Source organism: Pelagicoccus enzymogenes (assembly GCF_014803405.1).
Lineage (GTDB): Bacteria > Verrucomicrobiota > Verrucomicrobiia > Opitutales > Opitutaceae > Pelagicoccus > Pelagicoccus enzymogenes.
In genome coordinates, this window is the sequence record NZ_JACYFG010000036.1 from 1 (window position 1) to 461373 (window position 461373).

Here is a 461373-nt window from a genome sequence, read left to right on the forward strand (position 1 = left end):
TGTTTAGCGCAAGGACATAGTTAACACATGTTAAGGTACATGGTTAACGCTTTTCAGGTGGGCTTCTTGCTCCCCCTGGACGCCTAGGCGTCCAGGGGGAGCAAGAAGCGCGTTGTAGTTGTTTCTAGGCTTGGTCGCGCGGCTCAGGTCGATCATCCCCAAGCTTTTCCAGCAGTAGAAAACTTCCCAGCGAAGATCGTCGAACTGGTTTATCGCCACGCTTTCCCCGATGAAGGCCCTTCCGATGAAGAAGCTGCGTCCCTTGAACATCAGGTCGCCTTTGCTCTTCACCTTGCGCACCTGCTCGGCCTCGCCGTAGAAGCTCAGGCAGTGGGGTATGGTCGCGGGCAAGGCTCGCTCCGAGGCGCGGTAGCGGTCGGCGGGGCAGTCGAGATCGAGCGAGCGGTGCGGGCGGACGTGGTTGTAGGTCTCGCGAAACCGGGCGAACTCCCGGTCGCAATGCTCGAGGTCGCGCCACAGCGTGGTCCTGCCCAGCAGCTCGTGCTTGAGGGTCTGGTGGAAGCGTTCCTCCTTGCCTTGCGTCTGGGGGTGCAGGGGGCGGCCGTGGATCGTCTCCACCCCCAGGCGCAGCAGCCAGGCCTCCAGCTCGCTGGCCGCCCCGAACCCCCGCCCCCAGGGCGAACCGTTGTCGCAGAGGATGGCCCAAGGCAGCCCGTACTTGCCGAAGCATGACAGCAGGCATTCCTGCACCGTGGAGGTCCTCTCGTCCTCGCAGGCCTTGAGGATGAGGTTGAAGCGGGAGTGGTCGTCGCAGGCGGTGAGCGGGTGGCAGCGCTTCGACCCGGCCATCTCGAAGTGCCCCTTGAAGTCCATCTGCCAAAGCTCGTTGGGCTGCGAACGCTCGAAGCTCCTGGGCGCCACGCACGGGCGAGAGCCTTGGCCGAGCAAGCCGGCGCGGCGGATGATGTTGTGCACGGTGGTCGCCGAGGGAAGCTCCTTTTCCCCGGCGTTTTGCAGCAGGCGGCGCAGCTTGCGCGCTCCCCAGCAGTCGTGCTTGCGGCGAAGCTCCAAGACCTTCCTCTCCACCTCGGGGCAGCTCTTGTTGGGCTGCCCCGCCGGCCGACGCGAGCGGTCCTCCAGACCAGGCAAGCCTTCCTTGCGGTAGCGCTCCAGCCACTTGTAGGCAGTCGGCGGGCTTATGCCGAAACGGCGGATCAGCTCGCGTTTGTTCGCTCCAGGCTTCGATGCCAGGAAGACGAAATCTCTTCTTTGGGTTATCTTATCGGTCTCCATCCACGGCATACAGAAGTGTTAACCATGTCTGTTAACACCTGTTAACCATGTATCTTGACCAGACACTCGCGGCACGCCGCATCGGCAGGATCAGTCCCTGCTGCACGCCTTTGACCCGCGTCCGCATTGCAAGAGCAACCCAACATTCCCATTAGACAAAACGCAGCCTCTAGCTACACTGGATCTCCATGCCCCACCACGACCTCCAGTGGATCCTCGAACACGGAAAGCTCAGGCTGACCACACCGCCCGTTCTCTACCACTGCGAGCCCATCTGGAGCTGGAACGTCGATTCCCTTCCCGAGCACGCCCTCCTTCTTATCCTAGAAGGCCGCGGACAGCTCATCGTCAACGGCGCCGCTTCCGATCTCCGCCAAGGCATTTGCTATTTCCTGAAACCAGGATCCAAAGTCGCGGCCCAGCAAAACCCTTCCTATCCGCTCTTCCTCTTTCTCGCTCGCTTTGACATTCTGGATACAAACGGAAAGCTCGCCGCCCTCCCTCCAGGCGAGCGGCCCTTCCACAGCGTATTCATCCGTAAAGTACGCAGCCTAGAAACCTTGGCGGAATTGGTCGTCAGCCATCGGACTAACGACCCGCTCTTCCAGGATGCCATCAACATGCTCATCCGCCTCTTGGTGGAAGAGGCCGCCCGTCACGCTGGCGACTTCGACTCGAACGCTTGCGAAGCGCTTCACGCCATCGAGAACGATCTCGCACGCAAATGGACCGTTGCCGCACTCGCCAAAGAAGCCCAAATGCCTCGAGGAGCCTTCGCTCGCTCCTTCCGCCGCATGATGAACGAGCCGCCCATTCACTACGTCATCCGCCGCCGCATGGAAGAGGCCAAACGGCAGATCCAGCAGTCCTCCCTCTCCATCGAAGAAATCGCCATCAACCTCGGCTACAGCGATCTGAGCTTTTTTAGGAAACTGTTCCTCGAGCGAATCGGTTATCCCGTTGAATCGATCCGCGAAAACCGTGAATTTTAAGCACATCGGGAATCCGATCGAAATTTTCTATAGCCTCTATTTATCGCTATTTCCGCACAATCGCCGCTGTTTTCTTGATGCTTTCCGCTTCAACCCCTTTAAAAACCTGAAACTATGAGCGAAAACGCAGTACTTCTCGTAAATCTTGGATCGCCAGACTCGACATCCACCGCGGATGTTCGCCGCTACCTCAAGGAATTCCTCTCCGACGACCGCGTTCTCGACACCTGGAAACCGCTTCAACAGTTCGTCTTGAACTGCTTCATCCTCCCGACCCGTCCCAAACGATCGGCTGAAGCCTACCAGAAAGTTTGGACCGAGGAAGGCTCGCCGCTGATCGTGACCAGCAAGAACTTACAAAAGCTTCTGCAAGAGAAGATCGAGCCCACCGTCGAGCTCGCCATGCGCTACGGAAGCCCCTCCATTCCCGAGGCCATCGATCGCATGAAAGCCAACGGAGTGAAAAACGTTTTCCTCGTTCCCCTGTATCCGCACTACGCCATGTCCAGCTACGAGACTGTCGTCGTCAAGGTCATGGAAGAGGTCGCCGCTAAGGCTCCGGAGATGAAAGTGACCACTCAGCAACCTTTCTACAACGACCCTGCCTATATCGAAGCCCTCTACAAAAGCGCGAAACCGTATCTAGAGGACGAATACGACCATTTGCTGTTCTCTTACCATGGCATTCCCGAGCGGCACCTCAACAAAGCCGACTCCTCAAAAGCGCATTGCAACGTCGTCAAGGACTGCTGTACCACCTGCAGCCCAGCGCACAGCACCTGCTACAAGCACCAGTGCGTCAAAACCACCGAGCTCTTCGTAAAGCGAGCCGGCATTCCTGAAGGGAAATGGTCCATATCCTTCCAGTCCCGTCTCGGCCGCGAGCCCTGGCTCACTCCCTATACCGACCACGTCTTGGAGGAACTTCCCGAGAAGGGCAAAAAGAAGCTTGTCGTCATGACTCCTGCCTTCGTCTCCGATTGCCTGGAAACGCTCGAAGAAATCGCCATGGAAGGAAAAGAGGAATTCCTCGAAGCCGGAGGCGAGAAATTTACCGCTGTTCCCTGCATGAACGAGCACCCCGCTTGGATACAGTTCATGGCCGACAAGTCCCTGGAATGGCTAAATCAGTAGGAGCGAGCTCGCTCGCGATCCCGCCACCCAAATACACCAACCGAATCGCGAGCAAGCTCGCTCCTACCCCAACACCTTCTCCACCGCTTCGATCACCGGTATCCTACCTTCGGATACACTACGTTCCAGCTCTGCAAAGGTTTCGTCAACCGCTTGTCTCCGGTAGAACGAGTCCAACACACGCTGCTCCAGCAAGGTGCGAAACCACTTCGCATTTTGCTTGGCCCGAATGGACTCAAAACGGTTCTCGACTTTCAGCTTTTCGCAAAAGGCCTGCACCATTTCCCAAACGTCCCAGACGCCGGTTCCTTCCAGTCCTGAACAGCAAACCGCCTTGGGCTCCCAGCCTTCGGTAAAGGGATGCAGGTGATGAAGCACCCGCGCATATTCGCCGCGAGCGACTTTGGTGCGGCCCACATTATCTCCGTCGGACTTGTTGACCACGATGGCGTCCGCCATCTCGATCACGCCCTTCTTGATCCCTTGCAGCTCGTCGCCCGCTCCTGCCAATTGCAGCAAGAGAAAGAAATCCACCATGGAACGCACCGCAATCTCGCTTTGGCCAACACCTACCGTCTCCACGAAGATCACCTTGTATCCAGCGGCTTCACACAAGATGATCGACTCGCGCGTTTTCGCTGCCACGCCACCTAGCGTTTTTCCGGCAGGTGACGGGCGAATGAACGCCCGTTCGTCCCGGCAAAGCTTTTCCATGCGCGTCTTGTCGCCCAGAATGCTACCACCCGTCACTGAACTGCTAGGGTCCACAGCAAGTACCGCAATTCGCTTGTCCGCTTCGCAGAGCAACTTGCCGATACATTCCAAAAACTGGCTTTTGCCTGCTCCCGGAATTCCGGTGATGCCGATCCGAATCGAATCTCCAGAGTGAGGCAAACAACGACGCAACAGCTCGCGAGCGATCTCTTGATGCCGCGGCGCCTCGCTCTCTACGCAAGTGATACCGCGGGCCAAAGCTGTTCGGTTGCCCGCCAGAATGCCTTCTGAGAGCTGCTCCACGTCGAGTGGAGCTCTCCGCGGCTTGCGCACGACCTTGATCGCGGGCGAGGATTCGACCTTACCGGCCATCACCTCACCCGCAAATTTGGTCTTGTCGGCGTCGCTTGGATGCCACTCTGGCGCACGGGTCTTGCCCTGCTCGCTCATACTGCCTCTTCGAAGGTCTCGACAAGAGCTTCGAGAATCTTCTTGGCCGACTCTGGGATAATCGTGCCAGGCCCAAAGATGGCGCTCGCGCCGTTCTCATAGAGGTAGTCGTAGTCCTGAGCAGGGATAACTCCGCCACAAACGACCAGAATGTCTTCGCGGCCATGAGCCTTGAGAGCTTTCACCAACATGGGCAACAAGGTCTTGTGCCCCGCGGCCAAGGAACTCATCGCGAGCACGTGAACGTCGTTCTCCACCGCTTGACGTGCAGCTTCTTCCGGAGTTTGGAAAAGCGGCCCAATGTCGACGTCGAATCCAAGATCTGCATACGCTGTCGATACAACCTTCGCGCCGCGGTCGTGTCCGTCTTGGCCGAGCTTTGCTACCATGATACGCGGACGCCGGCCTTCCAACTTCTCGAACTTTTCTACCAACTGTTTGACCTCATCCATAGAGTTGCCCTTTCCAAATTCCTTCGAGTAGACGCCTGAAATGGAGCGAATCTGGGCCTTGTAACGGCCAAAGGTCGCCTCCATCGCATCCGAGATTTCGCCGAGAGATGCACGAGCTTGCGCCGCTTCCACCGCGAGCCCAAGCAGGTTGCCTTCGCCTCCCGCCGCGCAGGCGGCCAAGGCATCGAGCGCTGCCTTGCACTTTGCCGCATCACGGTTCGCTCGCAGCGCCTCGAGACGCTTGATCTGCGAATCGCGTACCGCGGAGTTGTCGATATCGAGAATCTCTAGCGGATCTTCCTTTTCCAAGCGGAACTTGTTGAGTCCCACGATCGTCTCCGCGCCGCTGTCGATGCGCGCTTGGCGACGAGCTGCCGCCTCTTCGATACGAAGCTTGGGAATGCCCTCCTCGATCGCCTTCGTCATGCCGCCGAGCGACTCGATCTCCTCGATGTGAGCCCATGCTTTCTCCATCAAATCTTTGGTCAAGGACTCCACGTAGTAGCTGCCGCCCCAAGGGTCGATCACATTACAGATGCCGGTCTCCTCCTGCAGGAAAAGCTGGGTATTGCGAGCGATACGAGCGGAGAAATCCGTCGGCAGCGCAATGGCCTCGTCCAAGGCGTTTGTATGCAAACTTTGGGTATGTCCGCAAGCTGCTGCCAAAGCTTCGATCGCCGTGCGAGCAACGTTGTTGAAGGGGTCTTGCTCGGTCAGCGACCAACCGGAAGTCTGCGAGTGCGTACGCAAGGCAAGCGACTTCGGGTTCTTCGGGTTGAACTGCTTGACCAGCTTGGCCCAGAGCAGGCGAGCTGCTCGCATCTTGGCGACTTCCATGAAGAAGTTCTTACCGATCGCCCAGAAGAAGGAGAGCCGTGGAGCGAAGCTGTCGATGTCGAGCCCCGCGTCTACCCCCTTGCGCAAGTACTCAAGTCCGTCCGCCAGCGTATAGCCCATTTCCAAGTCTGCGGTGGCTCCCGCTTCTTGCATGTGGTAACCGGAGATAGAGATCGAATTGAAGCGTGGCATGTTCTTCGAAGTAAACTCGAAGATGTCGCCGATGATTTTCATGCTGGGAGCAGGCGGATAAATATAGGTGTTCCGTACCATGAACTCCTTCAAGATGTCGTTTTGGATCGTTCCGCTCAGTTGATCTAAGGTGCAACCTTGCTCCAACGCCGCTGCGATATAGAAGGCGAGAACCGGAATTACCGCCCCGTTCATCGTCATGGATACGGAAACTTGGTCCAATGGGATCTTGTCGAAAAGGATCTTCATGTCCTCTACCGAGTCGATCGCAACACCGGCCTTGCCCACGTCACCAGAAACTCGCGGGTGGTCGCTGTCGTAGCCGCGGTGCGTCGCCAGGTCGAACGCCACGGAGAGGCCTTGCTGCCCTGCAGCAATGTTGCGGCGGTAGAACGCATTCGACTCTTCCGCCGTTGAAAATCCCGCGTACTGACGCACCGTCCACGGACGGAAGACGTACATCGTCGCGTAGGGCCCACGTAAGAAAGGAGCCAAACCGGCCGTGAAGCCGAGATGCGTCATACCCTCGCAATCCACTTTCGTGTAGAGCGGCTTTACCGGAATCCGCTCCATGGTCTCGTGAGACGTTTCGTGTGGAGTCTTGCCGCTTTCCGCCTTGAAAGCCGCTTTCCAATTCGAGCCCTGCGCGTCGGTCTCGTTCGCCTCGTAAGCAAGCGTAGAGAAATCTACTGTTTTCATTGTATAAATTTTTTAATTACAGAACACCAAGCCATTCGAGATGGGCTTTATTCACTTCGTAGTTGTTCGACTTCACGAAAATGTAGTCGTCTAAACCTGCTTCCTTGAACGTCGCCAGATTGTCTCCGGGAAAGCCCGCTAAGAGCAGCGTCATATCGGGTGCCGCTTTCTTAAGAGCCGATGCTAGCTCAGGTACCTTTTCGACATAGTCCGGATCCGTACCGCACATGACGGCAATTCGGGCGCCTGACCTGATAAAGTCCTTAACTCCTGTATCGACGTCTTCGATACCAGATCCGTAGATACATTCGAATCCACCTGCCGCAAAAAAGGAGCGGGTGAAGTCGGCCCGTATCTTGTGTTTCTTCAACGGCCCTAGATTCGCGAGAAAAATTTGTGGAGCCGTACCTGTCTTTTCCTTGTACTTAGCCGCTGCTGCCCGCAACGCTTCGTAGCGCTGAGCAAGGCGCCAGCTCGGTAGCGGCGTATCCAAAATCTCTTCAACAGCATCGGAACGGAAGAGCTTGGTAACGCATCCAACGGTCGCTCCCTTAGCGATCGCATCGATCAAGAAGACAATCTTCTCACCTTCCGGCGTATCCTCATAAGCCTTACGAACTGCGGCGCAGTCGTTCTCCTGGCGACGCGACTTGGCCGCGTTGCGGGCCTTGTCCTTAAAAGCTGGATTCGTGACAACCCGAGCCTCCAGGGGCTTTTCTTCGAGATTTGGATACTGGTTGGTTCCGATCAGGCTAGCACGACGTTGTCCTAACATGCTTTCGCGGGAGGCTCGCGTGGCGGCGAGCGTCTCCTGCCATTTTCCTGACTTGAGGGAGGCCACTATTCCGCCCTCCTTTTCCAAGTTTTGGAATGCCGCCCAGGCTTTTTTGGCTAGCTCGTCGGTGAGAGAGTCGATGTACCAAGAGCCACCCGCAGGATCGATCACATGTGTGAGTTCGCACTCTTCCTGCAAAATCACCTGCAAGTTGCGCGCAAGGCGACGAGAGAAGTCGTCCGGCAAACGCACCGTCTCGTCGAAACAGCCCACGCATATGCTCGAAGCTCCACCTACCACTGCCGAAAAGGCCTCCGTCGTGGTTCGCAACATGTTCACGTAAGGATCGAGCTGGGTCTTGTTCGCCATGCCAGTGCGAGCATGGATCTTCATACGGCACGCTTCTGGCCCCCCTCCCAGTTCTTTGACGACTCGAGCCCACAGCATGCGAGCAACCTTGAACTTAGCGATCTCCATGAAGAAATTACCGCCAATCGACAAGGTGAAACGCAACTGACCCGCCGCCTCGTCTACAGAAATGCCACGCGCATCCATAGCCCTCAGATAAGCGACTCCTGTGGAGAGTACGCTGGCCAGTTCTTCCGTAGCGCTAGCTCCAGCGCCGTGATAAGGGATGCCGCTGATACCGGCTGCGGAGAAGTCGGGAGCATTTTGGGCATTATGCCTCACCAGCAAAGCCAACTCATCCAACAAGGCATCCAAGGAAGCAGGCAACTTTCCGCGAGCAGCCAAGACTCCGTAAGGGTCCATGTTGAGGCCCCCCTTCACCTGCGCCGTATCCAATCCCTGTTCCTTCAACCAAGCGTTGAAAAGGGCCTGCGTGCTAAGTCCCGCGCATCCAGATTGGAAATACACCGGAAGGTAGCCTGCCTTCACGCCATTGAGAGCCACCTTCAGATCGTCCAAGGTCGACAGGGAGAGACCACATTCGCCCACTTGCGCGTCCGTCGCCTGGTCAGGATCCAAGCCCAACTGCGAAGCAGAGTCCAGCAGCGCGTTCACCGCGCTCTGTCCCGCGTTCAAATCCTTCAAGAGCGCCTCGTTGAAAACCTGTGGATCCCCATAAGGCTGCTCCTGGGCGATCTCCCAAGGACTGCCGAGGTAACCGCTAGGATTCGCCCCACGAGCGAAATTGCCCTCCCCCGGCGCTTCCGTGGAAGTCACTCGCTCTGCGACATCCTCCTGGCGATAGATCGGCTGCAACACGATCCCCTCCGGAGTTTTCGTAAGCATACGCTTCTCGAAGGGAGCGCCCTTGAGCAACGCTTCCGCTGCCGCTCGCCACTCTTCGTAAGTTGCTTGTTTAAAATCTTTTAGAAGATCTTCGTTCGTTTCTGTGCTCATGTTGAAAAACCGATCAAGCGAGCCCTCCGGAGAAGCGACTTAGGACCTCCTCCACATACCTCAGGGCTCTCGCCTCAAAACTTTTAAATTAGTTAATGTGATACGTAAGAATGTTTGACTTTAGCATTTCTTATCGTCAAGTCTCAAATCATTACAAACCTATCATTAAATAATGATTCAGCAAATCGACCATATCGGAATCGCGGTGAAGGACCTGGAAAAGGCCTCCCGCTACTACGAAGAATCGCTCGGCCTCGAGCTCCACGGCACCGAAGTCGTCGCGTCCCAGAAGGTGAAAACCGCCTTTTTTGCGGCGGGGGACGTGCACATTGAGCTTCTGGAAGCAACCGATGCGGATAGTCCCATCGCCAAGTTCATAGAAAAGAAGGGTGAAGGGATCCACCACATCGCCTTCCGTACCGACAACATTGGCGGACAGCTCGACAAGGCCAAGGACAGCGGCTGCGCACTCATACACGAAGTGCCCATCGAGGGCGCGGGCGAAAAGCTAGTCGCCTTCCTCCACCCGAAATCGACTTTCGGCGTTCTCACCGAGTTTTGCATGAGCAAGCAGAGCTAAGCCCTCCCCACACCTATACCTGCTAAGTCATTTTAGAACCTTTTCTCTGAACATGAGTATCAACCCAAAATTGTTGGAAGACCTTTCCGCAAGGCGTAAGACCGCAGAGCTGGCGGGCGGAAAAGACAAATTGGAAAAGCGTAAAGCCAAGGGACAACTCTCGGCTCGCGAACGCCTCCAGGCTTTGTTTGACAACGGTGAGTTTCAGGAGTTCGGCCAACACGCGGCCCACACCTGCCACCGTTTCGGACTGAAGGACAAGAAGCTCCCAGGCGACGGTGTCGTCTGCGGGGCAGGCTTCGTCGACGGTCGCCCGGTTGCCGCCTTCAGCCAAGACTTCACGGTCGGCGGCGGCGCCCTCGGACGTATCCACTCCAAGAAGATCTGCGATCTGATGGACTATGCCCACGACACCGGCATTCCCGTCGTTTCCGTCAACGACTCCGGAGGAGCTCGTATCCAAGAAGGCGTGGATTCACTTTCTGGATACGGTCAGGTATTCTACAAGAACGTCTTCCTGTCGGGCGTGGTGCCCCAAGTCGCTATCATCGCCGGTCCCTGCGCTGGCGGAGCAGCCTATTCGCCCGCCCTCGCCGACTTCATCATCATGACGCAGAAGAACGCAAACATGTTCATCTGCGGGCCGGGAGTCATCAAGGCGGCAACCGGCGAGAACGCCTCGCTGGAGCAATTCGCAACCGCATCCGCCCACGCCTCCGTTGCAGGAAACATCCACATCGTAGCCGACGACGACAAGCATGCGATCGAGCTTTCCGCTGAGCTCCTCTCCTACCTGCCCAGCAACAACATCTCGGATCCCCCCCACCATTTGGACGCCGAGTGGGAAATCCCTCACGACCCACGCATGAACGAGGCCGTGCCCGACACCAACAAGATGCCACTCGATACCCACGAGGTCATCTCCTACTTGGTAGACGACGAGCACTTCTTTGAAATCATGCGCGATTTCGCTCCAAACCTCATTACCGGTTTCGCCCGCATCGGAGGCATCGTTGTCGGCATCATCGGAAACAACCCGAAGGTAAAGGCCGGCACCTTGGATATCGACTCCTCGGACAAGGGAGCCCGCTTCATCCGTACCTGTAATATCTACAATATCCCCATCGTTAACCTAGTCGATGTCCCCGGATTCATGCCAGGACTCGCTCAAGAGCGCGGCGGCATCATTCGCCACGGGGCCAAGATGCTGTTCGCCTACGCGTCAGCTACCGTGCCCAAGATCACCCTAATCATGCGCAAGGCTTATGGCGGAGCCTACCTCGCCATGTGCTCGTCTGACATGGGGGCTGACGTGGTCTACGCGTGGCCAACCGCAGAAATCGCCGTCATGGGGGCCGAAGGCGCAGTCGGAGTCCTCTTCAAGAAGGAAATCGCCGAAGCGGAGGATCCTGCCAAGCGCACGGCGGAACTGGTGGAAGAGTATCACGACGAATTCGCCTCTCCCTACCAAGCCGCTGCCAACGCCATGATCACGGATGTTATCGAGCCAGCTGAAACGCGATCAAAAATCGCTCAGGCCCTCCGCCTCACGCTCTCAAAGCGCGACACGCGGCCACCAAAGAAGCATGGCAACATCCCACTTTGATCGAGCCACTGGATAATTAAGCAGAAATGCACACCTTAAGGCTATGATGATTCCTACAATAGCAGCATTCGGGGCCAAGCCGACCGTAATGGAGAACGTCTCTTTCATAGTGATTGGCTTTCTCTTCGTACTGGTCGTCCTTGCGACCCTATCGATCGTAACCTCGCTAATCGGCGTTCTCTGTACCCGACTCATAAAAGAGCCGGAAACAAAGAAGTCGCCCCCCCCTGCCCCGGCTGCTCCCGTCGCGCCGAAGGCGCAAAGCGAGGGTATCGAAACCGAGGGAGACATACCCGAGCACATCATCGCGCTCATCGCTACCGCAACCCATGTCATCCTAAAAGGGCGCCCGCAACGAATCGTGAGCATCAAGGGAAGCGGGCAAGGCTGGGCCCAGGAAGGTCGACGCGAGATCTTCTCTTCCCACCGCGTTCGCTAGGAACGCGATTCGTATCCATAATTCAATACACACTTTAGACTATTTTCACAATGAAACACTTACGTATCACCATCGAAGGCAAAACCTACGACGTCGATGTCGAGATTCTCGGCGAAGAAAACGAGCCCGTTAAGCGCTCCTCAACTCAGGGTCGCTCCCGCCCGGCGGCTGTCGCCGCTCCCGTAGCAGCAGCGCCCGCCGCTCCCGCGCCTGCGGCCGGCTCGGCTCCCGCAGCCGCTGGAGACGTTCCCAGCCCGCTCTCCGGAAAGGTCGTTTCCGTAGACGTAAAGGTGGGAGACAGCGTCGCAGCTGGCGATCAGGTCGTCACCCTCGAGGCCATGAAGATGAATACCATCGTGAGCGCCCCCACGAGCGGCACCGTAACTGCGATCCACGTGAGCGACGGTCAATCGGTCGACGAAGGCGGAGCGCTTCTCACCCTCTCATAGCCGGGCCGACCCGAGAACCTTTCACCCTAATGCTATGAAGCAAATCGAAGAGCTATTCTACCAAACAGGATTCTTCGCTCTCGAGTGGCGCATGATCGTCATGTGGCTCGTAGCGGCAGTGCTGCTCTACCTCGCGGTCTTCAAGAAGTTCGAGCCCTTGCTGCTCGTGCCGATCGCGTTCGGAGCCCTGCTCGCTAACTTGCCCACCCAAAACATGGTCAACCCGCCCGCCGGGCCCATCCTCAGTCCCGTAAACGGCACCGTGGTCATCTCCACCGTGGAACTCGGACAGAAGATAACCATGCCAGCGGTGGCGCACGAGATGCCGAACCTAGTCGGCAAATTGAAGGAGAAGACGGAGGCCCAAGCTCTCCTGCTCGACCAATTCGCAAAAGCGGAAACCGACGGGCAAACCCTTCTCTTCGTCATTCGTCCCGAACGCGAGCAGGCATTCGCCGTCCTGCCCGAGTACGCCGAAATCGAAGTCGTGATCAATGAAGTTCCCGTCGCCATTCGCTCGACCGACCACCTGGTCTGGGCCAATGCCTCGGGCAGCATCGCTGAGCTCAAGGCGACGGAAGGGGATACCGTAGTACAAGGCGCCCAACTGACGCAGGTGCACAGCGCCCATACAGGCGGCTTCTTCCACTACATCTCCTTGGGCATTATCCTAGAGCTCTTCCCTCCCTTGATCTTCCTGGGAGTTGGGGCCCTCACCGACTTCGGTCCACTCATCGCCAACCCTCGCACCCTCTTGCTCGGAGCAGCCGCCCAATTCGGAGTGTTCGCGACCTATGCGGGAGCGATGGCGATGGGAATCTTCAATTCCAGCCAAGCGGCGGCGATCGGTATCATCGGCGGGGCCGACGGACCCACGTCCATTTTTCTAGCGAACAGCTTGGCGCCTGAATTATTGGCGCCTATCGCAGTCGCCGCCTACAGCTACATGGCCTTGGTGCCCGTGATCCAGCCGCCAATAATGCGGGCGTTGACAACGAAAAATGAGCGTAAGATCCGCATGAAGAGCCTTCGCAAAGTGTCCCGCTTGGAGAAGCTTATCTTCGCCTTGGTTGTAGTTATATTCTGCATACTTCTCGTGCCAGCGGCTTCACCGCTTATAGGATTGCTCCTGCTCGGAAACTTCCTCCGCGAATGCGGAGTGACCGAGCGACTCTCCAAGGCCGCCCAAAACGAACTGATCAACGTGATCACGATCTTTTTGGGAACCAGCGTTGGTATAACCATGACAGGCGACCGATTCCTGAGAACGGAAACCCTCGCCATTCTGGCACTCGGCATCGTGGCTTTCGGCATCGCGACTTCCTCCGGCGTGCTGATGGCGAAGCTCATGAACCTGTTCTCCAAGAACAAGATCAACCCGCTCATCGGTTCCGCTGGAGTTTCCGCGGTGCCCATGGCTGCTCGCGTAAGTCAGGTAGAGGGCCAGAAGGCCGACTCCGGAAACTTCCTCCTCATGCACGCCATGGGACCCAACGTGGCCGGCGTCATCGGTACAGCACTAGTTGCTGGCTATTTTATGACCGTCATGGGCGGCGCGCACTAGGCCCCTCCCACTTGCTGGTTCAACTCCCTTAAAAGTCCGCGCGGCTCGACCGCGCGGCATCCATTACCAGAGATAGAAATGAAGAAGCTCAAAGAACTCACCCCAGAGGAAGCAGCTAGTTATATTACAAATGGTATGACGGTTGGCTTCAGCGGATTCACGCCGGCAGGCGCCGCTAAAGTCGTCCCCAAAGCCATCGCAAAATTCGCCAACGACGAGCACAACTCCGGACGCCCCTTCAAGATCGGCGTCATCACGGGAGCCTCCACAGGAGATTCCCTCGACGGCGAGCTCGCTCGAGCCGACGCAGTCGCCTGGCGTACACCTTACCAATCGGACAAGTTCCTCCGAAAGAACATCAATATCGGCAAGACCAAGTTCTTCGACATGCACCTTTCCCAGCTACCGCAGAACCTGCGCTACGGTTTTCTGGGAAAAGTTGACGTGGCCGTAATCGAAGCCAGCGAAGTTCAAGCCGACGGCAAGATCATCCTGACGACCTCCGTAGGAGCTTCGCCAACGCTCGCCCGCGTCGCTGAAAAGGTTATCATAGAGCTCAATACCTCACATCAGGAATCGCTCTACGGCTTGCACGACATCTACGAGCCGCTCGATCCGCCACACCGCCGCCCTATCAACCTTTGCCGCTGCGACGGACGTATCGGCACTGAATACGTCCAACTCGATCCCAACAAAATCGTAGGCGTGGTGGCGTCCCGACAACCGGACGAGATCGGAGGCTTCCGCGATTCGGACGAGACAACCATGAAGATCGGCGAAAACGTCGCTACCTTCCTCGCCAGCGAAATGCGTTCCGGCCGCATTCCCTCTGAGTTCCTTCCCATCCAGTCGGGCGTGGGAAACATCGCCAACGCGGTCCTGGGAGCCCTCGGAGACAACGACGAGATTCCGAGTTTCGAGATGTACTCAGAAGTCATCCAAGACTCCGTCATCTCTCTGATGAAAGAGGACAAGATCAAGTTCGCCAGCGCGACCTCCCTCACCCTAAGCCCCGAGGTCCTCAAGCAAACCTACGACAATTACGAGTACTTCAAGCGTCGGCTTCTGCTGCGTCCGCAAGAAATTTCCAACAATCCGGAAATCATTCGCCGGCTCGGTATCATCTCTATCAATACAGCGATAGAAGTAGACCTTTTCGGCAACGTGAACAGCACCCACGTGATGGGTAAGGAGATGATGAACGGTATCGGCGGTTCGGGCGACTTCACCCGCAATGCCTACATCTCGATCTTCACCTGCCCTTCGATCGCCAAGGGAGGAGCCATCAGCACCATCGTTCCCTTCGTGAGTCACCTCGACCACAGCGAACACAGCGTTCAGGTCCTTATCACCGAGCAAGGCATCGCCGACCTCCGTTCAAAGGACCCGCAAGATCGCGCCACGGCAATCATCAACAATTGCGTCCACCCTGAATATCGCCCGCAGCTGCTGGACTACTTCCAAAGCTTCAAAGGCGGACACACCCCGCAGACCTTGAAGACCGCCTTCCAGATGCACGAGCGTTTCTTGGAGTTCAAGGACATGCGCGGACCGCAGGTCCCCGCCTGATACAGGTTCCTCGGGCCCCCAAAAGGCCCTTTCCGCCATTGGGCAGCATTTCGCAAGGGATGCTGCCCCTTTTTGGTCTCGTAGCGCTGAGCTTTAGCCAGCGTACAGCCTTGCAGGAGCCATTCCTCGGGGACGCTGGCTAAAGCTCAGCGCTACTAAAAAAAAGCCGCCCAAACTTGGGCGGCTTCAGTAAAGTATTAGCTTATCAACTACGCTGCGTCTTGCTTGGACTCAGACTTCTTGAAAACAGGCTTCTTCTTTCCGAGAACCACGTCGCGGCTGATAACAACCTCGTCAATATCGTCGCGATCTGGGATTTCGTACATGATTTCCAAGGTCAAGTTCTCCATGATGGATCGCAACGCGCGCGCTCCGGTGCGCAGCTCGATTGCCTTTTCCGCAACCGCTTTCACAGCGCCCGCAGTCAGGTTCAACTTGACCCCGTCGATTGCGAAGAGCTTGGAGTACTGCTTCACGATCGAGTTCTTCGTGTTGAGAAGGATGTTCTCCAAGTCTTCCACGCTGAGCTGCTCAAGAACGGAGACCACAGGAAGACGACCGATAAATTCCGGAATCATGCCAAACTTTACCAAGTCCTCCGGCTCGATTTTCTTCATGACGTCTTCCCCCGTAAGGGCTTCCTTCTTGCCAGCCCCGAAACCAAGGGTAGAGCCGCCGGAGCGCTTCTGGATCACCTCGTCGAGGCCAACAAAAGCGCCTCCGCAGATGAAAAGGATCTTCGACGTGTCTACCTGTATGTACTCCTGATTCGGGTGCTTGCGTCCGCCTTGCGGTGGAACGTTGCAGGTAGTCCCCTCTAAAATCTTGAGTAGCGCCTGCTGTACCCCTTCACCGGATACGTCACGCGTAATTGAAACGTTCTCGGTCTTGCGGCCGATCTTGTCGATTTCGTCGACGTAGATAATCCCGCACTCGGCGCGCTTCACGTCATAGTTGGCAGATTGAAGGAGACGTAATACGATGTTTTCCACGTCATCGCCCACATAACCCGCTTCCGTCAGCGTAGTCGCGTCAGCGATCGCAAACGGCACATCCAAGATGCGAGCCAGGTTACGAGCGAGGAAGGTCTTGCCGGAACCGGTGGGCCCCACCAGAAGGATATTGCTCTTATCCACTTCGATGTCCGCGTATTCGGACGGAGGCGCCGCGATAACCGCTTCTTCGTCGCCTTCTCCCTTGCCAGCCTTGCCCACCTCGAAGCCAAGGCGCTTGTAATGGTTGTAGACCGCGACAGAGAGGACCTTCTTGGCATGGTCTTGTCCGATGACATGCTGATCGAGAACCGCCTTGATCTCGGTTGGCTTGATCAGCTTGAAGGCTGGCTTTTCTTCGTCCGTCTTCTCGTCACCGCCGAGCTCGCGCTCGATGATCGTCTTGCATACCGACACGCAAGCGTCGCAGATATAAACGCCGGGACCGGCGATCATTTTGCGTACCTCCGACTGCGATTTTCCGCAGAAGGAGCAGAGTGTCATGCGTGAGGATTTTGCCATCTATAAGGTGCTACTTGTCAGCCTTGGGATTGTTTCCAGTGTAAACGTGGTCGATCACACCGTAGTCGAGAGCCTCTTGGGAGGTCATCCAGTAGTCTCGGTCCGAATCCTTCTGGATACGTTCGACAGACTGGCCAGTTTTCTCAGCCAGCACCCCATTCAACGTTTCGCGCCAACGAATGATTTCCTTGGCCTGGATGGAGATGTCGGAGGCTTGGCCTCCCGCTCCGCCCGATGGCTGGTGGATCATCACTCGGCTGTTCGGCAAGGCATAACGCTTACCCTTAGTACCGCCTGCCAGCAGGATCGTCCCCATGCTGGCCGCCATTCCAATACACCACGTCGAGATTTCACAGGACAGGAAGTTCATCGTGTCGTAAATCGCCATTCCTGCCGTGACGCTGCCGCCCGGGGAGTTGATGTACACGTTGATGTCCTTCTTGGGATCCTCCATCTGGAGGAAAAGCAGCTGAGCGATAATGGCGTTCGCAATCTCGTCATTGATGGGCGTACCGATAAAAACGATACGGTCCTTCAGAAGACGGGAGTAAATGTCCATGCTGCGCTCGCCGCGGCCGGTGTTCTCAATAACGTTTGGTAAGTAGTAAGACACGTTGGGTAATATAATTGTAAGCGTATTGACACCTAGCTATCTAGGCGTCGGCTCGTCACTAAGCCTCTGAAACCTTAGCCTGGTCGACCAAGAATTCAAGAGTCTTATCGTATAAGAGCGACGACTGAATGCGACGAACTTGCTCTTGGTCCTTGCGCAAGTCCTTCACGATGGCGTCCGGCTTCTGGCCGGACTGGTAAGCGCGTTGCATGATGAAGCGGCTCATGTCCTCGTCCGTAACCTGGATTTCTTCCTTGTTGGCGATCTGAGTGAGGATGAGTTGGAGCTTAACCGCCTCTGCCGCAGCAGCGCGTGACTCGGCGTGGATCTGCTCCTTGTTTTCTTCGAGCTTTTCTTGAGGAACGCCTTGGCGAACGTTGTTTTGCACCACTTGGCGCATCGCCATCTCCGTCTCGTAGTCGACGAGGCTTTCCGGGAGTGGAATCTCTACCTTGGCCGCAATTGCTTCGGTCACTTGACGGCGAATGTCGGCGCGACGCTCCTGGGACTTGCGACCCTTCACCATTTCGGTAACGCGTTCCTTGAACTCCTCGACGCTTTCCACGCCTTGGGCCTTGCAAAATTCTTCGTCCAAGGCAGGCAGCTTGCGCTCGCGAACCTCTTGTACTTCCACGGAGTAAACCGCTTTCTTGCCCTGCAGCGGCTCAACGTTGAAGTCCTCAGGAAACTCGACTTCGATTTCCTTCTTGTCGCCCTTCTTGAGGCCTTCCAAACCGTCGCCAAGCCCCGGAATCAGGCCGTGCTCGGAACCGATTTCCTCCCACGTTTGCGGCATCTTGGCATAAACCGGCTTCTCAGGAGCAATCTCGCTGATCGGCGTTCCGTCGATGGTGCCCTCGTGGGAGAACTTGACGTAGTCGCCCTTGGCTGCTTCGCGCTCCACCGGAGCGAACTCCGCCCGCTCGGCGCGGATGCGGTCGATGGCTTCTTCCACGTCCGCATCGGAAACTTCCTCGGACTTGCCGGTTACGGGCAGTTCCTTGTAGTCTGAAATCTCGAATTCCGGACGAACGTCGACCGTGAACTTGAGCTCGGCGTCTTGGTCGGTGGCGATCTCGACGTCGGCAAGGTCAACGACGTTGATGAGGTTGAGCTTCGATTCCTTGGTACCGTCTTGGTAAGCCTTGGAAACAACGCGCTGGCGGAGCTCGTCCTTGATCTGCTTGCCAAAACGCTGGCGGATCATGTTGACCGGAGCCTTGCCTGGACGGAAACCAGGGATTTTCGCCTGCTTGGAGAACTGCTTGAGCAGCTCGGCCTCTTCGGCAGCGATCTCGCTCGCTTCGAAAGAAACAGCGAGGGTTTTACGGGTATCGGTGACGTCTTGTATGTCGATTTTCACAGCGTGTTGCGGGTGTCCAGTTTTCAGTTAGCCGGAGAAAATCGCGCAAACTAGAAGACATTTTTCCAGTCGGTCAATGGAATTAGGCACAGGTCCCAGCAAAAGCCGGAGCAGGAGCCTACCGTTCCAATTAGCAGAGGGAGGTCGCTTTCGCTAATTCGCGCTTGTGCGGCGCCCAATTCGCTGCTGACTCTGCTTGCTCCAAAATGTCTGACTACTCACCGGAATACCCGCTCCTTATCCTCGATACCTCGTCGCGCAAGACCTGGGTGGGGCTCAAGCTATGCCCCGATACACTCCTTTCGAAATCCGAAGAGCAAGACCCCAGCAAAACCCTCTTCAAACTGGTAGAGGCCGTTCTGGACGGAGCGGGCAAAACGCTGGCAGACCTCGCATCCATCGCCTACTGCGCCGGTCCCGGCTCCATGCTGGGAGCGCGTACCGCGTCCATGGCAATTCGCTCTTGGCAGGGCATAGGAATCAAAGCCGCCCAAACCGTCTTCTATTATACTAGCCTGCACGCCGGGTCTCGCATCGCCTTCCAAAGCTTGGGCGGCAACGGAATCGTCGTCACCGACGCGCGGCGATTCTCTTGGAACGCTCTCCCCTTTCCCTGCTCTCCGGCCACCGCGCTAAGTCTGCTGACAAACGAAGAGCTAGAGAATCGAGAGGGGGTCATCGCAAGCTTCGCCGAGTTTCCCAGCTGGACCAAAACCAAAGCCGAACTTACCGAGCTTTCCTACGACCCTGGCCCCTTATTCGAAGGCCAAGCGTTCATGCCGCTCCTCATCCCAACCGAGAATGCCAGCCCTCTCACTATCCGTTCCAACGACTACAAGAAATGGGATGCCCGCATCCACTCCGCTCCAGCTGACTGATGACCGGTATCGACCAGTTCCCACGGCGCTGCTGGGCCGAGATCGACTTGGCCGCTCTCGAGCGCAACCTTATCGCGATCAAGGCAGCGCTGCCTCCTCACATTCGCTACATCGCCGTAGTTAAAGCGGACGCTTACGGCCACGGCATGAACCAAACCGTTGCCCGCCTCATGCAAGCGGGAATCGACATGTACGGCGTTGCCAATGTGGCCGAGGCCGCGACCATCAGAGAAATCGGCGGCTCGGGCTGGTCCATCCTCGTACTCGGAGCCACTCTGCAAGATGAAGCTCCGTTCCTTTTCGAATACGACCTGACCCCCACCCTTTCCACGGTCGAGGAAGTGGCCTTTCTCGATCGCATGGCAGCCGAACGCGGGGCAACCTTGAAGGTTCACCTCAAGATCGACACCGGCATGGGGCGGCTGGGCATCTGGCACGAGAACGCAAATACCCTTTTCGAGGCCCTCAAAGCAGCTTCCCACCTCCAGCTCGACGGCATCTACACTCACTTCGCCCACGCCGAGACGGATGTGGAATTCACCGAACGCCAAAGGCGACGTTTCATGACCGCCATCGCCGCGGTCGACTGGATACAGCCCGAGAAGCTGCTCATCCACGCAGACAACAGCGCCGGCCTCACGAGCTTCTCGCGGGAGAGCGCCTACAACGCGGTGCGCATCGGCCTGCTGCAATTCGGCATCACCCCCTACGCCCAATCCCTTTTCGCCAAGGTACCCACCACTCCCATCTTCAGCTTCAAAACGCGTATCGCGATCGTGAAAGACCTTCCAGCCGGCACCGAGATCAGCTACGGGCGCACCTGCCGCCTCAAGCGCCCCAGCAAAATCGCGATTCTCTGCGCCGGCTATGGCGACGGCATCCCTCGCGCCCTCAGCAACAAAGGCTTCGCCCTCATCCAAGGCCAACGCTGCCCCTACCTCGGCAGAGTCACAATGGACCAAACCATCATCGACGTAACCGACCTCGACCCGTTGCCCAGAGCAGGAGACGAAGTCTGCCTCATCGGCACCCAAAACGACGGCGAAATAAAGATCGAGCAGTTCGCCCGCTGGGCAGGGACGATTTCTTGGGAAATCCTTTGCTCCATCACCAAACGCGTGCCTCGCATCTACAAAACGTCCATTGCGACCGGCTAAGCCGGAAAACAAAAAAAGCAAGCGGGACCCAGCCTAGCAATTCCTGCAATCCATCGTCCCCCTCGTTTTCGAGGTTTCGTAAACGATTGCACTTCAGCGGATTGTGACAGCGTAAAAAAAAGGTGGAACTAACTACGCGCTTTCTGAATCCATCGATTTGGGTTGTCCGTAAATGCAGCTGTCTTACTAAAGTAAGAAAATGGTTGATCTCTCAACCATTTACGTATTTCTACCAAACACATAGCACACGAGACCCAATCACAACATACTACAATCATGCTACGCTCTTCCTTCCAGAAGATAATCCTTACTGCCATCGCCGCCGCAATGCCACTGCTCGCCGGGGCAAAGCCCTCGAAAAACGCCGATGAGAGTTCCTTGGTGCTGTACAGCGGAAACAAGCAACTCAACCAGGCGATACAGGAAATAATCGCGACTCGACCTCCGGTCGACGACTTCGGCGTAGTGCTCGCCAACATCCACGACTTCCCCCAGGAACTCGTTCGTTCCGCCAAGTCGGAGCTGAAGTTTTCCGATCGCTTGCAGGTCATAAGCATCGAGAAGGACTCGCTCGCAGACCAACTCGGCCTGAAGCCTGGAGACCAGTTACTCCAGATTAACAGTTTCTATGTTTCCCGCGGGCAAGCCGCCCTCCAACAATTCGTGGAACGCGTAGAGCCGGCAGTCGAATGGGACGGCGAAATCAACACCACCATCATTCGCAACGGCTTCGGCCAAAACCACTCGACCGCTTCGTTCCGCAACAACGGCTAGGCCGTTGACCCGCTTTTTCTCTTGAGAACGCCTCCCATCAACGGGAGGCGTTTTTCGTTTCCCGCTCCCAATCGTGCCGCATCCCAAATTCAGCTGTTTACAGACGGCCACCTTAAGCTAGCGTCGTGCGAGCATGCCTGACACTCCCGACGAAATCGTATTCATATGTACCGCGAACACCTGCCGCAGTCCGATGGCTGCCGCCTTGTTCCGCCATGCCCTCGCCGCGCAAGACCGCCCTTTGCGCTCGCTGAAAGTGTCGTCAGCGGGCGTATCCGCCTTTCCGGGACAAGCCGCGAGCTCCAATTCCGTCGAAGCCCTCAAAAAAGTCGGGATCGACCTGAAAGACCACCGCAGCCAAGGCCTCAGCCAAGAGCTCGTGGACAACGCGCTCGCATTTTTTTGCATGACCGATTCCCACTTGGCCATGCTCAACTACCAAATCGATCCGCCTCCAGCCAATGCCTTCCTCATGCGGCAATTCATGGGAGATGGGGTCGACGACCAGATACCGGACCCCTTTGGCGGGAACCTCCACCTGTACGAGTCTTGTCGCGACAGCATGGTAGAAGCGATCCCGTCGCTCATAGAAGTCGTGCAAAAACTGCACGCTACCGCAAAACAAGAGAAATAAGTCCGCTACGCGACATCCGCTCATAGGCCAATCTTGTCATGGGATCTTACCTTATTCTTTTTCTCAAGGGCATCGCTATGGGTGCCGCCAACGTCATCCCCGGCGTCAGCGGAGGCACCATCGCTTTCGTCACCGGCATCTACGAAGAATTCATAGATAGCCTCAAAGCCTTCGACCTGAAGGCGCTGCAGCTCGCGCAAAAGCTGCGCTTCAAAGAGCTCTTTGCTCACCTAAACCTCGCGTTTCTCATCCCCCTAGGACTGGGCGTTTTCATCAGCTTGATTTCCTTGGGCAAAGCGCTCGATTGGCTCTTCAACCATCAACCTGTCTTGGTCTGGAGCTTCTTCTTCGGACTCATCCTCGCATCGGTTTATTTCGTATCCAAAAATATACGACAGCGAACACCTTCCGTCTACGTCACGTTCGCCATAGGAACGGTTGCCGCCTTGGCACTCGCCTTCCTAAAGCCCGCAGAAGAAAATCCAGCGTTCTACTACATCGCGATCTGCGGAGTGGTCGCAGTCTGCAGTATGATTCTTCCCGGACTTTCCGGTTCTTTCGTGCTGATCCTCATGGGCAACTACCAGTTGATCATGCTCAAGGCCGTGCCCAATACCGCCGAGTCTCTCCTGAAATTCAACATCGAGGACGTCCTGAGCAACGTTGGCATCATCGCTCCCTTCGCTATCGGCGCCGCGGTGGGCTTCATACTCCTTTCAAGGGCCATCTCCTTTCTCCTGCATCACCACCACGACTCAACCCTCAGTACCTTAACCGGATTCATCCTAGGGTCGCTCGTAGTCATATGGCCCTGGAAAAACGAGGTCTACCTGACAGACGAATTTGGCGCGCTCGTCCTAAAGGATGGTGAATCGATTGTGCAAGGCTACCAATGGTTTCTCCCCTCGCTTGCGGATACCAACACCCTTCTGGGAATCGTCTCCATGGTCGCCGGAGTTATCGCCGTCGCCCTGCTGGAAAAAAGCGCCCGAAAGGCCTAGTTCGAAATGGGCAGGAAGTCAGCCATAGGATCGGCAATTCTCGTCGGGCTCCTGGCGGCGTGCTACTTTCTGTACTCCTACATCGTCGGCTTTGAAAAGGAGTCGCTCGCCCGCAAGCTTCCCTCCGACAGCTACGCTAGCTTGTCCGTACGCCACCTACGCAAGCTAGGGCTCGCCTTCGCCACAGACGACCAGCTCCAATCCTCCGTACAAGTCATACAAGCGATCGGCAAGATCCTGGAAAAGTCGATCCCTTCCTTCGACCTTCCAGGCGAGGATCCTGAAATCGACGAGGCGCTGCTGCTTGAGCTGGGCAAACACTTCAAAACGCAGCTTACCCTCGCCGCCTTGCCGGGAGAAAGCTACAGCCCAATCGGCTACGCGCTTCTCAGCGACTTCTACGGATTGGAGAGCGACTTCAAAAGCACGCTCGAAGAAATAACCCGGCAAGCATCCACCTCATCCGGCATCGAGCTAAGATGGATATCGGACCAGTGGCACGAGATTCCCATCCAACGGCTCAACTCCTCGCTTTCCCAAATCGATCCCGACCTTCCTGACCTCGACCTTTGCTGGGCGGTTTTCCAGGATACCCTCTACTTTTGCAGCCAAAAAGAAACCCTCGAGAAACTCCTGCTCCACGCCAAGGAAGCAGGAAACGAAAGCCTCGAGGATGCGATGGCGAAACATGACATTCACTTCCACCTTCAAGGCTCACCAGACCTGACCCTTTTTATCAACGCCCACCCCTCTTTGCGCCGATTGGCCGATAGTGCGCAAAGCGACCTGATTCAAGCAGGCGGCATGGCTGCCGGTTTTTCACCCCATACGTTCATTGAAGCGCTCCAGCTCAACGAGCTGGATTCGTTTGCCATCGCGATGACCTTCACGGGAGAAAGACATTCGTATTCAGGTTTTACATACAACCCCCCAATACCTATCCTCGAATCGCTCCACCCCTTGGAGAGCCAGCGCCTCCCCCCGCCGCAAAAGACTCCTATCTATGCCTACGAAGCAGCCGGACTGGACGCCGGCAAGGCTCTCCTACACCTAAAGGAGGCCTTTCTCAAGGCGGCCCCCGTCGCAACGTTCCCCTACATTGGCTTGCGATCCAAAATCAAGTTCGACACGGGAATCGACCTTGAATCTTCAATCGGAAACGCCTTCGAACCGGAAGCCGTTTTCCTTCAAACTATCGACTTCGGAACCGGCAGAAACCTGTACGGAGATGTCCAAGAGCAAGTCGTGCTCGACTACGCATACAGATTCTCCCTCAAACATGGCCAGACCCTCACTAAGCTAATCGACAGTCAACTACCCAAGCTACAACAATTCATCGCTCTAGACTTCTATCGCGAAGATGGAATTCTCTACCTTAATGGAGATTCCGATTACACGCTAACAAGCGATCGCTTCGCACTGTATTACGAAAACGAATACATTATCTTTGGTCGCGGCACCCTAAAGAGCTTTCACTATTTGCTGAATTCGAGCATGCCTTCGAAGATCGAAACGCTTGCCCCCAAGCAAAATCCAGATGTCGTCGTCGGACATGGCGGGCTTAGCGCACAGAACCTGCCGGCTAGCCTTTTCCAATTGAGCGCCGTGCTCTACCAACAGGTCAACAACACGCCAAACATACCCACGGCTTTCATGGATTTCGACTGGGCAAGCCTCACCGCCTTGGAGCAACGAAGAGCGTCGAGCACCTACCATCTCGATGGCCACCTCTTCCGCGTTTCCCAGCAGCTTGACTAGCCCCTCAAGCTATTTCCCGAGAAAGAAGCGGCGATAGTTTTCTTCAACCTGCCCTTCCAACTCGTCCAATGGCATATCGAAGAGGCGCGCCACAAAACGATAGACCGCTACGATGTTGGCTGGATGATTAAGAGAATCGTCGCTCGAACACCGATACAAATGCTCCGAATCCGGACCTCGCATATCCGGCGCATCCGTCTCGATAAGAAGCCTCTGTAAAGGAATTTCCCGCAAGGCCATCCGCTGCTTCTCCTTGCGCTCGAGCTCGAAGTACCCGGAGATGGAAAAGTAAGCGCCCAACTCCGCAAACGGCTTTACCATTTCCACGGATCCGCCGTAGGAGTGCAGCAAAAAACCTCGCGCCGGCAGACTCGCATCCCTCAACAGTTCCTGCATTCTTCCCCAAGCTTGTAAGCAATGTATGGATACAGGAAGGTCACGCTCTACAGCCTGCCCCAGTTGCCATAAAAACGCAGGTTCCTGCTTGGCAAGATCATGTCCCTGGATCCATCGATCCAGTCCGATCTCTCCGACGCTTGCCTCCGGATAGAAGTCCCAAAGCTGCGAGAGCAACAGCTTCCAGTGCGTCACCACGCTGCTTACCTTCCAAGGATGTAGGCCAAAAGAAGGTTTTACCACGGGATTGGCGCGGGCCAGCTCTGCCACTTCATCCCAATCCTGCGGACTCGTGCCATTAACAACTACCTCCGCAACGCCAAGTTCCTCGTAAAGGGCAGGAAGCCCTTCGATCTCTCCGGCGATCCGCTCGTCCTGCAAATGGCAATGCGCGTCGTAAAAGGCCATCGGATTCAATAAAATCCAATTTTGCCCAATACGCGAGCAATCCTAGAGATCTGCCAGAAATTCTTCGAGACCGTTCAGGCCTTCTTCGAAAAAGGCTTCCATCTGCTCGTCCTCGTCTTCCGGAGCATTGGTCATCAAACGGCCTTGCCAGGAAACGCGACTCCCCCCCTCGCAAGCCTCCACGCTAATCTTGGAACGGTAGCGAAAATCGGACCAAAGCCCCTGAACCACTTGGAAATGGAACTCGTCCTGATCCTTGTCTTCCCAGTACTTCTCGATCAGCTCCGATTCGCCGCCGGCTATTTCCGAACGGCGGAATTGCAGGCCTTGCTCTTCGAAGATCGACACCTTCTCGATCCATGGATGCCAGTTCACGATCATCGCCGGCGCCGAAATAAAACGAAGCACCGTCTCCTTCTCGTAAGGAAACTCACGTTCGACCGATGCACCTAGAATTTTCATTTTATGTGGGATTTTATGGCTGGATACGCCGAGGGGATCCTCCAAATGAGAGGCTCCTAAGTCCTTATCGGCAGATTCACGCCGCTCCTTCACCCTGCTTGCGAAAATAATTCGCAAAGCACGGTAGCTCCACCTAGCCGCGGAATAGAAGACGGACCTAGCGGGATTGCAGGCGAATTTTGCTCAAGCCATTGAGGCGGCAGGCGTCCATGACGTCCGTGACCGTTTCCAAAGGGGTCAACTTATGCGCCCGAATCAGCACTGGAATGTCGTTGCTCAGGTCGGAAAGCTGGGAAATCACCGCTTTCAACTCCTCCACATCGACCGGCTGGGTTTCCAGGTAGATCACCCCTTCCTCGTCGATACTGATTTGAATCTTGTCCGGGAATTCGTTTTTGCCCGCCGATTCGATGCTCGGCAGCGTCAAGTTCAAGGTCGTCATCTCCTTGAATTGCATGCTGACCAAAAAGAAGAAGATCAGGATGGTCAGCACGTCCATCAAGGGCACCACGTTGATCGTGGGCTTGGGGCGCTTTCGTGTCAGCAGGCTGCTCATCAGTCCTTGAGCCCCAGCTGCTCGAGCAAGGATTCGATCTGCACCGCAAACGTTTCCACGCGACGCTGAAAGTAGCTGTTGGCGATCAAGCAAGGAATCGCAACCGTGAGGCCGAGCACCGTAGTGGTCATCGCCATGGAAATCCCCTTCGTGAACAACGCCGGCTCCGGCAGGCCAGTATCCAAGGAAACGTTACCAAAAACCGTCACCAATCCCGTCACCGTGCCCAACAAGCCCAGCAACGGAGCCGCTCCCACTACGATATCCAGGAAAACCAGCCCGCGCTCCATGCGGTTCACCTCCAAGCGGGCGTAGGCTCGTACCGCGCCCATGTCGGCCTCATGCTTGTGCCAGTAGCGAAGGATCCGCCCAAAAGCCGAACTGTGCTCCCCCGTGCCGCGGCGGCCCTCGGTCGCCTCGTTGAGAAGCTCGTCCGGCAGGACCGCGCTCCGGCGAAGCGAAAAAAGGCGTTCGCAAATCACAAAAACTCCCACCAGCGAGCAAGCGAGGAGAGGATAAACAAAAATCCCGGCGTCTTTGAGGATATCTGGCATAAGCGACAAAACGAATAAGGGTCTGCGACTGTCTCAGCCGCGCAACAAAAGACTCCGATGCGCAGCGCTTGTTCAACAGAAAAAGAGCCCGGGACAGATGCTCCCCTGCTCAAGGCCCGTTGCGAGCGCGCAAATAAAAGACAACGTTATCTAAAAATTGCGCACGCCGCCCCTGCAGCCATTTCGAACACAAAAAGGCCCGAGGGCACCAGCCCTCGGACCGAGATCAAATATTGGAACTAGAAAGCGCCCTACTTGGCCATGTAAGGGAGCTTCCCTGCAACGGCGGCGATGTCCGCCTCGGCTTCCTTGAGCTCGCCGATCATGTCCCACTTGCCGGCGACCAGCGCCTTCTTAGCGGTCTCGCGGATCACAGCCGTCACGCTTTGGCCGCCAAAAACGATCTTTTCGTTTTCGACGTCCAACTCGATTTCGATGCTTGGGTCGGCATCAACCGCAGCGGATATCTTAGCGATGTCCTCCTTGGCCGCGATGAAGCATGGAATCCCGAGGGTCGTGCAGTTGCCGAAGAAGATCTCCGCGTAGCTCTCGGCGATGATGCCGCGAAAGCCGTAGCGGTAAATCGCCTGGGGAGCGTGCTCGCGAGAGCTGCCGCAACCAAAGTTCGCGCCGGAGAGCAAGATGCTCGCCCCCTGGAAACGCTCTTCGTTGAGCGGATGCTTCTTGTCGCTCCCATCCTCGTTCTTGCGCACGTCATAGAAGAGAAACTCTCCCATGCTATCAAAAGTGACGCACTTCATGAAACGCGCCGGGATGATGCGGTCCGTATCGATTTCGTCGCCTGCAACCGTTACGCCGCGACCCGTTACCTTGGTGATTTTTTCTAAAGCCATCTTAATGTAGTTCCTTTTCGCTTACGCGTTTGCAGTTTCCTTGATACCGAACACCTCGCGGGAGTCGCTGATAACGCCACGTACCGCCGCTGCAGCAACCATGACAGGGCTCATCAGTACCGTGCGGCCGGTGGGGCTGCCCTGACGTCCCTTAAAGTTACGGTTCGACGAGCTCGCGCTGAGCTGGTCGCCGATCAGCTTGTCCGGGTTCATCGCCAAGCACATGGAGCAACCGGCTTCGCGCCACTCGAATCCAGCCTCGCGGTAGATCGCGTCGATGCCCTTTTCCTTGCAGATCGCGTCGACGATCTGGGAGCCAGGAACCGCGATTGCCTTTACGCCGGGAGCCACCTTGTGCCCCTTGAGGTACTTGGCGACCTCCTCGAAGTCAGACAAACGACCGTTCGTGCAGGAGCCGACGAAGCACACGTCTACCTTGGTGCCCTTGATCGCGCTGCCACCTTCGAGCTTCATATACTCGAGGGCCTCGGCGGTGATCGCCTTCTCGGACTCCTTCACGCTGTCGACGCTGGGGATGTTCTCCTCGATGGTGATCGCTTGGGCCGGGTTGATTCCCCAAGTTACGGTGGGAGCAATGTCCGCGGCGTCGATAACGACTACGTCGTCGTATTCGCAATCAGGATCCGAGGCAAAAGATTTCCAATTCTCGACCGCCGCGTCCCACTCCTCGCCCTTGGGCGAATAAGGGCGACCCTTGAGGTACTCGAAGGTCTTCTCGTCCGGATTGATGTAACCCACGCGGGCGCCGCCCTCGATGGACATGTTACAAACGGTCATGCGCTCTTCCATAGAGAAGTTTTCGAAAACCTCGCCAGCGTACTCGTAAGCGTAGCCAGTGCCGCCGTTCACGCCCAGTTTGCGGATGATGTGAAGGATAACGTCCTTGGCGTAAACGCCCGGACGCAACTTTCCGTTAACCTCAATCTTGCGAACCTTGAGCTGAGTCAAAGCCATGGTCTGCGTGGCCAGCAAGTCGCGAATCTGCGTGGTGCCGATACCGAACGCGATCGCGCCAAAAGCGCCGTGCGTCGAGGTATGGGAGTCGCCACAAGCGATAGTGGTACCTGGCTGGGTAATGCCTTGCTCGGGCCCCACCACGTGCACGATCCCTTGCTTGCCGGTGCTCATGTCGAAGAAAGTCACGCCCGTCTCCGCGCAATTCTTGCGGAGCTCGTTGATCATGGCGTCCGCCAACGGATCGGCGAAAGGCTCGACGCGCGAGTCGGTCGGTACGATGTGGTCCACGGTAGCGAAGGTGCGGTGCGGGTAGGCAACCTTGAGACCGAGGTCGCGCAGCATGCCAAAGGCCTGTGGGCTGGTCACCTCATGCAAGAGGTGCGTTCCGATCAAGAGCTGAGTCTGACCGTTAGACAAGGTTCGCACCGTGTGCGCGTCCCAAACTTTTTCGAATAATGATTTTCCCATAGAATGTGAGAGTTAACTTTGAAATTAGAGGGCGAACAAAATCGAAACCAACGCCGGTTTCGGCAACCACAAAGCGACATTTCCGCTACGGAGCCAAAAACTCGGAATTCGCCGCCTTGCGGTAGGAATCCGGAGTCGTTCCCAAGCGTTTCTTGAACTGGCGATGCAATGAGGGAAGGCTGCCAAAACCGCTGCGCTCCGCCACTTCCTGCAGCGACAAATCACGGCGGCTTCCCAACAGTCCGGCCGCATGCCTTACCCGCAAACTGGCGAGATAATCCACAAAGGTCGTGCCCATCGCTCTCCGGAAAAAACGGGAGAACGCCGCCTCCTCCAAGCCAACCTCAGCCGCCACTTGGCCCCTTGTGATCGCATCGGCAAAACGAGCCTGCATGAAGGCCTTCAGAACCTCTACCCGAGCCAGTTCGCGAGCCGGTACATATCCCACTTCACGTTGTTCTTCAATAACTTGCGAATTCCTAAAACTCGCTACCAGCTCCAATGCCACGTAGAAGCGAGCCAACTTGAGGGCCCCCTGCGCTCGATCAACGGAACGCAAGCGCGCCCGCAAGCGTTCTCGGTCTGACACCTCAAATCGAAGCGCTCGATCCATGCGCGAGCGCAGCTCCTTCACCCCCTTCATTTCCGGCAGTTTCAACAGTGTCCGCGGCAAGGCTTCCTCCCGAAATCGCAGCACGACTCCCGAACAAGGCGAGGGCTCTCCGGCGCTCCCCCCGCTCCTCCAAGCATGCAAGCTTCGAGGTGGACAAAGCAGTAAGGCGCCCGCCGAAAAAGCGCCCGTAGCCGCGCCCAACTGCCATCGCCCTGCTCCTCGCAATATGAAGCAGAGCTCGAAGCTGTCGTGCTGGTGTAAGGAGTCCGCAAACTCCTTACCTTCAAACTCTTGAATAAAAACGGAAGCGGCAGCCTCCCTATCTCTAGGCCACGTTTCAAACATCTTCAGAATTAATGTGTCAATTTATGACCTCACTCAACCCTGAATCTTATTTACGCAACTTTTTGAGATTTAGCTATAAAAAACCTTTTCCAGGTAGAGGCCTCGGGCCGGGGCGGCCTGCACCAAGGGAGCGCGTTGGGCGGAGGACAGCAGCGCCACCATTTCGGAGAGCGGCAGACGTCCTAGCCCCACGTTGACGACTGTACCTGCCAAGCTTCTCACCATCTTGTACATAAATCCGTCCGCCCTGAAGAAAAGGTCCACGAAATCGCCATCTTGGCTCACCTTCGCCTCCGTCAGTTGCCGCACCGTGGTTTCGTACTCGAGGCCGCTTCCTCGATTCGCAGCGAAAGCAGCGAAATCGTGCTTTCCGACCAAGGCCTGCATTGCGGCATGGAGCAGGTTCAAATCGAGCTGAGCGGGCACCGGCCAGCAATAGGGCCATTGAAACGGATCCGCCTCTCCGAGCTTCAAGCGGTAGCGATACCGCTTCGACACCGCGGAGAAGCGCGAGTGAAAAGCGGCGTCCACCTCCACCGCCGACTCCACGCGAATCGTCTTTGGCAGCAGGGCATGCAGCGCTTTGACCAAACTTTTCCCGCCATGCCTCCAGTCCCAATCGAAATGGAACACTTGCTCGAGGGCGTGTACCCCAGCATCGGTGCGACCGCTGCCTTGGATGGCGACAGGCTCCTTCAGCAGCTTCGCTAAAACGCCTTCAATTACCTGCTGTACCGAAAGTTGCTCCGGCTGCTTTTGCCAGCCGGCGTAATCGCTCCCGTCGTAGGAGCAGGTACACTTCCACCTCACCGAAAACCGCCTCCGTCATCAAACTCTGAATACGGATCATATTCCGGAAGCTCGATATTTTGGTTCAAGTAATCCTGGAGTATGAGACTGGCCGCCACGGAATCGATCTTTCCGGAGCGACGCAAATCGTCGTCGCGCCCTTTCGGGAAAGCCTTGGAGGCTTCGACGGAAGTGAGGCGCTCGTCGAGCCGATGAACCGGCAGCTCGATCTTCTCGAGGAGCTTGCCGATGAAGGCATCAACCTCCTTGGCCTTGAAGCCGACCGACCCATCCATGTTGTAGGGGTAGCCGAATACAAAATCAGTGGCTCGGCGCTCTTTCGCCAAGGCAACGAGGGCGTCTATTCGCTCACCCTCAGTTCCCTTCACGATAGCAGGCAAAGGAGTAGCCACGCCAATCTCGTCGCCGTACGCTACCCCTACCCTCCGCTCGCCGTAATCAACGCCGATACACCGCATTCGGATCTGCCTCTCGCGATATTAAAGCAAGCGCTTGAGAGCTTCTTCCTCTCCCAGCTTGCGCACCATTGCCTTGATTTTCTCTGCCTTGTCCTTGGCGCAAATCAGCGTAGCGTCGCCAGTCGTCACCACGATCAGGTCCTCGACTCCGACCATCGCCACCAGATGCTTGTCGCCTGCGACCACGATGTTGTTCGAACACTCGAGAAAGCGAGCTTCGCCCTTGTTGACATTGCCAGCTCGATCGGCAGGGAAATGGCGCTCGATCGCCGGCCAGGCGCCAACGTCGTCCCAATCGAAGGTAGCCGCCAAAGTCATCACGTTCTTCGCCTTTTCCATGATAGCGAAATCTACCGAGATCTTTTCCAGGTTCGGGTAAAGCTCGCTCAACAGGGGAACCAACTCCTTGCCCGCCTTCATGCCTGCCTCGATCTCGTCAAGTCCTTGCTTCAGGACAGGGGTGAACTCGGCAAGCGCCGCGGAGATCGTCTCCACGCTCCACACGAACATGCCCGCATTCCAAAAGTACTCGCCGCTCTGCAGATACAGCTTTGCGGTTTCCAAATCCGGCTTCTCCTTGAACTGGCGAACCGTGAAGATATCGCGGTTGTCGATCACGTCCTTGACCGGGCCGCATTGAATGTACCCGTAGCCAGTAGCCGGCTCAGTCGGCTGAACGCCAAGCGTTACGAGGCTCGGGCTGGACTCCGCAACCTTGAACGCAGTGTCCAAGGCCGACTGGTAGGAATCCGCATCGTTGATCAAGGCGTCAGCCGGCAGCATCGCCATCGCCGCCGCCGGATTCCGCTCCTTCACCAACAACATCGCCAGCCCTACTGCAGCCGCCGTGTCTCGACCGACCGGCTCGGCCACAATATTGGCCTCCGGAAGCATCGGGCATACTTCGCGCACGCCTTCAAGCTGTTCACTGTTAGTGATAACGATAATATTCTCCGCCGGAAGAAGTCCAACCAAGCGGTCGATCGTTTGAGTCAACATCGGCTTCTCGCCAACGATCGGAAGCAAATGCTTCGGGCGCGCCAAACGGCTCGCGGGCCAGAAGCGTTCACCTTTTCCTCCTGCCATGATTACAGCGTATCGGTCTGCCATGCCTTCCGAGAAAGCCAAAGACCGCCGCGCCGTCAACGTTCAAGACCACACAACTCGATTCGACCCCGCATCAATTACCATTGATTCCCAAGCCCTCATCTACAAAAAACGCCCCATGTCTCCGACTGACACTCATCCTCTCAGCTCCCTAGAACTCGCTCGCTACAGTCGACATATATTGCTCGAAGAAATCGGCGTCGCCGGACAACAAAAGCTGAAAAACGCCAAAGTTCTGGTCATCGGAGCCGGCGGTCTGGGAAGCCCAGCGGCACTTTACCTTGCGGCGGCGGGCGTGGGAACAATCGGGCTGGCCGACTTCGACAAGGTGGAGCTCCACAACTTGCAGAGACAAATCATACACGGCCAATCCGACGTTGACCGACCCAAAATCGAATCCGCCAAAGACACCCTGACGGAGATCAACCCGCACGTGAAGCTCCAGTTTCACGACGAAGGCTTGCAGCCGCACAACGCCATAGCCCTCTTCTCCCAATACGATATTATCGTGGACGGGACCGACAACTTCGCGACGCGTTATCTCAACAATGACGCTGCCTACCTAGCCGGGAAACCATTGGTCTACGGAAGCATCTTCAAATTCGAAGGCCAGGCTTCCTTCTTCCACCCAAAGGCAAGCGGGCCCTGCTACCGCTGCCTCTTTCCCGAACCTCCGCCTCCCGGCAGCGTTCCCAATTGCGGCGAAGCCGGGGTTATGGGAGCTCTCTGCGGAATCGTCGGCAGTATCCAGTCCATGGAGACTATCAAATATATTACTGGCATCGGCGAAAACCTATCGGGCAAATTACTCTTTATCGACACGCTCAACATGGGCTTCAAAACCTTGAAGCTAAAAAAAGACCCCCACTGTCCGCTCTGCGGAGAGAAACCGACCTACACTTCCATCGAAGCCGAAAACTACCAAGAAACCTGCGAAACGAAACTGGAATCCCCCAACAACACTTCCATAAAAAACGATATGAACGAATCACCGATCGAAATCGACGTTACGACGACGAAAGCCAAACTTGCTGAAGGCGAAAGCATCCTAATAGACGTTCGCGAACAATACGAACGCGAAATCTGCTCGATCGATGGAAGCGTACACATTCCGATGGGCGAGATTCCCGCGCGCCTGAACGAGCTCCCGAAGAACAAGGAGATTCTCGTGCATTGCCACCATGGAGGACGCAGCTTGCGAGTCGTCCAGTTCCTACGCCAAAACGGCTTCACCCGCTCCACCAACGTGGCAGGCGGTATCGACTCTTGGGCTACCCAAATAGACAGCAGCCTGCAGCGTTACTAGGCGGCAGTATTTTTGAAGTTGCTCCACTGCAACTCCGATTGCGAGAGGCCACCTGAGGCCAGCCGTTTCGCTCTTGTTCAAGCGCCGCTGCCTTAACTTTGCCATCCCCACCGGGAACCAGAGACAAAATACAAACGGCGTTAACCGCGGCTAGCATTCCAAGGGACACAAAAAAAGTTCGTTACCCAAAGCAGTGGAATTGCTGCTTACCTGTAGGGCCGCCGCTTGTCATTGATCTTGAGCGAAGACGAAAGGCGACGTGCCGCAGATCCCTACTCGAATGTCCTGCATTGCGGCGTGGCGCGAGCGCCAGCCCTAGGCTCGCGAGCGTCTTCTCGCAAAATAGTGATGACCCAAAAAAAGCCTGCTCCCTTTAGGGAACAGGCTCTGAAATATTATCTACTGATGCCTAGGAACTACTTCTTGCCGCGCGGCTTGGTGAGCCCGGCAGCTTTCTTGATGTTCTGCAAAGACGGGATGGAAATACCAAATTCCTTGGCAATATCCGCACCCTTGCCGCCATTGTTGACAGCTTCGATTACCTTGGCCTTGAGCTCTTCAGTGATCTTAGCCCGCTTGGCGCGCTTGCCAGCCTTAGCAGGTTTAGCAGCCTTCTTAGTTGCGGCCTTTGGCTTGCGTCCGCGCTTGGCTCCACCAGATTCAAGGCTCGAGAGTGCGGCGATCAGATCGGCACGAGTCGCGAAACCAAGGTTCTCGTGAAGGTTAGTCAACTTCTTGGCAGCCTCTGCAGCAGCCTTCTTTTCGAGGGCTTCGAGCTTGGCTTTTGTAGCAGCGATTTGCTTTTGCGTATTTGTGATCATCGGTCCGTAACAAAGGTCACTATTTTAATAAATCAACTAAATTTGCATAATAATAGCCAAAATAGGCATTAATATTCATTCAAACATAACTACAACTGGTAGTTCTACGGTAACTATTAACACAAGGCTTAATACCTTCGACAGCCTCTAAACATAAAAAGCGAATTTCCCAGTATCCACTTTTCAATAGCGACCTTTCCTACCTTCGATGGCAAACGATCCCAAAATCCATTCCCTAAAACGCCCCGCAATCGAGCGAATGCTCCGCATACACCAAGAGCTCAAAAGAGGCCTTTATCCCAATTGCTCAACGCTCGCCCGAGAGCTCGAAGTAAGCACTAAGACGATAGCGAGAGACATGGATTTCATCCGCGACCGCATGCTACTACCGGTCGAATACCACCCCTCCAAACACGGTTACTACTACACCCGAGAAGTGGAGAGCCTCCCGACAATAGACATTTCAGAAGGCGAACTGCTCGCTTTGTCTATCGCGCAAAAAGCGATGGACCACTATCGCGGCACCCCCTTCGAAAAACCCCTTTCCAATGCTTTAAACAAGCTCGCAGCCAGTCTCCCGGATACAATAACCGCCAACCTGACCGCCCTGAGCGATACGATATCCTTTCGCCACGGCAGCACTTCCCAAATTGAAGATAGCCTGCTCAATACCTTTACACGCTCCGCCCTCGACAAAATCGAAGTCAGCTTTGACTACCGAAAACTGGGAGCCAAGTCGCCCGAACGTCGTACGCTACAAGCTTACCACATCACCAACTTCCTCGGAAAATGGTACGCAATCGGTTTGGACACCAGCCGTAACGCGATCCGCACCTTCCTGCTCAGCCGAGCCAACGATGCAAAGCTGAACGGGAATGCATTCAGTGTTCCGGAAAGCTTTTCAGCAGAAGACTACTTGGGAAGCAGCTTTGGAATATACTCCCCGGAAGGAAAGCACCGGGTTAAAATAAAGTTTTTGAATCCCATTTCTGAATATATCTCCGAAAACATCTGGCACCCGTCCCAAACCGTGGAATACCACCAAGACGGATCGATTACCGTGAGTTTCAACCTCGGTAGCCTCGTCGAAGTTTCCTCCTGGATATTGAGCTGGGGAGAGAACGCGATCGCTCTGTCGCCCAAAGCCCTACGCAGTCAACTCAGGGACACCGTCTCCAAAATAGCGTCCCACTACAGAGAATGAATATGCGACAAGGAGGCGTTGTCACGCGATTAGCTTCAGCTTTCCGATCGCCAGCCTTACCCGGAGACGTCGGATAAGATGCCAACGGAGCCCCCCCCAGAGGTTTCTCTTTATAATCCAAACATGGAAGCAGCTAAGCTACAAACGTCATACCAGCGCCAGCATCTAGAATAGCCGTATCTACGGAACTGGTACGACTGCCAAATCCAAGAGAGCGGCGACTATGCGTTCCCACCGTTATGATCCGCCAAAGGCAATTGTATAGAAACAAGGCTGCCGGCTTGCCACTTGTGATGAACCGCAGGTCCAAACCGACGAGGGCGGCAGTCCGCCAAACGTATCAATCGCCCACTCGCGATATAGCTGACCTCAGTCTAGCAACTGCCGGAGCGGCACCATGGGAGATAGCTTGAACCCATGTTTTTGATAGAATTTCTCCGCTGCCAGATCGTCGAAATCCGTTAGCAGGGTGATTCGCTTACAATGACGTTCCCGAGCGAGGTTCATAGCAGCTTCAACGAGCGAGGACCCGCAACCGCGTCCTCTTTCGTCAGGCCGAACCACCATATCTTCCAGCAATGCTACCCTTCCGCCGATTGCGGTGCTCACCGTATAGAGCAAGCTAACCATACCCACCACTCCCTTGTCTGGCCGCTCCGCCACCAGCAATTCTCCTACCGCCGGGTCGGATACAATCATCTCCAGTCCGATCTTCTGTCGCACGAAGTCCGCGGAGAACTCTTTCTCCTGCTCAAAAAGAAGCCCTAGCAAATAGGCGAGGGATGGGATGTCAGCTCGTTCAGCTTTCCGTATCGTTATCATACCCTTGCTATCTAGCCAGAATCGCGCCTCGACAGTCCAGAAAACCCGCTACCTAAATTCTAACGAAAATTTTCAAACGGTCAGAAATGCGCAATGGGGACGCCGGCAAAGGCGATAGCCCATCGAACGAGCCACAGGTCAGCGACCTACAAAGTGTCGAAAAGCGATACCGGCACTCTCTCCCAAGCCATCGAAGCGGACCGCCGGTGAGCGTACATTCGTTCCCCACAGTGGAAACGGAGTGCGACGTAGTACCGAAACTTGGAGGCGTGGGCCGGTTACCGAGCGAAGCGACAGCGGAGGCGTAGCCGGAGCCATCGAACTGGATCGCCGGTGAGCGTGCAATCGTTCCCCACAGTGGAAACGGAGTGCGACATAGCACCGAAACTTGGAGGCGTGGGCCGGAATCGAACCGGCGATAGAGCTTTTGCAGAGCTCGGCCTTACCACTTGGCTACCACGCCCTCCGTTATGAGGCCGTCACGATTGCGTTTTGGATTCGAGTTTCAAGTAGAAACTTTCGTTAATTTCGATTCTCCCAGCTTGAGCTAGGGAGATTTGAAAAAGAGATGGTCCCCGATCACCGTCGTAGCGCGCATTCCGTGGCTCCAACTGGGAAGCTCGTCCTTGCGGGAGTAGTGGTCCGCCCCGAAAGTGTTATCGCTCAATTCTCCCGAGTAGAGCGCGTCCACGATTGAGAGCGCCTTCGACCAGTTAATGTCCTTGGAGGCCCGCGAGACTAGCGGAGCAAAGCTTTGCTTATCCTTGCCCTTTACCGTGGACGCATTGAGAGCGCTGAACGCATACGGCTTCTTCACCACCGCGATAAATTTCGAGGCATCACCGCCACTCCGGTTGCGTATCACCGCCGCGACCGCCTGCATCCCCGCTTCCCCCTGGTCCGCCGCCTCCAAGATCAGGCACGCAGCCAGGACCTGGCGTTCCCAAGCATCCGGCAGGGCCTCCGCCCGCAGAAAAACGGGAAAGAGGCAGAGAGACAGCACTGTTAAGAGAAAAGTCGGTTTCATGAGTTCGCAGCTCTGAAACGATACGGAAATCAAAGTTCCTGCCTTTCGCGAGAAGGAAACCAGCAGGACCACAGACACGCTCGCTCCTTCGCAGATTCGGAACGGCTCCAAGCGGATCTAAAATCCGCGCCGCTAAACCCAAGATTCGCAGAGATCAGATCATAAATATCCAATCTTTGGTCATAAGCTACTATTCCCAGGCGAAGACAATTGCCCTAGAATCGCGTCACCCCAGCAGCGAGCTTCCCCCGAAGCGTCCTAAAGCACTGGACGAATCGAAAATCAAATATACTCAACATGCCCACAATCGAGAGAATCGACCCGCAAAAAATTCCTAGCCGCCCACTGAACAGCGGCTATCGAATGCCCGCCATCGGGCTTGGAACCTTCGGTTCCGACCACGTAAGCAACGAAACCGTCGCGGAAGCTGTGAAATCAGCCATCGACATCGGTTACCGGCACATCGACTGCGCTTCGGTCTATGGAAACGAAGCAGAGATCGGAGCCGCCCTGCGCGACGTCATGGATTCGGGAAAGGTGGACCGCAAGGAACTCTGGATCACCTCCAAACTCTGGAACGACAAACACGTAGAAGAGGACGTGGTCGCTTCCTGCAAGCAAACCCTCGCTGACCTGCAACTCGACTACCTCGACCTATACCTCGTGCATTGGCCCTTCCCCAATTTCCACGCCAAGGGATGCGACGTTAGCTCGCGCTCGCCGGACGCACGGCCCTACATCCACGAAAACTTCATGAGGACGTGGCGCCAGATGGAGAAGCTCGTGGAGCTCGGCCTCGCCCGCAGCATCGGCACTTCCAACATGACGCAGGCCAAACTCGAGCTGGTGCTGCGGGATGCCGCAATCAAACCAGCCGTCAACGAGATGGAATTGCATCCCCACTTCCAGCAACCGGAACTGTTCGATTATGTAGTCTCCCAGGGCATACAGCCAGTCGGCTTCTGCCCAATCGGATCCCCCGCAAGACCCGAGCGCGACAAGACCAGCGAGGACACCGTCGACACCGAAGACCCCGTTCTCTGCGAAATCGCCGAAAAGCATGGGATTCATCCCGCAACCCTCTGTGTGAAATGGGCGGAGCAACGCGGTCAGATTCCGATCCCCTTCTCCACCAATCCCCGCAACATGCGGGCGAACCTCGAGTCACTCACCACTCCGAAGCTGAGCGACTCAGAAATGGAAGCCTTGTCTAAAATCGACAAGAACTGCCGCCTTATCAAAGGGCAGGTCTTTCTCTGGAAAGATGGCCAAACCTGGGAGGACCTCTGGGACCTTGACGGCAAAATCGCTCAATAAGCACTCTCCCCAATCTATACAACCCACACCAAAAATGTGCTCTTCTAACACCTGCACTCACACCGCCATGACAGGAGCCGTTCTCCCGGGAGACAGCTCCACCCAACTTAAAGAATTCGCCATTCCCGAACCCGGCCACGGGGAAGTGCTTATTCGCGTCAAAGCTTCTACCATCTGCGGCTCCGACATCCGCTGCATCTACCACGAGCACCTCGGCAAGGGGCCCGAAGGCTACCAAGGCGTCATAGCCGGACACGAACCAAGCGGCCAAATCGAGAAGGTCGGCCCCGGTTGCCGCCAGTTCAAGAACGGCGATCGCGTAGTCGTGTATCATATTTCTGGATGCGGCGTCTGCAACGACTGCCGCCGCGGCTACATGATCTCCTGCACAAACGAAAAGTACCGCCGAGCTTACGGATGGCAGCGCGACGGCGGAATGGCGCCATACATGATCGCCGAGGAAAAGGATCTGCTCGCCCTCCCCGACGAATTGAGCTACGTCGACGGAGCCCAAGTCGCCTGCGGCTTCGGCACGGTCTACGAAGGGCTCGAAAAGATCGGCATCAGCGGCAACGACGCCGTGCTCGTCACGGGCCTTGGCCCTGTCGGACTGGCGGCCGCCGTTCTCTCCCGCGCCCTTGGAGCCAAGCTTATCATCGGAACCGACGCCATCGACGAGCGCCTGCAGATCGCCAAGGATCTCGGCCTATGCGACCATGTCCTCAAGGCAGGTCCTGACAACGTCGAAGAAATCAGAGCCCTCACCGGCGGACACGGCGTGGAACGTGCCGTCGATTGCTCCGCCCACCACGCCGCCCGCAAGACCGCGGTGCAAGCGACTCGCAAATGGGGCAAGATCGTCCTCATCGGCGAAGGCGGCACCATGGATCTCAATCCCTCGCCAGACCTCATCCACGACCAAAAGACAATCTACGGCTCCTGGGTGACCTCTACCTGGCGCATGGAAGAGCTCCTCGAGCGTCTCGTGCGCTGGGGCGTCAAGCCGTCGGAGCTCGTCACGCACCGCTTCGCCCTCGAAAACGTCAGCGACGCCTACTCGCTGATGGCCTCAGGCAAGTGCGGCAAAGTCGCGGTCTGCTTCGACGAAGAACTAGACGTGTAGCCTCTCAACGAGAACATTCGCCCATCGCTCGCCTTCACGAGCGATGGGTTCCCCGCATTTTCCCGCCCTGCATTCAACAATGCCTCACCCCTCCCAAGATATCACTCGCGCCCGACATCCATGAGTACCCAAGAAAAGATTCCCGTCGTTCCCAAGCAATTCCTGCTCCCCTTCATCCTCACCACTTGCTGCTTCTCGCTCTGGGGTTTCGCCAACGATTTCACCAACCCGCTGGTCAAGGTTTTCGAACAAGTTTTTATCATCGGAACCTCCCAGGCCTCCTGGCTGCAATTCGCCTTCTACACCGGCTACTTTTGCATGGCCATCCCAGCCGCCCTTTTCATCCGCCGCTACAGCTACAAAGCTGCCATTATCCTCGGCCTTACCCTTTACGGCACCGGAGCCCTCATCACCATTCCCGCCAGCCTCAGCGCTACCTTTTGGATCTTCTGCCTCGCGTCCTACGTCATCACTTACGGCCTCGCGTTCCTGGAAACCTCTTGCAATCCCTACATTCTCGCCATGGGCCCACCGGAGACCGCGACCCAGCGCCTGAACCTCGCCCAAGCCTTCAATCCCATCGGCTCGCTCACCGGAATGGCAGTCGCCACCTTCCTGCTCGCTCCCTCCCTGCAAGTCGGCGAATTCCGAGCCGAGCTCCGCGAAAACAACCCCGCCTACACGCAATACCTGCTGGCAGACGCGCAAAACATACCAGCCGGAGCGACCCTCGAGGGCGACAAGGTCACCTTGAAAGATGGCAACACAGTCGCTTTCTACGGCAACGGTGTACCCGTATTCAAAAACGAACTTCCCGGTGTCTTGGACGGAGCCGTCCCCAACGCCCTGAAAACGCTTCGCTCTGAGGAGCCTGAAAAGTTTCGCGCCTTGCAGCACGCAGACCTCGGCTTCGTACGAACGCCCTACATGGTTATAGCCGGAGTCGTATTCACTTTCCTGATAATTTTCAGCGTATCCAAACTCCCGATATTCAAAAGAGACGAAAAGGATGCGCCCTTTTTCACCGTCACAGCCCAGCTGCTCAAAAAGGCCCACTTCCGAGAAGGAGTGCTCGCCCAAGGCTTCTATGTCGGCGCCCAAATCATGTGCTGGACCTTCATCATCCACTACGGCATGGAGCAAGTGGGGCTCGATCTCGCCGCCGCCCAGAAGTGGAACATCGCTGCCATGGTTATCTTCCTCTGCAGCCGCTTCATCTGCACCTTCCTGCTCCGCTTCATCCGCCCGAGCAAGCTGCTCTTCCTCTTCGCCTTAGGGGGCTTTAGCTGCACCGTCGGCGCCATCTACCTCCCTGGGTACGTGGGCCTCGCCAGCCTAGTGCTGGTCTCGGGCTGCATGTCCCTGATGTTTCCCACCATCTACGGCATCGCCTTGAAAGACCTCAAGGAGGAGGAAGCGAAACTGGGCTCCGCCTACCTCATCATGGCAATCGTTGGTGGAGCCGTATTGACGAAACTGCAGGGCGGGCTCATCGACGCCTACAGCGTGAGGGCCTCCTTCTGGCTGCCCGCCGCCTGCTTCATTCTCATCGCGCTCTTCGCCTACCGCACTTACCAGTATCACCACCGAGCTGCCTAGACATATCACCGCCAAAAACCTGAAACTCTTCTCAAAATGCTCATCGGAATTTCACCAATCCTCAGCCCCGAACTGCTCAACGCCCTCTACCGCATGGGCCACGGCGACGAAATCGTCCTCGCCGACGCGCACTTCCCGGGCGAATCCTTCAACGAAAACGTCATCCGCGCCGACGGCCTGAAGATCGCCGCCCTGCTCGAAGGCATCTGCCCCCTGTTCGCCCTGGACGAGTACGTGGACAATCCCCTCGCCATGATGGCAGCCGTCCCGGGAGACGAACTAGATCCGAGCGTCGAAAACGGCTACCTCGCCGCCATCCGCCAGACATGGCCAGAAACGAGGCCATCCGAACGCATCGAGCGATTCGCTTTCTACGAGCGAGCTAAGAAGGCCTACGCCGTAGTGATGACCGGCGAAACCGCCAAGTACGGAAACATCATCCTGAAAAAAGGCGTCACCCCTGTAAGCCAATAGCTGGAGGGACCGCTCCCACCCGCCCCGCCCTGCGGGAGCCTCTTCATTCGAAAGCAACTTGCCAATACCATTGCCAATCGGGATTTTTGCCTCATACACAGGCAACAAATCCTATGGCCTCCACTACCGTATTCACCATCGCCAACCAAAAAGGCGGCGTTGGCAAAACCACCACCGCAGTCAACCTCGCCGCAGCTCTCGCTGACCAAAAGGTTCCCACCCTGCTCATCGACCTCGATCCGCAGGCCAACGCTACCAGCGGCCTCGGCATCGACAAGCTAGAGGGGCGCAGCGTCTATCCCGTGCTCCTCGGCGAAGGGCAAATCGAGGACATGGTCGTCGAAACCGGCCGCAAGAACCTCTCGCTTCTCACTTCCGAGATGGACCTCGCCGCCGCCGAAATCGAAGTCGCCCAACGCGAGGACTATCTGCTCCAGCTCAAGCAAGCCCTCGCTCCCCTTTTCGACTCCGGAGAGTACCGAGCCGTCGTTATCGACTGCCCGCCCGCTCTGGGCATGCTTTCCATGAACAGCCTGGCAGCGGCGGACTATCTTCTCGTCGCCCTACAGTGCGAATACCTCGCCCTCGAGGGACTCGGCCAAATCCTTTCCGTCGTCGACCGCCTCAAGGATGCGGGAGTCAACGACCACCTGCAAGTCGGCGGCATCATCATGACCATGTTCGACATGCGCACCAACCTCTCACGAGAAGTCGTGGAAGAAGTGCGCACCAACCTGCCGGAGCAGATTTTCGACACCGTCATCCCCCGTACCGTGCGCCTCAGCGAGGCACCTTCCTTCGGACAAACGATCTTCGAGTACGATAAGTCCAACCCCGGAGCCACCGCATACCGAAACTTGGCCAAGGAGATCATCAAGCGTTTCGATCTAAAGAAAAAGTAGGCACGCCAACGAGGAGCGAACAGTCGCTCCTCAATTCCCTCTCTTCACTCTTTCCTATGGTAGCCTCCAAGCTTAAGCGCCTTATCAAGTCCGTATCCAAAGATTCTGACAAGAAAGCAGCCCGCAAGAGCAAGCACGCCACCGAGCTCTCCGAGGCGAAAGTTCGCAAGCTCGAGAGCGCACTGGGCTACACCTTCAAGACCAAGGGACTGCTCTACCAGTCTCTCACGCATCCCTCCTTCCTCCTCAACACCAAGGACCAGCTGAAGAACAACCAGCGCCTCGAGTTCCTTGGCGACTCCGTCATCCAACTGGTGCTTACCGAGAAGCTCTACGAAAAGTTTCCCAAGCACCGCGAAGGAAAGCTCACCGCCCTCCGCTCCGGCTACGCGCGCGGCGACTTTATGGCAAACATCGCCCGCGAGCTGGATCTAGGCAACTACCTCATCCTCAAGCCCAAGGACAGACAAGCTGGCGTGGCGGACGGCGACTCTGCCCTCGGCGACGCCTTCGAAGCTCTCATTGGAGCCATCTACCTCGACTCCGACTTCGAAACTTCGCGCAAGATCGTATTGGGTCTCTACAATTATTTGGATACAGCGCCTACTGCCAAGGGCGTTATTTCCAACCCCAAGGGAAAGCTGCAGGAGCTCATCCAACCCGTGCACGGAAACAATGCCCTCCGCTATGAAACGACTGGGCAAAAAGGCGTGGCCCACGAGCGGATCTTCGAAATCGCCGTCTACTGCAACGACGAGAAGCTCGGCAGCGGCAAAGGGCGCACCAAAAAAGAGGCCGCCGAGAAAGCCGCCATCGAAGCCATCGCCAAGCTCGAAAGCCCCCAAAACAGGTAATTTCTGCGGGCATCCGCTGCACGCAATCCATCCGCCGCCCACATCGTCATCTACCCCGTGCACGATACTTCCAGCAGCCAAAGCTCAGTTCTCCTGCCTTCCAGCCTCGATCGTTGGGAGCAAAAGATCGGCGTGAGCGAGGAAGCGGTCGCCCCCATCATCGAAGATTGGATACAAGCGAACCAATCCGAACTTTCAATCGTCGTCGTCAAAAACGCCCGTCTCGCCGAGCAGCTCAACGCCGACCTCGCCTATTTCCACCAGCAAGTTCGAGGCGAAAAAGCGACCGCCCGCTTCCTCTATTTTCCAGAGGAATCCGAGCTCAACGAAGACGAGGACAGCCCGATCGAACGTTTCGAAACCGGCAGCGAACGCATCGCAACCCTCGCCGCCATAAGACAAAACTCAGGCTCGCTTGTCCTCACCACCACGCCTAGGGCTCTCGCCCAAGCCGTGCCTGCTGCCCGAGAATTGGCGGCCTCCCAGATCGTTCTCAAAACCGGCGAAACCCACAACTTCGAAAAGCTGGTCGATACCTTGCAGTCACTCGACTACGACAGCGAAGGGCTCTGCGAGGCCCCCGGCCAATTCGCCAGACGTGGCGGACTTATCGACGTGTATCCAATTTCCGCCGACAAACCTTACCGTATCGACTTTTTCGGCGACGAGATCGACGCCATAAAAGAACTAGACCCAGTCACCCAGCGGTCCGGCGCTAGCGTTAAAAGCGTCGCCATAGACGCCTCCCCCACCCTCGAACTTTCCATTGCCCAAAACGGAATAGCCGATCACCTGCCAAAACAAACCGCTTGGGCCATCGTCGAACCAGACCAATTGCTCGAGTCCTTCGACTCCGTCCTCGAACAAGCCCACGACCACAACATTGGCAAAGCATGGATCCGCTTGAGGGACCTTCGCTCTTCCCATCCCGACAAGTGGGCCACTTTTTCCGACCTCGACCTCGATACGGGCGAGGACCCCACTGCTGAAACCGACCTCTTCGAAGCGGAATCCCTGTCCTTCTACCGCCCGCTTCCCGACAACGCAAAACTGGCCGACGAACGCCTCGCCGACGAGCAATCCGCACGTATCCAGTTTTTGGATCAGGTACAAAAATGGAGTAATGGAGGAGAAGAGATCATCGTGGTGCTTCCGAACGATAGCGACAAGAACCGCCTCCAGGAGATCATCGAAGAGTCCGCCCAGCTAAAGAAAATCAAATTCACCTTTTGGAAAGGCGACCTCAATCAAGGGTTCCGCATCCACCACCGCCCCAAGCTCGGCAAACTCGCTTGGCCGCAACTGAAAGGCAGAAAAGGCTGCGTCCTCATCACCGAGACAGAACTCTTCGGCCGACGCCGTGGCCGCAAGCCGCCCACTCGAAGCAAAGCTCTTGTCACCCAATCGCAAGTCGACCAGCTGCTCGACTTCGCGGAACTGGTAGACGGGGAATTCGTCGTCCACCTCCAGCATGGCATCGCCCTCTATCGCGGCATCACCACGGTGGACATGCAGGGCCAACAACGCGAGGTCCTCTCCCTCGAATTCGACGAAGGCGTAGTCCTGCACATCCCCCTACAGGAATCCCACTTGATCAGCCGCTACGTCGGCATCTCCAAGACACGACCCAAGCTGGGACGCATCGGAACCAACCGTTGGGGCAAGACCCGCGAAGCCGCCGAACGCGCCACCCTCGACCTCGCCGCAAAACTTCTGGAACTGCAAGCCAAGCGGGACAGCGGCGGCGGACATGCCTTCGCCGCCGATTCCGAATGGCAAAAGGAATTCGAGGGCTCCTTTCCTTTCAAGGAAACGCCCGACCAGCTCAAAGCCATCGTCGAGTCGAAAGCCGACATGGAAAAGCCCGTCCCCATGGACCGCCTCATCTGCGGAGACGTAGGATTCGGCAAAACCGAGGTTGCGATTCGCACCGCCTTCAAGGCCGTCATGGACGGCAAGCAAGTGGTAATCCTAGTCCCCACCACCGTGCTCGCCCAGCAGCACTTCCTCAATTTCCGCGACCGCATGGCGGGCTACCCGATCGTCGTAGAACTCGTCAGCCGATTCCGCAAGCCGGCCGAGATAAAGAAGATTCTGCAATCCACTGCCGCCGGAAAAGTCGACATCCTCATCGGCACCCATCGCGTCTTGCAAAAGGACGTTTCCTTCAAGGAGCTGGGGCTCGTCATCATCGACGAAGAGCAACGCTTCGGACTAAAGCACAAAGAGGTTTTCAAGGAATGGCGCTCCACCGTGGACATCCTCACCATGTCCGCCACCCCCATTCCGCGCACCCTCTACATGGCCCTCACCGGCGCCCGCGAACTGAGCGTCATCGAAACCGCGCCCGTAGAGCGCAAACCCATCCAAACCATTGTCAAAAGCTACGACGACGACCTCGTGGCCGAAGTCGTGCGTCGCGAAATAGCCCGCGGCGGACAGGTTTTCTACCTGCACAACCAAGTCCAATCCATCGAAAGCACGGCCGCTAAGCTGCGAGCGCTGCTGCCGGAAGTATCCATTGGAGTGGGACACGGGCAAATGGACGAGAAGAAGCTCGAACGCGTGATGCTCGATTTCGTCAACCAAAAGTACCAGCTCCTAGTCTGCACCACTATCATCGAGTCCGGCCTCGATATCCCGAACTGCAATACCATCATTATAGAAGGGGCCGACCGCTTCGGCCTTTCCCAGCTCTACCAACTGCGCGGACGCGTCGGCCGCTTCAAACGCCAGGCCTACGCCTACCTATTGCTGCACAAGCACAAGCGGCTCATGGACGTAGCCCGCAAGCGCCTCGCCGCCATTCGCCAGCACAACCAGCTCGGCGCCGGTTTCCGCCTCGCCATGCGCGACCTCGAGCTACGCGGCGCCGGCAATCTGCTCGGCAGCGAGCAATCCGGGCACATCGTCGGCGTGGGCTTCGAGCTCTACTGCCAGTTGCTCAAGCAAAGCGTGGCCCGACTCAAAGGCGACGCCTCCGCCACCCAGATCCGAGCAAACGTGAAACTCGACTTCGTCTACCAGGGCGAAGGCAACATGCAGGAGGCAAATCGCCACGAGGACGGGTACACCGTCTTGAAGCGCCTCGACCTCAAGGAAGGCATGTGCGAGCCTGTCCAAGCCCGCATTCCCGCCACTTTCATCAGCGAAACGCGCCTCCGCATCGACCTCTACCGCCAACTCGCCCTCGCCGGCAGTCCCAGACAGGTTAGGGAAATCCGCGAAGCCATCACCGATCGCTTCGGAAAATTCCCCACAGAAGTGGAAGCCCTGCTGAGACTGACGGAAGTGCGTTGCCTCGCGGAACAAAAGCATATTCACTCGGTCGAGACTCAAGGAAATCGCCTGAAATGCCGCATCTATCGCGGTCGAGAATCGGACTATATCAAACGCGGCAGCCGATTCCCCCGCTTGAACTCTAATAATGCCTTGAAGCGGTTGAACGAAATCCTTGTCTTCTTAAACAATTTGCCTAGAGACCCCCGATAGGCCCACGCCGATCCCAAGTCATATGATCAAAAAAGCGACTCTCATTTTCACCCTACTCATTCCGCTCGCCTTCACCACAGCCCAGAAGCTGCCCAAGGGGGCGCGCCTCGCCAACAGCATCGCGGCCATCGCCGAGGACAAGATCATCACCGTCGAGGAAGTGCGACGCGAACTCGAACCCTACCTGCCCTCCATCCAAAAGGACTCCGGCGGCGACCCCATGAAATTCCGTCAGGCCATCGAGAAGATGGAGGCTGAGATTATCCAAAACCTCACCGACAACGTCCTCATCGTGAAGCAGTTCTACGAGGACAAGGGCCAAATCCCAGCCAGCTTCGTAGACAACGAAATCGAGGAAACCATCATCACCAAGTTCGAGGGCAAACGCTCCCTCTACTTGGACTACCTCAAGTCGATCGGCAAGACGCCGGAGGAGCACCGCACCATGATCAAGGAAGAGATCATTGTGAACTACATGCGCAGCAAGATGCGCAAGTCCGCTTCCATCGTCAGTCCGGTGCGCATCGAGGAATTCTACAAGGAGTACAAGCAGGAGTTCTTTCAAGAGGAAGCTCTCCACTTGCGACTCATCCGCCTAACGAAGCTTGCCGACGAGAGCGACGAGGTGCTCAAGCAAACCGCTGACGAAATTTACGAAAAGCTGGAAATGGGCTTCGCCTTCGACGAGCTCGCCGCAAAATACAGCAACGACGCCAAGGCGAAGAAAGGCGGCGACTGGGGCTGGGTCACGCGCGGCTCCTTGATCGAAGAACTCAGCGGTCCGGCCTTTGCCCTCAAGGAAGGCGAATTCAGCGAGCCGATCTTCATCAAGAACAACCTCTTCATCCTCTATTCCGAGGAACACCGCCCAGAAGGCTACCTTCCGCTCCCAGAGGTGCGCGCCGACATCGAGGACATCCTCATCACCCAAATGGCCAGCGAGGCCGAAGCCAAATTCCTCGAACGCCTACGCCGCGACGGCTACGTGCGCCGCTTCAACTAAGCGACAAAAGCGAACCACTTTCCCAGAACGCGAGTCTTCACCGGCTCGCGTTTTTTGTGGAGGGACGGGTTTCACCCCGTCCGCACATCCCGATTTGCGGGAAGCGGCCTTGTCGAAGCCCCTGTTTATCGAAGGAGCGCCGCGATCAAGGCCCCGAGACTTGTCTCCTGCCCCCTCAACCGTTCTACTCCTCCACAGCGAAGCCTGTTACCCTTCGCTTCACTTCACAAATCCACCTCTCCATGCCCTCTTCAACTTACCTCACCCCGAGGCTGGCCGACTTGTCGGTCAGCGAACGCCCACAAGAACGCCTCGAAAGCCAAGGCCCCCAAAGTCTCAGCGACTCCGAGCTACTCGCCATGATCCTGCGCAGCGGCAGCAAAGGAAGAAACGTACTCAGCGTGGCCTCAGAAATCCTGCAGGAATCCGGCTCACTCAATGGGTTGCTGAAATGGAGCGACGCGGAATTTCGCGCCATCAAAGGCATCGGCAAAGTCAAAGCCCTCCAACTTATCACCATCGTTGAAATATGCCGGCGCGTACGGGAACGTTCCCCCGTAACCGCTCCCATACTGGATAGCCCGGACCTCGTATTCGATTTCATGAGACAAGACACCCAAAACCTGGAAATCGAAAAGTTCTGGACCCTATGCCTGAACCGCAAGAACCGGCTTATCAAGAAAGTCGAAGTCACTTCCGGCACCGCCAGCAACAGTCTCGTGCACCCGCGCGAAGTATTCCGCGAAGCCATTCGCCAAGGAGCTTCCGCCGTGATCTGCGCCCACAATCATCCCAGCGGCGACCCCTCTCCCAGCGCCGCGGACATCAAGGTCACTCGACAACTGCGCGAGTCCGCAAAGATCGTCGGCATCGACCTTCTCGACCATCTTGTAGTTGGAAACCCAGAACACGACCCGCTTTCCCGTGGATATTACAGCTTTCAAGAATCTGGTCTGCTCTGACAATTCCGACGCTCGGAAAGCGCGAAAAACGGGAAGAGGAAATTTTCTCAAATTTACACTTGATCTTTAATTCAAAACGGGGACTCTAGGCGGCCTTTCACCGGTCGGTGGGATACTCAAGCGGCCAACGAGGGCAGACTGTAAATCTGCTGGGGAAACCCTACACAGGTTCGAATCCTGTTCCCACCACCATTTTTCTTTTCAAAAAAAGCGACCAAGGCCCTGGTCGTTTTTTTGTGTCCGGACAGCTTCCGGCACCTTCGCCCGATCTATGGACAGCTCTCTCTTCGACTACCACCTTCCCGAGGACCGCATCGCCCAAGAGCCAGCGGCCCAACGCGACGCGTCCCGCCTGCTCGTAGTCCATCGCGAGGAGCGCCGCATCGAACATCGACACTTCTCCGACCTGCCCGATTACCTCGGAGACGGAGACTCGCTTTTCCGCAACAACGCTCGCGTCCTGCCAGCACGGCTTTTCGCCCAGCGACCTACCGGTGGAGCGGCCGAGTGCTTGCTGCTCCGGCCAGCCTCCAACGACGGCCTCGAGTGGTGGACCCTCCTTCGCCCCGGGAAGAAGCTTCCCGTCGGCTCCTCTTTCGCTCGCGACGGCTACTTCCAGGCCTTCGTCGAGGAAAAGAACGACAACGCAGAATACCGCGTCCGCTTCGAGCTCGCCAACCACAGCTCCGTTGCAGCTCTCGCCGACGAGCTCGGAAAAATGCCGCTCCCTCCCTACATCGCCCGCGAAAGGTCCGACCAACGCGACGAAGCCGACAAGGAGCGATACCAAACCATCTACGCCTCTGCCGAAAAATCCGTAGCCGCCGCAGCCCCTACTGCTGGCCTGCACTTTACCCCCAAGATCGTCGCCCAACTCGAAGCGCAAGGGGCCACCTTTCACGACCTGGCCCTGCACGTGGGCATGGGCACCTTCAAGCCGCTGCAGACCGAGCGCATCGAGGACCACCAAATCCATCGCGAAATCTACGAAATCTCGGAATCCACCCAGTCCGCCCTGCGCGACGACAGCGGACGCCGCAAGGTCTGCATAGGCACCACCAGCGTGCGCAGCGTCGAAGACTACCTCGCCAAAAGCGACCGCATCGTTCCCGGCAACTTCGTAAGCGAAGCCGCCATCTTCATCTACCCGCCAAGACAGTTTCTCGGAGTCGACGCCCTCATCACCAATTTCCACCAGCCAAACTCCACCTTGCTCTGCCTCGTATCCGCCTTTCTCGATCCCCACGGCACGAGCGGAATCGATTGGCTGAAAGCCATTTACGCGGAAGCGATCGAACGAAAATACCGTTTCCTCAGCTACGGAGACGCCATGCTCATCCTTTGACAAGCGATTCCGCATCGTGTACTCTGCAGACGATTTTCAATTCCTGAATAAACATTCCCCATGGGCGAATTCCAAAAAGCACCGATCTCAAACATCGTCGAGGACGCGACCTTCGACTTCACTATGGGAGACGCAGAAACCGGCATCGCCAAGCTGCAAGCCGCCCTTGCCGAGTCCCCCGACGCCTTCGAAGCATGGCACGCCCTCTGCGAAATCTTCTACTCGGAGAAACGCTACGACGAGGCCCTCGAAGCGGCAGAGAAAGCCCATGGGCTTCGCCCGGACGACCTCTACGTAAACACCAGCCTTTCAAGAATTTGGCTCGAAAAAGGATCCAAGGAGAAAGCCGAGCACTTCGGAGCCCAAGCCCGCATGGCCAGCTGGAAGGACCAAATCCAAAATCCCGACGCCCACGCGGACCAAGCAGACCTCTCCTAGGCTCTCGGACCCACGCATTTTCACACTCCCAGACGACCTTCGTTAAAGCCTCGACATTATCGAGATAACACCCACATTCCACCCCTTTTCACGGGATAGGCCTATGGACAACAACTACGCACTAGACTTCGAACAGCCGCTTCGCGGACTAATCGAGCAGATGGAGCACTTGCACCAGCTGTCCGCTGAAAACAATATCGACCTGTCTAAGGAGATCCGGGCAATCGAGAAGAAGATAGCCGAGACCAAGAAGTCCATCTACAGCAACCTGACTCCTTGGCAGCGCGTCCAGCTGGCTCGCCACCCGCAGCGCCCCTACGCCTACGACTACATCGAGCGCATCTTCACCGGATTCCAAGAGCTGCACGGCGACCGCGCCTTCCGCGACGACCGCGCCATCATCGGCGGCACCGCCTTCCTCAACGGCGAATCCGTCATGGTCATCGCCCAACACAAGGGCCGCACCACCCGCGAAAAGCTCAAGCACAACTTTGGCAGCCCCTACCCAGAAGGCTACCGCAAGGCCCTGCGCCTCATGAAGATGGCCGACAAGTTCGACATGCCCATCATCACTTTCGTTGACACTCAAGGCGCCTACCCCGGCGTCGCCTCCGAGGAACGCCACGTATCCGAGGCCATCGCCGTCAACCTCCGCGAGATGAGCCTCATGGGCTCTCCCATCATTTCCACCGTCATCGGCGAGGGCGGATCCGGCGGAGCCCTCGGCATCGCCGTCGCCAACAAGATCCTCATCCTCGAGAACGCCTACTACTCCGTCATCTCCCCTGAAGGCTGCGCCGCTATCCTGTGGAAGGATCGGGCCAAGGCCCCCGAAGCCGCCAAGGCCCTCAAGTTCGGCGCCACCGAAATCGAAAAGCTCGGTATCGTGGACGGCGTGGTCAAGGAGCCCGTCGGAGGCGCCCACAACGACCCCGACGGAGCTGCCGCAACGCTTAAGGAAGCCATTGAAGCCCAGCTTGCAGAGCTCAAGAAACTCACCCCCGAGGAGCGCATCGAACAACGTTACGCTCGCTTCCGCAAAATCGGAGTGACCGACGAAGATATCGCCGACGGCAAGATCGTGCCCATCAAAGAAGCCGCCTCCTGAGTCGCATCCATTTTCCAAATACAGCCGGAACTAAACACAATGAGCGCAAATCAAGATCTCAAACCTTCCCCTGACAAGACCGCTGCTACGCAACAAATGAACGGTGCCGACGTCGTCGTCGAGGCGCTGATCCGCGAAGGCGTCGACGTCATCTTCGCCTACCCAGGCGGAGCTTCGCTCGAGATGCACCAATCCCTCGCCAAGCGCAAGGACGACATCCGCACCATCCTTCCTCGCCACGAGCAAGGCGGTTCCTTCGCAGCGGAGGGGTACGCTCGCGTCACCGGCAAAGCGGGCGTCTGCATGGCCACTTCAGGCCCCGGAGCCACCAACCTCATGACCGCCATCGCCGATGCGTTCATGGACAGCACGCCGCTCGTTTGCATAACCGGCCAAGTCTATTCAAAGTTCATCGGCAAGGCAGCCTTCCAAGAGACCGACTTCTTCGGCATGACGCTCCCCGTCGTCAAGCACAGCTACCTCGTGCTCGACCCGAATGACCTGCCGAAGATCATGAAGGAAGCCTTCAAGATCGCCACCACCGGACGCCCCGGCCCAGTCGTGGTGGACATCCCCAAGGACGTCCAGCAAGCCAAGGTCAATCCCGTTTGGCTCAGCGACGAAGAGGTTCCCTACCGCGAAGCGAAGCTCCCCCAAAAGGCTAGCGACCGCGAGCTTGAGAACGTGCTCAATCTCATCGAAGACGCCAAGCGTCCGGTCATCTACTTCGGTGGCGGCGTAGTAGCGGCAGAAGCGCACAAGGAACTCACCGAATTCGCGGAGCGCACCGGCATTCCCGTAGCGTCGACCCTGATGGGCGCCGGTTCCTTCCCCGAAACCCATCCGCTTTCCCTCAAGTGGTTCGGCATGCACGGTTCCGCCTACGGAAACTGGGCCGTCCATCAAAGCGACCTGCTCCTCACTTTCGGAGCTCGCTTCGACGACCGCATCACCGGCGAAGTATCCAAATTCGCGCCACAAGCAGAGATCGTCCACATCGACGTCGATCCCTCCGAGCACAACAAGAACAAGATCGTCCACCACCCCATCGTCTCGGACATCAAGCACGCCCTCGGCCGCATGAACGAGTTGATGGACCAAAAGGGTTTCAAGAAACCAAACCTCGAAGCTTGGCAAAACCAGTGCGCGGAATGGAAGCGCGACTACCCGTTTTCCTACAACGAGAGCGAACACATCGTACCGCAGCACGCCGTCGAGGTGCTCATGGAGCTCACGAAGGGCGAAGCCATCATCACCACAGGCGTCGGCCAACACCAGATGTTCGCCGCCCAATTCTACGATTTCAACCACCCACGTAGCCTCATCTCCTCCCTCGGACTCGGTTCCATGGGATACGGTTACCCCTCCGCCCTCGGAGCCAAGGTCGCTCGCCCGGAACGCCACGTCATCGACATCGACGGCGACGGCTCCTTCGCGATGAACGTGCAAGAACTCGCCACCGCCAAGATCGAGAAGATCGCCGCTAAGGCCATGATCCTCAACAACCAGCACCTGGGCATGGTGGTACAGTGGGAAGACCGTTTCTACAACAGCGTTCGCGGCAACACCATACTCGGCGACGAGAACAATATCGGCACTCCCGAAAATCTCGGCGGACTCTATCCAGACTACGTCAAGATCGCTGAAGGCTTCGGTCTTCCCGGTCGCCGCGTGCACAAGAAGAGCGAGCTGCGGGATGCGATCCAGGAGATGCTCGACAGCGAGGAAGCCTTCGTACTCGACATCATCACCCCTTACGACGAGCACGTGCTCCCAATGATCCCCGCCGGCGGTACCGTCGACCAGATGATCGTCCGCTAAACGAGCCAAACGTATCCAGATTTCAAAGCCGCTTCCCCAACGAGGAGCGGCTTTTTTACTTCGTCACCATTAAGCGGAGAGCCCCCTCTCGAGCGTAGGGCTGGCGCTCGCGCCACGCCGCAATGCAGGATATTCGATTAGGGATCTCCAGCCCCTCTCGAGCGAATGAGAAACAAAGCACATCCACCGTTTCTGCTTAGAATTTCTCTAACTTGCCTCTCTCAAGGCGACTAGCTCTCCTCCTCCCCCTTGACTGACTTTTCTACAGCTTCCCTCGCCTCCCTGATCCTTCGCTCGATAAATGCGTCGATATCCTCGGCAGATCCTGTATTCAAATTCTCAAGACTCTTCAATTCCTCCACCGTCTCCTTGCTGATCTGATCCGAGAGTTCCAGTACCTCCCTGCTGAATCCTTCGCACTCCTCTGCCTCCATTCGAACCATCTGCATCTGGTTCAGATAGTTCAACAAGATGTGGTCCGAAGCGCTCACGGTGCTGCGGAATAGCTCCCGCTTCGTATCCTCGGAAGCCTTCATATCGTTGTACGACCTACGAGTTAAAAAATAGATGAGAGCGCTCGACACCAAAACGAAAGCCCACCCTTTGATCGTCTGCAAGAAGCTCAGCGTGGCCGCGTTCGGAGCAAGCGCCTCCACAACGAAGTCCGATGCCGCAATCCAAACAACTCCCAGCAACAAGTAACTCAACGGGACAAGCCAGTAGGGCTTAGATTTGAATCGCTTCCACGCGCTTAGAGAATCCGACGCCATGCCAACTGAAATACCTCACTTTTCCTCGAAGGCAAGGTTTCGTCGGCTCTATGCCGCCTCCGAACTGGGCGGGGCAGGCCAAACCCGCCGATCACGGCTTGGACCTCTATCCGAATGAAACCTCCGCAGACATCTCAAAAATCTTGAGCTACCGCTTCACGGGTTCCAAAGGCGACGGCCCTGCCTACCGGAAGACTGTATCCAACCTGCCGCTACGTTCGTCCGCGAAAAGCGTATCTTCGTCTCCGTAATGCTTCCCGTCTACGAAAATTTGCGGCACAGTCGTCTGTCCGCTGGAGCGACGTTTCATCTCCTTGAAGTTGCTGGTAGGCAATTTCACGCCAGCTACCATCGCGACTTCCTTCCACTTGAAAGGGATCTTGTGCTTTTTCAGGAAGGCCTTGGCCTTGTGGCAATAAGGGCAAAGCTGGCTGCCATAAACTTCTACCTGCTTCATTGGGCTACTGAACCTCCACTACGACTGCCGTGATATTGTCGCGCCCCGATTCCTCGAGCGCGTCTTGCACCAGGCGATTCGCTGGTTGCAAGTCAGCAAAACGCGGCGGCGGGTTGCGAATAAGTTCCTCCACGCGACGATCCCAGATTCCGTCCGTGACGCCATCCGAGCAAAAAACGAAACGGTCGCCCGACTCGATGCCTACCGAGCCAACTTGCGGATCGATCTTGAGGCACTTTCCGCCCAAAACCTGCTGCAGCAAATTGCGTTCGCCATGCGTGCGAGCTTCGCGTTCGTTGATCTTGCCCGACCGAAACAGCCAGCCCACATGCGTGTGGTCCTCGGTGAGCTGACGACTACCGCCGTCCTTTGGGAAATAGTAGATGCGACTGTCGCCAATGTGGCAGAAATGCATCCAGCCTGGCGACATCCATCCGAGGCTCAAGGTCGCGCCCATGCCGCGACATTCCTCGTAGTAGACCGACATTTGCGTCATTTCCTTGTGGATACGTTGAAAAAGCTCGGTCAAGATGTCCGTAAAGCCTCGCTGCAAGCCATAGGCTCCCAGCTTAAAGGTCTTGGGCAGAAGCTCTGCTATTTTCTGTACCGCAACGCGACTCGCGAACTCGCCGGCGTTCGCACCTCCCATCCCGTCGCTGACCGCAAAAACGAAGTCACCGCGATCCATGTCCGCCGTGCCGCTCTTGCCCAGATACTGCATGCCTTCGGAATTGAAGGTAACTGCCAAGAAGGCATCTTCATTGTTCTTCCGGTAACGCCCCGGATGGGTCAATCCCGTCCAAGAAAGCGATAGCGCTTCTTCCTTTTCGTCCTCGTTTTCAGTCTTCGACTTTTCGCTCATAATCGCCGCCTCTGGCCTCTTCGGCCTCCTTGATGGTCAGGCCTTCGCCTGTCTCCAAAATCACTGCAAACTCGAAGTCGATCACGCAAAACTTTCCTAAGTGAGGACTGTAGGTAATGTTTCTCATGAACGCGTCGTCGTGCCGCACTCCGAAGGCCTCCAAAGCGGCGAAAACCGACTTCTCCTTCTCCTTGCTGATCTTGTGCACGATGTTTCCGCAGTTCGTGGTCACGATGTAGAGCTGATCCGGATGAGCCTCCAGCAGCTTGGGCACGAAATCGCAGCCTTTCTCCTCCAAGTACTTAAGAACCCGCACCTCGTTCTCGTAACGCTCCTTGGCCAACTGCCCTTTGTACTTCTTGTGGACGCGACCGTCGAAGCCGATGTGGACTTCCGCCCTTTGCGTATCTTTGATCTCTTGCATGATCGAATTTGAGCTTTGCTTCTAAAAGTGTGAACGGTATCGATTATTTGAAAGGTAAAAGTAAAATTTGTTGAAACTAGGCATACCTTTTGCTGATTTCGGAACCCGTCCCATGGCGGCGCCACTCCTACGGAATTGCCACTCCTAACCGGGACTTCCAAACCCTATACGATAATCAAAAATCTATGGCTAAATATAAATTCGAATACATCTGGCTCGACGGCTACACGCCCGTGCCAAATCTTCGTGGAAAAACCCGCCTCGGCAACGAAGCGCCCAAGACCATCGAGGATCTCCCTCTCTGGGGCTTTGACGGCAGCTCGACCCAACAGGCGGAAGGCAGCAGCTCTGACTGCGTGCTCAAGCCAGTAAAGTTTTACCCAGACGCAGCTCGCGGAGACAATGCCTACATCGTTCTCTGTGAAGTTATGATGCCAGATGGCGAAACGCCACACCCAAGCAACCACCGCGCGACCATCATCGACGACGAGGACACCTGGTTCGGTCTCGAGCAAGAGTACTTCCTCTACGAAGACGGACGTCCACTCGGTTGGCCAAAGGACGGCTACCCATCCCCACAAGGTGAATACTACTGTGGCGTTGGAAACCAAAACGTTGGCAGCATCGCTCGCGAAATCGTTGAAGAGCACCTCGACCTTTGCTTGGCAGCTGGCATCAACCACGAAGGCATCAACGGCGAAGTCGCCAAGGGCCAGTGGGAATTCCAGGTTTTCTCCAAGGGTTCCAAGAACTGCGCGGACGACATCTGGGCAGCTCGCTACCTCCTCATGCGCCTCTGCGAAAAGTACGAGATCGACGTAGAGTGGCACTGTAAGCCTTTCCAAGGCGACTGGAACGGTTCCGGCATGCACTGCAACTTCTCCACCAAGTTCATGCGCGAAGTTGGCGGCAAGGAGTACTTCCTCAAGCTCATGGATGCCTTCGAAAAGAACAAGGACGAGCACATCGCAGCTTACGGTCCAGACAACCACCTCCGTCTCACCGGTCTCCACGAAACACAGTCCATCGACAAGTTCTCTTGGGGTGTTGCTGACCGTGGAGCTTCCATCCGCGTGCCACACAGCTTCGTCAAGAACGACGCTTACAAGGGCTACCTCGAAGACCGCCGTCCAAACTCGCAAGGCGACCCATACCAAATCTGCTCTCGCGTCCTCAAGACGATCGCAGAGGTTCCAACTTCGTAAAGCCCTCTCGGCTCAGGACACACTCTTGCAACTTTCAGCGGCTCCCGAACAAGGGAGCCGCTTTTCGTTTCTCGACTCCCGACAAGCATCCTTCGCCTTCCACCTCAATAGCTTCCCCTGGATCCTCTTTTTCTCGTTGTCCCCCGCAAAAGAGTTGCGCTCAATCCCCCGCATGCCACGAGCCATAGGATGGAACAAACGCGACCCGGAGCTGGGCAAGCTCAAGATCGAAGCCCGAATCTTCGGAAACAAGCTGACCTTTCATCGCCAGGCAGGCCGCTTCGAGCAGTGGGAGGAATTCACGCCGGACGAGGAAGACTGGGACACCGTTAACGAGCTTGCCGAAAACAAGTTCCAACGCGGCAAGGTGCAAGCCCAGCACCTCAAGATCATCCAAGCCCGCGGCCGCAAGTTCTAGAGCTTCGCTAGGACCGCTGCGCGACCGCCCTCAGAGCGACTCGCTCGCTGCGCCAAACCGATCCCCCTATCTCCGCGCCGCCTTCAGGTACATTAAGGCCATCCCCAAGCAGCCCAGCAGCACGAGCAAGCCCGCAATGCCGTAAGCGCCGGCGAGCAGCTTCGGAAAGTCCCGGTTTAACATATCCGCAACCTCGGGCGGCATCTGCTGCAGCAAGCTCCGCAGCGGATCTCTCGCAAACATGGCATCTAATTCCGCCCGATCGATGGCGAGCGCTTGCCAAGCAAGGTAGAGCAGCACGCTAGCGGACAGGGCCATTTGATTCCACGCCAAGCCTTTCCCCGTCTCGCGCTGCCCATTTTGCAAAAATCGTCCGCGAAGCCGGGCTTCCACAATGCCGTGTCCCAGCAGAGCGATGCCGATCAAAGCCCCTGCCCAATTCCAGGAGAAACAGACCAACAGCAAGCTCAATCCCCCAAAGACCACTAAGCTCCAAGCGCTTAGTTGCGAAAGCGTACTCACCGCGCCCGAAACCTGAGGCCTTTCCTCCATTTCAAGCAGGACGCTGGTTGCGAGCCGACTTCATCAGCTCGGCCGGCGCTTCCTCCAGCTTTCCGAGCAGGTCCTGCTCGAGATCCAAGGCAGCCATGGACTGGCTCGGCACGTCGAAGCCCGCGTAGACCGAGGTCATTTCCGCTCTCGCTACCGCGATGTAGCTGCCGTCCGCCTCACGTTTACGAATTCGAAAAAAGTAGACCACCGACTTCTGCTTGATCTCCTTCACGAACAAATGCACCTCGAAGCAATCGCCATAACGCAGGGGCGAATGGTACTCGCAGCTCGCCCTCACGCGCGGCCAGCCCCAGAACTTGTCCCGATCCTGCACCACGGGATCAACTCCGAGGGATTTCAAGAAACCATGCTCCGCGACTTCCATCCAACGGAAGAAATTTGAGAAGTGGGCGATACCCGCCATATCCGTCTCATTGAAAGCAAGTTCCCGCTCTAGAACGTAGTCGAAAGCCATAGCCGGGAAGCATCCCCGCTCGCCGCTAAAACTCAAGGCCATCCTCCCGGGCTCCCCCAACAATTTACCCAATTCGTAAATGTCCCCACAAATTGCGATTTTTGAGAGCAATCCCTCTCCTCTTCACCTACAGATAAAGCGCTCTTCGCCGATTAATCAGCCCTAGTGCCACCGATGAACACAATCTCTCCCGCCGAGCTCAAGGAAGCCGCTAAACTGCTGCCCTCCTCTCCACGCATCTTCGGCAAATTGAGCAAGCTGCTGCGTGATCCGATGACGGACCTTTGCGACATCACGGATCTGGTGAATGCCGACTCCGCCCTCACCGCCAGCGTGCTGCGCCTCAGCAACAGCGCGCTCTACTCCCTCGGCACCTCCGTAGACACCCTCGACGAAGCCATCAACCGCATCGGTTTCCGTGAGCTCTTCAAGCTCGTCGGCTTCGCCGCCTCCCAGCAACTTTTCGCCGAGCACAACCGCGTGTACAACATCTCCGGCTCCCAGCTGTGGGAAAACTCGCTCGCTTGCGGCATCGGCATGGAAGTAATGGCCCGCAAGGTCGGACTCGACGACCAAGAAGCCTACACCATCGGGCTACTGCGCAACATGGGCAAGATGGTCCTGGATTACTGCGTCAAAGACGACCCTCAGTATCCGGGCTACAATACGGAATCTAACCTGCCGCTCATCGACTGGGAGCAAAACAACTTCGGAATCACGAACCCGAACGTGGCCGGATTCATCCTGCTCTCCTGGAACTTCACCGAGGAGACCTGCCAAACCATCCAACACCAATACACCCCCAAGGAGGCTCAAAGGCATTTCCCGCTCATCCACTTGCTGAACCTATCGAACTGCATCGCGGAACGCATCGGCAAAGGACTGCACGGCGAGTCTTCCTACTGGAAGAACTGGCAAGATCACCTGCCGCGCACTGGCTTGTCGGTCGACGAATTCAAAGAAAGCGTCGCCGAGATCAAGTCGTCCCTCGATCGCGTCGTCGCCAGCTTCTGAACGCTGCCAACTGGGCATGACCCGGGCTGCGGCTACTTGTCCTCTTCCTCGTCCGACTCTTCGTTCATCTGCTGGATCAAGGAACTCGGATCGTCAACGTCGTCACCATCGCTTCCCTCGCCCTCAGCGTTCATCTGGGCAATCAAGTCGCTCGGGTCGACGTCATCCTCGCTACCTGAATTCGCCTGAGCGATCACGTCCTCCGGATTGAAATCCATGCTGGCTCCGCCACCGTCTCCAGCGAGAATGCCCGCGGTATCGAGGTCGTCGTAGTCCTCATCGTCGTCGCTCGAAGTGCCTTCTCCTAATTCGCCCTTGGAACCGGAACCCAAGTTGCCCGCTCCGCCCCCCTCAGGCAGCGAATCCCCGCCTTCCGCAACTTTTGCGAGCATGTCGTTCTTGGCGAAAGTCAAAACTCGGTCCGCCAAAGCCGGCAACTTCCAGACCTCCGGCGAAACCAAAGTCTCCTCATGAGCGGTCGGCTTGCCCGCTACGTTCACAAAGACCTGAATACACTCCCCCTGGTCCGACTTCATCACGCACTTGATGCGTACGATCATCCAAGGCGACGCTCCCGGTTCAGCGGTATAGACATAGAGATCCGTTTGCCGCCCGCCCGTATCGATGAAGCGCGTGAACTTCATCGGATAGCCGCCGCCCCAATCCTTCAAAAAGCTCTTCAGCTCTTGCTCGATCGCGCTGGCTATCTCAATGGTGTGAACCTTCATAAATCGACTCTCTGAAAATAGAAAACCCTCCGACTCAAAGACAGCCCTCGGTCGATTGCAAACAACTTAGCCGCCACTGGCTACTCCTTGCTCTTCGGATCCATCTTGGAAACAAATCGCTGCACGATCTCCGCGGTCAGGTCCATCAGGTTCAAGTCGCCCTCCATCTCCCGCACTTTGCGTGGGCGGCCATGCAAGGCGAAGGCTACGTTTCCAACACCAAACAATACCGGCAAGATTGATTGAATCATGCTTCGCGTTTCGATTTGAACCCAAATTCCGAATACAGCAAAAGCCAATCCCACCACGATGTAAAAGCCCTGCAACACTGGCGAAAAGGTCTTCACTTCGATGTCCTTGAGATCGTCTGCTGTAATCGGCGTACCCTTCATATCGATACGACGCTCGCACAGCGCGATGCCTGCCTTGATAACTCGCTTTTCGATGTAGTTACGCCCCATAGCCCCAATCAATAGGCAGGCCCACACAAGTCAACCCGTCCCTCGGGCCATTTCTCCTGGGCGCTCAACACCATCACATGCGGGTCCCACCACGGGTTCGCTTGCGTGTCTTCCGCATCCGAATTGAAGAACGCGTTGTCAACCCGCACCGCTCCCAACTTCTCGTAGAACTCCGGAACTCCCGTCTGGAACAAGCACCAAGGAAGTTTGGGTCCGAGCCGGGAAAACGCATCTTCCACCACCAAGCGGCCAAATCCGCGGCCTCGCTTGTCCGGACTGGAACAGACGCCAGCCAGAGCCAACACTGGCCATTGCCCATCGTCCGCGTCAAACTTGACGTACCTGACAAAGCTCCGAGCCACAGCCAAAATTTCCGCGTCCCCTTCGATCAAGTGAAACCGTTCGCTCCCCGCTTGCCCTCGCTCGTCCGCAGATCGGTCGAGAAAGAAATGCTCAAGGCTTTCCTCCAACGGGCCCTCGACCGCTTCCGGCCAAACGTCACCCCATAGCCGGAAAAGCTGTCCCGCCCTCTCACGAGAAAATCCAAGTCGCGTTTTCTGAACCACCACCATTCCCTAAACTCCTAACAATTTTTCCAAGCCCTCGCGTCGACTTACCCCTTCGAGGTCGACCGGTGGCAGCGCCATCACTTCGTCCAACTTTTCAACGACCCGCTTGCCGAGCGTCACGAAGGCCTTGTCCGCCGCAAGGACACCTCCGCACTGTTCGTGCCCACTTTCCACATACAAGTGCATTGCATCCGCTACCAGCGATACCGTACGCGGATAAAAACTACACATCAGATTCCAAGGCTCTTCGTTACGATCGCCGCCTCGACGAAAGTCGGTTCGTAGCAGCAAACTCGGAATATCCGCAAACTTCGCCGCCATAAACTCTACCACCGTACCAGAGTCCAACTCAGTGCCGTCATATTGAAATATCGCCGCATCACAATCGAGCAACCCCTTGAAGTCGCTGTCGCGAATCGCCTTCGCGCCCAGAGACTCGGGTTCGTAGTCCTGCGGCAAATACGCTTCGTAACGCCCGCCTGACTGAACTCCGACTTGCTCGCCGAGCTTCGCATTGCCCGCAAGGTGACGCAGGTCAAACAGGCCGCCCGCTAGGTATACTTTTTTCCTATTCATATAACTCGATCAAACTTCAAACCTCCATATGCCGCGGTGCTTGCGCTTTCCATATAATATCGAACTCAGATACTGCCCTGAATCGATGACGCGACAATGGCAGTCAGATAACACGCGACCATACCGCCAAGCAATGAGCGAAATCCGTAACGCAAGAGATTCGGCCGTTGGCTTCTTTCCAAGGCAGAAATCCCGCCCACTTGTATCCCGATGGAAGCGATATTCGCAAAACCGCACAAGGCGTAAGTCAGGACCAAGATGGAGTGGCCGTCTGTGAGCACCCCAGCGTCCTTCAGTTGAGACATGTGCAGGTAGGCGAAAAACTCGTTGAAAACCAACCTCTCGCCTAGCAGCTGCCCGACAATCAACAAATCCTCGCTTTGCACCCCCAGCAACCAGGCAAAAGGAGCGCTCACCACGCCAATCAGAAAACTAAAGTTGAACGCTTCGAAACGCCCTTCGGTGACAGAAGCCACCCAAGCGTTCAAACCCGTCCATTCTCCTAGCCAGGCTCCGATAATGTAGTTGAGCAAAGCCACTAAGCCGGTGAACGCCACCAGCATCGCCCCCACGTTGAGCGCCAGCTTCAAGCCATCCGAAGTTCCCTTGGTCGCCGCATCCAGCAAGCCCTCGTACTCCTTTTCCTTGGGAAAGGCGACTTGGCCGTCCACATCTTGAGTCTGCGGAGCGATGATCTTAGCCACCACCATCGCCGCCGGGGCGCTCAAGATGGAAGCCGTCAGGAGATGCTTGCCAAAAGCGATCCGCGCCGCCTCGTCGTCGCCACCGAGTTGCCGCATGTAGATCGCCAGCACCCCGCCTGCGATCGTGGCCATCCCACCCGTCATCAAAGAATTGATTTCCGAGCGCGTCATCCTCGCCAAGTAGGGCTTCACCACCAAGGGCGCCTCCGTTTGTCCGATAAATACGTTCGCCGCCGCCGCCAAGCACTCCGCACCGGAGAGCTTCAAAGCCTTGCTCAAGAGCCAGGCAAAACCAAACACGATCGCCTGCAGAATCCGGAGTTGATAGAGGATTGCCGAAAAGGCCGAGAAAAAGACGATGGCTGTCAGCACCGTCCAAGCGATGCCAAACACCGGCACATCCGTCGGCATGGAGCCAAACACCATGGCCGCTCCTTCGTCACTGAAACCGACCAAGCGGTTGAAGAACCCCGAAACGCCCTCCATAGCGGCATGGAACAGCGGTACCTTGAGGATCATCAGTCCCAAAACCAACTGCAGCGCGATACCGATGCACACCAGCTTCCAGTTCACCCGTTTCCGGTCTTCGCTCAACCACCAGCACAAAGCCAACAAGCCGACCACACCCACTACAGCCCGAAGAAGCGTCAAAAGCGTATCCATCGGGGCCCCTTTCTGCGTTCAATGCCACCTGCCCGCAATGCTAAAGCCTCCCTATTCCACAACGTAACAATCCAGCCCTCCTCTCCAAAGGTGGGACGGCCGCTCCGCGGGCGTCAGCTACGCCCACACGCATTGCCGTGCCTCCTTGTTAAGCCTCGCTCAAACTCTGCTGGAAAAACAGAACCTGCAATACGGACCGGGTGGCACCGGTCCCTCCCGTTCGAGCAAAAATGGAGGGACGACCTCCGCGTCGTCAGCGCTGCAGGATCAGCATACCACCACTCCCGCTCACATCGCGGCTAGGGCGAAACCAATGCATTCCTGTCAGCCCTCAATCAATCCTTGCCGCGAGCCAACGCCCGTTGCGTCAGAATGAAGCCGAGCAGCAAGGCTGCGATGGCAATACGCAAGAAGGCCGGCTTGAAGCGACCGTCGAAGTTCAAGATGGTCTGGATTACCGCGAAGGTCAGTACCCCAAGCAAAGTACCCGTCGCTCCGCCGATGCCGCCTGTCAGCAACGTTCCGCCGATCACCACCGCCGCGATGGCGTCGAGCTCCATGCCTACGCCTGTCAACGGATTGCCGCTACCCATGTAGAGCGTCGTCAAGATCCCTGCAAACGCCGAACAGAAGCCGTTGAACGCATAAACGCCGATCTTCACCCGATCTACTGGCAAGCCCATCAGACGAGCCGAATCCTCATTGCCGCCAACTGCGTAAACGTAGCGCCCGAATCGAGTCCACTTCAGCAAGTAGAGACAAAACACGAAAAACAGGATAAAGGCCAATGCTCCCGCTCCCAAGTAAGCGCCTGGGCCTACCTGTATCTGAAAATTGAGTACAGCATCGTAGAAACCGTTTTGGATGCCGATCGAGCTGCTGCTGATCACGAAGCCCATCCCCTTGGCGAAGAACAAGCCGCCCAAAGTCACAAGAAAGGAAGGCAAATCGTAGAGCACGATCAAGGCTCCCATACCCGCTCCAAAGAGGACACCCACGACCAAGGCGATACCCCAAGCGACCGGCACCGAAACCCCAGCATCCTGCACGAGGTAGGCTACCAAAATTGTTGTGAAGCCGATGACCGAACCGACCGAGAGGTCGATGCCTTTCGACAGAATTACCACCGTCATTCCCAGAGCCGTAACTCCAAGGAACGAACTGTCCGTAAACAGATTCGCGATGACGCGAAGCGAGAAGAAGCCGTCGTAGCTGAACGACGCGATTGCGAAGAGCGACGCCAGTACGCCGATCGTTGCATATAGCGGATTGGATCGTAGCGAAATCTTCATGACGCCTTTCCTCCGATCTTGATAATGTTGGAAATCTGTTTGCGGAAACGATCCGACTGCAGCAGGCAAACGCCCACGATCACGATCGCCTTGGGCACCGGAGCAACGGCCGCTGGCACTCCCGCGTTATACAATGTCAAAGTAAGGGCCTGCAGCAAAATCGCGCCTAAGATGGATCCGAAGAGCAAGAAACGCCCCCCCGTCAAAGCCGTACCGCCAATCACAACCGCAAAAATCGCGTCCAGCTCCTTAAGCTCGCCGACCCGCATGGGGTCCGCCGCGCTCACCGAAGCCGCGTCCAGCACTCCAGCCATGCCCGCAAGAACACCGCAAACCGCGTAAACGATCAATTTGAGCCGACCCGCTTCGATACCGCTGAATCGACTCGCGTGTTCGTTGTCGCCCACCGCTTCGATCAGCAGACCTAGCGCCGTCTTCCGAATCAAAATGGCCATGACAACGAACACCGCCGCTACCAACCAAAGCGAAAAAGGCACTCCAAGGATGTAACCTTTTCCCAAATACAAGAAGGCCTCGTTCTGAATCTTCACCACATCGCTATCGGTGATGAGCAAGGCAACACCCCGTCCCGCGACCATGAGAATCAAAGTTGCAATGATGGGCTGAATCTTGCCCACCACCACCATGGCTCCGTTGAAGAATCCCAAGGCTCCCACCACCAGCAAGGTGATAGGCAAAGCCGCATAAAGTCCGTAGCCCATGTTGGTCACTAACGTCGCGCACAAGGCTCCGCCTATAGCCATCACGGCACCGACCGAGAGATCAACTCCTCCCGTGGCAATCACAAGGGTCATGCCCAAAGCCAAAAGCATGACGCGAGCCCCTTGGCTAAAGATGTCCACCAAGTTTCCGTAAAGATGCCCGTCGCGCACGCTTACCGAGAAAAACTCGGGGCCCGTCACCAAGTTGAAGGCGATGACCAACGCCAAGCCCGCCAAGGGCCACACTAGCGGATTGTCCCGTAGCGACTTTTTCGATACCGTCGGTTCTGCTGCCTCACTCATGGTCTGCGATCTTCCTCACGATTTCACTTTCAGAGATCGCAGAACCCTGCAACTCCCCGATCACTTTCCGGTCACGCAGCACCAACACACGGTGACAGCAACGAACCTCTTCGTCCATTTCTGATGAAATCATAATCATGCTGAGCCCATCTTCGCTTAGCGTTTCGATGAGCTTCTCAATTTCCGCCCGAGCGCCGATGTCGATGCCACGCGTCGGCTCGTCCAAAATCAACACCTTCGGCTCCGCCGCCAACCAGCGCGCCAGCAGCACCTTTTGCTGATTGCCGCCGGACAGCTCCTTGATCTTCGCCTCCGGCCCGGAAGTCTTGATACGCATCGCCTTGATGTACTTTTCCGCAATGGCGTCCTGTTCTTCGCGCGGCACCGGATTCAAGGCCCCTCGACGCGACTGTAGAGCGATCATCATATTTTCGCGAACCGTAAGGTTAGGAAAGATTCCTTCTGCCTTGCGATCCTCGGACGCTAACATAATTCCCTCGCGTATCGATTCGCTGGGTACACCTTGCTTTATGCTGCGCCCTTTCAGGTCCACCGTCCCAGTAGTCGCCTTGTCGACTCCGAAGATCAAGCGGGCGCATTCCGTGCGGCCTGAACCAAGCAAGCCAGCAAGTCCGACGACCTCGCCTTGCCGCAGCTCGAGATCCACCGAATCGATCATCCCCGGGGCCCCGAGACCACGCACTTCGAGTTGAGTTTCCCGCTGGGCCCGATCCGCGGCAATCGCATCCAAGGCGTCTCCGCGGCTTTGCATCTCCTCGAACGCTTTGCCGAGCATGTCTTGTAGCAAGTCCTGCTTGCTCAATCCCTTGGCTTCCCGCGTAGCGATGAAACGTCCGTTACGCAACACCGTCATGCGATCGCTCATGCGGAAAACCTGATCCAGGAAGTGCGTAATAAAAATGATCCCTATCCCCTTGTCGCGCAGCAGATTCATCACGCGAAACAGGTTTTCGACTTCTGCCTCGTCCAAACTCGCCGTCGGCTCGTCCAAAATCAACACCTTGGAATCCACCTCCAAAGCCCGGGCCAAAGCCACCAGTTGCTGCATGGCAACCGGCAGAGTGGAAAGCGTCGCGTCCAAATCGATATCCATCTCCAGCTTGCTCAAGGCCGACTTGGCCCGCTTGCGAGCATCCTTCCAGTCGATCTTGCCCCAAGCGCTGGTCTTCACGCGGCCGAGCACGATGTTCTCCAGCACCGTAAGATTCGGCAGCAGATTAACTTCCTGATAAACCGTACCGATTCCCATCAGCTCAGCCTCGCGCGGGCTGCGCGGGGCAATTTCCTGGCCGTTGAGCTCAACCGTCCCGGTTTCCGGGCGGTGCACTCCTGTGATGCACTTGATGGTGGTCGACTTGCCCGCCCCGTTCTCGCCCAGCAAGGAGTGGATTTCTCCCGCTCGCAATTCGAGGCTCACGTCGGACAAAGCCTGCACGCTTCCAAAACGCTTGGAAAGCCCGCTGACCTTAAGAAGGGGAGTCGCGTGGTTACTCATAATTGAAATGTTTGTCTGCCGAGTTATTGTGGGAGCGTGCTTGTCACGCGATCTGTCGCAGATTCCCCACGGGAATCGAGGTACGCGACGCCCCGAAGTCTCGTCCAGAATCCCGCGGCTGTCACGCGGTTAAGGTCGATCTCCCCCACATGAGGGAGCATGCCTCCGAGGCGAAAGGCCAAGAACCAACAACCCTGGCATATCGCATTCACTATCCTCCCGTATCCTAAATCTTAGTACATGCGAGAGTCGATGGCGGCAGCCGCGTTGGTCTGGTCGAACACCTTGTCCTTCATGACCACGCGACGCTCATAGGGCTCGCCGTTAAGAATCTTTTCCGCCATGTCGAAAGCCAAGGGGCCGAAGAGCGGCGTGCACTCGACGATGCAGTTGATCTTGCCTGCAACCACCGCTTCGAACGCCTCCTTGATAGCGTCGATCGAGATGATCACGATGTCCTTGCCAGGCTTCAAGCCCGCTGCCTCGATAGCTTGGATGGCCCCCAGCGCCATGTCGTCGTTGTGGGCGTAGACCACGTCGATCTCGCTGTGCAGCTTGAGCAAGGACTCCATCAAGTCCTTGCCGTCGGAGCGACGGAAGTTAGCGCTCTGCGATTCGATGATCTTGAAATTGCTGTGCTTGTCCACGATCTCGCGGAAACCGGTTTGACGGTCGATGGCTGGAGCCGAACCAGGAGTCCCCTCCAGCTCCACGATCTTCACGTTGTCGCCCTTCACGTTCTCTACCATCCAGCGCGCCGCTAGACGTCCTTCCTCCACGAAGTCGGAACCGATGAAGGCCGCATAAAGCGACTCGTCAGACGTTTCGATTTCGCGGTCCATCAAGAGAACGGGGATGCCTGCGCGCTTGGCTTCCTTCAAGACAGGGTCCCATCCCGTTTCCACGATAGGAGAGAGAATGATCAAGTCCACTCCCTGGGCCACGAAGCTGCGGATCGCTCGGATCTGGTTCTCCTGCTTGCCCTCGCCCGAAGAGAACTTGAAGTCCACGCCGCGCTTGGCTGCTTCCCTCTGCATGGAATCCGTGTTGGCCGTTCGCCAAACACTCTCCGCACCCACCTGGGCGAAACCAATTTTCAACTTCTTTTCGGCGGAGTCACCACCGCCTCCGCAGCCGGAGAGAAAAACGCTCGCCAGCATCAGCGAGGGTGCAACAAAACGAGTTAGCATGGGCACGAGGCCAAAAAGACGAAAGTTCATTACTTAAGGTCAGGGTTGGTATTGTAAGGGTAGATCGCCAAATAGGAAGCGGCGACGGTGAAACCAGAGTGCTTCCACCTCCGCATACATCCAATCCGAGAATTACTTAACAGTAAAGCCTCTGTTAAATTGGCGGTTGCAACGCTTGCGCGCTTATTGGTTACAGTCGAACGCTCGCGAGCGATTTCGATACCTACCCTTATACCGAACCAATACCAGCAATGAACCGACTGACCCAAACCCTCGCGGTCCTTGGAGTGGCTGCGCTTAGTCCCATGGCATACCCCAACCACCACGAATCCCCGTCCCCTATTTCCATCGACCTCGACCACACGGGAGACCCCATCAACCCTTTCATCTACGGGCAATTTATCGAGCACCTCGGACGCTGCGTCTACGGCGGAATCTGGGCCGAAATGCTGGAGGATCGCAAGTTCTACTTCCCCATAACCGAAGACTACAATCCCTACAAAAGCCTGCAAGACACCCAGTTTCCCGTGGTCGGCGCCTCGCCTTGGCAAATCCTCGGTGCCCCCACTGGGCTGCAAATGACCACCGCCGAATCCTTCGTCGGCCAGTACACCCCCGCCCTTGCCGCCGGCACCGCCATCCGCCAGCACGACCTCGCCATCGTCTCCGGGCAATCTTACGACGGCTACATTTGGCTGCGCAACGCCGGCTCCGAACGCAGCACCGTGGAAGTCAGCTTATCCCCCAACGCCCAAGGCAAGAACGCCCAGAGCGCGACCTTCACCGTGCCGGAAGGCGAGTATCAAAAATTTCCCTACACCTTCACCGCCTCCACTGACAGCGACAAGGCGAGCCTCACCGTAGGGGTCACCTCCGGGCACGTCCTGGTCGGCACCCTCTCCCTCATGCCCGCTGACAACATCCGCGGCATGCGGGCCGATACTCTCGCACTCCTCAAGGAGCTCGACTCCCCTATCTACCGCTGGCCGGGCGGCAACTTCGTCTCCGGCTACAACTGGCGCGACGGCATAGGCGACCGCGACCGCCGCCCTCCACGTAAAAACCCAGCCTGGACCGGCATCGAGCACAACGACTTCGGCACCGACGAGTTCATCGACTTCTGCCGCGAAATCGGCACCGAGCCCACCATCGCCGCCAACACCGGCTTCGGCGACGCCTATTCCGCCGCCCAGTGGGTCGAGTACTGCAACGCTACCGGCGATACTATCGGCGGCCAGTGGCGGGTCGACAACGGCAACTACGAGCCCTACAACGTCAAGTACTGGTGCGTCGGCAACGAAATGTGGGGCCCCTGGCAGCTCGGCTTCATGCAGCTCGACCATTACGTTCTCAAGCACAACGAAGTCGCCGACGCTATGCGAGCCGTGGACGACGAGCTCGTTCTAATCGGAGTCGGCGCCGTCGACCAGATCAACAAGGATCACGATCCCGCCCAAGCCGAGGCCAACAAGCTCTGGTCCGTCGGTATGATGGAAAAGTCCGCCGACCACATGGAAATGATCTCCGAACATTTCTACTCCGGCCAAACCCCTTGGACCCAGCAAGGCGAATTGCCCACCCTCGAGCACGTCGTGCTCATGCGCGACCAAATCCGCCGCATCACCAACGAGCACCGCCGCCTCCAACCCGAGATCGAGGCACTCAAAGGCAAGACCATGCCCATCGCCATGGACGAGTGGAACTACTGGCATCGCGACTACCAGTATGGCGAACTCGGCTGCGTCTACGACCTCAAGGACGCCCTCGGCACCGTCGTCGCCCTGCACGAATTCTACCGCCAAAGCGATCTCATCCAAATCGCCAACTACGCCCAAACCGTCAACGTCATCGGCTGTATCAAGACTTCCAAGACAGAAGCCGAATTCGCCACCACCGGTATCGCCCTCAAGCTCTACCGAGCCCAGTGGCAGCCCATTCCCGTGCAGCTGCCCGTCGACGCGCACGGACACCTCGACGTCGCCGCCTCCAAGTCGGAAGACGGCAAAGTCCTCACCATAAGCGTGGTCAACCCCACCGACAAGGCCGCCACCCTCGACCTCAACGGCCTTGACCTGCCCACCCGAGCCACTATTTGGACCATCACCGGGCCAGACCACCGCGCCCGCAACGCCCCTGGCAAGGAACGCCAAGTCGATGCCCTAGAAAGCAACGGCAATCCCCGTCAAGGCATCAAGGCCCCCGCCCTTAGCTCCGTCCTCTACCGCATCGAGCTTTAAGAGCGGCCTGCAGTTTCCCTCACCTACCAACGCCTCCCAGCCGGGAGGCGTTTTTCATGCAAGCTGCCGGAGCCTCGATCCAACAAGTCTTCGATGAAAGGACGGATACCACGCTAGGCTCCTCCTAGCTACACGCTTACACACCATTGGCGAAGGGCTAGATGTTTCGTGCCAATAATGCCCCCACCCAGTATCCATTTTCAGACGTGCTCAACCATAGCTCTGCTCGCCCCATACTTCGCTGTTTTGCTGAAGGCAGAAAACTTTCTTGAGCTGAAGAACCTTCGTTTCGAGACACTGGATTCGGCAACTGGGCTATCAGCGAGTTCCTTAAAATATCATCTAGGATGAATTGGGTTATCTCCGGGTCGGCACCGCCAATGGGCTGAACCGGTACGATGGACGAGAGTTCCAAACGTTTCAGCGAGACTAAGAGAAATCCCAAATTTCAAAGGTGGGAATCCAGCCCCCAACCTTGGTCCAGACCGCCCACGTGCAAACGAAAGCTAGAAAAGTTCATGGAGGCTGGCGCCAACTTCGTTTTGGGCAAACCCTTCAGCCCCGACGAACGACGCGTCGCTGTTGCTCATTCAATCGAACGCCCAGACGGACCCAGCCGGCAATAGCGTTGAACAAGGCCGTCACCCGCATAAGCCCATTTGAACAACGGCACTGGCGAGCCCTCGTCGCTAGCTTCAATTCCCTAGCGGAGCGAGGTCGCTGCTGAATGGACTCGCTGCCATTTCGAACGTATCCACATCGTCAGGACGCTTTGGATCGTAGCCCTCGAAATCGTCAATGATGTGTTTCGCGAGCGGCAGCTTGGCGTCGACGATCCCTTGCACTACACACTTCGCCAACTGGTAGGCTCCGTAGTTGTTGTGGTGGGTCGCGTCCTTGCCCCCCGCGCTGAAGGCCTTGGGAGCGTCTTCTTCGCCAAGGGCCTCGTAAAGCATGACGCTCATGCGCTGCAGATCAATCAACGACACTTTTTGCGCCTTGGCGACCTCCCGCATCGCCTTCGGGTAGTCCCCGAGCGTGCTCACAATCTTCCCTTTTTCGTCAAATCTACGCCGCTCCATGGAAGTGACAAGCACTGGAGTCGCTCCTCGCAAGCGGGCTTCCGCAATCAAAACGTTGAGGTAGGCCTTGTAGGTGGAATTTGCTTCTACGTAGGTCTGCGGCCACTGGCGCTTCTGGTCGTTGTGCGTGAATTGGATAAAAAGGTAGTCCCCCTCCTTCATATCCTGCAAAACCTTGGCAAGGCGGAGCCCTGTCATGAAGGACTTCATGGTCTCGCCAGACTCAGCATGATTAGCGACCGCTATTTCGCCTTCGAAAAAGCGCGGCAACATCTGCCCCCAGCTAGCTGCCGGCTCGTACGGTTGGTCCGTGACCGTGGAGTCTCCCACCAAGTAAACGGTGGGTACTGCCGCCGGTTCGATACGGATGGAACGAACGCTTGGAGCGGATCCGTTGAATTCGATTGTTAGCTTATCGTCCCAGTGCAGCTTGCCGATTTCTCGCTCATTGAGCACGACCGCCGTCCCGCCAGGGGCGAACTTTTCCGGAGGTACCAACTTCTCGTTACGAGTATTGGCGACTACACTACGCGTCACGAACTCACCCGGCTTGGTATCGACCTTCTCCAGCAGCAGGCGGCGCGACTCGACCTTCACCGTATTCGACGAAGCGCTTTGCTCGTCTCCAAATTCGATTTCCAAACGATAGTTTCCATCTTCCGCGGAGACGGAAAAATAGTACGCACCATTAGCCGATTCCGGACTTGTACCCAAATCATATCCGTATCCACTTTCCTGATCATAGGATTGGTCCGAGGCCACTTCGATATCGCCTCTACGAGTCGCGGCGGGGTCGAAGCTAAAACGCAAAACGTTCCCGCCGGCGAGGCTTACCGTCATATAGGCAGCGAGGGGATTAGGCTCCAGAGCCCGCAAGCCTTCGGCCACGCACTGAGCATTTAGGATTGCACCCTCCAAACTCGTATGGGTGTGGGCGTCTCCAAAAAGGGGATCCACGGCTTTCTTGCCCAAAGCGTCGTACTTGTCCGCAACCAAGCTGTTGAGATCGACGAAAGAAACGCCTTCCTGCTCAGCCACTTGCTCTGCCCAGTCGCGATAGCTGCCTACGCTGCGATTGATCTTCCCCTCCTCGTTCCAAGACTTTCTGGGAACCAGGGAACAAACGATCGGCGTCACTCCCATAGCTTCGGCAGTCTGGATGTACTGCCGCAGGTACCAACCGTAGGTGTGAACGACTTCGTGCTTGCCGGTAAGCATGTTGTCGATGGCTTCCGTTTCCTCGCCAATTCCCTTGATCGTTCCCCGCGCTCGCTTGGCGTCGTTGAGGGCGATGTTGTCATTGTGCCCGAACTGCATGATCAGGAAGTCGCCTTCCTTCATCATCCCTTTCACCCGCGGCCAGTAAGGACCGGTGAAAAAGGTACGGCTACTCAAGCCGCCCACCGCTCGATTGACCACGTTCACCTTCGATTCGTCGAAATGAAGATCCAAGAAAGCGCCCCAGCCCCATTGCCCGTTGGAGCCGTCTCCACGGCCGTTTCGCACCGTGGAGTCGCCGATAAGGAAAACTGTCGGCTTTTGATTGTCGGCCGGGATGGGGAGCTTCAGCCATGACAAGGTATCCGGCTCCACCGCCTCCCCCTTCTCCGACAGCCATCCTTCGACGGGATTCGGACGCAGTCCCTTCAGGCCCGCCACAACGGTCTCGGCATTGACCAATGCTCCTTCCGGTCCAGTGTGCACGTAGTCCTTTGGAAAATACACATCCAGAGCTTCTTTACTCCCCAAGGGCTCGAAGCGATCCACCACGGGGTTGGTAATGTCGATAAAAGGCACGTCCAATTCCTTGGCGAGCAGGTAGGTCCAATAGCCATACTTTCCGGATCCGCGCTCCAGGCGACCGTTTTTCCAAAGGTTGCGAGCGGTCAGCGAGAGCAATACAGGAGTCGCCCCTTTTTCCCGCGTATCCGCAATCATCTTACGCATGTAGTGGCCGTAGGTGTAGACAATCTCCCGCTTGCCAGTAACCGCGTTGAGAATCTCTTCGCTTTCATCGCCAAGCCCCGGCAAACTTCCACGGGCCCGCAGCGGGCGGTTGGAGCCTTCCGGCTCGCGATTGATCGCACCTCCATCGTTGTGGCCAAATTGGATCAACACCACGTCGCCCACTTCCACTTCCTGCAGCAAGTCGTCCCAAAGGCCTTCCGTGATAAAGGTCCGACTGCTGCGACCGCCCCGGGCTCGATTCTGCACCTCTACCTTCTCCGCATCGAAGAACTCCGCAAACGGAGCAGCCCATCCCACCCGATCCGTGCCGTCACCGGCCGCCGCCGTGGAATCGCCCGCCACGAAGATGCGAGGCAACTTTTCCGATGGGTCCTGAGCAAGGCAAAGGGACGCGAGGGTGGCGACGCCGAGAGATAACAGTCCCAACAAACGCAGGGGGTACGAAGACTTGCTGAAAATCATAGGAGCTAGAGTTAGACAGAGCTACCGCGCCTAATCCAACTGAGCAATCCCGTACAGTCAGATGAGCACGATCTCCAGCAACTACAGTTGTCGGACTGTAAACATTTATAGCTGGCGGCCTTCTTTGACCCCTGCCGAAAAAGCGGACAAGTTGGAGGCTATGAAACACCCCTTGCTCCCGACCATTGCCGTCGCCGCATGCCTTATGGCAGCTCAGCTCTTCGCCGCTTCTCCCATCGGGACACGGCTTCCTTCGGAAAAGAAGATCATCTCCGATCCCGTCACTGGCGTGGAGTTGGCCTTCCTCACCAGCAAGCAATCCGGCGACTCCAAGATTTACCAGACCCATCCCCAGTGGACCTCCGACGGAGAATGGCTCGTCTTCCGCTCCGACCGCATCCCTGGAGAAGCCCTCGCCGTAAACGAGGCCACCGGCGACATCGTGCAGGTCACCGAAGGCGGCTATTTCGGCATGCTCACCCTCGCCCGAAAGTCGATGAAACTCTACGTCATGCGCGACCCCGAGCTTCCTGCCACCGAACAACCGCGCTACGGTCGCGGCGATGCCGACAAGGCCATCGTCGAGGTTGACCTCCAATCCCTCTTCGCCGACAGCGCCGCAGGTACGCTCAAGCCGGCTGACCGCTATCAACGCATCGTCGGCAAGGTCCCTGGCGATATGGGGGCTGGCGGCGACATGGCCATCGACGCCAACGAGGACGTCATCTACTTCCGCGTCGGTCGCGAGGAAGCCGCCAAACACCTCGACCCCAGCGTGGAAATCGCGGAAAACTTCGGCCCCCGCAACATGGGAGCCGGGCCCACCGGCATCGCTTCCATGCACATTCCCACCGGGAAAATCGAATTCGTGGCGGCAGCTCCCTTCCAGATGGGGCACATCCAAACCAATCCCTGGGTCAGCGGAGAACTGGTTTTCTGCTGGGAAACGGGCGGCAAGTCACCTCAGCGCCTCTGGACCGTCAAGGTCGGTGGAGAAATCGAAGCCCTGTATCCCGAAGCCGAATACGAATGGGTTACCCACGAAGCCATCATTTCTCCCGACGAAGTCGCCATCGCCATCATGGGTCACAACAAAGTAGGAACCGACGGCGACTGGGGGCCCTCTGGAACTCGCGAAAAGCCTACCGGTCTCGGCATCGTGAACCTGCGCACCCGCGAGATGCGCATCGCCGGCCAAACCCGCAGCGGTAGCGGACTCTGGCACGTGCACGGCTCCGCCGACGGTCGTTGGGCAGTCGGGGACGACTTCTCCCGCAGCCTCTACCTCATTGACCGCAAGACCGACGAGATGATGCTGCTCACTACCGGACACAAGCCCAGCGCCCGCGATCACGTACACCCGACCTTCAGCCCCGACGGCACTAAAATACAAATACAGTCCGCCATGCTATCCGAAGACGATCGATCCATGAACATCTGCATCGTCTACCTGCCCGACAGCTTGCTGGATCGCGACTACAGCGGCGTGCTTCGCAAGGACTGAGCCACAGTCCGGAGGAGTGTGTTTGTCACGCACCGACACCTTGCTTGCACCCATCCTCTCCACGTATCCAAAAATTTGGTTCATCTGCAAAAGCAGTCGGAAAATTGGAGAACGCACGTGCAGCGCGGACGACGCGGAGGTCGTCCCTCCATCTCTGAGTAGCTCTGGAGGGACCGGTTCCACCCGGTCCGCTGCGCGCGAGCCGATCTCCACTGAACTCAAGCTCCACACATAAACTTCCAACGGCTGGCCGCAGACGGCCAGCCATTTATCTTGTGTAACGAAACCATCGACAAGCGGGTACGTCGTTCTTCAAACTCCGGAGCAATGATCAAACCCTTCATGCAAGGCTTGCGCGCCTACAAACACGCTCATCACCTGGTTTGGAAGGAGGGCATGTGGAAGCACCTCATCGTTCCCGGATTGCTGAGCATGCTCTATTTTCCGCTCTTCGTTGGCGGTTTGTTCGGCGGTGCCTTTTTCAGCGTACAGGAACTCAGCACCTATATCAGCGAAAAGTGGTTGCCCAACGAAGTAGCCAATGGCGTGGCTTGGGGCCTCAGCATCATAGTCGGCCTGCTCGCGATCTACCTCGCGTTCCTACTCTATCGCAGCGTGGTCATGATCATCTACGCGCCCTTTATAGGAGTCATATCCGAAACGGCCGAAGAAAAGTTTCACGGAACGAAAGGGCCAGGTTTTTCCATTGGCGGACTGATCTATGACCTCTATCGCAGCTCCATGGTAAGCATCATTATGCTAGTCATCTCACTCATGCTGACGGTGGTCTGCTGGCTGCTATGGCTGCTCCCCATCGTCGGCGCAGCCATCTACTTCATGGGCATGCTCGTCGTGCAGGCCTTCTTCGCGGGAGCCGGCTTCATGGATCCCGTTCTCGAGCGACGACGCCTCGGAATCCGCGCCAGCCTCTCCCACTCCAACCGACACAAGTGGCATGCCATGGGGAATGGAGCCGGCTTCGTGCTCATGATGTTCATTCCCATCGTCGGCTGGTTTCTTGCCCCCTCCTACGGCATCATTGCCGCAGCCGTCAGCGGTGTGGACACGCTCTACGATGGCAAAACCTTAAGACGCTGAACTTCTCAATGCCGACCGAAAAAGAGAAAATGATCGCGGGCGAACCCTACGTCGCCATGGACCAGGAACTAGCCAGCGAACGCTTAGCCGCTCGCCAAGCGATCCACCGCTACAACGCCAGCGCACCCGAACAGTTCAAGGAACGCGCCCAAATCCTAGAGCGGCTTTTGGGCGCCTATCACAAGACTGCCTTCATCGAGCCCGAGTTTCGCTGCGACTACGGCTATAACATCCACCTTGGGAAAGCCTTCTACGCAAACTTCGGTTGCGTCATGCTCGACGTTTGCCCCATCACCATAGGCGAGTACGTGAAGTTCGGACCGAACGTACAGCTCTACACCGCAGCGCACCCTATCGATCCGGACGAGCGAGCCACATTCACCGAATTCGGCAAGCCGATCACCATCGGCGACAAGGTTTGGATCGGTGGCAGTACCATCGTTTTGCCCGGCGTCACTATCGGAGAAGGCACAACCATCGGAGCCGGCAGCGTAGTGACCAAACCGATGCCGCCTCGAGTCGTCGCCGCTGGCAACCCCTGCCGCGTGATCCGAGAAATCTGATTTTCTACACGCTGAGAAGCCAGCGTTTCCAATACCCCAAAACCAACCCCTACCCCTATGATACGAAACTCCTGTCTCGTCTTCCTCGCGGCTGCAGCAGTCGCGGGTTCCCATGCTCAACCGTTTCCCGTATCCATAACTGTAGACGCCGAGAACAGCCTCGGCGAATACCGTCAGATCTGGCGTTTCTTTGGAGCTGACGAACCGAACTACGCCTACATGAAGGACGGCAAGAAACTCCTCTCCCAACTGGGAGAGCTGCAGGCGAAAAACGTCTACTTCCGTACCCATAATCTCATGACGAGCGGTGACGGTTCCCCCGCCTTGAAGTGGGGCAGCACCAACATGTACACGGAAGACGAAGAGGGAAACCCCATCTACGATTGGACTCTCGTCGATCTCATATTCGACACCTATCTCGAAAACGGTGTCCGTCCCTATGTCCAGCTCGGGTTCATGCCGGAAGCCCTTTCCAGCAAGCCGCACCCCTACAAGCATGAATGGCGGCCCGGCTTTCGCTACGAGAAAGTTTATACCGGTTGGGCATATCCGCCCGAAGACTACGAAAAATGGGGCGAACTCTGTTATCAATGGGCCAAGCATTGCCTCGAACGCTACGGGAAGGAAGAAGTCGAGAGCTGGTACTGGCAAACCTGGAACGAGGCGAATATCGGCTATTGGCAAGGCACGCTGGAAGAGTTTCTAAAACTCCACGACTACGCGATCGATGGAGTACAGAGAGCCATCCCCGGCGCTCGCGTCGGCGGGCCAGACGTCGCGGGAAGCGGTGGTGATTTCACCAGAGGTTTTATAGAGCATTGCTTGCGCGGAAAGAATTACGCCACCGGCCATACGGGAACCCAGCTGGACTTCGTGTCCTTCCACGCCAAGGGGCACCCCCGCTACCAGGAGGACCACATCCGCATGGGCATTTCCAACCAACTCAAAGCCATCGACAATGGATTTGGCATCGTAGCCTCTTTCCCCGAGTTGAAAGAGACGCCGATCATTATCGGGGAGTCCGATCCCGAGGGCTGCGCAGCCTGCCAAGGCGACATGTTTTCCTATCGCAACGGAACCGTCTATTCGAGCTACACTGCCGCTTCCTTCGCTCGCAAGCACGATCTGGCCGACAGGCACGGCGTCACCTTCGACGGAGCGCTCAGCTGGGCGTTCACCTTCGAAGACCAAGCCTACTTCGCCGGCTTCCGCCAACTCGCTTCCAACGGCGTCGCCTTGCCCGTACTCAACGTTTTTCGCATGATGAGTAAAATGGGCGGCGACCGTATCCAAACCGACAGTACGGCAGCAATCGAACTCCAAGAAATGATAGACGTCGGCGTTCGCGACCAGCCGGATGTCGCAGCATTCGCCACCCTTGAGGACAACCGCGTCGCAGTTATGGTCTGGCACTACCACGACGATGACCTGCCCGGGGAGGACGCCGCAGTCAGCCTCAGCTTGAGAAATCTCCCCGGCAATAGGTCCAACGCCAAGTTGACCCACTACCGAATCGACGAATATCACAGCAACGCCTACGACCTTTGGCTGCGCATGGGCAAGCCCGTAGCCCCCAACGAGGAAGCCTACGCAGAGCTGCAAGCCGCCTCGGAGCTCGCGATCCTCGAAAATTCCCCGAGCTCGGTCGAAATTTCCGCAGGCCAAGCCAAGCTTGATTTCGCCCTCCCTCGCCAAGGCGTATCGCTCCTCCTGCTTGAACTTTAGCTTACAAAGCAGAGGCGCCGCCAGATCGGCGGAAAGGTAGGGCAGACTGGCCCCGTCCGCCGTGGAGTAGATCTTGCGCTGCGGCGGTCTGGGCCAGACCGCCCTACCAGGAGCGACTTACCAAATGATACCCCACTAAAGCATGATCTCTTCCGCGTCGCACTTGCAGTCGTCATCGTCGTCAGACTCAAGCGGACCGTAGGTCTTAAGCGGATACCGGTAGAGCTTGCCTTCAAAGTTTTTGAAGTGGATCGCCTCGTCGTCGATCTTGGTGATGTACTGAGGGTTGATCGGTACCTTTCCACCCCCACCTGGAGCATCGATCACGAACTGCGGAACCGAATAGCCGGTCGTATGGCCGCGCAGCTGCTTCATAATTTCGATTCCCTTGCAGACGTTAGCCCTCAAGTGAGCGCTACCGGTGATTAAATCGCACTGGTAGATATAGTAGGGACGCACCCGCATGCGTACGAGGCGGTGCACCAAGGCCTTCATGATGTCCGCGTCGTCGTTCACGTCCTTCAGCAAGACCGATTGATTGCCTAGCGGCACACCCGCGAAGGACAGACGCTCGCACGCATCTTTCAAAGTTTGAGTACACTCCCTAGGATGGTTCGCGTGGATGCTCATCCAAATCGGACCATGCTTCTTGAAGATCTCGCAAAGCTCGGGAGTGATGCGTTGCGGAAGAAAGACCGGAATACGCGAACCGATGCGGATAAACTCGACATGCGGAATCGCCCGCAAGCGACCGAGCAAATAGTCGATCTTTTTGTCCGAAAGCAGCAGCGGGTCACCTCCGCTCAAGAGCACGTCTCTCACTTCCGGATGCTCTTCGATGTACTTGAGCCCTGCCTCGAATTCGGGGTGGAAGTTGTAGTCCTGAGCGTTGCTGACCAGGCGACTACGGGTGCAATAGCGACAGTAAGCGGCACAGCGGTCCGTCACCAAAAACAGGACACGGTCCGGATAGCGATGCACCAGCCCCGGCACCGGCGAATGGCCGTCTTCGCCCACCGGGTCGAGCATCTCTTCCTGGCCAACTGTCATTTCTCCAGCCCGCGGTATCACCTGCTTGCGGATCGGGCAGTTCGGGTCCTCGCGATCGATCAAGTTGAAGAAGTACGGCGTGATGGCCATAGCCAACTTGGTGTTGGCGTGCTCGCAGCCAGCCCGTTCCTCCGGAGTGAGCTCCATGTGCTGCTCGAGTTGCTCGAGCGTGGTGATTCGATTCTTCAGCTGCCAGACCCAGTTGTTCCAGTCGGATTCGGGAACGTGCTCCCAGAGGCCTTGGCCTGTTTGCCAGTGTGTTCGGTCTTCAATGTAAGGCATAATTACGGAAAAATCTGTAGAGAAGTAGTTGGGATTAGGCAGCGTTTCGCCGTGTGCAGCACGGGACGGCGATTTTATTTCAAATTGTCACAAAAAGGGATTGTAGCCCCACCGCAAACCAACTTTTGTCCCAAATCTAATGAACGACAGCCAGACAGGTGTACTAGCATTAGAAGACGGATCCGTGTTCCGAGGCATTGCTTTCGGAGCGAAAAAGACGGTGGTAGGTGAAGCTGTTTTTAATACCAGCATGACCGGTTATCAGGAAATCCTGACAGATCCATCGTACTACGGCCAAATCATAACCATGACTGCGCCGATGATAGGCAACTACGGCGTAAACGAAGAAGACATCGAGGCCGACAAGCCCATGTGCTCCGGCTTCGTCGTCCGCGAGCTCAGTCCTATTTCCAGCAACTGGCGCAGCACCGCCACCCTCCCCGAGTACCTCGAAAAGAACGGTATTCCTGGCATCGAGGGCGTCGACACCCGGGCCATCACCAAGAAGCTCCGCGTATCCGGCGCCATGAAGTGCTGCATCAGCACGGAAGACATCTCCGACGAGGAAGCAGTCAAGCGAGCGAAAGAGTGGGAAGGCATCGTTGGCGCCGACTACGTCAAGGAAGTCACCTGCAAGGCGACCTACGTTTACGGCGCCGCCGAAAGCAGCTGGCCCTACAATCCCGTCAGCTCCGTAATCCGCCAGCCCGCCCGCCAACGCGAGAAGTTCAAGATCGCAGCCCTCGACTTGGGCGCGAAGAAATCCATTTTCCGCGAACTCGCCCACCACGGCTTCGAGGTGCACGTATTCCCCGCCACTTCCTCCGTCGAGGAAATCAAGGCCATCAACCCGGACGGCATTTTCCTTTCCAACGGTCCCGGCGACCCCGAGCCCGTCACCTACGTGCACGAGACAGTCCGTGCCCTGATCAACGACTACCCGATCTTCGGCATCTGCCTCGGCCACCAGATCATAACGCACGCCATCGGAGCCAAGACCTACAAGCTCAAGTTCGGGCATCGCGGCGGAAATCAACCGGTGAAGAACTTCGAAACCGACTTCGTGGCGATCACCGCTCACAACCACGGTTTTGCGACCTCCGAAGAGGGCCTGGAAGCCTGCGGCGCCGTCGTTACCGAGAAGAACCTGAACGACAACACCATCGCCGGCATCAAGCTCAAGGACAAGCCAGTCTTCTCCGTGCAGTACCACCCGGAAGCCGGCCCCGGACCAAGCGACGCCAACCCGAACTTCGAGAAGTTCTACCAGCTCGTCGCCCAATCCAAGAAGGCGTAACTTTATTCCCCAAAAAACAAAGCGCGGTTCCTAACGGACCGCGCTTTTTTGTGGATAATCTGGAGGGACCGGTTCCACCCGGTCCGCGTTGCAAGATGCCGAATCGGACTAATCCTCCTTCAACAGGTAAGCCGCGAATGCAGCCGCATCCTCGGACGTGTCGATCCCGATGGAAACCTCCTCCGTCAGGCCCACCTTGATCGCTACCCCATTTTCCAAAGCCCTCAGCTGCTCCAGTTTTTCGATCACCTCCAGTTTCCCCTGCGGCAGGGCGCAAAACTGCTTCAAAAACTCCGCTCGATACGCGTAGAGGCCTAGGTGACGGTAGGCTGGGGCTGCATCCACCCATGCGTCATCGAAGGTATCGAAGGCATCTCGGTTGTAGGGTATGGGCGCCCGCGAAAAATAAAGGGCGTCCTGCTGCTCGTTCATAACCACCTTGACTTGGTTCGGATCGAGAAAGTCCTTCCGGCGGCGGAAGGGAGTGGCCAAGGTAGCCATGGTTGCCCCCTCCTCCATGAACTTGGCAAGAGCAGCGATCTGGGAGGCCGCGACCAATGGCTCGTCGGCCTGTACGTTGATCAGGACATCCGCCCCGATTTGCTCGTTGGCTTCCGCCAAGCGGTCGGTGCCGCTTTGGTGATCCGTGCGGGTCATGATGGCACGGAAGCCGGCGCCTTCCACCACCTCCTGGAGCCGCGCGTCGTCCACGGCGAAATAGGCGGGAATGTCCGGAGCTTGGTCTCGAATGCGCTCCGCGACCCACAAGATGAGAGGTTTGCCGCAGATGGGATGTAGCAGCTTCTCGGGGAAGCGAGTTGAGGCAAGGCGGGCAGGAGCGACGATAGCTAGCATAATTGTCTTAGGGTAAAATATCCGTACTTGTACTTGGGCTAGTCCATACGTATACAAGACCTTTACTCAAAGTAATTTTATCGACTTATCAGCTTATGGATTCTGCGAACTTACAATCAGACGGAAACGCTTTGGAACGAATGCTCACGGTGCAAAACCAAATGGGCATCCACGCTCGGCCCGCCGCCATGATTGTGAGAGTCACCAATAAGTTCACCTCGGACGTCTTCTTCGAGAAGGACGACGAGCAAGTGAACGGCAAGTCCATCATGGGCCTCATGATGCTCGCAGCCGGCAAGGGGTCCGAAATCAAAACCCTCGCTACCGGCCCCGACGCCGCCGAGTGTCTCGACGCGCTGGAAGCGCTTTTCGCCACCAAGTTCGACGAAAAGTAAAACCTAGCCGGATCGCTCTCCCTGAGAGCGTTCGAAACGGGCTCTGCGAACAAAATCCAAAGCCTCATTGTTTCACTACTCGAACCGCCTTTCCTGATCCGGAAAGCGGTTTTTTAGCAGGTTCAGCGGGGCTTATGGCGGTCGGGAACGACGCCCTCCCCCTCTTCATTGACCCTTCTGGTAAGAGCGCCCCACGCCGGGTAGCTCCCTATTAATTTCCCTGAACCATTCCATTAGCTCGACTTGATAATTTCCCGTTTTCGCACTACAATAAAAGAATTCTTTGTATCTTATTATTTAGTGCTGGATTTATCCGATTTGAAGATTACCATCCCTAATATCGGTTCTCTTCTTCATAAACTAAGTTAATCCCCTAGGCCATGAACGATCATACCTCGTCCCGTTCAGGCGGCTTTCGCAAGAGCAAGGCCGCACTTTTTGGCAGCATCGCCGTGATGACGATTCTTGCTGCTTGTAGCGTGAACTACCAGGCCTACTTCCGGCCCCCTCAAATCCCCGGAGCCTCCTTCATGGGAGTGCAGAGCTGCGAGGAGTGCCACGAAGAAATCGTTTCCGGCTTCGACTCGGCCACCCACGCCAAGCTGCTCGCCGACGGCAACCACGCCGTCAACATGGGCTGCGAGGCCTGCCACGGGCCCGGCAGTATCCACAACGATAGCGGTGGAGAAATCGGAACGATCCACAATCCGCAGGCCGACCCCGATACCTGCTACCAGTGCCACCTCGACGTGAAAGGCTCGTTCGCCCTTGCCCACGCCCACCCAATCGGGGACCAAATCACCTGCAACGACTGCCATGACCCGCATTACGGATCGGCGATCAAAGGAGGAGGCGTCGCTAGCATGAGAGAAGGCGAAACCTGCGTGCAATGTCACCAAGCCCAGGCTGGACCTTTCGTATTCGAGCACGAAGCCACCCGGGACGGATGCACGACTTGCCACACGCCCCACGGGTCGCCCAGCGAGAAGATGCTCAAGACCAGCAACCAAATGCTCTGCCTCCAATGCCACTTCCAACAACAAACCGCTCCTGACGTCATCCTAATCGGAGGCCGCAACCACGCCTCTTTTGTTAGCCGCGGCACTTGCTGGACTGCCGGCTGCCACGAGTCGGTCCACGGATCGCACGTAAATTCCTCCCTCAGGTATTAACATTTCGAGTACAAGGAGCCAAAAATGAAAAATGCAGTTTCGACACCCCTTAGCCCCGTCTCCGCTCTTTCCACAACCCTGAGCGCCGCCGTCCTTGCGATCGCATTTCCCCTCACCGCCCATTCGCAAGAGCAGTTGCCGGATTCCGGCAACTACGTGGACATCACACTGGGACACGCCTCCCACAATGGAAACGAAGCAGCCTACCTTGCTCGCCACCCCATCAAGAAGCACGCCTACGGCGGGATCGAGCGCTTCCAGTACGAAGGCTACGTGGGCGACTATACGGAGTTCTCCGTGGAAGGCCGCGCCATGTTCGACAACAACGACTACCTCTTCGGTATGGAGTTCCTCAACGAGGAAGTCGGCTTCCTCAAGCTGAAGTACGAGGAGTACCGCGTCTACTACGACGGTAGCGGAAAGTACTTTCCGGGAGGCGACACCTGGATCGATATCTACGACGATGAGCTCGCCATCGATCGCAGCACCTTCGAACTCTCCGCCGGACTGACGCTCGAGGATTTGCCCGAAGTGGAGTTCAGCTACATCCGCCACGAAAGGAACGGATTGAAGTCGTCTTCCGCCCTCGCCGATACCACCCTTACCAACGGGTTCGGCACCCGCAACATCGTTCCCACCTTCTGGGACATCGACGAGTCGCGCGACATCTTCGAGATCGCCGCCAAGGAGAAATTCGGAAACACCAAGACGAAGCTTTCCCTGCGCAGCGAAAGCAGCGACACCGACAACGCTCGCAAGATGACAAGGCGGCCTAACGAATCCGCGTTCCGGCGTATCACCCACCGCGAAACCTACGATAGCGACCTTCTCAGCGCCCGCTTCTCCTCGATCACCGAGATCGACGACAAGAATACCTTTACCGCAGGCATCGCCTACACCGAAATCGACGCCAACGTTACCGGAGGCAGAATCTACGGGTCCGAGTTCGACGCGCCCTTCGACGTCGACTTCCAAGGCCAACGTCGCGACCACGGCTGGACCAACCTAATCGCCGACAGCCAAATCGACCAATGGCTGCTCAACGCTAACTGGTTGAGCAAACCGGCAAAGAACTGGAAGGCAGTCTACTCGCTACGTCTCGAGGAAATGAATACAGGCATCGTCAGCGAATTCGACGAAACCGAATTCTCCACCTCATCCAACGAGTTCGAGATCCACCCCATAGCTCTTGACGCCCACAGCGACTGGAAGGACGTGGCCGCGTCCGCCGAGTTCACCTACACCGGCCAGGAGAATACGGTTTACAGCGGAGCCATCCTCTACACCACCGGCGACGGAGACCAATTCGAAGAAGAATTCGACGCGGAAACAGGCAGCCAATTGCTGGAACGCTTGTCCAACAACGAACGGGACGTTCTGAAAGTCTCCGCCAGCGCGAAGTTCTACCCCAGCTCCGACTTGCGCTACATCGTCAACGTTTACCACAAGGAACGCGACAACAAGTTCACGCATATAATCGATCCAGATCCCGGAGCCTATCCCGCATTCACCTCGGGACAGGACTTCACCACCGACGACATCAATGTCTCCGTCCGCTGGAAAGCCAGCAAGCGCCTTAGCGGATTAACCCGCATCGACTACCAGAAATCTTCCATCGATTCTCAAGGCCTGGGGCTCGAATGGGTCAACTCCTACGATCGCAAGGCTCTCATTTTCAGCCAATCCGCGACCCTCGCTTTCGAGAAGTTCTACATCCAAGCATCAGGCGTCTTCATGGACGACGCTCGCGAGTCTCCTGTGTCCACCATCGGAGGCGGAGTCGCCGATACAGTCGCAGTCCTAGACGGCGACTTCTGGAATGGAAACCTCTCTGCTTCCTGGGGCATCGACGAAAACTCCAGCGCCGCCGTTACGCTATTCTACAACGCCGTCGACAACTACGTCGACAACAGCGAATTCGCCCAACCCTACGGCGAGGACCTAGTCGAAACAGGAGCCAGCGCCACCTACACCCGCCAGCTGACCGACAACGCTCAGCTAACCCTCCGCTACTCCTACTACGACAGCGAAGACAAAGCCGCAGGAGGCTTCAACGACTACGACGCCCAAGTGCTCTACAGCTCCATCCGCTATCGCTTCTAACCACCAAGACTAATCCAGATTCAATATGAAACTCAAAACTTACGCACTGTTTGCTGTCGCTGCCATCTTCGGCGGATCCTTAGCCGCCGATGACTTCGATGTCGTCGCCGCTTGGGGAAAGGACTGCCAAAAGTGCCACGCCGAAGACGGCAGCGGCCTCACCAAAAAAGGCCGCAAGCTCCGCCTAAAGGACTACCGCAAAGCCGAAGTCCAAGCCGAAATGTCAGACGAGGAAATCGTGAAAGCCATCAAGGAAGGCGTGAAGGAGGACGGCGAGTTCACTATGAACGCCTACGGCGAAGATTACACCGACGAGCAAATCGCAGCTTTCCTCGCCTACGTTCGCTCGCTGGCGAAATAGCGCGAACCCCATGGGACGGCTCTTCCAGGGTCGTTCCTCGACTTAAGCCCTATCAAGAAAACGAGGAGCTTCCCCTCCTCCCCCTGAGACTCGCCTAGAAAGCGAGCCTATGTAACACTGTATCCAAATACCGAATATGCCAAACGACCCAAACGACGACAACGAACGCGGACTGCTCCTGCACTTTCGCAACTGGCTGAGCCTTGCCGGCTTGATCGTCGTCGGTGGCAGCTTCTTCGCCTTCCTTCTGCTCATCGGATTCGACCTCGTGACTGGCGGATCGAATCCCTATGTCGGCATTCTCAGCTACATCGTAGCGCCCCTCTTCTTCGGATTCGGCTCCCTGCTCACATTCGTGGGTTGGCTGTGGCACTGGCGAAAACGCCGTGGGCAAGGCGTCACGCTTCGCTTCGACCTGTCGAAGCTGAAGGACCGTCGCATATTCGGAGCCTTCATCGGAGCCGCTATGGTATTCATGTTCGCCACCAGCATGGGCAGCTACCAGACCTATACCTACACGAGTTCCAACCAATTCTGCGGCGTGCTCTGCCACTCCGTGATGGAGCCCGAGTTCGTTGCCTACGACGACGACATCCATTCGCACCTCAACTGCGTCGACTGCCACGTAGGCGAGGGAGCGAAAGGGGCCTTCAAAGCCAAATGGCACGGCATCTACAAGGTTTACTCGCTCGCCTTCAACAAGTATCCCACGCCGCTGCGAGCCGATCCCCACTACCTGCCAAGCACCCAAGAAAGCTGCAACAAGTGCCACGAAGACGGTCCCGATTTCAAGGACGTCGCCAAGACCTACCACCATTACCTAAGCGACGACGAAAACACACCTTTCTCCGTCACCTTACGCCTCAAACTGGGCCCCGAGAAGAACGCCCTAGGCGAAACCAACGGCATTCACTGGCACGCGAAGGAGGAAAACAAGATCGAGTTCACCACCGCCCAGGAGAATCCAGACGTCATCCCCTGGATAAAGGTAAGCAAGGAAGACGGAAGCGTAACAGAGTACACCTTTACTCCAGACGAAGACGCGGAGGACCTGCCCGACCTAAATCTCGTAAGCGACGTCCAAACCATGGACTGCATCGACTGCCATAGCCGCCCCGCCCATGGTTTCAAGAAACCCAACGACCTTGTCGACCGAGCCCTCCACCATGGTCACCTGTCCATGGAGCTCCCCGAACTCAAGTACGTCGTCGCCCGCGCCCTCGACCCCACTTACGAGTCGCGCGAAGAGGCCAAGACCTCCATTACCAAAACCCTGCGCGAAGAACTCAAAGGCCCGGCTCCCGCGATCGAGCAAGCCATCGCCATCGTGCACGACTTCTACGCGAAAAACATTTTTCCGGAAATGAAAGCCGACTGGCGGGCCTACCCGGACCACATCGGACACAAGGACACGCTCGGCTGCTTCCGCTGCCATGACGACAAGCACACTACTTTTGACGGCTCCAAAACCCTTTCCGCCAAGAACTGCCACACCTGCCACGACGTCATCTCGCAAGGCGATCCGGAAAACATGACCTTCGCTACCTCGCAAGAAACCGAGTTCGACCACCCTGACGGTTCCTACCTCGGCTTCACCTGCGCCGAATGCCACACCGGCGGCCTCCAGCTCGAATAGGTAGGAGCGACCTTGGTCGCGATCTCTCAAAGGTAGTGTCCGCTGTCCCAGCGGACACGATTCCCTACCTCAAGCCATAAAAAGCCGTCGCCGTAGCCGTAGTCTTTGCCGCAAACGCCTCCAGCGACACCCCAAACAGCTCCGCGCAATACGCAGCCGTATAGGCCAAGTACGCCGGCTCGTTCGGCTTTCCCCGCTTCGGCATCGGCGCCAGATAAGGCGCATCCGTCTCAATCATCAAGCGATCCAAGCCCTGCAGCTTGGCAGCCTCTCTCACGCTCTCCGCGTTCTTGAAGGTGATGACGCCTGTGAAACTGCCGAAGCCGCCGCGATCGAGCAACTGCTTCATCTCGCCCGGACCTTCGGAAAAGCAGTGGAAAACCACCTTGCTCCAATCCACCCCGCTCGCGTCGATCAGCTCCACGCACTCCTCGAAAGCCCCGCGCGAATGGATCACCACCGGGCAATCCAGCTTCTTAGCCAATTGCAACTGCGCCTCGCAGGCCGCCACCTGCAGCTCGAAAATTCGCTTCGCCGCCGCCTCGTCGCCGCGCGGCAGGTGGAAACGATCCAAGCCAATTTCCCCCAGCGCCACCGGCTTCAAATTCCGACTCCAAAAAGCCTCGATCTGCTCGAAGCCCCTATCCCAGCCCGTCTCCACGGAGCACGGATGGATACCCACCGTGTAGTCGACCTGGGAATACTTCTCGGCCATCTCGGCATACACATCCCAGTCGTCCGTATCCGTCCCTACCGTAACCAGTCGCTCCAGACCAGCCTCGGACGCAGCCTCCAAGGTCTGGTCCAGCAAGCCCTTGAGAGCGAAGCTATGTAAATGCGTGTGCGAATCGACGATTCCAGCCATGCCCACCAAACCGCCAACGACCCGCCCTATCCGCAACCTTAAAACGACCCGAGCTCGTATGGGGTGTCTGTCCCCCGACAAACTCGAGGGACGGAAGGACACATTAGAAAATCTAAAGCCACGAATCTATCTCCAAGCTTCCCAATTCTCCCATTGCCAAAGCCCCTCCAATCGCTTTGCTGCATGACTTTCCGCACTCCCTTCGTTCATCAGATTCAAGAAAATCACTCATGTCAGCCGAAGTCGAAAACGTCATCATCATCGGAACCGGATGCTCGGGCCTTACCGCCGCCATCTACACTGCGCGTGCGAACCTGAACCCGCTCGTGCTCGAAGGTACGCTCCCGGGCGGTCAGCTAACCCAAACGAGCGAAGTGGAAAACTTCCCCGGCTTCCCTGAGGGCATCGACGGCTTCATGCTCATGGACAACCTGCGCAAGCAAGCTGCCCGCTTCGGCACCCGCTATGGCCAGGCCGTCATCGACAGCGTCGACTTCTCCCAGTCGCCCTACACCCTCAAGGCAGGTGACAAGGAATACAAAGCCAAGTCCGTCATCATCTCCACCGGAGCCTCGCCTCGCTTGCTCGGCGTTCCCGGCGAAAAGGAAATGTTCGGCGGCAAGGGCGTCACCACCTGCGCCACCTGCGACGGAGCCTTCTATCGCAACATGGACGTAGTCGTGGTCGGCGGCGGCGACACCGCTTGCGAGGAAGCCCTCTTCCTCACTCGCTTCGCCTCCAAGGTCTATCTCATCCACCGCCGCGACGAGCTGCGCGCCTCAAAGCTCATGGCCGAGCGCACCCTGGCCCACGAGAAGATCGAAATGGTCTGGGATACCGTGGTCGACGAGGTCGTGGCCGACGAGCAAGGTTTCGCCACCTCCGTTAAGGTAACGAACCGCAAGAGCGGCGAGAGCAGCTCCATCGATGCCAAAGGCATCTTTATCGCCATCGGACACATTCCCAACACCGGCCCCTTCGCCGATGCCATCGACACCGACGAAGAAGGCTACTTCAAGCCAGTCCTCGGCAGCCAGGTTAAGACCAACATCCCCGGCGTCTACGTATCCGGCGACTGCGCCGACCACGTCTACCGCCAAGCCATCACCGCCGCCGGCATGGGCTGCCAAGCCGCCATCGAAGCCGAACGCTGGCTCGCCGAGCAATAACGAGGTGGGACGGCCGCTCCGCGGGCGTTTAATCGATTTCCAACCACAAAGCCGCGTCCCCCAGCAGGAACGCGGCTTTTCTATAAACTCGCAGGTTTCCGAGAGAGCGTTTGGCAAGCGATCTCCCTAAACGCCAGCCACCGACTTCAAAATCCGCTTCGAAACTTGTATCCCCTTCTTCAATACCTCGAGCGACATACTCTCGTTAGGAGCGTGCAAATTATCTTCCGGCAAGAACAAGCCGATCATCACCGAGTCTAGGCCCGTCACCCGCTTCACGTCCGCGATAATAGGAATGCTTCCGCCTTCGCGCAAAAAGAGCGGCTTCTTGCCAAAGACATCCGTCACGGCCGCTTCAGTCGCCCGGTAAGCGTTGGCCAAAACCTCGCTCTGCCCCGCCGGCGTGTTCGGACGATCCGGCGGCACGACCAAGTACGGCACTCCTTTGTGCCCCATCTTGACCTTGGCCTTCAAGCCCTTCGGCACCCGCGAGAGGATTGCGTCTGCCACTTGCTTGCCCACCACATCCGGCTTCATGTTGCCAACGAGGCGACAAGTGATCTTAACCGAAGCTTTCGCAGGCACGATGGTCTTGCTGCCTTCTCCCGTGTAACCGCCCCATAGGCCGTTGAATTCGAGCGTCGGCATATAGCGAATTGCCTCGAAAGGCGTGTATCCAGCGATCGGATGCAAGGCATCGACCCCAACGCTCGCCGCATAGGCATCCATGTCCGCGCCGAGTTCCTTCAGCTCGTCTCGCTCCCACTCTTCGACTTCCGTCACGTCGTCGTAGAAGCCAGGCACGTTCACTCGATTGTCGGGAGTGTGCAAGGAGGCGCAAATCTCCGCCATGGCTTGCAAAGGATTGTAAACCGCCCCGCCGTGGAGACCGGAATGCAGGTCGGACTTCGGCCCAACCAGCTCCACCTCCATATCCACGATTCCCCGCAAGCCTACCGTAACCGCAATCTGGTCTTCGCTCGGACTCAGCGTATCGGAAAGCAAAACGAAATCAGCCTCGCTCAGCTCTTCCTTTCGCTCTTCCAGCAGCGGCAGCAGACTCGGGCTCCCCACCTCCTCTTCGCCCTCGATCAAGAAGGTGATGCGCAAAGGCAAGTCCGGGCACTCTTCCAACAACTCAGCTACCGCGGCGATATGCGCCATTTGCGGACCCTTGTTATCAGCCGCTCCACGACCGTAGATCCGATCTCCCTTTATCGTAGCCTCGAAAGGCTTCGTTTCCCAAAGCTCGATCGGATCGACCGGCTGTACGTCGTAGTGACCGTAAATCACCACATGCGGCCAAGAGGGGTCCCCGGTCCGGCGAGCCATCACGATGGGGTGTTTTGGCGTATTCACGATCTCAACACTAAGCCCCAAATCTCCCAGCATCTTCGCCACAAAATCCCGCGTCTGCCCCATGCCTTCCTTGTAGGCCGAGTCCGCTGAAACGCTTTGATATCCAATATACTCTTTTAGCTTTTCGATCGCATCAAACATGGGCGACTACCCAAAACAAAGCCCTGCCAATGGCAATCTGGAATCGCGCCGACCACCCCCCAACGACTCGTCACTCCAAAAAGTAGGGTTTCGACGAACGGTAACCATTCGGTAACATCCGCAAGATACAATCTGGCTCAAAACACGACCCAACCCTTAACCCAACAACTTCAGGCAAATGGAACACATAAACGTGATGCTAGGTATCGTAAACGGCTCTGTCGCCACCATAATAGCCCTCATCGCCCTTCCCATGATCTACGAAAAAATCGGGATGAACCGATTCTATGGAGCCCGCTTCGCCAAGAGCTTCCAATCGGACGAGCTATGGCGCAAGATCAACAAGAAGGCTGGGAAGCTATTACTGATTTGGGCCCTCGCGCATCTCGCGATCAGCCTCAGCTGCTTTCTGCTTCCACCCCTCGACGAAACCGGAAAGCTCGCGTTTTCATTCCTTTCAGGCCTCTACCTGATCCCAGCCCTCCAGGCCTACCGCTATGCCCAGAGCCTGACGTCGCCAACCGCATAAACCACACCTTCCCCATGCTCCACCTCTACCAAGAAATCACCCTTCTCGCGCTCCGCGACGACAAAGGAACCGTCGCCATCGACCACCTCGCCCAAGTGTTGGCCGGAGCCTTGGCTGCCGAACTGGTCCTGAAAAACAAAATATCGCTTTCCAACGACAAGAAAAAGTTCGTCGATCTCCAGGACGCAAGCCCCACGGGGGATCTTCTACTCGACGAATGCTTGGACAAACTCTCCAACGCCAAACGACGAGCCAAGCTCGAAACGTGGGTCAGTCGCTTCGCTTCCATTAAGCGAATCCACCACAAGGCAGCCCAAAGCCTCTGCCAATTGGGAATCCTCAGGCAAGACACCGGCAAGCTCCTGCTCATCTTCAATCGGACGATCTATCCGGAGGTGGATCCCAAACCGGAAAGCCAGATCGTCGAACGCTTAGAACAAGCCATCTTCTCGTCAAAGACAGACCTCAGTCCCCAAGACACCTTACTCGTCTCGCTCGCCAACGCCAGCGGCCTTCTCAGCCGTATCTTCGGCCGCAAGCGCATCAAGCCCGAGCGGAAGCGCATCAAACAAATCGTCGAGGGCGAAGCCGTCGGAAAAGCCACTCAACAGGTGATCGAGGCGATCCAAATCGCGATCATCGTCACTGCGGTGATCGTGCCGGTAATCGCCAGCTCCTGAAAAACGCGAGACTGAGGAGAGCGGCGACTCTAGAGGCGCCGCATTCCCTTGCTCATGCCGAGCAAAACCAATCCGCAGTCGTTGGCCGCTTGCCGCAAAGCCTCCACTTCGCCACCCATCGGCAGCAGAACCGCTCGTACCCCCAGTTCCTTCATCCGGGTCAAGCACACGGGCTCCACTTCCGGCACGTCGAATACCGCAACGGTATTCGCTAACCCGATACCGCTTTCCTCCACCGCGTTCCAAGCGAGCTTCGGTGCGTAGCGACCCACCTCTAGCGAGATCAATTGTTCGCCAGAGATGATTGCCACCGCTGCAGAGTCCGCATGCCGTACGATTTTGGCTCCAAACATCAAGGACTCCCAATCCTCCACCAAAGGTTGAGCCAAGCTGAGCACGGTCCACTCCATCGGATTCACGGCAACGCGGTCCTTGTCCTGCACCAGAACCCCTCCCACTACGCTGCGAACTTCCTGCAATGCTTCGTAGCCCATGCCCGAAATCGAAGACAGAGCCGTAACGGATTCCACTTGGCGGAGCGCGACCAGCTCTTCCTCGGAAAAGTCCGGCGCTAAAATCCCCCTCAACCTACCTTCCACCCCAGATTGCAAATTCGAGCGTCCAAGGCTGCCATTCACCACCAACCACGCGCCAACTGAATCCCGATGCTTAAGGACTTTTCTCGTTACCGCCTGCAAGTCGTCCCCCACTCTTGCAGTCACGATTTTGCCGTTACGCAAGAGAGCTGCGGCCGGTTTTTCGAACTCGCCGATAAAATAGGCGGCCCGCGAAACGGTTAACACGGAGGCATAGTCAAGCTTTCCTCCAGACTTCAGTTCGAAGTGATCGAAGAAGCTTCCGTAAACGGCCGCGAGCTGATGTCCGTTTTCTCCCGTATCCAAGAGCTGGGCACGAGGCCATGCAAATCGCATCGCCTTGGAATAGCCGCTCAACGCCCCCATATCCGGAGCGTCCGCCCCTTGGACTTCAAGGTATTGAGCCACTGCGAAATCGAATTCGCTCGCCGCTCTCAACGCAGCCGTCGCCCGCTGCATGCGAAAAGGCTGGCTCAGCTTGCCCGCCCTTGAATTCAGCTCAGACAAGGCCGCTTCGTAATCCGAGGGATTACCCAAAACCGCCACGCGATCCACCGCAAAGGCTGCCGCCCGAATCGCGTCCACGATTCCCCTGTCGAAAGCGCCCAAGGCAGATTTCCAGGACAGGAAGGCTCGGCCTGCCGACTCGACATCCACGAAATTCGCGATGACCAAAACGATCTCACTTTCCTTCGACGCAACCATCGCTGCAGCGTCGATCTCACTTACCGGCTCGTAAGCAATGCGCTTCGCTCGCAAGGCCTCCCCAGCGATCTCGTTCGCCAACAAATCGAATCCAAAGTCTGCAACCAGCCGCTCTGCCAACGAGGCAACTCCCGAAACATCTTTAACCACTAGCAACGCGCGTTTTGCCATCCCCCTACATCGCGAGCCAACTGCCCGCTCTCAAGCCAAAAGCACCCCAAACCCCATCCATCCCATTCAACAAATCCATGAAAAAAACTGCGGCTGCTCCCAAGTCTCGCCCTCCGCCCCGAGAGCTCCAACAAGCGCTCCGAGCAAATTCTCTTTTCCTATTGATCTCGCGACTTGCCACCCTGAGATTCCCCGCTTCCCGAGCATGACTCAACAAACGACACAACCACTAAGAATAGGAGATCGCGAGTTCACCTCTCGCTTGTTTGTCGGAACCGGCAAGTTCAGCAGCAACGAAGCCATGCGCGACGCCGCTGCCGCATCAGGCACTGAGCTCGTCACCGTGGCCCTCAAACGGGCAAACCTTTCCGGCGACTCCGATCCCTTCGCCAACATACTGGATTTCCTGGAGTCGGACCGGTACTTGATCCTGCCCAACACCTCCGGAGCCATGAACGCCGAAGAGGCCGTCCGCATCGCGCGCCTCGCAGCCGCAGCAGGCCTTCCGAAATGGGTGAAGCTGGAAATCCACCCCGATCCGAACTACCTGCTGCCCGATCCGATCGAAACCTTAGCCGCCGCGGAAACCTTGGTCAAAGAAGGCTTCACTGTGATGCCCTACATCAACGCAGACCCGGTCCTCGCGCTTCGCTTGCAGGACGTCGGCTGTGCCACGGTTATGCCGCTCGGCGCCCCCATTGGATCCAATCGAGGCATCGAAACCCGCGCTCAAATCGAGATTATCATAGAGCAAGCTCGCGTGCCCGTAGTGGTCGACGCCGGCATCGGCGCCCCTTCCCACGCCGCCGCAGCCATGGAAATGGGAGCTGACGCCGTGCTGGTAAACACCGCGATCGCGATCGCTTCCGATCCCGCCGCCATGGCTCGCGCCTTCGCCAAAGCGACCCAAGCCGGCCGCGAAGCCTACGAAATAGGGCTCGGAGCCACCTCCAGCAAAGCCGAGGCCTCCAGCCCGCTCACCGCGTTTCTCAACGCCTAAGCAGGAGCGACACAAGTCGCGTTCACACCCAACATGCCCACTTTCTCCGAAAAATATAAAACCCTCGATCTAGACCGGCCGCTCGACATTGCCGCCACCGCGTCCATCGCATCGGTCGAGCGAATCCTCCAGCAAGGGCGCGCCCGCAGCTTGGAGGAGTTCGCCGCCCTGCTCTCGCCAGCTGCCGAGGGCTACCTCGAGCCGCTCTGCCACCTTTCGCAAAAAATCACGCAGAAGCACTTCGGCAAGACCATGCGCATGTTCGCGCCGCTCTACCTTTCCAACGAGTGCGTAAACGTTTGCAAATATTGCGGCTTCTCCCGTCACAACGACATCCCCCGCATCACTCTCGAACTCGAGACAGTGGAAGCCGAAGCCCGCATCCTGCACAAGCAAGGCTTCCGCTCCATTCTCCTCGTTGCAGGCGAGCACCCCAAGTACGTATCGAATGGATACGTGGAAGAATGCGTACGCCGCCTTTCCAAGTTCTTCCCAAGCATCGCTCTGGAGCTCGGTCCGCTCGAGTCGGAACGCTACCAGCCCCTAGTGGCCGCCGGCTGCGAGGCCCTGCTCGTATATCAGGAAACCTATCACGAGGAAACCTACCGCTCCTTGCACACCGCCGGACCAAAGAAACACTTCCACTGGCGAATGGACACTCCCGAGCGAGCTTACGCTGCCGGTTTTCGGCGCCTCGGGATAGGCGCTCTGTTTGGATTGCACGATTGGCACCGGGAGGCCTTGGCCCTTGCCTCTCACGCCGAGCACCTGCTGCAAGTTTGCTGGAAGGCTCAACTAAACGTATCCATGCCACGGATGCGACCCGCCAAGGGAGAATTCGAGCAAGTCGAATTCCTCAAAGACCACCATTTCGTGCAACTCATCACCGCGTTGCGCCTGTTCCTCCCACACGCCGGCATCACCCTATCCACCCGCGAACCCGCGACGCTCCGCGACGGACTAGCGCCCATTGGCATCACCACGATGTCAGCCGGATCCTCAACCGAACCCGGCGGCTACAGCAGCTTCGACGAATCCACCTTCCAGCAAACAAGAGAACAAGAAGGCGAACAATTCCACATCGCCGACGAACGTTCCCCCAAGGAAGTCGCAGCCGTGCTCGCCCGCCTCGGCTACGAGCCCGTCTGGAAAGACTTTGACCAATCGCTCGTCCGTGCCTGAAAAAAGACGAGCGCCTTCCACCGTTCCCATGACCATCACCGCCAACGGAAAAGAATTCGTCCTCGAGTCGAGCACCAGCCTGCCCGCTTTCCTCGAATCCATCAGCCTCCAAGTCGGGCTCGTCATCGTGGAACGCAACAAGCAAGCCCTCTCGCCCAGCGAGGCGGCGGACGTCACCCTCGAGGACGGCGACACCCTCGAGATCGTCAAGATCGTCGCCGGAGGTTGAGCCTATGCCGAGCAGCCCTTCCGAAGAACTCGATGGCCTTGTCGTGACACTCGACGACCTGCGTTACCAGTACGGCGGACCCAACGTGCCCTCGGAAACGCCGCACGTCTTCATCTACTTCATCACCATCGAGAACCAGTCTGATCGCACCGTCACTTTGCTGGGCCGCAAGTGGATCATTCACGACGAAGAGGGGGAGACCCTCGTCGTGGAGGGCGACAAGATCGTCGGCGAGGAGCCCGAACTGGTTCCAGGGGAACGCTTTTCCTACAACAGCTTCCACATCGGATCCTGCAACGCGACCGCCCGCGGGAGCTTCCATGGCCAGGACGAGTTCGGCAACAAGATCCACTGCCTGATCCCTCCCTTCGAACTCACGATTCCAGAGTAGGAGCGGGCTCCCAATCGTCAGAACCCTTGACGTCGGCACCCGCACTTCGAGTATCGACAATCCGCCGCCAATAAACTTTTAGCTACACCATGAGCAACGTCCTACTCGGCCTCGCCGACAAACAATGGATCTGGATCGCAACCGTCGTCTTCGCGTCCACCTTCGTGCTCGGCAGCTACTCCGCTCTCAAGTTGCGACGCAAGACGGGACGGCCCTACATTCTCGGTCTGGTGACCTTCGGTTGGGTGCTGCAGACAATCGGCCTCTACGCTCGCGGTTTGCAGTACGGAGGTTGCCCGCTCTCCAACCAATTCGAACTGGTCCAGTTTATGGTTTGGTCGGCCATCGCCATCTACATCTTCGTGGGCCCCGCCTTCCGGGTGAGCCTGCTAGGAGTCTTCGCCTCAGGCTTCGCCTGCGTTTTTTCCATCCTGTCGCTCGCTTTGGAGAACTGGGACGACCCGAGTCGCAAGCCGATCTTTGGCGAATCCCCTTGGATCGAAACCCACGCCGCCCTCGCCCTGTTCAGCTACGGGGTATTCGGCGTGCTCACGCTCACTTCCGCCATGTACCTGCTGCAAAGCCGTAGCCTCAAGACCAAGAAGGTCGTCGGCGGACTCTTCCCCTTCCTGCCTTCCATCGTGGAACTAGTCAGCATCAACCGCCGATTGCTGGTTATGGGATTCAGTATCCTCACTGTGTCCTTGGCTATCGGATACAGATATTTTATGGAGGACCTCGAATCGGTGCTGACGATCAAACTCGCTTCTACGGTCGCTGTCTGGATCGCCTACGCTATCACCTTAGCCCTGCGCCTGAAGTTCTCCCTCACCTCCAAAAAATTCGCTTGGGCCTGCATCGGGATTTTCCTCGCAGCGCTGCTCTCGCTCGCCGCCGTCAACCGAAGCACCAAGTCGAGCAGCCCAACCGCAGAACCAGCCCAGTCCTCCGAGGTCTCATGAGCCGCCCGCACGACTCATTTTCAGTCATCAGCATCAACCACGAAGTCGCCCCCCTCGAAGTGCGGGAGCGCTACTCCATGGACGATGCCAAAGTCGCAACCCTCTACACTACCCTGAAAAACAAAGGAAAAGTGGAGGAGTCACTCGTGCTGAACACCTGCAATCGCTTCGAGCTCTATACCCAATGCGAGGATGGGGCAGACGCGGAATTCGTGCTGCACACGCTGGCGAACGCCTATGGCGTGTCGCCAGATGAGCTCGCAGGGCATCTCCACCTCCGCTCCGGGCGGGATGCCGTCCAGCACCTCATCGAGGTCGCCGCAGGGCTGCGTTCCCAAATCACTGGCGAAGCGGAGATATTCGGCCAAGTCAAGGCCGCCTACGCCCTGTCACAAGAACACGGATACGCTGGAAAAACCATTAACCGCGTTTTCCAAAAGGGATTCCAGGCAGCTAAGCTCATCCGCAATTCGACCACCGTAGGCCAAGGCCAAATCAACATAGCGAACGTCGCAGTCGACCTCGCCGGAAAAATCTTCGGCGAGCTACGCTCCGCAGCCGCTCTTTCATTGGGTACCGGGGAAATCGGCGAGAAGACGGTGAAGGCGCTGCGCAGCCGCGGAGCGGAAACCTTCGGAATTGCCAGCCGGAGCCAAGACCGAGCCGAAGAGGTTGCCCGCGAGTGGGGCGGCACTCCGCGACTCCTGCAAGACCTGGAATCCTATTTGCCAGAATACGACATCGTCATCGCCTCCGTGGGAGCGGAGGAAGCGGTGCTCACCCGCAAGATCGTCAAGCAGTGCTCCTCGCGCCGCAAAGGACGCCCCCTTTTCCTCATCGACCTCGGCCTGCCGCGCAACATCGAGCAAGGCTGCGAGGATTTCGACAACGTCTTCCTCTACAATCTCGACGACCTCGCCAGCATCGCCGACGAAAACCTGGCTCAACGAAAAGAGGCGGTCGTCGATGCGACAGCCATCGCCGAGCAAAAGTCGGAGTTCATCTGGAACGCCATCTTGAAACGCCGCGAGTACGAGAGGAATCAAGCGTAACCGCCCCAACCGACTTCGGGTATTGCCTAGAGAACAGCTAACAGCACACTCCGCATCATGTCACTTTTCTCATTCTTGTTTCCCAACAAACCCGAAGAAACCTCCAGCTGGAGCCAAACCCAGCGCGAAGCGCTCGTCGACCTGCTCTACCTCTCGATCTACATCGACAACCATCTTTCCCTAGTCGAGGAAAAGAAGGTCGAAGACGAACTCAAGAAAGCCGACTGGGACGGGCTCCACTCTTCCAGCTTGTACGCCCAAGCCGCCATCAATCGGGCTCGGGATGCGAAGTCCAACGTCCGGATAAAATCCGAATACCTCGCCAATATCGCCGAACGCCTCGACGAAAAGAAAATCACCGCTCTCGAAGCGCTCGACGCCGTGCTCAGCTCCGACGGGACGGACAAGAAGGAAGCTGCCTTCCTCAAGGAAGTTCGCTCCGCCTTCAAGTTGTAGGAACCCGAGGGGGCGAGCGAATCTAGTTCCCCAAGATTCGGTTCGAGTCGCTGAGGTAGATTCCCTTCAGGTTCATGTCGAGCGCCTGAGGGTTCGGCGAATTCTTCATGCCGGTCTTCTTGCTGATCTTTCCTTCCTTGATCAGTCGCGAAAGTTCCTTGTTGAAAGAACGGGATCCGCTGTCGGATGAGACGTCGAGCAAGGTGCCTACCTTGTCGAAGCGCCCTTCGCGAATAGTGGTCCGCACCACCGAGTCCCCGATCAAAATTTCTTGGGCCGGCACGCGACCGTCTCCTTCGAGGTTCGGAAGCAGCTTTTGCACGATGATGCCACGTAGGGTTTCCGACAACTTGCGCTGAACGAGCTGGTGCTGTTCGGCCGGAAAGTACTCGAAAAGTCGCGTGATCGCCTGCTGGGCGCTGGCGGCGTGGAGCGTTGTGAACACCAGGTGACCCGTTTCCGCCGCGGCAAGAGCTGTTTCGAAAGTCTCCTTGTCGCGCATTTCCCCGATCAGAATCATATCGGGATTCTGTCGCAGAACCGCCTTAAGGGCCTTTTGGAAGCTGGGAGCGTCGATCCCCACCTCCCGCTGCTGGAAGACCGATTTCGAATCGATGAAGTTAAATTCGATCGGATCCTCCAGTGTCACCACATGCTTGTCCATGTTGTGATTGATCCAATTCAGCAAGCAGGCCAGGGTCGTCGACTTTCCGGAACCCGTCGCTCCACAAACGAAAACAATCCCGTCCTTCTTTTGGGCGAGGTTTAGCAGCACGTCTTGATCTAGGGCAAGGTCCTCGAAATTGGGTATTTTGCTCTTAATGTGTCGGAAGACGATGCTCACCGTGCCGCGCTGCAAGAAGGCGTTTACACGGAAGCGCCCGGCTCGTTCCAAGAAGTAGGCGAAGTCGACCTGACCCTCCATCTCCCAGGTTTCCTTGTAGTTGCTGGGCACATTGTCGTCCACGAACGCCAAAACCGTCTCCCCGTCGATCGGCGGCATTTCCACCGGCTCCAAGTTGCCGTGCAGGCGAAGGAAGCCCGGCTTGTCACTCTTGACCACGATGTCGGAAGCGCCGTTGTCCACAGCGAGATAAAGAAGTTCGTCGAAGATTTCTGATGCCATTTTTCTGAAGTGGGAAATGCGTTGGAGAAAAGAGCCTCCCCTCAGGTATAGGGTTGACCGTCCTTATAAATCGGCTTGGAACTCGAATCCTTCACTTTCGAATTATGAGCGCACAAAAGTATACCGGATCAATGACCGCACTAGCGACCCCCTTCCTTGGAGACGGGTCTTTAGCAGAGGCCGATCTGAAAAAATTGGTCGAAGCCCAAATCCAGGCGGGAATCGACGCGCTCGTGCCCGTGGGAACCACCGGCGAGTGCCCGACCCTCAGCCATGACGAGCACCAACGCGTGGTCGAGCTGACCATTCAAACCGCGAACGGCCGCGTGCCAGTGATAGCGGGTGCCGGCTCCAACGCGACCCGCGAAGCGGTATCCTTGACCAAATTCGCGCACGAGGCTGGAGCCGCAGGCTTCCTGCACGTGGCTCCCTATTACAACAAGCCAAGCCAAGAGGGACTCTTCCGCCACTTTTCCGCCATCGCTGAAGCTACGGACCGCCCCGTCGTGCTCTACTCGATCCCTGGGCGCTGCGGCATCCAGATCGACGTAGCCACCGTGGAGCGACTCCTCTCCAAGTATCCACACGTCAACCACATCAAGGAAGCTGGCGGCAGCGTCGAACGCGTCGACGAACTCAAGAAGGCCATGGGCGACGATCTCGTGGTCCTCAGCGGGGACGACAGCCTGACCCTGCCCTTCATAAGCGCCGGAGCCGAGGGCGTAATTTCCGTGGCTTCAAACGTCCTTCCTGCCGAGGTCGTTGCTCTCGTCAAGGCCTCGCTTGCCGGCGATCTCAAGACCGCGAGCCTGTGGCACCAGAAGCTGTACCCGCTCTTCAAGAACCTCTTCATCGAGCCCAATCCCGTTCCCGTTAAGGCCTGTATGGTGCAGGCAGGCATTTTCCAAACCGGACGCGTTCGCCTTCCGCTCTGCGAGATGCAGCCTGAGAACAAGGAACTTGTGCTCTCAATCTTCAGCGCCTTGCAGGCAGAACTCACCGCTCAAGCGTAGTAAGCCACCATGTCACTCAAGATTTGCATCGTTGGCGCCAAAGGGCGCATGGGCCAAGCTATAGCCGAAGCGACCGAAGAAGCGGGACACACCGTGGCGGCAAAGGTCGACCAAGGCGACGACCTCCGTGCCGGAATCGAAGCGGCAGACGCCGTCATCGACTTTTCCTACCACACGGTTACCGAATCCGTCTTTCGCACGGCTGCCGAACTGGGCAAGCCCGTCGTCTGCGGAACCACCGGACATAGCCAAGAGGAGCGTGCGAAACTGTTGGAAATAGCCGCTCAGACTCCCACCGTCTGGGCTGGGAACTTCTCCATCGGCGTCAACTTGCTTTGCTACCTCGTAGAAAAGGCTGCGGACATTCTGCCGCTCGACTACAACGCCGAGATCGTCGAGATGCACCATCGCCTCAAGAAGGACGCGCCTAGCGGCACCGCTCTCATGCTCGCGGATTCCGTGCTCGAGCCGCGTGGCTTGAACCACGACGATCTCCGCCATGGTCGCGAAGGCATCACCGGCGAACGCACCCAACGCGAGGTCGGCATGCACTCCCTCCGTGGAGGCGACGTCGTAGGCGACCACACGGTAATCTTTTCGGACGTAGGCGAACGCGTGGAGCTGACGCACAAAGCCTCCAGCAGAGCGATCTTCGCGCGTGGAGCAGTTCGCGCCGCAGCTTGGTCAGTCGGCAAGGAGCCTGGCATTTACGGCATTCGCGAAGTGCTTGGTCTCGCCTAAAGGACGCAAATGATCGTATCCATCGAGGGAATACTGGAAAGAGCCACACCGCTCACCGCTATCATCAACGCTGGCGGTCTCGGCTATTTGGTAAACATCCCCGTCTCGACAGCTGCCAAGCTCCCCGCGAACGGCGAGAAAGTGAAACTGCACACTCACGCCGTTTACCGCGAGGACTCGCAGTCCCTCTACGGATTCGCCAACGAGCAGGAACGCAATTTCTTCCAACTCCTCATCGAAAAAGTCTCCGGAGTTGGTCCCAAGGTGGGCATCAGCATGATGAGCAAACTGGAACTTCCTTCGCTACTCTCGGCCATCGGAAGCGAAGACGCCGTCCTGCTGGCCAAGACTCCCGGTATCGGCAAAAAAACCGCCGAACGCGTAATCATCGAATTGAAAGACAAGCTCGGAGCCTTCTCCCAGTCTGCCGGTGCGAGCGCCCTGCCCGGCTTCGTGAGCGATGCGAACGCTCCTGCGAAAGCGGGTGTCAATCATACGGACGACGCCATTCTCGCCCTGCTGGCCCTCGGCTACAAACAGAGCGAAGCATCCAAAGCTGTGGGCAAAGCCGTCGACGCTCTCGGTCCCAACGCCTCCACCGAAGCCTTGATCAAAGCCGCCTTGGGCTAGCTCCGATAAACGCGGAGCTTCAGCCTAGCTAGTTCTTCCGCAAAAAAAACGCAGGCGTTTCAGCCTGCGTCTCAACGGCAACAGTGGATAGCTGCTGTCTGTTAGAATCCAAAATCTTAAGGCTTCGCAGCGGTCTTCGCTGCAGCGGCCCGACTCAATTCGTATCGAACGTTCTCGCCCTGGGAGTCGAAGGCAGAGCCAACCGATTGAACCGTAAAACTCCTGTCGGCTGCTTCTTGCAAGCTGAGCTCTTCGTGAGCGAAAGTCGATGTCTCAACCGCATCTCCAAAGGTAAAGGAACGCTTTTTCCACACGTCCTTGATCTGCGTGTCCTGCACCACCGTGAAACTGGCAAACTTGACGTCCGACTCGCTTCCAAAATTGTGCGGCTCGCCGCTACGGTCAAAAGCGCTGTCCAAATCAAAGGCTACGGGTACCAATGCATCACCAAACAAAACCGTACGGCCGTTGAGATCATTGACGTCCATAACCCGCAGCGGCTCGGAAAACTCTCCATTCACGCTGTGGGGGGCCGAATCCGCCAGCGCGAGTTCACCGTCCAAGCCTTCGAGCATGGGAGTGAGGTTGCGAGCGGCTAGCAGCAACAACGCGACTGCCGCCGCCATCCCGCCGTAAGCGTAGACTCGCTGGCGCCATTGCCCGCTGGGCTTGGGCTCCGAGAACTTGCTCCCCAGTTGGGAACATGCGTTGAAAAGCTGGCAATACTGGATGTAGATCCTGTGGTACTCGGGGTTGGCCCGAATCTCTGCAAGTAGCTCCTCAGACTCCTCGGGAGATAACTCCTCGTCCAAGTGAAGGTTCAGACGCTCGATGAAGTCCTGCTTATTCATAAAAGTTCGTGACCCATCTTCTCACGAAGGCTTTCGCGAGCTCGGGCGATTCTGCTTTTGACGGTTCCAATGCTGATTTGCAACTCATCAGCGATTTCTTCGTAAGTGAGGTTCTTAACATTCCTCATGATCAGAGCCTCCCGATGCTTCTCGTTCAGCAACTTCATAGCGGCCGCCACGCGGTCCTTGAACTCGTTGGTGATCGCGATGTCCTCCGGGGACTCTACGTCGGCAGGGAAAACCTCCGCCAAGGTGGTGGCCGATTCCGAGGCGATTGGCTGGTCGAAGGATACGGACTTGTCCCGCTTGCGGCGCCACCAGTACCAGTAGCGGTTGCGAGCCAGATTCGTCGCGATTTGATACAGCCAAGTCGAGAAGCTAGAATCTCCTCGAAAGTTCTCCAAACCACGGTGGGCTCGGATAAAGGCGTCTTGCGTAACTTCTTCCGCATCTTGCGTATTGCGCAGAAGCTTGTGAACCATCGCGTAAATGCGATCCCAGTATCGAGAAACCATTTCTTCGAAGGCCGATTCGTCTCCGGCCTTGAAACGCGCTACCAGCGCTTTGTCTAAGGCGACTTCTTGAGCTTTAGTTGACATAGCAGTTGTCGCTTTGGGACGTTCTTGACCAGCAATTGTTCCCATCTTTTCCCTTTCTTCCAATTTTCTTTTAAAATCCTCCTTTTCAGGAACTTAAAGCCCTTGATCGCCGCCCCTCAGCAGCTCGGAGGAAACATCCCACGTTGTAAACTTTCGATCCAATAGCGGCTCGCCCGCGGATGAGGAACGAACGAACCAGTTCTAGTAAGCATATACGCGCTCAGCGCCTTCTCGGTTGCTCAAATTTATTCGTAAAAACCTAGTCGGAGAAGAGATCAACAGCAACACCTGAAACATGTAAAATTAGGACTTGCCATCCCTCGATGCACATCCTGTATTCCCCACCTTCCGAACGCCCACTGGGCGCTGATGGGTCGATAGCTCAATCGGTAGAGCAGTTGCCTTTTAAGCAATTGGTTCTGGGTTCGAGTCCCAGTCGGCCTACCAAAAGCCCCTGCAAGTCAACGACTTGCAGGGGCTTTTTTGTAGCGGTTCAAAAAGCTCGGACTAATTTAACCCGTTGAAGTCAACCCGCTTTCGGCAAGGAAGCCTAGTCAACCTCGAAACGCCAGGTCCCGGAGCCTACCACGAGCTGCAAGTGACCTTGATTGTCCTCTCCAATCGCGATCCCCTCCGCTTCCGCTGCGAGCGTCCCATTTGCAAAAACGGTTCCGCTTCCCCATTCGGGCAGATTCACCCTCGCAGTACAGTTCGCTGGCACCGCCAAGAACAGTTCAAATTTGCCCTCGGACTTCTTCCAACGAGCTTGGACCGGACCACGAACACTGTCGAATCGAGCCTCTGCCCAATCGATGCCTTCAATAGGCTGCGGATCCACGATCACGTTGCTGAATCCGGGAGCAGATTCGTCGGGCTTCAATCCCACCAACGAACCGTAAAACCACTCCATGATATGGCCCAGCATGAAGTGGTTGTGGGAGGAGTGCCGATCCGCGTCCCATGCCTCCGTCAAGCTAGTCGCCCCTTTGGCCAATTGCATTCCGTAACCGGGACGATCCGACTGGTGGTGCATGTCGAAAATAACATCGGACCGGCCGGCCTTCGAGAGCGCCAAGAGCAGGTAACGATGTCCCACGTCGCCCGCGGTAAACGCGTTACCGCGGGAACGGATATCTGCAACGATCGTATCAATCACTGAATCTTCGTGCCCCTCCGGCACCAAACCCAGCACGTACGCCATAGCATTGCCGGCTTGGCTCGTCGCGCCGTAGTGTCCCGCCTCCCGATCGAAATGGGCCGCGTTGAAAGCATGCTCAATCTGCTCGGCCAGGCTGTCCAAACGTTTCGCTTCTTGGCGCTTTCCGAGAAGCTTCGCCATCTTTTGCAGCGTCCTTACATCTTGATGATAGATAGCCGTAGCGCTCAGGGAAATAGGAGTCAGCTGAGAAAACCCCGGTCTGCCCGGCCCCAAGTCGTACCAATCACCCAAACCATGATCCAGCAAATGCCCCGACGCCTTGCTTCCCAAGTACTCGACATAGCGTTTCATCTCATCGTAGTGAGAACTGAATACACCGCGATCTCCCGTCCACAGGTATTGCTGCCAGGACGCGAGGATCAAGGAGCTCCCCCATTCCGGAGAATCGCGAAAAGCGCCGTCAAAAGTTATAAACTCGGGCGAGATATTGGTAACAAGTCCGTCGTCCGTTTGGGATTCGACCATATCGCCGAATGCCTTGCGGAAGAGCCTGTTCACATCGAACTCGTAGCGCAACGAGGGTCCGTTCAAGTGATACTGCTCCATCCAGCCCAGCCGCTCTCGGTGCGGACAATCCGTTAAGACGCTCACCATATTGCTGCGCTGAGCCCAGCGTATCAACTCGCGGGTTCGGTTGAACAAATCGCTGGAGCTCGCAAATTCTCCGATTCCTTGAGAGCTTGAATGCGTCACCACACTTTCAATACGCAAGATCTCCGGACGGCTCGTTCCCTCAGAACCTTCTCGCCGCTCGACCTGCAAATAACGAGCTCCATGATAAAAGAACTCCGGACGCCAGGTTTCCACCTTACCTTCACCCCGCAAGGTGTATTGCCAATACGCATCCTTGCCCCCGTGGGCCGATGAACCGCGGTAAACCGATCCGTCCTCCCGCAGGAGCTCCCCCGGGGTCATTTTCACCACTGCGCCACACTCACCTTTCACTTGGATCTCAGGGATCATGGACGCGTTCTGGCCAAAGTCGTATACAGAGACCCCATCCCCCAAATCTATGACCTTCACAGGCTTCAACCGTTCGTGACCCACCAATGGGGGAGCCGAGTGAGACGCTCCTTTCAGCTGCCCAGCCGGTCGTGGAGCGAGCGCCACCGCCAGCCAGCCATCCCCAGCAAAGCCAGGCTTCGCCCAACCCTCCTCCTCAAGCCGCCCGTCGAAATCCTCTCCCCCATAGACATGGCTGTAAACCGTCGGCCCCACCTTCGTTTGCCAAGCTTCGTCGGTAACCAACTCCTCAACCGAACCGTCCTCATATTCAATCCTCAGACAAGCTATCGCTTTAAGCGGTCGAAAACGCCCCACAAACTTGGTGTATCGGTTTCCTGGATGCGATACGCTGTACATCCCGCTTGCCAGCTCTAGCCCGATCGCGTTTTCGCCAGAATTGAGCAGAGCAGTTACATCACGGGAATCGTACAAAACCGTTCGATCCGTATCCGTCCACCCCGGACTCAAGCGATCTTCGCCCACTCGAGTTCCATTGATGCGCAATGCGTAGTGACCGAGACCAGTTACGTGAATCAGCGCCCTCCTGACGCCCTTCCCCACCTGAAACTCTCTCCGCAAACGGATCGTTTTGGTACCCAATGAGTTGCTCCCCGGGACACCTTTTCCGTCTACCACAGCAGCAGCTGACCACAACCCCTCCTCAAGACTGTCGCTCGCCGTAACCTTCGCTCCCAATGCCACATTCTCTCCCCCGCTGCGAATCTCGATTTGACTGAGAGCTAAACATATTTCTCCGTCCAATTCCCTCAAGCGAGGCACTTCCAACCTCAGGTAGCGAGCCGACTGAGCTTGCTCTAACTTGAACTCGTGCTTGGTAAACCACTTGTTGGTGTGCGGCGGCTTCGTGTAGTCGACGATCAAATACGGTTGCGAGAAACTGGGATCTTTCGACAGCTCCAACTTGAACTCAGTTGGAAATCCCAAACGCTCGGCCACCGTGTGACGCAGGGCGTGCAGCAACACCTCCTCCACCGCATAGACTTTCCCGAGATCGACTTCAATCCACTTGGGCGCGTCCACCGATGCAGCGGTTTCGGAGCGGTAGCCGAGATGAGAGCGATTCGCTTCCAACCAATCCGGATGAGCAATCCACTTCGCTCCCTTCCACGCTGCCTCATCCAAGGCACCCATGGCCCATCGCCCCGCAGGAGACCAATCTGAAACCGATCCGCCCTGATCCCACACCCGAAGCTTCCAGAAGACTTCTTGGTCCGACTGCAACGCCTCACCTGCATACGGCACTCCATATTGACGATCGGACTTTACCTTTCCACTGTCCCACAAGTCGCCTTTCTCCGCGGAGAGCAGCTCAGCATTTGACGCTACCAGAATCTGGTAGGCACGTTGCCTCACGTTCCGCGCTTCACTTTCTAGCTTCCAAGACAGTCGCGGCCTCTCCGTATCCACCCCAAGTGGACTGTCCATGTCGTCCGTCCTCAAATCGTAAATACTAATCGTCTCTAGCGGTTTGTCCTCCTGAAGACGGTCCAAAACACGCCCCACCGCCTCTGCGCTGCGCAAGCCCCCCACTGGAACGCGATGCAGGTCGTCGAACACACGCAGCTGCTCCCATGACTCGATTACGATGCCCGATTCGTCTATCTCCGCTCCTCCATCAGAAATCGCCGACAAGTCCAAGCCAAAGGCATCAGCGAAAAACGAATACATGGCCTTGCGCTTGTTCGGCCCATAATTGTGCCCTTCCTCCGGCAAATGCGTGTTCGAAACACGATCCCTTGCTCCGTAAAGCGAATAAACGTGTTGAAGAAACGGATACTCGTCCTTGGGAGTATTTACCGACCAGTCGCCTCCCACCGAAATAAGCGTCTGCGGCCTCGGCGCCGCCATGGCAGCAATCATGGCGTTACTCGCAAAATGGTCTTTGCTGCGATGCACTGGACGCCCACTCTCGCAAGGGCATCCACCAAAGAAATAGGCGGACACCATAGTTACGGGCGCCGTTGCGGCGATTCGATCGTCAACCGCCGCCAGCAAAAAAGCCTGCGTACCGCCTCCCGAGTAACCAGTTACTCCCAGCCTCTGGGAATCGACCTCCGGCAATGACTCCAGAAAATCGAGCGCTCGTATGGCGTTCCAAAGCTGGATCCGCATCGCGACCTCAGTTCGGTGAGCATCCTCTCCAACCTGGGCAATGCCATCCGCATACCCAAACATGTCGATGCTGAAAACCACTGCGCCCATCTTGGCCAAGGCCGCAGCTCGATGCTGGTTTTGCTCATGATACCGACCGTACCTTGCCCACTGCTCAGGACGCTCCACCCGTCCAGCATGCCCGTGTGTATTCAAAATGGCGGGTACCTTTCCCTCTGGATCGATCGGACGAAACAAGTTACCCGTCGCCCAAAATCCGGGCACCGTCTCAATCGCTACATTTTCAACGCTGTAGCCGTCGTACTCCCGCCGCGAATGAACGATAGGATTGAGGGGTGTCCGCTGCGGTAAGGGGGCTAGGCCCGCTCCTTGCAATATCCTTTCCCTCACCAGCTCCCGGTAGGCTTCCCATTTCTCTTTGGTATCGAACTCCTCTGCCGCCGCCTGCAGCACACGAGCCCCCATCTCTTCGCTTAGAAAAGACCGCGTGCACAACATCGACTCGTCCGCCTCCGGAAATCCCTCCGGCAACCAATCGAGCTTGGATGCCTGAACAAGGCTCGCGGCACCAAACGCCAATAGAGAAAAAAATCTTACAAATCTGAATTCAGAAAGTGTCATAATAAATTCCTGCAGGGGCTGACCTAATTAGAGAGCGCAGCGAAAAACATAGCGCCCGGAGCCAGCAGCGTAAACGGGGCATTCTCCTTCGAATCCGATTCGCTCCAACGCGGCATCTACCGTTACGCTCTTTGCCTTGGCCGTAGGCAGCACGATCTCCGCCTCCGTGTTGATGGGTATCTCAACTTCAATTCGCAGGCTTCCCTCACCACGCTCCCAACGGACCGAAATTTCTCCGTGTCGCGACAAGTAACTCCCTTCGCACCACTCAAGATCCCCTACCGGATTGGGAGCGATACGTATCCGGTCAAAGCCTACAGATCCTTCCGCGTTGTCGATACCCAGCAAGTGACGATAGTACCATTCGGTTACCTGCCCCAACATAAAGTGGTTATTGGAGCTCGTAGGACTTGCGAACCAAGACTCAGTCAGAGCCGTTCCTCCTTGCTGCAGGATGTAAGCGTAGCCGGGAGCCGAGTCACGACTGATGATTTTGTAAACTGCCTCTTGTTCGCCCAGATCGGCAAGGGCTAATAGCAGATAGCGAAATCCGACGTCACCTGCCGTCATCGCGTAGTCTCGCTTCTCCAAATCTTCCAACAACGCTCTTCGTATTCCTTCGCGGCTTCCCTCAGGAGCGATTCCCATCACCCACGGCAACGCGTTCGCGCATTGCGATTCAGGATCGTAGCATCCAAGGGCTTCGTCGAAAAAAGCTTCGTTGTAGTCAGCTCGAATACCTCGAGCTTTCTCTGCGTAACGTACCCTCGATGCCTCGTCCCCGAGCACGGCAGCCATCTTGGAGAGAATCAACGCATCGTAGAAATAGAAGGCCGTCGCCGTGCGTGGCGGCAGAGTCAGCTCCGATCGGCTTACATTCTCTGGCCCGATGTCGTACCAATCGCCAAGGCCTTCCGAGAGGATTCCGTTCTCATCCACCTTGCTCTGCAGGTAGGCAAAGTAGCGTTCCATATTCGCCCAATGGGCTCGAATCAAAGCTTCGTCGCCAAGAAACTGATACTGCTGCCAAGCAACCAGAATATAAGCAGCTCCCCACTCCGCCGCAGCCCGAAAAGTGTTCTTGAATTGCACGAACTCCGGGGCGATGTTCGGAATCAAGCCTTCTTCGGTTTGCGCATCCGCCATATCGCCCATCCCTTTCGTATACATGCGAGCCATGTCGAACTCGTAGCGAATGGCAGGACCATTGAGATGGTATTGTTCCAACCAACCCAACTTCTCGCGGTGGGGACAATCCGTCAGGACCGAAACCATGTTGGAACGTTGAGCCCAACGCACCAAATCACGGATCCGGTTGAGCAGCGGATCCGAAGTCTCGAATCGTCCCGTCACTTCCGCCACCGAATGCACCACCTCACTGCGCAGATCCTCGATAATAGGATGCTCGCTTTCGCCCTCCGCTGGGAAGGTCTGGGTCTGCAGATAGCGATAGCCTTGGTAATAGAACTGAGGCCGCCACTCCTCAACGCCATCGCTCGCTTTGATGTACTCCCACCAAGCGCTGCCTCGATGCATGCCACCCATACTCGCCCGCGTGATGCGACCGTCTGGATACAAGACCTCCCCGGGAATGAGGCGAACCTTGCTTCCCTTGGGACCTGAAATCTTGAGGCGCGGAAAGTAGGATGCGTTCTGCCCAAAGTCGTATAAGCGGGCACCTACTCCGCTGAGGTCGCGAATCTCCGTCGCATTGCGGGTCTCGATGACCTCGATCGCTTCACTCCCGCCAGTGAATCCCGTCAATCGTCCCTGCTTTGCATCGACGATCACTGCGTCCCGCCATCCACTGCCATCAAATCCCGTCTCGTTCCAACCACTTTCCCAAAGGCGAGCATCGAAGTCTTCACCAGAGTAGATGTTGGAAAAGGTAATCGGGCCCGCCTTGCTTTGCCAAGACTCGTCGCTGAGCAGCCATTCCACCGATCCGTCCTCATATTCTAAATACATTTGGAAGATCGCTTTCTGCTGTCCAAAGGATCCAACGAACTTGGCGAAACGCCCGGGAACGCGCTCCACGTGATGCATTCCATTTCCCAGCGAAATACCGACGGCGTTGTTTCCTCTATTTAGCAACTTTGTCAGGTCGCGCGTCTCATAGAGGATCGTCTCCTCGTAATCCGTCCAACCGGGAGACAGCAGGTCGTCTCCCACCTTTTCGCCATTCACGAACAGCTCGTACTGGCCAAGGCCTGTGACAAAGGCAAGAGCGCGAACCAGGCCGCTCCTCGTCGTAAATTCACGACGCAACAAGGTGTTCGGAACCGCTTCCCCATGTCCGATCCACTTCGCCTGCCATTCACTATCCGACAATATTCCCATGGTCCACTGCGATGGATCGCTCCAATCGCATACGGTACCCACTTGGTCCCACACACGAACTTGCCAGAACACGGTTTGACCGGAGACCAGCTCCTTTCCCTCATAGGGAATTTGACTGCTTGATCGCGATACTGTCTTGCCGCTATCCCACAAATCAGCTTCGCCCCGTACGAGCGCTTCCCTACTGGAGGCGACCCTTATTTGGTAAGCGCTCTGGGCAAGCCCCCGTCCCTTGCCCTCAAGCCTCCAAGACAATCGGGGCGACTGGGTGTCGATGCCCATCGGCTCGATCCCGTATTCACATTTCAAGGATACCGGATCGATCGACGCCCAAGCTGTGACGCAAAGGCACGCCAGCAAACAAGTGGCCAGCGCGCTTGGAAAAGTAGATAATTGAAAAAACGCTCGCACTCTAGAGTTTGTCTGCGTCCAAGACCACGTGCTTGATCAGCTCGCGGTTCCATGTGTAGGTAATGTGGATACGACCGTCCTTACCTTCGATAATGGCTGGGTAGGCGTAGCCCGCTCCCCGCGGCTCGGTTTCCAAGGTCATGACGCGATCCCAGTTCACTCCGTCACTGGAAACAGCTAGGTCGATGGGGTAGCGCACACCTTTGCTCAAGCGCTCAGGGGGGCCCGAAGTGTGGTTGTAAATCAAGAGGTGGCGACCATCCTTGAGCGTAACCGCGTCGGTGCCGGAACCGGTATTCGGCAGCGCTGTCGCGCGGGTTGGAGTCCACGTCTCTCCATTGTCATAGGACCAAGAGCTCGAGAGGTAGCCTTGCTTGGTACGGCAAAGCACCTGCAAGACACCATCCCCATGATCGAGAACGCTTCCCTGGATCGAGTCGATTTCCTCGCCATGTACACCTGGATGAATCGGACCGATCCACTCCCAAGTCTTGCCTTGATCGCGCGATCGCTCGAAGTGAGCGCGCCAGCCGTCGTAAGTCGCCTCGGTGCTGGAGGGCGCCAACCAGTCGCCATTAGCCAACTCCACCGGCTTATTCTTGATCGGACCGAGAAATCCGTCCTCTAGACGCACTGCTTCGCTCCAAGTCTTGCCGCCGTTCTTGGAAGTCCGGTAGAGCCCCCACCACTCACGGGGATTCGGGCCGACTTTGTAGAAAAGATAGATCGGGCCACCTTCCGGCTGGAACAATACTGGGTTCCAAGAGGGGTGACGCGTGCCATCCTCCTGCACTCCGTTGGCCACCTCCACTGCGTCGCCCCAGCGGCCGTTCTCGAAACGAGAAACCCAAATGCCGACGTCCGGATTACGTTCCTTGGTGCCGCCAAACCATGTCGCCAGCAGCTTCCCCTTTCCGAGGTCGATGATAGACGAGGCATGACATTCCTTGTAGGTCTTGCTCTCGTTGATGAACTGCGAGGACAAAACAGCTGGGTGATCGATCACCGCTTCCGCAGCCGCTTCAATCTCCGGATCCTTCGCCGTCGGAACCAAGCGGAAGGAGCCTTCAAACGCGGAATCGCTGCCAACCGGGATGTTCCATTCCTCGCGTTCCGCGGGTCCGTTCTTCACCCAAGAACCAGCCACATTGGAAAGCAGATGCAGTTTGCTCCCCTCGCCATAAACGCCATCCAATCGAAAAGCTGGCATACCATCCGCGTAGAAGCCAATGCCGTCGCCAAGGGCGATGCGTGCCCACTCTACCTGCGTCTTGTGCCCGCGCGCCTCCTTGCTGAACACGGGAGCGATCCATTGTCCGAAACGGGCTGCAGCGGTCTTTCCTGGCGTTGTATCCAAGATGCCGAGACCCTGCCATTCAACATTCGCCGGTTCGTCAACAATCTTGAGCGAAACTCCGATCTCCGGAATCCAGTCGTGGTCGATACGCGGACGAGCCACGTACGATAGATCCAGAACGCCTCTCGCATCGATAGAGTAACGATAGTCCACTTCGATGACATTCTTCTCGTCGTAGCGATGCTCTACACTTGTCTCAAGCGTGACGCCTTCTGCGCCCTTTTCCACCTTCCAGCTCAGGGCCTTCGCCTCCAGCTCGCCCAAGTAAGATTCCCAAGGATATCCGTCCTTACGCTTGTCCAAGCGGTTTCGTTCCGCAAAGGTTGCAGGTCTCCAAGCAGTAAAACTCGAGTCCTCCACCACGCGCACCCCATCGACCTTAATTGACTCGATAATTCCTTTGGAGCGGTCAAACGCGTAACGTACGGTCCCGGTGGATACAACCAACTCGTCCGCTTTTTCAGATACGCTCAGCTCACCCGCTTCTACAATGGCATCCGATACCGCTTCGCTTTCTCCGCCAAGGCGCACTGCATATTCAGCCATCTCGCTGCCGTCCTCGCGCCGCACCTCTACCACCGCGTAGTAGGCGCCCGGCACGGACAGGTCGACTGATTCGGCAGGTATTTTTAAGGAAACGGTCTGGTGCGGCTCGCCGTACAAAGAGGCGGTTCCTTCGTCCAGCAGATCGTCCTCACGATAAATCGACCAGTTAAAGGATACCGTCGAAAGGTTCAAGAAGTCGTATCCATTGTTCACGGGTACGCGGAAGAATGAATCCCCCATGCCTAAGCTCGCTTCTTCGACAAGAACTTGCACCGGAGCATAGACGGCTTTCGCCTCAAAGTAGTCACGCTGCGGCAAGCGGTCCGCATCGACGATACCATCGGAACCGTAATTGCCGTGGGAATCGATAATCTTCTTTTCACCGCGCCCTACGTACTTGTCCAAGACGAGCTCTCCACCATCGCGGGAGTACTTGTCCTTGTCCTTCATCGGGTCCGCGACCTCGCGGTCTCCCACTTCGCGCAGCAATCCTTCGTTGGCCCAAAGCCAAATCATGGCGCCAGCGCCGGTGCCATGTTGAGTGAGGGCCTTCCAGCGTTGCTCCATTTCGCCAAAGTCATTCGGTCCGATGGCATGTGTGTACTCTGTGGATACGATCGGGCGACGCGCTTCGCTGGCCAACTTGTCGTAGGCTTCCGCCGTCCAGTAATGAGGGGCGAGGATATCTACCTCCTCCGGCAAATCTTGGGAATGGCGGAACGGCATCAAGACCGGACGCGTTTTGTCCAAGCCTTTGATCGCCTTTAGTCCGGTGAGATGCAGCGCTGAAAACGGATCTTCATTCCCGAAGTCCCAAATGATAACAGAGGGGCGGTTCCGGTCACGCTCTATCGTTTCGTGGATTCGCAGGTAGGCGCCTGCAGCGAAGATGGGATTGCCCATGCGGTCGCCGCCGAAGCCGAGCGGGATTTCGTCCAGCAGGTAGAGCCCGTATTCATCGCACAAGCGCACAAATCCTTCGGCGTGCGGGTAGTGAGCCATGCGAACCGTATTGATATTTGCCGCCTTCATCAACTCGATATCGCGTATCCAATGCTCGCGAGTCGTCGCTCTTCCGACGTCCGGCCAAAGGTCGTGGCTGGCCACGCCACGTAGCTTCACCGCTTGTCCGTTGATCCGCAACACTCCGCCATCGGTCGATACTTCGCGGAATCCGATTCGATCGCTCCAGCTGTCCTTCACCACGCCGTCTTGCACAACCTCGACCTTCAGATTGTAGAGGTTAGGCGTCTCGGCAGTCCAGAGCTCAGGATTGTCGACCAACACTGACATGCTTACTTCTCGCCCATTGTGGCGGCCCATCACGGAAGCTTCGTACGACTTCTTGGCGACCTCTTCCCCAGCAAGCGTCGAAAGCGTGGCAACCACATCGAACGGAGGACCAGGAGCAAAGTAGTCGCCCTTGTCGTTCCGCTGCACGAACACGCCGAGCTTCAAGTCAGCGTCAACGAAAAGCTCGTCTAGATCCGTCTCGACCGCCACCCGTTCGATAAAGAGTTCTTTGGGCTTATAGTCGATAGAAACGCTGCGATAGATACCGGCGAGGGCCCAGTCGTCGTTTGCGTCGAACTTGAAAAGCTGCCCCTCAATTTGCTGGCGTACCCGTACCGCAATTACATTTTCTTCGCCTGGCTTGATCTGGCCGCTGATGTCGTAGGAAAATGCGGTAAAGCCGCTGTCGTGGCGGCCCATGCCTTCACCATTTACCCAAACTTCGGTTGATACCCAAACGCCATCGAACTTGAGGAAGGTCCTCAGCTCGCTCGCGTTTTCCGGAGCCACGAAGGTCTTGAAGTAAAAGCCTTCCGCTTCCGAGCCATTGACCCACCTAGGATCCTCGTAGCCAAGTAGACTCCAGTGGGACGGCACCGGAATTGTATCCCAGTCGCTGTAATCGTAGCCCTCCTCAAAGAACCAGCGATATTCGTCCGCCGCCTTCTTGTCCTCCGCAAACTTGAACTTCCACTCTCCATCCAAGGACAGAGGTTCAGGAACGTCCACCGCGTTCAGATTCTGAGAAAAACCGGCTATCGCCATTCCAATTGCGACCGCCCAATGACGACCTCGATCGAAAACTCTACTTATATCCATTTGTCTAAATCCTATTTACTTAGTTTTTGAAATACGTCTCCAGCTCAACGCCGGCACGAATGAAAGGTCCAAGGCCTTTCAGGTCATTAAAGATCACGGGTTCGCTCAGGTAGTAGTCGAACGATCCGTCGCGCGAATCGCTCAAGCCCGCCACACGACAACACTGCGCCAGTTGCAGCTCGCCTTCGTGAACATCCAAAAATTCCGATTGTATGCCCTCCCAGCCGCGGCGTAGCACAGCGTCGTACTCCTCTCGCTCGAGGTAGCCGTGGTTCAACGCTTTGGCCAGAACGAATACGAACATGCTGGACGCAGTGCTCTCCAAGTAGTTGCCTTCGCGGTCAGGCAGGTCCGTCACCTGCCACCACAGCCCTGTATCCAAATCCTGGTGCGTCGCGACGCCCTCCGCCCAACGGCCGAGGATCTCCAACAACACCTCCCTTCCTTGGTGTCCCTGCGGCAAGTAATCCAGCACATCCACCAAGGCCATCCCGTACCAGCCAATGGAGCGGGACCAAAAGTTAGAAGATAGCCCCGTCTTCGGGTCGGCCCAAGGCTGTTTCCGTTCCTCGTCCCAAGCATGGTAATGCAACTTCGCCTCAAGATCATAGGCGTACTTATCCATCAGCACGAATTGCTTCACCACATCGTCGAAAGCCGCTGGCTCCTCATAGATGTTGGCGTACTGCGCCAGAAAGGGAGCTCCCATATACAAGCCATCCAACCACATCTGGGAGGTATATTTCTTCTTATGCCAGAACCCGCCCTCGCTGGTGCGTGGTTGCTTCAAAAGCTGGGTCCGCATGGCAGCGATTGGCTTTTGATAGATCGAGTCACCAGATATCTGATACAAGTCGAGCATGCCGCTTCCGGGTTTCACCATGTCTATGTTGAAATCCTCCATCGCGTAGCCACGAATCGAGCCGTCCTCCAACAGGTTCGGGCGTATGATCTCCTCCGCATAGTCGAACCACTTTTGCTCGCCACTCGCTCGAAAAAGCTCAATGTTGGCAACAGCCAACATCCCTAGGCCGTAGTCCCAAGCAGAGTAAACCGTCTTGCCTTCGGGGACCCAGGTCTGGAATCGCTCCGAAACCGAATCCATCATCCATTGGGAAAGCTCGATCGGCGATCTATCGCCTTGGTAGTAGGCCGCACCCAATCTGAGCGCTTTTCCGAAGCGAGCCGAATCCCCTTCTTTCAGTTGCACGTCAACCACTCGATTGCCGTAACGAAGGCGAGCTTCCCCACCTTTTTCGCTACGGATGGAAACGCTTTTGAGTACGCCTTCGCTCCACTCGATATCCAGCTCGAAACCGCCTCGCGCTTTCACCCCACGAATCGAGCCTTCCTTCCACGAAGAGGGCAGCGCGGGCAAAAGCGCGATCTCCCTACGCTTCTCCTTCGAAGACGCAAACTCATGGCTTTGCACCAACATTTCGCAAACTCCAGCCGTCGCGGCAAAGTTCCCATCGATCTGAAAAGGAGGGTGCGCGTCGAAGAGATTTGGATACACACCTCCACCCCCTTTTCCTCCGTGCCCGGGATCAACCAAGTTCAGCTGGTTGTGCACGATTTTCAGGGCATGGTCTCCATCCTGCATACGAGCCCAAAGATTAATTTTCCACCCGAGCGACCAACCCGTTCCGCCGTCACCTCGCATCTCAAGCGACTTTTGGGCTGCCGCCAGTAGTTCAGGCGTCCGTGTTGTGATCTCCCGGCCTGGAAAAACGCCCCAAAGGTGTGAAACGTGACGGTGGCGGTTGTCAGGATCGTCCACGTCTTCCAGCCACTCCTGCAACTGCCCGAGCCGTCCAATCTGATTCGGCGCCATACGTGAGGCCAAGCGCTCCAGCTGTCTAGCAAACGCCTTGTCTCTCTCTAGAATGTCTGCCGAACGCGAAACTGCGTCGAAGAGGCTGCGGATGATCTGATGATCCATAGTCGGCCCCATGACCAGGCCTCCGTGCTCGGGCGAATTTGAAGGACCGCTGATCAGATAGCCTGTTTCAGGATCCTCGTACAATACGTCTACGAAAAACTCCGCAGCTTCCTTCATGATAGGGTAGGCACGCTCTTCTAGAAAAACCTTGTCTCCAGTAAACAGATACCGTTCCCAAAGGTGATAGCAGAGCCAAGCTCCCCCTGTTGGCCAGATACCGTGATTGGAATTGTTAATGGGAGCCGTGCCACGCCAGAGGTCAGTGTTGTGATGCAAGACCCATCCGTCGGCGTCGTAGTGGGTTTTGGCAGTCTTTCGACCGCTCACGACCAAATCGTCGATCATGTCGAAAAGCGGATCCGCCAGCTCGCTGAGGTTCGCCACCTCCGCAGGCCAGTAATTCATCTCCGCGTTGATGTTCATCGTGTACTTGCTTCCCCAAGGCGGGCGCACCTGATCGTTCCAAATGCCCTGCAAATTCGCGGGTTGCGATCCCGGACGGCTACTCGAAATCAAAAGGTAGCGGCCGTAGTTGAAAAGCAACGCTACCAAACCAGGATCTCGCGAACGGTCCTCCGCCCTCAAGCGCTCGTAGGTATTCCACTCGCTGCGTTCCGTGGTCCCTAGATCTACGGCCATGCGATCGAAAAGCGAAGCGAAGTCGGAACGATGCTCTGCTATCAATTCGTCATAGGTCTTGGTCTTGGCTTTATCAATCGCTGCACCGACCCGGGCAATCGGATCACCTGAAATGTCCTGGAACGTAACGAAGCAAGTCGCTCCGCTTAAAATGAGCGTCGCCGCATCCGCCTTGCGCACTTCGATTTGATTCCCCTTACGCCGCATCTTTCCTCCCTCTAGCAGGACCGTTACTTTCGCGGCAAAGCGCAGTCCATTATCCGGATACATTTCTCTAAAATAGGCCGACTGCTCCTCGCTCATCCGCTCGTGGGTCAAGTCGTCGACCTGACCGGTGAGCAAAAGACTGTCCTTGCCCACCCATTTAATCTCGCTGTCCGGATGCTCGGTCCCAAAGCGAAGCGTGAAGTCGAGCGACTTGCCCTCGCTAGCGGTCAAACGCTGTACGATCACCTGATCGGGATAGCTCGAAAAGGTAGTACGCTTGTACTCAACATTACCCACCTTGTAAGCGACCCGGGCGATGCCTTCCGACATATCCAGCTCGCGCCTGTAATGCTCCGCTCCCTCATGCCCCGGAAAAGCAAGGTAGAGATCCCCCATCGGTTGGTACCACTTTTGGCGCAGCGGCACGCTCATGAACCGCTCGTTCGCAAGCGCTTCCGCCTCATCCTGCTTGCCGTCCTCCAACAAGCGCCGCAATTCCGGCAAAACCTCGGCCGCTCCTTCATGTTGGTACTCGTGTGGATTTCCGTTCCAAAGCGTGTCCTCGTTGAACTGAAGATGCTCTTCTTCCAGGCCTCCGAAAACCATAGCTCCGAGACTTCCGTTACCCACCGGCAAGGCTTCCGTCCAATGCACCGCGGGTTCGTCGTACCAGAGCGTAACCTCCTCTGCGCTCGCGAGCGACTGGCTGCCAAACGCGATCAATCCACCAACTGTTATTTCCCTTAATCCTACTATCATTATAAAGCTTTCTTTCCTATTAGCAGGCTCACGAAACCACCCACCAGAAGGATGGTCGCCGTACCGAATACGATTATTAAATTACTGTGGAACGGGCTCTGGATCGCCTCTGGAATGAGATTTTCCCGCAAGGAAAGCGACATCCACACGATCAACAGCACTCCCACCGAAACGCCTGCCACCGCTGCAGCATTCTTGGCTCGACGGGCGATCATACCAAAGAGGAACAAGCCCAAAGTACCGCCGCCAAAGATCCCGGCCAAGCTCCACCAGGCATCCAATGCGCTCTTCACTTGCGTCATGGCCAGAGCCATACAGGTACCTAGGATCCCCCAAACGATGGTAGTTCCGTGCAGGAAACGCATGCTTGAGGCCTCGTCCGCCTGGCGATTCCTGAAGCGCTTGTAGTAGTCGTTCAGCACAATCGTCGAAGACGAGTTCAAGCTGGTGGAAACCGTGCTCATCGCGGCCGCAAACACCGCAGCGATCAGCAATCCCGTCACCCCGCTCGGCAGGGCGTCCACGATGAAGTGGGGAAAAACTTTGTCTGCGTTCTGAGCATCGAAATAGGCCTCGGGCAACAGATCAGGAAACGCTTTATAGTACGCGAAAAGCGCCGTCCCCAGGAAAAAGAAGATCGCGGAAACTGGCAGGTATGTCGCCCCGCCTACCCAGAGACTTTTGCGCGCTTCCGCGTTGGACTTCGAGGCCACGTAGCGTTGCACGTAATTCTGGTCGATGCCGAAATTTTGCAGGTTGATTACGAGGCCGTAGACAAGCACCACCCAGAAGGAAGACTCCGTCAGGCTGAAACCATAGTCACCCAAGCTAAACTTGTTCGACTCGCTCGCGACCTGAAAGAGCTCCCCCAACCCACCTGGCAAGGAGAACACCATAATCGCTCCGCAAACAAACGCTCCGACAATAAGAATGATCGTCTGGATAGCGTCCGTCCAAATGACAGCCACCAACCCGCCTAAGAAGGTATAAGCGGTAACGCAGATTCCCGTGCCGATGATGATGTAGTTGATATTCCACCCCAGAAGCACGTTCAGCGGCAAGGCCATCAAGTACATGACCGTTCCCATACGAGCAAGCTGCGTAAGCAAATAGCAACTACTCGCATATGTCCTCGCCCAGACGCCAAAACGCTCTTCCAAGTGTTCGTAGGCCGATACCGAATCGCTGTTGCGATAGAAAGGCAGAAACCAGCGAATGGCAATCAACGTCGCCAAAGGTAAGGTCAAACTGAATACGAACGAATTCCAATCCGCCGCATATGCCTTCCCAGGAATCGCGAGAAAACTAATGCTGCTCACATAAGTTCCCAAAATCGACAAACCAGTCAACCAACCGGGCAAGCTGCGGTTCGCAGCTGTAAATCCTTCAACACTGGAGCTCTTCTTGCGAAAACCGTATCCAACGCCGAGGATGGCTATGAAATAAACAGCCAAAACCGCTAAGTCTAAATTGCTAAATTCGGAGTGCATGGGGTACTGCTAGCGTAAATCTCAAACCGATACCGGTCGCTCGACCGATAGGTTCCATTTCTCGAATAGACGTCTGAGCTCTTCGCTCGAGCGATTCATCTCTTCCCGAAAAGCTGCCGAAACATTGGTACGCGAACTTCCAGGTTCAAAGCCACGGGCCAACATCCCCATGCCTACGTTAACCGGGAAACTTAATCGATCGATGATTGCGCCCACTTCCTTCATACGAGCGGCGTACAAGTCCATGTCACAAGCTTTCCCTTTGCGGCAGTGCTCAAAGATCGCGACCATATATTCCGGCACGAAGTTAACCAATCCTCCGATCGCCGCCTTCACTCCAAGTCCGAAGGCCTCCGGCAAGCGCGTATCCGCACCACTGTACACAGAGAACCCCTTCGCTTCCCCTATCGCGACCAACTCCCGGTGGTAGGCGAACTCTCCGCCACTCTGCTTGATTCCAAACATGGGAGCGGCAGCGGCAAAGGCTGCGACCGTTTCCGGAGCAATCCGATTTCCAGTGAGCTCTGGAAAGTTGTAGAGCATCACGGGCAATTCTACAGCAGAGGCAACACGCAGGAAGAAGCTAAGCTGCTCCTGAGCATTCACTGGATAAAAGCTGGGCGGCATCACAGCGACTCCGGGCAGGCCAATCGACTTAGCGTGACGCCCCAAGGCTTCCACGTTCCTGGGATTGATGTCGCTTATATTCGCGATCACCGGAAGGTCTCCGGCCAATTTAAGTACCGTATCCAAAGCTTCCTTACGCTCATCGACCGACATCAATGGAAACTCGCCCGTGCTACCGAGCGCTAGGACTCCGTGTATTCCTTTGCTGCGCAGCCAGGAGAGGTGGGCTTCGAGAGCAGGCTCTAGCAGTTGCCCGTCGTTTCCTACCGGCAAACAAAGCGCAGCGAGCACTCCTTCAGTTGGTAAATTCGTATTCATTTTTCGATGTCTAGAAATCTATAAATCCACTTCAACGCGTCCCGCGGGCACGTCGGGTCCCACCATTACAGGCGCCCTCGATTGCGAGAGTTCGTTGCCCCGAGCCACGATCCCCCTGCTTTGGGAACCGAGTATCTGTAAAAAGGTTTTCGTTCCGCTCACAGCTTGGCTGTTGGTCAGCAACAAATCCTGCACGTCGTGAGCCGAAACGATCGGTTCGCTACTGCGTTCCTGGCTCCCAATCGCGTCGAGAAGCACAGCGCTCGATTCCATAATCAAGAACTGCGGTCCCGCTTTCGAGTCGATACGAACATCAACGAACTCGATATCGTTCACCCTGCGACAAATCAGTCCCTTCTCGCTCGTAGCACCCAACTGCGAAATGCGAACGTTCGAGGAATCACTTATCCCGATCGCTTGCCCTCCACCGGTAATTGAACAGCCCTCTACGCGTACCTCAGTCGAAGATGTTAGCGTAATCCCGTCGCCGGTGGATCCTAGTGTTTCAAGATGCAGACCTCGAATCACTACCCTCTCGCTATCGACAACTTGCAGCAAGCCACTTGGCGACAGTCCTTGGAGTGTGCCCTCACCTCCAACGGTGATGTCCTCTTTTCCTAAGATCGAGATCAACGATTTGTGATCACCGTCATTGGCACCTGTCTTCCAGATAAGCGTCGCCCCTTTATCGACATAAAGCGTAAGCCCACTTTGCACCAAAATCGTATCCGTCAGGTATACTCCAGCAGGGAAAACGACCGTAGTTCTCCCCTTCTTAGCTCCGGCAACTATCGCTTTCGCGATTCCAGAAGTGTCGTCATTCACTCCATCTCCCTTCGCCCCAAAGTCACGCACGCTTAGTCGCTCGTCCTGCCCCCAGCTTATGATTGGCATAGCGACGACAGCGAGTACTGCAATCAAGGTTCGTAGGTTATGGATCATCAAAAAATTCGTATTCGTGAAGCGATTACAGGAATCAAAGAGCCAGAAGCGGTTCGAGTATCGACCGGTCCACTTCGATGAAGCAGCCATGCCGCACGTCTTTTGGGAAACTCAAGGTTTCGCTAACATCCTCCCAGTTTTCCAGATCGCGGGATCGCACCGCGCCATATGCATTGAACATATGCTTGTCGAAATAGACATACCAGTAATCCCCCAACTTAAACGGCGAGGGGCCTTCCGCCCAATAATCTCCCGAAATCGGATTCGAGGGAGCCGAAAAAGGACCATGCGACGTCTTACCGCGAACCAAGCGAATGTTCTTTTGAGTGGTGGGACTGAGTTGCTCGTGCTTCACAAACATGAGCCAGTCTGCCCCGTCCTTGGCCAGGACGGCATCGATCACATTGAACCCGCCATCGTAGTAAAGCCGCGTCGGTGCAAAGCGCTCAAAGTCCTCTGTAGTCGTGCAGTAAATACGATGGTTTCTAGTGGGTCGGCGGTTGCTTAGGGCCGTTTCTGGAAATTCACCCTTCAAGGTTGTCGACCATAGGATGATAAAATTCTCTGCGTCCGGATCCCAGAAAACTTCCGGCGCCCAAGAGTTTTGCGCCCCTTCTTCATGAACCATTACGGGTATGGTCTTCTGTTCTGACCAATTGATAAAGTCCTTGGTTGAAGCGTAACCGATCGTCTTGCTGCCCCAGGAATCCGTCCAAACCATGTGATAAGCGCCATCCGGTCCTCGCGCCACAGAAGGGTCGCGCAAGAGCTTGGATTCACCTACCACTGGCGTGATCATGCTCTTCCCGTCATTCAAAAGTTCCCATGAAAGCCCGTCCCGACTCCATGCCAAATGCATGCCGGAATCCCCATTCCAGTAGAAATGGGGGAAGAGGTACGCCTTTTCCGGAACCTCAGCGGAGGCGAAAGGAATCGAAGCGAATGCAAAGCCGTAGCGCTGAGCTTTAGCCAGCGTAGTATTAAATCGAATCCTGCATTGATGGATACGCTGGCTAAAGCACAGCGCTACGAACTGCAGCAACCGATATATCCCGCCCATTCTAACTCGTGTTTGATTCGTATCCATAACTCGTATACCTCTCTCTGCCCTACTCCAGACCTAGTCTACACGCGTGATACGAAGCGCCTGGTAAGGTTTGCCACTGAGCGTTATCTTCCGCCCCTTGGTATCGTAGTGGTAATACCCGTCCTTTTCGCCAATCTCGAAGATACCTTTCACTGGTGTGATCGACATATTCCACGCATCGATAATCTCGACCTTGAATCGGGTCCCCGCCTCTAGCCCCTTGTAAAGCTTGAACTCCCACTCCTCCGGCGTTTCACGGCCAAAGTACTGCAGGTAATACTCCCCTGCTACCCCCGTCATGCCAGGGTTCATCCAACTGTCGATCAGATTGAGCCCGGCCTTGGGACCGTCCTCTACAATCTCTCGCAGAAAAGCGATGCGCGGCACGCTATCACCGAGGATCTTACCCCCGAACGAAGTCCATGTGTCTTCGTCCAGAGTATTGAAATAATCGCCGTGACCTACATAGGTTCCAGCCATCATGGCTGCCCAGAATCGATGGGTCATGCCCTTGCCATCTAGGTCCGCCCAGCGGAACTTAGCATCTCCCTCGTACTTGATCTCGTCGAAAACGACCGGCTTGCGAAAGGCGTCCCGGTAGATCTTGGCGCTAGCAGGTGACTCGCAGGCATGGCCGTCTTGCACGCTCACATGCGTTACCCAGTCTTGGCGATGGTCGAAGAGCAAATGTCCGTTGTGAATCGAACGAAGGTGATTGAACGGATCGCATTGCATCACAAGACGCCCGATGCGCTCCCAGTCCGCTTCGGTCTTTGTCTTAAGAAAATCGTATTCGTTAGCCAATGACCACCAAACATTTCGGTAGGCGCCGAAGCGGGCTACCACATAGCGAACGAAACGTTCATCTCCCTCTGCATCAAGGCTCTCGAATCCAAATTTTCCATACGGGTTGAAGAGGATAATGTCCGCTTCGATTCCCAAATCTCGCAATTGCTCGATTCGCTTCTCGTAGTGGCGGAAAAATTCAGGATTGAAACGCGTGAAGTCCCAATCGTGAGGAGGCGTCCCAACATAAGGCCAACGCGGCGGAGCATATTCGTTGCGGTAGGGCGTGGGCTGTTGTGTGAGAAGCATTCGGGCTTTATTGAACGGCGATTCCGCAAGCGTGCGCAGCGTCTCTTCCTGGAGCGATTCTGGAGCGTCTATCCAGTTGTAGATGGTCGTGCCGAACTGCTTGTAAGGCGTACCGTCAGCATAGGCGAAGTGATAGGTCTCGTAGACGCCCACCGGACCGTGGTTGCCTTCGCTCGGCTCCGTTACCGTAAATGTTCCGGATTGTTTGGTTAGGCTCCAGTCATTGCTTTGTGTCGTATAACGCCACTCACCTACAGCTTCCGGCATGAAACGGATACGGTAAATGCCTTCACCGTCATAAAACCCGGATACAGTCTTGCTTGTATAGCCATTCGTGAAAGTCGCTTCGAGTTCGACATCCAAAAACGGATTCCCATCGCTCGGGCCATCGAGCTCGATCTCGTAAAGGCCCCATTTTTCGACGGTTTCCGCCAATAGAGCAGCCGAGGAACTGAGAGAAAGGGCAAGCAAGCACGCCCGCAAAAACACGTTCATTTGTTTCATAAGAATTGTAATTTAAAGGGGTAAACTGATGGCGATTTAAATGGGACGCAGCCAGAACAGCTCGTGTTCTGAAATCAGCTTCATAAGGGTTTTGCTGTCGGCCCTGAAACGCCCCTCTGAGCGCGTCGAACCGGATTTCGCATCGACTGAGTAAAACTCGTATTCGAAATTTGTATGCAAAAGAGACTGGTCGAACGTACGCCCCTTCCCGCATCGCGCTACTAGGTCTCCTGCGTCGCTCCGCATCGTCCAAGCTACGTTCGCTTTTCCAGGCAAAGGACGAGCCTTGCCAAGGACTTCATGCAGGGCTGAATCGATCTCTCGCGGCAGCGGAGCAAACGACCCGCCAGCGAGCGCGTAGGCCCACGGGTCCTTGATCTCTAGAGTGGTGATAACGGCCTTCTCCGGATAACGCTCTCGGTATTCGGATACCATTCGGGCAAGAGAATCTCCGCTCGGACGCCCTCCCTTCCACTTGCGCACTTCTTGTCGGGGAGCCAAGCTCGCGCCCCCGTCGGGCGCGAAAACGTCGCTGTCCGTATACCACCAGTATTGAAAATCAACTACGTCCACTATCGCTGCGCGTGTCCGATCTTCCAAGATCGCATCCTGCACATCCTTAGGGCAACTCAAGCCAATCACGGGGTCCTTGCCGGTTTCCTCCATCCATTCCGCGACCACGTCGAGCCAGAACTCCATAAAGTGGAGCGGTCCAGTGTATTCCGCGCCTATGACATGGATCACGTTTCGCTGATCCGACAGATTATCGAGGCACTTGCGAATGTAGGCGCGGTTCACTTCTCGGCGAACCGGATGCTCGATGTCGTAAAACTCGTCCGCCATCTGGATCGTATCCCCCTTGAAAGGAGGCGGCTCGGTAAACTCCGTTTGCTGGAGGGCGTTCACTGGCCTCCAAGGATTGTCCACCCAATGCGCCCCCGACTCGATGATGTTGTGCTGGAAGAACATTTCGTTAACCAGAACCAGTCCTCTCCGTTCCGCGAGCTCCGCAAAGTCATCTAGCCTCTGAAAATACCAGGGATTGTATTCGAAAAGATCAAACTTGCTCAAACCATCCCAGGCCTTTCCCACACCACTCCTGGCGAAAGGCTGCTCGTAGAAAGGAGCCCAAACCTCTGAAGAGCTCCGCCTCGACATTTGGTGGTCATCCCGCCGGCGATCATACCAAAGCCCGTAATGGTGACGGAGCGCTACCTGCCCCTTTTCCAGCATGGAATTCGTAACCGCGTGCAGGTCATCGGTCAGCCCCGATCCGGAGCGCCCGGGAGTGAATCGCGTAATGCTGTATCCAAATTGGTCGGCACGGGTGGGCAGCAAGCGACCACGCCACCAAGTGATGCCTGCGTCGCTTCCAATCATCGGCAGTCCATCCACCTGAAGCTGACCATGCACCACTTGCATGGACTTTTTCTCGTACAGCTCCGCCCGAGGCAGCTCAGGCACCACCTGCTCCAACTCAGGGACGGCCATGCGGTTGGCGATCATCAAGCGCGGTCCCAACGCTTGGATTGCTCCCTCACCGACTCGCTCCTGCAATTGGGCGCGGTACAGACTATCTGGGTCCGCAAACTCGCTGGTTTGTATCCAGGTCCCGTCTCCTCTGAAGAGGGCCCAAACCCCAATCGCCCAATTGTTGGCCGTCGGCGGACGGCGCGTTATGATTTCGCCAGCGGAAGACTGGTATATAACGCTGTTGGCTGCGGCCCATCCTACGCCTTGATTGTAGATCTCACGGTTGTCGAGCGCCAGTATTCCGCCATCGACATGCACATTGTCGAAAAGGATTCCCGAGGCCCAGTGACCGATCGAGCCGCTCGTCCCTCGACTCATGCGCGTGGTACAATCCAGAAAAACGTTTGGCCCGGTCGCTAGATGCCCAACCGTAAAGTCCTCGATCGCGTCCTCCGAATAACAACGTAAAAAGAGCGTCTGCTGTCCATACGTATTGAAACTTTGGCGACGGTGCCCTCCTATCTCCGAAACCGGCGCGAGGAACGAACAATCCTGCACCGTAACGCGTCGGCAATCCTCCCCGACTCGCACCGCCGAAAGGGCGAAATGGGTCGCTGTCACGTTGTTCACCCAAGAGTCAACAACTCCATTGAGCGAAACCGCAACCCAGCTGTGGTTCTCGTCCTTCGAATTCCCCAAGTCGTATTCGCTGACGCAGGACAAATCCTCAACCCCGATTTGAGATAGGGCGGAGCTCGCCACGATTTTCTGGGCATAAGATTCCCCATAACGGGCATCGAGGGCGGTCGTTACTGGGGCGTCCAACAGAATTCGGTCCCCTGAAATCCCTAGCACTACGCGGTCCCATCGCAAAACCACCGTTTCGCCGCGCCAATTGAAAGGCGTCCGCGCCGGAGCGATATCCATCCCGAGGTCCGTTGCCCAGAGCTTGCTGCCAGGACGCGTGATACGAATCGAGTCTCCCGCTGAAAGTCCTTCAACGGAGGATAAAGCAAGCTCGCGAGCGCCCACGGGTAAATAGCCTTCCAAAACCGAACGCCGTTCCGCTTCGAGCTCAGGACTAGCGGAGCTTCCCACGGAGATCAAATCGCGGCGCCCTTCTCCCGCCGCTATCAAAACCGTTTCATTTCCCTCGCCTGCAAAACCTCGCAAGGAGACGCCGCTAGCCCGAATCTTCAGTTGCCCCGCTACAATGAACTCGCCTGGAGCCAATTCGACCGCGCCGCGAATTCCGCGACTATCAAGCGGCAAGGACGAAACCCAGTCGATGGCAGCCTGTATCCTGCGCGTATCGTCAGCCCCCGACGGAACCACGCGTACCTTGGCATCGACTCGCGGCAGCGAAACGCCACCTCCTCGATAGCCAGCGCTGGAAAAGTCGGGCACGACATTTCCCCGCGCGTCAGCATCGTAGACCAAGCGGCCCGCCTCATCCACACGGAAAACCGGCTTGAGCTGTTCCGCCTGGCACGCGGCGAACGTTGCCAGAGCAAGGAGCAGATAGGTAGCGATTTTTCGGATACGCCTCATTTAGAGGGTTCCCTCCAATCTTCCTAGCTCCCTGCTTTGGGAAACAACCGCCCCGTCAACCATCAAGGTAAGTCCTGCTCCCTTGCCGTAGTGCTGCCCCGTCTTATCCCAGATCACGGTCAGCATATGGCCACGGTAAGGAACGCCATCGAGGCAAAACCAATCCCAAACGCTTTCCGGAAGCAAGGGGTCGATCACCACGCGATTTGAATCCTGAGGACGGATACCAATCAAGTTGGCGATCAAGAGATCTGCATAGGTGGAATGGTGATAGAACTTGCTGCGCGGGTTGTCCCCCTTGAGCCATTCCCCCGTTTGCTCGTCCTGATACTCGCCGATGTAAGGAAGTCCGTTTTTGCGTTGAGCCCGCGTGTAGCTGAGGAAAGCGTCATAAAAGTCTTCCTTGGACACGACCTCTTGCTCGTAGTTACGAATCACATTGCCCATGGCAACGAGCGTCTGCGAGGTCGCGTAAGGCCAAATCGCCCCATCCCACTCGCAGTAGCCAGTGCCATGCGAACGAAATTCAGGATGGCGTTGCTCCGCAGTGGTCAGGCCGTATGGGGCAGAAAAGCCTTCAGGGTCGAGCACCTGCTTCCAAGCTTCCTCGTATCCGTTCCCTTTCGTCGGCAGATTGAAATACCACGGAATGAAGCCGATCGCTTCCCTCACGTTCGCGAAGCCGCCGGTTTCCTTCACCGACTCGAAGAACGTCAGCTCCTCGCTCCACAGCGTATCCAGCACTCGCTTACGCTGGGCCTCCGCTTCGGCATGGTAGGCGTCGGCCTTCTCATGCTTGCCCACTAGAGCGGCCATGTTCGAGAGGGCCACCGCGTTGCCGAACATGTAGCTGTTGATGGTCGGCCGCACGTTCTTCTCGTGCCGCCCGCCCGAGATCGACTCCTCCATGGCGTCCCACACGTCCGCCTGCCAGTAAAGCCCGCTCTCCAGCTGCTTCTCTTCCTGCCAAAGCTTGTAGTCCGCCTCGAAGCGGTCGAAGCGATCGGCGATGAACGCCTTGTCGCCGGTAACGAGGTATCGCTGCCAAAGAGCGTCGTAGAGCCAGCTGCTGTAACGATGGAAATGTCCTTGGGGCCCACCGTCCTTGCCTACCATCCAGTAGTCGAGGTAGGAGTCGTCCTTGCTCTGGTCGACCAGCCAACGCGTCTCCATGAAATGGTGACCCAGGGCGCTCGCGATGGTCCGCTCCGGCGGAATGAACCACGCCTTCGTATCGAGCTCGATGAACTCCGTGTACACGTAGTAGTCGCCCACCTGCTTCAAATGCTTCCGCAGGGCCCACCAACGAAAGTAGTAGATCTCCCGCAAGTCCTCGTCCGGACAGTCGAGGAAAGGCACCTGATCCGCCATCCAGTCCCAGGACGCGGCGTTCGGCACGAGGTTCACCACCGCCTCGTCGTCCCACTCGTTAAAGCTCTCGACGATGCCGCGGTAGTCGCCCTCGTCCAAGACCGCCAAGCGAGACTTTTGCTTGTCGCCACTGAAAAGAGTCGGAGCGACAAACGCAGCGGCTAGCGGCAAAGCGAGTAACAAGGACTTGAGCGGGAAACGGCGAATCGCTTCGCCAGCGCTCGATTCAGGATTCTTAGGGTTTCGGGGGTCCATAGACAAAAATGGGGGTAAATTCGGGCGGCAAGCCGCAGGGCTGCCTTTTAATAGGTTTTGATCTTCAGCAAGATATGCGTTGGTTCAGCCACTATTGCACGCATCTCAGACTCTGACAATCAGGCGGCTCCCGGAGCGGGTGAACGAGGGCTTGCAAAGCCGTTTCTCCCATCCAAGCAAATTGCCTCCTTTTGCACGATCGTTGATTGACACGTACAGAACAGTGGTTTTATTTCATCTCATATTTCAAATGAAATAACCGGCAGTCATGCGGGCACCTGTCAATATTTTTCACTTCCCGAATCACACTTCCTCACCTAAACAGCTACCTCAATCGATCCTTCCTCCCAAAACATGACCACCCGAAAGAAAAGCAGCCGAGCCACTATCGCCGACGTGGCCCGCAAGGCCGAGGTCGCCATTGGCACCGTCTCGCGCGTCTTCAACAACCACCCGGACGTCAACGAAGACATCCGCAACCGCGTTAACGACGCGGTGAACGAGCTCGGGTACGTACGGCTGCGCAACCGCAAGCGCCCCCGCGAATCCAACGACCGTCGGGTCGGAAACATCGGTCTGGTATTCTTCGGCATGGAGGACACCCTCGTACAGCTTCCGATCGTGAGCTCCGCAGTGCACGGCATCGAACGCTCGCTCGCCTCCCAAGGCTACAACCTCATGCTCGCCAACATACCCAATGGCGACCGCACCCCACACTTCATCTCCGATCAACACATCGAAGGCCTCATCCTCAAAGGCCCCAACCAAGGAGTGCTTCCCTCGGAAGCGAAGCGCAGCTTGCTCAGCCGCTTCTACTCCATCCCCTACGTCTGGCTCATGGGCCGCTTGCCCAACGCGGTCGGCGACCACTGCAACTACGACACCGAGGAGGCCGGCCGCCTCGTAGCCGAGCACCTCAACGAAAAAGGGCACCGCAGGACCGCCTTCCTCAACCCCAAGCCCGGGCAAATTCAGTTCGAGCGAATGAAGGCCTCCTTCAGCCAACACTCCGCTCGCCTCGGACACGAGACAAGTACCCTCGAAGTGGACCCGCCTTCCTCCATCGAATGGCCGCTTCCTTCCATCACCCTGCAAAACAACGTCGACGTGCTGGTGGAACGCTGGATGCAGCTCCCCAAGGCCAAGCGCCCGACCGCCCTCTTCGTCCCCTCCGACCGCACCGCCGTCCAGGCCTACGCGGCGTTCGCCCAACGCAACCTCAAGGTGGGCGAGGACGTCAGCATCATTTCCTGCAACAACGAAAAGCCGCTTTTGGCCAACATGAACCCCACGCTCACCACCATCGACGTGCACGCCGAAGTCATCGGCCAAAGAGCCGTGGACCAGCTCATCTGGCGCATCTCCAACCCCAACCAAAAGTGCCACTTCCAGAACCTGGTGGAGCCCACCCTCGTTCCCGGCAACTCCGTTAAGCAACTGTAAGCAGCTGCTCTCCAACTACTTTCGCCTCCAAAGCGCCTCCCTCGCGGTGGCGCTTTTTTGGGCCTCGCCCCAAGGCGAAGCGCTGCCACCACGCCCCAACACCAGCTCGCCCCAGCCCTGAGCCCACAACGACAAGCACCCTTTTTCGAAAAAAATCCACCCGCTGATTGAGCGATAATCGAGATGAAACAATTCTTGTTATATCATCGTTTTTCATGAAAATAGCCTTGATCTTTTCATCACTGAAAGGTTTCACATTTTCCATGAGCCGTGCGATGGCTGGCTCATGGCACCCCAAACCCTAGCTTTCTTGAGTGTACTAGACTATGCAGTTATTGGCATCTACATGCTGGCGATCGCTTTGATCGGACTAGCCGCTAGCTCGCGTCCCAAAACTGCCGCCGACTACTTCGTAGCCAACCGCTCCATGCCCGCATGGGCCGTCGCGATGACCTTGATGGCGACCATCATCGGAAGCGGCACCATCGTCGGACTCCCGGGGTCGACCTACCAAAAGGGCATGATCCTGCTGCTCGGCAACTTGACCTTGCCGCTCGTGCTCATCGTCGTAGCCAAATTCATCGTCCCCTTCTACCGCAACGTCGTGGGGATGAGCGCCTACGAGTTCATCGGCAAGCGATTCGGATTGGGCGGCAAGTTCTACGCTTCCTTCGGATTTTTGGCCGATCGCACCTTCGACCTCGGCGTCACCCTCGTCACGACCGCGGTCGCCGTGCACGTGATGACGGGCTGGGACCTTTCGGACGTCATTCTCGGTATCGCCCTCTTCACCGTTCTCTATACCATGGTTGGCGGCATGGAAGCCGTGGTCTGGACCAGCGTCGCCCAAGGAGCCATCTTCATCGGCGCGGCCATCCTGATCACCTTCCGCCTGGTCTTCGCCTCGGAAGTCGGCGCCCCCGGAGCCGTCATCGCCAAAGCCTGGGAAGGGGGCCGATTCAGCCTCGGCGACTTCAGCCTCGACTGGAAATCCCTTACCGATCCCGCCGTCACCACCCAGTGGCTCTTCATACTTGCCTACACCATCAACTGGGGTCGTCGCTACGTTGCCGACCAGCACATGGTACAGCGTTACTTGATCGCCAAAACGGACCGGGAAGCCAGCCGCGGTGCGCTCTGGAACGCCCTACTCTGCGTCCCCGTTTGGACCGTCTTCATGTTCATCGGCGCCTGCCTTTGGGGCTACTACCAACTCAGCGGCGAGGCCGGTCCAGCCACAGCTGACGACGTGGTGCCACACTTCATCCTCGGGCACATGCCAGCCGGCATCGTCGGGCTCATCCTAGCTGCCATTCTGGCGGCCTCGATGTCCTCCATCAGCGCCGACCTCAACAGTATCTCCACCGTCGCCACCAACGACTACCTGCTCTACTGGAAGCCCAAGTTGAGCGAGAAAGCGCGCCTCATGAGCGGACGCTTTTTCGTGGCCCTCGCGGGAGCGTTCGCTGCCGGAACCGCCATGCTCCTCATCCCCGAGCAAGGCATGGCTTCCATCATGGAGCGAGCTGTCACCATCGCCGCAATCCTGTCCGGCGGCACCCTTGGCTTCTTCCTGCTCGGCTTCCTGACCCGCCGGGCCACTCGCCGTGGCTGCTACACCGGCATCGCTGCCTGCCTCGTTTTCACCGCATGGGGAGTGCTCACTTCCGGCGGCGACGCCCGCATCCTGGATCTCGGCTACAACTTTAGCTGGCACCCGATCTACTTCGGTATCGGTGGCCATTTCATCCTCTTCGGCGTTGGCTACCTGAGCAGCTTGGCTCTCGGCGGATACCGACCGGAAAACGTGGAGGAACTCACCTTTAGAAGGAAACAGAACCGTGCCTAACTCACTCGAAGCGAACTGCCGCAGCAAACTGCGTCCCCTTACGCTGCTTCAACCCGCCAAAATCTCATTTGGCGCTGGAGCGAGCCTGCAGGCGGTCGATTTCCTGAAAGAGAGAAACATCGCCTCCGTGGCTCTCTTCGTATCCAGGTCCACCTGCAGCCTCGCCGCCGGACTTCTCGACGCGCTGCAAGCGGCCAAGATCGAAACCCACGTTTCGCAGGCCCAGCCAGCGGAGCCCACCTTGCAAGACGCCGAAAGCGCCCGAGCTTGGCTTCGTTCCACCGCCGCTCAGGCAGCCATCGGCTTCGGCGGAGGAAGCGTCATCGACATCGCGAAAATCGCCGCCGCCACCGTTCGCCAAGCAGCGTCCCTTTCGACTTTCGTCGGCAACGGACTCCTGCCGTCCCGTCCCATTCCGCTGCTGGCCATTCCCACCACCTCGGGAGCAGGCAGCGAAGTTTCGCCGAACGCCATCTTCCTCGACGTAGAGGCGCAGCTGAAAAAAGGCATCATCAGCCCTTGGCTCGTGCCGGACGCCGCCTTTGTCGATCCGGAACTGACCTACTCGCTTCCCAGCGGGACTACGGCCAGCACCGCCCTAGACGCCCTCTCCCACTGCATCGAAGCCTACGCCAACCGCAACGCCCATCCCCTGGTAGACGTCTACGCCCTCAAAGGCGTCGAGTTCATCTTCCAAAACCTGAAAGCCGCCATCGAAGACGGCCGCAATACGGAAGCACGGTCAGCCCTCGCCCTCGGAAGCCTTTACGGGGGCCTCTGCCTAGGGCCTGTGAATACCGCAGCAATCCACGCGCTCTCCTATCCGCTGGGCAGCGAATTCCAGGTGCCGCATGGGCTGGCAAACGCCATGTTGATGCCGCACGTCCTCAGTTTCAACGCGGTGACCGCCCCTCAACGCTACGCCGAAATCGCCCTCCATCTCGGTATCGCCAGCTCCACGGACGACGTTACCGAGCAAGCAAAGCGCTTTATCCAATCCCTCACCCAGCTCTGCGCCGACTGCTCTATCCCCAGCAGCTTGTCGGACTTCAGGGTCAGCCAAGACGACATTCCTCGGATGGCCGCCGCTGCCCTCACCATCCAACGACTCCTTGTCAACAATCTAAGAGACCTGACGCAAACGGACGCTGAAGCAATCTACCGAAACGCATTCTAATGAGCCAGCCAAACAAACACAGAGGCACGATCGTTCCCATGGTCACGCCGTTCACCAAGGAACTAAGCCTGGACGAGACAGCCGCCGAGCGAATGGTCGACCGCCTCGCCTCCCACGGCATCGGAGCGTTCGTCATGGGCACCACCGGAGAAGCCGCTTCGATCCCGTCCTCCCTGCGTAACCGCTTCGTGGAAATCGCAGTCAAGGCTGCCGCAGGACGCGTTCCCGTGTATGCAGGGATTGGAGACAATTGCGTTTTGAATTCCATCGACGCCGCGAACGCTTACCTGACCATCGGCGTCGATGCCGTGGTTGCCCACTTGCCGAGCTACTACACCCTCACCGCTGGGGAAATGGTCCAGTACTTCCAGCTCTTGTCCGATCAAATCAACGGCGCGATCGTACCTTACAACATCCCGCCCGCAACCCACATGTCCATTCCCATCGAAGTGGTTAAAACCATTTCCGACTGGGACAACGTAGTCGGCTTCAAGGACTCTGAAAACCTACCTGGACGCCTGGAGGCCATCGCCACCCTCGGGAATCGGGACGACTTCTCTATTTTCATGGGAGTCGCTCGCAACTCGCTCGAAGCCATGCGCCACGGGTACGACGGACTCGTACCCAGCTCCGGCAACCTCGCGCCCCACCTCTGGCAAACCTTCGAAAAGCAGGTCGAGGAAAACGATTGGGACGCTGCCCAGGAGACTCAGCAGCAAGCCAACGAGCTGGCCCAGATCTTCCAAAAGGACCGCACGCTCGGACAGTCCCTGGCAACTCTCAAAGCCTGCATGGCGGCTCTAGGACTTTGCCAGCACTACATGCTGCCTCCCCTAGAAACGCGGCCTTCCAGCGAAATCGAATCCTTCAAGCCACTGCTGGAAGCATTCGAGGAACTGCCCACCGGCAGCTCCAAAAAACAAGACTAGCAGGACATCATGATAGTTGTGGCAGACGATTTCACGGGCGCTGCCGAAATCGCGGCCGCATCCTTCCAACATGGATTCAGCAGCGCCGTGCTCCGGACTCCGATCCCCGAGTACACCATCGTGCGCCATACGGTTCTGGATACAGACTCCCGGCTCCTGCAAGCCGCCGACGCCCAGTCCGCCATCGAGCGAACCTTGGATTTTATAGAAAAGCAGCCCCCGCAAAGATACTTCAAAAAGGTCGATTCCGTACTGAGAGGCAATGTCGCCACCGAGCTCGCGACGCTCGCCAAAGCCCTCAACAAGCCCCGCGTCATCCTCCATCCCGCCAATCCATCCGCAGGACGCGCCATCAAGGACCGAACCTACCTCGTCAACGGCACGCCCCTATCCAAAACCGAATTCGCCAAAGACCCGACGCATCCCGCCACGAGCGACGACCCCTTGCAGCTCATCGGGATCGTATCTGATTTTCCCCTACACTACTGCACACTCGCAGACGAACTTCCCGCAGCGGGCATCGTTGTTTGCGAATCTGCCTCAGCCTCCGACGTCAAAGCTTGGAGCCGCAAGCTAGAAGCAACCGACCTTCCCGCGGGCGGCCGAGACTTCTACGAGTGCATTATCGAGGACGAGAAGCCAAAAGTCTCAAATATCGCCCACAATCCAATTCGAGCGAAGCAAGCAAGCCTGCTCATCCACGGCACAGTCTCCCACCAGAGGGAGGCATTCCACCACGCAGTCAAGGGACGCAAGCTCACGCGGCTCCAACTCTCCCCCGAGCGCAACGACGCTACAGCTTTAAAAAAGACCATCGAAGCGCTTTCCGAGGCACTACGAAACGAAGGCCTCGCCACCGTCGAATTCGAGCGCCTCGCGCGCCCGCCGGCCAACGCATCTCTGGAAATAGAAAGGGCCCTTGCGGAGATTCTCAAAAAACTGAAGTCGCGGCGCCCCCACTTCTCCAACCGGCTCCATCTCATCGTCGAAGGAGGAGCGACAGCGGCTCTCGTGCTGCAACAACTCGATATCAACGAGCTGCAAGTCGAACATGTATGGGCCGGAGGAGTCGTCTCCCTCTCTACGCCCAGCTTCGAAAAACTGACCATCACGAGCAAACCGGGCAGCTACCCTTGGCCCGCCGCGCTCGTACAAAAGCTATCCCTCGAAAACTGAGGCCAAACACGCATCCATTTTATGAATACCTTAGACAAGCCAATCCTCGCCATCACTATGGGTGACGCAGCGGGCACTGGAGCCGAAATCATTTCCAAAGCCTTCGTCGAAGAAAAACTTGCCGCGCGATGCCGTCCCCTTGTCATCGGCGACCTGCAAGTCATGCAGCAAGCCCTCGGCTTTACCGATTCCCCGCTTAAGCTACGCGGGGTCCAGTCGGTTTCGGAAGCCAAATTCGAGGAAGGAACTCTCGACGTGCTCGATCTCGACAACATCGACCTCACTAAGCTTCGTCTCGGCGCCGTAGACGCCATGTGCGGGCAAGCCGCCTACGAATACGTCAAGAAAGCCACCGAGCTCAACCTGAGCGGCGAAGTGGACGGCATCGTCACCAGCGCACTCAACAAGGAAGCGATGAACAAGGCGGGACACCATTACGACGGTCACACCGGACTGCTCGCCGAACTCTGCGAGCGCCCCGGCGCCACCATGATGCTGGCAGCGGAAAAGTTACGCGTCAGCCACGTGTCCACCCACGTGCCTCTCGTCGAAGCCATCCGTCGCGTCCGCCCAGAACGCATCCTCAAGGTGATCGAACTCACCGACGAAGCGATCCGCCGGCTCGGAGTCGAGAAGCCGCACATCGCTGTCGCTGGCCTCAACCCGCACGCCGGCGAAAACGGCCTCTTCGGCGACGAGGAAATCACCTACATCACGCCGGCCATCGAGGAAGCCAATCGACGCGGATTCCATGTGTCTGGCCCCTACCCGGGCGATACCGTTTTCTTCCGAGCCAACCAAGGGGAATTCGACGCCACAGTTGCCATGTTCCACGATCAAGGGCACGTTGCCGCCAAGATGCTCGGAATTTGGAAAGGCGTAAACGTCACCCTCGGGCTCCCCATCATCAGAACATCCGTCGAACACGGAACGAACTTCGACATGGCGGGCACAGGAAAGTCCGACCCGCGCAGCCTTATCGAGGCCGTCAAACTCGCTTCCCAACTCGCCGCAAACCCCGTCACCAGCTCCCTCTCGTGAGACATACACTTAGAATTTCCCTAACCGCACTTGCAGCGACGTCCCTGCTTAGCGCCACAGCTTGCGCTCAGGTCTACAGCACCGATCCGGAGCCACCCATCATCTACGATGGTGAAATCTCGGTCAGCACCAACGCCGACGGCGGCCTCCGCCCGGCCGTCGGGACACACAACATCCAAGTCTATCGCGCCAACCGTTCCGAGCCGGAGCACCTCGACGGACTTGACCATACCTACCTGCACGCTCCCATGCTCGCCTACTGGCGCGGCAAGTTCCATCTCGACTACCTCAGCGCTCCCGTAAACGAGCACGACAGCCCGACCCCCACCTCCTATACCAGCTCGGTCGACGGCATCCATTGGGACGCGCCCACCACCCTATTCCCCGCATACGAGCTGCCCGACGGCTCTCGCCCCCTCACCCACCAACGTACCAGCTTCTTCATCGCGCCCAACGACCGCTTGCTCGCCACGGCGTTCTACGGACTGTATCCACGACCTAACGACGGATCCGGCATTGGCCGCGCCGTACGTGAGGTAAAAGCCGACGGCAGCTTCGGTCCCCTCTATTTCCTTCGGTACAATTCGCAGGAAGGCTGGGATCCGGCCAACGCAGCAGCCTTCCCGTTCTACACCGAAAGCCCTGACAAAGGTTTTGTCGCCGCTTGCGAAGCCTTGCTCGCCGACAAGCTACAAACCGCCCAGTGGTGGGAAGAAGACCGCTCGGAGGACGGCTTCTACCGAGAAAAGGGAAAAGCCCTCTCCTACTACCACCTGCCCGACGGAAAGGTGGTCGGAATCTGGAAAAACGCCGTAACCATGACTACCGATGACGAAGGGGAATCATGGATACGTACTGGCTTCGCCAAAAACATTCCCATCAATTCTTCCAAATACTGGGCTGAAAAAACAAAAGACAGCAATTACGCCCTCGTATTCAATCCCACCACCCGACTTCGCCACCCCTTGGCAATTGCTACCAGCGAAGACGGAAAAACGTACCGCAACCTGCTCTCGGTACACGGAGAGCTACCGGACCAGCGCTTCCCCGGTCTTTACAAAAACATGGGACCGCAATACGTGCGCGGCATCCTTGAAGGAAACGGAAACCCGCCCGGTGACGACCTCTGGCTCACCTACAGCGTCAACAAAGAGGACATCTGGGTAAGTCGCGTCCCCGTTCCCGTAAGCCATAGCACAGCAGGGAGTTTCTTCGACGACTTTGAAGATTCGTCCGAAAACGGTCTTCCTTCTTTCTGGAACGTCTACCGCCCTCTCTGGGCGCCAACCCAAATTGTGGATACGAATTCGAAGCAGGGGCGCGCCTTGCGTCTCAGCGACGAGGACCCTTGCGACTACGCCAGCGTAACGCGCATTTTCGAAGAAGGCCGTTCCACCATGATCCGCTTCAAATTGCGACCTGAGCAAACGGACGGGCGTCTCGAAATCGACGTTGCCAATGCGGAAGGCCTACGCCCCGTGCAAATCGCTTTCACCGAAAACGGAACCGTCGAAGCCCGCCACGAAGGTATTTGGAAGCCAGCAGGCACCTATGAAGCCGGCAAATGGATCGACATCGAAATCGACGTCAATCCGGACAACAACACCGAACGCTTCCAGTTCCGCATCAACGGCGAGGAAGTCCTCTACCGTATCGCCTACTTTTCCGACCTCGCCCGCACCGCAGAACGCCTCACCTTCCGTACCGGCGAATACCGTCGCCGCGGCAGCGGTGGCCACGAAATCCCAGGCGCCGACTTGAAGGTCAAGAAATCCACCTTCCTCATCGACGACGTCTCCATCGAACCTCGCAAGTAGGAGCGACTTTGGTCGCGAAACGAAATCCAAGGGCTCTCTGTGCCCGCACATAGACATGAATTCGAATTTCAGGCTACTCCTCGCACTCGGCGCGGTCGCGATCGCGAGCAAACTCACGGGCCAAATCCCCCACGCCAGCGACTACCGCGGTCACCAAAGGCTCGATACAGAGTGGAAGACCACGACCAAGATCGACCCTAGAACAAATTCATTTCAGGATGCCGCTTTCGACGACAGCGATTGGAAAACCGTATCCGTCCCGCACAATTGGGATAGCTACGAGGGCTACCGCCAAGCGAAGCACGGCGTGCATCACGGCAGCGCTTGGTACCGAAAGTCCTTCTCCGTACCCTCCGGCGAGCGAGGCAAACAGATTTCCCTGTTCTTCGAGGGCGTTGGGTCCTACGCGACCGTTTGGGTAAACGGGCAGCGCGTGGGCGAGCACGCGGGAGGACTCACTACCTTTTCCGTCGACATAACCCACGCCGTATCCTTCGACACCCCAAATATCCTCGCCGTGCAAGCGGACCATCCTGCCCACATAAGAGACCTTCCCTGGGTTTGCGGCGGATGTGAGCTCGCCTACGGATTTTCCGAAGGCACCCAACCCTTCGGAATTTTTCGCCCCGTACACCTCGTCACCACAAACCCGATACGTATCGCGCCATTTGGTGTACATATTTGGAACGACCAAAACGCATCCGAGCAAGGAGCCATATTAAACCTTACCACCGAAATCCAACGTGCCGCCCAAGCCAGCTCGCAAACGCCACTCCTCCTCAAGCACCAAATCGAGGACGAAACCGGCCATGTCATTGCGGAATCGCTAAGCCGCGAACTGCAGGCCCCTATCCAACTCACCCTTCCCGCTGTAAAGCTCTGGCACCCTGACCAACCCTACCTCTACACCGTGGTCACCCAAATCATGCAAAGCGGAAAAGTGTTGGATGAAGTCCGCACTCTCTATGGCGTTCGCACTGTCACTTGGCCCGAGCTCGACGGTCCCGCAGACCAACCGCTTCTCGTCAACGGCGAGCCCTACTTCCTGAACGGGGTTGCCGACTACGAGCACTTGCTCGGCCAGAGCCACGCCTTCTCCGACGAACAGGTCTCCACTCGAGCCTCCAAGATTCAAGCCGCAGGCTTCAACATTTTCCGCGACGCCCACCATCCCCACAACCTTCGCTTCAACCAACGTTGGGACCGGGACGGCATGCTTTGGTGGACACAGTTCGGCGCTCACATTTGGTTCGAAAACGAGGCGTTCTACGCTAACTACAAAAAACTCTTGCGCGACTGGATCAAGGAACGCCGCAACAGCCCTTCCCTCATCCTCTACGGCCTGCAAAACGAGAGCAAACTCCCCGCTTGGTTTGCCAAAGAATGCGCCGACATCATTCGCGATCTCGACCCGACCGCCAGTATCCAACGTCCCATTACGACTTGCAACGGGGGCGAAGGTACCGACTGGGATGTCGCCCAGAATTGGTCCGGCACCTACGGGGGTGACCTCTACAACTACGCTAACGAAATCCGCAAGCAACGCCTCGTCGGCGAGTATGGGGCTTGGCGCAGCATCGACCTGCATAGCGAGGGCGGCTTCATCGAGGATGGTATCCTCTCCGAGGATCGAATGGCAGCACTCATGGAAACCAAGGTTCGTCTCGCTGAAACGGTGCGCGACAAGGCGATCGGCCACTTCGCCTGGCCCATGACCACTCACCAGAACCCGGGTCGCAACGTCGGTGGCAGTGGACAGCAAACCACCGACGGTATCCGCGAGCTAGATCAGATCGGGCCCGCCAACAACAAAGGCCTGCAAACGATATGGGGCGAGCCGCTCGACGTTTTCTACATGTACCGCAGCAATTACACTCCCGCTAGCGAGGATCCCATGGTCTATATCGTCTCCCACACGTGGCCCGACCGATGGACAGAACCTGGCCTGAAGGACGGCATCATCGTCTATTCCAACTGCGAGGAAGTGGAGCTTTTCAACGATTTGGGAGGCAAGTCCCTCGGGACTCGCAAACGAGGCCCTCGCGGAACCCATTTCGCTTGGGACCAAGTCGAGATCCAGTATGACACACTCTACGCCGAGGCGCGGATCGACGGCAGGACCGTCGCTACTGACATTATCCAATTCCATCATCTTCCTCCCGCTCCACTTGCCAAAGCGGCCAACGAGCGAGAAGCGCCCGTTGGGCAATCCTCGAAAGATCGCCACTACCACTACCGCATCAACTGCGGTGGTCCTGACTATGTGGATACAAACGGAAACCTCTGGCTTGCCGACCAAGCCGAGACCGAAACCTCGAGCTGGGGAGCCACTTCCTGGGGCGACCGCTTCGCCAATCTTCCACACGCCTTCGGGAGCAAGAGGCGCGTCTATCACCCAATCTCAAATACCCGCGACGACTCCTTGCTGCAGAGCTTTCGTTACGGGCGCGAAGAACTTTCCTATCGCTTCGAACTCCCCGACGGTGACTACGAGGTCGAGCTTCACTTTATCGAGCCATGGTACGGCATCGACGACTCTAAAGACGTTGCGGGCTGGAGACTCTTCGACGTAGCCCTCAACGGAGTGACCCAAATCGACAACCTCGACATCTGGAGCGAAGCGGGTACCGCCAGCCATTTGAGCAAAACGGTTCCGGTTACAGTAACCGGTGGTGAACTTGTCATCAGCTTTCCCGAGGTGCTCTCGACGCAAGCGGTCATTTCAGCGATCGCTATCAGCTCGAAGAACGCGTCAGAAGATCCGGATACATTTCGTTTGATAACCCATCTCAGCAGCAGCTCCCCCTCCACCGCGGCGCTAACCTGGCTCGACACTGGGGTTCAGCTTTTCGCCGACCAAGCCGCTACACTGTCAGAGCTGTCGTATCCGCTGAGGGAAAGCGAGTGGATACAGGTCGCCGCCCAGGATACTGAGCAAAAGGATTTCAACATCGAATTCACCTTGAGCTCGGATGCCGACGTCTTTGTAGCAATGCCCAACCCCCATCCTGCTTGGCTCTTGGATTGGGAAGACACCGAATTTACGCTGGAAACGACACAGTCCTCCGGCGAAGGGATTCCAATTCTTCGCAAACGATTCGACCAAGGCGAAAAAGTCACGCTTGGTTCCGGCCAGGCCTATACCACCATCGCAAAGCTTCGCCCCGCTCCTGCTCCCGCCACTTCCGTATTCGATTTTAGGGTACGTGGGAGCCAAGCTAGCGAAAAATGGCAAGCCATCGCCAACTTGCGAGCCGGACGTTCGCTCTACAGCGATGGGGGCCCTAGTATCGAACGTTTCTACTCCCGACTGAGCGACTGCGATTGGCTGCGCGGCCCGCAAAACGATGCCCAAAACGAGGAACTGGAAATATATTTTACAGTGGACGACCACACCGAGGTCTACCTCGCCCTTGATCCACGTATTGAAGAACGGCCCCATTGGCTCAAGGATTGGATCCCTACCAACTATTACATCCAACCCATCGGCCACGGACGTATCCATATGATGATGCGGCGCTACGCGCCCGGCGAGCAAGTCTTCCTCGGCCCTAACGGTTCCTTGCCCGACGGTTCTGAGGCAGCCCTTTACAGTGTCGTCGTTCGATCCGTGCGCGAATCGTTCCTTAAACCAATCGTCACCCACGCTCCCGAAAGAGGCCTTGCGGAATGGGAAATCTACGTCGGCGTCGGGGATCGCTACGGATTGAATATTCCTTACCTGTTCGAAGGCGGCGCCCCTCTAGAAGCGAAGCTCGAAATCATCTCCCTAGCGGACGGCAGTCTCGTCTGCGACGATACTTTCACGATCCAACCCAGTATCGGCAATCCTGTGACAGACGTGATCCGCCTCCGCACCTGCGACAGCATCAACGCGGGCAACTATACCATCCGCTTCACTTTCGAGCCGGGCAACAAGATCCAGTTTCAAGATGTCGTTGTAGAATAACGCTCACCCCAACTCGCCACACTCCCATGGAATCCCTCTTAATCTATCGCTTGGCGATTCGCATCACCGTTACAACACTGTTGCTGATCACTACAGGGCCTAGCCAAGCGAAGGATCCGCTGGACGTTTTCGAGCTCGATGCTGTATCCACAAACGGAAAGTTCGAACTGCCAGAGCCAGAGGATTGGAACTATGCCCAGCTCGGGCAGCTGGAAATTCTCACAGACGCAAAACTCAGCAATGCTGAACGGCTGCTCAACAACTTCCAAAAGTTCGCGGACGCTCTAAGCATCGTTTGGCCGATCGCCTCGAACAACCAACGTCCCGCAACCCTTATCATCTGCGGCAACAATGGGTCCTTCAAAGCGTTCCTGCCACAGGATAGGCAGAACGAAAACGGATACTTCAGCCTGTTCAGACAAGACGAGGAACGATCTGTCATCATTCTTGATTTCGAGCGGCTCAACTACGACCTCACCTTGCACAACAAATTTCTGCGGCTGCAAGTTGACTACCAGCGACAGCTCTACCGGGAGTACGCTCGCTTTCTCTTCGAACAAACACAGCCCAAACTACCCCCTTGGCTTCTTGAAGGAAACCTTCAGATTATCATGGATATCGATTTCACCGATCGAGTCATCAAGCTAGGGGAATTGGATACAACTCGCGGTACCCCCGATCCTGCAGAAATCCCACCCGAAGCTGAGCTTGTGTATGTGCCCGCCCCCCTTACCGACTTTGAGGAAACCGCGAGCGAAAACGACGAATTCACTGTGGAACTGGAAGGACACAAAGAGGGCATCGTCACCTTGGAAAGCGTCATCGAGTTCTGGACCGCAGACCCACCCTTCAATATCGCCCTAGCACGTAGCCCGCTCCTTACGATGGAGGAACTCTTTTCCCTTAGCAACGAGGAGTACGAGTCGCTAAATCCGCTAGTAGACCTCGCTTGGGCCAAGCAAGCCCACGCCTTCGTGCACCTCTGTCGCTACGGAGCGAATGGAAAACTTAAACCTTCATTCGAAACCTTCGTCCGTCGATTGGAGAACGAACCGCTGAGCGAACAACTCTTCGAGGAATGCTTCGAAATGTCGTACGACTCGATGCTCAAAAAGCTCTATAATCACATCCGGTACCCTCATCACAACTACAACTATGTTAAACTAAAGAAGGATGCCCAGCTGCAAGCCTCTCCCATAGCCTTCGCAAAAGCCACCCAAAGCGTTATCGGCAGGATTAAAGGAGACGCTCAGCGTTTGGCGGGACTGGAAGATGCGGCGCTTTTGAGCTACAGAGTCGCCCTCGCTCATGGCAATCCCGACAGCGAACTGCTCGCCGCTCTTGGAGTCGCTTCCTTCCACGAAAAGAGATTCGAACGAGCCCGCCAGCTTCTTGACATCGCCGTAACACGCGGAACGAAACGTCCTTCCGCCCTGATCGCCTTGGCGCGGCTACGCCTCGACGCAGCCGTCGCGTCAGCCTCAGACAAGCCGCTCGCTCCAGAGCAAGTCGGCGACGTCTTGCTTCCCCTTTTGAAAGCCCGCCAGAATGGATCCACTACAGCCGAGCTTTACGCAACCATGGCAGCAGCGTGGGAACTCAGCGCGATCCCGCCGAATCAAGTACAAGTAGAATTGATCAGCGAAGGAGTACTCCTTCATCCGCAGGAATCTCAACTCGCGCTCCGCACCGCCCAGTTTTATGTGGCGATCGGTGAAATAAAAAACGCTAAACGCTCAGCCACCCTAGGTCTTAAGCACGCGGCTAGTTCCGAATGGCAGGGACGACTGGAAGCCTTCCTGGAACGGCTTCCAGCCGATAGCGCTCAACGCAGAAACGAGAGCTAGCTCGTGTTCTAGGCTTCTAGCTTTACCGGATTCGTCAACGATCCGATCCCCTCGATCTCGATCGTCACTTCGTCGCCCGCCTTCAGCCACTTGGGCGGGTCAAAGGCCATCCCAACGCCATGTGGCGTGCCGGTCAGGATGACCGTACCGGGAACGAGCGTGGTGCTGCCGCTGAGAAACTCGATGATCGCCGGCACATCGAAAATCATATCGTCTGTATTCCAATCTTGGACACGCTCGCCATTGAGAATCGTTGCGATCTTTAGGGCGTTCGGATTCGTGATCTCGTCCGCAGTGACCAAACGCGGACCAAGCGGAGCGAAGGTATCGAAAAATTTACCGCGACACCATTGTCCCCCACCCAACTTGATCTGCCAGTCGCGGGCTGATACGTCATTCGCGCAGGTGTAGCCGAGCACGTAATCAAGCGCGTCCTCTCGCTTCACGTTCTTGCAGGGCTTGCCAATCACGACTGCGAGCTCGCACTCGTAATCGACCTCCGCGCTGGCCATAGCGGTAGGAATCTCGATCGGATCCCCAGGATGCTGCAAGGTATTCACTCCCTTCACAAAGAGGATCGGACGCTCCGGCATCTTTGCTTTGGTCTCTTCCGCATGACGCTTGTAGTTCAAGCCGATGCACAAAATCTGCGTCGGAGCGACGGGAGCCAATAGCTTGGCGACTTCCGCCTTCTCGCTGGTCACCTCGAAATCGCCGAAGAGATCGCCTTCGATCCGCAAAGCAGAACCGTCTTCCTGCTCCGCTCCGAAATGCAAATTTCCCTTTGTATCCAAATAACGTATAATCTTCATAACTGTTCTCCTTATCGAGGCATCAATTCAAAACTTCGTCACACTTATTGCCCTTTGCGGACAAAAACCAACTACTTTCCCGCAGACCAACCACCATCTATCGACTGGCAGGATCCCGTTACCATGGCCGACTCGTCGCTCGCCAAATAGTGGGCCAGCGCCGCAATTTCCTCCGGTTTTCCCATTCTCCCGTTGAGTTGGGTAGACGCCATCTCGTGATAGGCCGCCTCAGGATCGGGGTATTCAGCCAAGCGAGCCTTAACAAACGGAGTTTCCACCCGCCCCGGACAAATCGCATTGAACCGCACTCCGCTATGCGAATGGTCGCGAGCGAGCGAGCGCGTCAGGCCGACCACCGCATGCTTGCTCACGGTGTAAGCCAATCGATCCTTCACCGCTAGGAGACCGCCAACCGAAGACATGTTAATAACGCTTCCCAGGCCCTTCTCCAGCATTCCGGGCACGAAAGCCTTACACAGGTTGAAAGGGCCTCTTACGTTGACCGCATGTAAACGATCCAAATCATCCGACTCGGTTTCCAGCAGTCCGCCAACGTGGCCGATTCCAGCGTTGTTCACGAGAACCTCGATACTTCCTAACCGCTCCGCCAAAGCCTTTGCGGCCACAGGATCGGAGACGTCCAAACAATGAAATTCGGCGCTACCGCCCGCTTCTCGGATTCGCGCAGCAACCGCCTCCCCCTGAGGTTCGTCTCGATCGATCACGAAAACCTGAGCGCCGGCTTCCGCGAACCTGATCGCAATTGCCTCCCCAATGCCAGAGCCCGCGCCTGTCACGAGCGCTCTTTTACCTGTAAGATCAAACACCATAAATCCTCTCCGCATTGATCGAAAACAATTTCGACCGTTCGCTATCGCTGGCTTGCGAGCATAGTTCCTTCGTAATCTGTATCCAGTTTCTCAGATCGCTTGTCAGCGTACACACCGGCCAGTCGCCGCCCCAGACCATCCGCTCCCAGCCGAAACATGAAACAACATGTTCAAACCAAGGCCTCATGGAGCAAGCCTCCACTTTTTCAGGATCCGCATAGGCAACAATACCGCTGACCTTGCACGCCACCACATTCGCGTATCCTGACAACTCCCGTATATCCTCCTTCCAAGGATGAAAGCCTTCTCCCTTCACATCGGGCACCCCACAGTGGTCCAGAACGAAGCTCACCTCCGGGCAGGCTCTCACCAAGTCGATAGCGACCGGTAGTTGACGAGACAATACGCAAAGGTCGAAGACCAACCCGTGCTTAGGCAAACGCTTCAAGTTTTCCCGGAACAAAGGGGTCTTGGAAAAATCATCGTCGCGAGTGTGCAAAACCCGTCGAATCCCCCTTAATTTCGAGAGATCGAGCAACGCTTCGAGGTGATTCGAAAAGGTATCCGACTCCAACGGAGCGCTCGCCACGATTCCCGCTATCAATGGGTTCGCATCAGCCAACCCCTGCGCCCAGCGAGCTTCTCCGAGGGCATGAGGAGCGTCGACATCGCACTCCATGAAGATCGTCTTGCTCACCCCTTCGCCCAACGATGCTTGCCGATAGTCTTCAAGGGAAAAGCTCCGGTTAAGGGCCGGAATCCCTGCGGTCCAGGAGTAAGGGAAACGATCCTGTTCCCACAGGTGCTGATGCGTATCTACAATTCTCATACCCATTGCCCTAATGCCCTGCAGCGGCGGACTCCGCTCCAAGAAAGTTCCCATAGGTGATCAAGCCGACGGCAGCTACCAACAATGCGAGCGCGAGCAACATAAAGCCAAAAGTCTTGGAACGAGCGCCTCTCCATTCTCCAATCAAAACGCCGAAGCCACTGCTTAGCAAAATGAGAATAATCATGTGAATCGCCCAACTGGAGAACTTAAAGTCTCCCATGCGAATGTGACCTAGTCCATAGAAGAAGAACTGCATGTACCACATGATCCCCGTCGCGAAAGCTAAGACATAGTTTCGCCCCAAGCCTTTACGGTCCGTAGTAGCAGAGAACTCCCCCCAACTTTTCGACCTCCCCGCCAAATAGATCACATATACGAGAGTCGTAAGAAAAGCTCCGTTCATGGTGAACGGATACTTGGCAAGTTCCTGAAAATTGCCCGCGCCATGCAAGGCAGCTACTTCCGCAATGGGGGCCCCCGCTTCCAGGGAGAAATTGAATACGGCGCTTAACACCCCTGCCACAACGCAGATCGGCAGCCCGAGCTTCACGTTGAACCCACTGCCTTCACGCTTTCCGGCTTCCGCCAACTCATGCTCCTTGCGGAAGCCTGCCATGCCCGAAACAATCATGGCAAAGAAGCCAAGGGCCACTCCGCCTACCACGATCATACCTCCCTCCTGTTGCAACTTTTCTCCAAGGACTCCGTTGATCAAGGGCATGAATAGCGTTCCAATCAAACAGGAGAAGCCGATTGCGATTGCATAAGTCAGCGAAAACCCGATGTAGCGAATGGCCACACCGAAAGCGATTCCCCCCACGCCGTAGAGGACGCCGTATCCAAAGGCCAACCACATGGAATCGCTTGGCGACTCAGCCAAAACCATCCCGTATTCAGGCACGAAAAGGTAAGCGAACAACCAAGGAAGGAGCAACCAGCATACAGATGCCTGCGCCAGCCAGTAAGTTTGCCAGCTCCATTTGTGGAGGAACTTTTGCGGTGAGTAGCACAAGGCCGCGCTCGCCGCTCCGATCGTGTGCAAAAGGGTTCCCAATAAAGGGGATGCGTCAGGTGTCATGGGGCAATATAGGGGTTATAGGCAAAATTCGTTCTCGATGCGTTCCGTGTGCTGGCCCACTCGCGGAGCCCCCAGTGGGGACTTGAATCGCTCTCCGTCGATAGTAATCGGGCAGCGCGTCGTCTTCAAAGTCGGTCCGCCTTCACGCGTCACATCCTGCACGAAGTCGAGCGACTGAAAGGCTTCGGTCTCCCACAGACGCGGCCACGAGAGCACATCCGCGCACCAAAAGTCAGCTGCTTCCAGAACCGCTAGCCAGCTGCAAGTCGGCTTTCCTTTCAAGTGCGCTGCAAGCACTCGCTTGATCTCGTCGCGTTGCGAAAACCAAGTTTCAGCGTCTTCGTAGGCCTCAAGAGCCGCGCAGCCGATCAGCTTCCCAAGCGTCACGATCGACCCCATCGCCAGGGCAAGGTAGCCGTCCTGCGTTTGATAAATTCCGTATGGAGCTCCTAGATAGGCGTGCCCGTTATTTACCGCGCTGCGACGAGGCTCCCGTCCGCCATCATTCAGGTAGGTCGTCGTCACTTCAAACTGCAGATCGAGCACAGACTCCAGCAAGCTAACTTCTACCAGCCCCCCTGTGCCGCTGATGCCACGGCGAACCAAAGTCGCCAAAATTCCCTGGACCAGGTGGGCGCTAGCAGTCAAGTCTGCCACCGCCAGCCCGAAGGGCATGGGTGGTTGGTCCGCATTTCCATTCAGCCAAACCAAACCCGACAAGGCCTGAGCCAATAGATCTTGTCCTGGCTTACCCACCCACGGCCCTTCATTTCCATATCCAGAAACAACACTGTATACAATTTTTGGATTCAGCTCGCGGCAAACCTCGTAGCCAAGACCAATGCGGTCCATCACGCCTGGACGGAAATTTTGAATGAGCACGTCAGCCCGAGCTATCAGGGCCTTCACCTTCTGCAAGTCCGCCGGATCCTTAAGGTTCGCCGCATAGCTTTGCTTATTCCGGTTGATCGAGTGAAACAGGGTGCTGTCTCCATCCAAAGCAAGGTCGGAAATGTAGAGCTGGCGACAAATGTCACCACTCCCCGGTCGTTCGATTTTGATAACGCGAGCCCCTAGGTCAGCGAGGCGCGTCGCTGCCCACGGTCCCGCGAGAAACTGGGAAAAGTCTAAGACTAAAAGGCCTTCAAGTGGTTTCATCTACTAAAAATCAATACGATCAAATTCGTAGGGCTGCCGCTTGCGGCACGCCGCATTGCAGGACAAATCCCAGTTCACTCCATAAGTCAGGAGACACCATCAACGCCCCTCCGCCAGAGTTTCCCGATAAAGAGCATCCAACTTCCGCAAACACTCCTCTCGTTCCATTTCGCCCCGCAACCCTGCGTGTAAAACCGGTCCCCCTTCTTCTTGGAAACGCGTATAGCCGCAATACCGGGGACGCTGATAAGCCCGATCCAAAACCGGCAAGGTATCCACCAGATAGTTACCGTTCAACTGATTGCCAAGTGCGTCCAACCACGCCGCCCGGTGTCCCGGTTGCCCGCCTGCGGGCGTGCCCAAACAACGCTGCACCTCTCCGGAAGCAGCGTATTCCACGTAAGAGCAAACCACCTCTAAGTGCTTCGTCTGCGACGAAATCGCGAGCCCGGTCCCACCCAATGTCGTCGACAATGCCTGTCCTCTCCAAAGAGGCGGCTCCCCGTATTTAAGGCGATGCGGAGCGTAGCCCTCCCGTGCGTAGTTAATATACCCATACGCCAAGGGACAATACGCTACCGTCTCGTTGGCGCTGCTCGCAAGCAGGTCCTGCGAGGCGATAGGATTGCGACTCCAGCAGCCCGCATCGCAAGCGTCCAAAAGCTCGGACAAAATATCCATTGCTCCCAATCCTACTTCCTTCGATACCACTCGTTCCTCCGAGGCAAAGGGCGTTTCTCCAAGGGCCACACAGAAACTGTAAAAGTTCATTAGGCAATAAATCGGAGCTCCTGGAATCTCCACGTGCCCTCGCTTTGCCAAATCCAAAAGGTCCTCCCAGGTCCGCGGCAACTCGAGGCCAAGCCGCTCCATCAGGTCTTCGCGCCACAGCGAGACTGGAGCCGCGGCGTCGATCGCTATAGCCCATTGCCCTCCTTCGTAATAGTAGCTCTCGTGAGACCCACCCACCGAATTCGCTTTCTGGTCCCGTAAAAAATCTGCAGGCAAACAGGTTTCCAAATTCGTCAGGGTGCCGTGCTTGGCTGCGTATCCAACAAATGGATGATCAATAATCATCATGTCGTAGCGCTCTGCCAAAACTTCCACAGGATACTCTTCAAAGTCTTTGAGCGAACGTTTTTCCCAAACGATCTTCACTTCGGGGTTCAACTCCTCGAAACGCTGGGCGCTAGCAACCATCGGCAAGTAACCGCGCGAGTGGTCCCAAGTCATACCTCTTATTTCGATCTTGCTCATTCGCTCGCCTCTATTCCGGAATGGGAGTTCCACCGCTTGCGTCCGATTGGTAGGACGCTTCCACCACCGCCATCGTACGGAAGGCATCGTCGACTGATGTCGGAAGCTCATCCGTCTCTCCGTCCGCAAAGCGCATCAGGCTAGCCATGGTTCCAATGAACGCATGAGGGTACCAACTCCCTTGCAGCTCCACGCTCTGCCACTCACTCGGATTTCCTTCTTCGTCCAATGTGCAGTACTCGAGCGCATCGGGCTCCCCCTCCGGGTAGTTCATCAGCAAACCGAGGGTCGCCTTGATCGCTCCCTTCGTTCCTTCCCATTTCACGTAGCTCTGCTGATGCTTCAGGCCAAAATTGTGCCCGTGATTGGCGCTGATATTCGCCCGCTTCAGGTCCCCGTAATTCAAGGCAATGTTGGTTCGTGTGGAGGCTAGCTTTTCCGTGTCCGGATGTTTGACTGTTTTCGCGTACACCCCGGTCGGTTCCCCGAAAAACGAACGCACCAGATCGACGTAGTGAACACTGTGATACAAAATTTCCACGCGAGGAATTCCCTCCAAAAACGTCCAGAGGTGCCATGGCATGTAAACCGTTACCCTCACCGCCACGTCGTGCAGCTCACCGATCACCCCCTGCTCGATCAAGTCTCGCGCCGCCAATATATAGGGAGCATAGCGCAGTTGAAAGTTGACCGCCGCCTTGAGTTTCTTGCTCCGGCATAGAGCCAGAAGCGCCCGAGCTTCTTCCAGGTTTTCACCAAACGGCTTTTGCAGCAACGCAGCCGCTCCATCCGGCAAGGCTTTCAAAACCTTCATCAGGCCTGCAGCCGGGACCGCGACATCGAACACCACCTCTGCGGGATCGTGGGCACAGGCTTCCTGCAAGCTGCTGTAGACACGATCGATACCGAAATCGGCGGCCAGCCTCTCCGCCTTCTCCCGATCGATATCGTAGATTCCAATCACCTCAAATCCAGCAAGCTTGTAAGCAGGCAGGTGGGCGTCCCGCACGATTCCTCCAGCGGCCAATACGACGATCGGACGCGGTTTCTGCGGCAAGGTTGGGGTTTGGCGAGGCGGCAGGGGCATTTTTATTTGCAAAATGTCTTTTCATATACGAAATCTTTCAAGACTTAAATACACCCTTCTTTTCGAGCGATGCCTCAAGCCCCCCAATACAAAGTACCGGCCTTGGAAAAAGGCCTCGATATCCTGGAAGCCCTCGCAGCCGACCCCATTCCGCTTTCTTTGGCGGAACTAGCGAGCCGCTTGAATCGCAGCAGCAGCGAGCTATTCCGAATGCTCAACTGCTTGGAGCATCGCAACTACATCGAACGCGATTCCGTATCCGGTAAATACCTACTTTCCCTAAAACTGTACGCCCTATCGCACACTCATTCGGTAATAGATCGGCTCACCCGCAGCGCTATCGGTCCGATGCAGGAACTCACCGACTCTCTTCGCGAGTCCTGTCACCTCAGCCTCTTGGACCGCGGCCGCCTTCTGGTCGTATCCCAGGTCGAAAGCCCTTCGCCGATTCGCCTCTCCATCGAAGTGGGAGCTCGCTTCGACCCCTTGTTGACTGCCTCAGGCAGGTTGTTGCTCGCTCATAGCACCGAACCGAAACAAGCGGAACACCTGCAGCAATCCGACACTTGGAACCAGTTGTCCCCGGCAAAGCAGAAAAGAGTACGCTCCGAGCTGCAGGCCCTCTCTAAAAATTCCTCGGTGGAAGCGGAGAGCGATACGATCGAGGGGGTCATCGACCTCTCCACGATCATCGGCAATTCGCCAAGCGGACTTCTCGCCGCCCTCACCGTGACTCGTTTCCGCAGCAAGAAAGCCCCTTCCAACAAAGCGAGCGCTGCAAAGAGCCTGCTTGAAACTGCCTCGAAAATTACCGACTCCCTCGGCCTAAACCCAAGCTAGGCATACCAAACCCATGAAAACTCTATTCTTCGAAGACTACGAACTCGGCCATTGCCGCATCTCTACCGGCCGCACGATCACCGAGACCGACATCGTCATGCACGCGGGTCAAACCGGCGACTTTTACCCGCATCATATGGACGCGGAATGGTGCAAGACCCAGGACTTCAAGCAACGCATCGCCCATGGAACGCTCATCTTCAGCGTCGCCGTCGGCCAAACCGCGGGCGAAATCAACCCAGAGGCCTTTTCCTACGGATACGACAAGATCCGCTTCATAAAGCCAGTTTTCATCGGCGACACCATCACTTCGAAATGCTCAATCAAGGAGAAGAAAGACGACCCTAAGCGCCCTGATTTCGGGCAGGTCATCGAGCTCGTCGAAGCCATCAACCAAAACGGAAAAACCGTCCTCGTCGCCGAACACGTGCTCTTGGTGAAAAAGAAGTAGGAGTCGACCTTGGTCGCGATTTTAACTTTTCACCCTTCAACCTTCATCCATTCTCTCCCGTGCCCCATCTCTCCCGCCGTCGCTTTCTCGAATTAAGCTCAATCACTGGCCTTGGCCTCCTCCTCGCCCCCATCGCTTGCACACGCAGCCCCAAGGCCGCCACAGCGTCCGTCTTTGCCAAGGCCTTCGCGAATCCACCGCGCCCCTACCAGCCAAAATTTCGCTGGTGGTGGCCTCATGGACTGGTCGATCCGCAACAAATCCGCCGGGAGATCAACGCGATGGCGGACGCTGGATTTGGAGGAGCAGAGATCGCGGACGTGCATCACAGCGCCCGCGGTGTCGACCTCCATGCCGACACCCACGGATGGGGCACCGCGCCATGGCGAGATGCCGTGCAAGCCGCCCTTGAGCAAGCGAAGGAGCGCGGCATGAGCATCGACCACTCCATCGGCCCCAGCTGGCCTGCTGCTAGCAACCAAATCACACCCGACAGCGATGCCGCCTGCAAGGAGCTCGCGACTGCCACGACCGTTCTAGACGCGGGCGAAGCTTTTGACGGCCCCGTCCCCCCGCCCGCGTCCCAACCACACAAAGGCGTGGAGAAGCAAACTCTTCAATACGTGCAAGCGATTCGGACAGTCGACGGCACCGACCTGAAAGCGAAGGAAGTGGCCGTGCACGGGGACTCCCTAATCGATCTCAGCAGTCAAGTATCCAACGATCACTTACAATGGACCGCTCCATCAGAGGGCACGTGGATCCTCATCTCCTACTGGCTTCGAGGATCCGGCCAACAACCGGAAGGCGGGCCGCATACCTCGCCCGAATCCTACGTAGTCGATCACTTTAGCCAAAAGGGAACTGATGCCGTCATAGCACTTTGGAAGAAAAGCGTCCTCACAGCCCCCATCAAAAAACTGATGAGGGAAGTTGGCGGCAATCTATTCGAGGACTCCATCGAAATGGAAACCAAGGAAACGGTGTGGACTCCTCGCATCCTCGAGGAATTCGAAGAGCGACGCGGCTACTCCGCCCTGCCCTACCTGCCTATCATCGTCGAAAAGAAAGAGGATCCAATATTCGAATACGTCGATTTCGACGCTCGCCATATCTGGCACGACTGGTGGCAAACGCTCTCGGAACTCTTCCTTGAAAACCATTTTACCGCCCTCAAGCAGTGGGCGAACTCCCTTGGACTGGGATTTCGCGGTCAACCCTACGGGCTGAAAACGGATGCCGTGCGAGCCGCTGCCACCCTCGACATCGCCGAGGGAGAATCGCTCGGCTTCAAGAACCTCGACGACTACCGCTCGCTAGCCGGCGGCCGCGACATGGGCGGCCGCAAGATCCTCTCTAATGAAGCAGGAGCCTTCCAAGGCCTCGCCTATTCCACGACATGGAAACGCGTTCTTAAGAAACTGAATCCTCAATTCGCCGCCGGGGTCAACCAAACCGTATTGCACGGCTTCTCCTACGCTGAAGCTCCGGGCGCCAACTGGCCGGGCTTTTCCGCATTCACTCCCTACGGCGGCGGGCCCGGCTATTCCGAGTCCTGGGGCCCACGCCAGCCGAGTTGGGAGCATATCACCGACATCTCTGGCTACTTTTCACGTGTCCACTATCTGCTGCAACAGGGGCAACCGCAAATCGACATCGCTTTCCTCCGTCAAAAGGGCTATGCCGGATCAGGTTTCGGCGCTCCTTGGTTTTCCAAGGAAGGCGTATCCGTCGGCTGGACACACGAATTCATTTCTCCCTCAACCCTTGAGCTCCCAACCGCAACCGTTCGAAACGGACTGCTCGCCCCCGACGGCCCCGCCTTCCAAGCGCTCGTCTTTGAAGGCGATGCCTTCCACGGACGGAAGTGCACTTTTGAACTCCCCGCCGCTCGCCGTCTTCTCGAGCTGGCCGAAGCCGGCCTGCCCATACTCGCCATCGGCGACTGGACTCAGCCCACCAGTTCCGGCCGACCCAATCCGGCAGACGACGCAACGCTCCGAGAGATCTTTGCCAGGATCCTCGAGCAAGACAATGTCGTCATGGTTCCAAGCCGTGGATACATCGAACAAGGACTTGAGAATCTTGGCATTAAGCCACGGATCTCACACAGCAAAGCCAACATCGTGCATGCCGAACGCCGCACCGCGGATGGTCGTTGGTTCTACTTCTGCAACCAGTCCAGCGAAGGCTCCTCGGCGGCAACCGTACAGGTTCCACTGGCCGACGGACCCAACCATCCCCATCATCTCGATCTCTGGACAGGCGAAATCACACAGATGCAAAACTTGGAGGCGATCGACGGCAAACTCCAGATAAAGCTACCACTGGAGCCAAACGGTAGCCTCGCCTTCTGCATCACCAATACCCCCCTCACCCACAAGGAACGCGATACAAATCCGGTCGATAATTCCACCATCATCAACTCGCTCCCTCTCCGAAACTGGAAGCTTTCAGTGGAGAGTTGGCTCCCCGGCGACAGCCCCAGCTCTACCCGCAAGGAAGTCGCCTCGATCCCTCTGGAGCACCCCCAGCCCTGGAGCGAAATCGAAACCTTTGCCAACGATTCCGGGATCGGCACCTACGAATGCACTTTCGACGCGAGCGAGGAAATGGCGAATTCTCCACGAGCTGGACTGATGTGGGAAGAAGCGTTCGACACGCTTCGCATATCGCTCAACGGCAAGACGCTGCCGCCGTGCAATCTCCTCCGCAACACGACGCAACTCAAGGGATTCTTGGTCGAGGGGACAAACACCCTGCGTATAGAAACAAGCTCCACGCTCATAAACCGCCTCCGCGTTTCCGATCCTAAAGTCTACCAAATCGCACGACGCCAAGCCTACGGAGTCAGCGGCCCCGTGCAGTTGCTTTGGTGATCAGGCGACCATCTCTTAGCTCGAATCATTTTTTGTGGGAAGCGCATTGCGCCGCGATTTCACAGCCTTGATCGCGGCGCAAGGCCGCTTCCTACTTGAATTTCAGCTTCGAGAAAAGAGAACGTCACCGAGCAAGTACCTCTATAGCATCAATTCCCCCTTCTCCCCTCCGAAGGGGCCTTTCCTGTCATCTTTACATGAATACGATAAAATTGGGTGTAACTCCCGAACCCAGCCGCCAGGGAAGCTTCTAGCATATTCATGCTGCCACCCGCGCCGTAAAGTTCCTTGAACTTACGAAATCGTTGTTCGCTGCGATAATCCGAAAGGGCCTGTCCCATCTGCTGCTTGAAGAGGCGACTCAAGTGCTCAGAAGACATTCCTACTTGCCGAGCAAGCCCTGACAGCGAACGTATCGCCGGATCCCTACACAAGGACAGGGCCGCCTTAAAAACACCAGGATGCAAGGCCTCCGACCTCAGCGATTCAGAATCCCTGCCTAAGGTTTCCTGCCAGGCGCTCAGCAACAAATAACGAATACTTGCATTGAATAGGTCCGCGTTTTCAGAAAACGCCCGCCCCGCCCTTTCGCAGAGATCTCGCAGCGACTCAAAAGCAGCGAGACTAAGTTGAGTGAATACGCGTCTGAGCGGTTCCGCACGACGCAATTCCCTGAATTCATCCGTTTTGCAGGCCCGATCCAACAAGCCGGGCCGGAAAACGTACACCCACATCTGAAAATCTTCGGAACTTCCTGATAGAGCGTGGTTTTGAGAAGGAAAAAGCCAAAGCAGGGTTCCCTGCCTCATGCTCACCCGCTCTCCATCGATCAGGTACTCAGCAGCGCCTCCCACCACCAGATTGAGCTCCAACTCATCGTGCCGGTGAAGCGAGCCGTCACCTCGAGTCGTTCCTTCGATCCAATACGCTCGCCCCTCGAGCTGCTCCTCTATTTCCAGCGATTCCTTCATCCGGCAACAATATCAAATTATGCAATGTATTTCCTTTCATACGCAATGAAAGAAAACCGCAAATTCGCTACGCTTATGCCTGATTGGAACACCGCTTATGAACTCATCTACCCTTACCCCTCTGATCACTGAAGATCACATTCGCCAATATCAGGAAGAAGGCTACTTCATCCTCGAAAAGGTTCTCGATCCCGAAACCGTGGAAAAGCTCCGCGACTTCAGCGGACGAGAGATCGACCGCATGCACGGCCTGATGGACGAGCAAGGCACCGACGTCATCGGCCTCAACCGCCGCAACAGCCGCTACTTCATTCCCCATTCCTATCGCGAGGACGAAGCCGTCTACAACTACGCATTCGGCGATATCATGAGCCAAATCTGCCAGGCGACGATCGGGCAGACCGCTAACCTTTTCCTCGACCAATGGGTCATCAAAGCCGCCGAGAAAGGATCCACCTTTTCCTGGCACCAAGATTCTGGATACATCGAATTTCCCCACGATCCCTACGTCACTTGCTGGACCGCGCTGGACGACGTGACCGAGGAAAACGGAACCGTCTATCTCCTTCCCTATTCTTCCATCGGCATCAAGACCCGAGTCGATCACATCAAGGACCCTGAAGTGAACGACAAGGTCGGCTACTTCGGCAAGGATCCCGGGATCCCTGTCATCGTTCCTGCCGGGAGTGTTGCCGTGTTCTCGTCGGTTTGCTTCCATCGCTCCGGATCGAACACCACCCCAAACTTGCGTCGTGTATTGCTCACCCAATACAGCAAGGACGCCATCGAAAATCCTTGGACTGGCAAGCAATCACTCAACTGCATCCCCTTCCTCAAGAACGGAAAAAAGGCTGACCCCGGTTTCGAGGAGGCTAAAACGATTCGCTTCGAAGACGACGGAAAGTTCGACTGATCCACAGCTCTGGGACGCGTTCCCCGAACGCGTCTCCTTTGTTTCCAGCCACCCGACTCCAATGCCCATTCCTCAAACCAACGACGGCAGTCAACAGCCGCCCCGGATCGAACTATTCCTCAATGCAGGTTGCCTCGTGGACCTTCCTCCCCATGCAACGGCTCCCAGCGGGGAGCTTCGGTCCGTGTATTCTAAAATCAAGGACATCGGATTCGCTGGCATGCAGGACGGAGACTTCGAACTCGCCAAGGATGTCGGACTGCAAATCGCCGCCGGAGCCCGCGTGAACTCCCCCGAAGAAATAGAGCCATTGGTGGAGAAGCATCTCTCCCAAGGCCAGATTGCCACCACTTTGCATTGCGGCTGGGGCATGGAAAGCGACGCAGAGGTAGACGCCTACGCGACCACCGTGCTCGATATCGCCACACGCTACCGCTATCCGCTCTTCATCGAGACGCATCGAGCAACAATCACCCAGGACAATTGGCGAACCGTCGAGCTGGTAAAACGCTTTCCCGAGCTACGCTTCAATGGCGACTTCTCCCATTGGTACGCTGGACTGGAGATGGTCAACGGACACTGGGATGAAAAAATCGACTTCATTCGCCCCGTGCTGGAAAGGGTCCGTTTTCTGCACGGCCGCATCGCGGACCCTGGCTCCATCCAAGCTCCGCTCTCCCTTGATCCAGATGCTGGATACATCCAGCACTTTCGGGAGATCTGGAACATATGCTTCCAAGGATTCCTGGCAGCAGCCAAACAAGGAGACTTTCTGGTATTCGCGCCCGAGCTCCTTTGGCCTCAAATCTACTACGCCCGCATGCAAAGGCAGCCCGACGGCTCAGTCGTGGAATCAGGCGACCGCTGGGCTGACGTCCTAGTCATCAAGCAAATCGCCCTCCAGGAATTCGAGAAGGCGACAGCTCGTTGTAGGAGCGTGCTCGCCACGCGATTTCCCTAAAAATCCCCGTAGGACGCTTACGCCCTACGAGCATCCTTTCAAAACTAATGCTCGAAATCCGGCACCTCGCTGGTCGAGGTCCACCCACCGTCTACCACGATTGTCTGCCCCGTGATCTGCGACGACTCCGGACTGATCAAGAACAGCACTGCGTTTGCAATGTCCGAAGGAAAGGCAGCCCTGCCCGTAGGCGTCGTCTTCGCCCACTTCTCAGCAAACATCGGATCTCCTGCCGCTGTACGTTCCGTCACCGTCGCGCCAGGCGACACCGCGTTAGATGTGATGCCATGAGGCGCCAACTCCGCAACGAGCCCCTTTGCTAGCATCCGCAAAGCCGCCTTCGTCATTCCATAACAAACGATGCCCTCGTGGGCCTGATGTCCGGTCACGGACGAGATAAAAACCAGTCGCCCGCCCTCGCCTTGCTTCACCATTTCCAGGGCGGCGAACTTGGCGAGGAACACCGATCCCTGCAGGTTCAGATCCAACATCTTGCGCAGCTCGGCGACCTCTACCTCCAAGAAACGATTGAAAATCGTGAGCCCGGCATTGGCCACCGCGACGTGCAAGCCTCCAAAACGCTGCACCGCCAGCTTGACCATTTCCTCGATGAATACCGGATCGGAGGCATCGCCCGCACAGGCAACACAGAGCTCGCCGCTCGGGTCGATTGACAGAGCCGCTTCCCGGGCGAGCGCGTCGTCACGATCGTTCAGCAGCAGCCTGGCGCCTTGCTTCGCGATGGAACGGGCGATTTCCAAACCAATCCCGCATCCCGCGCCTGTGACGATCGCAACCTTGCCTTCCAGTTTTCCCATGAGCTCGAACAGCTGATACTACTCTGCCTTGAAGGGCGAGGCCGGCAAGCCTTCCTTGTTGAATAGATTCCCCTCCGCCACGTTGGCCCATCCATAGCGGACCGCCTTCACCAACGAAACCTGCTTCGAACGCAGCACCACCTCGTCGTCTTCGATAGTTGCCTTTGCGGCGTGAAAAGCCCCGTCCCTCCCGGCGACCTCAAATCCATACAATTCGCCTCCTTTGGCCAGCAAGCCGCTACCTGTACTTGAAAAGCGTATACGCGCAGTTTTTCCTTTTGCCCTCCAAGACTCGAAGACCGGGCCCGAGTAAACGATCTCTTCCCCGTAGGAGAGCGCCCGAGCCGCCAATGCCAAGCGTTGACCGACCGGTTCCTTGTTCGCAGGGTGGATATCCGTGGCGTCCCCCACATCGATCGTCACCACCATCGCGGTGGTCTCCGTCGCCTTTTCAGCCAAACGCTGAGCTTCGCGAATCTCAGGAGGCATGCCTTCGTAGGGAGCAATCTGCACGTAAAGGAAAGGCAGGTTCGGCGCCCCCCAATGCTCTCGCCAATCCGCGATCAAAGCCGGCAAGAGCCGTTCGTATTCCGCAGCCTTGCCCGCGTTGGCCTCGCCCTGGTAAAAGACGAATCCTCTCAAAGCATAGGGAACCAAGGGAGCGATCATCGCATTAAAGAGCACCGTGGGAGCCCCTGGATTTTGGCTGAGGTCCTGCGGAGGCCAAGGCCCCTGCCCCAATTGCAAGGTGAAGCGCGACTCCCAGACACCCGCTAAATCCAGACTGATTCCTGCATTCCCCGTTTGAGAGATCCGCAAGGGCTGCTGCGCGTTCCAAATGCCGCCGCCACCACCTGTATCCAAAACGCGCACGAGGATGGCAATTTCTCCCTCCGCCGTGAGGGAACTCGGAATCCGATACTCTCGGGGCGTCTGCCAGCCCGTAGTAGATCCCAGCAAGCTTCCATTCACCCAAGTCGTATCAATATCGTCAATCGCTCCCAACTCTAACAATAGGTCTTTCCCTCGCAAAGCCGGAGGAAGGGCGACACTCTTGCGAAACCAGCAAATACCGTCGACTCCCGGATACCCCGCATCTTCCCACATCGCCGGCAAGCTCATCCTTGCCCATTCGGACTTTGGACTGCTCAAAAGAGCAAGCGGGTCGGAGCCATCGTTTTCGCGGAACCATAACTCCAGCTTTTCCTCATACTTTTGTTTGATCTCGTCCAGATCGCCAGCGAACTCGAGTTGAGCCTCAGCTTGATCTACGTATCCAGGAAATGCGGACAATCCTTCCAAGCTCGTCCATGCTTCGGCGGGCGTTCCACCCCATGAGCTATGAATGATGCCCACAGGCACGCCTGCGGCTAGGTGCACGTCCCGGGCGAAGAAATAACCGACTGCCGTAAAGTCAGTCACCGACTCGGGTGTGCAAACGCGCCAATGCGCCTCGACCTCCTCCTGCGTTCGCAAGTCTCTCGACTGCTTCACGTAGAGCTCGCGAATCATGGGGTACGCTGCAGCGGCCGCTTCCTCCTGCCAGCCGATGATGTCCTTTTGCCCGCCTCGCGGCCCGAGCTGTCGCTCCATGTTCGACTGCCCTCCGCACAGCCACACGTCCCCCACTAGTACGTCCTCGAAAACGATAGCCTCGCGCGTCGCGCTTCCCGTTACCACGAGTTCCCGAGCTTCAACCGAAGCCGTCATGGGCGCCAGCTCCACTTTCCACTCCCCCTCGCTATCCGCCTTCGCGCTCGCGCTCTGTCTGGCAAAGCCAACCTGAACCCGCTCCCCCACAGCTGCCCTTCCCCAAACGGGGACCCCTTGTTCTCGCTGGAGCACCATGTGGTCGCCAAAGGGGCTTGCCACCTGGACTTCTGCTAGGGAGCAGACTGGGATAAGAATGAGGGAAACAGCAAGGAAGCAGCTCTTCATCGCGCGAACCACATCACGAATGCCGTCAATGGCCAGATTCCATTTCCCCGTCCAAATGAGTGAGGCTACTACTTTTTTTCGGCCACCTTACTTTTCCATGTGGCCCGTGTATTTTATCGGATCCCATTCGTCCAATTTCCTTTTACGGATGACTGTCGTAAAAACATATTGGGCATCATAGATATTATCCGTTGTGGTCGGCAAAGGCTCTCCCTCTAGAACCATCCGCACCTCCATTATGACGGCCTTCATCATTCGCGATCTTTTTCCCAGATTATCCCCCGGCAAAGGTGGAGCCCCAGGTCGCGTCACGCGCGCACTGACGAAGCCACGATCCCTTTCTTTAGAATAGGTCACCCGCTCCAACACAAAGGCATAGCCGTTATTGTCGAGACAGACCTCTGCGCACCGCAGCAGGCAAAGGTCGTTTATGTAATCCCAACTTTTGCCGGTGTGAGCAACCATCCTCACATTCCATAATTGCCCAGATAACCTTCCTTCCTCGAATCCACCCGTGTGGTCCCGCGGCCAATAGTAGGACTCGCAGGAGCTGAGCAAGAAAACGACAGGCAACAGCAGGATATACTTCTTCATGAATCGATTCGCTTGCTGACAAGCAAGCGGCGTTGGGGGCCGCGCCTATTGCAGGCGCTTGGCAGGAGCTCGTGGGACGACGCAACAGCTGATCCTATTCACTCCCAATCATATATTGCCTCTATAAACTCTCGAATCGCTTCCCGTTCACTACCACGTTCTTCACTTTTAGCCCATCCACCGGCCCCAAGGTGATCGCCTCGTTCTCGATTTTCATCTCAAGGTTCTCAATCGTGATGTCCTCGATCGTATCCAATGGATTCCCCATCAACTCGCCCCACTTGCCGGTCCAGCCTTTCACGTTGCGGATGGTTACGTTACGCACGACCGAGCGCGGTGGTTCCTCTCCCTTGAGGTCAAAAAACTGGGTCCAAGGCTTCACGTCGAAAATCCCGCCTCCCGCTTCGAAGACGATGTTTTCGTAGAGCAAATTCTCGTAGGTCTGAGGCGTATCCGGGCGCAACTTGAGGCGCACAAGCTTGTTCCACCCCGTCACGACACAGTCACGCACGACCACGTTGCGCACGATCGTCGCTTCGCTGCCCAAGGTGACCACACCATGTCCGCTGTCGAAGCGACAGTTCTCGATCAGGATATCCTCCACCGGAGGGCTGGATTCATCCTCGAGGGCGCGCGGACCCTTCGTACCCTTAATTGCGATACAGTCGTCTCCGACCGTAATGAAGCAGTCCCTCACCGTCACCCGCTGACAGCTGTCGATATCGATGCCATCAGAACTCGGAGCCCGATCCGGAGGAGTTCCGTTGGGCGAAGTGATGCTGACACCCGAAATCGTCACGTCTTGCGAACGATAGACATGAATATTCCAGAAGCCGGAATCCTGCAGCGAGATTCCCTCGATCAGCACATCCTTGCACTGGTCGATAAACATCATGCGCGGGCGCTCGACTTCCAGATTCGTGCAATCCGGATTTTCCTCGCGACGCTGCCAAAAGGCTGCCCAAAAAGGTTCCCCGTTTCCATCCAGCAGGCCTTCTCCTGTGATACGGAGCTGATCGACATGCTGAGCATTGACCAGCGCCATACGCCATGGCTCGAAGTGTCCCTCGATACGCGTGTTGCGCTTGGGATAATCTTCTAGCTGCTGAGAACCTTGCAGTACGCCTCCCTTTTCTAAATGCAGGCCGACGCCGGGTTTGATAAAGATAGAGCCGGAGCGAAAAACGCCCTCCGGTATCACAACCACTCCACCACCTGCTTGGGAGGCTGTATCGATGGCTCTTTGAATTGCCTTCGTATTGATCGTGCTCTCGTCGCCAACCGCGCCGTAGTCCGTTATCAAATACTTCTTCCGATCGAGCAATGGATCGTGCTCGATCGAACTTTGAGCGTAGCCTATCGTTCCAGCCAATGCGAACAAGGTCGCCCCGAGAGTAAGTTGCTTCAATAGCTTCATGTCATTTCCTTCCGGATTCCGTTTTTGTTATTTCGAATTCTTGTGCGCTTCGAGCCACTTCATCTGCTCGTCCCGATCCCACTTTACCTTATCCTCCAAAGTACGCTCCCATGGCTTGGCATCCCACATGGAGGAACCTGCCACATAATGCAGACGGGCATAGCTCACGAGCCTTTCATAGACGCGCACGCTTTCCTCCATCTTTTCCTTCAGATCGTCCGCATAGCGATCCTCACCGCTCACGATCAGCATCCGCTTGGCGAAAGCAGCTTGGATTTTCAGCTGATAATAGCGGGCCGTGAGAATAAGGCACTCGCTGTCGCTGACAAAACGCGCCCGCTCGGCTCCGTCAATCCCAGGCAACGCCGCCATGCGCTGGGCGATTTCCTTGGAACGCTGCGCCATCTCCACATAGAGCTGCACCAATTCCAGCGGAAGCAGGTTCTTCCGCGACACCTCTCCAACCACAACCTGCTGGGCGTATTGGGCAACCGGGAGCGACCGCAAGTCCGCAACCTCTTCAAGACCGTAACGCTTCCGGTAAAGCTCGATCGTGTAAGCATCGATCGGACGACTATAGTAACGCTGGCCCGTGTGACCGGTAGCTCCCACAATCGGGCCTTCCTCGAGCGAGCTCCGGGATCCGATGATCTCGTCCACGTCCGTTTGTACGCGAGCGATCGATGGAGGAAAGAAATTCCCAAAACGCACTGCGGTCAGGTTTTGCAATCCGGGCAGGATGGGAGCGGTCAAGTCGTACCATTCGTTGAGCAGCTCACCGACTTGGCGGTTGCCGAACTTGCGACCAAGCCAATCGGCGGACCATTCCGCTTCTTTCGCTGCATCACGCTTGGCCTTCCAAAGATAGCGTCCTTGCAACAAATGCCACAGCTCGTCCCGCTCGAAAGCCACCAACGCTTCCCCCTCGCCAAGCGAGTCAACCGTATTGGGCCATACCCAAGCTTGCGGGGGATAAAACCACGACCCCTTGAAGTACCCTTCGTCCTTCCAGTGCCCCACCATTTCATTGAAGAGCTTCGGGCTTCCGGTGCGATACGGAACAGCGTCGGCCGGGTCGTGCAGGTTGATGATATGCCCCTTGAGCACCCCCTTCCATTTGCGATGACGTTCATCCGGCCACGGACTAGTGATCGTTTCGTCGTTGTGCTTAAGTTCCGAATACAGGTTTGGATAAAGAGTCGGCAAGGCCTCCATAAACGCTGGATCCAGCGTCCAATCCCGAATGATCAGCAAAGGCTCCCGCCCCGATTCGCGTGCTGTCTTGAAAATGACGTTTTCGAACCAGCTCTGCTGATGCTCCAAAGCAAGCGATTCTCCCGGACAAACGTAAAGCCCCACACTGGGAAAGGTCTCGAAGTAGCGTGAAAGCAAGGTGCGGTAGTACTCCGCAACAAACGCGTCCGGCACGTCGTAGCGGGTCGGCTCCTTGCCTTCCCGCCCCATCGACTTGGCAAGGTCCTCGCTGATGTGGATATTATAAAAATGAGTGAGCACCGTTATGTTCCGTTTGGCGCACTCAGTGGAAAGCCAACGGAACTGCTCTTGGTTGCGACGGATCTCCTCAGCCGTGAAACGGGAGGCCTCCGGATATTCAGGTAGCTCGAGGATATGCGGGAACAAGTGCCCCGACCAGAGAACCAGCGTATTCAGACGAGCTGACATCATGTAGTCGAGATAGCGTGTCAGCAGCGGACGATCGAAAAACCACGGAAAGATATCAGGGTGAAGTTCCGATTGGTAGTCCCAGCTTTGGCTCAACATCATCAGCACCGTGCCGCGAATCTCAAAGTCGGGGTCGCCTTCGACTCCAATAACCGAATACGGCTGCGTCAACTCTTGCGCCCCATAAAGAAAACCAGCCGGAGCAGCAGCATGAACCCGCCATCCTCCGCCCGACGCCTCCAGTCGGAAGCCCTCAGTCGAGGCGAAGTCAGCATCCTTCACCCACTCGACCTTATCGGAAAGTCCCGCTTCGCTTAGCAGGGATCTCGCATGTTGCTCGATGAGCGACTCGCTTGCCGCAGTGGAGACAAAGCCAAATGGCAAAAGCAAACATGCTCCCACCCAAACTCGCCGAAACGTAGCAATCCGCTTGCTTTCGTTCCCCTCCGCGCTCCTTGCAGTCAACAAGCAGCACAGCCTCCCAATACATCTCAAAACGCAATTCAGTATCATCAGTTTAAATCAGTGTTATCTGTGGTCTACAATCCTCTCCTACTTCCCCTCTTTTCCGAAGTGCTCCCGCGCCCGGTCGACCACGATGGCGAGCAAGATCAACCCACCTAGCAAGGTATTCGAGTAGTTGTCGTTTATCTTAAGAATGACCAAGGCGTGCTGTATCAGCTTGAAAATGACGGCTCCGACAAGAATGCCGACCGGAGAAATCAAACTACCGCTTAAACCAGTTCCGCCGATAATAGCCACCGCAAAGGAAATGATCAGCCAATCGTCTCCCGTTTGTGGGGCCGCATTGCCAGACCAGGAGGCCCACATGATCGCAGCCAAGGCCGAAAAGCCACCTGAAATCACATGGGCAACGACAATCATCCGGTCCGTATTGATTCCGCTGAGACGGGCCGCGTCGCTATTGCTTCCAGTCGCCAGCAAACGGCGCCCGAGCACCGTATTGCGATAGAGGAAAGATATGCCCCAAAGCACGAAGAGCACGATCAGCACCATGAAGGGAATGCCAAATGCACCTCCCTGCCCGAGCCACCAAAAGCTTTCGGGTACACGATATGAATTGCCACCGGAAATGCCGGAACGCAGCCCCATGTATACGAACATCATCGAAAGCGTCACGATAAAGGCGTCGATCTTGAAACGCGTTATGATCAAGCCATTGATCAGTCCTGTGAGCGGTCCGATGAGAAAGACAAGCGGCACGCCGATCCAAGGCGACAAGGCTGCGTACTCCGGAGCGATAGCCATGCCGAGGCTTACGGTTATGATGCTGCCGATCGCCCCAACCGTAAGATTCAAGTCACCTACCGCTAAACAAACCGCTTGCGACATCGCGACCAAGACATAGAAAGCCACGTAGCGACTCTGGCTAAAAAAGGTTTCACCGGTAAGAAAACTCGTGGACGCCAAGGCCATGGATATCATGAGCAGACCAGCGAACAAGATGAGCCCAAGGGTACGACTGCTCACCCAATCCGTCTGACCGAAGCCGAGGTTCGTATTTAAAGTATTAGTACGTGTACTCATAGTGATATATCCAATTCAATTAGATCGTGCCGGCTCATACGAGATACCTCCCGATCTCTCGACTGACGGTGGCGTAGGTTTTGGCCTCGGTGTCAATGTTCGTGACCTCGCCAACTATCTTTTGCTCGCGAAATACCAAAATGCGATTGGTAATGCGGACGATCTCCGGCAGGTCAGATGAAATCACGATGATTGACTTCCCTTCCTTGGCTGCCAGATCCCAAATTAGTTGGTGGATCTGCTCCTTTGCCCCTACGTCAACGCCAACCGTCGGCTCGTCGATTATCAAGATATCGCAGTCGGCCGCTAACCATTTCCCGATGCTGATCTTTTGTTGGTTTCCGCCGCTAAGCGCCCCAACGTATTGGGAGAGACTGGGCGTCTTCACACTCATCGCCTCCGCATATCGAGTCGCCGTGGCCCGCTCGAGCGAATCGTCGATCTTTCGCGTAATGGCATTTCGTATACGCGGCCAGATCGGCAAGGCGATGTTCATGCGAATAGAATTCTCCAGCAACAAGCCCTCTTCCTTCCGGTTTTCCGTGACGTAACCGAGACCGTATCGATAAAGACTCGTCTCCACGCTATCGATCTGAGCCACTTGTCCCTTGATCAAAACGGAGCCGGAATCCTTCTGGTCTTCTCCAATTAGGATCCGGGCAAGCTCAGTACGTCCCGCTCCTACGAGGCCGTACAATCCAAGCACTTCCCCCTGATGCAACTTGAAGCTGACATCCCGAGCCTTCCCTACGCGGACGATGCTACGAGCTTCTAGGACGACTTGGGAATAATTAGGGTTGAGCACCCCGAGATGCTCTTCCTGGCAAGTACGGCCAATCATCATCTGCACAAGATCTTGCTGTTGCAACCCCGCGACCTCACGCTCCCCGATAAACTGGCCGTCGCGCAATACGCTCACTCGATCGCACAAGCCAAGAACTTCGTCGAGTTTGTGGGAAACGAAAACGAGCGCCACCCCCTTCTGTCTCAGTTCTTTCAATACATCGAAGAGACGCCGCGCCTCATGCTCCGTAAGCGAACTGGTCGGTTCGTCGAGAAAGAGAACGCGTACATCCGCTGAAAGCGCCTTGGCGATTTGGATGAGCTGCTTCTGAGCCGCGCTCAGCCCCCGGACCAACCGATCGACAGGTAGATCCAATCCCACCAAGTCCATGTAAGTTTGGGCGGTCGCGTAGATTCCCTTCCAGTCGATCACGCCCCAACGGTTTCCCTCCAACTTATCGAGCATGATGTTCTCCGCGACCGACGCGTCTGGAATCACCTGCAGCTCTTGGTGCACAATACCGATTCCTTGGGCCAGACTGTCTCTGTAATCAGCAAATTTCACCGCATGCCCATCGATTGCCATTTCGCCTGAATCCGCTTGGTGGATACCGGTCATGATCTTAATTGCGGTACTCTTTCCCGCTCCGTTCTCGCCGATCAAGCCATGTATCTCTCCCGCTCGAAAATGCAGTGACACCTTGTCCAGCGCCCTCACTCCGGGAAAGGATTTGGAAATGTTTCGAAGCTCTAACATGCGGATTCCATTGGCCTATAAAGGGCACGAAGGCGTACAAAGCTTGAAGAGAGAGGAGTAGAGAGATGCAGAACCACGCTTCGTGATTCTTCGTGCACTTCGTGGGTAAAAATGAATTTAGAAAGTCTCATCGCTTCACCAAATACTTTCCCTCCATCTCCGACACGATGCGTTTCGTCATGGATTCGATGCCAGGCTGAAAATCGTCGACGTTTTCGCGGGTGACTACCACCGCTCCTGAATCGATGAATTGGTAAGATTCAACCGGCTCCCAGCCATTCAACAGACGATCTAGCAAGGCACAGGATATGTAACCGTGCCCAAATGGGTTTTGAGCTAGGGTCGCATCGACATGCCCAAGACGAATCGCCTCCAGCACCCGCTCATCGGTATCGAGCCCAACAAAACGGATACGCTTGGCGCCAGCCTTGGCGTTGCGTTCCGACAAAAGCACAGACGCAGCCACCGTAGTTGTATAACCCGTACAAATGATCCCATCAACCTCGTCCCCTCGGGCCACCAAAGCGCTCTCGATTTTCTCGCGTGCCTTCGCTTCCGTAGTAACGTCGCCAACCGTTTGGATTATCTCAACCTTGGGATATTTGGCGACGACCTCCTCGATGGCAGCTTTGCGAATCGGCGTATTCGCGTCCGTAAGGGACTCGAGCACGTTGAGGATCTTGCCTTGCCCTCCCATCAGCTGAATCAACTGCTCTGTCGCCTGCGTCGCTGCCGACCGCGTATTGGTTGCAACTGCGAAGGTCGCAGCAGATCCTTCCATTGGTTCGGCGCCGTAAGCTACCACATGGCGTCCTCCATCGCGAAGCCTAGCGAAAAGCCCTTTCGAACCTGCTGGGTCTACTGGATAAATGGCAAAACCTTGATGGCCGAGGGTGTACATCGACTCGACGTTTGTATTCACGTTTGCCTGCGTGCTCTCTTGTCCGACCAAAACGCGGACCCCTGTGCCGGTCGATTCTTGGTAAGCTTTTCCGCCCTCGCCCACTGCGTTGCAATAAGGGTGCGGCAAGGGAAGGTAGAGCACAATGGGGTCTATAGCGGTGCCCTCAGAGCCCGATTGAGACCACTTGATACCAGCAAGGACCAGGAACAGACCAAGAAGAGTAAGGATAAGGAACTTATTGTTTCGAGTCATGGGTAAGCGCTCAATTGCCGACGAGGTCCTCCAAACCGTATCGCCTTAAGAGGTCTGCAATCTTGACCGGGCTTCCCGAATCGGACGCCTCCTCCATCGCCTGCATCATAGCCACCGTCACGATTCCTTCCCGAGCGTCAGGCTTGGGAAGCTCTTCGAAACGCAGGCAATGGGCGATGTACTCGATGTAGTTTTGATATTCGCCCGCATGGTGAGAATGCCCGCCAAAGCGGAAAAAATAGCCGTCGAAGTCTTCAAAGGTTTCCATGCCTGAGCGACCGTCCAACTTATAGGCATACCTCAAGTCGTAGTAGTCCGCTTGGCTGGCCCCGTTGTCGCAACGCAAGATGCAACTCATGTTGCTGTCCCGGTGGTTCGGAACCACCGGACTGGAATAGGTCCCGCTCACGCGAGCCGGCACTCCCGTATCGGTTTTCAACACGTAGTGAAACGTATCCGGATGTTTGAGACCGAGAGCCTTCCCGTTGTTGCTCAAGTAAGCGTAGCCGCAGACTTCCTCGATGTTCGGCAGGTACCAGCGAATCAGGTCCCCGGGGTGGCTAATACAACCGTAGAGCCATTTGAAGCTATCGTTACGAGCCCAGTCCTTCTTGAGAAACCAGCGATGGTCCGCGTTGTAATAAGACTCGATCGTCGCGATTTCCCCAAAACGTCCTTCGTCGAAGTGCTCCCGTTGACGTTTGAACGGCGCGAAAAAGCGCGAGCTTTGCCCTACCATCACTTTGCAGGCGCTTCGTTCAACCGCCTCCAAGACGTCCTTTGCTCGCTCCAAGTTATCGATAAACGGCTTCGTGCAAACAACGTGCTTCCCCGCGTCCAATGCCTGAATCACATGGTCCGCGTGCAAGTGGTCAGGGGTGTAGATACCGACGACATCGACATCCGGATTTTCCAGCATCCGCTCGTATTGGGTCGTGTAGCTGCTCAAGCCAAATTCCCGACAACGATCGCGGCAAAGCTCCTCGTTTCGATCACACAGACTAACCACGTCCCACATCTCGCTCTGCATTCCTGCAGAAATGATACTGCGTCCTTCCCCGAGGCCCAATACTCCAAGGCCCAACCTTTCCTTTTCTCTAACGTTTTTCATCAGACACAGCCGCATCGTCATATACAGGATTGCGGCTCCAAATGTTTGCTAAAATCGAACCAGAAATGTTCATCCAAGGACTGAATACAGCAGAGGCCAACCCAAGCGTCCCCAACTTCCCCATGGAGCCTGCGATTCCGGAAGCCATGCCTCCATTCTGCAATCCGACTTCCAAGGCCATCGCCCGAGCGGAATTCTTCCCCAAGCCCAATGCCCGGCTAAACCAGTAACCGAGAAAATATCCGGCCGCATTGTGAATGACTGCCGCCACGAACAACAGCAGCCCCACGCTCATCAGCGACTCACGTCCCGCAGCAGTCGTAACCGTAGTGAAATAGACGATACCAAACATCGAAAAGTAGGGCATCGCCTTCCCGATCCCCGGAGCGTGCTTCAGCAACGAGTGGTAGATCACTCCAAACAGGATGGCGGCCATAAAAAAACCGAATACACTCAAGGACATTGCGCCCGACTCGCCCAAGCGTTCCTCAAACCAAGGCCATCCCACGACCGCAAGCAGCGCCAGCCATGCGAGGGATGCGGCTGCGACCGACCTCCAAGCGAACAAGGAACGAGACGAAGCCCCGCGGAGAAAGTCCGCCAATAGAGCTGCTCCGATAGGAGCCAGTACGATCTTCACGATCGTCATGACCATTCCTAAGAACTTCACTTCAACCAACGTCGACGCAAATACCTTCATCAGCAGTGGAGTCATGAGCGGAGCCACGATCGTAGCCACCGCAGTAACGGTGACCGACAAGGCCAAGTTCGCTCTAGCCAAATAGGCCATCACATTCGACGCCAAGCCGCTAGAGCACGATCCTATCAGAATTATGCCGGCCGCAATCTCCAACGGGAAGTCGAAGACCCGCGTCAGCAACCACCCCATAGTCGGCATGATCGTAAACTGGCAGAGCAAGCCAACCAAAACTCCCTTAGGCTGCCGCGCCACGCCGCCAAAATCCTTGAGCGACATCTGCGTCCCCATGCCAAACATGACCAACTGCACGACAATCAAAATCAGCCACTTGTTGCGAAGGTCGAATTCGCCTAAGTGCAGAAAACGATCTGGATACAACATGCCTCCCACCACCGCAGCGACAATCCAAGCCGTGTACTGGTACCCCTTCATGGAGGGTACCGCCCCCAGTCCGAACGCCAATAAAGCCGCCAGCAGCAAACCGCTAGCAGACGCGTATCCAGAATCAATGACACTGAACAGAGATAGAACGAGAACTAGAGCTGAACCGCCTGCGAGGAAGAGGCTTATTTTTCGGGCAAACAACATGGGGTAAAACGTAAGGTCGCGTCGAGCCTTAGCCCGAGACTGCGCTAAAGGGTTCTTCGAGATACAGGCTAATCACCGAGAACCCCTTTCAAGTATTCCATGGCAATTCCGGGACTCGCCAAAATCGGCGTCTTCCGATCCTCAGGCGAGAGCGTTTCGACGACTCGCGCCATGGACGCTTGGGCGAGCAAAATCACATCCACTTCCTTGCTCAACGCCTTCAAGGCAACCGAAACCTTTTGATCATGCGTTGCCGCATCTCCCCCCATCAAGGCTTCGAAAGCGCCCTCACAAAGCGTTTCCGTCAATTCGATCTCCTTGCCAGCCACTTCAGCGCGGCGACGTACCAAGTCGGCGGTCGGTTCAAGCGTAGTGGGCAATGTAGCGATTACGCCAATACGTTTTCCGCTAGCGACTGCCTTGTCAGCCATAGGTTGGTCCACCCGCAACACAGGCACGTTTGTCAATGTCGCCGCCGTTTCGACGGCCTTTCCGATCGAAGAGCAAGTTACCAAAATATAATCCGCGCCCGCAGCCGCTGCTGATCCGACATGCTCTACGACACGTCTCGCCGTACCAGCCGTCATCTCGCCGCGTTTGATGACATCCTTGATCAAACTGTCGTCCGCGATGTTAAACGTATCCACATTCGGGATATGCTGCTGGCTCAACTCCTGAAAGATCGGAACTAAGGTAGCCGAAGTATGTACAAATCCTAGGGTTTTCTTTTTCATATCAATCTTCCTCTTAAATCTTCCCGTTCGCCACTTGGGAGAAATAGGTCTCGTCCCCCACCTGGCCTCCCTTGAAATTCAGCTCGATGCCGTCAACCGGAGACCCTGGAGCGAAGGCTCGGCAAACCGGAGCACCGGGACATAAAGGAGCAAGCATCTCTACCGCTTCGATACCCATTGCCCGAGCTGCAAAGCTCGAGGAGTCGCCCCCAGCGACGAGCAATCGCTTGATCCCCGTTCTTTGGATACATTCCTTGGCAACTTCTCCCAATGCGCTGCCAAACCACTCGCCGCTTCGCTCCTTGAGCTCTTGACGTCCAATCCTGCCCCCAGAAAAGGCCTTCTGCGTCCGGGTGATTCGTGGATCTTCCGCCCCTCTGGCTGTATGCACGATAGCGGGTCTACCTGCTTCTAAATGAGAACAACTTTTTTCCACAACCCGGCTCAGCTCTTGTTGGCGACCGTTTTCGCTCGTGAGCAGACTCGTGTCCAAAGCCACCTCTGCAAAGCCGTTGCGCGTTGCGTGCTCGATTTGAGAGTCTGTAACAGGAGAACAACTACCAGAAACAACGAGCAGATTCGATACTGGCTCGAGCGCTTCAAACGCTTCTTTCTCACTAAGCGCTCCACTTCGCTTCCACACGGATCCTAGAGCCACTTCCACTCCAGAGGACCCAACCGAAAAGACTGATTGAGCTTCTGCAAGCTCGTCCAGCAAGTCCCCTATCACATCCAAGTGGCCAACACTCAGCGTATCCAAAACGACTGCTTCGTATCCCTCTGCGATTCGCTGTTCGTAAACAGCCCACGGGTTGTCCGACTCTAACTCTTTGAAATCGATCAAACCAATCGATTTGCGAGTCTGCCTTTGCAAATGCCTCACCAAATCAGCCTCTCGCATAGGAGTGACTGGATGCCGCCTAGCAGAGGGATGCCGGTCCAAGCGAAAAATTTTTCCTTGGCTACCAATTCCCATGCGAGCGAACAAGTTCCCAAAGGCAACGTAACGACCCAACGCTGGCGTACCTACCACTACCGGAGTCAATTGATTCTTAAAGAAACGACGTCCGACTTCGATAGCCCGACCGATCGATCCGATCTCGGGCGAGGAATCAAAGGTAGAGCAAACCTTGTAGTGAACATGCCTGGGACCGAGCTCATTCAACGACGAAAAATCCTCCAGCAACCTTTCTTCCATGCGGTCCGGCGTCATCGACCGCGTCAGCCCCGCCACGCCGATTGCATCCAGCTCTCCGTACTTTCCCAGCGTCACCTCACTTGGAGGCTTTACAAACAGTACCGTTCGAGCTCCCGCTCGTGTCAGGAACTCCAGCGCATCCGTGGACCCCGTAAAATCGTCGGCGTAGTAAGCAAGCTTCAGGGTCATCGCGCACAAACTCCCAGTAGGCAGCGGCCTTGCCCCGCGATTTCAATTGCAGATATCGCGACGCAAGGTCGCTTCCTACAAATCAATCGTCCGAGAAAAAATCCGTGTTCATTCGCGTTCATCCGTGGTTCCTTACTTCTTTCCAAATTTTTCTACAGATGCTCCAAACTCTGGATACGCGTCAGCCGTTTCCTCCAAGCTCAAGCCTGAAACCGCTCCGTTCCAAGCTTGCTGCAGAGCTCGTACACCGTCGCTCGGGCCGCCCGGATGCCCCATGATTCCGCCGCCCGCCATGTAGAGCAAGTCGACCGTGGGCACCCGACGATAGGTTTCGAAGGCTTGCCCGCCCCACTGCCCTGACGACACAACCGGCAAAACGCTGTATCCGCCCAATAAAGGTTTCCCGCAGGCTTCCATGGATCGAACAACTGAATCGTCGCTTTCCCAGAACTTGTTGTCGATGCCATTCACATGTATCTGGTCTACCCCAGCCAATCGCCAAAGCTTCTGGTATGCAGGAAATTCGATCCCCAGCAAGGGATGCCGATTCATCATGCCCCATCCATTACGGTGACCATGGATGGCCAAAGCTCCCTGGTCGCAAATCTTCTTGGCGCCCGCCAAGCCGACACTGTTGAGGCTTACCATGGCGCAGGTACCCCCTGCCTTCACTACGGTTTCGTAGTTTCTCAACATCGCATCAAGCTCGTCCGAGACGTTAAAAGCGTACATCACCTTTTTCCCAGTTCGCTCCGCGCACTCGTTGATAACGGCCATGATAGCGGAAACGCGCTCCGCAAAGGGGGAATTCGCCGAGCTGGACATAAGTTCGTCATCCTTGATGAAATCGATTCCAGCCTCAACCAATGCCTTCACAATCTCCGCCGTATCCGCTGGCGCCATACCGATACTCGGCTTAATGATCGTACCGATTAAAGGCCGTCCTTCGACTCCCGTCAGACGGCGACAGCCTTCCACTCCGAATTTCGGTCCGCGGAAGTGAGTAGCATAGGAGTCAGGCACTTCCAGATCCATCAACTTCAAGCCCGTGAACTGGGTCAGCTCATACAAGTTTCCCTGCAAGGTGGAAATCAAGGTCGGCAGATTGTATCCAAAATTCTCTATCGACCATGAAACTCGAACGCGAGCTTGCTGGTACTTTCCCGGAGCAAGCTTCTCGCTTGGAATGCTGGGAGTCGAAACCACCTCGAGAGCCTCGATCAATTCCACGCGGGCCGCAAACCTTGCCTTGAGTTCCTCCGTCTCGCCCGGCACCGGCACGAAAGTACCCGAGGACTGCTCTCCCGCAAGCGTCGCCGCAGCCTTCTCTAAAGGGAAAGGCGTTTCGATAAAGTATTCTGCGTAAATGCGTTCCATTAATTCAATACAGCGTTCGCACCACAAACGACGCGTCCCTTCACCTTGACTTCGTAGCTGCCGGATACCGCTCGGCAAAGCAGCCAGTTTTCCTGCTCGGAAAGCGCTTCCAATCCATCGAGATCAACCGATCCTTCGGATCCTTTCGGCACCCAAACCTCTGCCTTAGCATTCGCGGGGATTCGGAATCGCCATATCCACTCCTCTTCCCCGTACTCCCAAGCGCTTTCGTAGGTCCCGTGCAGACTGCCGTAACTCGTCTTCACCCAGGCGAGAGCTTCGCTCGGGTAGGGCTTCAGTACCGCTTCGGCAAATCCGGGCTGGGCAGCCGCAAGCTGAATTCCCGCGACATGGCTAAACAACCATTCCCCGACCGAACCCAAAGAATAATGGTTGAAGGAATTCATAAGCGGATCGAAGAATCCACCCTCTTCAGTCCATCCGTTCCAGCGTTCCCAAATCGTAGTGGCTCCATGCTTTACTGGATACAGCCAGGAGGGATAGCTGTCCTGCAACAAAAGCTTGTAGGCGACGTCCGGGTACCCCGCTTCGGTGAGTACTGGATTCAAAAAGCGGATACCCACGAATCCGGTACTCAGATGCCAACCGAGGTTTCTAATATTTTCCACCAAGTGTCCCGCAGCTTTTTTCCGCAAGCTCTCTGGCAACAGGTTCATCGAGAGAGCCAGCAGGTAGGCCGTCTGCGTCTCAACCGTCAGGTGGCCATCCTCCTTAACGAACTCAGCCTGGAAGGCGGATCTGACCTTCTCGAACGTTATCTGAAACCTCCTTGCCTCTTCCTGTCTTCCTAGGCATTGAGCCACTTCGGCCATTTTCGCGGCGTCGTCCGCCCAGTAGGCGGTTGCCAAAAGGTTCTTCATCGGAGAATGGGTGCGGAATTCCCGATCGGAAGGAATGCACAGCCAATCGCCGTAATTGTTGCGCAGGTCGTTTACCCGCAAATATTCCGGGTTCGTTCGTTCGAGGTAATCCAACCAGGCTACCATGGACTCCCAATGCCTCTCCAACACCCGCGTGTCGCCGTATACCTTCCAAAGCGTATGGGGAATAATGATACCCGCGTCAGCCCAAGCAGCACCACCGACCAAATCGTCGAGACCGACGAAGTTTTCGCCTTCCCTCAAGCGCGGCGCTGTATCCGGAAAGATCCCATCCTCCGTTTGGGCGTCGCAAACGTCGACCATCCACTTGGTGAAAAAGGCTGCCACGTCCATGTTGTAGGTTGCCGTGCGCAGAAAGACCTGGGCATCACCCATCCAACCAAGACGCTCGTCCCGCTGAGGACAATCGGTGGGAACTGATAGGAAATTATCCTTTTGCGACCAGAGCCCGTTTTTCCACAAGCGGGTCACGTCATCGTTGGAACACTCGAATTGGCCCGCAGGCGGGGTTGCGGAATGAATCACGCACGCTTCGATTTCGAAAGCCCCCGGATCCGCGAGTCCCGAAACTTCGACGTACTGGAATCCGTGAAAGGTGAAGCGCGGCTCCCAGCGCTCTTCCGCGTCGCCTTGGCAACAATAGGTATCGGTCGCCTTCGCCCGCCTAAGGTTTTCTACATACAAGCTTCCGTCCGGCTTCAATCGTTCCGCAAAGCGGATACACACCGAAGTCCCGGCTGGCTGCGATAAACGAATGCGCGCCCAGCCTGAAATGTTCTGACCGATGTCGTAAATGAAAACACCGGGTTCAATTTCCGTTTTGGAAAGCGGCTGAAAAGTCTCAACCACCTTAACCGGCTCCGAACGCTGAGAGCAAAGCGCAACGGGGGGCGTCTCGATCGTTTGGGCGGGCAACCAATGAGCATCTCCAAAACCCGCCGTATCCCAGCCTCTCTGCTCGCGGCGGGCGTCATAGACTTCGCCCATCATGAAATCGGATGTCAAAATAGCCCCTGTATCGCAGCACCAATCCGCATCACTGGAGACTATCGATTTTTCCCCATCTTCGTATTCAAGTTCGAGTTGAAGCGCGAACGCGTTTTGCAAATCGCCGTAGCGACCCCGCGTTTCTTGCCAGCCTACATAACCGCTCCACCAACCGTCACCCAAGATCACGCCAATAGCCTGCTCTCCCTCGGAAAGCAACTTGGTGACATCGTATGTGCGATAGTGGATACGCGTGTCATAGTCGGTCCACTCGGGGGCAAACAGATCCTCTCCTACTCGCTTGCCTTCGATACGAGCCTCCACGACTCCGCGAGCGCTCAAGTAGAGGGTTGCTCGCGAAAACGGCTTTGCGACCGAAAAGGCTTTGCGAAAAGTGACCGGCGTACCGCAATCGGTCCAAGTCGGCTCGATCGCTTCAGAATCCCGTTCGATCACCTGCGGGTCCGCGGCGATCCAACGCGCCTGCCAATCCGTGTTTTTCAAAAGCCCCATGCTCCAATGCGCAACTTCCGAGCGCAGGCAGGCACCCGTTTCGTCCCAAACCTCCACCCGCCAGAAGCAGAGCTGGCGAGATTGGAGAGACTTACCCTTGTAGACGATTTGGGATGTCTGAGCAGACTCGACTCGCCCGCTATCCCAGAGGTCGCCCTCGCCTAGATCAATCTTTGCAGGAGAACTCGCCACTAGGATACGACGAGCAACTTGCCGAGCGCCGCGGCGCTCTCCTCTTAGCTCGTAGCTAAGACGAGGAAAAAGCTCATCGATACCGAGCGGATTCCGCAAGTATTCGCACCGTAGATACGTGATGGAGAGGGAGAATGACATGAATCTGGGATAATTCCGTAGCGCGGAGCTTCAGGTCCGCCGGCAATACCGCGCGAGAGCAACTCTCGACCTACATTTCGTGCTGGTCAGGCTTGATCCAGAAGATCGCGGTCGCGAACCAGAGCACCATACCGACAGACATGTAGTTGTAATGGTTTTCGAATTCCATGGCGCCGGAGAAAACGAGCAAAGAAGGGACCACCGAAAGCGCGAGCCCGAGATAGGAGATGAGTTTCAATACAGATTTCATGGTCGCTTATCGTGCTACAAGTTCGACTTCAGGTTCGGAGGCAGAGGCTCCGCTTCCTTTGAGCGGAGGAACCACGCCTCGATAGAGTTTCTGCTGGATCGTGGCGCAGGCCGTGTAAAGCACCACCGCAAGTATCCATGCCGGCAATACCTGCATGAAGAAGTCCGGCTGGTAGCTCGCCAAGAAGCTCGGCAAAACATCGTTCACCCAAGCAAAACTCGGATAAGCCTCCTTGGCATAAAGAAAGAAGCAAATGATGAAGGAACCAAACCAGCCCACCAAAGCCGGCCAGCTTGCCAGAAGGCCAAGTCGCTCTGCCCAGTTGCGTTGCAGACCGAGCTTCGGGAACACCCAGTAGTCGAAGAAGATGAACGCTCCGAGCGGCATGAAAAAGAGACCGTAGTAAGCCACCACCATATCGAGGTAGAAAGTCACCGCAGGAACGCAGGCTGCCACCATCATACCGACACCAGCGAACATGGTGATCCTCCAACGGCTCCAACCCGGAGTGACCACCTGGAACGCCAATCCCGCGCGATAAAGGGTCGGGTTCGCTGTCGACCAGCCCGCAAGCACGACGCACACCAAGCCAGCCCAGCCCGCGCCCAACCAAGCGATGCCGCCAGGGCTTGGGTTTGAACCAGCTCCATTGAGCTGCAAGAAGGCGGCACACATGATACCGGAACAAATCCAAGCGATATAGTGGCCGATGAACATGCCGAAGGCCGAAGCGAAACCGTAGTACCACTTCTTGGCATAACGGAAAATAGTGACGTCACCCATGCCCATGTGTTGGGAGACGTTGCACAGCCAAGCAAGTCCTACGCAGCTCCAGAAGCCGTACTTGGATACCCCCTCGGCGGGCACTCCTGTCCAAATCTTGGTCTTGGCCGCTTCCATGAAATCACCCGGTCCCGTAACGCCCAGCGCTGGCAAGGACGCCACCGCTCCCCCTACGAAAATCAATGGCATCCACGGGGCGCATACTTTGGCGAAGTGAGCCAACTTCTCGAAGCCAAACATCGCCAGCAAGGCGATCACCACCCCTACCCCGCACGCCACGAGCATCCAAGGCAAGCTCGGTATCACGTCGCCCGCCGCGAAGTTCGGGCTTTCAATGCCAAAGGGGTGGGCGATAGCAGTAGTGGATACAGCCACCATCGAACCAGCAAGCACGCACATGATCACCGCAAAGAGGGCCGAGTAAATCACCGTCAAATACGGCCCAGCAATCTTGCGAATTTGCCAATAAACCGTCAGACGCTCCTTCACCGCGATCGGAGCGCACATGAGGGCCCAGCTCAAGACGGCGAGGATGTTTCCGACTAGGAGACCAAACAGCGCGTCGAAGGCGGAAACGCCATGCAGTACGAGCAGCGTTCCCAAAACGAATTCCGTACCCGCCACGTGTTCGCTGGAGAACATGGCGATAAAGGACTTGGCACCGTGTAACTTGTCCTTGGATACGGGTTCGCGCTCGAACTCGTTGACCGCGTCGAGACGTTCGACCAACGACTGTTTATGGGTATCTGAACTACTCATACTTTAGGGATGGGGTTGAGGAACTATAGGATAAATCAATTTTCAGATACCGCCTGCTAGCGTGACTGCAGCCAGATCGTCATATCTGTGTCGCCGCGGTTGCCCCAAGCGTAATACGGCACGAATTCGAGCTGGATCGGCTTCGCCTGCGTCTTGCTGGCCTTGCGGTAGAGGCTCTTCGATTCCCAGCCCTCGCTGTTCAAGTGCCAAGCGGGCAAGGTCACGGTGGTCACGGTCGTATTCACTATTTGCTTACTGCCAAGAACCACGCCCTTCTCCGCTGCGTCGAGGGAAAGCGCGACATCCATCAAGTCCACTCCTTGCGGTAGATCGTTGGACTCCACACAGTAAACCAGCGGACCGTACTTGACTGCCACTTGGCCCAATGTCTCCTCCACTAGCGGATTCGATTCGTAGAGGCTCACTTCGAAGCCGAGGTCGAGCTCTACCACGTCGCCTTCCTTCCACTTGCGCTTGAGCTCGAAGTACTGCCCTCCCTCGATGCCGCTGGCGACCTTCTCGCCGTTCACCACAACTTGAGTGGTTTCCGGATTTACCCACTCGGGAATTCTCAGCTGCAGGGCAAACTGGGACTTGGGAGCCTTTTCAAAATCGAGACGTACCGCCCCGTCCCAAGGATAGTTCGTGCTCTGGCGAAGCTTCACCGCTTGACCGTCTTTCCACTGCGTATCCAAATCGTTGGCACCATAGAGATTCACGAAAAGGGCTCCGTCGGAGAGCGAGTACATGTGGTTGTGAACTTCCGCGATCGTACGCAGGACATTCGGTGGACAGCAAAAGCTGCTCTTAATATTCGGGGCGCGGGTGACGCCCCAGCGGAGCGGCCAATCGAATTCCTTCAGCTTACGTAGCGGATTCGTATAAAAATACTCGGTTCCCTCCAAACTGATCCCCGGCATAATTCCGTTGTACAAGGTTTGCTCGAAAAGATCCATATATCCAACTTCCCCCGTCAAGGTAAGCATACGCCAGTTCCATAGATTGTATCCGATGGTGGCGCAGGTTTCGTTATAGGCGGTCAAGTTCGGCAACTGGTAGTCGCGACCATAAGCTTGATGAACAAGCTTGATGGAATGGTGCTTCTTGGAGCCGTCCGGCGACGCGCCGTCGTAGATCGCGCCCGTCATGCCCGTAATGTAGAGCTTTTGCGTGGCAACGTCCTCCGCTATCTTCTCCAAAGGCTCGAACAAGCTCCAGTCCCCGTTTTCGACAACTACGTCCGCTACGCCAGCGTAGAGATAGTTGGCCCGTACCGCATGGCCTACCGCTTCCTCCATTTCGCGAAAAGGTACACGATCCTGATTGTGGTCGCTGCCAATATCTTCCGGCACCAAGCTGCGAATCTCGATCATCTGGGCTCCGAGTTCCTTGTACTTTTCGTCACCAGTTACTCGATACAGTTCCATCACGCCCATGTAATGGGAGGGACAAATCGCATTGCGGGCCAAATCCTCCGGCACGTCGCGACAAAGCCCATCGATGTAGTCAGCCGCCTTGATGGCCAGCTCGAGCATGCTTTCCTTTCCAGTCACCCGGTAATGCAAACAGGCAGTCGTGATTAAATGACCCATGTTGTAGGTCTCGAAGTGCTCGCGGTCCTCGAACTCCTTGGCCTCGGCGATCCCTTGGCGTTGGGGAATGATGACCTTCGTGTGCAGGTAACCATCTTCGCGCTGGGCCTTGCTGACCACCTCGATGATCTCATCCATCAACGCGTCCAGCTCCGGATCCTTGGTCAAGGCATAGACGTTCACTACCGCCTCGAACCACTTGAGAAAGTCCCCGTCGTTGAAAGGAGGCCCCCTAAACCGCCCCTCGCCATGACGTCCCTTGCCCAAGCCAGCCGCGATCAAGTAGTTCGACCACGCGTGACTCTCGTAGTCGTCCTGGAAGAGTTCCCACATGTAGGGAATCATCGATTCCTTGAGCACATCGAAGCGCTCGCCCCAAAAGCCCTCGCGCCACTGCACGTCGTCCACGTCCACCATGTACATCTTCGCGTGCGGCGAATCTGAAGTGTCTACCAGGGAACGCTCTCCGGCCTGAGCTAAGGCCAATGGAAGCAGTAACAAGGATGAGGCAATAGTACGTTGTAACATGTGAATTGGGCAGATTCCCCCACCGATTCCTTCAGAACCGGATGAGTCGCTGCGTCAGGAGTAAATTAGGGAGCGAAAGGAGACACGAACGTCCAATGAAACAGGGTATTATTTCACAAACTCGCCCAGCGACCGCCCTACCAAAGCGGTCACCGGACAAACCTATGATTATCGAGAATAAGAGTCAGTAAACGCCAGCAGAGGAATGACAAGAACTTTTATGAAACAACCGGAAACAATTTCTTATTTCATTTCAGTTTCACGAAGAATCGCAGTTTACGAACGCGATTGGACAGGCAGTCGAGGCACGAGCTTCGCTGGAGATCACCCTTGCAGCTCGGACGACGCCAAGGTCGCCCCTCCATTTTTACTATCTCTGGAGGGACCGGTGGACGTGTCGCTTCGCTCGGCACCACCCGGTCCGCGCTGCAGGGATAGATGGCAGCAGCTCTCGGGCACAAACCGCCTGCATCGAGCACGAAACTCTGCAGCACGACTCCGGGGTCGACCATCCATACTTTGGGCGTGTGCGTGCCGGCCGACATTGCCCCGAGTTCGCTGACGCTGATGCGATCGCCAACCGACTGGTTCCACTAATCGGCGTATTTCCAATCAGGCTCCACTTCCCTCTTTTTGATATTCACCAGGCGCGGATCCTCCCTATCGATCGCGAACGCGAAGTGCAGCCCATCGGCCGCCTTGAAATCTTGGGTCGGCGAAACGTTGGTATGCAAATCAACCTCAGCATCCTGCAGTAGCGTGAAGGTTTATTCCAACCGCTGAGCCGAGAACCCAAGCGGGATGCGTTCCGCATAGTGGTCGTTTTTGCCAGCTGCCACATACATCTCGCTCAGATTGCTGCAGGCTTCGATCGCATACAGAACCAATTGGCAAAAGGCGGAAGAGCCATCGCTCTTCCGCCTCATTTCATAATAGCACGCCCAAGTCCAAGTACTCGAGAACCTACTTATCGCCTACCTCAAGCGACCTTTCCTCTAAACTCGAGCGTGCCATTATTAAGCTAATTCCGGCCGGACTAGAACTTGCCCTTTACGCCCAGCGACCACTGGGAACCGTAGGATTCCTCGCGGTAGAGCACACGCTCCGTGGTGGGCGACCCCGCCACTTCGCCAAGATCGAGGATCCAGCGGTAAGGAGCGTTCTTGGCGTTGCGCACAGAGAAGAACACCGACACGTTTTCGTTGACCTTGTAGTCGCCGTTGATGTCGAGCGTCGTACGCTCTTCGTCATGTATGTAAGGACGCAATACAGTGCCATCCACGAGACGCAAGTTGCGGGTACCGCTTTGCGTTTCCTCCCCGCGGGTGTTCCAACGGAACTTGAGCGAGAACGGACGCTTGTCGAAGATGAAACCATAGGAGATCGTTTCCTTGGCGAAACCTGGTAGGGTGTCCGTGAAGGAGGCATAGTCCGTCCCCTCGAAGCGACCTTCGAGATCGAGGAAGGTACCGTTAGCGTAGACGCTGGACGCCTTGAAGAATTCAGGAACCCAGGACTGGTCCAAGCTTTGGTTCCAGCTCAGCTCCAGGCCACGGACCGTCGCGTCGCCCGCTGTAAAGGTGTACTTCAGGTTGTCGACGTCGTCATACTCTGACTGATACGGAATGCCCGCGTCCGCCATGGCCTCGCGGCTCATTGGAATGGTGGTCGTTCCTTCGAAGTTCTTGATGTCGTTCTGGAATACGGAAGCGCTCAAGAGACTGGTGTCGCCGAAGTAGTATTCGAGCGTGAAGTCCAGATTGTCCGAACGACGTGGCGTGAGGTTCGGGTTCTTGAGATTCAAAGTGTATTCAAAATTCGAGGTATCATAGGAAATCGTCGCCGCGCCGAACATGTTGCCAAAGCTTGGACGACCAATCGTGTTCGCTGCAGACAGACGAGCCGTGAGCTGCGGCGTGATGTTGTAGCGCAGGTGAGCGCTCGGGTGATAAGTCCCGTAACCCTGGTTCGCTGAGAGGAACTCGCCGGTCAAGACGCCGTTTTCGCCGCTACCTTCAAGCCACATGGTCGACAGCGTTTTGGTGCGGTTCGGATCTTCTGGCGTTGGATCGGGAACGACCTTCGAACCTACGGGAGACAAGCCTTCAACGTTCGTATCTTCATAGCGGATACCAGTAGTGAACAAGCCCTTCTCGCCTGCGAAACCGATCGAGCCCATCAGGTAGAGCGAATCGATCGTTTCGTCGAGATTCAGGTAGCTGCCTTGCTGAGCGCTCAACGCGGTGCTGTTCGCCAAGGTGAAATCACCCATGTTGGCGTTCAAGTAATCTTCTAACTGGATCGAGCTCAGCCAAGTGAAACCTGGGTAACCGAAACCTGGAGTGATGCCTACGTACACTTCATCGACGAAGTCGGAGAGCGGCTTAGAAGCAGTGGCGCTTCCGCTGTTCACGTTGTAGCGCCATTCGCGGTTGATCGTGTCGCGATGCTGCTTGCTGCGGTCGTATCCAAACTTTACCGATCCCTTGTGGTCGCCTACCTCGAATAGGCGAGTCACGTTGAGGCGCAAGTTCGTGCGCTTGTCCTCCGAGTCGTTTGGACGATGACGCAGGTAGGCGAGACGGCCTCTCGACAGGTCGAAACCGTAGTTCGGCAGGACGTTGCCCGAAGAGTCGGTGGAAGTGATGTCCGTGTAGGCCACCATCATGTTCTCGAAGTCGTAGGCCAAACGCTGACCGCTTGCGTTGAAGCTCCGGGTGGACATGCCTTCGACGTACCCTTCGGATCCGTCGCGATACTCGTTGGTCGCGATGGACGAGGTGAATCCGTAATCGATCTTCCAGTCGCCAAAGGTGTGCTTGGCGCCGAGGTCGACGTGGGTGGTGATTCCTTTTTTGTTACGAACGGAGGCGCCGACGTTGTTGTTGGAAGTGAAGGAGCCTTCGATGTGCCCTTCCCTCGAATTCGCCATGTCGGTGCCGATCGCGAAGTTGTAGTTGCGGTTGTTGAACTCCGCATCGTACCAGTTCACCTGGGAGCGCAGGGTGAAGATCGTGTTCTCGCTGGCCTTGTAGTCGAAGTTGGCCGCCAAGCTTTGGCGGAAGCTGAACTTCGGTCCGTCCTGGATCTGTATCCGTTCGTTGGCGACGCTTCCGTCGTTCAGGACACGGTAGTCGCCCGTGTAGCTGAAGCGACGTTGGATATTGAATTGGTTCGATTGCGAAACCGTGAAGGACGCGCCGAGGCGATCGTTAAGGAACACGTCCGAGTATCCGAACTCGAAGCTGGGATTCGTCTTGGTGCGGTAGCTGTCCGCAGTCCAGCCGGGAGACTTGTCGAAGTCGAAACCGTAAATACCGTTCCAGTTGGCAAAGGCCTTGTAAGTGATCTTGCGCCCACCTTGCGCGAAAGCGTTCTTGCTCACAAGATTGATGGAACCGCCCATGGAGTTCGCAGGGTTGTCCGGACGCGGAAGCTTGGTCACTTCGAGCTGCTCGATGTTCGTCAGAGAAACCTGCTCGAGCTCGAAATTACGTCCCTTGCCGCTGGATGCGGCAGAGGCCATGGAAGCCCCGTCAACCGTCACCGTGGTGAAGTCGGCCGACATGCCACGCAACTTGATGGAGCGAGCGTCCGCCGCCACGTAGTCGATGGCCACGCCGGGCATGTTCTTGAGGAACTCGCCAATGTTGCCCTCGGCGATTTCACCCAAGGCATCGGCGTGCTGCACGAGCTTGAAGTTCGAGGACGTCTTACGTTCCTGCTGGGCGATGGCGTTGCTGTCGAAATCGCTGCCGTCCACCGTGAATGCCTCCAGCTCGAAGACTTCCTCGCTGTCCAAGCCGGCACGAGCGGTGAACAGGGCGATGACCGGAGCGGTGGTGCTGCCCGCCCCTACCGAGACGGTCAAAGACTTTTCTCCGAGTCCCAGGTAACTCGCCGTTACCTTTACCTCCCCAGTGGCAACGTTCGAGAAACGGTACTCGCCGTACTCGTCCGTGTAAGTCCTGAGGTTCGTGCCCTCGATCACCACTTGGGCGTTCGTGAGCAACTTCCCGGTGGACAAGTTTTTGACCTGGCCGCGCAAGGAGCCAGTTGATTGACCGAATCCGTCAGTGCTCATGGAGAACACGACGGCAAAAAGGGAAACGCAGGCAAGCGCAACCCTCACAGCGCGAGCAGAAGCCGCACCCATTACAGTACCTTTGCAGTATGACATTGTCGTTTGATTTTGAGTAACAAATCAACAAACCTAACACGTGTTAGTTTGTCGGGGTAAAAAAAGCTGAGCCCGCATGAGCTCAGGAGTTCGTATTTGAACTTGTTTCGAGGTATTTGTGCGATTTTTTTCGTCTGTCAATCAAATCTATTGCTCTCCTAATGGGAAATATTAGCGATAAATCATCTTTTCACATTTGGACGTCCCCCCACGGATTTCTTCCCATAATAGCTGGGGAATCAGGCGACTCCCGACCTTGGACAGCAGCTCCCCAAGCCAAAAAGGCCCTTGCCTCGTCCCATGAGTTCATATTTGAACTTTCCCAATGGAAAAGTATCGCATTCCCAATCTGCACAAGGCCTGTCTAGTCCTGAAGCTCCTGTCGACCACCCCTCAGGCTCTTTCCATTCGCAGCATATCGGAATCGCTGCAAATCCCGCGCACCACGACCCTTCGCATACTCGCAACGCTCACCCTCGACGGATTCACCGCCAAGACTGGCGACTGCTACAGCCTAGGCCCCTCCCTGATCCCAATCGGCAGCGCCGCCAAGTCCGCCCTCGATATCGCGCAGCTGGCCCGCCCTCTCCTGCATCAAGTCGTTCAAGCCACCGGAGAAACCTGCCACCTAGCGGTTCCTTCAGGCAATCGAGCGCTCATCGCGGAGGCCATCTCAGGCAAGCAACGCCTTTCCGCCTCGACCAAGCAAGGTGCCGTCATCGAGCTTCATTGCTCCGCCACCGGCAAATGCCTGCTCGCCTACGCTCATTGGCCCGACCTGCAGGGCGTAGCGAGCGAGCAGGACCTGAAACGCCACACCCCCAAGACCATCACAAGCTTCCCCCAACTCTCCGACGAAATCGACCGCGTCAGAAAACGACACTACGCCCTCGACGACGAGGAGTTTCGCAAGGGCGTCCGCCGTATCGCCGCCCCCGTATTTTCCGACGACAACCGTTGCGTAGCCGCCATTGGCATCTCCGCATCCTGCAAGCGCCTCCCCCTCGATCGCATAGAGGCCACAGCCAGCATAATCAAAGATGCGGCGCATGAACTTTCACGCCTGCTCGGATGGACAGTGGCCTTGCAGGAATCCCAAGCCTAAGCCAGCTCACACCGGAAAATCGGAGAAAGTTCCCTGCCCACACGAAATTTACAAAACTATCTTAATTGATTCCCGATCTCCCGTACCCACTATCTGGGTACATAAACGCCTTTCATGGGCGTGCTTGATTCAACCTATCATTTAAGATGAAAACATCATTGGTGACCGTATCCATGGTCGCAATCAGCTCAGCGATTCCCTCGCTACATGCAGAGTATTCAGCAGAGGCCTCACTCGGCTACCAGAACTTGGACTCCAATTTCTCCGGCGAAGACCTCTACCTCGCGGGATTTTCGATCTACACGAGCCCGCTCGACTACCTCGGCAAGACTCCCTACGACGAAGCCGCCTTCTTCAACCAAGTCGGTCAGGTCGACCTCCAGTACGGTCTCGCGACCGGTTTCGGCGACGACATCAACACCTACGGGCTGGCTTATACCCACCAAAACAGGAACAGCGACCACGGCTTTTCCGCAAGCTGGTTCACTACCGACGTGCTCGACAACTTCAATGCTTACGAGGCTGGCTACCACTATTTCCTCGACCAAGGCTTCTCCGTTGGAGCCGAGGTCGCTCTAGCAGACTTCGACAGCGGCCACGCATGGTCCTACGCCTTGAACTCCAAGCGCCTTTTCTCCTTCGAAAACGACCGCTGGCTCACGCTCGAAGGCGGATTCGGCTGGGCCAACGACGGCAGCGAGGGCGATTGGAGCATGAACGTGCTCGCGACCTACTATCCAACTCAACGCACCGGACTAGGTATCGGAACGACAACTACAGACCGACTCTCCGACTACAATACAGTGTTTAGCGCCACCCACTACTTGAAACCAAACTTCGCGGTGAACGTCTCCTACAACCGCGACTTCATCAAGAACGCGAGCGATGCGGACGGCATTAGCTTTGGCGGCAAGCTAAGATTCTAAAGCTTATATTCAAAATAACCGTTCAACAGCGGCAGCTTCCTTCGAAGCTGCCGCATTTCTTTTCCAAGCACGCTGGAAACAGCTCAGGCTCGAGAGCCGATAGAGCCAGCCCCGCGACACGAACGCTTGCTAGGCAATCCAGAGCGCCTTAACGCGCTAGCGCCAACAGGCCTAGTTCGCATCTCGGTTCTCTGGCGCGTCCAGAACCATCGCCTCCGGAAAGTCCGCCGCTCGATCACCACCAACCGGCCCTAGGCGCTTGTTTTTCGAGAAGGCACCAGGCTTGCGTAGCGGCACCGCGTCGCCGCCTAGGTCCTCCATCATCTCGTACAGCCTATTCTCCATTTCTCGTTGCTGCTTCGCATACTTGGGATCGTGGATCAGGTTGCGCTGCTCTCCCGGATCCGCCTGAATATCGAAAAGCTCGTCCGTGTCCCATAAGCCGTAGTAAGTGATGTACTTAAAGCGATCGCCTCTCAGCGAAAACTGGGTCGGCGTCTGAGGGAAATTTTTCTCCCAATAATAGACGTACAGGAAGTAGTCGCGCCATGGGACCTCTTTTCCCAAGGCTAGCGGTATGAAGCTCGCTCCATCCATGTGCTGCGGCTTATCCAAGCCCATCGCATCCATGACCGTAGGCGCGATATCGATGTTGGCAACCACCTCATCTACGACCGTGCCTCCCTCGAAAAGCTCAGGGCATTGCATCAACATGGGAACTCGAATGGAAGTTTCGTAGGCCACCCGCTTGTCAATCAAGCCATGCTCGCCAAACATAAACCCATTGTCGCCCATGTAGATCACGAGCGTTTCATCGTAAATACCCATTTCCCTCAACTTTCCTAGCACAGCTCCCACGCTGTCGTCCACCGAGCTGAGAGCCTCGCAGTAGCGGCGGTAGAGATATTCGATGTCCGCATCGCTGTGGTACGGAAAGTCCACCCCATGCCAGCTGTTGCGCTGGTCCAACAGCCAACGCGGGCGATTGAGTTCGTTGCCAATCACTTCTGCTTCGCTGGCTGGCCTTTCAATTTGCTTGCCCGCAAACTCGCCGTCGTACTTCGGCTCAGGAGTGAAGTTCGAGTGCACCGCCTTGTGCGACAGGTAGAGGAAGAAAGGTTTCTCCGCGTCCTTCTGCCGATCGAGAAACTCGAGAGCATGATCCGTCAGGACTTTCGTTATGTATCCATTTTGCTGGATACGCTCTCCATTCTTGTTCAAGGTATAGTCCGCGCTCGGCGGATAGTAGTGCCCCTGCCCACGGAAGCTCACCCAATAGTCGAATCCCGGACGCGGATCGTCGTTATGAGAGCCCATATGCCATTTTCCGACAAAGCCCGTAGCGTAGCCCGCCTGCTGCAAGTACTGAGGAAAGAATAGCGTCCCCTCCGGCACCAGCCTCTGATTGTCGATCACCTGATGGCGGAAGGTATACAAACCTGTCAAAATAGAAGCCCGACTCGGGGAACAAAGGGAGGTAGTGACGAAGGCGTTTTTCAGATGCACCCCATTCGCTGCCAAGCGGTCCAGTTGCGGAGTTTCCGCTATGGGATGACCCATGAAACTCATCGCGTCGTAGCGATGGTCGTCGGACAGAATAAAAACCACGTTTCGCTTCTTGGCGCCGTCCGCAAATTTCGGGACGACTTCCGAAGGAACGGGGTGCACAGCGGCTTGAGTAAGGCAGGCAAGCGAGAGGAACGTAATAACGGATAAGCTAGATTTCATTAGTTTCGGGGGGTTAGGGTTAAGCGAACGCCTAGCGGAACGGAGCGGATCAAGCAAAGCAGAAGCTGTTCTTTCAGATGTTCTATTGCTCTGCAACCACCCGCCAGAAAACGTTCTCCTGAGGAATCCAATCCACGGTCACCTCCAATTCACCGCTATCCGTACCGAGAAAAGCGCCCGCCTCCGACCATCCTGCCTCCCGCCCCAAGGACAAACGAGATTCGATCCGGTAAGGAACGCCCTCGATGACGTTTCTAACCGTGAGTCTCGCCTTGCCCGCTTGCCTATCGAAACTATCGGCCTTCACTTCGGGAACCGCCAGATCGACCGGACCGTATACCGCGTATCCACGCGGCGGAGCGCTCACCGCCACTCTACCTCCGAGGGAAACCTCGATCTCTGACGGTTGAACGTTCTTGCCCGCGACGTAGGAATACCAAGCATAGCACTTTAAGCGGCGTCCTCGCAAGAGCGGGTTGCTCGTGTATACTTCGGACGATTCGGCTAGCGAAGCGCTGTCATTGATCGCCACGATGTATCCAGGCGATCGCGACAGTCCATTTTTCGTCCCGTAGACCAGCAGATCCGCATGGTTCCCTTGCAGGATCTCAATCTCCGGCTTTCCACCCGCCAAGGCTCCTCGAGCCCATACCAAGGCCTTGATGCCATTGCCAGCTTGCCCCCCGAGATCCGCTAGGCCGCGATCGAAGTAGTCTCGCCAAAAGAGACAGGGATAGCCTTCCGATGTCAGAATGTAAGCGTAGGCCAACATGCGGTTGCTTGCAATTTCGTCCGTGTCGTGATTCGCGACGAAAGTAACCGCGTATTCAGGATTCCGTACGAGCAAAGAGCGATTTGAGTCTCGCAGACTCGCGATATTCCCTCCTCCCGCCTGATCGTTGAATATGTCCCTCATTGCGTAGTAGTTGGGAAAATCGAAAGCGCTCGTCCCTCCGCAAACCCGCAAGTAAGCCTCGATCATAGGAATCCCATCCCAGCACTCGATTATCCCAAAGGGACTTCCCGTTCCCTCCCGAAAATCTCGAATCATACGCGGAGAGAACCCCTTCACGTAGTCGAATCGCCACCCACCATCAAAGCCGGCGTTCGCCGGATCCGTTAACCAGTTTCCCCACTCCAACAGGTCGTAGACAGGATCGCCCGGCCCCTCGCTCGCTTTGTGCGCAACATCGGGAAAACCTGCAAATTTCCCTTCATCGCTCACTTCCAAGCTGGAAGGGTGAAAGTCATCGTAGTCCCACTTTGCCTTGCCACTGGCAACTCCTGAAAAGTCCGTCCAATAGGCGTCTCCAGTATTTGGATTCACTTGCCAATCTCCGCCGCTGCGATGGTTGAGCACGATATCAGCCATACAAAGTATCCCCTCCTCTCGGAAGGCGGACAAAGCAGCCTTGAGCTCGTCCTGGGTTCCAAAGCGTGTCCGCACCGTACCTTTTTGGTTGTATTGCCCCAAGTCATAATAGTCGTAGGGATCGTAGCCCATCGAATAAGGCCCCGACTCGCTTTTGCTCGGCGGAGGAAACCAGATGCGATCAATCCCTTGACCGCTCCCCATATTGCGCAGCTCCGAAGCCTTGCTCGCCATGATCTTGTACCAATTCCCCGCAGGCGCATCCCAATAGAAGCCCTGCATCATCACCCGCGATTCGCTCGCGGTATCGGGCAGTGGCGGTGGTTTCGGCAGTTCTGCGGGAGCATCCGCTAAAGTAACCTCCACGTGCCAGTCGAGCGTACCATTATTGTCCCAAACATTATCGCCGTCGCGGAACACAAAATCGATCTTGTAGGCAGCTTCCGGCACTTGATAGGTGAATTCGAAAGCCTTCAAATCCTCGTTCCACGACATTTCTTGGTCTGGTCCTGCCACCGCCGCCCAGTCATTGAAACCTCGATACAAGTAAACTTTCGACGCGTCCGAAAGCACGCCCCCTTCCGGGTCGTAAATAATCGTAACGTCCTCTCCAGAGACAGGAAATTCCGGTACTACGGAAACCGAAGAGGCCGCAACGGCACGGCCTAAGGTCATGGCGAGAAGCAAGTGGGTAATCTTCATGGGGCAACTTGCCCACTAGCCTAAGCGCATGACTCGTCACTCCAATCGAGCAGCCGAGTACAAATCCGAAAACGATCCGACAAAACCTAGAAATTGCCGCATCCGCAGCAGCCCGAACGGAAACGAATCAGCGATGAGATTCGCCAGCCGAGTAGTCGACGTGGTCGTAATAGATCGTCTTGGGACGCGACTCCTCTTTGCGTCGCCGCTCCTCGCTTTGCGCTCGGTATTCTTGCGGCGACATTCCTAGAAACTTCTTAAACACGCGGGCAAAGTAGGCCGGATCCGAAAACCCGCTCGACCAAGCGATCTCCGAGACGTAGAGCGGCGTCGTCTGCAGGGCCAGGGCCGCCCCCTCCACCCGGATTCGCTGGATGTAGTGAGTGAGCTTTTCCTCGGTCTGCGTATTGAAGAGATGCGACAAGTAGTCCGGCGAGCACTGCAAGCGTTCCGCCAGCATCTTCACGTTAAGCTCCGTATTCGAAAGTTGCTCACGGATCAGCCACTTCGCTTGGAACACCTTGCCGATGTCCTTGTTGATCCCTTCGTTTCCTCTTTCGACCAAGCCCTTCACCATCGCAAAAAGAGCGATGCTCAATCCCTTGACCACATGGTCGCGGGTGGGCCCCGTCTTCTGGTTGTTGTCCACCAAGCTGTTGGTCAAACTCAGGAAAACGTCCAGGTTCGGAGCGTCATAGAATTCGATAACGTCGATCTCCGGCTTGCCCGGCTTCACCTCGAAAGCGAGGTGCACGCTGATCGCGTTGCTGTAGAATCCCACCACCAAGTTCCTGAACGGCTCCTTGGCAGAGGAGATCGTCTCCTGATGCGGCACGCCAGCCGGCATAATACAGGCCTCGCCGGGACGCACCGTTATCGTTTCGCTAGGAACCTTAAACTCGGTCCACCCCTGGTTCTGCACGAAAATCTCCGGCTTGAAATGGTAGTGCATGCCCGGCCGCTTCTGCAGCCTCCCCTCCTCGCTCGGCACCTTCAAGGTCAACTGGTTGTATTCCGCCTCCCGCACGCAGCGGCCCAACGTCTCGATAATCTCAATGCGGTCAGCCTTGGACAGGGGACTGCCAATTTGAGTTTTTGTGGTCGATGCAGTTGAACGTTTGGGCTCGCTCATTTAAGGTTACGGAAGCTGGGGGGGAAGACAAAGCCTAGTGTACGGAATCCATAAATGCCTAAGGTCACGCTTTTTGCAATTCAACCTGAAGATGCGCTTATGCCATGCATTTACTTAGAGAGTAACTTGTCTTTTATTCTTGAATCTCAGAATCAGCGTTCCTAATCCTAGATCCATTCCGCCAATTCCTCTCCTGCACGCCCGATGCGACCCGAGCCATCCTCTCACCCTCCCCCTTCCAAATTCTCACTGGCAAGGATGTGTCCGCCACGGTGGCGCCTCCCCCTCATCCTCGCGGTCGGCTCCCTCTGCGGCCTGTCCATCGTCCTTCTGCGGGTGTCGAACGCGACGTCCTACCTGTCGGACGATCCCGCCGCTTGCGTTAACTGCCACATCATGACCCCGCAGTTCGCCACCTGGGAACGCGGCAGCCACGCCCGCGTCGCCAACTGCAACGACTGCCACGTCCCGCACGACAACGTGCTCAACAAGTACTACTTCAAGGCCAAGGACGGTACCCGCCACGCCTTCATGTTCACCTTTCACATGGAACCTCAGGTCATCCAAGTGCACGAGCCAGGCCAAGGGGTGATCCAGCAAAACTGCATCCGCTGCCACGAACACCTGCTCGACGAGGGCATCCACCTCGCCGTCTCTCTGCAACAAGCCCAAGAGGGCCAAGGCAAACGCTGCTGGGATTGCCACCGCGAAACGCCGCACGGCAAGGTCAACTCGCTCTCCTCTGCCGAATGGGCCCGCACGCCCGACCTCAACTCCGTAATGCCAGAATGGCTACAAGGAAAGATTTCCAACCAAACCCCTTCCGAAAATGAACCAGCAAAATAAGAAATCCGGCAATTCCAGCATGGGCTGGATCCTCTTCCTCAGCACGCTCGTCGGAGTAGCTATCGTCGGCTTCCTCATCACCTCCGTCATGGAACGCCGTGGCGAGGCCAAGCAAGCCAAGATGACCAATCCCATCGGCGAATGGGAACCTCGCAACGAAGTCTGGGGAGCCAACTTTCCGCGAGAATACGAAACGTGGAAGAAAACCGAGGAAACCGATTTCAAGTCCGCCCACGGCGGTTCCGCCAAAACCGACTATCTCGAGGAATTCCCCAAGCTCGTCGTATTGTGGGCTGGATACGGCTTCTCGAAAGCCTACGAACAAGGCCGCGGCCACGCTTACGCCGTGGAGGACATTCGAGAAACCTACCGCACAAACGCCGGCATGCCTGCAACCTGCTGGACTTGCAAAAGCACCGACGTGCCCCGCGTCATGAACGAAGTCGGAGTTGCCGAATACTACGACGCGTCCTGGTTCGACCGCGGCGACCAGATCGTCAACGCCATCGGCTGCCAGGACTGCCACGACCCCAAGAACATGAACTTGCGCATTTCCCGCCCCGCCCTCGCCGAAGCCTTTGCGGCCCGCGGCGACGACATCAACGAAGCCACTCACCAAGAAATGCGCTCCCTCGTCTGCGCCCAGTGCCACGTCGAATACTACTTTCAGAAAGAGCCAGCCAAGTACCTCAAGTTCCCTTGGGACAAGGGCTTTTCCGCCGAAGCCATGGAAGCCTACTACGACGAGCTCGGCTTCACCGACTGGACCCACAAGCTTTCTCGAGCGCCCATGCTCAAGGCCCAGCACCCCGACTACGAGCTCTACATGACCGGCGTACACGGCCAGCGCGGCGTTTCCTGCTCGGACTGCCATATGCCCTACAAAAACGAGGGCGGGGCCAAGTTCACCGACCACCACGTGCAGAGCCCTCTCAACAACATCGCCAACTCCTGCCAAGTCTGCCACCGCGAGTCCGAGGCCACTCTCATGACAGACGTCTACTCCCGCCAGAACAAGGTGATGGAACTGCGCGGCATCGTAGAGGACCTGCTCGCCAAAGCCCACATCGAGGCCAAGGCCGCTTGGGACGCAGGAGCGACCGAAGCGGAAATGAAGGCCTCCCTCACCCACATCCGCCACGCCCAATGGCGTTGGGACTGGGTAGCCGCCGCGAACGGAGCCGGCTTCCACGCCCCCAACACCGCATTGCAAGTGCTCGGCACCGCCATCGAAAAGGCCGGAGCCGCCCGGCACGAAATCGCCCGCGTGCTCTGGAAGCACGGCATCACCGACCCGATCGAGATGCCCGACATTTCCACCAAGGAGAAAGCCCAACGCTACATCGGACTCGACCCCGACGAGATGGAGGAAACCAAAGCCAAGCACCGCGAGGAGCTCTTCCCCGTCTGGGACGAGAAAGCTGCCGCTCGCCAAGAAGCCATGGGCCTTCCCGCGAACGTATCCGACAAAAAGGCCATCAGCTACTGAAGCAACCTCTCGGAATACAGAATCCTTTTTCCTGCTAAGGGCCGCTTCGCAGCGGCCCTTTTTCAGCCCCCCTGCGGGAGCGTGCTTGTCACGCGATCTATTCGCCTCCCTAATTCACGACCCTCGTGGTTAAAAACCAACTACAGTCCAATCCGCAAACGCCTCCGGTCACCCGTTCCGACTATCTCGTCGGCGTCGCCATCTGCCTCGCCACCAGTCTGCTCGCCAGCGCCGTATCCATATTTCAAGACGGAGCGCCCCTCGTCGCTCCGCCTTGGCCTGCCAACGCCATCTTGCTCGCGCTCGTCAGCGTCTGGCTCTTTTTCATCGGCCTCAAAGGCCAACGCTTCGCCCCCACGCGTCTGCTCGGCGGCTTGCCCTTCGCCCTCTGCGTAATCGCCCATTTCTTCCTCTGGGTGCTGGTCGCCGGAACCCTGCCTGCGAGCGACGGCTCCCAGCTCCCGGAATTCGCGCGCTTGCTCGGCCTTTCCCAACCAATCACTTCCATCCCCTTCAACGCCGCACTCATTCTGTTCTTGCTCAATCTCGGGCTGGCAACCGCCGGGCGGCTCACCAAGCTCAAAAAGGCCCGCCTCAAGTTCTATGTCAGCCACGGAGGCATGTGGCTACTCATCTCAGCCGGACTGCTTTCCTCCAGCGACTTCGAACGTTGGGAGCTCATCGTCTCCGAGGGGAACGCCACCGCCGAAGTCAGCAGGGGTGACGGCTCCGAAACCCGCTACCTTCCTTTCGGCGTGCTGCTATCCGACTTCAGTATCGAGTTTTTCACTACGCAACTCACGCTGGTAGATCCCGAGGAAACGAAAATCGTTTGGCAGAAAGGCGAGCCCCTCATCGACTTGCATGCAGGCAACGTCGCCCAAATCCGCGGCTGGCAAGTCGAAGTCCTGCAAAGCTTCGAAGGAGCACTCCCCCACGGCGATGGCTACCAGCCCTCCGACTCTCCCTACGCGCCGCCCGCCGCCCAACTCAAAGCGACCCACCTAAAAAGCGGAGAGAGCATCACCGGCTGGACCACCTGCGGAAACGACCAAGTTCCCACCACCACCATCCTGGCGGGCGACAGTGGCTTCCGCTTCGCCATGGCCCTGCCCCGTCCTAAAAGATTCGCCTCGGAAATTACGATTCTCAAGAAAGGGGAAGCGCCCTTTCCCGTGAAAGTCGAAGTCAACCAACCGGTCAAAGTGGACGGCTGGGAACTGAACCAGCTTTCCTACGACGAGACCGCAGGCAAAGCTTCGCGTTGGACCGTCCTGGAGGCTGTAAGGGATCCGTGGATACCTGTCGTTTACACCGGAATCGCCTTGCTCGCTCTCGGAGCTCTCATGCACTTGCTCGATCGGGTAAGCCTGAATCGCAACGGACAGGGGGAAGCCGCCAGATGAACCTGATCCAGAGCTTCCCTTACGCAGCCGGATTCGCCCTTTTCTCCTGGGCCCTCGGACTGGTCGTTTTCCCTCGAAAGCGCCCTCTCGGCATCGCGTTGCTCAGCCTCGGCACCGTCGCTCTAGGGGGCTTGCTCGCGACCATCTGGCTCACCTTGGAGCGACCGCCGCTGCGCACGCTCGGCGAAACGCGTCTCTGGTACGCCTTCATGCTCCCCATCGCCGCCAGCGTGGTTTGCCTGCGCTGGAAAATGGTATGGCCGCTGTACTACGCCATTCCGCTAGCCGGCGTTTTCCTGGGCATCAACCTCGCCCATCCCGAAAGTTGGGACCGGACCTTGATGCCCGCCCTGCGCAGCGTCTTGTTCGTCCCCCACGTGCTGGCCTACTTGCTCGCCTACGCCTTTCTCTCCGCAGCCTTCGCCGCCAGCGTCCGCGGCTGGCGCAGCCCTGTTGGCAGCGACAGATGCGAACAAGCCTTGGAGTTCGCGGACCGTTCCGTGCAAATAGGATTCGCCTTCCTGACCCTCGGGCTCTGCATCGGCGCCATCTGGGCCAAGGAAGCCTGGGGGCACTACTGGGCTTGGGATCCCAAGGAAACCTGGGCCCTGCTGACTTGGCTGGGATACCTCGCCTACCTCCACTTCCGCTTGCAGCACCCCTTGCAAGCAAAAGGCGCCTTCCTCTTCCTGAGCGCCGCTTGGATCGTCCTGCTACTCTGCTGGTTCGGCTTGAATCACATGCCAATCGCCGACCAAAGCGTACACACCTACACGCGCTAACTGTAACCTAGCGGATAATCGCGGGTATCGCCACGGGCAAACGCCGCCTAAATCTCTAGGAAATCGCTCTTTTGGTTTGTCCGCAGCCGGTCGGGCGAGCTAAGCGTTGCACCCAGAAACCAACCTCTCTCGCCAATCCAAGTTCAAAGTGATTAGAACAGCCCTCGCCGTTTTCCTTCCTATCTTCGCGATCATCGCCGTCGTCATCGGCGTGAAAGCCAAGCAATTCGGAGCCCCGCCCCCGGGAGCCTTCCCGGCAACCATGGTCGATTCCGATATCGCCGAGACCCAGACCTGGGCGCGCACTACTACGACCACTACCACCCTGCGAGCTTCGCAGGGCGTGGAGGTCACGACCGAGCTGCCAGGCATCGTCCGAGCCATCCACTTCGAGTCCGGCGACTCAGTGGAAAAAGGCCAGCTACTCATCGAATTGGACAACACCACCGAAAAAGCCCAACTCGCCGCGGCCAAGGCCAGCGCCGAACTCGCGCAAACCGACCTGAAACGAGCCAAGGAACTTCGCGAGGGCCGCGTCATCTCCCAATCCGAGTACGACGCGATCATCGCCCGGGCGGCGGAAGCCGAAGCCCAGCTTGCCCAAATCCAATCTACACTCTCGAAAAAGCAGATATTCGCCCCCTTTTCCGGTCGCCTCGGCATTCGCGAAATCGACATCGGCCAGTACCTCACCCCCGGCTCCTCCATCGTATCGCTGCAAAACCTCGATCCGCTCTACGCCGATTTTACCTTGCCGCAAAAACAAATCGGTCTCGCTCGACCAGGCTTCGAAGTGGAGCTCTCCATCGACGCTTATCCTGACAAAACCTTCTCCGGCACCGTCCAGTCAACGAGCTCGACCATCGACGCCACCACTCGCAGTCTCACTGTCCGGGCAGCTATGGAGAATCCCGAGCAAACGCTGCTGCCGGGCATGTTCGGCACCGTCACGCTTATCCAGCCAGACCCCGTCGAGGTCGTCGCCATTCCGGGCACCGCCATTTCTTACCAATCTTACGGCAACTCCGTTTTCGTCATCAAAGACGCCGAAGGCGAAAACGCTCAGGGCAAGGTGGTGGAGCAGCGCTTTGTGACGCTCGGCCCCGCCCGGGGAGACTTCGTGGCAATTCTCGACGGACTCGAGCCGGGAGAAGAAGTCGTCAGCGCTGGCGTCTTCAAAATGAGCAACGGCGCCCCCGTCGTAGTAGACAACTCCCGCAAGCTCAAAGCCGAGCTCGATCCTAAGCCTGCCAACGGCTAGCCGCCCGCCTGCCATGAGTTACAAAAAGTCAGCTTTCACGGACCACTTCGTCCGTCGGCCAGTCCTTGCCATCGTCGTCAACCTCCTGATCGTCGTCGCTGGCGTGCAAGCCATCTTCACCGCTACCAGCGGTTCCGGAGATTTCACCGTACGGCAGTATCCGGCCAACGAAAACGCGGCCGTCACCATCGTGACGCCCTACATTGGAGCCGATGCAGAATTGGTTAAAGGCTTCATCACCACTCCCATCGAGCGGGCGATCGCCTCCGCAGCCAACATCGACTACATCGAGTCGACCAGCGTACAGGGCCTGTCCACCATCAAGGCGCGCCTCAAGCTCAACGCCGACGGCACCAAAGCCCTCGCCGAGATCTCCTCCAAGCTCGACCAAGCCCGCCGCGACCTGCCTCCCGAAGCCGAGGTTCCGACCATCAGCATCGAAACCGCCGACTCGGAAACCGCTTCCATGTACCTGAGCTTCGGTTCCGAGCGCCAGGAGCGCAACGAGGTCACCGACTACCTGGTGCGCGTGGTGCAGCCCGCCTTGACCGCCGTTCCCGGCGTGCAGCGAGCCGATATCCTCGGGCCTCGCACCTACGCCATGCGCGTTTGGCTGCAGCCCGACAAGCTGGCCGCCTACGACATCAGCGCCAGCGAAGTGCAAGCCGCCCTCGCCGCCAACAATACGCTCTCCGCAGTCGGGCAAACCAAGGGCCAATACCTCCAGGTTAAGCTCTCCACCAATACCGCGTTATCCTCCGTCGAGGAATTTCGCCAGCTCGTGGTGCGTGACAAGGGAGCTGACCTCGTTCGTCTCGGCGACGTGGCGGACGTAGAGCTCGGGGCCGAGGACTACACCGCAGACGTACGGTTCGACGGCAAGGACGCGGTCTTCATGGGAATCTGGATACTGCCGACCGCCAACGCGCTCGACGTCATCGACCGCGTGCGAGCGGAAATGGACGAACTGCGCCAGTCCTTCCCCGTCGGCTTCACCGGCGAGATTGCGTATGACGCAACTGAATACATCGATACTGCCCTCAACGAGGTCATCACGACTCTAGCGGAAACCCTCGCCATCGTAATGGTGGTTATCTTCCTCTTCCTCGGATCCGTCCGCTCGGTACTGGTCCCCATCGTGGCGATTCCGATTTCCTTGGTAGGCGGCATTTTCCTCATGCAGGTCTTCGGCTTCAGCATCAACCTGCTCACTTTGCTCGCCATCGTGCTGGCAGTGGGCTTGGTGGTGGACGACGCCATCGTGGTGGTAGAAAACGTGGAACGACACCTGCGCGAAGGGGAGAAGCCGCTGGACGCTGCGATCCTTGGAGCCCGAGAGCTCATCGGACCGATCATCGCCACCACCATCGTGCTGGCAGCCGTTTACGCGCCCATCGCATTCCAAGGCGGCCTGACGGGGTCGCTCTTCCGCGAGTTCACCGTGACCTTGGCGGGATCGGTTATCATCTCCAGCATCGTGGCCCTCACCCTTTCCCCCATGCTCTCAGGAGCAATCCTGAAAGCCGAAAACGAGGAGAAGGGCTTAACCGGCGCCATCAACCACTTCTTCGACCGACTCCGCGACCGCTACCACCGAGCCGTCAAGCTCACCGTCAAGAATCGCTGGATCGTTTTCGCCGGAGGCGCCTTGCTCACGATCTGCGTGCTGCCACTCTTCATTCTCGCAAGCATGACCACCGAACTGGCTCCCACCGAGGACCAAGGCGTCATCTTCGGGGTCGTTTCCACCCCCTCGAACTCCACCGTGGAACAGGCCAGCTTCTACACCGCTCAGGTTCAGGACGCCTTCGAGAGTTTGCCGGAGTACGACTATTCGTTCCAGCTGACGTTCGCTACTGGAGGTTTCGGCGGCGTCATCGTAAAACCATGGGACGAGCGCGAAACGAACATCTTTGAAATCCGCCAAATGCTGATGCCCAAACTCATGGGCGTAACCGGCATTACTCTCTTCCCAATCCTTCCCGCAGCATTGCCGGGCGGCAGCAACTTCCCGGTCGAGTTCGTTGTATCCTCCACGGCCGACAGCAAGGAAGTTCTCGGGTTCGCGCAAGAGATCGCCGCCGAAGCCGCCGGAAGCGGCCTCTTCGCCTTCCCCCCGGAAATCGACGTCAAGGTAGACGAACCGCAAACGCGCATCGTCTTCGATCGCGAAAAGATAGCCGCCCTTGGACTGAACATGGCCACCGTAGGGCGTGACGTAGCCGCAAACTTGGGTGGCAACTACGTGAACCGTTTCCCAATCAAGGGTCGAAGCTACAAGGTGGTTGCCCAAATCGAGCGAGCGGAACGCCTCACTCCAGACGCTATCAAGGAAATCTTCGTGCGCGGCCCTTCCGGGAAACTCATTCCTCTGGATGCAATCGCCAGGCTCGAAAACGGCGTCGAGCCGCGCAGCTTGAACCGCTTCAACCAGCTCAACTCCGCCAAGATCCAAGGCATCCCCGCAGCTCCGCTCGACCAAGCCCTTGCCGAGCTGGAACGCATCGCTGCCGAAAAGTTGCCTGCCACCTACCAAATCGATTACGCCGGCGAATCCCGCCAGCTGCGCGTGGAGGGATCCAACTTCCTTCCCATGCTGGGACTGGCCATGGTGCTGATCTTCTTGGTGCTGGCCGTCCAGTTTAACTCCTTCCGCGACCCGCTCATCATCCTGCTCGGCTCCGTGCCGCTCGGTTTCTTCGGAGCCCTGCTCTTCGTTGCCCTGCGGGCGCCTGGCGATCCGTGGACTCCACACTGGAGCTGGGGCTGGACCACGTCTTGGAATATCTATTCCCAGGTGGGCGTCATCACCCTGATCGGGCTCGTCACCAAAAACTCGATCCTGATCGTGGAATTCGCCAACGCCTTGCAGCGTCAAGGCAAGGAGAAGATGGAAGCCGCCGCCGAGGCTGCTGCCGTTCGCCTGCGTCCTATCCTCATGACCACTGCAGCGACCGTATTCGGCCACATGATGCTCATCTTCGTAACGGGCGCGGGCGCCGCCGCTCGTAACTCAATCGGCCTCGTTTTGGTTGGAGGCATGGCCATCGGTACGGTGTTCACCCTTTTCTTCGTACCCTCGCTCTACGTCATCCTCGCCAAGACGCGCGAAACCAGCGAAGAAACGGCGAGCGAGACGAGCGTCGCCGCCGGAGCCAATGCCACCGCCTAGATAACCCCTTTCACCTAACACTCTTCACCACTGACTCTTCCTCTTCCCGTGTATCCAAAACTTAAACGCGCCACCGCTGGACTTGCAGCGTTCATCGCCACGCTTGCTCCCCTGCAAGCCCAAGAGACTCCCGAAGTTCCCGAGACGCTCTCCTTGCAAACCACCCTGGAGTTCGCCTTGGAGAACAACTTCGCCATCAAACAGGCGATCGAGAGCATCAAGGAGCAGGAAGGCTTGATCGTAGAGGTCAAGGCTCGAGCCCTGCCCTCCGTCTCGCTCAACGGATCCTACCGCCAACTGGACGAAGGGCTCAGCGATCCCGACAGCTTTTTCCCGGCCACGACCGAGTCTTGGAGCATCACGCTATCCGCTCGCCAAGCCCTCTACCAAGGTGGCGGCATCAGGGCCGCTCTGGACGTGCAAGACTTGCTGCGCGAGTCGAGCCTGCTCTCCCTCGAGTCCACGGTGCTGGACGCCCTGCTCGAAGTTCGTACGCGCTACTATGCCGCCCTGCTGGCCCGCGACCAAATCGGAGTGGAAGAGCAAAACATCGAGCTTCTGGAAGAAACGCTCAACAACGCCAAGCTTCGCCGCGACGCTGGCGACGTTTCGGACTTCGAGGTGCTGCGGGCCGAAGTGGCCCTCGCCAACGCCCAGCCCCCGCTCATCCGCCGTCGCGGAGCCTTTCGCGTCGCCATCGAGCAACTACGACAAAGCATGGGCTACCAAAATTACCGCCGCGATGCTCTGAACCTCGAAAAAGTCCCCGACTTCACCGACGAACTCGTCTACGAGCCAATCGAGTACGACTTGCAAGAAGGACTCGAGCAAGCGCTCGCGAACCGCTCCGAACTCAAGCAACTGGAGGCCATCGCCAAAGCCCGCGAGGCTGGCCTGGAAATTGCCAACTCCGGCCTGAAGCCAAGCCTCGACTTGGTCGGAAGCTACGGAAAGCAACGTTCGAACTTTTCCTCCAGTTTCGACGACGGCCCTCACGGCTGGACCCTCGGCCTCGAAGCCAGCTGGAATATCTGGGACGGACGCCAAACCAGAGGACAACGCTTGCAAGCCCTTTCCCAGCTGGAGCAAGCCCGCATCCAGCAGCAGTCCTTCCGCCTCGGCATCGAAGTCCAAGTTCGCCAAGCCATTTCCGCCCTGCAAGAAGCCGACCAGCTCGCCCAAGCCGCCGTCAAGGTGGTCGAACAGGCCGAAGAAGCCGTACGCATGGCCAACTCGAGATTCGAGACAGGCTCCATCAGCCAACTTGAAGTCTTGGAAGCTCAAGTGGCCCTCACGGAGGCCCGCACCAACGCATTGGCCGCAAACTACCAGCATCTGGTAGCGGTCGCCCAGTATCGCCGCGCCTTGGGGAACGAATCCATTTCCCGCGACATCTGGCCCAGCGCCGAGTAAACACGGCTCTCCCGGCTCCTCGGAGGCTGCGAGAGTTTTCGAAAGCTTTGCTAAATGTTTGCCCAAACGGGACGATCCCTGTTTAGAGTAGACTCGCAAGCGCACGACTCTTGCTGCCATTCCCCACATGAATACCAGCGTAATCCAAATTTCTGTTAAAGGCGTCATGCCCACAGTCAACGGCTGTGCCGTTTTCCTTGGCAACGAGGACAAGGTATTCGTCATCTACGTGGACCATAGCGTGGGAAATGCCATTTCCATGGCTCTCAACGGCGTTAAGAAAGAACGCCCGCTCACCCACGACTTGATTTCCTCCATGCTGCTCGGCCTCGAAGCCAAGATCACCCGCATCATCATCAACGACGTGGAGGAGAGCACCTTCTTTGCCCGCATCTTTATCGAGATGAGCAACGAAGTGGACACCAAGATCATCGAGCTCGACGCGCGTCCCAGCGACTCGATCGTACTGTCCCTGCAGAACAACGTTCCTATCTTCGTTGCCGAAAAGGTCTTCAATTCCACCGAGGACATGACCTCCATCCTCGAGCGGGTGCTCAAGCAACAAAGCGAGGAATCGAACGACAAGTAAGTCGCCCGCCCGGTTCGTGGGTAAAGCTCTCCTCTAAAGCGTAAAGAAGGTCACTAGACCTTCGATTCCCCGCCCTCAGCTCGGACGAGCTCGCCTTAACGACGCGACTGCATCTTTGCCAACTGCGTGCGCAGCTGCCGGAAGCGCTGGTGGGTCGCAGGTTCGATCTCGATCGGAGAGCCGTCGGAACGGACGCCCAAGAAAATCGCGAATAGCTTTTTGTTCAAGGCAGCCGGAAGCATGATAAGCGAATTCACCTCTCCCTTGTCATGTATCCACTCGGGGATGACCTTAGCAATCTTCCCCGCGTTTGCCTCCTGAATCAGGATGTCCTCGCCCCGAGCGAGGCAAATGGAAAAGATATCGCTGTTGTCGGATGAAACCAGAGGACGGTTCTTGATGCGCTCATAGAGCGGCCCCGTTCCATGCCTAGCGGAAAAACGCACCGTCCTGCTATTTTCTTGATCCTCTAAAAACGTCATGCAGCACTCGATGCTAAGCTCCGCCGCAATCGCGCAGTTGAGGCTCTGGTAGAGCTTCTTGACCTGTTCGTCGTCAAGCGGCTCTTCGCTCTCGAGCATCTCTTCCAAAATGTCGTTAAGGTCGCGCTCCAATCCTGTATTCGGCTTTCCAATACCTATCGACTTTCCGGAACGACTCGAGGCTGCGGCGCGGACGGAACGTCCATCCAGCCGCGCCCTCAAGGCTCGATTCGCAGGCGAATCCTTGCTCTTGATTCCGATCACTTCATTCAACTGGCTCATGCTGGAATCGACCTTTTCTAGCCCCTCCAACACGCTATCAAGATCGATAGGAAGGCTGTCGCCAAACATGTTCACCAACGCTCCCAATTCGCTCTTGAACTGATCTGGATTCAAGGTCTCGTCAAAGGTCAGCTCGCACACCTTCACGCAGAACTCTGCGGAAATCAGTATCTCCTCCGATTCCGACTGCGCGGATCGAGCCAGCTTTTCCTTGGGCAATTTTTCCAAGGACTGCATGATGACGTCGGGAAGGTTGGAGCTCAGCAACAGGGTGTGACCCAATTCCAGCGGCGTGAGGCCAAAGATTTCGTGATACGCTGCATCGTTGTCTCCGCGCTGGGACAGCTCGCGAGCTTGCTTGTACTCGTCGAGGAAATAAGTCGCGATCAGCAGCTTTCCATAGTTTCGCAAGGAGCCGCTCACGAAAGCGAGATCCGGATCCGCGCTGAACATCTCGGAACCTGAAACAAGATTCTGCGCCAGCATACCGCTGCAAACCGAGAGGGAGGCCATTTCCCGCTGCTGTTCGCTGTCGAGCCCTTTGCCCGCGTTTTGAGCCAGCATCACCGTCAATGTCAGATTGCGAATCCGATCGAAGCCCACGGTGTGAATCGCCTCGTTGATGGTCGCGATCTCTATGCCCGAGGGATTGTAGCCAAAGGTGTTCGCTGCGCTGATAACCTTTTCCGTAACGCTGGGATCCCGCTCGATAATTTCCGATAGGTCTTGGATCGAAACGGTCGCGATTTGCCCGGACAGCTTTCGCACCGTCTGCACGATCTCCGGCATCGCCCCTGTCTGACCGCTCTCAAAAGCGTCGTTGAGGCGACGCAGCGTTTTACGCGCGAGAGGACTAAGCGTATCTGGAGCAGCGGTGGACACAGAGGAAGCAGTTCGTTTGAGGCTCAATTGAGCCACGGGGAAGAAATTCGAGAATGGAGGAAAAGCGAGCCTGGAACGGCTCATTCCTCGGAGACTTCTTGCCAGGGAACGGCCAACTAGGACCAATCTTCTTATCGGCAAACCTGCCTAGCGGGTTTAGGGCCTCTTTTTCTCCAGCCGCTAGGCTCCTGCCCCACAAGAACTAAGGAGTTTCCGAGGCCACTCGCTCGAAACGTCCACTCGGAAGCGAGCAGCCCACTTGCAGAGAGTCAGCCCTTTCGCATGAAAAGAGCCGTCAGGAAAAATCCGCTAGCCTAAGCCTTCCAAGCCCGGGTGCCGCCCATGGGACGCGTCTCGAAGATCTTCGGCTCGATGCCGAATTCCGCTTCGTAGCGAGACTCGATCAAAGCCGTCAAGGACGCGACACAGTCACGACGTACCAAAGCGATAGCCGACCCGCCGAAACCGCCTCCCGTCATGCGACAGCCCGCTACGCCTTCCTGAGCTTGAGCCAGCTTCGCGATAAAATCCAACTCCGGGCAGCTCACTCGGTAATCGTCCCTCAAGGACGCATGGCTGGCATTGAGCAGCTCGCCCGCCAAGGCATAATCGCGCTGGCCAAGAGCCTCTACCGTCTCGAGCGTGCGAGCGATTTCCGTCACCGCATGGCGAACGTAACGCTTCATGTCTTCCGTCAAATCTGGATGAGCGAGAGCTTCATCCAACTTGGCTGGATCGATCTCGCGCAAGGTTTCCACTCCCAGAATCTTGGCCGCTGCATGGCAACCGTCACGTCGCACGGCGTAGCCACCGTCGGAAAGCTCATGGCTCACGCAGGAGTTGATGATCAGGAGCCCCCAGTCCGGATCCTCGAACGGGGCATGCTGAAAACTGTCATCCACGCAATCGAGCATTAGCAGCTTTCCCTCTTCGCAAAGAATTACGGCTGCTTGGTCCATCAGCCCGCAGGGAACGCCCGCAAAGTCGTGTTCCGCCTTCTGACAGAGCTTGGCAAGGTCGAGACCGTCCATTTCCTCGCCGAGCAAAGTCAGAATCGCTTTGCCGAACACCGCTTCCAAGGCCGCGCTACTGCTCAAGCCGCCACCGACTGGAACCGTCGAAATTACCGCTGCTTCGAAGCCGGGAACCTCGAAACCAGCCTTCTTCAAGCCGGTGACCACTCCCTTGATGTAGTTTGACCAGTTGTTGCCCTGGGGAGCCAAATCGTCGCTGGCAAGAAACTCCTCTACCTTGCCCGGAGCCTGGGCGGAAACCAAACGCACCAGAGCGTCGTCGCGACGGCGAATCGCCACGTGAACCCAACGGTCGATCGCCGCGGGCAAGACCAAGCCGCCATTGTAGTCGATGTGCTCGCCGATCACGTTCACCCGCCCCGGGGCCACCGCAAAGACTTCGGGAGTTCCAAATCCGGATTCCGCAAAGAGATTACCGACTTCTTCGATGGTCGCTTGATGCTCAGGTGAGAGGGTTTCAGTGCTCATATTAAAAGATTCAATCAGTACAGGAACGGCATAATACCAACTATTTTTATCTTGAACAACGATTGCTCAGGTCAAACTTTGTAGAAATCAGGTCACATTAAGATGCCACGCAAGAACATAGCCATTCTGGTAGAAACCTCGCTCAACTCTGGCCGGCAGATCGTGCGAGGCATTTCGCGCTTCGCTCGCGAACGCAACGACTGGTCGCTCTATTACCACACTGGCCCCCTCGGCGCCCTCGCCACGGCATCGCTGGACAATTGGCAGGGCGACGGAATCATCGCCCGCGTGGCAAATCCGGAACTGCATGCCCAAGTGAGAGCCTGCCAAGTGCCAGTGGTGGACGTGCTGGGAAACGTCCCCAACACAGACTACCCTGTCGTCAAATGCGACGAAGCAGCCATCTCATCCCTCGTTGGAAACCATTTCAAGGAGCGCGGCTTCCGCAACGTCGCCTTCTTTGGCCTGAGCGACGAACACTGGTCGTTGGCGCGTCGCCAAGAGCTCGCCTCCTTCTGTCGCGCCACCTTGAATACGGAACTGTCGAGCCTCGAAGTTGCCCACGAGGACCGGGCTTCCAAAGTCTGGGCCAACTACATCGACCGCATCCAAAACTGGATCGCTTCGCTTCCCAAACCGGTCGGTATCATGATCGCGAGCGACCAATTCGGCCCCGACGTGCTGGCAGCCTGCCAGGCTTCCGGTTTCAGCGTTCCCGACCAGGTCAGCCTCGTCGGCGTCGACAACGACCTGCCCTTCTGCGAGATCTGCCAACCTCAGCTGAGCAGCGTGGAACCGAACCACGAGCTCGTCGGCTACGAAGCCGCCCGCACCTTGGATTGCATTCTCCAGGAGGGAGAGGAAGTGCGCCAGAGCACCGAGGTCGCCCCTCACATCTTGCACGTACGGCAATCTAGCGACGCCACGGCCCTAGAGGATCCAGCATTGGTAAAGGCGCTTCGCTTCATACGCAACAATGCCTGCGACCCCATCAGCGTGGACGATATAGCAAGAGCTGCCGGCGTATCACGCAGCGTACTACAACGACGCTTCCGCAGCTCGCTCGACCAAACCGTGCTTGAGTCCATCCTCACCGTGCGGGTCAATCGAGCCAAGGAAATGCTGTCCACGACAAGCCTGCCCTTGCCCGACCTAGCCGAGCGTTGCGGCTTTCGCCATCAGGAATACCTTGGATTTGTATTCAAAAAACGAATCGGCTGCACGCCCGGCCAGTACCGAATCCAGCACACCCAACCGCGATGAATCCATGATTTCCCCTGTTGCGTACTAGCGATCGCCCCCTTTCAAATCCCCACTTTCATGAAGTTTCTCCTCCTCTTACTTCTTGGAAGCCTCAGCATCTCCTCTGGCTTCGCCAACAAAAACTATAAGACGCTCGCGAAAGAGCTCTTCAAACAGCCCGACGTCTCGGACGTTCGCCTCACCCCTGGAAACCGTGGCCTCTCCTATCTCTCGTCGCGTAAGGGAATCAGCAGGCTCGAGCTGCTCGACTTGGAATCTGGCCGGACCTACACCGCGTCCGTAGAGGATACGCCTGACATCTACGACTACTACTGGATCGACCGGGATACCGTACTCTTCTTCGCCCAAAAGCTGGGCACTCCCATCGGGGCCTACACCGCTAGCTACAAGCTCGCTAGCGTAAAGCCAGCCGACTTCTACCGCGTCTACGACACCCTTCCCGATACCGAGAACCTCTACATCGGCAAAGACGACAACTTCGACGAAAAATTCAACGACCTCTACCTTATCAACGCCAAAAACGGATCTAGAAAACGCATCGAGGAAAACGACGGGACAATACTCGCTTGGTTTACCGACAAGGACGGCGTCACCCGTATCCGCTACACTATCGACGAATACGAACGCGACCGCTACGCCTACCGATCCAGCGCGGACGACGATTGGCGAGACATCGATATCAATGGACATCCGGTGGGCGTTCTCTTCCACGGAGGCCCCGACGAGTTTATTGTATTCGTTCGGCATGACGGCGACGCAAGATTCGCTGCCTACACCTTCAACGGCGCCAAAAACGAATACGTCGATACTGTTCTGGAGCACGAAGAGTACGACATCCTCTACAACCTCATCGTGGTCGATCCCGAGACGGAAAAAACCTACGGTTTCCAATACGATCTTCAAAAACCGAAGACATATTGGCTCGATCCAGAAATGGCGGAAATATCCGCTCGCATCGATCGCCAACACCCCGCTACCTTCAATCAAGTACTGGGCTACGACGCTGAGAAGCGTTCCGTCGTCTACCAGCGCTTCAGCGACAAACGCCCCAAGGAGTGGCTACGCTTTAACATCGAGACGGGAGAGGAGGAGCTGCTCCTGCAAGAGCTTCCCGAAATCGATACCGAGCAATCAGCGAAAACGGAATCGATCACCTACCTCGCTCGAGACGGGACGAAGATTCACGGCTACCTCACTCGAGCAACGAGCCACAGTTTTCAAGCCCACAAAGCCCTGCTAATGATTCATGGAGGGCCGCGCGCTCGTGATCGCTGGGGCTGGGATGCCGAAGCTCAATACTTTGCAAAACTGGGATACCATGTATTGAAAATCAACTACCGGGGCTCCGAAGGCTACGGAATCGAATTCAGTCCGTACTCGCACATCGACTCCATCGAAAGCAGCGTCCGGGACACCGTAGACGGAGCTCGCTGGCTGGTGGACCAGGGGCTGGCATCTCCGGGCAAAATCGCCATTTACGGGTCGAGCTTCGGTGGGCACGTCTCGCTCTGCAGCGCAGCAGCCGAACCAGAGATTTTCTTCGCGAGCATGGGTTACGCCGGCGTCTACGACTGGCCTACCCACCTCGACAAGGCATTCGAGGAGCAACCGGTGTACGCACGGCTGAAGACCAACACCTACTACCCAGACTTCGAAAAAAACCGCGCGCACTGGTTCGCGGCATCCGCGCTGCCTCAAGCAAAGAAGATAAGCTGTCCCGTTTTCCTCATCCACGGACGCTCCGATGAAACGGTTTCCGCCACCCAATCGCGCCGCATGCACAAAGCGCTCAAGAAAGCAGGAAAGCAGAGCCAACTGAAGATTCTGAGCTTCAACCGGCACGGATTCACCTTGGAGAAGAACCGCATTTCCTTCTACTCAAGCCTCGCTGAATTCCTGGAAGAGGCATCGCCCTAGCCTACCCCAACTCTTTTGCGCAAGCAGCCATAGGTTTCGGGCGTCAGGACAGCTGTGAGGAACACGCGCACCATAATCCTAACCCTCAGCTTTGCCTGGGCTTCGGTTTCCACAGCGATAGCAGGCTTCAAACTGCAAGCTCCCGCCGGCACGTTTGCCCCTTCGGCTGAGATAACCCTGGCCCGACACGATGTCGACCAGCGTTCAACCGTACGCGTGTCAGCGAACCAATCGAATAGCGACGGATCCCTCGAGCTCGAACTGGGACAGGAACCCGGGATCTACGTGCTGAAAGGAAGCGACGCGGCTGAGATTACGCTGGCGGTCGCGGAAGCGGAAACGATCAAGCTCAACCTGCGGGAGGGGAAACTGGTCGCTCACGGGTCTCCCGGAACCCAAATCCTCGAAAACTACGAATCCTTTCGCAAAGAGTCGCTCGCCCGGCTCGTGTATCCAACTCGCCGAAACATCAAGCAAGCGAAGTCGCGAGGAGCGTCCGACGACGAAATCGTTCGCCTCACCCAAGCTGAAGTCGACGCCTACCAAGAGCATCTACAGGAGCTTAACGATTTCGTGATCGAGCGAGCGAAAGATACCATGGCCTTGTACGGAGCGTCCCTTCGCTTAAGCGGCGACTACCGACTCCAAGAACTCTCTCAACTCGTGGAAGCGTTCGCAGAGAGACACGGACCGATCCAAGCCACCCAAAGCCTGCGGAAGCGAATCGATACCGCTCGCACAGTTGCCATCGGCGGCGTCGCTCCCGAGCTGAAAGGGAAGACTTTGGAGGGAGACGAGGTGTCGCTCAGCCAATACCGAGGGCGTTACGTGCTGGTCGACTTCTGGGCGAGTTGGTGTCCTCCTTGCCGTCTGGAAAACAAGCACTACTCCGAGCTCGTCAAAAAAGTCGCAGACAGGCGGTTCGAGATTTTCGCCGTGAATTTGGACACGACCGAGAAGGCATGGAGCCGAGCCGTTGAGCGAGACCAAGCGACCTGGGTGCACGTTTCCGACCTCCAAGGCTGGAATTCTCCGCTCGCAGCCGGCTACGGCGTAACCGCCCTGCCCGCTAGCTTCCTACTCGATCCGGACGGTCGCATCATCGCCAAAAACCTGAGAGGCGAAGCCCTAGACAATGAGTTGAGGGACCTCGGACTGCTCTGAGTTCGAAAACAGAGAAACGCTCGAAAACGCCCTCTCGCTTCCCCGGGGGGGCCGCCACGTCCCTACCGTCTCGGCTTCCAGCTAGCTATAATTTGCATTGACAGCCTTACTCGCCTCTAGTCCATTTCAGTTGCTTAATTTAAGGTTAAATTAAATCGAGCCACTTACCCGCCTCCCCTTGCCCTGTTCCCAAATTTCCGTTCCCCACCCAAGAAGCTTGAAATTGATTTAACGCTTCATCCTACCCTCGAATTCCTCCCCCCTTTAAATAGGGCAGCCCCAAGTACTCCTCCGAGAAAACTTCACTTCGACATCAAGAACGCAAATTTCCGAATCTATGATTTAACGTTCTATCTTTGAGATTTACAGCATTTATCCCAAGCCAGTTTTCTATCCCAAGCCCTAACAAACTCCATTCGAGAAACTCCATTTCCCCATCCAACAAGCAGCTTGGAAAGTTCGCTACCAATCCGCCTTTCCCTCTCTTGCTGGCTGTCCCCAAAACCACGCAACCCAGTCAAACCTACAATAAATCGCACATGAACAGACCTAGATACGACCAATCGAGAAGGCTCACGGGCCTTTTCCTGCTGACCAGCTCGCTCGCCATGGCGGGCACTGTCGCCAACGCCCAAGACGACGTAGAGGACGAAGAAATCTTCGAACTCTCACCCTTCGAAGTCACCGCCGACGACTCGACAGGCTACCGAGCAACCGCATCCTTGGCGGGCACGCGCATCAAAACGGACCTGAAGGACATCGCCTCCTCCATCAGCGTCGTCACAAAAGACTTTCTGCGCGATACCAACGCCACCGACAACCAGTCGCTCCTGACCTACACCACGAATACCGAAGTCGGCGGCGTGGGAGGCAACTACGCCGGCGTCGGCAACACCTACATCGACGGCGTCAGCGAAGCGGCCAACTTCGCTTCCCCGAACAACAACACCCGCGTGCGCGGACTGGATTCGGCCGACAATACCCGCGACTACTTCCGCTCCGACATCCCTTGGGACTCCTACAACGTCGAACGCGTCGAGCTGCAACGCGGACCGAACTCCATCCTCTTCGGAATCGGCTCCCCCGCTGGTATCATCAACACCGGCATCAACCGGGCAAACTTCTCCAACGACAGCCAAGTTGAAATCGGCTTCGGCAGCTTCGGTTCCATCCGCACCACCTTCGATACCAACAAGACCTTGATCGAAGACGAGCTAGCCGTTCGCGTTTCCGTGCTTAACGAAAACCAGAAATACCGACAACGTCCAGCCCACGAGGACGATCGCCGCCTCTTCGTAGCCCTACGCTACAAGCCGAACTTCATGAATACCGATTCGATTAGCACGCTCGTTCGGGCAAGCTACGAAGACGGCGACATCGAGGCCAATCGCCCCCGCGTCCTCCCGCCGCAGGATCGCATCACGCCTTTCTTCGACGCGAACGCCATCAACCGCCAGACTTGGGACCCCTACTACGCTTGGGAAGCCGGCGTGATCGGTTACCAAGGGTCCACCATCGACGGCGAGACCAAGAACTACTGGACCGTGCAATACCCCGGTCCCAACATCCAAGCCACGTCCAACCCAGTCTTCGTTTTCGACGGTGCTAGCTCTTCCATGCCCGCAAGCTGGATGCAAGCCGGAGCCACCACCAACTGGGGTATCAACTCCGAAGGCAATCGCGACGCAGGTATCGACGGCATCCCTTACGGTTCCAACATCGGCATCGCGTCCTTCAACGAGTTTGCCCAAAACGCCAACTACAACGGCGAGCCCGGATACCCTGCTGCCGAATCTGGCTTCTATAAGACCAAAGCCCTCACCGACGACTCCGTCTTCGACTTCTTCAACGTTCTCATCGACGGACCAAACAAGAAGGAATGGCAGAACTGGGACGCCCACAACCTCGCCTTCGAGCAAACGTTTCTCGATAACAAGCTCGGCTACGAGGTCGTGATCGACCGCCAATCCTACCAAGACGGCCAGACCCGTAACCTCAACGGATCCTACATCTCCGTGGACATTCGCGAAAACCTCATGTACTACCCATGGGCTTACGAGAGCGATGGAGTCGTCGTGAAAAACCCGAACGCAGGGCGCGCTTTCGTCGGCTCCTCCACGCGCGGCACAAATTCCGCCCGCTTTACCGAACGTGAAAACGACCGCCTCACCGCTTTCGCGGATCTCGACTTCCGCGATATGCTGGGCGACAACGCTATCGGCAAGCTCCTCGGACGCCACACCATCAACGGCGTGTATTCGGACACTTCATACGAAACCGAATCACGAGACTGGATCCGCTACGCCGTGGAGCCTTCCTGGTCCGACGCGTACGGAAACGAAAACGGCGGCCTCGTAAACGGGGATGTCGTGCTCGACTGGATGACCTACCTGAGCGGCGACCTCCGAAACACAAGCTCGGCAAGCGGGTTGCAGCTAGCTGGTATCACCGGGATCCAGAACATTTCTGGCAGCTACGACATTCCTTACTTCGATTCCACTTGGAATGCGTCCGTCTCGCCCGGCGCCGCTTGGAACGACCCCACCATCATCAACGGAGAATCCCAAGCGAGCTTCCAGTCCGAGAATCCTCTCAACTACGTTGGTTGGGTCAGTCGTCCTTTCAATATTCTCAACGCGGACGAGGGAGATATCGACCAGCTCTACACCGGCGTATCCAAAAACCTGATCACGACCAAGTCCAAGGGAATCACCTGGCAAGGTCGCTTCTTCGACGGACTCGTCGTTCCGACTTGGGGCTATCGCGAAGACACGCAGTCACTGATCCAAGGCAACTCGACCGCAGCGTTCGAGGACAATGGAGTTGCGAAGGTGAATCCTGACTACACGGGCGACGAATTCTCCATCACCGGTAGCAGCACCAGCTGGGGTGTCGTAGTACACACTCCTCAGTTTATCGCCGAAAAGCTCCCAGCGGGCACGACAGTGTCGCTCAACTACAACAGCGGACGGAACATGCGCGTCGAAAACCGCTTCGGCTTCGGCGGCAACCCTCTGCCCAACGCCGCCGGTTCGACCGAAGACTACGGCTTCGCAATCTCGACCCTGGACGATCGCCTCACCTTCAAGGCCACCTTCTACGAAACGAAGGTAGAAAACGCAAACATCTCCAGCGTATCCAGCGAAACCGCGACCCTCGGAAACAACACTTACTACCTCCGCAACCTCGAGGCTTGGGGAACCGCATCCGCGCTCCTCGACCTGGCTGGCCGCGAAGTATCCGCCGATCCAGATACCTATGCAGACTACACCGGCGTTCTGGGCTGGGGCTGGTACTGGAACTGGGCTCAAGTTGACGGAAACGGCGTCGCAGGAGCCGAAGACTTCCCCGGAGCTTGGGACGCGGCTTACAACGACGTAAGCTCCGACGTGTTCACCGACCACCCATCCACCATCGCCCAAACCGAGGCGGTCAACTCTTGGTTGGCGCAAATGAACGATCAATCCTGGTTCGACGCTTACGGTTTCTCCGTGGACGTGGACAAGGTTAAGGCTGGCGACTGGATCGGCGGCATCGAAGGATGGACTCCCACAGCTGGCGTTGGCGGCGTTCAACCCGCAGGTGGCGGCCGAATCAATGGCGTTTGGCCAACCGGCACCGTTTCGTACGTGTCCAAGGGCGTTGAATACGAACTGCTCGGCAACCTCACGAAGAACTGGTCGGTTGCCATGAACGTCTCGAAGACCGACGCCTACCAAACCGGCTTGGGCGAAGATCTCGTCAACTACATCGAAGCCGCATACGAAAAGTACCAAAGCCCAGCCGGCGATCTCCGACTCTGGTGGGGTGGCGACAACACCGTGCGCGCCTACTTCAACAACAACATTTGGGCAGCCTACCAGTTCCAAGTCCAAACCAACGGCAAGCTCGCCGCCGAGCTCTCACCGTGGTCCGCGAATCTGGTCACCAACTACACAATCGGAGACGGCGCTTTCGCAGGCCTGAACCTCGGTGGCGGATACCGTTGGAAAGACGGCAAGATCCTCGGCTACGGTCTCAACGCCGCCCAAGACAACCTCGATATCAACAAGCCCTACTGGAGCGACAGCGAAGGCCACTTCGACTTCTGGGCTGGCAAGAACATCGACTTGAACGACCGCGTCACCTGGCGCGTCCAGCTCAACCTCCGCAACGTTGGAGAAGACCCGAAGCTAAAGCCACTTTCCGTCCAACCGGACGGAAGCCCGGGCAACTACAGCATCCAGGAGGGCATGACTTGGCAACTCACCAACACCTTCTCGTTCTAGCGGTAGCTTGAACGCCACGATTGGACCCTTCGCAAGGAGGGTCCTTTTTTGGGGCCACTCCAAATGCAGTGGAATCACTCCCGCAACACGGAGGTCGTCCCTCCATTTTCATTCGTTATGGAGGGACCGGTTCCACCCGGTCCGCTATGCAGCAGCCGGTCGCCGCCTCTTCCTTACTCCAAACCAGCCAAAGCCGCTTGAGCCGCAGAGTGATCCGGATCAATCGCCAAGGTTTTCTCAAAGGAGGCCCTCGCGTCCTCCACCTTTCCGTTCGCTTGCTGCAAGGTGCCACGCTTGAAGTAGACCCAGGCCTCATCGGACTTAAGAGCGATCGCTGAATCGTATGCTGCGATCGCATCGTCGAAGCGTTTCTCCTTCTCAGCAATCAATGCCGCTTCGAGGTGACCCATGTACGGATTGATGCGGGCGATCTGCGCCGCATGCTCTTTCGCCTTCTTCATGCTGCCACCGCCGATCGCCGGCGCATTCATGTAGTAGCGCGAAAGCCCGATGTGGGCGCCAAGATGGTCAGGATCCGCTTTCACCGCAGCCTTGTATTGGTCCATGGCCCGCATGTAAACCGGCCCTGCTTGGAACATGTTCATCTCCTGGCCTCGCAGGATCAAGGCGTATCCATAATCTGCAAGATAGTCCGCATTGTCCTTAACCAAACGGTTCGCCTTTTCCAACGCGGCAACTGCAGCCTCGTTTTCCTTCAATCCGATTAGGGCCTTACCGAACAGATAATACGCTTCGCCGCTCCCTCCGTCGGCCCCTGTCAACGCTTCGCCAATAGACTTTGCTTTCGCCCAATCCTCAGTTTCTACAGCATTTCGCAAATCATCTATTTCACCGGCATGCCCAGCTGCGCTAGCAGACACTGAAACCGTCACGAGGACCGCTACACTAATCAATCTTTTCATAATCGTATCCATTTATTGGATTCTCCAATCAGATCGACCGCAGGATCTCCTGCGGATTCGAGCGGGTGATGCGATCCGAGACGAACCAAGTGGTCGCCACGCTGGCCAACGCGATGACGAGGATCAAAAGGAAGCTCGCCCCGAAGAAGAAGGCATCGAGATTTCCTCCAAACTGTTGATAGTAGCGATAGCTCGCAGCGAATAGCCCAACGCCGATCACGCAGCCCGCCGACAGAGGAACGACCAATCGCCGTACCACCAATCCATTGAGCTGACCAATTTTTGCGCCGAGCGCCAATCGGATCCCCCACTCCCGAGAACGTTCCGATACGTTGAACGCCATTTGCGAGCCAATGCCGAAGAGCGACAGCAACAGTGTCGCGCTCCCAAAGCCGACAAATACCAAATACATCAGCGACTGTATGGAAAGCTGCCGTTCAAGCACGGAATCTATCGTTTCCATGGTGATTCCCACTTCCGGATATTGCTGTTTCATAAGCGTCTCAAAACGCTCAATGTTGAACGCATCAGCGTTTCGTACACGCGTGACAAAGGTGCCGAAGATCCATGGTCCCTGCTCGTAAGGAACGTATATCATGGGCTTCGGGTCGTCCGTCACATTCGTTTGGGCATAGTCACCCACCACGCCGACCACCTGGCGAAACTGAGGTACCAGCCATGGCATGATTTGCACCTGCTGACTCATCGGATCTTCGCCCGCAACCAGGAACTTTTCCACAAATGCTTGATTGACCAAAGCGACTTTCTGGGATTCCCGATTATCCCACTCCGAAAAGTTACGTCCAGAAACGAGCGAGATGTCCAACGTATCCAAATAATCTTTACTGATGGTGTTGTAAACTGCCGTGATAGCTTCCTCGCGTTCAGCCGCCAAATCGCGCCCCTGCATCTGAAAACCGAATTCAAGATCGTATCCGGCCAGCGGAGGACTGGAAGACAGCACGCTTTCGACCACTTCCTCCTGAGACTCAAGCCATTGATCCATCTCCGTGTAAAACGCGGCGAGCCCAGGCAAGTCGAACATGCGCGATTCCCCCGGCGAAACCGTGATCATAACCAAGTCGTCCTCCGAAAAGCCAAGCTCAAGGTCTTGCAAGCGACGGTACTCGTGTACAACGAGCAACGCCGCCTGCAAGATTGCTACTGCTACCGCTATCTGGCCCACTAGCAAAGCGGCGCGGCTGCGGCCGCTTTCACGGCTCAAGCCGTGGCGAGACTCGCCGCTTTTGATGATGTCATTGGTATTCGCTCGCACCACCTGCACCGCTGGAAGCAGGCCAAAACTGAGACTGGAAAGAAGAGCGATCAGGCCGATGGTCCACGCCAGATCCGCCGTCATGCCGACTTCGTTGAGGCGCGGCAAAAACATCGCCGGCAGCACGGAATCGATATTTGCGATGAAGAGCGCCGCCAAGCCCCAGCCGACAGCGCAGCCCGCGAAGCAAATCGCGCACGACTCCATAAAAGCCCGGGCCATCGCCTGCTTCGGACTCTCGCCAATCGCCTGCCGCACCCCATTCTCCGAACGACGCTGCAGGCCGCTGATCAACTGGATGTTGGCGAGGTTCAAACAAGTCGCGAACATTACAAGGCTCACTGCCACCAAGATTAAAAGCAGCGGAGTCGAATAGTCGCCGACGATGATCGTCTGCAACGAATCCATCGTCGCACCGCGACGACGATTGGTACCGGGAAACTGCTCCTCTAGATCGTCAGCGATGCGCGCGAGCTCCTGCCTCGCCGCTTCTGGACTCACTCCCGGCTTTAAGCGGCCGACCACGTTCCAATAGCGAGCGTCACGCACGAAGTACTCGCCCGTGACATCGGGAAAAGGAGTCCAGACATTAACGAAGGACGGCTCGTTGAAGGTCTTCGGCATCACGCCCACGACCTGGTATGCCGCCTCGTCCAACCAGATGGACTTCCCGACGATCTCCCGATCTCCACCGAACTCCTTTCGCCAGAGCTCATAGCTGATGACGACCGACCGGGCTGCCTCAGAAGAGAAGTCGTCAGGGCTGAAGAACGTGCCGAGTTCGGTGTGGATCTTTAGCACGTCCGCAAAGTCCCTCGTCACGCGCGCCCCGAAAAGCTGCCGCGTGTTGTCGAACTCGTCCTTGTAGTTCAAATACTGCGAGCGGTACCCAAACAAACCGGTAAAGGACTCCTGCCGCTCGCGGAAGTCGCGAAAATCGGCCAATGCCATGAAGTTCACGACCTCCCCCGTCTTTTCGTCGACCGACTGAATCCCGTAGAGCTCATGGCTTTCCGGAAAGGGCAAAGGCTGACGGACCACCGTGTCGGTGATGGTCCAGAGAATCGCTACGGCAGCCGAACCGAGAGCGAGCAAAGCGACTGAGAGCAGGGCTTGGAAGGGTTTGCGTTTCCAGTAGCGGACGGAATCGCGGACAAGGAGGCGAGGGTAAATCGACATGATCGGAGTATGGCGTAAGGTTCGACTTTTGTGACGTGCCAAAGGTCATGTTCGGGGTAAAAAACCGCCATGCCTTTGGTCATCCCCTTCTACCCTCTACCCCAGGGAGAGAGTCCAGGTTGCAGAAAAGCAGCTCTTGCGAGAGCCAACACTCGCCTCAGATCAAGCCCAAGTCGCGGGCCATCAATGCCGCTTGAGTCCGATCCAAAACCCCCAGCTTGCCGAGCACGTTCGAAACGTGGTTCTTGACGGTGCCTTCCGCCAGCGAGAGGTGCCCTGCGATCTCCTTGTTGCTGCATCCACGCGAAAGCCAAACAAGCACCTCCTCCTCTCTTACCGAAAGCGGTTCCAGCAGCTTGACTGCCTTCTTTTCCGTAGCAGCTGGCGCAGACATGCGGGAAAACTCCGCCAAAACCTTAGAGGCAATCGACGGCTGCAGGAAGGACTCCCCCGCGCTGACCGTTCGAATCGCGTCAACCAGCTGCTTCGACGGCGTATCCTTCAAAAGGTAGCCGGACGCTCCCGCCTTCAAAGCCTCGAAAACCCGCTCGTCGTCGTCAAAGGTAGTGAGCGTCAGGACGTTCACCTCGGGCAGTTCCTGCTTGATCGCCTTCGTCGCTGCTACCCCATCCATAATCGGCATATTCAGGTCCATCAAAACGATCGAAGGTTTGAGCCTTCGACAAGCCTCCAAGGCTTCTTGCCCGTTGGCGCAATCGCCTACGATTTCCAGCGATTCGTCAAGGGACAACAATGTCCTCAAACCTTCGAGAAACAAGGACTGGTCGTCAGCCAATACTATTCTGATGCGATCGCTCATCGTGGTAGGGAAATGCTTAGCCGAAAACCGTTACCGGGCGAAGTATAAAAGGAAACCTCTCCATCCAAAAGTTGGATACGCTCCCGAATTCCCATGATTCCGAAACCGCCAGAGGTTCCCGAGCAGCCTTTTCCGTTGTCACAGACTTCCAGTCTCACCTTTTGCCGCTCCGAAAGGTCCAAGCTTAAGCTCACTTGCGACGCGTCCGCGTGCTTCCTCACGTTGGTCAAAGCCTCCTGAGCGCAGCGATAGAGAGCCGACTCCGATGCGGCTGGCATCGCCTCGTCTCCTTCCACCAGCTCGAAATCAAGCTGAATAGCTGGACCGAACGAACTCTTCAAAAGAGCCTCCAAAGCCCGATGCAACGGCATTCCGTCAAGCGGAGACGCCCTCAAGGAGGCCACCGAGGAACGTACCTCAGCCAGCCCTCGCTTCGTCACTTCCTGGGCTTTGTCCAAAAAAGCAGCCGCCTTCTCTCGATCGCTGCTCAGCAAGGCCTTCGCCGTTTCCAGCTGCATGTTCACCACCGTGAGCGAATGCCCGATAGTATCGTGAATTTCTCGAGCAATCCGGTTCCGCTCTTGGGTGGCGGCCAGCTCTTCGACTTGCCGGCTGAACGCTCGAAGCTTTTCGTTCGCCCTGTCCAACTCGACCGAGAGGGCAAAGGCCCGACTGCGAGAGTTCCGCTCGCGGCGAAAGATGTAGAACATCATCGCCGAGAAAAAATAGCCAGATATCATGGTAACCACATCCGCCAAATTCATCCATCCGCCCCACATCACCCGTCCTACCAAAACCCAAGCGAGGCATTGGTACAACAAGTACGCGGCTGCAAGCCAGAGCGGAAAAATGAGAGTAGCGAAGCCCGCTACCACGAACATCAGAACGTAGTTGAATCCGAAATACGCAGTGTTGAGCTGGGTCACATAAATGTAGGCGAAACAGCTCGGCCCGAAGACCAGCAGGAACAGCAGGATCTCTTGCAAACGCGAAGGAGATTCCGATTTCAGGGCAGCGTCGCCAGCATTAAAACCGATTCCCGCCCTCTCCACCAAGTAGCCCTGTCTCAACCAAGCAGCGCAAAACACCGCCCATAGCAGCACCTGCAAAATCGTCAGGCCAGCGCTCAGCTCCTTCTTCGCATAGGCGAACGGCAAAACGAGCGAGAGCAACATCAGGCAGCCACCAAAAATAGCGAAAATGTAGTTGTTGTTACGCTCCACCCGTTCCGCTTCCGCCCCCGCTCCGGTTTCCTCGCAAACCGGCGCACCTATCTCGCTCTTAACCATAAGGTAAGGAAGCTAGCGCAAAGGCCTCAAAGATGTCATGTGCCAAAAGTCACGCCTCCCCCCGAACGATTCGCCCGGAAAAATCGATCGAATCCGATGAATAAAACCCAATTCCGGTACGTCCCAACCCGCGAACAACGAATTTAACCCGACAACGATCCATGAAAATGAAAGTCATCAGCACCCTAACCCTATTAGCCGTCATTGCCGCCTTCACTTTTCCCAGCTCCGCTCATGCCGGCGACAAAGAAAAAGCCCTCGTGGGCGGACTCATCGGCGGGCTCATCATCGGCGCCGCCATCGCGGACGACGACAACCACACGCACGTCAGCGTAGGCTACCGCACCGGCGGACATCGCGGACACCACCACGACCACGGATACTGGAAGTGGGTTTCGGTCAAGACTTGGGTCCCCGGCTACTACGAGCGCAGCTGCGACCGCCACGGACACGTACGCAAGGTTTGGGTATCCGGGCACTACACCTACCACAAGGAAAAGGTTTGGGTAGAGACCCGTCGCCATGGACACGGCTATCGCGAAAGCCGCCGCTACGACGACCGCCACGACCATCGCTACGGAGATCGCCATAGCAGCAGAAGGGGCCAGGTCGTCAGACGATTCTAGCACACCATACACACAACTGCAGGTGGCCTCGGAAGCGGGGCCACCTTTCAAGCCAGCTCAAAAAATTCGATCCTTCCCTTTTTTAACAAATTCCTGCATAAACAAGCTTCCATCCCATGAAAAACGCACCGGACATCAGCCAAGACCACGCACGGCTCCTCATGAGCCAGTTGCTCGATGGTGAATTGGACGCATCCGATGCCTCTCGCTTGGATAGCTACCTGCAAGCCCACCCAGAGGCCCAAGACTGGATGGAAAACCTCGATCTGGTGCGGGACGCCTCAAACGCGCCAACAGCCTTGCAGGATCATTCCGCATCCATTTCCTCGATACAGGAGTCGATCGCGAAGGAGGGAATGGCGAGTTCCGGAAACAAGCTCATCTCCTTCCCTGCCTTTGTACGCTCCTTAGCGGCTGCAGCAGCCGTGGCCATCGTAGGGACGGTCACTTGGATGGGCCTACATCCGGAAGCGCACGCTCACTACGAACCTAATGTCGTAGAGTTCGTAGCCACCGACCTGCCAGGAGCCAGCACCTATATCTATCCTGACGAAGAAACTGGCTGGACCGTGGTCTGGGTCGACTCAGACCCGCTAGAAGCCAACAAAGGCTAAAGGCGCCTCCGCACACTTGAAGCAATAATGAACGAAGCCCTCATCTGATACATGAGGGCCTTTTCGCGTCTCGACTAGTCGACCTCGATCGCCGCCTGGCTCTTTACCAAGTCGTCGATCTGCTTCATCTGCTCGAGGAAGCCTTCGAGGCGATTCAAAGGCAAAGCGCAAGGACCGTCGCACTTGGCATTGTCCGGGTCCGGGTGAGCCTCCAAGAAAAGCCCTGCGATTCCCACTGACATGCCAGCTTTCGCCAAGTCGAAAACTTGTCGGCGACGCCCGCCCGCTGCCGTCGAAGTCCCCCCGGGAATTTGCAGCGAATGCGTTACGTCGAAGATCACTGGATACCCGAACTCCTTCATGATACCAAAGCCCAACATGTCCACCACCAGGTTGTTGTAGCCAAAGCTGGAACCACGCTCGCAAAGCATCACCCGGTCGTTGCCCGCCTCATTGAGCTTTTTGATGATGTGCCCCATTTCGCGCGGAGCGAGGAACTGCGCCTTCTTCACGTTGATGATCGCGCCCGTTTTGGCCATCGCCACCACTAGGTCCGTTTGGCGGCAGAGAAACGCGGGGAGCTGGATGATGTCGCAAACCTCGGCCACCGGAGCTGCCTGATGCGGTTCGTGCACGTCAGTGATAAGCGGAACGCCAAAGGTTTCCTTGATCTCGGCCAATATCTCCAAGCCCTTTTCCATCCCAGGGCCACGAAAGCTGTTGATGGAGGATCGGTTCGCCTTGTCGAAGGACGCCTTGAAAACGTACGGAATGCCAAGCTTGTCGGTAACCCGCTTGTACTCGCTTGCAATTTCCAGGGCCAGATCGCGCGATTCGAGCACGTTCATGCCTGCGAGGAGCGTAAAAGGCTGCTCGTTGCCACACTTGATGTTTCCGATTTCGATAAGCTTGGACATGGCCTCGTTCTTCCCTGTTTGTTTGACTTCGCCAACCAAAATCAACACCGCTGCCCTTAAAACTTCCCAAAAACTCTCAACGAACAGCCATGTCCAAACGCCGCTACTTCTGGATAGACTTGGAGATGACCGGACTCGACCCGGCCAAAGACCGAATCGTCGAAGCCGCCGTGATCATCACCAACAAACAGCTCGAGCCTGTATTCGAATGGGAAAGCCCCGTACGCCAGCCACCGGAGGTCCTCGACAGCATGAACGACTGGTGCAAGCACCACCATGCCGCCAGCGGGTTGCTCGACCGTATCCAAGACGGAATTACAGAAAAAGAGCTCGACGAAAAGCTGTGCGAAATCGCCCTCAAGTACTTCAAGAAGAAAAATCCCTGCGTCATCGCCGGCAACTCGATCGCTCAAGACCGTAAATTCATCGACGCTTACCTCCCCAACTTCTCCAACCGCCTGCACTACCGCATGCTCGACGTCTCCAGCTTCAAAATCGTATTCCGAGAAATGCTGGGGCGCGAATTCAAGAAGGAGAACACTCACCGCGCCATCGACGACATACGCGAATCCATTGCCGAGCTGCAGCATTACATGAGCGCCATCGACGCCTCGAACTTGCCGCCCATCGACAATACGCCCAAGCCCCAGGAGCCCGCAGCCAGCGAATGAGGCGTATCGCAAGCCAGGCAGCCGTCCTTTTGAGTCTCGCTCTCGCGTGCTTGCCCCTTGTCAGCGCCGCTCCGCAAAGCGAGCTCAGCTTGCGCCAAAAAGAACGCCTGATTGAAGCCATCGGCAAGAGGCTTTCTTCCAGAGCCTACGCCTTCGAAACCGACTTCGGCCAGTGGGAGAGCTTGGCGAAAGATCGTTGGCACGAAATCGAGAAAGCGGAAACCAAGGAAGAGCTCGCAACAGTCCTCGGCGAAGCTCTCGACAGTTTCGACCTATCGCACCTCGGCCTTTTTGCCCCGAGCACCGTAAAAGACAGACGATCCGGCAAGCGTTCGGGCATGGGCATAACGATCCATCCCCTGGAGGACAGGATGGGTGGACTCATCAGCTACGTGCTAGCAGACAGCCCTGCCTCTCGCTGCGGACTGGAAAAAGGCGACATCCTTACCCACATCGACGGAGAGCCCATGCTGGAGATCAAGCAATTGGCCGGCACTTCCGGACAAAAGAGGCAAATCACATGGCTTCGCGGCGGGCAGGAGATGTCCTGCGAAATCGAATACGCGAGCTTTTCGCTGTCCGAACCCAGCTCGCTCACTTGGATCCGCGAGGACGTCGCCTTGATTCGGGTGCAAAGCTTCCTCCCCAAATTCTACAAGGCTGGCCGCATCAACAAATTCTTTCGCCAAGCGAGAAACGCCAAAGGAATCATCATCGACCTGAGAAACAATCGCGGAGGGCTTTCCTTCTACTCAAGACACCTCGCCTCGAAAATCGCGTCGCCCGAAACAACATTTGCCTCACTGGCCGACAACAAAAGCGAGAACCAAGGAAAGAAGCGAAGGACCGTTCGCCCTCTCCCTCTTTCCAAGAACTACGAAGGCGAAGTCGTAGTGCTCGTCGATTCGCTTTCCGCCAGCGCCGCGGATATCGTGCCCGCTTTCGTTTCGGAAAACGAGCTCGGCACCGTCATCGGGCAACGAACGAGCGGAGCCCTGCAGCTCGCTAAAAGCTATCCGCTTCCCTACGGCTTCCGCATCTACTTGCCGATCGCAGAGATGCTCACGCCCAACGGGCTACGACTCGAAGGCGTAGGGCTCGAGCCTGACATAGCGCTAAGCCTAGAGGAGACGATCGACGACAGTAAGATTCTGACAACGGCGCTCCAAACCATCGACCGCACTCAAGAAGGCTCAGAATAGAACCCATCGATCTTCCGGGCTACGTCGCGAAACGAAATGTCGTTGGCGTAGATCAGCTTGTAACGGCGAATCGCTTCTTCCCGCTTGCCCAGCGATTCGCAACATTGAGCTGACGAGTAAAGCACGTCTTTCTTGAAATTGTCCATGCCGTGCGAATCAGCGATCGCCTTGTCGAACTGCTCCAAAGCCAGGTCGTACAATCGCTTCTTGGAAAAGCTTCGTCCCAACATCACGCAGGAGCGCTGCTTCAAGCTCGTTCCCCGCTGGGCAACTTGAAACTCTTTGATCGCCTCGTCCACCTTGCCCGCAGCAAGGAGCAGCTCGCCGAAGTTCAAGCGCTGGGCATAGTCGTTGGGAAACTGCTCCACCATTTTCCGCGACTCTTCCAGCTTCAAAACTTCAAGCTCCGCCTCCAGCTTTTCAATACGCTCGACCGGGGCAGGCCCCGATTCGCTGTGCAACTTGCTCAGCTCCAATTCCGTGGCCTTGATCATGATCTCGCTGCGCAAATGCTTGAGAGCGATATCGGATTCCGACTGCGGAAGCAGGGCCGCCTTGTCGAGCCAAGCCAAGGCCTCCCGATAATCGTCCGCGTACAGGTAGGCTTTGACGATTTGCTTGTAGAGATCGAGATTCTGCGGATCCTCGTGAATTTCGTCGATCAGCTCACGGGCGCGGACCCTGGCGCCTTGGGCATCTTGAATGATGCGATTTTGTTGCTCCAAGGCGTCCGAGAGCTCCTCGTCCTTAAGCTTGGAACGAAAGTCCTGCTCCTCTTCGGCCCATTTCCCCTTGTTGATTGAGTGAGCGACGGAAGCCGACTTCACCAGCTCTTGGATTATGGAGCTGTCCGGCTTCATCCGCTTCAGTTGCTCGGCGATCGCAACCGCTTGATTGGTCTCTCCAACCTTGATCAAGGCTTCGCAATAGCGCTGCATCAGAGCGAGGTCCTTGGTCTCCCTTTCGTAGATCTTCTTCAGGCAAAAGACCGCCGTCTCGTAAAACCCCAATGACTCCGCGCCCGCTGCCACAAGCGACAAAGCGCCCTCGTGCAGCGGATCGCGCGTCAGTGCACGCTCTCCGTAAGCCATCGCCAACGCGGCATCCTTTTTCAGATACGGTTTCCCGTACATGACGACAAGTCCCGCTTCAAGCTTGCAAACGAAACGCTGCAACCACCCACGTCCCCGCTTCGTGAATACACTCTGCTGAGCCTGCCTGAGCAATTCCCGAATCTCCAGGCACCCAGGATTCTCCAGCAAAAGAGACGAGCAAATTTCAACGCAATACTCGAAGTTCCCACGTTCCACCGCAGTTCGGGCATTGCTGAACTGCTTGCGAACTCTCGCGTCTAATTCCTTGAGGGAAACTTCAGGCATCGGAAAGAATCTAGACCAACTCTAGGTCGGCCTCAACCGCAGCGAGCAGTTCGTCGAATGCAGCCTTCACCGCAGCATCGGTTCGGGCCTCCACCAGAAGCCTAATCTTGGGCTCGGTCCCGGAGTAACGAACCAGCAGACGGCCATCTTCTCCGAGCTCGGAATCCAACTTCTCGATACAAGCGGCTATTTTCGGACATTCTGGAAGCGGCGTCTTCTCGACAATTCTAAACGCCTTCGAAATTTGAGGAAACGCAGCGTAAACGCTCGCTAGCGACGAAACACCGGCTCCGGATCGCCCAACGGCGTCCGCCATCGCAACCGCCGCTACCAGACCATCCCCCGTGACCGCAAACTTTCCCACGACAAGATGCCCAGACTCTTCTCCTCCAAGCTGGTAGCCGTCACGCAACATCAAACGAGCGATGTGCTTGTCACCCACGTCCGTGCGTTCAGTCTTGATTCCCCTCCCTTTGAGAGCCGCGTCGAGCCCGAGGTTGCTCTGCACCGTGGTAACAAGCGTATCGCCGGGCAATTCCGAACGATCCTTCGCATCGATTGCCAAGGAAGCTAGCAAGGCTTCGCCTGCGATTTTTTCACCGCGCTCATCGAACATGACGAGACGATCGCCATCTCCATCGAAGGCAAAGCCATAGTCGTAATCGCCAACTGAATACAAAGCGCCAAGCGACTCCGGACATTCGCTGCCTACGCCAGCGTTGATATTGGTACCGTCCGGCTGGTCGGCGACCACAACAAGGTCCGCCCCTAGCTCGCGAAAAACTGCCGGAGCAATCTCTGACATTGCTCCATTCGCGCAATCCATCGCCACTCGCTTTCCAACGAGCAGCTTCGGCGGAAAGGCTGCGATGACAGCTTCTTGGTACCGATGACGCAAGGAGCTCCCATCCTCCAACGATACCTCAGCACCGGCATCGAATCCATTCGCTGAAACGTCGCCCACCGCGTCGTCGAGCGCTTGCTCCAGCGCTTCCGAGGGCTTGACGCCGCTCCCTTCGAAAAACTTGATTCCATTGTCGCAGGCAGGATTGTGCGAGGCGGTGATAGAGCAGGCCAAAACCGCATCGCTGACCCGCGCCGCAAAGGCAACGCAAGGAGTGGGAGCGACACCGAGGTCGAGCACAGTACCGCCCTCCCCGACGACCCCCGCTGCGAACGCTTTTAACAGCGCTACTCCCGACACCCGGGTGTCCCGTCCCACTACAACTAGCGGATCCGAGGCCGACAGCCTTTCCCGAGCCACTCGCACGGCCGCTTTGCCAGCGCGATAGGCTATTTCGTCGTTGAGAACCGCGCTGCCGTATTGGCCGCGAATCCCGTCTGTTCCAAAATGCTTTAAACTCATAGAGAGGCGTAAAAGTCTTTCGTGTCCGCCAGCTTGGATTTGAGGGCGCCCCCCAGGAGCACGTCTCGGGCAATGGCGAGCCCCGCCTCGATCGAGTCACATTTGCCCACGATCAAAAGAGCTGCAGCAATATTGAAGCAGACCGTATCCTCCAAGCCCTTGGGGGCCTTACCCGCGAGCAGCTCGTCGAGGATCCTCAAGTTGTCCTCCAATTCTCCACCTAACAATTCGGCCACGTCCGTCGAAGCCATTCCAAATCGCTCGGCCGTCCAAGTTTCGTCCAAGCTCGATAGGGCTCCAAATCCGCGAACTCGGTTTCGACCCACTACGCTAAGCTCATCCATGCCTCGTCCGTCAGCGAGCTCGGTATGGGCCACGATACCTGACTTCAGCCCCAGGGAACCGAGCGTCCCAGCCAGCATTTCGACTACCGAGGAAGCATAGACCCCAAGCAACTGGTGAGCCGGCCGTGCCGGATTAATGAGTGGTCCCAAAATGTTGAAAACGGTGCGTTGCCCCTTCGATGCAAGCTCTTGGCGAACTGGCATGATCTCCTTGAAGGCAGGATGGAAAGCGGGAGCGAACATGAAGCAAAAGCCCAACTCCTCCATGGACTTGGCCAAAGTAGCGTCGTCCGCCATCAGATTCACGCCAAGGGCCTCCAACAAATTGGCGCTGCCGCACTTGGAAGTGATCGACTTGTTTCCGTGCTTCAGAACCGGCACGCCCGCGGCTGCAAGGCCAAAGACCACCGTGGTACTGATGTTGAAGCTTCCAATCTTGTCTCCTCCCGTGCCGCAGACGTCGACCGCCGCATCCTGCCATTGCTGCAGGCCCGGGTCACGGGCCAGCTCGCGAAAGCGTCTAGCAATACCGGCAACCTCGTCTGCCACCTCGCCTTTCCGGGAGAGCGCAGTGAGAAAGGCCGCCTTTTCGCCGCGATCGACACCGGCCGATGCGAGCGAATCGGCTGAGTCCGCCGCCTGTTCCAGCGAGAGGTTATTTCCCTCTTCCACGAGTGAGGTGAGCTCGTTCAAATCCATAGGAGGGAAGATGTAGGCAGCTCCCTAGTGTAAAACAATGCAAAACACGCTCGCCAAATTCGCGTTTCCTGCCGCAAGTTACCGCCCATTGAACGATCCCTCATGGGCCTCGCGCTAATTTTGAAACAATAACTTGACGGGTGATAGGCCAAGAGTTATCAAGCGCAGCTTTTCTTTTAAGTAGAAGAACAACCGACGAACGAATTTACGTACAATGGCTAATCCAAAACGCAAGCAATCCAAGCGCCGCAGCCGCCTCCGCAGAGGTGCTAACCGTTTCGAGGCTCCCGAGCTCGCGAAGGACCCGATCGATGGTTCCGCATTCCGCCCACACCGCGTAAATCCGAATAACGGAATGTACCGCGGTCGCCAAGTTTTGGACGCTTCCATCTAGGAATCGCCCCCTGGGCAACCCACCCGCCTCAGCTAATCTAGCTTCATATGCTCGAACAGAAGAGCTCTTGCATCGCCATCGACGCAATGGGCTCGGACAAAGGTCCAGCTGAAATGGTCGCCGCCACAAAACTGGCGGTCGAGAAGGTAACTGACCTGAGGCCAATCATACTCGTTGGCGACGAAGCCGTCCTAAAGCCCTTGCTTGAAAAAGAAGGGCTTTCTTCGCATCCGCACGTCTCGATCTTCCACGCGTCCGAGGTCATCACCATGGACGACAAGCCTTTGGTCGCCCTGAAGAAAAAAAAGGACGCCTCCATGCTACGAGCCATCGAGCTCGTGAAGGACGGAAAAGCCAGCTGCGTACTAAGCTGCGGAAACACTGGCAGCCTCATGGCCGCCGGCACCATCAAGCTCCGCACCCTCGACGGAGTCGACCGTCCCGCGCTCGCCACCGTCATGCCGCGCAAACGGGGACACTTCGTCCTGATTGACGCCGGGGCCAACCCGACCGCAAAGGCAGAGCACCTGGTTCACAATGCGGTCCTAGGTAGCGACTACTGCCGTCTCGTGCTCGGAGTGAAGAATCCCAAGGTCGGACTCATGACCATCGGCACCGAGGAAGGCAAAGGCACGGACCTCGTCAACCAAGCCCACACCCTATTGAAGAAAGTCGACGGCCAGCAAATACACTATGCCGGCCTGATCGAAGGATTCCAGACCTTCGAGGAAGGCGTAGACGTGGTCGTCTGCGACGGCTTTACCGGCAATATCCTCCTCAAGGCCTGCGAATCCCTTTTCATGCTGCTCAAAGGCTTCGTAACGGAAGAGATCCAAGCCAATCTGATGCGAAAAATGGGCTATCTCCTGTCTAAAGGAGCCTTCGACGCCATCAAGAGCCAGCTGAACCCGGAACGCTACGGAGGCGCTCCGCTGCTTGGCTTGAAGGGAAACGTCCTCAAGGCCCACGGATCGAGCAACCGGGAGGCTGTCATGAACGCAATCCGCATCGCAAACGAGATCGTCAGCAACGACCTCAATCGCCACATCCTCGAAGACATCGAGAAGGCGAACAACATCATCTACAACGTCGACTGATTCTCCCTGCAATTTGCAGGTTGCATGAACAGTAAGGCTTCCCCATTGAGACAATCGCATGAGTCCTGCGCCTAGATCCGTAAAAATAAAAGGAACCGGTTCCTACACACCGCAAAAAGCGCTTACCAACAACGACCTGTCCAAGATCGTAGACACCTCTGACGAGTGGATCTTTACCCGTACCGGCATCAAGGAACGACGCATCGCCGGCGAAAGCGAAACCTCCTCCAGCATGGGAGCAGAGGCGAGCAAACGGGCACTCGAAGCCTCAGGCCTCTCCCCTGAGGAAATCGACGTAATCGTAGTCGGGACCATGACCCCCGACATGCCCTTTCCTTCGACCGCTTGTCTGGTCCAAGAAAAGCTGGGAATCAAGAATGCCGTCTGCTTCGACGTGGAAGCAGCCTGTTCCGGCTTCCTCTATATCCTTGAAATCGCAACCGGCCTGCTGGCAACCGGACGCTACCGCAACGCTCTGGTGATCGGTTCCGAAAAGCTCTCCAGCATCCTAGACTGGGAAGACCGAACCACCTGCGTTCTCTTCGGAGACGGGGCCGGAGCAGCCGTCATCGGTTTCGCCGAGCAAGGCGACGACTCCAAAATTATCGACTTCCGGCTGGGCGCCGACGGAAGCAAGGCCGACATGCTGCACCAACCTGGCGGAGGCTGCGCCATCCCGCCATCCCCCGCCTCTCTCGACGGCAGGCAACACTTCCTGAAAATGCGAGGAAAAGAGGTTTTCAAGCAAGCAGTCCGCGTCATGGGACAAGCCGCAGTGGAAATCCTTGAACAAAACGGGATAGAATCTGACCAACTCGCATGCGTTATTCCACATCAAGCGAATATGCGCATCATCGAATCGATCTCTTCGCGACTTAACATTCCAATTGAACGCTTTTTCTTAAATCTAGACAAATACGGAAACACCTCCGCCGCCTCCATACCCATCGCCTTGGACGAAGCCGCCCGAGCCGGGAGGATAAAAAACGGCGACACCATATTGCTCATCGCCTTCGGGGCCGGCCTCACATGGGGCTCCGCACTCGTTCGCTGGTGAGCCTCCTCCCTCGAAACACCACACCATCCCACGCAACGACCCTTCCATTGATGAACACCGCACTCCCATGCCGCGCTTCCCATTCCCGAGCCGGCCTCTTCGCCACGATCCTTCTATTCGCACTCACCTTCCTGAACAACACCTGGGCGGAATCGAAGATTTCCTGGTCTCCAGAAACAGGCTACGTGTCGGAAGAAGTGGACCTCTCCGGACTCTTGCCAGAAGAGCAGCAGAAGATCCTCAACTGGATGAACCGAGCCCGCGAAGCAGAGGAAAAGAAAAACTACGGGAAAGCAGTCAGACTCTATAAGCGGGTTTCCAAAAAGTACCCGAAGAACCAATACTCCCCAGAGGCCTACTATCGGACCGCCCTCATCCAGCTCGAACGCAACAAGATAGATAAAGCCTTCGAAGCCTTCAACACCATCGCTTGGGTCTATCCCAACTACGGCAGCTTCAACGAAACCCTCGGGGAGATGTACAAGATCGCCGTTGCTCGCCTGGAAACCTACCGCGACAAGATCTTCTGGGTCATTCCCGGATTCAAGAACACCGACCGCGCGATCCAATACTTCGAACGAATCGTAGCAATCGCCCCGTACAGCGATTATGCGCCCCTTTCGCTAATGAACGTCGCGAAAGCTTGGTCCGACAAGAATAGCGACGCCATGACCATCTTTGCCCTCGATCGACTGGTCACCAACTACCCGAACAGCTTCCTCACCTCCGACGCCTACCTCAAGCTGGCCCAAACCCATTACGGGCTGATAAAAGGACCGGAGTACGACCAACGCGCCACGGAAGACGCCATCACCTTCTTCGAGGACTTCCTGATCCAGTACCCGGAAAACCAGAACGTCGACCAAGCGGAAAAAGGCCTCGCCGGCGCCAAAAACATCCTTTCGCTCTCCAAGCTTAAGATGGGCGACTTCTATTATTTCAAGCGCTCGAAGTACGACGCGGCAAAGATTCTCTACAACGAAGCCATCACCATAGCGCCCCTCTCCCAAACCGCCCAAACCGCCAAGACACGACTCGAAAAGATCGACGCAATCGTAGCCAAGAACGAGGAAACCGTAGAAGAGGCCGCTCCTTCCAACGAGGAAATCCAAGAACAAGCCCGCAAGCGAGCCAAACGCCGCATTCTCGGCATCTTCTAGGGCTCTGAGCCACGAACCGCCGCTTGCCATGCGATCAATAGTACTGATTGGAGCCATCGCTACCCTCTTTCTCGGCGGATGCTCCGCCTATCAGATGGGCACCTCCAACGCGCTTCCCTACAAAAGTATCGTTGTCGCGCCCCCAACCAACCTTTCCACCCTGCCCCAGCTCGAAGGCCCCCTCAATGCCGCCCTTCGCCACGCGGTGCAAAGCAGCGTGGAGCTCTCTCTCGCGACCAGCAGTCCGTCCGACGCCACCTTGGAAGTATCCGTTCTTGAAATACGCCGCGATATCGCCGCAGTAAGCGCCTCAGACGTCGGCCGAGGCCGAAAGTTCGAGCTCACAGCCAACCTGGAGCTCAGCCTTAAAAAAGGCGATGGCTCCAACCAATACTTCTTCCAGGCCCGCCCGCTCACCATAAGGCAAGACATCTACACCGACAGCGGACTAGTGGACGCCGAGTACCAAGCGGTGCCGGAGATCAGCCGCCAGATCGCCGCCCGCGTCGCCGAGTCCCTGGTCGACGTTTGGTGAAACCATCCCAGCTCGCATCCGCGCGCAAATTCCCGCGTCTAGACTTGAGCAAGACGTCACACGAGGACTAAGTTCCTCCCCAATGGGCACACCAATTCTAGCACCCTCTATGCTAGCGGCCGACCACACACGGCTCGCGGAAGACATCAAAGGCGTCGAGCAAGCCGGCTGCAGCTGGCTCCATGTCGACATTATGGATGGACACTTCGTGCCGAACCTAACCTTCGGCCCTCAAACCGTCGCCGACCTGCGACCTAAAACGAAGCTTTTCCTCGATGTTCACCTGATGCTCGACAATCCACAGGATTTCGTCGAGCCCTTCATCAAAGCTGGAGCCGATCAAGTCACGGTACACGTCGAGCCCGATTACGACGTGTCGGCTTGCTTGAGCAAGATCAAGGAGCTCGGAGCCAAGTGCGGCGTGGTGTTCAACCCCGGCACTCCCGTAGACGCTGTAGAACCCTACCTGGATGCCGTGGACATCATCTTGGCCATGACGGTTCAACCCGGCTTTGGAGGCCAATCCTTCCAAGCGAGCGTCCTGAAAAAGACAGCCCAGCTGGCCGCTTGGCGACAGGAAAAAGGCTTGGATTTTCGCATCGAAGTGGACGGTGGCGTTAACGCCGAAAACGCTCCCGACTGTCGTAAGGCTGGCGTGGATACCTTTGTAGCAGGAACCGCATTCTTCAAAGCCGCCGATCGCGACGCATTCCGGCTCAACATCGAAAGCCTCGCCTGATGCGAACCATCCGTCCACGATACAACGAGTCGGACCTCGAAACGGTTCTCCTCACTAGCGAAGACATCCAAAGACGCATCTCAGAGCTTAGCTCCGAACTCTCCGAGCACTACCAAGGAGAAGATGTAACCATTGTTTCAATACTCAGCGGGGCCCTCGTTTTCACCGCTGACCTCATTCGCTCCTGCAATTTCCCAACCCGCTTAGACTGCTTGCGAGCCGAATCTTACGGCAATGCGACAACAGCCCAAACCCCACCTCGCATTACCAATCCCTTGAAAACGGACATCAAGAACCACCATGTCTTGGTGGTTGACGACATCCTCGACTCCGGAAACACACTCAAGGCTATCATCGCTCACCTGGAAAAGCACTCCCCCGCTTCCCTCAAGACCTGCGTGCTGCTGGACAAGCCCGCACGGCACGAAAAATCCTTTTCGGCAGACTTCTGCGGCTTCAGCATCCCCGATCAATTCGTGGTCGGCTACGGACTCGATTTCGCAGAGCGATACCGCAACCTCTCCTGCATCGGCGTCCTGCGCGAAGAACTGCAAAACTCCGACACCCACAGTTGAACCTTTCAGGCGGCTATCCGCAGCGAACCTCGATACGGCTATGATTCTAGCAAACAAATGGGAGGATTACGAAATCCTCGAATGCGGCGACGGCATGAAAAAAGAACGTTGGGGCGACGTAGTCCTCGTGCGCCCCGACCCCCAGGTAATCTGGCCTCGCGCGACTCCCGACTGGGGTAAATACGACGCACTCTACCACCGCAGCGCCAAGGGTGGCGGCAAATGGGACTACCACAAAAGCCTCCCCGAAAGCTGGATCATAAAGTATCGGGATCGCCGCTTCAAAATTCGACCCACGAACTTCAAGCACACCGGCCTTTTTCCAGAGCAAGCCGTAAACTGGGATTGGTTCAGCAAGAAAATCAAGAGCGCCAAAGGCCCCGTAAAGGTGCTCAACCTCTTCGGCTACACCGGAGGAGCAACCGTTGCCGCCGCGGCGGCGGGAGCGGAAGTATGCCACGTGGACGCCGCTAAGGGAATGGTAGCTTGGTGCCGCGAAAACGCAGCATTAAGCAATCTCGGAGAGGCCCCCATTCGTTACATCGTGGACGACTGCGTGAAGTTCGTCGAACGCGAAATTCGACGCGGAACCCAGTACCAAGGCATAATCATGGATCCACCTTCTTACGGACGAGGCAGCAAGGGCGAGGTTTGGCAATTCGAGCGCGACCTCTACGGCCTGCTGCAGAAGTGCACCCAAATCTTCGACTGCAACGGGCTCTTCTTCCTCGTAAACGCCTATACCACCGGCGTATCTCCAACTGTAGTCGGAAACCTGTTACGCGAGTCCATGTCAGCCTTTACAGGACAAGTGAGCTCCGGGGAAGTCGGTCTTCCCATTTCCAACAGCCTCAATACCCTCCCTTGCGGACTCTACGCTCGCTGGGAAGCCTAAACCAATGACACGTTTGTGTTACAAAGCCATAGCTCCCACGCTTCGGGTTTGCATGCAAAGATACCGGAGGCACAGATTCGACGTCCCAACAACGACCTTCGACAATGCCAAAGTACGACTTCGTTAAGAGCAAGTTCTTCAATTTCTACCGGAACATAGACTACCCAACCTACAAGCAGGAAAAGGAAGCGCTGCAAATCGAGCTTCTGAAAATGCAACACTGGGTGGTGGAGAACAAGAAACGAGTCGCCATCGTATTCGAAGGTCGTGACGCAGCAGGCAAAGGCTCCTCCATCAAGCGCTTTATCGAGTACATGATGCCCAAGGACCTCCGCGTCGTCGAACTCGGAATCCCCACCCCAAGCGAATCCAAATACTGGTTCCGCCGCTACGAGAAACACTTTCCCAAGCCCGGCGAAATCGTCTTCTTCGACCGTTCCTGGTACAATCGGGCCATGATCGAGCCCACCATGGGCTACTGCAAAAAGAGCCAGTACAAGTACTTCATGAGCAAAGTGCTCGATTGGGAGGAAAAGCACATCGACGATGGGCTCATCCTCATCAAGCTCTACCTCTCCGTGAGTAAGGAAACCCAGCTCGTACGCTTTCAGGAGCGCATCACCAACCCGCTCAAATACTGGAAGTATTCGAAGAACGACGAAAAGGTTCGCGAGTACTGGGACGTTCTCACCAAATACAAGGAACAGATGTTCGAGCGCACGTCTTCCGTCAAGAGCCCATGGGTAGTAATCGGATCGAACAACAAGCTCGAAGCCCGCCTGAAGGCCATGCTCTACGTCCTCACGACCATACCGCACGACGACTGGAAGAAGTTCCGCCCACTTTCCAAAAAGAAAACAAGAACTCGCTACAGCAAAACGATCGAAGGCGTACAATTTAAGAACTTGAACTACCGGCAGTTCAAACTGCTGGAAACGCTACAAGCCCTCTACGATGCATAAACTTCGCACGGTCGAAGCCGCGGGCGGTCTCACAATCGACAAGCAAGACCGCATCCTCTTCATCTTCAAAGACGGTAAATGGGACCTCCCAAAAGGCCTCATCGACAGAGGCAAGTCCGCATCGAAGACCGCCTTGCAAGAAACCTGCGAGGAGACGGGGCTGGACCCCGAAAAGCTCCGCGTATTGGGCGAATTGATACCGACTGTGCATATTTCCAAGTACGCCAAGGTAAAGTCACTCAAGGAAACGCGCTGGTTCCTGATTCGATACAACGGAGCCGAGCGAACGTTCAAGCCCCAGAGAGACGAAGGAATCGAACACTGCGAATGGATACCTTCATGGGACCTGGATCGCCCTTTGGCGAACTGCCCGGCTCGTATCCACTATCTGGTTAACTTCTGGCTGAAAATCCGCAAGGAGCTAGAGCTTTAAGCCTGAGATAGCCGAAACCAGTATTTGGATACAACAACGGCGACTTTCCTTTCGGAAAGCCGCCGTCTGAAGTGGCACGGAGTAAGGGAGTCGAACCCCTAACCTCCTGATTCGTAGTCAGGTGCTCTATCCAATTGAGCTAACCCCGCTTCAGTGGTTAACCGCCGGTGTGGCGATCAGGGTCAGGAAGAAAGTAGCTTTAGCGTGTCCTGACAAGGACTTTTTTCAAAAAAAATAAACCGCCCGGCTTTCGCCGGGCGGCCTCCTTAAATTCAAGAGTTTGCTAGGGAAGCTTAGACCTTCGGCAGGCTAGCCGGGATGTCCACTTCGTGCGTATCCTTGCGTTTCACGCGTTGGAGACGTGAACGGCGGCGAAGCATTCGGTCGAGCTTGTCGACCAAGAGATCCACTGCCTTGTAGCAATCCGGGTCGGCCACAGAGACGTTCATCGACGGGCCATTGATCTCGATGTGCCCCTTCGCGATGAACTCGTGCTCGCTACCGCCCTTACCGTAGACGCATTCTAGTTCAACCTTGACCCGTATGATGCGCTCTTCATGCCTGAAGAGTCGCTCCACCTTATCCGTTACGCTCTGCTTGATTGACTCAGTCAGATCCATGTGGATACCGGTGATGATTAGGTCGTGGTTGTTCTCAGTGTACATGATACTCCTTTGGTTATTAGTTTTTCGACGGAAAATCCCAGCAATTCAGAGCAATACGTATGGGCTCTAAATACGACCTAGCCATAGTAACTGGAGGTTCTTCTGGGATTGGAAAATCAATCATCGAGGATATTTCGAAGCTAGAACCGGCCGCCTCGCTTTTCAACCTTTCTCGGCGAAAACCGGCATCTTTTTCCAACGACTCAAAACGCGTACACCTTGAGTGCGACTTGTCCGACAAAGGCTCCCGCTCCCGGGTATTAGAAGAACTGGAAAGAAAGATAAGTGCATCTACGCAAACAGGTTCCATCTTGCTCGTGAACAATGCCGGCTTCGGGATCTACGGCGGCGTGGAAAGCAACTCTCCCTGCGATCACCTTGAGCTGCTGGAGGTCAATGTCTGCGCGCTCGTCGAAATCACGACCCGACTGCTGCCCCTAATCAAAGAGCGAGGTGGAGCCATCATGAACATCGCTTCAACCTCCGCCTTTCAACCAACCCCGTACCTCGCGAGCTACGGAGCAAGCAAGGCCTTCGTGCTCAATTGGACCTTGGCCCTCAACGAAGAGCTTAGAGGAACCCGAGCTCGGGCCATCGCCGTCTGTCCCGGCCCCACTAGAACCGAATTCTTCAAAAGGGCTGGCTTCTCTACACGAGTCGTGCCAGCCGGCTATTCCCACCACCCAGAGGAAGTTTCCCGCTTGGCCCTTGCGGCCCTCGAGAACTGCAAAAGCTTCACCGTTACCGGCACGCTCAACAAGCTCGCCTCCATTTTCTCAAGTCTCCTTCCACTCAGCCTACGCACCCGCGTCTCGGGCAAAGTAATTCGGCGCTTCCGCCCCAATCCACACAACCAATAATACACCTATGCCCGCAACTGACTGGGGCTGGCTCGTTACGCCAGAAGAACTCGAGGACTGGATCCTGCAAAACGACGACCACGTCGTCTTGGTCAACAAACCGGCCTTGCTCGTCTGCCACCCTTCGAAGCAAGGGCCTTGGTCCTCGCTGGCGGGAGCCTGCCGCGAGTACCTTCAATCCGATCGCTCTCACCTGGTTTCCCGTCTCGACCGCGAAACCAGCGGCATCGTGCTTTTCGCCAAGCACCGCCTCAAGGCTCGCCACCTTCAAATGGCCCTCGAGCAGCGCAAAGTCGCCAAGACCTACATCGCCATCTTGGAAGGCGAACTCGAGAAGGAAACGTTGGTCGACGCCCCGCTTGGCCCAGACACGCAGAGCATCGTGCGGGCCAAGAATACCGTTCGCCACGACGGCAAGCGGCAAGATGCCCAAACCCTGTACACACCCCTCGTTTCCAACGGACGCTACACGCTCGTCAAAGTCGACCCCATCACAGGCCGCAAGCACCAGATTCGCGCCCATGCCCTGCACATCGGACACCACATCGTCGGCGACAAACTCTACGGTCCGGACGAAGGTCTCTTTCTCGACTTCATCGAGGACGGATGGACCGAAAAGATGGCACAGGTGCTCCCCATCAACCGCCACGCCCTGCACGCCTACCGCATGGTATTCGATATCGAAACCGGTCCCGAGACTTACATCGCTCCTCTCACGCAAGACTTGGCCGCCTTTTGCCGCGAAAACCTCGGCCTTTCCACCGAGGCGCTAGAGGAAATCCTTCAACGAGTCTAAGAGAGCCTCCTCTACTCCATTCCCCGATCTGTAAAGCGATTGTGAATTTACACTTTATTTAACAAGCGAGATCGGCTCTACTGCCAACATGAGATTCAACATGTTCGGCATCATCTCCCTTATGATCTCCGCGATCTTCATCTGGATTTACGTGGTAGACTCACTCTGGACAATTGCCCGCTCGTTGGTCGCATAAGAAAAGCTCAGCTGTCCCAAACCTTGATCTCTAAAAGTCCGCTTCTCAGAAGAGAGCGGTCTTTTTTTGTGCTGCAAACAATCAAGAGCCCTCGCTTCCCGTAGAGCACGCGAACCTCCATCCTCTCTAAGCCCGTGTCCCAGTCCTCCGTACAAGATCCGCTTTCCCTCTCCAACGTAAAGCGATTCATCGCCTTTCGCGTACTCTTCAACGCTCGGTTCTACTACCCGGTATTCACCATTCTCTTCCTCGACTTCGGTCTGACCCTCGAACAGTTCGCGATCCTCAATACCGTTTGGGCCCTTACGATCGTGCTTCTGGAGGTTCCATCCGGCGCCCTGGCCGACACCATCGGACGCCGCAACTTGGTAGTCCTCTCCGCGATTATCATGGTGCTCGAAATGCTACTCATCGCATTCGCGCCTATCGGTAACACGCAGGTCGTCTTCTACCTCTTCCTCGCCAATCGAATTCTCAGCGGGGCCGCCGAGGCCGCCGCCAGCGGAGCGGACGAAGCCCTCGCCTACGATTCACTCACAGAACACGGCCTGGAAAAGCATTGGGGCATGGTACTGGAGAAGCAAATGCGGCTGCAGTCGATTGGCTTCGTGATCGCAATGAGCCTCGGAGCGATCCTCTACGACGTCGAAAAACTGAATGCCGGACTGCAATGGGTCGGGCTGGATTGGCAAATCAGCAAAGAAATCGCCATGCGTCTTCCTATCTTTGGAACCCTCGGCTTGGGAGTACTCGCCCTCTTCACGACCCTCGGCATGAGGGAAACCAGCGGAACCGAACCGCTCGGCAACTCATGGGCAACCGTCAAGCAATCGTTTCTCAGGACAATGGAAGCGGGCGGTTGGATTCTCAAAACGCCGCTGGCCCTGGTCATCATGTGCTCCGGCATGCTTTTCGACCACATCGTTCGCATGGTCCTCACCCTTAACAGCGAATACTACCGGCAAATCGAGCTTCCTGAATTTAGCTTCGGCTTCATCGGAGCCGGCTTGGCCCTCCTGGGCACCGTGATGCCTCGACTGGGTAAGGCCATGGCGGAACACCGCAGCAAGGCCTTCAACTACATTTCCTTGGCGCTCTCCATAGCCATCGGTCTGTGGCTCATGGCTCAATTCATTCCGTTCTGGGGAGCCTTGCCCATGGTGCTCGTTTACGGCGGCATTTTCCTCAACGGCTTTTTCGTAAGCCACTACCTCAATCAAATCACCGATTCCAAACACCGAGCCACCGTGCTCAGCTTCAAGGGGCTCTCCTTCAACCTCGCCTATGGCGCCATCGGCTACCTCTACGCCGCCTCCATCGCCAAGCTCCGAGACAGCGAGCCTATCGCAGCCTTGCCGGAGGAGAAAGTGAGCGGCGCCCTATTCCAAACCGCCTTTACTTGGGGTCCTGGCTACTTCGTATCACTCGCCATCGGCGTATTCGTCTTTGCTGCCGTCTACCTGAAAGCGCGAGGTCCCGCACGAGACCGCTAGGCGACCTCGCTGCGCGGGCTGAGGTCGAGTTCCTGGAACCACTCCGGAATACACGCCAAAATCCGCAAGACCGTGCCGATATGGATCACCTGGCTTAAAGCTAAACTGTTTTCGCTCACCTGCTGGGTGTTCTCGGTAATCGCGTCCGACAGGCGAGCGACTACCTCCAAGCGCACTCGGAGCTGCTTGAACCTCTTGTAATAATCCGTATCCATAATCTGGACACTTCTAGACTTCCGCGGACGCATCTCTGCTTGCAGCTTCACGACCTGCTCGTTAATCCAAACCTTGCACTCGTCCTGGTAGCTCACGCGAAATCCGTTCACCGCTTTGAGCAATTGTTCCTGCAACGTCCTAACCTTGTCCTTTGGAACCACTCGCATAAGAGCTACCAACTCTTGCGACCTCAATACTTCGGGCGAAAGATCGACGGATTCGCTGTTGGCGTGCTTCTGCCCCACCAGCATGCGATGATTGGTCAGGATGTGCCTCAAATGCTCCTGGATATCCATGTAGGAGACGTATCCGATGTCGCTCCGCAAGGCGCCCCACTGGCGCTCGCAAACCGATAAGAACTTTTTGCAACGGATCGCATGCCCCTCCCCTTCATGACCAAAGGAGTTGGAGGCATACGCGTCGGCAACCTGGTTGAAAGTATCGTCGGCAACCTGGGAAAACTCCTCCAGCCGATCCCGAGCCCCTTCCACCACTTCGATGATAAACTTTTCGCAGTGCTTTTCCAGCTCCTCACGCTCGTTTACTTCCTTCTTTGGAGCCTCCTGTTTTTTCGACTTCTCCTCATTCGCGTAGTAGTCGTTGAGGGAAGACGAAGCAGGCACACTCTTCGTCGAACTGTCCTTGAGCACCTGCATGGCGATGTAGCAAGCGATACCGAAAAACGCGCAAACGGCGGCAATGCCCAACACATCTGTGATGGCATCACTCGGGTGCCCCCCGGAAATACTGGCTAACTCCAAAAAGGTCATGGACGGCTCGAAAACGAAGGTATGATTACTCCCCTACTTACTCGGCAAAATACGGTTCGAGTTAACCAAAGCGCTCTAAACGCCCCGCAGGGAATATTCCCTAGACCGACATTAGCAGCGATTTAACAAGTCGCCGAGGAGCAAGTTCGCTCAGCTGCGAGTGTCCAAGACCGTTCCCAACATCTCATGATGGGCTTGGATCACGCGAGCGTTCGCGCCGTACATCGCTTCCGCCTTGGCCATTTCAAGGATCGGATTCGGTCCGAAATCGCCGCTCGCGACTTTGGCAGCCGCTTTGTTCAGCTTGCGTTCACCCTTGCCCATACCTTCGCGAGCTTTGTCGAAGATCGTAGATGCACTGGTGGTGACGGGACGGATTGCCATGCTTCATTCTAGCAAAGCGCAGCAAGAAAAACCATCGAGCAATCTGCTCAAAATGCCATGGTCTCCTTCCCCTATCGACTAGCGCCACTCGTGCTTAGGGTACCGTCCCTTCAGCTCTTTCTTTATCCCCTCGTAGGATCCTGTCCAAAAGGCAGCCAAGTCGTTAGTCATCTGAATCGGACGCATATTCGGAGCCAGCAGTTCAATTCTCGGAACCGCTCGCCCTTGGCAAAACTTCGGCGTATCCGGAATATCATACAGGCACTGAATCTTCGCAGACAATGTTAACTGTCCATCAGGATCGACCCGCAAGCGAGCCGGCTTACCGTTTGATAGCTTAATCTTTTCCTGCAGCTCTCGATCCACCATGGCTAGGGTTTCCCGTCCAACCCATTCATGCAAGACGGGCATGACCTCCTTGCGTTTGAGGTCTTTGACGCTTTTCACGCCTTGGCAACACTGTTCTAGAATTAAATCCATCGCATCTTCATCGATCGGATCGAATCCGTATTCAGAAAATGTAGACGCGACAAAATTCACTTTTCGAATAAAGTGCTCAACCTCATCGTCCCACTTCGCCAGCTTAGCCTTCCCATCTCGAATCAATTGGGCAAAAGCTTCGGCTGCCTTAGCAGGATCTGGCTCCAGACTTTCCTTGGAGGCGATCTCCAAATCCTGAAACCTGACGACCCGGCGTTCAAGCACGCGCTTCTGCCTTTCATCAAATACGGTCTCGACCACATCGGAGAACAATTCGGGAAACAAATCCTCTAGCCAAGCGAGATCAATCGCCGAACACAGGTTGAAGACCGTGTTCACTTGTCCACCTTGCCGCCCGATCTCGCTGACTTCGCAGGCGACAAAGAGCTCCGCGTCTCCCGCTCGACTTTCCCGAGCGAGATCGCCACGCCGCTTGCCTACCATTTCACAACGAAGCGTGCCTCGATCCAAGCGGCGGCAAACACGATCAGGAAATCCAAACAACAAACACTTTCGAATTGCGACTTCCTTGGAGCTCGGAGAGTCCTCAACTCCTTTTAGCTCCATCAAACCGCTCGCTTCCGCGTATTGAGAAAGCTGATTCGCCACCTTCAAAACCTGTCGAGAGCTCTGGGCATGCACGCCAATCTCTTGGCAAAACCGCATGTCAAATCGCTCTTTCAAAGCAGCTTCCCACGCTACCATCTGGGCAATAATATCGCTGCCACCCGCATCGCCCCAAAGCGCCTCACGACGCTTTTCGACCAACTTGTCGACCTTCCGCAACAAAATGCTACGCGACTGAGCGAGAGCAGATGCCAACGCGATTTCGTCCACGCAACCGAAATCCTGGGCCGCCAGCAGCATGGACGCGTATCGCGGATGCAGCGGAAAAGCGCTCATCTTTCTCCCCCGCGCAGTCAGGCGACCATCCTTGTCAATGGCCTCCAATCCTCTCAACAGCTGGACTGCATCCTGCAGACGTTCTTCGTTCGGACGTTCGAACCATTCGAACGCATCCACAGAATCGATACCGGTCGCCAAGAGCGAGAGCAGCATTTCCGACAAATCGACGCGCCTAACCTCTGGTTCCTCAAACGGGGCCCTTGCGGCTTGCTCCCTCTCGCTCCACAGACGAATTGCCCTCCCCGAGGCCGTACGTCCCGCTCTTCCCGCGCGCTGCTTTGCCGATGCATCGCTCACCTTTTCGATCCACAGCGTGTTGATGCCCCGAACAGGATCGTAGCGAGCAACTCGAGCCTGACCACTATCAACCACCAGTCGAACGTTGTCGATGGTCAAAGAAGTCTCTGCCACGTTCGTGGCCACGATCACTTTGCGGCGATCGCCCCCCTCCACCGCCTTGTCCTGATCCTGAGCGCTCAGCTCGCTGTGCAACGGGAGCAGTTCGAATTCGCGAGCCGACAATCGACTCCCCAGCGCCGCGATGGTTTTGCCAATCTCGAAAGCGCCGGGCATGAAAATAAGGGCATGCCCTTCCGTTTGCTGGGCCAACGCTTCAACTGTCGCCTTAGCTGCCACCTCCCAAACCGGAGCATCACTACTGGCGAGCCGATTATCGATGTAAGCAATTTCCACCGGATACGTCCGCCCCTCGCTTTTCAGTATCCGACAGGGCTTCAAATATCCTTCCAGCTCACTCGCATCCAAGGTAGCCGACATGATTATCAGCTTCAGGTCCGGACGCTTGCTTCGCTGCAACATGAGCGCTCGAGCAAGCGTCAGGTCTGCGTGCAGGCTGCGTTCGTGGAATTCGTCGAATACGATGCAGGAAACGCCCTTCAACTCCGGATCCGCTATCATACGACGGAGCAATATTCCCTCCGTCACGAAGTGGACCTTGGTGTCCCGGGAGGCTACGCGATCGTGCCGCACCTGATACCCTATCGTTTGCCCCAACGACTCCCCCATTTCCCAAGCCACCCGCTTGGCGAGCATACGAGCGGCGATGCGGCGCGGCTGTAGCACAACCGCCTCGCCATGCTGCAAAAATCCGCCTCGCAACAAAAATTGCGGAGTCTGCGTAGATTTGCCCGATCCCGTCGGAGCTTCTAGCACCAATCGATTCGTATCCGCAAGTAACTTACAAAACTCGGACTCGATCTCCAGAATCGGCAAATCCATAAATACGGCCTAAACCCGCGAGAGGTGCGAATTACAAAACGGCGACTTCATTCGCCCAAATCTGCTCGAGTGGCTGACGCTCGCGAATCACCGCCACTCGGCCTCCCTCGCGCACTAGCACTTCTGCCGATTCCGGAAAACTGTTGTAATTCTTGGAAGACATCGACGAGCAATATGCTCCGGCTCCGCCTATCACGAAGTAGTCACCCAGCCTGGCTTCCGTCAAACGTCGCGGACTGAGAGCTTCCGGATCGCCAGGGGCCGGAGTGAGAATATCGCCAGACTCGCAGCAATGCCCTACCACGATGTAGTCCTCTTCTCCGCGCTTGGAATCGTCTGCTGGCAGTACCCACATGGGATGCTGGGCACCATACATCGACGGACGCGTATTGTCCGTCATGCCGGTGTCGAGCTTGAGAAACTTGTATCCAGATTCGCCAGTCGCGGTCTCGTCCTGCACTCGCGACAGAATAGAGGTACAGTTCGCGACCAAGTAAGTGCCAGGTTCCACTTCAAGATGTATCTTGCGTCCAGTTCGATTCGCGAACTCCTCGAATTCGACCTTCATCTTCTTTCCAATGACCTGCAAATCAGTCGTCTTCTCACCTTCCACGCGACCCACCTTGTAGCCACCACCCAAATTCAAATGGGTCACGGACGGGAAAGCGTCAACCAAGTCCAGATTCATGCTGACAACGCGAATCCAGACCTCGGGATCGCTGCCGCTTCCGATGTGAGAGTGAATTCTGAATACATCGAGGTCATACTTTTCAACGAGCTGCTTCACTTCGTCCAGCTGCTCGTGCCAAATGCCAAAAGAGGAAGCTGGGCCGCCGACATTGGTTCTCTGAGTGCCGCCAGACCCGAGGCCCGGGTTAAAACGCAGCCCGACCTTGCCGCCAGGCAAAGCCGCTCCGTAGCGCTTCAACTGGCTGATCGAGCAGATATTCACCGAGATGCCAGACTCCACCAAGCTGTCGAAGTCTTCAGGTAATTCCTGGGTACTCAGAGAGATGCGCTGCGGCTCGATACCTGCGGCGATCGCCCGTCTAACCTCGTAGCCAGAGCTAGCGTCGAAGTGCAGCCCCATAGATGCGAACAAGCGCAAAATATTGGAGTTCGGACTCGCCTTCATGGCATAACGGGCCGTCAATCCGTAAGCATTGGGAAAGGCCAGAACCTTGGCCGCGCTCTCGCGCAAGGCAGCTTCGCTGTAAACGTAGCAGGGCGTTCCAACCTTGCTCTGGATTTGTTCCGCGAGTTCGCGGTCGATGAAATTCTTTGCACTCATTGTATCAAAATTCTGGTGGCGCGGCTTCTCAGAAGAACGCTGTAACGCTTGTCGATCCTTACGGCATCCAAGGATACTTCGAGAAGTCCGGCTTGCGCTTCTCTAGGAAGGATCGTTTCCCTTCGGTGCCCTCTTCGGTCATGTAGTAGAGGTAGGTCGCATTACCCGCCAACTCTTGAATGCCTGCCTGGCCGTCCAAATCCGCATTGAAGGCCGACTTCAAGCAACGGATAGCTGTGGGACTGTGCTGCAGCACCTCGCGAGCCCACTTTACCCCTTCCGCCTCAAGTTGCTCCACGGGAACGACAGCGTTGACCAATCCCATGTCCAAAGCCTCCTGAGCATTGTACTGGCGGCAGGTGTACCAAATTTCACGAGCCTTCTTTTGACCCACCATGCGAGCAAGGAAGCTGGCGCCAAAGCCTCCATCGAAGCTGCCGACGCGCGGACCTGTCTGCCCGAAAATCGCGTTATCCGCAGCGATCGTCATATCGCAAATCACGTGCAAGACGTGCCCTCCGCCGATGGCATAGCCGGCCACCAAGGAGATCACGACCTTAGGGATCGAGCGAATCATCTTCTGCAGGTCCAGAACGTTGAGACGCGGAACCCCATCGTCCCCCACATAGCCAGCATGCCCACGCACGCTCTGGTCTCCACCGGAACAGAAGGCGTATTTGCCATCCGTGTGCGGGCCAGCTCCGGTGAGCAGAATGACGCCGATTGACTGGTCCTCACGAGCATCGCAGAAGGCGTGAAACATTTCGTTCACAGTTTGCGGACGAAACGCGTTTCGCTTTTCCGGCCGGTTGATAGTGATCTTCGCGATACCGTTCCACTTGTGGTAGAGGATATCGTGGTACTCATTGACGGCTTGCCATTCTGCTTGAGACATAGGGGCCGGATTCTGGGATCAGAAGGCCTTGCTGCAAGCACGAAGCGTCACCGCGGCTCCCTAGAGAAATGCTTGAAAGTCGGCCGGCGGCTTGGCCTCGAGCTCGAGTTCCTTCTCGGTCAGTGGGTGGACAAACTTCAAATAACAGCTGTGCAACATCACGCGCTCCGGCTGCTTGGCCAGCTTGGGCAGGGGCTTGTAGCCGTAAACCGTGTCCCCAAGAATGATGTGTCGGATGCTCTTCAGGTGGACGCGTATTTGATGAGTACGCCCCGTGTGAATACGACAACGGAGCAGGCAATATCCCTTGTCCGCGAAGGCTTTCACGAGGGTCCAATCCGTCTTCGCCTCCCGAGCCCGACCTCTGCCCTCGAAACCGACTCGCATCTTGTGCCGCTGGTTCGGGTTGCGTTCGATCGGCCTGTCCACCGTTCCGCTCATCAATTCAGGTACCCCGCACCCTAGCGCGAGATATTCTTTGACCAAGGAACGCGACTGAAACAATTCGCTCAAAGCGCGATGGGCCACATCCGTTTTCGCCGCCATAATCAGTCCCGAGGTCTCGCGATCAAGCCGATGCACGATACCCGGTCGCTCAATGCCCCCAATGCCACTCAGCTGTCCCGCGCAATGGTGCAGCAAACCATGCGCAAGCGTTGGTTCAGCTGGGCCCGCACCCGGGTGAACGACGAGACCGGCAGGCTTGTTTACAACAACCATGTGCTCGTCTTCATGAATCACCTCTAGATTCATGTCTATCGGCGACATATCGAGCTTCTCCACACGCGGCATGGCGAACTCGACCACGTCTCCTTCCGACAATTTGGTCTTCTTTTCGATAGCCTTTCCGTCGACCTTTACCAAGCCAGCTTCGAATGCCCGTTGAAAATCCGAACGGCTGTGGTCCGGAAATGCATCGGATAGCATCTTGTCAATTCGAGCCTTGTAGACTCCTTCGGGAACTTCCCAGCTTATGGTTTCGCTCATGATACGATTGCCGCGTCGATTTGGGCTATGTATTCGCGTTTCAACGACGAATCGAGCTGAGAGTGCTCAAACCCGTTCTTGGCGAATTGGCCGAGCTCCTTGCGAGAAAAGCCTAGCCCATTTGCCAAAGCCCGGTACTCGTCAAGAATGTCGTTCGCGAAACAAAGAGGATCGTCCGTACTGATGGTGCAAACCACGCCCGCATTGACCAATTCACGCAAGGAGTGATCTTCCAAGGCTGGAAACACACCCAATTTCACATTGCTCAACGGACAAACATCCAAGATCACTCCTTCGTCAGCCAAACGCTTTACCAAGACCTTGTCCTCCACTGCCCGCACTCCATGCTGAATGCGGCGAGAACCAAGCGTGTCCAGAGCTTCGTAGATCTTGTCCGGCCCGCCGAATTCCCCCGCGTGGCACTTGATGATTTTTCCCGCGTCGCGACAACGTTTCCAAAGTGGCGGCGTCCAGTCTTCCAACGCATGCCACTCTTGCCCATGCAGGTCTATGCCGTCGAGCTCATCCCACTCGTGCAGCTTCTCGAAAACCGGACGCATCACTTCCGTGCAACCATTTCGTACCATGCCGCCAATTACCTTCACCTCCAGGCCTTCCGGAGCTGCGGACTTGATCGCTGAGATAATCTCCGGCCCATCCACGCCGATAAACTCGATCATGTGAAGATGGAAGCTGGTCTCGACGTATTTGATATTCAACGACACCATCTTCTCGAACATGCGCTTGCAGGCGAGATGGTAACGTTCTGCAGAATTAAACCACACGATCGCGTGATCGATCAGCAAATTCTCGAATTCGACGAATCCTGGATAGCGGTAGCCGGGCGTTCGAAACTCTGGAGTAGCAGGAAAACGCTCTCCGTCCAGCTCGTTGAGAAGCTCATAAGGCAGAGCTCCTTCAACGTGCAAGTGCGTCTCCGTTTTTGGGATACGCCGTATAAAGTCTTCTAGTTCAGACTGAGCTTCGCTCATGCTACTTTGCTACCAAGTTATTGGGGTTGAGCGACAACAGCTCGTCTGTTACGAACAAGCCGTCCTTGCGAATCAAAACGTCGTCAAACCAAATTTCACCACCGCCGTATTCGGGACGCTGGATGCAAACCATATCCCAATGCACCTGCGACTTGTTGCCATTGTCCGCATCTTCATAGGCCTGCCCTGGAGTAAAATGGAAGGATCCCGATATCTTTTCGTCGAACAGGATATCCCGCATCGGCTCCTTGATGTACGGGTTGAAACCGATCGCAAACTCACCGATATAACGGGCGCCCTTGTCCGAATCTAGGATTTCGTTGAGACGCTTCGTATTGTTCGAGGTGGCTTCTACGATACGTCCTTTCTTGAACTCAAGTCGTATGTCGTCGAACGATACCCCTTGGTAAACGGAAGGAGCGTTGTACTGCAAAACACCTTCCACGCTGTCGATGACTGGACAGGAGAACACCTCTCCATCCGGAATGTTGTGGGTGCCCACGCAGGCTACCCCACCTATTCCCTTGATTGAGAACTTCAAGTCAGTGCCCGGTCCTTTCAAATGGACGCGATCCGTTGCCTTCATCAAGGCGGCGAGAGCATCGCTGCCCTTCTTCATGCGGGAATAGTCGAGATTGCAGACCTTGAAGAAAAAATCTTCGAAGGCTTCCGAACTCATCATGGCTTGCTGCGCCATGGCGGAGGTCGGCCAACGCAGGACGCACCACTTGGTCTTGTTTACCCTCCAGTCGAGAACCGGCTTCATGACTTGGGACACGAGCTGGGCCTGCTCGCTAGGAACGTCTGAAGCTTCGAAAATATTGTTGGACCCACGCAGAGCGATGTAGGCATCCATGTTCTTCATACGCTGCAGCTCTATGGCGCTTTGGATACGCAACGACTCCTCCGTGGTCTCCAGAGAGAGCTCCCGATTGACGCGGGCGTGGTTGAGATTCACATACGGAATAGCTCCAATTTCACGAGCTGAGCGAATGAGTTCGACGATGATTTCATCAGGCACGTCAAACGCGTCGATGAGGACCCGCTCTCCTTCCTTCAAATTTGTGGAATAGCGCGTCAGGTTTTTGGCCAATTGCGAAAGGCGTGGATCGATCATGCCTACTCTACGAATGTATTTCCCTCCACGTTGCAACGCTTTAGGTGAAGGAGTTGGAAGCTAGACAGTTAGTTTACGCTCTACCTTTTCCGTAAAGCAAACGCGAGACACCGCCTCCTCGAAGTCGTCCGCCCCTCGCATGATGTCAATCTCGAGCCTTAGATAGTAGAGCGGAATGGAAAAGGAAATCGTGTCCGGAATACGCACTGCGTCCTTCTCCGTGGTAACGATAAACTCCAAGCCAGCAGCCTTCGCTTCGTCCACGATCTCCAGCAACTCGTTAGCGTCGAAGCGGTGATGATCCGTGAAGCGTCGCGTGTAGAGGAGATTGGCCCCAAGGTTTCTCAAAAATCCCTCGAAGCTCTGCGGCACTGCAATTCCGCTGAAGGCTCCGATGCGACGGTTCTTCAATTCCGTCAACTCGCGCCGTTGCGAGCCGTTCACCTCCTGCAGGTACTGCGGCCGGTGGGCGCACTCGATGACGTCAACCCCAGGATTGTGCTTCTGGATCAAGGCTTCGAGCTCTGGGTCCGGACGTCCATCTGACTTGGTCAAGAAGACATAGGATGCCCGCTTCAAGTGACGCACCGGCTCGCGAAGAATGCCGCGCGGCAGCAGCTTCCGGTTACCAAAGGGATTGCTTTTGTCGACCAAGAGGAGATTCAAGCGGCCTTTAAGAGGCAAGTACTGCATTCCATCGTCCAATATCAAGGTGTCGCAGCCGAACTTCTTGATCGCGTAGGAACCACTCTTGACGCGATCCTTGTCGACGAGAACAACCACTCCAGGCAAGTTCTTGGCGAGCATGAAAGGCTCGTCGCCAGCCAACTCAGAATCGAGCAAGACCTTCTTGCCATCGCTGACGATCTTGGGTGGCGGCGCAGCGGCGCCTGTCACGTAGGTTCTCCAAAGTCTGGCCTTCAAAGTCTCCTTCTTGACCGTCTTGCTCTTGTAGCCACGGCTAAGAATAGCCACTTTCCGTCCCCGTTTGTGCAAGGAGCGAGCGAACTTTTCTACCACCGGCGTCTTGCCCGTTCCGCCAACCGTCAAGTTTCCCACAACCACCACTAGACAACCGAGGGGTTGATCCTTGAGGATACGGTTGCGGTAAAGGAAAAACCGCAAATGTACCAAGGCCCCGAATACAAACGACAGGGTTCGCAGCAGGATCTTGAAGGCGACCGCGCGCTTGCCTCGCCGACGGTCGTTGACCACTTCCACCGCGAACTCCTCGAGCTGATTGAGCATGCGCTTCCTGTTGCTGCTACTCATTCGCTCGTATCAAAAACGGTTAAATCGGCTGTGCCACATTGTCATAAAACGCCCATGCTTAGACACCCCGTCCCAGCTCGCCAAGACCAATCGCCCGCGTCCGCGAATTGAACCCTTAGCTGCCGCCCGCTTCCAAAATTGTACTTGCAAGCCTCCGATTTTGTCCTCATCGACCGAAAAATAGCGACCTTTGCCACCCTCCAACCGCTCAAACGGAGCGAAAGGGAGCAAAAATCGCAAGCGTCGCACCTCTCGACCTCGAAAATCCAACCAACGTCTTACCAAGTACACTATATATAATGAAGTCTCTCGTCATCGCGGAAAAACCGAGCGTCGCTCGCGACCTTTGCAAAGCAGTCGGCGGAAAATTCGCCAAGCACGACGAGTACTTCGAGAGCGACGAATACGTTATCACCTCCGCAGTGGGCCACATCGTCGAGCTCTGCATGCCGGAAGACTACGACAAGCGCGACGCCTTCTGGAGACTGGCGAACCTCCCCATCATTCCCGAGCAGTTCAAGCTCAAGCCGATCGAAAAGACCGAGTCCAAGTTCAAGTCCATCAAGAAGCTGATGAAACGGAAGGACATCGGAACCGTGATCAACGCCTGTGACGCGGGTCGCGAAGGTGAGCTGATTTTCTCTTACGTCTACAAGCTGACCAAGTCGAAGCTCCCAGTAAAGCGACTCTGGATGCTGTCCATGACGCCAGCCGCGATTCGCCAGGCGTTCAAGGACCTGCGGGACGGCGAGGAGATGCAAAACTTGGCCGACGCCGCGCAATCCCGCTCCGAAGCGGATTGGCTGATCGGCATCAATTGCACGCGTGGCGTCACCAAGCGCCTCTACGGCTCACGGGCAGGGAACGTCGCCGGCGTCGGCCGCGTACAAACTCCGACCCTCGCAATCGTCGTCGAGCGCGAACGCCTCATCGAGTCATTCGAGCCCCGCGACTACTGGCGCATCGTCACCGACTTCGGCATCACCAACGGGAGCTACCAAGGCGTTTACCAAAAGCCCGACTTCAAGAAAGGCGACGACGAGCACAACCGCATCGACCGCATCTGGGACGAGGAGGAGGCCAACAAAATCGCTGCGGCTCTCGAAGGGAACCCTGGCGCTCTCGTAAGCGAGGAAAAGAAAAAGTCCCGCCAGGCCGCACAACGTCTCTACGATCTGACCACCCTGCAGCGCGAGGCCAACAACCGCTTCGGATTCTCGGCGCGACGCACCTTGCAGCTCGCCCAGTCGCTGTACGAAAAGCACAAGATGATCACCTATCCGCGTACCGACTCACGAGCGCTGCCGGAAGACTATCCCGATACGGTTCGCAGCACGCTCAAGAACCTGGAGTCCTCGCTCGGTGAAATCGCGACCCGCCCTGTATCCAACAATTGGATAAACCCCAAAGACAAGAGAGTCTTCAACAACAAGCAAGTTTCCGATCACTTTGCGATCATCCCAACGCCTGATTCCCAGAAAAAGCTCAACGACGACGAAGCGAAGATCTACGACATGATCAGCCGCCGCTTCGTGTCTATCTTCTACCCCAGCGCCGAGTTCAACGTGACCACTCGTATCAGCGAGGTCCAAGGGCACAACTTCAAGACCGAGGGCAAGGTCCTCGTCTCGCCCGGTTGGCTAGAAGTCTATGGCAAAAGCGTAACCGTAGCAGGAGTGGACGACACTCTCCCCGCCCTTTCGGAACAGGACGGAGAGCCAGCCAAGGCTCAAGTCGAAGGCTACGAAAAGATTGCCGAGCAAACCAAGCCGCCTCCCCGCTACACGGAAGCTACCCTTCTCTCAGCCATGGAAGGAGCCGGCAAGCTCGTCGAGGACGACGAACTCGCGGATGCCATGAAGGAAGGTGGCCTCGGCACGCCAGCCACGCGAGCCCAGATCATCGAACGACTGATCGCCGAACGCTACATAGAGCGCGACCACCGGGCCCTTTGCCCAACCCCTAAGGCCGAGACGCTACTCGACTTCCTTACCTGCATCAACGCAGAGGTCCTTACCAAACCGGAGCTTACCGGAGAGTGGGAATACAAGCTACACAAGATCGAAGACGGCGAATTGGACCGGGAGGTTTTCGTAAAGGAAATCATCGGCATGACCGAAAAGATCGTAGATAGCATCAAGAACTTCCAGGAGAACGACGACGACCTGCTACCCAGCGAGCTCAAGTCTCCCATCGACGGTCAGCCGCTCTTCGAATCCATGCGAGCCTTCAAGACCAAGGGCGACAAGAAGCCCGAGGAGGGCGAAAAGGACACTCGCTTCGCGATCTACAAGATCATCGGCAACCGCAAGATGGAAGTCGAAGAACTTAAGGAATTGCTGGAAAAAGGAAAAGTCGGCCCCATCGACAACTTCCGCTCCAAGTCCGGCAAGCCCTACAGCGCCAACCTCTATCTCGATCCAGAGACCCACCGCGTCAAATTCGACTTCGGAAACGGCGACGGCGACAGCGGAACAGTGGACTTCTCCACAATGACCCCCGTGGCAAAATGCCCGCGCACTGGAGGCGACGTTTTCGAAACCCCTGCCGCCTATGTGGTACGCGTGATGGAAGGCGACAAGGAAACGACCCCGATCCGCGTGAGCCGCAAGATCCTCGACCGCGAAATCCCGCTCGAACAAATGATGAAGCTGCTGACCGACGGGAAGACCGACCTGCTCGACAAGTTCTGGTCCAAACGCACCAAGCGCCCCTTCGACGCCTACTTGACCCTGCAAAAGAGCGGACAGACCAAATTCGAATTTCCTCCGCGGGCGGCAAAGAAAGCCACCAAAAAGGCGGCCAAGAAAGCAGCCAAAAAGGTCGCCGAAACCGACTGATCCATTCTCAAAAGGCCGTCCTCTCCCAAGGGCGGCCTTATTCGCTTAGGATACGATCATCGGATCGATCGCGCTGGTCATGAACGTAAAAATCGAGAGCAGCGTTGTCGCCATGGAGTACTTCCAATCGTCTGAACGCTTCACCACGAGGTAAGCGATTCCGGCGCCGAGCAACCCATTGGCCAAGAGTTGCGAGCCCGCCAGCAGGGCGATGGTGTCATAGCCAAGCGAGTTCGACTCAGCCAGAACGTAGAAACAGGAGGAAATCGCCTTCAAAATTCCGAACACGACCGCTGGTAAAACGATCTTTTTGCTCTGATACGCGATGACGGCGAGAATGATGAGAAACAATAGGCTGAGCAGCATAATGAATGGAGTTAGAGGAATAGAATGGAAGCTCAGCCTTGCTCATCGGAACCCTGACCCAAAACCTGAGTTTTCGAAATGAGATCACCCTTGTTTTTACATTTCCACGGAGGATCGCCCCTAGAATTTCGCTAAGTAGCTCTCCCTCAAAGCGAAAAGAAAACGCGGACTGCCCAAGGACAGTCCGCGCCTGAAATAGAACCGGTCGATGAAAAGACAGGACCTAGCGGCCGATGGCAAAAACCTCGAACCCGATCTTGCGGAGCTTCTCGTGGTCCAGAATGTTTCGCCCGTCGAAAACGAAGGCGGGCTTGTACATCCCGTCGTAGATCTTCTGGAAATCGAGGTCCTTGAAGGAATCCCACTCCGTCATGATGGCCAGGCCGTGGGCGCCCTTGGCCGCCGCATACGGGTCCTCGCAGACGTCGATCTGCTTGTTCGGGTTACCGTCGGCGTCCGTTCTGGATTCCTTCAGGTCCTTGAACATCTGCTCGGGAGACACCTTGGGATCGTGGATGGCCAAAACCGCCTGCTCGTCGAGCAAGTCGCGCCCCACGTACATGGCTGCCGTTTCGCGAGTGTCGTTGGTGTCCTTCTTGAAGGCGAAGCCAAGCATCGCGATACGCTTGCCGTTGACCGTGTTGAAGAGGGTGGAAACGATTTTCTGCGAGAACCGGCTCTTCTGCCAGTCGTTCATGACGATCACCTGCTCCCAGTAGGCGGCGACGTCCGGGAGGCCGAAGTACTCGCAAAGGTAAACCAGGTTCAAGATATCCTTCTGGAAGCACGACCCGCCGAAGCCGACGGACGCCTTGAGGAACTTGGGGCCGATGCGGGAATCGGTACCGATCGCGTAGGCGACCTGGTCCACGTTCGCCCCCGTGCGCTCGCAGAGAGCCGAGATCGAGTTGATGCTGGAGATGCGCTGGGCGAGAAAGGCGTTGGCGACCAGCTTCGAAAGCTCGGAGGACCAGAGGTTGGTCGTGATGATGCGGTCGCGATCCACCCAATTCGCGTAGACGTCGACCAGCGTCTGGATAGCCTTGCGTCCTGCTTCGCTGTCCTCGTCGCCACCGATCAGCACACGGTCAGGCTTGCTCAAATCCTCGATGGCGGTTCCCTCGGCCAAGAATTCCGGATTGGAAAGGACTTGGAAGTCGAGCCCCGGCGTAGAGTTCGCCTCGAGAACCGTCTTGAGCCCCTGGGCGGTACGAACCGGAAGGGTCGACTTCTCGACCACGATCTTGGAGCGATCCGAGTATTGGGCGATGTCCCGGGCGCAGAGCTCGATATACTTCAGGTCAGCCGCCTTGCCCGCACCCGCTCCGTAGGTCTTGGTCGGAGTGCCAACGCTCACGAAAATGATGTCCGCTTCCTTGATCGCGGTGACCTTGTCCGTAGTGAAAAAGAGGTTACGGCCGCGAGCCGCATGAACGACCTCGTCAAGTCCGGGCTCGAAAACGGGCAGTTCGTCCGAATTCCAAGCGTTGATCCTTGCCTCGTTGATGTCCGCTACGGTGACCGTGATGTCCGGGCACTTGTAGGCGATCATGGCCATCGTTGGGCCACCTACGTAGCCAGCTCCTAAGCAACAAATTTTCATGGTGTGATAGAGTTGAGAATTCGCTAGCCACCGCGAGCGAGGCGAACGAGGGTGAGTCTAAGAGAAAAGTTAAAACCCAGCTAAAACGCCGGACAAACCAAGCCTAATTCGTCAGCACTTCAACAAAACTTTAACAATCTCTGCGACAAGCTGCATCCATGTTACATCCCAGGCGCTTTTCCGAATCGATTTCTAAGCACTCGCTGCGCAACGGCTATTCCCAACAAACCCTGTGCGAGGTTTCCGGATACCCGATCTTCTCCCTCCACCGCCTCGGCAAAGGCGCTGCACGTCCCCCACTCCGAGTCTACGTGTCAGCCGGCGTCCACGGAGACGAGCCAGCAGGCCCTCTCGCCATTTTGAAACTCATAGAGGAGGACCTCCTCCCCCACCACCTTGAGCTTGTCGTCGTCCCGCTCGTCAATCCGACCGGATTTGCCAGTGGAACCCGGGAAAACCAAGCTGGGCACGACCTCAATCGCGATTTCCGCACCCCGCAGAACGCCGAGAGCTCAGCCGTCAAAGCTCTCATAGAGTCCGAAGCCCCCTTTGACCTCAGCCTCTCCTTGCACGAGGATTGGGAAAGTACAGGCTTCTACATGTATTCGATTTCTCCAGACTCCAACGACCGCTCCGCACGCGAGATCTTGAGCGCCGTGGAACGCCAAGGTCCCTTGGATCACTCCCCGGAAATCGACGGTAGCCCAGCAAGCGGAGCTCTGATCGACCGCCCAGCAGACTTCGATATCGATGGACGCCAAGATTGGCCGGAAGCGTTTCTCCTGTATTCAAAGTCTAGACACGCGCACTACACGCTCGAAACCCCAAGTTCCGCACCTATCGAACAACGTGTCGCCCAGCATGTCGCTGCCGTCCTTCGAGCCATCGAGATTCATTGTCCCTGAATAATTCCTACCGTTTCGCGTCTAAACTCGCAAATGCCGCAAACACACTAAGACTCGCCCGCATCAATCGCACAGGTGGCTTCCGATGAAACAACAGACGCGCTCGTATCCCTAGCGCTCGAGGGCGACAAAAAAGCCTTCAATCAGCTCGTCACCCTCCACTACGACAAGGTCTACGGCCAAGCCCTCCGCATGACCAAGTCCGAGGAGGACGCCAAAGACGTTGCCCAACTCACGTGGGTGAAGGTCTGGAGAAAGCTATCCACCTTCAAGGGCGAGTCCGCCTTCACCTCCTGGGTCTATCGCATAACCACCTTCACAGCCCTCGACCTGATCCGAAAACGCAATAACAGCCGCGAAACGTCCACCGAGCCCGACTTTCTTGAAATCGCCGCCAACTCCGACGCATCTCCCATTGCCTCGCCCGAACAAGTGCGTAAGCTAGAAGGAAAAGAACTCAAAGCGCGCATCGACGACGCCCTTTCAAAACTCCCCGAAAAGCTGAGAACCGTCCTTCAACTTCGAGAGATCGAAGGCCTCACCTACGAGGAGATGGCCCAGAAGCTCCAATGCAAAACCGGCACCGTCATGTCTCGACTTTTCAACGCGAGAAAAACGATCCAAAAACACCTAGCAGATTTAATCTCATGAAAAAATTTCGCGCCCCCCAATATGCGTCCTTCGCCCTAGTCGCTATTCTCGCGACCTTCCTCACTAGCCTCGCTCAAGCGGCCGATAGCATCAACATTCGCGCTACTCTTATCCTCGGCTCCAACGACGGCGGCGGCGTCGACGCATCCCTGCACCAGTACGAGCGAAACCTCAAAAAGGTCCTCCCCTTCGACACATTCCGAAACCAAGGCTCCAGCCGCGCCAGAGTCGCCGTTCCCGGCTCCAACATAATCGGCCTGAGCGGCGAACATGACGTCAGCGTAAAAGTAGATCCCGCCGGCGACGGGAAATACCGTATCTCAGCCCAATGGAAACGCAGCGGCCACACCCTCGTAAACACGACCGTAGTCGCCTCCAAAGATCGCCCCACCGTGCTGGTCGGGCCTTCCTCCGGCAATGGACGTATCATCCTGCTGCTCATCGCCCATTGAGCGGCCTACCCGCTTTTTGACTCAGTAGCTCTCCCGCTCGTGCTGTAAGTTGTCCGGCGAACCTCGCAAGAGCTTCGAAAACGAACGAGCCAGACCTCGGCCAGCCTAGCCCATTCGGGTCACTTCTTCGCCTTCCGACCGTGGTCAGCCCGAATGAAGAGCCAGGCTCCGAGCCCTTGGTAAGCGAGGTTGGGTATCCAAAAAAGCAGCTCCGGCCGCAACTCTGGCTTTCCGTCGAGCCAGCCGATGGAAATCATCGCCAAGTAGTAGAGCAACCCCATGCCAACCCCGAGGCCCAGATTCGCCGACGTCTCCTTTCGCGACGTCTTCAGACCAAGAGGAACTGCGATACAGGCGAAGGACAGCACGGCGAAGCCCATGGCAAAGTTCTTGTGGAACACCATCTTCGCCTTCAGCAAATTCTCCAGCGCCTCTTCCCGAACCTCGCCCGATGAGGTATCCGCGATCCCTTCGTAGCGCGTCACTTCCGCTTGCAGCTCGTCGAAAGTCATCCAAGTCAGCTTACGAGCCAAGGTCTCCTCGCCGATGATTTCCGACATGGGAAACATGAAGGGAACGCGCTCCATCGACAGCGGGTAAAACTTCTTAGTCCTAAAGCTCTCCGGATCTTCCTTGTCGCGGTACTCGACGATCGTTTGCTCCGTATCGAGCTGCAATTCCGAGCTGCCTTCCAAGAATGCGAACCGCCCCTTCTCCGCACGGGCGAAAAGCGTGACCTGACTCGCTTCGTTCAGCTTCCAAATCCAAACGTCGTAGAGCATCTCGCCATCCTTCTTGCCCACGTAGATCACCGTATCCGTGAAGTCGCGCACGAAGGTTTTCTCCACGATAAAGCCCAAAGGGTTGGTTTGGATAACGTCTTTCAACTCCTGCCGGTACTGGGTTTTAGCCAGAGGACCGTAGTAGAAGTTCACCACCAAGGAAGCCGTGGTTCCCAATATAGCCAGCAAGAAAACCGAACTGGAAAGACGGATCACGCTCACCCCTGCCGCACGCAGGGAGGTGATTTCATTCTCCGCCGACAAGCGACCCATCGTCAGCAAGGCGCCCGTGATGAATCCCATCGGCAAGGCGTAAACGAACACGAAAGGAAGCAGCTGCCAGGTCAGGCGGAAGAAAGCGCGCAGGGTCAACTGCCCTTCCGCCAGCAAGTTGAGCATGTCCTTTACCATGCTCATGGTCAGAATCAGAAAGGCGAACATCGCCACCGACGCGAGGCAGGAGGCAAAGACGTTCTTAAAGATGTAGCGATGGATCAAGCTCACCGCCGCCTACACTTATTCACCGCCCCCCATCCGCAAGCCGAAACAACCGCACGAGAAAACTCGCAACCAAGACTTCCCCTTTTTGATATCACCATCCACTCTTCGTCCCTCTCGAAATGAAGTACGTTCCAGAAAAGCCACCCATCTACGGCGAATCTCTCGACAGCCTGCAAGTCCGACTGCAAGAGCTGGGCGAACCCAAGTTCCGCGCCAAGCAAATCCTCGAATGGCTCTACAAGAAGCGGGCCAAGACTTGGGAGGCCATGACCAACCTGCCCAAGCCGCTGAGAGAAAAGCTGGCCAACACCTTCGAAATCGCTCCCTCAAAACGCGTGCTCGCCAAGGAATCCGCCGACGAAACCGAGAAGCTGCTCCTGCAGATGGGCGACAACTCCATGGTCGAAACCGTGGTCATCCGCGCCCCTCAGATCGGCGTCGGCCAAGAAAACTCCCGCAAGACCATCTGCATCTCCACCCAAGTCGGCTGCGCCTACGGCTGCAAATTCTGCGCCTCCGGCCTAGCCGGCTGGAAACGCGACCTCTCGGTCGGCGAAATCGTTTCCCAGCTCATCCACGTCTGCCACATGGAAGACGCCACCACCGAGCGGGCCTCCGAAGAGATCGCGTCCTTCGACAACATCGTCGTCATGGGCATGGGAGAACCCATGGCCAACTACAAGAACCTGCTCCCCGCCCTGCGCATCCTCAACGCCGAGTGGGGACTCAACTTCGGCGCCCGCCGCATCACCATTTCCACCTCCGGCGTCGTCCCTCGAATCCTCGAGCTGGCCGACGAACGCGAACAGTTCCGCCTCGCCATATCCCTGCACGGAGCCACCAACGAAGTGCGAGACCAGATCATGCCGGTCAATCGCAAGTACCCCCTCGAGCAGCTCCTTCCCGCCATCCAAAAGTACGCCCAGACCAAGGGGAGAATGATCACCCTCGAGTTCATCCTTATCGAGGAGATCAACGACACCCTCGAACAAGCCGACGCCCTCACCAAAATCGCCCTCGACCTCAAGGCTCACGTCAACCTCATCCCCTACAACACCGTCGACGGCCTCGAGTGGAAGCGCCCCTCCATCGCCCGCCAAGACGTCTTCTACAACCGCTTGAGAAACCGCGGCGTCTCCGTGACCATCCGACGCGAGAAAGGGCACGACATCGCCGCCGCCTGCGGTCAGCTAAAACTCAAGAACGAGCAAGATATCGCAGTCTAGCCCCTTGAACAGTTTCAGCTTGATTCCCCGCAGAAAAACACACATATCAACAAATCTAGATACGTTGATATATAAATTTACGCATTTTACTTTTGCATGAGCCAAACACCCATCAGCCAACTTTTTTCCGCCGACAAGCCCCTACTCTCAGTCGAGTTTTTTCCGCCTAAGACGGACGAAGCCCTCGAGGCGCTCATGGACTCCGTCGACGACCTAGCGATTTACCAACCCGACTTCGTCTCCGTCACCTACGGAGCAGGCGGCAGCACCCGCGACCGCTCCGCCCAGGCCTGCAATCTCCTTCGCGAGGACCACGAGTACAACATCATGCCCCACCTCACTTGCGTGGGCGCCAGCCGAGACGAGCTCGCTCAGACGATCAACGGACTCTATGAAACCGGCTACCGCAACATCATGGCCCTGCGCGGCGATGCTCCCAAGGACGCAGATTCGTTCGTTGTCGCCAAAGACGGCTTTGCCCATGCGTCCGATCTCGTCGCCTTCATCAAGGAGCTCCATCCCGACATTGCCATCGGAGTGGCCGGTTACCCCGAGAAGCATCCAGAAGCTCCAGATCTAGCAACCGACCTTCGCCACCTGAAAACCAAGGTAGACGCGGGAGCGTCCTTCATCACCACCCAGCTATTCTTCGACAACGGCGATCTCTATCGCTTTCTCGACGAAGCCGACAAGCTAGACATCTCGGTACCGGTTATCCCCGGCATCATGCCCGTCATGTCGCTCAAGCAAATCAAGCGCATCACCAGCATGTGCGGAGCGAGCCTGCCGGCGGAGCTGGAAAAGCACCTCAACACAGCGGGCGACGACTCCGAACGGGTCAGGCAAATAGGCATACGCTGGGCCACGGAGCAAATCCAAGACCTCATCGAAGCGGGCCTGCCTGGCGTGCATCTCTACGCCCTCAACCGATCGGATGTGGCTACCGAACTCATGTCCGCCTTCCGCGCGACCGCTGAGCAACCGTAAGGGCCGCGTCCGCTGACTCAGCGGGAATGCCCTATTCAGCCTCCCGCAAAAACCACCCGAAACCCGGCATCTTCCAAGATGGCCCGGGTTTCTTCGCGTTTGTCGCCCTGGATTTCGATATTGCCGTTCTTCACGGCGCCACCGACACCACAACGCTTCTGTATCGACTTGGCCAATACAGCCTTCTCCTCCGCCGCAATTCCCTTCCACCCCGAAACGACTGTCACCGTCTTGCCGCCACGACCCGACTTCTCTCGCTTCACGTCCAAACGGCCGCGGTTCTTCTTCTCAGAAGCCGACGGCTTGGCCGCAGGTTGCGGCGCAGAGGGTCTAGGTCCGCTCGGCAAATTGCCCAAATCCAGCGCGCCGAACGGGGTTGCTCCCAGCTCGCTGCCGCCATCAGTGGATACGCGTTTCTTACCTTTGCCCATCCTAAGAAAAGTCCTTCCTGCCGGCGCAACGTCCTTTGGGGATGTCCGCTTCGCCCTCTAGGAAAGCCAGAGCCTTCATGTAGCTGCGATTCTTGAGAAAATGCTTCAGTTGCGGATGAATCTCACGGCGATGCTCGATGAGGGCTCCGTCAATCTCCCCCATGCTCTGCTTGATTCCAGCCGCATCGGCGGAGTCGATCGCCTCCTTGAGCTTCTGCAAAGATTCCTTGATTTGCGTTTCAATCATCTCGAAGCACCAATCAATCGAGCAGGCGAACGGCCGCAAGTCAGATATGCGAACACTTTTCCAACAACAGGGTCCGACCACCGGGCTCGCATTCATCGATTTACTCCAAAAACCAGAAATCGCTCATGGGAAAAGCCATTGTTAACTAATAGCTCCTATTATTTAACCCGTTTTGCTTTACTCGCCTCTCCTGCAGGCTTAACGGTGGTGCTTTCTTTTTAACAATCTCCCAACACCATCACACCACAGGGACATACAGGAATGGTCACATTCGCAACGCGTTCTAACGCTGACTTGATCGATCTCAACTACGAGAAGTGGAAAGCGGACCCCGCTTCAGTAGACGAGAAATGGCAGGCCTTCTTCGAAGGTTTCGAGCTCGCCCTCACGACGGCTCCCGCCCCCAAAGCTCCGAAAGGAGCGGCAGCCCAGATAACGAGCAGCGCCGCGAAGCAAATGAACGTTTCGAGCCTGATCTACGCCTACCGTAGCCTCGGGCACACCCAAGCGAAGATCAATCCGCTCGACGAGGTCACTCCGCAAAACCCAAACCTTTCGCTGGAAGAATTTGGGCTGAGCGAATCCGACCTCGACGCCGCTTTCAATTCGGGACACTTCCTCGACGGGCAGCCCATGAAGCTGCGCGACTTGATCGAGAGCCTAAAGAAGACCTACTGCTCCAGCATTGGATACGAATACATCCACATGCAGAACACGGAGGCACGCCGTTGGATCCAATCCAAGATCGAGCCCGCCCAAGGCAGCATCGAATTTTCCGACGCCATCAAGACCCGCATCCTGCGCAAGGTATTCGCCGCAGAAGCCTTCGAAAGCTTCCTCCACACCCGCTACACCGGACAGAAGCGTTTCTCGCTCGAAGGCGGAGAAACCTTGATCCCCTGCTTGGACAACGTGCTTGAGCACTGCGGACGGCTCGGCATCAAGGAAGTCGTCATGGGCATGGCCCACCGCGGCCGCCTCAACGTGCTCGCCAATACCCTCAAGAAATCCTACGAGTTCGTGTTCGAAGAATTCGGCGAGGAGTACATCCCCGACACCGTCGGTGGCGACGGCGACGTCAAATACCACCTCGGCTACGAGAAGGTCATCGAGACCAAGGAGGGGCATTACGTCGAAATTCGCCTCGCATCCAATCCCTCCCACCTCGAGGCCGTCAACCCCGTCGTGGAAGGCAAAGCCCGCGCTCGCCAACGCATCCTCAACGACACCAAGCGCGATAAAGTTCTGCCCGTTCTCATCCACGGCGACGCCGCCTTCGCCGGCCAAGGTCTCGTAACTGAGGTCCTCAATTCCTCGCAGCTCCCCGGCTACCGCACTGGCGGTACCCTGCACATCATCGTCAACAACCAAATCGGTTTCACCACCACGCCGAAGGAAGCCCGTTCCACCCGCTACTGCACGGACGTGGCTAAGATGATAGAGGCACCCATTTTCCACGTGAACGGCGACGACCCGCTTGCCGTCGTTTACGTAACCCTCCTCGCCATCGAATACCGTCAAAAGTTTGGAGCAGACGTCGTCATCGACATGTATTGCTACCGCAAGCACGGACACAACGAGGCGGACGAGCCGATGTTCACCAACCCCGATCTCTACGACAAGATTTCCAAGCACCCACCGGTCAGCGAAATCCTGACGAAGCGACTCATAGACGAAGGCACCCTGTCGAAAGAGGAAGTCGCCAAGATCCAAAAGGAATACGAGACTTCGCTCGCCAATTCCCTCGACCGCGTCAAGAAGGCGGCCGAAGCGAAGATCGAGGTGAAAAAGGCGCTCGCTGGCTCCAACGCGATCTTCCAGCCGAAGTTCAACTTCGATCCAGTCGAAACCGGAGTCGGTAGGGATATTTTGGGCACAGTGGTGCAAGGCCTCACTCGCTTGCCCAGCCACATCAAGCCGAACCGCAAGATCAAGCGCTTCCTCGACACACGGAAAACCGCCTTCGAGAACAACGAGCCCATCGATTGGGCCTTCGGCGAAGCTCTCGCCTTCGGCACCCTGCTCAACCAAGGCACTCCCGTCCGCCTATCCGGACAAGACTCCGAGCGCGGAACCTTCAGCCATCGCCACGCCGTTATCCACGACGTCAAGAGCGACGAGCGCTACATCCCCTTGCTCAATATCGACAAGGATCAAGCCCGCTTCTGCGTCTACAATTCCCTGCTCTCCGAGGCTGCGGTTCTAGGCTTCGACTTCGGCTACTCGCTCGACTACCCACGTATGCTCTGCATTTGGGAAGCTCAATTCGGAGACTTCGCCAACGGTGCCCAAGTCATCATCGACCAGTTCATAACCTCGTCCGAGTCTAAATGGGGTCGCGTATCAGGCCTCGTTATGCTCCTCCCGCACGGCTACGAAGGACAAGGCCCCGAACACTCTTCCGCCCGCCTCGAACGCTTCCTGCAATCCTGCGCCGAAGAGAATATTCAGGTCTGCAACATGACCAATTCCGCCCAGTACTTCCACGTGCTTCGTCGCCAGATGATGCGGGAGTTCCGCAAGCCGCTCGTCATCATGTCCCCGAAATCGATGCTCCGCCTGAAGGACGCGGCATCCCCTTGGGAAGATATCGAGTCTGGTTCGTTCCAAGAGATTCTCGACGACGACAAAGCCACCGCATCAAAGACCAAGCGACTCATCCTCTGCTCCGGAAAAGTCTACTACGACATCCGCAAGAAACAGGAAGAGCTAAAGGATAAGACCACCGCGGTGATACGTATCGAGCAGCTTTATCCACTACACACTGCCAAGCTCGAGGAAATCGCAAAGAAATACAGCAAGGCGACGAACTTGGTCTGGTGCCAAGAGGAATCCCAAAACATGGGAGCCTACACCTTCATCGCGCCCAAACTGGAAGAAATCTTCAAGAAGAAGCCTGCCTACGCTGGACGCGGGGAATCCGCCAGTCCTGCTGTTGGAGTCATGGCCCTTCACAAGAAAGAGCTCGCTCAACTTCTTGAGGACGCCTTCACCCTCTAGCCAAAAGTCAAACTTGGGACGGCAGCAAAGCCGCCGTCTCACGCATCCATTTTTCTAATACAGCCGCTCAACCTTCCGAAATGGCCACAGAAGTAAAAGTACCCGCCCTCGGCGAATCAATCACGTCCGGCATCATCGCCGCGTGGAACGTAAAAGACGGTGACTACGTCGAAAAGGACCAAGTCCTTTACGAACTGGAAACCGACAAGATCACCTCCGAGGGTCTCGCTGAAGTCGCTGGAGTCATTAGCCTCTCCGCAGCCGAAGGCGACGAAGTGGAAATCGGAGCAGTCATAGCTTCCATCGACGAATCCGCCGATGCTCCGCAAAAGTCAGAAAATTCCGATACGAAAGAAGACGCCAAGGCAGAACCTAGCGAAGAAAAAACGGAGTCCGCCTCAGAGAAGAAGTCCGACGCCGTTTCTCCCGCCGTTCGTCGCATCGCCGAAGAGGAAAAGATCGATCCCGCAAAAGTCGAAGGCACCGGCAAAGATGGCCGCGTGACCAAGGGCGACATGTTAAAGGCAGGCTCTTCTCGCATGCCAGCCGAGGAGGAAAAGAAGCCAGCCGCTTCCGCACCAGCCCCAGCAAAGCCAGCCTCCTCTGGAGAACGGACCACTCGCAAGCGCATGACTCCCCTGCGCGCCAAGATTGCCGAACGCCTCGTTGCCGCTCAGCAAGAAGCCGCCATGCTCACCACCTTCAACGAAGTGGACATGAGCGCCGTCATGGGACTTCGAAAGAAATATCAGGACGCCTTCGTGAAGAAAAACGGAGTCAAGCTGGGCTTCATGTCCCTCTTCGTTAAGGCCGTTGTCAACGCCCTCAAAGAAGTTCCGGGCCTCAATGCCCAAATCGACGGCAACGAAATCGTTCAAAACCACTTCTACGATATCGGCATCGCGGTATCCACTCCGAAGGGCTTGATGGTGCCTGTCGTCCGTGATTGCGATCAGCTCGGTCTCGCCGGAATCGAAAAGTCCATCATCGAATACGCCAACAAAGCTCGCGAGGGAAAGATCGGCATCGACGACCTGTCGGGTGGCGTATTCACCATTACAAACGGTGGAATCTTTGGGTCAATGCTATCGACCCCAATCCTCAACGCGCCGCAAAGCGGTATTCTTGGAATGCATACGATCCAAGAGCGTCCGGTCGCCATCGACGGCAAGGTCGAGATTCGCCCAATGATGTACCTAGCGGTCTCCTACGACCACCGTATCGTCGACGGCAAGGAGGCCGTAACCTTCCTCGTCAAGGTCAAGCAAGCCCTCGAAGATCCAGCGCGTCTCCTGCTCGAAGTATAACCCTTTGCGAACCACGGAGAGCACAGAGCTATGGAGAAAAGAAATCCCCTCCGTAATTCCGTATTCTCCGTGGTTAATTTTTAAATACAGACTTTCTTCATAAAATGTCAGATTCCCCTTCATTCGATGTAGCTGTAATCGGCGGTGGCCCTGGAGGTTACGTTGCCGCTATCCGTTGCGCACAGCTCGGACTCAAAACAGCCCTAGTAGAAAAGCGCAAAGCGCTCGGCGGCACCTGCCTGAACGTCGGCTGCATTCCCTCCAAAGCCCTGCTCCACACGAGCGAGCAATTCGAGTTCGCCGCCCACAACGCCAAAGCATCCGGCATCGAAATCGACGGCAAGGTCTCCTTGAACCTGAAAACCGTCATGGAGAAAAAGGATAAAGTCGTGAAGCAACTCACTGGCGGCGTCGACATGCTCGTCAAGAAGCGCGGCATCGAGCGATTCGAGGGACACGGCAAACTGCTCGGCGACGGAAAGATCGCCGTCGACGACAAGGAAGCCCTATCCGCTAAGCACATCATCCTCGCGACAGGCTCCACCGTCGTGGACCTGCCCTTCCTCAAGCAAGACGGAGAAACCGTCGTATCCAGCGACCAAGCAATCGCCTTCGACTCCGTTCCAGAAAACCTAGTGGTCATCGGAGCTGGAGCCATCGGACTCGAGCTCGGCTCCGTCTGGGCTCGCTACGGCAGCAAGGTCACCGTGTTGGAATTTCTGCCAAACGTAGCCGCAGGCTACGATCCCGACGTATCCAAACTTCTAGAACGCAGCTTCAAGAAACAGGGACTCACCATTCACACCGACACAAAGGTAACCGGCACCACGGATATCGATGGAAAGCTCAACGTCGTTGCCGAAAAGAAGGGCAAGGAAATCGCCGTTCCCGCCGACAAGGTGCTCGTGGCAGTGGGACGCAAGCCATTCACCGAGGGACTCGGCCTCGACACTGTTGGCATCGATCCCGACAAACGCGGATTCATCGAGATCGACGACCATTTCAAAACCAAGGCAGAGGGAATCTACGCCATCGGCGACATCGTTCGCGGCCCGATGCTCGCCCACAAGGCCGAGGAGGAAGGCGTAGCCATCGCTGAGCTCATAGCTGGAAAGTCAGGACACGTTAACTACGATGTCATTCCAAACGTGATCTACACCGAGCCTGAAGTAGCCGGCGTAGGAATCACCGAGACACAGGCCAAGGAAAAGGGCATCGAAGTAAAAGTAGGGAAATTCCCACTACAGGCCAACGGTCGCGCCATTGCTTCCGATGCCACAGACGGCATGGTTAAGATTATCGCTTGCGCGAAAACCGACAAGATCCTAGGAGGTCAAATCGTCGCCAAGGGAGCCAGCGAAATGATCTCCGAAATCGTCACGCACATGGAATACGGCGGCAGCGCCGAGGATCTCGGCCGCACCGTACACGCCCACCCGACCATCTCTGAGGCGATTAAGGAAGCCGGGCTCGCCGTAGACGGGGCCGCTATCCACAGCCTCTAAGTGCGACAGAATTACAAATGAACTCAAACGCTGCTCCGAAGGGCAGCGTTTTTTCGTTCCTCCTTCCGCTACCGAAATGTCGTTGCAGCCCCTTCCGCTCTAGACAAAATACCTAGCCGATTCGAAATTCAAGCACCCCTGCCAATCGATGTATCCAAAAATATCCGAAAGCCGAATCCAAGCCGCGATCGACGATGCCCAAAGCGCCGCTTCCTACGCCTACCCTTGGGATTCCTTGGAATTGGCGCTCAAGAATAAGGGCCAGGATTCGTTCTGGCTCGTCGGATACGGCAGCCTGCTTTCACTCGGATCCGCCGCTCGCACCATCGACACCTCCGACCGAGCAGCCCGCGAGCCAGCGATCGTCTACGGAGCAAGACGCCAATACTCCTACCGCTTTCCAGCGGCCTTCCTCAAGAAGCGCTACAACAAAACCGGCAACTTCGCAGCCCTCGACAGCAAAGCCACCTACAAGAGGGAAGATCGCTTCAATGGTATCCTCACCCGCATTTTCCTGGAGGACATTCCCGCTTTTCGCGAACGGGAGTTCGCCTACGATCTAAAGCCGGTTCCAGCCTTTCGCTGGAACGCGCCGCAAGAGCCCTACCGCATCGCCTACACTCTCGACTGCCCAGCAAGCGGACCATCTGAACACCACCCTTTCACCGCCGATAGCCCTCCGCTACCGGAATACCACAAAACCTGCCGTGACGGAGCGGAGAACGTATCCATAGACTTCTTACAGTATTTCCTCGATTCGACCTATCTTGGCGACGGGCGCACCAGCATCCAGCGCTGGGAAAGGGAGTCAGGTTTCCTCCAAGCTAACTTCAAGCAGCCATGAGCTCCCAACAGCGCCCCGCGTCCCCCAAATCCTTCTGGAAGGGCAAGGCCCTGCCAACGCTGCGCAACGTCCTCATCGTGACGCTCGTGCTCGGCCTCTTGGCAGTCGAATTCGGCCCCCAGTCCGCTTACGTCAAATATACCTTCTACGGACTCATCGCCCTCTACCTTGGCTCCATCGGCCTCCGCGCTTTCCGCTACCGCAAACACATCCTCTACTTCTTCGCCCCCGGCACCAAAGAAGCGCTCGGCGGCGACTTCAAGAGAGCTAACCAAATCCTAAAAGACGAACTCAACCGACTCTCGGAGGGCTACGAAATCGGTTTCGTGAAGGCATTCGCCAGCGAATTTCGGCAGATCGACAAGTCAGCCCGCAACGAACCCACTGCCATCGACAAGGTCCTCGATTTCGTGGAGTACGCCTTTCCGCTGCAAAGCAATCTCATTTCAGTGCTCTCCAAACCATTGAAAGGAGCAGTCAGCAAGCGCTCCTTCCGCGTCTCCATCGCCGTTCATCCTGACGGAAACGTAAGCCTTCATACCTTTTCCCAGAACGACCTCACGCACGACATCCAAGTAGACGATCCCGAGCTGGAAAGCTGCCTACGCGAAGCGGCCTGCCGGATGTACCACGAGATGAATGCCACGGAGCTCACCTCCAATTACGCCGCATTTCGACACTACGACCAAGCCTTCCGCATTTGGGAAAAGATCTACAAAACAGGCGAGACAGACAGCGAGGAATTCGAGGAGGCAGCCCAGCAGTTTCGTCTAGCCCTACAAGAAGATCCGGACTTCATACTGGCGGAACTCTACCTCGCTGCGATGAACGCCTACCGGAGAACGAACACCGCCTACCTAGAACGCTCGAAACTGCGTCTCACCCACGTCCTGCAACTCTGCGAGGAAAGGGAGCTCCTTCCCTCCAAGTCCCAACGAGCCAAATACAAAGGCCTCGCCACTGCCCTCCTCTGCTTCATCACCAACCAATGGCTCCATCGCATCGGCAAGTACGACAACGAGGAACAAGCCATCCTCATCGCTCGCGACAACCAGCTAAAAGCGAAGCAAGCCGTAAAGCTCCTCAAGGACTCCCCCATCGCCATTCACCAATTCGCTTTCTCGCTGCACAGCCTCGAGCAGATAGGCCTGCAAAATCCCCAGTCTCCGAGGGAGATTGCAAGCTCCTACGCAGACGCCTACGATCAATACACCCTGGCTATCCAAGTCGCTAAAGAGAAGCGGATGCCTAGGATCGTGGAGCTTAGCTCAGGCAATCGAGCCTATGTGTCGATGTGGTTGGGAGCCCTGCTAAGTAGAGATCCCGACGCAGAGATTCGCTTGAAGGCTTTCAGTGGGGATCGACTGCTCCACTCAGAAGCTGCCTCCAAGCTTTGGATACAAGCGGAATCGGAAATGAAGGAGGTTTTCGCGAGCGCAACCGGATCAGCTGGCCACTACTCCATCGCCAATCTCATTCTCCTCTACGCCTTGATGGGGCGATTCAAAGAGATCCCTGCATGCGGCCACTTACTCCTATTCGGCAAAACAGCAGCCGAAAGGCCCAACGCCACTGACGATTTAACCGAGCAAGTCGCTCAACTGCACCCCTCCCAGACTGACTACCCGGAGGGTGCGAACGACCTCGCCAGCGCCTTGCTCACCGCTTGCGCGAGCGGTACCCTAAAAAAGGAAGACTATCTGGAATGGCTTGCCCAAGGACTTGCTTTCCACGCTCGAAGCATTCGCCTGATCCAAGAGAAAGAGGTGCAAAACGTAGAAGCTCAACGGATACGGATCATCAAACAAATCACAAACCTACTCAAAGTGATCCACTACACCAAGCCTCACCCCAGCAGCAATGCAGGGTCCATTTTCCAAACGCTCAACCAATGTCTGAACAAACTTCGCAGCGAGCAGGAGTCCATGGATACTTTTATTTCCACCTGGCTCACCGCGCTGGAGAGCGCCCTTCGCTCACAGATAGAAAGCACCTCCCTTAAAGGCTAATCGGCTCGCCCGCGAGAAAGGATCCAAATGTCACAACACGCAACGCTCGAATTCCTCAACGCACGCCGCGATTGGGTGCTTGCTGCCCCCAAGGACAACGCTCCAATCCTCACCCTATGCCTTCGTCCCGAACTCGGCGAGCGAAGCTTCGTCTCTTCTCTGCAGCTAGACCCCAAGCAAGGGGTCGTAGGCGATCGATGGATACGCAAAACCTGGATGTACACGATCGATGGAAAACCTGACCCAAGGATCCAAGTTTGCTTGCTCGGGTCCCGCGTTCTCCAGCTCATCCGAAGAGATCCAGACGGCATGACCTACCCCGGCGACAATATCATCGCCGACATGGATTTCTCCGAATCCAACCTCCCGGTCGGACAGCGCCTGCAAATCGGCAGCGCCATCATCGAGGTGAGCGACGTGTTCAACACCGCTTGCTCGAAATGGAACGAACGTCACGGAAGCGACTCCATAAAGTGGATCAATCTCCCGGAAAACAAAGAGCACCGCTTTCGCGGAATCCTCTGTCGTGTTGTCCAGGCCGGAGAGGTCACCCTTACCGATAAAATCCAAAAAGCCTAAGCGGCTCCGACCGGAGCCCAAGGGTCGAATTCCGGCTCCTCCGGGTCCGGGTCTACGGCTCTGCGATCCTGCTCCTTGTAGCGAACCCCATACTTGCGCAACAACAAGCGAGCCTCGCCGGAACCATCGTCCACCAATCGCTTCAGCCATTCGACAATCACATCCTTCTCAATCGCCGCAATCGGACTATCCAAATTGAGACGAGCGATCGTCAGCCGCGAAAAGGTGTCGCCCGCACGGGCTGCTTTGAGAAACCAAGCGATACCTGCCCCCCTAGCGCTTCCCTTCTCGCTCAACAGCTTGCCAAGCTCTCGCTGGGAATCCAAGTCGCCTAGAAGCGCTGAATTCTCCAGCCACTTCTCGCTCTGGCTTTCGCTAACAGACAATCCGTACCCTTTCCCGTAATACTGGCTCAACAAACGAGCTGACTGGGCGGCATAGGTCCTGAGTCCTTCGTAGGCGCTGTCCCGGTTCTGTTCATAAATTTTCCTGAGATAGGAAAGCGCCTTCTTCGCATCACGTCCCTTTGACTCTTCTTCTAGGCAAAGGCGGCAAAAACGCAGTTTGGCTGCCATCGAATCCTTTGCAATAAGTCGCTCCAGAATACGACGCGCTTCCTTTCTATCCGTTCCCGTCCAATTCAATTCGGAATACAAATCCGCTTGCAGCAACATCGCCGCATAGTCCCCAGGATCAAAGGACTCTACCACCTCAATCGGTTCGTATTCGCCAGGATAATACAGCGATCCCCCAGCGACTGGAGCAGGATGGCTCATGTAGAGATCAAGCCAATGGGCAGCTTTACCTTTGTTTTTAGGATGGCCGCGCCCGAGATAGTAATTGAATGCGGTTTCCCTCATCGCTGTTTTGTCTCCCAGCTCGGCCGCTTTCTCCATCCAAAAGGCCACCTCGACTTCATCGCTGTCGACAAGGAGGTTTGCCCGGTAGATGTCAGCAAGCTGGTAACATGCCGCCAAGTTTCCCAATTCTGCCGCCTTCGCGATCCAACGAATCCCTTCCTTCGTGCTCATGCTCACCCCTACTCCCTGCAGGTAGCAATTTCCAAGATTTTGGGCTGCTTCAGGATCGTCCGCTCCAGCCGCCTTGAGGTAAAGCTCAGCTGCCTTGTATTCGTTTTTTGGAACCAGAATCCCGGTGAAGTGAAACGCCGCGAGTCGATTGTAAGCGTTTTGGTATCCCAAGGCAGCGGCACGCTCGAAATGTTCGTAAGCCTTGTGGACGTTTGCCTCTACGCCCATCCCACTTAAGTAACACTGTCCCAAGGTAAACACGGCTTCCGGCAAACCCTGGTAGGCAGCGTTTCGCACGAGCTCGAAACCGCCGACGGGATCGAAGGGCACCCCTTCGCCGCTCATGCGCATGATGCCCACCAAATGCTGGGCCCGCTTAAATCCTTGGTTCGACGATTTCACGTAAAGCTCAAGCACCTTCGATAAGTCGGTTTCGACTTCTACCAACCATCCCACGCTTTTCCTTAGCCCCAGACTGTAGAGGGCCCTACCATCGCTTCTCTCAGCCGCCTCAAGGCAAAGGTCCCTAGCTTCCTCCGGACTCAAAGGGGCGAGCTTCGGCGATTCGTCCAAGGCGAGTTCTGCGACGTACAGCCCTTGATCCGCAGCCCGCTGCAAAAGGGTGGATACGGAGGCCCCCTCCGGAGCTTTCGCCTCTCCGGCGCCGATCATCGCCGCGAGGTTGTAGAGCGACAGGACCCAGTCCTCTTCGGCTCCGCGCTCAAAATGCGAGGCGGCGATCCCCAGATCCCTTTCAACCCCTATGCCCCGATGGTATAGCACTCCGAGCCTCAGCCTCGCCTCTTCGTTCCCGTTTTCCGCCGCCATCGACAGGAGCGTCGCTGCAAACTCCGGATCGTAGTCTTCGCTCTGCTCGTCCAACACCTCTAGGGCAAAAGCCAGCTGGGTCGCCGTCACCATCTCGGAGACGACATCGCTGAATTGCCGGCTCGTTTCCAACAAGTTTTGCCGGTCCCCCGCGTCTTCCGAACCGGCGAAATAGGACTCCATCGATCGATTTACCTCGTCGATGGACTGCAGATCGTAGAGCTCGAAAAACTCCTTGGAGCGGGTCACGTCCTTTTCGACGTCTTCCCCCTTCGCGTAAGCGATCGCCAGCGTCATGGTGGCGTCCTTGTCCCCCGTCCGCGAGGCATCCAACATAAGTTCCAAAGAGCGATTCTTGTCCTCCGCAACTCCCCATCCGTTCAAGTAAAGAACTCCCAGCAGATAGCTGGCTCGCGACTTGCTCCGACGAAAGAGTCCAAAGTCTTCCGGCGAAACTTGCGATTGGGCCTCGGGCGAAACCACAGATTGCAGCAAATCCACGATTTGTCCGTAGGAGGCCCCCTCCTCCTCGTCTATTTCTCCGAAAAGAAACTCTGCCCATTGCAAGGCCGCGATCGGGTTCCCCCCTTCCGCAGCTCGCTGAAGCCATCTTTTGCCTTGTTCCAAATTTTGGGCGAGTCCGTAGCCTTCCAGATAGAGCTGGGCCAAAAAGTATTGGGAACGAGCGTGTCCCTCGACCGCGAGTCGCTTCAGCTGCTTCACTGCAGCATCTAGGTCCTCCGCTTCTCCCGTGGACAAGAGCTCCAAGGCCTCTCGGTGGCGAAACTCGAAATCCGCAATGTCGACTTCCGTTTCGACCTGTCCAGTGGCGAACGACACCAGCGAACCAAGAAAGGCTAATTTGCAAAAAAAGACGCGGACAGAATTCAGCATACGAAGAGGAGGCTCAGCTAGAATCTAGCCAGCCGCACCTCGGAATCCCAGCGAAATCATCCCTTCGCCACCATCTAAACCACCTGCAGCCAACGCGAACGATCACAAGGTCCCCCGCCCTCTTCCGTAGCCTCTCCTGAAGGGGCACGTGACAACAGTTCCCCTATTGGGCGCCTCCCAAAAACTTACCTCAAAGGACCTCCCAGCCGTCCGCACGAAGGAGTGCAAAATAAACACCCTTCTCTCCTTTAATTGGAACGATTCCAAATTTCACTTGATATTTAGAATTATTCCATTTCGATACTGCGACTTAGAGTTATTCTAAATAAGCAACGCCGCCGAAATCCAAAATGAACAACGAAGTCAGATCAGAGATCCTGCACCAGAAGCTGGCCGCTTCCGGTCTTCGTTCGACTCGCCAACGCGAGATCGTCTACGATGCGATCCTGTCCAAGCGCGACCACCCCACTGCCGACGAAATTTTCGCCCGGGCCAAGCAAGAGATGCCAACCATCTCGCTCGCAACCGTTTACAACTGCCTCGACACCCTCGTGCAGTGCGACCTCGTCAAGCAGGTCCACCTCGAGCGCGAGTCGACCCGCTACTGCCCCAACCTCACCGAGCACGCCCACTTCCACGACAACGAGTCCGGCACCATCTACGACGTGCAACTCGACCCGGCCACCATTTCCCAGCTCACCCACCTCCTGCCCGAAGGCTTCGACGTGAGCTCCATCGACATCACCTTCCGCGGAAAAGCCGCCAGATAAAGACACCCGCAACCAGCAATCGAATAACAGTTTCAAAACCATGAGCAATACACTCGAAATCAAGAACCTCAACGTAAGCATCGGCGACAAGCAGATCCTAAAAGACTTCAGCCTCACCGTTCCCAAAGGCGAAGTGCATGCCATCATGGGTCCAAACGGCACCGGCAAGAGCACGCTGGCCAAGGCCATCGCCGGGCATCCCGACTACGAAATCACCAGCGGCGAGGTCTACATCGACGGTGAAAACATCCTCGAGCTCGAAGCGGACGAACGTTCCCGCGCCGGCCTCTTCCTCGCCTTCCAGTACCCGATGGAAATCCCAGGCGTCACCATTGCCAACTTCATCCGCGCCGCCCTCAACGCTCGTCTCCCCGACGACGAGGAACTCAACGCTCCCGAGTACTACAAGGAACTCTACGCCAAGATGGACATGCTCAAAATCGACCGCAAGTTCACCGCCCGTTCCGTGAACGACGGATTCTCCGGCGGCGAAAAGAAGCGCTGCGAAATTCTCCAAATGGCGATGCTCAACCCGAAATACGCCGTCCTCGACGAAACCGACTCCGGTCTAGACATCGACGCCCTCAAGATCGTTTCCGAAGGCGTCAACGCCATGCGCGGCCCTGAGCTCGGCGCCCTCGTCATCACTCACTACCAACGCCTCCTCGACTACATCGTACCCGACGTCGTTCACGTCATGTACGACGGCCGCATCGTCAAGAGCGGCCCCAAGGAACTTGCCCTCGAGCTCGAAAGCAAAGGCTACGAGTGGGTCAAGGAACTCGCCGGCGAAGCCGCCGCATCGTAAAAATTCAACCGTACCAAGATTATGGTTACACCAAATTCAGAGATCGAAGTCGATCGCGAGAAAGGAAATTTCCGCTTCGCCGAAAGTCACAAGTATGACGCCGGTATCGGCCTTTCCGAAAAAGTTATCGACTACATTTGCGACGTCAAAGAGGAGGACCAATGGATCCGCGACTTCCGCAAGCGCGCCCTCAAGGTCTTCGAGTCCAAGCCCATGCCCACCAACTGGGCAACCAAGGACCTCGAGAACATCGACTTTGACAAGATCCGCTACTACCTAGCTGGAGCCAACAGAGCCTCACGCTCTTGGGATGACGTTCCCGACGACGTAAAGCAAACCTTCGAACGCCTCGGCATTCCGGAAAACGAACGCAAGTTCCTCGCCGGCGTGGAAGCCCAGTTCGACTCGGAAGCCGCGTATTCAAATATCAAGGAGAGCGTCGGCAAGCAGGGCGTCATCTTCATGGGATCCACCGAAGGCCTCATGAAGCACCCTGAAATCTTCAAGAAGTGGTTCGGCAAGGTCATCCCGACCGGCGACAACAAGTTCTCCGCCCTCAACAGCGCCGTCTTCTCCGGCGGTTCCTTCATCTACGTTCCGCCAGGCGTAAAGGTCAGCCATCCGCTACAAGCCTACTTCCGCATCAACGCGGAAAACTTCGGCCAGTTCGAGCGCACGCTCATCATCGCCGACGAAGGCTCCGAAGTCACCTACATGGAAGGCTGTACCGCGCCTAAGTTTGACACCGCGACCCTGCACTCCGCAGTCGTAGAGCTCGTTGCCATGCCGGGCGCCAAGATCGAGTACGTAACCGTACAGAACTGGTCCTCCAACGTCTTCAACCTCGTGACCAAGCGCGCCATCGCCCACGAGGGCGCTACCGTCAAGTGGATCGACTGCAACATCGGCAGCCGCCTCACTATGAAGTACCCAGGCGTCGTCCTGAAGGGCAAGAAGGCTCGCGGGGAAGTACTCTCCATCGCCCTCGCCAACGACGGACAGCATCAGGATACCGGAGCCAAGATGATCCACGCGGCGGACGAAACCACCAGCAACATCATCTCCAAGTCCATCAGCGTCGGCCAAGGTCGCTCAACCTACCGTGGCCAAGTTCACATGCCCAAGAACCTCAAGGGCTGCAAGAACAACACCGAGTGCGACGCCCTGCTCATCAACGACAACTCCCGCACCGACACCTACCCGGCCATCACCGTGCGCGGCAACAAAAACGCCGTACAGCACGAAGCCTCCGTTTCGAAGGTTTCCGCTGAGCAGATTTTCTACATGCAGCAGCGCGGCCTCAGCGAAGGCGAAGCCATGAGCCTGAGCGTCAACGGATTCGTCAATGACCTGACGCGCCAATTCCCCATGGAATACAGCGTCGAGCTCAAGCGCCTCATCGAACTGGAAATGGAAGGCTCCGTCGGATAGTCCGCATCTTCAATTTTTGAATCTCCAATTTTCAAATACCTAGTGAGTTCACTTACAACAGACACACCCATGAGCGAAAGCAGCGACGCGATCAATCCGATCAAAGAGGCATTCAATCGCCATATCGAAGATCTGGATACAGCTCCCGCATGGTGGAAAAGCAGCAAGACCGAAGCCTTCGAAACCTTCGAAAGCATCGCCCTTCCCACGCGCCGCGACGAGCCTTGGCGCTTCGCCACCGTGAAAGGACTGGAGCTGCAGGACGTCAAGTTCGCCGCCTTGCCCAGCATCAGCGACGCCGCTGGTTTGGTGGCCCACTCTAACTTCATCGAAAACTTCTCCGGACGCTTCGTCTTCGGCGACGACCAAACGCTGCAGGCCGACCGCATCTCGCCCGAGCTCGCAGAAAAGGGCGTCATCTGGGCCCCCTTCCGCGAGGCGGTCGCTAAGCACGCCGACATCGTGAAGGACTACTTCATGAAGCAGGAGGCCGATCTTGGATCCGAGAAGTTCGCCGCGCTGCATCAGGCCTTCATGGAAAACGGTGCCCTGCTCTACGTGCCCAAGGGCGTCGAAATCGAGGATGCCTTCGTCGTCTACAACTGGAGCATCAACGCCGGTTCCGCTATCTTCCCGCACACCCTCGTCATCACCGAGGATTTCGCGAAGGTGAAGTTGGTCGAAGCCAACCTTTCCGCCACCGAGGACGCAGCCGCCTTCTCTTGCGGAGTGAACCATATCTTCGCTGGCGTGGGCTCCACCGTCGACTACACGCTGCTACAAAACTTCAACGAGCAGACACTCGGCTTCCAGCTCAACTCCAACGTCGCCGGCAAGGACTCCAACGTTAAGACGATCAGCGTCAACGTCGGCTGCAAGCGCTACCGCTCCGAAACCCACGGCCAGATCAAAGGCCCGGGTTCCAAAGTGGAAATGCTCTCCCTCGCCGTCGCCGACAACGAGCAGGAAATCGACCAGCGCACCTTGCAGACCCACTCCGCCCCGCACGCGGTTTCGGACCTGCTTTTCAAGAATGCCCTCATCGACGACGCTCGCACCATATTCTCCGGATTGATCAAGGTCGATCCCGGCGCCCAGCAAACCGACGCTTACCAAACCAACCGCAACCTGCTGCTCAGCGGCACCGCGGAAGCGAACTCCCTGCCTGGCCTGGAAATCGACGCCAACGACGTGAAGTGTAGCCACGGAGCAACTACGTCCCAAATCGAAGACGAGGAAATCTTCTACATGCTCGCTCGCGGCATCCCGCGCGAGAAAGCTCAGGAGTTAATCGTTTACGGTTTCTTCGAGGAGATCCTCGAGCGCATTTCCTGCGACACTGTCGCGGAAAACGCCCGCCAGATCATCCAAAACAAGTTCAAGCGCCGGTCCAAGTAGATGCGTGCTTGTCACGCAGACACAGATCAACGATAGCTAATAGCAAATCATGCACACAGAAGAGCAGCAGCAACGCAGCCTCACTCGCGAGGTTGAAGCGGTACAAATTCCAAGCGGCGAGCCTATCCAGCTCCCCGCTCTCTCGAAGGTACACATCACCCAGCAGCTAGGCGGCAGCTACACCGTCATGACCGACTACGGGCTCGCCCGCATCGACGGTCGCGACGCTGACGCTCTCGGATCCGACATCGCTGCAGAACAGGCCGCCGCTCAGGAAGCTGCCGCCCAAAAGAAGGCGGAACCCTCCGGCGAAACGCCAGACGAGGAAGCCATATGGCAGCAGCTCCGCAATGTCTACGATCCGGAAATTCCGGTAAACATCGTAGATCTCGGCCTCGTCTACTCCATGGTCGTCGAGGAAACCGAAAACAGCGCCAACAAGGTCGTCGTGCAGATGACCCTTACGGCGCCCGGTTGCGGTATGGGTCCAGCTATCGCCGAGGACGCCAAGAGCAAGATCCTGCTCGTTCCCGGAGCCGACGAAGCCGAGGTCAACCTCGTCTGGGAACCGGCTTGGGACCAAAGCATGATCAGCGAAGAAGGCCGCATGATCCTCGGCCTCGTCTAGGCCAAAGCGGGAGCGCGCTCCTGACGGGCGTAGCTTGCTCGTCGAGCGAAGACTGTTGTCACGCGATTTCTAGCCTAAGGCGGGAACTTCAGTTCTCGCCTTTTTCGCCGAATTCCTTGCCAATCGCAGCTTGTTGGCTACCAACACCTAAAACCAATTTTCATAAGATGCCCAAAAAAGAAGAAAAATCATCAGAATCTCCAGTCGGCTCGCAAATCCAGAAGAAGTTCCTGGAAGAGCGTAAGATCTTCCTCTGGGGACAGGTGTCCGATGAGTCCGCCAAGGACGTCACCGAAAAACTCCTTTACCTCGAGGCCGACGCTCCTGGCAAGGACATCACCTTCTACATCAACACACCCGGCGGTTCCGTAACTGCAGGTCTCGCCATCTACGACACCATCAAGCTCATTTCCTCGGAAGTGACCGTCGTCGTGACCGGCCTCGCCGCATCCATGGGCTCCATCCTCCTTTCCGCTCCCAAGAAGGGCAATCGCCTCCTCTACCCGCACGCCAAGGTTCTCATCCACCAGCCGCTCATCGGCGGACAGTTCCAAGGCCCAGCGGTCGACATCCACATCTTCGCCCAAGACATGGAAAAGACCCGCGAAGAGCTCAACCGCATCCTCTCCGAGGCATCCGGCCAACCGCTTGACAAGATCCAGACCGATACCGATCGCGACTTCTACATGAGCGCTCAGGAGGCCATCGACTACGGCCTCGCCGACAAGATCATCGACAAGATCTAGCCTACGGAAAAAGCTTCAACTTTCCCAAGCCGCGTATCCATACAATGGAGCGCGGCTTTTTTTTGTCCCGTAGCGCTGAGCTTCAGCCAGCGTCCATTCAACCGGAACAAAGGCTACCCTAGCCCCAAAAAAGCTGTCCCAGTTTCCAGCCGCAAAACACTGCCAGCAAGCAGGCGAAAAAACTTCCAGCCGCGTTCAATCCCGCAAGTCCATAGTAGCCGCCTTGCAAGAGCTTCAACGTCTGCAACGAAAACGTGGAGAACGTCGTATAGCCTCCCAGCAAACCAAAGGACAAGAAGAGCGGAACCGCCTCGTCCTTGCCCCATCCAAACTTTGAATACAAAGGGAGCAACAGTCCGATCAAAAAAGATCCGACCACATTGGCCACCAAAACGCTGAAGGGAAAATCACCCGTTGCCTTCCGATCCACCCAAATCACCGTCAGGTAACGAAAGCTTCCCCCCAAGGCGCTGCCGAGACCGACAAAAAGGATAGCTTTCAAGTCCATTCCAGAAGCCTTCCCGCCTAGCTGTCCGACTCCACGCCCGCGTAGCTTAGAATCGCCTCAAAAAGAGACTGAGCAACACGCTCGCGGTAGCCCGCCGTACTGATCAGAAGGGCCTCGTCGTCGTTCGATACAAATCCGCACTCCACGAGAGAGCCTGGGCAATTCAAAGTTTTGAGCACTGCCCAACGCCCTTTCTTAACGCCACGGTCCTCGCGTCCCAGCCGTGCCAGCATCGACTTTTGAATGGCGTAAGCCAACTCGAAGTTTTGCTGGTCTCTCTGGTTCGCCGGATGAGGAACCGCGTCGTCACCCACCTCTGTCGCCGAACTGCTGGGATACCCGGCCGGCGTAAAAAGATAGGTCTCCAATCCATGCGGATCGGGCCTGCCCGCTGCATTGAAGTGCACGCTCAAGAAAAGATCTGCCTTCAAACCGTTCGCAATCTCGGGGCGATCCTTCAACTCAACGTGACGATCGTCATAGCGAGTCAATACGACCTTGAAACCACGCGACTCCAAGTGCCCTTTCAGCCGAAGCGAAACATCGAGAGCCAGCTCCTTTTCCAGGATCCCGATTCTCTCGTTCTTTGCTCCATCATGCACGCCGCCGTGACCCGGATCTAGGACGATCGTTCCGATGCCAATACCGCCAGCTTCGGAGGAGCCAAACGCGGAATTGAGAATGATCCGACGGTCGCTGTCGCCGAGCAGCCAACTGCCCCGCACTCGCTTGAGAGGGGCGTCCAAAATAACCTTCACGCCGTCGAGCTCAGCGAATCGACTGTCCTCCTTGAGCAACAATACACGATCCCCCTTGCTCAGCCGCCACTGTTTCGTTTCCGCGAGCCGGGTCGCTTTGGCGCCGTAAAACTTGGCCTGTTCAGCCAAGGTACGCGGTTCCCGGGACTTAGGTTGGGTCTCCGCTGCCAATGCCTCCTCGAGCTCTCGAAGCTCCGCCTCACGAGACTTGGTAATGTCTTCCTCCTGCGGGATTTCTCCTAGCAGGTCCGACGGCGCCTCCTCCATCGCAGACACCTCCGGCTCTACCGCTTTGCCAGATTCGGTACTCTGGCAGCCGCCTAACAAAAAAGAAGCGGCAACGCCGAATGATAGGAGCGTGCCGCTTCGTTTGGAAAGATGCATCCGTGTGGAACCTCAGCGATCTGGACTGGACCCGCTACTCCTTGGAAGCGTCGTCCGCCACATCGTCAACGTCATCGTCGCTGTGATCCTCGTCGTGATGCTCGGATGCTTCGATTTCGTCGTGGTCGTCGTCCTCGCGGAGGAACTTGGGCTTACGCTTGTTCGCAGGTAGTGGCGAAACCATTACGTTTATGTTTCTGCCAGTCAGTCGCGGCTGGTTGTCCGCATGCCCCATGGTTTCCAGGTCAGCGATGGCGCGGCGAATGGTTTCGAAACCAATTTCCGTGTGCGACATCTCGCGGCCGCGGAAGGAAAGCGTAAGCTTCAACTTGTTGCCCTTCGACAGGAAAAGCTCGGCGCGGCGCAGCTTGGTCTCGTAGTCGTGCTGCTCCACCCGTGGGCGGAACTTCACTTCCTTGACCTTGCTCGAAGTCGACTTGTTGTCCTTGGACTTCTTCTGCTGCTCGTAAACATACTTGCCGAAGTCCATGATACGGCAGACGGGGGGACGGGCTTGGGCTGCAACCTCGACCAAATCGAGTCCCGCTCCTTGAGCGACCTCCAAAGCCTCTTTCGTGTCCATGACACCGTACTGCTTTCCGTCCGGTCCTACGACTCGGATTTTCGGAACCCGAATTCGGTGATTTCGCCTGATTTGGGCGAATGGGTCTAATTTACGTGGGGGTCTACGCTTACCTCGTGGCTTTGGCATTCAATAATTGTACTTCGATTAAATCAAATGAAGGCAGCATCTAATCGCGGCTTTCCCCTGATGATCAACACTAATTACGCCTAAACACTTGAAATCCAAGTGACAAAGCTCTCTGAAACGCTCCCGATACACGATTTCCCTTAAACGCTGAAGCTCTCGCCGCAAGAGCAGCTGGAGGTCGCGTTCGGATTGCTGAACTTGAATCCTCCGGAAATCAGGGCATTGGAATAGTCGAGATGCGTCCCCTTCAAGTACAAGGCGCTCTTGCTATCCACGATGACTTGAGCCTGGCCGAAATCGACGAGGATATCGCCTTTCTTGGCGTTTTCCACAAATCGCATCTTGTAGGACAGCCCATTGCAGCCGCCTCCTGAAATTCCCACTCGCAGAAAAGGCTTATCAGGCTCTTTCTCCGCAAGCTTGGCGACTTTCGCGACGGCGGCGTCAGTGAGCTTGATCAGGCGATCATCCCCTTGGCGAACCCCCTCGGGCAACTGAATTGCGTGTTGTTCTGGCACAGCGGAAATATCGATGCGTCTCCGAGCAAAATCAAGTCCAGCCTCAATCTCGGCCGACCAGCTCCCTATTTCATGCGACAAGCCAGCTGGATCGCATGATGGGCGCTGCCCTTGCTGGCGATCCCCTTTCCCGCGATTTCGAAGCCCGTCCCATGGTCCGGACTCACCCGCAAGTGCTTGAGGCCAAGCGTCACGTTAACGCCACTGTCGAAGTCCACCGCCTTAAATGGGGCCAAGCCCTGATCGTGGTACAAGGCCACAACGACGTCCGCCTGTCCCTTCATCGCGCGCCCAAATGCCGTATCGCCCGGCACGCAGTCCTCGATCGTCGCCTCCAATTCGCCGCGGAGCTCCCGCAGCCAAGGGTTCAGACGGTCGATTTCCTCGGTGCCCAACAAGCCCCCCTCGCCCGCATGCGGATTGAGTCCGCAAACCAGAATTCGGGGACGTCCGTAGCCCAGACGCTGCCCGAGATGAGCCGCCGACCGAACGCTGTGCTTAAATGTACGCTCGTCCAAGGCCGCAGGCACTGCCCCCAGCGGAATGTGCCAGGTCGCCAAGCAGAGCTTCAAGTGTTCGCCCACGAAGGCCATGGTCGGCTCTCCACCCCAACGGTCCGCAAAAAACTCAGTTTGCCCCGGAAACGGATAGCCCACCTCCACGCACAAGGCCTTGGAGATCGGGCCCGTTACCACCGCATCGCATTCTCCATCCAAGCAGCTCTTGGCAGCTGCCTCCATCGCAGCGATCGCGAGTCGAGCCCCATCGGGCGTTGGCTTGCCAGGAGCGAAGTCGATATCGCTCAAGGCTACGCCACGGACGCGCCCCTCTCCCTTCGACTCCAATTTCTCGCACCAAGAGCGACTTCCAAAAACCACGAACTCCGCCTCCCCATAGCTCTCTTCCAGCAAACACGCTTCGATCAGTTCAGGCCCCAGTCCAGATGGGTCTCCGCAGGTGATGGCTATTCGTCTCATAGGCCCCTACTTGACAGAGCGGTTTGGCGTGGCGAAACCGCGCTTCCCACCTGCGAAAAACTCAAGGAAGCGAATCGACTCCGAGGAGAGAGCTTCGCTCCGTTCCAAGAGCTCAGACGCCAAAATTCGCATATTCCCTGTACCCATAAAAACCTTACGGTAGCAGCGCTGCAGTTCAGCGATCGCGTCCTTGGAAAAGCCGCGGCGCCGCAGCCCCACCAGATTCAAGCCGAACAGGGCATTGCGTTCCGCAAATATAGTGAACGGCGCCACATCCATCGTCGCTGTAGACTGCCCGCCAAACATCACGCTCTCGCCGATGCGGCAAAACTGATGGATCCCCGAGCAGCCGCCTAGAAAGGCTCGGTCGCCTACGCTCACGTGACCGCCAAGCAAACTCGCGTTGCCGATAACAACGTTGTTTCCGACCACCGAATCGTGGCCTACGTGGGCTGCCGCCATCACAAAGCAACTCTCCCCTACCAGCGTAAAGCCGCCCTCCTTGGTCGCGCGGTTGATCGTAACGCCTTCCCGCAAGGTGGTACCGTCCCCCACCTTAGCGAAGGTTCGCGTTGAAGAATCGAAGCTGAGGTCCTGAGGCAGCCCTGCAACCACCGCAAAGTTTCCAACCGTAACCGATTTTCCGATACGGGCTCCGTCCTTGAGAACAGCATGAGCCTCCAGCTTGGAACCGGCGCCAATCTCTACGTCTCCCTCGACGATCGCGTAGGGCCCAATCTCAACGGCCTCGCCGATCTTGGCGTCGGAGGATACAATCGCGCTTGAATGAATCTTCGCCATAAAGAAGAGCTCACACCGGCAGCAGCTGCAACGCTTGCAGGCGCACCAAGATCAATCGCAAAGCGCTCGAGTAGCGATCGGGCGTAAAGCCAACCCCCTCCAGCAATTTCGAGATCGGCTTCCACTCGCCGATTTCGATCTCGTCGTGATTCAGTCGAAAGGGTCCATTCCCGGTCACGCGATAGACGTGGACAAACTCTTCTCCAGTGTCCTCGCAAGGAAGCAGCTTGAATAGCATCTCCAACTCGCGCTCCGGCTTGTATCCGAGCTCCTCCTCCAACTCGCGATACGCCGCCGTCAGGTAATCTTCACCGCTGTCCACATGTCCGGAACAGGAGGAATCCCAAGCGCCCGGCCAAGTGTCCTTGGTCATTGAACGCTTTTGCAGGAAGACCTCTCCCTCGTTGTTAAAAATAAGCACGTGCACCGCGCGATGCCGCAGTTTCTTGGCATGCGCCTCTGAGCGGGTAGCTTGGCCGACGACCCGATCGTTTTCGTCGACGATGTCGAAAATATCTTCTTGCATGGAGTGGGAGGAGCGGAAATCTGAGAAGGCTGTTAGAGACAAACGCCAGCAGAGCGCGTACCACGACACGAGTAAAAAATCTCCGAAATAACACCATGCCAAAAGTTTCCGTAGAACTGATCCACGAAGTCCTCACCAACAACCAACTCGAGCCGGACATGATCCAGCAAGTGCTCAAACAAATCGAGGAACAAGCAGCAGCAGAAGCAGAGGCGGAAAAGGCGAACAAGGAGCCGCCCGTCAAAAAGCAGTTCGTGCTCATCGTCTCCGACCCCAACGGCACCATTCCCGATCAAGACTACGTCGGCTGGGTCGCCCAGATCCCAGAAGACGATCCCGTAAGCGACACCATGGACCGGCTCATCCGCGCCACCTACGAATACAATATCTCCAAAAAGGGACGCAAGTACCCCTGCAAAACCGTAGGCGAAGCCTGCGAAGCAGTCGGAGCCCGCTTCCTCAAGGAACAGAGCATCGCCATCAAAAACAAGGTGCCTGTGGTCGTGGTCAAGACTGACAACAAGATCCCCGAAATCGAGAGCGACTTCTAGTCGACGCGAGAGCGACCTTGGTCGCGAATATCCCTGCCAAGATCTTGCGGAAGGCCCCCTGGCCGCGATCGGCAAAAAAACAGGAAGCCGCCTTGTGTCATGATAGTTGCGGTTTAGGCTGTTGCTCGTTCCTGCAACAAACAGGTGTCGCGCAGATTCCCCTGCAGCCACTCTCTTGCCCTGTTCGTACACAAGGGCAACTCCAACCGACTATCTATATGATTACAAATTCGGCCCCATCCGCGATCAAAACGCCCTACACCGTTAACCTCGCTCAAGGCGATCCGGAAGAAAAACGCGAAGAGATCCGTCGCTACTTCCACGAAACTTACGACGCCTACGAAGCGCTCTTCGAGCCACTACTGGAGAAAGTCGCTTACCGCACTCGAGCCGACGCCCTCCGCCACCCGCTCATCTTCTATTACGGCCATACCGCGACGTTCTTCATGAACAAGCTAGTGCTGGCCAAACTAGTCGATCGAATCAATCCAAGCTTCGAATCAATCTTCGCCATCGGCGTCGACGAAATGTCTTGGGACGATCTCAACGAATCCCACTACGAGTGGCCCGACCCAGACGACGTTCGCGAGTACCGCAACAAGGTGCGCGACTGTATCGACAATCTCATCACGACGCTCCCCATTACTCTACCCATCGGCTGGGAGAGTCCTTTCTGGCCAATCATGATGGGGATAGAACACGAGCGTATCCACTTGGAAACCAGCTCCGTGCTGATCCGGCAGCTACCGCTCAAACTGCTCGACGCAAACCATCCGACCTGGCAGGTTTGCGACCGCGACAACCCAACCGTCTCCAACGAGCTCATCGAGGTTCCGGGAGCAACGGTCAAACTCGGAAAATCGCGGGACGATGCCTACTATGGCTGGGACAACGAATACGGCAGCTACTCCAAGGACATCGAGACCTTTTCTGCGAGCAAGTACCTTGTATCCAATAAGGAATACTTGGAGTTCATCGAGGACGACGGCTATACCACCCGCGACTACTGGACCGACGAAGGCTGGAACTGGGTAACCTACGAGAAAGCTAGCTGTCCACGCTTTTGGCTTCCCCAAGAGGACGGCAGCTACAAGTTCCGTACCATGCTCAAGGAAATCGACATGCCCTGGTCTTGGCCTGCCGAAACGAACTACCTTGAAGCCAAAGCGTTCTGCAACTGGAAGGCCGCCAAAACGAGACAACCCGTTCGCCTTCCAACCGAAGAAGAGTGGTATCGACTTCTTGACTACAGCGAGCTGCCCGACGCCCCAGAATGGGGAAAGGCCCCTGGAAATATCAACCTTGAAGGTCCCGCTTCATCCGTGCCCGTCGACACCCACGAATTCGAGCACGGCTTCCACGATATCGTAGGAAACGTTTGGCAACACACCGAAACCCCCATTCGCGGCTACGCCGGCTTCGAAATCCACCCACTCTACGACGACTTTTCCACGCCTACCTTCGATACGAAACACAATATCATCAAAGGCGGCTCGTGGATATCCACAGGCAACGAGCTCATGCGCGACTCGCGCTACGCCTTTCGCCGCCACTTCTACCAGCATGCCGGCTTCCGCTACATCGTAAGCGACGCACCTGTGGAAATCCCTGACGACTCCTGGGAAACAGATCCAGAGGTCGTACCGTACTGTGAATTCAACTACGGCAAAGAATACTTCGGCGTCTCGAACTACCCGGAGAGGATTGCCCAAATCTGCCTCGACCTCGCCACTAAGCGCACTCGCGGAACAGCCCTTGCCCTCGGATGCAAGACGGGGCGGTCCGCCTTCGAACTGGCAGCCGGCTACGAGCAGGTCACTGGAATCGACTTCAGCGCCCGCATGATACGCATCGGCGTGCAAATGAAGGATAAAGGCTATACGCAGTACACCTTGCCCGAAGAGGGCGAGATCGTTTCCTTCCACCAAGCGAACCTTCAAGAGCTCGGACTCGACGGAGCTCGCGGAAAGGTCGACTTCATGCAGGGCGACCTTGCGAATTTGAAGTCGATCTACTCTGGATACGACCTGATCCTGCTAGATACCTTGCTGGAACGCTCCTACAATCCAGAGAAATTCCTCGAATCCGTGCATGAACGACTCAACAAGGGTGGCCTGCTGGTCATAGCATCTACCTACGACTGGCAAAAGAGCGTAACCGAACAGGAAAACTGGCTCGGCGGCTTCAAAGTCGACGGCGAGAACGTCACCACCCGCGACACGATCGAAAAGCTGTTGTCCGCGAACTTCGAGCAGCTGGGCGAAGGCAAGGATGTCGAGTACGTTCTCCGCAAAACCGCCCGCACCTTCGACCACAACGTGGTTGAAGTAACTGCTTGGGAGAAAAAGTAGGCGAATTCACGCAAGGAGAGCTTTCCCGTAGCGCGGAGCTTCAGCCCTCGACCGCATTGCAGGATCGAAAGCCTGCGGTCGCCGGCTAAAGCTCGGCGCTACGAAATCCACCCTATTCTCAAGAACAAAAAAAAGACGTACCCCATGGGTACGTCTTCTAGAAATTCAGTATACGTTGCCGACGACTAGTTGTCGTACTTGCAGCGAATCATGTTGTTGAAGGCAGCAACCTTCTTCTGACGGCGCTTCGTTTGCGAAGGCTTTTCGAAGTAGCGGTTAGCGCGTACGTCCTTGATGACGCCTTCGCGGTCGAGCTTCTTCTTCAGACGGCGGAGCGCACGTTCTACAGGTTCGTTTTTGCGGATTTTTACTTCGATTGCCATGGTGGAAAAATTGAAAGACGCCCAAGAAGGCCCTTTTCTTACGCTTCGTCAACCCTTTTTCTGGCCCAGTCGCCCGACCTCGCAAGATCCCGTTGAAAGCGCCTTGCCGAACATCACTCGACTCAGGGCCATGTCAATGGTCGCGCTCAAAGAGGCCTTCTTGAGCGGCTTGGTCAAATACGCGTCCATCCCAGCCGCAAAGCAGAGTTCACGATCTCCCTGCATGGCATTGGCGGTCAAAGCGACTATCGGGGTCCTAGGCGCCTCCCCGCCGGACTTAGCCTCCCGTTCCCTGAACCTTCGAGCAAACTCGTAACCGTCCATACGCGGCATTTGGCAATCGAGCAGGATCAGGTCGAAGGCCTGTCTTTCGCAAATCTCCATCGCCTCCACCCCATCGATCGCCAGCTGGCAATCATGCCCAAATCTCTTGACTAAATGCTGGGCAAGCCGGCGATTGACCGGATTGTCTTCCACCACCAACACCTGAGCTCGAGGCCTCCCCGCGCCATCTCCAGCTTCCGACACCTGAGGTTCTCCGGAGCAGGCTGGCGAGGTTTCACTTCTCCACAAGGCCCTCTCCACGCTCCGACCAAACTGGCTCGGGCGAATAGGCAGGTAAACATGGTGGTGTCGCTCAAGGTCGGACTTCGTCAACTTTACTCCGTGACTCGGATAGACGGAAATCCAGGCTTGGGTGGGCAGCTTGCGTCCTCTCAAATCCGTAGCAAAACCAGCTTCGCAAACCACCAGATCCACTCCGGTCGAACAATTCCTCAAAAGCGCTTCGAAGAGCTCCTCGCTTGGAGGAGACAAACTTACGATATTGCGACAGGCTAATTCCCGCTCCACTTGGCGCGCAGCAGTCTTGTTTTTCAAATAGACCAATGCCACCTGCTCTCGCGGCGCTTTCAGGGGAGGATATAAGTCTTTGGAGCAATCAGAGCGATTCGCCTTGATGGTAAACCAAAAAGTCGAACCTCGTCCCACTTCGCTTTCCACCCCAATTTCGCCTCCCAATGCCGTCGCCAACTGAGAGCAAATAGCCAAGCCCAGCCCCGTACCGCCAAAGCGTCGCGTCGTAGACGAGTCGGCCTGCATGAACGGCTGAAACAGCCTCGCTCGAGCGTCTTCGGGAATGCCAATCCCCGTGTCCTCTATCTCAAAGCGAAGCCGATCTCCATCGCTTGCCCGATCCCAGCTCACCCTCACGCGCACGCTTCCCTTCTCCGTGAACTTGACCGCGTTGCCTAAAAGGTTGGCCAATACCTGACGAAGACGACCGCTATCCGATTCGATCGCTAGCGGGACCGCCGGATCGATGTCGCAAACCACCTCCAGACCCGACTCATGGGCCGTTTCCAGCATCAGCGTCAAAACCGATTCCACCAATTCGCGAATTTCGAAGCGGGACTTCTCAAGTTCGAACTTGCCCGCTTCCAATCTCGAGAAGTCCAAAATGTCGTTGAGGATCAACAGCAAGGCCTCTGCGCTTTGGTTTGCTGTGCTCAACAATTCCGTCTGTTCCGCGTCTAGCGTAGAGTCCCCCAAAAGCGTCATCATACCGATCACCCCGTTGAGCGGTGTCCTGATTTCGTGGCTCATCACCGCCAGGAACTCCGACTTCGCTCGAGCCGCCTGCAAGCCCGCATCCCTCGCTTTCTCTAAATTCTGGTTGGAGAGCTTCAAAGCCGCGGTCGTCTCCTCCAGCGCTCGTTTCTGAGCCTCCAAGTGCTCGACTTTCTCCCCAAGCAACTCGCTCTGCAAGCGCACCAAAGTGTTGGCCCGCAGCAATCCGACATAGCGACCATCCTGATCCGTCACCACAACATCTTGCCAGTACATGCGCTCTTCCCGAGCAAAGGCTCTCAGCAAAATGGCTTCCAAGCGCTCCCCCATCACTACCGTCAGGCTTCCCTCCTCCAAAAAGTCCCTGACTCGCGAACGGGTGTGCAGCGCGAAACCGAACTGCGAACCTAGCAACGCTCCAATGCGCGAACGGCTGCAAACGCCCAGCACCTCGCCCTCGCTCACTACCGCCGCATAGCGACAGTCCAGCTTCTGAAAAAACTCAGATGCCTCCGACAAAAGCGTGTCCCCATCGAGAAACGCTTGCTCTACCATCAACTTGTAGAGCTCGAACTCCCGGCTAGCGGGCGACAACATTGGATCGAAATTCATCGCTTACAAAATCGACGTTTTTACAAACAAAGCCAACCTAACTGCGTTACAGTAAAGCCACAATCACGCGCCGAAAGAGTCCCGACTTCGACCTGACACTGTGAATAACTCCTAAAACCTTTCCCTTTCCACGCTCCGATTTTCACGCTTCACTCCGTCGCATGTCCAATCCCGCCGAAGGCCCCTTCGTCCATCTACACAACCACACCCACTACTCTCTCCTAGACGGTTGCGCCAAGCCGATGCGCGCCGCCCAACGTTGCTTGGAGCTCGGCATGCCGGCCCTCGCCATGACGGACCACGGTAATCTCTTCGGGGCCATCGACTTCTACCGCTCCTGCAAAAAGGTCGGCATCAAGCCGCTCATCGGCTGCGAGCTCTACTACGTCAACGACCACAAGCAGTCCGAGCGCCCCAAACGCGAACGCAAGCGCACCGACGACATCGGCGACATCCCCGAAGACTACATCCCGCCCAAGGAGGATTTCCCGAAATACCAAATCCACCACAAGGGCGTCATCGCAAAGGACTTCGAAGGCTACCAAAACCTTTGCAAGCTCGTCTCCGACGCCCACGTCAACGGCGTCTACTACAAGCCGCGAGCCGACATCGACACCCTCGCCAAATACTCCAAGGGCCTCATCGGCCTCTCCGGCTGCATCAACGGCGTGGCTGCTCAGTATTTGATTTACGGGGACGAGGAAAACGCCCGTAAGGCCACCGCTACCTTCGTCGACATCTTCGGCAAGGAAAACTACTTCATCGAGATCCAGGACCACGGCATGCCGGTCCAGCGCCGCATCATCCCCGGCCTGCTCAAGCTCGCCAAGGAGTTCGACCTGAAGGTCATCTGCGCCAACGACTCCCACTACGTCTACAAGGAGGACGCCCTGCCGCACGACGCCCTTCTCTGTATCCAGACAGGCAAGATCATCTCCGACGAAAACCGCATGAAGTATCCCTCCCAGGAGTTCTACCTCAAGAGCCGCCAGGAGATGTACGAGATTTTCAAGGAAGTCCCCGAGTCGCTCGACAACACCGTGCACGTCGCCGAGATGGTCGACCTCGAGATCAAGTTCGGCGAGGACCACTACCCGATTTTTGAATGTCCTCCAGAACTTGGATACAAGGACGACCACGCCGCCTTCGACCGAATCCTCGACATCTACGAGTTCGAAAAAACCAAGGTCAACAAGCAGAACGGCGACGACACCGTCTGCAAGCTCACCGTAGAGGAGCGGACCAAGCATAAGAAAAACGGCTTCGTCCTGCTCGACCTCTGCAAGAAGGGCCTCAAGGAACGCTACGGAGTCGACTACGACAATCGCTCCGCCTACGTGCCCAAGGAAGGCCAACGCGAAGACTTCGCCGAATTCGTCTGCGGCCAAATGGACTTCCAGCTGGCCATCATCACCGGCACCGGCTTCGTCGACTACTTCCTCATCGTATGGGACTTCATCAACTACGCCCGCAGCCAAGGCATCCCCGTCGGCCCGGGCCGTGGATCGGGCGCGGGCTGTATCATCGCCTATGTATTGAAAATCACTGACATCGATCCGCTGCGCTTCGGTTTGCTCTTCGAGCGAATGCTCAACCTTGAGCGCGTTTCCCCGCCGGACTTCGATATCGACTTCTGCATGCGCCGCCGCGACGTAGTGGTAAATTACGTACGCGAAAAATACGGTCATGACTCCGTGGCCAACATCATCACCTTCGGTACCTTCGGAGCCAAGATGATCGTGCGCGACCTCGCTCGCGTAAACAACCTGCAGTTCGCCGAGGCCGACAAGATCGCCAAGATGATCCCGGACGAGCTTAACATCTCGCTCGACGACTCCGTCGAAAAGTCCTCCGACCTGCGCAACGAAATCGCCGTCAACCCAGTCGCCAAGAAGATCGTCGAGCACGGAAAGGTCATCGAAGGCATGGTGCGCAACACCGGCAAGCACGCTTGCGGCATCATCATCGGCGACCAACCGATCTCCAATCTCGTCCCCGTCACCCTGCAGGAAGGCGACCTCACCACCCAGTACCCGAAGGGCCCGTCCGAAGACCTCGGCTTGCTCAAGATGGACTTCTTGGGCCTCAAGACGCTTACCGTCATTTCCGACGCCCAAGACAACATCCAGCGCACCCGTAACCTGCCGGACTTCGACATCGAAAAGGTTTCCCTGGAAGACCCCAAAACCTACGACCTACTCAACGCCGGCAACACCGTCGGCGTCTTCCAGCTCGAGTCGGGCGGCATGCAAAACCTCTGCAAGCAGATCGGCCTCTCCGTCTTCGAGGAAATTATCGCGTTGATCGCCCTGTACCGACCAGGGCCGATGCAGTTCATTCCGCAGTTCATCGAAGGCAAGCGCGACCCCAAGAAGATCCAAATCCCCCACCCCCTTCTCGAGGAACTCGTATCCGAAACCTACGGCGTCCTCGTCTACCAGGAGCAGGTAATGGAATCCGCCCGTATCATCGCCGGCTACACGCTGGGCGGAGCGGACATGCTTCGCCGCGCCATGGGCAAGAAGATCGCTTCCGTCATGGAGGCCCAAAAGCAGATCTTCGTCGACGGCGCCGCCGCCACCCACGGCATCAAGGAAAAGGAAGCCCTCAACATCTTCGCCATCCTGGAGAAGTTCGCCCAGTACGGCTTCAACAAGTCGCACTCCGCCGCCTACGCGATGCTCTCCTACCGCACCGCGTTCCTCAAGGCCAACTACCCGGTCGAGTTCATGGCCGCCCTGCTCTCGGCCGAATTGGGCAACGCCGACAAGGTTTCCCACTTCATCGACGAGGCCAACAGCATGGGCATCCGCGTCCTCTCGCCGGATATCAACAAGTCCAACGAAATGTTCACTCCGGTGGTCGACAGCGAAGAGGACAAAGCCGAAGGCAAGCTCGGCTCCATCCTCTTCGGAATGGGCGCCGTCAAAGGCGTGGGCGACTCCGCAGCCAAAACCATCATCGCCGAGCGCGACGCCAATGGCCCCTACGAAGGTCTAGACGACTTGCTCGAACGCGTAGATACCAAAGCCGTTAACAAGCGCGTCCTAGAAAACTTGATCAAGACCGGCGCCTTCGACTTCACCGGAGAACCCCGCGGCTCCCTCTTCCACAGACTGGAGGGAGCCATGAACCAAGCGGCAGAGGCCCAACGCGACAAGGAACGCGGCCAGGAATCCTTCTTCGACATGATCGTGGAAGAGCCCAAGGAGAAGGACGCTCCCCCGCAGTGGGACCTCAGCAAGCAATTCTCGAAAAGCGAAATGCTTCGCTACGAGAAGGAACTGCTTGGCTTCTACGTTTCCGGGCATCCACTCGATGAATACAAAGGCCTCGCCGAAGCCCTCACCAATTTCGACCTGGAGAAGGTCGACAACCTCGGCGACAAGGTCGAGTTCCAAGCCTGCGGCGTCGCTGGCGGCGTGGTCAAAAAACTATCCCGCAAGGACAACCGTCCGTGGGCCTTCTTCAACCTCGGTACTCGCAAGACCTCTCTCACCGTCAATTGCTACGCCGACGCCTTCGAGGAATACGGACACAACCTCGAGAACGACAAGCTGGTCGTCATCAAGGGTACCGTCATCCGCCGCGATGGCGAAGTCCGCCTCAACGTACTCGAAGTCCATCCGCTCGACGCCTTTATGCCTGGCCAGATCAAGCACATCACCTGGGTCCTCGATCCCGACAAGGACACCGACAGTTTCCTCTACAAGCTACGCGAAGTGCTCGACCGCACCCGCGGCTCCACCCCCAGCGATATCGCCTTCCGTATCTCCGAGAGTTGCATCACATCCGCAGCGACCGCCAGTTCTCTCGGCTGGCGGGTGAACACCAAGGAATGGACCGAACTCCGAAAGCACAAAGCCGTCGTCGGCTGCATCGTGGAAACCGAGCCGGTCAAAGTGAAGCAACGCGAACGCCGCTGGGCGCCCAAAGCGAGCTAAATGTAGGAGCGACCTTGGTCGCGACCCCCTACCGCTGCTCCAATTAAAGCGCCGCTCTCCGTGGCGCGAAACCCGCTTACGGTAGGCCAAAAGATGTCTACCTTATGAACCGACGCGACTGGATCAAATCCGCTTCGATCGCCGTGGGGGCTGCCTGCGTTTCCCAGAAAGCCTTCGCCCAAGATCGGACCTTTACCCCTATTGCAAGCTCACACGGCTTCACCAACCTCTCTATCAACGAGAACCAGTTCGGTCCGTCCATCAAGGCGATATCCGCCATCCGTTCCTCGCTCGTCTACGCCAACGAGTACCCCTTGGAAGCTCAAGAAAAGCTCAAGAAGCTTATCGCCCAACGCGAAGACGTCGCCCCCTCCCAAGTCATTCTCGGCGCCGGTTCGTCCGACATCACCATGGGCGCCGCCGGAGCCTTCAGCTCTCCGGGGCAAAACATGGTCAGCTCGGATCCCTCGTTCCACCCGCTCATGTTGTGGGCCGAAAAGTTTGGCGTCGAACACGTCAAGGTCCCCTGGACCTCCGACTACCAAGTCGACCTCACGCGTATCGAAGAATCAATTACGGAAAAAACGAGCCTTGCTTACGTATGCAATCCGGAAAACCCGGTAGGTACGCTAGCCCAGTCCGGCGAGCTCTACGCCTTCTGCAAAAGCGTATCCGAAAAGTGCCCAGTGCTCGTCGACGAGGCCTATATCGACTACGCTGGCGATGTCGACAAGCTCTCCATGATGCGTTGCGTGCGGGAGGGCCTGCCCGTCATCGTCTTGCGCACCTTCTCCAAGGCTTACGGCCTCGGCGGAATGCGTGTCGGCTACGCCGTCACCTCTCCGGAGCTCGCCGCTAAGATCTCACGCTACTACGTCACTGGCATCGGCTGCGGCTGCAGCCACACCTCTCTGGAAGCCGCTATCGCCGCCTACCAAGACCAAGAATGGCTCGCAGCCGTAAGACGCCGAACTGCGGAATCTCGCGACTACCTTTGCAAGTACTACGACTCCATCGGCCAATTCTACATCCCCTCCGTAACAACCTTCGTGCTAGCTCCCACCAAGCGAAACTCCCAGATGGTGGCGGACGCAATTTTCGGCGCCTACAACTTAAAGATCAGTCCTCGCAAGTACTTCGGGCAAGACTACCTGCGAATCAGCATGGGCACGATGGAACAGATGAACAAATTAACCGATGCGCTTTCCTTCGTACTCTAAGACATTCACACAAGCGCTATACGTATCTATTTTTTCGATACTGACAGCCACCCTTCTCCACTCGCAGAGTTCGCCCGGAGAACGACTGAAAGCGCTCGGAATTGAACTCCCTCCCGCCTCCAAGTCAGTCGCCAACTACCAGCCCGCGGTCCGATCCGGCAATCTCGTGTTTCTTGCAGGAGCCATCGCAAAAGGTCCTGACAATCAGTTCATCAAAGGCAAACTAGGCTACGACTTCTCGGTGGAAGACGGTTATCAGACCTCTCGCTTGGTGAGCATTGCCCTGCTCGCCGCCTTGAAAGCGGAAATCGGTGATCTCGACAAGGTGGAGCGAATCGTGCGGGTTGAAGGTTTCGTCAACTCTACCCCCGATTTCGAGCAGCAATCGTTAGTCATCAACGGCTGCTCGGACCTCCTCGTAGAAGTTTTCGGCGAAAAAGGCCGCCACTCGCGCATCGCCATCGGTGCCCAATCCCTCCCCTTCGGGGCCCCAGTGGAAATCTCCGCTATCATCCAAGTCAGAGACTGAAGCGACTCAAAGGCCGGCTTCTTGACACTATTTTCATTGAAATCACCGGTAATTAGCGATGTCCGTTCAAGAACTTCTACGGATAGACGATTCGTGAGTTGTCCCACCAACGGCTCTAAATGCAAAAAATCCGGCCCAAATCCAAGCACCGCGTCGTCGTCGTCGAAGATGATCGCACCTCCCGCAAGCTTATCACCCGCATCCTGGAACAAGCTGGCTACGACGTACTCGAATGCGGAGAAGGAAAAGACGCTCTGCACATCGCCGAAATGAATCCGCCGCGGGCCATGATAGTGGATGTCATGCTTCCTGATATGAAGGGGACCAAGATCGTCGAGGAGCTCACCTACAACAACGACTGTCGCTTCACGAAATACTTGTTCCTTACCGGAATCCTCGCCAACCGCGCCGCAAAACCAAACTACTTTTTCCAAATCGACGGGGCCCGCTACCGCGCCCTTTCCAAGCCCATTCGCAAAGGCCAGCTGCTACGTCATCTCGCTGATGCCGTGACCCATTCCATGGAGATGGAAGAGGCGGAGAGGCTGGAAAAGCAGAAGAAAGAATCGGCCATGCCTCGATCATCCAGCAACGCGGTTCGCAACGAAGACGATCTCATTGCCGACGATCAAGTCATCCTTTCAGACGGCCTCAACTAGGCCTCCCCAAAAAGAGTTACTCTTTTTCCTAGGCGAAACCGCATCTTTGCGCTAACCCTCCGCACCTCAAACGCGTCTGCCTTCTGATCGGCCGACGCATCGCTCCGGTAGAAACCAACTTTTGTCGCGGCGAAGCTTAACTCCGCCTAACAGGCCAAACGGAAGTCGCCAGATCGGAGCCAAGGTCATCGAACCTCTGGCCGCGACCGCCACTACCGAACACTATATGCCATTCGCAAAACTCGGACTCCGTCCGGAAATCGCCGCTGCTGTCGCCGCCAAAGGCTACACCGAGCCCTCCCCCATCCAGGCCAAAGCCATCCCTGCCATCCTCGAAGGACGCGACGTCCTCGGCGGAGCTCAAACCGGCACCGGAAAAACAGCCGCCTTCAGCTTGCCGCTCCTGCAGCGCCTCTCTGAGTCGAACTTCAAAAACAAGCGCCCGCGGGCCCTCATCCTCGCCCCCACCCGCGAGCTCGCAGCCCAAGTCCACCAAAGCATCCTCGACTACGGCCACGGCTTGAACCTGCACTCCGCCTGCTTCTTCGGCGGCGTAAACATCAACCCCCAGATTTCAAAGCTCCGCCGCGGGCTCGACATCATCGTCGCCACTCCCGGACGCTTGCTCGACCTCTGCCAGCGCGGCGAGGCCCAGCTCGGAGCCATCGAAACCCTCGTGCTCGACGAAGCCGACCGCATGCTCGACATGGGCTTCATCCATGACATCAAGAAGCTCCTCAAGCTGCTCCCCACAGAACGGCAAAACCTCTTCTTCTCCGCGACCTACGCCAAGGAAGTAAAGAAGCTAGCCGACACCATCCTGCGCAATCCCGTCGAAGTGGAAGTCGCCCCACGCAACTCCACTGCCGACCAAGTCGCCCAAGAAGCCTACTCCATTGGACAAAAGAACAAGCGCTCCGCCCTCTCCGCGCTAATCCAGGACGGCGATTGGCAACAAGTTCTCGTCTTCACCCGTACCAAGCACGGTGCCAACCGTCTCGCGAAACAGCTCAACTCCGACGGCATCACTGCCGCCGCCATCCACGGTAACAAAAGCCAAGGGGCCCGCGAACGCGCTCTCGAAGACTTCAAGACCAACTACATACGCGTCCTCGTCGCAACTGACATCGCCGCCCGCGGCATCGACATCGCCGACCTGCCGCATGTAGTTAATTTCGAACTACCGAACGTTCCTGAAGACTACGTGCACCGCATCGGCCGCACAGGGCGAGCCGGCAAGAAAGGCAAGGCCATATCCCTCGTTTCCGCAGACGAAGAAGCTTACCTCGTATCCATCGAAAAACTGCTGAAGCGAGAGATCACTCTGCTCGAACTCAGCCCCCAAGGTGTTATCGGTCGCGAAGCGCGACGCATCGCCAACCCGCAAAAGCCGAAGAAGCAACAGCAAGTATCCAGAGGACCAAGACAGCAGGACGGTCGTCAGGAGGGCAAAGGCAGTAACCGGCCTCAACGTCGAAAATCTGGCAAGCCAGGACAAAATCCAAACGCTCAATCGGGCACCAAGCCAGCCAGCAATCCGAGCGCGAGCCCAGTCTCCACCACGGCCGGCGCCCCTTTGCGCAACCGTCGCAATCGCCGTCCGCCCAATCGCCCGAAGTTCTAGCGAGAAAGAGTCACTCTCATAGCCCTTGACCTTCTCCAAGTGCCCATCTATCAACTTGTTCGCTATGAGTATCCTCGACATAATCCTCGCCATCTTCATCCCTCCCCTCGCCGTCTTCCTTAAAAAGGGGGCCGGGAAGGACCTTTTGATAAACATACTCCTTTGGGTTTTTCTTCTCGGGATCGGCGGCGTCATCCACGCCTTCCTCGTACTTTCGAAAAAATAATTCCTGAAGCATCTCAGGGCACTATCAAACACGCACCGTTCCAAAGAGCTGTGCGTGTTTTTGTATCCAAACAATTGCTCGAACCTGCGACCATCTCACTAAATACTCAATGGCCATGATCCGAACGATTGATGAAGTCATAACCGAACTGGACGACATCGTTAAAGCTTCTGTTGAGCAGCAGAGTCCGCTCGGCTACTTTGCTGCCCTTTACAAACGCGTCACCGTTTCCGTAAGAGACGGAATTCGACACGGTGAGTTCGAAGACAACGAGCGTATGGAAAAACTGGATATCATTTTCGCCAGCCGCTACCTTGATGCCTACCGTTCTTTCCATTCCGGTCAAAACGCGTCCCAATCCTGGCTCGCCGCCTTTTCCTCCTCTTCGAAAAGGCTTATCACCTTGCAGCACCTGCTCCTCGGGATGAATGCCCATATCAGTTTGGACCTCGGTATCGCAGCCGCCGAGACAGAACCCCAAAAACCGCTCTCCCTCAAAACAGACTTCCACTCCATAAATCGCGTGCTCGAAAGCCTTATCAACGATACGCAAGCTCGCCTCACGCGGATTTTCCGCCCGCTCGGCATTGCCGACCGATTGCTTGGCCCCATCGACGAAAATCTCAGCATTTTCAGCATCGCTTACGCTCGCGACAAAGCCTGGACCCAGACACTTGAACTATGCCTTTCTTCCGATGCCCATCGTGAAGACATGATCTCCCGTCGCGACCTCGCGGTTGCTGCATTCTCACGCTGCATTGCCAATCCTAAGAAGCTCTCAGTAAGGCTAATCCTGCTAGCGATCCGCATCCTCGAACGCGGGGACGTGAGCACTCGTATCAAAATTCTAGATACCCAATAGCAAAAATTATTTAGCTGGGAAATAGACCTTAGTTAAAAGGGATTCCTCTGGGACTTCGCACGGATCCCCCAGATACATCTCGAAAGGAGAAACGGATTTGTTCATCTCAAAAAGTTTGGCTCGCTGATGCATCATGCCTGCAGCCCAAGCGTTTACGAGGTGACGGTATGGCCCCGTATGGTGGATCGCATAGGCCTTCAGCGACGGCAGTGCCCCAGTCTCCATACCCTCGGGACAGGTCGCGCCAGCTCCGACCGGAAAAGCTAGGCGATAGCGCGTCACCCCCTCCGAAACGTTGAAGGTCTCATAGAAACAAACAGGAGCTCCCGCTAGCGCAACTCCTGCATTCTTTAGCTTGGCGGACGCTTCTTGCATGTCTGCACCCAATCGCTGCGAGATTGCGGCAAGACTGCACTCCCCGCTTACTGAAAAATAGGGAAAGCCTTCTACTTTTTCGAAGCCAGCAAACCTTAGCTGAGACGGAACTTGTCCGCGTTCGATCTCGTCCTTCAACATCCTCAGTCCCCGGTCATAATCCCTCGATATGCTAGCGACCATCGTCCGCTTCATCCAAAAAAAGAAAAAAGGAAGGCTACCAGACATGCTCCAGCTCGTAATGGTTTCTTCATTACATTCCCGGAAGCGAAACGACACTGAAGAAACTGACTTGAAGGGCTTGAGGAAAGTCAACCGGTACCGGATCTCTTCGTCTGGGACCAAATCCCTCACTTCCATCCCGCCTGCTCCGATGATGTCTCCCGACCAGCTGTAGCTGTTTCCATCATCCGCATATTCGATTTGGCACCCAGGCTCAGCCAAGATCCACGGCGACCAATTTACCCAATTGCGGAAATCTTTGACGTTTGAAAAAACCGAGGCAGCAGGAGCCTTGATCGCAATGCTTCGTTCGAGACTAAATTTTGGCATGGCTAGTCGTGGCGTTAGGAGTTGGAAAAACGCGTGGTCGCACAGGACAGACCCTAACGCTCCGAAGAAGCATGTAAATAGCCATGAGCTCCATCAGGCGCCTGAAACTCAATTTTAACTGGTATCCGCCCCTCCTAGTTCGAATAAGTGAGCTTTGACATGAGAGTATTGATCATAGGCAAGATCTGGCCCGAGCCGACTTCTTCCGCAGCGGGAACCCGCACCCTAGACCTTATTCGCAGCCTCAAGTTGACCGACTGGGAAATTCACTTCGCCTGCGCCGCGCAACAATCCGAGCACAGCTGCGACCTAGAGGCTACTTTTTCGATTCGAACTCATGACATTGAATTGAACGACAGCAGCTTCGACAATTGGGTAGCCAAACTCGCTCCCGATATCGTCATCTTCGACCGCTACATGACAGAGGAGCAATTCGGCTGGCGGGTTGCGAAGTCCCTCCCAGAGAGCTTGCGCGTCATCGATACCAGCGACCTACACTGCCTTCGCGAAGCGCGCCGCCAAAGCTTGAAAAGCGCTCAACCGCTCTCTCTTGGCAATCAGGTCGCGCTGCGAGAAATCGCAGCACTCTTGCGCGTCGACCTTTCGCTCATAATCTCTGAGTTCGAAATCGAGACCTTGGCCCAGCACTTTCCCGTTCCAGCGGAAAACCTCGCCTACTGGCCGTTTGCCCTCCCGAAGCCACCTAAAACGTTTGCGGCCTTCGACGAGCGTAAGGACTTCGTGATGATCGGCAGTTTTCTCCACGAGCCAAACTGGGACGCGGTGCAATTCTGCCATCGCGAAATTTGGCCCCTCATCCGCCAAAAACTGCCTCAGGCCCAACTCGACATCTACGGCTCTTACCTACCCGAGAAAGCAAAGCAGCTGCACAGCGAAAAAAGCGGGTTCCGCGTTCTGGGTAGAGCCAGAGATTCAATCCAAACCCTCTCGAACTATAGAGTTAATCTGGCGCCGCTCCGCTTCGGAGCGGGACTCAAGGGCAAGCTCGCCGACGCCTTTCTCGCGGGAACCCCTAGCATCGCGAGCCCCATCGCAGTTGAAGGAATGCAAGGGACTCTCGATTGGGGTAGCCTCGTATCCATCGATCCATTACAGTTTAGCGAAACAGCCGCAGAGATCTACGCTTCACCCCAAGCCTGGAGCCACGCCCAAACTTGCGGCTTAAAAATCGCCGAGGAACGCTTCCCAGAATCCCATTGGCTCCCCAAACTGCCCGAGATCCTTCAGAAGGCCCACGATCGCCGCCACGAGACGCGATCCGCAAACTTCGTCGGCCAGCTTCTCAACCATCACCAACATCGCTCCACGGAGTTCATGAGCCGCTGGATCGAGGCGAAAAACCGGACCAAAACGCCAGGGACATCAAAGGGCTGAAAGCCAAGTTCCACTCCATTTTCAATGCTGCATCGCTCGATGATCCTCAGATATCAAAGGGCTTATAAATACTCCTGTCTCGTTTTCCAGTCTGGACCCAGCGGAGCTAAAGGTATTTCACCCCTTTCTCCACACGTTTCCGAATTAGCAAGCGCATTGAAATGATTCCGTTTTCCACACAGTACCGCTGGGCATGGCTGGTTAGCCTCCTTCTCCTCGTTGGATTCTTGACCAACAGCATTAGCAGCTACTTCGTCTCGAAGCGCAACGTGCGGCAGACCATCGTCGAAACCTCCCTACCGCTCACCTCGGACAACGTCTACTCCGAAATACAGCGAGATCTGCTGCGCCCCGTTTTCATCTCTTCACTCATGGCGAACGACACCTTCCTCAAGGACTGGACGCTCAAGGGCGAGGCGGACCAAGGTGAAATCACAAAGTACCTGCACGAGCTGAAGATCCAGTACAACACGGTCAGCAGCTTCTTCGTCTCTGAGAAAACGAGAACTTACTACCACCCACAAGGCATCCTGAAACGAATAGACGAGAACGATCCGCGCGACGAATGGTATTTCCGCGTGCGCGACATGCCAGAGGACTACGAAATAAACGTCGACCCGGACCTCGCCAATCAAGATGAGATGACCATCTTCATCAACTACCGGGTCAAGGATTACCAAGGCAATTTCATCGGAGCGACCGGCGTCGGCCTTACGGTCAATCGCGTCAACCACCTCATTAGCCGCTACGAAGCGAAGTACGACCGTCAGATCTATTTTGTGGATACGCAGGGAAAAATTGTCCTGCGCCCTTCCAACAGCCCCTTGCTGAACGAGCCCAAACTGCAAGGCATCCAAGGCCTCGAGACGAAAGCCGACGCACTGCTCGCCGGTGAAACGGCAAACCTCTCCTACAAGCGGGACGGACGAACCAGATTGCTCAACTGCCGCTTCGTTCCAGAATTGAGCTGGTTCTTGATAGTCGAGCAAACCGAGGACGCCCAGCTGCAACCGTTTAGGAAAGAACTCTTCATAAACATTCTCATAGCCCTGGTCACCACAGCGGTGGTCGCATGGATCTTCATCGTCTCCATCAAGCGCCATCACGACCGCCTAGAACGGCGAAACCAAGAGCTCTGCAAAACCAATCAAGAGATCGAGCGCCAAAAGACCCGTATCGAGCAATCAGCCGCTTCGCTGGAAAAGGCGAACAACGAATTGTCCAAGCTCAACAAGGAAAAGGACGAATTCATAGGAATCGTCGCCCACGATTTACGCAACCCGCTCAACGGAATCATGGGGCTATGCGAGGTGATCGACTTTGACGAGGACGATCCGGTCGAATTCATCAATGACATATCGGACAGCTCCAAGCGCATGCTCTCTCTCGTTGAGACGCTCCTCGACGTGTCGAGAATCGAGGGACATGACGTAAAGATATGCTCGCAAACCGTGAGCCCCTCGAGCTTGGTCGAGGACTCATGCTCCTTGTTCAAGGAACATGCAGAACGAAAAAATATCCAGCTTTCGATCAAGGGCGAATCGGCTGAAGACCTAAGCTTCCGCACGGATCCAGAGTGGTTCTCCATTTGCCTCAACAATTTGATTAGCAACGCGATCAAATATACACCTGAATACGGCAAGATCCAGGTCAGCACCCAATCGGAGACAGATTACGTTCGTATCTCGATTTCTGATACAGGTCCAGGAATCAGCGAAGAAGACCAACGCAAGCTGTTCGGGAAGTTCGCCCGCCTTTCCGCCAAACCGACTGGTGGCGAAAGCTCAACCGGACTAGGCCTCTATCTTGTGAAAAGCATGTGCGAACGTTTGGGCGTCGAAATTATCGTTCGTAGCCAGCTCGGCAAAGGAACCACTTTCACGCTCAAAATCCCGAAAGTCGCCTAAGCGGGCGGTTCAACTCACTGCGCGGAGCTTCCTAGGAGCGTCTCCAGTTCTTCCATACTCAACTTGGAATCAATCCCTTCGCCCTCTCCGAACAAAGCTGCTGCGAGCTCCGCTTTTTCCTGCTGAATTTTCCGAATCTTCTCCTCTACCGTATCCTTGGCAAGGATACGGTAAGCGATCACTTGGTCCTTCTGCCCAATCCGGTGGGCTCGGTCAATCGCCTGAGCCTCGACCGCTGGGTTCCACCAAGGGTCCAGCAAGACGACGTAAGAGGCTGCAGTAAGCGTCAATCCAGAGCCAGCCGCCTTGAGCGAGAGCAAAAAGACGCTCTCGCCTTGCTCGCTCTGAAAACGCTCTACAAGCCCTGCCCGATTCTTGCTTTTCCCCGTCAAGCTCAAGTACGAAATCCCTGAGGCTTCGAACTGTTTCTCTACGATCTCCAACATTCGAACGAACTGACTAAAAACGAGCACCTTATGCCCCTCTGCAACCAGAGGCTCCACTAGGTCCAACAAGGCCTGCACTTTGGCCGACGGCTCCTCCTTTTCACACCCAGCATCCCCTAACAACTTCGTATCGCAGCATACCTGCCGCAATCGCAGCAACGCTTGCAGGACATTGAAACTGCCCCCTTGCCCACTCGAAGATTTCAGAAGGGCTCGAGCATCTGCAAGCTCCTCCTCGTAACGCTCCCTTTGCCAGCCTTCCAATTCGCAGTAAATATCTTTTTCTATCCGATCCGGCAAATCCCTGGCCACTTCGCGCTTTAGCCTCCGCAGCAAAAACGGACGCATCCTTCTCCTCAAGTCCACTAGGGCTTCGTCGCCTCGGGCGCTACTGTAATTGACCCTGAAAGTCGGCAAGGGGCCCAAGAGTCGAGGCATGGCAAATCGCATAATGCTCCACAAATCCGTTAGGCTATTCTCGATCGGCGTTCCCGTCAGCGCCAAGCGTTCGCGAGCCCTGAGCCGATATGCAACTTTGCTCGTTTGAGAGCTGGGCGATTTGATATACTGGGCTTCGTCTAGCACCACGGCATCCCACTCCTCGGCGAGAAACGTTTCCGCATTGATACGAAGTTGCGCGTAGTTTGCGACAACGATGTTCGCATTCCCGATCCCTCCTTGGCTGGCGTGAAAGAGAAGCGATTTTAATCCGGTTCCGAACTTCTTTGGCTCCTGTACCCAATTATCGGTTACAGACTTTGGGCAAACAACGAGAGCGCGAAAATCGCCTTTCTTTCGCTCGGAAAGCCACAGCATCCAAGCAAGGGTCTGCAAGGTCTTTCCCAAGCCCATATCATCTGCCAAAACGCCCCCTAGCTCGAGCTGGCTCAAGCGACACAAGAAATGGAAGCCATCGCTTTGGTAGGGCCGCAACACTCCCTTTAAGACCGTTGGAGCCGCTGGATTCCCTCGCGCCGCAAGCGACTTGGCTCTGACACGAAGCTCATTCCAATCCATGCCCTGCAACATGGACTCCGGCAACAAGTCCTCTATCTGGCAGAGGTGAATCCGTTGCGAGTTTCCTCGCTCCGCATCCAATCCAAGCGCCGAAAGCGCCCCCTGTTCCTCTTGACGCAACGTTCCATCAAGGCGATACCACCCTTTTCCTTCCAATTTGACCAAAGCTCCCTCCGCTTGGCGCAAGGATTCGATTTCCTCCCCGGAAAAACCACAGCCTTCGATCGCCCAAACGGCACGGGCCTGAAACCAATCTCGATCCGGCGACCTCTCAAGCTCGACACGCGCCTGCAGCTTCAAGGCAGGGCGATCCCAATTCCGATCCTCTGTTGCAGCCATGAAGGACGCTGCAGGCGCTTGCGGATTCGTAGGCCAATCGTAATCCTTCGTCGGTTCGATTCCCTTGTGTTCGAAATAGCGGTGCAACACCCCCGCAAACTCGTCCAGCGTGCGGGGTTGCTCTCTTTGCAAGGCGCGTTTCAGCTCGCGGATCGGCTCTCGCCCGGAAATGCCAAGCTGCTTCCGGTCCGACACAAGCCCGTAAAGATCCTTTGGATACAGCAGGTTGCCCGAACCTTTCGCCAACTTCCAAATCCGCCCCAACTCCACTTCGACCGCAGGCTCTTGCGACTTCGCCCTTATTTCGATTTTGCCCGAAGCTTGACCTCGCCCCACCAAGCGTTCGCGGGCAGCTCTCGCCAGTGCATAGGCATGAGCGCAATTGAAAAACTCCGGGCAACTGCAACTCCCACTCAAGCCACCCTCCTCGTTCGCCGCAAGACGTACCTGAAACGCCCCCTCGCGACGCTCGGTCACGCTCCCGCGAATCAAAGAGCTCCCCAGTACGTCCACCCGAGCCCCGCCCGACTCGTAGAGTTCCGTTCCCTTCGCAAGGGCCGCAGAATCGACTTGTCCCACAAACTTGGCAAACTGCTGGTCGAAAACGAAAGGATCCATCGCCAGAAAACAGACCGTCCCTGCGCCCTTTGCAATAGCGGGACGCCAAGGCAGGCTCCAGATCGGGTATTCTCCGAGGGTAATATGACCCTTGATTTTTCGTCTTCGGGTACCATGTTTGGGAAAAATCAATGACGCACGCCCAACCAGCCGATAGCAGCACAGGTTCTGCGTTTCTCCAATTCGAGGGAGAAACCGATGAGGAACCCGACTCGCGAAGATCGAATAGCTTCCCAAGTCTATCCACGATTAAGCCGGACCCGCAGAGTTCGCGATTTAACTCCCAGCGACGCCAATGATCACGCAGTTCGTGCTCGCCGTCGCCTTCACGATAGGCGTTTCATTCATATGCTCGATGCTTGAGGCTCTCATTCTGAGCACCACCATCGCCGATATCGAGTCCCTCAAGAAGCGTTGGCCCAAGAAGGGCGAGCTGCTGGAGCGACACAAAACGGATCTCTCCAACACGATTTCCGCGATCCTTACCCTCAACACGATCGCCAATACCGCCGGATCCACCTTGGTCGGTTCCCTCGCCATCCAGATCTGGGACAGCACCGTTATCGGTTGGGTAACCGGCCTGCTCACTCTGAGCATCCTGATATTTTCGGAAATCATCCCCAAAAATTTGGGTGTGACTTACCGCGTGCAGCTGCAGCCTTGGATCGTGAGCCCGCTCCGGTGGATGAAGATCGCCCTCTGGCCCGCTACCACCCTCACCGACTTCTCCGTCCGCTTCGTGGTCCGCGAAGAACAAAACAGCGACGACTCCTCGTCGAACGAAGAGGAAATCATCCTGCTCGCCGAAAAAGGCGCCAAGGATGGTACCTTGACCAGCAGCGAGTCCAACATGGTGACCAACGCCCTCAAGCTCGACGACGAGATGGTCAGTTCCATCATGACCCCTCGAGTGGTCGTAACCGCCCTCGAGAAGTCGCTTACCATCGGCGACATCTTCCGCACCTATCCCAACATCCCCTTTGCTCGCCTTCCCGTCTACGACGAAGAAATCGACCAAATAGTAGGCTTGGTCCGCCGCCGCGACCTGCTCAAGTACGTCGCCGAAGATCAGGACCGGATTCGCTTGGGCGAGATCATGAACGAGGTCCATTTCGTTCCGGAGACCGTTACCGTCGCCGCCGCCTTACAAAGCATCCTCAAGACTCACCAGCAACTGCTCGTCGTCGTGGACGAGTTCGGTTCGATGGCTGGCGTGGTCACTATGGAGGACATCATGGAATACATCCTCGGCCGCGAAATCTTCGAAAAGGACGACGTCGCCATCGACATGCGCGAATTCGCCCGCTCCGAAGCCAAAAGCAAAAACACCGACGCAAGCGCCGAACAAGGCAGTAGCAACACGGACGGGGATCCTAAGTGAAATTAACTGCCTCCCATGCACGTCATTGATAAGGCCACCCGGGAAAAAGGGGGCATTCGTATCCTTGGATGGTGTTTCAAGCCAGGTCAAAAAGTACGGCAAGTATATGGAGAAGTTAGCGACAAACGCGTTCCGCTTAGCGGTTTCGCCATGCCAAGCGAAGACGTCGCCCAACATTACGGGAGGGACGCTGTAAATGCCCGCTTCGATCTCCATCTAGAAACTGATGCATCCTGCTGCATACTCGAATTCGTTTTCGAAAACGGCAGCATTTCTAGAGTTCCGATAGATACGACAGGTGACCGCGAAACCACCGAAGCTCTTGAGCACCGGATTCATGACGGTATCTATTTCGGCAAATTCAGATTGAACACGACCGTTCCAATCGAGAGCGTCCATCTCCTTCCTGACAGCGATACGATTGGAGAGGGTTCTACCGCAGTTCCTTTTGTTGAAACGAACGAGAACGGCATCCGAACCCTCACAGTCAAAGTTGAGGTAGCCGATAGCTGGGACACGCAAGAACTCAGTCTTCTGATTAAAACGACTGGAGCCCCCACATTACTGAGTAGCATCGCCAACACGGTACGGTCGAAAGACCAATCCCACCAAATCTGCGCTCGTTTTTTCGAATGGCTGCACCAGTCCCCATCACCCCTAAAAGTGGTAGAACTCGGTTCTCGAGCTCGATCAGGCGTTGTGAGAAAAAGCCAATTTGGCCTACAAAACGAATATGTCGGCTTCGACATTCGCAAGGGGCCAAACGTGGACGTGGTTGGGGACATCCATGAGCTCTCAAAATTCTTCGAACCAAACTCGATAGATGCGATCGCTGCCCTTTCCGTGATTGAGCACGTAGCCATGCCCTGGAAAGCCGCAATCGAGATAAACAAAGTATTGAAGCGAGGAGGAAAGTGCATGCTTCACACCCATCAAGCGTGGCCCTTGCACGAGTCGCCCTACGACTTTTGGCGATTCTCCACTGACACTTGGCGAGCGCTTTTCAACAAGTCGACCGGTTTCAGAATATTGGATGCTGCATGTGGAGGAGAAGCCAATATCCACCCGCTCATTCAAACGAAACGGTTCGACCCCATGGAAGAAGCCATCGCCTACACGAGCAGTTCGGTGCTCGTGGAAAAAATATCAGAAACGAAATTGAGCTGGGAAGTAGACCTCGACGATATACACGAAGGCCAGTACCCCGCGTGAGTACTGGGCCAGAAACAAGCCAATTCTCTAAATGCCATTCTCTCCCCCCTGGACGCACGATCTCGATCCCATCATCTTCCAATTCACGGAATCCTTGGCGATTCGCTGGTACGGACTGGCCTACGTGCTCGGCTTCATGATCGGCGCTTGGCTCTTGCATCTCTACTACAAGAAGGGCCTTTCCCCGCTCGACACCAACCAGCAAAGCGACCTTTTCCTCGGAATCATCGCAGGCGTTATCGTTGGCGGCCGCTTGGGGTATTTCATCTTCTACTCGCCACGTACCCTTCTCGAAGACCCGCTGGCCTTCTTTAAGTTTACCGACGGCGGCATGGCCAGCCACGGCGGATTCGTCGGCGTAATCCTGGCGGGATGGATCATGTCGCGTCGCTTCAAGATCAGCTTCCTCAAACTCGGCGACATTCTCGCGACCTTGGCTCCCCCAGGCCTTCTCCTCGGACGCCTTGCAAACTTTCAGAATGGCGAGCTCTGGGGCAAACCCACGGACGGCACCTGGGGAGTCATCTTCCCTGGGGCAGGCATGATGCCGCGCCACCCGTCCCAGCTCTACGAAGCCGGACTAGAGGGCCTGCTCATGCTCGCCTACACCCAGCTGCGCATCTGGACCTCGCCCGTACTGAAGAACCATCCGGGACAGATCGGTGGAGAATTCCTGCTCGGGTACTCCATCGTCCGCATCATCGGCGAACAATTCCGCGAGCACGACGCCGGCATCCTCCCTTTCATGGGCCTCAACCGCGGGGCCGTGCTGTCGATCTTCATGGCGCTCGCAGGCCTCGCCCTCATCCTCTACGCACGCCGCAAGAAAGGAGCGTAGCACCACAGCCCTCAGGTGGGACGCCCGCTCCGCGTGCGTCAAAACGAAGCTACCCCAGCAGCAACCGCACCCCAACGTTCAGTAGTACCGCTACGATCAGGGCAGCGGCCACGTCGTCGGCAACCACCCCGAAACCTCCATGGTACCGCTGAAGCTTCTTGATGCCGAGCGGCTTCAAGATGTCGAAAAAGCGAAATAGAAGAAAACCAGCCAAGAGGATCAGAACGTACTGAGGGTGGTGGTTGATCCCGCTCAGTCCGAGAAAACAGATCGGCATCGCCACAAACTCGTCGAGGATGATCTCGCCTGGATCCACCTTCTTGAGTCGCTTCTCAGCCTCCCCGCAAACGCCGATCGCAAAGTACGACGCTGCAGCCAAAAAAATCGCCGCCGCGAAATCGCTCATATGGGCCACGAAAACCACATAGAAAACCACGCCCATGACAGAGCCCCAGGTTCCCGGCGCCTTAAACTGTCCCAAGCTACCGATCGTAGCTAGATTCACCACTGCCTTATCCGGCCAAAAGCGGGCCCATCTCGGATTTTTGATCATCGAAAAAGTTATCCTTAGTCCTTAAATACCAGTTCGCCGTACTTCTTGAAGTATTTGGCGCCTGAATACAGAGTCATCACCGTGCAGATCCAGAAGAAGACGCGACCGACCCACTCTATCCAATAGGCAATATCGCTCGCGTACGGCAATCCCCACCGATAGCAGTCGACCTGGAAGCTCATCGCCAACAAGAATCCACCCAAGGCGATGATTTGGGTCACCGTCTTTTGCTTCCCCGCGCTTTCCGCCGCCATCACTACGCCCTTGGTCGCCGCCACCAGACGCAGTCCAGTGATCATGAACTCGCGACAGAGGATTAGGAGGAAAAGAAACATTTGGATGCCACCTGCGCTCGGCCCCTTGTCCACTAAGGCGACCATGATGCCCAAAACGAGGATCTTGTCCGTCAGAGCATCCATCAATATCCCGAAATTGGAAACTTGCCCCAGCTTGCGAGCCGCATAGCCGTCGGCCCAATCCGTCACGCCGGCCACCACAAAAAGCACGAAGGCCGCAGTCGCCGCGCCCGTAAACGACTCACGCATGAGCCAGACGATGAGGAACATCATCGGGATCCGCGATAAAGTAAGGATGTTGGGCAAGTTCATTTTCCGCACTCAAGAACCTAAACTTGGCAAAGTAAAGCTCGCTTCAGCGCCAAAATCGAATGCCTCCGCAATCCCTTCATTCCTCCCAAGCAAGGCTTCGCTCCACCGCCTTCCGCCATTTGGCCATGCGTTGGGACCGCTCCTCTTCGCCCAGCTTGGGCTCGTAGCTGCGATCCGCTTCCACCAGTTTCACAAGCGCTTCTCGCGAGTCCCAGTAGCCCACCGCCAAGCCCGCTAAATACCCTGCGCCCATGGCTGTGGTTTCCAGGTTCTTGGGACAGCTCACGACCGCGCCGGTGGCGTCCGCCTGGATTTGCATGAGCAGCGCGTTCGCCGAGGCGCCGCCATCGGCCTTCAATTCCTTCATTTCTCTTCCCGCGTCGCTCGCCATCGCGAGCACCACGTCCGAGACTTGGTTAGCGATACCGTCCAACACGGCTCGCGCGATGTGCGAAACCGAGCTTCCACGGGTCAGCCCCATAATGGCGCCCCGAGCGTAAGGATCCCAATAGGGAGCTCCCAAACCAGTAAAGGCGGGCACTACCACGACTCCGTCCGAGTCCTTTACGCGACTCGCCAGCTCCTCGATATCGCTAGCCTTCTCGATGACCCCCAACTGGTCACGCAACCATTGCACGGCCGATCCGCCCACAAAAACGCTGCCTTCCAAGGCGTACTCGGTCTTTCCGTCGATTCTCCAGGCAACCGTGCTCAGCAATCGATTTCGTGACACCGCAGGACCTCGCCCCACATTCATGAGCACAAAGCAACCTGTCCCGTAAGTGCTCTTCACCATGCCCGGCTCGAAGCAAAGCTGTCCAAAAAGGGCAGCCTGCTGGTCTCCAGCGATTCCCGCGATCGGGACCGTCAAGCCACCCGTTACCGCGCTTGAAGTCGTCGCCAGACGACCGCTCGAATCCACGATTTCCGGCAGCGCCGACCGTGGAATGCCAAACAGTTCGAGCAACTCATCGTCCCATTCGCACGTGCTCAGATCCATTAGCTGCGTGCGGGATGCGTTGGAAACGTCCGTCACGTAACAGTCCCCCTCGCTCAGTTTCCAAACAAGCCAGGAATCGATCGTTCCGAAGCGCAGCGTCCCCTTCTTCGCCAACTCCGCCGCACCCGGGCGATTCTGCAAAATCCATCGCATCTTGGCAGCCGAAAAATAGGGATCGAGCAGCAGGCCCGTCTTTTCTTGTATCCAAGCTTCCTTACCGGCTTCCTTCAGCCCAGCGCAGAAGTCCGCGGTGCGACGATCCTGCCATACGATAGCCTTTCCCACCACTTCTCCCGATACCGCGTCCCAAGCCACGACAGTCTCCCGCTGGTTGGTGATTCCAATCGCCTCCACCGAGTCCCAAGCGCACTTCGCCGCAGCAAAAGCGGCTTCGATGGAGTTCCACTGCGACTGCCAAATCGCCTCCGCGTCGTGCTCTACCCACCCTGGTCGCGGGAATAGCTGGGGAAACTCTTCCTGCCCCGACGCCACGACGCGCCCCGTCTGGTCAAGCAATACCGCACGCGAACTCGTCGTGCCCTGGTCCAAGGAGAGAATGAACTTCACGGGCAAAGCCTAGCTACCAGAAAGGGCGGAGAAAAGTGAATTATTCGCAATGAGAGACGCGCCTTTCCAAGGCCCACTCCCCGTTCCATTCGCAGGACTAGTGGCCTTGGCCCCAATCAGCGGGAGCGGAACTTGCAAGGCTTCCGCCCTTTTGCGCCCAGACCTACAAAAAGAGTATCCACCTTTTCGGTACCATCACCGCCACGCAACCGCTCAGTGTATTGAGCAACACGTCCAGCTGGCTCGAGTCGCGGTGCACCATAAAGCCTTGGGCAAACTCGATACTCATGCTGAGGCAAAAGGATGACAGGCCAACCACTACAAGCACCGCAACGAACGACTTGAACCTGCGACGTGCCGCAGCCGCGAAGCAAATGCCTACCGGAATAAAGCCAAGCGAGTTCACCAAAATGTCGTTGCGGTAGCTGGGCTTGTCCAAATTGACCGCGTTCACCGCATTGAGGACCTTTCGCTTGGCAGGACTGAAGTCTTCGGCCAATTCAAGCCCGGGAGGGACGGAGTTGGCTCTCAAGTCGTAGGAAAGGACTGGCTGAGCGTTCGCGAAGCGATTCGCCTTAGCTCGATAAAAGGAATCGTAGATCTCCACCTTCCTGATCTCGCCAGTGAAAGGACGCGTTCCGTCCGCGCTGTTTCCGATGGCCAAGCGGCCGACAAACTTGTTGTCCTCTCCCAAGAGCGAAAAGTCGCTGCGCGTCTCCACAATTTGACCGTCGACGTAAACATGGGTACGCTGCCCCTCGGAGCTGACGACCAACTCCACGAAATCGTCACCGCCAAACATGCCTCGATGCCCGATCTCCGCGTAGCCTCGCTTCACCTGGCCCTGGTCACGGCGGCTCCGCATCGCCAAATGCTCCTGCCACTGGGAAATGAGCAAGGCCGGCATTCCCTCCCCATCCGGCTCGAAAAACTCCAAGAAAACGCCCAGGCCACTCCCGTTGGAACGCCCTCGCAACACGATGCGAACGGTCACTCCTGACCAAGCGCGCGTGTCGATCACAGGTTCCGCATAGGCGACTCCCCGCGCGGCGGCGACACCCGCTTCATAATCGCCGTTGAAGCGCCAGGCTGCGGCATCCGGGCGAAAAACCACGTCGTTCTCTGGCGAAAAGGCAAACGGCCACCAGCCGAAGGACAAAGTCACGAGCACCAGCCCCAGCATGACGCTACGCCTGAAGGTAGGCTGCAAGGGCATGGTTAGGCAGGCGCTCCTGTAGGTGCTGGACTGACTGGCTCTTCGCTCATGAAAAGCCGGACAAAAACAGCTCGCCCCTCTTCGCGCAACCTTTCGCTTTTACGACTGCCCGAATACGCGACGGGCAGCCGAAATCTCAAACAGGAGCGAATTTCCTAGAATACGTCTTCCATCAAGTTGCTGAGACAAGGCTTGCCGGCGTAGTCGTACTGGTGGTCCGCTTCGTCCTTGTTGACCGGATCATGCACCCAATAGCGCCTCATCGACATGAGGTCTTCCGAGTTCAGTTCCGTTTCCATGCTCGAGCTCGACCAGTCCAGTCGCTTCACCGTAGTCATGTCGACAAGGTATTTACGAGAAGGAATGCCATGGCGTGTATCCAAAACCAAATACGCAACCTTCCAGTTCTCCACATCAAGAATCAAGTCGCCCACAATGCCGAGCGTCTCTTTCTTCCCTACGACGTGATACCCGATCACCGCCTTGACGGAGTGCAGGTGCTCGCCCGCAATTTCGCCCATGCGATCCAAGTGGTTGCGAATCTCCTCCTCCGTGTGGTCGTAGGCAGTCACCGGAGGCATGTAGCCGGCGTAGCCCAAGCTTCCGAACAGCGGACGTTCGTCATATATGGCATGACGGAAGAAACGCCGAAACTCCATTTCGTACTTTTCTTCTGCCGACAAATGGGAGCCGAATCCTTCGCACTTGTTGACCTCTTCCACGCTTAGCTTGGTAGGAATCTCCTTTCGGTCCAAACCCAGCTTGGGAACGCCCAGTTCCGCAGTCGGGATCAAGCGCCTCGTCACCTTGTCCTCCTCCTTCGTCTCCTCGCTGAGATAGCGAAGGTTGAGGTTGAAGCCAAAACGCGTTTCCACGTCGAGATAGCGCACTCGCCAGTGCCGGTCTCCAAACAACAGGTCCTTCAGCTTCCCCGCCTTGCCATCCGGTGCTACGACTGAATACCCAAACAGATCTTTCATACTCCGTAACATTGTAATCACTCTCCTTCTTTTGCCGTTCGATGAAGACCGAAAACCCACGGTCCCCGCTTTTGCTTCACGGTACTTTGAAGCTGCTAAAACAGCAACTTATCGCCCACCCTATTTCACCAACTGATAAGCTTATAAGATTCGCTAACACTGGCATCGTCAATCGCTCGGCTAGTAGCAATTGTGATGTCAAAGCCCGCCCTCTCCTCACCCTGAAACGCGGGTTCCCGAAAATTGGAATCAGTTAACAATGCCGGATAGGCTAGACGCAAAAACGCCCCGCTTCCACCGTCTTGCGGCAGCAGCGAGGCGTTCGTGGCTAAATGTTAGGAAAACTACTTTTGCCCGTAGTAAGCGCCCGGACCGTGCTTGCGGTCGTAGTGCTTCTTGAGCAGGTGCGCGGGAGCTCCCGCTGCCGCCGGGTTGAGAGCTAGGGTCTTGGCCGCCATATCGGCAACGATTTCTAGGGCGAACGCGGTTTCAACCGCCTTCGCGCCGTTCTTGCCCCAAACGAAGGGACCATGGTTGCGAACGAGCGCCGCCGTCACTTCCAGCGGGTTGACCTCCGAAAAAAGCTCGACGATCACGTTGCCCGTTTCCCATTCGTAGGCCCCTTCCACTTCCTCGACCGTCATCGGTCGAGTCACCGGAACCGCGCCGCGGAAATAATCGCAATGGGTAGTACCCAAACAAGGGATACTGCGCTCCGCTTGAGCAAAGCCCACTGCATTACGCGAATGGGTGTGCACCACGGAGGTTATGCCCTTGTCTCCCAGTTCGATGAAGAGCCGACGATGAGTCGGTTCGTCAGAGGACGGACGGAGATCGCCCTCCACGATCTTGCCTTCCAGGTCGACGATGACCATCTGCTCCGGAGTCAACGCATCGTAGGGAACGCCACTTGGCTTAATGGCAAAAACACCGGCAGCCGGGTCGAGCACACTGACGTTGCCGAAAGTGATGTCGATCAGTCCCAGAGATTGCAGCTCCTTGTTCGACGCAACGCATTCTTCCCTGATATCCTTGTAATTCATTTTCAACTACAGTCCGCGGATGCCGTAAGCCGCGTTGTTCCAGCGGATTTCGTTTTTGAATTCGCGAAGCTTGGTGTCTTCGTCGATCAACAGGTACTCGATTCCGGCCATCGCCGCGAACATTTCCATGTCCTGAGCGTTGACGGTATAGCTGAATCCCGTGTGGTGGGCGCCACCCGCATAGATCCAAGCGGCCGCTCCGTCTTCCAAGCTTGGCAACACTTCCCAAAGCACGCGAGCGACCGGAAGCTTCGGCAAATCTTGCTCGGGCGGCATCGCGTTTACCTTGTTAACCAACAGGCGGAAGCGGTTGCCCATGTCGACCACCGACGCGTTGATGGCAGGGCCGGACTTGCCGTTGAATACCAGGCGGACTGGGTCTGCCTTGCCGCCGATTCCCAGCGGATGGATTTCGCAAGATGGCTTGGCATCCGCAATCGAAGGACAGATCTCGAGCATGTGCGCTCCGAGACAGCGGTTGCCCGCAGGATTGAAGTGGTAGGTGTAGTCTTCCATGAAGGAAGTCCCCTTATCGATACCGCTGGCCATGATCTTCATGGTGCGAACCAAGGCGGATGTCTTCCAGTCCCCCTCTCCGCCGAAACCGTAGCCATCGGCCATCAAGCGCTGTACTGGAAGGCCAGGCAGCTGAGCCATGCCGTGCAGGTCTTCGAAAGTGTCGGTGAAGGCCCCGAAACCGCCGGTCTCGAGGAAGGAGCGCAGGCCAAGCTCGATTTTGGCTGTCTCACGCAAAGAGGCCCGCATGGCACCGCCTTCGACAAGCGAGGATGCAAGCTCGTATTCGTCTGCGTACTGGCCGCAAAGGGCATCGATTTCCGCGTCGCTGATACCGTTGATCACTTCAACGAGATCGCCAATACCGTGCGTGTTGACCGAGTATCCAAAAACCGATTCAGCCTCCACCTTGTCGCCGCAAGTCACGGCTACTTGGCGCATGTTGTCGCCGAAGCGAACCACCTTGAGCTCTTGGCTCGCGGCCCAAGCGCCAGCCACGCGCGTCCAACGCGCGAACTTGGCGCGAACCGCTGGGTCTTCCCAGTGACCAACGATCACCGCGCGCTCTTTTTCAAGGCGAGCGCAAATATGGCCGAACTCGCGTCCACCGTGGGCGGACTGGTGCAAGTTCATGTAATCCATGTCGATGGTCGACCACGGCAGGTCGCGAGCGTACTGCGTATGCAAGTGACAGATCGGCTTGGTGAGCGCCTTCAATCCACGTATCCACATTTTGGATGGAGAGAAGGTGTGCATCCAAAGCGTGACGCCTACGCACTGGGTCGCAGCGCTGGCTTCGCGGCAAACGGCGAGGATTTCGTCCGGGGTGGTGACCAAGGCCTTGAAAACGACCTTGACCGGCACGTTCGGATCGGAGTCGAGAGAGTCCGCCACGACCTGAGAGTCGGCGGCTACTTGTTTGAGGGTCTCGGGACCGTAGAGATGCTGGCTACCAACAACCAACCAGACTTCCTTTGTATCAAATGCAGATTTCATGATTTTTCCGTGGGGGATAATTGAGAGAGTGAAGAATTCGAAGAACGCTGGGACTACTTGCCTTCCTTGATGTCGAGGAGCTCCTTCATCACAGGAGCGAGATCTACCGCTTCGACGCCGCCAAAGTTGTCGTGGACTTTCTTATACAAAGCGAAGAGGCGGTTGTACTGAGCGTGACGCTCAGGGTCAGGCTGGTAGCGGTCTGGCTTGAGTCCAGTCATCGCCTTCTGAGCCGAATCGAAGTCAGCGTGTCCGCCCTTCTCTTCGCCAGCAACCACTGCCGCCGCAATCGCCGCGCCCAAGGCGCAGCTTTGCGAGGAGGCGGAAACCAGCATTTCGCGTCCAGTGATGTCCGCGTAGATCTGCATCAGCATGGAATTTTTCTCAGCGATACCCCCTGCGCAGACGATGCGGTTGACGGGAATTCCGTACTCGCTGATACGTTCTAAAATCATGCGAGCTCCGAAAGCCGTCGCTTCGATGAGGGCTCGATAGATTTCCGCTCGGCTGGTGTGCAGCGTTTGACCGAGAATCAAACCAGTCAGGCGTTGGTCGACCAGCACGGTACGATTGCCGTTGTTCCAGTCGAGAGCGAGCAAGCCGCTTTGTCCGGGAGCCAGCTTGGCCGCTTCCTCCGTGAGTTCGACGTGAGTCGAGTCGTTACCTTTGCATACACCTTCCACCCACCACTTGAAAAGGTCGCCGACCGCCGATTGCCCCGCTTCCACGCCGAAATATCCCGGCAGAATGGAACCGCGGACGATGCCGCAGATACCAGGTACGTCCGGCACATCTCCGCTAGCCTTCACCACTGCGCAGTCGCAAGTGGAGGTGCCGATGACCTTGACCAAGGTTCCTTCTTCTACCCCACAGCCAATGGCGCCGTAGTGGACGTCGAACTCACCCATGGCGAGCGGGATGCCGGCCGGCAAGCCAAGGCGTTCCGCCCATTCTTCGGAGAGCGTTCCCGCTACTTCCGAAGCGTCGTAGGCTTTTGAATACAGGCGATCGCGCAAATCGGCAATCTTCGGATCGAGCATGGACAGAAATTCCTTGTCCGGCAAGCCGCCCCACTCTTCCGCGTAAAACGCTTTGTGACCCGCTGCGCAAACGCCGCGCTTGATTTCTTTCGGGTCCTTGACGCCCGCAAGCTGGGAGGGAATCCAGTCCGCGATTTCTACCCACGAATAGGCCGCGTCGAAAACCTCCGGTGCCACCTTCAAGCAATGCCAGATCTTGCTCCACCACCACTCGGACGAGTAGGTGTTACCGCACTTGGCAACGTACTGGGGACGCTCCTTGGAGGCGATTTCCGTGATGCGAGCCGCTTCTTCATAGCTGGTGTGGTCCTTCCAGAGCCAGCACTGGGCAGCGAGGTTGTCCTTCCACTTGGAATAGGACGAAAGCGCTTGGTTCTTTTCGTCGACCGGCAGCGGGCTGGAACCGGTGGTGTCGATGCCAATACCGATCACATCGGCTGGATCGAAGCCTGGATATGACTCCTTGGCGGTCGCGATGGCGTCGACCGTCGCTTTGGTGAGGGAATCAAGGTAGTCCGCGGGGCTTTGGCGGGCGAGATGGTGATCGCTCGAAGATAGCAAGATGCCTTGGTCACCTGAGGGGTAATTGACGACAGCTGAGGAAACTTCGCCTTCGCCATCCGTTCTCACGATCAGACAGCGCACTGAATTGGTTCCGAAATCGAGGCCTATAGAAAACTTCATGCCACAGGTTGTACTTATTCGTTTAAGGTTGCAAAAGATGACGACTCCTTAACCGTTAAACAAACAGTGGGTAGTCGTGTCCACGTCCTCACAGTTAACTCGAACCCTTGCCAGAAATGCCCCCCAAAGTTTCTATGAGCACCATCGCGGCGGAAGTCGGCGTCTCCAAGGCGACCGTCTCCCTCGCGCTCCGCAATAGCCCCGAAGTCTCGACCGCGATGAAGGAAAAGATCCGGGAAACCGCGGACCGACTCGGCTACCAGCTCAATCCGGCCCTCGGCCAATTGCTGTCGCAGATTCGCAATCGCGACAGCTACCGGGCAACAATCGCCCTGATCAACGCCCATTCGGACAACAACTCGCTGAAAAGGCATCCCACCATTCCTGAGTACGTGGAGGGCATCAACCAGCGAGCGGACTCCCTCGGCTACCGCCTCGACTATTTCTGGCTGAACGACCCTGAGCTCAAGGCACGTCGGTTGAAATCCATCATGCTGGCTCGCGGCATCAAAGGAGCTCTCGTAGTCGGCTTGATGAACGACTGCCAGTTTCCGGAGAAGCTTCTCCCCATCGCTGAAGCCCTTCCCCTGGTCGTCACCGGCGTGCGCACCCGGAACCCCACTTTGCCCTACGTCTGCGTCGACCATCACGGCCTCGCCTTGCAAGCGGTAGAAAACGCCTTGCGACTCGGATACCAGCGACCCGGTCTCGTGCTCGACCAAAAGATCGACCGTCTGGTGGAGGGCCGCTTCTCCGCGGGCTACCTTTACGGCCAGATGCGCCTGCCCGAGGAGTCGCGCCTACCGCCTCTCTATCAAAACGCTGGCGAGGAAGAGGACTTCGCTTGCTTCAAGGTATGGATGCAGGAATACCGTCCGGATGTGATATTCACACTCTACAACGACGTCTCCCACTGGCTGCAAAAACTCGGCATGAAAGCTCCGGACGACATCGGCCTCATCCAGTTGGAATGGCGCAAAAACGCTCCTGACTGGTCCGGTATGAGGCAGCATAACGACCACACCGGCGAAGCCGCAGTCGATACCCTGGTCGGCATGGTGCACCGTGGCGAGACCGGCCTGCAAGCGGAGCCCCGCGCCCTGCTCATCGCACCATCCTGGCAAAGCGGCAAGACAACCCGCAAGTTGGTCGAAGCCTAGGGTCGCGCGGCGGGACCCGCCACGAAAAAGCCGCACCCTGATGGATGCGGCTTCGAAAGTTTAAGCTCGAACCTGAGGTTTGCCTAGCTCTCAGCTCGCTTGCCCGCGTCGTCGAGGATGGCCTGCTTGAGCGATTCCAAGGTTTCCTTGGTCTTGGCCTTGGTCGATTCGAGCTCGTCCGCACTGGCCACGTCATCCTTGGCAAAAATGTAGAACTTGATCTTGGGTTCGGTTCCGCTGCCGCGTACTGCATAGCGGTATCCATTTTCCAACTCCACGAAGTACAAGTCTTGCTTGGGCACTTCCTTGCCATCTGGATCGAGCACGGTCTCGACGCCAAAATCTGTGAACTTGGACACCTTGCTTCCAAGAAACTCCGTCGGCGGCGTAGCGCGGTAGGTTTCGAGAATGCGAGCGATCTTGGCCGCGCCGGCAGCGCCTTCGTAAACCAGCTGTCCGAGACCTTCCAAGAAGTAGCCATTCTTCAAGTAAATGTCATCGAGGTAGGCGAGCATCGAAACGCCTTGGGCCTTCAAGCTGGCGCCAATCTCGCAGAAAAGCGCGCAAGCCGCGTTCGCATCCTTGTCGCGAACGGTGTCGTTGGGCAAGTAGCCATAGCTTTCCTCCCCGCCGAAAACGTAGAAGGTGCTGTGCTTTTGCAGGAGCTCGGCTCGTTCCTTGAGCGAGAGCGAATCGTAATCGGATACGCCGCCTTTTTCGCAGGCTTCGTCTTGATAGATGCGCAGCTTCTCGCCGATCCACTTGAATCCGGTTAGCGTATTCACAACCTTGATACCATGGCCAGTGGCGATGGCATCTTGCAGGGGCGAGGTCACGAAAGTCTTAACCAAGGCGCAGTTGTCGCCCCCGGCTTCCGGGATCCAACCCATTTCCTTCAGCTTGGAGATACGGTACTCTGCCATGATCGAGCCAATCTGGTTGCCGGTCAGCAATACCATCTTTCCGTCGGGCCCCTTCACCGCGACGCCCATGCGGTCAGCATCCGGGTCAGTCGCCATCAGCAAGTCGCAATCGTTCGCTTCGGCAAGCTTCGTTGCGAGGGCAAGCGCCTCGGAATTCTCCGGGTTGGGCGACTTCACGGTAGGGAAATTCGAATCGAAAGCGCGTTGCTCTTCCACTACGAGAGGATTGAGTCCCAGTTTCTTGAGCGCGGGCAAGGTAGCGACCGCGCCTGTACCGTGGATCGGCGTGAAGACCGCCTTCAAGTCAGTCTTTTTGAATACATCCTGATCGATCACGCAATTCGCGACGCACTGGTTGTAGGCTTCGTCCAATTCCGCTCCCAACACGGTCACCTTGGAAAGGTCAACGCCGATGTACTCTTGCAGACCATCGAGCGGGATAGCGTTCACTTGATCGATGATCCCTGTATCGTTGGGAGGAACGACTTGTCCCCCGTCGGAGAAGTAGGCTTTGAAGCCGTTGTCATGCGGCGGATTGTGGCTGGCGGTGATAACGACGCCGCATGTGGCGCCGAGATGACGCACCGAAAAACTAAGCTGCGGCGTGGAACGCGGACCTTCGAAAATATAAGCGTCGCCACCTTTCTTTGACCAAACCGAAGCGGCGAGTTCACAGAAGAAACGGGAGAAATGACGCACGTCGTGGGCGATGACGAACTTTGGCGGAGTGTCGATACCTTCTCGATCGTGATAGGCCTTGGCGTATGCGAAAAGGCCCAAGGTTGCCCGAACCACCGTGTACTCATTGAGCATGTTGGAGCCGACCCCCGGGTTGGCGGGCTTGCCGCTCGTATCCATGTCGCCCTTCTCTTGCGAGGTGGCAGTCAAGCCAATGGTACGGCCGCGCATCCCGCCGGTACCGAAGGCGATTTCCCGATAGAAGCGGTTGTTGAGCTCGTCCGCGTTGCCAGACTCGAGCAATTCTCCTATGCTCGCCAAAGACGACTTGGACAGGAAACCGCCCTTGAGCCAGGTCTCCATGTTCTTGGCAGTGGACGGCAACAATCCCCCGCTCTCCTTCAGCGATGCAACTTTCGCGATTAGATCCTGATTCATCAGCCCCCAATAGATTGGCTTGCCCGCTCGGCTTCAACCACTTTCGAAACCGGAAACAAACGAAACCGAAAAATTCCGCAATATCCGAGGCAATGCCCGCAAAATTCACATTTGGGCATTGATCGAGCTGTGTATCGAAGCATCTTATCGCAAGCCCTTCGAACATGCCTAGATCACCTAAACAGGAAATAACTTACGTTATCGGCCACAAGAACCCGGACGCAGACGCGATCTGCTCCGCCATCGCTTACGCGAACTTCAAAATACTGACAGGGCAAAAGGGCTACATCCCCGCTCGCTGCGGCAACACCAACGCTCGCATCGATACGATCCTGGCGAAGTTCAACCAGCCAACGCCCTTGCTGATCGCCGACGTCTCCCCGCGCGTCCGCGACATGATGATCAGCAACGTCGTCAAGGTGCACGAGGACGCCACCATGTCCGAGGCCCTCCAACTGGTCGACGAGCACGACGTTCGCGTACTGCCCGTCGTCGACGACGACAATATACTGAAGGGCTACCTCTCCATCTTCCAGATGGGCGACTACTTCATCCCGAAGTTCAGCGAGCCCCGCTCCATGCGCCATGTCTACACCAGCATCAACGACGTAGCCCGAGCCCTACAGGCCGACGTGAAAAATCTACGCGACGAGGACAAGCTGGAGGACATGTACGTCAAGATCGGGGCCATGGACATTCGCTCCTTTGGCAAGTTCAACGGCTCCGACGCAATCAGAGCCGACCAATCCATCATCATCGTGGGCGATCGTTGGGACATCCAGCAGCGCTCCATCCAAATCGGAGTCCGCCTCCTCGTCATAACCGGCGGCCTAGGGGTCGACTCAGAAGTGCTTGAACAAGCCAAGGCCAACGGAGTTTCCCTCATCATCAGCCCCTACGACTCCGCCACCACCGCGTGGGCCATTCGCACGGCTTCTAAAATCAAAAATATGATCGAGACCAAGTATACGACGTTCTCATCCACCGACCGACTCTCTCGGGTGGCCCGTCGTATCGCCAGTTCGAACGCCCAAGCCTTCTTCGTGACGGAGGACAACGGCCAGCTCGCAGGCATCTTTACCAAGACCGACGTTCTTAAACCAAGCGCCACCAACCTAGTGCTGGTCGACCACAACGAGATGACGCAAGCGGTACCGGGGGCTGCAGAGGTAAACATCAAAGAGGTCATCGACCACCACCGGCTCGGCTCCATGAACACCCAGCAGCCGATTCTCTTCCTCAACGAGCCCGTCGGCTCCACCTGCACCATCGTGGCCGACCTTTTCCGCCGCCACCAAATCGAACCCACCCCTGAAATGGCGGGGATCATGATGAGTGGCATCATCACCGATACGCTCAACCTGAAAGGCCCGACCGCAACCGAAAAAGACGCCGACATCGTCGAGTGGCTCGAGAAAATCGCAGAGCTTAAGGCGGACGACCTCGCTCAAGAAGTCTTCTCCAGCGGTTCGGTCATCCTGTCCATGAAGCCGGAGCAAGTGATCGTTGCGGACCAGAAATTCTACGATGAGAACGGCGTCCGCTTTTCAGTCTCGCAGATAGAGGAGCTAGGCTTCCAGAACTTCTGGCAGAAGTCCGAGGAACTCTCGGAGGCCTTGCGAAAGTTCAGCAAGAAGGAAGAAGTGTCCTTCGCCTGCATGCTCGTGACCGACATCAACCGCCACAACTCTCTCCTGCTGGTGGCGGGCGACAAGGAGTTCATCGAACGCATCTCCTACCCCGCGGTCGAAAAAGGCCTGATCTACGACCTGCAAGGCGTTGTCAGCCGCAAGAAGCAGCTCATCCCCTTTATCTCGAGCACCCTCAAAGGCGTGCCCATAGCTAGCTCCTCAAACTAGGACTGCTCGGCCAGAACTAGATCCGCCACGATTTCCACTCCACCGGAGGCGAAGTTGTGCCGGATGTGCTTCACGACTCCCAAGGTAGAGATGTAGAGCTCGTCTCCGCTCAACACCGTCGGGATGGTGAGCACCGAGTTGTAGCCTCTGTCCGCCAACGAGTTCTTGAATCCACCCGCAAAGACGTTCGTCATCTCGCCGCAGACGTCGGAAACGATTTCGAAGTCCACATCCTCATCATCGAGCCCGGTAATCTTCTTGGCAGCCGACTCGGCGAAGGCCGACTTCATGTAGAGGTAGATCACCCCATTGACGCTCCCGACAAATCCAACCGAGCCCACGAAGATCATGTTCTTCTCGGCTCCGCCCAGATCGGGAAAAGGAGCCTTCTGGCCCGAGTAGTCTGCGGCTCCCCTGAATTGGACTTCGCTCTCAAGCATCGTCCCGAATACATTCGAAAGCGCGTTGGTGGTGAGCTGATGAAGCTCTTCGTCTGGGATATCGGGGAGACTCATGGGATTCTTTTGATTTAACAAATCGTCCTAAAAATCAACGAGTTGAGTAAGTTGGCGATGAGATCAACGCACAATACGATGAAACCCATTTTTGCCAAATTATTTCAAGTTCGCATACGCAATCCCACCATCCTTACCTTCGTTGAGCCACCCAAAAGAAGGCGGCTTCCACCTACTTCGACCAATACCAATCTATTCATTTTCCCATGCCCAAAGCCGACAGCTTCTACGAAACAGACAAAGCGATTTCAGAGTATCTACTCTTTCACTACGGCGAGGCGCCGCACTTCCTAGGTCCCACCGAGGCCCTAGACTTCTCCAAGCGCTGCGCCGCGCTCGCGATGCGACACCCTCTCAAGCACGGGCGCGCCCTTGACCTGGGCTGCGCCGCGGGACGAAGCGCCTGCGAGCTTTCCGCCTACTTCGAGGAAACGGTCGGCATCGACTTTTCGTTCGGATTGATCGAAGCCGCAGAACGAATTCGAGACGGAGCTGAACTCGACGCCGACATCGTAGTGGAAGGCGACTTGACCCAACGCATCACGCTGCAGCGACCAAGCTCCACTCGTCCCCATTGCCTGAGCTTCCAGCAAGGAGACGCCATGGACCTGCCCTCCGAACTGGGCAGCTTCGACTTCGTGCTCATGGCAAACCTCATCGACCGTCTACCTGATCCAGCGAAATGCCTGAAAAATATCGGTGGCTTCATGAACACTGGAGGAATTCTAGCGATAACCTCCCCCTACACTTGGCTCGAAGAATACACGCCCAAGGAAAAATGGCTTGGCGGTTTCCTGCGCGATAGCTCGCCCGTACGCAGCTACGAGACCCTGCGAATCCTGCTGCAAACCCAGTTCGACGAGATCGAAGCCCTCGACATGCCCTTCCTCATCCGCGAGCATGCCAGAAAATACCAATACAGCAACGCCCACGCGACCCTCTGGCGCAAACGCTAGCGGAACTGCCACCCGCGAAGCCTTCCCATCCAAAGTCCTATCCTCATGAAAGCCCATTCGCTTATCCTCGCATTCCTTGCCTTCTTCCTCGTCTCGTGTGGCGAGAAGGAAGCCGACGACACTCTCGTGGTGGGGATGGAGCTCTCCTATCCCCCCTTCGAGATGTCGGACGAAAACAACGAACCCTCCGGCGTCAGCGTCGACCTCGCCTACGCTTTGGGCAAAAGTCTCGGTCGCCCAGTTCGCATTGAAAACATCGCCTTCGCTGGACTCATATCCTCTCTGAAAACCGGAAAGATCGACCTCATCATCTCTTCCATGACGGCGACTGAAGAGAGAGCTCAGTCTATCGATTTCTCCGATCCTTACCTGAACACCGGTTTGTGCCTGCTGGTATCCAAATCTTCTGACATCCAAACCATAGAAGATGCGGATCAGGAGGGCAACTCCATCGCCGTCAAGCAGGGCACCACCGGCCACCTCTACGCCATCGACAACATCAAGAACGCCCGCGTCCTTCCGCTGGACAAGGAGACCGCTGCGGTCGTCGAGGTTACTCAAGGGAAGGCCGACGCGTTTATCTACGACCAGATGTCAACTTTCCGAAACTGGAAACGACATCCCGAAACCACCCGTCCCATTCTGTCCCCTTTCAAACAAGAAAACTGGGCAATCGGCATTCGCAAAGGAAATGAAGAGCTGCGACAGCAAGTAAACGCATTCCTTTCCGAATTCCAAGCGAGCGGCGGCTTCGAAACGCTCGGCGAACGCTATCTCTCCGAAGAAAAGAAAGCTTTCCAGCAAATGGGCTATCCCTTTTTCTTCTAGCGCGTGAGACGTCTCCTCTTCCAAGATACGGACAACGACTCTGCTGCGGTTAGTTTGCTAGCCAAAGCCGTGAGCGGCGCCCTCGCCCTCTCCCTCGTCTGTTTGCTCGCCCTCGCAGCCTTCGCGTCGCTCGAGTATCACTGGAACTGGTCAGCAGTTTTTAACTACAAGAAGAAGTTCATTGATGGCTGGCTTCTTACCATCCAAATCTCAAGCGCTTCCCTCGTGGTGGCCTGCTTGATCGGAGGACTCTCTGCGCTTGCCGCTCGCTCTCGAATCCTGCCTCTTCGCTACCTTTTCAAGCTCTACGTAGAAGGCACGCGAGGGACTCCGCTGCTTGTGCAGATCCTGCTCATCTTCTACGTTTTCGCAGATGCCGCCCATCTGGAAAACCGCTACGTCGTGGGCGTACTCGTCCTCTCCCTCTTCAGTGGAGCCTACGTCTCGGAAATATTCAGGGCCGGCATCGAATCGATCGGCAGCTCACAGCTGCTTTCCGCCAAGGCCATCGGCTTCACCCCGTATCAAACATTTCGCTACATTATCTTCCCTCAAGCCCTGCGCCGCAGCCTTCCCGCCCTCGCGGGGCAATTCGCAAACCTTATCAAGGACTCATCCCTCCTCTCCATTATTGCGATCGAGGAGTTCACATTGAACGCCCAAGAGGTGAACACGTCCACACTGAGTACGTTCGAGAGCTTCTTCCCTCTGGCCGTCGGCTACCTCATTCTCACCCTTCCAATTTTCTACCTCTCCCGCCACCTAGAGAGGAAGCTCGCCTTCGACTCATGAAGCTAATTCTAGATAGCGTGATCAAAACATATGGCGGGCACCGAGCCCTCAACGGTCTCCAGCTCGACTTGCTAGACGCTCGCTGCCTTACCCTGATCGGACCGTCGGGCGGCGGAAAATCCACAACCCTCCGCTTGATAGCAGGACTCGAAAAGGCAAGCAGCGGCCGCATTCTGGTTAACGATTCTCCCGTACCGAAAAACGAAAGCGAGCTGCGCTCCTACCGGAAGTCCATCGGAGTCGTCTTCCAGTCCTACAATCTCTTTCCACACCTGGACGCCCTTACCAACATTGCCTTGCCGCTAGAGAAAGTCCATGGTGTCGCCAAACCCGAGTCTTTCGAACGCGCCCATGCTCTGCTCAAGCAATTCAAGCTGGAACAGCATGGCCGCAAAAAGCCGTCCGAACTATCCGGTGGCCAAAATCAGCGAGTCGCCATCGCCCGATCGCTCGCTCACAACCCGAAGCTGATTCTGTTCGACGAGCCCACCTCAGCTCTCGATCCCGAAATGAGCGCGCAGATCCTCGATGTAATCGAGGAACTGATACAAGATGGAAAGGACTGCGTAATCGTTACGCACCAAATGGGCTTCGCCAAACGGGCCAGCGACTATGCCGCATTCATTTCGGGCGGAAAAGTCGCGGAGTCGGGAAGGTCGCAGGAACTCTTCACTTCTCCCCAAAGCCAGAAACTGGCCCAGTTCCTGGAACGCGAACTGAGGTACTGAAGCGATTTCGCGGCTAAAGCCCTTTGAAGTAGCTATCCAACAAGGATATCTTTTTCTTCTTTTTCTTTTGCGGCGCAGGTGCATCGCCAGTCCCTTCCGACACAACCTGTGGCTTAACTTCTGGGGGCTTTGAGCTTGCCTGCGATTTCTTCGGCTGCGCCTTCACCTTGGAAGCCGGTTTCTCCCTTACCTGCTCGGACGCCTGAGACTGAGTCGTCTTGGACAATACACGCGAAGGTTGCGTTTTGGGAAGGCTCTGGATGTCCACCACCGGACCAATTCGGTCGACCAGCTCCTCGGCCGCCATGATCACCTCCGCATCTGGAACCGGTTCCGGAGCCTCGGCGAGCAAACCGTCGCTCTGACCGATCAGGTCTTCGTCGCTGAGAGGGGGCAGTTCTGCTGCAACCGTTGCTTCCTCTTGCGCCACCTGCCGCTCCTCCAACTCTTCGTTTTGGGGCATTTCTTCTACCGAAGTCGATACCGCTTCGAGATCATCGTCCGAGATATCCTCCATTGCGGGCAAATCCGAATCGTCCATTCCGGCGGAAACGAGAGTCTCCGCGGCCTCCTCGTCGCCGGAAAAAACAGGGCCTTCAGCTTCAGTCGTCTCCAGAGAGGCTGAATCTTCCAATTCGGATTCCCCGTCCACCCTATCGGGCGATAGGTTAGGCAACTTTTCCGGAATCTCGGGAGCATCGCTCGAAGCCGTAATATCTTCTATTCCGGAAGCGTCTTCGAATTCCGGCTCGTCGACGTCGCCGAAGTAGGAAACGGCAGATGCAATCTCGGCATCTGCGTTTGATTCATCGGCGGGCAAAACCGTATCCGCAACAGGTTCCTCCTCGTCCCCGCTAAGCGGTTCGCTTACCCATTCGGGGTCTTTCGCCGATGGCTCGAGAACGGGCGGTTCCGAATCGAAGGTCGCGTCTGCTTGCGCAGCATCATCATCCAAGCTTTCAAAATAGGTTGGAGAGGCTTCATCGTGGCGATTCACTCCTTGCTCTTCGTCGGAACGAAAATTCCCTTCGGCGGCGTCGAGCGGCGCTTCAACCTTCTCCGGATCCTCGGAGGACGTTTCATCGATCGCATCGAAATAGTGGGGCGCGTCGTCCGATGGATTATCGATCACCTGTTCGGAGTCATCAAGGCCGGTGGACGTATCCAAGTTCTCAATCTCAAGCTCGTCTTCATCGGCCTGTATCGCTTTTGCAGATACATCCGTCGGGGTCAGCTCCTCCATCTCGAAAGCCGGCTTCATGGGGACTTCTTCTTCCTCCTCGAAACGAGTGGAAACCATAGGGTCGCTCACGGCGATCCCCTGCTCGATCGCTCGAGCATTCAACTCCTCGCAGCGACTCCTGCGTGCCGCCAATTCCTCGAAGATTGATCCTTGTTTATCCACGTCCGACATATGAAAACGCCACGAGTTTAGAGCACGGAGGCCCACTGTAAACAATCGATCAGCCTCGAACGGATTAAAGAATTGTTAAAGCCCACCTTGCTCGCATTTTATTTTGCGAGCGCGTCAAATCTCGGGCGCAATTCGCCGAAGCAAAGAGAAAAAATGGCACAGAAGATCAGCTTCCTGAACATCAAAGGCGGCGTCGGCAAGACATCGCTCCTCGTAAACATGGGGGCTTGCCTCGCCTACATGGGACGCCGCGTGCTCATCGTCGATTTCGACGCCCAAAGCAACGCGTCCATCTGGCTCATGCGCCTGGACCGCTGGAACCTCCTAAACAAGACGCCAGAAAAGTTCCTCCTCAACATTTTCAAGGACCCGAACTCGAAACTCTCAACCTGTATCCAAAAAAGCCCTATTCGGGATACAGACGGAGACGAAGTATTGCCTCGTCTCGACCTCGCCCCCGCTTCCTTCACTTTGATGGACCTGGAGCACGAGGTGCCGCAAATCCCGGGAAAGACTTTCTACGAACGCTTCTACGAGGCTCTAAGCGAAGTGGAAGTCAACTACGACTTCATCCTCTTCGACTGCCCGCCCAATTTCTTCTACACGACTCAATGCGCCCTCTTCGCTTCGGATCACGTTCTTGTTCCCTCGAACCCAGACGCCCTTAGCATCATCGGATTCCACCTCCTAGTGGACAAGCTCGCCAAGTTCCGCAGCGACTCCACCGCCAAGCGGGAAGCCGCCGGCGCTCCCACCCCCCAAATCATCGGTATCGCCCTCAACGCAGTAAAACCCGGCACCAAGATTCACGTACCGCTGGAGCGCTTCAATGCCCAAATCGATCGTTTCAAAACGCAGAATAAAGTGGCAGCCATGACCCATATCTACCCCGACCTGGTTCGCCATTCCGTTACGGTGGGCCGCGCGGTGATGCTAGGCATCCCGACTGTCCTGATGTCCAAGCAAGACGCGTCCATCAACTTGGCCGAGGACTACATCAAGCTGACCAAGCACCTTCTCGAACAGTTGGGCGATGCGGAACCCGAATCCGACACCGACGACGTGTAAGGGCGGCTCGCTCGCGGGAACTGTTGACGCCCAATGATTCGCCTGCTGGGATCCGCTCGAAAACGAGACGGCCCTTTCCTCGCTTCCTGAGAACTCCTTAACGAAAATTCCCCTTTTCTGCAGGATTTGCGCAAAATGCGGGGTACTTCACTCGTTCGTCCCCTAGACCCAACTAAGCAACCCAAATCGTTTGTATTCGATGAACCGATTCCTGAACTTGTTACCCCAGAAGGCATTCGCTATCGCTGCCGCGACCACTCTCGCCTTCCAAGCCTTCTCCCAAATGGCGATCCTGCCGCAAGCGAGCCCCGCGGCCTCAGTCACCCAAACCGTGGGCATAACGGAGATCTCAGTAGACTACAGCCGCCCCAGCGTCAACGGGCGCGCCATCTGGGGAGAGCTCGTTCCCTACGGACTCACGAATTTGGGTTGGACCGGCGAAGACCAGGCGGCGCCTTGGCGAGCAGGGGCTAACGAAAACACGGTCGTCACTTTCGAGCACGACGCCATGGTAGAGGGGAAAGCGATCCCTGCCGGAAGCTACGGACTCCACCTCATCATCGAGAAGTCAGGGGACGTCACTGCCATTTTCTCCAAGGACTACGAAGCTTGGGGCAGCTACTTTTACGATCCCGCTCGCGACGCCCTGCGGGTGAACGTCAAATCCCAAGAGCGAGAGCATCTCGAGCAGTTGACCTACAGCTTTTCGGACGTTACCAAGACAGGTGCTGTCCTGTCTCTCGACTGGGAAAAGAAGAGCATTCCCATCCGTATCAAGGTGGACACGGACGCGATCGTACTCGCCTCCTTGAAGCAGCAAATGAGGAACGCACACGGCTTCCGCTACCAAAACATCATGGATGCCGCGAACTACTTGCTCGCCAACGACCTGGAGCTCGAGCTCGCCTTGGAGTGGTCGGAAATCGCCATCAGCCGACCATGGGTCGGCCGCAAGCTTCCCGAGACCTACGAGCTAAAGGCTAAGATACTCGACAAACTCGGACGCACAAGCGAAGCCGCCGCAGTGCGAGCCCAGATCAGCTCCCTTTGACAGAGAGGCGGAGAACTGTCCCCTTAAGTCAAATGGAGCATGCGAGGTAGCGCCGGCTAAAGCTCGGCGCTTCTTTTAATGCATGAGCGCGTCCCTCTAGGACTTGGAGACGCGAGCCCAGAAGTCCTCGATCATCTCAACCACCCCCATAAACTTTCGCAGGTCCACAGGTTTAGTGATGTAGCAGTTCGCCTGAAGCTCGTAGCTTTCGTAGATGTCCTTGTCGGCATCGGAAGTGGTGAGAACTACGACCGGCAATGACTTCAGGCTGCTCGTTTCGCGGATCTCCTTGAGAACTTCCGCTCCCGTGACCTTGGGGAGATTTAAGTCCAAGAGAATCAAGTCAGGACGAACCGCATCGGCGTATTCGCCTTCTCGCTTCAGAAATTCCAAGGCTTGCTCTCCGTCTCTTACCACGTGAAGTCGGTTTTCCAGCTTCGACTGTTGAAGCGCAATTTCCGTGAGCCTGATGTCAGCTTCGTTGTCCTCGACAAGAAGCATCTCGATGGGGCGTCCATTTTCTTTCATAATTCGCTGTTTCTCTTCTCTGGCTAGGGTAGTCAAACAAACTCAGCCACAATAAGACCAAACCTGTAAAATTGCTAGTTGGCTTCGCATTTTGGGAAAGCAAGATAGAAACAGCTCCCCTTTCCTTCCTCGGACTCAAGCCATACGTAGCCTTCGTGCTGCTGCATGATTTTCTGAACCATCGACAAACCAATTCCACTGCCTTCGTATTCACCGCTTGGATGCAGTTTTTGAAAGATGGAGAAAATGCGTTTTTGATACTTCTCCCGAATGCCAATTCCATTGTCGGCAATCGAAACGACCGTGTAGTCGCCTTCTCGCAACTCTTCCCTGCCAATTTCGAAGGAGGATACCGTGCGACAAGCTATCTTGATCGTCGGACGATCGCTGCGGTTGAACTTGATCGCATTGCTGAACAAATTCTGGAAAACCAAGGAGATCTGGTTTCGGTCGCCGTAGACTGATCCCAATGCATCCACAACGGAGATTTCCACGCCCCGCTCTTCGATTCGCTTCGTCAGATCCCTCAGCGACAGGTCGACCGCCTCCTGCAAATTGAAAAGCGACGCGGCTCGACGCTTCGAATCCAAGCTACAGTAGCCCAGAAGACTTCGGATCATATTCTGCACGCGTTCCACGGCCACCAAAGTGAAGTCCATGTACTCGTTGGCCTCCCGGTCCATTCCTGGACCGTAGCGGTCTTTGAGCAAATGCAGAAAGCTCGAAATCGTGCGCAAGGGCTCCTGCAAGTCGTGAGAGCTGAGAAAGGCGAAATTGGAAAGCTCCTCGTTCGCCCGCTTCAAGTCAGTCACAGCCCGCGACAATTCCTCTTCCGCGATCTTTCGGTCGTTGATGTCCTGGATCGTGCCGGTCATGCGACGAGGAACGCCGTCCTCGTCGAAGGAGGCCATGCCGCTGCCAAAAAACCAATGGTAGGTCCCATCCTTCCGAAGCAATCGATAGTCGGCCTCAAAGGGAGTCCCCTCTTTCAAGCTCTTGTCTACTGCTGCAAAAGTCGGCTCCACATCATCCGGATGCAGCAATTCCTTGAACGACTGCAAGCTCGACGGCAATTCGCCCGGCTCGTATCCAATCAGTTCGTAAAACCGAGGCGACCACCATTCCTCGCTTCCGTTGATATTAAACCAGTCCCAAATGCCAACGCTCGCTCCCTTGGCAGCTAATTGGAACCTCTCTTCGCTATCGTGCAAGGCACTTTGCGACTCGATTCGAGCCGTCACGTCGAAGATTGACACCATAGCAAAGCTGTCTCCAGACAGAGAATACAGGCTCACTATCACTTCAACGGGAAGCTCCGTCCCATCCTTGCGGGCGACCAGCAGCTTCCCGTCCGCCCCTAACCGAACTTGATCCTCAACCAGTTCGTCAGCATCGAAGACGCAACTCAGAGCCGTCATCACCCGGCTGCCAAGCAACCGGTCAACCGACCCCCAAAGCAACTCCTCTCGTTCGTATCCAAAAATACGTTCCGCTTCGCCGTTGACCATCACTACTCGAAGCTCCGAGTCTACGATCAGCATTCCCACCGGCGACTCTTCCACCGCTGCGCGGAAACGCTCATCTGCCTCTTTGACCGCGGCTTGGGACTCTACCAATTCAGTGATATCGCTAGCCACGACAATGACTCCACTTCGTTCGTCGTCCAAACGATAGGGCAACTTGTCATAGCGAAACCAAGCATTTCGATTGCCTATCGTAGTGACAGATCTGATACGCCCCAACATCGGCTCGCCACTTTCCAAGACGCTCCTATCTTCTTCGTAGGATCGATCCGCCTCCAGCGGCAAAAGCTCGCTGGTCAACTTCCCTTCAACTTCCTCTACTTCGAGACCGAGATGGGCAGCCGCAGCTCGATTCGCCCGCAAGATCCGGTTCCTATCATCCTTGAACCAAATCTGACTGGGCGTGGTATCCAAAATCAAGCGCAGCTCAGCTTTTTGCCGATTGAGCTGATCCACGATCTCTTCCTGCCTCAGAAGACCTTCGATCCAATTCGACAGCAAACGAACCGCATCGATTTCGAATTGGGCAAACGGCCGCTCCCTTATCTCCGGCGAACTGAAGTTGATCGTTCCCACTATCTCGTCACCCTTTCGAATCGGCGAAGCAATATAGCTCTCCAATCGAAGCGTTTCGTAACACTTCATTCGCCCCCAAGCCGTTTCCCCCAAGTGGTTGGTTGCCATGCTACGTCCCGTCATCACCACAAACTGGCAATAAACCTCGTCCAAGCGGAACACCGAACCCTTGGAAATCTTGCCACCTTCGTCGTGAACTTGCCGAACGGTATACAAATCTCCGGAAATCTCCGAGAGAATACCTGTCTTCATTCCCAACGTTTCACAGGTATCCTTCAAGCCAGCCGCGATGCGCTCCTCAACGCCCGCGGCCTCCCAATTCCCAATTTCCACGAGCCGACGGATAAGCCTATCGCTTGCCTCGCGTTCCTCCTGCAAGTGAACCAACTCCGTGATATCCGTAACCAGAACCACCACGCCAGTCACCTTGCCCTCCTCGTTGACGTAAGGGATCTTGTCGGTTCTCACGGTTCGCCGTTCTCCATTGACCGGGGAATAGCTCTCGACGTAGCCGAGCTTTGCCTTGCCGCTTTCTATCACCGCTTTGTCGTCGCGAAAGTAGGCTTCGGCTTCTTCGGGGAAAATTTCCGCCACCGCTCTTCCTTCCAGTTCCTCGACCGAATAGCCGACCGACTCAGCTGCCGCGCGATTCAAGCGCACGATATTGTTCTGGTCGTCCTTGAACCAGATATACGCCGGAAGAGCATCTAGCAGATGCCGCAGCTCGTCGTTGCGAAATTGCAATTCCTTCCCTTGCCGCTCCAGGACTTCTATCAGCTCGTCGTAGCGAGCTGCCAAGCTCTCAAATTCGTCCGATTGCTCGCGCCAAGGTGGCAGGGAAGCAGAGACGCCCTCGATTCCGCTTTCGATGCTACGCAGCATGCGCGAAAGCGGCCGAAACACCAGCCGGCCTTGCAAGACCAACAATGACGCAATGACAGAAACGAGAAACCCGGCCCCCAAAAGAAAAAGGGCCGAGTAGCGTTCGAGAACGAAGCCCCAAACGCTCGAGTCCTTGAATCGAACGATCGCCAATAGTTGGCCTAGCCCATTCGCACGCTCAGACGACGCCTGCCAGTAAAGGTAACCTTCCCGCTTTCGAGGCACTTCCCGACCGTCATCCCAAAGCCTCACCAAATCCGCCGGGATATCCCCGCTCGCAGCATCCTGCGGAAACAGCCGACCTCCCAAACGCAGAAAAAGCTCCGGTTCACCTTCCCAATCGGCAATCCCAACCTGCAGCTCTGCCAGCTCTTGCTCAGCATCGCCTGCCTCTAAGCGATTTGCCCATTCCAACAAAAAGGCTGCGGACCTCTCCATCTCATCCAGCTGGACCCGCTTCACCAGCCAAGCGAAAGTAGCGAAAAAGCAGAGCAGAAGGGCTAGCAACACGATGCCGAGCTTGGTGTAAATCCGTCGTTGGACGTGTCTGAGAGGCATATTCTGTTCGAGTTGGATCGCTTGAAACCAGCATTAAGACAGCCAAAACCGCCTTATTCTCAAGTTTCTTTGCCCCTTCTCCGCGCCGAGCTTCTCCCAGAAACCAAAAAGGCCGAACAGGAGCTGATCCGCATCCCGTTCGGCCTTGGAAAAAACGAAGCGTCGATCTACTTCAACACCCCAAAGTACTCGTCCGCGTTACCGAAGCAAATGTTCTTAACCATCTGCCCGACCAGCTTCAGATCGTTTGGTACCTCCCCGCTGACGATATCCTGACCAAGCAAGTCGCAAAGGATCCGGCGGAAGTACTCGTGGCGTGGATACGACAGAAAGGAGCGAGAATCCGTCAGCATGCCCACGAATCGTGACAACAAGCCGAGGTTGGAAAGCGCGTTCATCTGAGCGATCATGCCTTCCTTTTGGTCGAGGAACCACCAACCGCTGCCCAGCTGGATCTTCCCGGCAATCGTTCCGTCCTGGAAATTTCCAAGCATGGTTGCCATCGCGTAGTTGTCCGACCAATTCAAATTGTAGATCACCGTCTTCGGCAACTGGCCTGTCGTATCCAAGCTGTTGAGGAACCGACTCATCGTCTGCACCTGCGGGAAGTCGCCAATCGAATCGAAGCCCGTATCCGGTCCTAGGTTACGGAACATGCGAGCATTGTTGTTACGGATGGCTCCGACATGAAGCTGCATGGTCCAGCCCCGCTCGGCATTCCAACGCCCTACTTCGCGCATGACGTAAAAAGCGAAGGCCTCTTTCTCCGCCACGCTTGCATCGGAACCGCCACGGGCCTTGTCAAAGATCGCAGACACTTCCACTTCGCTCGTTTCCGCAAAGTAGCAACGCTCCAAACCATGGTCCGACAAGCGGCCACCCATCTCGTGGAAGAAGGTGTGGCGAGCCTTCAGGGCGGAGAGCAAGTCCGCGAGGCTTGAGATTTCGCTGCCGACGACGCCTGCAAGCTTGTCGACCCAAGCATTGAACTGCTCAGCTTGGTCCACGTTCAAGGCTTTATCCGGGCGGAACGTCGGGACCACCTTCGTATCCAAACCTTGACCACGAATGACTTCGTGATTCGCCAAATCATCCGTCGGATCGTCCGTCGTACCGACGACCTTGACCTTGAAGTTCTTGAGAATTCCGTGGGCGCTGAGGTCCTCGGACTTCAGCTTCTCGTTGGCCGCATCCCAGATCTCCTTCGCCGACTCCTCATTGATGAGGACGTCGATATCGAAGTAGCGCTTCAATTCCAGATGACTCCAATGGTACAGCGGATTTCGCAGCGTATGCGGCACGGTACGGCACCAAGCGAGAAACTTGTCGTAGGGCTCGGCCTCCCCTGTGCAATAGGCTTCACTCACCCCATTGCTGCGCATCGCCCGCCACTTGTAGTGGTCGCCCTCCAACCAAATCTCAGCGAGATTTGAGAAGCGACGGTTGTTCGCCACATCCTGCGGAGGCAGGTGGCAATGGTAATCGTAAATGGGCTCGTCCCTAGCGTAAGTGTGGTAGAGCTCGCGAGCAGCGTCCGTCTGGAGGAGGAAATCGTCGTGAATGAATGACATTGTTACGGGAAAACGGAGGTTAGCAGGTTAAATCGTCATAGCAGCATAACCGCCGTCGACCACGACCTCAGTGCCTGTTACAAAAGAGCCAGCCGTATCCGAGGCGAGCAAGAGCGTCGCGCCGACCAGCTCCTTCGCTTCGCCAAAACGCTTCATAGGCGTATGGCCCATGATCTGGGCAACGCGCTCTTCCGTGAGCACCTTCTTGTTTTGCTCGGCTGGGAAGAATCCGGGAACGATCGTATTGACGCGGATCTTCTGCGGAGCCCACTCGCGAGCGAGATTCTTGGAAAGGTTGTGAACCGCAGCCTTGGTCGCCGAGTAAGTGAAGACGCGAGAAAGCGGAATCAAGCCGGACATGGACCCCACGTTGATGATGGATCCTCCTTGCCCGCGGTCCAGGAAGTACTTGCCAAAAACTTGGCAGGCCAGGAAGACAGCCTTGGTGTTGATCTCGAACAGCCGATCGTACTCGTCTTCCGGAATGTCCAGAAAGGGAGTGGGAGAATTGGCGCCGGCACCGTTAACCAGGATGTCCACCGCGCCGGACTTCTCGACGATGCGACCGAGCATGTCGGAAATCGACTGCTTGCTGCTCAAGTCCGCAGTTTCGAAGTAGGCAGCGCCTCCGGCTTCTTCGATTTTGGAGATGCGCGCCTGCGCTTTCTCTTGGCTACGCCCAACCAGCACGGTGGTTGTGCCAGCCTTGGCGAGGCCTTCCGCCATCGCGCCGCAAAGCTCGCCGGTACCGCCGATAACGACCGCGACCTTACCCTTTAAATTGAATAGTGAATCTAGGAAACTGCTCATAAAAATAGAACGCGGGGCACCCTGCCCCGCGTATTCAAATATGTTATACTTTAACGAACGACGCGCGCGCCGCCGCCGCCCATGACCTTCTCGACTTCCTTGACCGTCACCATGGAGGTGTCGCCTGGGGTCGTCATCGCCAAAGCGCCATGCGCCGCGCCGTAGTTAACCGCCTTCGCTGGGTCGCCCGTCGTGAGGAAACCGTAGATGAGGCCAGAAGCGAAGCTATCCCCACCGCCTACACGGTCCATGATTTCGAGTTCCGGGTACTGCTTGGACTCGTGGAACTCGCCCGCATGCCAGCAAATAGCGCCCCAGTCATTGACAGTCGCGGTCTTGACCGCGCGCAAGGTAGTAGCCGTAGCCTGGAAGTTCGGGAACTCCGAAACCGCCTTTTCAATCATGGACTTGAAGGCGCCGATATCGATCTTGGAGATGTTTTCGTCCACCCCTTCGACCTCGAAGCCGAGGCAAGCTGTGAAGTCTTCCTCGTTGCCAATCATCACGTCCACGTACTTGGCGATCTCGCGGTTAACTTCCTGGCACTTGGCGTGGCCGCCGATGCTCTTCCAGAGAGAAGGACGGTAGTTCAAGTCGTAGGAAACGATGGTGCCATGCTTCTTGGCAGCCTTCACCGCTTCGATCACAAACTCAGGAGTCGTGTCGGAGAGAGCTGCGAAAATACCTCCGGTGTGGAACCAGCGAACGCCATCTTCGCCAAAGAGCTTTTCCCAGTCGACGTCGCCTACCTTCATTTGGCTGGCCGCCGTTAAACCACGGTCCGGTACGCCGACCGCGCCACGGATACCGAAGCCGCGCTCGGTAAAGTTCAAGCCGTTGCGCACCTCGCGCCCAAGCCCGTCGTAAGGCTTCCACTGTATCCAGGAAGTGTCGACGCCACCTTGCATGATGAAGTCTTCGATCAGGTGCCCCACTTCATTGTCCGCGAAAGCCGTGACAACCCCGGCGCGCAGGCCAAAGCACTTCCGCATTCCGCGAGCAACATTGTATTCGCCCCCGCCTTCCCAAGCCTTGAAGCTGCGAGCGGTGCGAACGCGGCCTTCGCCCGGATCGAGCCGGAGCATGACCTCGCCGAGGGAGACGATGTCGTATTTACAAGAATCAGCGGATTTGATTTCGATACTCATTTTTAATTCCTTGAAGATAGTTAAGACTTTGCGGTCTGGAAACGTTCAGCATCCCAAGGTTCAAGTCCGCACTCAACAGCAAGTTCGTTGAAGGCCTCAATTTCGGCGATTGAGAACAACAAACCGCCATTCTCTTGCGTTTTTGCGGCGGCGCCCGCCTCGATTTGTCCGGGGAGCAGACAATTCTCGTTTCCGTGACCCAGGATGTCGTCGATGACAGCCTTGACGTTAGCAGCTTGGTCGCGGCCCTTGGCGAAGGCGCCGGAATTCATGGCATCGGGGTGGATCACCTGGAAGTAGAAGCAAGCGGTGTGCTTCTCGTCCTCGATTTCCCAAGCTCGGTTACGGACCGTCGGCAAGGAGCCGCCGATGAAGCCGCCTACGATTTCATTGATCAAGCTCAGGCCATAGCCCTTGTGAGCTCCGAACGGGATGAGAGCCGCTGCAGCCTTGGGGTCGGTCGTGGGATTGCCATCCTTGTCAACCGCGGCATTGGGAGGCAGGGTTCCACCTTCGCGGGCGATTTGCTGCACGCGTCCCATGGCGATAACCGAGGTGGCCCAGTCGATCACGATCGGGAAGCCGACCGCGTCCGTGGTCGGGAAGCCCCAACTGTGAGGATTGGTGCCGAGCGTCGGGTACTTGCCCATGAAAGGCACGACCTCCGCCAAGGCTGCCGTGCAATTGGTATAGGCGATGTAGCCACGCTTGGCCGCTTCCATGACGTAGCCCCCACCCCAAAGGTAGTGGAACGCGTTGTCGACCGAGACCTGGCCGATGCCGTACTTGTCGGCGAGTTCGATACAGGTTTCGAGCGCCTCGTAAGCAGTGGCTTGGCCGAGCTTGCGATTGGCATTCCAAGTTTGGCTCGCCTCGAAGCGGCTATCTAGCTTCTCGATCTTGGCGTCAGGCACGCAACCCTTGGATCCTGAACCGAAGAGGTGGTCGAGGTGCAAGGCCTTCAAGGCGTTGTGAGTGCGAATGCCATGCGTGGAAGCGTAGGCAGAGAACTTGGCGGCGTAAGCAGCCTCGTCCTGATTGTATCCGCGATGCTTGTACGCGGCTTCGACGAGGGCATTGTGCGTGGCCTCGGGGACTACTTTGAAAAGTTCGCTCATAGGGGGAGTGATGGAGGGAGTTACGCTTGAGACTAGCGGCGACCCTTGGGTGGCCAAGGCGCCTTGTTGGCCTGGGCTTCGGCAGGCATGTTGTTGAAGAAGTTAAGCAAGTTGCGAGTGGCCATGCCGGCTTGACGCTGTACCGACTCGTGCGTGCGGGAGCCAATGTGCGGGGTGATCACGCAGTTGGGAGCCTTCAGCAAGACGTGGTCGGCCGGGGGCGGTTCCACTTCCAGGACGTCCGCTCCGTAGCCGCCCACTTGGCCGGACTCCAGAGCAGCTGCCATGTCGGGAGAGTTCACGAGCTCCCCACGAGCGCAGTTGATGATGACCACTCCCTTCTTCATGGTAGCGATGCTTTCCGCGCAAACCATGTTCTCCGTTTCGGGGGAGAGATTGGTGTGCAAGCTGAGAATCTCTGCCTCCTTGAATACGTCGGAAATGCTTTGGAAACGCTCGATTCCGTGCTCTTGAGCGAATTCCTCAGGCCAGTAGATGTCGTAGCCAATCACACGCAAACCGAAGGCCTTGGCGCGGATCGCCACCTCGCGACCGATACGGCCGAGCCCCACGATGCCGATGGTCTTGCCCATGATTTCGTGGCCGGAGAGGCGTTTCCAATTTCCGCTGCGCGTGTAATTCGCCTCTTCCACCAAGTGGCGGAACAAAGAGAGCATCAGGGCGAAGGTGTGTTCGGCGACCGTGGTATGGTTTACGCCCGGACAAAAAGTCAGCGGCAATCCCACCTTTTCAGTGTGAGCGACGTCGATCTTATCCAGACCGATGCCGTACTTGGAAATCACCTTCAGACGCGGACGGGCCTTGTCGATGACCGCAGCAGTGATCGCGTCGTCGCCGCAAATCATGCCATCGATATCCCCTACGAGCTCAAGCATGCGGGCTTCGCTGAGAGGTCCGCGTTCGCGGATGATTTCGAAACGAGAGTCCTCGAGCATCTTGTGATGCGGACCTGGAATATCCTGAAAGGATGTAGTTGTAAGAAGGATACGTGTCATGATCGAATAATTTAATTGGTTCGGGGGGGAAGCGATCGGATGTTGATTAGTTTCTCGAAATGTCCGCGATGAAGGAGTCGAAGTCAGCATAAGAGGCCAGACGCGCGTTTGCCTCATTGTAGGTTTCCTCGCTCACCAATCCCGTATCCCTCGCTAGACCGATTATGTAGAGGGCGACGCGACGAGCGAAAGCGAGGCGGCCCTCGTCGCTGATCGAGTAGAATCGAGCACGCTGCTTGTAACCTGCAGGCGAGTGGTCGCCCAGAGCGCTCTTCTCAGCGCTTCCGTGGGCAGCCAGGACGTAGAGGAAGTTGTATTCGAACCAATGCATGTGGTCAGCGTGCGGCGTCAGAGCTTCCAGTGCCGCGCGACATTGTTCGGGAGAAGCAAATACATCTGCATCTCGCTTTTCGAACTTCAAGGTAGCAGCGATGAATTCGCGGGCCATCGAACGCTCGGAGTCCGAGTCGCTGAATGCCCCGGCAACCGCCAAATCAACGGTGAACTGGTACCAATCACGCCAAAGGGCTTGGTCGCCTTCGTCTTTCGAACTGGAAAGGGCAACCCCCATCTCGTAGGTGTAACGACCACTGGTCTTGATCTCCAGCTTTCCGCCGGTGACTTCACCCATCACCTGATAATTTTCAGATGACTTTCCTGAGCCGGAGTGGAATCCGATGCTCACGCCAAACTCGCGGCACACCTGCCACTGGCTTTCGATTAGCTCCCGCAACTTCGCATTGTCGGGATACGGCATGTTCTTCTGGAAGCCGAAGGCAGGCGCCACGAAGTTTACGGGCATTCCCATGGCCTCGCAAAGAGCCAACATCACCGCCGTCGTTTCAGGAGTCGTCAAGCCGGGCAACTCGTCGATAGAGAGCTCGCGCAGGTACTCGCGCCCGACTTCCGTAGAGAAGGCCTTTGCGCGGGCCGCAGCATACTTGTCGTCACGAACCTTCATCTTCACCATGGAGGGCCAAACGTAACAAAGCAGCGAATACAGTTCGCCCTCGTCCACCGTGAGTCCAGAATCCGCTACCCGCTTGGCTACCGTGGCCACCAACGAGGCCTCGATGTTTTCTTCGACGTAGGCCTTTTTGGCTTCGAAGCTCTCGGGGACCTTAGTGATCGCCAGCTCCGGCGAGAGGTCAAAAGTGATGTAGGAAGCGAACAGGCAGCCTTCGACCAAACGGTCTTCTCTCACATCGAATTTGCCCCCGATCGGTTGGTGGTCCGCGTTGAAGCTCCAGTTGATACCGTTCCTGTGAAAGCCCGTCTTGAGCTTCGCCACGACGCAACCGTGGCTCATCCCCTCAACGGACTGGCCCTGATGCCCCTCCGGAACATTCGCTCCAATGAAGGGAAAAGGAACCGTGTCCAGAGCGTCCGCCAACATCGCGTCCACATCGTAAACCAGTTCGCGTGGGATAGAGTTCTGGTTGGCCGTAACGCCAATGCCTAGATTTGCCATCGCCCAGTCCACACCGGGCCAATGCAGCGTAGTGAAGCGGGCTCCGATCCCCAAGGTGCTGCTGGAAATCGAGCCGCGAGCAGTTGGAAAGATCGAGCAATTCTCGTCGTGCTCCTGAGCGAGATTCTTGATGCGAATCAGGTTTTCGAAACTCGCTGGGAAATAGAGCGCTCCGTCGTGCTGCAAGCGAGGCTCCAAGGGACAATCGACGGCTGAATCAGCATCCAGCTTCCAAGCGTGGTCACCCGTTTGCGACTCCACCAAAACCCACTCGCCTTGAGCGGTCCCGAAACGGCTCTTTTCGTGCACGGTCAGCGGCTCGCCCGCAGCGATAGCCGCCGAAAGAGCTGACCAATCGAGACAGAAGTCAGGACTCACGCAGGGATTGTCAGCCACGCGCAGTTCGTTTCGCAGAAGAAATTCGTTGATAGGTTTCATCGTTTTGTCCGCGGCTCCGGTCCGAATTCAATCCGCGCCCCGCCGCATGTCGCCTCCTAAAGAATGAGCTTCGACCCTAAGATCAAATAAAATCTCACTCGTGTTTGTTTATAATTATCAGTTACAGAGAATAATTTAGGTATTTAATTAAGTAGCTAGCTGGATGCCCTAACGATCAGCTTTGGCTGGACCATTACGACTGGGCTTTCCAAGGCGTTCTTGCCGCCTGCGATCAGCTTTTCGATCAAGCCGACCGACTTTTCGATGATTTCGGCCACGTTCTGGCCAACAGTTGTTAGCGTCGGCTCGCACCATTGTCCAATATCGAGGTTGTCGAATCCAACCACCGCAAAATCCCTTGGAATTTCATAGCCCCATTCGCGCACTGCCTTCATGGCGCCGATCGCCACGCGGTCGTTCAAAGCGATGATCGCCCGCGGCGGCTTCTCGAGCTGGAGCAGGCTCTGGGCGAGGTCATATCCGTACTGATAGGACCACACTCTGCGGTTATCGATCTTGAGCGACAGGAAAGACGCCTCCCAATCCATGCCGGACTTGAGGGCAGCTTCCTTGAGACCCTCGATGCGTCGAGCCCCATAGATTGGGTCGCTTTCCAGGCCGAGCAAAGCATAGGAGTCGTGACCGCGTTGCTGCAGGTGTCGCAAGGTTAGCCCCATCGCCGCCGAGCGATCCAAATCGACTCGCGGCAGCGGAATGTCCTGCACCGAATCGACCGTGACCACCGGAACGGACTCGCGCGCAAGGCGGGCGAGGATGGGATCGTCCTTGGCCAAACCGGATCCGATAAGGATCACTCCGTCCACGCGAAGCGAAAAGAAGTGGTTGATGATATCGCGTTCCGCTTCCGGCAGCCCCGAGGTGATTTCCATCACGGCGCGCAGGCCTCGCGAACGCAGGCTTTCCTGCAGGGACGAAATCTTGCGAGCCAAGATCGGCGACTCGATTTCCTGAAAACAAACGCCAATCAAGCCTGTCTTGGCCCCCTTCAAGCTTCGAGCCATCATGTTCGGCTGGAATCCCAGCCGGTGCATTTCCGACATCACCCGCTCCCGCGTGTCTTCGTGCACGCCAGAATGTCCATTGAGGATACGCGATACCGTCCAGCGCGAAAGGCCAAGATACTTGGCGAAATCGCCAACTGAGCGGATGTTGTTTTCTTCCTCGCTGGGAGTAGACATATGCAATGGAACTAAAGGTCGAGAAGGTTCGGCAACCACATGGAAAGTTGCGATACGTAGGTGATCAGCATCAGGCCGATGAACATGGCGATGAAAAAAGGAATCATGTAGGGAGTCACCTTCGCGATGGTCGTCTTTCCTACTCCGCAACCTAAGAACAAGCAGGTACCCACCGGCGGCGTGCAGAGGCCGATGCAAAGGTTTGCGATCATGATGATGCCAAACTGGACGTCATCGATTCCCAACTGTCGCGCGATCGGCAGGAAGATGGGAGTGAAGATCAAGACTGCCGGAGTCATGTCCATAAAGGTTCCCACGAAAAGCAGCAGGAGGTTGATCATGAGCATGATCACCAGCGGGTTTTCGGAAATCCCAAGCAAGGCAGCCGAGACCGTTTGGGGAATGTTAGCGATCGTCATGATCCAAGACATTCCCGCGCTCGCGCCGATCAGCAGCATGATCACAGCAGTCGTCACTCCCGACTGCAGCAAGATGTCCGGAAGGTCAGCAAGCTTCACCTCTCGGTAAACGACCACCGAAAGCAAGAAGGAGTAAGCTACCGCAATCGCCGAAGCTTCCGTCGCCGTGAAGATTCCTCCGAGGATACCACCGATAACGATGACCAGCAAAAGCATGCTGAGGATCGCTCGCTTGAAGGATACGAGAATCTCGTTGAAACTGGAACGCTCGCCCGGCTTTAGCTTGTTCTTGGTCGCCACGATGTAACAAACCACCATCAGCAAGAGTCCGATCAAGATTCCCGGCAACAAACCCGCCATGAACATGGCAGCGATCGACACCGAGCCGGAGGCGACCGCGTAGACGATCATGATGTTGCTGGGCGGAATCAGAAGCCCGGTGGTGGCAGCCGTCGTGGTGATAGAAACGCTGAATTCGTTGTTGTACCCTTTCTGCTTCATTTCTGGCAGCATGAAACCGCCGATCGAGGTCACAGCCGCCGCAGCGGAACCGGAAATCGAGCCGAAAAGCATACAAGTGAATGTATTCACATAACCGAGACCACCCGGGAAACGGCCCATCAACGCGGCCGCAAAGTCCATGAGACGGCGGGCCATGCCTCCCTTCCCCATCAAGAGTCCCGAAAGAATGAAAAACGGAATCGCCAGCAGCGCGAAGCTGTCAATGCCATTGGCCATCTTGGAGGCGACCATCAAGCTCGGATCGTGGCCGTCAGCCAGCATCGCCAGCATGGAGGCAAGAGCGATGGCCACGGCGATCGGGACGTTCATCACAAGCAGTACCGTAAAAACGGATACAAGAATAAGAATTACCTCGACCATTACGCGGCCTCCTTTCCGTCTTCTTCAACCGGAGCTAGGCAAACTTCCACCAACTGCTCGAGGAGGAAGATGACCATGAATATGCCACTGACCGGCACTGCCGCATACTCCCACCACTTGGCCAAAGGCAAGGCAACCATCGTCTGCCCGGAGTCCATGGTCTTCTGCACCAAGGCCCAGCCCCCTACTCCAAAGACCAACACCGCGAACACCAAGGTGATCAAGGCGCCAATGATTGAGTTTAGTTTCCGAGCTGAGGGCTCCAGCTTGCCGGCAAAGTAGTCTAAGCCGAGGTGGGCCTTCATTCCGAACGCCACACTGGCGCCAAAAAGCGAAACCCAGACCAGCAGCAAACGAGCGAGCTCTTCGCTCCACTTTGCTTGTTGCCCGAGGGCGTAGCGCGAAATCACTCCCCAGAGCACGTCGAAAACGAGCAATGCCATCAAGATGATGACAACCCACTGTAAAATGCGGGTCAGGCCCTTGCGGATCGCGATCGCTCGCTGCAGTAGTTGATTATTGGATGCGCTCATTGTGCTTGGGCAGCTTGGATTTTGTTGAGCCATGGCTCGACCGGCGTTCCTTTGAGCGTCGCTGCGATGGGAGCGCAAGCTGCCTGGAATTCAGCAGGATCACAGTCGACGATCTCAACGCCAGCAGCCTTCACCTTTTCGAGAGACTCGATCGTTTTCTCCGCCCAGAGGCCCCGTTGGAAAACGGATGACTCGTCCGCCGCAGCCTGTAGCCATTCTTGCTCTTGCGGGCTCAGGGAATTCCAAACCTTGAAACTGATCATCAAGAGGTCCGGCACGCGAGTGTGGGCGTCCGGGGTGAAGTACTTGCAGACCTCGAAGTGGCGGCTGGAGTCGAAACTTGGCGGATTATTCTCCGCGCCGTCCACAACGCCTTGAGCCAAGGCAGAATAGAGTTCGCCCCACGCAATCGGCGTAGGCGAACCGCCCATAGCCTCGATCATGGCGATCGCCATGCGGCTGTTCTGCACACGGATCTTCATGCCCTTCAAGTCGTCTGGACTACGGATCGGCTTCTTAGTGCTGTAAAAATTGCGGCTGCCAGAATCATAGTAGCAAAGGCCGCGCAAGCCCAAGGAATCCCCCACGCTGAGCAGGTCGTGACCGATCTCTCCATCGAGAATGCTCCAATAGCTTTCGTGGTCGTTGAAAAGGTAAGGCACTCCAAAAACTCCAAGCTCAGGGATGAAATTCTCCATGGCCGCCGTCGAAGTCTTGGTCATGGCCAAGACTCCTCCCTGCAACTGCTCGATGCACTGGACCTCGGAACCGAGGACCCCACTTGGATAAATATCGATCGTCATGCGACCGCCGGAAAGCTCTTCCAATCGCTCCTTCATGTGAACCATGCCAAGGTGCACTGGATGAGTCGTGTCCAATCCGTGGGCGAGCTTGAGCACGCGTCCGCTTGCTTGAGATTCTCCTCGGTCGGAGGCGAAATAGGAAAAGACCACGCTACTACAAAGGATTCCCAACAGGAGCCCAACAGCGAGAAAGGAGAAGGATTTTCTATCCATAGTAAGGTTTTTAAAGGGGAAAGGGTTGATTCGAGACCATTTCAACAAGCGAAACGAGCGCGAGTGGGTCGGAGAAAATCACACAGGAGTTAGGAAGCAACGTAAAACTTTGACACGACAAAAAAGCTGCCCGCGACCCCACGGGCAGCTGAAACTTTAAATCAGAGAGGATTGCCCCAGATATCCGTCTTAGCCCCTGTGTTCATCTGCACATTGTCGAACTGGAGCCCTCTGACATGCTGCAGGACGCTGGGCTTCTCCACGCCTTCGAATTGGCAGTCGATGAGGTGCACATCCGTAATGGGGGTGTGCTCGTAGCCCTTGAAATAAAGCGCGTACTTGCTGTCGCGGCTGATCAAGCGGCGAACGACCATGTTACGGACCACCGGAGCGAAGTCCCCTGCGTCGCCCTCCTCGTAGACGAAGTTTATTTTGATCACCGAATCCTTGACCACGCCCACTTCCACGTCGCGCACGAAAATGTTCTCGATGAGCCCGCCACGAATGGAGTTCGTCTTGATGCGCAATGCCCGGTCGAGATTCGGACTGCTCATTTCGCAGTTTTCTACGAACACGTTGCGGACGCCACCCGAAATCTCGCTTCCAATCACGACCCCTCCGTGTCCTTCCACCATCTTGCAGTTGCGCACGATGATGTTCTCCGAGGGAACGTTGACGCGGCGTCCGTCGTTGTTGCGCCCCGACTTGATGGCGATGCAGTCGTCTCCCGTATCGAAATGGCAGTCCTCGATGAGCACGTCCTTACAGCTTTCGGGATTGCAGCCGTCGTTGTTGGGACCGTGGCTCACGACGGTGACACCGCGAACAGTGAGATTCTCGCAGAGCACGGGATTGAGCTCCCACATGGGCGAATTGATAAAGGTGACGCCTTCGATTAGGATATTCTTGCATCGATAGGGCTGCACGAAGCTTGGTCGCAGATAGTCGCCTTCCCCGTACACGCGCTCCTCCACCGGCACCCCGGCTTCCCCTTGGGCAAACAAGCGGTCTCGGCCGTCCTTCTGGTGCGGCATGCCTTCCTTCCATCCCCACTCTTCGCGCCCCTTCCAGGACCACCAATGGTCGTCGCCCGCTTGGCCATCGAAAGTTCCCTTGCCCGTCACCGCAATGTTGAGCTGCTCGAATGCATAGATCAGAGGCGAGTAGTTGTAGCACTCTACCCCCTCCCATCGAGTATACACTGCGGGCAGGTACTGGCTAGTATCCGTCGTGAACTTGACCACCGCACCTTCTTCCAAGTGCAGGTTCACGTTGCTGAGCAGATGGATCGGGCCCGTATGAAAAGTCCCCGAAGGGATTACGACCTTGCCGCCTCCTGCTTCGTTACAGGCCTTGATGGCTTTGGCAATGGCATCGCCCGCACCTCCCTCAACCCCTTCCCGGGCTCCGTAATCGAGAATGCTGAATTCCCGGTTCGCGAAGGTCGGAGCTTTGATCCGCTCCAAAATCTCTCCCGCGACCAACCATTCGTATGCCTCATCCTGGGAGACCTGCCTGGCTGGCGCATTGTCCTTCGCAAAGCAGCCAATGGCCGCGAAGGCTAAAGCCGAACTCGCTATCAACCGATCAAATCTTAATCCTCTCATAAAATTACTTTTCCTCTAATAGGGTGGAAACTTGCAGTCCCGCCATCAAGAAGGGCCCAATCCCCTTCGGATCGTTCGCAACCACCGGTTCGCTCATATAATATTCGTAGCTCCCGTCACGGCCATAGCCCAGTCCAGCCACGCGACAAAGGTGATCCAAGCTCGTCGTGCCGTCCGCATGTACGCGGACGAATTCAGTCAGCATTCCAGAGAACGCCTTTTTGGCTGCAGCCTTGTAGCTTTCGTCCAGCCATCCATGGTTCACTCCCTTCGCCAGCATGTAAGTGAACATGCTGCTCGCCGACGACTCTGGATAGTTGCCTGGGGCATCTGGGCGATCAAGTATCTGGTACCAAACGCCCTTCTCTGGATCCTGCACCTTGACCAAGGCTTCCGCCAAGTCACCGAGGATACGGCGCAAGTCCTCCGCTTCCTTCGATTCCTCCGGCAGCATTTCCAAGGTATCCACCAAAGCCATTGCGAACCAACCTAGGCCCCGGCCCCAAAAATAGGCGGAGCGTCCTGTCTCGGGATCCGCCCAAACCTGCTGCCGCGACTCGTCCCAAGCATGCCAATACAAGCCCGTCTCAGGATCGCGTAGCTCTTCTTCGCATACGATAAACTCGTGCACGGCCTCCGCTACATGCTCCGAATCGTTGTAGGCCTGCTCATAGCCAACCATGAAGGGAATGCCCATGTAGACGCCATCGAGCCACACCTGCCATGGATAACGTTTCTTGTGCCAGAAAGCCCCGTTCTTGGTACGAGGATGCTCCTCCAGCTGTCTGCGCAGGTGATCCGCCGCAATCCGGTAGCGCTCCTCGCCCGTCGACGCATGCAACTCGAGCAACATTTTACCAGAATTGATCTGGTCGATGTTGAAGCTGTCGAAGGAGTAAGTGGATACCGTACCGTCCTCCTGCACATAGGACGAAATGACCGACTCCGCCCAATCCAAGTAGCTCGACTCGCCTGTGGCTTCGCCCAAATCATGCACCGCTTTCGATATCAAACCAGTCGTGTAGCTCCACTTGGCGTAACGTTCCGCCTCCGGATCGTACTGCCCGTAAGCGAGCGTATCGCCGCGGCGCTCGAGAATGGAGTCGCCCATCCGCTTGGTCCAATAGAGAGCCTTTTCCGAGTCGAGCTCGCCTGCCTTTTCAGCTGTATCCATACTTGAATACACATCCACACGGGAAGGAATCGTCAGCTTTTCGACGGTTTCCTCGAGGTAGGCTATGAACGCTTCCTTGCTGAAAATTCCGTTCGGTTCCTTAGACCACGCGGCCAAAAACGCGTACTCAATCCCCTTCACTCGTTCCTCGAATACCACGAGATCGTTGAATTCGTCCTCCGCGAATTTATCCAAATCCTTATTCCGCAGCAAAATCGCCATTCCAAGATCGCTCCCGTCCAGCGACTGCTTTCCCCACGTAGCGAGGTAAGTGTAGGCTTCACCCGTGATATCCGTATCCCCTTTAATGAGTTCGGTTCCATCGTGTTTCACCAAGCCCGCGCAAAACTGGCCAGCTTGCTCGCTGGGACGCAAGCGCACCCAAGTCAAACGGCTCCCCGCGTGTATGGACAGATCTGCTACAAGATCCATCTTCGGTTGGTTCGATCCCTCCCAACCATGATAGGTGGCCCGAAATTGGCTTAAAACCGGACCGTTCTCCAAAATCTCGCAACTGAGCTTGTCCGTCTTAGATATTCGCTCCGCCTTTCCATCAACCCATAGCCCGTACCCGCCAGAACCAAGCGAGGAGCCCACTTTGAGGATATCCATGCCCCAGTCAGCTGGTTCGTGGTAAGAATCGAATCCATCTTGCCCCACGTCTTGCAACACCAACTCAGGGGTCAGCTTGCCAAAGATGTCGAAGCCATTTCTCCAATCGAGATAGAAACGATAACCAACCTTGTCGCTCTCCCAACCCGGACCTTCATATCGGATAAACCAAGAGTGGTCCGTGTGCTCAGGGGGCGTCTCTAGGGACTGTACGTTTTCGAAGTGCCCACCGATATACTCGCGCCCTTGCCACTCGCCTCCTGTCTTACGAGAAATCTCGGCTTGCGTACGATGCTTGAAGCTTGCGGGCGATCCGGAAGCGTGCCGCAGCTCCAAGGACTTGCCTTCGACCGGAGCGAGGTCAAGCAACACGCTTAAGGTGTCCGCTACCCCGTCCCCACTCTTATCCCAAGCCTGGGCCGGCACCGGCGAGCCGCCCGCAAAGGCCTCAATACCCTCCGCGGAGTCGTCGCCCAGACGCAAACCAAGGTCGACCAAGCGCAGGTCCACAACCTCGTCGATCCGCTGGGTTTCGGTGGAATTTTCAATTTCCACGCGAGCCAGAGGTTCGTGCTTCGAACAGCCTGCAAGGGCTATTCCTATTCCAGTGGTAAGTGCGATAGCTAGCTTCATATGATAAAAGTGGGATAGTGATTAGCAAGAGGAGCAAAGGTGAACAAACCTCCCCGGCACGCCCCCCGGAGCGCCGGAAAGATCATCATTTAACATCGCAAACTAAAAAGCAGCAAAGCGTTCATCTCATCATGGCCCCTCTTGTAACCACTATCCGTAAGTCAAAACGTAGGCTTGAGGCTCGTTCTCCTTTCCTAGGAGGTGGCCAAGCGCCAAGCCAACGTTCCGTTTCATTAGATCCGTATTTAAAAACTTGTTACATTCAGAGAAAAGCGGGAGAGGGAATCCCCTCTCCCGCGCAAACTACAAATCACGAATATTGTTGGTACACTACTAGTGTAAAAGGTCGGGCGACTAGAACTTACCCTTTACGCCGAAGAGATACTGGATGCCAAAACGCTCTTCGATTTCGAGCACGGTCTGCAAAGAGCCGGCAGCGTTCTCAATACGGTAGCCACGGCGGAATGGGGCATTGTTGATGTTACGAGCATTCGCGAAAAACGAAATGCGGTCGTTGATCTTGTAGCCGAAGTCAGCGTCGATAGAGGTGCGCTCCAAACGATAGAGACCGGCTCTCTGCTCAGCTCCATTGACCTCGAAAGTACGAGATCCCGCAATTTCTGGTCCCTGAATGTTCCAACGAAGCTTGAAGTCCCATGGCCCACGCTCGAAAAGATAGCCATAGTTGTATGTTTGCTTGATGAAGTCAGGCAAATCGTTGGCGTATGGTGAAGCATCACCCACTTCGGCGTCGGTCGAGAGGAAGGTACCATTGGCGTAAATGCTAGACCCCTTGAAGACGTCTCCGAACATGTTGAGATCCTGCCTCCAGTTAACCTCCATGCCTTGGATCTTTGCCGAGGCGACGTTCGTCGGAACGCTGATTTCATAGTCGAAACCACCGTTAAGATCTTCTGGATCCAAACCATAATTGTCGATGTCCGCCTGAGTCACAGCTGTGCGTCCAAATACGAAGTCTGGCAGTCCCCAAGTGGTGAGGTCATCAGCAGTCAACTCGCGCGTTTGAGTCTGGATGAAGTTCGTCATATCGTTCTGGAAGAAAGACATTCCGAAAAATCCAGTTTCGTCGTAGTAGTACTCTGCAGTGAGGTCGATGTTGTCCGATTCGCGAGGAAGCAGGCCAGGATTTCTTACCGAAACGCGACCCATAGTTGTGTCGGGGTCGTTCAGCTCATAGCCGGGATCGGAAGGATCCAAGCCATTGTCATACTGCGGCGCATTGAATTCAGTTACACCGAACATGGAACCGAAGTCAGCGCGGCCAATGGTGTTGGCGTAGCTGAGACGGAGCAAGAGCTTGTCGTTCACGTCGTACTTGATGTGCACGCTTGGGTGGAAGCTATCGTAGCTATCGGACGCTTGGACCCTTTCGTAGAAGTAATCCGTCCTTGAATTGACGTAGTTGTTGGCGCTGCCACGCACCGGCATCAGACCGCTGGCGCTGGTTTCCTCGTAGCGTACACCTGCTAAGACAGAGAACTTGTTGTCGAGGAACTCGAACTTAGCCATCGCGTAAGCGGCGTTGATGTCTTCATCAAACTCGTAGTAACGAGAGATCGTATGGTTGACCGCGGTGCTTTCCTCGAAATCGAACTGATCGCGATTCGCATTGAAGTAGTCATAGAGTTGGCTGCCGCTCGGCCAGTCGAAGCCTTCGTATCCAAAATCGATAACCTGATCCTTGAAGACATTGTCAACAAACTGGTCCATCCAGAGCTGCTGACCGTCCTCGTTGTAGCCGTTGTACTCCCAGCGGAGCCTGAATTCAGCCGCCTCGCGGTGCTGACGGGAAGTACGGACACCGAACTTGAAGAAGCCTTGGTTTTCACCAAAGGTGAAGTTACGTTTGGCATTCACGCGGAAACCAGAGATTATATCCACCGAGTCCTTCGGTTGGTCCCAAACTTGACGAAGCTCTGTCTGCTCGTAGATACGACCACGATTCGGCAGAGGGTTCATGTCGGAATCGAAAACGGTGAAGTCATTGAAAGCCGCGAGTGGCCCTTCCGTCATGTCGAATTCAACGTACTCGTTGTCGATTCGTTCGGCCAAGCCGTAAATCATGAACCCACGATCGGCCGTGCGGTAGTGATTGGTCGCTTCCGACACGCTTGCGCCGTAATCGATCGTCCACTCGCCAAGGTGCTGCTTCACGTTCGCATCGATGTGATACGTGTTACCGAACTTACCACGATAGGAAGCTCCGTGGGAGATACGGTTAGACTCGCCAAACGCGTAGCTGAGATTGCTGATTTCACCAGTCGGAGCGCCCGTGTACGCAGGGAAATCGCCGTTGTCTATGTCATCTTGAGTGATGTCTCCAAGACCCCAATCAGTATTACGATTGATAAAGGTGGAATCGTAGAAGTTCAATTGCCCCTTGAGGCTGAACATCGTGTTGTCGTTGATCTTGTAGTCGAGGTTGGCAGAGAAAGACTCGCGAGAAGTCTTCTTAGGACCGTCCTGCAACTGCAAACGAGTGTAGTAGATATCGTCCACATCACCGTTACCGCCGTCAGGCTTTTCCTGCCAGTCTCTCCAGCGGAATCGCTTTTGAGGATTTGCCATGTTCGACTGCTTGTAAGTCACAGCAAGACCGAGGCGGTCGTCCATGAAAACATCCGAGTAAGCCAACTCAAAGTTCGGTAGAGTCTTTGAACGCTCCACATCACTCGGCCAACCTGGCGACTTACCAGTGATAGAGTAGTCAGAGTTGACGTTCAACGATGCCTTGTAGCTAAACGTCTTGCCCATCGCGAAGGCGTTCTTGCTCACCAAATTGACCGAGCCTCCAATGGAGTTCGCGGACATATCTGGCAGCGGCAGCTTGTAAACTTGCAACTGGTCTACGTTCGCGAGAGAGACTTGCTCGAGCTCAAACCGACGAATCGCATTGCCGGAACCAGCGCTCGCCATCTGCGAACCGTCCACTGTCACCTGAGTGTATGCGGAGCTCATGCCGCGCAACTTGATGGAGCGTACGTCCGCCGCGACGTACTCAACAGATACGCCCGGGAGGTTCTTGAGATACTCCCCGATATTGCCTTCCGCAATTTCGCCGAAAGCATCCGCGTCCTGCACAACAACCAGGTTATCTGAACGGCGCTGCTCGTTGAGAGCCATTGCATTGGCGTCATAGTTCTCGCTGCCGTCGACCTCGAAGGCGGCCAATTCGAAGATTTCCTCCTCATCGACTTCTTGCGCCGCACGACGCGAGACCAAGAGGATATCGCCACTTGAACTAACGCCAGAATCAACGGTCACGGACACCGGCTTGCCCCGCATGCCCACGTAGTCTGCAGTGATCGTGTACTCGCCGCTCGGAACATTTGAGAAGCGGTACACACCGTACTCGTCGGTTTTGGTTTCACGCCCGGTCTCCTCGATCGTTACGACCGCATTGTAGACGAGCTTGCCAGTGGTTGCGTTCTTGACTTGCCCGCGAATGGAGCCAGTCGATTGCGCAAAGCCAGTCGCGACCATCGCGACCGACAGGATGAAAAGCGGGACGTACTTAAACGCCGCCCGCGATGCACGGAGCAAAGCCGTGCCAAGGGTAGGTTCTTGGTAGGACATCATAGGTTTGTGTTCTTTTGAGGTTGCCAAACCCAACACGTGTTTGTCTTAGGGGGTAAAAAAAATGCCCAAGGACGGGCGCAGGGTATTGGCGAGGTAGGTTTACAGAAGTGCTGAACGGCTAAACCCATGTCAAACAGTTTTTTGAAATCGCTAAATCAACTGGGCTATAAAAATCCAACACGTGCATGTTTGTTTACTTTCTAAACATTAGCGCACGTCCAATCCGATCCATTCGGAAAATCCTGACAGGGATAATTTACGTTAAATCAGCTTGGGGGGCTAATGGAGTACAAGTCGTATTCAACACGTGTTGTGTCTGGGGTATCCCCCGACAAACACTTAGCTGACACAGCTAACTAGATAGCTTGATTCGCCCGATTTTCAAACCGCAGGGGCAAAATTATTCGCATTAAAAAGGAGCCTTGGAAGCGACCTTGAAACGGAACGCCCTATTTCCGAGTCGGTATTCCAGCTCCGTGCCCACGCAATGGAGACACAAACGCTTCATCCCTTTTTTGGCAGCGAGCTTGTTCTTTTGAAAGTCGCCATACGTGCGATCCCCCACGATGGGAACATGCCGCTTGGAAGTTTGGATACGCAACTGATGGGTCCGACCCGTGATTGGCTGCAAGGTCAAGCGGGCAATTGGCGGCATCCCGCCCATCGGCTCCACCTTCGCCAATTTCGTTTCCGCGCTCAACCCGCCTCCTGTGGACGCTCGCAAACCGCCTTGCGCCTTCCTGACCGAGATTCGATCCTTCCACACGAGAGGACCGCCACGCGGAGCGCCGAACACGAGAGCTTGGTAGGTTTTCTTGACCTTCTTTTCTTCGAAGGCCTTGAGAACAGAACGCGCGGTATCCTCCACAAGCGAGAGCAACACAATGCCAGAGGTCGCCGAGTCGAGACGGTTCAGAAGGTAAACGGTCGAAACGACTTCGCCTTCCGTATCCAAAATCCGGTACGCCTGCTGCGACTCGTCATAGCGAGCGTTCAGCAACGCCTTCTCCCGGTCGCCTTTCTTGTTAGGATGCGAGAGTACTCCAGCGGGCTTTTCGACCGCCAGCAATCCGTTCGCATCGCAATCAAGCAGCTTCACTCCCCTCGCCCATGGCAAACGTTTGGCTGTCGCTGGATACCCCATGCCCAACTCGTCTACCTCGCAAGCGAACAGATCGCTTCAGCGCACTTCACCCCATCGAGCGCCGCCGAAACGATCCCTCCCGCAAAGCCCGCGCCTTCGCCGCAGGGATAAAGCCCCGGCAACTCCGGATGCTGAAGGCTTTCATCGTCGCGCGGGATCCGCACCGGCGAACTGGTGCGTGTCTCGAAGCCGATCAAGCACGACTCCTCAGTGAGGTAGCCCTTCATCGAGGCGCCAAACTGCTGCAAACCTTCCTTCATGCGCCAGGCGATGAAATCCGGCATCAGCTCCTGCAACGGACAGCTGGTCAATCCGGGAAAATAGCTCGTCTTCGGCAGGTTCGCCGAAAGCTTTCCTTCCAGGAAATCGGTCACTCGCTGGGCGGGCGCCTTCTGGACACCGCCACCCGCTCGCGAAGCGAGAATTTCCAAATCCTTTTGAAAGGCCAAACCGGCGAGGATTCCATGCTCCGCCTCAAACGCCTGGGTGTCCTCCGGCTCAACCGTCACCACCAGCCCCGAGTTGGCAAATGGCGAGTCCCGGCGAGCCAAGGACATTCCATTGACCACCACTTCGTCGTTTTCGGTTGCAGCCGGAACAATGAAACCGCCCGGACACATGCAAAAGGAATGCACTCCGCGATCCTCGATCTTGGTCGCGAGACGGTACTTTGCGGCCGGCAAAATACGGGGACGCTCCGTGCCACGCTCGTAGTGGTACTGGATGCTGTCGATCAACGGCTGCGGATGTTCGATGCGCACGCCTACCGCAAACGGCTTTTGCTCCAGGCGAATATTCTCGTCGCGCAACAATCGGTAGATGTCGCGAGCGCTGTGTCCAGTCGCCAGGATGACGCCTTCTCCCACGAACTCGCGTCCGTCACGCGAAACCACGCCCACCAGCTTCTTGCCGTCGGAAGAACGGACGAACCCCGTCACTCGCGTCTCGAAATGCACCTCGCCGCCCGCGGAGAGAATCGACTCTCGCATCGCCCGCACCACGTTGGGCAGCAAATTCGAACCAATGTGCGGGTGGGCGTCGGTCAAGATTCGATGCGGCGCTCCATGGGCCACCAAGGTCTCGTAGACGAAGCGAACCGGACCTCGCTTGGTCGCCCGGGTGTAGAGCTTTCCGTCGGAAAAAGTTCCCGCCCCACCTTCGCCAAAACAATAGTTCGAATCCTCCACCACGCGGCCTTCGCGCAGTATGGGAGCCAAGTCGAAACGGCGCTTGATCGCGTCCTTGCCGCGCTCCAGCAAAATGGGTTTCCAGCCGAGCTCGATCGCTCTCAGCGCCGCGAACATTCCCGCCGGGCCGCTGCCCACGATAACCAGCTTGCGAACGTTTTGCCCCAGCTTGGCGTAGCTCGGCTCCAGCACCGGGTCTTCCGGCAAAGGGCCCGAAGTAGATAGCTCCAGTCGCAGCTGTATTTTCACCGGAGCCTTGCGCGCGTCGATCGAGTGCTTGCGCAAGCGGATGTCCACGATCGACTTGGGGTGGATCTTGAGCTTTCGGCCCGCTTTCCGCTTCCAAATATCGACGTCCTCCGACTGTTCCAGCGGGAGCACGATGTCTACGGTTCGAATCTGCGGCTTACTCATTTGCAAAAGCCTGATAGCAGCAGCCTTTCCTTGATCAATCGAATAAAAAGCCGCTCGCGACAAAGAAGCCTAGGCGCTCGCCTTTTTTGCGGAATAAATCAGGCTGCAGGTAGCTCTCAAGAAGTCAAAGGACCCAGCATCACTCAAGACTTCGCCCAGAACCATGCCGCCAGAACTACAAACGGTCGTCGACGACCACTACCAGAACCTCTACCGTTTCGCCATGAGCCTGACGCGCTCTAGCGACGACGCGTGGGACCTGACGCAGGAGGCATTTCTGCGCATCGCCAAAAAACGAGCCTCCATCCGTTCCGCTGCAGCTGTCAAATCCTGGCTCTATACCACCCTCTACCGAGAATTCCTGCGCATCGCCAAGCGGGGCTCCCGCTTCGACTCCTGGGAAGAAACCGCCCCCGCGGAGAAGGCCGACAACGAGCCAAGCGACCAAGTCAAGGCTACCGACGCCCGCGACCTGATGGACAGCCTCCTCCAACTCAAAGACGGATACCGCCAAGTGGTTTCCCTCTATTATTTGGAGTCCTACTCCTACAAGGAAATCGCCGCCATCCTCGAAATCCCGATCGGAACCGTCATGTCCCGACTCGCTCGAGGCAAGGAGATGCTGCGAGCCCAACTTACAAAACCCGTTTCAACAGAGAAAATCGTCTCCTTCACCGACGAAAAGAGAAAGTCTTCGCATGGATAAGCAGGAAGCAAAACTCATCCTCAGCAGCTACACGCTGGAAAACGAGCCCAGCAACGACCCGCAGTTCGACGCCGCCAAAGCCGTCGCCGCAAACGATCCGGAGCTCGCCAGCTGGTGGAAGTCGCAAAAGCAGGCCGACCAGAGCCTGAGCGCCTCCCTGCGCAGCTTTGAAGTGCCCGCCGACCTGCGTTCCGCGCTCAAGGTCACCATAGCCGAAAAGGAACGCAAACGCCTCCGCTTCGCCCAAGCTCGCAAATGGTTCTCCATCGCCGCGGCGTTCGTCCTTTGCTCGTACCTCTTTTTCGAATACGGAATCGACCGAAGCGACGACTATACCGGTCCGCTCGCCCAAAGGGCTTTCGACTACTCCGTCGACGGGCCACGCCTCTCCTACTTCGACCGCGACACCTCCAAGCTGCAGACTTGGCTGACCCAAAACGGCTTTGACCTCCCAGACCAACTGCCGCCCAAGCTCCTAGCCCTGGAAGGCGTGGGCTGCCGCCCTCTCGACTGGTCCCAAGAAAAAGTGGCCCTTATGTGCTTCAATGCCGACACCGTCTACCACCTCTTTATCGGCATGGAAAACGACTTTCCAGAATTCGAGGCGTCGGAACAAATTGGATACGCCCAGCAGGACAACGGCTGGACCGTCAGCAAATGGAGAGACCAAGACTACCTCTTCGTGCTAACGGCCAAGGCAACAGTCGACGAGATGTCACAGTTCCTCGCCAGCTACGCGCCTGGAAACGATCCCCTATCCGCAATACGCTAGTGAACTGTCATGCGTCAAACGTAGCGCCGAGCTTCAGCCGGCGACCGCGCTGCAGGATCCATCTCCTGCGGTCGCTGGCAAGCGCCGCCCCCATAGAACGATTCTCTGCAGCGCCAGCCTAAAACAGCTCACCCTGCGAGTAGCGCTTCAACGCTTCCGCATGATGGCTTTTCATCTCCATCTCTTCGAGGATTTTGCAAAGGGCTTCCAAATCCAAACTTCCCGTGTCGAGTTCCTCACCCTCGTGGTGCGTCAGATTGAAGCCGATGATCTTGCGGTTGAGTTCCATGCGCTCCTTCAGCGTTGGCAGGAGTTCCCGAAAGAGCGGCGGCTTGATATCCGAGGCATTGGCCATCACGCCATCGATGTCTCCGTATTCGGTTAACCACTTCACCGCCGTTTTCGGACCGCAGCCTGGCACCCCGGGAATATTGTCGGAGGTGTCACCAATGAGCGAGAGATAGTCGACCATCTTCTCCGGCGGCAAGCCCCACTTTTCCTCCACGCCAGCTGGATCGAGCTCCCGCCAACCCAGTCGCGGATTAGCCGTTGGAGGTGGCAGCAAAAGATGGATTCGCTCGGTGACAGACTGGGCAAAATCCTTGTCCGCGCTCACGATCTGCACGAGGGCGTCCGGTTCCTTGACGACGAGACGGGTCGCGTAGGCAGCAAGCAGGTCGTCCGACTCCACTCCTTCCAGTTCGACTAGGCCAAACCCCATGGCTCGGGTAAGCTGCTTGATAATCGGCACCTGTTGCTCGAACTCTTCGGGGGTCTCGCCGCGGTTCGCCTTGTAATCCGGCAAAAGCTCGAGCTTCTCCAGCGCTCCGCCAAGGTCAAAGAACACTGTCACATGGTCCGCCTTTTGGTCATCGAGCAGCTTCCACATCGAGCGGACCCAACCGTAAAGGGCGTTCGTCGGAAAGCCGTCAGAACGACGCAGTTCCTTCACCGCGTAAAAGGCGCGAAACGCCATGTTGAATCCGTCGATCAGGAGATATTTCGCCATGACGCAGCGAATGCCAGAGCCCTCCGCAGATCAAACCCAAACGAGCCTGCTTACCAGAGATTCTAGGGGACAATACCCAGACCTATTTTTGGCGGAAAAATCCAGTTGGGCCATTCGCGACCGATGAAGTTGAAGGGGAAAAGCGCCCTTCAACCAAGATCCACCTATGAAAGACATCAAATCCACCCTCTCCATCCACACTGCAATCGCCGCTGGAGCGACCGTGTCCGGGCTTGTCTTCATGTCCCTGCCCGCCCTAGCAGCCACTCGTGAAAGCCTGACCGCAAGCCTCGGACTCTCCGGCCAGCTGAACCTTTGGGTCCCGGTCGGCAGCCTCATCGCAGCCTGCCACGGACTCGCCTACTTTCTTTCCCTCAAGAAAATCGCCCGCCCACTGCAAAAGCTGGCAACCAACGCCAGCCACTGCGAGCACGGATTTGCCTTCAAGACACGTAGCAACTCTGCGGAGGAGGACACTATCAAGCACGCGATCGAGGCCAACAACCTGAAGACCCGCGAGGCCATACAACAAGCCGAAGAGCTCCAGGAAGAAGTGCGAGATCTCAAATCCCAGCTGGAAGCCGCCCAGTTTAAAATCCAAACGATCAGCGCCGAAAACGAGGAAGCCGTGCAAGCGGTGTCCGAATTGAGGGTCGAGCGCGAAACCTTGAAGGCCACCAATACGGCGCTCGAAACCACTCTCGAAAACGAGCGTAAAACTAAGATCGGGGTCGAGGTCGAGAAACGAGCCGAAGAAATCTACGCGCAAATGGAACGGGCCATTTCAGCAGCTTCGCTGAAATCGCTGTGGCTCCCCTCTTTCGTGCAGGAACTCAAGGAGCCAGCCGCCCTAATCAACGAAATTTCGGGAGGCCTGCGCGACAATTGCAACAACACGCCGATCTCAACCATCGCCGCGCAAATCGAGCAGATCCACAAGCAAGCAGAGAAGCAGCTCGCCACGCTCCAGGCCATTCTCGATCGCCAACCCGCCGACATGAAGATCGACGCTCCTCGCGAGCCAGCTGCAGCTCCAGCGCCCGCAACGACAGGCGAGGTCGAACCGGAGCTTGAGGAGGTTGTCGCCGAAATCGCAACCATCGAAATCGAGGAGGAAACGGAGGATTCCTTCCAGGCAGGTCATCGCGAAATCGGTCTTTCCGTTCAAGCAGAGCCAGAAGCCACTATCGAGAAAGTCCCTGAAGAGAATCCTTACGCAGTGGAAACGGTCCTGCAGAAGATCATCGAAGAATTCTCTCCGCGGGCCATGGATGCGCATATGTCCTACACGGTCGACACCGACCTCGGTATCGAGATCGCCGACGAAACCTTGCTCGGCCTGATGCACTCCCTCACCCAGGCAGCGGTCAATTCCGTCGAGGAGGGAGAAATCACGCTCGGGATCGACCTCACTACCGAACACTTGATTTTCGACGTCGCCTGCGAGGGCGACCTTACCTTCAGCGACCCCGCTTGCGTCGACAAAGCCAACCGCTTGGCCGTCCAGCTCGGCGGCCAAATCGACATCGATCGCCCCAGCGAGAAGGAGCTCCACTTCAGCTTCGCCTATCCGATTGGCGACGAAGACGGTGTTGGCGAGGAGGACGACGCAGTAGACATCCAATCGCAGCTGATTGGAAACGAGCCGCTTAGCTGAGGAAAAGATGCGAGAGCGCCTTTTTCACGCGAGCATCCCAACCCGAGACTATTAAAAAAGGCACGCCCCAGTGGACGTGCCTTTTCTACTTGAAATCTAGATGCCGTTATTGGCTGCGAGATTCGCTGCCGCTTGGCGTGACCAAGGTTGGGTTCTGGAACAAGGATCCAGGCTGCACCCCGCGCAGCGTTTGGCGCTTGGGAGACCCACCTGGGCTCACCATGTTTGCCGTCACGAAAATCAGCAGGTTACGCTTGGCAGAGCTTTCGCCCTCCGAGCGGAAGAGCCTTCCCATGAAGGGAATGTCGCCGAGGAAAGGAATCTTGTCGTTCACCGTGACCACATCTTCGCGCGTCATGCCGCCCATGACGACAGTCGCTCCATCCCAGATCGTGACCTTGGTCTCCACTTCGCGGACCGCGAAAATAGGCTGATAGAATCCCGATGGAGTCTTAACGGTCGTGCCTCCGGAAATCGCGATACTGGGACCACCGTACTCGACGAAGCCCTCGAATTCCGTCACGCGGGGATTGAGGTCGAGCGTGATGCTGTAGTCGTCCTCTTCCACGATTGGAGTCACGAAGAGCTCAACCCCGACGTTGCGGGTTTCGAAGTCTTCGGGCGTTCCCGGCGTGATCGTCACACCCGCGCTCGCGGAGTCGCCACGCGTGCTGCCTACGTCGCTCTCCGTGTCGGAGTAGCGGGTCGGATAACGGAACTCCTGGCTGACGTTGATCTTGGCTTGGTTGCCGGAAAGCACCGTCACCTTCGGCGCGCTCAACAGATCCGAGCCTGACTTTTGCGAGAGAGCTCGAATCGCCACGTTCAAGTTAACCCCATCGATGCTGCCGATCACGTTAGTGAAGGGAACCGAGTTCGCTCCCAACAACTTGTTGCCGGGCAAACTGGGGGGCGAGATGTCGTCGACACGCGAAAACGAATCCGAGTCGATCGTGATCTGGCTCGCCGTCGTTCCCGGAGCGGCGGCATTGGCGAGCGTACGCAAGGAAGAACGATAAACTTCGCCGGTCTCATAGGCAGGATCCGTCTGAGCCCCCCTCTCGTCGATGACCCAGTCGAAACCAAGCTCTTCCAACGCGCCCTCCTGAATCTCGAGGAACTTCGCCTCGATCTCCACCTGCTTCACGTCCGTGTAGCGGTTGAGGAGATTGCGGATACGCTCGAGGTTACGACGCGTTTGGGTAACAATCATAGCCGAACCGTCGTACGCCAAGGTGCTTCCTTCCACTCCGGCGAAGTCGACCCCCGCCTGCTGCAAGAAGCCGCGGATGGTTTGTGCATCGTTGGCGATCCCCTGCTCTCGCACGCGATCTCCCGAATCCGTGAAGAAAGGATCGTCAAAGACCCCGCTACCTCCCGCTCCCGAGCTTCCACCGGTCATACGGATCACCGTCGAACGCGAGATCGGGAAGAATTCCGTATCCAAATTCGTGCGTTCACCGCCCGGTCGCACCACTACCGCATCCGCCTCCACTTCGTATTGGAAGCCAACCGAGTCGACGATGAAGTCGAGGACCCGCTTGAGGGACAAGTTACGCAGCGTGATGTTTACCGTGGGGTTCGCTCGCTCGGGATCGATCAAGACCAAGTTAACCCCCTTGATACCTAGGCCCGTGGCATCGAACTGCTCGGAAATCGCACTCAAGGTATTCACCACCTTGCTCAACTCCACTTCCGTGAAGTTCACGCTGGGAATGATAATGCGATTCAGCTTCTCGGTGAGGGGAAGGGTTACCGTATCCACAACTTCGATTCCCGGACGCTCCTCGTAGATACTGGGACGCTGCCAAGCATTGGAAACCTCCTGCAAAAGCTGCTCGCGCGTCTTGAGCTTGTTGAGGTAGCCCATCTCCTGGCGTTCCCGGGCGATGCGGATGAGGAAATTCTTCGCGACGGCGTTGTTGGGATCCAGCGCTTCGATTTGCTTGAAGGTCGCTTCCGCACCTTCGATATCTCCAGCGAAAAACTGGCTGCGGCCCCGCAAGTTCAAGACCTCGATTTGCTGCTGCAGCTTCACGAAATCCGGGCTTGCCTCATGCACAGAAATCGACCCCGGAGAGCCATCGGCAGTCGTCGCCGAGTACTGGGACTTCTGGCGAAGAAACTCTCTTTCGTCCCGCTTCAACTCCTCGATCAGCACTTGGGTCATCGGATTCGGCTCCAGACCAGAGATAGCCCGCGAAATGGTACGCAGGGCAGGGTCGTACTCGCCTCGATTGGCTTGGCGGCGAGCCACTTCCCGCATCTCTCGCGAACTTTGCATGGACTTCTCGATACGCTCCGTCTCCAAGCTGGCCAAGTACTCAGCCTCGCGCTGGAGCGCCGCGTTCCGGTCCTCAGTCGAAGTCGAGCTCGCGCCCGAGCTAGAACCTTGGTTCTCGATCAAACGTTCCACGCTGCCCAAGATCCGCTTAACCGATGCATCGTTGGGCGCGATCTCGACGAGCTCCTCCAACTTGGCCTTCGCCAATATGAGGTTACCCGAATCGCGGGCCTGCAAGGCTTCGGTCATCAGTCGGATTTTAGTTTCCGTGTCGTCCTGCCCGAACGAGCCAGCGGCGATCGCCAAAGCGAAACCGAGACTGCACAAGCGAACGAGGTACCTAAGTGTTGGCGTCTTCTTAGTCATGTGGTTAGTGGATTTGAAATAGCCGCTCTGCAATCGTCAGCCTTGGGGCTTTTCGCCCGGGGACCGTGGCCTGATTGCGAATGGGCTTGGAGGAGCAGCTTCTTGGCGACTGCCGCGAGGCTTGAGATCGGAAACGGGAGCTGGGGTTAGGGTGCGGGAAAGACGGCGGTCGCCGTCTTTTGAAATTTTTGTAATCATTGCCTCTTGTGGCTGCGCAGACAAGTCTTCGATGAGATAATCTCCTGACTCCAGCTCCAAGCGGCTTCCCACCTCAACGTAGCGAATGTTGCCAGCCGGCAAGAGACGTACCTTGGCCTCTAGATCGGAGAACATTTTCGTCTCCAAATTCGTGAGACTCATCTGCTGACCGGAAGCGTAATCGGCAAGGCGAGCCACGCCCACGTCCTGCACGATGGGAGTACCGTTTTCGTTAGAGATTTCGATTTGCTGCTCTTGGAAGGAGGTCAATCGGACACCCAGTTCCGCGTCCTCCTGCCCTTCCCGCAGCAGCACGATCGCTCCAGTGGACGTGTTCTCGAAATAGGCGACATAGCTGCCCCGCTCTCCCGCATAGCCAACCAACTGCAGCTTGTAAGGGCGCAAACGCACCTCCAAGAGCTCCAAGTCGAACGTAGCCCAAGTGTTGTCTACCGTATCCGCAGGCTGCATACTGGGAGGCGTAACGGCAAACTCCCGGGAATTCGGATCATAATAGATGACTGGCGGCGTGAACACGTCGAAAACCCAATCCTCGCCGCGACTCTGATTCTCGGCCGGTTTCCAGACGACATTCTCAACCTGAGGCGCCTCAGCCTCGTACAGGGGCGCATTAACTTTTAGCTCGGAGAGCAGCGGCCGACTCTGCCCCGCAATGCTGTCGAGCTTGCGCACCTCGAAGATCGCCGTAACGCCCACCCAGGTGAACAGCAACATGGCAACCAGCAAAACCAGTTTGTCCAGAAGCTCCGTGAGCTTGAACCTATGCATCAGCGCCTCCCTTCCCCGTGCTTGCGATACGCGGTTCTTCGATTTCCACCGCTAGCTGCAAAAACTCGATAGTGACTGCGAACAAAGAGGTGTTGTCAGAGATAATGGGTACAGCGGTCGCCACGGAACGAGGGTTCGACTCCCGGCCTGAAAACGGATTCTCGGAAATCGCTTCCAAACCCTGCTTTTGGCCTCTTTCGCTCGAAAGGTCGGCCTCCACCCCTCGAACGACAAACGGCAAGGGAGAATTGGAAACACGGTTGAGAAAGGTGCGCAACGCGACCGACTGCCCGCGGAAAACGACTCTGAACAAGTAGCTGTCGAGCGTGCCCGGAACCGCCAAACTCTGCCCCGGCTCCACCACGAAATAGTCGCCTTCGCCGTAGAGGCGATTGTCTGGGGCGCGAAGAGCCGACGACGGCTTCCCCTTTTGCGGCTTTACTCCTCGCTGTATCGTCTCGAAAGACGCGATCCCCGAATCGAACAAGGTATCCAACAAGGATGACATTATCACAATTTGCTGGTGGACCGACTCCATCTCCGCTGCCGGAGGAGCGCCTCCAGAGAAGTTCCTTACTCCAAACTCAGAGCTTTCCGGCAATACGATCGAGTTGCTCAAGGCCGCGTAGCGAGCGTTCTCCTTGTAGCGATGCAGTTCGAACGACCAATCCGCGCGAGACGCTGGCGTCTCGCCGTAGAAATTCCTCTCGTCGAACGTATTGAGTTTCAGGATACCCAGCGCCTTTTCATAGACTTCGTACAACTCGTCGTAATTGGCGTCGATCGCCTCGAGGTTCGAGCGCGTGGGTGAGGGCTTTGCGGAGACGTAGCGGTCGTACTGCGATGACTTGGTTTCATAGGACGCCTTCAGTTCTCCCAATGTCGAACTCAAGCGCGCAAGGTACCAGAGCCCGGTGAAGCAGGCTGCCAGGAGCACGAAAAGCATCGAGTAGAAGACTGGGTTTTTGCGAAAGAAGCCCATGCGAAAAGCCTAGAGCGGCACTCCTTCCTCTACCACCAAGGTAAACTTGAATCCTAGGACACCAGGAACCGTGTAGTCGAATTGCTCGTCCTCCAAACTCGCCACGAACGAAGCTCCATTTAAGTTTTCCAAGAGCGTTTTCACTCGTTCGTAGGAAGCCGGGCTTACGCTGGAAACGGGATTGTAAACATCGATCAACCTACCGCTGAGGTGGACCCGAGTCTTACCGTCGCTTTTCTGGACGCGAGCCACGCCCTTTCCGCTGCTGACCGGAGCCTGCGGTCTCTCCAGACGCAACTCGTCCAGCCAAACGTCCTCCACTTCGGCCAAGCGCCGTTGCAGATCGTTAAGAATGTCGAGCCAAGTCGAGCGGGCAGCCGTGACGTTGGCGGTCTTTTCGATGACATCCCGGATGCGCTTGATCTGTTCAGTTCGACTGTAGATCTCCTTGTTGATCTGGCTGAGCGGCCGAATTTGTGCCTCCAGGTTCTGCAGCTCCTGCTCGTAGGCCCGAATTTCGAGGGAAGTGTTCAGGATAGGCAGCCCCACTGCTCCACAGGCCACCAAGCCTGCCAACAAATAAAAAGGTTGCTGGCGGCGAAATTTCCGATGCCAAACCAGACTCCTCGGAGTCAAGTCAAGCGTCGCCCCATCCGGCATGAAGCGCCCTACGCCGATGCCAATCGCGTCTGCGAGAAAGGGGGCTGCATTTGCGAGTTCACCGCGTAGCGATTCATTGGATACCGTCAAGTTACGAAGCGGATCTAGGTATCCGACCGGCAGCTTCACCTTGGCCGACAGGACGCTGTCGAGCTGAGGCAGGAGGGCCCCACCCCCCGTAAGATAAACGGATTTCGCATCGAAATCGAAACCTTGCCGCTTCAATACCGCTGCGGTGCGAAGAATTTCCGTACCCAGTCTCGCCTCGAAATTTCGCTTCGCGTCTTCAAAGGCCCTATACTCCTCCCGAGCCAAAGCCTCTTCCCGCGTCGCGGAAATCTTGATACGCTCCGCTTCACTGACCGCAACCCCCAGCGTTTCCGCCATCTCGGAGCTAATAGACTGGCCGGCGAAAGGCAAGTTGCGGGAGTGGTAACGCTTTCCGTCAACGAAAACAAGATCCGTGGATTTCGCTCCGATGGACACTATCAAGGCTCCATCCTTGATGTCCGCGTGGTTGTAGCGAAAGACGTTGACCAAAGAAGTCGTCGAGGGCTCGATGCCTCTGAGATCGATTTCGGAATCACGACTGTAGCGGGCGATCGTCTCCACAATTTCAGTACGCGAAGCTCCGATCACCGTGTCGAAGTCCAAGCCGTCCTCCTCGATCACCGCAAACTCCCAAGTGACCTCCTCGATCGGATAGGGAATATTCTGCTTGGCTTCGAAGGCTACGATCTTCGGTCGCTTCCCGCGCGGAACATGCGGAATTTTCAAGTACTTGCAAAGCGCCACATGACCGGGAATCGAGAAGCCCGCTGGCATCTGGCTCCGAAAACGCAGGGCCACCGCATCGAGATGGGATGAAGTCGCCTTCAGCCAGAGCATCGGATCGTTCGACGAGAAGTCTACCGTGTCCATCTGGTAGTCCAACAACTCGCAACGCCCGCTTGGGTTCATCTTAAGATGCACCGAGCAGAGGTAATTTGCCCCTAGGCTGATCGCTAAGAAGTGAGGATTGGACATAAAGGAAGGTTCAGATGAACGGTTAGTTCATTCTTTTTTAACAAGTAGCCATTACAAGCTAAAATCTCTCTGAGCTAGGGACTTACGTGTCCCCCATCGAGGCAAAGGCTTATCCCCTCAGTTTAATCGCCTACTGGCTTCCTAGACGGGGGTTAGGCGTGTTTCTGGGGTAGAGCCAAGCGAAAGGCGTCTGATGCTGCAGGCGCAATTCGCTCGAACCCGCTGCGCCGGCAGCCACTTTAGAGCGGAACGACTGCAAGGCCCCGGGCCGCTCGAGGTTCGGCGAGACCAAGGCGAACTTCAACCCCTCGCGAGAGAGCAGCTCGATCTCGTAGGCAAAAGGCTCACCTCTCACCCGGTCGCGCTTAACGATTTCCGGAGGCAGGTAAAACCGAGCAACGTGCTGCCCCACCTCCAAGGAGGGATAGTCCGCCTTGGCCGCATAAAACTCGTAGGCCCGTCCACTCCCTCGGTTCACTTCGGTCGCAAGGGCGAGCGACACGGTAATGTCATCGGCGAAGCGCGGGTTGCCCTCCGCCCCTCTTTCCCCCTCTGCCACCGAAAGCACCACGGAGATTGCGTACCAAGGGTCACGAGCCCCATCCTGCTGCTCCAAGTCAAAGTCCACCCGAACGATCTCCACCTCAGAGGCGATTGCGGCGGTCCCTCCAAGCAGAGCGAGCGAGGCGAGCAGGATACGAAGTGACTCGAGCATGCCAAAGCCTATCGCTCCATTCTGCCTTGGTAGCAAGCGAATCTCCCGATCCATCCCAATTCCAGGGCAATTCCTCTTGCCCCTAAGCCAGCCCTCTCGCCTACTGCAGCCGCCTAGATTCAAGATGCAGTATAAAATCAGCGCACTCATTTTCCTGAAAGACCAAGCCGGACGCTTCCTCATGCTCAAGCGAGCCAAGGCTCCCAATGACGGACTTTGGAGCCCTATCGGCGGAAAGCTGGAAATGCCGCTCGGCGAGTCCCCCTTCGAATGCGCCATCCGCGAAGCCCGCGAGGAGACCGGCATCGAGCTGGAAAACAAAGACCTGCACCTCTTTTGCATGGCCGCCGAAAAGGCTTACGAGGGAAAAGGCCACTGGCTGATGTTCCTCTTCGAGTGCAGCAAGCCCCTCGAGGCCCTGCCAGCTGCCATCGACGAAGGCGAGTTCGCCTTCTACAATCGGGCGGAGATCGACAGCCTTCCCATCCCCGAAACCGACCGGCAGGGACTGTGGGACATCTACGACAAGTACCACGACCGTTTCGTCGCCCTCAAGGTGGACTGCCAGCCCGGCAAGCCCCTTAATTTCGAGATCGAAGGCCTTGTGCCAGCGAGGAAATCCACTCATGCAAAGCCGCAAAACGACTAATCGAAACGACTTGCGACAAAATTATCCCGCTGCAATCCACCGCTTTGTTGTTGTCTCAAAGCGGCCAACACCTTGAATCCCCGGTTTCCAAAGAATTTCCTTCTCAAAAACCGAGAACACGAGACAGAAAAGTGAGCGCAAAAACCACGCCAAAGAAACGCGTAAAGCCAGAAACATCCAATCTGGCCAAAGAAGCGAAACTGCCTATCAACAAAGATCTCTCCAAGGAAGAGCTCATTGGATACTACCGCGACATGGTACGCATCCGCCGCTTTGAGGAACGTTCCCTCCGCGTCTACCAACAAGGTAAGATCGGCGGCTTCCTCCACCTCTACATCGGTCAAGAGTCTATCGCCGTCGCCTGCGCCTCCCTCATGGGCGAGCACGACCACATGATCACCGCCTACCGCAACCACGGGCACGCCCTCGCGGTCGGCATGAACATGAACGAGTGCATGGCCGAGCTGCTCGGCAAGGCCACCGGTTGCTCCAAGGGCAAGGGCGGTTCCATGCACTTCTTCGCTCCGGACAAGAACTACTGGGGCGGCCACGGCATCGTGGGGGGACAAATCCCGCTGGGAGTTGGTCTCGCCTACGGCGTAAAGTACAAGGAGCAAAAAGGCTCGGCCATGGCCTTCATGGGCGACGGAGCCATCAACCAAGGCGCCGTGCACGAAGCCTACAACCTCGCAGCCCTCTGGGACCTGCCCGCCATCTTCATCATCGAGAACAACGGCTACTCCATGGGCACCTCCCAGGAGCGCTCCTCCTCCCACCCCAAGGAAGGCCTCGCCGCCCGCGCCGAGGGCTACAACATGGCTTGGGAAAACATCAACGGCGAATCCCTCTTCGCCATCCGCGACGGCGTAGGACGCGCCATCAAGCGGGCCCACGAGGAGTCCAAGCCCACCATCCTCGAGATCCACACTTACCGCTACCAAGGCCACTCCGTCGCCGACGCGAACGCCAAGAAGTACCGCACCAAGGAAGAGATCGACGACTACCGTAAGAACCACGACCCGCTCAACGTCTACCGTCTCTACCTCCTCGACGCCAAGATCATGAGCGAGGACGAAATGAAGGAGATCGACGCCGAGGCGAAGGAAGAAGCAGAAGTCGCTGCCCAGTTCGCGGACGAAAGCGAATTTCCGACCGTGGAGTCCATCACCGAGGACGTCTACTGGGAAGCGGACAATCCAGAGCAGCGCACCTCCCAAGGCCGCCTCTTCTTCAACGACTAATTTTTACACAGGACACGATTTAAAATGCCAGAGATCTCCTACAGACAGGCAATCAAGGACGCGCTCGCCGAAGAAATCGAGCGCGACGAAAACGTCGTCATCATCGGCGAAGAAGTGGCCCAATACAACGGCGCCTACAAGGTCACCGAAGGCCTCCTCGAGCGCTACGGACCTAAGCGCATCGTCGACGCACCCATCTCCGAAGCCGGCTTCATCGGCATGGGCATCGGCGCTTCCATGCTGGGCGTTCGCCCCGTCATGGAACTCATGTTCTGGAGCTTCGCCTACGTGGCTTGGGACCAGATGATCAACAACGCCGGCTGCGTACGCTACATGTCCGGCGGACTCATCAACGTGCCCATCGTCATCCGCGGTCCCGCTAACGGCGGCACCAACGTGGGAGCCACCCACTCCCACACTCCAGAAAACCTCATCGCCAACATGCCTGGCCTCAAGGTGGTTTGCCCAGCGACTCCTTACGACGCCAAGGGCCTCATGAAGGCGGCCATCCGCGACAACGACCCCGTCTACGTCATGGAATCCACCCTCCTCTACGGAACCACCGGCGAAGTGCCTGAGGAAGAATACGTCATCCCGCTCGGCAAGGCCGACATCAAGCGCGAAGGCAAGGACGTCACCATCGTTTGCCACGGTCCCTCCGTTTCCGTCGCTATGACCGCCGCTCAAGTCCTCAAGGAAGAGCATGACATCGACGCCGAAGTCGTCGACTTGCGCTCAATCCGCCCGCTCGACGAAGACACCATCATAGAGTCGGTCAAGAAGACCAACCGTGCCGTGCTCGTAGAAGAAAATCGCCCCTTCTGCGGCGTAGACGCCCAAATCGCCTACACCATCCAGAACAAGGCCTTCGACTACCTCGACGCTCCGATCCAGCGCGTGTCTACGATCGACGCTCCCGCCATGTACAGCCCGGCTCTCGAGCCAGAGCAACTTCCCAAGGCGTCCAACGTCGTCGAGAAGGTTCTCGCTATCATGTAATCCAATTTGCCTCTAATCTCACACCAACAAATCTAGACATATGGCAACATTCATAGACATGCCGAAGCTCTCCGACACCATGACTGTCGGAACCGTCGCCAACTGGCTCAAAAACGAAGGCGACGCCATCGAGTCCGGCGACGTGATCGCGGAAATCGAAACCGACAAGGCGACCATGGAGTTGGAAGCCTTCGAGGACGGCATCTTGCTTAAACAAATCGCGAAAGCCGGCGAACAAGTCGCCATCGGAGCCCCTATCGCCGCCATCGGCGAGGAGGGCGAAGAAGTCGAAGTCCCCGACGCTCCCAAAGCCAAATCGAAGTCAAGCGACGACAAGGACGAAAAAGAAGAAGCCAAGGCCGAAGACAAAAGCGAAAAGTCGGACGACGCGAAGAGCGAAGCTTCATCCAGCGACGATTCCCGCATCAAAGCCTCTCCCCTAGCCAAGAAATTGGCCAAATCCGAGGGCGTCGATCTCTCCTCAATCAAAGGCACCGGCCCCAACGGACGCATCGTCAAGCAAGACGTGCTCGACGCCAAGAAGTCCGGCGGTTCGTCAAAGCCAGCCAAGAGCGATTCGAAGTCCAAGCCATCGGTAACGCTTCCTGGTCTCGCTATCGCGGAAGACGCAGACCTCCCCGTCTCCAGCATGCGCGGCGTTATCGCCAAGCGCCTGGTCGAATCCAAGGTCAACGCGCCACACTTCTACCTGCAGATCGAAGTCAACGCAGCCAACCTGCTCGCCACTCGCGCCAAGATCAACGCCGACCTCGCCAACGTTCCCGCCGAACACGGCGGCGGCATCAAGCTCACGGTAAACGACTTCATCCTCAAGGCCTCCGCTGAAGCCCTGCGCCGCGTTCCCACCATGAATCGCTCGTGGCAAGGCGACACCATTCGCCAAAACGGCGCGGTACACCTCGCTTTCGGCGTAGCCATCGAAGACGGCCTGCTCACGCCCGTTATCCGCAACGCGGAGAGCAAGACGCTCAAGCAGATCGCCCTCGAAGCCAAGGAACTCATCGGCAAGGCACGCAATAAGAAGCTCAGCCCAGCCGAAATGTCGGACAGCACCTTCACGGTGACCAACCTCGGCATGTTCGGGATCTCCAGCTTCTACGGCATCATCAACACGCCCAACGCTGGCATCCTCTCCGTCGGCGCCACCGAGAACAAGCCGATCGTCAACGAAGCCGGCGAAATCGTTCCTGGCCAGATCATGACCATCGGCGTCAGCTGCGACCACCGAGCAGTGGACGGAGCCGTAGGCGCCCAGTACCTGCAAGCCCTCAAGACCTTGCTCGAGACGCCTGCCCTCTCCCTCATCTAGGAACGGCAAACTAATTTCCAGTTTCAAAAACAAGCCTCACGCTCCTGCGCGTGGGGCTTTTTCGTGGCCAACAAAAACGAAGCAGGGCGCCGGGTCCGCTCCTGCAGCATCAACACGCGCCAAAGCTCAAACGCCAACCCGCTGGTTCAAGCCCTCTATCGCCAGCTTCAAGTCCGAAATCCCAAACGGCTTCGACAAAAAGCACCCGCAATCGCCCTCGTCTTCGATCAAGCCACTGATCTCGTCGTTGGAATCACCGCTCATGCGTATGATCGGCAGCTCTTCCGCCGAAGCTCGAATCGAGGCGACAACACCGTGGCCATCGACCTCCGGCATTTGCAAGTCCACCAGAGCAAGGTCGAACTCTGACTTGCGACGGGCAAACGCATCGATAGCGGCGGCTCCATCTTCCGTAACCTCGACCTCGTAGCCAAGCGATTCGAGCATGGTGCGTATCGCAAGTCTCAATACACCTTCGTCTTCGGCCAACAAAGCCAAAGGCCTCGACTTGCTGGCGTTGCGCGTGGGCGAACGAGGCAAGTCGCTATCAAAAACCAATACCAGCTCGGAGTGAACTCCCGCCACGCCAGAGCTCACGCTAACGTTTGGCGTCTTGGAAAGCGCCAGCAACTCCGCACTCCCCACCGGCTTGCCCGTATAGCTGTAGCGCAATACCGGACAGTGGCTGCCGCTGGCGCTGTTTCCTCGCTCGATCGAAAGGTAGATGCGACTCTTGAAGTCAGTCGTAACCCTGTCGGCAACACAAACCAGAGCCTCCGTGAGAGCGAAACTCAACGCGCGTGTGGAAAGGCCGAACAAACGCACCTCTTCCAAAGCGTCCACTTCCAGCTCCACCCGCGGCGGCAATAAGCTACTCATCGACCCGTAGAGCTCGCGAACTTCGGAGCTCAACTCTATCGCCTCGATGCCATGGTTCCCCTTGTTCGCGTTCAATTGCAGCACCTCGTTCAGACAAGCGAAACTCGAGGATAGGCGCTCCAATTCTCGGATACGCTCCACAATGGCAGAGTCACCCCGGAAATTCTCTCGAATCTGCGAGGCGTTCTTCTCCAGCTCAGCGGCAATCCGCTCCATGCGAATGCTCAACTTTTCACTCAGAGAGTTTTCCAGACCCGCTTTCCCGTCACCGTGATTGCGATCGGTGATGTCGATATGAGAACCGAAAAGGCTCGAGAGCTTACCCGACTCGTCCGGGAAAATTTCAGCGCGGCAAATCATCCAACGGTAGCCTCCGTCCCTGTGCTTCATGCGGTACTTCAGCTCCACTTCCGAAATCTCGCCACGCAAAGCTTGCCCGAACACTTCTTCAACGGCAGCGAGGTCGTCCACGAAAAGATGCGACTTGAACGCCTCCAAGGTGTTGGGGAATTCGCTGCTCGAATAGCCCAACTGCCCTTTCCACCGGTCACTAAAATGCAACTGGTTCTTGCGCAGGTCCCAAGACCAAAGCCCTATGTTGGAAGCCTTCAAAGTGAGATCCAACCGACGCTGACTCGCCTTGTAGGCCTCTTCCGCGCGCTTGCGCTTGGAGATGTTCCGCAGCGTGATCAAAGAGCAATCACGGCCTTTCCATTCCACCGCCACCGATCGCAACTCAGCATTCGGCACCGCCGCACTTTCAGTTTGAATTTCCAATTCGACAGAGTCCGCCTCTAAAACCGCGTAGTCGAAAAGCCCCCGCACGATGTCACCCGCGCCCTTGGCAAACCAGGTTTCCGCGACTTTGTTGATGAACAAGAGCTCGCCCTCCGGCCTCGAGACTAGGAAAAGTGCGACGTCCAAACAATGCAATAGCCCCCGGAAAATGCCCTTACCCTCGGACGCAGTGTTTTGCTGAACCGTCTTCAACTCGCTCAGCAGCTCCCTCCTCTCGAAGGCATGATTCACCGCTTCCAGTAGACGATCCTGGTTTAGGTCCTTGTAGAAAAGGTAGTCATCCGCCGCCGACGCAGACGTATCCAGAATCACTGACTTCTCCTCGTCCTCCAACAAACAAAGCACTAGAGGCTCGTATTCGCTTTTTCGATATCGGGCCAGTACGTCAACATGGGAAATCCCATCTAAAATCCCCTTTGAAATGACTAAATCAACCCTGACATTCATCAGGGTCCGTTTCGCGTCGCGAAGGGACTCGGCATGATAGCACAAGAAGTCGTGGCGATCGGACTTCTTGAGCGATTCGAGTACTTGCTCCGCTCTTTGAGGATCAGACTCAACTACCAAACTGGTAATCGATGATAATGGCATTCAGGGGATTGGATAGAGGAATGTAAAATCGGAGACCATCAAGAGTGACGCGATGGCGCAAGCTGAACTACGTGCATAAGTAGACATACCTAGTACCTCACCTAGACAGACGCAGCAATCCATAGGAAGAGCGCCCGTGAAAAGGTGGGCGGATTGACTCGCCTCCTCGCATGCCCTTCCCTTCTTCTTTACTCCTCAGTCCTAGTCTCACTCTCCCCTTCTTAAAAGATATGTCGACCACTTCGCGAGCAGTCCACTCCCCAACCTCTGCTGTGCACGAAAATTCCCCCATCATCCCGAATGAAGGAACGTGGGCGGGACGAATCTGGCTCCCCGCAAGCCGAGCCGTAAACAAGCTGGCCGGCCCACGCGTGGTGGCCATCCGCGAGCAAAAGGTTTACGACTTGAGCCACAGGTTCCAGACCTTCGCCTCTCTGGTGAACGCCTCGGATCCAGTCGGCGAAATTCGCGAAGCGATCGGCACCGAAATCTGCTCCTTGCAAGAGCTTCAAAAATCCCAGATGGGATTCGAGGTCGACGAGAATCGTCAAGAAAAGGAGCAGCCCATCATCCTCGCCCCGAACGACATTCTCGCCACCAAGGCCTGCGGCGTTACCTTTATTCGCAGCCTGCTTGAACGCGTCATCGAGGAGAAAGCAAAAGGCGACCCCCAAGCCGCCACACGCGTTCGTCAGACCATTTTGGATACGCTCGGAAACGACCTCTCGCAAGTAAAGCCAGGATCCCCCGAAACCGAGGCCCTGAAAGCCAAATTGATAGAGCAAGGTATTTGGTCGCAATACCTGGAAGTCGGGATCGGACCAGACGCAGAAATCTTCACGAAGGCCCAACCCATGTCTTCGGTCGGATACGGTGCGCAGATCGGAATTCATCCAAAGTCGAAGTGGAACAATCCTGAACCCGAAATCGTGCTCGCCGTATCCAGCCGTGGAAAGATTCTGGGAGCTACCCTAGGCAACGACGTAAACCTGCGCGACTTCGAGGGTCGCAGCGCATTGCTGCTCGGCGAGGCCAAGGACCAAAACGGATCCTGCGCCATCGGTCCCTTCGTTCGTTTCTTCGACGAGGAATTCTGCTTGGAAGACGTTGAAAACTGCGAAGTCTCCCTCGAAATCCGCGGAACGGACGGCTTTCACACGATTGGAAGCAATAAGATGCGAGAGATCAGTCGCAGTCCGGAGGAGCTCGTTAGCCAAGCGATCGGCGACAACCATCAGTATCCCGATGGATTTATGCTCTTTCTTGGAACCATGTTCGCCCCCACAGAAGATCGCGACCAGGCAGGCGAAGGCTTCACCCACCATGTGGGAGATCAGGTAACCATAGCGAGCGAACGTCTCGGTCGCCTCGTGAATTGGGTCAACCACGCCAACGCGATCCCCCGTTGGGAGTTTGGCATCACCCAACTCATAGAATACCTGCAGAGATCCACCCAGCCCTAGTCCGAGTCACGACCGCATTCGATTCTAATACGAAAAAAAAGAGAGGCCGGTTGAAACCGGCCTCAGTAAACAAGAGATACGCGAGTCGCTAACCGATGTAGATTTCGTCGCTGAAATCGAGCTCCTGCGGCTGGCGCTTCCAAGCTTCTAAGAAGGCATCCTTGGTATCTGCATAAAGAGCCGACACTTCGATGGCCTTGTCGTATCCTTCGGGAATTTCGATACCAGCTGCTGCAAACCACTCGCGGAAAAGCTTGATCTGATCCGCCTTGCAGCTTTCCGGCGAATCCACGCCTTCCGCGTTCTTCACCGGGCTGAAATCGTTGAGCCGTGTCGTTTCAATTACGATCGGATTGCTGGCAAATGGAATCGAGTCGAAGACGAACATCTCAAACTTGATGCCGTTAGGCGTATCCGGTTTTTGGACTTCACCGGATTCGTCAACGAAGGGGATCTTCTTGTCAGCTCGGTGGAAAGGCAAGGAAACCGAACTTCCCGGAGCGACGAGCGAGCGAGCGAAATTCACGTCGATGACATGGATCGCGATGCTACCCGCGCGGAACGAAAGCTGCCCGTCCGGATCACGCTTTGCGCAAAGCTCGTCCGGCATATCGCTGTATTCAACAACTTGGCTCACCCCATTCAGAACGCAAAAGTGACCGAGCTTTTCCTTTTCATAAGCCTTGGGAAGCATCTTGCTGGAAAGCGTGGAGCCCGACTTCAAGTGAAAGCCGATGAAGTAAGGGTCGACCGGCTGCACGAGCGGATTGTCGACTTGGAAGTAGCTAAGAATTTCGATCCCGTCATCCGCCATCGCCTGAAAAGATCCGCTACGGTCCAAGGCCCGCAAAGCGCCGCCGTGCCCATCAGGGCTCATGGCGATACTTCCCTTTGATTCGAGGATGATCTTTCCGTCGTGATCCACCGCTGGCATGCGGCCTTGACGGAAAAACACCACCGAGCCATCGTCCAAGCCAAAGTTGTCATTCTCTTGAAAGAACGCCACCGTAGCCGTGTGGTTGATGTCACTCGTCATGATGAACCAGGGCAGCTTGCAAGCGTAACGCACGCGAGCCGCTTGGATTTTCTCCGCGAAGACTTGAAAAAGCGTTTTATTCTTAACGGGAGTTACTGGATACGTGCCTTTTGGCCCGTCGTAGCCGAGGCGCGTGCCTTGACCGCCCGCGACCGTGAAGGCCGCCACCTTGCCAGCTTTCAAGGCTTCCTCGCCAAGCTTCTTGGCCTCCTGCCACTCCGCATCCGTATCCACATTTTCAGGAAGCGAAACATAGGGAGCCGGCTCTAGAGCGCTGAAGTCAACTCCAGCATGGTCGTTGTCGCCCTTCACCAAGGTAGCGACAAGATTGTCGAGTTCGTCGAGATCGATCTCTGCGGCTTGCGACTCCAAGTTCGCTCGCTCCTCCTCACTCAGTCCATCCCAAAAGCGGAAGACTTGTTCTTGTCCACGGGACTCGAAAAGCTGTTTTTTATCCATAGTTCAGTGCGAATGAGCCTGCATACCTCTCAGCCAGCCGCGTCCAAGGCAACAAACTTCTCCTCACAATCCGGCGACGACCGGCAAAAGACGCAATCTATCGCTCGAAACGGAAAATCAGTTCACCGTCCTTCGCATAGTTGAGCTTTGTGCGTATCACAGACTCTACATACTCGGGATCGCCTTGCAGGCTCTTCAACTGAGCTTCCCGCTTGCTAGATTCATCTTCCAGGGCGTCGTGCCGCTTGGAGAGCACAGTGTTCTCCGAACGCAGATTGTCCAAGTGTTGATAATCTCGATACAGGAACGCAGCCGCAAAAATGCCGGCCCCGATGAAGAGGACAGCAAAAAACAAGTTGGTGAATCGGCGAGCGGTCATGCGAAAAGGATGCTGCTAGAAGAAACAGGTATCCAATTATTGCAAAAAAATAATTGTAAGCCCCCAGCAATTCGCGGACATTTCGGCCCAATGTACCAAAGTTTCTACGGTCTAAGGGAGATGCCGTTCAACATTACTCCCGATCCTAACTTTCTGTACCTAAGCCCAACTCACCAAGAAGCGCTTCAACACTTGAAATACGGTGTTGCCGAAAAAAAAGGCTTCATTGTCCTGACGGGTGAGGTCGGCTGCGGCAAAACAACTCTCTGCCGCCACTTCATCAACGAGATCGACGAGGACAAATACGAGATCGCCTTGATTCTCAACCCTCGCATTACCGAAACCCAGCTCCTGAAGACCATCCTGACAGAGCTCGGAGCCAGCGGCAGCATGAGCCGCAGCCGCGGAGGTCTCGTGCAACAAGTCAACGACTTGCTCCTCGAAAAGATCCAAGCCGGCAAGGACATCCTACTCATCATCGACGAGGCCCAAAACCTCACATTCGAACTGCTAGAGCAGCTTCGCCTCCTTTCCAACCTCGAGACAGACAAGCAAAAGCTCTTGCAGATCATTCTCATGGGACAACCGGAGTTCAAAGAGATCCTCGCAGAGGAACGGCTCCGCCAGCTACGCCAGCGCATCCTCGTGCACACCGAGCTGCGCCCTCTCAACCGGCTCCAAGTCGAACAGTACATCCACCACCGCATCGCCATGGCCGGCGGCCAAGGCATCCCCTTCTTCACCAGTTGGGCCGTGCGCTGGATCAGCTGGAAATCAAGAGGCATCCCCAGAATCGTTAACAACATCTGCGACAAGTCGCTGCTTTCTTCCTATATTAGAAGCAGCGAAGTGGTTACTTGGAAGGACGTGCGGGCGGCCTTAAAGGAGATCAAAACGCTCGATTTTAAGTAGGCCCTCCGCGTCGCCCCCCGAATTTTAGCCAGCCAAGCCGGCCCCGAGGCTAAATTAAGAGGCCCCGAAGCCGTTTGTTTACTGGAGCTAGCCTTTGCAAAAGGCTCGCGTAACCAACCAGCCAGCAAACGGAAATGAGCCTCATAAACCAAGCCCTCAAGCTCGAGCAACAGAAACGCCAGACCCAGTCCGGTCCGATTCCGCCCATGGCAGGTCGTGCGCCCTACCGTGGCTCGAGCAATAAAATGCCGCTACTCCTGTTCGGGTTTACAGGCATGGGAATGCTGCTGGCCGCGTCCGTAACGGCGATTTTCTACTTCGGCTCAGCCTTCCTCGAAGCTGACAAGCCAGTGGCTGCGAGCCTGTCCACGCCTCCTTCCGTTTCGCAATCCAGCCCTGCCGCAGCCGCTCAAGATACTAACGCAGAGCCCCAATTAGCAAACCTGCTCGGCAACCTGTCCGAAGACCAGCTCTCCACTGTGCAAAAGATGCTTATCGAAAGGGAAGCGGAATACGGGAAGCAAGAGCCCTCCACCCTAGATAGCCCCTCCCCCGCTACGACTGTCGCTCCCGAAGCGGAAGTCGACCTGTCCGACATATCTCGCCTGCAAGGAGTCGTGGACTCCTTCTCAGTGCAAGGAATCCGCAAAGCAGGCACCGATACACGCGTCTTCCTCGACGGAAAGATTCGCAAGATCGGCGACATCGTAGACATAGAGAACCGTCTACAACTCATCGGCTTCACCGAAAGCACCTTGGTTTTCCGGGACCCCAGCGGTCGTCGCTTCGAAAAAGCCCTCTAGGTCCCGCCTCCGGGCTGATCCATCGCAGCTTTGAGCCGGATTCGAGCCGGCTCGATGCGCCGAGGTGGCCCCTCCCCCCCCCGTCATTCCATGAGTTTACGGCGGGCGAAGCCGATTCTACTCCCTCGGATCGAGGGATCAGCCCCCCCTTGAGCAATTGATACTACATCGGTAATCAGGCAAAAGATGAGACACCAGTAAGGCGCCCCATGCTCCCATAGGTAGCGGGCACATTTGCGTTTGCGCTTGTACCTAATCTTGGCGACTCTCATTACGTCTTTTTTACGCTTGATCATCCGATGCTAAAAAACCGCCAAGAAGGAATCCTCAATCTGCACGGCCTCTGGCAAGCAGCTTGCCTCCTCATCCTCTTCCTCGTCGTTCGCCACGTTTTCGAACTTTCTGGATACCGTTTGAAGGTCGAGTACCTGAACCTGTACATGGCTGGCGTGGCGATCGGCTCCTTCGTGAACCTTCGCCTGCTCAAGAGCTACTCTGAGCACTTCGTGAACCTCGGCTGGTACAAGACCTTCCGACTCACCTTCCAGCAGGTCATCCGCATCATGCTCCTGCAGCTGGCAGTCGTTTTCGCCCTGAAGGACACCGACATCAGCCGCCTCTTCCTCAGCACCTACTTCGCTTCTTCCTTCGCGGTCTTGTTCGCTATGAACAAGATTCTACCCAAGCACCTCTGCCGTCTCAGCTTCAAGACGCAGGTGATCCCCACTCTCATCGTTGGCTCGACCGAATCCCTTGCCAGCCTAGAGGCCTGGATTGCCGACAAGGCTAGCTACGGCATTGAAATCGTCGGATACACCGGGGAGCAAGACTGTCCCCCTACCAAAGAGCAGCCCATCCCCTGTCTCGGTACCCTCGACGACCTCAGCCGCAACATCGAAGCGCACCAAATTTCGCAGGTCGTCATCATCGACAAGGCCCTGTCCCCCGAGGGCGCGAAGCGCGCCATGGCCCTCGCACAGAAAGCCGGCTGCCGCGTGCGCATCTACAACAACTGGCAAGCCGACTTCCAGCAGCGCATCATGGTCGAGCACGAAGGCGACTATACCTTCCTCACCTACGAAAACGAGCCGTTGGAAAACCCCATCAATCGAATGATCAAGCGCGGCTTCGATGTTGCGGTCTCCCTGCCCATCGTCGCCTTCGTCCTTCCACCGCTCACCCTCCTTGTTTGGGCCTTCCAGCGCAAACAATCTCCCGGTCCCATATTTTACGCCCAGCCGCGAACCGGCATGACCAAGCGTACTTTCCACATCATAAAGTACCGCACCATGCATATCTCGGAGGCCAACGCTAAGAATGTGGCCAAGCAAGCGACCAAGGGCGACTCCCGCATCTACGCCTTCGGAGCCTTCCTACGCAAAACCAGCTTGGACGAACTCCCTCAGTTCATAAACGTGCTGCTGGGAGAAATGAGCGTGTCCGGACCTCGTCCGCACCTCATCGACCACGACCGCGAGTTCTCGGAGAAGCTTCAGGTCTACTACACACGCCACTTCGTGAAGCCAGGCATCACCGGGCTGGCCCAGTCGCTCGGACTGCGTGGAGAAATTAATGAACCCGAGCATCTCACCAAGCGTATCGCCTACGATATTACCTATATCAACACTTGGTCCTTCTGGCTCGACCTCAAGATCATGCTCCGGACCGCCAAGGCCGTCATATTCCCGCCTAAGAGCGCCTACTAGGATAGCAATAGATTGGGTTGCGCCTTGATACAATCAGGGCGAATATCGCCCCACCTTGGAGGAAGCCCCCCTAGATACGCCGATCGGATCCTGCCGCCTGCTCGCTTGCGAAGCAGGCCTTTGCAGCATCGCCTTCCTGGACGAAGACGAGCCACAATCCCTTTCATCGGGACGCTGCGCCAATCCGCACCTCGAACAAGCGATCGAGCAACTCTCAGCTTACTTCGCCGGACAGCTCACGAAATTCGAGGTTCAACTCGCGCCGGAGGGAACCGCATTCCAAAAGCGAGTTTGGCAGCGCCTTTCCGCGATACCTTTCGGCGTAACCAAATCTTACGGACAAATCGCTCGAGAGATCGGGCAACCTAACGCTTCGCGAGCAGTTGGCGGAGCCAACAATCGCAATCCAATCCCTGTGATCGTACCCTGCCACCGCGTCATCGGATCCGGCAACACCTTGGTTGGATTTGGTTGCGGATTGTGGCGAAAACAGTGGATGCTCGAACACGAAGGCATCGCCCTCCCACTCGGTTGATTTACTGTTTCCGCTATGGCCCCCAACCTCCTTATCGAAAGCATCCTCCCACACCTGGGAGCCATCCTAGGTCTCGGTCTTGGGGTAATCCTGATCGCTCGCCTCATGCGAGAAAAACGTCGCCCCAGCAACACCTTCGCATGGCTACTCGTCATCATTCTAGCTCCCTACATCGGAGTTCCCCTCTTTCTGCTCATCGGAGGCAGAAAAATCAAGAAACTCACGAACGATAAGCGTTCCCTTCGCCTCCATACGGAGGACCACACCCAGGATTACATCGAAGACTCTCCCTTTGGCTTGCTCGGACACGGAAACAAAACGCGATTCCTGCCTGACGCTTCCGACGCCTACGACGTATTGATCGAGTCCATACAAAACGCCAAGGAGTCCATAGATATCACGACCTTCATACTCAGCCACGACGCCGTCGGCCGACGCGTCGTCAAAGAACTTTCCAGGAGAGCCAAAGAGGGCGTCAGGGTCCGACTCCTGCTCGATGCCATTGGCTCCTTCGGCAAAAAGACTTTCTACATGCTGGAGCTCGAGAAAGCAGGAGGGAAAATCGAACGTTTCATGCCTGTTTTCCCCATTGCGTTCCCTGGGGCCACCAACTTGCGCAACCACCGCAAAATCGCGATATTCGACAAAGACACCGCCATCATCGGCGGACGCAATATCGGACGCGAATACATGGGCCCCAACCCGTCGAAAAGCCGTTGGACCGATTTTGGGGTACAAATCGCCGGTCCCGCCGTTTCCGCCCTGAATACAATCTTCGAAGAAGACTGGGCGTTCGCGTCACGCAAACGTGGATACAAGGCGGTTACCCAAACGGCGGTCAAACCAGTTGAAGGCGGCCGGTCTACCATCGAAATAATGTCAAGCGGCCCCGACACCCCAGACGATCCTCTCTACGAAAAAGTGCTCGCCAGCATCCAGGACGCCGAGCGCTCGATTACCATAGTAACCCCCTATTTCATTCCTGACGAAGTCCTGCAACGCAGCCTCAGCGTCAAAGCCCGTACCGGTAGAGATGTCACCATCATCGTCCCCCAACGCTCGAACCACCGCATTACCGACCTCGCTCGGCGACACTTTCTAGAGGAACTACAGGCCGCCGGCGTCAAGGTGCTCGCGTACCAACGCGAAATGATGCACGGGAAAGCCATGCTCATCGACCAGAAGCTGGCCATGACCGGATCTGCAAACATGGACCTACGCAGCCTTTTCGTAAATTTCGAGGTGGCTGCCTTTTTCTATTCGAAGCCCGACATCCAGGAAGTAAGCAAATGGATCAGCGACGTCTCCTCTCGCTGCGTGGAACTGCAGCCCCGGGACCTCAAGCGACAACGCTACCTCAAAGGCCTCGTGGAAGACCTCAGCCGCTTGATCGCTCCCCTGCTCTGAACGAGCGAGCAACGCGGCAAAAAAAACGTTCGCCATCCCACAACAAGCTCACACCTTCGCACCTTCCGAAAGGTAAGTAACGATGGATAAACTCACAGAGATCATGAACTGGAAGGCCCAGGAAATCGCGGAACGCATTCGCCCCGTGGCCGATCACGAACTCGCAGCTTTCGCTCAGGAAGCCCCCATCCGAGGATCCTTCCTGCAAGCCCTCAAGGCCCCGCCTCGGCTCGCCGTCATTTCCGAGATCAAACGCAGATCCCCCTCCGCCGGCCAAATAAAGGACCTCGGCCCATCGATCGAGCAGGCCGACACCTACCTAGCCGCCGGCGGCGACTGCCTGTCCATTCTTACCGACAACAAGTACTTCGGAGGCGAACTGAACGACTTGTCTTCCGTCACCGAGAAATTCAAAGCCCAGAAAAACGGCATCCCCTGCCTCCGCAAGGACTTCATGATCCACCCGGTCCAAGTTCTCGAGGCCGCTCAAGCCGGAGCCTCCGCCATTCTCATCATCGTACGCGCCCTCACAGACCAGCAAATGACCGCCCTCCGCAAGGCAGCCGATCTGGCTGGACTGGATTCCCTCTACGAAATTCACAGCGAGCACGAACTCGAGAGAGCCGTCGCCCAAGACGCCAAGATCATCGGCGTCAACAATCGCGACCTCGCCAAGTTCACGACCGACCTCGCCTTTTCCGAGCGTCTCATTCCTCAATTCCCCGAACACGTCGTCGCCGTCTCCGAATCAGGAATCTGGAACAAGGAAGACGCAGCCCGCGTTCGGGCCTGCGGAGCCAAGGCCATACTCGTGGGCGAAGCGCTGATGAAAGCCCCGGACACCGCTCAACTCATGGCCGACTTCCACAACGCCTAAACCAGCTTCAAGGCCCACACTTTTCCCTTTCACCCTTTGCCGCTCTCGCCCTCACAGACTCGCGACCTGCTCGAACAACTCGGGCACCGCCCTAAAAAACAATTGGGGCAAAACTTTCTCATAGACGGTAACATCGTCCGCAAGTCCCTGGAGCTCGCGGAGGTAGCAGCTGGCGACCATGTGGTAGAAATAGGCCCCGGACTCGGCACCCTCACCCGAGCGCTGCTCGACGCAGGCGCCATCGTACACGCCGTCGAAAAAGACCCTGTGCTCGGTACCCATGTCGAATCTATCGCTACGGAAGAACCACGCCTCCATCTCGTCAAAGGCGATGCCCTCGACTACCCGCTGGGCGACCTTCCCGAGGACCTGCAGGACTACAAAATCGTGGCCAACCTCCCCTACGCGATCTCCACTCCCTGGATGGCTGCCGTGCTCGAAAACCGCCTCCCCAGCGTCATGACGCTCATGCTGCAAAAGGAGGCCGCTCAACGCTACGCAGCCAAGGCCGGTACCAAACAATTCGGCGCCATCAGCATCTTCCTTCATGCAGCCTTCGACGTACTCCCCGGCCACGACGTGTCCGGCTCCTGCTTCTATCCTAAGCCCGACGTCGGCTCCACCCTCATGCACCTGCGACGTAAAACTGCCCCCTTTCGCTTCAAGCCAGAAAGCACTCAGCTCATCCGAGAAATCTTCCAACAACGCCGCAAGCAAATCTCCTCCCTTTTGCGTAAGGCAAAATCGGATACAGCAACGCGTTGGTTAGAAAGCCTAGCATCTGCGGGCATCGACCCCTCCGCGCGTCCCGAGCAAATCGATACCCAGCAGTGGATCTCGCTGGAAAAAAGCTAGAAGCTTCACGAAACCCAGTCCGTTGCCTTCACTAGACAGCCGCTCGCTCCGAGCAGCATGCGACGTTGACGTCGCTCCCGTATCCACTGAGGAATGACAAGCAATCGACGCATCATATTCTGACTGCGGCTGTCGATCGAGAGAATGCTACGATCCTGACTACTCATTTCCAGAGATCTCCACGCTGAGGGCTTCAAGGAAACGCACCAACTGCTCACGGTTCGTCGTACCTGCGTTAGTCGCAACGCCCTCGGAGGGGCTTTGCCGATTCAAAACCTCTCGCGAGGCCATCGCCCAAGCGTTAGGGCGTTCCGTTAAATGCTTGGACGCAACTTCCACACTCTCCTCCAGAGTGAATCCGAATTCGTCCTGCAGCCCAAGGTCCCACTTCGGGGTCCACGTTTCTTCGAGTCGATTGATTGAGTTCATGCACGTACTCTACCAATAGGTATAAGACATCTCCTGTCCTACACCTAAGAACCCCTCGAAATTTCCGAAAAATAAAAGGCGCTTGAAAAAGCGAGTCACGCTGGATAGCGTAGCTCACAGTTTAGAATTTCCCACCCACACACCACCCAGCCAGGTCGTCCCCCTCGACGGCCTGGCAATTTTTTGTCAGAGCGACAGGCAGGCTACGCCGGATTCTCGCTTGCTCCTGAGCAAGGAAAGCAAAGACTTCGCAGCAGCCATGAAGACCGCTCCTTTCAAGATTCTCGCCGGCGTCGCGTTCGCTGCCCTTTCCCTTCTCGCGGGCTGTACCGAGGAGAATAGTTCCACTTCTGCAGCGCCTGTAAAAATCTCTTTGGGCGATAAAACCCTGACCATGGAGTTCGCCATCACTTCCAGCGAGCAACGCAAAGGATTGATGGGACGCGAGGGAATCGCCGACGATCACGGGATGCTCTTCGTCTACAAGGAGCCGCAACGCATGTCCTACTGGATGAAGAACGTGGACTTCCCCATCGATATCGGCTTCTTCACCGCCGACGGCGTACTGCGCGAGGTCTATCCGATGTACCCTCAAGACACGCTCGCCCGCAAGTCCATCCGCGATGACATGCTTTACGCGCTGGAAACGCGCCATAGTTGGTACAGCGACAATAAAATCCGCCCTGGGGCCCAATTGGACCTCGAGGCCGTCCGCAAAGCGATTGCGAATCGGTAGCCGCAGCCTAACCGTTGAAACTTTGCATGATCGAGAGGAACGGCAGGAAGAGAGCCAACACGATCAGCACCACGGCAATCGCCAGAAACACGATCATCAACGGTTGCACCATGGCAGTGAGGCTGGAGATCGAGTTGTCGACTTCCTCGTCGTAGATGTCCGCGATTTGCCCAAGCATCTCAGGCAAGTCGCCCGTTTCCTCCCCTACTTCGACCATGGAAGTCACCATCGTCGGAAAAATCTTGGTGCCCACCAAGGTCGAGGCGATGCCCTCGCCATCCTTCACTCGGTTTCGGACAGTCTCCACCGCGCTGATCACATGCTTGTTTCCGCAAGCGTCTCGCGTAATGCGAAGCGCGTCGAGAATTGGTACGCTGCTTTCGATCAAGGTACCCAAGGTCCTCGAAAAGCGGATCACGTATACCTTTGTGTAAAGTTCCCCGATTCCGATGCTCTTTAGTTTCAGCCAATCGTAAAGGCTGCGCCCGACACTCGTCGCTCCAAACAGGCGCTTGAAAAGGTAGAGACCAAACAAGCCTCCAAAAATGGCATACCAGTATCCCACGATAAACTTGCTCACCATCAGCACATAAACTGTGAGCAGCGGCATCTTATCCTCCCCGATTTCCTCGATGAAAATCTGTTCGAACTTCGGCACCACGAAGATTAGCAGAAACATCACGATGACGAAGGAAATCACCATCACCACCGTCGGATAGGTCATGGCCGAGGCTAATCTGGCTTTCATCCGCTCCGTCTTTTCCAAGTAGGTCGCCAACCTCGCCAGCGAAACTTCCAGCATGCCGCTCGCCTCTCCAGCACGGGCCATGTTTACGTAGAGAAAGTCAAACTCCTTGGGAAAGCCCGCCAATGCATCGGAAAAAGTACTGCCGGATTGGATACTCTCGATCAAGGAGTTCTGTATCCATCGAAAGACGACATTCTTTTCCTGATCCTTCAAGACCTCCAAGGACCGCACGAGCGTCAGACCCGCTTGGAGCAGGGTTGCCAACTTTCGCGTAAATTCAGCCAAGGCCTTCTTTTTCACCGCCGAACCGATGTACATCGGCTTTTTGGCAGCCTTAGCCGACTTCTGTCCGGTCGCCGTGGCCGAGGTGTCGTTCGCGCCCGCAGGCTTCACCACAGTAACGCGCGCAGGCGTCAGACCGTAGCTGCGGATTTGCTTCACCGCCTGTTGACGAGAGGCGCCTTCCACAATCCCTTTGCGCTCCTTCCCTTCCGAGTCTATAGCGATGAACCTGAATTTCGACATAACAATTGCGAACCGCTGTTAAGGAGCGATCAGGAGTAACGTATCACTTCTTCCACCGAGGTGACACCGGTGAAAATGTTGCGTAGGCCATCTTCCCGCAGCGTTCGCATTCCCTCGTTCAACGCCTGCTCCCGGATAGCCGCAGCAGGACGCCCCTCGCTGATTAGCTCCCGCACCGATTCCGACACCGACAGCATCTCGAAAATGCCTTGCCGGCCCGTATACCCCGTGTTGGCGCAGGCCACACACCCGCTTCCCTGGAAAAACTCCTTTTGCTGGATGATTGCCGCATCCAGATTCAACTGCTGCAGCAGGGTCGCATCCGGTAGATACGAACGACGGCAATTAGGGCAAATCTTGCGCAGGAGTCGCTGGGCTAGCACTGCCTCCAACGACGAGGAAATCAGAAACGGCTCGACTCCCATGTCCATCAAACGGGTCACTGCGCCCGCCGCGTCGTTGGTGTGTAAGGTGCTGAGAACCAAGTGCCCCGTCAGCGAAGCTTGGATCGCGATCTGAGCCGTATCCAAATCACGGATTTCGCCCACCATGATGATGTCAGGATCTTGCCGCAGGAAGGACTTGAGCGTGCTGGCGAAGGTCAAGCCGATGTGCGGGTTCACGCCCACCTGCATGATACCGTCGATTTCGTACTCAATCGGATCCTCTGCCGTCATCAACTTCGACTCTACCTGGTTCAACCGTTTCAAGCAGCTGTACAAAGTCGTCGTCTTGCCCGATCCTGTCGGGCCTGTAGAAATGAAAATCCCGTTAGGCCGGGCGATCGACTTCTCCACCGCCACGAGCACATCCTCCGGCATCCCCAAAGAATCGAGTTCAAGCTGCGTCGCCCCCTGGTCCAGGACACGCAACACCACGCTTTCGCCAAACTGTGTCGGCAAAGTGGATACGCGCAAATCCACATGCCTACCAGTCACGACGAGCCGCACCTTCCCGTCCTGCGGCACGCGACGTTCCGCGATATTCAAGTCGCCCAAGACCTTCACGCGAGAGATGATCGGGACAGCGAGTTCGCGCGGCGGCGGCGACATCTCGTAGAGAGCTCCATCGATTCTATAGCGAATCTTGAACTCCTTTTCGAAGGGCTCGAAATGGATGTCCGAAGCCTTGTCTTTGATGGCCTGAGCTAGGACGAGATTCACAAAGCGAATGATCGGCGTTTCCCCCGCCATTCCCAACAAGTCGTCAGGACTAATGTCGTCCTCGTCCGAAACGTCGCTTAGATCCAGCTCCTCGAGAATCCCCGTGTAGTCGACATTCTTGGGCCGGTAGTAGACATCCAGCAATTCATCCACCACCTGCGGATCGAGCAAAAGCAGCCGCACATCGCGATTGACCGCAAACGCAACATCGTCGACCACGCTCGTATTGAAGGGGTCCGTCGTCACGATAGTGAGCTGACGCTCGGTGCTTTCGATCGGCACCACCCCGTGCATGCGAGCGAGCGACGGCTCCAGCATCGAAATCAACTCCGGCGCAATGTCGTAAGGAGCATCCTTCAGACGGCGAATTCCCAAATAGCTCGCTACCGTATCCAAAAACACAGAACGATTCAGCTTCGCATCCTCGACCACCAAAGTGGCCAACGACCCCTTCCCATCCGCGACTTTTGCGAGCAATTCGTCCAAGGTCGCGCGGTCCAGCAAACCGTGGATTTGGCAGAGGTCGTAAACCGCCTGGTTGTGTGAGTCGTACATAGAGGAACGAAGTCCAGAAAATCTATCCCTGCTTGTCCCCGCATGTCCAGCGACATTCTTAGGGCGCTTACCTCATAACTTCCCTCTCAAATCCATCACGGCCCGCTTGATCTCTCCCGGGCGGGTCCACGGAATAAAGTGGTTCACCCCTTCCAATATCCGCAATTCAACTACGCCAGCAGGCATGACGCGCTCCACGTAGTCCGCGTTTTCCTTGGGCACCAGCTCGTCCTGATCTCCCTGCAGGACGATAGTCGGAACCTGCACCCTCGCCAACTTTGGCTTCAACTCCTGCAGCTCGCCCCGAAGCGGCCAAATTTCGTCGTTGCTGTTCCGCCACTCGCGCGAGAGTCCCCAGCGAACAAGAGGAAACTTGCCTACCCAGTTGAACCACTTTCGCTCCTCCAAATCTGGGTCCATCGACGGAGCTACCAGAATCATCCCCGCGACCGATTCCGGATAGTCGACCGCCAGCTCCGCCACCACGGGTCCGCCCAGAGAATGTCCCACCCAGATAGCCGGCAAGGCCACGCCGGATGCCACCACCGCGTCGCGAATCCGCTTAGCCTGCATAGATATCGAGGGCTCCGATCCATTCGGTCGCGTTTCGCCAAAGCCCGGCCGATCCACTGATACCACGGTGAACTGCGAGCTCAATTCCTCGTCGGACAGCAGGTGCGCAAAGTTGTCCCAACTCCCAGGCGAGCCGTGCACGAAAACTAAGGTCGGGCCCCCGCCCGCACGTGCCAGAAAAACGCTGCCCTGCTCATCCTGATGTTCGAAATAGACTGGGGCCGCTTGCCCACGCTCCGCGAAAAGCTCCCGAATTTCCTCCTCCGGCATCCGCAAGGACATACAGCCAGAAAACACCATCGAAACGGCGAAGCTTCCCGCCAGCAGGAACAGCATGCACCCAAGTGATTTCCCAAGAGTAAAAACGCGGACTGCCATCACACCACACAACGAATCGCAAACTCATTCGACGACAAAAAACAGACATTCGCAAACGCTGCACAAACGTTGTTCCCACTGCACACCGCCCTTTTGACTTCACAAAACGAAAATAAAATACCAAATAGTGTTTAGTGAACTGGATCAGAGTAACAGCAGTCCTTCTCATCACAGCGATTTTTAATCCGCTGTGCTGCTGCCTTGATCTCAGCGCGGAACCGCTCGAGCAAGCGAGCCCAAGCGCCGCAGCACATTCCTGCTGCACCGCTTCCACCGAAGCGAAGTCGGGCCTCGGCAAACACAGCCAAGAAGAATGCCCGCACAGCTCCGAGAAGGATTCTCAAATCAACGAGGGAGCCTTGGCCCAGGACTCACTGCAAAAGCCCCACCAGCCCCTCGTTTACACTTTGCCCGCGTTGCCAGTTCTTGCCGCGGCGCCCCAGTCGCAAACGCCACGCGACAACACTCGGATTCGGGCCCTACAGGAACCCAGCTCCCAGCGTTCCTTGGCGTACTGTGTCTACTTGATTTGACGCGAGCTAAGAGCTGACCACCTCTAACGTCAGAGGGGCAGCACTACCGAACTAGGAGCCGACACGTATCGGCTCGACTGTACGAAGGCGAGTAACGCCTTCCGATCTACGTTCAACCGATCCCGCAAGGATCAATCTTCGCTCGCAACAAATGACATCCGTAACTACTCGTTCAACGCTCCGAACACTGCAGACGCTCGTCCTCGGCTTTTCGATCTGCGGCTCCGTTCCTCCTCTCGCCCTCGCCAACGGCAGCCAAGAGACTGCCGCATATGGGCTCGCCGACCGCGACATCGTCGGCCCCTACATAGCCGCCGCACTCGAAAACAATCCCGAGCTCCAAGCTGCCGAGAAACGCTACCAAGCAGCCCGCCAAAGCATCGACTACGCCGGAGCGCTCCCCAACCCCAGGGTCCAGCTCACCCATTTCGTGGAATCCATTCAGACGCGCACTGGACCTCAGCGGCAAGCGATCTCCCTGCAGCAACCGCTTCCATGGTTCGGAAAACTGGATACGACTCGCCAGATTGCTCGTAGCCAAAGCGAAGCCCTCTGGCACTCCTACGCGTCGCAGCAATTCGAGCTAGCGGACAAAATAGCTTCGAGCGTTCTGGAAATAGCCTTTCTAGACAAAGCCATCGCCATCACCAAGCAAAACGCCAGCCTCCTGAACCGCCTCGAAGCAATCGTGGAGGACAAGGTTAAAGCCGGCGGCGACCTCTCAGACCTGCTCAAGATACAGGTAGAGGCGCATCGATTGGAGGACACCTTGGCGTCCCAAGAGACAAAACGGGTCATGAGCCTCGCGACCTTGCAAAGCCTCCTCGGGAGCGACTCCGAAACCCTGCAACTTCCCAGTGACTGGAACGCTCCCTCACTCGCCTCAACGCAAGAGCAGGAATGGCTAGATGCCATTCGGCAAAGATCTCCCAAGCTCGCAATGCTGCGCTCCCTCGCGGAGAACCAAGCCTCAAGAGAGAGACTCGCCCAGTTCGCCGCAAAACCGGATCTCAGCGTCGGCATAAACTACATCCGCACCGGCCAATCGCTGGGATCAAACGCTCCCGACAACGGCAGGGATCCCTGGGCCATCATGGTCGGGATAAGCCTTCCCATCTGGGGTAAGGCCAACAACGCCATAGCGCTCCAGGCATCCTTGGAAAAAGAGGCGATGGAAGCGGACATTCGCGGACTGGAGCTGGAGCTGAACGCGACGGGCAAATCCTTGCTTGCGCGCTTAGCAGACTCGAAAGCACGCATGATACGATATGAGACAAAACTCCTGCCCCTCGCTAGACAAGCGCAGGAAATCTCCGCTTCTAGCTACCAGACCGGCAAAGCTTCCATCCTCGATCTTATCGATAGCGAGCGAGCACTCTTGAAGTTAGAAACTGAATACTGGCGGGCGGCCGCCGACGCATGGCAAGCCCGTTGGAAGCTCGCCAGCCTAGCCGGAGGATTCTGGCTGAACTAGCACCCAAATTTTCAAAAAGTCGTTCCCATGAAAACGAAAAACCTAATTATTTCCGCAGGCATTGCCCTGCTGATCGCAGCCTTCCTAATCGGACGCTGGACCGCTCCTTCGCCTGCTGTCCATGACCCGTCCATCGCTGAAAAAGCCGCTCCGACAACAGCCGAACCCGAGGTTTGGACCTGTTCGATGCACCCCCAGATCCAGCAGCCAGAACCAGGCGACTGCCCGATTTGCGGAATGGACCTCATTCCTCTGGAAAACGATTCAGATGGAGACGAGGGGCCACGAACTCTTAGCATGAGTGAAAGCTCCAGAGCATTGGCCAACATTCAAACTTCCGTTATCAAACGTCGTTTCCCGACCGCGGAGATTCGTCTCGTAGGTAAACTTGAATACGACGAAACGAAAGTGAAGTCGCTCACCGCACGCTTTCCCGCTCGCATCGACGAGTTGTTCGTCAACTTCCCAGGCGTCCCCGTGCAAAAGGGTGACCACCTCGCTCGCGTCTACAGCCCCGAGCTCCTGACCGCCCAGAGCGAACTCATCACCGCCCATCGCTACGATCCCGACAGCGCCGCAACGCGAGCCGCCAAAGAAAAGCTTCTTCTCTGGGACCTCCTCCCCAATCAGGTCGATGCCATCCTAAAAAGCGGCAAAGCGAGTGACACTTTCGAACTGAAAGCTCCAATCGCAGGAATCGTAGTCAATAAAAACATAAACGAAGGCGATTACATGAAGACAGGGCAACCGCTCTTTCGTATCGTTGATCTCAATACGCTTTGGCTGCAACTCAACGCCTACGAATCCGATCTCGCTTGGCTCCGCTTCGGTCAACAAGTCACCTTCTCCGTCGAAGCTTATCCCGGGCAGAACTTCCAAGGACAAATCACATTCATCGAGCCCGAAATCAACCGAGCAACTCGCACAGTCGCCGTCCGAGTAAACGTCGACAATGCCGCGGGCAAACTGAAACCAGGCATGTTCGCTAAAGCGCGCGCTAAATCTCAGGTAGCCCAGGCCGGCAGCGTCTTCGAGCCGGAATTTGCCGGAAAGTGGATCAGCCCCATGCACCCCGAAATCGTTAAGGATGGTCCTGGTCACTGTGACATTTGCGGGATGGACCTCGTGCCCGCAGAAGAATTGGGCTACGTACAAAACCCCGATGCGGAACCGCCACTCGTCATCCCCGCATCCGCCGTGCTACGCACCGGAAAAAGAGCAGTGGTCTATATCGAAAAACCGAATACAAGCCGTCCTACATTCGAGGGCCGAGAAATTGAATTGGGCCCGCGAGCCGGCGAAGTCTTCGTCGTGAGATCTGGACTGGCGAAAGGTGATCGCGTTGTGACCAATGGAGCCTTCAAAATCGATTCTGCTCTCCAGATCAAAGCCAAGCCCAGCATGATGAACCCCCAAGGCGATGCCTCGCCCCCAAGTCACCACCACGGAGACGGTGAAATGGCATCAAGCGCTTCGAAAGCTGCGGCACTCGAGATCGCTCCCGGAAGCGCCTCCCAAATCGTGAACCACTACCTCGCGATGCAATCAGCTCTTGCGGGAGACGATCTCGAGGAAGCCAAAAACGCAGCAAACGCCATGATGAAGATCACCGGACACTCTGGAGACCTGCCAGATCTGCTGCACGACATGCTGGCAGCAGATGATATCGACGCGTTCCGCCGACCGCATTTCGAGAAACTCTCCAATGCCTTCATCGCTGCAGCGAAAACGGACGCCAACGCCTTTGAGCAGCCGCTGACAATAATGCATTGCCCCATGGTGTATCCAGATCGTGGAGCCGATTGGCTGCAAGGAGACCTTAACCTGAAAAACCCTTACTTCGGCGCCATGATGCTCACTTGTGGAGAGGTAAAAGGGACGTTGGGCAAGGAACGAGAGTCAAGTGAGGTCGAGCAATGAGCAAGCATTCAGCCCTTTCCCAGCGGCCAACGTCGCTGCTAAACAAACTCATTCGCTTCTGCCTAGAGAACAAACTGGTTGTCGCTCTCTTTACAGCGGGACTCATACTCTGGGGCGTAATGGTCGCTCCCTTCGATTGGGAAATCGATTCGCTGCCTCGCGATCCGGTGCCAGTGGATGCCATTCCGGACATAGGCGAGAACCAGCAAATTGTATTCACCGAATGGATGGGCCGCTCGCCGCAGGACATAGAAGACCAGATCACCTATCCGCTTACCACTGCTCTGCTGGGACTTCCTCAGGTCAAGACGGTGCGCAGCTACTCCATGTTCGGGTTTTCTTCCATCTATATCATATTCAAGGAGGAAGCCGAATTTTATTGGACCCGCAGCCGCATCCTGGAGAAGCTCAACAGCCTTCCGAGCGGCACTCTTCCTCAAGGCGTATCCCCCCAACTGGGACCGGATGCCACCGCTCTCGGACAAGTTTTCTGGTATACATTGGAAGGCATGGACCCAGAAGGGAAGCCCACGGGCGGCTGGGATCTCGACGAGCTCCGCAGCACCCAGGATTGGTACGTACGCTACGCCTTGCAAGGAGTCGAGGGCGTAGCGGAAGTAGCCTCCATCGGCGGGTACGTCAAGGAGTACCAAATAGACGTCGACCCAGATGCATTGCGCACCTATAACGTCGCATTGCACGAGGTCTTCGACGCCGTGCGCGGCAGCAACCTCGACGTCGGAGCTCGCACGATCGAGATAAATTCCGCCGAATACGTTATTCGTGGCCTTGGATTCGTTAAGAGCCTCGACGACTTGCGGCGTACGGTGGTAACCCAACGAAACAACGTCCCCATAACTCTCGACCAATTGGCAGATATCGAGTTTGGCCCAGCTCTACGGCGCGGAGCCCTCGACAAGGCGGGAGCCGAAGCGGTGGGCGGCGTCGTTGTCACGCGTTATGGCGAGAACCCGCTTGAGGTCATCAAGCGTATCAAAGAAAAGATTACGGAAATCTCAGCAGGCATGCCGAGCAAGACGCTGGAAGACGGAACCCTCAGCCAGGTGCAAGTCGTTCCTTTCTACGATCGCACGGGCCTGATCTACGAAACTCTCGGTACGCTCGAAGAAGCAGTCAGCCTGGAAATCCTAGTTACGATTATCGTAGTCGTACTCTTGGTGATGCACCTGCGCAGCGCGTTGTTGATATCAGGCGTGCTGCCGCTTGCCGTTCTCTTTGCCTTCATTGGCATGTGGTTGCTCGAGGTCGACGCCAACGTTGTTGCCCTTTCCGGCATTGCCATCGCCATCGGTACGATCGTGGACATGGGCATTGTCGTGATAGAAAATATTCTCAAGCATTTGGACAAGGCCGACCCCAAGGAGAGCCGACTCGAAGTCGTCTATAGAGCAAGCGCAGAAGTCGGCAGCGCGGTTCTCACGGCAGTAGCGACTACGGTAATTAGCTTTTTGCCGGTCTTCACCATGCAAGCAGCAGAAGGAAAGCTCTTTCGTCCTCTCGCCTATACAAAAACTTTCGCCCTGATCGGCTCCATCGTCGTAGCCCTCACCATCATCCCTCCCCTCGCCCACTGGTTCATAGCGGGAAGGCACGAAAACCGTATCAGCAAAACAATTACATGGGGATCTATCGCGACACTCGGACTCGCCATTCCATTCTTCTGGAACGGTTTTCCTTGGCTACTCAGCGCATTGCTTATCGGAGTCGCCAGCTTCAACCTCTTTGCGAACCGTTTGCCTGAGTCTCTCCGCCAACGCTGCCACTACGCCTTCAATTTCATAGTCGCCTTCGTCGTCGCTCTCATACTCGCGCAGGCGTGGAAACCGATGGGCCCCGAACACCCATGGCAGAACGCGCTTTTCGTAATCCTCGCGATCGGTAGCCTGCTCCTGCCAATGCTCGCCTTCATCTGGATGTATCCGCGAATTCTGACATTCATTTTGAGGACAAAAGCCGCCTTCCTATCACTCAGCCTGTTGGTCGTCGCCTTCGGATTCAGCGCTTGGCTTGGCTTCTCTACTCTCTTCGGCTGGATGCCAGACTTTGTGAAAAAGTCATCGCCCTATGTCGCGGTCAGCCACGCCCTCCCTGGCTTGGGAAAGGAGTTCATGCCTCCCCTGGACGAAGGCTCTTACCTGCTCATGCCTACGACCATGCCGCACGCGTCCATCGGCGAAGTGATGGACGTATTGAAAAAACAAGACATGGCCATCAACGCCATACCTGAGGTGGAACTGGCTGTCGGAAAGCTTGGACGCGCGGAAAGTCCTCTCGATCCCGCACCCATTTCCATGATCGAAACCATAATCAACTACAAACCGGAGTTCGTCGTCGACCAGGATGGACACGTTTTGACCTTCGCCTACGACGAGTCGAAACAGGAATACTTGCGCGACGAAATGGGACAGCTCATCAGCGACGAGGACGGACGCCCATTTCGCAACTGGCGAGACGAGATACGAAGTCCAGACGACATCTGGGCAGAGATCGTAAAAGCTGCCAGCATTCCGGGCACCACTTCCGCACCGAAGCTACAACCGATCGCAGCTCGCATCGTGATGCTGCAAAGCGGCATGCGCGCCCCCATGGGATTGAAGGTTTACGGGCCGGACCTCGAAACCATCGAGTCGCTTGCCTTGCAAATCGAGGGCATCCTGAAGCAAGTCCCCTCCATCAAAGCGGAGGCCGTGCTGGCGGACCGCATCGTCGGCAAGCCGTACCTTGAGATCGACATCGACCGCGACGCGATCGCCCGCTACGGCATTCGCATCAAGACAGTGCAGGACGTGATCGAAGTCGCCATCGGCGGCAAACCCATCACCCAAACCGTCGAAGGTCGCGAGCGCTATCCGGTTCGCGTCCGCTACCAACGCGAATTACGCGACAGCATCGAGGACATCGAAAGCATTCTGGTAGCCGCTCCCGACGGTACTCAGATTCCTCTCAAGGAACTGGCTTCCATTCGGTACGTGCGAGGACCGCAAGTAATCAAAAGCGAGGACACCTTTCTCGTCGGCTACGTAATCTTCGACAAGCGCAACGGATTCGCCGAGGTCGAGGTAGTCGAGCAAGCCCAGCAACTGTTGCAGGAAAAGATAGCGAGCGGCGAGCTGAGCATCCCCTCGGGGGCCAGCTACCGTTTCACCGGGAGCTACGAAAACCAGCTGCGAGCTGAGAAACGCCTGAGCATCGTGCTGCCGATCTCCTTGTTCGCCATTTTCCTAATACTCTACTTCCAGTTCAAGAAGGTGCCGGTAACGCTGCTGGTTTTCTCCGGAATCGCTTTCGCTTGGTCCGGAGGATTCATTCTCCTGTGGCTCTACGGGCAAGATTGGTTCTTCGACCTCTCCCTGTTCGGGCAAAACCTGCGCGACCTTTTCCAGGTCGAGACGCTGAACTTAAGCGTCGCGGTTTGGGTCGGTTTCCTCGCCCTCTTCGGCATCGCCACTGACGACGGCGTCATAATGGCGACCTACCTCGAACAACGATTCCGCGAAGCTCCCCCAAAAGACCGGGAGGAGATCCGTCAACGTGTGGTAGAGGCAGCGCAAAAACGCGTCCGTCCCGCAATGATGACCATCGCAACCACGATCCTCGCCCTGCTGCCCGTATTGACATCTTCAGGACGCGGATCAGACGTGATGCTCCCCATGGCAATTCCTACCTTCGGCGGCATGCTGCTCGCCACCATCACCATTTTCGTCGTGCCTGTGCTCTATTGCAGTATCGAGGAGCTGAAGGCGAAATCTTCTAACTAATACCATCATGAAAACCGTATTCATCTTAGCGCTGTTGGCATGGGCAACGAGCTTGTCCGCCCAACACCACCACCCCACCCAGCTTGTCTCGCCCTTTTCCAAAAGTCTCGAGAAGGCCTACCTGAGCTTGCAGTCCAGCTTGGCGGCGGACGACTTGAACGGAGCGCATGAGTCCGCCCTCGCTTACATCTCCGCCTTCGAGAAGTCTACCGCGCGGCTTAACGTCGAAGCCCTCACCCAACACGCCGAAGCAATTGCGCAGGCCAACGATATCGCTGCCGCCCGAGCCTCTTTCAAAACGCTCAGCTCGCAGGCAACGATGCTTTTCGACTACCTCGCCAGCAGCGATTCCTCTCCCCTCTATCTCGTGCGTTGCAGCATGGCATTCGATGGAGCAGGCGCGGAATGGCTGCAAAACACGCAAACGATCTCCAACCCCTACTACGGCAGCAGCATGGCGAATTGCGGTTCCATCGTGAGAAGGATCGGCTCGACCGCCCCCGCCCCCGCCACCGCCAGCAGCTCATGCTGCGCAAGCCAAGAGAATCACGCGGCAAGTTGCGAGCACCACAATTCACCCTCCTGTTGTTCCCAGTAGTCCATCTTCCCGAAACCTTTTTTTCGAAACAAGAACCCATAAAATCTAAATCCGAGTACATTACACAGCCATGAAAACACTCATCCTAACACTGATCGCCACAACCTTAGCCGTCGCCAACCTGCAAGCGCACTGCGGTACCTGCTCCACGAGCGAAGGAGCCCACGAACACCACGCATCGTGCGCCAGCCACCAGCTCGACCCCTACTTCGCAGCGCAAGCTGCTTTGGCTTCCGACGACCTCGCAGCCGCAAAAAATGCCGCGAAGTCCATGCTGAAGACGGGAGAAGAAAAAGGCTGCTCCCTCGAGGAAGGCGCTTGCTGCGCGACCGAACTGACTGCTGCAACACAGATCACTGAAGCATCCGATATCAAAGCGGCCCGCAAAGCCTTCAAGTCCTGGTCCGATACGCTCATTGCCAAACTGGACGAGGAAGGCCTCGCCGAAGGCAGCGCCATCAAAATGTACTGCCCGATGGCTTTCAACAACATGGGTGGCGCCTGGCTGCAATCGAGCAAGGACCTCAGGAACCCATACTACGGCTCCATGATGCTCACCTGCGGCATGCCGCAAAAAGAGTACGGCAAGGGAGGAACGCAACAACACTCCGGCGAACATCACCATCACTAGTCGTGCCTCGACGGCAATCGCGCCGCAAGCCAGCCCATCATTCCAGCCGACGCTTCCTCCCCAGGAAGCGTCGGTTTCGTTTGTGAGCTGGCGCCTTGCCAAACCTAGACTCAAAAGGGCCTGTCCCCCTACAAAAACGCCGCACGCGCTTTACTTGCTCGCGTGCCACGACTGATTCCTAGACCCTATGCGGCTCCCACTCCCTACCGTATCACCGTCCTCAGAATGGATCCAGAAGCCCCCACTCAGAACCAACAGGCGAAAGACGTCGGAAAAGCGATTCTCAGCGGCTCCGCGTTTTCGACGATGCATCGCCTCCACTGGCTCATCATTTTCCTCTCCCTCGTAGTCACCATTGCCGCTTGGCGAATCACATCCAGCCAAATTCAAGAAAAAGCTGCCAACACCTACGAGCGCGAAACGTCCAAGATTCTCGATCTCGTGCTGGAGCGCATGCAGCGCTACGAGGACGCCCTGTGGGCTGGAGCGATCCACATCAACGCGATCGGGGGAGACATCCAATACCGGGACTGGAAACGCTACGCCGAAGCAGTCAGCATCGAGAGAAAATACCCTGGCATTAACGGAATCGGCGTAGTGCATTACGTGGCACCCGATCGCCTCCACTCCTACCTCACCGCCCAAAGGGTCGACCGACCGAGCTACCGCATCCACCCGGATCACGACAAGCAAGGTTTCTGGCCCATCAGCTACATCATACCTGAAAAGGGAAACGAGAAAGCCGTCGGCCTCGACATGGCTCACGAGAGCAACCGCTACGCTGCAGCGCAACTCGCGCGCGACACCGGAGAAGCCAGGATCACCGGCCCCATCACTCTGGTGCAGGACGAGCAGCACACGCCCGGCTTCCTCTTCTTCGTGCCCTTCTACCGATCAAGTACCGCCCCCTTGAACGTCGAGGAGCGCCGTGAAACCTTCGTCGGCCTCATCTACGCTCCTTTCGTCGTAAACAATCTCGTGGACGGGGTGCTCTCCCGCGAACTGAGAAGCATCACCTTCTCCATCTCCGACGGAAGCGAGGAGATATTCAATGAGGACGCAATCGCCGAGCACGAGTTCGACAACGATCCGCTCTTCCAATCAAGCTCCGAGATCGAGCTCTACGGCAGGACCTGGACCTTCCGCTTTCGTAGCAGCAAGGAGTTTAGGAGGGACCTATCCAGCGACCAGCCAATGACAATCCTCATCGGCGGCATCCTCGTGGACCTGCTGCTCCTGATGCTCTTCGTGCTGATATCGCGAAACAACAGGCGCAACGCACATAACGCTCAAATGCTGCTACAGGCTCAAAAAAAAGTCGAACGCGCCAACGAGGAACTCAGCCACTTCAATTACCGCACCTCCCACGACCTCGTCGCCCCGCTGAAAACGATTCGCGGCTACGTCGACCTCGCAAAGTACCAGATCGAGGACAAGGACATCGAAGGGATTTCCGACTGCCTCAGCCGTATCGGCAAGCAAGCGTCCCGTCTAGAGAAGCTGGTCGAAGACCTGCTCAACCTCTGCCGTATCGAAAATCAGGATTCTCCTCCCGAGGCCATCGACCCCCACGAGATATTCGACTTCGTCAGCTCTACCTTGCAAAGCCTCTGGGAAGAAAAAGGCGTGCAGGTCACCTTCGAGAACCACTTGCAGGCGCCCTTCTACGCTGAGTCGGTAAGGGTGCGGCAAATCATGGAAAACCTAGTTTCCAACGGAATCAAATACTCCGACCCCCAAAAATCCGAACGCTGGGTGAAGGTAGGTTTCACGCCTGTAAGAGAAGGTTGGATACGTCTCGAGGTGGCGGACAACGGCATCGGAATTCCCGACGAAAGCCGCGATAAGGTCTACGAAATGTTCTATCGCGCCGGAAACAATTCCGAATTCGGAAGCGGTTTAGGCAATTATTTGGTGAAGAAGCACGTATCCTCCCTCAATGGCACAATCGACTACCGCTCCTCTCCTCAGGGAACGACCTTCCACGTGGACATTCCAGCCAAAATGACTGGGCGCTAACGCCCCATTTGAATCTGCGACGTTCCTCTCCGACTCTGAGAAGGTGCTAGAGAAATCTGACGTCTAACCCCATGATGCCTTACCCTGCTCCCTTCCCTCAGAAGGGAGCAAAAACTACGAGGCGAGTAACATCACCGAAGCAAAAATCGCCACGAAGACCAGTAGGATAAACGCCAGTCCGGCGCCCAGCGGCGAACGCTCCACATCGGGATTGAACGCGTCAGCAGACCCTTTGTTCATGCCGAACCAAGCCCGCGGATTTCCGAAATTGGACGCGAGCAGCGACGCGATTCCGTCGCGCGTTTTCGCTCCGGCCGCGAAGAAGGCATTGACCGGCTTCACAAGCAAAGCGGTGGCCACCGGAGCTCCACGACGGTAGAACCAGTCCGTGTCCAAGGCGATGTAAGGCTCGCCGGCCAACTTGGCCCGCAACACCCAAAAGCCGATGAAGGTGAAGGTCAGAATCTGGGTCGCCTCTACCAAGTGGTAAGCCGTGTACGGATGGTACTCCGCGTCGAAAGGCAGCAAGACGTAAAGAGCATGCGGATACACGCCGAAAAAGGTGCAACCAAACGCGACCAATCCCATCGCCACGTACATATTGCGCGGAATCGGCTTCGCCTCCAGCTTCTGATCCTTACCCCAAAAAGTGAATACAGGAATCTTCAGGCCGGTGTGCAGGAAGGTTCCTACCGAGGCGAGCAACAGGCCTAGCATGATCGCATAGTGGTGAGCCTCACCGGCTGAGGAAACGATCATCGACTTGCTGATGAATCCGTTGAAGAGCGGGAAGCCGGAAATCGAAAAGGCTCCGATCATGAAAAGCCAAACCACGCCGCGCATCTTCGGAGCCAAGCCCCCCAAGTCGCTCAGCTTGCTCACCCCAGTCGCTTGGATCACCGCGCCCGCTCCCATGAACAAGAGAGCCTTGTAGAGGATGTGGCTGAACGCGTGGGCCGCCGTGCCGTTCATCGACAACGCCGTACCGATGCCCACGCCGGTGACCATGTAGCCAACCTGGCTGATGATATGGTAAGCGAGAATCTGGCGTATGTCGTTCGCCAATACAGCGTAAACCACACCGTAAAGCGCCATGAAGAGTCCCATGTAGATCAAAAGATCCCAGCCGGGAAACAGAACCAGCAGAACGTAAACCGCCGACTTCGTCGTCAGAGCGCTCATGAAAATGGCTCCCGTGATCGTCGCCTTTGGATAAGCGTCCGGCAGCCACGGGTGCAGCGGCGGCAGGGCCACGTTCAAGGCGACGCCAGCGAGCACCAGCCAAGCGGCCAATCCCATGTCGGGCGTCAAGGCCTGCAGGGTCAAGGTGCCGGTCTGGCCATAGAAGAGAATGATCCCGCCGAAAAGCAGGGAGCCACCCGCCACGTGCACTAGCAGGTAGCGGACACCCGCTCGGAGGGAGCGAGCTTCCTTGCGTGCGAAAACGAGCCAAGCCGAAGCCACCGCCATCAGTTCCCAGAAAAGCAGCAAGGTCAGAAAATCACCCGCCAGCGTCACTCCCAAGGCCCCGGCCGCGTACGACAGGGCAGCCACTTGCTGCCCGCGGTCGTCCACGTGCCAAGCGTACACCCCGGCTACCGCCGAGATGAGCAAGAAAATCACCGCGAACACGAAGTTCACCTTCGTCACGGAATAAAGCGTCAGCTCAAATCCCGCCAAGCTGGCGTTGGCTGACGCGCCCACTCCCATCGTCCACAGCTGCCAAAGTCCTACCAGCGGTACAGCGACGCAGATCGCCGCCCGGAGGCTCTTGCCCGGAAGTATCGCAGCCAAAGCAGCTGCCCCTAGTAGCCAAAAAGCTGGCGCCAGCTCAAACATCTTCGTCCCCCTTGTAGTAGTCTTCCTTCTTTTGCAGCCAAACCTTCCCTAGGAATTTGGAAACCACGATGATCAACACGCAGCCGACAAACCCGAAGATGCAGTAGAACAGCGGAATCGCGTCCCACGCGTGCGGATGCGGATGCGGAGGCCCAAAATACTGCAACGCCAGCGAACCGAGCGTCACCAATCCTAAAAGTATCCAGTGTATCTTCTTCATCGCGCCAATCCGATCTCGTTAGCGTTCAAGGCTTGCGGTAGTTCGCCCATCACCGACTCTACGACGCGACTTGCGATCTCGAAAAACGGCAGGGGAAAGTCCGGAAAAATGCCAAATATCAAGGCCAAGGTGGCCGTGATGCAGAGCGGCACCACCATCCACGGCGTAGCCTCCCCTTTCGGAAAGTGGGCGTCCGGCGCTGCGGGACGGAAAAAGCCGCGAATCACGATGGGGAAGAAATAGCCCGCGTTGAGCAAACCGCTCAGCAGGAACACTCCGAGCACGATTCCCTGCCCCGAGTCCAAGCTCCCCATACTCAGCCACCATTTGCTCAGGAAGCCGTACACCGGCGGAATCCCCGCCAGTCCCAAGGCTCCGATACCGAAAGCGGCAAAGGTCCACGGCATGCGTCGCCCCAGCCCGTCGAGCTGCGAAATCTCCGTCTTGTGCGAGTGGACGATAATCGCGCCCGCGCAGAAGAAGAGCGTGATCTTCATCACGGCATGGGCCGAGAGGTGCATCAAGCTACCGGTCAATGCGGCCGGCGAAGCGAGCGCGGCGCCCATCACGATGTAGGACAAGTGCCCAACCGTTGAATACGCGAGCCGCTTCTTCAAGTTGTCCTGACGCAAGGCGATCGTCGACGCGAGGAGGATCGTCGCTCCCGCGAAGATAGCCAGCAGCACGTCAAGGCCATGCTCTCGCATCATCTCGGGACCAAAAACGAAACCGGTCACGCGCAGCACGCCAAAGGCGCCTGACTTTACCACCGCCACCGCGTGCAGCAAGGCGCTCACCGGCGTCGGAGCCACCATGGCAGCCGGTAACCAGCTGTGCAGCGGCATCACGCCGGCCTTCACGCCCACGCCTACCATGAAGAGCAGAAAGAGCAGCTTGAGCTCCCCTTCGCCGAAAGCGCCTTCGGGAATGAAGCCTCCCGCGATGAAACTGACTTCGCCAACCCGGACGTTAATCCAGACCGCTGCTGCCAAGAACAGCAAGCCGGCCGTCAGGGCGTAGCCGAGGTACATGCGACCGGAACGCAAGGCGTCGGGCGATTCCTTGTGCACCACCAAGGGGTAAGTGGCCAAGGTGAGCAGCTCGTAGAAAATCAGGAAGGTGATCAGGTTGTCCGAGAACGCGATGCCCAAGGTCGCCGACAAGCTCAGCGCGAAACTGCAGAAAAAGCGGGTCTGCTTCTTCTCGTGATGCCCGCGCATGTAGCCGAGGGCGTAGGCCGTGGTCACGATCCAGAGCCCCGACGCCACCAAGGCGAAGAGCACGCCCAGCGGATCCGCCACCAAGCTGAAGCTAATGCCAGGTGCGATCTCGAGCAAAGTGATCCCTACCGACTCCCCTCGCAAGGCGCCAGGCACCAGCGAGAGAACCAAGGCGAACTTGATACCCGCCGCCAAGAAGCTCCACGATTCGCGGAGGTTCGGCATACGGGAACTGAAGAGGATGGCCGGTATCGCCGCCATGGATACGAGGACGGCGAACAGGGGAACCATTGAAGATTGGAAAAGTGCGTCAGTCGTCATGGGATCAGAATCCGGGCAACATTGGGCTAATGAATTTCGAAACGATGAAGACGTTGCCGAAACCGAGAACGAGGAGGGACAAGGCTAGGACCAAAGTCGATAGTCCCATCGCGAATGGCAGACGAGCGCCCTTCGGGGCTTTCTCCTCTCCCTCGTCCTTCCCGAGATAGAGTCGCTCCAGCACCCGGAAAAAGTAGACCGCATTGAGCAAGCTGCTGACGATGATTACCACCACCAGAATCCAGCTTCCCTGCTCGTAGCTACCGAGCAGCAGATACCACTTGCTGAAGAAGCCAGCCGTCGGAGGCAGACCGATCATGGAAATCGCCGCCAGCGCGAAGCAAGCGCAGGTCAAAGGCATCTTCCGGCGCAAAGCGGCGTTGAAGCCCTTGATGGAAGTTCCCTCCCCTTGTCGCTCGAGATTGGCCGTCACCAGGAAGAGACAGGCCTTCATCACCGCGTGGTTGATCACGTGCAACACCGCTCCGATGTAGCCGTTGGGAGTCGCCAAACCGAAACCGACCGCGATGTATCCAATTTGCGCTACGCTACTGTAAGCCAGCATGCGCTTGATGTTGTCCTGGGCGATCGCCATGATGGAGCCCCAGATGATACCAACCGCGCCGAGAGCGAGAACGATGTCGAAGATCCGCAAGTCTGCCAGCAAAGCTTCGTATGGCAGCACCTCGTAGCCTAAGCGCAGCACCGCGTAAGCCGCGACTTTCGTTCCTAGGGGCGCGACCAATGCCGTGCTAGTGGCAGGCGCATTGGTGTAGACGTCCGGCAGCCAATAGTGCAGCGGCAGCAGAGCCATCTTGATACCCAAGCCGGTAAAAATGAACACTACCGCCAGCGTGGTCGCTGGACCGAGCCCCTGCTCCTGCAGGATCGCAGCGACGTCCACCATGTTCAAGGAACCGGTCTTCGCTAGGAGCAGCCCGATTCCGATCAGGTAGAAAGACGCACCAATGGTGCCGATGATCAGATAGCGGAAGGAGGACAGCGCCGCTTTGGCGCTCCCGCAGCCCAGAACGGCGTAGCCCGCCAAGGCGCTGATCTCTAGGAAAACGTAGAGATTGAACAAGTCGCCCGTCCCTACGATGCCGCTGAAACCGGCCAGCAAAAGCAACGAGGACGCGTAATAGGTCATGGTGTTGCCCGCGCCGCAGTCTCTTACAACCGATTCGCGAGAGTGCAGCAGCACGAAGGCCGAAACCGCTCCGATCGCGAAGGTGAAGAAACAGGACAAAGGATCCGCCACCAGCTCGATGCCGACCGGAGGCGCCCAGTTGCCCATTGAGTAATGGATCGCCCCAGTGCTGGAAGTCAGCCAAAGCCCATAAGCGCCGAGAGCGGCTACGATCAGGCTGGTCAACCAAGCCAGCGTCCACGGCAAATCACGCCCCAACTTGCTCGCAAGCGGCATCAAAAGCGCCACGAACAAATACAAAAGAATCGGCAAAGCCGGCAAATGCTCCGCAATCATTTCGAAGCCTCCCTTCGGATATCATCCTCGTCCAAGCTGCCGTAGGCGCCGTAGACACGGATCAAGAGTGAAAGCGCCACGCCCACAGTCGCCACGCCCACCACGATCGCCGTCAGCATGAGGGCGTGAGGCAATGGATTGATGTAAGCGTCCGCCTGATCGAGAGGAAGCGCCTCATCCTTCACCGGAACCGTGCCGCCCGTCTTGTAGGCAGTCTGGATGAAAAACAGGATTATAGCCGCTTGGAAGATGGTCATCCCGATCACCTTCTTCACGTAGTTGCGCTTGAGCAGCATCCCGTACAAGCCCACCGTCAAAAGCAGGAAGCACAGGATGTACGCCGAGTAGTTGCTGAAAAAGTCGCTCATCCTTCGCTCTTATCGTCCTCCGTCAAAACGTCGAAAATCGCCACCAGCACCGTCATCACCGCTAAGGCCACGCCCAGCTCGATTACTAGAATTCCCCAATAGTGAAGACTGACCGCGGACAAGCCCATGGCCGGCAAGGCGTCGTACTGCAGGAACTTGCCTCCGTTCAAGAGCGCCAAGAGGCCCACCCCGCCGAAAATCCAAGCACCCAGCGAACCGAGTCCCATGGTGGCGCCTGAGGCGAGCTCCTTCTGGCTCGCGCTGCGGCCCTCGCCGATACGCAGCAAAATCACTGCCGCCGCCAATAGCGCTCCCCCTTGGAAGCCTCCGCCCGGGCTGTAGTGCCCGTGGAAGATGACGTACAAGGCAAAAACTTGAATCAAGCGCGACATGTAGCGGCATGCGAGCCGCACGATAGGACTGACGTCTACCCCCTTCATGATTCGCGCCTCCCGCGTAGGATGAGCAAGCAAGCGATACCCGCAGCGAAAACGACCACCGTCTCTCCGAAGGTATCGAAGCCACGATAGTCGGCGAGCACCACCGTCACGATGTTGTCCGTACCGGCGTCTTTATACGAATTTTGGATGTAGTGCGTTCCGGCCGTCGGGCTTCCCACTTCGCTTTGCTCGCGGTGCAAGGGCACGTCCAAGTCCCCGCGTGGCGGCAGGTCGCGAACGACCGATACCATGGAGATGAAAAATCCAGCCAAGATTAGAAACTGTAGCGCTTTCAATCCTCGGTCCTCCGTGTGGTTCGCAATATCATCGCAATGAAGTAAACTCCGAGCACGCCCGCTCCCACGACCGCTTCGGTGAAGCCCACGTCGACAGCTCCCATCTCTATGAAAAGAACCGCGATCACAAAGCTGAATACAGAAGTGGTCACCGCCGCCGCGAGCAGATCCTTCACGTTGATCGCGATCAAGGCCGCAATCACCAGAAACGAGTACAACAGCAACTCGATATAGTTATTCATTCGCTACCCTCCTTACGTTCGGCAGGTGTCTGGTCTTCCGCGCTCCACGGCTTCAATCCGCTCTTCCACGCCGCGCGTCCCAAGGCGTGCGCCGCAACGGGATTCGTCAACATGAGGAAAAAGGCGATGAGCAACACCTTGCCCGCATCCAGCGTCACACCGCTGATGACGGCGACGCCGATCACAGCAATAATCACGCCCACGGTGTCCACCTTGCTGGCAGCGTGCGTACGGGCGAAAAAGTCCGGCAGACGAACCAAGCCGATACTACCTACCAACATTCCCAGGAGACCGATAAAAATCAGTACGACCCCGACGATATCGCTCACATCCATTACTCTTCCTCCTTCCGCAGGCGAAAGTACTCCGCCATGGCGATGCCGCCGATGAAATTCAAAATTGCGTAGCCCAAGGCGATGTCCACGAACATCGACAAACGGTCGTACATGAGCCCCACCAACAAGATGAGCACGATCGCCTTGCCTCCGATCGCTCCAATCGAGAGCAAGCGGTCAAACACCGTCGGCCCCTTGATCAGGCGGTAAAACGGGATCGCCGTCGCCACGATGAATAGCAAAATCATCACGTTCGCGATTGAGCTCATTGTCCTGCCTCCTTCTTTTCGAGAGGTATCCTCTCGACTGATACATTGGCCTCGCTCTCGCTCAATCTGGCTACCTTGCGAGCCATTTCTCCGTTGAGCACATCCTGCTCGGTGTTCTCGGTGAGCGCGTGAACCACTAGTTCGTCGCCTTCCATGTCAACCGTCAGCGTGCCAGGGGTCAGAGTAATCGAATTCGCGAACACCACCGAGTTCACCTGGCTCGGCATCGCGCAACGGACTCGAAACATGCGCGGTTGCAAGCCCTCCTGCGGGCCGAGAATCTTTCGAGCCACGTACCAAGCCGACAAGACCATCTGCCACAAGAGCCAAAAGATGTAGATGAAGGAGGTAACGGGACGCAAGCCTCGCTCCCCTTCCTCGCGGAAGGCTGGCAAGCGGGATTGCAACCAGAACAACAGGGCAACCGTAGCGGCGCCGACGCCAAGATGGAACGCATCCAACTTACCGCTAAACAGTACCCAAAGTAAAAAGAGTCCCACAACAACGCCCAAAGGCATCTTGCTCCCTCTCGCGGCAGTTTTCTCAGTCCCTTTACTCATGTGGCGAGCGAATGTCTAACAGCGAAGGACCATGCCAGCGCCCTCGCGCCACGCCCTTCACTGCAAACTATCTGATGTCCCCTGTTCATTGTTTCACTTGGAAACGAGCACGCCTCGCAATGGCAGTGCACCGGTCCGGAAGGACCGCTTTTCTTTACCCCTACGTCTGCTTGTCAACCAAAACAGACTCTTTTCGCTTCGAAAGCGTCAGAATAGAGAGAACGAAAGCTCGATAGCATCATACTGGAAAACAGCTTCCAGCCCGTCCTCGAGTGGTCCATCGAGCGCCCCTTGACCACAGGCGAGCCACCGCTCGAAGCAAGATCGCCCCGCCAACCCTACTTGGCCTCTTTTTTGCTCTATTGTCGCAAGCAAGGGTTTGCGCCAACATATACTCTCCCTAGGTTAAGCAAGTCGACCCAGACCTCCCATCCATGACACTTATCGAAACCTTCCCTCTCGCCGCCTCCGCCAACGCCTCGCCCATCCTCGCCGACCTCGCTTGGATCATGCTGGGAGCCGCCGTCGCCGCCTTGATCTGCGCCCGCATCAAGCTGCCTCCACTTCTTGGATACCTCTTCGCAGGCTTCTTTCTCGGACCAAACCTCGGCCTGTGGCCGCCTCTTGTAACCCTCTCCAACGTGCAGGACCTGAGCGAACTCGGCGTGGTCTTCCTCATGTTCTACATCGGGCTCGAGTTTAACCTAGAAAAGGTACGCAAGGTTTTCGCGCCCGCTGGCACCGCCCTCGTGCTGCAAACCTTGTTGATGCTCTTTATCGGGCTGCAAGCGAGCGAGTGGCTCGGCCTCTCCACCATGGACGGTTGGTTCCTCGGCGGACTTCTCTCCATCAGCTCCTCCATGGTATCCGTAAAGCTGATGCGCGAGAACGGTTCCTTCAACCGCCAGCATGGCCAACAAGCGGTTGGCATCCTCGTTTTCGAAGATATCCTCGCCATCCTCTTGCTGGTGCTGCTCAACGGTATGGCGGCTTCCGGCTCGTTCGACTACGCCAAGCTGGGAAAAACCGCCTTCTTCATCGGACTCTTCATCGTCGCCGTCTTCCTGATCGGGACCCTTGGATCGAAACGCCTCGTGCGCGTGCTGGAAAAACGCGGCACCACTGAAATGATTACCATGGCCACCCTTGGCCTCATTTTCGGGGTCAGCCTGATCGCCGAACAATTCCAATTCTCCTGGGCTCTGGGCGGCTTCCTCGCCGGAGCCATCCTCCCCACCGCAGGCATCGGCCATCGCATCGAAAGCCTGACCGAACCGCTGCGCGACTTGTTCTGCGCCCTTTTCTTCGTCACCGTCGGCATGCTCATCGAGCCAGCCGCCCTCTGGGAGAACGCACCCGCCATCCTCATCCTCTCCGCCGTAGTGGTCGTGGGCAAGTTCGCCGCCTGCTGGCTCGGGCTGTTCATCGCTGGACAACACGCGGACGTCGCCGGACGCGCCGCCATCATCAAGTCTCAAATCGGAGAATTCAGCTTCGTCATCACCGCGATCGGAGCCAAATACGGCGCGACCAGCCCCGAACTGCAGTCCATCGCTTCCGGCGTCGCCTTCGTCACTATCTTGCTCACCCCCTTCCTCATCAACAGCGAGGGCCCCATCCTGCGAGCCATCGAGCGGGCTGCTCCCAAGGCGCTAAAGGAGTTTACCCAGCTCTACGCCCAATGGCAGGACAATCTGGAACTGTCCTTTAACCGCAGCGTCCTGAATCTGGCTCGCGGACCGCTCATGCGGATCGTCCTCCACTTCCTCATCATCAACGCGATCATCATCGGGGCCGCCATCGTATCCGCCCACGTAGCGAAACCCGACTTCGTCCCCATCAGCGACGAGCACTTCAGCCAAGCGCTCTTCCTCTCGTCCTTGCTGTTTAGTCTGCCCTTCTTCGTCGACACTGTCAGAAACTTCAACGTACTCGTCCTGCTCTTCTCCGACGCGGCCCTCAGCCAAAAGCTCTTCCAGCAATTCTCGAAAGGAGCCTTCCGCAACGTATTCAATGGGTTGATACTTCTGATCCTTCTGTTCGTCTATGGAACGGTATTCCTCATCGTGGCAGCGCCTTTCTTCCCCACCGGCGCCATCTTCTTCGTATTCGTGGGCGCAGCGCTCATTCTGAGCTTCACTTTTTGGAAACGGCTGGTGCACATGCACAACAACTGGGAAATGGCCTTCGTGGAATCGATGGAAAACGAAACTCGCAGCCAAATCGAGAAACGCATCGAGCACAACCTAACCCAATTGCAGAAGGAAAACCCATGGCAGGTGCAAGTCGAAGCGGTCGACATCCTCAAGACCTCCAAATGGACCGGCAAGGAGATCAAGGACATCGATCTGCGCCGCCAGACCGGCACCACCATCGCCGGAATCGAACGCGGCGGCTTCGATCTCACCGACATCCAGCCCTACTCCCGCATCTTTCCCCACGACAAGCTCTTCCTTCTGGGAGAACCTCAACAAATAGCCGCCGCTCGCATCTACTTGAACCAAGAGAAGGAAGGCGACGAAACAGCCCAATCCCCTTTCCGTTTCTCTAAGGAAATCGTTCCGCCCATGAGCACTTGGGACGGTCTGTCCATCAAGGACACTCGGCTCCGCTCCGAACATGGCGTCACCATCGTAGGCATTCAGCGGGCTGGACAACGTATCGTCAGCCCCAGTCCCGACGAGGTCCTCCACGTGGGCGACCTCCTGCTGATGATGGGCTGCGAAGACCGGCTCGCCAAAGTCAATCAGCTCCTTCTACTGGAGGAGGAAAGAGCGAGCGCTAGCTGATGCAGCGAGCGAAGCTGCTCGCTTCAACTGTCAGAAACCGCGACCAGCTCCAAGATCAAGCCTTTGAGCAACTCCATCTCCACGCCGTTCATGGCGGTGATTGTCATTTTCTCGGGACCAACGTAAACCGACCCGACTCGCACCACTTGAGCCTCTTCGTCTATCGGCTCCTGCAAATCTTCTTCGCCTTCCAAGGGCTGTACTGGCGGGCTCGATACAGGCAGCACATGAATGTCGAAGATCGTCTCGCCCAGCGGATCGAAGCCAAATTCCAGCGGATCGACCTCCGAAAAGAAAGGATGCCGCTTCAATGCCTCAATGGCATTGTGCTTGTCGGCATCCAAATAGAAGCTGGCGCGGCACGGATCCTCCGGAGGCATTCCCGCCTCTTCCCCGCCGCCTAACTCGCCCACTCCATCGCGCTCGTCCTGGATGGAAGTGCAAAGGTTCCATACCTCGGGCAACGCTCGCTGCAATGCCTCGTTTACCTGATCCGGCTCCGTATCCAAAAACTCAAGGATCGCATCGATCGCCCCCCCCAAGACATCCGCCGTCCCTACGAAAACGCCCGGTATCACATAAAGGCAATTTTCGTGAACCAAGAAGCGTCCAAACATGAGAGCTCCACGCTCCAGCGGTTCCTGGTCTCCAAAATCGACATACAAGTACTCTTCGCCCGGCTCGAAAACGTTTCGTACCGTATAGTATGGTAGCGACGGATTCGCATCGGTCACTTGCACGAACAACGCTTTGCTCCGTGCCAACTTTTCGAATACGAGACGCGCATCGTTCCTGAGACTCCGTTCCTCCTTGTCCTCCAGCACCTCCTTGACTCTCGGAAACGCCCTGTTGCTAAGAGCTAGATCCAAGATCGTCCACTGCGTTTCGTAGGCAATCAGCGGCAAATCGCGTTCCGGAGCGAAGCGCCGGTCCATGGCGTCGAAACGCCTCGCCCATTCGCTCGGCCCCACCGTCTTCTCCAGCCACCGCGAAGCTGCGGCCAAGCCCTTGCCTACAATCGCGTCAAACGCCTTGGGTGCGTCCGGATTGAAGGGGTTGAAGGGACAGGTCAAAGGGCACATTTGCTCGATCACCCGCTCCGCGACACAGCGTTGCACAGTAATCGACGAGCCTAGAGCGGGACAAAACCTCCGGTCGGGAGTGGAAATAGGAGAAACCATAGCGTTCTCCCAGATCTAGACCTCGCGAACCATAAATCCAGCACCAAAAGCGGGCCCTCCCGAATGCCCTTCTGTAAGAGCGTCGAAATGCGTATTTCCCTTCACACGATGCCGACATTGCAACATAAGACCCTAACCTATGGACATTGGAAAACTTGCTAAAACCCTCACCCTCGCGGCGGCATTTTCTGCGACCTCGTGCTTCGCCCAGCAGTTCAAAGCGCTGCTGTTCACCAAAACCGACGGCTGGCACCACGACTCCATAAACGCCGGAGTCACCGCCATCCAGGACCTCTCCAAACTTCATAACTTCGAAGTCTTCTGGACGGAGGACGCAGGACGCGTGATGAACGACGACTGGCTCAAGAACTACGACGTCGTCATTTTCCTGAACACGACCGGAAACATTCTCAACGACGAGCAACAAGCCGCGTTCGAACGCTACATCCAAGCGGGCGGCGGATTCGCGGGTATCCACAGCGCCTCCGACACGGAATACGAGTGGGAATGGTACACCAACATGGTCGGCCATATGTTCCACATCCACCCTGCCGTTCAAACCGCCGTCATGAACGTCGAAGACCCGAACTTCCCCGGGATGGACCGATTCGCGCCAAGGTTCATCTTCACCGAAGAATGGTACGAATTTGACGCGCCCCGTACCGACGACCTCAACTATCTGCTCAGCGTCGACGAAAAAACCTACAAGCCAGAGGCCAATTGGGGCGCGAAAAAGGGCAAAGGCATGGGCGATTTCCACCCCGTGAGCTGGTACAAGGAATACGATGGAGGCCGCGCCTTCTACACTGCCCTTGGACACATGCCCGCCACCTACAAAGATGCGGATTTCATGCACCACGTCTACGGAGGCATCTACTGGGCCGCTACCGGCAACAGCTTCACCGCCGGAGACTAGGATAGTCCCAAGACTTCAAGCATTCAAGGCTGCCTCCTCCGAGGCAGCCTTCTTCTTTTACGCTCTAGCTAACGCAAAAGAGTCCGCATGTCCGTATTCACCCTACAGATACACGAAGAAGAACATCCGCAATTATGCCAAGATTCCATCCACAAACGATAAGCGTCCACGCCCACTGCAAACGGACGGAAAGCTTGCCACAGCAAGCCGAAGCCCCGAGTAACGAGTCGCATTTTCGGAGAGCGAGGCGCGCGCAAACCGTTCGGAACAGTAATTGTCACCGCTTTGTCGATACGGAAAACCTTATTTTTACAGCAACGGATTTCTCATTTTTTGACATATCGCTTCTTGGCAAGCCATCCCAGCTGCGTAGATTACCCCCCTAAATGACTCCGGATTCGGACAATCCAACTTTTCCCAAGTCGCTCGCCGCCACTTTTTTAGGGACCTCCCCTTCCGCCCCTCCCGAGCAAGAAGGCAGCTATAGCCCTGCCCAACTCAAGGAAGCCCTCGAAGCGGCATTCCAAGCCGGCACCGAACACGGGAAACGCCAGAAGAAGCAAACTGCCGACCCTGACATGCTTTTCTGGCAATTGATGGACAATCTGCCCGACAACGTCTATTTCAAGGACACCCGCAGCCGATTCACCTGCGTCAACAGAGCGCAAGCCCGCTTTCTCGGCCTGGAAGACCCTAACGACGCCATCGGCATGTCCGATTTCGACTACTTTCCCGAAAATTTGGCCAATGTGCAATTCCAGGAGGAACAGGAGATAATCGCCACCGGCAAGGGCTACAGCCTGCACGAAGAGAAACACCTCAAGGACGACCGCTTGGAGCGCTTCATCATTTCAAGCAAGCTGCCGCTAAGGGACCCAGACGGCAACATTTGCGGAACCTTCGGCATCTCCCGCGACGTCACCAATCGCTATCTCGCCGAACGCGAAGTGAAACGCCAACGCAACCTCCTCAAAGCCATCATCGACATCCTCCCCTGCCGCATCTTCGTGAGGGACCTAGAGGACCGCTTCGTTCTGGCCAACCAAACCTACAAGACCGCCCTCGGCATCAAGTCCTCCCAAGACCTCATAGGCCATACCCTCGCGGAATTCAGCGACGAGGAACGTGTCGCCAAAATCCGAAACGAGGATCGCCGCGTTCGCGAAGAAGGGATCCCCATACTCAACCAGGTCGATTTCGACCTGAGCGTGTTCAAGAAAGACAGCTGGATCGTTACCTCCAAAGTTCCACTACGCGGGAGAGACGGCGCCATCGAGGGAATCGTAGGCATGACCTACGACATCACAGAGCAGAAGAAAGCCGAAGAGGAAGCTCGCTCGCTTTCCGAGGAACTGCGCGGCAAAAACGCGCAATTCGAAGCTGAACTCCTCGTCGCTCGCCAATTGCAAGAGACCTTGATGTCAATCGGCTTCGACGCCCAGCGCCACTACTCGAAGTCCGGGTCGAAGTGGACGCTCAGCTCCAGCTACTTCTACAAACCGAGCCACCACTTGGCGGGCGACTTCTTCGACCTCATTCAAATCTCTGACAGCAAAGTCGGAATCCTCGTCTGCGACGTCATGGGCCACGGCGTGAAGGCCGCTCTCGTCACCATGCTGCTACGCGGACTTATTTCAGAATTCGCAGATATATTGGACCAGCCGGGTAAAGTCCTAGGGCAGCTCAACAAGCGGCTTTGCTCCCTCGCCGAAGACCAGGAATTTCCTCGTTTCACCACCGCAGTCTACCTGATCCTCGACCTCGAAACTGGGGAAGCGCGGGTCGCCAACGCAGGACACCCCGGCCCACTTTGGAAAACCCAGAACGCATCTGGACAAGAGGTCTTCGAACCGTGCCCCTCCGGTGAAATCGGCCCCGCCCTCGGACTGATCCCTGAACAAGAATTCCGCCGCCACGAGTTTACCTGCAGCGCAACCACCGAGTTTCTCCTCTACACCGACGGAATCATCGAGCAGAAGGACGCCATGGGCAACGAGTTCGGTATCCAAAAGCTCGAAGAAATCCTTCTCAACAACCACGGAGACGACCTCGCCGAACAACTCAAGACCATCCGCTCCGCCTTGCGCCTCACTGCCGGCACCGAGGAGTTCGACGACGATATCTGCATCGTCGCCGTGAAAATGGAACCGATCATCGCCTAGCGAGGACCTGTCGGTCGCATCCCTTAACCGAGAACCTTCTTCACTTCGCTCGAAGCTAGCTTCATGTCCAGCGCCGGACCGATGTCCGCCTTCAGCTTAGCCATGACGGCTCCCATGTCGCGCATGGAAGAAGCGCCTGTCGCTTCCACCGCATCCGCCACCAGCTTGGGGTAGGCATCCGCGTCAAGCTTCTCAGGAAGCAGAGCCTCCAACAGCTCCGCCCGCTCGTTGATCTCGGCCGCCTTGTCTTCACGGCCCGCCTTGGCGAAGGCCGCAGCTGACTCTGCGAACTTGCCCGCTTCCTTCTCAACCACAGCCAAGACTTTCGCTTCGGAAAAGTCTTCGTTGGCTCTCACTTCGCCCTCCTGAATCGCCGCCAGCGCGGCGCCGTAGGCCTCGGTCGCAGCAGCGTCGCGAGCAATACGGGCTTTCTGATGAAGTTGCTTGAGCTTGTCTTTCATTTCGCCGCCATTGTCAGAGCCCAATCCCTCTTGGCAATGGTTATCTTTCGCCTCCTAAATTACCTGTATCAGCCCAAAAGCGATGGTTTCCCTCGCAACTCAGCCCGCATTACGTTCGTATTTCCCCTAGCAACCTCCTCTCAGCATGCCCGAAAAAAAGACCTCATGGATTAAATACGCGATCGTAGCCGCCGTCCTCGTGGCCGCCTACTTCATCTACGTGGAAGTGCAAACCCGCTTGGGCGAGAGGGTGCTCGCAGAGATGCAGCTCCAACGGAATAGCCTGCCAGAAGCCTTCGGCAAGGCAAAGGCGGAGAACAAGCTGGTGCTGGCAGACCTGTCCGCCATCTGGTGCCCCACTTGCCGCAGCCTCGACAAAAAAATCTTCTCCAACCCCGTCGTACAAAAGAAGATAGAAGAGAAATACGTCTTCGCTCGCATCGAGTACGAGTCGGAAGAAGGAAAGCGCTTTCAGGAAACCTACGATACCCGCGTCTTCCCCACTTTGCTCGTCCTCGATCCTGACGGCAAGAAGCTGGACGAGCTCCCCGTTACCACCGATCCAGAAACGTTTATCCAATTCCTCTAGCCGCCGAGAGAGAACACCCCGGAAAAGCCCCGCCCGCTTCATAACCTCGAATCCTGGCTTGACAGATTTTATTTTCAGTATTTTCTGAAATTTAAATCAAATGAGCGAACTCGCGGAAATAAAGGACAACTTCGTAACCCAGTGGGGAGCGCTGGGCAGCCAATGGGGGATCAACCGCACCATGGCCATGATCCATGCCCTGCTCCTGGTTTCGCCCAAGCCGCTCACCACTGACGAGATCATGGCCGAGCTTTCGATCAGCCGCGGCAACGCGAACACCAACCTGCGCGACCTCGTGAGCTGGGGCCTCATCCGCCAAGTCATTCTCAAAGGCGAACGCAAGGATCACTACGAGGCCGAGAAAGACACTTGGAAAATCTTCTGCATCGTGGCCCGGGAGCGCAAGCGCCGCGAAACCGAACCTGCTAGCCAAGTGCTCAAAGACTGCATCGACCGGTCCAAAGACTTGAAGTCCGCAGAGGCCAAGGAACTGCACAAGCAACTCACCTCCCTCAACGACTTCGTCACCCTCGCGAACACCATTATGGAAAAAGTCGCTTCCAGGGAGCAAAGCGCCCTGCTGCCGAAAATCCTCAAGGTCCTCAGCTAACCCAACAAAATTTCACCATCCCGCAGGCCCGTCCAGACAAGCCCTTGTCGGAGCCTGTGGCACATAGGTCGCCCCTGCTTCCAAGCGACGGCCCAGAAAACGCAACGTTCCGCGTCAATACATACGAGAAACGCTCCCAGAGCTCTAACTCTCAAGCCGACCGCCCGATACCAGCCCGATTAACGGCCTCCTTTATTTTCATTTTTTCCTGAAACTTCCAATAGTTTAATCCTAAATCGAAAACGTCATGAACTACACGCTCATCGCCACCCTCGCCTACCTAACCGCCGCCATCGGCATGACCTACTACGTGGGACGCACTTTGCGCATCCACGGACGTCCCTTCCTGGAAGAAGCGTTCCAAGACAAGCCGGAGTTAGCCGACGCCATCAACGTCTTGCTGAACACGGGCTTCTACCTGCTCAACTTCGGAATCATCGGAGCCAGCCTCAAGTACGCGCTCGAAGCGAAAACCTTCGTGGAGGCGATCAACGTGGCAGGCTACCGGCTCGGTCTCGAGCTGCTCACCATCGGAGTCATCCACTTCTTCAACATGCGCATGATCAACAAGGTTCGCAAAGGAGAACCCAAACATCGCCCTGCGCCAAAAACGGAAGCCCTCGCCTAGGCATCCTCCCATACCGAACAGACTAGAGCGAGGCAAGCAGCCCCCCGCTTGCCTCGCGCCACCTCATTCCATAGCCGCCATGAAAAAGCTCGTTATCGCCGGAGGCACTGGCTTTCTCGGACAAGCCCTCGCCCGCCACTTCACACGCAAGAACTGGGAAGTCGTCATTCTCACGCGAAACACGCAGGCGCCCACGCTTGCAGGACGCCTCGTCGCGTGGGATGGCAAAACGCTTGGACCATGGGTTCAAGAGCTCGAGAAGGCCCAGGCCCTCGTAAATCTCAGCGGCAAATCTGTCGACTGCCGCTACCACCCGCGAAACCGCCGCGAAATCCGGGAGAGCCGGCTAGCGCCCACCCGCGTATTGAGCGAAGCACTACAAAACGCCAAGGCTCCGCCCTCCGTTTGGCTCAACGCCGCCAGCGCCACTATCTACCGCCACAGTCTCGACACCCCAATGGCAGAGGAAGATGGCGAAATCGGAAACGGGTTCTCTGTCGAGGTATGCCAGGCTTGGGAAAAAGCCCTTTTCGAAGCCCCGCTTCCCGGCATTCGCCGCATCGCCCTGCGCACGAGCATGGTGCTCGGGCACGCTAAAAACAGCGTCTACCCCATTCTCGCTCGCATTGCCCGTTGCGGTCTCGGCGGAAAGCTTAGCACCGGCGAACAAATGGTGAGCTGGATCCACGTCACCGACTTTGTGCGAGCGATAGAGTTCGCCATCGAGGACGAAGACCTGCAAGGCCCACTGAACATCACCGCTCCCGCTCCGGTTCGTAACTGCGTATTCATGAAAACCCTACGTGAAACATTAGGCATACCCTTTGGACTGGACCACTACAAGCCACTTCTAGAGGTCGCGGCCTGGATCCTACGCACCGAGACCGAACTCACCCTTAAAAGCCGCTTCGCCGTACCCGCCAAACTCCTGCAACACCGATTCGTTTTCTACTACCCCTTTGTTGACGAGGCCCTCAGCGACCTGGCGATGCATAGGAATCGAACCGCCTCCCCGTTCGATCCTCACTTGCTGGAGCTGCAAAAGCCCTGAACTGGGCAAAACCACAAGCCCGCAAAGGGCTCGCCTGGATTGCGACCTCGCCCTTGCGAACTTATCGAGTCTCTCCGCAGCGACAGACTCCGCAGAAACAGTTCAGCGCTGCAGCGCGCCAACAAACACCCCAAGGCTAAAAATCTACGGGACTTCTCGTATCCGTTCTTTGACGACAAGGGTTGCGCGGACCTCCAAGCTGTGCGCCAATTTTTGGATACGTAATCGATTTCACCTACAATCAATGTAAACGCACCCTTAGTTTACATTTTTTTATCAATTCAAGTTGACGGTGACTAGCTGAGAAACAGCATCGAACTCGAGATTTAGAGAACGCAACCCTTGCGGGTTCCTCCAAATCACCAAGCTCCAATCCACTCTCTTTAAAACAGAAAAGCTGCCCTCGCTTCCTCACCCCAAACCACTCTTACTCCTTGACCTGCAAAACCTTGGACAAGAAGAAAGAGTTCCGTAACCAAGGAACGGGACGAACGACGGTCCAGCGCCTCTCCATTCTCCTGCCAGTCAAGTTTTGTAGTGTCATTGATGATACACGATTCCCTCCAACTGATCGTCAACGAACTGAATGCTGCTCTCAAAGGCAACAATTCCGAAGACCCTGTGTTCCTCGGCAATATTGCCCAAGTCGAAAGCGGCACAGCAGAAGCCGAAAAACAAGTTGTCCTCAGCCTCGTGAATGTGGAGGAGGAATCCTCGCTCAAGAACGGACCGCATCACCGCATCAAGGACGGAAAAGTCGTCTACGAAAATCGTCCCGTCCACCTCTCCCTCTATCTGCTCTTCAGCACCAACCACAAAAACTACGCCACCGCCCTCAAGCGCCTGGAGGCGATCATCACCTTTCTCCAAGGCAAGAACGTATTCACCGCCCGGGCCGCCCCTGACCTGCAAAAGCTCTCTCGCACTCCCGAGGAGCTAGCGGGCTTCCGCATGACCCTGGAACTCTTCTCCCTTTCTTTCGAGCAGATCAACCACCTCTGGGGTTCGCTCGGCGGCAAACAGGTCCCCTTCATCCTCTATCGCGCTCGCCTCGTCAGCCTCACCGCCGACGAAATCCAACGCAGCGGCCCGCCAATCACCCACATCTCCGTCGACGCGGCAGATACCCTCGCGACCTCCGCCCATGCCCTTTGAGATCGCCTACCGCCCTCTGCTCGCAGCGAAAATCGAGCACGACTACTTCAGAGACTTGGGAAACAAGGAGTTCGAATCGCTTCCCCTCGACCTGCAAAACCTCCAACGTTCCAAGTATCAGCTATCTGACTACATAAGCATTCTCCCCACCTCGGAGACCGCCGCTCTCTTGCAGCGCCACCGCTGCCGCATCCATCCCAGTTCCGATCAACTGCTGATCCTTGCTTCAACCACCGAAGAAAACGGCAAGCACCGCCCCGAACGCCCCCTGCCCGATCAAGCGACGCTTTACTTCACCGTTCACCTTCGCTCCACCGCCTTCCTTTCCCAAGCCAACGTCCCCGAAATAGGCCAAGGCCAAGGGCTTTTCTTCAGCAATCGATTCGAGCACGATTCCTCCAGCCGCCTGCATCTCACGCAGCCCCTCGCCGCCTTCGACGCAGCTGCGAGCTACCAGGCAGGCGACCTCGTCCTGGACAGCGCCAACGCCCCTACTCAACTTTTCGAAGCCAAGACCAAACTCACCCCGGCCGCGAATCCGGATGCAGCCAACTGGCTAAGACTCCCTGCCCCGCCTTACCAAAACGGCGCTTCCTACAAAACGGGCGACCGGATTCTCCGCGCCGGTAGATGCTACGAAGCCAAAAGCGACGGACAGCACCCCGTCCCTCCTGACAACGCTTGGACGGAACTCTACACGCCGACACTAAACGAAGGCGTCAGCGCCGCCGATCGCGTCAACTTCCGCCCAAGCCAGTTCACTGTTTCGCTCGCTTCTGCCCCTACATCCACCTTCGCCACCGCAACCCTGAAACATCAGAGCAACGCGGTTGCCTGGGAAAAATCATTTTTCAACCCGCACGGGGAAGCCCTGCAGACGCTCGCCATCGACGCCAGCGGTCTCGCTCCCGATTTCTACACCCTCGAGGTCAAGCTCGGCGACGGCTCCACACTCCCCGGGCATCCACTCTCCTTTTTCCTTCTGCCCGCATCGCTGGCAACCGCCCCCTTCGCCCTCATCGAAATCCAAAACCGCGCCGCCGGCTCTTCGCACGCCCTCGTCGACGCACAAGGTCACCTGCAAAGCCCCACATTCTACATCCGCTTTCGCAAACGGCACGCCTACTGGCGGTATCTGTTCCATGGAGACACCAGCGATTACCCGCCCAGCGACACCGGACCGCTCGTTCAAGAGGATCCGCAAGACGCCACCCGCTTTGTAACCACCGAGCCACTACCGCTCACCACCGCCCCCTTCTCTCTCGGTTCCTTCGACGACAGCTCGATCACTCTACCCGCCCCCGCTGCCCAGGTCATCCGCGAAGCCGACCGGGTCGTCAGCCAAACTTTCATTCACGTTTAATCTAACCAAAAACCGCATCGCTCATGGCCTCATCCTATAAAACACCCGGCGTCTACGTTGAAGAGATCTCCCTCTTTCCACCCTCTGTCGCTCAAGTAGAAACCGCCGTCCCCGCCTTCATCGGCTACACCGCAGAGCACAAGCGCCGCGGTTCCGACCTCAAACTGGTCCCCACAAAGATCCGCTCCCTCGCCGAATACGAAGAGGCCTTCGGCAAAGCCCCGCAAACTTCCGTCACCTCGGTCGACCTCGACAGCGAAAACAACGTCGTCGCCGCCAAGCTCAACAACGCCTTCATCAACTACGACGCCATCCGCCTCTTCTTCGCCAACGGCGGCTCGAAGTGCTACATCATCTCCATCGGCAAATTTCCCGCTACCACCGGCGACGCGAACTCCGCCGACTTCCACAAAGGCCTCGCCGCACTGGAAAAGGAGGACGAGCCCACCCTCATCCTATTCCCCGACGCCATCCACCTCAGCGCCGACAAGATGATCGGACTCCAGCAAGCCGCCCTCGAGCAAGCCGCCAAGCTGGGCGACCGCTTCTGTATCCTCGACACACGGCCACAAGAACGAGACGGCAACGGACAAGTCACCGTCGACTTCATCGAGAAGGTGGAAGCCTTCCGCAATGCCATCGGCGTCAGGAACCTCAAGTACGGCGCCGCTTACGGCCCCTACCTTAAAACCAACCTCGAGAAGACCTTCAGCTACCGAGACATCAAAGGTAAGATCACCCGCGGCGGCTCAGCCGTCGGCCTCAAGGCACTCTCCGCGGACTCCACCATTACGAAGTCCATCGAGATTCTCGACCTCGCCGTCAAGGACGTCGACGAGCTCAATACCCTCCTGCCCGGCGGACTCCCCGCCCTCGAAACCGCTTATCTCGAAAAGGAAAACGACTTCAAGACCAAGATCAACGATCCCGGCGCCAACATCGGTCCCCAGCAGACCGCTTACAAGAACCTGCTGCTGAACGTATTCGACATCCTCAAAACCAAGGCCGAGGTCATCTCCAAAAACACCGGCGGAAAATTCGCGGCTGGTGTCGTCGATGCCAAAGGTAAGCCGATCCGCACCATCATCGACGACCTCAAAGCCTCCATCGGTGCCGACGCCCCGGGAGCCTTGTATTCAGCGGCCAATACACTGCTCGCCCTCGCTACCCACGGAGCTCGCACCGGAGCTGACCTGAGCGGCCTCAAGAAAACCGACCTCGCCACCGATTGGGGAGCCTTCGTCGATGGAGCGGCCGACGACTATTACGCGACCGATCCCGGCCCGCTCAACGGTGACGACAAAACAAACGCCCTACGTGCCAACATGAAGGAAGGCGCCGCCCTCGCCGCCGCAGCCTTCAAAGGCATCTACGCAGAAATGGGCAACCTCCTCGACACCGCGCGCGGCTACGAAAGCACCTACGAAAACGCCCTCGTCGCCATTTTCCCAATACTGAAAAACATCATCGACCGTACCAAGAACACTGTCACCGAACAGCCTCCATCAGGAGCTATCGCTGGCGTGTACTCCAGCGTCGACGCCACTCGCGGCGTTCACAAAGCGCCCGCCAACGTCAGCCTCAACAGCGTCGTCGGCGTAGCCATGCAAGTCACCCACGAACAGCAACAAGACCTCAACGTCGACGTGGTCGCGGGCAAATCCATCAACGTCATTCGTCCCTTCACCGGAAAAGGCATCCTCGTCTGGGGCGCTCGCACCCTCGCCGGCAACGACAACGAATGGCGCTACGTCTCCGTGCGCCGCTTCTTCAACATGGTCGAGGAATCGACCAAGAAGGCCAGCGAGCAATTCGTCTTCGAACCCAACGACGCCAACACCTGGACCAAGGTCAAGGCCATGATCGAGAACTTCCTCATCAACCAATGGCGAGCCGGCGCCCTCGCCGGTTCCACTCCCGAGCAAGCCTTCTTCGTCAACGTCGGCCTCGGCAAAACCATGACCGCCCAAGACGTCCTGGAAGGAAAGATGATCGTCGAGATCGGCATGGCTGCCGTCCGCCCCGCCGAGTTCATCATCCTCCGCTTCTCCCACAAGATGCAGGAAGCGTAGCGTAACCAAACCTCAATTACACAAACTAAACTTCGTGTCCCCTTCGTGCCCTTCGTGGGCAAAAAAAACACAACACCACTCACACTCATGACAGAATATCCACTGACCAAATTCCACTTCGTCGTCGCCTGGGGCGGCTCTCGCATCGGCTTCACCGAAGTATCCGGACTCGAAGCTGAGACCGAGCTCATCGAATACCGCGAAGGCTCCAGCGCCGAGTATTCGAAGATCAAGATGCCCGGCATGCAAAAGTACGCCAACATCACCCTCAAGCGCGGAACCTTCCTCGGCGACAACGACTTCTTCGAATGGTGGAAGACCACTCGTATCCTCGGCAAGCCCGAGCGACGCGACCTCATCATCAGCCTGCTCAACGAAGAGCACGCCCCCGTCATGAACTGGAAAGTCAAAAACGCCTTCCCCACCAAAGTGCAAGCCACCGACCTCAAAGCGGACGGCAGCGAAGTCGCCATCGAAACCCTCGAGCTCGCCCACGAAGGCATCGAGATGGAAGCCATCGCCTAACCTTGTAGGAAGCGGCCTTGCGCCGCGATTTTAATCGCCACATCCGCCCTTTCCCCCACCCAAACCTAGCCTATGAATCGCTTCGGTTTTCTAGGAGCTTTCCACTTCCGCGTTGAATTCCTCGGTCTCGGTGGTGACTCTGTGGATACACGCTTCCAGTCCGTCTCCGGTCTGAGCTCGTCCATCGAAACAGACTCCCTGCGCGAAGGCGGGGAGAACCGTTTCGAACACGCCCTGCCCAGCCGTACCTCCTACAGCGACCTGGTGCTCAAGCGTGGCTTCGTCACCTCCTCCGCCCTGCTCGACTGGTTTTCCAGCGCCATGCAAACCCTCGAGATCTACCCCAAGGACTTGAACGTCGTGCTTCTCAACGAAAAGCACGAGCCCGCCATGACTTGGAAAGTCACGCACGCCTGGCCCAAGAAATGGGCCATCGGCGACCTCGACGCCGAAACCAGCGCCATCGCCATCGAAACCCTAGAACTCGGCTACCACGACTTCCGCCTCGAAAAGTAACAACCTGTAGGGCTGGCGCTCGCGCCACGCCGCAAAGCCCCCCCCTCCCTCCATGACCATCGAAATCCGCCAGCTCATCATCCGCGCCTCGCTCACCGACGAGCCCAAGGACAAAGGCCCGCAAACCGGTGCCGAGGCCCGCGGCGGCGGCAACAAGAACAATCAAAAGGCCGAGATTGTTCGCGAAGCCGTCGAGCAAGTCATGCAAATCCTAAGGGAGGAAAAGGAACGCTAAGCCATGGGAATGGGCAAACTAGAGAAGATGGAGATCACCGCGTTCAGCGACGCGGAATTCTCCCAGCCCGTACCGGATGGACGCTTCGTCACCCAGGTCAACCCGGAGAAGGTAAGCCTCAAGTACGAGATCGAAATCCCGGAAGACCAAGCCCAAGGCACCTCCGGCTCCGAAGCTCGCTTTGGTAAGATTAAGCCTCAGGAACTGAGCTTCGAATTCATGTTCGATAGCACCGGAGCCATTCCCAATCCCGACGGCTCCTCGCCCATCAACGACGACGGCGTCTACGAGAAGGTGAAGCATTTCATGTCGGTGGTTTACGAATACAACGGCGAGGAACACAAACCCAACAACGTGCAAATCGCCTGGGGCCGCCTCCTCTTCAAGTGCGTCCTCAAAACCGTCAATATCGACTACCGTCTCTTCCGCCCTGATGGCACTCCCCTGCGAGCCGTCGCCAGCGCCAGTTTCCAAGGCTCCGTCGAGGAACGCCTCCGTACCGCCATCGAAGCCCCCGCTTCGCCTGACATCACCCACACTCGCACCGTGCGCGACGGCGAAACGCTCCAGCAGCTCGTCACTGAGGTGTATGGACATCCCAAATACACCGTTGCGGTCGCTCAAGCGAACCGCCTGCCAAACTTCCGACGACTCGCCACCGGACAAATCCTTCACCTGCCGCCCATCGTAGGCACCAAGAATGCCTAACCCCCGCATCATCCCTTCTCCCGCCGCTAAGGACGTTGTCACTTCTACTATCAAGGTGAACGGCAACGCCCTCTCACGCACTTTCGAGGTCGCAGCAATCAGCGTGGTGAAAAACATCGGCCGCATCCCTTTTGCCCGCATCGAGCTCTACGACGGCGATCCCGCCTCGGAAACCTTCCCCGCATGCGACGACCCTACTCTCGACCCTGGCGGCGAGATCGAAATCACCGCCGGCTACCGTTCCAACGAAACCCCTATTTTTAAGGGCATCCTCACCAGCCATTCCATTCGTCTCCGCTCGAGCGGCCGCTCGCTGCTCACCCTCGTTTGCCGTCACCCGCTCTATCAAGCCAGCCTCACCCGCCGCTCCCGTTCCTTCCAGGACTTCACCGACTCCGACGCCATCTCGGAAATACTCGGCTCCTACAACGTATCCATAGAAACAGACGCCACCGAAGTCACCCACGAAAGCCTCTTCCAATACCACTGCACCGATTGGGATTTCTGTGTCGCCCGCGCCCATGCCAATAGCCGCCTGCTCATTCCCACCGACGAAGGAGCGAGCCTCAAAACTCTCGACGCCGGCCAAGAGCCTTCCCTGCAACTCCAGTACGGCGCCACTCTCCTGGAACTCGACGTCGAGCTCGATATCCGCAGCCAGCCCACCGAAGCAACCGCTACCTCCTGGGATCCCGCCTCGCAAGAAATCCTGGAGTCCACCGCTTCCGAGCCGTCCCTGCCGAGCGCCGGAAACCAGAACGCCGACAGCCTTGCCGCACTACACGGTCAATCCCAGCACTTCCACCACGCCGGAGCTGTCACCCAAGAAGAGCTCGACGCCTTCGCCAGCGGCCAGCTTCTCCTGCAACGCCTCGGAGCCCGCGTGGGACGCGCCCGATGCATGGGCATCGCCGAGCCCCTCCCCGGCCAACTCGTCGACATCGCCGGCATCTCCGATCGCTTCAGCGGCAGCTACCTCATCTCCGGCGTCCGCCATACTCTCAGCCAAGGAACCTGGTACACCGATCTGCAAATCGGAATGCTACCTGAAAAAGCTGCCGCGAACGCCCGCACCGAAGCCGCCGCCCCCTTCGCCTCCTCCATGCTACCCCACGCCTCCGGCCTGCACATCGGAATCGTGGAAGCCTTGGAAGGCGACCCGCAAAGCGAATTCCGTATCCAAGTAAAACTGCCTACCCAAGGCGAAGACGCCGCTCCCTATTGGGCTCGCCTCGCTTCCATCGACGCCGGTGAATCCCGCGGCGCATTCCTGTATCCTGAAATTGGCGACGAAGTCGTGGTCGCCTTCTTCGACCACGATCCTCGTCATCCGCTCGTCCTAGGAAGCCTCTACAGCAGTGCCCGTCCCGCCCCGCTCGAACCTTCCGACGACAACCACGAAAAAGGCTTTTTCTCCCGCTCGGAAATGAAGCTGCTTTTCAACGACGATCTCGTGTCCGCTACCCTCGAAACACCCAACGGCAACATCCTTCAGCTCAGCGAGGACGAAGGCGCCATCCTCATCGAAGACGAAAACGGCAACAAAATCACCCTCAACGCCGACGGCATCGAGCTCTCCAGCGCTGCCGACCTAAACCTCAGCGCCAGCGGCGACATCAACATCGAAGGCACCAACGTCACCCTTAAAGCCAACGCCCAATTCACCGCCGAAGGCGCCTCCGCCGCCGAGCTCAAAGCCTCCGGCAACACCACCATCAAAGGCGCCCTCGTCCAAATCAACTAAGCCCCTTCAACCCTTCCGCCATGCCTCCTGCCGCCCGTATTACCGACACCCACGTTTGCCCCATGGTTGATCCCTCTTCCGGCGTTCCCCATGTCGGCGGCCCTATCCTGCCACCCGGCGAAGCCACCGTGCTCATCGCTGGCATGCCCGCCGCCAAGATGGGCGACTCCTGTATTTGCGTGGGCCCTACCTCCAGCATCATCGCCGGATCTTCCACCGTTATGATTGGCGGATCGCCTGCCGCCCGCATGGGCGACTCCACCGCCCACGGAGGAACCATAGTATCCGGAGCCCCGACCGTCATCATTAACTAGCCAAAAATTCTCGAATCGAAATGCCTGACCAAAACTTGCCTGCCTTCATCGGAACCGGCTGGGCCTTCCCGCCCGACTTCCTCATGGGCAGCCATACCGTTCGTATGAGCGACGGCGTGGAAGACATCGAGCAAAGCCTCCGCATCCTCCTTTCCACCCTTCCCGGCGAACGCGCCATGCGTCCCGACTACGGCTGCGACCTAACGCCCCTGCTCTTCGAGCCCCTCACCACCACCTTGCGAACCGTCACGGAAGACCGCGTCAAAACCTCCATCTACCTCCACGAACCCCGCATCGAACCGCTCCGCGTCGCCGTCTCGATGGCCGACGCCAACGCGGGCATGCTGCTTATCAGCGTCGACTATCGTATCCGCTCCAACAATACACGGCACAACTACGTCTTCGATTTTTACCAATCGGAAGGCACTGAAACCTGATGAGTTCCCTCGACTCTCAAACCATTCCTGCCTCTTCCGGCACCAGCCAAAGCGAACGCATCATTCCCGCTCTCGATCCTCGCTCCGCTCCGCTCGACGGACGCAGCGAGGCCCAACTCGCTTCATTCGCCCAAGCATTCGCTTCCCAGCTTGCCTTCTGGACATCCGATAAGACCTTTGCCCCCAACGTCGACTGGGCCCAGTTCTTCCCCGACCTCAGTCCCAGCAACTTGCCCGACGCTCTCCAACGCGCCGGCCGCGAACCGCAAGTCGCCCTCTTCCTCGCTTTCCTCAAACTCTACCGCCACGCCCAAAGCGAGCTCAACGCCCTCACCGCCCGCCACCTCGACTTCCAATATCGCGAAGTTCTCCGCCTAACCCCCAACTCTGCCCAGCCCGACCACGCGCACCTCGTCCTGCAGCCAAAGAAAAACGCCAACTCCATCGTCGTTCCCGCTGACACCGAATTTTCGGCCAAACCGGACCTTATCTACACTGCCGACATTAACTCGGTCATCCAACCGGTCAGCCTCAACGCCCTGCGTTCCCTCACGATTTCCCCTTCCAGCCCCGTCCCGCAACACGCAGCCATCGCCGATTCGCTCGACGGGCTCGGCGAACCGCTACCCGAAGAGCAGCCCAGCTGGCACCCATTCGGATACGAACGCGAGCTTCCCCCCGCCCGCCATGGTTTCGCAATTTCCTCCCCTATGCTCGTCCTCCGCGAGGGGACTCGAGTCGTGACCCTCACTCTCGACATCCAGTTAACCGATACCACTCCTTCCGAATCCGAAGCGAAAAGCTTCTTCGAAACTCACGTATCCGTCGAATTCAGCGGCGAGGAGGAATGGCTGCTCGCAAGCGATGTTTCGCTTGAGTCGTATCAACTCACTGGTGACAGCGTTACCCTCGCCCTCAGTTGCACGCTCGACGCCGACTCCGACCCCGTCGTCCCCTTCGATCCTAATGCTCTAGAAGGCGGCTTCGATACGGTGGCTCCCGTCATGAAGCTCTCCGTCGAAGCCAATGCGGACGTCGGAACCGCCACCGCTTTCAGCGAATGCGCCGTGAGCGGCATCAAACTCAAAACCCTCGTCTCTGGCATGCGAGACGTCACCCTGGAAAACGACCACGGACGGCTCGATCCCAGCAAGCCCTTCCTTCCCTTCGGACCGACTCCAAAACGCGATTCCTCCTTCTACATCGGCACCGAGGAAGCCCGCCACAAACCGGTCACCGACGCCACCTTGAGCATCACCTGGAAAGACGTGCCCTCGTCGCTCTCTGCTCACTACGATGCCTATAAGTCCCGCAGCAGCAAGATCGTATCCAACAATCACTACTTCACCGCAAAGCTACAGATCCTTCGCCAAGGCGTATTCAAAAACCTGAGCGACGAAAACGAGAAGCTCTTTGATTCCAGCGACGCCAGCAAAACCGTCACTATCTCTTCAGCTGACGATCAGCTGCAAGTCGCCGCCTTCGGCTTCAAGCTCTTCACAAACCGCTTCTCCCGCACCGTCCGTCGCGGTCAAATCAAGCTCCCTTACCGCAACCTCTCCCTCGCCAAACCGCTTAGCCCGCTACGCGTTTCCCCAGCTCTTGCTTTCAAGGCCCAACTCAAAGTCCCTCGCTTCAAAACCATCCGCGCCCTGCGCCCCAATACGCGAAACGGATTTCTTCGCCTCCAGCTCAACCAAAGCTTCCTCCACAGTCGCTACGCGAACCTGCTAGCCAATACCCTCATTTTCAACGCCAACGAAAAGGACAGTACCAAGCACAAGGACCTGCCCAATCCTCCCTACACCCCGGAAATCTCCGACTTCTCCCTCGGTTACACTGCAGAAACCGAATCCGTCGATCCTCGCCAAAGCGACGCTGCCAGCTTCGAAAATCGAGACATTCGCCTTTACCATCTCGGCGCCTTCGGGCAACGAGAAGCCCACGCCCACCTCGGAGCCGAGCAACCGCTCTCCTTGCTCCCAAGCCGCGACTTCCAAGGCCAGCTCATCATCGGCATCGACAAGTTGGAAGCCAAACAGAGCATAAGTATCCTCGTGCAAGTCGAAGACGGCAGCGCCCATCCCGACGCCAGCCGCGCTGAAATCCAATGGAGCGCGCTCGCATCCAATCAATGGATACCCGTTTCCAAGGACGATCTGCTTTTCGATTCCACCCATGGCTTCCAGACCTCCGGTATCGTGCAACTCATCGTACCTGCCGCAGCCAATACCCAAAACACCTGGCTCGAACCGGGCACCCTTTGGCTCAAAGCCGAGGTCAAAGACAACCGAGACGGCGTTTGTCGCCTGCGCGACGTACAGCTCAACGCCATCCCCGTCACTCTCAAGCAGCCCCTTTCAGCTTCGCACCTCAGCACCAGTCTGCCCGCAGAAACCATCGATACCAACGTAACACCCCTCCGCGGTCTGAAGGAAGTACAGCAACCCTTCGATTCCTTTGGGGGTGCTGGTCCCGAGAGCGATTCCTCCTTCCGCCGCCGCAGCAGCGAACGCCTTCGCCATCGCGGTCGGGCCGTCACCGCCTGGGACTTCGAACGACTCGTGCTTCAGGCCTTCCCCAAGATCTATCGCGCCCAGTGCCTGCCGCACACCAACACCTCCCTCGAAAATGAGCCCGGAGCCGTCACCCTGGTCGTGCTTCCCGATACCCGCGGCATGGATGCCGCCGCCTCGTTGCAGCCAAAAGTCGACGCCGCAACCCTCGCCTCCATCAACGATTTCCTCGAGTCGCTCTCCAGCCCTTTCGCACAAGCCCAAGCCATCAATCCGAGCTACGAAGCGCTATCCCTCAAGTTCAAGGTCGGATTCCGCAAAGTGTATCCGTTCCCCACTTACAAACGGTTGCTCAACGAAGCATTGCTCAAACACCTCGCCCCTTGGTCCAGCAATGCAGACACCATACCCGACTTCAGCGGCTTCATCTACCGCAGCGCCCTGATCGCCTTCGTCGACGACCTCGAGTACGTCGACTACGTGAGCGAGTTCCAGCTTCTCCACCCGCTTCTCAATCCCAACAACTCCCAGAGCAACCAGGCCATCACCGCTTCCAAGCCTGGCGCCCTCCTGACTTCCGTCGCCCAGCACGACATCGAAGACGCCAACTCATGAGCAACGCCACCGCCATCGACAAGAGCCTGTCTCCTCCCACAGCCCTCGACTACGAGCAGCTGCGGGCGGAAGGCATGCGCTACTTGGAGAAGACTATCAGCGCCGTCTGGACCGACTTCAATGCCCACGACCCCGGCATCACCCTGCTCGAACTCCTCTGCTTCGGCATCACCGATATCGCCTACCGCACCAGCTTCGAGGACAAGGATCTCTTCGCCCCAAATCCTCAGGGTCCAAGCGACGAAGCGCCCTTCTTTACCGCTCGCGAGGTGCTCACCTGCGGCCCCGTCACCGCCAACGACTACCGCCGTCTTATCCTCGACCGTTTTGTAGGCAAGATTCGCAACGCTTGGGTCGAACCCGTCAGCCAAACCCTCTACGCCGACACCGCCAAGCGCATCCTTTCGCAAAAGCAGAACGCTGACACCATCGCCTTTCCCATTCGCGGCTTGCACCGGATCCGGCTACAATTCGACAACGCCCTCGCCGGCGACGACAAAAAGAGCGAACGCGACGCCGTCACCGCTGAAGTCGAACGACTCTACCACCAACACCGCAATCTTGGGGAGGATCTCGCAAGTATTTCCTCAACGGATACGACTCCGATCCGCGTCTGCGCCGATATAAAACTCGCCCCAGATGCCGACATCGAACTCGTCCACGCCACACTCGTCCACGCCCTGCAAGCCTTCCTCAATCCCCGCATCCCACGCTACCGACTAAACGAGCTAGTGGAAAAAGGCCTCGCCTCCGAGGAGATTTTCAATGGTCCTGCCCTACAGCACGGCTTCATCCTCGAAGACGATCTCGAACGCAGCACCTCCGTATCCAAAGTCCGGGCATCCGATTTGATCGCCGTCATGCTCCGCGTCCCGGGAGTCATCGCCATTCCGAAGTTGCTGCTCAACTACGCTGGCCTCTCCGAAGACTCCAACGAGTGGGAGCTCGCCATACCTGAAAATCGCGAACCCGTTCTCCAATTCGAGGAAGCCCGGCTCCGCTTCTACAAAGACCTTATCCCTTTCCGTCCCAATAAGGAGCGCAGCCTCAACCTGCTCGCAAAACTCGACCAAGCAGACGCCGACGCGATTTCCAGCCTGCAAGCAGAAGATTTCGAAATCCCCGCTGGCCAATGGCGTGACCTCTCGGAATTCACCACCTTGCAGGAAAGCTTACCCGCCACCTACGGCGTCGGCTCACGTGGCACCGGACGCGATCCCGCACCGCAAAGCATCGCCCGGGCTCGCCAGCTCAAAGCCTACTTACTGGTATTCGACCAAATCCTCTCCAACACGCTCGGCCAACTCACCCACCTGCAAGAGCTCTTCTCCCACAACCGCACCGTTCGCCAATCGCTTTTCTCCAATCCCGTCAGCGATCTTCCGGACCTCGAGCGACTCCTCCAACCCACCGCTGGCCAAAGCGACCTCTCCGCCCAAGAAATTAAGGACGCCTATACCGCAATCATGCAGGGCAGCCTGCAGGAAGAAGCCTTCGAAACCTCCCAGCGTTCCAAGTTGCTCGATCACCTGCTCGCCCGATTTGGCGAAGCCTTTTCCGACCACGTGCTCATGCGCTACAGCGCTGTTGGCCCACAATCTCTCCAAGAGGTGCTCACTGGAAAAGCGCAATTCCTCAGCGAGCTTCCCCGCATCGCCTCGCGCCGCGGCGCTGGCCACGACATCCGGAACGCGGACGAAGTTTGGGACACGGCAAACGTATCCGGATTTAAACAACGGCTGGAGCGCATCCTCGGCTTCCCCAGCTTCAAGCGCCGTTCCCTTTCTGACGTCACCTTCGATCTCTACGAAGAAAAAGACGACGACGACAAATCAGAGATCCGCTTCCGCATCGTCGACCGCAAGGCGAAGTCCAAGAAGACCATCCTGTCAGGAACTACCAAATACAAGGACAAGACCGAGGCGACCGTCGCCATGAAAAAGGCGATTCACCTTGGACTCAATCCCGCCAACTACGAAATGCGGCTCACTAAGGACGATCGTTTCTATTTGGTAATCGTCGACCGAGACGTAGAACCGGTCGACGTCGTCGCCATGCGCAAGCAGTACTTCAAGACGGAGGCCGAAGCTCTCGAAGCTCAGCTCTCGATCGCAGATCTTCTGGCAGACCGCTACAGCGAAGAAGGCTCCTTCGTTGTCGAACACATCCTCTTCCGTCCCCAAGCTCCGAACTGGCCCTTGCTCCCAGCGCCTTGCGAAGCCATTCCCACTCGCCCCCATAGCTGGGATCCTTATTCCCATCAGGTGCACATCGTACTGCCGGGTTGGGGAGCAAGGCTATCCGAGCCCGACTTTCGCAACTTCGTTGAACAAACGATCCGCCGCGAGCTGCCCGCCCACCTAGTAGCCCGCGTTTGTTTCGTTGGTCGCCAAGAAATGGGCGCCTTCGAAAATGCCTACCGCGGCTGGCTAACAGCCCTTGCGAAAAACGAAAACCTTCCCGCACGCCTCGGACCTTTGCTCAAGAGCATCGACGCCCTTTTCACCATCTACCCGGAAGGCACCTTGCACGACTGCGTGGAGGACGGCGACGAAACCAATCCCGTCATCCTAAACCGCACCCACCTCGGATCCATCGATACCGAGCAATAGCTTCAGCGCCCGCCACTATTACGCTTCAACCTTAACGTATCACCACAATGCCTGTCGTACCGATCAATACAGCCTTCAAGCTCCAGGCGCCCGTGCCGGGCTTCACCTTCTTTGCCCAGGACCAAGTTCTCACCGCCGAGCAACTCAACCAGCTCATCCAGTACCTGGACTTCCAAGAGCGCCAAACGCGGGCCTGGCTCGTCGGAACCGGCATCGTCTGCGGCCTTGAACTACAAGTATCGGCAGATCGGATACTACTTTCCGCTGGTTGCGCCCTGACCACCGACGGTGATCTTCTCGCCCTTCCGGCGGACAAGGAGCTCGCGCTCGCCCGCCCCTTCAAGGACGAGAACGCTAAATATCCACCTCTCGCCAACGCCTCCGGCCTGCAAGAACTCATCAGCAAAAAGGAGCAGGAAACAAGCGATGGCTCCAAAGCCATCACCGCCAACCTCCTGAAGAACAAAGTCCTCGTCCTTTACCTGGAAAGCTACACCAAGGAGCCAGACTTCTGCACCACCGAAAACTGCGACAACAAGGGAAAGATCCAACACAATAAGCTACGCGTACTGCTCGCTCCGACAGCCGCCTTCTCTCCCCTCTCTGCTCCCCTCAGCCAAATCGCTTCGCAGCTTCCCGAGCTCGCTCCCATTCGCCCCAAGATCCAATCCGGAATCGTCAAGAAACTGGAGGGTAGCGACAGCCTGCAAAGCCGCTATACCAAGGCTATCGATGCTTCCGCCAGTGTGGTCGCGAAAGCCTTTTCTCTCATCGAAAAGCAGAAACAAGCCTTCGCTCCCGCCACTGGAGGAGACGATCTTAAATGGCTCAGCAAGCTACCCAAAGGCTTCAACCCCAATACCGAGATCCGTGGGCTGCAGAGCGTGTATTCATTCTACCGCGACTTCTGCCAAGCCTTCAACGAATGGAAGGAATCCCTCTTTCTAAACGAGAGCTACTGTGTCCCGCCTCTCGAGGCTCACCCCAAGCACGTGCTGCTCGGACTTCCTCGCGACACCTCTCCTTGCGACACCTCCGGAATGCGACATGGCTTCGTCCGCTCACACGCGAACCATGCCAATGCAAACGCCGGCCGCCGCACCCAGCTGCTCTGGGACCGGCTCCGTTCGCTCGCCCAGAATCTCGACTATGCTCGCACCTTCGGTTTGCCCGAGGTCCGCATTTGCACTTCGACCGCCTGCTCGAATTCGCTGGGCCAGCGCTCCATTCCAGCCTATTACAAAAATTTGGATACAATTCCTTGGAGAGTGGAAAACCTGCTTCGCTGCGACGCAAGCCCCGCTCCTTCCTACGACAACAACGACGAGAACTCGCTAGAGCAGGCCCTGCCTGAAAACGGATTCCTTCGCATCGAGGGTCACCTTGGAAAGTCAGTCGACTCCGTAACCACGCGTCTCGAGCAACTACGCGACCAGTACAACCTTCCCTTCCAGATCCTCAGTATCCAAATCGAGGACGACCCCGATTTCGTTCGTATTCCACCGATTCGCTTCTTCGACCTCGAAACTGCCTTCTTCGATCAACGCTCCCGCTTCAAGCTCCACCTCCGCGACCTCGATGGTTTCGCAGATCGCTTGCAAACAGAAATCGACGCCGGCCAAGATCGCGTTCCAACCGGAGACAAAAGCGTATCCAAAGTCGATCTGGTCAAAACGCGAGACGCCGCAGGTCAAGTCCGGGCCAAGTCCAAGTCAGCCCTGACGGAACTCCCCAGCTCGCTGCAACAGGCTACCTCAGACAAAGGGCTTCGCTTCATGGCCGACTACAGCGAGACGGTGCGCCAAGGCCACATCGTAAACCGCAACATCGGATCCATCTCGAGCAACGTACACTTCTCCCCCGTTGATCGTATCGTGCAGCCCGACTTTTCTGCCAATTGGAAGATACTCGTCGATCGCCTAAAAAAGCGGAAACGCAAGATCGCCCAGCTATCGACCTTCGAAAAATTCCTGCGCAAGAATCCCGGCCTCGAACACCTCGGCGGCGTTCCCATCGGTGGCACCTTTATTCTCGTGTATTCCAAATCCGAGGACACCAGCAAACAAATCGTCAAAGCCGACTTCTGCCTCCCCTACTACTCCTACTTCGACCTCGCCACCCTCGAAGAAGAGGATGCTCCCGTGGAACCAGAAATCAAGATCCCCGAGTTCGACCTCGATATCCTCCCCTGGAAAGACATCTACGATTGGAAGGTTTCTCCGGTCACCGAAATCGCAGTAGACAACATATTCACCGCAAAGACCGCGAATTTCACCCAGTATCTGGATACAACCATTACCGAACGCGTCACCTCCAGTTTCGATATCTTCAAGGACATCGCCAGCTTCACTCGCGCCACCACGCCCGGCAAGGGAGACCTCGATATCGACTTCGCCGATCCCGGTAGATTCGGCAATAAGGCTCCCGAGATCATCGAAATGGAAAGGGAGCTGACAGGATTACAGAACGAAATCGAACGTATCCGCAAGCAGAAGGATCTCGGCATCGCTCCCGCTAACGCCGACAAGCAAATCGTCGAGATCGAAAAGAAACAGGCCGACGCCGCTTCCCGCACCATGAAGCTCATTGCCGAAGAAGCGGAACTCGCTGCCTCCCAAGGCAGGAGCGTGAATACCAGTTACGTCAACCTCGGCAAGACCGCCACTAACATGGTCATGGACATGGAAACCACCGAAGGGCAAAAAATCGTCGCCGAGAGCGCTGACCAACTCGTCGCTTCTCACAGCAACAACAATCAAGTCAAGAAGCTCATCGGCAACATGGGCGCTGTCGCGAAAGTTCGCATATGAGCTCCCACACCGTTCATCAGCTTTTGCTCGACGTATCGCTGCCACCAGGGAGCGATACTCGAAGATTGGATGAACGCCTGCGCGATTTCGCCATGGGACCGCTCGCTCAACACCTGGAAAAGATTCTCGATTCTCGAGACCCTGAGACCTCTATCCGTATCGAGAAACTGGAAATCGATCTCGGAGCAATCCCCGTAGATGAATTCCTTAAAAACGGTGCGTCACGCATCGCTTCAGCTGTATCCAATCAGCTAGGACAAAAGAAAAGCGATATTCCCGCGCACGAAGGCGAGCGTTTCTCTTTTCCTCGCTTCCCAATTCAAACGGGAGAAGCGTTCGCAGATCAGCCGCAAGTGACGGCTCAGGACAGCCCACAACAATCAGCCAACAACGCCGAATCACGAGCCGACGCACTACTGTCCTTTCTGGAATCGGGTCACCTTCCTTGGTGGTTTCCGGCATCTCGCTGGCCAGAAGCTATACATCCCAGCAAATGGAGTTCTCCGGCGAAAAGCAAATTTCTCCAAGGCTTGCGGCAAGCCCTGCAAAACAGTCCTCACGCCGCAATCCGACTCGCTCGCGCTATCGCCCCTCAAGAACTAAAAACGCTTCTAACAGGAAACGCCGGGAACACCATTCCCAACCCCGAGAATCCAGAGCACGCGAATCGCCAACTGCTTCACAGCTACCTTTCGCAACTTCCCGCTCCGCAACAGCCACCTCAATCGGTACTGCAAACAATAACCCCCACCGTTCCCCCTGAGAATCCCGAAGCTACCACGAGGAAGGGCCAAACAAAACCCGTCGCGAACGAAGAGGCTCCCCCAGTTGCTACAAACGACTTGTCATGGAAAAACAATGACACCGGTCCCAGCGACACGTTCCAACAGGAAGTGCCTCTGAACCAAGATCTCCTTGGATTCGCCGAGAACAACGAAATCGCTCCCATTCGTCCGGATGGCCTATTCGTGAGCAACGCCGGGCTGGTCTTGCTCAATCCCTTCCTGAGCCGTCTTTTCCATTCGCTGGGCTATCTCAGCGAAAGCAAGACCTTCCTGCCCACCACCCGCTGGCGGGCCGCCCAACTGTTGCAATTTCTCGCCACTGGTCAAAGCGGGCTGCCCGAACACACCTTGGTCATGGAAAAAGCGCTTTGCGGAATTACCACCGACGAGGTTGCGGAGTTTCCCGAGCTGAGCTCCGAAGAGACCGCGGCGGCTGAAACGATGCTGCAGGCCGCCATCGATCACTGGAAAGCCTTGGGAAAAACCTCGCTCGAAGGACTTCGCCAGAGCTTCCTCCAGCGCGAAGGACTTCTCTACCTCGACTCCCAACCGGTACGCCTCCAAGTCGAGAAGCAAGCCTACGACATGCTGCTCGACCGCCTCCCCTGGCAGTTCAGGTACATCCACTTCCCCTGGTTGAAACAACCCCTGCTCGTGCAATGGCGAAGCTGATCATGAACCACAGCAGCCCACCCCGTAGCGCGGAGCTTCAGCCCGCGGCCACACTGCAGGATCAATCTTCCGAGGACGCGGGCTAAAGCTCCGCGCTACGAATTTCCCCCTGAAAACCCACGCTCCAGCCAAAATCACCGCTCCCACTGCCGCTCAACGGACAGCAGCCTCCCCTTCCGTACCCTTTTTTCAGCCCGCTTCCCCCAAACAGTCAGCCGACTCCGCAAACACGGCCACGCCAGTCCAAGCCAAACTCGAGGTCAGCCAAGCAGACGACCCCCACGAGAGAGAAGCGGAAGCCACCGCTGAAAAAGTGGTCGCCCAACAGGAGCAAACCTTCTTTCGCCCCTCCGCCCCACCGCCCTCGACCCCTGCATCCACGAGCAGCTCTCCCAGTGCAGCCCAGCGTAGGCCAGCCGGCAATCGAGCGCAAACCAGCCCCCGGCTCAGCAAGAGGCTGAACCGAGCCTCGCACAAGCTGTTCCCCAGCGAACCTTCGCTCTCCCGATCGTCCCTTCCCCTAAGCTCCGCAAAACGAGCCCATCCCATCTTCCGAGCTTCCAATCCACGCAGCCGACCCGATAGCGCCCGCGGCCCGCCGGCTCCCGGAAATCGATTTGAAACTCAACTCCGCGCCAGCAAAAACAGCGGAACCCCTTTACCGGAGCCGGTACGCTCTCCGATGGAATCGTCCTTTGGAGCTGACTTCTCCAAGGTCCGTGTGCACACCGACAAGCAGGCCGACGCTCTTAGCCGCTCCATCAACGCCAAAGCGTTCGTCCATGGGCAAGACGTCTACTTCGCAGCCTCCCGCTACCAGCCGGAAACTCGCGAAGGCCGACATTTGCTTGCCCATGAACTGACGCATGTCGTGCAGCAAGGCCAAGCCCCCGCGCGCAGCGTTTCGCCATCTCCTGCACCCCATACCGTTCCTCCGCGTATCCAGCGCATCCCTACCTCCATGGACGAGGTCAGGGAAGAAATAAACGACATCGCCGAAGCCATCCCCGGCTACTCCCTCGGCACCGTGCTCATCGGTTACAATCCCATCCTCGGCCGCGACGTCGAGTGGAGCGCCCGCAACTTCTTCCGTGGAGCTGCCGGTCTCCTACCAGGTGGAACCAAGCTCTTTGATCGCCTGAACGAAGGCGGGGCCCTCGACGCTGCCTTTGCCTGGATCGAGTCCCAGATCACTCAATACGATCTCACGTGGAGTCGCGTGAAAAAGCTTTGGAGCCTCGCCTGGGATCGCATGGGGATCACCGAAGGCATCAGCGGCAATGTTCGCATCTTCAAAAACACCTTCTCCGGATTCTTCTCCGATATCGGCAGCTTCATCAAAGCGGTCGCAGCTAAACTGATCGAGGTACTCCGGGCCCTCGCCGTTACAGCCGTCAAAGCCTTGTTCGGAGAAAACAGTCCCGCCTACGACATGATCGTGATGGTTCTCGGCAGCGATCCGCTCACCGGAGAGGCTGTCGAATGGTCCACCGTCACCTTCCTGCGCAACGCCCTGCTCTTCTTCGGCTTCGAAAACCATCTCGCGAAGATGGAGGAAACCGGCAAACTGCAGGAAGCGGCCGATTGGCTCGATACCCAGTTCCAGATTCTCTATTCCGCCGTCAGCGGTCTCGCCAGCGGCGTATCCGAAATTTGGAACTCGCTCGGCTTGGACACCTTAGCTGATCCCGCCGGGCTCCTGAGCAAAACGGTATCCATCGTTACCACTTTCGTCGGCAAGCTGCTCACCTTTCTCGGCAACGTCGCCATCAAAGTTCTCGAGCTTATAAAGGCTGCCTTGATCGCTCTGCTCAAACCGCACTTGGATTCAATTCCTGGATACCCGCTCCTGCGCGTTTCCCTAGGCCGCGACCCCATCACCGGTGAGGTCGTCGAACGCACCGCTGGAAATTTCATCCGCGGATTCCTCAGTTTCGTTCCGGGTGGCGTAAAGACCTACGACAACCTACAACGCAGCGGAGCCCTGCAAAAGGCCTTCCAATGGTTGCTCGCCACGGTGCAGGAACTCGGACTCTCGCCCACCGCCATCGCCGAACGCTTTACCACGCTTTGGAACAGCTTCTCCATCGACGATCTGATGAATCCGCTGCCCGCCTTCGAACGCGTCGGCAACGCCTTGCTCTCATTCGTCAAATCCGTCCTCACCCTCGTTGCACGCGTCGGTTTAAAGATCCTCGAGTTCATCTTCGTGGGCGTGATGGGGGAAGCGGGAGCCCGCGTTGTCGCTGCCTTGAAGCAGGGCAAGGCCACCTTCACCACCATCATCAAAGATCCGGTCGCATTCCTCAGCAACCTGCTCAAGGCCCTCGGCAAAGGCTTCGCCCAATTTGGCAAAAACATTTGGACGCACCTCAAAACAGGTCTGGTCGGTTGGCTCTTCGGTGCCCTCGCCGGAGCTGGCTTGCAGCTACCGGAAAAATTCGACCTCAAAGGGATCTTCTCTCTGGTAACGCAAATCCTCGGCCTCACCTACCAAATGATCCGCGTCAAGCTGGTCAAACGACTGGGCGAGAAGACAGTTGGCCGCCTCGAAAAGGCCTTCGACTTCCTCAAGCTTTTCCTCAAGGAAGGCTTCGCCGGCATCTGGCAGAAGTTCCTCGAATGGATGGGCAACCTCAAGGAAACCGTCATGGGCGCCATCCGCGACTGGATCGTCACCAAGATCGTCACCATCGCCATCTCCAAGCTGGCCACGCTCTCGAATCCAGTGGGCGCCGTCATCGAAGCCATCATGGCCATCTACAACGTGGTCATGTTCTTCATCGAACGCATGCAGCAGATCCTCGCCGTAGTGGAGAGCGTGATACAGTCCATTTCCAATATCGCAAACGGCAAGCTGCAGGACGCCGCCAACTACGTCGAGCAAACCATGGCTCGCACGCTCCCGGTTATCATTTCCTTCCTCGCCCGCCTCATCGGTCTCGGCGGCATCGCCGCCAAGATCAAGAAAGTCATCGGACAGATACAAAAGAAAGTCAGTAAAGCCGTCGACAAGCTGCTGAACTGGATCGTGAAGAAAGGCAAAGCCCTGCTGAAAAAATCTCAGAAAAAGGGTAAGGTAGATGCCGATAGCCTGACGCCAGAGGAGAAAAAGAAACAAGCCCGCCAGGAAGTCGAAAAGTGGCTCGACCACGGAAAACACAACGGAAAGGCGATCCAAGGAAAGCTCAAGGAGGTGAAGGACAAATTCAAACTGAAGTCCGCCACTATCGAGTTCTCGGGCGGACGTCCCCGCATCTCCTACGTCGCCTCCCCAGCCGAATACACCTACTTCGACGTCGTTATCGCAGAGCAAGACAACTCCAGCAAAGCCCCACCTGCCACCGGAACCCGCAAGTTCACTAAGATCGTCAACATGAGCGGAGTCCCCACCCCTTACGGCATCCTGCAACAAACCTACGGAGCCAAGGTAAATAGGGACAAATTTGGATACACCGCCGCCACCCTGGACCGCCCCAAGGCCGTAACCGCCGAGAAAGCGGAAGCCACCGACTCAAACCACCGCGGGTCCAATACTGTGCAGACCGGAGCCGGACACGTCGGCCTTGACGAGCAAAAAATAATGATCGGCACCCCCAAAACGATCTATCGCGGTGGACACCTCATTTCCTACGCCTTCATGGGCGAAAACAGCAATGTGGGCTACAACCTCGCTCCTCAAGTTAACCGCTTTAACGCTCCGACCTATTTCAATCTGATAGAAGCCCCTGCCATGAAGGCAGCCCAAAAGGTAGAGATGTCGGTAAACCTTGGTTACGAGCGAAGCTCCTACACCGTCGATCAACAGACTCTCAAAGACCATGGACTCATCAGCGCTATCGACCTCTCGAAACCTTGGACCGTAAGTATTCCGCAACGGATACCATCCACCTGGAACGCGACCCTCACTTCCAAGACCGACGCGAATCTTCCAGAGGGTGGAGCCACTAAAACGACAGACACGGCAACCCAAGGCCGTGTTGTCGATAGCGAGGGGCGCGTCTACTCTGACAAGAAAAAGAAAGTCGTCCAAAACGCAGATGCCTTCGCGAAGATGGCTGTCGTCGACGGTGACCGCCCAGACGACAAGGTCCAAAAATGGCGATCCTTCAAATTCCTCATCGCAGAGGGAGGCAAGGTCGAGGACGACGGCGAAATCAAAACCGGTGGCGGCAAGACTGTATCCATAAATGCCCAACAAGTCAGCTACGCTCCGCCACCAGTTAAACCACGTCCTGCTACTCAGACAACTAAGGTCCCCGACACCACTTCAAAACACAAGTCGCAGCCCAAAGGTACTGAAACTTCAAAAACCGAAACTCAAAGCTCACTCACCACTATGAAAACACGATCACATCTCCCACGCTCGCTTCGGCGCGTACAACGCTACCGCAACGAAAACGCATTCTTCGGCAGCGAAGGCCCCAGCCCAGAGCCATTCTTCTCCCCCAGTTCCAGCAGCGAGAAGCGACAGGAAAAAGGCGAAAGCGCTTTCCCAAAGTCCAACGAAGAAGAGGAGCCCCAAGCCAAGTTTAAGGAAGAGGAAGAAGAAGCGGTCCAGGCGAAATCCGAGGAAGAGGAATCCCAGCAACCCAAGGCCGAAGAGGAAGAAGTCGCTCAACCGAAGTGCGATTGCGGCTGCGACTCCAAAGGTCCCCAAGAGGAGGAAAGCAAACGTGGCTTCCCCACTTCGAAAGGTGGCGATGCCCCCAGCGCCGCCGCATCCAAGCAAAACACCAAAGACTGCGACGAGACCAAGACCAAGCTGATCAACTCCGCCCGCAGCTCTGCTAAATCGCTCGCCGCCAAAGCCGTGGGTGCCTCCACCTTCGTCAAGACCTTCGGAGGCATCGACCTTGGTTCTGGCCCGAGCGCGGCGGAACAACACTATGCGCGCTGGTTCGGCGAACACACGCCACGCCGGGCCGCCTTTGTGGCGAACTCCTTCACCCGCATCGCCAAAGCCCTCAATGGAAAGATCCACTTCGACTGCGGCTGCAAAAAAGACTACTACGCCTACGTCTACTCGGGCGGTCGCCGAAAGATTTACCTTTGCAATAAGTTCTGGAGCAAGGCCGGCGCCAGCGGTTTCGACTCCAAGCCCGGCGTCATCATTCACGAGCTAGCTCACGAGGTGCGCAGCTCCATCGGCGACAAAGGCTACGGCACCGCTACTGCTGAATCTCTCGCCAAGAAGAGCCCCGGAAAAGCCATCAAGAACGCCGACAACTACGAATACTACGCCGAAAGCTTATAGACGGCTTTGTATCCAGCATCCGTTTGCAAATCCGCAGAACTCCACGCCGAGATGTAGGATCGCGCTGTCGCGGCCTGTCGCGAGCGACAGCCCTACGGCCATGTCTCGAATCTTGCAACGCGAACGCGACGATGGCGCGGCGCTCGATTTGACGCAGGACACGTCACTCGCATCTCAACGCCACGACCTCCGAAGGTGACAACTCTATCTGCAAGCTCTTTACACTGTCCTCGACGAGACTTGGCGAATACGCACCGATGATTGGAAAAACAGGGAATGGCTGCTGTAACAGATAAGCCAATACAATGGCATTCGCATTGCATCGATGCTGGTTGCTCAGCTCTCTAATCACCTCACCTATTTTCAGGTTCCGCTCAGAGTAGTACGGATTCTCCTCGAGCGACGCCGCACCATCGCTTTCCAGCAACTTCGTAAAGAAGCCTTTTGCCTGCGAGGAGTACGGCACCAAGGCCAAACCGCTCTCTCGGTGAAACTCGTAGCCTAGACGATCGAGATTCGCTAAAGTCGCATCCTTATTCTCCTGCGACATCCCCCAGGTCCCCACACTGAAGCCGGGCTGATTCGCGACGAAACCGTGCAAACCTTCCCGAGAAGCGTATTCATTTGCTTGTGACAGCCGATAAACAGTCCAATTCGCCACTCCAAGAAAACGCACCTTTCCCGATTCCACAAAGGGTTGCATGAAGTCGACGATTTCTTCAACCGGTCGGTCCAAGTTGTCTCGATGCAGGTACCAGAGTGGAATCGTCTCCACTCCCAACGAACGCAAACTGGCATCAATGTCAGCCGCTACGAAGCTTGTCGAAACGCGGTTTTTGCTCTTATCGCTCCACTCGTAATGAGCCCCTTTGGTTGCGATCACGACTCTGTCCTTCAGCTCAGGCCTCGTTTTTAGCCAATCCCCTAGAATCCGCTCGCAGCGACCTTTTTCTCCCGGTATCCAATCCGAGTAGACACGAGCCGTATCTATGAAGTCCCCTCCGACCTCCACGAAGTAGTCGAGCAGAGCGAAGGCCTCCGTCTCACTTTGCTTGAGTCCCAAATTCGCGGTGCCTAGGCAAAGGCGACTCACTTCTAGGTCTGTATTAGAGAGCTTCGTTTTCAACATCTTGAAAGTCCTTCATTGTGGGAGCGTGCTCGTCACGCGATCCCTAGTGCTGATTCAGAGTACGTTCGTAGTCTGGCCAGCCTGCATTTTCTTTGGGAAGCTCCCGACGCAAATGCTTTATGATCGCTTTCGCCTCCGGAGTTCCCGCTATGTTCTCAAACTCATGAGGATCGTTCCGGTGATCGTACAACTCTTCAAATCCATCGGCGTATCGAATATACCGATACCGATCGTCTCGAACCGCATGATTATTGGGATAGTGAGTCATCAAGGCTGGATGCCACTTGCGATGCGGCTTTTTCAAGAGAGGCACCAGACTTTTCCCATAGATGTCGTCACGAGCCGGTAGACCGCACAATTCGATCAAGGTGGAATGCAAATCGATCAGCGCCACCGGCCGAGGACTCACACTCCTGGCTTTGGTAACACCAGGGGCCGAGATGTAGAGAGGCGTGCGGTTCGCTCGCTCCCAAAGCGTATATTTCTCCCAGTGTTCCTTTTCTCCAAGATGGAATCCATGGTCTCCCCATAGCACCACAATCGTGTTGTCCGCATGCGGGCTCTTCTCCAAGGCGTCCAGCAGGTGTCCGACGCAGGCATCCGCATAAGATACGTTCGCTAAATAGGCGCGTACCGCTTCCCTCCACTTCCCGTGCTTTTCGATTACTGATTGAGCTTGCCCGCCCGCCATTTTCCTACCGATCGGTCCCACATCTTCCAGGTCGCCAGCTCGGGTCTTCGGAAGCTGTATCGACTCCAGCGGATACATATCGAAAAACTCCTTAGGAGCGTACCACGGGAGGTGCGGGCGAAAGATTCCGACAGCCAAAAAGAGCGGCTGCTCGCTCTCCTCTGATAATATCTTCGCGGCCTTGTCTGCCGTTTGCCAGTCAATCGTCTCCTCTTTCGGCGTATCCAAAGCTGCCCAATCGATCGCCTTGTTGTAATAGTCCAAAGCGAACTCTCCCTTCATGCCATGCTGCCAGCGTTGCTCGTCACAGGGCGCCGCCGTCCCGCTCTTGTCATGGTAGATCTCGTCCCAAGACTGTGGGTCAGAGTGCTTTCCTGCCGCTTTATGGAAAACCTTGCCGCCCGCTAAAGCTCGGTAACCGTGCTTGCGAAAATACTGCGGCAAAGTCACCCAATCGGCGAACTCAGGAATGTCGCGAAAAGAGTGGTTGTTCTCATAAATCCCCGTGACATACGCCGGCAAGCCCGTCAGCACCGCAGTGCGCGACGGGTTGCACAAGGGCGAGGAGCTCATTGCCAAGTCGAACTGCAGGGAACGCTCGGCTAGCCGGTCAAGATGTGGCGTCTTGACCTGCGTATCCCCATAGGAGCCGATCATGTCGTTGAGGTCGTCAACGACGATGAACAGTACATTTGGACGCTCTTGAGCGTAGCTCGAAGCGACTACGAAAAGAAGCGCAACTTGTATCCAATTCTTAAATCCAAATGTACCCATAGATGGCCTAGCTTATTGAAGGACCAGCCCAATCCAGCGGCCCCTCGCGAACGCAGTCCCGTCTCCCTCCGGAATCTTTCCGTTGGTGACAGCGTTCGATTCCACAGAAATGATGTCCTGCGGATTCAGGGTTACGTCGGGTATAGTAAAGGTCACTTCCCTATAATCTACGCTCGTTTCTGGGTTCTTAAAATTTCCGATGACTTTATCGTTAAGGAGTATCCGATACTCACTCTCTCCGTCTGTTTCCGCCAAGGTCACCAAGGTCAGGTCGAACTCACGGGCTCGCTTCTGCTCGAATACCTTGCTCGCTCTGGCGAAGCCTTTGCGGAACTCCTCCTTCGCAGCGTTGATGGCGAGAGCGCCCTTTTGATTGTGAACGTAATACGGCACCTCGGCTCCAGCATCGACCTGGAAATCCTCAGTCGCGTGCCAGATGTAACTATAGTTCTTTATATCCACAAAACGGGTACGCTCAGGCAACGAAGCTGGCTCGTAACGTGTCACCTCTGGCCCGGTTCCTTCTGGCTGAAAAGCTTCATCCATCGCCAGCACGATCTTGTCCAGCTCGATCCCGTCTTCGCGCATCGACAGCATCAAGGTATGTTGCCCTGCTTCCTCGATATCGATCCAAAGCGTCAATGGATCGCCGCAGTGGTTTTCCGGACGACGCTGGGCCGATGACCAAGTCCACTGCCCCTTGCCAGCGCAGAATTGCAGACGTCGGCTGCTCTCCTGCCAAATGCCGTCGAGTCCGAAATGGGCCCCATTGTCTTCGGGCCCCGTGCTGAAGGCGCGTCCCCAGATGTAGTACCGGCCTGGTTGCGAAACGTAGACCGGATAGGTCAACACACACATCTTGCCCGGCTCCGGACTGAAATTCTCTCCATGGATCAGCTTTTCGTCATGGTTGGTTCGTGTGTCTGGCAGGATCTCGATGTAAGCTCCCCCACTCGCCCCTTCGACATGCACATCGTCGGCGTCAGCGTAAGAGTGCGGAGGCGTGCGCGCGTCAAACTTGAACCAGCGCCGCACGTCCGCCTTGGTCTGCGAGGCGAAGTCCTCGGCTTCGATCGAGATAATTCCGTCCTGCTCAACATAGCCTTGAGAGAAGGACAAAGCAGGCGTTAACAAACAAAGGGATAGCAGCAAGGGGGTCTTCATAGTGATTGGATGAGTATAAAAAAGAGCGGCTCGCACCGGCGAACCACCCTTCCATACTAGACCGACTCGATCGAATCGCCCATGTTTTTTTACTCAATTAAAGAGTGATTTTGCGGCGCTAGGGTTTCCGCTCGAATGGCCGGAAGCGCGCTTCGGTCTCCGTCGGAAAATCTGCCGGCAAGGCCTGCGTCACCGCTCCTGTGGCCGCCCATTCCGAGCCGCGTTGCAAGGTAGCGATGAAGCCTGATCCTTGGAAGGCCAGAACGTCGTGCCCGAGTGTCATGTGAAAAACGCGGCCCTGCTTGTAATCGATAGTCATGAGCATGGGTTCGTGACGCCCCGTTCCGCGCGTTTCAGGATCCGAATACGCCGTAGCGAGCACTGTCATTTCTTCCGCTGGACCACGCAACTTACCGTAGCACTCGTCTTCCGTATGCAGCCAGCGCGCCGGCATTCCTTTGGTGATGGGATGGTCCGCGTCACGGATCTCGATGATGAATTCGCTTCTGTCTCCATGAGTGCCGGCGCGGCCTTTTTCCGTATCCACAATCTTCTCACCCGTCTCGCTGTAGTAGACATAAGGGCCATGCGTTTCGTCGCGACCTCCCCAGCCGCCCAGACCGATCATGCGGTTGTATTCCTCCCACTCGGGAAAGGAGTTATCCGCGGCATGTACTACGACCAGCCCACCGCCATTGGCGAGGAACGTCTCTAAAGCAGTCCGCGTTTCCTCCGGCCAAGCTGCCGCCTTCCAACCAAAATTGGAGATCACCAGATCGTACTGCGAAAAGTCCGGCTTGAATTCCGGATCCGGTTTCGGCTCTTCGAGCGACTCGGGCTCGACTCCATCCTGCAACGCGTACTCAGGCAAATACTGCTCGCCCCTCCAAAGGTACCGGGTGCGGTCGATGTCTACCGAAAAAAGCCCAGTCTCCTCAAGGTACTGTTTCATCATAACCGTCGACTTGGGCCAAACCCCATGATTGTTCTGGCCGTCCACGATCAACGCGCGCAAGGGCTCCGCCTTTTGCGATGCGCATCCAGCAAGAATGAAGGCAGCGAGTAGTGATAGGGTAGATACGAAGAATTTCATGGGTTTTAGCAATATAGACTTTGGAGTGAGGTCAGGATTTTCGGGAGAACGCTTGTCACGCGATAAGAGTGCAGGATCGGATCCCTGGAGTTCTAGTGGCAAGCACGCTCCCACAGCAAAGAGCCAGTATCAATTCCATTCGTCCTAACAATTCTACCAGTTCTTGTGTATCCTCACTACCTCCGCATCCGGATCGCGCCCACGTAATCCGTCCTCCTTGTACTCCTTGTGCTTCGCTTCCCAAATCGCCACCAAGCGGTCCAAGAGCTCTGGTCGCGCTTTCGCCAAGTCATTGGTTTCACCGCGATCCTCAGCGATGTGGTAGAGCTCCCAGATCTGGTCGTTGTTGCGACGCATGACCGCTTTCCAATCTCCCAAACGCAAGCCGCGGCTTCCAGAGTGGGAAAAGAAAAGCGCACGGTCCTCCCAATCGGGTTCGCTGGCAAAGCTCTCCACCAGACTGCGTCCGGGGAATTCTGGAGCGGCCATGCCATCCCAGTCGTCATCGGCGAACGCGTCCGCCAAATCCAAGGCAGTGGGAACGATGTCCACGATGTGGGTTGGCTCGGAGCGAATTTCTCCCGCCGCGCGAATGCCTGCAGGCCAATTGACGATCAAGGGCGACGCGATGCCGCCTTCGTGTGTCCAATGCTTGTGCAAGGACAAGGGTGAATTCGCCGCCGTCGACCAACCTGGCCCTAAGGCCAAGAAGCTTTCCGCCGTTCCGGGATTCGCGCCGAAAGCGGTCTCGTCTCCCCGAATCATCTGCTCCGCGGTCGCGCCGTTGTCCGAGAGAAAAATCACTATCGTATCGTCGCGTTCGCCCATAAGCTCCAATTGTTCCAGCACACGACCCAACTCCCTGTCCATACGGTCGACCATGGCAGCATGAGCCTCCATCTTGTCGGCTTGAAATCGCTTTTGCTCCGCGGTCAGCGAATCCCACGCTACCGCGCGGCCGATCTCGCCAGGGTGCAATTCTGTGCGTAGTCGTTCTTCCGATACAGACCAGCTCGCAGTGATCTCGGGCCGCCGCACCGCGGCCTTACCCTGGGTCAAGCCCAACTTCGTCGCTCGCTGGTGGCGGCGTTCCTGCAATACGTCCCAACCTTCGTCGTACTTGCCGTCGTAGCGAGCCATGTCTTCCGGAAGAGCATGCAGCGGAAAGTGCGGAGCCGTGAAAGCGAGGTACAACATGAACGGGTCTTCGGGATAATAATCCGAGTGCTCCTGCAAGAAAGAGATCGCACGATCCGCGATCTCTACCGTCGCGTAGTAGCCTTCCGAGAGATCCACAGCGGGAAGCTGCACGTCGTCTAGGCAGTGGCCCTTGGGGTTGAAGAATCGGTCGTGGTCAGCCAAGCGGTAGGATCGGTCAAAGCCGCTGTGCTCCTTTTGATTGGGGCCATGATGCAAGTGCCACTTTCCGCTCAGATAGTTTTGGTAGCCACGGGCTCCCAAGTAGTGAGGGAGAAGGCGTGTCCATTGCGGCCAATCATGCCCGTAAACCGGATCCATGGCCACTTGCTGGGCGTAGTAGCCGGTCATCAAGCTCGCCCGCGACGGCCAGCAACGCCCGTCGTTATAAAAGTTCGAGTAGCGCAGCCCTTCCGCCGCCAGCGAGTCCAGCACCGGCGTCTCGATCTCGCCTCCATAACAACCAAGGTCCGAGTAACCAAGGTCGTCAGCCAAAACGATCAGAATGTTTGGCCGCCTTACTTCGGCCTGGTCTTGGGCGCTACAGGAAAATCCAAGCAGCGAGAGTGATATCAGCAAGCTGACGCGTAGCCAACTCGTACCCTTTTTATTGATACGGTTCATCATAGGTATCGCTAAACAATACGTCTTTTGCACATTATTTCGTGGGAAGCGACCTCGCGTCGCGATCAACGTTTCCATCATCGTGGCGCAAGGCCACTTCCCACAAAGAGAGACTGCGGAACACTACCCAATCAGACCACCTCGGCCGCACTCACCTTGCGTTGCGTTTTACGGTCGCGAGTGGCGAGGCGAACTTCCGGTCGCTTCTCCCCTGCCCGCTCCATGGCAGCCAGCAATTTCACTCGGAGGATGCCCGCTACTTCGTCATGCGATTCGCAGTCGATCAAGTTCTGCAATTCGTAGGGGTCAGACTCCAAGTCGTAGAGAAAAGCTTCGTCGTAAGCGTCAGAGGACGATTGGGTCTGCCCGTCTCCTTGCTCGTCTACGATACCGTATTTCCAGCGACGGGTGCGAAGCGCCCGGCCAACCTGAGATTCCGATATCTGGATCAAGGCTTCGTTGGCCCAGTCCTTGGACTCGCCCCGCAAAATCGGCATTAGCGAGCGACCAGACATTTCCTTCGGCACGCCCAAACCGGCGGCGTCCACGAGCGTGGGCACGAGGTCTACAAGGCTCATCACTTCGCTGCGGCGGCCGCCCCCCTGGAAACCGGGTCCTGCAAAAGCAGTAGGCACGCGCACGCTGGCTTCGTGACAGGAACGCTTGTACTCTGCGTTACGCGTCTTGAAGTGGCAGCCGTGGTCGGAGGTGTACATGATGATCGTGTCATCGCTCATGTCCAAGCTGCGTAAGGCATCCTGGATACGGCCCAACGCTTCGTCGCAGCGCTTCACCATTCCGTAGTAGCCGCCCAAATGCTGACCGGAGCTGCCTCCTAAGGCTTGCAAGTCGGGCGGGGTCCAGCGGCCGGTGTACTTGTCGCGGTAACCGACCGGAGGCGGATAGTCGTCCAAGTGGTTTTGGTGGTGCGGCTCGAGGTAAGAAAGGAAGAGGAAAAACGGTTGCTCCCGCTTGTTCGCGTCGTCGATGTAACGGATGGCCGCATCGGTCATGGCGTCGACGCGGTAGCCGGGCAGCTTCACGCGCTGGTCGTCCTCATCGAAGAGCACGCAGTCATAGGAATCGGATACGAATTCCAGCAAGTTGGCCGCCAGCCAGCGATCGTAGCCGCCGCGCTCGTGCTTCGGCACTGCTCCATCCGTGGTGCCAAGGTGCCACTTGCCGATGTAGCTGGTCTCGTAGCCGCCTTCCTTGAAGTGCTGGGCGATGGTCTTGAGATTAGGATCCAAGGGGATTCCGTTTCTCCAGCTGCCGGTCTGGGTCGCGTAGAGTCCTGTCTGCAAGCAGGAACGCGCCGGGCCGCACACGGGTTGGCAGGTTATCGACGAGTCGATATGGGTGCCAGCCTGAGCCATGCGGTCGAAATTGGGAGTAATATCTAACGGACAACCATGCAAGCCGGAGGTGTCCCAGCGCTGCTGGTCCGTGAAGAATACGATTACGTTGGGGGTTTTGCTCATGTAACTATATTTGGGATACGAGTGGTTAATCTACTCCACCTTCAAATTCGATGAATACGCAGCCGTCCGCTTCGATTTCCAACTCGGGAGCGTCCCGCAGAGTGCCCAAAGAAACATTGTTCCAAATATCGTGCAAGCGAGTACGCGGGGAGAGGCCGAGGCCTGTATGCGTAAGCTTGATACGCTCCGAGCGCCCTGACTCTGGATTGCGATTGAATACGCCGAGCCATCCCGCTCCGCGCACGGTGCGATTCTCGGATTTCCAAACTTGGGCGTCGCCCGCCATGTAGATGTTCTTGCCGCAGATCGCGTTGCGGTTACAGGCCAGCATGCGAGGATGCGTGAGCAGCTCAATGTCTTCCTCGGAGAGCGTCGTCAGGTCGCTGCCGACGAACAAAGGCGAACAGGCCAAGGCGCGCTGCGTCATGAAGGTCCGGCGATGGGCCAAGCTCAGCCCGCATTTACGCTGCCAGCCTTTGCCGCAAAGCTCTGGATTATAGCCTTCCGGCAAATCGCCGTTCTTCGGCTCGGGGCTCATGGTCTGCAAATCGCCGAAGGGAATCATGTCCAAGTCGATCCAGAAGCCGGGTTCCGCAAACTTGCTCCAGTACGCCCAAGCGTTGAAGGACCGGCGGATCGACTCCTTGTCGTCCCAGATGTCTTTGGTGATACGCACTAGATCCGCTCTGCGGTAGGATGCGACCGACTCGGAAACGGCCTCCCCTCCATGGGAAAGGCTCAAAGTGATAGGACGCCCGGATCGCTCGATGGCGATCGATACAGCGTCCACTTCGTCCGCGTAGCCCGTGATATCGTCGTACTTTATGAAGTCCACGCCCCAGTCCGCCAGCATCTTAACGACGGAGTCGTAGTAGGCCTGAGCGCCCTCCTTCTTCATGTCGATGCCGTAGTTGTAATGGCACCACGAACATGTAGAGGAGGTGTTGGCGATATCCGCGGCCGTGACCTTGGTCCCCTTGACCGGCAGTTTCAGTTCGACCGCCTTGCGGGGCACTCCGCGCATCATGTGAATGCCGAACTTCAAGCCCTTCTCGTGAGTCGCGTCGATGAGCTGCTGCAGGCCGTTCGGGAAATAGCACTTCGACGGCAGCGGCAGGCCATTCTCGTCAAGACGAATGTCGGCGGCGTGCTTCTGCTTGGGAGACGGAAGGTTCGTACCCTCCTTGAATTCGTATTCCGCATACCAGCCAATATCGACCACGAAGGTATCGTAACCGTGCGGCACGAGCGTTTTTGCAAAAGCTTCCAGCTGGGCGAAAGCGGCTTCCTCGTGGAGGTAGCCACCAAAACTATCAAAGCTGTTCCAACCAGAGGGAGGAATCGGATGAAATTGACTCATAGGTAAACGGGGAGCGAAATTTGACCGCCTCTCCCTCGCAACGGCGGGGGGTCCTAGCAAGCGAGAGGCGAACTGCATAAACGCCACGCCATCCCTGCTTCCATCACGTGAACGCTTGGTTTTGGAATGACATTGCGTATTAACTTTCGATGCCGAAAGTACATTTACTTCGCAAGCTAGAAATGAAACTATATCGAAATTGCTAACCTTTTTGAAAGCGTTCGGTCACCGAGACCTATCGTTAAAGAACCGAAGACAGAAGCTGTGGCCTTCGACGCAAGGTATAGTACCATTACCATGAGAGCGATTCGCTGAGAGCAGACCCTGCAGACGTAGGGCTGGCGCTCGCGCCACGCCGCTGTGCCCCGTTTATTCCTTCTCCTCCATCGCGGCGTGCCGCAAGCGGCAGCCCTACGCACAAGTGCGCTTACCCTGCAAAAAAGAGACGCCCCCAATGGAGCGTCTCCTGAAAATTCCTGCCGCGAACCCGAGCGGCATGCTGCACCCTAGTCTTCCGACTCGGTCGGGTCGTTGTAGCGAACGACCTTGCGCAAGCGGGCGGCATCCATCTCCAGCTGCTTGGGAGTGATATTGTCCTTCAAGATCGCAGCCACGTCCTTGACGCCTTGGGCAACGAGCTCGCGCACCTTTTCCAAGTTTTCGTCGGATGGATTGTCATGCACCAGCACCCCGAGGGCGAAACGCGGCATGCTCTCCTCGTGCACGAACACGGGCATCACGAAGGAGCCGTAGGTGCGCTTGATCTCCTCGGACAGGCGGTACCCCTTCTCTCGTATGCTGTTCATGCTGGTGAGGAAGGCATCGAAATCCTTGATCTTGTACTCATCGTTCAAGTACAGGTTCCAACGGAAGAAAGCGTCCTCCTGGTAGTACTCCGGCGTGTAGGCGAGAAACAACTGCGAGAAGTCGTGGAACGGCACCAACGGCCACTCCTGCCCCGCCGGACGGTAGCGGCGCTCGCTCCCGATAGGAGAATAGGTGTTGAGAATCACCATGGTGCCAGGGGTCACCCAGCCAAAGAGCCCCGCCGAGTAGGAGGTGTTGCGGGCAAGGCTGCGAATGATCTCCGTCACCTTCGCGTCCTCTTCCGCCTTGATGGCGAAGGGATCGTTCGATGAGGCAACGCCAAAGAAGCTGTTGCTGGAGAGCCGGTACTGGTTGTCGACCTTTTCGATCTCGCCCAAGTTTATGAGCGTCTGCAGCAGGCGCATCTGCGAAGCGGGCGAAACGGGATCGAGCAAAACGGAAAGATCCTTAAAACGGGCGCTTCCGTGCTGAACAAGATAATGGAGGACCTTCAGGCCACGTCCTAATGCAATGTGAGACATAGGGTTATAGGGATGGGGCAGCCGCTCTGGCTGCGACGGACAATTCTAGGATCCTTCTAAAACGACCGTTCACTTCCAAAAAAGCAACTTTCAAAAACGAGAGGAGAGCTTAAAAAGCGAGATAAAGGCCTACGATGGCCACGATGTAAACCACCCACCAGAAGTGGAAGCGGCGATACCAAGGGCCAGCAGGCCCGAGGTCGACGGGCTTGGGCGGAGTTTGCAGGCAGGCCAACTTTTCCGGCGGAGGCGGCGCCGTGAGCAGGCTGACGCCCACCAAGATGGCCACCAGCAAGACAACGAGGAAGGGGTAGAGCTCGTAGAAGTGCAGGTTCGCGACCCAGTCAGGCAATAGCCAACGCAGGCTGGGAATAGTGCTGGAGGCCACGTAGTAAATATTGAGCACCAGACCGACGGCCAAGGTTGCGACCGCCCCTGCCCCGTTCACTCGCTTGACGAATCGGCCGACCAGATAACAAACGCCTGTCGGCAAGATCATGTAGCCCGCTATCTTGAGAATCATGTTGTAGATCCCCTCCGGAAACTCCGCGAAGAAGGGAGCCGCCAAGATGCCCCAAATCAAGGTGCCGCCCGCGAACAGCTTGCCCACCATGATGGCCTCCCGCTCGCTGGCTTGCTTGCGGAAAACGGGCCAAACGTCCAGGGCAACCACCGCCGACATGGCATTGATCCCAGAGTCCTGGCTCGACATCAGAGCCGCCAGCATTCCTGCCAGGACCAAGCCGGAAATGCCCACCGGCAGGAACTCGCGGATCATCGTAGCGTAGAGGCTATCGGGAGCGACCTCCGGAAAGAGCTGGGCTCCGATGATTCCCGGCAGGGTGAAAAGGAAGATGCCGAGGATCTTCAAAAAGCCGCCGAGCAACAAACCGGATTGGGCGGCGTTCACGTCCTTGGCGCCCAAAGCGCGTTGCAGAATCTGGATACTGCAAAAGGCGAAGAAGGCAGAGTGCAGCATCTGCCCCGGAATCACCGCCGTCCAGGGAAAGTAAGGATCGTCGCTGGGACGCAGCAGCTCGAACTGGTCCGCCCCCGCCGCTTCGTAGAGCCCGCTGAACCCGCCAATCTTGTAAAGGCCCACCCCAAAAACCGCTAGCCCACCGACCACCATTATCAAGACCTGCACGAAGTCGGTCACCACCACCGCCTTCAGCCCCCCGAATACCGAGTAGGACCCCACCGTCAAAACGATCAGCAGGGACACGATGCGAATATTCTCCGGATTCACCGGGAACTGGAACAGCTCCAAGATCGCGATCGAGCCAGTGTACATGGCTAGAGGCATGGAGAACACGAACTGGCAGGCGAAGAGCCCGCCGAAGAGCAGCTTGGAGGCGGAATTGAAGCGGAGCTCCAGGAACTGCGGAATCGTGTAGATGTTGCTGCGAATGAACAGCGGGATGAAAATCAAAGCCGACACCGTCAGCATCAAGCCGCCCAGCAGCTCCGGATTGATCTGGGCCAGACCCGCCTTCCCCGCCAGACCGGTTCCACCCACGAAAGGTCCGATCGAGATGTTGGTCGCGAAAAGCGAAAACCCGATCAACACCCAGCCGAAAGACTTGCCGCCCAAGAAGTAGGACGCCTTGTCCTTGCCCGAATTGCGACCGACCCAAAGGCCAAACAAGGTCACGATGACGAGGTAGACGACAACGACAGTCAGATCGATATACATAGAGGGAGGGGGAACAAAAAGGGGCTGAGAGAACGAACTTAACGTTTGGTTCAATTTTCGATCTAAGGCTTGACCAGCAAGCGTCAAGCTTCAACTTATGGAAGCCCAACCCCGTTTTAACCTACGTTTTTGAAAGCCTTTTTTATTTTTAAGCGTAGAATCAATAGTTTACTCCCCCCCAAAACCACCCGTGCCTGACAGTTCCAGCAACTCGCCTTCTCTCTACAGTCGCGCCACACTGCCGCTTTTCCTGGCGTTTTCTTCGCTCTGGACCGGCCTCGTGCTGACGGAGTTCGTATCGAACGCGGTCTTGCCGCTGACCATTGGCCGCTTCACCGAAGACGCCTTCATCATCGGCTTGCTGGTGGCTATCAACCCTGCTTTCGGCTTCGTGGCCAATCCCATCATCGGTATCATTGGCGACCGCATTTGGACCCCTGTCGGACGCCGCGCCTTCTTCCTCATCGTCGGGGCTCCTATCGTGGCATTCTGCCTTCTCTTGGTACCCAATACGCCAGAAGTCATCGCTTGGTGCGCCGAGCTTTTCGGCTCAGACGCGGCCCGAGCCTTGGAGCTTTCGACCAGCGCCACCTACAACCTCATTCTCCTCATTTCCCTGATCGTGGTGTATCAACTTGTTCAGGACATCCTCTGGGGTTCCGACCACCCGCTGCTCGCCGACCTCGTTCCTCCGGATATGCGTACCCGCATGGTCGGCAGCATGAACACCTTCGCCCAGATCGCCGGCTTCTTCTTCATGCGCTACGCGCTCGATGGCGGTCCGAACTTCTTCGGCGAAAAGCTCCCCTACTATATCGCTGCCGCCGCCCAAGTCATCATGGTCGCCGCAGTCGCCGTCTACATCGGTCGCTTGGAAAAACCGCCCGTTAAGACGAATCGCCCAAAACTCACCATCAAACGCTATTTCTCGGACGCCTTCGCCGACAAGACCCTCCGCCGCTACCTCATCATGGTACTCACCGGAGCCTTCGCCCTCAATTGCGTGCAGGGATTCTCCTCCATGTTCGCCGTGAAGACGCTGCTCATGGAACGAGCCGACTACGGCAAAGCATGGAGCTACTTCTCCCTCGTTTCCCTCGCCAGCGCTTTCGCCATCGGTTGGGCCGTCGAGCGCTTCTGTCCAAAGCCAGTCGCCCTCGCCATCGGCTACGCCGTCATGACAGTGGGCTGCATCGTTGGCTTTTTCACCGATGGTCCGCTCACCCTCTCCATAACAGCGGTCGTATTCGCCTTCGGAGCCGTCACCTTCCAAGTCACCTACAAGGCCTTCTACACCGAGTTCCTTCCCCGCGACATTATTGGTCAGCTCAGCGGCGTGCTCAATATCTGCTACGCCCTCGGCCGTATGTCCGCTCTGGTCATGGGAGGTGCCATCATCAGCCTGCTCGGCAACGACTACCGCTACATCTGGCCCATCTCCGCCGTTTTCGCCGTCATCAGCCTCTTTCTCGTCCTCGGCATCCCCGACCCCCGTTACAACGAACGCAAGAAACAAGCCGCTGCAGCCGCCACCGGAAGCTAACCCCAAGGTAGCGGTCATGTGCGGTTCCGCAGTGTCGTTTCACTCGGTAGTCCCCTATACGTAACCATTATCCAACATCCTAATCACTAGATCCCAAAAAATACCTGTGATCTGTGGTCAAAAAAAGATAACAGGCCCCACCTAACGATGTCTCGTATCCAAAATTTAATTTCACTTTTCACTCTTCACTCATCACTCTTCGTTTGTTCTCTCTTCGGAGGAACCGGAGAGAGACCACCTGTGTTGAGCCCGTCGAAGCCAAACTTCCTCATGATCGCGGTGGACGACCTCAACCACTACAACGCAATCCTCGCCGACCAGCCGGGCAACTTCCTGCGTAAGATCTATCCGGATACGGAGCAACGAGCAAAAGTCATCGACCGTATCGCTCCCAACATCGCCCGCCTCGCCGACCAAAGCACCACCTTCAGCTACGCCTTTTCCCCGCAACCCCTCTGCGGTCCATGCCGCACCGCTGCCCTCACTGGCTTGCCGCCTCATATCTCTGGATACACCGAGCATAGCCGCCACTTCCGCCATTTCGCTGCCTTCGACGGCATCGTAACCCTCCCCCAATACCTTCGCCAAAACGGCTACCAGACCATCGGCCTCGGCAAGATCTTCCACAAACCCAGCGTCGAAACCAAAAACGGCGAGACCCACGACTGGCCCGACATGGCCTACTCCTGGGACACCTGGATCGAGCGCCGCATGGGCATGGGTGGTCCCAACCGCGCCAAGTGCAGCATCTCCCCCTACAGTCCAGAAAACGGATACTTCACCTTCGGATCTAGCAACACCCCAACCGAGCGCAGCTGGGACTTTCTCAACGCACAGTTCGCGACCGAACTCTATCTCGCCGGACGAGCCGAAATCACCGACCTGCACGGCGCCGAACACCACGTCAGCCTTCCAGACGACGCCCCCTTCCTT

The 461373-nt window shown here is 56.6% G+C and carries 376 protein-coding genes, 4 tRNA genes and 2 pseudogenes (1 of these 382 only partly in view); 190 read left to right on the plus strand and 192 right to left on the minus strand.

All coding sequences use genetic code 11. The features are described 5' to 3' along the window. Window positions 1-30 precede the first annotated feature (30 nt). Complete coding sequence (locus IEN85_RS12345; RefSeq protein WP_191617113.1) at window positions 31-1263, minus strand: IS481 family transposase; 1233 nt, start codon at window positions 1261-1263, stop codon at window positions 31-33. Window positions 1264-1442: 179 nt separating this feature from the next. On the opposite strand from IEN85_RS12345, the gene IEN85_RS12350 reads away from it, so the two are divergent. Beyond that, entirely contained in the window at window positions 1443-2246 is an 804-nt protein-coding gene (locus tag IEN85_RS12350) for a helix-turn-helix domain-containing protein (protein ID WP_191617397.1), read from the plus strand. Window positions 2247-2360: 114 nt separating this feature from the next. Next, a complete protein-coding gene (gene hemH / locus IEN85_RS12355) occupies window positions 2361-3380 on the plus strand; it encodes a ferrochelatase (RefSeq protein ID WP_191617398.1) in 1020 nt (339 codons plus the stop codon). Between the two features lie 63 nt (window positions 3381-3443). Here the strand turns inward: hemH and meaB are convergent, their stop codons facing one another. The 3 genes from meaB to IEN85_RS12370 are packed head-to-tail and all read right to left on the minus strand — an operon-like array spanning window position 3444 to window position 8864. Next, complete coding sequence (gene meaB, locus IEN85_RS12360) at window positions 3444-4544, minus strand: methylmalonyl Co-A mutase-associated GTPase MeaB (RefSeq protein WP_191617399.1); 1101 nt, start codon at window positions 4542-4544, stop codon at window positions 3444-3446. Beyond that, complete coding sequence (scpA, locus tag IEN85_RS12365; RefSeq protein ID WP_191617400.1) at window positions 4541-6724, minus strand: methylmalonyl-CoA mutase; 2184 nt, start codon at window positions 6722-6724, stop codon at window positions 4541-4543. The genes meaB and scpA overlap by 4 nt, the downstream gene beginning before the upstream one ends. A gap of 16 nt (window positions 6725-6740) precedes the next feature. Continuing rightward, window positions 6741-8864, minus strand: a complete 2124-nt coding sequence (locus tag IEN85_RS12370) for a methylmalonyl-CoA mutase family protein (RefSeq protein ID WP_191617401.1) — start codon at window positions 8862-8864, stop codon at window positions 6741-6743. 172 nt (window positions 8865-9036) lie between these two features. Here IEN85_RS12370 and mce point away from each other — a divergent pair, with 172 nt between their 5' ends. From mce to IEN85_RS12400, 6 genes are all read left to right on the plus strand, one after another. Next, entirely contained in the window at window positions 9037-9444 is a 408-nt protein-coding gene (gene mce / locus IEN85_RS12375; RefSeq protein WP_191617402.1) for a methylmalonyl-CoA epimerase, read from the plus strand. A 52-nt stretch (window positions 9445-9496) separates the two neighbouring features. Next, window positions 9497-11050: an acyl-CoA carboxylase subunit beta gene (locus IEN85_RS12380; RefSeq protein WP_191617403.1), complete on the plus strand. Its 1554-nt coding sequence runs from the start codon at window positions 9497-9499 to the stop codon at window positions 11048-11050. Window positions 11051-11093: 43 nt separating this feature from the next. Further along, a complete protein-coding gene (locus IEN85_RS12385) occupies window positions 11094-11489 on the plus strand; it encodes an OadG family transporter subunit (RefSeq protein WP_191617404.1) in 396 nt (131 codons plus the stop codon). Between the two features lie 50 nt (window positions 11490-11539). After that, window positions 11540-11938 (plus strand): acyl-CoA carboxylase biotin carboxyl carrier protein subunit, encoded by a 399-nt coding sequence (locus tag IEN85_RS12390; protein ID WP_191617405.1) that lies wholly within the window; start codon window positions 11540-11542, stop codon window positions 11936-11938. Window positions 11939-12038: 100 nt separating this feature from the next. Further along, entirely contained in the window at window positions 12039-13502 is a 1464-nt protein-coding gene (locus IEN85_RS12395) for a sodium ion-translocating decarboxylase subunit beta (RefSeq protein WP_343222526.1), read from the plus strand. Window positions 13503-13580: 78 nt separating this feature from the next. Further along, window positions 13581-15071, plus strand: coding sequence for a butyryl-CoA:acetate CoA transferase (locus tag IEN85_RS12400; protein WP_191617407.1), 1491 nt, complete (start codon window positions 13581-13583; stop codon window positions 15069-15071). A 209-nt stretch (window positions 15072-15280) separates the two neighbouring features. Here the strand turns inward: IEN85_RS12400 and clpX are convergent, their stop codons facing one another. From clpX to tig, 3 genes are read right to left on the minus strand one after another with little or no spacing between them, the layout of a single operon-like run. Next, a complete protein-coding gene (clpX, locus tag IEN85_RS12405; RefSeq protein ID WP_191617408.1) occupies window positions 15281-16585 on the minus strand; it encodes an ATP-dependent Clp protease ATP-binding subunit ClpX in 1305 nt (434 codons plus the stop codon). A gap of 10 nt (window positions 16586-16595) precedes the next feature. Further along, window positions 16596-17198, minus strand: a complete 603-nt coding sequence (clpP, locus tag IEN85_RS12410; protein ID WP_191617409.1) for an ATP-dependent Clp endopeptidase proteolytic subunit ClpP — start codon at window positions 17196-17198, stop codon at window positions 16596-16598. A gap of 58 nt (window positions 17199-17256) precedes the next feature. Continuing rightward, window positions 17257-18561, minus strand: a complete 1305-nt coding sequence (gene tig / locus IEN85_RS12415; RefSeq protein WP_191617410.1) for a trigger factor — start codon at window positions 18559-18561, stop codon at window positions 17257-17259. A 206-nt stretch (window positions 18562-18767) separates the two neighbouring features. On the opposite strand from tig, the gene IEN85_RS12420 reads away from it, so the two are divergent. The 6 genes from IEN85_RS12420 (at window position 18768) to IEN85_RS12445 (ending at window position 24763) form a co-directional block, all read left to right on the plus strand. Beyond that, a complete protein-coding gene (locus tag IEN85_RS12420) occupies window positions 18768-19439 on the plus strand; it encodes a hypothetical protein (protein ID WP_191617411.1) in 672 nt (223 codons plus the stop codon). Continuing rightward, on the plus strand, window positions 19439-20596 hold the full coding sequence (gene alr, locus IEN85_RS12425) for an alanine racemase (protein WP_191617412.1): 1158 nt from the start codon (window positions 19439-19441) through the stop codon (window positions 20594-20596). Before IEN85_RS12420 ends, alr begins: the two co-directional genes overlap by 1 nt. A 276-nt stretch (window positions 20597-20872) precedes the next feature. Further along, window positions 20873-21370 (plus strand): hypothetical protein, encoded by a 498-nt coding sequence (locus tag IEN85_RS12430; RefSeq protein WP_191617413.1) that lies wholly within the window; start codon window positions 20873-20875, stop codon window positions 21368-21370. Between the two features lie 133 nt (window positions 21371-21503). Next, window positions 21504-22004, plus strand: a complete 501-nt coding sequence (locus IEN85_RS12435) for an arsenate reductase/protein-tyrosine-phosphatase family protein (protein WP_191617414.1) — start codon at window positions 21504-21506, stop codon at window positions 22002-22004. A gap of 38 nt (window positions 22005-22042) precedes the next feature. After that, complete coding sequence (locus IEN85_RS12440) at window positions 22043-23005, plus strand: DUF368 domain-containing protein (protein ID WP_191617415.1); 963 nt, start codon at window positions 22043-22045, stop codon at window positions 23003-23005. Between the two features lie 6 nt (window positions 23006-23011). Then, the gene (locus IEN85_RS12445) at window positions 23012-24763 is read left to right on the plus strand and encodes a hypothetical protein (RefSeq protein WP_191617416.1); all 1752 of its coding nucleotides are present in this window, start codon (window positions 23012-23014) and stop codon (window positions 24761-24763) included. Between the two features lie 9 nt (window positions 24764-24772). Here IEN85_RS12445 and IEN85_RS12450 read toward each other — a convergent pair whose 3' ends face one another. The 10 genes from IEN85_RS12450 to IEN85_RS12495 all read right to left on the minus strand — a co-directional run bounded on the left by IEN85_RS12450 (window position 24773) and on the right by IEN85_RS12495 (window position 32775). Continuing rightward, entirely contained in the window at window positions 24773-25567 is a 795-nt protein-coding gene (locus IEN85_RS12450; RefSeq protein WP_191617417.1) for a TatD family hydrolase, read from the minus strand. A gap of 42 nt (window positions 25568-25609) precedes the next feature. After that, window positions 25610-26029, minus strand: a complete 420-nt coding sequence (locus IEN85_RS12455) for an SRPBCC family protein (protein WP_191617418.1) — start codon at window positions 26027-26029, stop codon at window positions 25610-25612. Window positions 26030-26186: 157 nt separating this feature from the next. After that, the gene (locus IEN85_RS12460; protein ID WP_191617419.1) at window positions 26187-26585 is read right to left on the minus strand and encodes an ExbD/TolR family protein; all 399 of its coding nucleotides are present in this window, start codon (window positions 26583-26585) and stop codon (window positions 26187-26189) included. Next, on the minus strand, window positions 26585-27139 hold the full coding sequence (locus IEN85_RS12465) for a MotA/TolQ/ExbB proton channel family protein (RefSeq protein ID WP_191617420.1): 555 nt from the start codon (window positions 27137-27139) through the stop codon (window positions 26585-26587). Before IEN85_RS12465 ends, IEN85_RS12460 begins: the two co-directional genes overlap by 1 nt. 251 nt (window positions 27140-27390) lie before the next feature. Continuing rightward, window positions 27391-27993 (minus strand): 3-isopropylmalate dehydratase small subunit, encoded by a 603-nt coding sequence (gene leuD, locus IEN85_RS12470; RefSeq protein ID WP_191617421.1) that lies wholly within the window; start codon window positions 27991-27993, stop codon window positions 27391-27393. Window positions 27994-28014: 21 nt separating this feature from the next. Beyond that, complete coding sequence (gene leuC / locus IEN85_RS12475; RefSeq protein WP_191617422.1) at window positions 28015-29439, minus strand: 3-isopropylmalate dehydratase large subunit; 1425 nt, start codon at window positions 29437-29439, stop codon at window positions 28015-28017. An 85-nt stretch (window positions 29440-29524) separates the two neighbouring features. Then, entirely contained in the window at window positions 29525-30397 is an 873-nt protein-coding gene (locus tag IEN85_RS12480) for a helix-turn-helix domain-containing protein (RefSeq protein ID WP_191617423.1), read from the minus strand. A gap of 69 nt (window positions 30398-30466) precedes the next feature. Continuing rightward, window positions 30467-31207: a tRNA pseudouridine(38-40) synthase TruA gene (gene truA, locus IEN85_RS12485; RefSeq protein WP_191617424.1), complete on the minus strand. Its 741-nt coding sequence runs from the start codon at window positions 31205-31207 to the stop codon at window positions 30467-30469. Continuing rightward, window positions 31204-31665: a Holliday junction resolvase RuvX gene (ruvX, locus tag IEN85_RS12490; RefSeq protein WP_191617425.1), complete on the minus strand. Its 462-nt coding sequence runs from the start codon at window positions 31663-31665 to the stop codon at window positions 31204-31206. Before ruvX ends, truA begins: the two co-directional genes overlap by 4 nt. 21 nt (window positions 31666-31686) lie before the next feature. Continuing rightward, on the minus strand, window positions 31687-32775 hold the full coding sequence (locus IEN85_RS12495; protein WP_224772606.1) for a mannose-1-phosphate guanylyltransferase: 1089 nt from the start codon (window positions 32773-32775) through the stop codon (window positions 31687-31689). A gap of 115 nt (window positions 32776-32890) precedes the next feature. On the opposite strand from IEN85_RS12495, the gene moeB reads away from it, so the two are divergent. Beyond that, a complete protein-coding gene (moeB, locus tag IEN85_RS12500; protein WP_191617858.1) occupies window positions 32891-34078 on the plus strand; it encodes a molybdopterin-synthase adenylyltransferase MoeB in 1188 nt (395 codons plus the stop codon). A 416-nt stretch (window positions 34079-34494) separates the two neighbouring features. Here the strand turns inward: moeB and IEN85_RS12505 are convergent, their stop codons facing one another. Then, on the minus strand, window positions 34495-34899 hold the full coding sequence (locus IEN85_RS12505; protein ID WP_191617426.1) for a helix-turn-helix domain-containing protein: 405 nt from the start codon (window positions 34897-34899) through the stop codon (window positions 34495-34497). Window positions 34900-35158: 259 nt separating this feature from the next. On the opposite strand from IEN85_RS12505, the gene IEN85_RS12510 reads away from it, so the two are divergent. Next, window positions 35159-36103 carry a helix-turn-helix transcriptional regulator gene (locus tag IEN85_RS12510; RefSeq protein ID WP_224772638.1) on the plus strand — a complete coding sequence of 315 codons (945 nt, stop codon included), beginning with the start codon at window positions 35159-35161 and terminating at the stop codon, window positions 36101-36103. 369 nt (window positions 36104-36472) lie between these two features. Here IEN85_RS12510 and IEN85_RS12515 read toward each other — a convergent pair whose 3' ends face one another. From IEN85_RS12515 to IEN85_RS12525, 3 genes are all read right to left on the minus strand, one after another. Continuing rightward, the gene (locus IEN85_RS12515) at window positions 36473-36925 is read right to left on the minus strand and encodes a GNAT family N-acetyltransferase (protein ID WP_191617428.1); all 453 of its coding nucleotides are present in this window, start codon (window positions 36923-36925) and stop codon (window positions 36473-36475) included. Window positions 36926-37314: 389 nt separating this feature from the next. Continuing rightward, window positions 37315-37388: transfer RNA gene (locus IEN85_RS12520), tRNA-Cys, on the minus strand. Between the two features lie 84 nt (window positions 37389-37472). Then, window positions 37473-37952 carry a cell wall hydrolase gene (locus IEN85_RS12525; protein ID WP_191617429.1) on the minus strand — a complete coding sequence of 160 codons (480 nt, stop codon included), beginning with the start codon at window positions 37950-37952 and terminating at the stop codon, window positions 37473-37475. A 363-nt stretch (window positions 37953-38315) separates the two neighbouring features. Between IEN85_RS12525 and IEN85_RS12530 the strand changes: the two genes are divergently transcribed. The 14 genes from IEN85_RS12530 to ilvB all read left to right on the plus strand — a co-directional run bounded on the left by IEN85_RS12530 (window position 38316) and on the right by ilvB (window position 54390). Next, the gene (locus IEN85_RS12530; RefSeq protein WP_191617859.1) at window positions 38316-39269 is read left to right on the plus strand and encodes an aldo/keto reductase; all 954 of its coding nucleotides are present in this window, start codon (window positions 38316-38318) and stop codon (window positions 39267-39269) included. 34 nt (window positions 39270-39303) lie between these two features. After that, entirely contained in the window at window positions 39304-40392 is a 1089-nt protein-coding gene (locus IEN85_RS12535; protein WP_224772609.1) for a zinc-dependent alcohol dehydrogenase family protein, read from the plus strand. Between the two features lie 120 nt (window positions 40393-40512). After that, window positions 40513-41991: an MFS transporter gene (locus IEN85_RS12540; protein WP_191617430.1), complete on the plus strand. Its 1479-nt coding sequence runs from the start codon at window positions 40513-40515 to the stop codon at window positions 41989-41991. Between the two features lie 36 nt (window positions 41992-42027). Further along, window positions 42028-42465 carry an L-fucose mutarotase gene (fucU, locus tag IEN85_RS12545; protein ID WP_191617431.1) on the plus strand — a complete coding sequence of 146 codons (438 nt, stop codon included), beginning with the start codon at window positions 42028-42030 and terminating at the stop codon, window positions 42463-42465. Between the two features lie 113 nt (window positions 42466-42578). Then, entirely contained in the window at window positions 42579-43367 is a 789-nt protein-coding gene (locus IEN85_RS12550) for a ParA family protein (protein WP_191617432.1), read from the plus strand. Window positions 43368-43423: 56 nt separating this feature from the next. Then, the gene (gene rnc / locus IEN85_RS12555; protein WP_191617433.1) at window positions 43424-44221 is read left to right on the plus strand and encodes a ribonuclease III; all 798 of its coding nucleotides are present in this window, start codon (window positions 43424-43426) and stop codon (window positions 44219-44221) included. A gap of 57 nt (window positions 44222-44278) precedes the next feature. Then, complete coding sequence (gene mfd, locus IEN85_RS12560; protein WP_191617434.1) at window positions 44279-47713, plus strand: transcription-repair coupling factor; 3435 nt, start codon at window positions 44279-44281, stop codon at window positions 47711-47713. A gap of 22 nt (window positions 47714-47735) precedes the next feature. After that, the gene (locus tag IEN85_RS12565; protein WP_191617435.1) at window positions 47736-48716 is read left to right on the plus strand and encodes a peptidylprolyl isomerase; all 981 of its coding nucleotides are present in this window, start codon (window positions 47736-47738) and stop codon (window positions 48714-48716) included. Window positions 48717-48958: 242 nt separating this feature from the next. Then, the gene (gene radC / locus IEN85_RS12570; RefSeq protein ID WP_191617436.1) at window positions 48959-49678 is read left to right on the plus strand and encodes a RadC family protein; all 720 of its coding nucleotides are present in this window, start codon (window positions 48959-48961) and stop codon (window positions 49676-49678) included. A gap of 106 nt (window positions 49679-49784) precedes the next feature. Then, window positions 49785-49870, plus strand: a tRNA-Tyr gene (locus tag IEN85_RS12575). A 79-nt stretch (window positions 49871-49949) separates the two neighbouring features. Then, entirely contained in the window at window positions 49950-51023 is a 1074-nt protein-coding gene (queA, locus tag IEN85_RS12580; protein WP_191617437.1) for a tRNA preQ1(34) S-adenosylmethionine ribosyltransferase-isomerase QueA, read from the plus strand. A gap of 60 nt (window positions 51024-51083) precedes the next feature. Next, window positions 51084-51461 carry a tetratricopeptide repeat protein gene (locus IEN85_RS12585; protein ID WP_191617438.1) on the plus strand — a complete coding sequence of 126 codons (378 nt, stop codon included), beginning with the start codon at window positions 51084-51086 and terminating at the stop codon, window positions 51459-51461. A 103-nt stretch (window positions 51462-51564) separates the two neighbouring features. Continuing rightward, window positions 51565-52569 carry an acetyl-CoA carboxylase carboxyltransferase subunit alpha gene (locus tag IEN85_RS12590; protein ID WP_191617439.1) on the plus strand — a complete coding sequence of 335 codons (1005 nt, stop codon included), beginning with the start codon at window positions 51565-51567 and terminating at the stop codon, window positions 52567-52569. Between the two features lie 39 nt (window positions 52570-52608). Further along, a complete protein-coding gene (gene ilvB / locus IEN85_RS12595) occupies window positions 52609-54390 on the plus strand; it encodes a biosynthetic-type acetolactate synthase large subunit (protein ID WP_191617440.1) in 1782 nt (593 codons plus the stop codon). 230 nt (window positions 54391-54620) lie between these two features. On the opposite strand, the gene IEN85_RS12600 is transcribed toward ilvB, so the two are convergent. Further along, window positions 54621-54926: a hypothetical protein gene (locus IEN85_RS12600; RefSeq protein ID WP_191617441.1), complete on the minus strand. Its 306-nt coding sequence runs from the start codon at window positions 54924-54926 to the stop codon at window positions 54621-54623. Between the two features lie 31 nt (window positions 54927-54957). On the opposite strand from IEN85_RS12600, the gene IEN85_RS24685 reads away from it, so the two are divergent. Beyond that, window positions 54958-55092, plus strand: coding sequence for a hypothetical protein (locus IEN85_RS24685; protein ID WP_263597535.1), 135 nt, complete (start codon window positions 54958-54960; stop codon window positions 55090-55092). A 252-nt stretch (window positions 55093-55344) separates the two neighbouring features. Here the strand turns inward: IEN85_RS24685 and IEN85_RS12605 are convergent, their stop codons facing one another. From IEN85_RS12605 to IEN85_RS12615, 3 genes are read right to left on the minus strand one after another with little or no spacing between them, the layout of a single operon-like run. Further along, complete coding sequence (locus tag IEN85_RS12605) at window positions 55345-55617, minus strand: glutaredoxin domain-containing protein (protein WP_191617442.1); 273 nt, start codon at window positions 55615-55617, stop codon at window positions 55345-55347. A gap of 4 nt (window positions 55618-55621) precedes the next feature. After that, window positions 55622-56479 (minus strand): PP2C family protein-serine/threonine phosphatase, encoded by an 858-nt coding sequence (locus IEN85_RS12610; RefSeq protein ID WP_191617443.1) that lies wholly within the window; start codon window positions 56477-56479, stop codon window positions 55622-55624. Next, entirely contained in the window at window positions 56457-56903 is a 447-nt protein-coding gene (locus IEN85_RS12615) for a BUD32 family EKC/KEOPS complex subunit (RefSeq protein ID WP_191617444.1), read from the minus strand. The genes IEN85_RS12610 and IEN85_RS12615 overlap by 23 nt, the downstream gene beginning before the upstream one ends. 185 nt (window positions 56904-57088) lie before the next feature. Between IEN85_RS12615 and IEN85_RS12620 the strand changes: the two genes are divergently transcribed. Then, entirely contained in the window at window positions 57089-58108 is a 1020-nt protein-coding gene (locus IEN85_RS12620; RefSeq protein WP_191617445.1) for a glutamine synthetase beta-grasp domain-containing protein, read from the plus strand. A gap of 172 nt (window positions 58109-58280) precedes the next feature. Further along, window positions 58281-58526, plus strand: a complete 246-nt coding sequence (locus IEN85_RS12625) for a hypothetical protein (RefSeq protein WP_191617446.1) — start codon at window positions 58281-58283, stop codon at window positions 58524-58526. A gap of 66 nt (window positions 58527-58592) precedes the next feature. Here IEN85_RS12625 and IEN85_RS12630 read toward each other — a convergent pair whose 3' ends face one another. Further along, complete coding sequence (locus IEN85_RS12630; RefSeq protein WP_191617447.1) at window positions 58593-59048, minus strand: hypothetical protein; 456 nt, start codon at window positions 59046-59048, stop codon at window positions 58593-58595. A 31-nt stretch (window positions 59049-59079) separates the two neighbouring features. Continuing rightward, window positions 59080-59553 (minus strand): acyl-CoA thioesterase, encoded by a 474-nt coding sequence (locus IEN85_RS12635; protein ID WP_191617448.1) that lies wholly within the window; start codon window positions 59551-59553, stop codon window positions 59080-59082. Window positions 59554-59727: 174 nt separating this feature from the next. On the opposite strand from IEN85_RS12635, the gene IEN85_RS12640 reads away from it, so the two are divergent. After that, window positions 59728-60567: an HDOD domain-containing protein gene (locus tag IEN85_RS12640; RefSeq protein WP_191617449.1), complete on the plus strand. Its 840-nt coding sequence runs from the start codon at window positions 59728-59730 to the stop codon at window positions 60565-60567. A gap of 32 nt (window positions 60568-60599) precedes the next feature. Here IEN85_RS12640 and IEN85_RS12645 read toward each other — a convergent pair whose 3' ends face one another. The 9 genes from IEN85_RS12645 to IEN85_RS12685 form a co-directional block, all read right to left on the minus strand. Further along, complete coding sequence (locus tag IEN85_RS12645; RefSeq protein ID WP_191617450.1) at window positions 60600-61295, minus strand: hypothetical protein; 696 nt, start codon at window positions 61293-61295, stop codon at window positions 60600-60602. Between the two features lie 80 nt (window positions 61296-61375). After that, window positions 61376-61756 carry a hypothetical protein gene (locus IEN85_RS12650; RefSeq protein ID WP_191617451.1) on the minus strand — a complete coding sequence of 127 codons (381 nt, stop codon included), beginning with the start codon at window positions 61754-61756 and terminating at the stop codon, window positions 61376-61378. 8 nt (window positions 61757-61764) lie between these two features. After that, window positions 61765-62322, minus strand: coding sequence for a GNAT family N-acetyltransferase (locus IEN85_RS12655; RefSeq protein ID WP_191617452.1), 558 nt, complete (start codon window positions 62320-62322; stop codon window positions 61765-61767). Between the two features lie 9 nt (window positions 62323-62331). After that, complete coding sequence (locus IEN85_RS12660) at window positions 62332-62901, minus strand: nucleoside 2-deoxyribosyltransferase (protein ID WP_191617453.1); 570 nt, start codon at window positions 62899-62901, stop codon at window positions 62332-62334. Between the two features lie 65 nt (window positions 62902-62966). Then, the gene (locus tag IEN85_RS12665) at window positions 62967-64268 is read right to left on the minus strand and encodes a NupC/NupG family nucleoside CNT transporter (RefSeq protein ID WP_191617454.1); all 1302 of its coding nucleotides are present in this window, start codon (window positions 64266-64268) and stop codon (window positions 62967-62969) included. 335 nt (window positions 64269-64603) lie between these two features. Then, window positions 64604-65560 (minus strand): ABC transporter permease subunit, encoded by a 957-nt coding sequence (locus tag IEN85_RS12670; RefSeq protein ID WP_191617455.1) that lies wholly within the window; start codon window positions 65558-65560, stop codon window positions 64604-64606. Further along, complete coding sequence (locus tag IEN85_RS12675) at window positions 65557-66585, minus strand: ABC transporter permease (protein ID WP_191617456.1); 1029 nt, start codon at window positions 66583-66585, stop codon at window positions 65557-65559. Before IEN85_RS12675 ends, IEN85_RS12670 begins: the two co-directional genes overlap by 4 nt. Beyond that, window positions 66578-68101, minus strand: coding sequence for a sugar ABC transporter ATP-binding protein (locus IEN85_RS12680; RefSeq protein ID WP_191617457.1), 1524 nt, complete (start codon window positions 68099-68101; stop codon window positions 66578-66580). The genes IEN85_RS12675 and IEN85_RS12680 overlap by 8 nt, the downstream gene beginning before the upstream one ends. A 233-nt stretch (window positions 68102-68334) precedes the next feature. After that, entirely contained in the window at window positions 68335-69321 is a 987-nt protein-coding gene (locus IEN85_RS12685) for an ABC transporter substrate-binding protein (RefSeq protein WP_224772610.1), read from the minus strand. A 221-nt stretch (window positions 69322-69542) separates the two neighbouring features. Here IEN85_RS12685 and IEN85_RS12690 point away from each other — a divergent pair, with 221 nt between their 5' ends. After that, window positions 69543-71528: an alpha-L-arabinofuranosidase C-terminal domain-containing protein gene (locus IEN85_RS12690; RefSeq protein WP_191617458.1), complete on the plus strand. Its 1986-nt coding sequence runs from the start codon at window positions 69543-69545 to the stop codon at window positions 71526-71528. A 695-nt stretch (window positions 71529-72223) separates the two neighbouring features. Here IEN85_RS12690 and IEN85_RS24430 read toward each other — a convergent pair. After that, window positions 72224-75040, minus strand: coding sequence for a rhamnogalacturonan acetylesterase (locus tag IEN85_RS24430; RefSeq protein WP_224772611.1), 2817 nt, complete (start codon window positions 75038-75040; stop codon window positions 72224-72226). Window positions 75041-75200: 160 nt separating this feature from the next. On the opposite strand from IEN85_RS24430, the gene IEN85_RS12705 reads away from it, so the two are divergent. From IEN85_RS12705 to IEN85_RS12720, 4 genes are all read left to right on the plus strand, one after another. Next, entirely contained in the window at window positions 75201-76544 is a 1344-nt protein-coding gene (locus IEN85_RS12705) for a TolB-like translocation protein (RefSeq protein WP_191617459.1), read from the plus strand. A 327-nt stretch (window positions 76545-76871) separates the two neighbouring features. Then, complete coding sequence (locus IEN85_RS12710) at window positions 76872-77642, plus strand: EI24 domain-containing protein (protein ID WP_191617460.1); 771 nt, start codon at window positions 76872-76874, stop codon at window positions 77640-77642. Between the two features lie 8 nt (window positions 77643-77650). Then, window positions 77651-78205 carry a sugar O-acetyltransferase gene (locus IEN85_RS12715; protein WP_191617461.1) on the plus strand — a complete coding sequence of 185 codons (555 nt, stop codon included), beginning with the start codon at window positions 77651-77653 and terminating at the stop codon, window positions 78203-78205. 57 nt (window positions 78206-78262) lie between these two features. Next, complete coding sequence (locus tag IEN85_RS12720) at window positions 78263-79930, plus strand: GH39 family glycosyl hydrolase (protein WP_191617462.1); 1668 nt, start codon at window positions 78263-78265, stop codon at window positions 79928-79930. A gap of 135 nt (window positions 79931-80065) precedes the next feature. On the opposite strand, the gene IEN85_RS12725 is transcribed toward IEN85_RS12720, so the two are convergent. After that, the gene (locus IEN85_RS12725; RefSeq protein WP_191617463.1) at window positions 80066-81262 is read right to left on the minus strand and encodes a KamA family radical SAM protein; all 1197 of its coding nucleotides are present in this window, start codon (window positions 81260-81262) and stop codon (window positions 80066-80068) included. A gap of 139 nt (window positions 81263-81401) precedes the next feature. Here IEN85_RS12725 and carA point away from each other — a divergent pair, with 139 nt between their 5' ends. Continuing rightward, on the plus strand, window positions 81402-82559 hold the full coding sequence (gene carA, locus IEN85_RS12730) for a glutamine-hydrolyzing carbamoyl-phosphate synthase small subunit (RefSeq protein WP_191617464.1): 1158 nt from the start codon (window positions 81402-81404) through the stop codon (window positions 82557-82559). Between the two features lie 108 nt (window positions 82560-82667). Here the strand turns inward: carA and kdsB are convergent, their stop codons facing one another. Continuing rightward, window positions 82668-83414, minus strand: coding sequence for a 3-deoxy-manno-octulosonate cytidylyltransferase (gene kdsB, locus IEN85_RS12735; RefSeq protein ID WP_191617465.1), 747 nt, complete (start codon window positions 83412-83414; stop codon window positions 82668-82670). A 95-nt stretch (window positions 83415-83509) separates the two neighbouring features. On the opposite strand from kdsB, the gene IEN85_RS12740 reads away from it, so the two are divergent. The 5 genes from IEN85_RS12740 (at window position 83510) to IEN85_RS12760 (ending at window position 89081) form a co-directional block, all read left to right on the plus strand. Continuing rightward, window positions 83510-83809, plus strand: a complete 300-nt coding sequence (locus IEN85_RS12740; RefSeq protein WP_191617466.1) for an HPr family phosphocarrier protein — start codon at window positions 83510-83512, stop codon at window positions 83807-83809. Window positions 83810-84189: 380 nt separating this feature from the next. Then, window positions 84190-84981, plus strand: a complete 792-nt coding sequence (locus IEN85_RS12745; RefSeq protein WP_191617467.1) for a cytochrome c3 family protein — start codon at window positions 84190-84192, stop codon at window positions 84979-84981. A gap of 24 nt (window positions 84982-85005) precedes the next feature. Then, on the plus strand, window positions 85006-87084 hold the full coding sequence (locus IEN85_RS12750; protein ID WP_191617468.1) for a TonB-dependent receptor: 2079 nt from the start codon (window positions 85006-85008) through the stop codon (window positions 87082-87084). A gap of 25 nt (window positions 87085-87109) precedes the next feature. Then, window positions 87110-87445 (plus strand): c-type cytochrome, encoded by a 336-nt coding sequence (locus IEN85_RS12755; protein ID WP_191617469.1) that lies wholly within the window; start codon window positions 87110-87112, stop codon window positions 87443-87445. A gap of 136 nt (window positions 87446-87581) precedes the next feature. After that, window positions 87582-89081, plus strand: a complete 1500-nt coding sequence (locus tag IEN85_RS12760) for a NapC/NirT family cytochrome c (protein WP_191617470.1) — start codon at window positions 87582-87584, stop codon at window positions 89079-89081. A 64-nt stretch (window positions 89082-89145) separates the two neighbouring features. Here IEN85_RS12760 and IEN85_RS12765 read toward each other — a convergent pair whose 3' ends face one another. Beyond that, window positions 89146-89946, minus strand: coding sequence for a TatD family hydrolase (locus IEN85_RS12765; RefSeq protein WP_191617471.1), 801 nt, complete (start codon window positions 89944-89946; stop codon window positions 89146-89148). 230 nt (window positions 89947-90176) lie between these two features. Between IEN85_RS12765 and trxB the strand changes: the two genes are divergently transcribed. Continuing rightward, window positions 90177-91115 carry a thioredoxin-disulfide reductase gene (trxB, locus tag IEN85_RS12770; protein ID WP_191617472.1) on the plus strand — a complete coding sequence of 313 codons (939 nt, stop codon included), beginning with the start codon at window positions 90177-90179 and terminating at the stop codon, window positions 91113-91115. Between the two features lie 126 nt (window positions 91116-91241). Here trxB and IEN85_RS12775 read toward each other — a convergent pair whose 3' ends face one another. Further along, complete coding sequence (locus IEN85_RS12775; protein ID WP_191617473.1) at window positions 91242-92615, minus strand: M20/M25/M40 family metallo-hydrolase; 1374 nt, start codon at window positions 92613-92615, stop codon at window positions 91242-91244. Between the two features lie 178 nt (window positions 92616-92793). On the opposite strand from IEN85_RS12775, the gene IEN85_RS12780 reads away from it, so the two are divergent. Together IEN85_RS12780 and IEN85_RS12785 are read left to right on the plus strand one after the other, a co-directional pair. Beyond that, window positions 92794-93144: an SdpI family protein gene (locus tag IEN85_RS12780; RefSeq protein ID WP_191617474.1), complete on the plus strand. Its 351-nt coding sequence runs from the start codon at window positions 92794-92796 to the stop codon at window positions 93142-93144. A gap of 14 nt (window positions 93145-93158) precedes the next feature. After that, the gene (locus tag IEN85_RS12785) at window positions 93159-93824 is read left to right on the plus strand and encodes a GOLPH3/VPS74 family protein (RefSeq protein WP_191617475.1); all 666 of its coding nucleotides are present in this window, start codon (window positions 93159-93161) and stop codon (window positions 93822-93824) included. 29 nt (window positions 93825-93853) lie between these two features. Here IEN85_RS12785 and IEN85_RS12790 read toward each other — a convergent pair whose 3' ends face one another. Continuing rightward, window positions 93854-95296, minus strand: a complete 1443-nt coding sequence (locus IEN85_RS12790; RefSeq protein ID WP_224772612.1) for a hypothetical protein — start codon at window positions 95294-95296, stop codon at window positions 93854-93856. A gap of 205 nt (window positions 95297-95501) precedes the next feature. On the opposite strand from IEN85_RS12790, the gene IEN85_RS12795 reads away from it, so the two are divergent. The 7 genes from IEN85_RS12795 to IEN85_RS12825 all read left to right on the plus strand — a co-directional run bounded on the left by IEN85_RS12795 (window position 95502) and on the right by IEN85_RS12825 (window position 100568). Beyond that, window positions 95502-96296 carry a thiazole synthase gene (locus tag IEN85_RS12795; protein WP_191617477.1) on the plus strand — a complete coding sequence of 265 codons (795 nt, stop codon included), beginning with the start codon at window positions 95502-95504 and terminating at the stop codon, window positions 96294-96296. A 33-nt stretch (window positions 96297-96329) separates the two neighbouring features. Further along, window positions 96330-97478, plus strand: coding sequence for a 2-iminoacetate synthase ThiH (gene thiH / locus IEN85_RS12800; RefSeq protein WP_191617478.1), 1149 nt, complete (start codon window positions 96330-96332; stop codon window positions 97476-97478). Continuing rightward, window positions 97471-97707 (plus strand): sulfur carrier protein ThiS, encoded by a 237-nt coding sequence (gene thiS / locus IEN85_RS12805; protein WP_309026655.1) that lies wholly within the window; start codon window positions 97471-97473, stop codon window positions 97705-97707. The genes thiH and thiS overlap by 8 nt, the downstream gene beginning before the upstream one ends. A gap of 4 nt (window positions 97708-97711) precedes the next feature. Then, window positions 97712-98098, plus strand: coding sequence for a Co(2+)/Mg(2+) efflux protein ApaG (locus IEN85_RS12810; RefSeq protein WP_191617479.1), 387 nt, complete (start codon window positions 97712-97714; stop codon window positions 98096-98098). Between the two features lie 89 nt (window positions 98099-98187). Then, on the plus strand, window positions 98188-99060 hold the full coding sequence (locus tag IEN85_RS12815; RefSeq protein ID WP_191617480.1) for a cytochrome C assembly family protein: 873 nt from the start codon (window positions 98188-98190) through the stop codon (window positions 99058-99060). After that, window positions 99057-100112, plus strand: a complete 1056-nt coding sequence (gene hemA, locus IEN85_RS12820) for a glutamyl-tRNA reductase (protein WP_191617481.1) — start codon at window positions 99057-99059, stop codon at window positions 100110-100112. Before IEN85_RS12815 ends, hemA begins: the two co-directional genes overlap by 4 nt. 57 nt (window positions 100113-100169) lie before the next feature. Then, entirely contained in the window at window positions 100170-100568 is a 399-nt protein-coding gene (locus IEN85_RS12825) for a hypothetical protein (RefSeq protein WP_191617482.1), read from the plus strand. A 22-nt stretch (window positions 100569-100590) separates the two neighbouring features. Here the strand turns inward: IEN85_RS12825 and IEN85_RS12830 are convergent, their stop codons facing one another. Beyond that, window positions 100591-101694 (minus strand): type IV pilus twitching motility protein PilT, encoded by a 1104-nt coding sequence (locus IEN85_RS12830; RefSeq protein WP_191617483.1) that lies wholly within the window; start codon window positions 101692-101694, stop codon window positions 100591-100593. Between the two features lie 104 nt (window positions 101695-101798). On the opposite strand from IEN85_RS12830, the gene dapA reads away from it, so the two are divergent. From dapA to ruvA, 3 genes are read left to right on the plus strand one after another with little or no spacing between them, the layout of a single operon-like run. Continuing rightward, window positions 101799-102707, plus strand: coding sequence for a 4-hydroxy-tetrahydrodipicolinate synthase (gene dapA, locus IEN85_RS12835; protein WP_224772613.1), 909 nt, complete (start codon window positions 101799-101801; stop codon window positions 102705-102707). Window positions 102708-102716: 9 nt separating this feature from the next. After that, window positions 102717-103448 (plus strand): 4-hydroxy-tetrahydrodipicolinate reductase, encoded by a 732-nt coding sequence (gene dapB / locus IEN85_RS12840; RefSeq protein WP_191617484.1) that lies wholly within the window; start codon window positions 102717-102719, stop codon window positions 103446-103448. Between the two features lie 9 nt (window positions 103449-103457). Beyond that, entirely contained in the window at window positions 103458-104078 is a 621-nt protein-coding gene (gene ruvA / locus IEN85_RS12845; protein ID WP_191617485.1) for a Holliday junction branch migration protein RuvA, read from the plus strand. A 116-nt stretch (window positions 104079-104194) separates the two neighbouring features. Here ruvA and IEN85_RS12850 read toward each other — a convergent pair whose 3' ends face one another. Then, window positions 104195-104929 (minus strand): hypothetical protein, encoded by a 735-nt coding sequence (locus tag IEN85_RS12850; protein WP_191617486.1) that lies wholly within the window; start codon window positions 104927-104929, stop codon window positions 104195-104197. Further along, on the minus strand, window positions 104926-105528 hold the full coding sequence (locus tag IEN85_RS12855; protein WP_191617487.1) for a sigma-70 family RNA polymerase sigma factor: 603 nt from the start codon (window positions 105526-105528) through the stop codon (window positions 104926-104928). Before IEN85_RS12855 ends, IEN85_RS12850 begins: the two co-directional genes overlap by 4 nt. Before the next feature lie 371 nt (window positions 105529-105899). Here IEN85_RS12855 and IEN85_RS12860 point away from each other — a divergent pair. Beyond that, a tRNA-Lys gene (locus IEN85_RS12860) sits at window positions 105900-105975 on the plus strand. A gap of 103 nt (window positions 105976-106078) precedes the next feature. Here the strand turns inward: IEN85_RS12860 and IEN85_RS12865 are convergent. From IEN85_RS12865 to IEN85_RS12915, 11 genes are all read right to left on the minus strand, one after another. Further along, window positions 106079-110464 (minus strand): family 78 glycoside hydrolase catalytic domain, encoded by a 4386-nt coding sequence (locus tag IEN85_RS12865; RefSeq protein WP_224772614.1) that lies wholly within the window; start codon window positions 110462-110464, stop codon window positions 106079-106081. A 69-nt stretch (window positions 110465-110533) separates the two neighbouring features. Next, window positions 110534-113155 (minus strand): alpha-L-rhamnosidase, encoded by a 2622-nt coding sequence (locus IEN85_RS12870; RefSeq protein ID WP_191617489.1) that lies wholly within the window; start codon window positions 113153-113155, stop codon window positions 110534-110536. Window positions 113156-113258: 103 nt separating this feature from the next. Beyond that, window positions 113259-117272, minus strand: a complete 4014-nt coding sequence (locus IEN85_RS12875) for an exo-alpha-sialidase (RefSeq protein WP_191617490.1) — start codon at window positions 117270-117272, stop codon at window positions 113259-113261. Between the two features lie 19 nt (window positions 117273-117291). Continuing rightward, window positions 117292-120819, minus strand: coding sequence for a glycosyl hydrolase family 95 catalytic domain-containing protein (locus IEN85_RS12880; protein WP_191617491.1), 3528 nt, complete (start codon window positions 120817-120819; stop codon window positions 117292-117294). Beyond that, window positions 120819-122309 (minus strand): sodium:solute symporter family protein, encoded by a 1491-nt coding sequence (locus tag IEN85_RS12885; protein WP_191617492.1) that lies wholly within the window; start codon window positions 122307-122309, stop codon window positions 120819-120821. Before IEN85_RS12885 ends, IEN85_RS12880 begins: the two co-directional genes overlap by 1 nt. Window positions 122310-122330: 21 nt before the next feature. Further along, window positions 122331-123254 (minus strand): dihydrodipicolinate synthase family protein, encoded by a 924-nt coding sequence (locus IEN85_RS12890; RefSeq protein WP_191617493.1) that lies wholly within the window; start codon window positions 123252-123254, stop codon window positions 122331-122333. Window positions 123255-123272: 18 nt separating this feature from the next. Further along, the gene (locus IEN85_RS12895; RefSeq protein WP_224772615.1) at window positions 123273-124196 is read right to left on the minus strand and encodes a glycosyl hydrolase family 28-related protein; all 924 of its coding nucleotides are present in this window, start codon (window positions 124194-124196) and stop codon (window positions 123273-123275) included. A 34-nt stretch (window positions 124197-124230) separates the two neighbouring features. Beyond that, complete coding sequence (locus IEN85_RS12900) at window positions 124231-125283, minus strand: glycoside hydrolase family 43 protein (protein WP_224772616.1); 1053 nt, start codon at window positions 125281-125283, stop codon at window positions 124231-124233. Window positions 125284-125316: 33 nt separating this feature from the next. Then, a complete protein-coding gene (locus tag IEN85_RS12905) occupies window positions 125317-126882 on the minus strand; it encodes a DUF5060 domain-containing protein (protein ID WP_191617495.1) in 1566 nt (521 codons plus the stop codon). Window positions 126883-126918: 36 nt separating this feature from the next. Then, complete coding sequence (locus IEN85_RS12910; protein WP_191617496.1) at window positions 126919-129906, minus strand: DUF6298 domain-containing protein; 2988 nt, start codon at window positions 129904-129906, stop codon at window positions 126919-126921. Beyond that, window positions 129907-131532, minus strand: a complete 1626-nt coding sequence (locus IEN85_RS12915; protein WP_224772617.1) for an MGH1-like glycoside hydrolase domain-containing protein — start codon at window positions 131530-131532, stop codon at window positions 129907-129909. It lies immediately after the preceding gene. Between the two features lie 354 nt (window positions 131533-131886). Between IEN85_RS12915 and IEN85_RS12920 the strand changes: the two genes are divergently transcribed. Beyond that, window positions 131887-132975 carry a LacI family DNA-binding transcriptional regulator gene (locus IEN85_RS12920; protein ID WP_191617497.1) on the plus strand — a complete coding sequence of 363 codons (1089 nt, stop codon included), beginning with the start codon at window positions 131887-131889 and terminating at the stop codon, window positions 132973-132975. On the opposite strand, the gene IEN85_RS12925 is transcribed toward IEN85_RS12920, so the two are convergent. Further along, on the minus strand, window positions 132962-133240 hold the full coding sequence (locus IEN85_RS12925) for a hypothetical protein (protein ID WP_191617498.1): 279 nt from the start codon (window positions 133238-133240) through the stop codon (window positions 132962-132964). The two genes, IEN85_RS12920 and IEN85_RS12925, sit on opposite strands and share 14 nt — an antisense overlap. 45 nt (window positions 133241-133285) lie before the next feature. Here IEN85_RS12925 and IEN85_RS12930 point away from each other — a divergent pair, with 45 nt between their 5' ends. Genes IEN85_RS12930 through IEN85_RS12965 form a run of 8 tightly spaced genes read left to right on the plus strand, consistent with a single transcriptional unit; the run spans window position 133286 to window position 146760 of the window. Further along, complete coding sequence (locus tag IEN85_RS12930; RefSeq protein ID WP_191617499.1) at window positions 133286-134824, plus strand: sodium:solute symporter family transporter; 1539 nt, start codon at window positions 133286-133288, stop codon at window positions 134822-134824. Then, a complete protein-coding gene (locus tag IEN85_RS12935) occupies window positions 134817-136001 on the plus strand; it encodes an iron-containing alcohol dehydrogenase (RefSeq protein WP_191617500.1) in 1185 nt (394 codons plus the stop codon). Before IEN85_RS12930 ends, IEN85_RS12935 begins: the two co-directional genes overlap by 8 nt. Further along, window positions 136001-136930 (plus strand): dihydrodipicolinate synthase family protein, encoded by a 930-nt coding sequence (locus tag IEN85_RS12940; RefSeq protein WP_191617501.1) that lies wholly within the window; start codon window positions 136001-136003, stop codon window positions 136928-136930. The genes IEN85_RS12935 and IEN85_RS12940 overlap by 1 nt, the downstream gene beginning before the upstream one ends. 9 nt (window positions 136931-136939) lie before the next feature. After that, window positions 136940-138106, plus strand: coding sequence for a four-carbon acid sugar kinase family protein (locus IEN85_RS12945; protein WP_191617502.1), 1167 nt, complete (start codon window positions 136940-136942; stop codon window positions 138104-138106). Window positions 138107-138127: 21 nt separating this feature from the next. Then, the gene (pdxA, locus tag IEN85_RS12950; RefSeq protein ID WP_191617503.1) at window positions 138128-139147 is read left to right on the plus strand and encodes a 4-hydroxythreonine-4-phosphate dehydrogenase PdxA; all 1020 of its coding nucleotides are present in this window, start codon (window positions 138128-138130) and stop codon (window positions 139145-139147) included. Beyond that, window positions 139144-140964: a hypothetical protein gene (locus tag IEN85_RS12955; RefSeq protein WP_191617504.1), complete on the plus strand. Its 1821-nt coding sequence runs from the start codon at window positions 139144-139146 to the stop codon at window positions 140962-140964. The genes pdxA (IEN85_RS12950) and IEN85_RS12955 overlap by 4 nt, the downstream gene beginning before the upstream one ends. A 55-nt stretch (window positions 140965-141019) precedes the next feature. Next, window positions 141020-144913, plus strand: a complete 3894-nt coding sequence (locus IEN85_RS12960; protein WP_191617505.1) for a malectin domain-containing carbohydrate-binding protein — start codon at window positions 141020-141022, stop codon at window positions 144911-144913. Window positions 144914-144939: 26 nt separating this feature from the next. Then, window positions 144940-146760: a hypothetical protein gene (locus tag IEN85_RS12965; protein ID WP_191617506.1), complete on the plus strand. Its 1821-nt coding sequence runs from the start codon at window positions 144940-144942 to the stop codon at window positions 146758-146760. A gap of 8 nt (window positions 146761-146768) precedes the next feature. Here IEN85_RS12965 and IEN85_RS12970 read toward each other — a convergent pair whose 3' ends face one another. From IEN85_RS12970 to IEN85_RS13000, 7 genes are all read right to left on the minus strand, one after another. Next, window positions 146769-147572, minus strand: coding sequence for a fumarylacetoacetate hydrolase family protein (locus tag IEN85_RS12970; RefSeq protein WP_191617507.1), 804 nt, complete (start codon window positions 147570-147572; stop codon window positions 146769-146771). Window positions 147573-147643: 71 nt separating this feature from the next. After that, window positions 147644-148402 (minus strand): SDR family NAD(P)-dependent oxidoreductase, encoded by a 759-nt coding sequence (locus IEN85_RS12975; protein ID WP_191617508.1) that lies wholly within the window; start codon window positions 148400-148402, stop codon window positions 147644-147646. After that, window positions 148392-149231: an amidohydrolase family protein gene (locus tag IEN85_RS12980; RefSeq protein ID WP_191617509.1), complete on the minus strand. Its 840-nt coding sequence runs from the start codon at window positions 149229-149231 to the stop codon at window positions 148392-148394. Before IEN85_RS12980 ends, IEN85_RS12975 begins: the two co-directional genes overlap by 11 nt. A 10-nt stretch (window positions 149232-149241) precedes the next feature. Then, a complete protein-coding gene (locus IEN85_RS12985; RefSeq protein ID WP_191617510.1) occupies window positions 149242-150312 on the minus strand; it encodes an L-rhamnose/proton symporter RhaT in 1071 nt (356 codons plus the stop codon). 15 nt (window positions 150313-150327) lie between these two features. Beyond that, complete coding sequence (locus IEN85_RS12990; protein WP_191617511.1) at window positions 150328-151470, minus strand: CaiB/BaiF CoA transferase family protein; 1143 nt, start codon at window positions 151468-151470, stop codon at window positions 150328-150330. 99 nt (window positions 151471-151569) lie between these two features. Next, the gene (locus tag IEN85_RS12995) at window positions 151570-152727 is read right to left on the minus strand and encodes an ABC transporter substrate-binding protein (protein WP_191617512.1); all 1158 of its coding nucleotides are present in this window, start codon (window positions 152725-152727) and stop codon (window positions 151570-151572) included. 10 nt (window positions 152728-152737) lie between these two features. Continuing rightward, window positions 152738-153814, minus strand: coding sequence for a Gfo/Idh/MocA family protein (locus IEN85_RS13000; protein WP_191617513.1), 1077 nt, complete (start codon window positions 153812-153814; stop codon window positions 152738-152740). Window positions 153815-153883: 69 nt separating this feature from the next. Between IEN85_RS13000 and IEN85_RS13005 the strand changes: the two genes are divergently transcribed. The 3 genes from IEN85_RS13005 to IEN85_RS13015 are packed head-to-tail and all read left to right on the plus strand — an operon-like array spanning window position 153884 to window position 157984. Then, complete coding sequence (locus IEN85_RS13005) at window positions 153884-154654, plus strand: IclR family transcriptional regulator (protein WP_191617514.1); 771 nt, start codon at window positions 153884-153886, stop codon at window positions 154652-154654. Between the two features lie 13 nt (window positions 154655-154667). Further along, window positions 154668-155105: a MaoC/PaaZ C-terminal domain-containing protein gene (locus IEN85_RS13010; RefSeq protein ID WP_191617515.1), complete on the plus strand. Its 438-nt coding sequence runs from the start codon at window positions 154668-154670 to the stop codon at window positions 155103-155105. Window positions 155106-155164: 59 nt separating this feature from the next. Continuing rightward, complete coding sequence (locus IEN85_RS13015) at window positions 155165-157984, plus strand: glycosyl hydrolase (protein ID WP_191617516.1); 2820 nt, start codon at window positions 155165-155167, stop codon at window positions 157982-157984. A gap of 149 nt (window positions 157985-158133) precedes the next feature. Here the strand turns inward: IEN85_RS13015 and IEN85_RS13020 are convergent, their stop codons facing one another. Beyond that, complete coding sequence (locus IEN85_RS13020) at window positions 158134-158955, minus strand: AraC family transcriptional regulator (protein ID WP_191617517.1); 822 nt, start codon at window positions 158953-158955, stop codon at window positions 158134-158136. Window positions 158956-159052: 97 nt separating this feature from the next. Here IEN85_RS13020 and IEN85_RS13025 point away from each other — a divergent pair, with 97 nt between their 5' ends. Both IEN85_RS13025 and IEN85_RS13030 read left to right on the plus strand, forming a co-directional pair. Beyond that, entirely contained in the window at window positions 159053-159868 is an 816-nt protein-coding gene (locus IEN85_RS13025; RefSeq protein ID WP_191617518.1) for a phytanoyl-CoA dioxygenase family protein, read from the plus strand. 61 nt (window positions 159869-159929) lie between these two features. Then, window positions 159930-160829 (plus strand): hypothetical protein, encoded by a 900-nt coding sequence (locus tag IEN85_RS13030; RefSeq protein WP_191617519.1) that lies wholly within the window; start codon window positions 159930-159932, stop codon window positions 160827-160829. A 44-nt stretch (window positions 160830-160873) separates the two neighbouring features. Here IEN85_RS13030 and IEN85_RS13035 read toward each other — a convergent pair whose 3' ends face one another. The 21 genes and pseudogenes from IEN85_RS13035 to IEN85_RS13135 form a co-directional block, all read right to left on the minus strand. Next, the gene (locus tag IEN85_RS13035; RefSeq protein ID WP_191617520.1) at window positions 160874-161647 is read right to left on the minus strand and encodes an SDR family NAD(P)-dependent oxidoreductase; all 774 of its coding nucleotides are present in this window, start codon (window positions 161645-161647) and stop codon (window positions 160874-160876) included. Window positions 161648-161665: 18 nt separating this feature from the next. Continuing rightward, window positions 161666-163519: a sialate O-acetylesterase gene (locus IEN85_RS13040; RefSeq protein WP_318186614.1), complete on the minus strand. Its 1854-nt coding sequence runs from the start codon at window positions 163517-163519 to the stop codon at window positions 161666-161668. A 153-nt stretch (window positions 163520-163672) separates the two neighbouring features. Continuing rightward, window positions 163673-164179 (minus strand): hypothetical protein, encoded by a 507-nt coding sequence (locus tag IEN85_RS13045; RefSeq protein WP_191617522.1) that lies wholly within the window; start codon window positions 164177-164179, stop codon window positions 163673-163675. A 121-nt stretch (window positions 164180-164300) separates the two neighbouring features. Further along, window positions 164301-165170, minus strand: a complete 870-nt coding sequence (locus IEN85_RS13050) for a glycoside hydrolase family 28 protein (RefSeq protein ID WP_425503170.1) — start codon at window positions 165168-165170, stop codon at window positions 164301-164303. A 195-nt stretch (window positions 165171-165365) separates the two neighbouring features. After that, a pseudogene (locus IEN85_RS24970) lies at window positions 165366-165596 on the minus strand (glycosyl hydrolase family 28-related protein); the annotation flags it as partial. A gap of 27 nt (window positions 165597-165623) precedes the next feature. Beyond that, window positions 165624-167663 (minus strand): beta-N-acetylhexosaminidase family protein, encoded by a 2040-nt coding sequence (locus IEN85_RS13055; protein WP_191617524.1) that lies wholly within the window; start codon window positions 167661-167663, stop codon window positions 165624-165626. A 168-nt stretch (window positions 167664-167831) separates the two neighbouring features. Further along, window positions 167832-168827, minus strand: coding sequence for an ABC transporter permease (locus tag IEN85_RS13060; RefSeq protein WP_191617525.1), 996 nt, complete (start codon window positions 168825-168827; stop codon window positions 167832-167834). Between the two features lie 34 nt (window positions 168828-168861). Beyond that, entirely contained in the window at window positions 168862-170367 is a 1506-nt protein-coding gene (locus tag IEN85_RS13065; RefSeq protein WP_191617526.1) for a sugar ABC transporter ATP-binding protein, read from the minus strand. Window positions 170368-170494: 127 nt separating this feature from the next. Next, entirely contained in the window at window positions 170495-171523 is a 1029-nt protein-coding gene (locus tag IEN85_RS13070; RefSeq protein ID WP_191617527.1) for a sugar ABC transporter substrate-binding protein, read from the minus strand. 10 nt (window positions 171524-171533) lie between these two features. Beyond that, entirely contained in the window at window positions 171534-172634 is a 1101-nt protein-coding gene (locus IEN85_RS13075) for a Gfo/Idh/MocA family protein (protein ID WP_191617528.1), read from the minus strand. After that, a complete protein-coding gene (locus IEN85_RS13080) occupies window positions 172621-173922 on the minus strand; it encodes a bile acid:sodium symporter family protein (RefSeq protein WP_191617529.1) in 1302 nt (433 codons plus the stop codon). Before IEN85_RS13080 ends, IEN85_RS13075 begins: the two co-directional genes overlap by 14 nt. A gap of 68 nt (window positions 173923-173990) precedes the next feature. After that, window positions 173991-174656 (minus strand): aspartate/glutamate racemase family protein, encoded by a 666-nt coding sequence (locus tag IEN85_RS13085; RefSeq protein ID WP_191617530.1) that lies wholly within the window; start codon window positions 174654-174656, stop codon window positions 173991-173993. A gap of 13 nt (window positions 174657-174669) precedes the next feature. Beyond that, window positions 174670-176043, minus strand: a complete 1374-nt coding sequence (locus IEN85_RS13090; protein ID WP_191617531.1) for a four-carbon acid sugar kinase family protein — start codon at window positions 176041-176043, stop codon at window positions 174670-174672. Window positions 176044-176175: 132 nt separating this feature from the next. Then, window positions 176176-177420 (minus strand): ribulose-bisphosphate carboxylase large subunit family protein, encoded by a 1245-nt coding sequence (locus IEN85_RS13095; RefSeq protein ID WP_191617532.1) that lies wholly within the window; start codon window positions 177418-177420, stop codon window positions 176176-176178. Beyond that, complete coding sequence (locus IEN85_RS13100; protein ID WP_191617533.1) at window positions 177420-180155, minus strand: alpha-L-rhamnosidase; 2736 nt, start codon at window positions 180153-180155, stop codon at window positions 177420-177422. Before IEN85_RS13100 ends, IEN85_RS13095 begins: the two co-directional genes overlap by 1 nt. A gap of 70 nt (window positions 180156-180225) precedes the next feature. Next, a complete protein-coding gene (locus IEN85_RS13105) occupies window positions 180226-180405 on the minus strand; it encodes a hypothetical protein (protein ID WP_191617534.1) in 180 nt (59 codons plus the stop codon). A gap of 6 nt (window positions 180406-180411) precedes the next feature. Continuing rightward, the gene (locus IEN85_RS13110) at window positions 180412-181947 is read right to left on the minus strand and encodes a purine-cytosine permease family protein (RefSeq protein ID WP_191617535.1); all 1536 of its coding nucleotides are present in this window, start codon (window positions 181945-181947) and stop codon (window positions 180412-180414) included. A gap of 56 nt (window positions 181948-182003) precedes the next feature. Then, window positions 182004-184067: a glycoside hydrolase family 127 protein gene (locus IEN85_RS13115; RefSeq protein ID WP_191617536.1), complete on the minus strand. Its 2064-nt coding sequence runs from the start codon at window positions 184065-184067 to the stop codon at window positions 182004-182006. A gap of 248 nt (window positions 184068-184315) precedes the next feature. Continuing rightward, window positions 184316-184822, minus strand: a pseudogene (locus IEN85_RS24975) (hypothetical protein). A gap of 12 nt (window positions 184823-184834) precedes the next feature. Next, window positions 184835-184993, minus strand: coding sequence for a hypothetical protein (locus IEN85_RS13130; RefSeq protein ID WP_191617539.1), 159 nt, complete (start codon window positions 184991-184993; stop codon window positions 184835-184837). 110 nt (window positions 184994-185103) lie between these two features. Then, window positions 185104-188151 carry a TonB-dependent receptor gene (locus IEN85_RS13135; RefSeq protein WP_191617540.1) on the minus strand — a complete coding sequence of 1016 codons (3048 nt, stop codon included), beginning with the start codon at window positions 188149-188151 and terminating at the stop codon, window positions 185104-185106. A gap of 421 nt (window positions 188152-188572) precedes the next feature. Between IEN85_RS13135 and IEN85_RS13140 the strand changes: the two genes are divergently transcribed. Together IEN85_RS13140 and IEN85_RS13145 are read left to right on the plus strand one after the other, a co-directional pair. Further along, on the plus strand, window positions 188573-189352 hold the full coding sequence (locus tag IEN85_RS13140; RefSeq protein WP_191617541.1) for an IclR family transcriptional regulator: 780 nt from the start codon (window positions 188573-188575) through the stop codon (window positions 189350-189352). 146 nt (window positions 189353-189498) lie between these two features. Continuing rightward, a complete protein-coding gene (locus IEN85_RS13145; RefSeq protein WP_191617542.1) occupies window positions 189499-190278 on the plus strand; it encodes a hypothetical protein in 780 nt (259 codons plus the stop codon). 171 nt (window positions 190279-190449) lie between these two features. On the opposite strand, the gene IEN85_RS13150 is transcribed toward IEN85_RS13145, so the two are convergent. The 3 genes from IEN85_RS13150 to IEN85_RS13160 all read right to left on the minus strand — a co-directional run bounded on the left by IEN85_RS13150 (window position 190450) and on the right by IEN85_RS13160 (window position 195212). Further along, entirely contained in the window at window positions 190450-192006 is a 1557-nt protein-coding gene (locus IEN85_RS13150; protein WP_191617543.1) for a sulfatase family protein, read from the minus strand. 82 nt (window positions 192007-192088) lie between these two features. Further along, window positions 192089-194080 carry a carbohydrate-binding protein gene (locus IEN85_RS13155; RefSeq protein ID WP_191617544.1) on the minus strand — a complete coding sequence of 664 codons (1992 nt, stop codon included), beginning with the start codon at window positions 194078-194080 and terminating at the stop codon, window positions 192089-192091. A 127-nt stretch (window positions 194081-194207) separates the two neighbouring features. Beyond that, a complete protein-coding gene (locus IEN85_RS13160; RefSeq protein ID WP_191617545.1) occupies window positions 194208-195212 on the minus strand; it encodes an AraC family transcriptional regulator in 1005 nt (334 codons plus the stop codon). 258 nt (window positions 195213-195470) lie between these two features. Between IEN85_RS13160 and nrfH the strand changes: the two genes are divergently transcribed. From nrfH to IEN85_RS13200, 8 genes are all read left to right on the plus strand, one after another. Further along, complete coding sequence (gene nrfH / locus IEN85_RS13165; RefSeq protein WP_191617546.1) at window positions 195471-196058, plus strand: cytochrome c nitrite reductase small subunit; 588 nt, start codon at window positions 195471-195473, stop codon at window positions 196056-196058. Continuing rightward, window positions 196042-197547 (plus strand): ammonia-forming cytochrome c nitrite reductase, encoded by a 1506-nt coding sequence (nrfA, locus tag IEN85_RS13170; protein WP_224772618.1) that lies wholly within the window; start codon window positions 196042-196044, stop codon window positions 197545-197547. Before nrfH ends, nrfA begins: the two co-directional genes overlap by 17 nt. 125 nt (window positions 197548-197672) lie before the next feature. Then, window positions 197673-198953: a cytochrome c biogenesis ResB family protein gene (locus IEN85_RS24785; RefSeq protein WP_191617547.1), complete on the plus strand. Its 1281-nt coding sequence runs from the start codon at window positions 197673-197675 to the stop codon at window positions 198951-198953. Next, window positions 198950-199735, plus strand: a complete 786-nt coding sequence (locus IEN85_RS13180; RefSeq protein WP_191617548.1) for a cytochrome c biogenesis protein — start codon at window positions 198950-198952, stop codon at window positions 199733-199735. Before IEN85_RS24785 ends, IEN85_RS13180 begins: the two co-directional genes overlap by 4 nt. A 148-nt stretch (window positions 199736-199883) precedes the next feature. Beyond that, entirely contained in the window at window positions 199884-200996 is a 1113-nt protein-coding gene (locus IEN85_RS13185; protein WP_191617549.1) for an efflux RND transporter periplasmic adaptor subunit, read from the plus strand. 13 nt (window positions 200997-201009) lie between these two features. Then, window positions 201010-204168 carry an efflux RND transporter permease subunit gene (locus IEN85_RS13190; RefSeq protein WP_191617550.1) on the plus strand — a complete coding sequence of 1053 codons (3159 nt, stop codon included), beginning with the start codon at window positions 201010-201012 and terminating at the stop codon, window positions 204166-204168. Window positions 204169-204216: 48 nt separating this feature from the next. Then, window positions 204217-205581 (plus strand): TolC family protein, encoded by a 1365-nt coding sequence (locus IEN85_RS13195; RefSeq protein WP_191617551.1) that lies wholly within the window; start codon window positions 204217-204219, stop codon window positions 205579-205581. 127 nt (window positions 205582-205708) lie between these two features. Continuing rightward, window positions 205709-206170 (plus strand): bifunctional nuclease family protein, encoded by a 462-nt coding sequence (locus IEN85_RS13200; RefSeq protein ID WP_191617552.1) that lies wholly within the window; start codon window positions 205709-205711, stop codon window positions 206168-206170. A gap of 95 nt (window positions 206171-206265) precedes the next feature. On the opposite strand, the gene IEN85_RS13205 is transcribed toward IEN85_RS13200, so the two are convergent. After that, complete coding sequence (locus IEN85_RS13205) at window positions 206266-207816, minus strand: HDOD domain-containing protein (RefSeq protein WP_191617553.1); 1551 nt, start codon at window positions 207814-207816, stop codon at window positions 206266-206268. A 314-nt stretch (window positions 207817-208130) separates the two neighbouring features. After that, window positions 208131-209318 carry a galactokinase gene (galK, locus tag IEN85_RS13210; RefSeq protein WP_191617554.1) on the minus strand — a complete coding sequence of 396 codons (1188 nt, stop codon included), beginning with the start codon at window positions 209316-209318 and terminating at the stop codon, window positions 208131-208133. A 102-nt stretch (window positions 209319-209420) separates the two neighbouring features. Here galK and IEN85_RS13215 point away from each other — a divergent pair, with 102 nt between their 5' ends. The 4 genes from IEN85_RS13215 to IEN85_RS13230 all read left to right on the plus strand — a co-directional run bounded on the left by IEN85_RS13215 (window position 209421) and on the right by IEN85_RS13230 (window position 217930). Then, on the plus strand, window positions 209421-210581 hold the full coding sequence (locus tag IEN85_RS13215) for an AraC family transcriptional regulator (protein ID WP_191617555.1): 1161 nt from the start codon (window positions 209421-209423) through the stop codon (window positions 210579-210581). 57 nt (window positions 210582-210638) lie between these two features. Next, window positions 210639-212498 carry an alpha/beta hydrolase family protein gene (locus tag IEN85_RS13220; RefSeq protein WP_191617556.1) on the plus strand — a complete coding sequence of 620 codons (1860 nt, stop codon included), beginning with the start codon at window positions 210639-210641 and terminating at the stop codon, window positions 212496-212498. Between the two features lie 54 nt (window positions 212499-212552). Then, window positions 212553-213662: a peroxiredoxin family protein gene (locus IEN85_RS24790; RefSeq protein ID WP_191617557.1), complete on the plus strand. Its 1110-nt coding sequence runs from the start codon at window positions 212553-212555 to the stop codon at window positions 213660-213662. 539 nt (window positions 213663-214201) lie between these two features. Next, on the plus strand, window positions 214202-217930 hold the full coding sequence (locus IEN85_RS13230; protein ID WP_191617558.1) for a TonB-dependent receptor plug domain-containing protein: 3729 nt from the start codon (window positions 214202-214204) through the stop codon (window positions 217928-217930). A gap of 173 nt (window positions 217931-218103) precedes the next feature. Here IEN85_RS13230 and IEN85_RS13235 read toward each other — a convergent pair whose 3' ends face one another. The 4 genes from IEN85_RS13235 to IEN85_RS13250 form a co-directional block, all read right to left on the minus strand. Beyond that, window positions 218104-218853, minus strand: a complete 750-nt coding sequence (locus IEN85_RS13235; RefSeq protein WP_191617559.1) for a tetratricopeptide repeat protein — start codon at window positions 218851-218853, stop codon at window positions 218104-218106. Window positions 218854-218881: 28 nt separating this feature from the next. Continuing rightward, complete coding sequence (locus IEN85_RS13240; RefSeq protein WP_191617560.1) at window positions 218882-221308, minus strand: ABC transporter permease; 2427 nt, start codon at window positions 221306-221308, stop codon at window positions 218882-218884. Between the two features lie 157 nt (window positions 221309-221465). Next, the gene (locus tag IEN85_RS13245) at window positions 221466-222128 is read right to left on the minus strand and encodes a response regulator transcription factor (RefSeq protein WP_191617561.1); all 663 of its coding nucleotides are present in this window, start codon (window positions 222126-222128) and stop codon (window positions 221466-221468) included. Then, window positions 222125-223417, minus strand: a complete 1293-nt coding sequence (locus tag IEN85_RS13250) for a sensor histidine kinase (RefSeq protein WP_191617562.1) — start codon at window positions 223415-223417, stop codon at window positions 222125-222127. The genes IEN85_RS13245 and IEN85_RS13250 overlap by 4 nt, the downstream gene beginning before the upstream one ends. Window positions 223418-223578: 161 nt before the next feature. Here IEN85_RS13250 and IEN85_RS13255 point away from each other — a divergent pair, with 161 nt between their 5' ends. Then, window positions 223579-224043 (plus strand): hypothetical protein, encoded by a 465-nt coding sequence (locus tag IEN85_RS13255; RefSeq protein ID WP_191617563.1) that lies wholly within the window; start codon window positions 223579-223581, stop codon window positions 224041-224043. A gap of 116 nt (window positions 224044-224159) precedes the next feature. Beyond that, complete coding sequence (locus IEN85_RS13260; protein WP_191617564.1) at window positions 224160-224657, plus strand: anti-sigma factor; 498 nt, start codon at window positions 224160-224162, stop codon at window positions 224655-224657. Between the two features lie 74 nt (window positions 224658-224731). On the opposite strand, the gene kdsA is transcribed toward IEN85_RS13260, so the two are convergent. Then, window positions 224732-225574 (minus strand): 3-deoxy-8-phosphooctulonate synthase, encoded by an 843-nt coding sequence (gene kdsA / locus IEN85_RS13265; RefSeq protein ID WP_191617565.1) that lies wholly within the window; start codon window positions 225572-225574, stop codon window positions 224732-224734. 89 nt (window positions 225575-225663) lie between these two features. Between kdsA and orn the strand changes: the two genes are divergently transcribed. Next, window positions 225664-226245 (plus strand): oligoribonuclease, encoded by a 582-nt coding sequence (orn, locus tag IEN85_RS13270; protein WP_191617566.1) that lies wholly within the window; start codon window positions 225664-225666, stop codon window positions 226243-226245. After that, complete coding sequence (locus IEN85_RS13275) at window positions 226242-227447, plus strand: S41 family peptidase (protein WP_191617567.1); 1206 nt, start codon at window positions 226242-226244, stop codon at window positions 227445-227447. The genes orn and IEN85_RS13275 overlap by 4 nt, the downstream gene beginning before the upstream one ends. Here the strand turns inward: IEN85_RS13275 and IEN85_RS13280 are convergent. Genes IEN85_RS13280 through trpD form a run of 3 tightly spaced genes read right to left on the minus strand, consistent with a single transcriptional unit; the run spans window position 227429 to window position 231235 of the window. Then, entirely contained in the window at window positions 227429-228826 is a 1398-nt protein-coding gene (locus IEN85_RS13280; protein WP_191617568.1) for a tetratricopeptide repeat protein, read from the minus strand. The two genes, IEN85_RS13275 and IEN85_RS13280, sit on opposite strands and share 19 nt — an antisense overlap. Window positions 228827-228836: 10 nt before the next feature. Further along, window positions 228837-230192: a phosphohexomutase domain-containing protein gene (locus tag IEN85_RS13285; protein ID WP_191617569.1), complete on the minus strand. Its 1356-nt coding sequence runs from the start codon at window positions 230190-230192 to the stop codon at window positions 228837-228839. Then, the gene (trpD, locus tag IEN85_RS13290) at window positions 230189-231235 is read right to left on the minus strand and encodes an anthranilate phosphoribosyltransferase (protein WP_191617570.1); all 1047 of its coding nucleotides are present in this window, start codon (window positions 231233-231235) and stop codon (window positions 230189-230191) included. Before trpD ends, IEN85_RS13285 begins: the two co-directional genes overlap by 4 nt. Window positions 231236-231449: 214 nt before the next feature. Between trpD and rpmF the strand changes: the two genes are divergently transcribed. The 10 genes from rpmF (at window position 231450) to IEN85_RS13340 (ending at window position 239082) form a co-directional block, all read left to right on the plus strand. Then, a complete protein-coding gene (gene rpmF, locus IEN85_RS13295) occupies window positions 231450-231629 on the plus strand; it encodes a 50S ribosomal protein L32 (protein ID WP_191617571.1) in 180 nt (59 codons plus the stop codon). A 47-nt stretch (window positions 231630-231676) separates the two neighbouring features. After that, window positions 231677-232726: a phosphate acyltransferase PlsX gene (gene plsX, locus IEN85_RS13300; protein WP_191617572.1), complete on the plus strand. Its 1050-nt coding sequence runs from the start codon at window positions 231677-231679 to the stop codon at window positions 232724-232726. Window positions 232727-232784: 58 nt separating this feature from the next. After that, window positions 232785-233783, plus strand: coding sequence for a beta-ketoacyl-ACP synthase III (locus IEN85_RS13305; protein ID WP_191617573.1), 999 nt, complete (start codon window positions 232785-232787; stop codon window positions 233781-233783). A gap of 50 nt (window positions 233784-233833) precedes the next feature. Beyond that, window positions 233834-234943, plus strand: a complete 1110-nt coding sequence (locus IEN85_RS13310) for a tetratricopeptide repeat protein (protein WP_191617574.1) — start codon at window positions 233834-233836, stop codon at window positions 234941-234943. A 28-nt stretch (window positions 234944-234971) separates the two neighbouring features. Further along, window positions 234972-235478, plus strand: a complete 507-nt coding sequence (gene lptE / locus IEN85_RS13315; RefSeq protein WP_191617575.1) for an LPS assembly lipoprotein LptE — start codon at window positions 234972-234974, stop codon at window positions 235476-235478. 82 nt (window positions 235479-235560) lie between these two features. After that, entirely contained in the window at window positions 235561-236217 is a 657-nt protein-coding gene (rpe, locus tag IEN85_RS13320; protein WP_191617576.1) for a ribulose-phosphate 3-epimerase, read from the plus strand. After that, a complete protein-coding gene (gene hpt, locus IEN85_RS13325; protein WP_191617577.1) occupies window positions 236217-236792 on the plus strand; it encodes a hypoxanthine phosphoribosyltransferase in 576 nt (191 codons plus the stop codon). The genes rpe and hpt overlap by 1 nt, the downstream gene beginning before the upstream one ends. Before the next feature lie 40 nt (window positions 236793-236832). After that, on the plus strand, window positions 236833-237687 hold the full coding sequence (locus tag IEN85_RS13330; RefSeq protein WP_191617578.1) for a class I SAM-dependent methyltransferase: 855 nt from the start codon (window positions 236833-236835) through the stop codon (window positions 237685-237687). A gap of 104 nt (window positions 237688-237791) precedes the next feature. Beyond that, complete coding sequence (locus tag IEN85_RS13335) at window positions 237792-238649, plus strand: polyphosphate kinase 2 family protein (RefSeq protein WP_191617579.1); 858 nt, start codon at window positions 237792-237794, stop codon at window positions 238647-238649. Beyond that, window positions 238642-239082: an NUDIX domain-containing protein gene (locus IEN85_RS13340; RefSeq protein ID WP_191617580.1), complete on the plus strand. Its 441-nt coding sequence runs from the start codon at window positions 238642-238644 to the stop codon at window positions 239080-239082. Before IEN85_RS13335 ends, IEN85_RS13340 begins: the two co-directional genes overlap by 8 nt. 72 nt (window positions 239083-239154) lie before the next feature. On the opposite strand, the gene IEN85_RS13345 is transcribed toward IEN85_RS13340, so the two are convergent. Then, a tRNA-Arg gene (locus tag IEN85_RS13345) sits at window positions 239155-239231 on the minus strand. A 144-nt stretch (window positions 239232-239375) separates the two neighbouring features. Beyond that, entirely contained in the window at window positions 239376-239747 is a 372-nt protein-coding gene (hpf, locus tag IEN85_RS13350) for a ribosome hibernation-promoting factor, HPF/YfiA family (protein ID WP_191617581.1), read from the minus strand. 59 nt (window positions 239748-239806) lie between these two features. Here hpf and IEN85_RS13355 point away from each other — a divergent pair, with 59 nt between their 5' ends. From IEN85_RS13355 to IEN85_RS13365, 3 genes are all read left to right on the plus strand, one after another. Beyond that, window positions 239807-240607 carry an SDR family NAD(P)-dependent oxidoreductase gene (locus IEN85_RS13355; protein WP_191617582.1) on the plus strand — a complete coding sequence of 267 codons (801 nt, stop codon included), beginning with the start codon at window positions 239807-239809 and terminating at the stop codon, window positions 240605-240607. 7 nt (window positions 240608-240614) lie between these two features. Then, window positions 240615-241403, plus strand: a complete 789-nt coding sequence (locus IEN85_RS13360) for an RluA family pseudouridine synthase (protein ID WP_191617583.1) — start codon at window positions 240615-240617, stop codon at window positions 241401-241403. Window positions 241404-241733: 330 nt separating this feature from the next. Further along, on the plus strand, window positions 241734-243092 hold the full coding sequence (locus tag IEN85_RS13365) for an MFS transporter (RefSeq protein WP_191617584.1): 1359 nt from the start codon (window positions 241734-241736) through the stop codon (window positions 243090-243092). Here the strand turns inward: IEN85_RS13365 and IEN85_RS13370 are convergent. The 9 genes from IEN85_RS13370 to lpxK all read right to left on the minus strand — a co-directional run bounded on the left by IEN85_RS13370 (window position 243089) and on the right by lpxK (window position 253641). Next, on the minus strand, window positions 243089-244078 hold the full coding sequence (locus tag IEN85_RS13370) for a hypothetical protein (RefSeq protein ID WP_191617585.1): 990 nt from the start codon (window positions 244076-244078) through the stop codon (window positions 243089-243091). The two genes, IEN85_RS13365 and IEN85_RS13370, sit on opposite strands and share 4 nt — an antisense overlap. 150 nt (window positions 244079-244228) lie before the next feature. After that, window positions 244229-244462 (minus strand): hypothetical protein, encoded by a 234-nt coding sequence (locus IEN85_RS13375; protein WP_191617586.1) that lies wholly within the window; start codon window positions 244460-244462, stop codon window positions 244229-244231. Between the two features lie 78 nt (window positions 244463-244540). Next, on the minus strand, window positions 244541-247087 hold the full coding sequence (hrpB, locus tag IEN85_RS13380; protein ID WP_191617587.1) for an ATP-dependent helicase HrpB: 2547 nt from the start codon (window positions 247085-247087) through the stop codon (window positions 244541-244543). A 31-nt stretch (window positions 247088-247118) separates the two neighbouring features. After that, the gene (locus IEN85_RS13385) at window positions 247119-248378 is read right to left on the minus strand and encodes a diaminopimelate decarboxylase (protein ID WP_191617588.1); all 1260 of its coding nucleotides are present in this window, start codon (window positions 248376-248378) and stop codon (window positions 247119-247121) included. A 58-nt stretch (window positions 248379-248436) separates the two neighbouring features. Then, window positions 248437-249273, minus strand: coding sequence for a 1,4-dihydroxy-2-naphthoyl-CoA synthase (gene menB, locus IEN85_RS13390; protein WP_191617589.1), 837 nt, complete (start codon window positions 249271-249273; stop codon window positions 248437-248439). 60 nt (window positions 249274-249333) lie between these two features. Next, window positions 249334-250260 carry an RluA family pseudouridine synthase gene (locus IEN85_RS13395; protein ID WP_191617590.1) on the minus strand — a complete coding sequence of 309 codons (927 nt, stop codon included), beginning with the start codon at window positions 250258-250260 and terminating at the stop codon, window positions 249334-249336. After that, a complete protein-coding gene (locus IEN85_RS13400; protein ID WP_191617591.1) occupies window positions 250257-251252 on the minus strand; it encodes an adenosine deaminase family protein in 996 nt (331 codons plus the stop codon). The genes IEN85_RS13395 and IEN85_RS13400 overlap by 4 nt, the downstream gene beginning before the upstream one ends. Before the next feature lies 1 nt (window position 251253). Then, window positions 251254-252369 (minus strand): aminopeptidase, encoded by a 1116-nt coding sequence (locus tag IEN85_RS13405; RefSeq protein ID WP_191617592.1) that lies wholly within the window; start codon window positions 252367-252369, stop codon window positions 251254-251256. 60 nt (window positions 252370-252429) lie between these two features. Beyond that, on the minus strand, window positions 252430-253641 hold the full coding sequence (gene lpxK / locus IEN85_RS13410; RefSeq protein ID WP_191617593.1) for a tetraacyldisaccharide 4'-kinase: 1212 nt from the start codon (window positions 253639-253641) through the stop codon (window positions 252430-252432). Between the two features lie 299 nt (window positions 253642-253940). On the opposite strand from lpxK, the gene IEN85_RS13415 reads away from it, so the two are divergent. Next, entirely contained in the window at window positions 253941-256481 is a 2541-nt protein-coding gene (locus tag IEN85_RS13415; protein ID WP_191617594.1) for a DNA topoisomerase III, read from the plus strand. Window positions 256482-256526: 45 nt separating this feature from the next. On the opposite strand, the gene IEN85_RS13420 is transcribed toward IEN85_RS13415, so the two are convergent. Then, window positions 256527-256847 carry a hypothetical protein gene (locus tag IEN85_RS13420; RefSeq protein WP_191617595.1) on the minus strand — a complete coding sequence of 107 codons (321 nt, stop codon included), beginning with the start codon at window positions 256845-256847 and terminating at the stop codon, window positions 256527-256529. A 223-nt stretch (window positions 256848-257070) separates the two neighbouring features. Next, the gene (locus IEN85_RS13425; RefSeq protein WP_191617596.1) at window positions 257071-258450 is read right to left on the minus strand and encodes a UDP-glucose 6-dehydrogenase; all 1380 of its coding nucleotides are present in this window, start codon (window positions 258448-258450) and stop codon (window positions 257071-257073) included. Window positions 258451-258608: 158 nt separating this feature from the next. On the opposite strand from IEN85_RS13425, the gene IEN85_RS13430 reads away from it, so the two are divergent. The 3 genes from IEN85_RS13430 (at window position 258609) to IEN85_RS13440 (ending at window position 260458) form a co-directional block, all read left to right on the plus strand. Further along, the gene (locus IEN85_RS13430) at window positions 258609-259355 is read left to right on the plus strand and encodes a M14 family metallopeptidase (RefSeq protein ID WP_191617597.1); all 747 of its coding nucleotides are present in this window, start codon (window positions 258609-258611) and stop codon (window positions 259353-259355) included. Between the two features lie 75 nt (window positions 259356-259430). After that, window positions 259431-260006, plus strand: coding sequence for a sigma-70 family RNA polymerase sigma factor (locus tag IEN85_RS13435; RefSeq protein ID WP_191617598.1), 576 nt, complete (start codon window positions 259431-259433; stop codon window positions 260004-260006). Beyond that, window positions 260003-260458 (plus strand): hypothetical protein, encoded by a 456-nt coding sequence (locus tag IEN85_RS13440; protein ID WP_191617599.1) that lies wholly within the window; start codon window positions 260003-260005, stop codon window positions 260456-260458. The genes IEN85_RS13435 and IEN85_RS13440 overlap by 4 nt, the downstream gene beginning before the upstream one ends. A 119-nt stretch (window positions 260459-260577) precedes the next feature. Here IEN85_RS13440 and IEN85_RS13445 read toward each other — a convergent pair whose 3' ends face one another. Further along, window positions 260578-261744, minus strand: coding sequence for an LptF/LptG family permease (locus IEN85_RS13445; RefSeq protein WP_191617600.1), 1167 nt, complete (start codon window positions 261742-261744; stop codon window positions 260578-260580). 116 nt (window positions 261745-261860) lie between these two features. On the opposite strand from IEN85_RS13445, the gene rlmN reads away from it, so the two are divergent. After that, window positions 261861-262967 (plus strand): dual-specificity RNA methyltransferase RlmN, encoded by a 1107-nt coding sequence (gene rlmN, locus IEN85_RS13450; RefSeq protein ID WP_191617601.1) that lies wholly within the window; start codon window positions 261861-261863, stop codon window positions 262965-262967. 96 nt (window positions 262968-263063) lie between these two features. Further along, window positions 263064-263954: a methylenetetrahydrofolate reductase [NAD(P)H] gene (gene metF, locus IEN85_RS13455; protein WP_191617602.1), complete on the plus strand. Its 891-nt coding sequence runs from the start codon at window positions 263064-263066 to the stop codon at window positions 263952-263954. A gap of 35 nt (window positions 263955-263989) precedes the next feature. Here the strand turns inward: metF and IEN85_RS13460 are convergent, their stop codons facing one another. Beyond that, the gene (locus IEN85_RS13460) at window positions 263990-264385 is read right to left on the minus strand and encodes a translation initiation factor (protein WP_191617603.1); all 396 of its coding nucleotides are present in this window, start codon (window positions 264383-264385) and stop codon (window positions 263990-263992) included. Window position 264386: 1 nt separating this feature from the next. Then, window positions 264387-264632: a hypothetical protein gene (locus tag IEN85_RS13465; protein ID WP_224772620.1), complete on the minus strand. Its 246-nt coding sequence runs from the start codon at window positions 264630-264632 to the stop codon at window positions 264387-264389. Window positions 264633-264893: 261 nt separating this feature from the next. Between IEN85_RS13465 and IEN85_RS13470 the strand changes: the two genes are divergently transcribed. The 6 genes from IEN85_RS13470 to IEN85_RS13495 all read left to right on the plus strand — a co-directional run bounded on the left by IEN85_RS13470 (window position 264894) and on the right by IEN85_RS13495 (window position 273876). Further along, window positions 264894-267632, plus strand: a complete 2739-nt coding sequence (locus IEN85_RS13470; protein WP_191617604.1) for a 2-oxoglutarate dehydrogenase E1 component — start codon at window positions 264894-264896, stop codon at window positions 267630-267632. A gap of 80 nt (window positions 267633-267712) precedes the next feature. Then, the gene (gene odhB, locus IEN85_RS13475) at window positions 267713-268939 is read left to right on the plus strand and encodes a 2-oxoglutarate dehydrogenase complex dihydrolipoyllysine-residue succinyltransferase (RefSeq protein ID WP_191617605.1); all 1227 of its coding nucleotides are present in this window, start codon (window positions 267713-267715) and stop codon (window positions 268937-268939) included. A gap of 104 nt (window positions 268940-269043) precedes the next feature. Then, entirely contained in the window at window positions 269044-270444 is a 1401-nt protein-coding gene (gene lpdA / locus IEN85_RS13480) for a dihydrolipoyl dehydrogenase (RefSeq protein WP_191617606.1), read from the plus strand. 148 nt (window positions 270445-270592) lie between these two features. Then, complete coding sequence (locus IEN85_RS13485; RefSeq protein WP_191617607.1) at window positions 270593-271288, plus strand: hypothetical protein; 696 nt, start codon at window positions 270593-270595, stop codon at window positions 271286-271288. Further along, a complete protein-coding gene (locus tag IEN85_RS13490) occupies window positions 271285-273297 on the plus strand; it encodes a hypothetical protein (protein ID WP_191617608.1) in 2013 nt (670 codons plus the stop codon). Before IEN85_RS13485 ends, IEN85_RS13490 begins: the two co-directional genes overlap by 4 nt. A 27-nt stretch (window positions 273298-273324) precedes the next feature. Then, window positions 273325-273876 carry an MOSC domain-containing protein gene (locus IEN85_RS13495; RefSeq protein ID WP_191617609.1) on the plus strand — a complete coding sequence of 184 codons (552 nt, stop codon included), beginning with the start codon at window positions 273325-273327 and terminating at the stop codon, window positions 273874-273876. Here IEN85_RS13495 and IEN85_RS13500 read toward each other — a convergent pair. After that, window positions 273873-276575 (minus strand): tetratricopeptide repeat protein, encoded by a 2703-nt coding sequence (locus tag IEN85_RS13500; RefSeq protein ID WP_191617610.1) that lies wholly within the window; start codon window positions 276573-276575, stop codon window positions 273873-273875. The genes IEN85_RS13495 and IEN85_RS13500 overlap by 4 nt on opposite strands. 404 nt (window positions 276576-276979) lie before the next feature. Here IEN85_RS13500 and IEN85_RS13505 point away from each other — a divergent pair, with 404 nt between their 5' ends. From IEN85_RS13505 to IEN85_RS13530, 6 genes are all read left to right on the plus strand, one after another. After that, window positions 276980-277399, plus strand: coding sequence for a Fur family transcriptional regulator (locus IEN85_RS13505; protein WP_191617611.1), 420 nt, complete (start codon window positions 276980-276982; stop codon window positions 277397-277399). A gap of 40 nt (window positions 277400-277439) precedes the next feature. Next, window positions 277440-278207 carry a Fe-S cluster assembly ATPase SufC gene (gene sufC / locus IEN85_RS13510; protein WP_191617612.1) on the plus strand — a complete coding sequence of 256 codons (768 nt, stop codon included), beginning with the start codon at window positions 277440-277442 and terminating at the stop codon, window positions 278205-278207. A gap of 21 nt (window positions 278208-278228) precedes the next feature. Beyond that, window positions 278229-279638: a Fe-S cluster assembly protein SufB gene (gene sufB, locus IEN85_RS13515; protein ID WP_191617613.1), complete on the plus strand. Its 1410-nt coding sequence runs from the start codon at window positions 278229-278231 to the stop codon at window positions 279636-279638. Window positions 279639-279707: 69 nt separating this feature from the next. Further along, the gene (gene sufD / locus IEN85_RS13520; protein WP_191617614.1) at window positions 279708-281036 is read left to right on the plus strand and encodes a Fe-S cluster assembly protein SufD; all 1329 of its coding nucleotides are present in this window, start codon (window positions 279708-279710) and stop codon (window positions 281034-281036) included. A 49-nt stretch (window positions 281037-281085) separates the two neighbouring features. Continuing rightward, window positions 281086-281664: a putative Fe-S cluster assembly protein SufT gene (gene sufT, locus IEN85_RS13525; RefSeq protein ID WP_191617615.1), complete on the plus strand. Its 579-nt coding sequence runs from the start codon at window positions 281086-281088 to the stop codon at window positions 281662-281664. A gap of 167 nt (window positions 281665-281831) precedes the next feature. Then, on the plus strand, window positions 281832-282410 hold the full coding sequence (locus IEN85_RS13530; protein WP_191617616.1) for a ClpP family protease: 579 nt from the start codon (window positions 281832-281834) through the stop codon (window positions 282408-282410). Window positions 282411-282528: 118 nt separating this feature from the next. Here IEN85_RS13530 and IEN85_RS13535 read toward each other — a convergent pair whose 3' ends face one another. The 7 genes from IEN85_RS13535 to IEN85_RS13565 all read right to left on the minus strand — a co-directional run bounded on the left by IEN85_RS13535 (window position 282529) and on the right by IEN85_RS13565 (window position 287594). After that, window positions 282529-282918: a fluoride efflux transporter FluC gene (locus IEN85_RS13535; RefSeq protein WP_224772622.1), complete on the minus strand. Its 390-nt coding sequence runs from the start codon at window positions 282916-282918 to the stop codon at window positions 282529-282531. A 17-nt stretch (window positions 282919-282935) separates the two neighbouring features. Next, window positions 282936-284060, minus strand: coding sequence for an N-acetylmuramoyl-L-alanine amidase (locus tag IEN85_RS13540; protein ID WP_191617617.1), 1125 nt, complete (start codon window positions 284058-284060; stop codon window positions 282936-282938). A gap of 34 nt (window positions 284061-284094) precedes the next feature. Then, a complete protein-coding gene (infC, locus tag IEN85_RS13545) occupies window positions 284095-284772 on the minus strand; it encodes a translation initiation factor IF-3 (protein WP_191617618.1) in 678 nt (225 codons plus the stop codon). Between the two features lie 140 nt (window positions 284773-284912). Then, window positions 284913-285290: a HesB/IscA family protein gene (locus IEN85_RS13550; RefSeq protein WP_309026549.1), complete on the minus strand. Its 378-nt coding sequence runs from the start codon at window positions 285288-285290 to the stop codon at window positions 284913-284915. 65 nt (window positions 285291-285355) lie between these two features. Further along, the gene (gene pdxA, locus IEN85_RS13555; RefSeq protein WP_191617619.1) at window positions 285356-286267 is read right to left on the minus strand and encodes a 4-hydroxythreonine-4-phosphate dehydrogenase PdxA; all 912 of its coding nucleotides are present in this window, start codon (window positions 286265-286267) and stop codon (window positions 285356-285358) included. A 6-nt stretch (window positions 286268-286273) separates the two neighbouring features. After that, window positions 286274-287068, minus strand: coding sequence for an acyl-ACP--UDP-N-acetylglucosamine O-acyltransferase (gene lpxA, locus IEN85_RS13560; RefSeq protein ID WP_191617620.1), 795 nt, complete (start codon window positions 287066-287068; stop codon window positions 286274-286276). Window positions 287069-287078: 10 nt separating this feature from the next. Next, window positions 287079-287594 carry an NUDIX hydrolase gene (locus IEN85_RS13565; RefSeq protein WP_191617621.1) on the minus strand — a complete coding sequence of 172 codons (516 nt, stop codon included), beginning with the start codon at window positions 287592-287594 and terminating at the stop codon, window positions 287079-287081. A 95-nt stretch (window positions 287595-287689) separates the two neighbouring features. Here IEN85_RS13565 and IEN85_RS13570 point away from each other — a divergent pair, with 95 nt between their 5' ends. Continuing rightward, complete coding sequence (locus tag IEN85_RS13570; protein ID WP_191617622.1) at window positions 287690-288145, plus strand: hypothetical protein; 456 nt, start codon at window positions 287690-287692, stop codon at window positions 288143-288145. A gap of 218 nt (window positions 288146-288363) precedes the next feature. Further along, complete coding sequence (ovoA, locus tag IEN85_RS13575) at window positions 288364-290496, plus strand: 5-histidylcysteine sulfoxide synthase (RefSeq protein ID WP_191617623.1); 2133 nt, start codon at window positions 288364-288366, stop codon at window positions 290494-290496. A 185-nt stretch (window positions 290497-290681) separates the two neighbouring features. On the opposite strand, the gene rpsU is transcribed toward ovoA, so the two are convergent. Together rpsU and IEN85_RS13585 are read right to left on the minus strand one after the other, a co-directional pair. Next, window positions 290682-290879 carry a 30S ribosomal protein S21 gene (gene rpsU / locus IEN85_RS13580; protein WP_008103948.1) on the minus strand — a complete coding sequence of 66 codons (198 nt, stop codon included), beginning with the start codon at window positions 290877-290879 and terminating at the stop codon, window positions 290682-290684. 48 nt (window positions 290880-290927) lie between these two features. Beyond that, the gene (locus tag IEN85_RS13585; RefSeq protein ID WP_191617624.1) at window positions 290928-293060 is read right to left on the minus strand and encodes an ATP-binding protein; all 2133 of its coding nucleotides are present in this window, start codon (window positions 293058-293060) and stop codon (window positions 290928-290930) included. Window positions 293061-293221: 161 nt separating this feature from the next. Between IEN85_RS13585 and dnaE the strand changes: the two genes are divergently transcribed. The 5 genes from dnaE to IEN85_RS13610 all read left to right on the plus strand — a co-directional run bounded on the left by dnaE (window position 293222) and on the right by IEN85_RS13610 (window position 301036). Next, entirely contained in the window at window positions 293222-297004 is a 3783-nt protein-coding gene (gene dnaE, locus IEN85_RS13590) for a DNA polymerase III subunit alpha (protein ID WP_191617625.1), read from the plus strand. A gap of 104 nt (window positions 297005-297108) precedes the next feature. After that, window positions 297109-298224 (plus strand): pyridoxal phosphate-dependent aminotransferase, encoded by a 1116-nt coding sequence (locus IEN85_RS13595; protein ID WP_191617626.1) that lies wholly within the window; start codon window positions 297109-297111, stop codon window positions 298222-298224. Continuing rightward, entirely contained in the window at window positions 298202-298753 is a 552-nt protein-coding gene (locus IEN85_RS13600) for a RidA family protein (protein WP_191617627.1), read from the plus strand. The genes IEN85_RS13595 and IEN85_RS13600 overlap by 23 nt, the downstream gene beginning before the upstream one ends. Before the next feature lie 119 nt (window positions 298754-298872). Beyond that, entirely contained in the window at window positions 298873-299412 is a 540-nt protein-coding gene (locus tag IEN85_RS13605; protein ID WP_191617628.1) for a response regulator, read from the plus strand. A 226-nt stretch (window positions 299413-299638) separates the two neighbouring features. Next, window positions 299639-301036 (plus strand): DEAD/DEAH box helicase, encoded by a 1398-nt coding sequence (locus tag IEN85_RS13610; protein ID WP_191617629.1) that lies wholly within the window; start codon window positions 299639-299641, stop codon window positions 301034-301036. Window positions 301037-301052: 16 nt separating this feature from the next. Here IEN85_RS13610 and IEN85_RS24980 read toward each other — a convergent pair whose 3' ends face one another. Beyond that, window positions 301053-301274 (minus strand): hypothetical protein, encoded by a 222-nt coding sequence (locus IEN85_RS24980; protein ID WP_263597538.1) that lies wholly within the window; start codon window positions 301272-301274, stop codon window positions 301053-301055. Between the two features lie 103 nt (window positions 301275-301377). Between IEN85_RS24980 and IEN85_RS13620 the strand changes: the two genes are divergently transcribed. After that, window positions 301378-302124, plus strand: coding sequence for a DUF5995 family protein (locus IEN85_RS13620; protein WP_191617631.1), 747 nt, complete (start codon window positions 301378-301380; stop codon window positions 302122-302124). Window positions 302125-302130: 6 nt separating this feature from the next. On the opposite strand, the gene IEN85_RS13625 is transcribed toward IEN85_RS13620, so the two are convergent. After that, complete coding sequence (locus IEN85_RS13625; protein WP_191617632.1) at window positions 302131-303051, minus strand: SRPBCC family protein; 921 nt, start codon at window positions 303049-303051, stop codon at window positions 302131-302133. A 159-nt stretch (window positions 303052-303210) separates the two neighbouring features. Between IEN85_RS13625 and IEN85_RS13630 the strand changes: the two genes are divergently transcribed. Next, window positions 303211-304446, plus strand: coding sequence for a glycosyltransferase (locus IEN85_RS13630; protein WP_191617633.1), 1236 nt, complete (start codon window positions 303211-303213; stop codon window positions 304444-304446). A gap of 161 nt (window positions 304447-304607) precedes the next feature. Continuing rightward, complete coding sequence (locus IEN85_RS13635; RefSeq protein WP_191617634.1) at window positions 304608-306353, plus strand: sensor histidine kinase; 1746 nt, start codon at window positions 304608-304610, stop codon at window positions 306351-306353. Window positions 306354-306367: 14 nt separating this feature from the next. Here the strand turns inward: IEN85_RS13635 and IEN85_RS13640 are convergent, their stop codons facing one another. Next, entirely contained in the window at window positions 306368-308773 is a 2406-nt protein-coding gene (locus IEN85_RS13640) for a DEAD/DEAH box helicase (RefSeq protein ID WP_191617635.1), read from the minus strand. A gap of 295 nt (window positions 308774-309068) precedes the next feature. Between IEN85_RS13640 and IEN85_RS13645 the strand changes: the two genes are divergently transcribed. From IEN85_RS13645 to lgt, 3 genes are read left to right on the plus strand one after another with little or no spacing between them, the layout of a single operon-like run. Next, window positions 309069-310154, plus strand: coding sequence for a hemolysin family protein (locus tag IEN85_RS13645; RefSeq protein WP_191617636.1), 1086 nt, complete (start codon window positions 309069-309071; stop codon window positions 310152-310154). Window positions 310155-310169: 15 nt separating this feature from the next. Beyond that, on the plus strand, window positions 310170-311366 hold the full coding sequence (locus IEN85_RS13650) for a methyltransferase domain-containing protein (protein WP_191617637.1): 1197 nt from the start codon (window positions 310170-310172) through the stop codon (window positions 311364-311366). 31 nt (window positions 311367-311397) lie between these two features. Next, entirely contained in the window at window positions 311398-312204 is an 807-nt protein-coding gene (gene lgt / locus IEN85_RS13655) for a prolipoprotein diacylglyceryl transferase (protein WP_191617638.1), read from the plus strand. A 49-nt stretch (window positions 312205-312253) separates the two neighbouring features. Here the strand turns inward: lgt and IEN85_RS13660 are convergent, their stop codons facing one another. The 8 genes from IEN85_RS13660 to IEN85_RS13695 form a co-directional block, all read right to left on the minus strand. Continuing rightward, a complete protein-coding gene (locus IEN85_RS13660) occupies window positions 312254-312757 on the minus strand; it encodes a phosphatidylglycerophosphatase A family protein (protein WP_191617639.1) in 504 nt (167 codons plus the stop codon). A 14-nt stretch (window positions 312758-312771) separates the two neighbouring features. After that, a complete protein-coding gene (pgsA, locus tag IEN85_RS13665; protein WP_191617640.1) occupies window positions 312772-313365 on the minus strand; it encodes a CDP-diacylglycerol--glycerol-3-phosphate 3-phosphatidyltransferase in 594 nt (197 codons plus the stop codon). Between the two features lie 76 nt (window positions 313366-313441). Continuing rightward, window positions 313442-314932 carry a glycerol kinase GlpK gene (gene glpK, locus IEN85_RS13670; RefSeq protein ID WP_318186617.1) on the minus strand — a complete coding sequence of 497 codons (1491 nt, stop codon included), beginning with the start codon at window positions 314930-314932 and terminating at the stop codon, window positions 313442-313444. A 163-nt stretch (window positions 314933-315095) separates the two neighbouring features. Then, on the minus strand, window positions 315096-316148 hold the full coding sequence (locus tag IEN85_RS13675; RefSeq protein WP_191617642.1) for a VanZ family protein: 1053 nt from the start codon (window positions 316146-316148) through the stop codon (window positions 315096-315098). A gap of 155 nt (window positions 316149-316303) precedes the next feature. Further along, the gene (locus IEN85_RS13680) at window positions 316304-317128 is read right to left on the minus strand and encodes a hypothetical protein (RefSeq protein WP_191617643.1); all 825 of its coding nucleotides are present in this window, start codon (window positions 317126-317128) and stop codon (window positions 316304-316306) included. 344 nt (window positions 317129-317472) lie between these two features. Beyond that, complete coding sequence (gene araD / locus IEN85_RS13685; protein WP_191617644.1) at window positions 317473-318171, minus strand: L-ribulose-5-phosphate 4-epimerase AraD; 699 nt, start codon at window positions 318169-318171, stop codon at window positions 317473-317475. Between the two features lie 6 nt (window positions 318172-318177). Then, window positions 318178-319683: an L-arabinose isomerase gene (gene araA, locus IEN85_RS13690; RefSeq protein WP_191617645.1), complete on the minus strand. Its 1506-nt coding sequence runs from the start codon at window positions 319681-319683 to the stop codon at window positions 318178-318180. Between the two features lie 53 nt (window positions 319684-319736). Beyond that, window positions 319737-321407, minus strand: coding sequence for a ribulokinase (locus tag IEN85_RS13695; RefSeq protein ID WP_191617646.1), 1671 nt, complete (start codon window positions 321405-321407; stop codon window positions 319737-319739). Between the two features lie 116 nt (window positions 321408-321523). Here IEN85_RS13695 and IEN85_RS13700 point away from each other — a divergent pair, with 116 nt between their 5' ends. Then, window positions 321524-322567, plus strand: a complete 1044-nt coding sequence (locus IEN85_RS13700) for a LacI family DNA-binding transcriptional regulator (RefSeq protein WP_191617647.1) — start codon at window positions 321524-321526, stop codon at window positions 322565-322567. Window positions 322568-322650: 83 nt separating this feature from the next. On the opposite strand, the gene IEN85_RS13705 is transcribed toward IEN85_RS13700, so the two are convergent. Further along, entirely contained in the window at window positions 322651-324606 is a 1956-nt protein-coding gene (locus tag IEN85_RS13705; protein ID WP_224772623.1) for a phospho-sugar mutase, read from the minus strand. A gap of 164 nt (window positions 324607-324770) precedes the next feature. On the opposite strand from IEN85_RS13705, the gene IEN85_RS13710 reads away from it, so the two are divergent. After that, entirely contained in the window at window positions 324771-326465 is a 1695-nt protein-coding gene (locus IEN85_RS13710; RefSeq protein ID WP_191617648.1) for a putative manganese-dependent inorganic diphosphatase, read from the plus strand. On the opposite strand, the gene IEN85_RS13715 is transcribed toward IEN85_RS13710, so the two are convergent. Next, window positions 326462-326980 (minus strand): chemotaxis protein CheX, encoded by a 519-nt coding sequence (locus IEN85_RS13715; RefSeq protein ID WP_191617649.1) that lies wholly within the window; start codon window positions 326978-326980, stop codon window positions 326462-326464. The genes IEN85_RS13710 and IEN85_RS13715 overlap by 4 nt on opposite strands. A 206-nt stretch (window positions 326981-327186) precedes the next feature. Here IEN85_RS13715 and IEN85_RS13720 point away from each other — a divergent pair, with 206 nt between their 5' ends. From IEN85_RS13720 to IEN85_RS13735, 4 genes are read left to right on the plus strand one after another with little or no spacing between them, the layout of a single operon-like run. Further along, window positions 327187-327936 carry a putative 4-mercaptohistidine N1-methyltransferase gene (locus tag IEN85_RS13720; RefSeq protein ID WP_191617650.1) on the plus strand — a complete coding sequence of 250 codons (750 nt, stop codon included), beginning with the start codon at window positions 327187-327189 and terminating at the stop codon, window positions 327934-327936. A 45-nt stretch (window positions 327937-327981) separates the two neighbouring features. Then, window positions 327982-328764, plus strand: a complete 783-nt coding sequence (locus tag IEN85_RS13725) for a transporter substrate-binding domain-containing protein (protein WP_191617651.1) — start codon at window positions 327982-327984, stop codon at window positions 328762-328764. Between the two features lie 3 nt (window positions 328765-328767). After that, window positions 328768-329556 carry an amino acid ABC transporter permease gene (locus IEN85_RS13730; RefSeq protein ID WP_191617652.1) on the plus strand — a complete coding sequence of 263 codons (789 nt, stop codon included), beginning with the start codon at window positions 328768-328770 and terminating at the stop codon, window positions 329554-329556. Continuing rightward, window positions 329553-330284, plus strand: coding sequence for an amino acid ABC transporter ATP-binding protein (locus tag IEN85_RS13735; RefSeq protein WP_191617653.1), 732 nt, complete (start codon window positions 329553-329555; stop codon window positions 330282-330284). The genes IEN85_RS13730 and IEN85_RS13735 overlap by 4 nt, the downstream gene beginning before the upstream one ends. A 13-nt stretch (window positions 330285-330297) precedes the next feature. Here the strand turns inward: IEN85_RS13735 and IEN85_RS13740 are convergent, their stop codons facing one another. After that, window positions 330298-331689, minus strand: a complete 1392-nt coding sequence (locus IEN85_RS13740) for a hypothetical protein (RefSeq protein WP_191617654.1) — start codon at window positions 331687-331689, stop codon at window positions 330298-330300. Window positions 331690-331851: 162 nt separating this feature from the next. On the opposite strand from IEN85_RS13740, the gene IEN85_RS13745 reads away from it, so the two are divergent. Together IEN85_RS13745 and IEN85_RS13750 are read left to right on the plus strand one after the other, a co-directional pair. Further along, on the plus strand, window positions 331852-332766 hold the full coding sequence (locus tag IEN85_RS13745; protein ID WP_191617655.1) for a ParA family protein: 915 nt from the start codon (window positions 331852-331854) through the stop codon (window positions 332764-332766). Window positions 332767-332965: 199 nt separating this feature from the next. Further along, window positions 332966-333817 carry a DUF2911 domain-containing protein gene (locus tag IEN85_RS13750; protein ID WP_191617656.1) on the plus strand — a complete coding sequence of 284 codons (852 nt, stop codon included), beginning with the start codon at window positions 332966-332968 and terminating at the stop codon, window positions 333815-333817. A gap of 96 nt (window positions 333818-333913) precedes the next feature. Here IEN85_RS13750 and IEN85_RS13755 read toward each other — a convergent pair whose 3' ends face one another. The 17 genes from IEN85_RS13755 to IEN85_RS13835 all read right to left on the minus strand — a co-directional run bounded on the left by IEN85_RS13755 (window position 333914) and on the right by IEN85_RS13835 (window position 359876). Then, entirely contained in the window at window positions 333914-334345 is a 432-nt protein-coding gene (locus IEN85_RS13755; RefSeq protein WP_191617657.1) for a response regulator, read from the minus strand. 74 nt (window positions 334346-334419) lie between these two features. Next, the gene (locus IEN85_RS13760) at window positions 334420-337884 is read right to left on the minus strand and encodes a PAS domain S-box protein (RefSeq protein WP_191617658.1); all 3465 of its coding nucleotides are present in this window, start codon (window positions 337882-337884) and stop codon (window positions 334420-334422) included. 167 nt (window positions 337885-338051) lie between these two features. Then, window positions 338052-339455: a glucuronate isomerase gene (gene uxaC / locus IEN85_RS13765; protein ID WP_191617659.1), complete on the minus strand. Its 1404-nt coding sequence runs from the start codon at window positions 339453-339455 to the stop codon at window positions 338052-338054. Window positions 339456-339482: 27 nt separating this feature from the next. Continuing rightward, the gene (locus IEN85_RS13770; RefSeq protein ID WP_191617660.1) at window positions 339483-340265 is read right to left on the minus strand and encodes an SDR family NAD(P)-dependent oxidoreductase; all 783 of its coding nucleotides are present in this window, start codon (window positions 340263-340265) and stop codon (window positions 339483-339485) included. 50 nt (window positions 340266-340315) lie between these two features. Then, window positions 340316-341413: a sugar kinase gene (locus IEN85_RS13775; protein ID WP_191617661.1), complete on the minus strand. Its 1098-nt coding sequence runs from the start codon at window positions 341411-341413 to the stop codon at window positions 340316-340318. Between the two features lie 20 nt (window positions 341414-341433). After that, on the minus strand, window positions 341434-342531 hold the full coding sequence (locus IEN85_RS13780; RefSeq protein WP_191617662.1) for an Ldh family oxidoreductase: 1098 nt from the start codon (window positions 342529-342531) through the stop codon (window positions 341434-341436). Between the two features lie 32 nt (window positions 342532-342563). Continuing rightward, window positions 342564-343547, minus strand: coding sequence for a phosphoglycerate dehydrogenase (locus IEN85_RS13785; protein WP_191617663.1), 984 nt, complete (start codon window positions 343545-343547; stop codon window positions 342564-342566). 46 nt (window positions 343548-343593) lie between these two features. After that, window positions 343594-345456, minus strand: a complete 1863-nt coding sequence (locus tag IEN85_RS13790) for a tagaturonate epimerase family protein (protein ID WP_191617664.1) — start codon at window positions 345454-345456, stop codon at window positions 343594-343596. Between the two features lie 155 nt (window positions 345457-345611). Continuing rightward, window positions 345612-346655, minus strand: a complete 1044-nt coding sequence (locus IEN85_RS13795; protein ID WP_191617665.1) for a LacI family DNA-binding transcriptional regulator — start codon at window positions 346653-346655, stop codon at window positions 345612-345614. Window positions 346656-346666: 11 nt separating this feature from the next. Then, window positions 346667-347956 carry a TRAP transporter large permease gene (locus IEN85_RS13800; protein WP_191617666.1) on the minus strand — a complete coding sequence of 430 codons (1290 nt, stop codon included), beginning with the start codon at window positions 347954-347956 and terminating at the stop codon, window positions 346667-346669. Next, window positions 347956-348489 (minus strand): TRAP transporter small permease, encoded by a 534-nt coding sequence (locus tag IEN85_RS13805; protein ID WP_191617667.1) that lies wholly within the window; start codon window positions 348487-348489, stop codon window positions 347956-347958. Before IEN85_RS13805 ends, IEN85_RS13800 begins: the two co-directional genes overlap by 1 nt. Further along, entirely contained in the window at window positions 348486-349505 is a 1020-nt protein-coding gene (locus IEN85_RS13810) for a TRAP transporter substrate-binding protein (RefSeq protein WP_191617668.1), read from the minus strand. Before IEN85_RS13810 ends, IEN85_RS13805 begins: the two co-directional genes overlap by 4 nt. A 161-nt stretch (window positions 349506-349666) precedes the next feature. Further along, on the minus strand, window positions 349667-351112 hold the full coding sequence (locus tag IEN85_RS13815) for a glycoside hydrolase family 28 protein (protein ID WP_191617669.1): 1446 nt from the start codon (window positions 351110-351112) through the stop codon (window positions 349667-349669). A gap of 4 nt (window positions 351113-351116) precedes the next feature. Continuing rightward, window positions 351117-353531 (minus strand): glycoside hydrolase family 88 protein, encoded by a 2415-nt coding sequence (locus IEN85_RS13820; protein ID WP_191617670.1) that lies wholly within the window; start codon window positions 353529-353531, stop codon window positions 351117-351119. 354 nt (window positions 353532-353885) lie between these two features. Continuing rightward, complete coding sequence (locus IEN85_RS13825; RefSeq protein WP_191617671.1) at window positions 353886-357131, minus strand: TonB-dependent receptor; 3246 nt, start codon at window positions 357129-357131, stop codon at window positions 353886-353888. A gap of 409 nt (window positions 357132-357540) precedes the next feature. Next, window positions 357541-358275: a pseudouridine synthase gene (locus IEN85_RS13830; protein ID WP_191617672.1), complete on the minus strand. Its 735-nt coding sequence runs from the start codon at window positions 358273-358275 to the stop codon at window positions 357541-357543. A gap of 11 nt (window positions 358276-358286) precedes the next feature. Next, complete coding sequence (locus tag IEN85_RS13835) at window positions 358287-359876, minus strand: NAD(P)/FAD-dependent oxidoreductase (protein ID WP_191617673.1); 1590 nt, start codon at window positions 359874-359876, stop codon at window positions 358287-358289. A 163-nt stretch (window positions 359877-360039) separates the two neighbouring features. On the opposite strand from IEN85_RS13835, the gene IEN85_RS13840 reads away from it, so the two are divergent. Beyond that, on the plus strand, window positions 360040-360582 hold the full coding sequence (locus IEN85_RS13840; RefSeq protein ID WP_191617674.1) for an RNA polymerase sigma factor: 543 nt from the start codon (window positions 360040-360042) through the stop codon (window positions 360580-360582). Beyond that, entirely contained in the window at window positions 360575-361354 is a 780-nt protein-coding gene (locus tag IEN85_RS13845) for a hypothetical protein (RefSeq protein WP_191617675.1), read from the plus strand. The genes IEN85_RS13840 and IEN85_RS13845 overlap by 8 nt, the downstream gene beginning before the upstream one ends. Window positions 361355-361472: 118 nt before the next feature. Here IEN85_RS13845 and IEN85_RS13850 read toward each other — a convergent pair whose 3' ends face one another. Continuing rightward, on the minus strand, window positions 361473-362363 hold the full coding sequence (locus IEN85_RS13850; RefSeq protein WP_191617676.1) for a 5'-3' exonuclease: 891 nt from the start codon (window positions 362361-362363) through the stop codon (window positions 361473-361475). Window positions 362364-362529: 166 nt separating this feature from the next. On the opposite strand from IEN85_RS13850, the gene IEN85_RS13855 reads away from it, so the two are divergent. Next, the gene (locus IEN85_RS13855) at window positions 362530-364020 is read left to right on the plus strand and encodes a coiled-coil domain-containing 22 family protein (protein WP_191617677.1); all 1491 of its coding nucleotides are present in this window, start codon (window positions 362530-362532) and stop codon (window positions 364018-364020) included. Window positions 364021-364126: 106 nt separating this feature from the next. Here IEN85_RS13855 and IEN85_RS13860 read toward each other — a convergent pair whose 3' ends face one another. The 5 genes from IEN85_RS13860 to IEN85_RS13880 all read right to left on the minus strand — a co-directional run bounded on the left by IEN85_RS13860 (window position 364127) and on the right by IEN85_RS13880 (window position 371040). Further along, window positions 364127-366670 carry a type II secretory pathway, component PulD gene (locus IEN85_RS13860; protein ID WP_191617678.1) on the minus strand — a complete coding sequence of 848 codons (2544 nt, stop codon included), beginning with the start codon at window positions 366668-366670 and terminating at the stop codon, window positions 364127-364129. 36 nt (window positions 366671-366706) lie between these two features. Continuing rightward, complete coding sequence (locus IEN85_RS13865; protein WP_191617679.1) at window positions 366707-367657, minus strand: hypothetical protein; 951 nt, start codon at window positions 367655-367657, stop codon at window positions 366707-366709. After that, on the minus strand, window positions 367650-368639 hold the full coding sequence (locus tag IEN85_RS13870) for an Amuc_1100 family pilus-like protein (protein ID WP_191617680.1): 990 nt from the start codon (window positions 368637-368639) through the stop codon (window positions 367650-367652). The genes IEN85_RS13865 and IEN85_RS13870 overlap by 8 nt, the downstream gene beginning before the upstream one ends. A gap of 9 nt (window positions 368640-368648) precedes the next feature. Next, complete coding sequence (gene pilM / locus IEN85_RS13875) at window positions 368649-370325, minus strand: pilus assembly protein PilM (protein WP_191617681.1); 1677 nt, start codon at window positions 370323-370325, stop codon at window positions 368649-368651. Window positions 370326-370455: 130 nt separating this feature from the next. Beyond that, a complete protein-coding gene (locus IEN85_RS13880) occupies window positions 370456-371040 on the minus strand; it encodes a hypothetical protein (protein ID WP_191617682.1) in 585 nt (194 codons plus the stop codon). A 124-nt stretch (window positions 371041-371164) separates the two neighbouring features. On the opposite strand from IEN85_RS13880, the gene IEN85_RS13885 reads away from it, so the two are divergent. The 4 genes from IEN85_RS13885 (at window position 371165) to IEN85_RS13900 (ending at window position 375259) form a co-directional block, all read left to right on the plus strand. Further along, window positions 371165-371689, plus strand: a complete 525-nt coding sequence (locus IEN85_RS13885) for an NUDIX hydrolase (RefSeq protein ID WP_191617683.1) — start codon at window positions 371165-371167, stop codon at window positions 371687-371689. A gap of 131 nt (window positions 371690-371820) precedes the next feature. Further along, window positions 371821-372930, plus strand: coding sequence for a pyruvate dehydrogenase (acetyl-transferring) E1 component subunit alpha (pdhA, locus tag IEN85_RS13890; protein ID WP_191617684.1), 1110 nt, complete (start codon window positions 371821-371823; stop codon window positions 372928-372930). A gap of 24 nt (window positions 372931-372954) precedes the next feature. After that, window positions 372955-373929, plus strand: a complete 975-nt coding sequence (locus IEN85_RS13895; RefSeq protein WP_191617685.1) for an alpha-ketoacid dehydrogenase subunit beta — start codon at window positions 372955-372957, stop codon at window positions 373927-373929. A 40-nt stretch (window positions 373930-373969) separates the two neighbouring features. Next, window positions 373970-375259, plus strand: coding sequence for a dihydrolipoamide acetyltransferase family protein (locus IEN85_RS13900; RefSeq protein WP_191617686.1), 1290 nt, complete (start codon window positions 373970-373972; stop codon window positions 375257-375259). A 126-nt stretch (window positions 375260-375385) separates the two neighbouring features. On the opposite strand, the gene IEN85_RS13905 is transcribed toward IEN85_RS13900, so the two are convergent. After that, a complete protein-coding gene (locus tag IEN85_RS13905; protein WP_191617687.1) occupies window positions 375386-377527 on the minus strand; it encodes a response regulator in 2142 nt (713 codons plus the stop codon). Between the two features lie 272 nt (window positions 377528-377799). Here IEN85_RS13905 and IEN85_RS13910 point away from each other — a divergent pair, with 272 nt between their 5' ends. Next, window positions 377800-378990 (plus strand): fumarylacetoacetate hydrolase family protein, encoded by a 1191-nt coding sequence (locus IEN85_RS13910; RefSeq protein WP_224772624.1) that lies wholly within the window; start codon window positions 377800-377802, stop codon window positions 378988-378990. A gap of 88 nt (window positions 378991-379078) precedes the next feature. Here the strand turns inward: IEN85_RS13910 and IEN85_RS13915 are convergent, their stop codons facing one another. Together IEN85_RS13915 and IEN85_RS13920 are read right to left on the minus strand one after the other, a co-directional pair. Further along, window positions 379079-380485, minus strand: a complete 1407-nt coding sequence (locus IEN85_RS13915; RefSeq protein ID WP_191617689.1) for a UTP--glucose-1-phosphate uridylyltransferase — start codon at window positions 380483-380485, stop codon at window positions 379079-379081. A gap of 97 nt (window positions 380486-380582) precedes the next feature. After that, entirely contained in the window at window positions 380583-380864 is a 282-nt protein-coding gene (locus IEN85_RS13920; protein WP_191617690.1) for an FtsB family cell division protein, read from the minus strand. A gap of 90 nt (window positions 380865-380954) precedes the next feature. Between IEN85_RS13920 and IEN85_RS13925 the strand changes: the two genes are divergently transcribed. The 7 genes from IEN85_RS13925 (at window position 380955) to rsmA (ending at window position 387959) form a co-directional block, all read left to right on the plus strand. Beyond that, window positions 380955-381776 carry an ExeA family protein gene (locus IEN85_RS13925; protein WP_191617691.1) on the plus strand — a complete coding sequence of 274 codons (822 nt, stop codon included), beginning with the start codon at window positions 380955-380957 and terminating at the stop codon, window positions 381774-381776. 134 nt (window positions 381777-381910) lie between these two features. Continuing rightward, window positions 381911-382579 (plus strand): hypothetical protein, encoded by a 669-nt coding sequence (locus tag IEN85_RS13930; protein WP_191617692.1) that lies wholly within the window; start codon window positions 381911-381913, stop codon window positions 382577-382579. A gap of 299 nt (window positions 382580-382878) precedes the next feature. Further along, on the plus strand, window positions 382879-384285 hold the full coding sequence (locus tag IEN85_RS13935) for a sugar transferase (RefSeq protein WP_191617693.1): 1407 nt from the start codon (window positions 382879-382881) through the stop codon (window positions 384283-384285). A 55-nt stretch (window positions 384286-384340) separates the two neighbouring features. Further along, a complete protein-coding gene (locus IEN85_RS13940; RefSeq protein ID WP_191617694.1) occupies window positions 384341-384820 on the plus strand; it encodes a methylated-DNA--[protein]-cysteine S-methyltransferase in 480 nt (159 codons plus the stop codon). A 15-nt stretch (window positions 384821-384835) separates the two neighbouring features. Beyond that, entirely contained in the window at window positions 384836-386227 is a 1392-nt protein-coding gene (cls, locus tag IEN85_RS13945) for a cardiolipin synthase (RefSeq protein ID WP_191617695.1), read from the plus strand. Window positions 386228-386309: 82 nt separating this feature from the next. After that, on the plus strand, window positions 386310-387104 hold the full coding sequence (locus tag IEN85_RS13950) for an indole-3-glycerol phosphate synthase TrpC (RefSeq protein WP_191617696.1): 795 nt from the start codon (window positions 386310-386312) through the stop codon (window positions 387102-387104). A gap of 36 nt (window positions 387105-387140) precedes the next feature. After that, window positions 387141-387959 (plus strand): 16S rRNA (adenine(1518)-N(6)/adenine(1519)-N(6))-dimethyltransferase RsmA, encoded by an 819-nt coding sequence (rsmA, locus tag IEN85_RS13955; protein ID WP_191617697.1) that lies wholly within the window; start codon window positions 387141-387143, stop codon window positions 387957-387959. Window positions 387960-387964: 5 nt separating this feature from the next. Here rsmA and IEN85_RS13960 read toward each other — a convergent pair whose 3' ends face one another. Beyond that, complete coding sequence (locus tag IEN85_RS13960; RefSeq protein ID WP_191617698.1) at window positions 387965-388126, minus strand: hypothetical protein; 162 nt, start codon at window positions 388124-388126, stop codon at window positions 387965-387967. Beyond that, window positions 388119-388388, minus strand: a complete 270-nt coding sequence (locus IEN85_RS13965; protein WP_191617699.1) for a hypothetical protein — start codon at window positions 388386-388388, stop codon at window positions 388119-388121. The genes IEN85_RS13960 and IEN85_RS13965 overlap by 8 nt, the downstream gene beginning before the upstream one ends. A 259-nt stretch (window positions 388389-388647) precedes the next feature. Here IEN85_RS13965 and IEN85_RS13970 point away from each other — a divergent pair, with 259 nt between their 5' ends. After that, window positions 388648-389124: a DUF192 domain-containing protein gene (locus tag IEN85_RS13970; protein ID WP_224772625.1), complete on the plus strand. Its 477-nt coding sequence runs from the start codon at window positions 388648-388650 to the stop codon at window positions 389122-389124. A gap of 7 nt (window positions 389125-389131) precedes the next feature. On the opposite strand, the gene IEN85_RS13975 is transcribed toward IEN85_RS13970, so the two are convergent. From IEN85_RS13975 to IEN85_RS13985, 3 genes are all read right to left on the minus strand, one after another. After that, the gene (locus tag IEN85_RS13975) at window positions 389132-390397 is read right to left on the minus strand and encodes a type II secretion system F family protein (protein WP_191617701.1); all 1266 of its coding nucleotides are present in this window, start codon (window positions 390395-390397) and stop codon (window positions 389132-389134) included. Window positions 390398-390426: 29 nt separating this feature from the next. Next, window positions 390427-392115, minus strand: a complete 1689-nt coding sequence (locus IEN85_RS13980) for a GspE/PulE family protein (RefSeq protein ID WP_191617702.1) — start codon at window positions 392113-392115, stop codon at window positions 390427-390429. A gap of 72 nt (window positions 392116-392187) precedes the next feature. After that, entirely contained in the window at window positions 392188-393024 is an 837-nt protein-coding gene (locus IEN85_RS13985; protein ID WP_191617703.1) for an alpha/beta fold hydrolase, read from the minus strand. Window positions 393025-393200: 176 nt separating this feature from the next. On the opposite strand from IEN85_RS13985, the gene IEN85_RS13990 reads away from it, so the two are divergent. From IEN85_RS13990 to IEN85_RS14020, 7 genes are all read left to right on the plus strand, one after another. Beyond that, window positions 393201-393599, plus strand: a complete 399-nt coding sequence (locus tag IEN85_RS13990) for a hypothetical protein (protein ID WP_191617704.1) — start codon at window positions 393201-393203, stop codon at window positions 393597-393599. Between the two features lie 151 nt (window positions 393600-393750). Beyond that, a complete protein-coding gene (locus IEN85_RS13995; RefSeq protein WP_191617705.1) occupies window positions 393751-395073 on the plus strand; it encodes a TolC family protein in 1323 nt (440 codons plus the stop codon). Between the two features lie 27 nt (window positions 395074-395100). Then, window positions 395101-396993 (plus strand): efflux RND transporter periplasmic adaptor subunit, encoded by a 1893-nt coding sequence (locus IEN85_RS14000; RefSeq protein ID WP_191617706.1) that lies wholly within the window; start codon window positions 395101-395103, stop codon window positions 396991-396993. Continuing rightward, window positions 396990-400772 carry an efflux RND transporter permease subunit gene (locus IEN85_RS14005; RefSeq protein WP_191617707.1) on the plus strand — a complete coding sequence of 1261 codons (3783 nt, stop codon included), beginning with the start codon at window positions 396990-396992 and terminating at the stop codon, window positions 400770-400772. Before IEN85_RS14000 ends, IEN85_RS14005 begins: the two co-directional genes overlap by 4 nt. 7 nt (window positions 400773-400779) lie before the next feature. Further along, the gene (locus IEN85_RS14010; RefSeq protein ID WP_191617708.1) at window positions 400780-401370 is read left to right on the plus strand and encodes a DUF3347 domain-containing protein; all 591 of its coding nucleotides are present in this window, start codon (window positions 400780-400782) and stop codon (window positions 401368-401370) included. Window positions 401371-401440: 70 nt separating this feature from the next. Then, complete coding sequence (locus tag IEN85_RS14015; protein ID WP_191617709.1) at window positions 401441-402001, plus strand: DUF3347 domain-containing protein; 561 nt, start codon at window positions 401441-401443, stop codon at window positions 401999-402001. Window positions 402002-402163: 162 nt separating this feature from the next. Continuing rightward, window positions 402164-404020, plus strand: coding sequence for a CHASE domain-containing sensor histidine kinase (locus tag IEN85_RS14020; RefSeq protein ID WP_191617710.1), 1857 nt, complete (start codon window positions 402164-402166; stop codon window positions 404018-404020). Between the two features lie 114 nt (window positions 404021-404134). Here the strand turns inward: IEN85_RS14020 and IEN85_RS14025 are convergent, their stop codons facing one another. From IEN85_RS14025 to IEN85_RS14075, 11 genes are read right to left on the minus strand one after another with little or no spacing between them, the layout of a single operon-like run. Next, on the minus strand, window positions 404135-405814 hold the full coding sequence (locus IEN85_RS14025) for a Na(+)/H(+) antiporter subunit D (protein WP_263597540.1): 1680 nt from the start codon (window positions 405812-405814) through the stop codon (window positions 404135-404137). A 37-nt stretch (window positions 405815-405851) separates the two neighbouring features. After that, complete coding sequence (locus tag IEN85_RS14030) at window positions 405852-406079, minus strand: hypothetical protein (RefSeq protein WP_191617712.1); 228 nt, start codon at window positions 406077-406079, stop codon at window positions 405852-405854. Continuing rightward, window positions 406076-407620, minus strand: coding sequence for a monovalent cation/H+ antiporter subunit D family protein (locus tag IEN85_RS14035; protein WP_191617713.1), 1545 nt, complete (start codon window positions 407618-407620; stop codon window positions 406076-406078). The genes IEN85_RS14030 and IEN85_RS14035 overlap by 4 nt, the downstream gene beginning before the upstream one ends. A 4-nt stretch (window positions 407621-407624) precedes the next feature. Further along, entirely contained in the window at window positions 407625-409106 is a 1482-nt protein-coding gene (locus IEN85_RS14040; RefSeq protein ID WP_191617714.1) for a complex I subunit 5 family protein, read from the minus strand. Next, window positions 409103-409474, minus strand: a complete 372-nt coding sequence (locus IEN85_RS14045) for a cation:proton antiporter subunit C (RefSeq protein WP_191617715.1) — start codon at window positions 409472-409474, stop codon at window positions 409103-409105. Before IEN85_RS14045 ends, IEN85_RS14040 begins: the two co-directional genes overlap by 4 nt. Further along, window positions 409471-409914, minus strand: a complete 444-nt coding sequence (locus tag IEN85_RS14050; protein WP_191617716.1) for an MnhB domain-containing protein — start codon at window positions 409912-409914, stop codon at window positions 409471-409473. The genes IEN85_RS14045 and IEN85_RS14050 overlap by 4 nt, the downstream gene beginning before the upstream one ends. Next, window positions 409911-410186 carry a hydrogen gas-evolving membrane-bound hydrogenase subunit E gene (gene mbhE / locus IEN85_RS14055; protein WP_191617717.1) on the minus strand — a complete coding sequence of 92 codons (276 nt, stop codon included), beginning with the start codon at window positions 410184-410186 and terminating at the stop codon, window positions 409911-409913. The genes IEN85_RS14050 and mbhE overlap by 4 nt, the downstream gene beginning before the upstream one ends. A 20-nt stretch (window positions 410187-410206) precedes the next feature. Then, window positions 410207-410452, minus strand: a complete 246-nt coding sequence (locus IEN85_RS14060) for a Na(+)/H(+) antiporter subunit B (RefSeq protein WP_191617718.1) — start codon at window positions 410450-410452, stop codon at window positions 410207-410209. Next, complete coding sequence (gene mnhG / locus IEN85_RS14065) at window positions 410449-410787, minus strand: monovalent cation/H(+) antiporter subunit G (RefSeq protein ID WP_191617719.1); 339 nt, start codon at window positions 410785-410787, stop codon at window positions 410449-410451. The genes IEN85_RS14060 and mnhG overlap by 4 nt, the downstream gene beginning before the upstream one ends. Beyond that, complete coding sequence (locus IEN85_RS14070) at window positions 410787-411056, minus strand: MrpF/PhaF family protein (protein ID WP_191617720.1); 270 nt, start codon at window positions 411054-411056, stop codon at window positions 410787-410789. Before IEN85_RS14070 ends, mnhG begins: the two co-directional genes overlap by 1 nt. Continuing rightward, window positions 411053-411616 (minus strand): Na+/H+ antiporter subunit E, encoded by a 564-nt coding sequence (locus IEN85_RS14075; protein ID WP_191617721.1) that lies wholly within the window; start codon window positions 411614-411616, stop codon window positions 411053-411055. The genes IEN85_RS14070 and IEN85_RS14075 overlap by 4 nt, the downstream gene beginning before the upstream one ends. Before the next feature lie 434 nt (window positions 411617-412050). On the opposite strand from IEN85_RS14075, the gene IEN85_RS14080 reads away from it, so the two are divergent. Then, a complete protein-coding gene (locus IEN85_RS14080) occupies window positions 412051-414405 on the plus strand; it encodes a cation:proton antiporter (RefSeq protein ID WP_191617722.1) in 2355 nt (784 codons plus the stop codon). 23 nt (window positions 414406-414428) lie between these two features. On the opposite strand, the gene IEN85_RS14085 is transcribed toward IEN85_RS14080, so the two are convergent. After that, window positions 414429-415523 (minus strand): hypothetical protein, encoded by a 1095-nt coding sequence (locus tag IEN85_RS14085; protein ID WP_191617723.1) that lies wholly within the window; start codon window positions 415521-415523, stop codon window positions 414429-414431. 202 nt (window positions 415524-415725) lie between these two features. On the opposite strand from IEN85_RS14085, the gene IEN85_RS14090 reads away from it, so the two are divergent. Together IEN85_RS14090 and IEN85_RS14095 are read left to right on the plus strand one after the other, a co-directional pair. Continuing rightward, window positions 415726-416502 (plus strand): ThuA domain-containing protein, encoded by a 777-nt coding sequence (locus IEN85_RS14090; RefSeq protein WP_191617724.1) that lies wholly within the window; start codon window positions 415726-415728, stop codon window positions 416500-416502. 386 nt (window positions 416503-416888) lie between these two features. Continuing rightward, window positions 416889-418664: a SpoIIE family protein phosphatase gene (locus tag IEN85_RS14095; RefSeq protein ID WP_191617725.1), complete on the plus strand. Its 1776-nt coding sequence runs from the start codon at window positions 416889-416891 to the stop codon at window positions 418662-418664. Between the two features lie 23 nt (window positions 418665-418687). Here the strand turns inward: IEN85_RS14095 and IEN85_RS14100 are convergent, their stop codons facing one another. Further along, the gene (locus IEN85_RS14100; protein ID WP_191617726.1) at window positions 418688-419125 is read right to left on the minus strand and encodes a GatB/YqeY domain-containing protein; all 438 of its coding nucleotides are present in this window, start codon (window positions 419123-419125) and stop codon (window positions 418688-418690) included. Window positions 419126-419270: 145 nt separating this feature from the next. Between IEN85_RS14100 and IEN85_RS14105 the strand changes: the two genes are divergently transcribed. From IEN85_RS14105 to IEN85_RS14195, 19 genes are all read left to right on the plus strand, one after another. After that, complete coding sequence (locus IEN85_RS14105; protein ID WP_191617727.1) at window positions 419271-419714, plus strand: thioredoxin family protein; 444 nt, start codon at window positions 419271-419273, stop codon at window positions 419712-419714. Between the two features lie 100 nt (window positions 419715-419814). Continuing rightward, window positions 419815-420324, plus strand: coding sequence for a GbsR/MarR family transcriptional regulator (locus IEN85_RS14110; RefSeq protein WP_191617728.1), 510 nt, complete (start codon window positions 419815-419817; stop codon window positions 420322-420324). A 247-nt stretch (window positions 420325-420571) separates the two neighbouring features. Then, window positions 420572-420952 carry a hypothetical protein gene (locus IEN85_RS14115; protein ID WP_191617729.1) on the plus strand — a complete coding sequence of 127 codons (381 nt, stop codon included), beginning with the start codon at window positions 420572-420574 and terminating at the stop codon, window positions 420950-420952. Window positions 420953-421031: 79 nt separating this feature from the next. Further along, a complete protein-coding gene (locus tag IEN85_RS14120; RefSeq protein ID WP_191617730.1) occupies window positions 421032-422003 on the plus strand; it encodes a TIGR01777 family oxidoreductase in 972 nt (323 codons plus the stop codon). 546 nt (window positions 422004-422549) lie between these two features. After that, window positions 422550-423158: a Pvc16 family protein gene (locus IEN85_RS14125; RefSeq protein ID WP_191617731.1), complete on the plus strand. Its 609-nt coding sequence runs from the start codon at window positions 422550-422552 to the stop codon at window positions 423156-423158. After that, window positions 423148-424521, plus strand: coding sequence for a hypothetical protein (locus tag IEN85_RS14130; RefSeq protein ID WP_191617732.1), 1374 nt, complete (start codon window positions 423148-423150; stop codon window positions 424519-424521). Before IEN85_RS14125 ends, IEN85_RS14130 begins: the two co-directional genes overlap by 11 nt. A 23-nt stretch (window positions 424522-424544) precedes the next feature. Further along, window positions 424545-426593 (plus strand): phage tail sheath C-terminal domain-containing protein, encoded by a 2049-nt coding sequence (locus IEN85_RS14135; RefSeq protein ID WP_191617733.1) that lies wholly within the window; start codon window positions 424545-424547, stop codon window positions 426591-426593. A gap of 87 nt (window positions 426594-426680) precedes the next feature. Next, complete coding sequence (locus tag IEN85_RS14140; protein ID WP_191617734.1) at window positions 426681-427118, plus strand: phage tail protein; 438 nt, start codon at window positions 426681-426683, stop codon at window positions 427116-427118. A gap of 72 nt (window positions 427119-427190) precedes the next feature. Further along, on the plus strand, window positions 427191-427634 hold the full coding sequence (locus IEN85_RS14145) for a phage tail protein (RefSeq protein ID WP_191617735.1): 444 nt from the start codon (window positions 427191-427193) through the stop codon (window positions 427632-427634). A 52-nt stretch (window positions 427635-427686) separates the two neighbouring features. After that, window positions 427687-427869 carry a DUF5908 family protein gene (locus IEN85_RS14150; RefSeq protein ID WP_191617736.1) on the plus strand — a complete coding sequence of 61 codons (183 nt, stop codon included), beginning with the start codon at window positions 427687-427689 and terminating at the stop codon, window positions 427867-427869. Window positions 427870-427878: 9 nt separating this feature from the next. Then, window positions 427879-428577, plus strand: coding sequence for a CIS tube protein (locus IEN85_RS14155; protein WP_224772626.1), 699 nt, complete (start codon window positions 427879-427881; stop codon window positions 428575-428577). Then, on the plus strand, window positions 428570-430321 hold the full coding sequence (gene vgrG, locus IEN85_RS14160; protein ID WP_191617738.1) for a type VI secretion system tip protein VgrG: 1752 nt from the start codon (window positions 428570-428572) through the stop codon (window positions 430319-430321). Before IEN85_RS14155 ends, vgrG begins: the two co-directional genes overlap by 8 nt. Before the next feature lie 20 nt (window positions 430322-430341). Beyond that, the gene (locus IEN85_RS14165) at window positions 430342-430635 is read left to right on the plus strand and encodes a PAAR domain-containing protein (protein ID WP_191617739.1); all 294 of its coding nucleotides are present in this window, start codon (window positions 430342-430344) and stop codon (window positions 430633-430635) included. A gap of 20 nt (window positions 430636-430655) precedes the next feature. Then, a complete protein-coding gene (locus IEN85_RS14170) occupies window positions 430656-431072 on the plus strand; it encodes a GPW/gp25 family protein (RefSeq protein ID WP_191617740.1) in 417 nt (138 codons plus the stop codon). Continuing rightward, the gene (locus IEN85_RS14175) at window positions 431072-434203 is read left to right on the plus strand and encodes a baseplate J/gp47 family protein (protein ID WP_191617741.1); all 3132 of its coding nucleotides are present in this window, start codon (window positions 431072-431074) and stop codon (window positions 434201-434203) included. The genes IEN85_RS14170 and IEN85_RS14175 overlap by 1 nt, the downstream gene beginning before the upstream one ends. Beyond that, entirely contained in the window at window positions 434200-436815 is a 2616-nt protein-coding gene (locus IEN85_RS14180; RefSeq protein WP_191617742.1) for a hypothetical protein, read from the plus strand. Before IEN85_RS14175 ends, IEN85_RS14180 begins: the two co-directional genes overlap by 4 nt. Before the next feature lie 47 nt (window positions 436816-436862). After that, the gene (locus tag IEN85_RS14185) at window positions 436863-439625 is read left to right on the plus strand and encodes a hypothetical protein (RefSeq protein ID WP_191617743.1); all 2763 of its coding nucleotides are present in this window, start codon (window positions 436863-436865) and stop codon (window positions 439623-439625) included. Next, window positions 439622-441082, plus strand: a complete 1461-nt coding sequence (locus IEN85_RS14190) for a contractile injection system tape measure protein (protein WP_191617744.1) — start codon at window positions 439622-439624, stop codon at window positions 441080-441082. Before IEN85_RS14185 ends, IEN85_RS14190 begins: the two co-directional genes overlap by 4 nt. Before the next feature lie 313 nt (window positions 441083-441395). Further along, a complete protein-coding gene (locus tag IEN85_RS14195; RefSeq protein WP_318186622.1) occupies window positions 441396-446339 on the plus strand; it encodes a M35 family metallo-endopeptidase in 4944 nt (1647 codons plus the stop codon). 163 nt (window positions 446340-446502) lie between these two features. On the opposite strand, the gene IEN85_RS14200 is transcribed toward IEN85_RS14195, so the two are convergent. The 9 genes from IEN85_RS14200 to IEN85_RS14240 form a co-directional block, all read right to left on the minus strand. Then, entirely contained in the window at window positions 446503-447468 is a 966-nt protein-coding gene (locus tag IEN85_RS14200; protein ID WP_191617746.1) for an aldo/keto reductase, read from the minus strand. 43 nt (window positions 447469-447511) lie between these two features. Next, a complete protein-coding gene (locus tag IEN85_RS14205) occupies window positions 447512-448933 on the minus strand; it encodes a sulfatase (RefSeq protein ID WP_191617747.1) in 1422 nt (473 codons plus the stop codon). 12 nt (window positions 448934-448945) lie between these two features. After that, window positions 448946-450097 (minus strand): hypothetical protein, encoded by a 1152-nt coding sequence (locus IEN85_RS14210; protein WP_191617748.1) that lies wholly within the window; start codon window positions 450095-450097, stop codon window positions 448946-448948. Between the two features lie 118 nt (window positions 450098-450215). Then, window positions 450216-451190: a ThuA domain-containing protein gene (locus IEN85_RS14215; protein ID WP_191617749.1), complete on the minus strand. Its 975-nt coding sequence runs from the start codon at window positions 451188-451190 to the stop codon at window positions 450216-450218. 153 nt (window positions 451191-451343) lie between these two features. Next, window positions 451344-453014, minus strand: coding sequence for an arylsulfatase (locus tag IEN85_RS14220; protein ID WP_191617750.1), 1671 nt, complete (start codon window positions 453012-453014; stop codon window positions 451344-451346). Window positions 453015-453142: 128 nt separating this feature from the next. Further along, window positions 453143-454492, minus strand: coding sequence for a sulfatase family protein (locus tag IEN85_RS14225; protein WP_191617751.1), 1350 nt, complete (start codon window positions 454490-454492; stop codon window positions 453143-453145). 25 nt (window positions 454493-454517) lie between these two features. After that, entirely contained in the window at window positions 454518-455852 is a 1335-nt protein-coding gene (locus IEN85_RS14230; RefSeq protein WP_191617752.1) for a glycoside hydrolase family 27 protein, read from the minus strand. A 506-nt stretch (window positions 455853-456358) separates the two neighbouring features. Further along, window positions 456359-457201 (minus strand): IclR family transcriptional regulator, encoded by an 843-nt coding sequence (locus IEN85_RS14235; protein WP_191617753.1) that lies wholly within the window; start codon window positions 457199-457201, stop codon window positions 456359-456361. A 109-nt stretch (window positions 457202-457310) separates the two neighbouring features. Next, a complete protein-coding gene (locus IEN85_RS14240; protein WP_191617754.1) occupies window positions 457311-458897 on the minus strand; it encodes a sodium:solute symporter family transporter in 1587 nt (528 codons plus the stop codon). Between the two features lie 190 nt (window positions 458898-459087). Between IEN85_RS14240 and IEN85_RS14245 the strand changes: the two genes are divergently transcribed. Both IEN85_RS14245 and IEN85_RS14250 read left to right on the plus strand, forming a co-directional pair. Further along, a complete protein-coding gene (locus IEN85_RS14245) occupies window positions 459088-460440 on the plus strand; it encodes an MFS transporter (RefSeq protein WP_191617755.1) in 1353 nt (450 codons plus the stop codon). 240 nt (window positions 460441-460680) lie between these two features. Then, a protein-coding gene (locus tag IEN85_RS14250) for a sulfatase-like hydrolase/transferase (RefSeq protein WP_318186624.1) crosses the window boundary here: on the plus strand, window positions 460681-461373 show its 5' end (the start). It continues 834 nt past the right edge of the window; 693 of the gene's 1527 nt are visible here — the first part of the coding sequence; the start codon lies at window positions 460681-460683; its stop codon lies off the right edge, out of view.

What these genes read in the sequence shown, in the direction of transcription:
- IEN85_RS12345 (WP_191617113.1), bottom strand. Translation starts at nt 1,263, where the DNA reads ATGCCGTGGATGGAGACCGATAAGATAACCCAAAGAAGAGATTTCGTC.
- IEN85_RS12350 (WP_191617397.1), top strand. Translation starts at nt 1,443, where the DNA reads ATGCCCCACCACGACCTCCAGTGGATCCTCGAACACGGAAAGCTCAGG.
- hemH (WP_191617398.1), top strand. Translation starts at nt 2,361, where the DNA reads ATGAGCGAAAACGCAGTACTTCTCGTAAATCTTGGATCGCCAGACTCG.
- meaB (WP_191617399.1), bottom strand. Translation starts at nt 4,544, where the DNA reads ATGAGCGAGCAGGGCAAGACCCGTGCGCCAGAGTGGCATCCAAGCGAC.
- scpA (WP_191617400.1), bottom strand. Translation starts at nt 6,724, where the DNA reads ATGAAAACAGTAGATTTCTCTACGCTTGCTTACGAGGCGAACGAGACC.
- IEN85_RS12370 (WP_191617401.1), bottom strand. Translation starts at nt 8,864, where the DNA reads ATGAGCACAGAAACGAACGAAGATCTTCTAAAAGATTTTAAACAAGCA.
- mce (WP_191617402.1), top strand. Translation starts at nt 9,037, where the DNA reads ATGATTCAGCAAATCGACCATATCGGAATCGCGGTGAAGGACCTGGAA.
- IEN85_RS12380 (WP_191617403.1), top strand. Translation starts at nt 9,497, where the DNA reads ATGAGTATCAACCCAAAATTGTTGGAAGACCTTTCCGCAAGGCGTAAG.
- IEN85_RS12385 (WP_191617404.1), top strand. Translation starts at nt 11,094, where the DNA reads ATGATGATTCCTACAATAGCAGCATTCGGGGCCAAGCCGACCGTAATG.
- IEN85_RS12390 (WP_191617405.1), top strand. Translation starts at nt 11,540, where the DNA reads ATGAAACACTTACGTATCACCATCGAAGGCAAAACCTACGACGTCGAT.
- IEN85_RS12395 (WP_343222526.1), top strand. Translation starts at nt 12,039, where the DNA reads ATGTGGCTCGTAGCGGCAGTGCTGCTCTACCTCGCGGTCTTCAAGAAG.
- IEN85_RS12400 (WP_191617407.1), top strand. Translation starts at nt 13,581, where the DNA reads ATGAAGAAGCTCAAAGAACTCACCCCAGAGGAAGCAGCTAGTTATATT.
- clpX (WP_191617408.1), bottom strand. Translation starts at nt 16,585, where the DNA reads ATGGCAAAATCCTCACGCATGACACTCTGCTCCTTCTGCGGAAAATCG.
- IEN85_RS12420 (WP_191617411.1), top strand. Translation starts at nt 18,768, where the DNA reads ATGTCTGACTACTCACCGGAATACCCGCTCCTTATCCTCGATACCTCG.
- alr (WP_191617412.1), top strand. Translation starts at nt 19,439, where the DNA reads ATGACCGGTATCGACCAGTTCCCACGGCGCTGCTGGGCCGAGATCGAC.
- IEN85_RS12430 (WP_191617413.1), top strand. Translation starts at nt 20,873, where the DNA reads ATGCTACGCTCTTCCTTCCAGAAGATAATCCTTACTGCCATCGCCGCC.
- IEN85_RS12435 (WP_191617414.1), top strand. Translation starts at nt 21,504, where the DNA reads ATGCCTGACACTCCCGACGAAATCGTATTCATATGTACCGCGAACACC.
- IEN85_RS12440 (WP_191617415.1), top strand. Translation starts at nt 22,043, where the DNA reads ATGGGATCTTACCTTATTCTTTTTCTCAAGGGCATCGCTATGGGTGCC.
- IEN85_RS12445 (WP_191617416.1), top strand. Translation starts at nt 23,012, where the DNA reads ATGGGCAGGAAGTCAGCCATAGGATCGGCAATTCTCGTCGGGCTCCTG.
- IEN85_RS12450 (WP_191617417.1), bottom strand. Translation starts at nt 25,567, where the DNA reads ATGGCCTTTTACGACGCGCATTGCCATTTGCAGGACGAGCGGATCGCC.
- IEN85_RS12455 (WP_191617418.1), bottom strand. Translation starts at nt 26,029, where the DNA reads ATGAAAATTCTAGGTGCATCGGTCGAACGTGAGTTTCCTTACGAGAAG.
- IEN85_RS12460 (WP_191617419.1), bottom strand. Translation starts at nt 26,585, where the DNA reads ATGAGCAGCCTGCTGACACGAAAGCGCCCCAAGCCCACGATCAACGTG.
- IEN85_RS12465 (WP_191617420.1), bottom strand. Translation starts at nt 27,139, where the DNA reads ATGCCAGATATCCTCAAAGACGCCGGGATTTTTGTTTATCCTCTCCTC.
- leuD (WP_191617421.1), bottom strand. Translation starts at nt 27,993, where the DNA reads ATGGCTTTAGAAAAAATCACCAAGGTAACGGGTCGCGGCGTAACGGTT.
- leuC (WP_191617422.1), bottom strand. Translation starts at nt 29,439, where the DNA reads ATGGGAAAATCATTATTCGAAAAAGTTTGGGACGCGCACACGGTGCGA.
- IEN85_RS12480 (WP_191617423.1), bottom strand. Translation starts at nt 30,397, where the DNA reads ATGTTTGAAACGTGGCCTAGAGATAGGGAGGCTGCCGCTTCCGTTTTT.
- ruvX (WP_191617425.1), bottom strand. Translation starts at nt 31,665, where the DNA reads ATGCGGTGTATCGGCGTTGATTACGGCGAGCGGAGGGTAGGGGTAGCG.
- IEN85_RS12495 (WP_224772606.1), bottom strand. Translation starts at nt 32,775, where the DNA reads ATGGCAGACCGATACGCTGTAATCATGGCAGGAGGAAAAGGTGAACGC.
- moeB (WP_191617858.1), top strand. Translation starts at nt 32,891, where the DNA reads ATGTCTCCGACTGACACTCATCCTCTCAGCTCCCTAGAACTCGCTCGC.
- IEN85_RS12505 (WP_191617426.1), bottom strand. Translation starts at nt 34,899, where the DNA reads ATGATCACAAATACGCAAAAGCAAATCGCTGCTACAAAAGCCAAGCTC.
- IEN85_RS12510 (WP_224772638.1), top strand. Translation starts at nt 35,159, where the DNA reads ATGCTCCGCATACACCAAGAGCTCAAAAGAGGCCTTTATCCCAATTGC.
- IEN85_RS12515 (WP_191617428.1), bottom strand. Translation starts at nt 36,925, where the DNA reads ATGATAACGATACGGAAAGCTGAACGAGCTGACATCCCATCCCTCGCC.
- IEN85_RS12525 (WP_191617429.1), bottom strand. Translation starts at nt 37,952, where the DNA reads ATGAAACCGACTTTTCTCTTAACAGTGCTGTCTCTCTGCCTCTTTCCC.
- IEN85_RS12530 (WP_191617859.1), top strand. Translation starts at nt 38,316, where the DNA reads ATGCCCGCCATCGGGCTTGGAACCTTCGGTTCCGACCACGTAAGCAAC.
- IEN85_RS12535 (WP_224772609.1), top strand. Translation starts at nt 39,304, where the DNA reads ATGTGCTCTTCTAACACCTGCACTCACACCGCCATGACAGGAGCCGTT.
- IEN85_RS12540 (WP_191617430.1), top strand. Translation starts at nt 40,513, where the DNA reads ATGAGTACCCAAGAAAAGATTCCCGTCGTTCCCAAGCAATTCCTGCTC.
- fucU (WP_191617431.1), top strand. Translation starts at nt 42,028, where the DNA reads ATGCTCATCGGAATTTCACCAATCCTCAGCCCCGAACTGCTCAACGCC.
- IEN85_RS12550 (WP_191617432.1), top strand. Translation starts at nt 42,579, where the DNA reads ATGGCCTCCACTACCGTATTCACCATCGCCAACCAAAAAGGCGGCGTT.
- rnc (WP_191617433.1), top strand. Translation starts at nt 43,424, where the DNA reads ATGGTAGCCTCCAAGCTTAAGCGCCTTATCAAGTCCGTATCCAAAGAT.
- IEN85_RS12565 (WP_191617435.1), top strand. Translation starts at nt 47,736, where the DNA reads ATGATCAAAAAAGCGACTCTCATTTTCACCCTACTCATTCCGCTCGCC.
- radC (WP_191617436.1), top strand. Translation starts at nt 48,959, where the DNA reads ATGCCCTCTTCAACTTACCTCACCCCGAGGCTGGCCGACTTGTCGGTC.
- queA (WP_191617437.1), top strand. Translation starts at nt 49,950, where the DNA reads ATGGACAGCTCTCTCTTCGACTACCACCTTCCCGAGGACCGCATCGCC.
- IEN85_RS12585 (WP_191617438.1), top strand. Translation starts at nt 51,084, where the DNA reads ATGGGCGAATTCCAAAAAGCACCGATCTCAAACATCGTCGAGGACGCG.
- IEN85_RS12590 (WP_191617439.1), top strand. Translation starts at nt 51,565, where the DNA reads ATGGACAACAACTACGCACTAGACTTCGAACAGCCGCTTCGCGGACTA.
- ilvB (WP_191617440.1), top strand. Translation starts at nt 52,609, where the DNA reads ATGAGCGCAAATCAAGATCTCAAACCTTCCCCTGACAAGACCGCTGCT.
- IEN85_RS12600 (WP_191617441.1), bottom strand. Translation starts at nt 54,926, where the DNA reads ATGAAGGCTTCCGAGGATACGAAGCGGGAGCTATTCCGCAGCACCGTG.
- IEN85_RS24685 (WP_263597535.1), top strand. Translation starts at nt 54,958, where the DNA reads ATGAGAGCGCTCGACACCAAAACGAAAGCCCACCCTTTGATCGTCTGC.
- IEN85_RS12605 (WP_191617442.1), bottom strand. Translation starts at nt 55,617, where the DNA reads ATGAAGCAGGTAGAAGTTTATGGCAGCCAGCTTTGCCCTTATTGCCAC.
- IEN85_RS12610 (WP_191617443.1), bottom strand. Translation starts at nt 56,479, where the DNA reads ATGAGCGAAAAGTCGAAGACTGAAAACGAGGACGAAAAGGAAGAAGCG.
- IEN85_RS12615 (WP_191617444.1), bottom strand. Translation starts at nt 56,903, where the DNA reads ATGCAAGAGATCAAAGATACGCAAAGGGCGGAAGTCCACATCGGCTTC.
- IEN85_RS12620 (WP_191617445.1), top strand. Translation starts at nt 57,089, where the DNA reads ATGGCTAAATATAAATTCGAATACATCTGGCTCGACGGCTACACGCCC.
- IEN85_RS12625 (WP_191617446.1), top strand. Translation starts at nt 58,281, where the DNA reads ATGCCACGAGCCATAGGATGGAACAAACGCGACCCGGAGCTGGGCAAG.
- IEN85_RS12635 (WP_191617448.1), bottom strand. Translation starts at nt 59,553, where the DNA reads ATGGCTTTCGACTACGTTCTAGAGCGGGAACTTGCTTTCAATGAGACG.
- IEN85_RS12640 (WP_191617449.1), top strand. Translation starts at nt 59,728, where the DNA reads ATGAACACAATCTCTCCCGCCGAGCTCAAGGAAGCCGCTAAACTGCTG.
- IEN85_RS12645 (WP_191617450.1), bottom strand. Translation starts at nt 61,295, where the DNA reads ATGAAGGTTCACACCATTGAGATAGCCAGCGCGATCGAGCAAGAGCTG.
- IEN85_RS12650 (WP_191617451.1), bottom strand. Translation starts at nt 61,756, where the DNA reads ATGGGGCGTAACTACATCGAAAAGCGAGTTATCAAGGCAGGCATCGCG.
- IEN85_RS12660 (WP_191617453.1), bottom strand. Translation starts at nt 62,901, where the DNA reads ATGAATAGGAAAAAAGTATACCTAGCGGGCGGCCTGTTTGACCTGCGT.
- IEN85_RS12665 (WP_191617454.1), bottom strand. Translation starts at nt 64,268, where the DNA reads ATGGATACGCTTTTGACGCTTCTTCGGGCTGTAGTGGGTGTGGTCGGC.
- IEN85_RS12670 (WP_191617455.1), bottom strand. Translation starts at nt 65,560, where the DNA reads ATGAAGATTTCGCTACGATCCAATCCGCTATATGCAACGATCGGCGTA.
- IEN85_RS12675 (WP_191617456.1), bottom strand. Translation starts at nt 66,585, where the DNA reads ATGAGTGAGGCAGCAGAACCGACGGTATCGAAAAAGTCGCTACGGGAC.
- IEN85_RS12680 (WP_191617457.1), bottom strand. Translation starts at nt 68,101, where the DNA reads ATGAGTAACCACGCGACTCCCCTTCTTAAGGTCAGCGGGCTTTCCAAG.
- IEN85_RS12685 (WP_224772610.1), bottom strand. Translation starts at nt 69,321, where the DNA reads ATGAACTTTCGTCTTTTTGGCCTCGTGCCCATGCTAACTCGTTTTGTT.
- IEN85_RS12690 (WP_191617458.1), top strand. Translation starts at nt 69,543, where the DNA reads ATGAACCGACTGACCCAAACCCTCGCGGTCCTTGGAGTGGCTGCGCTT.
- IEN85_RS24430 (WP_224772611.1), bottom strand. Translation starts at nt 75,040, where the DNA reads ATGATTTTCAGCAAGTCTTCGTACCCCCTGCGTTTGTTGGGACTGTTA.
- IEN85_RS12705 (WP_191617459.1), top strand. Translation starts at nt 75,201, where the DNA reads ATGAAACACCCCTTGCTCCCGACCATTGCCGTCGCCGCATGCCTTATG.
- IEN85_RS12710 (WP_191617460.1), top strand. Translation starts at nt 76,872, where the DNA reads ATGATCAAACCCTTCATGCAAGGCTTGCGCGCCTACAAACACGCTCAT.
- IEN85_RS12715 (WP_191617461.1), top strand. Translation starts at nt 77,651, where the DNA reads ATGCCGACCGAAAAAGAGAAAATGATCGCGGGCGAACCCTACGTCGCC.
- IEN85_RS12720 (WP_191617462.1), top strand. Translation starts at nt 78,263, where the DNA reads ATGATACGAAACTCCTGTCTCGTCTTCCTCGCGGCTGCAGCAGTCGCG.
- IEN85_RS12725 (WP_191617463.1), bottom strand. Translation starts at nt 81,262, where the DNA reads ATGCCTTACATTGAAGACCGAACACACTGGCAAACAGGCCAAGGCCTC.
- carA (WP_191617464.1), top strand. Translation starts at nt 81,402, where the DNA reads ATGAACGACAGCCAGACAGGTGTACTAGCATTAGAAGACGGATCCGTG.
- kdsB (WP_191617465.1), bottom strand. Translation starts at nt 83,414, where the DNA reads ATGCTAGCTATCGTCGCTCCTGCCCGCCTTGCCTCAACTCGCTTCCCC.
- IEN85_RS12740 (WP_191617466.1), top strand. Translation starts at nt 83,510, where the DNA reads ATGGATTCTGCGAACTTACAATCAGACGGAAACGCTTTGGAACGAATG.
- IEN85_RS12745 (WP_191617467.1), top strand. Translation starts at nt 84,190, where the DNA reads ATGAACGATCATACCTCGTCCCGTTCAGGCGGCTTTCGCAAGAGCAAG.
- IEN85_RS12750 (WP_191617468.1), top strand. Translation starts at nt 85,006, where the DNA reads ATGAAAAATGCAGTTTCGACACCCCTTAGCCCCGTCTCCGCTCTTTCC.
- IEN85_RS12755 (WP_191617469.1), top strand. Translation starts at nt 87,110, where the DNA reads ATGAAACTCAAAACTTACGCACTGTTTGCTGTCGCTGCCATCTTCGGC.
- IEN85_RS12760 (WP_191617470.1), top strand. Translation starts at nt 87,582, where the DNA reads ATGCCAAACGACCCAAACGACGACAACGAACGCGGACTGCTCCTGCAC.
- IEN85_RS12765 (WP_191617471.1), bottom strand. Translation starts at nt 89,946, where the DNA reads ATGGCTGGAATCGTCGATTCGCACACGCATTTACATAGCTTCGCTCTC.
- trxB (WP_191617472.1), top strand. Translation starts at nt 90,177, where the DNA reads ATGTCAGCCGAAGTCGAAAACGTCATCATCATCGGAACCGGATGCTCG.
- IEN85_RS12775 (WP_191617473.1), bottom strand. Translation starts at nt 92,615, where the DNA reads ATGTTTGATGCGATCGAAAAGCTAAAAGAGTATATTGGATATCAAAGC.
- IEN85_RS12780 (WP_191617474.1), top strand. Translation starts at nt 92,794, where the DNA reads ATGGAACACATAAACGTGATGCTAGGTATCGTAAACGGCTCTGTCGCC.
- IEN85_RS12785 (WP_191617475.1), top strand. Translation starts at nt 93,159, where the DNA reads ATGCTCCACCTCTACCAAGAAATCACCCTTCTCGCGCTCCGCGACGAC.
- IEN85_RS12790 (WP_224772612.1), bottom strand. Translation starts at nt 95,296, where the DNA reads ATGGCAAAACGCGCGTTGCTAGTGGTTAAAGATGTTTCGGGAGTTGCC.
- IEN85_RS12795 (WP_191617477.1), top strand. Translation starts at nt 95,502, where the DNA reads ATGACTCAACAAACGACACAACCACTAAGAATAGGAGATCGCGAGTTC.
- thiH (WP_191617478.1), top strand. Translation starts at nt 96,330, where the DNA reads ATGCCCACTTTCTCCGAAAAATATAAAACCCTCGATCTAGACCGGCCG.
- IEN85_RS12810 (WP_191617479.1), top strand. Translation starts at nt 97,712, where the DNA reads ATGCCGAGCAGCCCTTCCGAAGAACTCGATGGCCTTGTCGTGACACTC.
- IEN85_RS12815 (WP_191617480.1), top strand. Translation starts at nt 98,188, where the DNA reads ATGAGCAACGTCCTACTCGGCCTCGCCGACAAACAATGGATCTGGATC.
- hemA (WP_191617481.1), top strand. Translation starts at nt 99,057, where the DNA reads ATGAGCCGCCCGCACGACTCATTTTCAGTCATCAGCATCAACCACGAA.
- IEN85_RS12825 (WP_191617482.1), top strand. Translation starts at nt 100,170, where the DNA reads ATGTCACTTTTCTCATTCTTGTTTCCCAACAAACCCGAAGAAACCTCC.
- IEN85_RS12830 (WP_191617483.1), bottom strand. Translation starts at nt 101,694, where the DNA reads ATGGCATCAGAAATCTTCGACGAACTTCTTTATCTCGCTGTGGACAAC.
- dapA (WP_224772613.1), top strand. Translation starts at nt 101,799, where the DNA reads ATGAGCGCACAAAAGTATACCGGATCAATGACCGCACTAGCGACCCCC.
- dapB (WP_191617484.1), top strand. Translation starts at nt 102,717, where the DNA reads ATGTCACTCAAGATTTGCATCGTTGGCGCCAAAGGGCGCATGGGCCAA.
- ruvA (WP_191617485.1), top strand. Translation starts at nt 103,458, where the DNA reads ATGATCGTATCCATCGAGGGAATACTGGAAAGAGCCACACCGCTCACC.
- IEN85_RS12850 (WP_191617486.1), bottom strand. Translation starts at nt 104,929, where the DNA reads ATGAATAAGCAGGACTTCATCGAGCGTCTGAACCTTCACTTGGACGAG.
- IEN85_RS12855 (WP_191617487.1), bottom strand. Translation starts at nt 105,528, where the DNA reads ATGTCAACTAAAGCTCAAGAAGTCGCCTTAGACAAAGCGCTGGTAGCG.
- IEN85_RS12875 (WP_191617490.1), bottom strand. Translation starts at nt 117,272, where the DNA reads ATGGATATAAGTAGAGTTTTCGATCGAGGTCGTCATTGGGCGGTCGCA.
- IEN85_RS12880 (WP_191617491.1), bottom strand. Translation starts at nt 120,819, where the DNA reads ATGATAGTAGGATTAAGGGAAATAACAGTTGGTGGATTGATCGCGTTT.
- IEN85_RS12885 (WP_191617492.1), bottom strand. Translation starts at nt 122,309, where the DNA reads ATGCACTCCGAATTTAGCAATTTAGACTTAGCGGTTTTGGCTGTTTAT.
- IEN85_RS12890 (WP_191617493.1), bottom strand. Translation starts at nt 123,254, where the DNA reads ATGAATACGAATTTACCAACTGAAGGAGTGCTCGCTGCGCTTTGTTTG.
- IEN85_RS12895 (WP_224772615.1), bottom strand. Translation starts at nt 124,196, where the DNA reads ATGATCCATAACCTACGAACCTTGATTGCAGTACTCGCTGTCGTCGCT.
- IEN85_RS12900 (WP_224772616.1), bottom strand. Translation starts at nt 125,283, where the DNA reads ATGGATACGAATCAAACACGAGTTAGAATGGGCGGGATATATCGGTTG.
- IEN85_RS12905 (WP_191617495.1), bottom strand. Translation starts at nt 126,882, where the DNA reads ATGAAACAAATGAACGTGTTTTTGCGGGCGTGCTTGCTTGCCCTTTCT.
- IEN85_RS12910 (WP_191617496.1), bottom strand. Translation starts at nt 129,906, where the DNA reads ATGAGGCGTATCCGAAAAATCGCTACCTATCTGCTCCTTGCTCTGGCA.
- IEN85_RS12915 (WP_224772617.1), bottom strand. Translation starts at nt 131,532, where the DNA reads ATGGACCCCCGAAACCCTAAGAATCCTGAATCGAGCGCTGGCGAAGCG.
- IEN85_RS12920 (WP_191617497.1), top strand. Translation starts at nt 131,887, where the DNA reads ATGACCACCCGAAAGAAAAGCAGCCGAGCCACTATCGCCGACGTGGCC.
- IEN85_RS12925 (WP_191617498.1), bottom strand. Translation starts at nt 133,240, where the DNA reads ATGGAAAATGTGAAACCTTTCAGTGATGAAAAGATCAAGGCTATTTTC.
- IEN85_RS12940 (WP_191617501.1), top strand. Translation starts at nt 136,001, where the DNA reads ATGAGCCAGCCAAACAAACACAGAGGCACGATCGTTCCCATGGTCACG.
- IEN85_RS12945 (WP_191617502.1), top strand. Translation starts at nt 136,940, where the DNA reads ATGATAGTTGTGGCAGACGATTTCACGGGCGCTGCCGAAATCGCGGCC.
- pdxA (WP_191617503.1), top strand. Translation starts at nt 138,128, where the DNA reads ATGAATACCTTAGACAAGCCAATCCTCGCCATCACTATGGGTGACGCA.
- IEN85_RS12960 (WP_191617505.1), top strand. Translation starts at nt 141,020, where the DNA reads ATGAATTCGAATTTCAGGCTACTCCTCGCACTCGGCGCGGTCGCGATC.
- IEN85_RS12965 (WP_191617506.1), top strand. Translation starts at nt 144,940, where the DNA reads ATGGAATCCCTCTTAATCTATCGCTTGGCGATTCGCATCACCGTTACA.
- IEN85_RS12970 (WP_191617507.1), bottom strand. Translation starts at nt 147,572, where the DNA reads ATGAAGATTATACGTTATTTGGATACAAAGGGAAATTTGCATTTCGGA.
- IEN85_RS12975 (WP_191617508.1), bottom strand. Translation starts at nt 148,402, where the DNA reads ATGGTGTTTGATCTTACAGGTAAAAGAGCGCTCGTGACAGGCGCGGGC.
- IEN85_RS12980 (WP_191617509.1), bottom strand. Translation starts at nt 149,231, where the DNA reads ATGAGAATTGTAGATACGCATCAGCACCTGTGGGAACAGGATCGTTTC.
- IEN85_RS12985 (WP_191617510.1), bottom strand. Translation starts at nt 150,312, where the DNA reads ATGACACCTGACGCATCCCCTTTATTGGGAACCCTTTTGCACACGATC.
- IEN85_RS12990 (WP_191617511.1), bottom strand. Translation starts at nt 151,470, where the DNA reads ATGAAACCACTTGAAGGCCTTTTAGTCTTAGACTTTTCCCAGTTTCTC.
- IEN85_RS12995 (WP_191617512.1), bottom strand. Translation starts at nt 152,727, where the DNA reads ATGAGCAAGATCGAAATAAGAGGTATGACTTGGGACCACTCGCGCGGT.
- IEN85_RS13000 (WP_191617513.1), bottom strand. Translation starts at nt 153,814, where the DNA reads ATGCCCCTGCCGCCTCGCCAAACCCCAACCTTGCCGCAGAAACCGCGT.
- IEN85_RS13005 (WP_191617514.1), top strand. Translation starts at nt 153,884, where the DNA reads ATGCCTCAAGCCCCCCAATACAAAGTACCGGCCTTGGAAAAAGGCCTC.
- IEN85_RS13010 (WP_191617515.1), top strand. Translation starts at nt 154,668, where the DNA reads ATGAAAACTCTATTCTTCGAAGACTACGAACTCGGCCATTGCCGCATC.
- IEN85_RS13020 (WP_191617517.1), bottom strand. Translation starts at nt 158,955, where the DNA reads ATGAAGGAATCGCTGGAAATAGAGGAGCAGCTCGAGGGGCGAGCGTAT.
- IEN85_RS13025 (WP_191617518.1), top strand. Translation starts at nt 159,053, where the DNA reads ATGAACTCATCTACCCTTACCCCTCTGATCACTGAAGATCACATTCGC.
- IEN85_RS13030 (WP_191617519.1), top strand. Translation starts at nt 159,930, where the DNA reads ATGCCCATTCCTCAAACCAACGACGGCAGTCAACAGCCGCCCCGGATC.
- IEN85_RS13035 (WP_191617520.1), bottom strand. Translation starts at nt 161,647, where the DNA reads ATGGGAAAACTGGAAGGCAAGGTTGCGATCGTCACAGGCGCGGGATGC.
- IEN85_RS13045 (WP_191617522.1), bottom strand. Translation starts at nt 164,179, where the DNA reads ATGAAGAAGTATATCCTGCTGTTGCCTGTCGTTTTCTTGCTCAGCTCC.
- IEN85_RS13060 (WP_191617525.1), bottom strand. Translation starts at nt 168,827, where the DNA reads ATGAGTACACGTACTAATACTTTAAATACGAACCTCGGCTTCGGTCAG.
- IEN85_RS13065 (WP_191617526.1), bottom strand. Translation starts at nt 170,367, where the DNA reads ATGTTAGAGCTTCGAAACATTTCCAAATCCTTTCCCGGAGTGAGGGCG.
- IEN85_RS13070 (WP_191617527.1), bottom strand. Translation starts at nt 171,523, where the DNA reads ATGACTCGAAACAATAAGTTCCTTATCCTTACTCTTCTTGGTCTGTTC.
- IEN85_RS13075 (WP_191617528.1), bottom strand. Translation starts at nt 172,634, where the DNA reads ATGAAAAACGTTAGAGAAAAGGAAAGGTTGGGCCTTGGAGTATTGGGC.
- IEN85_RS13080 (WP_191617529.1), bottom strand. Translation starts at nt 173,922, where the DNA reads ATGTTGTTTGCCCGAAAAATAAGCCTCTTCCTCGCAGGCGGTTCAGCT.
- IEN85_RS13085 (WP_191617530.1), bottom strand. Translation starts at nt 174,656, where the DNA reads ATGAAAAAGAAAACCCTAGGATTTGTACATACTTCGGCTACCTTAGTT.
- IEN85_RS13090 (WP_191617531.1), bottom strand. Translation starts at nt 176,043, where the DNA reads ATGACCCTGAAGCTTGCTTACTACGCCGACGATTTTACGGGGTCCACG.
- IEN85_RS13095 (WP_191617532.1), bottom strand. Translation starts at nt 177,420, where the DNA reads ATGGAACGCATTTACGCAGAATACTTTATCGAAACGCCTTTCCCTTTA.
- IEN85_RS13100 (WP_191617533.1), bottom strand. Translation starts at nt 180,155, where the DNA reads ATGTCATTCTCCCTCTCCATCACGTATCTACGGTGCGAATACTTGCGG.
- IEN85_RS13105 (WP_191617534.1), bottom strand. Translation starts at nt 180,405, where the DNA reads ATGAAATCTGTATTGAAACTCATCTCCTATCTCGGGCTCGCGCTTTCG.
- IEN85_RS13110 (WP_191617535.1), bottom strand. Translation starts at nt 181,947, where the DNA reads ATGAGTAGTTCAGATACCCATAAACAGTCGTTGGTCGAACGTCTCGAC.
- IEN85_RS13115 (WP_191617536.1), bottom strand. Translation starts at nt 184,067, where the DNA reads ATGTTACAACGTACTATTGCCTCATCCTTGTTACTGCTTCCATTGGCC.
- IEN85_RS13130 (WP_191617539.1), bottom strand. Translation starts at nt 184,993, where the DNA reads ATGAGGCGGAAGAGCGATGGCTCTTCCGCCTTTTGCCAATTGGTTCTG.
- IEN85_RS13135 (WP_191617540.1), bottom strand. Translation starts at nt 188,151, where the DNA reads ATGAGCACTGACGGATTCGGTCAATCAACTGGCTCCTTGCGCGGCCAG.
- IEN85_RS13140 (WP_191617541.1), top strand. Translation starts at nt 188,573, where the DNA reads ATGGAAAAGTATCGCATTCCCAATCTGCACAAGGCCTGTCTAGTCCTG.
- IEN85_RS13145 (WP_191617542.1), top strand. Translation starts at nt 189,499, where the DNA reads ATGAAAACATCATTGGTGACCGTATCCATGGTCGCAATCAGCTCAGCG.
- IEN85_RS13150 (WP_191617543.1), bottom strand. Translation starts at nt 192,006, where the DNA reads ATGAAATCTAGCTTATCCGTTATTACGTTCCTCTCGCTTGCCTGCCTT.
- IEN85_RS13155 (WP_191617544.1), bottom strand. Translation starts at nt 194,080, where the DNA reads ATGAAGATTACCCACTTGCTTCTCGCCATGACCTTAGGCCGTGCCGTT.
- IEN85_RS13160 (WP_191617545.1), bottom strand. Translation starts at nt 195,212, where the DNA reads ATGAGCGAGCCCAAACGTTCAACTGCATCGACCACAAAAACTCAAATT.
- nrfH (WP_191617546.1), top strand. Translation starts at nt 195,471, where the DNA reads ATGTGTCCGCCACGGTGGCGCCTCCCCCTCATCCTCGCGGTCGGCTCC.
- nrfA (WP_224772618.1), top strand. Translation starts at nt 196,042, where the DNA reads ATGAACCAGCAAAATAAGAAATCCGGCAATTCCAGCATGGGCTGGATC.
- IEN85_RS13180 (WP_191617548.1), top strand. Translation starts at nt 198,950, where the DNA reads ATGAACCTGATCCAGAGCTTCCCTTACGCAGCCGGATTCGCCCTTTTC.
- IEN85_RS13190 (WP_191617550.1), top strand. Translation starts at nt 201,010, where the DNA reads ATGAGTTACAAAAAGTCAGCTTTCACGGACCACTTCGTCCGTCGGCCA.
- IEN85_RS13200 (WP_191617552.1), top strand. Translation starts at nt 205,709, where the DNA reads ATGAATACCAGCGTAATCCAAATTTCTGTTAAAGGCGTCATGCCCACA.
- galK (WP_191617554.1), bottom strand. Translation starts at nt 209,318, where the DNA reads ATGAGCACTGAAACCCTCTCACCTGAGCATCAAGCGACCATCGAAGAA.
- IEN85_RS13215 (WP_191617555.1), top strand. Translation starts at nt 209,421, where the DNA reads ATGCCACGCAAGAACATAGCCATTCTGGTAGAAACCTCGCTCAACTCT.
- IEN85_RS13220 (WP_191617556.1), top strand. Translation starts at nt 210,639, where the DNA reads ATGAAGTTTCTCCTCCTCTTACTTCTTGGAAGCCTCAGCATCTCCTCT.
- IEN85_RS13230 (WP_191617558.1), top strand. Translation starts at nt 214,202, where the DNA reads ATGAACAGACCTAGATACGACCAATCGAGAAGGCTCACGGGCCTTTTC.
- IEN85_RS13235 (WP_191617559.1), bottom strand. Translation starts at nt 218,853, where the DNA reads ATGAAAAGATTGATTAGTGTAGCGGTCCTCGTGACGGTTTCAGTGTCT.
- IEN85_RS13240 (WP_191617560.1), bottom strand. Translation starts at nt 221,308, where the DNA reads ATGTCGATTTACCCTCGCCTCCTTGTCCGCGATTCCGTCCGCTACTGG.
- IEN85_RS13245 (WP_191617561.1), bottom strand. Translation starts at nt 222,128, where the DNA reads ATGAGCGATCGCATCAGAATAGTATTGGCTGACGACCAGTCCTTGTTT.
- IEN85_RS13250 (WP_191617562.1), bottom strand. Translation starts at nt 223,417, where the DNA reads ATGGTTAAGAGCGAGATAGGTGCGCCGGTTTGCGAGGAAACCGGAGCG.
- IEN85_RS13255 (WP_191617563.1), top strand. Translation starts at nt 223,579, where the DNA reads ATGAAAATGAAAGTCATCAGCACCCTAACCCTATTAGCCGTCATTGCC.
- IEN85_RS13260 (WP_191617564.1), top strand. Translation starts at nt 224,160, where the DNA reads ATGAAAAACGCACCGGACATCAGCCAAGACCACGCACGGCTCCTCATG.
- kdsA (WP_191617565.1), bottom strand. Translation starts at nt 225,574, where the DNA reads ATGTCCAAGCTTATCGAAATCGGAAACATCAAGTGTGGCAACGAGCAG.
- orn (WP_191617566.1), top strand. Translation starts at nt 225,664, where the DNA reads ATGTCCAAACGCCGCTACTTCTGGATAGACTTGGAGATGACCGGACTC.
- IEN85_RS13275 (WP_191617567.1), top strand. Translation starts at nt 226,242, where the DNA reads ATGAGGCGTATCGCAAGCCAGGCAGCCGTCCTTTTGAGTCTCGCTCTC.
- IEN85_RS13280 (WP_191617568.1), bottom strand. Translation starts at nt 228,826, where the DNA reads ATGCCTGAAGTTTCCCTCAAGGAATTAGACGCGAGAGTTCGCAAGCAG.
- IEN85_RS13285 (WP_191617569.1), bottom strand. Translation starts at nt 230,192, where the DNA reads ATGAGTTTAAAGCATTTTGGAACAGACGGGATTCGCGGCCAATACGGC.
- trpD (WP_191617570.1), bottom strand. Translation starts at nt 231,235, where the DNA reads ATGGATTTGAACGAGCTCACCTCACTCGTGGAAGAGGGAAATAACCTC.
- rpmF (WP_191617571.1), top strand. Translation starts at nt 231,450, where the DNA reads ATGGCTAATCCAAAACGCAAGCAATCCAAGCGCCGCAGCCGCCTCCGC.
- plsX (WP_191617572.1), top strand. Translation starts at nt 231,677, where the DNA reads ATGCTCGAACAGAAGAGCTCTTGCATCGCCATCGACGCAATGGGCTCG.
- IEN85_RS13305 (WP_191617573.1), top strand. Translation starts at nt 232,785, where the DNA reads ATGAGTCCTGCGCCTAGATCCGTAAAAATAAAAGGAACCGGTTCCTAC.
- IEN85_RS13310 (WP_191617574.1), top strand. Translation starts at nt 233,834, where the DNA reads ATGAACACCGCACTCCCATGCCGCGCTTCCCATTCCCGAGCCGGCCTC.
- lptE (WP_191617575.1), top strand. Translation starts at nt 234,972, where the DNA reads ATGCGATCAATAGTACTGATTGGAGCCATCGCTACCCTCTTTCTCGGC.
- rpe (WP_191617576.1), top strand. Translation starts at nt 235,561, where the DNA reads ATGGGCACACCAATTCTAGCACCCTCTATGCTAGCGGCCGACCACACA.
- hpt (WP_191617577.1), top strand. Translation starts at nt 236,217, where the DNA reads ATGCGAACCATCCGTCCACGATACAACGAGTCGGACCTCGAAACGGTT.
- IEN85_RS13330 (WP_191617578.1), top strand. Translation starts at nt 236,833, where the DNA reads ATGATTCTAGCAAACAAATGGGAGGATTACGAAATCCTCGAATGCGGC.
- IEN85_RS13335 (WP_191617579.1), top strand. Translation starts at nt 237,792, where the DNA reads ATGCCAAAGTACGACTTCGTTAAGAGCAAGTTCTTCAATTTCTACCGG.
- IEN85_RS13340 (WP_191617580.1), top strand. Translation starts at nt 238,642, where the DNA reads ATGCATAAACTTCGCACGGTCGAAGCCGCGGGCGGTCTCACAATCGAC.
- hpf (WP_191617581.1), bottom strand. Translation starts at nt 239,747, where the DNA reads ATGTACACTGAGAACAACCACGACCTAATCATCACCGGTATCCACATG.
- IEN85_RS13355 (WP_191617582.1), top strand. Translation starts at nt 239,807, where the DNA reads ATGGGCTCTAAATACGACCTAGCCATAGTAACTGGAGGTTCTTCTGGG.
- IEN85_RS13360 (WP_191617583.1), top strand. Translation starts at nt 240,615, where the DNA reads ATGCCCGCAACTGACTGGGGCTGGCTCGTTACGCCAGAAGAACTCGAG.
- IEN85_RS13370 (WP_191617585.1), bottom strand. Translation starts at nt 244,078, where the DNA reads ATGACCTTTTTGGAGTTAGCCAGTATTTCCGGGGGGCACCCGAGTGAT.
- IEN85_RS13375 (WP_191617586.1), bottom strand. Translation starts at nt 244,462, where the DNA reads ATGGCAATCCGTCCCGTCACCACCAGTGCATCTACGATCTTCGACAAA.
- hrpB (WP_191617587.1), bottom strand. Translation starts at nt 247,087, where the DNA reads ATGGATTTGCCGATTCTGGAGATCGAGTCCGAGTTTTGTAAGTTACTT.
- IEN85_RS13385 (WP_191617588.1), bottom strand. Translation starts at nt 248,378, where the DNA reads ATGAGTGCAAAGAATTTCATCGACCGCGAACTCGCGGAACAAATCCAG.
- menB (WP_191617589.1), bottom strand. Translation starts at nt 249,273, where the DNA reads ATGTCTCAAGCAGAATGGCAAGCCGTCAATGAGTACCACGATATCCTC.
- IEN85_RS13395 (WP_191617590.1), bottom strand. Translation starts at nt 250,260, where the DNA reads ATGAGCGAAACCATAAGCTGGGAAGTTCCCGAAGGAGTCTACAAGGCT.
- IEN85_RS13400 (WP_191617591.1), bottom strand. Translation starts at nt 251,252, where the DNA reads ATGAGCGAAGCTCAGTCTGAACTAGAAGACTTTATACGGCGTATCCCA.
- IEN85_RS13405 (WP_191617592.1), bottom strand. Translation starts at nt 252,369, where the DNA reads ATGATCGATCCACGCCTTTCGCAATTGGCCAAAAACCTGACGCGCTAT.
- lpxK (WP_191617593.1), bottom strand. Translation starts at nt 253,641, where the DNA reads ATGAGTAGCAGCAACAGGAAGCGCATGCTCAATCAGCTCGAGGAGTTC.
- IEN85_RS13415 (WP_191617594.1), top strand. Translation starts at nt 253,941, where the DNA reads ATGAAGTCTCTCGTCATCGCGGAAAAACCGAGCGTCGCTCGCGACCTT.
- IEN85_RS13420 (WP_191617595.1), bottom strand. Translation starts at nt 256,847, where the DNA reads ATGCTGCTCAGCCTATTGTTTCTCATCATTCTCGCCGTCATCGCGTAT.
- IEN85_RS13425 (WP_191617596.1), bottom strand. Translation starts at nt 258,450, where the DNA reads ATGAAAATTTGTTGCTTAGGAGCTGGCTACGTAGGTGGCCCAACGATG.
- IEN85_RS13430 (WP_191617597.1), top strand. Translation starts at nt 258,609, where the DNA reads ATGTTACATCCCAGGCGCTTTTCCGAATCGATTTCTAAGCACTCGCTG.
- IEN85_RS13440 (WP_191617599.1), top strand. Translation starts at nt 260,003, where the DNA reads ATGAAAAAATTTCGCGCCCCCCAATATGCGTCCTTCGCCCTAGTCGCT.
- rlmN (WP_191617601.1), top strand. Translation starts at nt 261,861, where the DNA reads ATGAAGTACGTTCCAGAAAAGCCACCCATCTACGGCGAATCTCTCGAC.
- metF (WP_191617602.1), top strand. Translation starts at nt 263,064, where the DNA reads ATGAGCCAAACACCCATCAGCCAACTTTTTTCCGCCGACAAGCCCCTA.
- IEN85_RS13460 (WP_191617603.1), bottom strand. Translation starts at nt 264,385, where the DNA reads ATGGGCAAAGGTAAGAAACGCGTATCCACTGATGGCGGCAGCGAGCTG.
- IEN85_RS13465 (WP_224772620.1), bottom strand. Translation starts at nt 264,632, where the DNA reads ATGATTGAAACGCAAATCAAGGAATCTTTGCAGAAGCTCAAGGAGGCG.
- IEN85_RS13470 (WP_191617604.1), top strand. Translation starts at nt 264,894, where the DNA reads ATGGTCACATTCGCAACGCGTTCTAACGCTGACTTGATCGATCTCAAC.
- odhB (WP_191617605.1), top strand. Translation starts at nt 267,713, where the DNA reads ATGGCCACAGAAGTAAAAGTACCCGCCCTCGGCGAATCAATCACGTCC.
- lpdA (WP_191617606.1), top strand. Translation starts at nt 269,044, where the DNA reads ATGTCAGATTCCCCTTCATTCGATGTAGCTGTAATCGGCGGTGGCCCT.
- IEN85_RS13485 (WP_191617607.1), top strand. Translation starts at nt 270,593, where the DNA reads ATGTATCCAAAAATATCCGAAAGCCGAATCCAAGCCGCGATCGACGAT.
- IEN85_RS13490 (WP_191617608.1), top strand. Translation starts at nt 271,285, where the DNA reads ATGAGCTCCCAACAGCGCCCCGCGTCCCCCAAATCCTTCTGGAAGGGC.
- IEN85_RS13495 (WP_191617609.1), top strand. Translation starts at nt 273,325, where the DNA reads ATGTCACAACACGCAACGCTCGAATTCCTCAACGCACGCCGCGATTGG.
- IEN85_RS13505 (WP_191617611.1), top strand. Translation starts at nt 276,980, where the DNA reads ATGAACAACGAAGTCAGATCAGAGATCCTGCACCAGAAGCTGGCCGCT.
- sufC (WP_191617612.1), top strand. Translation starts at nt 277,440, where the DNA reads ATGAGCAATACACTCGAAATCAAGAACCTCAACGTAAGCATCGGCGAC.
- sufB (WP_191617613.1), top strand. Translation starts at nt 278,229, where the DNA reads ATGGTTACACCAAATTCAGAGATCGAAGTCGATCGCGAGAAAGGAAAT.
- sufD (WP_191617614.1), top strand. Translation starts at nt 279,708, where the DNA reads ATGAGCGAAAGCAGCGACGCGATCAATCCGATCAAAGAGGCATTCAAT.
- sufT (WP_191617615.1), top strand. Translation starts at nt 281,086, where the DNA reads ATGCACACAGAAGAGCAGCAGCAACGCAGCCTCACTCGCGAGGTTGAA.
- IEN85_RS13530 (WP_191617616.1), top strand. Translation starts at nt 281,832, where the DNA reads ATGCCCAAAAAAGAAGAAAAATCATCAGAATCTCCAGTCGGCTCGCAA.
- IEN85_RS13535 (WP_224772622.1), bottom strand. Translation starts at nt 282,918, where the DNA reads ATGGACTTGAAAGCTATCCTTTTTGTCGGTCTCGGCAGCGCCTTGGGG.
- IEN85_RS13540 (WP_191617617.1), bottom strand. Translation starts at nt 284,060, where the DNA reads ATGCATCTTTCCAAACGAAGCGGCACGCTCCTATCATTCGGCGTTGCC.
- infC (WP_191617618.1), bottom strand. Translation starts at nt 284,772, where the DNA reads ATGCCAAAGCCACGAGGTAAGCGTAGACCCCCACGTAAATTAGACCCA.
- pdxA (WP_191617619.1), bottom strand. Translation starts at nt 286,267, where the DNA reads ATGAGACGAATAGCCATCACCTGCGGAGACCCATCTGGACTGGGGCCT.
- lpxA (WP_191617620.1), bottom strand. Translation starts at nt 287,068, where the DNA reads ATGGCGAAGATTCATTCAAGCGCGATTGTATCCTCCGACGCCAAGATC.
- IEN85_RS13565 (WP_191617621.1), bottom strand. Translation starts at nt 287,594, where the DNA reads ATGCAAGAAGATATTTTCGACATCGTCGACGAAAACGATCGGGTCGTC.
- IEN85_RS13570 (WP_191617622.1), top strand. Translation starts at nt 287,690, where the DNA reads ATGCCAAAAGTTTCCGTAGAACTGATCCACGAAGTCCTCACCAACAAC.
- ovoA (WP_191617623.1), top strand. Translation starts at nt 288,364, where the DNA reads ATGATTACAAATTCGGCCCCATCCGCGATCAAAACGCCCTACACCGTT.
- rpsU (WP_008103948.1), bottom strand. Translation starts at nt 290,879, where the DNA reads ATGGCAATCGAAGTAAAAATCCGCAAAAACGAACCTGTAGAACGTGCG.
- IEN85_RS13585 (WP_191617624.1), bottom strand. Translation starts at nt 293,060, where the DNA reads ATGAATTTCGATCCAATGTTGTCGCCCGCTAGCCGGGAGTTCGAGCTC.
- dnaE (WP_191617625.1), top strand. Translation starts at nt 293,222, where the DNA reads ATGTCCAATCCCGCCGAAGGCCCCTTCGTCCATCTACACAACCACACC.
- IEN85_RS13595 (WP_191617626.1), top strand. Translation starts at nt 297,109, where the DNA reads ATGAACCGACGCGACTGGATCAAATCCGCTTCGATCGCCGTGGGGGCT.
- IEN85_RS13600 (WP_191617627.1), top strand. Translation starts at nt 298,202, where the DNA reads ATGCGCTTTCCTTCGTACTCTAAGACATTCACACAAGCGCTATACGTA.
- IEN85_RS13605 (WP_191617628.1), top strand. Translation starts at nt 298,873, where the DNA reads ATGCAAAAAATCCGGCCCAAATCCAAGCACCGCGTCGTCGTCGTCGAA.
- IEN85_RS13610 (WP_191617629.1), top strand. Translation starts at nt 299,639, where the DNA reads ATGCCATTCGCAAAACTCGGACTCCGTCCGGAAATCGCCGCTGCTGTC.
- IEN85_RS24980 (WP_263597538.1), bottom strand. Translation starts at nt 301,274, where the DNA reads ATGCTTCAGGAATTATTTTTTCGAAAGTACGAGGAAGGCGTGGATGAC.
- IEN85_RS13620 (WP_191617631.1), top strand. Translation starts at nt 301,378, where the DNA reads ATGATCCGAACGATTGATGAAGTCATAACCGAACTGGACGACATCGTT.
- IEN85_RS13625 (WP_191617632.1), bottom strand. Translation starts at nt 303,051, where the DNA reads ATGCCAAAATTTAGTCTCGAACGAAGCATTGCGATCAAGGCTCCTGCT.
- IEN85_RS13630 (WP_191617633.1), top strand. Translation starts at nt 303,211, where the DNA reads ATGAGAGTATTGATCATAGGCAAGATCTGGCCCGAGCCGACTTCTTCC.
- IEN85_RS13635 (WP_191617634.1), top strand. Translation starts at nt 304,608, where the DNA reads ATGATTCCGTTTTCCACACAGTACCGCTGGGCATGGCTGGTTAGCCTC.
- IEN85_RS13640 (WP_191617635.1), bottom strand. Translation starts at nt 308,773, where the DNA reads ATGGATCCTTTCGTTTTCGACCAGCAGTTTGCCAAGTTTGTGGGACAA.
- IEN85_RS13645 (WP_191617636.1), top strand. Translation starts at nt 309,069, where the DNA reads ATGATCACGCAGTTCGTGCTCGCCGTCGCCTTCACGATAGGCGTTTCA.
- IEN85_RS13650 (WP_191617637.1), top strand. Translation starts at nt 310,170, where the DNA reads ATGCACGTCATTGATAAGGCCACCCGGGAAAAAGGGGGCATTCGTATC.
- lgt (WP_191617638.1), top strand. Translation starts at nt 311,398, where the DNA reads ATGCCATTCTCTCCCCCCTGGACGCACGATCTCGATCCCATCATCTTC.
- IEN85_RS13660 (WP_191617639.1), bottom strand. Translation starts at nt 312,757, where the DNA reads ATGATCAAAAATCCGAGATGGGCCCGCTTTTGGCCGGATAAGGCAGTG.
- pgsA (WP_191617640.1), bottom strand. Translation starts at nt 313,365, where the DNA reads ATGAACTTGCCCAACATCCTTACTTTATCGCGGATCCCGATGATGTTC.
- IEN85_RS13675 (WP_191617642.1), bottom strand. Translation starts at nt 316,148, where the DNA reads ATGCCCTTGCAGCCTACCTTCAGGCGTAGCGTCATGCTGGGGCTGGTG.
- IEN85_RS13680 (WP_191617643.1), bottom strand. Translation starts at nt 317,128, where the DNA reads ATGAAAGATCTGTTTGGGTATTCAGTCGTAGCACCGGATGGCAAGGCG.
- araD (WP_191617644.1), bottom strand. Translation starts at nt 318,171, where the DNA reads ATGAATTACAAGGATATCAGGGAAGAATGCGTTGCGTCGAACAAGGAG.
- araA (WP_191617645.1), bottom strand. Translation starts at nt 319,683, where the DNA reads ATGAAATCTGCATTTGATACAAAGGAAGTCTGGTTGGTTGTTGGTAGC.
- IEN85_RS13695 (WP_191617646.1), bottom strand. Translation starts at nt 321,407, where the DNA reads ATGAAGTTTTCTATAGGCCTCGATTTCGGAACCAATTCAGTGCGCTGT.
- IEN85_RS13700 (WP_191617647.1), top strand. Translation starts at nt 321,524, where the DNA reads ATGCCCCCCAAAGTTTCTATGAGCACCATCGCGGCGGAAGTCGGCGTC.
- IEN85_RS13705 (WP_224772623.1), bottom strand. Translation starts at nt 324,606, where the DNA reads ATGAATCAGGATCTAATCGCGAAAGTTGCATCGCTGAAGGAGAGCGGG.
- IEN85_RS13710 (WP_191617648.1), top strand. Translation starts at nt 324,771, where the DNA reads ATGCCTAGATCACCTAAACAGGAAATAACTTACGTTATCGGCCACAAG.
- IEN85_RS13715 (WP_191617649.1), bottom strand. Translation starts at nt 326,980, where the DNA reads ATGAGTCTCCCCGATATCCCAGACGAAGAGCTTCATCAGCTCACCACC.
- IEN85_RS13720 (WP_191617650.1), top strand. Translation starts at nt 327,187, where the DNA reads ATGCCCAAAGCCGACAGCTTCTACGAAACAGACAAAGCGATTTCAGAG.
- IEN85_RS13725 (WP_191617651.1), top strand. Translation starts at nt 327,982, where the DNA reads ATGAAAGCCCATTCGCTTATCCTCGCATTCCTTGCCTTCTTCCTCGTC.
- IEN85_RS13735 (WP_191617653.1), top strand. Translation starts at nt 329,553, where the DNA reads ATGAAGCTAATTCTAGATAGCGTGATCAAAACATATGGCGGGCACCGA.
- IEN85_RS13745 (WP_191617655.1), top strand. Translation starts at nt 331,852, where the DNA reads ATGGCACAGAAGATCAGCTTCCTGAACATCAAAGGCGGCGTCGGCAAG.
- IEN85_RS13750 (WP_191617656.1), top strand. Translation starts at nt 332,966, where the DNA reads ATGAACCGATTCCTGAACTTGTTACCCCAGAAGGCATTCGCTATCGCT.
- IEN85_RS13755 (WP_191617657.1), bottom strand. Translation starts at nt 334,345, where the DNA reads ATGAAAGAAAATGGACGCCCCATCGAGATGCTTCTTGTCGAGGACAAC.
- IEN85_RS13760 (WP_191617658.1), bottom strand. Translation starts at nt 337,884, where the DNA reads ATGCCTCTCAGACACGTCCAACGACGGATTTACACCAAGCTCGGCATC.
- uxaC (WP_191617659.1), bottom strand. Translation starts at nt 339,455, where the DNA reads ATGTCATTCATTCACGACGATTTCCTCCTCCAGACGGACGCTGCTCGC.
- IEN85_RS13770 (WP_191617660.1), bottom strand. Translation starts at nt 340,265, where the DNA reads ATGAGCAGTTTCCTAGATTCACTATTCAATTTAAAGGGTAAGGTCGCG.
- IEN85_RS13775 (WP_191617661.1), bottom strand. Translation starts at nt 341,413, where the DNA reads ATGAGTATCGAAATCAAATCCGCTGATTCTTGTAAATACGACATCGTC.
- IEN85_RS13780 (WP_191617662.1), bottom strand. Translation starts at nt 342,531, where the DNA reads ATGAGCGAACTTTTCAAAGTAGTCCCCGAGGCCACGCACAATGCCCTC.
- IEN85_RS13785 (WP_191617663.1), bottom strand. Translation starts at nt 343,547, where the DNA reads ATGACACGTATCCTTCTTACAACTACATCCTTTCAGGATATTCCAGGT.
- IEN85_RS13790 (WP_191617664.1), bottom strand. Translation starts at nt 345,456, where the DNA reads ATGAAACCTATCAACGAATTTCTTCTGCGAAACGAACTGCGCGTGGCT.
- IEN85_RS13795 (WP_191617665.1), bottom strand. Translation starts at nt 346,655, where the DNA reads ATGTCTACTCCCAGCGAGGAAGAAAACAACATCCGCTCAGTTGGCGAT.
- IEN85_RS13800 (WP_191617666.1), bottom strand. Translation starts at nt 347,956, where the DNA reads ATGGTCGAGGTAATTCTTATTCTTGTATCCGTTTTTACGGTACTGCTT.
- IEN85_RS13805 (WP_191617667.1), bottom strand. Translation starts at nt 348,489, where the DNA reads ATGAGCGCATCCAATAATCAACTACTGCAGCGAGCGATCGCGATCCGC.
- IEN85_RS13810 (WP_191617668.1), bottom strand. Translation starts at nt 349,505, where the DNA reads ATGGATAGAAAATCCTTCTCCTTTCTCGCTGTTGGGCTCCTGTTGGGA.
- IEN85_RS13815 (WP_191617669.1), bottom strand. Translation starts at nt 351,112, where the DNA reads ATGAGAGGATTAAGATTTGATCGGTTGATAGCGAGTTCGGCTTTAGCC.
- IEN85_RS13820 (WP_191617670.1), bottom strand. Translation starts at nt 353,531, where the DNA reads ATGAAGCTAGCTATCGCACTTACCACTGGAATAGGAATAGCCCTTGCA.
- IEN85_RS13825 (WP_191617671.1), bottom strand. Translation starts at nt 357,131, where the DNA reads ATGATGTCCTACCAAGAACCTACCCTTGGCACGGCTTTGCTCCGTGCA.
- IEN85_RS13830 (WP_191617672.1), bottom strand. Translation starts at nt 358,275, where the DNA reads ATGGGGTATCCAGCGACAGCCAAACGTTTGCCATGGGCGAGGGGAGTG.
- IEN85_RS13835 (WP_191617673.1), bottom strand. Translation starts at nt 359,876, where the DNA reads ATGAGTAAGCCGCAGATTCGAACCGTAGACATCGTGCTCCCGCTGGAA.
- IEN85_RS13840 (WP_191617674.1), top strand. Translation starts at nt 360,040, where the DNA reads ATGCCGCCAGAACTACAAACGGTCGTCGACGACCACTACCAGAACCTC.
- IEN85_RS13845 (WP_191617675.1), top strand. Translation starts at nt 360,575, where the DNA reads ATGGATAAGCAGGAAGCAAAACTCATCCTCAGCAGCTACACGCTGGAA.
- IEN85_RS13850 (WP_191617676.1), bottom strand. Translation starts at nt 362,363, where the DNA reads ATGGCGAAATATCTCCTGATCGACGGATTCAACATGGCGTTTCGCGCC.
- IEN85_RS13855 (WP_191617677.1), top strand. Translation starts at nt 362,530, where the DNA reads ATGAAAGACATCAAATCCACCCTCTCCATCCACACTGCAATCGCCGCT.
- IEN85_RS13860 (WP_191617678.1), bottom strand. Translation starts at nt 366,670, where the DNA reads ATGACTAAGAAGACGCCAACACTTAGGTACCTCGTTCGCTTGTGCAGT.
- IEN85_RS13865 (WP_191617679.1), bottom strand. Translation starts at nt 367,657, where the DNA reads ATGCATAGGTTCAAGCTCACGGAGCTTCTGGACAAACTGGTTTTGCTG.
- IEN85_RS13870 (WP_191617680.1), bottom strand. Translation starts at nt 368,639, where the DNA reads ATGGGCTTCTTTCGCAAAAACCCAGTCTTCTACTCGATGCTTTTCGTG.
- pilM (WP_191617681.1), bottom strand. Translation starts at nt 370,325, where the DNA reads ATGTCCAATCCTCACTTCTTAGCGATCAGCCTAGGGGCAAATTACCTC.
- IEN85_RS13880 (WP_191617682.1), bottom strand. Translation starts at nt 371,040, where the DNA reads ATGCTCGAGTCACTTCGTATCCTGCTCGCCTCGCTCGCTCTGCTTGGA.
- IEN85_RS13885 (WP_191617683.1), top strand. Translation starts at nt 371,165, where the DNA reads ATGCAGTATAAAATCAGCGCACTCATTTTCCTGAAAGACCAAGCCGGA.
- IEN85_RS13895 (WP_191617685.1), top strand. Translation starts at nt 372,955, where the DNA reads ATGCCAGAGATCTCCTACAGACAGGCAATCAAGGACGCGCTCGCCGAA.
- IEN85_RS13900 (WP_191617686.1), top strand. Translation starts at nt 373,970, where the DNA reads ATGGCAACATTCATAGACATGCCGAAGCTCTCCGACACCATGACTGTC.
- IEN85_RS13905 (WP_191617687.1), bottom strand. Translation starts at nt 377,527, where the DNA reads ATGCCATTATCATCGATTACCAGTTTGGTAGTTGAGTCTGATCCTCAA.
- IEN85_RS13915 (WP_191617689.1), bottom strand. Translation starts at nt 380,485, where the DNA reads ATGGATAAAAAACAGCTTTTCGAGTCCCGTGGACAAGAACAAGTCTTC.
- IEN85_RS13920 (WP_191617690.1), bottom strand. Translation starts at nt 380,864, where the DNA reads ATGACCGCTCGCCGATTCACCAACTTGTTTTTTGCTGTCCTCTTCATC.
- IEN85_RS13925 (WP_191617691.1), top strand. Translation starts at nt 380,955, where the DNA reads ATGTACCAAAGTTTCTACGGTCTAAGGGAGATGCCGTTCAACATTACT.
- IEN85_RS13930 (WP_191617692.1), top strand. Translation starts at nt 381,911, where the DNA reads ATGAGCCTCATAAACCAAGCCCTCAAGCTCGAGCAACAGAAACGCCAG.
- IEN85_RS13935 (WP_191617693.1), top strand. Translation starts at nt 382,879, where the DNA reads ATGCTAAAAAACCGCCAAGAAGGAATCCTCAATCTGCACGGCCTCTGG.
- cls (WP_191617695.1), top strand. Translation starts at nt 384,836, where the DNA reads ATGGCCCCCAACCTCCTTATCGAAAGCATCCTCCCACACCTGGGAGCC.
- IEN85_RS13950 (WP_191617696.1), top strand. Translation starts at nt 386,310, where the DNA reads ATGGATAAACTCACAGAGATCATGAACTGGAAGGCCCAGGAAATCGCG.
- IEN85_RS13960 (WP_191617698.1), bottom strand. Translation starts at nt 388,126, where the DNA reads ATGAGTAGTCAGGATCGTAGCATTCTCTCGATCGACAGCCGCAGTCAG.
- IEN85_RS13965 (WP_191617699.1), bottom strand. Translation starts at nt 388,388, where the DNA reads ATGAACTCAATCAATCGACTCGAAGAAACGTGGACCCCGAAGTGGGAC.
- IEN85_RS13970 (WP_224772625.1), top strand. Translation starts at nt 388,648, where the DNA reads ATGAAGACCGCTCCTTTCAAGATTCTCGCCGGCGTCGCGTTCGCTGCC.
- IEN85_RS13975 (WP_191617701.1), bottom strand. Translation starts at nt 390,397, where the DNA reads ATGTCGAAATTCAGGTTCATCGCTATAGACTCGGAAGGGAAGGAGCGC.
- IEN85_RS13980 (WP_191617702.1), bottom strand. Translation starts at nt 392,115, where the DNA reads ATGTACGACTCACACAACCAGGCGGTTTACGACCTCTGCCAAATCCAC.
- IEN85_RS13985 (WP_191617703.1), bottom strand. Translation starts at nt 393,024, where the DNA reads ATGCTGTTCCTGCTGGCGGGAAGCTTCGCCGTTTCGATGGTGTTTTCT.
- IEN85_RS13995 (WP_191617705.1), top strand. Translation starts at nt 393,751, where the DNA reads ATGACATCCGTAACTACTCGTTCAACGCTCCGAACACTGCAGACGCTC.
- IEN85_RS14000 (WP_191617706.1), top strand. Translation starts at nt 395,101, where the DNA reads ATGAAAACGAAAAACCTAATTATTTCCGCAGGCATTGCCCTGCTGATC.
- IEN85_RS14005 (WP_191617707.1), top strand. Translation starts at nt 396,990, where the DNA reads ATGAGCAAGCATTCAGCCCTTTCCCAGCGGCCAACGTCGCTGCTAAAC.
- IEN85_RS14010 (WP_191617708.1), top strand. Translation starts at nt 400,780, where the DNA reads ATGAAAACCGTATTCATCTTAGCGCTGTTGGCATGGGCAACGAGCTTG.
- IEN85_RS14015 (WP_191617709.1), top strand. Translation starts at nt 401,441, where the DNA reads ATGAAAACACTCATCCTAACACTGATCGCCACAACCTTAGCCGTCGCC.
- IEN85_RS14030 (WP_191617712.1), bottom strand. Translation starts at nt 406,079, where the DNA reads ATGAAGAAGATACACTGGATACTTTTAGGATTGGTGACGCTCGGTTCG.
- IEN85_RS14035 (WP_191617713.1), bottom strand. Translation starts at nt 407,620, where the DNA reads ATGACGACTGACGCACTTTTCCAATCTTCAATGGTTCCCCTGTTCGCC.
- IEN85_RS14040 (WP_191617714.1), bottom strand. Translation starts at nt 409,106, where the DNA reads ATGATTGCGGAGCATTTGCCGGCTTTGCCGATTCTTTTGTATTTGTTC.
- IEN85_RS14045 (WP_191617715.1), bottom strand. Translation starts at nt 409,474, where the DNA reads ATGAGCGACTTTTTCAGCAACTACTCGGCGTACATCCTGTGCTTCCTG.
- IEN85_RS14050 (WP_191617716.1), bottom strand. Translation starts at nt 409,914, where the DNA reads ATGAAGGGGGTAGACGTCAGTCCTATCGTGCGGCTCGCATGCCGCTAC.
- IEN85_RS14060 (WP_191617718.1), bottom strand. Translation starts at nt 410,452, where the DNA reads ATGAATAACTATATCGAGTTGCTGTTGTACTCGTTTCTGGTGATTGCG.
- mnhG (WP_191617719.1), bottom strand. Translation starts at nt 410,787, where the DNA reads ATGGATGTGAGCGATATCGTCGGGGTCGTACTGATTTTTATCGGTCTC.
- IEN85_RS14070 (WP_191617720.1), bottom strand. Translation starts at nt 411,056, where the DNA reads ATGAGCTCAATCGCGAACGTGATGATTTTGCTATTCATCGTGGCGACG.
- IEN85_RS14075 (WP_191617721.1), bottom strand. Translation starts at nt 411,616, where the DNA reads ATGAGTAAAGGGACTGAGAAAACTGCCGCGAGAGGGAGCAAGATGCCT.
- IEN85_RS14080 (WP_191617722.1), top strand. Translation starts at nt 412,051, where the DNA reads ATGACACTTATCGAAACCTTCCCTCTCGCCGCCTCCGCCAACGCCTCG.
- IEN85_RS14090 (WP_191617724.1), top strand. Translation starts at nt 415,726, where the DNA reads ATGGACATTGGAAAACTTGCTAAAACCCTCACCCTCGCGGCGGCATTT.
- IEN85_RS14095 (WP_191617725.1), top strand. Translation starts at nt 416,889, where the DNA reads ATGACTCCGGATTCGGACAATCCAACTTTTCCCAAGTCGCTCGCCGCC.
- IEN85_RS14100 (WP_191617726.1), bottom strand. Translation starts at nt 419,125, where the DNA reads ATGAAAGACAAGCTCAAGCAACTTCATCAGAAAGCCCGTATTGCTCGC.
- IEN85_RS14105 (WP_191617727.1), top strand. Translation starts at nt 419,271, where the DNA reads ATGCCCGAAAAAAAGACCTCATGGATTAAATACGCGATCGTAGCCGCC.
- IEN85_RS14110 (WP_191617728.1), top strand. Translation starts at nt 419,815, where the DNA reads ATGAGCGAACTCGCGGAAATAAAGGACAACTTCGTAACCCAGTGGGGA.
- IEN85_RS14115 (WP_191617729.1), top strand. Translation starts at nt 420,572, where the DNA reads ATGAACTACACGCTCATCGCCACCCTCGCCTACCTAACCGCCGCCATC.
- IEN85_RS14120 (WP_191617730.1), top strand. Translation starts at nt 421,032, where the DNA reads ATGAAAAAGCTCGTTATCGCCGGAGGCACTGGCTTTCTCGGACAAGCC.
- IEN85_RS14125 (WP_191617731.1), top strand. Translation starts at nt 422,550, where the DNA reads ATGATACACGATTCCCTCCAACTGATCGTCAACGAACTGAATGCTGCT.
- IEN85_RS14130 (WP_191617732.1), top strand. Translation starts at nt 423,148, where the DNA reads ATGCCCTTTGAGATCGCCTACCGCCCTCTGCTCGCAGCGAAAATCGAG.
- IEN85_RS14135 (WP_191617733.1), top strand. Translation starts at nt 424,545, where the DNA reads ATGGCCTCATCCTATAAAACACCCGGCGTCTACGTTGAAGAGATCTCC.
- IEN85_RS14140 (WP_191617734.1), top strand. Translation starts at nt 426,681, where the DNA reads ATGACAGAATATCCACTGACCAAATTCCACTTCGTCGTCGCCTGGGGC.
- IEN85_RS14145 (WP_191617735.1), top strand. Translation starts at nt 427,191, where the DNA reads ATGAATCGCTTCGGTTTTCTAGGAGCTTTCCACTTCCGCGTTGAATTC.
- IEN85_RS14150 (WP_191617736.1), top strand. Translation starts at nt 427,687, where the DNA reads ATGACCATCGAAATCCGCCAGCTCATCATCCGCGCCTCGCTCACCGAC.
- IEN85_RS14155 (WP_224772626.1), top strand. Translation starts at nt 427,879, where the DNA reads ATGGGCAAACTAGAGAAGATGGAGATCACCGCGTTCAGCGACGCGGAA.
- vgrG (WP_191617738.1), top strand. Translation starts at nt 428,570, where the DNA reads ATGCCTAACCCCCGCATCATCCCTTCTCCCGCCGCTAAGGACGTTGTC.
- IEN85_RS14165 (WP_191617739.1), top strand. Translation starts at nt 430,342, where the DNA reads ATGCCTCCTGCCGCCCGTATTACCGACACCCACGTTTGCCCCATGGTT.
- IEN85_RS14170 (WP_191617740.1), top strand. Translation starts at nt 430,656, where the DNA reads ATGCCTGACCAAAACTTGCCTGCCTTCATCGGAACCGGCTGGGCCTTC.
- IEN85_RS14175 (WP_191617741.1), top strand. Translation starts at nt 431,072, where the DNA reads ATGAGTTCCCTCGACTCTCAAACCATTCCTGCCTCTTCCGGCACCAGC.
- IEN85_RS14180 (WP_191617742.1), top strand. Translation starts at nt 434,200, where the DNA reads ATGAGCAACGCCACCGCCATCGACAAGAGCCTGTCTCCTCCCACAGCC.
- IEN85_RS14185 (WP_191617743.1), top strand. Translation starts at nt 436,863, where the DNA reads ATGCCTGTCGTACCGATCAATACAGCCTTCAAGCTCCAGGCGCCCGTG.
- IEN85_RS14190 (WP_191617744.1), top strand. Translation starts at nt 439,622, where the DNA reads ATGAGCTCCCACACCGTTCATCAGCTTTTGCTCGACGTATCGCTGCCA.
- IEN85_RS14200 (WP_191617746.1), bottom strand. Translation starts at nt 447,468, where the DNA reads ATGTTGAAAACGAAGCTCTCTAATACAGACCTAGAAGTGAGTCGCCTT.
- IEN85_RS14205 (WP_191617747.1), bottom strand. Translation starts at nt 448,933, where the DNA reads ATGGGTACATTTGGATTTAAGAATTGGATACAAGTTGCGCTTCTTTTC.
- IEN85_RS14210 (WP_191617748.1), bottom strand. Translation starts at nt 450,097, where the DNA reads ATGAAGACCCCCTTGCTGCTATCCCTTTGTTTGTTAACGCCTGCTTTG.
- IEN85_RS14215 (WP_191617749.1), bottom strand. Translation starts at nt 451,190, where the DNA reads ATGAAATTCTTCGTATCTACCCTATCACTACTCGCTGCCTTCATTCTT.
- IEN85_RS14220 (WP_191617750.1), bottom strand. Translation starts at nt 453,014, where the DNA reads ATGATGAACCGTATCAATAAAAAGGGTACGAGTTGGCTACGCGTCAGC.
- IEN85_RS14225 (WP_191617751.1), bottom strand. Translation starts at nt 454,492, where the DNA reads ATGAGCAAAACCCCCAACGTAATCGTATTCTTCACGGACCAGCAGCGC.
- IEN85_RS14230 (WP_191617752.1), bottom strand. Translation starts at nt 455,852, where the DNA reads ATGAGTCAATTTCATCCGATTCCTCCCTCTGGTTGGAACAGCTTTGAT.
- IEN85_RS14235 (WP_191617753.1), bottom strand. Translation starts at nt 457,201, where the DNA reads ATGTCTCACATTGCATTAGGACGTGGCCTGAAGGTCCTCCATTATCTT.
- IEN85_RS14240 (WP_191617754.1), bottom strand. Translation starts at nt 458,897, where the DNA reads ATGTATATCGATCTGACTGTCGTTGTCGTCTACCTCGTCATCGTGACC.